Raw genomic sequence first — 377,655 nt, forward strand, 5'->3', positions numbered from 1 at the left:
ATGAATTAACTGTTAGTCACTCTTTAAGACTTGATAATTTTTAGCGTCTTTCGACGTTAAGATATCAGTGCTTATGAGTGCCCACACAGATTGTCTGATAAATTGTTAAAGAGCAGTGCGACCCGGCATTCTGCCTGCTGTCGCGAGGTGGCGTATATTACGCTTTCCTCTTTCAGAGTCAACCCAATTTTTCAGGATTTTTTCTCTTCATCTTCCCGGCTTACTGCACTCAGTGAAGCGTGCCGCCGTGTCGATGGAGGCGCATTATAGGGAGATGATTTGGGATGGCAAGCAGAAAAAACAAAAAAAAACTCAACCGCTCACCTTTTAGTCAGTTCAGCGCTTTTTTATCAGTTTTGGTAAGTCCGCAAGGCTGTCTGCCACGATATCTGCCATAGCCTGTGCTTCCGGTGTGACAGGTTTGCCTGTACGCACCAGAACCTTCGTCCCGACCCCCGCCGCCTGAGCCGCCTGCATATCTTCTGCTTTATCGCCTACCATATAAGACGCTGCCATATCTATATGTAGATAGTCGCGGGCAGAAATCAGCATACCAGGTTGAGGTTTACGGCAATCACACTGCTGGCGATATTCATCGACAGTCCCTTCCGGGTGATGCGGGCAATAATAGATGCCATCAAGGTCAACACCTCTGTCTGCTAATGACCAGTCCATCCATTCAGTCAGTTGTTCAAACTGCTCTTCGCTGAATATGCCCCGGGCAATACCAGACTGATTAGTTACCAACACAAGGGCAAACCCCATTGTTTTTAACTCACGCAGTGCCTCAATAACACCATCAATGAATTCAAATTTATCAATTTCATGGACATAGCCGTGGTCGACATTAATCGTGCCATCACGATCCAGAAAAATAGCGGGTACAGTTTGGGCCACCTGAAGACTCCTGACGAAATAAAGTGGCGCTATTATCGCACGTTTCCGTCCAGACAACATTTGCCTGATGACTTAGATTGATTTAGACGTCTGGATGCCTTAACATCCATATCCATCGATGCCTGAGGGTGTATCAGGCAGAATAAAATGCCACGGCTTACTTTTATAAGAAAACAATTGCACTAATGATTAAACTTTCTAACATCACCAAAGAGTTCCAACAGGGGAACCGCATAATACAGGCACTGAAAGATGTGTCTCTGCATGTTCCTGCTGGGCAAATTTATGGCGTAATCGGTGCGTCCGGTGCGGGTAAAAGTACCTTAATACGGTGCGTTAACCTGCTCGAACGCCCAACGCAAGGTAGCGTTCTGGTTGATGGCCAGGATTTAACTGCCTTATCTGCCACACAATTAACTAAAGCTCGCCGCCAGATCGGCATGATCTTCCAGCACTTTAACCTGCTCTCCTCCCGTACTGTTTTTGGGAATATTGCATTACCCCTTGAGCTGGATGGCATATCGCGCGATGCAATTAATACACGCGTAACAGAGCTATTGGAGCTTGTTGGACTGAGTGAGAAGAAAGATGTTTACCCCGGCAATTTATCTGGCGGTCAAAAACAGCGAGTTGCTATTGCCAGGGCCCTTGCCAGTAACCCTAAAGTTCTGTTGTGTGATGAAGCAACCAGTGCACTCGATCCGGCAACAACACGGGCTATCCTGGAGCTGTTGAAAGATATCAACCGTCGCCTGGGGCTAACCATTTTGCTCATCACTCATGAAATGGATGTGGTGAAGCGCATTTGCGATTGTGTTGCGGTCATCAGTAATGGCGAACTCATTGAGCAAGACACGGTCAGCGAAGTGTTCTCTCACCCCAAAACGCCTCTGGCACAACAGTTTATCCAATCCACACTGCATTTAGATATTCCTGATGATTATGTGCAGCGGCTGTCCCCCACCAGCAATGGCGATACCGTCCCGCTACTTCGGCTTGAATTCACAGGCCAGTCTGTAGATGCACCACTATTATCGGAAACAGCCCGACGCTTTAATGTGAACAACAACATTATCAGTGCACAGATGGATTATGCCGGTGGAGTTAAGTTCGGCATTATGCTGGCGGAAATGCATGGGGAGAGTGCCGATACCGCTGCCGCCATCGCTTATTTGCAACAACATCATGTGAAAATTGAGGTACTGGGTTATGTCTGAAGCAATGATGTGGTTGATGGTTCGCGGTGTCTGGGAAACCCTCGCGATGACATTTGTCTCTGGCTTTTTTGGCTTTGTGCTTGGGCTACCTGTAGGGGTATTGCTTTATATTACACGTCCAGGACAAATCCTTGAGAACGGGAAACTCTATCGTTCTATTTCTGCACTGGTGAATATTTTTCGCTCCATTCCTTTTATTATTTTATTGGTATGGATGATTCCCTTCACTCGCCTGATTGTTGGAACATCAATCGGGCTTCAGGCTGCCATTGTCCCACTGACTGTAGGGGCTGCACCATTTATTGCCCGTATGGTTGAAAACGCTTTATTGGAAATCCCATCAGGGCTAATTGAAGCTTCACGCGCAATGGGAGCAACGCCGCTGCAAATTATTCGCAAAGTTTTACTCCCTGAAGCACTGGCAGGGCTGGTTAATGCCGCTACTATCACTCTAATAACCCTGGTCGGTTATTCGGCAATGGGTGGTGCTGTGGGTGCGGGCGGCCTTGGGCAGATTGGTTATCAGTACGGCTATATCGGTTATGATGCTACTGTTATGAATACCGTATTGGTATTGCTGGTACTGTTGGTATACCTGATTCAATTCTGTGGCGATCGTATCGTCCGGGCTGTAACTCACAAGTAATTACATAATCAACACGACTGTATATAAGTAAGGAAAGGATATGTCTTTTAAATTCAGAACCTTTGCAGCACTTGGCGCATTAATCGGTTCTTTAGCTCTGGTGGGTTGTGGTCAGGAAGAAAAAGATCCTAACCACATTAAAGTTGGCGTTATCGTCGGGGCTGAACAGCAAGTTGCCGAAGTTGCACAGAAAGTCGCGAAAGAAAAATATGGACTGGATGTCGAACTGGTTACCTTCAACGATTATGTCCTGCCTAATGAAGCGCTAAGCAAAGGCGACATTGACGTGAATGCTTTCCAGCATAAACCCTATCTTGATCAACAAATTAAAGACCGTGGTTATAAACTTGTGCCAGTTGGTAACACCTTTGTTTACCCAATTGCAGGTTATTCCAAGAAAATTAAATCTCTTAGCGAACTGCAAGATGGCGCTCAAATTGCCGTACCGAACGACCCGACTAACCTGGGCCGCTCCTTACTGTTATTGCAAAAAGTGGGTCTGATTAAACTTAAAGATGGTGTTGGCCTGTTGCCGACCGTACTGGATATCACCGAAAACCCGAAAAACCTGAAGATTGTTCAGCTGGAAGCGCCACAATTACCGCGTTCTTTGGATGATGCACAAATTGCACTCGCAGTTATCAATACAACTTATGCCAGCCAGATTGGTTTAACACCGGAAAAAGACGGTATCTTTGTTGAAGATAAAGATTCCCCGTATGTAAACCTGATTGTGGCTCGTGAAGATAATAAAGATGCTGAGAACGTGAAGAATTTCGTCAAAGCATATGAATCTGATGAAGTTGCTGAAGCAGCGAACAAGATTTTTAACGGTGGCGCAGTGAAAGGTTGGTAAAACTTTCCTTAGTAACGCACAAATAATTACAGGACGGGCGCAAGCCCGTCTTGTTATTTGTGCCATAGCTTGCTTCAATAACAGCCGTTTTAACTATTCCGTTTTCACTTTTACCGAGGAATTATTATGCGTGCTTTACCGGTCTGTTTAATTGCGCTTGCGAGTACTCTCAGCGGCTGCTCATTGTTAAATAGATCCCCTGTAGAACCTGTTGAAAGCACCGTAACGCCGCCGAAAACAGAGCATACTCAACCCAAAGTGACCCATACAGCGCCTGTTCAAATATATACAGACGCAACAGCTCTGGTGGGTAAACCTTTTCGTGATTTAGGTGAAGTCTCTGGCGAATCTTGTCAGTCAAGTAACCAGGATTCCCCCCCCAATATCCCCACAGCACGCAAACGCATGCAAATCAATGCATCAAAAATGAAAGCCAACGCGGTTTTGCTGCATAGCTGCGAAGTCACCAGTGGTACGCCCGGGTGCTACCGGCAGGCTGTATGTCAGGGGTCTGCTCTACAGGTTTCTGAGAAATAACGCCCCATGAGCGTTTTTGAGTTTAATCAGATAGGGGTAATCCGTTCCCCCTATAAAGAAAAATTTGCTGTTCCTCGCCAACCAGGTTTGGTTAATGCCATAGGGGGGGAATTGCACCTTCTCCCGCCTTATAATCAGGCAGAAGCAGTTCGCGGCCTGGAGAACTTTAGCCATTTATGGGTGATATTCGTTTTTCACCAAACAATGGAAAACGGTTGGCGTCCCACAGTGCGTCCTCCCCGGCTGGGGGGGAATGCGCGAATGGGGGTGTTCGCCACAAGATCAACCTTCAGGCCAAACCCTGTAGGGCAGTCACTGGTGGCTCTTAAACGTATAGAGTGCCAGGGTCAGAAAGTGATTTTGCACCTCGGTGGGCTGGATCTGGTTGATGGAACCCCCGTTATTGATATCAAACCCTATCTGCCTTTTGCTGAATCCATACCGGATGCCCGTGCCGGTTATGCGCAGACGGAGCCACCGGCTGCTCTTTCCATAACATTTACCCCCCAGGTCAGGGAGCAGTTGCACCACCAGGCATCACACTACCCTGACTTAGAACGGTTTATTGTCGAAGTTTTGTCCCAAGACCCTCGCCCGGCTTACCGAAAAACAGAAACACCAGGTAAAACCTATGCTGTTTTACTGGCAGACTTCAACGTTCGCTGGCGAATAACCGGGCAAGGTGCTGAAGTCTTCGCGCTGGAGCCATGCTAATTTCACTGTTCACCCTTTTGACATCTGTCCCACGCTGGTAAACTAAACCACTTTTTTATATCGGGCATTGTGCCTGAAACCTTTGTTCAACTGGAACCGTAACAACATGCGTACTAGCCAATACATGCTCTCCACTCTTAAGGAGACACCCGCCGACGCCGAAGTCATCAGCCATCAGTTGATGCTCCGAGCTGGTATGATTCGTAAGCTGGCCTCCGGTTTGTACACCTGGTTGCCTACCGGTTTACGCGTTCTGAAAAAAGTCGAAAACATCGTGCGTGAAGAAATGAATAATGCCGGTGCTATCGAAGTGTCTATGCCCGTTGTTCAGCCCGCTGACTTGTGGCAGGAAAGTGGGCGCTGGGAACAATATGGCCCGGAATTACTGCGTTTTGTTGACCGTGGTGAGCGCCCGTTTGTATTAGGCCCAACGCATGAAGAAGTTATTACAGATTTGGTTCGTAACGAGTTGAGTTCCTATAAACAATTACCACTCAATTTTTTCCAGATCCAAACGAAGTTTCGTGATGAAGTTCGCCCTCGCTTTGGTGTTATGCGCTCACGCGAATTTATCATGAAAGATGCGTACTCTTTCCATACCAGCCAGGAATCACTGCAAGAAACTTACGACACCATGTACCAGGCTTACAGCAAGATTTTCTCCCGTATGGGTCTGGATTTCCGTGCTGTTCAGGCTGATACTGGCTCGATTGGCGGCAGTGCTTCCCATGAGTTTCAGGTACTGGCACAAAGCGGTGAAGACGATATTGTCTTCTCTACTGCGTCTGATTTCGCTGCTAACATTGAACTGGCAGAAGCCGTAGCTCCAGCGACAGAACGTGCAGCGCCTTCACTGACAATGAGTACCGTTGATACACCGAATGCCAAAACTATCGCAGAACTGGTAGAGCAGTTTAATCTGCCTGTAGAAAAAACAGTCAAAACACTCTTGGTAAAAGCCGTAGAAGATAGCGAGCATCCTCTTGTTGCTCTGCTGGTTCGTGGTGATCATGAGCTGAACGAAGTTAAAGCAGAAAAATTACCGCTGGTTGCCAGTCCACTGACATTTGCCACGGAAGAAGAAATTCGTGCTGTTGTTAATGCAGGCCCGGGTTCTCTCGGTCCAGTTAACATGCCGGTACCGGTTGTAATTGACCGTACCGTCGCTGCTATGAGTGACTTTGCTGCTGGTGCGAACATTGATGGCAAACACTTCTTCGGTATCAACTGGGAACGTGATATTGCACTGCCTGCTGTTGCAGATATCCGCAATGTTGTTGAAGGTGACCCAAGCCCAGATGGCCAGGGTACTTTGCTTATCAAGCGCGGTATCGAAGTGGGGCATATCTTCCAGTTAGGTACCAAATACTCGGCAGCGTTAAAAGCTACTGTGCAGGGTGAAGATGGCCGTAACCAGACGCTGACAATGGGTTGCTACGGTATTGGCGTAACTCGTGTAGTCGCAGCCGCGATTGAACAGAACAATGATGACCGGGGTATTGTCTGGCCTGAAGCCATCGCGCCTTTCCAGGTTGCTATTCTGCCAATGAACATGCACAAATCTTTCCGGGTTCAGGAAGTGGCTGAGCGCCTGTATAACGAACTTCGCGCTCAAGGTATCGAAGTTCTTCTGGATGACCGTAAAGAACGCCCTGGTGTTATGTTTGCCGATATGGAATTAATTGGAATTCCGCACACCGTTGTTATCGGTGACCGTAATCTGGACAGCGACGATATCGAATACAAATACCGCCGTGAAGGTGAGAAGAAAATGATTAAAGTTGGCGAGGTTCTCAATTACCTCGTTAGCCAAATCAAAGGTTAACACCACATTACTGACTAAAAAGCCCTGTTGGTAAAACACAGGGCTTTTCTTTTATAAACGAAAGTCTGCTTTCTGGTTACTTCTGCTGCGTAGTACAAGTTGTTTCAGCGTTAAAAACACCCTCAGAATCTGCCACCAGCGCAATATGCATTACACCAGTGTCAGGGTTAGGCTCACGCGTAAAATGTGCTTCAAAAACCACCAAGACAGGCTTCATATCAGGATTACGATTTTCCCGGTATCCTCTTTCCAATGCTGCGTTACTGGCAACGGAGAACCGCTTACCTGTTGCGCAATCAGTAAAAATTGCGGCATCTGCCATATATTTATACAACCCACGCATTGTCATCGGGTGCACTGGTAGCGGCTGCTGTGCCGGTTTCAATGTATAGTTCAACGAAGACTGAATGGCATTACCCTGTTTATCCAGCATCACCAGCGTATCGCCCTGAGGATGGAAGTACCATTTTTCACCATCAGTTGCGGTTAATATCAGTTTATTCGCCGTTCTCGCCCAGGTTCCCCAAGATGCCATTGTCGCACCTTCACCGTACCCCTGATATTTTTGTTGCATAACCCATGTACCATCTTTTTCTAAGAACAGGCCGGTTTCAATTCCCCCGCAATCAGCGCAGGGTAAAACCCCCTTGTAACTCTGCTGCATAGGTTTGAACTCTGCAGGTACGACAGAGACTCCCTCCGCTCGGTTATTACAGCCTGAAAGTGCCAGCATGCTACTGAGCACAACAGTTACAGCTATAATAATGTTTCTCAATGTCTCATTCCTTATCCAGTATTTCTTCGGCTTAAGCCAGGCATTAAACTCACCCAAAAAGTGGAACTTATTAGTCTTTTATTATCGTTATACCTTAAAAGCGATGTGGTAACCGCCTGACAATTCTCAATTTGTTTGAAAAAACATTCAGGCCTCACTCAAAAAAACGACGAACCTTACTGCGTAACGTTTTCACAATACTGTGTTTATTCTTATTATCCAGGCGTCGCACAACACTGTTCCGTGTTGGCTTCGTATTTTTTCGGACCTTTTCTTCCTTGGTCAGTTCACGAATCAACTTCACCAGGCGCGAGATTGCGGCATCTTTATTCATATGCTGGCTACGATACGATTGTGATTTAATAACAATAATTCCATCTTCAGTAATTAAATGATGTGTAGCAGACAGTAAGCGCGACTTGTAGTGTTCAGGTAATGAAGATTTTCGAATATCAAAACGTAAATGGATTGCCGTTGATGTTTTATTAACATGTTGCCCACCCGCTCCCTGCGCTCGAATCGCTGTTATCTCCAGCTCTTCGTCTTCTAAAACAACATTATTTGATAGTCTAATCATCCCTGATTCACCATTGAAGAGGTTGTATTTCCAGATTATTGCTGCCGTCAGACAACCAGATAACACCTTCCTGAAGTGTTGCCTGGAGCGACATCGTACGGGATATCAACGCTGTAAGTTGCGCCAGTTGTTGATCATCCAGATACCATACTGTCAAATCAGCATACCCATTGATTACGCCACGCATTTGCTCATACCACACTTGTGCAGCCCGTGAATTATAAGCAAATAAAACCACTTTCTCCGAAAGACTATTGGCTTTCTTAAGGCGCTTCTCTTCTGGGAGTCCTAAATCAACCCAAAGTTCAATTCCGCCGAAGTCATTACGTATCCAGAGCTCTGGCTCATCATCCGCACATAAACCACGCGTAAAATGCAAAGACTCGCTGGCATACATTATCCAGGCGAGCAGGCGAAGCATCATTCTTTCCTGTGTCTCAGACGGGTGCTGAGCCAGAGTAAGGTTTTGCTCGAGGTAAACGTGCCGATCCAGGTCCGCTACATTCACCGTTGCTTTATAAACCGTTGCTTTTAATGCCATAAATCCCCCACAAAAACGCCTGATGCGCATTGTAACGAAAAGCACTAGTTTGCGCAGGTAAACTAATGAATTTGTGCGTGACTTTACATAAGCCCGCGGTAATATCAATTAGATGAGTATGCTATAGTCACCTTGCGAAACAGCATTTATCTTCGTAGGCTTAACTGGCATCCCATGTATAAGTCTGTAGCCAAAAGCTGACTGGAGGGTATGTGGAAAAATATTGTGATTTGATTCGCAAACGTTACTCAGAAATTGCCAGTGGCGACCTGGGCTATGTGCCTGATGCGCTGGGTTGTGTGTTGAAAACGTTGAATAACATTGCCTCAGATGAAACGCTTTCTGATTCTGTCAGGGAACCTGCAGCTTATGCTGCCGCTAACTTACTGGTGAGCGATTATGTCAATGAATGATGCGTACCAACCTATCAATTGCGATGACTATGACAACCTGGAGCTTGCCTGCCAACATCACCTGATGCTGACTGTAGAGTTAAAGACAGGTGATGTAATAAAAGCAAAAGCACAGGATTTGATTTCGCGTAAAAATGTTGAATATCTGGTGCTGGATGATAAGGGAAACAGCCATGAACTGCGTCTTGATAAAATCGCCAGCTTCAGCCACCCAGAGATTGGCACTGTAGTAGTCAGTGATTCATAATTTCACAGGGCAGCAAAGCTGCCCTGTCTTATTCTTGCCGCCAGTCAAAATACCATTTTTGGGATTTGGGCTCCCCCTGCTGAGTGATAAAATAGCCAGCCGCGGCAATAAGTTCTTCATTATAAAACAGCAGCGGAACTCCTCCCCTTTTCCATGGTGGAACCCCTTGCTCCTGCCATATTTTTTTCAGTGTCCGTCCTTTGTCTCTCCCCACAATATGCAATACCCCAGGGGCTGTAAAACGGACAGACACTTTTTCATCTGCAGATGGTGGCCGTACCACCAAACCCTTTCCAGATGTTTCACAACAACAAACCAGCCCAAGCCCTGCTGGTAATTGCAAAGGCTCCAGGGGGAACGCCCATAGCAGGCAAGTATTCCTGGGGACCATTACAGGGTTCACCAAATATAATGCCCCCTGGAAACGCCGTACTTCCCAAGGTGCCAGATGAAGGCAAGGCATAGCATCGTCCCGACTCGCGGCCACTTCATCCCACAGCCGTTTTAATTGCTCCCGAGAAGGCATTTTTGCGCCCAGATATGCCAGCCAGCGCCGTAAAATTGCAGCACGCCGAACTTCGCTCATGGTGTTCAGAGGTGCAATTAGTAATGAACCACCCGGCTGTACCAGTTTTTCAAGCTCTTCAGCAAGCAGTTCATCCAGCAGTTGTTCCTGTTCAGCGCACAACTGCGCACTTCTGGCCACAGCCCGGGGGAAATGGGGCCAGCGCTGTTTCAGTTCAGGTAATATAGCCAGGCGCAAAAAATTCCGGTCATACCTGGTATCGGTGTTACTGTCATCGTCAATCCAGTGGAGCTTCGCAGCCTGCGCATAATGCTCCAGCTCTGTGCGCGAAAGTGATAATAATGGGCGCAGTAGTGCATGGCCGGAAAACTGCATTTCACGCGGCATGGCAGAAAGACCAGCAGGCCCGCTACCGCGCTTTAATGCCAATAAGAAAGTCTCGCTTTGGTCGTCAAGGTGCTGGGCGGTAAGTAACGCTTCATCAGGGGCCAGAACTGTTTCAATCGCCTGATACCGCGCTTCCCGTGCTGAAGCTTCAACCCCTTTGCCATCCGGAGATACAACCACATGGCAGGCGATGAACTCAACATTCCACAACTGACATAATTGCCTGCAATGCGCCAGCCAGGCATCAGCGTGAACGCTTAAGCCATGATGTACATGTACCGCCCGAACAGATAACGCCGGGTTTTCAGCACGCAGTGCAACCAGTTGATGAAGCAACACTGTAGAATCCAGCCCGCCACTGAAACCGACCAGGAAGTGGCGGTGAGATCCAAGGTCAGACAAGGAAAATAAAGGGCCAGGTAACATGGCTGTCATACTGTCATTCGTCACAGTAATTAACTCTGATAAAGTTCGAGGGGTAACCCATCCGGGTCACTGAAAAAAGTGAACTGTTTCCCGGTGAACTCATCGGTTCTCACTGGTTCGCAGGTTACCCCTTTGTTCTGCAGCACACCAACGGCCGCCTGAATATCATCTACAGCAAATGCCAGGTGGCGCAATCCACAAGCTTCTGGCCTTGAGGGACGGGCAGGTGGAAAAGGGAAAGAGAAAAGCTCAATAACATACTGCCCGTTCAAACCGAGATCGGCCTTCCATGAGTCCCGCGCTTCACGGTAAACTTCCGCAAGCAGACTAAAACCCAGAATATCGCAGTAGAATTCCTTACTGACTGCATAGTCAGATGCAATTATCGCAATATGATGGATGTGTTTAATGGCCAGCATAATGTCATTATCCTTTTCTTTTCGCATGAAAATGCTCGTTATTCTTTTAGCACCCGTACCCGGTAGACACCGTCTTCTCCAAGCCTCGCCCCATGAATATCTGTTTCAAATCCCGGGTAATGTTTCCCTATGGAACAGAGCATTAGCAGAAAGTCGAGCACTCCCCTACTTTCGTCAGTAATACGTTCACCGGGCATAACAACAGGGACGCCTGGGGGATAAGGTAGGATCATATTCGCCGAAATTCGACCGGCAAGTTTCTCAATCTCTACAGTTTCTACATTACCGCGTAACTGTTGCTGGTACATTTGATGAGGTGTCAACGCCATTTCGGGCAGGACATCAAACGCATTTAACATCAGGCGGGGTAACTCATGCTGTTGAATGAGACCATGGATCCCTTGAGCCAGTGTTTGGATACGCATATTGCGATAAAAATCAGGTGCCTCTGCATAGAGATCTGGCAGCATGTTACGCACCCGCAAATTCAGGTCATAAGCACGCTTGAATTCCATCAGGCCACGCAACAAACTCATCGCGCGGGTTTTATCAATACCAATACTGAACAGGAACAGCAGATTATACGGCCCGGTTTTTTCCACCACCACGCCGCGTTCATCAAGAAATTTGGCGACCAGTGCAGCAGGGATCCCTTCGCTCGCCATCGTACCCTGTTGATCCATACCAGGAGTGAGGATCGTGACCTTTACAGGATCAAGGTACATATGAGCATGACAGGCATCGTGAAAACCGTGCCAGTTATCCCCAGGTTCTATAGGCCAACAGTCTGCTTCATCGATATCTTCTGGCTGCCAGATATCAAAAAACCACCCATCCGCCTCTTCCCGCAGGCGCTTAATCTCTTTGCGAAAATGCAGAGCCCGTTCAACAGAGCGGTTAATCAACCGCCGACCGGGATTTCCCCGCAACATTGCCGCGGCTGTTTCAATGGAAGCCACCAGTGGGTAACTGGGTGATGTGGAAGTATGCATCATATAGGCTTCGTTAAAGGTTTCCTCGTCATAGTCACCTTTAATGTGAATCAGCGATGCCTGAGAAAGTGCGGCCAGCATTTTGTGTGTGGACTGTGTTTCAAAAAACACCTTCCCCGGCACCCGCTCACCACTCATCCCACTTTTGCCACTGTAAATAGGATGAAACTGGGTATAAGGCACCCAGGCGGAATCAAAATGAATGGACGGGACATCCAGTGTTTGCTTGATCCAATTAGTGTTGTATAGCAAACCATCGTAAGTAGAGTTGGTTATCACAGCATGGACAGGCCAGCTTGCTCCAGGCGTTAACGCTACTTTGTCCTGAATACTCTCATGTAAAAATTGTGATTGTGGAATACCGCCCAAAATTCCCAGAGCATTACGTGTCGGTTTTAGCCAGAGTGGCACGATATCGCTCATCATCAGCAAATGCGTCAGGGATTTATGGCAGTTACGATCAACCAGCACTGTGCTACCAGCAGGTGCCGCATACATGCCGACAATTTTGTTCGAAGTGGATGTCCCGTTTGTGACCATATAACTCTGCTCGGCACCAAAGGTGCGAGCAATATACTCTTCCGCCTCTAGATGCGGACCGGAATGGTCTAATAAAGACCCCAGTTCAGTCACAGAGATGGAGACATCTGCCTTTAAGGTATTCTCACCAAAGAAATCGTAAAACAGACACCCTACCGGGCTTTTTTGATAGGCCGTTCCCCCCATATGACCTGGGGTACAGAATGTGTACTTCCCTTCTTTAACATATGTAAACAAGGCCTTGGTAAAAGGGGGCGTAATGGCATCAAGATATTCATCAGTGTACTGAACAATACGCTGAGCAATATCATGAGCCACCCCGAGTGTGTATTCAAAAAAGCACAGAGCCATACGCATCTCATTGTTACTGACATCTAACGTAGAGTGCGTATTGATGAACGCATATAAAGGCAAATGTTCGTTCAGTTGGTTGATTTCCGGGCACAACTCAAGGCCGTAGTCATCCCAGTCAAACACCACGCCGCAAATTCGCGGATTATGCTCAAGCAATTTCAGTAAATCGGCACTGCTTCCTGGGAAGATAAGTTGAAAGTTCTGCTGGCGCAGGGCATCGGCCAGTTCACGCAATGGGCCTTCTTTATAAAACACACCATGCGTTTCCATGATAGCGATAATATTCACAGTTACCTCTTTACTTATTCCTTTGGGTAAGCATAACCAGGCTGCCAAATTCCTGAAACGAAAAAGGGCCGCTAAGCGGCCCTTTAAGACAGATAACCAGGCCATTAACGCCGTTGTGTTATCATGGTAACACCAAAAAAAAGACAAGGAAAATCAATGCATTGATTTTCGACTTATGACTACAACCGAAGGAAAAACCACGTTTTATCCTTTGGTTGTCAATAACACAAAGGGCCGCTAAGCGGCCCTTTAAGACAAACGGTTAATTATGCGTAACCGTAAGTCATCAGACGCTGATAACGCCGGTCAAGCAACTCATCTTTGCTTAACACATCTAAATCAGCAAGGTCTGCAATCAGTTGTGCTTTCAGTGATTCAGCCATGGTTTCAGGATTGCGATGAGCGCCCCCTAACGGTTCAGCAACCACGCTATCTATTAACTTCAGCTCTTTAAGACGTGGAGCGGTAATCCCCATCGCTTCTGCAGCCAATGGCGCTTTATCAGCGCTTTTCCACAAAATAGAGGCACAACCTTCCGGTGAAATCACAGAATAAGTACTGTACTGCAACATGTTGACTTTATCGCCAACACCAATTGCTAACGCACCACCGGAACCGCCTTCACCAATGACAGTGCAGATAACAGGTACTTTCAGGCGAGACATTTCACGCAGGTTACGGGCAATCGCTTCAGACTGACCACGCTCCTCTGCACCAACACCAGGGTAAGCACCGGGGGTATCAATGAAGGTAATAATTGGCATATTGAAACGTTCAGCCATTTCCATCAGGCGCAATGCTTTGCGATAACCTTCAGGTGCCGGCATACCAAAGTTACGGCGGATCTTCTCTTTGGTTTCACGGCCTTTCTGGTGACCAATGATCATCACCGGGCGGCCATCTAAACGTGCGATACCGCCAACAATAGCTTTGTCGTCAGCATAAGCACGGTCTCCTGCCAGCTCATCAAACTCATCGAACGCCAGGCGAACATAATCCAGAGTATAAGGACGCAGAGGATGACGGGCGAGCTGTGCTATTTGCCAGGCCCCCAAATCAGCGAAGATTTTACGCGTCAGTTCCACGCTTTTTTCGCGCAAACGGTGAACTTCTTCGTCGATATTTATATCCAGTTTTTCATCCTGACGGCCTACGCTGGTCAAGGAATCGATTTTCGCTTCCAGCTCTGCAATAGGCTGTTCAAAATCAAGGAAATTCAGACTCATAATATTCCTGTTTTAGTCAAACTCCAGTTCCACCTGCTCCGAGCCAATAAGGCTGCGCAAATCGTTAAGTAAACGATCACTCGGAGATACACGCCACGTTGCTCCAAAGCGTAACCGCGCACGTGCGTCCGCCCTCTGATAGTAGAGATGTACCGGAATGGTCCCCGAACGGTGGGGTTCCAGTGACTGGCGGAGACGGTTTAATAGCTGGTCATCAATTTGCCTGTCCGTCAGCGAGATAGCAAGCCCACGAGCATATTTTTCCCGGGCTTCGTCAATATCAATGACTTCGCGGGCGGTCATTTTAAGCCCCCCACTGAAGTCATCAAAGCTGACCTGTCCACTGACGATCAAAATACGGTCTTTTTCCAGCAGTTGCTGGTATTTGTCCAAAGCATCGGTAAATAACATCACTTCCAGCCGACCTGAACGGTCATCCAGAGTACAAATACCAATACGATTGCCTCGCTTGGTGACCATAACCCGCGCTGCAAGCACCAAACCGGCAGCAGTAGTAACTTTACCCCGCTCGGTCGGGTGCATATCTTTTAGGCGCATTCCCCCAACATATCTCTCAATTTCTTTTAAATATTGGTTAATGGGATGCCCGGTAAGGTATAGCCCAAGGGTTTCACGCTCGCCATCCAAAACAACCTGTTCAGGCCAGGGTGTTACACTGGCGTAGGATTGCTCTACCTGCTCAGGCTCTTCCGCCAGTACACCAAACATATCGGCCTGACCAATGGCTTCAGCTTTGGCATGCTGGTCTGCGGCCTTAAGGGCATCGGCAAGAGAGTTCATCAGCGCGGCCCGGTGTGGGCCCAGCCGATCGAACGCCCCCGACATAATCAGTTTCTCCAGCACTCGCCGGTTTAACTTCTTAGTATCGGTGCGGGCACACAAGTCGAACAACTCGCGGAAATAGCCCCCTTCATTGCGCGCTTCAATAATGGCTTCAATCGGGCCTTCACCCACACCTTTGATAGCGCCAATGCCATACACAATTTCCCCGTCATTATTCACATGGAAGTGATAAAGACCAGAGTTTATATCTGGTGGCAGAATTTTGAGCCCCATGCGCCAGCATTCATCCACCAGCCCGACAATTTTATCGGTATTGTCCATATCAGCGGTCATCACTGCTGCCATAAACTCAGCAGGATAATGAGCCTTGAGCCAGAGCGTCTGATACGACACCAGTGCATAAGCCGCTGAGTGAGACTTGTTAAACCCATAACCGGCGAATTTCTCCACCAGGTCAAAGATTTTCATTGCCAGTTCGCCGTCAACGCCATTCTTCTTGGCACCGTCTTCGAAGGTACCGCGCTGCTTGGCCATCTCTTCTGGCTTTTTCTTACCCATGGCACGCCGCAGCATATCTGCACCGCCCAGGGTATACCCAGAGAGAACCTGCGCTATCTGCATCACCTGTTCCTGATACAGGATGATGCCATAAGTCGGTTCCAGAACGGGTTTCAGGCTTTCATGCTGCCACTGAACATCAGGATAGGAAATTTCTTCCCTGCCGTGTTTACGGTCAATGAAGTTATCCACCATGCCAGACTGTAATGGCCCGGGCCGGAACAGTGCCACCAGGGCTATCATGTCTTCGAAGCAGTCAGGCTGCAGTCGCTTGATCAGATCTTTCATACCACGGGATTCCAACTGGAATACCGCAGTTGTTTCGGAGCGCTGCAGCATATCGAAACTTTTTTTATCATCAAGCGGAATCGCCGCAATATCTAACGGCGGCTGGCCTTCACGCTCCCGACGGGCGTTGATCATTTCCATCGCCCAGTTGATGATGGTCAGTGTGCGCAAGCCCAGGAAGTCGAACTTCACCAGACCGGCATATTCAACATCGCTTTTATCAAATTGAGTAACCGGGTGGCCACCCAGTTCATCACAATATAATGGTGCAAAATCAGTAATTTTCGTGGGCGAGATAACCACGCCCCCCGCATGCTTCCCGGCATTACGCGTGACGCCTTCCAGCTTACGTGCCATATCAATCAGCGCACGAACCTCTTCATCCGCTTCATAGATTTCTGGTAGCTGGGGTTCTGCCTCGAACGCTTTGGCAAGGGTCATCCCCGGGTCTGGAGGAACCAGTTTCGAAATACGGTCAACAAAGCCATACGGGTGCCCAAGTACACGGCCAACGTCGCGAATAACCGCCTTGGCAGCCATGGTACCGAATGTGATTATCTGGGAAACAGCATCACGCCCGTACATATCCGCTACGTGATCAATAACTCGGTCACGTTTTTCCATGCAGAAATCGACGTCGAAGTCAGGCATAGAAACACGTTCTGGGTTCAGAAAACGTTCAAACAGTAAATCCAGCGCCAACGGGTCGAGGTCAGTAATCTTCAGTGAATATGCTACCAGTGAGCCCGCACCTGAACCACGGCCCGGGCCAACAGGAACACCATTATCTTTAGACCACTGGATAAACTCCATGACTATCAGGAAGTAGCCCGGAAACCCCATTTGGTTGATAACCTTGAGTTCTGTTTCCAGACGTTCATCATAGGGAGGTCGGAGTTTCTGGCGTTCTTCTTCATCCGGGAACAAGAAAGCAAGGCGTTCTTCAAGACCTTCGTGAGATTTTTTAACCAGGAAATCCTCAGTGGACATATCACCGGTTGGGAACTGAGGCAGGAAATATTCGCCAAGGCGCACAGTGACATTGCAGCGCTTCGCAATTTCTACGCTGTTTTCCAACGCTTCCGGAATATCGGCGAACAATTCGCACATTTCGTCTTCACTGCGCATGTACTGCTGCGAAGAATAGAGACGCGGGCGTTTAGGGTCGTCGAGGGTAAAACCATCATGAATGGCGACACGAATCTCATGGGCATCAAAGTCTGACGCTTCCAGGAAACGGACATCATTGGTTGCGACAACAGGCAAACCATGCTGCTCTGCGAGCTTTACCGCTGCATGCAAATAGCTTTCTTCATCGGGGCGACCGGTACGAATCAGCTCAAGATAAAAGCGGTCCGGGAAATGTTTCTCCCAGAAAGCCAGGCTCTGCTCAACCTGCACATCGTTGCCACGCAATATCGCTTTACCCACCTCTCCCATGCGACCGCCAGAGAGAATTATCAGCCCTTCACTCAACTCAACCAACCACTCACGGTCAATCCATGGGCCTGCATCACCATAACCACGCTGGTAAGCATGAGAAATAAGCAATGTCAGGTTTTGATAACCGGTATTGTTGACAGCCAGCACAGTCAGTTGCGTCATTTCATCGCCACTGATCTCACTGGTCATTTGCAGGTCAGCGCCAACAATAGGCTTCATGCCAACGCCATGCGCGCCACCATAAAATTTCACCAGCCCACACAAATTAGTGAAATCCGTAATGGCCATTGCTGGCATGTTGAGTGACGCAGCTTTTTTTACCAAAGGCCCGACTTTCGCCAGACCATCGATCATTGAATAATCACTGTGTATCCGTAAGTGGACAAAACGCGGTTCAGCCATCTCTCTATCCGGTTAATGGTCTCAATGAGCCAGCCGTGTTTCAGGCCAGGCCCAGAGCCCGTTTGACTGGGGCAAAACTACGGCGGTGATGCTCTGTCGCACCCAAGGCCGCCAGTTTTTCAAGGTGATAAGCTGTCGGGTAGCCTTTGTGTTGAGCAAACCCATATTCTGGATATTGTAAATCCAGCTCGACCATTTCTTTATCGCGGGTGACTTTTGCCAAAATGGAAGCAGCACTGATTTCCGCCACCAGACTGTCACCTTTGACAACAGCCATTGAAGGCACTGGCAACACAGGGCAACGGTTGCCATCTATCAATACATATTCAGGTGAAATGCTCAAACCTGCAACAGCTCGCTGCATCGCAAGCATGGTAGCATGAAGAATATTTAGTGAATCTATTTCTGCCGGTTCAGCACGACCAAGACTCCAGGCGAGAGCCTTATCAACAATCTCATCGTACAGTGACAAGCGGCGCTTTTCTGATAATTTTTTCGAATCAGCCAGACCTGATATTGGGCGGTTTGGGTCGAGGATAACAGCAGCGGTAACTACTGCACCAACGAGTGGCCCCCGCCCAACTTCATCAACCCCCGCCACTCTGTGTGTATGCGGGTAGATAAACTCACTCATTGTACTAACTCCAGTACAGCCTGTGCTGCCTGTTCATCCGCATTACACCGGATTTGCTCATGTAACGCCCGGAAGGTGTCATGTAAATGCTGGCTCTCATCACCGCCTTCCAGCATGGGAATTAATGCCTGCGCCAGTTTTTCTGGCTGGCATTCATCCTGCAGTAATTCCGGCACCAGCTCGCGCCCGGCCAACAAATTAGGCAGTGAGACATACTGTGTTTTCACCAGGCGTTTAGCTAACCAAAAAGTAAATGGTTTCATGCGATACCCCACAACCATAGGGCATTTGGCCAACATACACTCAAGAGCAGCCGTACCCGAGGCCAGTAATGCGGCATCACTGGCGACCATGGCTTCACGTGCTTGCCCGTCCAGCAAATGGAGCGGGAGATCAGGAGCAACACGCTGTTTAATTTCTTCAAACTCAGCCCGGCGCTTGGCATTGACTAGCGGCACAACGACTTCAAGGTCCGGCCAACGCTTACGAAGTAACTGGGCTGTAGCAATAAAATCAGCACTCAGCATCGACACTTCGGCATGCCGGCTTCCCGGCAGTAACGCAAGACATCGTGCCTGCGGATCCAACCCCAGCGTTTTGCGCGCGGCCAGTTTATCCGGGTCTAACGGCATTGCATCTGCCATTGTGTGCCCAATAAACCGGCATGGCACCGAATAACGGTCATAAAAGGCTTTTTCAAATGGCAAAAACGCCAGAACGATATCTGTTGCCCGCCCTATTTTGAATACGCGCTTTTGCCGCCACGCCCATACTGAAGGGCTGACATAATGAACGGTGCGAATTCCGCGCTGCTTGAGGCGTTCTTCAAGGGTAAGATTGAAATCTGGCGCATCAATACCCACAAACACATCCGGTTTGAGTTCACTGAAACGCCGGGTCAGCTCAGAGCGAACATGAAGCAGGCGCGGTAAACGCCCCAATACTTCAACAATGCCCATAACCGCCAGTTCTTCCATTTCAAACCAAACTTCGCACCCTTCAGCCTGCATTCGCGGCCCAGCAACACCAACAAAATGAGCATCAGGGATCCGTGCTTTTAAGGCTTTTATCAGGCCAGCACCAAGAATATCGCCGGAGGTTTCTCCGGCGACCAGTGCAATAGTGAGGGGACGAGCGGGTTTCATTTAACGAATTAAACCACGTGTCGAGCGTTCAAAAAATTCGGTGAATAGTGCAACTTCAGGAACTTTAGCAGCCAGTTCAGTAATTTCTGGCTTCACTTCATCCAGTGTTTTTCCACTGCGATACAATAATTTGTATGCATTACGAATAGCCATAATCGCTTCACGGCTAAAACCGCGACGTTTGAGGCCTTCAATATTCACACCAAATGGTGATGCATGGTTACCCTGCGCTATCACATACGGTGGTACGTCCTGTGCAACACCAGAACAACCACCGACCATGACGTGAGCGCCAATAATGCAGAATTGGTGCACTGCCGTCATCCCGCCGATAATCGCGAAATCATCAACGGATACATGCCCGGCAAGTGTTGCATTATTTGCAAGGATACAGCGATTTCCTACAGTGCAATCATGGGCAATATGCGCATTGATCATCAACAGGTTATCGCTGCCCACCTTTGTCAATCCCCCACCCTGCGCTGTTCCGCGGTGAATGGTGACACTCTCACGAATGCGATTACGATCACCAATTTCCACACGCGTTGGTTCACCTGCGTATTTGAGGTCCTGATTCACTTCGCCAATAGAAGCAAACTGATAAATCTCATTGTCACAGCCAATCTTCGTATGACCGTTAACAACTACATGGGATTTCAGAACCGTACCAGAACCAATTTCCACATGGGGGCCGACAATACAAAAGGGACCAATGTTAGCGCCAGCACCAATAACAGCGCCGTCTTCAACAATGGCAGTAGGATGAATAAAGGCGGATTTATCAATCACGTATTATGCCTCCCGGCTCCGTGCACACATCATTGTGGCTTCGCAAACCACTTTGCCGTCAACCAGAGCCACACCTTTAAAGCGGGTCAGTCCACGACGTGTTTTCTCGAAAGTCACTTCCATGACCATTTGGTCTCCAGGCACGACTGGGCGTTTGAAACGCGCTTCATCAATACCTGCAAAATAGTAAAGCTCACCTGGCTCCAGTTTACCAACGCTTTTAAATGCCAAAATACCCGTTGCCTGCGCCATCGCTTCCAGGATCAGTACACCTGGAAAAATCGGTTTACCGGGGAAATGTCCCTGGAAAAACGGCTCATTGACGGAAACGTTCTTCACGGCACGGAGAAAATGGCCTTCTTCAAAATCCAGCACACGATCTACCAGCAAAAAAGGAAAACGATGCGGCAGTAACTCTAAAATCTCTTCAATGTGCAGAGTATGAGTGTCAGTAGTCAAAATACTCTTCCTGTTCAATATACTAAAAAGCAATAATAACACGGCCTGCGGCAACCTAAATAGATCGCTTGCAGGCCGATAATCGGGCAACATCCGTGTCAGCGCGGGTGACGTCAGTCTTGTTTATTAACTTTGCGCTCGATGGCTTTAAGACGTTTTGTCAGGTCATCGATATTCATCACCAACGCAGCTGTTTTGCGCCAGACTTTATTGGGTTGCAAAGGAATACCAGACGAATACACGCCAGGCTCAGTAATAGGACGCATAACCATCCCCATACCTGTTACTGTAACCTTATCGCAAATTTCCATGTGACCATTGATAACGCTGGCACCACCAATCATACAGTAGCGGCCAATTTTCAGGCTACCAGCCATTATCACGCCACCAGCAACAGCAGTATTGTCGCCAATCACAACGTTATGTGCAATCTGGCACTGGTTATCAATAATGACACCCTGCCCAATGACAGTATCGTCAAGTGCACCACGGTCTATAGTGGTACATGCGCCAATCTCAACATTATCGCCAATAATTACCCGTCCAAGCTGGGGAATTTTGATCCAGTTACCGCGTTCATTAGCGTAACCAAAGCCGTCAGACCCAATCACAGTACCAGCCTGGATAAGACAAGACTGGCCAATCTGAATTTCATGGTAAATAGTGACATTGGCCCACAAACGTGTACCTGCACCAATGTGAGTATTTTTCCCCACGAAGCAACCAGCACCAATGACGACGTTATCGCCCAGTTCAACGCCAGACTCAATAACCGCATTTGCGCCGATAGCCACATTTTCGCCTAATTTCGCGGTGGCATCGACAACAGCACTTGGCGCAATATTTTTTGCAGGTTGCGGTGTTGTATCCAGAATTTGAGCCATACGCGCATAAGTCACATAGGGATTTTTAACCACTAATGCGGCACTTTTGGCGTAAGGTAAATCATCCGGTGTCATCACAACAGCTGAAGCCAGGCATTGTGCCAGGTGCTCGCGATAACGTGGATTAACCATAAAGGTTATTTGGCCTTCCCCGGCAGATTGCATCGACGCCACACCGGTGATGACGATATCGCCATCACCGTGTAACTCGGCATCCAATTGCTGGGCTAAATCGGCCAGTCGAATTGAAGGCATGAGACTTATTTAACCTGTTTCAGTACATCTGCAGTGATGTCTTTAACGTCACTGCTGGTATAAGCAACAGTGTTTGCATCCAGCACTACATCGTAACCTTCATCAGCAGCGACTTTTTTCACTGCAGATTCGATACGTGTAACCAGTTTGCCACGTTCTTCATTAGAACGGCGGGCACGATCCTGTTCAAAAGCCTGAGCTTTGCTCTGGAAGGTTTCACGTTTCGCCATAACATCTTTTTCCAGCTTGCTACGCTCGCTGGCTTTCATGGTTGAACCATCACGTTGCAGACGTTGCATTTGGGATTGCAGGCTGTTTTCCATGCTTTGCAATTCACTGGCGCGGCCTTTGAACTCGTTTTCAAGAGATTTAGAAACACCTGAGCTCTGTGCAACTTGCTGGAACAAGTTCCCCATGTTGACTACAGCGATTTTATCTGCTGCCTGAGCAGATGCAGCCATGACCAGACCCAAACCTGCTGCAACTAACCACTTTTTCACAATAAAACTCCTTACCGTCCCAAATATACCCGAAGGTACGCTTTTGCCAGCCAGCAGTCACCCAAAATGAACTGACTGGCTGAACTTTGCACTACGAGGCCATCCAGGGCCCGAAACAATTACCAGGTTTTACCAATGTTAAACTGGAACTGTTCCGCTTTGTCTCCATCGTATTTCTTAAATGGCTGCGCATAAGAAAAGACCAGTGGGCCTAATGGAGACATCCATTGTAAGGACACACCCGCAGACATACGGATATTAGTTGGATCACTATAGTCAGGGATACCTAACGCACGCATTTCTGCTGTATCGTGCCAGTGAGTGTCCCAGACACTACCCGCATCAACAAACAGAGATGTCCGCAGTGAGTTAGCATACTTCTCGCTGACAAATGGGGTTGGCGTGATCAGCTCAAGGCTTGCCACACCCATGGCATTACCACCGACAGCATCATCGGAACTACAAACTGAAGCGGAGCTGCAGTTATCCTGATCCGGGCCGTAGTAAACTGCTTTCGGACCGATGTTGTTAGACTGGAAGCCACGCACAGTGCTTGAACCACCCGCGTAGAAGTTTTCATAGAATGGCATCTCTTTGCCACCCAATCCATCACCATAACCCCAACGAGTACGGCCTAACAGCACCCAAGTGTGGTCGTCGTTAATCGGCAGATAACTTTGCGTATCCAACGTAACTTTGTAGAACTCGTTATCAGAGCCAGGAATGGTCACTTTACCATTCAGGTTAACGCGCGTACCGGAGGTTGGGAAGAAACCACGGTCAAGGCGGTTGTATGTCCAGCCATAGTTAAAGGTGAAATCATCCGCGCTGTAATCGTTATCCGTTGAAGTCATGTCGGCATTCTGGCCAACAGAATCCAGATAACGCCACATCGCCACCTGAGGCTGCATATTTGACAAATCGTTGTGCACATAGCCTAAGCCTGCACGCAACGTATTGTATTCGTTGATAGGGAAGCCAAGCGTGCCGTCCAGACCATAACTTTTGTTGGTATAGTCAGACAGGTCTGCATCATCAGCTTTAAAGTCGTTATAGAAAATACGACCACCGAGGCTAACACCATCTACGGTGAAATACGGGTTGGTGACAGAAAGTTCAGAATAGGTCTGGTAATCGTTTTTGGTACCGTTGATACCCACTGAATAACCGGTACCCAACCAGTTATCCTGCTGAACACCAACCTGGAAGCTGACACCACTCTCTGTACCGTAACCGACACCAAAGTTGAAGCTACCGGTGTTACGTTCTTTAACTTTGTACACCACATCAACTTCGTCCGGGTTACCCGGTACACGTTGTGTATCAGTATCTACCGTTTCAAAATAGCCAAGGCGGTTTAAACGCTCTTTACCTTGTTCTACCAAATCGCTTCCCAGCCACGCACCTTCCATCTGACGCATTTCACGGCGTAAAACAGAATCTTTGGTGATATCGTTGCCTTCGAACCGAATACGACGAACATAGAAACGGTTACCAGCATCTACGTTGATATTCAGTTTAACGGTTTTATTCGCATCATCAATTTCAGGTACAGTCTGCACACGTGGGTATGCATAGCCGTATTTCCCCAATAATTTTTTGATGTTGTCTTCCATCTTCGTCACTTTCGTGCCGTTATAGAGCTCACCCGGTTCAATCTTAGTCAAGTTCTCAATTTCAGCGGAATGACCTGCCAGGTTGCCACGAACGGTTACGCCTGAAAGCTTATATTGATCGCCTTCAGTGATGTTGATGGTGATATAGATGCCTTTTTTGTCTGGAGTGAGGCTGACCTGAGTTGAGTCAATATTGAAACGCGCATAACCATGATCAAGGTAGAAACTGCGCAGCGTTTCCAAGTCACCAGACAGTTTTTGTTTCTGGTATTTTTGGTCAGCAACAACGTTCCACCAAGGCACTTCATCACGTAACTGAAAACGGGAGACCAGGCTATCGGTGCTGTAAGCATGGTTGCCAACAATATTGATCTGTTGGATTTTTGCGGACATCCCTTCCTGGAAAACCAGTTTCAAGTCAACACGGTTACGGGGAAGCGGTGTGACCACAGCTTTAACGCTGGCACTGTATTTACCAACGCTATAGTAGAAATCTTCCAGCCCTTTTTCGATATCAGACAGTGTTGTCCGGTCCAGTGCTTCGCCGACCCGTACACCTGAAGCTTCAAGGTTCTGCTTGAGCATGTCGTCTTTCACTGACTTATTACCAGCAAACGTGATGCTGGCAATCGTCGGGCGTTCTTTGACTTGAACTAACAAAGAATCGCCGTCACGCAGAACACGAACATCTTCAAAGTTACCGGTGGCGAACAGTGAACGGATGGTATTACTGATATCCTCGTCAGTTACGGTGTCCCCTGGACGCACCGGCATACTGAGAAGGGCCGCACCAACGGCGACTCGCTGCAGGCCTTCGAAATGAATATCCTTCACCACGAAACCGTCTGCGCCGTATACGGTAGCGCTGCTAAACAGCAGCGACGCTATGAGCAACTTTTTTATCGCCATCGTTATTATGCGTTCTTCCTAACCTGAGTCTCTCTATAACCGAGAGAAATCATTAAAAAGTGCAAGCCCCATTAACAGCATCAGTAGAACAGAACCAACCCGATAACTGAGGTCTTGAACTCGCTCGGAAACCGGCGCGCCTTTAAGCTTCTCAATAGCCAGAAACAGCAAGTGTCCCCCATCCAGCACGGGAAGAGGAAACAGGTTGATTATCCCAAGATTCACACTGATGAGAGCAAGAAACATCAGGTAATAGATCAACCCAAACTCTGCTGACATTCCGGCGCCCTGAGCAATAGAAATTGGTCCACTCAGGTTGTTCAGCTTAACGTCGCCGATTACTAATTTGCCCAGCATATCAACCGTAAGCTTCATCAATTGCCATGTTTTTCCCGTGGCTTCAATGACTGCCGCAAACGGCCCATACTGACGCACTGTTTTATACTCATCAGGCAAAGGGATAACATGTGGTACAACACCCGCGAATCCCTCAGCCTGTTTAGTTCTACTGTTCTCTTTCACTGCGGGAGTAAGCGTCAGAGAAAGCAAATTTCCTTTGCGTTCGATATCCAGCCGAAGTGGTTTACCCGGGTTATCCCGAACCTGGTTAACAAAATCAACCCACTGTTCCAATGGCTGACCATCGACTTTAACGATCCTGTCCCCAGCTTGCAAACCCGCATTGCTTGCTGCTGAATGAGGTTGGACCTCAGCAAGAACCGGTTCGACTTGCGGTGACACGGGTAAAAAGCCCAGCGAAAGAACAGGATCCTGCTTATCTGGTTCAAAGTGCCACTGACGTAAATCCAGTGTGATATCACGTTGCTTATCTGTACCGAAAGGTGCCACACGCAGCGTTGTGCTGCTATCACCAATCTTACTGATAAACGCAAGACGAACTGCATCCCAGTCAGGCGTTTCGATGCCATCCACCGCTTTTAGTTCCGTACCAGGTGAAATTTGTGCCTGAGCAGCAACAGAACCAGGCGTAACACCGCTTACAACCGGATAAACGCTGGGGATACCAATAATGAAAACCATCCAGTATGCAAAGATGGCAAAAATAAAGTTCGCTACCGGGCCTGCAGCAATAATTGCAGCACGCTGAGCAATGGTTTTGTTATTGAAAGCCTGATGACGCTGTTCTGGCGCAACAGGTTCGATGCGCTCATCCAGCATTTTGACATATCCCCCCAAGGGGATAAGTGCGATGACAAACTCTGTACCCTGCTTATCTGTTCGTTTCCACAATGCCTTGCCGAAACCAATAGAGAAGCGGTCAACACGGACGCCACAACGCCGGGCAACCCAAAAATGGCCAAACTCGTGCACCGTAATTAAAACCCCAAGTGCAACGATAAAAGCAGCCAGATTCCAGAGTATGCTGAGCATAAGACCTTCCGTTAAATCGTCCTGAATACTAACAACAGGAGACAGGCAAAAACAGGAACTGCCGCCGTCAAACTGTCGATACGGTCGAGAATACCGCCATGACCGGGAATCAATGACCCACTGTCTTTGATACCCGCTTCGCGTTTAAACATACTTTCTGTTAAATCACCCAGCACAGAAGCCAGCGCAGCGATTACAGAACACGTTAGCAAAGTGACCGGCGCAACGTCCAGATGGGCAAGTGCACCGAATACCCACGCAATCACAGCAGATGTCAGCAAACCACCAATAAACCCTTGCCACGTTTTTCCAGGGGACACTTTGGGTGCCAGCTTATGTTTGCCAAACAGTTTGCCAAACATATAAGCCCCTGAGTCTGCGCCCCAAACCAGGAACATGACATACAGCAACCAGACAGAACCAGCATAATGGTTGTCATCATAATGCCAGGAACGCAGAACTACCATGCCCCAGAAAAATGGGACGATGGTGGCAACCCCGAAGCACAGGCGCAATATGTGTGAGCGCCGCCAGACAGAAGCCGAAGCTGGGTAACTTAATACCAATAGCAATGCAACACACCACCAGCCCAGGGAAAGCCAAAGCCACCCTTCAATCAACGGGATATGCGTATTATGTCGATATTCCGGTAAAAGAAACAACATCAGGGCTAAAAGCAGCCCACATAATACCGCCAACCAGACACGCTGTGAGCGGCTTTTAAAACCACTCAATTGCCCCCACTCCCAGGCAGCAAGCATACAAACAACTAGCGTTACAATGGCAAAACCTGCTGGCGGTAGCCAGAATAGCGCAGCAATGACGACCGGTATTAAAATAAATGCGGAAATCAGGCGATACTTCAGCAAAAGCAACCCCCATCAGGCCTTTTCGCCATCCGGTGCTGTACCGCCATAACGACGTTCCCTGCTCGCAAAGGCATTCAGTGCACCTTCAAAATCTTGTTCATCGAAATCAGGCCAAAGCACTTCGGTAAAGTAAAGTTCAGCATAGGCTATCTGCCACAGCAAAAAATTACTGATCCGGTGTTCTCCACCTGTCCTAATCACTAAATCCACGGGGGACAACTCATTCATACAAATCTGCTGTCCCAGCATGGCTTCATCAATTTGCTCAGGGAGAACCTCACCTGACTGAACGCGCGCAGCAAGCGCTTTCACTCCCTGAATGATATCCCAGCGGCCACCATAATTAGCAGCAATGTTCAACGTTAGCCCAGAATTCTGAGCGGTTAACGCTTCCGCTTTCCTGATTCGTTCCTGTAGCCGCGCATTAAATCGACTGGTGTCACCGATAACCCGCAAACGAACATTGTTGCGGTGCAGGTTTTTCACCTCGCTATCAAGTGCCCAGATGAACAATTCCATTAATGCACTGACTTCTTGTGCTGGGCGGTTCCAGTTTTCACTACTGAACGCGTAAAGCGTCAATGCATCCAGACCGCTATTTGCAGCGAATGTAACAGCCCGACGAACCGATTTGGCACCGGCTTTATGGCCAAAGGCCCTCATTTTACCCTGACGTTTCGCCCAGCGCCCGTTACCATCCATAATGATGGCGACATGACGGGCACCATGTGCAGGCAAACTTTCGCTTAATGGTTGGTTAGCAGACAACATAACGCGTTTCATTCCCTAATCGGATTAAGCGGTTCTCAGGAATACTGATGCCTTTACGTAAAAAAGCCGTGCTCAATCACGGCTTACCCGATAAAAAAACAAGTACAGACGTTTATCGGGTGGCGCAGACTATATCACCTCAGCCTGATGCCCACAAATGGCACTGAATTTAGCGCGTGGATATTCCACCTCCTGACAACCCAATATGGTTAACCTGTTTACCAGCCAGTTCACGGGCACTTGCATCAATATCCAGCACTTCATCAACCGATAACGGCTCTCTGGCATTCAGATTATCCAGCACCGCCCGGTTAACCTGAGCAATATCTGTAAACCGAATACGGTTTGCAAGAAATGCAGCTACTGCAACTTCATTTGCTGCATTCAGTGCTGTTGTCGCTGCCTGGCCTTGTTGTGACGCATCAATAGCCAGGCGCAAGCAAGGATAACGCGAATAATCTGGCTGGCTGAAAGTCAGTTGGCTCAGGCGGCAAAAATCGAGGGGTTTCACGCCCGCATTTACACGGCCTGGCCACCCCATCGTATGGGCTATGGGTGTACGCATATCCGGCTCGCCCAATTGTGCCAGTACACTACCATCACGGTAACGCACCATTGAATGAATCACCGACTGAGGGTGAATCAAAACTTCCATTTGCTGTGCTGAGGCATTAAAAAGCCAGCGGGCTTCAATATACTCGAGTCCCTTATTCATCATTGTGGCCGAATCGACTGAAATCTTACGCCCCATAGACCAATTAGGATGACGACAAGCCTGGTCAGGCGTCATTATTTCAAGGTCATTCAGCGCGGTTTCACGAAAAGGCCCACCAGACCCGGTGAGAAGGATGGACGAAACACCATACTCCTCCAGTTCAGCGTATCCCAGATTTTGTTGTATTGGTTCCGGTAAACTCTGAAAAATAGCATTATGCTCACTGTCCACAGGCAACAATTGCGCACCATATTGTTGCACCGCATTCATGAAGAGCCGACCACATGTGACCAAAGATTCTTTGTTGGCGAGCAAAATCTGCTTACCTGCTTTTATTGCAGCAAGCGTTGGTAGCAACCCAGCAGCCCCAACAATTGCAGCCATAACCTGGTCAACATCATCAAGGGCCGCCATTTCACATGCTGCCTGCTGCCCGGACAAAACATCTGTTTTTATTCCCGCATCCTGCAGTTGCTGGCGCAGTGTTCTGGCACTATCTTCATCGCTCATTACTGCAAAGCGCGGGGTAAATTCCAGACATTGTTCAAACATACGTGCGACGTTCTTGCCAGCAACAAGCGCAGTAACAGAAAAATGTTGGGGATTATGGCGGATGACATCGAGGGTGCTACTACCCACTGACCCGGTGGACCCGAGAATAGTCAATTGCTTCATGCGTTGCCTGTTGTAGAACCGAGTGACCAGATACATCGTTACCTGACCTACTCCTGACTGCAGCAAACCTGCAGTACCCTCTCTTTCCGGCTCACAGGCTGAAAAGAGAAAATCACTGAATTGCCCTAAAACGATGCTGGCTTATCAGCCAGATTGCCTGTCGGCAAAGGCAGTCAGTGCCCAGAAACAAAGCGATACTGACAAAAAAGCCGTGAGTCAGACACGGCTTTTTCTTGCAGCGCTAAGTCATTAAATCAGAACTGCATCAGTTCAGCTTCTTTGTCAGCCAGTGCTGCATCAACTTTCTTGATTGCTGCATCAGTCAGTTTCTGAACATCGTCTTGAGAACGACGATCATCATCTTCACTGATCTCTTTCTCTTTCAGCAATGCCTTAACTTTATCGTTAGCATCACGACGCACGTTACGCACAGCAACACGTGCCTGTTCAGCGTCACCACGCACGACTTTGATCAAGTCTTTACGGCGTTCTTCTGTCAATGGCGGCAATGGCACGCGAATAACGCTCCCAGCTGAGTTCGGATTCAGCCCCAAATCTGAAGCCATAATCGCTTTTTCCACTGCCGGGCCCATAGTACGGTCAAATACAGTCAGAGCCAGAGTGCGGGAATCTTCCGCCACCACGTTTGCCAACTGGCGCAACGGGGTCGGTGTACCATAGTATTCAACCATGATACCGTCCAGCAGGCTGGGAGAAGCACGGCCTGTACGGACTTTACTAATTTGATTTTTAAATGCTTCAACGCATTTTTCCATACGCACTTCAGCATCTTTTCTGATGTCGTTAATCACGTTACGAATCCTTGAAAACTGGTTGTCAGGCAGACCACACTTCTGTTTCCTCCCACAGCTACTGTGGTTGAGCTAAGTATAGTCTCGTAAAATTCATGGCACCCGTATGGCTGCCTGTCGTCAAACAAACTTTTCTGGACTGAATGGTACCTTGATTCCGGCCCCAGGAACATTAGTCTGTAATCAAAGTGCCTTCTTTTTCACCCATAACCACCCGACGTAAGGCGCCCGGCTTGTTCATGTTGAAAACACGGATGGGTAATTTGTGATCGCGCGCAAGTGTAAATGCCGCAAGGTCCATCACTTTCAGTTCCCGGTCGAGAACATCATGATAAGACAATTGTTCATAAAGCGTCGCGGAAGGGTCTTTAACCGGGTCCGCAGAGAAAACGCCATCAACTTTAGTCGCTTTCAATACCACATCGGCTTCAATTTCAATACCACGCAAGCATGCGGCTGAGTCAGTAGTAAAGAAAGGATTCCCGGTACCTGCGGAAAAAATTACCACGCGGTTATTGCGTAACAAGCTGATTGCTTCTGCCCAGCTATAGTTATCACACACACCATTGAGCGGAATAGCTGACATTAAACGGGCATTAACATAAGCACGATGCAAAGCGTCACGCATAGCCAGGCCATTCATTACTGTCGCCAGCATCCCCATATGGTCACCAACCACACGGTTCATTCCAGCCTGCGCCAGTCCGGCACCGCGGAATAAGTTACCGCCGCCGATGACTACCCCGACCTGGATCCCCAGTTCAACCAATTCTTTGATCTCCTGAGCCATACGATCCAGTATGCTCGCGTCAATACCGAAGCCTTCCGCTCCTTGCAGTGCTTCCCCGCTCAATTTGAGCAGAATGCGCTTATAGACAGGTTTTGCGTTGGTAGCCATGTTTCTTTCCTGGGACAGTAAACAAATGGAATGGATAATATGGTGACAATATTTGCCATATTTCAGGACGGCGGACATCAGAGCAGGCCGATTTTTACCAGCCACATCAATATTCTGCTATTTCGCCGGACAAGTGCCATCCTGCTGTCATGCTTTTCCCTGCCGGTTGCAGGCATTATCACATTTTTTTAGGGTGGCTTAGTTCTGAAAATGACAGATACAAAAAGGAGCCGCACTAAGGCGGCTCCTCCTGGCATTATGAGCTTTTGGACATTGCTGCAACTTCAGCAGCGAAGTCAACTTCTGCTTTCTCAATGCCTTCACCCACTTCAAAGCGGATGAAACCTGTTACGTCAGCGTTGTGCTCTTTCAGCAACTGACCAACAGTTTTGCTCGGATCCATTACGAAGTGCTGACCAGTCAGAGAGATCTCACCGGTGAACTTACGCATACGGCCTTCAACCATTTTCTCAGCGATTTCACGCGGTTTGCCAGACTGCATGGCAATATCCAGCTGAATCTGATGTTCATGGCTTACTACGTCAGCAGGTACATCTTCTGGTTTAACGTATTCTGGTTTGCTGGCAGCAACGTGCATAGCAATGTGTTTAACCAGTTCGTCATCCGCACCAGTTGCTGCAACCATAACACCGATACGGGCACCGTGCAGGTAAGAACCCAGAACATCACCTTCGATAACAGAAACACGGCGGATGTTGATGTTTTCACCAATTTTAGCAACCAGTGCAGTACGCTGTTCTTCGAACTGCGCTTTCAGAACTTCAACATCGGAAACACGGCCAGCCAGGGCTGCTGCCAGAACTTCTTCGCCGAATGCTTTAAAGCCAGCATCTTTAGCAACGAAGTCAGTTTCGCAGTTCAGTTCCAGAACGAGACCAAATTTGCCATCGATAGCAGTCAGGATAACGCCTTCAGCAGCAACACGACCTGCTTTTTTAGCGGCTTTTGCCTGACCAGATTTACGCATGTTATCGATTGCCAGTTCGATGTCGCCATTAGCTTCGACCAGCGCTTTTTTACATTCCATCATGCCTGCGCCAGTACGTTCGCGCAGCTCTTTTACCAGAGAAGCAGTAATTTCTGCCATTTTCTAATCCTCGGTTATCTCGTGCGGGGAGATATACCCTGCATGTTGAAGCCACACCCGGCACCTGTAACAGGCGCGTTCCGATGTGTTTTAACACACCACTGTGACACCAATGCAAATGGGTATAGCGTTCAGCTTATCTGGCTTTATAAAGCCGGACAGGCCGGACTCAAACAAAAAAGGGAGCCTGAGACAGGCCCCCTAACCAAACTATTCATACCTGGTTAATAAGGGCTCTTAAAGAGCGAACCTTATTATTCAGCTTCTACGAAGCTTTCTTCCGCCTGAGTAGCCAGATCCTGAGAACGGCCTTCACGTACGGTTGCAGCTACTGCGCCCAGGTACAGGCTGACAGCACGGATTGCATCGTCGTTACCCGGGATAACGAAATCAACACCATCCGGATCAGAGTTGGTATCAACGATAGCAAATACCGGAATGCCCAGGTTGTTTGCTTCTTTGATAGCGATGTGTTCGTGATCAGCGTCGATAACAAACAGTGCGTCCGGCAGGCCGCCCATATCTTTGATACCGCCCAGGCTGTTTTCCAGCTTGTCCAGTTCACGAGTACGCATCAGCGCTTCTTTTTTGGTCAGCTTGTCGAAGGTACCGTCTTGAGACTGAGTTTCCAGGTCTTTCAGACGTTTGATGGACTGACGAACAGTTTTCCAGTTAGTCAGCATACCGCCCAGCCAGCGATGGTTCACGAAGAACTGGTCGCAGCTCAGAGCAGAGTCTTTTACCGCTTCGCTTGCAGCGCGTTTTGTACCAACGAACAGAATCTTACCTTTACGGGAAGAAATTTTGCTCAGCTCAGCCAAAGCTTCGTTGAACATCGGTACAGTTTTCTCAAGGTTGATGATGTGAACTTTGTTACGCGCACCGAAGATGAACGGTTTCATTTTCGGGTTCCAGTAACGGGTCTGGTGACCGAAGTGAACACCAGCCTTGAGCATGTCGCGCATGGAAACAGTTGCCATGTTTTAAAACCTCTATATTAAAGTTGGGGTTATGCCTCCACGTATCCCATATTACCGACCCCGAAGAGCACCCCGGAATATGTGCCGATACGTGTGTGTTATACACAAAGTGAGATTGAAATCTTCCGTAGCCCATTTTTGACACGGAAGTCCGGCGCGCTTTATACCATAAATGGGGCAAGGACTCCAATAGTTGTTGCCTGGTTCTTTACTTCGTCATTCCCGATTTGGCACTCCCTCGCCTGCCCTGATAACATTAACGTTACTTTCTTTAATTATTGCCGAAATTCCGGCATCTGCGGACCTGATTAATGGCTATTTCAATTAAGACTCCTGAAGACATCGAAAAAATGCGCGTTGCCGGCCGACTGGCTGCCGACGTTCTTGAAATGATTGAACCTCATGTAAAACCGGGTATTACTACAGGGGAACTGGATCGTATCTGCGATGATTACATCGTCAATCATCAAAAAGCGATATCAGCTTGTCTGGGCTACCACGGCTACCCAAAATCTGTCTGTATCTCTGTCAATGAAGTGGTATGCCACGGCATCCCAAGTGAAGACAAAACATTAAAAGATGGGGATATTGTTAATATTGACGTAACCGTAATTAAAGATGAATTCCACGGCGATACATCCAAAATGTTTATTGTCGGGAAACCGACCATCCTGGGTGAACGCCTGTGCCGTATTACCCAAGAGAGTTTGTATCTGGGCTTGCGCATGGTTAAACCCGGTATTCGCCTGCGTACCATCGGCGCAGCAATCCAGAAATTTGTTGAAGCGGAAGGTTACTCCGTTGTGCGTGAATACTGTGGTCATGGTATCGGGCGTGTTTTCCACGAAGAACCCCAGGTACTGCACTATGATGCAGATGACGGTGGTGTAGTGCTGAAAACCGGTATGACCTTTACCATTGAACCGATGGTGAATGCAGGTGATTACCGTATCCGGACCATGAAAGATGGCTGGACAGTAAAAACCAAAGACAGAAGCTTGTCTGCCCAATATGAGCATACTATTGTGGTGACAGATAACGGCTGCGAAATTCTTACGTTGCGTAAAGATGACACCATCCCCAACATTATTTCGCACGATGAATAAGTGATTAACCGGCATAAGCCGCTTTTCATTACTCTCAGGCCGGCGCACTCGCCGGCTTTTTTATGGGCACCACATATGACCAATAGTTTTCCCGAGCAGTATATCGAGCCAAACCTCCCTTTACTCCCAGGTCAACCTGATTACCCTTCATCCTGGCCCGGTGAGCAACTGGAATGCCAGCCCATAAAAAGTGCTTTAGATACTTTTCAGCAATGGTTAGGCAGCGCGTTTGACGAAGGCGTATCTGTCGAAAATCTGGTTGCCGCCCGTACTGAATTCATTGATCAACTTCTGGAACGCCTCTGGTCCCATTTTGGTTTTGATACTATCGCCAATACAGCACTGGTTGCTGTGGGGGGTTATGGGCGAGGTGAATTGCATCCACTATCGGATATCGACCTGTTGGTATTGAGCCGTGAACGTCTTCCTGAAGAGCAGTCGCAAAAAATCGGTGAACTGCTGACACTGCTCTGGGATATCAAGCTCGAAGTGGGCCATAGCGTACGCAGCCTTGAAGAGTGTCTGCTCGAAGGGCTGTCCGACCTGACTATTGCCACAAACCTGATTGAATCACGGCTGCTGACAGGCGATGTAGCTCTGTTTCTCGAATTGCAAAAACAAGTCTTCAGTGATGGATTCTGGCCATCGGAAAAGTTTTTCGCGGCTAAAATTGATGAACAAAATGAACGCCATCAACGTTACCATGGCACCAGTTATAACCTGGAGCCTGATATTAAAAGCAGCCCTGGTGGTTTGCGAGATATCCAAACGCTGCAATGGGTAGCACGCCGCCATTTTGGTGCCACATCCATGAATGAAATGCTCGGGTTTGGTTTTCTGACTGAAGCCGAACGTGACGAACTGAATGAATGCCAGCACATTCTGTGGCGTATCCGTTTTGCGCTACATCTGGAACTGAACCGCTACGATAACCGGCTGCTGTTCGATCGTCAGCTCAGTGTTGCCCAGCGATTAAAATACCAAGGCGAAGGCAATGAGCCAGTCGAGCACATGATGAAAGATTTTTATCGTGCAACCCGGCATGTCAGCGAACTTAACCAGATGCTTTTACAACTGTTTGATGAAGCAATCCTTGCGCTTGATGCAAATGAAAAACCGCGCCCTCTGGATGATGATTTTCAACTACGCGGTACTCTGATTGATTTACGCGACGACACCCTTTTTCTAAAAGACCCCTGCGCTATTCTGCGCATGTTTTATACCATGGTGCGTAACCGGGAAATTACCGGTATCTATTCAACCACTTTGCGCCATTTGCGCCATGCCCGACGCCACCTGAATGAACCCTTGTGCTATAAAGCAGAAGCGCGTGAACTATTTCTGGTAATGCTCCGTCATCCCGGTGCTGTCAGTCGCGGGTTGGTTCCCATGCATCGTTACAGTGTTTTGTCCGCTTATATGCCACAGTGGTCACATATTGTTGGGCAAATGCAGTTCGACTTGTTCCATGCCTATACAGTTGATGAACACACACTTCGTGTACTGCAAAAACTGGAGAGTTTTTCCCAAGAAGAGACTCGCCAGCGCCACCCATTATGTGTTGAATTATGGCCACGGCTCTCCCATCCTGAACTTATTCTGATTGCCGCACTGTTTCACGATATCGCCAAAGGCCGGGGCGGTGACCACTCCATACTGGGTGCGCAGGATGTTATCAAATTCGCTGAACTCCATGGGCTTAACTCAAGGGAGAGCCAGCTAATCGCCTGGCTGGTGCGCCAGCATTTGTTGATGTCCGTTACTGCACAGCGCCGGGATATCCAGGACCCAGAAGTCATTATTCAGTTTGCCGAAGAAGTCCAGACAGAAAACCGCTTACGTTACCTGGTTTGTCTTACTGTCGCCGATATCTGTGCCACCAACGAAACACTGTGGAATAGTTGGAAGCAGAGTCTGATTCGTGAACTCTATTTTGCCACCGAAAAACAACTGCGCAGGGGTATGCAAAATACTCCTGATATGCGTGAGCGGGTACGTAACCACCAGGCTCAGGCATTGGCTCTATTGCGCATGGAAAATATCGACGAAGAAGCATTACATAAGATTTGGGCGCGTTGCCGGGCCAGTTATTTTGTTCGCCACTCCCCAAATCAACTGGCATGGCATGCACGCCATTTGCTTCAACACGATTTAACCCAGCCGATGATTTTACTCAGCCCACAGGCAACACGCGGGGGCACTGAAATCTTTATCTGGAGCCCGGACCGCCCGTATCTGTTTGCCGCGGTGTGCGCCGAACTTGACCGGCGCAACCTCAGTGTTCACGATGCACAAATTTTCACCACACGCGATGGTATGGCAATGGACAGTTTTATCGTGCTGGAACCCGATGGCACCCCGCTGTCACCTGACAGACACGAAGCCATTCATTTAGGGCTGGAGCAAACTGTTAATCAGCGTACCTGGCAGCCCCCTCAACCGCGCCGCCAGCCAGCCCGTCTGCGCCATTTTACTGTAGATACAGAAGTAAACTTTTTGCCAACCCATACAGACAGGCGCACATTTATTGAACTCATCGCGTTAGACCAACCCGGTTTGTTAGCCATTGTGGGCCAGGTCTTTGCCGATTTAGGTATTTCACTACATGGTGCACGCATCACCACTATCGGCGAACGTGTCGAAGATTTATTTATTGTTGCCACCAGTGAGCGGCGGGCACTGGACGCCAGTCTGCAACAAGAAGTGCAACAACGGTTGACAGAAGGCCTCAATCCAAACGATAAAGTGTAGTGAAATTTTTTTCATGTCATTCACATAAAACATCAGGAAATGATTAACAATGCAGCAGCTACAGAACATTATTGAGTCCGCGTTTGAGCGCCGTGCAGATATTACGCCGGTAAATGTAGATACGGTTACCCGTGAAGCAATTAACCAGGTGATTTCACTGCTCGACAGCGGCGCGCTGCGCGTTGCGGAAAAGATTGACGGCCAGTGGGTAACACACCAATGGCTCAAGAAAGCTGTGCTGCTTTCTTTCCGTATTAACGACAACCAGGTCATCGAGGGTGCCGAAACGCGCTTCTATGACAAAGTGCCGATGAAATTCGCCGATTACGACGAAGCGCGCTTCCAGAAAGAAGGTTTCCGTGTTGTGCCGCCGGCAGCCGTTCGCCAGGGTGCATTTATCGCCCGCAACACTGTACTGATGCCTTCTTATGTCAATATCGGTGCTTATGTTGATGAAGGCACTATGGTAGATACCTGGGCCACTGTTGGCTCTTGTGCGCAAATTGGTAAAAACGTGCACCTGTCTGGTGGTGTGGGTATTGGTGGCGTTCTGGAACCTTTGCAAGCAAACCCAACTATTATTGAAGATAACTGCTTTATCGGTGCCCGTTCAGAAGTTGTTGAAGGGGTTATCGTTGAAGAAGGCTCAGTGATTTCTATGGGCGTCTTTATTGGTCAAAGCACGCGTATTTATGATCGTGAAACCGGTGAAGTTCACTATGGACGCGTGCCTGCTGGCTCCGTAGTAGTTTCAGGCAACCTGCCATCCAAAGATGGTAAATACAGCCTGTACTGTGCGGTTATCGTGAAGAAAGTAGACGCTAAAACCCGTGGCAAAGTGGGTATTAACGAGTTACTGCGTACTATCGACTAATTGCGGTAATAAAAAGGCAGGGGAACCTGCCTTTTTTGTGTCTGGCACTGGCGGAAATACTTTTTTTCGTTAATTATCTAATAGTTATTTATTCGCTGAGGGTACCGCTATGTACGATAATCTGAAAAGCCTGGGTATTACCAATCCTGATGAAATTGATCGTTACAGCCTCCGGCAGGAAGCGAATAATGATATTTTGAAGATCTATTTTCATAAGGACAAAGGCGAGTTCTTCGCTAAAAGCGTTAAATTTAAATACCCGCGCCAGCGTAAAACAGTTGTGTCAGACAGTGTGGGTCAGGGTTATAAAGAGATTCAGGAAATCAGCCCAAATCTCCGCTACGTTATTGATGAGTTGGATCAAATTTGCCAGCGTGATCGCAGTGAAGTCGATCTGAAAAGAAAAATTCTTGACGATCTGCGCCATCTTGAGAATGTTGTTGCCAATAAGATCAGCGAAATCGAAGCAGATCTGGACAAACTCACCCGTAAATAACCTTCCGGGCTGGCGCTATGCCAGCCTTTTTAGCCATGCTGTTCATCCAGCTGCAATGCAATATACAACAGTAACCGGTCGTCAAAACTACTTAAATCAAGCCCAGTAAGTTCCGCAATCCTGTTAAGCCGGTACTCTAACGTATTACGGTGAATAAACAGAGATTTGGATGTTGCCAGCGGCTGTACGTTATGGCGAAACCAGGCAGTTAACGTGCGACGTAACAACCCGTTATTATCCATTGCTCTAAGCTTTTCCAACGGGCGGGCAAGTTCATTTGCCTGCCAGCCACCACGCAAACTGTCGAGCAACACTGGCAGCATCAAATCCTGGTAGAAATAGCTGCGGCTGTCTGGCATACGCTGTTTACCCACCATCATGGTGGTGCGCGCAGTCCGATAAGAGCGGGCAATGCTACCTTCTCCGGTAAAATAGTTTCCCAGAGCGACGCGAAAACGAAGTTGGCCATTTTCTTTCATTCGCGATAGTAGTACATCAACCCGACGCCGGTGATCATCAGCATCCCAACGGCCAAACTGATTCAGTGCCGGTTTTAGTACCACCATTTCACTCAGCGAGACAATCGCCACCAGGTTATTCCGCTCTGGTGTGGTTAATGCAGTTTGCAGTTGTTGTAGCTCATCCATTGCAGAGTCCACTCCCAACTGCCCACTATCAACTTCAACGACAGCCACCACTCTGGGCATAGTCAGGTCAATACCCAACCGCTGCGCCCACTCGCTTAATGCAGGCGTAATGGTTTCTGCCTGAACCAAATTCATCACCAGTTCTTCACGCAAACGGCTGTCTTGTGCCAAAAGGTGCATCAGGCGTGACTGCTCCAGCATCATCTCTGCCGTCATGCACACCAGCTCGCCATACTTACGCAGGTTTTCTGGCTCACCTGTCAGGCCGATTACTCCGACTATCTCACCCTCAAGGCGCAGAGGTAAATTGATCCCCTCCCGGACACCATGTAAATGGCGGGCAACGGCATTATCAATATCGACAACGCGCCCCTGGGACAATACTAATAAAGCCCCTTCGTGCAATTCCCCAATACGCTCCTGGTCGCCACTACCAATGATTCGCCCACGCGCATCCATCACGTTGATATTTGTATCAATTATTTTCATGGTGCGAGCGACTATCTCTTGCGCCATTCTCGTATCAAAGTGCCAGCCTGCCATTTTCGCCGCCTCCTGTACGTCATCGGCACAGCATAATGAAGACAGTAACGCCTTGCATTGGGCAAATGACCAATTCACCAGGAAATAATACAGAGTTGTGTAAAAGCTCACAAAAAAAGGCCGCATAAGCGGCCTTTCACTCGGAAAAGTAGAGCTGTTACTGGAGAAGCAGATAGATGGAGCTGTCTCCACGCTGAATATTCAACGCCAGCACGCTCGGTTTGCTTTCCAGAATCTTACGTAATTCAGCAATATTGTTGACTGGTTGCTGATTAGCACCAACGATGATATCGCCTTTCTTCAGGCCAATACGTGCTGCCTGAGAGCCAGCTTTCACACTGTTGACCACAACACCTTTATCTTTACCAGCCCGATTGCTCATCTCCGCACCTTCAATACCACTGAAGATACTTGAGGAATCCACCTGATTTTGGCTGCTTTGCTGTAGTTCAACATTCACGTCAATGCGCTTACCTTCACGCAGCAAGCCCAGCTTCATTTTACTGCCTACTGGCATAGAGCCAATTTCAGCACGCAACGCAGCGAAACTGTTAATCGGTTTATCGTTCATAGAGACAATCACGTCTCCGGCTTTAATACCTGCTTTAGCTGCAGAGGAGTTCGGCAAGACCTGGCTTACGAAGGCACCACGCTGCGCGTCGACTTTCATTGCCTTGGCCAGTTCAGAATTCAGCTCTGTCCCCATAATACCCAGTTCACCACGGCGCACTTGCCCGTACTGAATCATTTGAGCTGTCAGGTTTTTCACCATATTACTCGGGATGGCAAAACCAATACCGATGTTACCGCCATCTGGCGCCAGAATAGCGGTGTTAATACCAATTAACTCGCCCTTCAGGTTAACCAGCGCACCACCAGAGTTCCCACGGTTAATGGCAGCATCAGTCTGAATGAAGTTTTCATAATTTTCGACATTCAACCCACTACGCCCCAGTGCAGAAACAATACCTGACGTTACAGTCTCGCCCAAGCCATAAGGGTTACCGATTGCCACGGTGTAATCACCAACCCGTAAATTATCGGAATCAGCAATTTTAATTGCTGTCAGGTTTTTCGGATCCTTCAGTTGGATTAAGGCAATATCTGAGCGCGGATCTTTCCCAACCACTTTTGCGTCAAACCGGCGGCCATCGCTCAGTTGTACTTTAATTGACGTTGCATTTTCAACAACATGGTTATTGGTTACTACATAGCCTTTAGCTGCATCAATAATGACACCGGAACCCAGCGCCATAAATTTCTGCTGCTGGCCACTATCTGCACCACCGCCATCTCCACCACCCTGGCAGAAAGGTGAGTTCTGGAATGGCGAACCATCCTGGCAGAACGGCGAGTTATCGCCAAAGAATTGCTGGAAGTTACGTGACATACGTGGTGTATTCACCGTGGTGCTGCCTTCAACATTAATACTGACGACAGAAGGCATAATTTTTTCCAGCATAGGTGCCAGACTGGGCATTTCTTGCGAAGTAGATGCAGAAGAGGTTTCCGCTGCCAGCGCAGTTACCGGATTTAATGCCAGGCCGAGGCTCAGCGCCAGGGCGCTCAATGCTAGTGTCGTTTTTTTCATATGGCTCATTCTCAAATTAAGCAGGTAATACAACGTTGCTGTGTCGTGGTTATCAGAGTCATATTTATAGCGTTAAGTTCCACGACAGCGTTTTCACAAAAGTAAAAAAGTATTGTGCATCTTTACAAAACTCACTGCTATTATTCCACGGCCATCAGACGCCGGTATTCATCCCACGCATACAAATCTGTCATGCCACTGATATAGTCCTGAATAAGCCGGCAACGGTAATAGAACTCCCAAACAGGATATTCTGGCTGTGTCTTATCCAGTTTCTCAATTGCTTCCTGATACGCCATACAATGCTTGCTGGAAAGCTTATGAAATAACCTGCTTTCTATTGGCAAATGGCGTACATTTCCCCCAGAAACCAATAAATGGAAATCAGCAAGGGGTAACAGAAGTAATGGCCGGTAAATATCCAGCAACCCACTGATCACTCGGTAACCCTGTAATTCAAGTTGTTCAACATCCGGGTGAGAAAAAACGTGCCGCATGGCAACGTGTTTAAACATGCCAAGTAAACGGCTGTACGGGCTATCATCTTCTAATAATGCATGATTAAAATGTCCAGGGTATATTTCTGGCAAGTTATCAATAAACCGACGGGCAGCATGTGGCACCAGTTTGCTGAGAGTATTAACGCGTAAATACATAAAAAATACGTCTTCGGCTCCACTTCGCACTTTCCCTGCCTGTGATTTCTCCCAGGCGTCTTCCACAACCAACGAAAATAAATCGCCAGTGTCATGGGCTCCCCAGGCAGTAGACAGGTGCTGGTAAAGTTGTTCGAGGCTAAAAATACGCTTTTCTACAGCATCTTCTAAATCAGCGACACAATAAGAAATATCATCGGCGGCTTCCATTATCCATGTGAGCGGGAAACGACAATTTTCCTGAAGTGAAAGTTCTTTACGTAACCGTACAATATAATTCGCTTCTGAAAGATAAAACCCCGGCTTCTTCATTAAATAATGGAAACCTTCTGGTGCCGGGCTGCTTTCCCAGGCTGGCCGGGTGTATTTTAAAATACACCCCATTTGTGCCCAAGTGAGATTCATGCGCATTAATGTATTAACCAGACGAATACCTTGAGCATTTCCTTCGAAATGGCACAAGTCGGTTATTACATGCTGACGCAGCGTATTCAGTGCTGTCTCGCCTTCCCTCAGGCACAAAACCTCAGCAGCACGCGCTTCTTTTCTCGGTATATCAGTTTCAGTACCAGGAAGCAGTCGTTGCCTGAACCAGTCATTGATGGCGGCTTCACCAAAATGACCAAACGGGGGATTACCGACGTCATGCATCAGGCACGCCATTTCAACAATACTTTCGAACGGCCCTGTCAGTTCACTTAACCCGTATTGATCCAGCAACCGGGCCTCTTTCAGGCGGCTGATCACTTCTTTAGCGATGTAGCGTCCCACCTGCTGCACTTCCATAGAATGGGTAAGACGGGTGCGCACCGCCGCATTACGCTCCAAAGGAAATACCTGTGTTTTTTGTTGTAACCGCCGAATGGCCGCTGAATTGATAATTCGCCCACGGTCACTTTCAAAAATCCGTTGGATTTCGTGTTCATTTTTTGTCCCTTCCGGGGAACGGAATTGACGATGCCAGTTTATTTTCTTTTGGAAATTGAACTCACCCATATCACCGCCTTAAAAGGGAAAAATAATCCGGTTAAATCCTGTTTGTCTGCCATGATAGACTATGTCTCTGAATACATCATTTAAACAGGTATAGCTATGAAAGCAGGCATCATTGGTGCAATGGAAGAAGAAGTTACGCTATTGCGTGACAAAATCGAAAACCGCCAGACAGTTGAACTGGCTGGTTGTGAAATCTATACCGGTACACTGAACGGCACCGAAGTCGCGCTGTTGAAATCCGGTATTGGTAAAGTATCTGCCGCTGTTGGCGCAACATTGCTGCTGGAACACTGCAAGCCTGATATCATTATTAATACCGGTTCAGCAGGCGGCCTGGCACCTACGTTGAAAGTGGGCGATATCGTGGTTTCAGACGAAGTTCGTTATCACGACGCCGATGTGACAGCATTTGGCTATGAATATGGCCAACTTCCTGGTTGCCCAGCTGGCTTTAAAGCGGATGAAAAGCTGGTTGAAGCTGCAGAACAATGCATCACTGAGTTGTCTCTCCACGCGGTACGCGGTCTGGTTGTCAGTGGCGATGCCTTCATCAATGGTTCCGTTGGTCTTGCAAAAATTCGCCATAACTTCCCGAAAGCAATTGCTGTAGAAATGGAAGCGACAGCTATTGGCCATGTCTGCCATAAATTCTCCGTACCTTTTGTTGTCGTGCGCGCTATTTCTGATGTGGCGGATCAACAATCGCACCTGAGCTTTGACGAGTTTCTGACTGTTGCAGCGAAACAATCTACTTTGCTGGTTGAGCGTCTGGTGCAAAAACTTGCTCAGGGTTAATCACCTGCTTCTACGTGTATTCTTTTTATTGCTCTTCCCGGCGTGGCTTATGGCCGCGCCGCGTGTTGTTACGCTCTCACCCGGCAACACCGAACTGGCTTTTGCCGCTGGGATAACGCCTGTCGCAGTCAGCGCCTGGTCTGATTACCCGCCAGCATCAAGGTCCATTGAACAGGTTGCAAACTGGCAAGGCATCAATATCGAACGTATTGTTGCATTAAAACCTGACCTGGTGGTTGCCTGGCAGGGAGCCAATGCCCAAAGGCAGGTAGATCAGTTGTCATCATTGGGCATTCATGTTCTGTGGCTTGACCCGCAGAATGTCTCTCAGGTTGCAGATGCCATTCGTCAGTTAGCAGCGTGGAGCCCCCACCCGGAACAGGCATCAAAAGCGGCAAATACGTTGATGTCAGAATTTACAATACTGAAGAAGCAATACGCAGGGACACCACACAAGCGAGTGTTTCTCCAGTTCGGCGGCCAACCCTTGTTTACCACAGGCCGGCACTCAATTCAGAACCAGGTTCTGCAGGTATGTGGGGGTGAAAATATTTTCGCCGACAGTGCCGTTCCCTGGCCGCAAGTTAGCCGTGAACAGGTTCTGGTTCGTAAACCTCAGGTTATCCTGATTACCGGCAATGAGGCACAAATCCCAAAAGTTGAACAATTTTGGCACAATCAACTTTCAGCGTCGGTAATTGCGGTAAATAACGACTGGTTTGAACGTGCAGGGCCACGTATTATCCTCGCCGCGCAGCAGATATGCACTGCGCTGGCTGGTCTGCCAGATGAAAGCAAGCCAGCACATTAAACTCTCCTGTGGGGTGGCCCACTGGAAAATGTTTTTGCTTAGGCATTAAGAGGAAAACCATGTTGGTGTACTGGCTGGATATCATCGGCACCGCTGTTTTTGCTATTTCAGGTGTTTTGTTGGCAGGCAAACTGCGTATGGACCCTTTTGGTGTACTGGTACTCGGGGTGGTAACAGCCATTGGGGGCGGCACAATACGTGACATGGCGCTGAATAACGGACCTGTCTTTTGGGTAAAAGACCCAACGGACCTGGTCGTGGCGATGGTTACGTGCATGCTGACCATTTTGTTAGTTCGCCAGCCCCGGCGTTTACCTAAGTGGATCCTGCCAGTGCTTGATGCCGTTGGCCTGGCCGTTTTCGTAGGGATTGGCGTGAATAAAGCTTTCGCAGCAAATACTGGCCCACTGGTTGCCATTTGTATGGGCGTGGTAACTGGCGTAGGCGGTGGGATTATTCGCGATGTTCTGGCACGGGAAGTACCGATGATCCTGAGAACTGAAATCTATGCAACAGCCTGTATTGTTGGCGGGATTGTCCATGCGACCGCCTATTACACTTTTGGCGTTCCCCTTGAAATTGCCAGTACGTCAGGAATGGTTATCACACTGGCTATACGCCTTGCCGCCATTCGCTGGCACCTGAAGCTACCCACCTTTGCCCTGAACGATAAAAACCCCTGACCAACCTGCATGGTTTCGAGCCAACCAAAACAATAACGCCGTGCAAGCGCACGGCGTCAGGCAAAGCAAAATTAAGCTGATTATCAGATACTGAAAGAAGAACCACAGCCACAGGTGCTTTTTGCATTGGGGTTGTTCACCACAAAACGGGAACCTTCCAGCCCTTCGGTATAGTCTACTGACCCACCAACCAGATACTGCAGACTCATTGGGTCAACAACCAACGCTACGCCTTGTTTCTCGATGGTCATATCGCCTTCGTTTATCTGGTCATCAAAGGTAAAGCCATATTGAAAACCACTGCAACCACCGCCGGTTATATACACACGCAACTTCAGATTCGGGTTCTCTTCATCCGCGATCAGACTTTTTACTTTATTTGCTGCTGCATCAGTAAACTGCAACGGCAGCGCGACATCATCACTCATTTTCTGCTCCCAACGAAGAAACAACTGACGCAAAACACAGCCTAAACTGGCCAATGGCTTCACACAAAGCGTAAATACACCAGCCTTGCGCCAGTACTTATTGGTGATTATCTAATACCCTGGTGAATCGTTCAAGTATTCTCCAGCGAAGCGGCCTGTGGTTGAGCCGATTTAGCCTGTGCATCCTGTTTTGCTAATGTACGCGCCAAAATAGAAGAATACAGCGGTTTTCCGCCTAAAAATTGTGCTAATAGCGTAGCGCCAAGACAAGTGATAATCATTGGCAAAATGAGCTGATAATTATCTGTCATCTCCAGCACCAGCACGATACCTGTCAGTGGTGCACGCACTGAAGCAGCAAACAGCGCCCCCATTCCAGCAATGGCAAATGTACCTGCTTCCAGATGGTAGCCAGGGAACCAGGCGGTACAGGCCATGCCATATGCTGTACCAAAGAGTGTGCCCAATGCCAGCATCGGAGCAAAAATACCACCAGGCGCACCAGAGCTAAAACACAATAACGTGGTAATAATGCGGGCAATAAAGATAAATAACAGAGTTCCTACGGCATAGTTTCCTGCTGCAGCAATAGGGATTAGATTAAAGCCGCCACCAGCTGCTTCAGGTTCAATAAACCCCAGGACACCACACACACCACCCAGTATCCCACCGATCAGTACCCATTTTTTTGTTTCACCACCATGTAAGCGTTGAAACATATCCTGAGTACGAAAAATAAGTGAGTTAAAAATCGGGCCAACAATCCCGAAGACCATGCCCAGAATGAGGTATAGCCATAATGTATTGACCGGCGCCACACTGAGCTTACCCACTTCGATTACCGATACTTCTCCATTGAAATAACGGAAAACAATCGTGGACATAATCACGCCAATAAATACGGCTTTAATCGAAATCAGGCTGTAACGGAATTGCGGACGCATCTCTTCAATAATGAATAAGATCCCCGCCAGTGGCGCATTAAAGGCTGCTGATAACCCGGCTGCTGCCCCAGTTGCCAGCAATGTATGGCGAGACTCAGCACCACGAATACGGAATATATCGAGCACCATGCGCCCAATATTCCCACCCAGTTGCACAGTCGGCCCTTCACGCCCAAGCACCATACCGGCACCCAGCGTACCCAGGCCACCAATAAATTTCACTGGAATGACTCGCCACCAGCGCACTGGACGCAACTCCTCAAGCGCACCTTCTATTTCCGGAATACCTGAACCACCGGCTTCCTGGGCAAAACGACGAACCAGCCAATACCCCACCATCGCCAGTAATGCTGAGGCAATAAACGCCAGCGGCCATACCAGAAAATGAGAATCAGCAAAATTGAGTAGCATGCTAACCCGGTAATGTAATACCCAATTAACAGCTTTCTCAAAACCAACCCCGGCAAGACCAGCCAGGGTACCTACAACAGCGGCCATAATGAGAACTGCAAGTGGCGTTTTGTCCCGCCTTACCAGACGGCGAACCATGTCGCCGCGCCGTAACCGAATAATCTGTTGTGCTTCAAAAGAAGGTGTTTCAGGTTTCATGAGTTATCAGTGCGATTAGTAATACAAATGAGGCAGCATTTTACCTGCCCCGCTCAGGTTAGTCCTGTCCAAAATCAATACATAATGTGTTGTTTTAATCGGGCAAAACTTTCATAACGTTGACCGAATCACTTAGAATGACCCGCACGCTTACATATACCCTTCAGGAGTCCGTTGATGAGTAAGTCAGAAAACTTATATGCCACAGCCAGAGAATTGATCCCTGGTGGCGTCAATTCCCCCGTCCGCGCTTTTACAGGCGTAGGCGGTGTACCGCTGTTTATCGAACGTGCTGACGGGGCCAGACTCTACGACGCCGATGGCAAAGCCTATATTGACTACGTGGGTTCCTGGGGGCCAATGGTGCTTGGCCATAATCACCCGGCTATCCGTAATGCGGTGATCGAAGCAGCTCAACGAGGATTGAGCTTTGGTGCGCCAACCGAAATGGAAGTTAAGATGGCGCAACTGGTGACTGAGTTAGTCCCAACCATGGATATGGTTCGTATGGTTAACTCAGGAACGGAAGCAACAATGAGCGCAATCCGCCTTGCTCGAGGGTACACCGGACGCGATAAGCTAATCAAGTTTGAAGGTTGTTATCATGGGCATGCAGACTGCCTGTTGGTAAAAGCAGGATCTGGGGCACTCACCCTCGGGCAGCCTAATTCCCCTGGTGTTCCGGCTGATTTTGCACGTCATACACTGACCTGTACTTATAATTCGCTGGACTCAGTACGCGCTACATTTGAGCAATATCCCAACGAAATCGCCTGTATTATCGTTGAGCCTGTCGCTGGCAATATGAACTGTGTCCCGCCTCTGCCTGAGTTTCTACCCGGCCTGCGCGCACTGTGCGATGAGTTTGGCGCATTACTGATAATTGATGAAGTGATGACAGGATTCCGTGTTGCGCTGGCAGGCGCTCAGTCTTACTACAATGTAGAACCAGACTTAACCTGCCTTGGTAAAATCATTGGTGGCGGTATGCCTGTCGGTGCGTTTGGGGGGCGGCGAGAAATTATGGAAGCGCTGGCACCAACCGGGCCGGTATACCAGGCAGGAACACTTTCTGGTAACCCTATTGCGATGGCAGCAGGTTATGCCTGTCTGACTGAAGTAGCACAACCCGGCGTACATGAAACACTGGATGCCCTAACAACACAACTGGCTGAAGGCCTCAAAGAGGCGGCGGACCAGGCTGGTATTCCTTTTGTAGTAAACCACGTAGGGGGTATGTTTGGCCTGTTCTTCACGGATGCGCCAGCTGTCACCTGCTACCAGGATGTAATGGCTTGTGATGTTGAACGATTTAAACGTTTCTTCCATCTGATGCTTGAAGGCGGGATTTATCTGGCGCCTTCTGCGTTTGAAGCGGGCTTCATGTCTGTAGCTCACACACCGGAAGACATTAATGCCACCATTGATGTTGCCCGTAATGCATTTGCACAACTCGCCTGATTGCCGTTTTTTGTAACCTCGTAAAGCACAGTGCGAACAGACAGCCCGGCTCACTGGCCGGGCTGTCTCCACTGGTTAATGAGTTTGCTTGCGTAGTAAGTAAACAAAATAGGGAGCCCCAATGAAAGTCGCAAGCAACCCGGCGGGAACCTGATAAGGGAACAATAACATTCGGCCCAGCCAGTCAGCAGACATCATCAACAACCCACCTAACAGTGCTGCAATGACCAGTTGCGGGAATGTTCTGCGAAATCCCATCATGCGAGTGATATGCGGAGCCATCAACCCGACAAAACTTAATGGCCCTATGGTCAGCGTTGCTGCTGCAGTCAGCGCTGCTGCCAACAATAGCAACCCAATACGCACAGGTGTCAGAGCCAACCCTACCGAGCGTGACATTTCACTTCCCAGCGGGAGTACAGTCAACCAGCGCCTGCACAGTGGTGTAAATGCTAAAAGCACAACCATGATTACAGTTGCCCGGACAGCCTGCTCTGCAGAGACATTATAAGTTGAACCAGAAAGCCATGTAAGAACTTGTGCCATACGGGGGTCACCGCTTGCCTGAAGCATCATCAACAGCATTGTAAAAGCAGTGCTGAGCGCCATCCCAGCCAGCAGCATACGTTGCGGGGAAAAGCCCCCTTTCCCGGCAACTAACAAAATCACCACCAATGTAGCTGCTGCGCCAAGGCACCCGGCTGGCAACAACCAGGCAAACGCATCTCCTGGAACAAAGAACAGCATTAACACCACGCCGAATGCGGCCCCAGAGCTGATACCCAGTACCTCGGGGCTTGCCATGCCATTCCCCGTAAGACGCTGAATAATACAACCAGCAACAGCCAGCATACACCCGGCACTCAGGGCAGATAACACTCGGGGCCAGCGCCAGAACAACAGTGTGTCCAGCTCATGCCCTGTGGCAAAGAACCAGCCATGGCTGTCGCGCCCCAAAGATAACGCCACCCCCGCCAGTAATAACAAGATGCCAGCGCCAACCAGAGCAAACCACACAACATGTTGGCGCTCCGGGGTCACACTGTCGCCCTGAGCTAAAGACGGTGCGTTCAGTGAACGCAGGCGTGGCAGTAGCCATAATAACAATGGTGCGCCAATCAACGACGTAATGGTACCGGTTGATATTTCACGCCATTCCCGGGTCAATAACACAATAACCTGGTCTGATAACCATAAAATCAACGCACCGATCAATGGTGCAAGCAACAGGCGACTGGTCAGCCTGCGGGCACCCAACAGTTTTGCCAGCAACGGCGCAAACAACCCAATAAAGCCAATAATCCCGACGGCATTCACAAGCATTGCACTAATGCCAATCGCCAGAATCAATGTGCAAAAACGGGCCAGTGATAACATCAACCCCAAATTACGGGCAACACCATCATCCAACCCCAATAAGGTTAACGGGCGTAGCAATAACAAGGTCAGTAATATCCCAACGGCAAGAACTGGCCATAATCGGGTAACGCCCAGCCAGTCGGTCTGGTTCAGCGCACCTGTGCTCCACAAAAACATACTCTGTAAGTCATCATGGTGAAAAATAACCAAAAGCTGGTTCACTGCACCGCAATACAGGCTGACCACCAGCCCCGCCAGAATAAGCGTAACCGGTGACAAGCGCTTGCCCCAGGCGACACCAAAAACCAGTGCCCCTACCAAACAGGCTCCAACCAGGGCGGAAAATTGCTGGGCAAAAATACCGCCCGGCACAGCCCACAATGTGGATACCGTAATACCCAGTTGTGCCCCAGTCGCCACACCTAATGTAGTAGGTTCGGCAAGAGGGTTACGCAATACCTGCTGAAATAACACACCGACCAGCCCAAGGCCTGCACCCACCATCAATGACATAGCCAAACGGGGTAATGCGCTGTAGTGGAATAACATCTGGTTTACAGCGTCAGGGGATGGTGACCAAAATGCAGCAGACCACGCAGAGGCAGGTAATAAAGCTTGTAAATTAAACAGTGTCAGCCCTGTGCTACATAACAAAATGGCGACGAATCCCCCAAGAGGAACAAGCAAAGTGCGCTTCATTTATGTCCCCCCAGCGTTTGGCTCAGGACACGGCCAAAATGCATGGCTGAGAGTGTGGCACCATAGAACCAGACTGCCGGAACGAGATGAAAACGGTTCTGGCGAACAAAAGGCATCGACTTCCATAACGGCGTATTGATGATGGCTTGCGCTGTTGCATCGTCGCCATGCCCGAAACACAACACGTCGGCATCACGGATATCAGCCAGGCGCTCTATACCAACAATCGCGCTGCCCCAAAATGTCATCTCGCCATGCCAGGCGTTTTCAATCCCCAATGGTTCCAATACTTGTTGGAATAGACTGTTATTGCCCAGCACCAGAGCGTGGTGCGACTCAAGTAAACTCATCAGCAATACCGGGCGTTTGCCACGGTGTGCAAACCGCGGTTTCAGGCTACCGATAAATTTGTCGTAATTTTCAAGATGAGTTTGAGCAGCCTGTTGCATATCGAGCAATTCTGCCATTTGAACTAAAGAGTGGCGGGCCATATCCAGAGGGCGTTTACCATCGGTGAAGGTAAACCCCTGCCCTGGTGCGATGCGGGCCAGTTTGGAAGCTGATGGGCCATAACCCGCAGACCAGACAATCAGCGAGGGTTTCATACTGGCCAATAATTCAAGATTAGGTTCAGTACGCAATCCCAAATCAATAACAGAATCTGGCAGTGTCGGCTCATTGACCCAACGGCGATAGTTGGGAATATCCGCCACACCGTAAGGGGTGACACCCAGAGCAATTAATAATTCAACTGGTAGCCATTCCAGCGCAGCTACACGTTGAGGGTTTATCCTCTCCGCCAGTGCATTATGCGATTTCAGCCATAACGGTGATGAAGCCAACAGCGTGAGTAACTGGCGGCGTGATATAGAAGGGAATAGCGATTTCATCAGCAAACAAAACTCACAGGCGCACCACCCGCCGGATGAGGCAAGGTTCCCATAGGAATACCGTAGATCCCGCCCAAAATATCAGGCTGCATGATATGCTTAGGTTCCCCCTGGGCAATCATCTGCCCACCACGGAGTGCCACCAAATAGTCACAATAGCGGGCAGCCATATTGATGTCATGCAGCACCGCTATCACAGTTAAACCACGTTGCTCACTGAGCCGATGAATCAGCGCCAGTACCTCAACCTGGTGAGCGATATCCAATGCTGATGTCGGTTCATCAAGCAGCAAGCACTGGCTATTCTGCGCAACCATCATTGCTATCCATGCACGTTGGCGTTCCCCACCGGATAAGCTGTCTACCAGACGTTGGGCAAAGGGCTTCAAACCAACCAAAGCAATAGCATCTTCTACATGCTGCCGGTCCTCGGCACTAAAGCGCCCTAAAGCGCCATGCCAGGGGTAGCGCCCAATAGCAACCAGTTCACGAACAGTCATACCTTCAGCGGGTGGTAACTGTTGCGGCAAATACGCTACACGCCGTGCACACGCTTTACTGTTCCATGTTTCTAGTGGAGCTTCACCCAATTTTATCAGCCCATCACTGGGCATCTGGTGGCGACCCAACATTTTCAACAATGTGGATTTTCCTGAACCATTATGGCCGATCAGGCCGGTAACTTTACCTGGCGGGAAAGTCAGGCTTAAAGGGTGAAGTAACGTACGCCCAGGAACCCGAAACGTAACATTATCAAGGCTGAAGGTGATAGGAGTTGTATTGTTCTGTGTATCCTGCATGGTGCCAACATCGCCCTGGCGGAGTGTGAATAGAAAAAACCGGTGCAATAGCACTTGGTAACATAATGCATTCCCAGCGAGTATTACGCCCAGACAGGAGATAACAGGAACGTAAACGAGAATAATTATTATAATCGATGAATAATATGCGAACTGGGCTATGTGAAGCAAGCCTGAGAGGTGGGTTTACGTATTGTCGGAAATTTCCCTCGGGCCGGAAAACATATTGCATTCCGTGGAACAGGCAAGAAAAAGCCCCTGACAGCGCCCGCTTCTCCCAAGGGTTTTGAGGGAAACGGTACGCCTTTGCTCAGGGGCTATGGCGGTTTGTTAATTACTACCAAACATCTCTTTTATCCAGCCAGCAACACCATCACTTTTCTCTTGCTGCTGAGGTTGTTGCTGTGGTTGCTGGGACGGTTGACCTTGCTGCCCATCAGTCTCGGAAGGTTGTTGAGACATAGGTTGAGACTGCTGGCACAACACCGATGGATCTGTGGTCCAAACGGGTAATGTGCGAACACCACCACCGTTACACTGGAACTGCCCCATATCATCCACGCTCATATCAACAATGTCTTCCGGTGGTACCAGGTCCAACGGCATTGGTGACTCGTTAGAGAGATAGCGCTGATACAGGGTCATTGCCCCACTCGAACCATAAAAACGTGTTGGCTGGTTATTATCGCGCCCAAGCCAGGTAATGACGACTTCACGGCCATCAATCCCCGCAAACCAGCTATCTACCAGATTGTTCGTGGTCCCGGTTTTCCCGGCCAAATGCAGTTTCGGGAACTTCACACTCAGTGCATGACCGGTACCACGGTTCACCACCTGTTGCATGGTGTAAAGCGTCAGGTAAGCAGCCTGAGCAGGCACTGCCCGTTCCGCCTGCGGGAAGCTCTGGTACAGCACGGTACCATCTTCGCCAATCACTGAACGCAAGACCGATAATTTTGCCCGGTTTCCGCCACTGGCAATAGTCTGGAATGCCTGAGCCACTTCAATCGGGGTAAGGTTCAATGCACCCAGCAACATTGCAGGTACTGGCGTCAGTTGATCTTTAGAAACCCCCAGTTTTTGCCAGGTATCAACAATAGAGGACAAGCCCAACGTCATACCCAGGTTAACCGTAGGCACGTTCATGGAATGCGTCAGGGCATCGACCAGCATCACCTGCCCACTGAAACGCTTATCATCGTTTTGTGGTGACCAGGTTTGACCATTGGACAAGCGCAACGTAATGGGCGCATCAGCAATCCAGGTATTCAGACGATACTGGTTAGGCTGGCTCAGTGCTGTCAGGTAGGTTGCCGGTTTTGCCAAAGAACCAATGGAGCGACGAGCCTGCAGCGCACGGTTATACCCGGCAAACTGAGGATTAGCCCCACCGACAATCGCCCGAACTTCCCCGGTAAAGCGGTCAACAACAACCATTGCCGTTTCCAGATCGCTCAATTTACGCTGTTTACGTAATTGCGGGATCCCTTCAGTCACTGCTTTTTCTGCCGCATCCTGGGAAACCGGGTCAAACGTTGTGAAGATTTTTACCCCGGAAAGATCTTTGATTTTATCGCCAAGTTTCTGCTGCAATTCCTGTTTAACCAGTTGCATAAACGCAGGCTGTGGTGAAATCACGCCGCCACGTGGCTGCACACCTAACGGGCGCGCACTTAGCGTGTCATAGAGATCCTGGTCAATCACCTTCTGTTCCTGCAACAAGCGCAATACGATATTACGCCGCTCCAGTGCCAGTTTTGGCCGGCTCCACGGGTTATACAATGACGCCCCTTTCACCATACCAACCAGCAACGCCTGTTGATCCAGGCTCAGCTCTTCTACCGGACGGCCAAAGTAATACAGGCTGGCAAGCGGGAAACCACGAATCTCATTATTGCCACTCTGCCCCAGGTAGACTTCATTCAGGTAGAGTTCAAGAATACGGTCTTTGCTGTAGCGGGCGTCCATAATTAGCGCCATATAGGCTTCATTGGCCTTACGCCACAAAGAACGCTCATTGGATAAAAAGAGGTTCTTGACCAACTGCTGGGTCAGAGTACTCCCACCCTGAACTGCGCGCCCTGCGGTGATATTTGCGATAAATGCACGGCCAATGGAGTACAAGCTTATTCCATCGTGCTCATAGAAATGCCGGTCTTCAGTGGCAATCAGCGTGTCTACCAGCAAGTCAGGGAAACCCGAACGTTTCACAAACAAGCGTTCTTCACCATTGGGCGAAGAAAGCATGGTTATCAGACGTGGGTCGAGGCGTAACAGGCCAAAGCTGCGGCCATTGTCCATGTTCTGGATGGAATCAAGGTGGTCACCATCAAACACCAGGCGCGCTCGAACCTGGCCTTCTTTGCCATCCGGGAAATCAAATGGACGGCGGATCATCTCAATACTGTTCGCCTGGACGGTAAACTCACCTGGACGCGTCATCCGCGTCACCTGGCGGTACTGCGTTGCTTCCAGCAAATTGATCATCTCTTTTTTGCTGGTAGGCATATCCGGTTCCAGGTTTACCATACGGCCATAAACGGCTGCCGGTAATTGCCAAACCTGCCCGTCAATACGGCTGCGGATTTTCTGGTCGAGGTAAACCCCATATGCAGCGACAATCACTGCAAAAATAATGAACAGTTTTACCAGTAGCCACAGCAACCAGCGTTTTTTACCTGGTGGGCTCTTTTTCTTTCCTTTCCGTTTACTCGGCATGGGCTCCTCGTCTTCGTCCTCATACTCATCGTCGTAATCGTCGTACTCGTCATCGTAATCATCATCACGATGCCCGCGACGGCTTGCTTTCGGTTTTGAAGGACGGCCAGATTTGGGTTTACGTCCGATTGGTTCGCGGTCATTCCCCGCCATGCTTTTTCTCCAAAAAACGCCAGGCGCAGGCGTTTGATTCTCATTGCTTGCGCCAATTCTGAAACAAGAAATCTCTCAAAAAAACAGATTACCGCCTGATTCAGACTGGCGGCTGGTACTTTTTCGTCCTGCGGGTCGGTGCGGTTGTCGCGGGTGAGTCCGGCCAGACATGTTTGGGATAACGCCCTTTCATCTCTTTTTGAACCTCCCGATACGCCCCTTGCCAAAACCCGCTCAGATCACTGGTTACCTGCAGCGGGCGCATTGCCGGTGAAAGCAGTTCCAGTGTAAGCGGAACACGGTTCTGTGCAATACACGGAGTCACGGCCTCGCCGTACATTTCCTGCATTCTTACCGAGAGTACAGGGGGTTTATCACTAAAATAACGAATGGCAACCCGACTCCCGGTGGGCACAGTGTAATGAGTTGGTAGCTCACTATCCAGACGTTGGCGTAATGACCAGTCCAGTAAATTGCAAAGAGCTTTAACTAAATCCACATTCAGCAAAGCCTGACGAGAACTAACCTGTTGAATTTCAGGTGCCAGCCAGGTGTCGATATTTGCCAATAATGCGCCATCATCCACACAAGGCCAGTTGTACTCAGGTAACCAGTTCGCCGCACAGGCAATGCGCACCCGCATTTGTTGTGATGCTTCCGTCCAGTTCAGGACAGACAAGCCTTTATCACGTATGCCGTTCAAAATGGCCTGAGCCATATCCGCTTGAGAAGGTTTCGCTAGTGGTTGGCTCTTCACCACCAACTCACCAATTTGCCAACGGCGAATAGCGCGCAATGTTCCCTGTTCTTCATGCCATTCCACACTGTCGCGCACAGCAACCAAGTGCCCCATTTCGGCCTGTAAAACGTCAATATCCAGCGGTAACGCAAGCAAAATACGGGCATCGGGTGACTGGTTGCCTTGCAATAAACTCACGGCAACCAACCAGTCATAGCGGTGAAGTGCATTATCCTGATTAAGCATGGCCCCCATACCATTCGCCAGTTGATAGCGCCCACTCTGCCCCCGGCGCCGGGCGATACGGTCAGCATAAGCCAGTGTTAATAACCGGATTGCGCACTGGCTATTCACTTCCCCGGTTTTTTCTTTTACTTGGGTGCGTTGTAACAGTTGCCTGGCACGTTGTTGCCACTGTGGCATATTGCGAAACAGTAGGGAGTTCAAATCTCCGTCACTGCCTCTTGGGGGCTCTTCTATGATGGCGGCCAGTTTTGCTGCCGTGGCCCGCTCATCGGCATTACGGGCATTAGCCAGCATCACACCTGCACGGGGCTCAATACCATATGCAGCAACCCGGCGACCCAACTCCGTGAGCCGCCATTGAGCATCCATAACGCCCAACTGTTGTAACAAGGACTGCGCCGCTTTTACTGCTGCCTGAGGAGGTGTATCCAGCCATGTCAGTGCTGTGACATCCTGGCAACCCCATTGCGCAAGCTCCAATAGCAGACTGCTCATATCGCTATGTAAAATATCAGGATCGCTTTGCAGTGGCGCACGCTCTGCCTGCTCTTTACCTACCAAATGGACACAGATTCCAGGTTCAAGCCGCCCGGCACGACCAGCGCGTTGTGTCATAGATGCCTGGCTAATCCGCTGTGTCGCCAGGCGTGTTAATCCGCTACGGATATCAAACTGTGCAGCACGTTCCAGAGTGCTATCCACAACCAGCCGTATACCTTCAATGGTCAGGCTGGTTTCAGCAATATTGGTTGCCAACACCACTTTTCTTAAGCCATCCCCGGCGGGCAGAATCGCTTTGCGTTGTTCAACAAGTGGCAATGCGCCATACAGCGGGCAGAGCACCACGTCATCACTAATAAGGGATGACAACGCCTCCTGCACACGCTGAATTTCGCCCACTCCGGGCAAGAACAATAACAGCGACCCCATCTCTTCGCGTAATAACTGGCTTACAGAACGCGCTACCGCCACATCAAACGGGATATGGCTTGCCAGCGCCTGGTAACGGCGTTCGACAGGAAACGCACGCCCACGTGAAACCACCACCGGAGCATCAGGTAAACAGGCGCTCAGACGTTCGTTATCAAGGGTTGCCGACATAATTAGTAACCGCAGATCGTCACGTAACCCCATTTGTACATCCAGCAATAAAGCCAGAGCCATATCGGCCTGTAAACTGCGCTCGTGGAATTCATCCAGGATCACCAGCGCCACTCCATTCAGCTCAGGATCCTGTTGAATCATGCGCGTAAGGATCCCTTCGGTTACGACTTCAAGCACTGTACGTGGGCCAACACAGGTTTGTGCTCGCATACGGTAACCAACGGTTTCCCCAGGCTCCTCCCCCAGCAACTCAGCAAGGCGCTGCGCAACATTACGCGCAGCCAAGCGGCGGGGCTCCAGCAAGATAATCCGCCCTTTATCACGAAAGTGCGCCAGTAATTGCAGCGGTAACCATGTCGATTTACCCGCACCAGTGGGCGCATTCAGCAAAACCTGTGGTGCCGTGCTTAACGCACAAACCAGCTCTTCCACAACTTCCGCAACAGGTAATAACGACACAGAGCACTCCAGTGGGTTAACATAAAAAGAGCAGCATTGTAGGCTGTAAGCTGTGATTATGCACGGCCCGAAACCTTTACCACACCAACAGACGACTATGCCTGAAACCAAACGGCTCTTTTTTGCTATAGCCTTGCCAACCGCTCTGCAACAGGAAATTATCAACTGGCGCGCAACGCACTTTCCTGAAACAACCGGGCGGCCAGTCGCGGCGGCAAACCTTCATCTGACGCTGGCATTTCTTGGTGATGTTACTCCGGAGAAACAACAAGTATTGATGCAACTGGCCCGCAGAATTCGCCAACGTACTTTTTCTCTGACTCTGGACGATGCTGGGTTATGGGTACGATCACAGGTGATTTGGCTGGGAACTCGTAGCCCGGCAAGAGGGTTACTTTCTCTGGCCGACATGCTACGAGCACAAGCCGCTCGAAATGGGTGCCACCAAAGCCCGCAACCTTTCCATCCTCATATTACGTTATGGAGAAATGCAGCACGCGATGCCCGGCTTCCGGCACCAGGTTTTAGCTGGTCTTTCACCGTCAGCAATTTTGCCCTCTACGAGTCGCAATTCACCCGGGGCCGAACACGCTATACCCCACTGGCTGAATTTCCTCTTGAGAAACCGGAGAGTTAATGGATTTTTCCCCTGTATTACATTCCGCCACCCTGGTGCGCCGCTATAAACGTTTTCTGGCTGATGTTATTACTGAGCAAGGAGAAGCCCTGACACTGCATTGCCCCAATACCGGTGCAATGACCGGGTGTGGCAGCCCGGGCGACAAAGTCTGGTATTCCACCTCAAATAACCCGAAAAGGAAGTATGCCTGTACCTGGGAACTGACAGAAACTCACCGTGGGGATGTCATCTGTGTTAACACACAGCGTGCCAATCAACTCACAGAAGAAGCCTTGCGGGCCGAGCGTATTCCGGCCTTAGCTGGCTATGAAAATGTTAAACGTGAAGTAAAATATGGGCACGAAAACAGCCGGTGCGATTTTATGTTACAGGCATGTAAACAGGTTAACTGCTATATTGAAGTTAAGTCTGTCACGCTCTCGGACGAGGGTCAGGGCTATTTTCCTGATGCAGTGACGACCCGTGGTCAAAAGCATTTGCGTGAACTGATAGCAATTGCGGAACAGGGGGAACGCGCGGTATTACTGTTTGCGGCGTTACACACAGCCATTACCTGTGTTTCGCCCGCCATCCACATTGATGCAGCCTATGCGCAGTTGCTCAAAAAAGCACTGCACAGCGGCGTAGAGGTTTATGCCTGGGGGGCCTCAATCAGCCCTGAAAAAATGGTACTGAACCGCCCGCTCAATGTTGTGGTCTAACAGATTGTTTCGTGTCAGTATGTTGTTGGATAAATGCTGCGCGCGTGAATACGCTTTTCCTCACAGGGTTGTCAAGAGGTGTGTTTATATAATTGCTATCCGGAAAAGCTTCTGTTATTTATAGCGACCTGATTTTCCCCCGACAGGGGATCGATAGTGCGTGTTAAGGAGAAGCAACATGCAAGAAGGGCAAAACCGTAAAACATCGTCCCTGAGTATTCTCGCCATCGCTGGGGTGGAACCATATCAAGAAAAACCGGGCGAAGAGTATATGAACGACGCCCAATTAGCGCACTTCAGGCGCATTCTTGAAGCATGGCGTAATCAGCTCAGGGATGAAGTAGACCGTACCGTAACACACATGCGGGATGAGGCAGCAAACTTTCCTGATCCGGTTGATCGTGCGGCCCAGGAAGAAGAATTCAGCCTCGAACTGCGTAACCGTGACCGTGAACGTAAGCTGATCAAAAAAATCGAAAAAACGCTTAAGAAAGTGGAAGACGAAGATTTCGGCTACTGTGAATCTTGCGGTGTTGAAATTGGCATCCGTCGTCTGGAAGCTCGTCCAACCGCTGACTTATGCATTGACTGCAAAACACTGGCAGAAATCCGCGAAAAACAGATGGCTGGTTAACCCGCCCGCGGTAAATCTCCTTTTCTTCGGCGGGTCTTCCCGCCGAAGCAACTTTCCACGCTGAATCATGTCTGCAAACAGTTATATTGGGCGTTTCGCTCCCTCACCTTCTGGCGAGTTACATTTCGGCTCCCTGATAGCTGCTCTGGGCAGTTACTTACAGGCTCGTTCCTGCCAGGGGGTCTGGCTTGTGCGTATCGAAGATATCGACCCACCACGCGAAGTCGCAGGAGCCGCCGACACTATTTTGCGCCAACTCGAACATTATGAGCTCCACTGGGATGGCGAAATATTATGGCAGTCACAACGCCACCAGGCATATCGCGATGCTTTACAATGGCTGGCAAGCCAGAACATGAGCTACTTTTGCACTTGCACTCGCAGCCAGATTCAAGCCGGGGGCGGTTTTTACCCAGGCTGGTGCCGGGATAAAAACCATAGTGGTGAGCATGCTGCTATTCGCTTACGGCAAACCCACCCGGTTACCCATTTCCACGACAAATTGCGTGGCGTTCTCTATGCCAGTGATGGAATGGCTCGAGAAGATTTTATCATTCACCGCCGTGATGGGCTGTTCGCCTACAATTTGGCTGTCGTGGTTGATGACCATTTTCAGGGTGTCACGGAAATCGTGCGTGGTGCCGACCTGATAGAGCCGACAGTGCGCCAAATCGCGTTATACCGTTATTTTGGTTGGGATGAGCCAGGCTATATTCATTTGCCCCTTGCCTGTAATTCCCATGGGGATAAATTATCCAAGCAAAACCATGCTCCCGCCTTGCCACAAGGCGACCCGAGACCAGTTCTTGTGAGGGCTTTAGCATTTCTTAACCAACCCATTCCACCAGGCTGGCAAGACCTGAATACCGGGGAGTTGTTGGCTTTTGCAGTAAAAAACTGGCAATTAAGTCGTGTTCCAGCAACGGTCAGCACGAATCCGGCATTCTCAAATGATGAACACTGAGCTATGATTAGCCGCTGTTTTATCCCGACCACGATACACAGAGGTGCAACATTTTTACCCGAGTCGCTAATTTTTGCCGTAAGGTGCTAAACCGCGAGGAGTCAGAAACTCCTGAGGTGCTTATGCAGCCGAAGATAACTATTATCCCGCGAGAACAGCATACGATCTCCCGCAAAGATATCAGTGAAAATGCCCTCAAGGTACTTTACCGGCTGAATAAAGCAGGCTATGAAGCGCTGCTGGTAGGCGGTGGTGTCCGAGATTTACTACTCGGCGCTCGCCCAAAAGATTTTGATGTCACAACAAGCGCCACGCCGGAACAGGTACGTAAGTTGTTCCGTAATTGTCGCCTGGTCGGGCGTCGGTTTCGTCTGGCTCATGTTATGTTCGGCCCGGAAATTATCGAGGTTGCTACTTTCCGTGGTCATCACGAATTACATGACAGTGACAGAACCACTTCCCAGCTGGGTCAGAACGGGATGCTGCTGCGGGATAACATCTTCGGGTCAATTGAAGAAGACGCTCAACGGCGCGACTTTACGATTAACAGCCTCTATTACAATGCGGCTGACTTTACTATTCGGGATTATGTCGGCGGCCTGCAAGATTTACAGGAAGGCATTATTCGCCTGATTGGCGATCCGGAAACACGTTACCGTGAAGACCCGGTGCGCATGCTGCGTGCAGTTCGTTTTGCCGCCAAGCTGAATATGACAATCAGCCCGGAAACAGCCGAGCCAATTCCGCGTCTCGCCTCTCTGATTAATGATGTTCCTCCTGCACGCCTGTTTGAAGAATCGCTGAAAATGTTACAAGCGGGTTATGGGTACCGGACTTATCAGTTACTCTGTCAATACCAACTTTTTCAGCCCCTGTTCCCAGCTATTGCGCGCTATTTCACCGAACAAGGTGATAGCCCAATGGAGCGGATTATCACCCGTGTACTCAAAAATACCGATTCTCGTTTGCAAAATGATCTGCGCGTGAACCCGGCATTTTTATTTGCAGCGGTTTATTGGTACCCCCAACAGGAAATGGCGCAAAAAATCGCTCACGAAGGTGGTTTGACTTGGTTTGATGCTTTCTCACTGGCAATGAACGATGTGCTGGATGAAGCCTGCCGTTCACTGGCTATTCCTAAAAGAATAACCACTATTATTCGCGATATCTGGCAATTACAATTACGTCTGTCACGTCGCCAGGGTAAACGAGCATGGAAATTGATGGAACACCCGAAATTCCGTGCCGCATATGATTTGCTGGAAATGCGTGCTGAAGCAGAACGTAACCCTGAATTGCAGCGCCTTACGCAATGGTGGGGTGAGTTCCAGGCAGCAACACCTCCGGCACAAAAAGATATGCTGAACCAGTTAGGTGATGACAGCCCGGCTCGCCGCCGCCGTCACCGTCCCCGCCGTCGGGCACCGAAACGTGAAGGCAATTCATGACCCGCGTTTATATTGCCATTGGCAGCAACCTGGCCTCACCACTGAATCAGGTCGAATCTGCCATTGGTGCATTAAAACAACTACCTGAAAGCAAGGTAGTTGCTGTCTCACCTTTTTTTCGTACCCCGCCCCTTGGCCCGCAGGATCAACCTGATTATCTAAATGCCGCAGTAGCGCTGGATACAACTCTCTCGCCTCTTGAGTTGCTGAATAACACTCAGGAAATTGAACGCCAACAAGGCCGGGTACGTAAAGCAGAACGCTGGGGGCCACGCACCCTGGATCTGGATATCATGCTGTATGGCAATGACACCATTGAGAATGATCGCCTGACCATACCGCATTATGATATGAAGCACCGTATGTTCATGCTCTGGCCTTTATTCCAGCTTGCACCTGATTTAACCTTCCCTGATGGGCAAAGCCTGCGTGACTGCTTGTCTAGCCTGAAAGACGCACCCCCACAGCGCTGGTAAGCGTTTTTTTCGAGCTGGATCATTTCAGTTACTTAAGCGCTGTTTTTCCAGACAGCCGTCAACTGGATTCTGCGCAAAATAACTAACACCTGCCACGACATTCTTCTAGAATGCCCTGTCCTATTTTTTTCCTATGACGCGACGGGGTAACCATGAAACCAACCACCATGACTCACCTGCGCCAGCTAAAAGACCAAAAAAAGAAATTTGCGACTATCACTGCTTACGATTTTAGCTTTGCAAAACTCTTTTTTGACGAAGGGATTCGGGTAATGCTGGTCGGCGACTCTCTGGGGATGACCGTTCAGGGGCACGATTCCACTTTGCCTGTAACAGTTGCAGACATTAGCTATCACACAACGGCTGTACGCCGTGGTGCACCAGAATGCCTGCTACTGGCTGATTTACCTTTTATGGCGTATGCCACGCCGGAACAAGCCTTCGAGAATGCGGCAACCGTTATGCGTGCCGGAGCCAATATGGTAAAAATCGAAGGGGGAAGCTGGCTTGTTGACACCGTTCGTATGCTCACCGAGCGTGCTGTACCTGTTTGTGGCCATCTGGGGCTGACACCACAGTCAGTCAATATCTTCGGTGGTTATAAAGTTCAGGGCCGCGATGCCGCTGCCGCAACAACCTTACTTGAGGATGCCAGGGCCCTTGAGGCCGCAGGTGCACAAATGCTGGTACTGGAATGTGTGCCAGTTGCTTTGGCAGAGCGCATCACACAAGCATTATCTATTCCGGTTATCGGCATTGGTGCGGGGAATGTCACTGATGGGCAAATTCTTGTTATGCACGATGCATTTGGAATAACGGGTGGCCATATACCTAAATTTGCCAAAGATTTTCTTAGTGAAGCAGGTAACATCCGTGCAGCCGTTCGGGCTTATGTCCACGAAGTAGAAACCGGCATTTATCCGGGTGAAGAACATAGTTTTCAGTAACGGGAGTACATTGTGTTAATTGTTGAATCGCTCAACGTCCTGCGCCAACACATTCGTGAATGGCGGCAGGCAGGTAAGCGCATTGCGTTGGTTCCCACCATGGGCAACCTGCACGATGGCCATATGACACTGGTTGATGAAGCCCGTCGCCATGCCGATATTGTTGTTGTTTCAGTTTTTGTTAATCCGATGCAATTTGACCGGGTAGATGACCTGGCGCGTTATCCGCGCACGCTACAGGAAGATTGCGAAAAGCTTAACCGCCGCCATGTGGATTTGGTCTTTGCGCCAGCTCCGTCCGAAATCTATCCCCAAGGGATGGAAACACAGACTTATGTCGACGTTCCTGGCCTGTCCACTATGCTGGAAGGGGCAAGTCGTCCCGGCCACTTTCGCGGTGTGGCGACCATTGTCAGCAAGTTATTAAACCTGGTTCAACCCGATGTTGCCTGCTTTGGTGAAAAAGACTACCAACAGCTGGCTCTGATTCGCAAAATGGTTGCGGACATGGGCTATGGCACAGACATTGTTGGTGTGCCAATTGTGCGGGCTAAAGATGGTCTGGCACTCAGTTCACGCAATGGTTATCTCACCTCAGAGCAGCGTAAACTTGCGCCGGGGCTTTACCAGGTAATGACCACTGTTGCAGAGAAGCTACGGCAGGGAGAGCGAGACCTGGATGAAATTCTGGCACTGGCTGCCACAGAATTGAATGAGAAAGGTTTGCGTAGTGATGACCTGCAAATCCGCGATGCCACTTCGCTTGAAGCGCTGAATGAGCAAAGCAAAGCTGCCGTTATCCTGATGGCTGCATGGCTCGGCCAGGCGCGCCTGATTGATAATATGGTCGTCTCACTGGCCAGCTAGACAGTGTATAGAAAACGGGCAATACTGCCCTGGTTCTGGTGTGTGAAAGCACACCGTCAGTCCATGCCACAAAGGTTTAAACTATGATTCGCAAAATGCTGCAAGGCAAACTCCATCGTGTCAAAGTGACTCTGGCAGACTTACATTACGAAGGGTCCTGCGCCATCGACAAAAATTTCCTTGAGGCTGCCGGGATTCTTGAGTACGAAGCCATTGATATCTATAACGTCACCAACGGGAAACGTTTTTCTACCTACGCGATTGCAGGTGAACGCGGTTCAAAAATCATTTCCGTAAACGGTGCAGCTGCACACTGTGCGGATGTTGGCGACATACTCATTATTGCCAATTATGTTGATGTGCCTGATGAACAGGCCCGTGACTGGCATCCGAAAGTTGCCTATTTTGATGGTGAGAATGAAATGAAACGCAAGGCGAAAGCCGTACCTGTTCAGGTTGCCTGATTCTCGCTCCCTGGGCTGGCAGGAAGCCAGCCCGCTTCTGTAAAAACGCTACTGGCGGGCAACCGGCTTAATAAGAACAAAGGGTGGGTTCTTCTGCTGCTGGTGCCATAAGCTGGTGACACTCTCCCCGCCCAACTCCACGATTTGCTGACGAAATTGCTCACTGCTCAGATTCTCCCTGGCAGGCAACATGGCTTGTAGTAGCAACAGAGAAATGCCACATATCACTTCACATTCAGGGTGCTTATGGCTTAATAACGCAGCTGCTCGGTAAGGTGGTGCCGCTGGAATATCCGTTAAAAAAATAACGCCATCTCCGCTATCGGTATAATGCAGTGCATCACACATTGCGCGGCTTAACATATTATTGCTCATTTCAGGCCAAAAATTGACCGTGCAACATTGCGGCAATACCCCCGCCTGCGCCTCGAGCGCATCGCGAATATCCAGTGCCATATTATTGTGGCAGGCAATTACCCAACCCAGCATCATCAATCCTCCTGAAGTACCATACCAGTGTGCCAGAAGGGAATAATGATGTTGTGACGTTTATCAACAATGGCGGTATTCCCGGCAGAATACTGCCGGGAAACGAGTGACATTAACTACGAAGACCACGCCCACGCTGAATTAAAAACCAGCACAAGGCATAAAATACGGCAATAAAGCCGACTAATACTGCCACTGTAAAACTCAATGAGACATCCGCAATCCCCAGGAACCCAAAGCGGAAGCCACTTATCATATAAACAATAGGGTTCAAATGAGACAGCGCACGCCAGAACGGCGGTAATAAGGTAAGGGAATAAAATACCCCGCCCAAATAGGTCAAAGGTGTCAGCACAAATGTTGGTATCAGGCTGATATCATCAAAGGTTTTGGCGAAAATGGCGTTCAGCAAACCTGCAAGTGAAAACAGAATAGTCGTCAGTAGTAACGTCAGGGCAACAAACAGCCATGAATGCACCTGGAAAGGAACAAAGAATAACGACACAGCCGTTACCAACACCCCAACACACAAACCACGCGCCACGCCACCACCAATAAACCCGGCAATTACGACATGAGTCGGTACCGGTGCAACGAGTAACTCCTCAATATTACGCTGAAATTTGGCACTGAAAAATGATGAGGCCACATTCGCGTAGGAGTTGGTGATTACCGACATCATAATCAACCCGGGCACAATAAACTGCATGTAAGTGAACCCATGCATTTCACCAATACGCGAACCAATCAGGTTACCGAAAATAATAAAATAGAGCGTCATGGTGATAACAGGTGGCACCAGTGTCTGAACCCAAATACGCATAAAACGATGGATCTCTTTAGTCCAGATACTTTTCAGCGCAACCCAGTACAGTTGCATCATTCCCTGCCTCCTTTCTTCTCATGCACCAGCGTAACAAACAGCTCTTCCAGGCGGTTTGCCTTGTTACGCATACTCAAAACCTGAACACCTTGTTTACTTAATTGGCTGAATACGCTGTTTATTCCTTGTTCACGCAAAATTTCAACTTCAAGGGTCGACGTGTCTACCAGACGGTAGTTATAACCATCCAGCACAGGCAACGGACTTTTAGGAGCTAGATCCAGCAGGAATGTCTCAGACTTCAGCTTAGAGAGTAGCGCTTTCATCGAAGTATTTTCTACCAACTCGCCGCTCTGAATAATGCCGATATTGCGACACAGCATTTCAGCTTCTTCAAGGTAGTGCGTGGTCAGGATAATGGTTGTTCCCTGATCGTTAAGATCTTTCAGGAACCCCCACATAGAGCGACGTAATTCAATATCTACGCCAGCAGTCGGCTCATCCAGAATCAGCAAACGCGGCTCATGCATCAAAGCTCGGGCAATCATCAGGCGCCGTTTCATCCCGCCAGATAGCATTCTTGCGCGCTCGTTGCGTTTTTCCCACAGATCCAATTGGTTGAGATATTTCTCACTGCGCCTGATGGCTTCGTGGCGTTCAACCCCATAATACCCTGCCTGGTTAACCACAATTTGCTGGACAGTTTCAAAGGGATTGAAGTTAAATTCTTGCGGCACCAGGCCCAATTGGCGTTTTGCGTTCACAATGTCCCGATCCAGGTCATAACCAAAAACCCGCACCTGGCCTGATGTTTTATTTACGAGGGAGCTGATAATACCAATAGTTGTTGATTTACCCGCGCCATTCGGCCCGAGTAGCGCATAAAAATCACCGGCTTCTACGGTTAAATCAATTCCACGCAGTGCCTGAACACCACCCGGGTAGATTTTTTTGAGTTGTTCTAACTCAAGTGCATACGTCATAGGTTACCAATTACCTTGATTATTACACTGTCTGTGTGGTTTAACATAAAATCGAATTGCTTATTGTAGTCCAATGCGTCTATCTGTTGACAGGTCAGAAACCTCCATGAAAGATATTGAAACACTCATCAGCAATAACCGTGTCTGGTCCAGGTTATTAAAAGAAGAAGAACCTGGTTTTTTTGAACAACTGGCACTGTCTCAAAAGCCGCGCTTTCTATGGATAGGTTGCTCCGACAGCCGCGTTCCTGCTGAACGCCTGACCGGGCTGGAGCCCGGGGAAATATTTGTGCATCGCAATGTTGCAAATCTGGTCATTCATACTGATTTGAACTGCCTCTCTGTTGTCCAGTACGCAGTCGATGTGCTGGAAGTCGAACACATTATTATTTGTGGCCACTATGGCTGTGGGGGCGTTCAGGCTGCTGTTGAAAACCCGGAGTTGGGGTTAATAGATAACTGGTTACTGCACATTCGTGATATCTGGTTTAAACACAGCACACTGTTGGGAGAACTCCCGCAGGAGCGCCGTATGGATACATTGTGCGAACTGAATGTAATGGAACAAGTCTATAACCTGGGCCACTCAACCATTATGCAGTCAGCCTGGAAACGCGGGCAAAAAGTCGCCCTTCATGGCTGGGTCTACGGTATCCATGACGGCTTACTGCGAGATCTGGACGTTTCCGCCACCAGCCGTTCTGTCCTTGAGCAGCAATACCGTAACGGTATTTCTAACTTGAAGCTCACACATCAGAGCCACAAATAATAGCAAAAGGGGCACCATTCGCCCCTTTTCTATTTGTGCTAAATCTGTGGCCAGCTCCGTGGAGCATCACTCATCCAACAGTGTAACTTTACCGATGTAAGGTAGATGGCGGTAATTTTGCGCATAATCAATGCCGTAACCCACCACAAACTCATCCGGAATAGAAAAGCCTACATACTCAACATTTACATTCACTTCACGGCGAGATGGTTTGTCCAGCAAAGTACAAATAGCCAGAGACTTCGGTTCGCGCAGGCTTAAAATTTCGCGCACTTTGCTGAGAGTATTGCCAGAGTCAATAATGTCCTCAACAATCAAAATATCTTTACCGCGGATATCTTCATCCAGGTCTTTGAGAATTTTGACATCACGTGTACTGGACATTCCGCTGCCATAACTGGAGGCAGTCATAAAATCAACCTCATGCGGGACATGAATCTCACGGCATAAATCCGCCATAAACATAAATGACCCACGCAGCAACCCAACCAGCACCATTTCATTACCCCGGTCGCGGTAATGCTCAGTGATCTGACGCCCTAACGCCTCAACACGCGCCTTGATTTCCGCCGTCGGAATCATCACTTCAACAGTATGTTTCATTTCTATAACCATATGATTTAAATATAAATCATCAAACACTGGTCACTTATTAGCCAGCATCATGAATTTGCCCGGCAAGTATAACAGCAAACGGTGTTCAACGCTCTGCCGGATGGAAAAGCAAATTTTGTGATACACATCACATTTGTTAATGACTATAATTAAATGCATATTAATCATTAAAAGAGTGTTTATGTTTGTGAATAAAAAAGCTATACAGTCACGCTGGCTTGTGATCATTACAGCCTTGTTTGCATTAGTAACAGGGCTGTATTTATTGATTGGCGGGATTTGGCTCGTCGCCATCGGCGGCTCCTGGTACTACCCGATTGCGGGTATCGTAATGTTGCTCACCGCAGCACTGGTATGGCGTGGCAAGCGCTCAGCCCTTGTGTTGTACGGGGCATTCTTACTTTGCACCATGATATGGTCTGTCTGGGAAGTCGGTTTCGATTTCTGGGCACTGACACCACGCTGCGATATTCTGGTGTTCTTCGGTATTTGGTTGATTTTGCCCTTTATCTGGCGTCGCCTTGCCACACCTTCGTCGCTGGCCATTCCCACTTTAGGCATCAGCCTGGTGGTAAGTGGAATTATCCTTGGATGGGCAATTTTTAATGACCCACAAGAAATCAATGGTACGCTGAGTAACGACACTGCTTCGACCACAGAACAAACCAGCACCGTGGCAGATGGGGACTGGCCGGCTTACGGGCGTACTCAAGAGGGGCAGCGTTACTCCCCGCTAAAACAAATTAACGACAAAAACGTTAATCAGTTAAAAGAAGCCTGGCGTTTTCGAACTGGTGATCTGAAGACGGCCAGTGACCCGGTAGAAATTACTGATGAAGTCACCCCAATTAAAATTCGCGACACGCTTTATCTGTGTACTCCCCATCAACGCCTGTTTGCACTGGATGCCGCAACCGGGAAAGAAAAATGGTCGTTTGACCCACACTTGAAAACTGACCCGTCATTCCAGCATGTGACCTGTCGTGGTGTGTCTTACCATGAGGCAACCCCGGAGAACGCACCAGCAGATGTTGTTGCCGACTGCCCACATCGGATCCTTTTGCCTGTGAATGACGGGCGGTTATTTGCCCTGAATGCAGACACCGGTAAGTTGTGCGAAACCTTCGCCAACAAAGGTGTGCTGAACCTGCAAACCAACATGCCGGTTACCACACCGGGTATGTACGAACCCACTTCGCCTCCAGTAGTTACTGATAAAGTGATTGTGATTGCGGGGGCGGTAACCGACAACTTCTCAACCCGTGAACCGTCTGGTGTCATTCGTGGTTTTGACGTAAATACTGGGAAACTGGTCTGGGCGTTTGACCCAGGCGCCAAAGACCCCAACGCTATTCCGGCGGATGAACATCACTTTACGCTGAATTCACCTAACTCCTGGGCACCTGCATCTTACGATGCCAAACTGGACCTGGTCTATTTGCCGATGGGGGTCACCACGCCTGATATTTGGGGTGGTAACCGTACACCGGAGCAAGAGCGTTACGCCAGCAGCATTGTTGCGCTGAATGCGTCTACCGGTAAGCTTGTCTGGTCATATCAAACTGTTCACCACGACCTGTGGGATATGGACATGCCTGCCCAGCCGACTCTGGCTGATATCAAAGATAAAAATGGGAATACCATTCCGGCAATTTATGCCCCGGCGAAAACCGGTAATATCTTTGTGCTCGACCGCCGCACAGGTAAACCTATTGTGCCTGCACCGGAAAAACCGGTTCCCCAGGGTGCAGCTAAAGGTGACCATGTTTCACCCACTCAGCCGTTCTCTGACCTGACGTTCCGCCCGGCCAAAAAATTGACGGGTGCGGATATGTGGGGCGCGACAATGTATGACCAATTAATTTGCCGCGTGATGTTCCACCGCCTGCGCTATGATGGCATTTTCACTCCGCCATCAGAGCAAGGTACTCTGGTCTTCCCGGGTAACCTTGGCATGTTTGAATGGGGTGGTATCTCCATTGATCCACAGCGCCAGGTAGCGATTGCTAACCCAATGGCGCTGCCTTTCGTCTCCCGTCTGGTTCCACGTGGTCCAGGTAACCCAATGGAACCGCCGAAAGATGCGAAAGGTTCAGGTACTGAATCCGGTATTCAGCCCCAATACGGTGTACCTTATGGCGTAACACTGAACGCTTTCTTGTCGCCGTTAGGTTTCCCCTGTAAACAACCCGCCTGGGGCTATATTTCTGCCCTGGATCTGAAGACCAACAAAGTTGTGTGGAAAAAACGTATTGGTACCGTACGCGACAGCTCACCTGTACCGTTACCTTTCCGGATGGGTATGCCAATGCTGGGAGCACCAATTTCAACAGCGGGTAATGTTCTGTTTATTGGTGCAACCGCAGATAACTACCTGCGTGCTTACAACATGAGTAACGGGAAAAAACTCTGGGAAGCGCGTTTGCCAGCAGGCGGCCAGGCAACACCGATGACATATGAAGTCAACGGTAAGCAGTATGTACTGATAGCCGCTGGCGGGCATGGCTCGTTTGGCACCAAACTGGGTGATTATATTATTGCCTGGGCACTGCCAGACCAGAAATAACCCGTGGCATGAATGACTGACGCCAGGCAATTTTAAGGCGTAATACCATTCAGCAGTCAAAAAAAGGGCCAGTTGCTATCTCAAGGCAACCGGCCCTTTTTAAATATTAACTTTAATGCTGTTTTACTCAGGCCTCGCCAACAGTAAAGCCCAGCATCATGCCTGTATCTTCGTGTTCTAACAGGTGGCAATGAGCCATATAAGCATGTTCAGCACTGGCAACATAATCAAAACGCACCAGCACTTCACTGCGTCCACCTTCTACCCGTACCGTATCCTTCCATCCTCGGCGATGCTCAGCCGGTGGCTGGCCATTTTCTGTCAATATCCGGAATTGCATACCGTGAATATGGAAAGGATGCAGCATCATGTCGCCTTCCCCGGAGATAACCCAGCGTTCATAACGCCCAAGAGGTACATGAAACGCAGGATGGTTCATATCAAAGGCTTTACCATTAATCCGGTTGGCGGTATAGAGATCGAAAGCGCCCTGCTCCATTGGCGAATCACTCATATGATTCCCCCCCTGCATTCCATGCATGCCCGACATCCCAGGCATATTATTCATTTCACTGGCATGATGCATATTCATGCCTGACATGTTCATACTGCCCATCGCCTGCTGACCATATTTGTCTTTCAAGGCTTGCATACCCTGGTGATCCAGGCGGTGATCCATACTTAATGTCAGTACACGCTGCTCCAGGCCTTCAAGGGCGGGAAGCGCAGGCAATGCAACCAGCGTATCGGGCAAAATCCCCGATGCCGGAATACGTAGTGGGCGAATACCAACGACCGGGCAGGGTTTATCAAAGGGCGGTAATGTCATCCCCATTTGACTGACAGGGAGAGTCACCAAATCGAAAGGCGTGCCGTCGCGGGTATCGACCATGATCTCAAAGCGTTCCCCCATCAATAATGGCAATGAAGTGACTTTGACAGGTTCTGGTAATAAGCCACCATCGCTGGCTATAACGTACAAAGGGCGGTTATCGCTGGCGGCAATCGTCAACGAACGTGCATTACAGCCATTTAACAAACGCAGCCGTAACCAGCCTCGTGGTGGCGCATGTTGCGGGTACTCGACACCGTTACATAATAATGTATCGCCAAACCAGCCTACGGCTGCTGTCATCACGTCCAGTTGATAATCTATTTCCCCAGAAGCCGTAAAACGTTTGTCCTGAATAATCAGTGGGACATCATCAATCCCCCATTGCTTCGGCAACCGCAATGCACCTTGTGCGGCATCATCAATAAGTACCAACCCGGCAAGCCCCATTGCGACCTGCTGGCCTGTATGCTTGTGGTAATGGGGATGAAACCAGCAAGTTGACGCGGGTTGATCTGGCGTAAAAGTCACGGTTCGAGTTGCACCGGGTGCAATAATACCTTGCGGGCCACCATCCACACTGCCAGGGATGGCCAGACCATGCCAATGTACGGTCGTCGGTTGTGGGAGTGCATTGTGCATTTCGACTGTCACTGTCTTCCCTTTCTCCAGTGCCAATGCTGGCCCCAGAAGGTTGCCGTTGTAACCCCATGTGGTTACCTGCTTCCCATTAAAAAGTGTTTTCCCGGCCTGAATCCGTAAGCGAATTTTACCCTTTATATCCGCCTTGAGGAGGTCTGGAACCGGTAATGCCGGGCGTTCAGAAAGGACAGGCATTCTGGCCCAGGCCGGTATTGCACTCATCGCCCCCAAGGCAACTGAATACTTAATAAACTCACGACGTCGCATTATTTTCTCCATTGCAGGTGATGGCATAATGAACGCAGTCTAAACCCTGACCTAACAGGAAGGTCAATCAACGTTAAAATAAGAAAATCGCTTTCCGAAAACTGGAAATATGCTAACGTTTTATTTCCGCAATCACGTGGTTAACGCAATGAAGACGTTTGTTAAAATAACACTCTTGGGAAGCTTGTTAGGTTTCTCCTCTGCCAGCCAGGCGTTAAATGAGGCTGAGGCTGAGGATATGGCTGATTTAACAGCCGTTTTTGTGTACCTGAAGAATGATTGCGGTTATCAGGATTTACCTAATGACCAAATTCGTCATGCTCTGATTTTCTTTGCACAGCAAAATCAGTGGGACCTGAGTAATTACGACAGCTTTAACATGAAAAAAATGGGGGAAGAAAGTTACCGCGATTTAAGTGGTATTGCCATTCCCACTGCTAAAAAATGCAAATCGCTGGCCCGTGACTCATTAAGCTTACTGGCCTACGTAAAATAACCTACCTCTGGCCCCTTCGTTGAAATAATGACCGTGCATGCGCGGTCATTGTTCGATATGATGTTGCGCCCATTTTATCCGGGTGTTAATGAAGGAGGTGTCAACATATGGCTGAAAATCGCCAGTGGCATGAAACGCTACATGATCAATTTGGTCAGTACTTTACTGTTGATAATGTTCTGTACCATGAGAAGACAGATCATCAGGATCTGATAATCTTCGAAAATAGCGCATTTGGGCGCGTAATGGCGCTGGATGGCGTGGTACAAACCACCGAACGCGATGAGTTTATTTACCACGAAATGATGACCCACGTACCTTTGCTGGCTCACGGCCAGGCAAAACACGTGCTAATCATCGGTGGTGGTGATGGTGCGATGTTGCGTGAAGTCTGCCGCCATAAAAATGTTGAAACCATTACGATGGTGGAGATAGATGCAGGTGTTGTGTCCTTTTGCCGCCAGTATCTGCCACATCACAACGCCGGTGCCTATGACGACCCACGCTTTAAGCTGGTGATCGACGATGGCGTGAATTTTGTTAACCAAACCACGCAAACGTTTGACGTCATTATTTCTGACTGCACAGACCCGATTGGTCCCGGTGAAAGCCTGTTTACTTCCGCGTTTTACGAAGGCTGTAAACGTTGCCTCACACCAGGCGGTGTTTTTGTTGCCCAAAATGGTGTGTGCTTCCTGCAGCAGGATGAAGCTATCGATAGCCACCGTAAACTGAGCCATTACTTTGGTGATGTCAGTTTTTACCAGGCTGCTATTCCCACCTATTACGGTGGAGTAATGACCTTTGCCTGGGCGACAGATAACACTGCACTTCGCCATCTGCGTACCGAAATCATTCAGGCACGTTTCCGCCAGGCCAGCCTGACTTGCCGTTATTACAACCCGGCGATTCACACTGCGGCATTCGCCCTGCCCCAGTATTTACTTAATGCCCTTTCCGGCCCCGATTCCTGAGGAGGTGAGCGAAATTGAAAAAGCTGAAACTACATGGCTTTAATAACCTGACTAAAAGCCTGAGTTTTTGTATCTACGATATCTGTTATGCCAAGACACCAGCAGAGCGTGATGGTTATATTGCTTATATTGACGAGCTGTATAACGCCAACCGCTTGACGGAAATTCTCAGCGAAACATGTTCAATTATCGGCGCCAATATTCTCAATATCGCCCGCCAGGATTATGAACCTCAGGGTGCAAGCGTGACAATTTTGGTCAGTGAAGAACCCATTGACCCACTGCACATTGATAAATCCGAAAACCCAGGGCCGCTGCCTGAGGCTGTCGTAGCTCACCTTGATAAAAGCCATATTTGCGTACACACCTACCCGGAAAGTCACCCTGAAGGTGATTTATGTACTTTCCGCGCAGATATTGAAGTTTCCACCTGTGGGGTTATTTCACCGCTGAAAGCGCTGAATTACCTGATCCACCAGTTAGAGTCCGATATTGTCACCATCGACTACCGTGTCAGGGGCTTTACACGGGATATTAATGGAATGAAACACTTCATCGACCATGAGATAAATTCTATTCAGAATTTTATGTCTGAAGATATGAAATCACTATACGACATGGTGGATGTGAATGTTTACCAGGAGAATATCTTTCACACCAAAATGCTGCTGAAAGAGTTCGATCTTAAACACTATATGTTCCATACCCGGCCAGAAGATTTAACCGCCGCAGAACGTAAAGTGATAACGGATCTGTTATGGAAAGAGATGCGCGAAATTTATTACGGGCGCAATATTCCAGCAATGTAACGGTAACAGGTTCAGGCCCTGCAAATGCAGGGCTTTTAGTTTCTGGCACAGCCTGAGCAGTAACAAGCCTCCAGCCCTCTCTCTTAAGTCAGATCAACGCCTTTGTGGCCAAAGAACCATGTGAGGATAAAACCACATGTGTAGGAGATTAATACGCCAACGGCGTAAACCCCCATTCCCGCATAAATACCCTGACTGGATGTCATCAGCGGCAGCGAAACTAAACCTGACGGACCGAATACGGTGTTCAGACCAATCGGCAATCCCAACCAGGCAACCAGACCAATAAAGAAGCCGCCGCAGGCACCGCCAAGACAGGCAGTCACAAACGGTTTGACGCGAGGCAGCGTTACAGCATAGATCAGTGGTTCTCCCACACCAAGCAGGCCAGGGATAATTGCACCCTTAACCTGATTACGCGTGACGGAATTTTTTCCTGCACGGAAATACAACCCCAGTGCCGCGCCAACTTGTCCACCACCAGCCATAGCGAGAATCGGGAATAGAGAGTTGAAGCCCTGCACGTCCATCAACGCGAAATACACCGGAATAAAGCCCTGGTGCACGCCGAAAACCACCGCAATAAGGAACAGGCCAGACAGCACCGCGCAGCCAAACGGGTTGCCGTTGAGATGCAGGAACAACCAGGACATGCCTTTAAACAACTCACCGCCAAACGGCATAATCAGCGTAAAGGTCAACGCACCGGTAATAAGCAGCGTCAGTAGAGAAGTCACGATCATATCCAGATTATCCGGGATAATCTTGCGGAGTTGCCGTTCTATCCACGCTCCCAGAATCGTGGCGATCAGCACACCGATAATATTACCTCTTGGGTCGATCCCCATGCCAAAGAAGTTATCGATCCCGGAGAAATAACCAACAGTCGCTTCCGGTTGGTAACCCAACAGGAACAGAGAGGCAATGATCGCCCCATTGACCCCCGAGCCGCCGAACGCTTTTTGTGCGTTATATCCAATCAGGATTGGCAGGAAGGTAAACAGGCCCTTGCCAAAGATTTTCATGTAACCAACGATTTGCACGGTGGTTGCATTTTTTACCTCAGCGTCCGCCAACAGAATTTGTTCGATTAAGGTCGCAAAACCTAACAACATTCCGGCTGCGATAAAGCCCGGGATCAACGGGGTAAAGATAGTGGCAAACCTGGCGAGGAACTGGTGCACCACGCTGTTTTGCTTTGCTTTCATCTTTTGTTTCGTGTCGCTGGCAACAGAGCCGACACTCGGCTGAGCGGCAGAAGCGGAATCTCCGCCATTGGCCAGCATCGTGCTCATTATCTCGGCAGCGCTTTGTGCTTTGCCCGGACCAAGAATAATTTGCAACTGGTCGTCGGAGTTAATTACTCCCAGCACTCCCTCCAGTGCTTTAAGCTTGCTGTGTTGGATAAGCTGATCGTTAACGAGCGTCAGGCGCAGGCGAGTCATGCAATGGCCGCAGTTTTGGATATTCTCTTTATTGCCAACCAGTTCCAGGATAGTGGCAATTAATTGGTCTGTAATCCTGGCCATTAGCAGCTCTCCGTATTGGCTAAAGCGTTGCGAATAAATCCGTGGTTATCGTTCAATAGCTGTTTGGCCTGCTGCGCACTCAGTTTGCCCAGCACCATGACGATGGCCGTTTTGCAGTGGCTTTCACAGGCAGAAAGAGCCTGCGAGGCTGTCTGCTGATCACAGTCTGTTGCCTGCATTACGATATTGATCTGCCGCTGAACCAACTTCTGGTTGGTCGCTTCGACATCGACCATCAGGTTACCGTAAACCTTGCCGCTGCGAATCATTGCCCCTGTGGTAAGCATGTTCAGTACCAGCTTTTGAGCGGTGCCTGCCTTCATACGTGAAGAGCCAGTGACCACTTCTGCACCGACAACTGGCTGGATAGCAATTTTCGCGATCTGAGTGATTTCACTGCCCGCGTTGCAGGTCAGTGCCACGGTAGTTGCGCCTAAACTGTTAGCATAGTTAAGCGCGGCCACTACGTAAGGTGTACGCCCGCTGGCCGCAATTCCGACGAGAACATCGTTTTCGTTGAACTGAATGCTTTTCAGGTCGTCCACCCCCATAGTCAGGCTGTCTTCAGCATTTTCAACGGCCTGCAAAATGGCCTGATGCCCCCCGGCAATCAGTGCTACAACCTGCTCGCGCGGCGTGCCATACGTTGGCGGGCATTCACTGGCATCCAGGATACCCAGGCGCCCTGAAGTTCCTGCGCCGCAGTAGATCAGGCGCCCCCCTTTCTGGAAAGCCGCAACTATGGCATCGACAGCCCGTGTAATCTCCGGGATCACCTTTTCTACGCAAACCGCTATCTTTTGGTCTTCCTGATTAATCACCTGCAGCATCTCTTCGGTCGACAGCATGTCAATATTTTCACTGCGAGTATTACGGTCCTCGGTGGACAGGGCAGATAAATCGATCTTCATCATTGTCTCGTCATTTTGTTCGTACTGACTGGCGGCGTTACCCCCTTGAACCCAGCGCAAAAAGGCCCGGTGCTAATTCGCATCTAATGCCAAAGATTCACTTTGCATCTGATTGAAGGGGGCTTTTTTCTACCGATGCCTGATATTCATTACGTGATATGGCCACGGCTGTACCCGACGCTTTCGTTGGCAGGCACCAAGAGAATAATCAATTATTTATTTTAATTAAAAAAGGAATATTCTATTCTAACATGTGTAATTGTGACCAAAATCATAATTTTGTATGACAAATAAGCTATGAAATCTTGTCGGTTTTGAAGGATGAATAGTGTCTTTCAGGTTCCAGAAAGCGACTCACAAAAAAGCGAGTTATGGAGGAATATCCCGTGCTGTATCGTCAAAAGCTGATAGAAAATCTGGAGCGTTTTACCCCGGGTGAACGCAAGATTGCGAGTTTTATCATCAACAGCCCCGAAAAACTGAAAGAACTCTCTTCACAACAGTTAGCTGAAATGCTGAGCGTCAGCCAGTCGGCTATCGTCAAATTTGCGCAGAAGCTTGGGCTCCAGGGTTTCACCAATTTCAAAATGACGTTGGTTGAAGAATGGGGCAAACAGGTCAGTGACCGCAAGCAGCAATCGCCTCATTTACATAACGACATCAGCAGCCACGACCCTTTGCACGACGTTGCCAAAAAGCTGCTGAATGAAAAAATGAACGCCGCACGGAAAACGACGGACAACCTCGATTTTAACCTACTGGAAAAGGTCATTAACCTGCTACAGGCCGCCAACCGTATTCAGATTGCAGCCATCGGAGGTTCGTCATTGGTGGGGAAAGACCTCTCTTGGAAACTGATGAAAATTGGCTTTCACATCCTTTCGGAATACGACAGCCATGTGCAGTTGACCATCGCACAGACGCTAACCGAACAGGATGTGATGTTGGCAATTTCATTTTCCGGACAACGCAAGGAAGTGCTGCTGGCGGCTGAGATCGCAAAATCTAAAGGCGCGGTGGTAGTAGCCATAACTTCCCTACAGGATAGCAGCCTGCGAAAACTTGCCGACTACACGCTGGATACCGTTTCTGATGAGCAGCGCTGGCGTAGTTCGTCCATTTCCTCGCGTTCGGCACAGCAGTGCGTGACTGACCTTCTGTTTATGGGCCTGCTCCAGTGTAACGAAAGCGAAGGGATGAAAATGATTGAGCAAAGCCGCAATCTGGTGGACAGATTAACCTGACGGCATCAGACTTCCCCATTCGGTGGAACATCATAGTAATCCAGACTATTTCCCCAGCCGTAGCTAAAGCGGGGGACTCGCTGCTTATTTTCCCGCTAAAAAGCGCTTATACGCGGCAACCACCTGTAAGAAGTCTTCAACTCCACACATCGCCAGGCTTTCTTCGTCGTAATAGCTCATCCCTTCTTCGATTTCATCACCTGAAAAATCCAGTTGGTTCGCACGCACCATGACTTCTTCGCCATCCAACCACAGCGTATATTCATGCCCGGTCCGTTGCCAGTGGCGCTCACTCCCTTTTACTGTGCGTGCAGCCTGCTCCACTTCATCCAGCAGTTCCAGGTTCTCTTTCACTTCTTCGTTAAACCAGTGACCGATTGCCTCATGCCCCATCGACATACGCACTTTTACCACGCCAGTAACATCCCGCATAAATTCATAATCCATAATGTATTCCTCTCTATGCGTGCCCCAACCTGCAGGCGGGCTTTGACAACGCTATTATCTCAGTCAAACACCAGAAAAAAAGCGGGGAAGGTGACAACTTAAAAAAAAGAATCCCTCCCCCCGAAGGGAAAGGGATTCTACAGTATGGCAGGGTTGAAAGTCAGACTGCGGTCTGGAAAATCACGCCATCTGCTTTTTCCGTATACTGATTAAGGCGGTCAAAGTTCAGATAACGGTAGGTATCTGTCGCTGTCTTATCGACTTGCTCCATAAATGCCTGGTATTCCTGAGGAGTCGGTAATTTACCGAGCAATGATGCAACCGCGGCCAGTTCTGCAGAAGCCAGGTAAACATTAGCCCCAGTACCTAAACGGTTCGGGAAGTTACGGGTGGAAGTCGATACAACTGTCGCCCCGTCCGCAACGCGCGCCTGGTTACCCATACACAGTGAACAGCCTGGAATTTCAATACGAGCGCCACTCTTACCGAATACGCTGTAATAACCTTCTTCCGTCAGCTGTGCGGCATCCATACGTGTCGGCGGAGCAACCCACAAACGCGTTGGCAACTGGCCTTTATGGCTGTCGAGCAACTTACCGGCAGCACGGAAGTGGCCGATGTTGGTCATACAGGAGCCGATAAAGACTTCATCAATTTTGCTGCCAGCAACATCAGACAACAAACGCGCATCATCAGGGTCATTCGGTGCACACAGAATCGGCTCTTTAATCTCATCCAGATTAATGTCGATTACAGCGGCGTATTCCGCATCGGCGTCACCTTCCAGCAACTGAGGGTCAGCCAACCATTTTTCCATCCCCTGAACACGGCGTTCCAGAGTACGGCGATCGCCATAACCTTCCGCAATCATCCATTTCAGCAGAACAATGTTGGAATTGAGGTATTCAGTGATCGGGTCTTTGTCCAGCTTGATAGTACAGCCCGCCGCAGAACGTTCTGCAGAAGCATCTGCCAGTTCAAAGGCCTGCTCAACTTTGAGTGTGGGCAGACCTTCAATTTCCAAGATACGACCAGAGAAGATGTTTTTCTTACCTTTCTTCTCAACCGTTAACAAGCCCTGGCGGATAGCGTACAGCGGAATGGCATGCACCAGATCACGCAGTGTGATACCCGGCTGCATTTTTCCGGAGAAACGCACCAGCACAGATTCAGGCATATCCAGCGGCATAACACCAGTGGCAGCCGCGAAAGCCACCAGCCCGGATCCCGCCGGGAACGAGATCCCAATAGGGAAACGGGTATGGGAATCCCCACCGGTACCAACGGTATCCGGCAGCAGCATACGGTTCAGCCAGGAGTGAATAATACCGTCGCCCGGACGCAGGGACACACCGCCACGGTTCATAATAAAATCTGGCAGGGTATGGTGAGTTTGTACGTCAACCGGTTTTGGATAAGCAGCAGTGTGGCAGAATGACTGCATCACCAAGTCAGCCGAAAAGCCCAGACATGCCAGGTCTTTCAGCTCATCACGGGTCATCGGCCCGGTGGTATCTTGCGAACCGACAGATGTCATTTTCGGTTCGCAATACTGCCCCGGACGGATACCGTCGACACCACAAGCACGGCCAACCATTTTTTGCGCCAGGGAGAAGCCACGGTTGCTGTCGGCAACATCTTTCGCTTTACGGAACACATCGCTGTGCTCAAGGCCAAGAGACTCACGCGCTTTACTGGTCAGCCCACGGCCAATGATCAGCGGAATACGCCCACCAGCACGGACTTCATCCAGCAGAACATCAGTTTTCAGTTCAAAGGTTGCCAGCACTTCATTGGAATCGTGGCGGCAAACCTCACCTTTATACGGGTAGATATCAATGACATCGCCCATATTCAGGTTTGATACGTCAACCTCAACAGGCAGCGCACCGGCATCTTCCATCGTGTTGAAGAAGATTGGCGCAATTTTGCCACCCAGAACAACCCCACCACCGCGTTTGTTAGGCACACCAGGGATATCATCCCCCATGAACCACAAAACAGAGTTGGTTGCAGATTTACGCGATGAACCGGTACCTACAACATCCCCAACATACGCCAGCGGGAAGCCTTTTTGTTGCAACGCTTCAATCTGTTTAATCGGGCCGACGCTACCAGGCTGATCTGGCTCAATGCCATCACGGGCGTTCTTGAGCATAGCCAGTGCATGCAACGGAATATCCGGGCGGGACCAGGCATCAGGTGCCGGAGACAGGTCATCAGTGTTGGTTTCACCCGTTACTTTAAATACAGTAACGGTGATTTTATCGGCCAGTTTCGGGCGGGACAGGAACCATTCGGCATCAGCCCAGGACTGTACAACCTGTTTGGCGAAGACGTTGCCATTTTTCGCTTTTTCTTCAACGTCGTAAAAATTATCAAACATCAACAGGGTGTGAGACAGCGCTTTAGCGGCAACGGGTGCCAGTTTGTTATCGTCCAGCGCTTCCACCAACGGATGGATGTTATACCCCCCTTGCATTGTGCCAAGGAGCTCAACAGCTTTTTCAGGAGTAATCAGTGGAGAGGTCGTTTCGCCTTTAGTAACAGCAGCAAGGAAACCTGCTTTGACGTAGGCGGCTTCATCAACACCCGGAGGGACTCGGTTGGTCAGTAAATCTAACAGAAATTCTTCTTCGCCCGCAGGCGGGGTCTTCAGCAGCTCTACCAGTGCGGCCATCTGGGTTGCATCCAGCGGTTTCGGTACAACACCTTCTGCAGCACGCTCAGCTACGTGCTTACGGTATTCTTCTAGCACGACGGTTCTCCTCGCTCTCATTGTCATATCGGCACCGGAGGCTCCTCTTCACTTTCCGATGAGACCTCAGAATGTAGGGTAAAGAGCCCAGTCCCGCACTGGGAGCATATCAGGATTTCGGTGGGCTGTTAATCTGTTTACAAAAAAGCAACATTAAATATTTGCTGAATCGTTAAGTACGGTAGATTACTGTCTTGTTTACTATTTTTGGCGCAAAAAAAAATGGCACCAGAGGTGCTAATGCCAGTTAGTTAAGCAACTGCCCAGCTGTTTTATATAGCTTTTCAGTATTTACAAGGCCTTTCCTTTACCACTCGCGGGAAGTCCCTTTCTCTTCTTGTTGGCTGCTTCACCATGTGTCCCGTGCTCTGCATATCCCACATCAGTTGCGGGATCAGCCGGGTGACACACACTGTAAGTGTCATCAGCATTCTCATCATCAGGCCATCACCTCAAGTGGGAGGCGACCTTTACGCAATGTGGCGGTGCCAGCGTAGGTCAGGCAGCGAGAGATAAGTTCTGGGCTAAGATAATTCACAAGAAAAGTCAGATAGTTATATAGAGAGCTGTAACGTGAAACGATATCAATAGCCTGTCCACCGTGCAAAAAAACGGAAATGTGTGAGCATTTCCGGTTTTTTACAGAGCCACTGTATTGGTCAACCGAACCTTAACTGGTCGGCATTTGTCTCTAGGGCCCATTTTTGTGTTATGTAGCCATCAAACAATAAGATTAGTTAGAAAATATTTGCAACTGATTTTGCTAACTGTGCTTCAAGGACAGGTTTGGCCTCAGTGAACTTCAGGTTGACTTTATTAGCGTTCGATACAACGCGAGTTTGGTATTTCATACGGTTACCATCTTCGCTACTTGTTTGTAATTTAACGCCTGAAGTCCCCTGACGTAACGCGGCAATATTGTCAGTGGTCACTTTCGCTTTACTTCGTTCTGAAATCTGCAAATCAGTTATCATGGTGTAGTTGACATCCTCAACCATAGCGTCAGCCGCCATACCAATAATACCAGCGGCTAAACCGACCCCTAAGGCAGCGCCTGAAGAGTTACTGTTGTAAGCAGTGATCCCTGCGCCAAGAGCAGCCCCCATTGCCGCACCTTCGTATCCACTCCTCAGATATCCTTGAGCATCACGTAAATCCATCTTATCGGCTTTCAGAACGTTTGCTTGCACCCAATAATATGCATCGTTAGGTGAAGAGGTGATCTTGTATCCCTTACTGACCAGGTCTTTCGCCAGTAATGACGGTAATTCACTCATATCTTTATCAGAGGTATTTTTGACCTGAATGTAAATGGTTCGTTCGTTAGAGGGTTCCAACCAAACAGTCTGGCTCATTTGTGTTTTCACTTCCAGGTTACGCTTTTTAATGGCTGTAGTCATTGCACCACACCCAGAAAGAGCCAGAGCGGCCGCTATCAAACCAAGAACAGCAATGCGTTTTAATGCCATGTGTATTCCTTGCAATTTGTTTATCATCCTGCTTAAGAATGAAAAATGAAAAATAGACAGATAAATAAATGCAATACACGTGTAATACGGCTTAACCATATTACGTTGCACCACAACACATTTAGTTATCTGTAAAGGGTATATTTAGCAAAGGAGTTATCGGCAGAAATGGAAATAACATATGCATTATTTCACCACCAATTCAGGTAGTTGATTATTTCGTCAGTAACACTGATTAATTTATTTTTAGTGATTTTTGGCGTATATGTTCTGACATTCACATCAGACTTCCTTACTTACGGCCAGTTATCTCCGTAGAACACCTGTCATCTATATTTCAACGCAAATACTGTGTGATATTTGCAGTTCCATCGGGTGTGCGCTAAGCTCTTTTCGCCCCCCATTGGGACCCCCTTTTGATAACTGGATTAAAGCTGAAAGCTTTACTGAACCTCCAGCCTGGCTGGAGATTTTTTATAGACAAAAAAACGGCCCCTGAGGGCCGCTTTGTCTTTGTTTCGCGTCTACACGACTTATTTCTTTTTCTTCGCTTTCGCGTTCGGCAAGTCGGTAATGCTGCCTTCGAATACTTCAGCCGCAAGGCCAACAGATTCGTGCAGAGTTGGGTGAGCATGAATAGTCAGTGCGATATCTTCTGCATCACAACCCATTTCGATTGCCAGACCGATTTCACCCAGTAACTCACCGCCGTTGGTACCAACAATAGCGCCACCAATAACACGATGCGTTTCTTTATCGAAAATCAGTTTGGTCATACCGTCGGCACAATCAGAAGCAATTGCACGGCCAGATGCCGCCCACGGGAAGGTTGCAGTTTCATAGCTAACACCCTTCTCTTTCGCTTCTTTTTCTGTCATCCCAACCCATGCCACTTCAGGTTCAGTGTAAGCAATGGACGGAATCACTTTCGGGTCGAAGTAGTGTTTCATACCCGCGATAACTTCAGCCGCTACATGGCCTTCATGTACGCCTTTGTGTGCCAGCATTGGTTGACCAACGATGTCACCGATAGCGTAGATGTGCGGCACGTTGGTGCGCATTTGTTTATCAACATGGATGAAGCCACGTTCATCAACTTCAACACCCGCCATACCGGCATCAACCAGCTTACCATTTGGTACACGACCAATTGCGACCAGAACGGCGTCATAACGCTGTGCTTCAGCAGGCGCTTTTTTACCTTCCATAGAAACGTAGATGCCGTCTTCTTTCGCTTCGACAGCAGTCACTTTCGTTTCCAGCATCAGGTTGAATTTCTGGCTGATACGTTTAGTAAAGACTTTAACCACGTCTTTATCTGCCGCAGGAATAACCTGATCGAACATTTCGACCACGTCAATCTGTGAACCCAACGCATGGTAAACCGTACCCATTTCCAGACCGATAATACCACCGCCCATCAGCAGCATACGTTTCGGTACAGATTTCAGCTCCAGCGCGTCGGTGGAATCCCAAATACGCGGGTCTTCATGAGGAATAAACGGCAACTGAACCGGACGAGAACCAGCAGCAATAATTGCGTTATCAAAATTGATAACGGTTTTGCCATTCTCACCGTCAACTTCCAGCGTGTTAGCACCGGTAAATTTACCCAGACCATTAACTACTTTGACTTTACGGCCTTTAGCCATACCTGCCAGGCCACCCGTTAACTGAGTGATGACTTTTTCTTTCCAGGTACGGATTTTATCGATATCAGTCTGCGGCTCGCCGAATACAATGCCGTGCTGAGCCAGAGCTTTTGCTTCTTCGATAACTTTAGCAACGTGCAGGAGAGCTTTTGAAGGGATACAGCCGACGTTAAGGCAAACACCGCCCAGGGTGTTGTAGCGCTCAACCAGTACGGTTTCCAGACCTAAATCAGCGCAACGAAAGGCCGCAGAGTAACCTGCCGGGCCCGCCCCAAGTACCACGACCTGAGTTTTAATTTCAGTACTCATCATGACCTCTTAATTTATTTCCGGCGGTCCCTGGTCTTTACGCCCATCATCCACCGGGACGTTCTATCCGTCCGCATTCTACAAAATTGTTAACAATTTTGAAACAACAAACGGGTAACGAATCAATTTGGCTCGCATAACCTCACAACAGGTATGAGGTTACCAGAAAAAAGCCGACCGTCAGGCCGGCTCTCTCTAATTACATCACCAGGCGGCGAATGTCGCTCAGAGTGTTGTTAATGATGGTAATGAAACGCGCACCATCAGCACCGTCAATCACACGGTGGTCGAAAGATAAAGAGATAGGCATCATCAGACGCGGTACAAACTCTTTACCATTCCAGACCGGCTCCATCGCTGATTTAGACACACCAAGGATAGCAACTTCCGGCGCGTTAACGATCGGAGCAAAGTGAGTGGTACCCAAGCCGCCGATGCTGGAGATAGTAAAACAGCCGCCCTGCATTTCGCCGGCAGTCAGTTTACCATCACGCGCTTTTTTGGAGATGGTAGTCAGTTCACGAGACAGCTCGGTGATGCTCTTCTTGTTCACGTCTTTGAAGACTGGAACAACCAGACCATTCGGCGTATCAACAGCCACACCAATATTGATGTATTTTTTCAGAGTCAGGCGCTGTGCATCTTCAGACAGAGAGCTGTTGAAACGCGGCATTTGTTCAAGTGCTGCAGCAACAGCTTTCATGATGAAGACCACTGGCGTGAATTTCACGTCCAGTTTACGTTTCTCTGCTTCGGCATTCTGCTGTTTACGGAATGCTTCCAGATCGGTGATATCTGTTTTGTCGAAGTGCGTAACATGCGGGATCATTACCCAGTTACGGCTCAGGTTAGCACCAGAAATTTTCTGGATACGGCCCAGTTCCACTTCTTCAACTTCACCAAACTTGCTGAAGTCAACTTTCGGCCATGGCAGCATGCCTGGCAGACCACCGCCCGCGGCGGCAGCCGGAGCTGCTTCTGCACGTTTAACGGCATCTTTCACGTAAGCCTGAACGTCTTCGCGCAGGATACGGCCTTTACGACCTGTCCCTTTCACTTTCGCCAGGTTAACGCCAAATTCACGCGCCAGGCGGCGAATCAGCGGGGTTGCGTGAACGTAAGCATCATTTTCAGCAAACTCAGATTTACCTTCCGCTTTCGCTGCAGGTGCTGCCGCTTTTTGTGCTGGAGCCGGTGCTGCTGCAGGTGCCGGAGCTGAAGCCGGGGCTGCTGCCGGTGCAGCGCCTTCTACTTCAAAAACCATAATCAATGAACCGGTAGACACTTTGTCGCCAGTGCTGATTTTGATCTCTTTAACCGTACCGGCAAACGGTGCAGGTACTTCCATTGAAGCCTTGTCACCTTCTACAGTGATCAGTGACTGTTCAGCAGCAACTTTATCGCCAACTTTCACCATCACTTCAGTGACTTCAACTTCGTCACCACCGATATCCGGAACATGCACATCTTTCGCACCACCAGCAACAGCTGGGGCAGCGGCAGCCGGAGCCGCCGCCTGTGCAGGTGCCGCAGCACCCGCTGCGCCTGCAACTTCGAAGATCATGATCAGTGAGCCAGTAGACACTTTGTCACCGGTGTTAACTTTGATCTCTTTAACGGTACCCGCAAATGGTGCAGGTACTTCCATTGAAGCTTTGTCACCTTCAACCGTAATCAGAGACTGCTCGGCTTCAACGGTATCGCCCACTTTAACCAGCAGTTCAGTGACTTCTACTTCGTCGCTGCCGATATCGGGAACATGTACTTCTTTAGCGGCGGCAGCGGCAGGTGCAGCCGCCGGAGCTGCAGCTTGTTTCTCTTCTTGCGCGGGTGCAGCAGCAGCTGCACCATCGGCGGAATCGAAAATCATGATCAGTTTGCCGGTTTCGGTTTTATCACCCACCGCAACTTTGATTTCTTTCACCACGCCAGCCTGCGGCGAGGGAACTTCCATAGAAGCTTTATCGCCTTCTACGGTAATAAGCGACTGTTCTGCTTCTACTTTGTCGCCCACTTTGACCAGAATCTCGGTGATTTCAACTTCATCAGCCCCGATGTCCGGTACATTGATTTCGATAGACATTATTCTTTTACCTCTTACGCCAGACGTGGGTTAACTTTTTCTGCGTCGATGTTGAATTTAGCAATTGCATCAGCAACCACTTTCTTATCGATTTCGCCACGTTTAGCCAGTTCGCCAAGTGCCGCTACAACCACGTAGGAAGCATCAACTTCGAAGTGGTGGCGCAGGTTTTCACGGCTGTCAGAGCGACCAAAGCCGTCAGTACCAAGTACACGGTAGTCATCAGCCGGTACATAAGTACGAACCTGTTCAGCAAACAGTTTCATATAGTCAGTAGATGCAACTGCCGGTGCATCGTTCATTACCTGAGCAATGTACGGTACACGCGGGGTTTCCATCGGGTGCAGCATGTTCCAGCGCTCACAATCCTGGCCATCACGAGCCAGTTCAGTGAAGGAGGTTACGCTGTACACATCAGAGCCCACACCGTAGTCGTTAGCCAGAATTTGTGCGGCTTCACGAACATGGCGCAGAATAGAGCCGGAGCCCAGCAACTGAACTTTGCCTTTGCTACCTTCTACAGTTTCGAGTTTGTAGATACCTTTTCGGATACCTTCCTCGGCACCTGCCGGCATAGCTGGCATGTGGTAGTTTTCGTTCAGTGTGGTGATGTAGTAATAAACGTTCTCTTGTTTTTCACCGTACATACGTTCCAGGCCATCATGCATGATAACCGCAACTTCGTATGCGTAAGACGGGTCGTAAGAGATACAGTTAGGGATAGTCAGAGACTGAATATGGCTGTGGCCATCTTCGTGCTGCAGACCTTCACCGTTAAGCGTAGTACGGCCTGAAGTCCCGCCAATCAGGAAGCCACGAGCCTGCTGATCGCCTGCTGCCCAGCACAGGTCGCCAATACGCTGGAACCCGAACATAGAGTAGTAGATGTAGAACGGAATCATCGGCAGGTTGTTGGTACTGTAAGAAGTCGCAGCAGCCAGCCAGGATGCACCGGCACCCAGCTCGTTGATCCCTTCCTGCAGAATCTGGCCTTTTTCGTCTTCTTTGTAATATGCAACCTGTTCACGGTCCTGCGGGGTGTACTGCTGGCCGTTCGGGCTGTAAATACCAATCTGACGGAACAAACCTTCCATACCAAAGGTACGCGCTTCATCGGCGATAATCGGCACCAGGCGGTCTTTGATAGATTTGTTTTTCAGCATCACGTTCAGTGCACGCACAAACGCAATAGTGGTGGAGATTTCTTTGTTTTGCTCTTCCAGCAGCGGGCCAAAATCTTCCAGCGTCGGCAGTTCCAGTTTTTCAGTGAACTTAGGCTGACGAGTCGGCAGGTAGCCGTTCAGTTTTTCACGCTGGGCATGCAGGTATTTCGCTTCTTCGGAATCCGGAGCAAAAGTAACATACGGCAGTTTTTCGATATCTTCATCGGCAACAGGCACATTGAAACGGTCACGCACATAGCGGACGCCGTCCATGTTCATTTTCTTAACCTGGTGGGCGATGTTTTTACCTTCGGCAGCGTCACCCATACCATAACCTTTAATGGTGTGAGCAAGAATAACAGTCGGCTGGCCTTTGGTTTCCTGCGCTTTTTTCAGTGCAGCATAGACTTTCTTCGGATCGTGACCACCACGGTTCAGTGCCCAAATCTGGTCATCAGTCCAGTCAGCAACCAGAGCAGCAGTTTCCGGGTATTTACCGAAGAAGTGTTCGCGAACGTAAGCACCATCTTTAGATTTAAAGGTCTGGTAGTCACCATCAACGGTTTCATTCATCAGTTGGATCAGTTTACCGCTGGTGTCTTTACGCAGCAGTTCATCCCAACGACCACCCCAAATCACTTTAACCACGTTCCAGCCAGCACCACCAAAGATGCCTTCCAGTTCGTTAATGATTTTGCCGTTACCCGTTACCGGGCCGTCAAGACGCTGCAGGTTACAGTTGATGACGAAAACCAGGTTATCCAGTTTTTCACGAGTCGCGATAGTGATAGCACCTTTGGATTCAGGTTCATCCATTTCGCCATCGCCAAGGAATGCGTACACAGTCTGTGCAGCGGTATCTTTCAGGCCACGGTGTTCCAGGTATTTCAGGAACTTAGCCTGATAAATGGCACCGATTGGGCCCAGACCCATGGAAACAGTCGGGAACTGCCAGAATTCTGGCATCAGTTTCGGGTGTGGATAAGAAGACAGGCCATTACCATGAACTTCCTGGCGGAAGTTATTCATCTGGTCTTCAGTCAGGCGGCCTTCAAGGAAAGCACGGGCATAGACGCCTGGGGAGATGTGGCCCTGGAAGTAGACCAGATCACCGCCATCTTTTTCATTGCGCGCACGGAAGAAGTGGTTAAAGCACACTTCATAAAACGTGGCAGAAGACTGGTAAGACGCCATGTGACCGCCCAGCTCCAGGTCTTTTTTAGACGCATGCAGCACAGTCATGATGGCGTTCCAGCGAATCGCAGAACGAATACGACGTTCCAGGTCCAGATTACCCGGGTATTCCGGCTCATCTTCAACGGCAATGGTATTGACGTAGCTGCCAGCACCTGCGCCAGCGGCAACTTTAACACCGCCTTTACGGGCTTCGCTCAGTAACTGATCAACCAGGAACTGCGCGCGTTCAACACCTTCTTCACGGATGACCGATTCGATCGCCTGTAGCCAGTCGCGAGTTTCGATCGGATCCACGTCATTTTGCAAACGTTCTGACATGGGGTATTCCTTATCTTTTAATCGTTGATTGTCTGGAACCTGTCCCATTGCATTCTTAGCCTGGGGTAAAAACACAATAAGACAGGTTCTGCGTTTAGTTGCCGCGCTCTATGATTGGGCGCTTTTGCGTTTTATTCCGGCAAAAAAACCTGAAAAAACGCTAGTCCTTTCGTTGCTGTAAGCGGCGCAATGAACGTTCTCTTCGACTTTGCTCACGGCTGCGGTCCAGCAATATTTCCTCAATAAACGCCAGATGCCGGTGCGATGCTTCACGGGCCTGTTCCGGCTTACGTGCCATGATCGCTTCGAAAATACTGGCGCGATGACTACTCACGAGGGGGTGCATATCTCTTCGTGTGTAGAGCAATTCAAAATTCTGTCGAACATTCTGGGCAAGCATAGGCTCCATACAGCGAAGCAAGTGAAGCAGAACCACATTATGTGCAGCTTCTGTGACCGCTATCTGATACTGGAGCACAGCTTCCGATTCAGCGTCCAGGTCACCCACCTGCTTGGCGTTTTCTATGCTTTCGTGACATTCACGAATACGTGCAAGATCTTCGTCTGTACCGCGCAATGCAGCGTAATAAGCTGCAACGCCTTCAAGTGCGTGGCGTGTTTCGAGAAGATCAAACTGAGATTCGGGATGGTCTGACAGCAAAGCAGCAAGAGGATCACTAAAACTTTTCCAGAGATTATTCTGGATAAAAGTGCCGCCACCCTGACGACGCAATAACAACCCTTTGGCCTCCAGGCGCTGGATTGCTTCGCGTAATGAAGGGCGTGAAACATCAAATTGACGTGCTAATTCACGCTCCGGCGGCAATTTTTCCCCCGGGCGCAGTGTCCCTTCAAGAATGAGGTACTCCAGTTGCTGCTCGATTACATCGGATAGCTTAGGTTGGCGGATTTTGCTGTAGGCCATTCGTTATTTTCTCTGCCTTACGCCCGGAGTCAATTGGTAAGACCAATTTCATATTCGTGACGCTAAAGTAACAAAGTATTCACCTTATGTCCATATTGGTTTTGATTGAAATCATTAAACACCACACATTTTAACAACATTACAGAAATAGTGTTTCAGAAATGTAACTTTGCACAAATCATAACGTTACCTGCCGTGTCGCACATTTAACCAATTTGAAACCAATTATTTCTCAAATTGAACCGATTCAACACGGGATTTAATGAATAAAAATTCATTAATTTTAAATGAAAAATCAAAATGAAAATTATCCATAGAAAAATACAGCTAACAGGAATGGTGAGATTTTGCTCAGTCCGGGAAGAGGGATGCAGAAACCAGGTGCAACTCGCTGCTCTTAACACTATTCTTTGCGCTTCGGTAGTAGACGAATAAAAAAACGCGCTTTGTTACCGTAAAAAAAACACTACAGCATATGGAATGTATCAATTACATACGGTGCTATTTACACCAACAATATCACCACACACGAGGTTTGTAAGATGGAAGGTCAACAACAAGGCGACTCGCTAAAGCGCGGCCTTAAAAACCGCCATATACAGCTAATCGCTCTGGGCGGCGCTATCGGTACAGGTCTGTTTCTGGGAAGCGCATCCGTTATACAGTCAACCGGCCCAGGGATTATTTTGGGCTATGCTATTGCGGGCTTCATCGCTTTTCTGATTATGCGTCAGTTAGGTGAAATGGTGGTTGAAGAACCTGTAGCAGGTTCGTTCAGCCACTTTGCCTACAAATACTGGGGTAGTTTTGCGGGTTTTGCCTCTGGCTGGAACTACTGGGTGCTGTACGTACTGGTTGCTATGGCGGAGCTGACAGCTGTTGGTAAGTATATTCAGTTCTGGTACCCGGAAATTCCAACCTGGGTTTCTGCTGCAGCCTTCTTTGTCATCATCAATGCCATTAACCTGACCAACGTAAAAGTGTTTGGTGAGATGGAATTCTGGTTTGCCATCATCAAAGTGTTTGCGGTTGTGGCAATGATAATTTTTGGTGGCTGGTTGCTGTTCAGTGGTAACGGTGGCCCTCAGGCAACTGTACGCAACCTATGGGATCAGGGCGGTTTTCTGCCGAACGGTATGACTGGCCTGGTCATGATGATGGCTATCATTATGTTCTCCTTCGGCGGGTTGGAATTGGTGGGTATTACCGCAGCAGAAGCGGATAACCCCGAGCAGAGCATCCCGAAAGCAACCAACCAGGTTATCTGGCGTATTCTGATTTTCTATATTGGTTCACTGGCAGTTCTGCTCTCCCTGCTGCCATGGACGCGCGTTACTGCAGATACCAGCCCATTTGTACTCATCTTCCACGAACTGGGTGACAGTTTTGTAGCCAATGCCCTGAACATTGTGGTGCTGACCGCAGCATTATCTGTGTATAACAGTTGTGTGTACTGTAATAGCCGCATGCTGTTTGGCCTGGCCAAACAGGGTAATGCCCCGAAAGCACTCCTTACCGTTGATAAACGTGGCGTTCCGGTAAATACCATTATCGTGTCAGCGGTGGTGACAGCACTCTGTGTGTTGATTAACTACCTGGCTCCGGAATCAGCTTTCGGTATGTTGATGGCACTTGTCGTTTCTGCTCTGGTTATCAACTGGGCAATGATTAGCCTGGCGCACATGAAGTTTCGCCGTACCAAACAACAGCAAGGTGTGACCACGCGCTTCCCTGCGCTGCTGTACCCACTGGGTAACTGGGTCTGTCTGCTGTTCATGGCCGCTGTGCTGGTTATCATGTTGCTCACCCCTGGTATGGCGATTTCTGTTTACCTGATCCCGGTTTGGGTTGCGGTTCTCGGAGTGGGCTATATGTGTAAGCAGAAAAATAGCAACACAGTGAAAACCAAATAATTTCCCTTTCTCTCTGTGCCCGTGTTTTACGGGTACAGAGTATTGTTACCTGCTTCACACTTCCCATCCGATGACATGATTGTCCATTTCTCCGGCTGATTCCTGCTGCGAAAAATTTCACTTTAGCACCAATAATTCTGTCCATATCTTCTGAATGGAGTGAGGCAGATGCAAAGCAATAAGCTAACAATGAAGGAAAAGATAGGCTACGGGATGGGCGATGCCGGTTGTAATATCATTGGCGGCGCTATCATGCTGTTTTTAAACTTTTTTTATACTGATATCTTCGGCCTTGCTCCTGCACTGGTGGGCACGCTACTTCTATCTGTACGTGTAGTTGATGCAGTAACTGACCCGATAATGGGCGCTATTGCTGACCGCACAAAAAGCCGCTGGGGGCGTTTTCGTCCATGGTTACTCTGGATTTCACTGCCTTACGTACTTTTCAGCGTGCTGATGTTCACCACGCCGGAATGGAGTTATAACAGCAAGGTTATCTATGCGTTTATCACCTATTTTTTGATGTCGTTAACCTACACGGCCATCAATATCCCCTATTGCTCATTGGGAGGTGTCATTACCAATGATCCCCATGAACGGGTTTCCTGCCAGTCTTACCGCTTCGTAATGGTTGGGATCGCTACGCTAATTTTGTCCCTGTCACTTCTCCCTCTGGCCGAATGGTACGGCGGTGCAGATAAAGCGAAAGGGTACCAGATGGCAATGGGCACCCTGGCTATCATCGCGCTATTTATGTTCCTGTATTGTTTTGCAACCGTACGCGAACGTATTCGCCCGGCAGTTCCCACAAACGACGATCTGAAATCTGACTTACGTGATGTATGGAAGAACGACCAGTGGGTGCGTATTTTGCTGCTGACATTGTGCAATGTCTGCCCCGGTTTTATTCGCATGGCAGCCACCATGTATTACGTCACCTGGGTTATGCAACAAAGCACTGGTTTTGCCACGATGTTTATCAGCCTAGGTGTTATCGGCATGATGATTGGCAGCACACTCGCCAAGGTGTTGACCGATAAATGGTGTAAGCTGAAAGTCTTCTTTTGGACAAACATTGTTCTGGCAATCTTTTCCAGCGGGTTCTATTTCCTCGATCCCCATGCCACTGTGCTCATCATCGTCATGTACTTCCTGCTTAATATTCTGCATCAAATCCCCTCGCCTCTACACTGGTCACTGATGGCAGACGTCGACGATTATGGCGAGTGGAAAACAGGTAAACGCATTACCGGGATTAGCTTCTCTGGCAACCTGTTTTTCTTGAAGTTAGGCCTGGCAATCGCCGGTTCTATGTGTGGTTTCTTGCTGTCCTGGTATGGCTACGACGCATCCCTGAAGCAGCAGTCCGCCAGTGCCATCAACGGCATTATATTACTGTTCACTGTGATTCCTGGTGTGGGTTATTTAATTACCGCCGGGGTGGTACGCCTGCTCAAAGTGGACCGTGAAACTATGAAGCAAATTCAGATTGACCTGGAAAAACGCCGTAAAAATTACCAGGAGCTGGTTGACTACCAGGAAGGTAAACAAGAAAGCGAAGCCCCTGTGTCTCACATTGGCAATACTGCCGACAAACACGTTGAGAAACCTGTTTAGGTGCCAAACGAAACGATAAGGAAAGACGTTATGTTGCAATGGCCTAATCCATTAATTGAACAGCGTGCAGACCCTTTTATTTTGCATGAAGGTTCAGATTACTATTTTATTGCTTCAGTTCCTGAATATGACAGGCTGGAAATTCGCCGGGCTTCGTCGCTTTCCGGGCTGGCCCAGGCAGAGGCTGTAGTTGTCTGGCGTAAACCCGAAGCTGGCCCAATGAGCGAGTTGATTTGGGCACCCGAACTCCACCGCATAGATGGCAAGTGGTATATCTATTATGCCGCAGCGCATACCAAAGCACTGCGCGACAACATGTTCCAGCACCGCATGTATGTTCTCGAATGCACAGATAGCTGCCCGTTAACCGGTTGCTGGGTTGAAAAAGGCCAGTTAACCACGCAGTTCGATACCTTCTGCCTTGATGCCACTACCTTTTCACACCAGGGCAAACAGTGGTACCTGTGGGCGCAAAAAGCGCCGGATATTCCTGGAAATTCAAATTTATATTTAAGTGAAATGGCAAACCCGTGGACCCTGAAAGGGGAAGCCGTCATGCTAAGCAAGCCTGAATTTGATTGGGAATGCCGGGGTTTTCTGGTAAATGAAGGGCCAGCCGTTATTTTTCATGGAGAGCGTATTTTCATTACTTACTCAGCCAGCGCTACTGATGAGAACTACTGCATGGGTCTGTTGTGGGCCAATAAAGATGCCAATCTTCTTGACCCGAAAAACTGGCATAAATCCCCTGGCCCGGTGTTTACCACCTGTGAAGCCAACCGCCAATTTGGCCCCGGACATAACAGTTTCACAACTACCCCAGACGGCCAGGATGTACTGGTTTATCACGCACGAAACTACACAGAAATAGAAGGCGACCCGCTTTATGACCCAGGCCGCCATACACGGATTAAATTGATCGAATGGGGCCAGGATGGCATGCCAAACTTCGGTATACCACCCGCAGACCACCCGTAGCAGGCAGAAAACGGCGTGCTTAAACCAGTGCGCCGTAAATCGTTAATAAGGCAACCACCACTACCACCACCAGCGCTGTTTTCTTCGCCATGGATACAGCAGCTTTCGGGGTTCTGACTTTGTCTGAATGCGGCTCGCGCGCCAGAGAAAATTGCGCCAGTTGCGTCAACACCTGGTATTGAGAAGTCCCTCGGTCGCCCAACGACGCAAACCAGGCCGGTAATGCTTTCTCACCATGCCCCAGTAACGCATAAGCCAGCCCAACCAACCTGACCGGCACCCAATCCAGAACATGCAAAATAGCATCAATACCAGAATGTAAACGCTGGTGGGGCGTGTGATGACGTGCAAGCCATGTTTGCCAGGCCCGGAGAACTGCATACCCAACTAAGGTGACCGGCCCAAAACTTCCCCCCACAACAAACCAGAAGAGTGGAGCCAGGTAATAGCGGTAATTAATCCACAACAGGGCATTTTGTAACTCTCGTAAAAACTCACGGTCATCGCAACCCGCAGCAACGCCGTGGATCATCGTTAACTCAGCAACCATCTCATCGCAGGCACGTGAATCCCCGCGGCTGGCTGCTTTAAGGTAAGAATGGTAATGCTGGCGTACCTGCCCGGCACCAATACACAAAACGCCTAGCAGGATCCAAAACACCAACAGGGGCACATTAAACAGAATCCCTTTCAACAAAGACAGGCACACAGCAATAGCCACCATCGCGACGACAGACATCATCAACGTGTAACCCAGAGAGAAATAGCGAGTTCGGCGGAACACAACTTCCAGGCGGCTTTCTAATTGCCAGTGTTCTCCAAACTTAAATAAACGCTCAGAAATTAACACCAACAATAAGGTAAATAACGTCATACCTTCTCCTTACCAGAAACTGAAATCAGTGCACGAAAGCGCGGCCAGTCAAAAACGTCACCGGGGTCAGTTTTTCTGGAAGGAGCAATATCACAATGCCCTGCCATATTGCTGGCAATATCCGGCCAGACCGTCATCAAAACTTGTGTTATCTCAGCAAGGCGTTGATATTGTGCATCGGTATAGGGCAAGACATCGGTGCCTTCCAGTTCAATCCCGATAGAAAAATCATTACATTTTTCTCGCCCCTGCCAGGAAGAAACACCAGCATGCCACGCCCGTTTATTAAATGGGACGTACTGCACCACTTCTCCATCACGGCGTATCAGGCAATGCGCCGATACCCGCAATTGAGCGATCCCTTCAAAATAGGGGTGAGCTTTGGCATCCAGCGTGCCGGCAAACAACGCATCAATCCAGGGGCCTCCAAATTCACCGGGTGGTAAACTGATATTATGTACAACCAGTAATGAAGGCGACTCACCTTCCGGGCGATCATCACAATGTGGTGAAGGCGCATGCCTTGCTTCGCTTAACCAGCCATCCTGAAGCTTCATTATGGTTCTCCTTGGTGTGGTACTAAAGGTCGCTTCAGAGTAGCATGTTTCCAATTTATATCAGCCATTTCGGAGTTAATAATGCCACCACGCCGTTATAATCCAGACCACCGACGTGAAGCACTGTTGGAACGGATTAATACCGATATTCCCGGCACAGTTTCTGTTGCGCTAAAAGAAGACCTTGGCGGTAGTATTGATGTCAATAATGATATTACTGCGCAATTACTCCCGCCGGAAAGCACATCTCATGCTGTTGTTATCACCCGCGAAGACGGTATTTTTTGTGGTAAACGGTGGGTTGAAGAAGTGTTCATCCAACTTGGTGGAAACATACAAGTTGAATGGCATGTCAATGATGGCGATGAAATTACGGCAAACCAGCCATTGTTTGAACTAACCGGGTCTTCACGAATTTTGCTTACGGGTGAAAGAACTGCACTGAACTTTGTCCAGACGCTTTCTGGTGTTGCCAGCGAAGTTCACAGGTATGTTACACAACTGGCTGGCACACATACCCAATTATTGGATACGCGTAAAACCGTGCCCGGCCTGCGCACCGCGCTGAAATATGCCGTACTGTGTGGTGGCGGTAGCAACCACCGCCTGGGGTTGTCAGATGCATTCCTGATAAAGGAAAACCATATTATTGCCGCCGGTTCTGTTCGCCAGGCAATCGAAAAAGCGAGCTGGATCCATCCTGATGTCCCTATTGAAGTCGAAGTTGAAAGCCTTGAGGAATTGCAGGATGCCTTACGTGCTGGTGCAGATATCATCATGCTGGACAACTTTGATACCGAAATGATGCGCAAGGCGGTTGGGATAACCCAAGGCAACGCTCAGTTAGAAGTGTCTGGCAACGTGACGCTGGATACACTTCGAGCTTGTGCCGAAACTGGTGTGGATTTTATTTCAGTCGGCGCTCTCACCAAACATATCAGAGCACTGGATCTCTCTATGCGGTTTCGCTAAACACTTAGCTAACGCTATCCGTTACGGGCAGATACTCTGCCCGTATTTTCGGCCCTACTCGCAATTTGCTCTTCTTTTTTTCAGTGTACAGATTATCTCTGGAATAGATGCTCCAGAATAAAGAACGGCCTGTCGAGGCATCTTACGTAACCTGCCATAGTCATGCTCCGCATTACAAAGGAGACAACTATGCACAGGCAACGTGGCTTCACACTGATTGAATTAATGGTGGTAGTTGGCATTATCGCCATTCTAAGCGCTACTGCTGTTCCTGCTTATCAAAACTATTTACGTAAAGCGGCATTAACTGACGTCTTACAACACATATTGCCCTACCGCAGCGCAGTTGAACTCTGTGCCATTGAACGCGGCGGGATAACATCCTGCCATGCTGATAGCCAGGGCATTCCAGCCTTACGTACCTCACGTTATATCGCCAACCTGTCGGTTACTGCCGGAAGTATTCAGGCTGGCGGGCAAGACAATCTGAACGGGCTCTCATTAACACTGATCCCTCAATGGGATAACAACCAGGGTATCACTGGCTGGCGAAAAACCTGTTCAGCACCGGGCAATACAGGCCTTGAACAAGCATGTAACGATATTTTCCGCTTCGCTGATGAGTAAACTGGAGAGAGAAAAAATGAGTAATGAAAAGCTCTTCGCCCTGTGCGCCCGTCATCAAGCCCTGCTTCTACGCCATGATCCAGAAATTGTTATTGCAGTTGCGCATACCCCTTCCGATGAATTGCTCAGCGCCCTGCGCTTTATTTCCCATAAACGCGTAGTGGTCGAGCACTGGTCTCCCGCACAAATTGAACGATACCGTTCACAGCGCCCCATAACAGAACCTCTTGTCCCCACACCAGGCACAACCAATAACACGGTCGTACATATTGAAAAAACATTACAACAGGCATTAAACCAACGAGCTTCAGATATTCATTTTGAGCCAGATACCCCACAATTCCGTGTGCGTTTTCGTATTGATGGTGTGTTACATACACAGTACCAAGGAAGTGCAGACGCCTACCCGGCTCTTGTTGCCCGGTTGAAAGTGCTCAGCGATATGGACATTGCAGAGAAACGCCTTCCCCAGGATGGGCAATTTACACTTCCGGAACTCCCTGGGAATATTTCGTTTCGCCTGGCAACTCTGCCCTGCCGGGCTGGAGAAAAAATCGTATTACGGGTTTTACATAAGCAAGATGAACAACTCTCACTTGATGCACTGGGTCTGGCCCCCCGGCAGCTGGATGAATTCCAAAAGGCGCTCAATGCCCCCCAAGGACTAATTTTGGTAACAGGCCCAACGGGCAGCGGAAAAACTGTCTCCTTGTATAGTGCCCTCAATGCCCTGAACCGACCTGGAATTAATATCAGTAGTGTTGAAGACCCTGTAGAAATCCCGTTAAGTGGGCTGAACCAGGCGCAAGTGAACCTGAAAGCGGGTTTAACATTCCAGCGGGTTCTCCGGGCACTCCTGCGCCAGGATCCTGATGTCATTATGGTGGGAGAAATTCGCGACAACGAAACAGCCGAAATTGCCATAAAAGCCGCACAAACCGGGCATCTGGTGTTATCCACACTACACACCAACTCCACGACAGATACACTTATTCGCCTGGAACAAATGGGCATTCCCCGATGGATGATTGCTTCAGCTCTCAAACTGGTCATTGCACAACGTCTGGTAAGAAAATTATGCCCACATTGCCGACAACAGCAACCAAAACCCGTTGTTTTGCCACGTAGCATAAGCCGGTTACCTTTGCCTGACTGGCTGCCAGTTGGGTGTGAACAATGCTATAGCGGATTCTATGGGCGAGTAGCCCTCTTTGAAGTGCTGACTATCACACCTGAAATTCACGATGCCTTATTGCGTGGCGATACAGCCACACAAATTGCTGAACTTGCCAGTAAGCAAGGTTGTATCGCGCTTTTTGAACATGGCTTCCAGGCCGTCAGCCGGGGGGAAACCACCGTGAATGAGCTGTACCGAGTATTGGGATTACCCCATGGCAACTAAATTATCACTCTGGCGTTGGTCTGCACTTGACCTAAAAGGCAACTCGCACATGGGTATCAGTTTTGCCACTGGTAAAATCGATATCATGACTCGGCTATGTAACCAGGCGTTATTTCCAGTACGTATCCAAAGGGCACGAGCATATGAAAGTAAATCCCGCCATATGGATCACCGAATCCATTTTTTACAACAGTTATCGGCACTACTGAAAGCGGGTATTAGCTTGCCGGATGCACTCGTGTTACTCAACCAACAACATGCTTCTCCTCTTTGGCAAGCTGTATTACAACAAATGATATTACGGCTTAACGAAGGTGAGGCATTTTCGTACATTGTGCAAAGCTGGCCAGAACTTTTCCCGCCGCTGGTCGTTGCCATGAGCCGTACGGGTGAAATGACCGGGAAGCTTGATTTGTGCTTTGAACACCTGTCAGTGCAACAAGAGCAACAACGTGCCTTGCAACGTACTGTCTCAAAAGCGCTGCGTTACCCATTAGTGACACTGTGTATGGCACTTGCCGTCACACTGGGCATGCTACTGTTTGTCCTGCCAACGTTCGCGGATATCTACCAGGCATTTAATACACCACTACCCGCTGTGACGCGTATTTTGATGTCTGTTTCCGACTGGCTTAACCAGCAAATATACATACTGACTTTTACTGCGGCTTCTGTATTCATTCTGGTGGTTGGACCTGGCAGAAATATATGGCGCAGATTTACCCAATACCTTTTACAACATGCCCCCGTCATGAGCCGACTTTACGAGGCACTAATACGCAGCCAGATTTTTATGATGCTCTCCCTGACGCAACAATCTGGTGTCAATATTTTGCATGGATTACAACTTGTTGAAGATACATTGCCCAAAGCAAGCCGCTGGAGGCAGGTTATGGCGCAATTATCTGTGGATGTTACCCAGGGTATAACTTTGGGGGAAGCCATGCGCCAACATAGCTGTTTTACAGCGCTATGCTACCAGCTGGTTTCAACTGGGGAACAATCTGGTGCACTGGATACTATGTTGGATAAGCTTGCCAGCTGGCACAGAGAAAACACACAGTTGCAGGCCAGCCAGTTAACTCAATTAATGGAGCCTTTATTAATGGTGATAACAGGGCTGATCACTGGTTTGCTTGTATTGGCGATGTATTTACCGATTTTCGGTCTGGGAGAGGCAATGGGAGCAGGTTAACAAAGTAGAGAAGCAGGGTAAGCATACCTTACCCTGCTGGTAGAATTACAGGCTGTTAAATACCCGGTTTTCCTGTTCCTGTACACGAATAAATGTCGTGCGTTTAGTTAATTCTTTCAGCCGAGAGGCGCCTACATAAGTACAGGCTGAACGTAACCCCCCCAGAATATCCCGTGCGGTATTTTCAACCGGGCCACGCAAAGGAAGCTTCACTGTTTTGCCTTCGGCAGCCCGGTATTCTGCCACACCACCGACATGGCGGTTCATGGCAGACGCAGAACTCATGCCATAGAACAGCATAAATTTTTCGCCATTTTCCTCAACTATCGAGCCACCACTTTCTTCATGCCCTGCCAGCATACCGCCAAGCATGACAAAATCAGCACCACCGCCAAATGCTTTGGCTACATCGCCAGGTACAGTACAACCACCATCGCTCACGATTTGCCCACCCAAGCCATGAGCAGCATCAGCACATTCAATTACTGCCGACAACTGTGGGTAACCGACCCCTGTTTTTACACGCGTTGTACAAACAGAACCAGGCCCAATGCCAACTTTCACAATATCGGCCCCTGACAGGATCAACTCTTCACACATTTCGCCAGTTACCACATTCCCTGCACAAATCACTTTATCGGGCCATGCTTCACGCGCTTTCGCTACAAACTGAACGAAATGCTCAGAATAACCATTAGCAACATCGATACACACAAAAGCCAGAGACGAGCTCAACGCCAGAATCTGTTTGGTCTTTTCAAAATCGGCAGCGGATGTCCCCGTGGAAACCATAACATGACGCAGGAGAGAGGCTGGAGATTGCTCAACAAACTGGCGCCATTCTTCAACGGAATAATGTTTATGTACTGCGGTCAAAATATCAAAAGCAGCAAGGGCACTCGCCATGCTGAAGGTTCCTACTGTATCCATATTTGCAGCAATAACAGGCACGCCAGTCCAGTTCACACCAGAATGTTTAAAAGTATACTGGCGTTCAAGTTCTACATCAGAGCGGCTTTTCAGTGTGGAACGTTTAGGGCGGATAAGAACATCTTTAAAACCTAACTTGATATCTTCTTCAATGCGCATATGCGATTTTCCTGGTCGTGGCGATGTAATAAAAAGGGTAAGAGGCGATACAACTGCCAGCTCCAGTGACGTTATCTTACGCACTAATAAAGGCAGCGCAAGACTGCGAAAAACGACTTTTTTACGCTACAATCCTATAAATTTAGCGTAAGTATGGTGTTAAGGAATAACCTGTATTAAAAGCTTATTTATTACCATGTATTGCTCGTTTTTTTCGAAAATATGATTAAACCAGCCCTTGGTTAAACCGAGCTGGAGGCAAATATTTTCAGGTACGGTTGCTTTGTTTTACAAAAAAGTGCGCAGGCAGCTAATGGCGGCATGTTGAGCTCTGGCATGGTTTCGAAAGGGAAAGGGCATTTTTCTTTTGTTATAAGCACACTCATCACATCGGGGTTTCGTTGTTTATGGTCTTCACTGTTGCGCTTACCGGAGGGATTGGTAGTGGCAAAAGTACTGTTGCTACTATGTTTGCCGCCCATGGTGTATCGCTTGTTGATGCAGACATTATCGCCAGAGAAGTTGTGGCGCCGGGCCAACCAGCTCTGCAAAAAATCGCTGAGCATTTTGGTGAACAGATCCTCACCCCCGAAGGGTTACTCAACCGTACAGCACTGCGTGAACATATTTTTACTAATCCCAAAGAAAAGCAGTGGCTTAATGCTTTATTACACCCATTAATTCACCAACGGACACAGCAAGCTATTAACCAGGCGTCATCACCTTATGTCTTGTGGGTTGTGCCTCTATTGGTTGAAAACCAACTTCAGCGACTAGCTGACCGAGTATTAGTTGTTGATGTCAGCCCTGAAACGCAGCTTCACCGAACCATGGCTCGCGATAATATCAGCCGTGAACTTGCACAACATATTATCGCAGCGCAGGTTAGCCGGGAGGCACGTCTTGCCGTCGCGGATGACATTATTAATAATGATGGTTTACCACAAGCATTAACTCATGATGTGGCTCGCCTGAACCAACAATACATGGCACTGGCTGTGCAGTCCGTCAGACAGGAATGATGAAGAATGAGCTCGCAAATACTTTTTGAACATCCTTTGAGCGAGAAAATGCGCACCTGGCTGCGTATTGAGTTCTTGCTGCAACAACTTTCTTCTCAGCTGCCTTTAAATGACTATCCATCCGCGCTTTATTTCTTAAGAAATATCAGTGATTTACTAGATATTTTCGAGCGTGGTGATATTCGTACAGAGTTACTTAAAGAACTGGAACGGCAACAACGGAAACTTCAGGCATGGGTTGAAGTGCCTGGTGTCGATATGCAACGTATAACGTCGCTAAAAGAGCAACTAAAGAGTATGGGTACCCGCCTGATGTCAGGGGCGCGTTTAGGGCAAACATTGCGCGAAGATAAACTAATAAGCCTGGTTCGTCAGCGTTTAAGTATTCCAGGCGGGTGCTGTAGTTTTGACTTGCCCACTTTACATGTCTGGCTGAAAGCCAGTGAAAGCGCACGCAGCAATCTGGTGAGTCACTGGCTTGATAGTCTGGAATCTCTGCGCGAAACACTTACTTTGATCCTTGACCTGATTCGCCACTCTTCACCCTTTCGCAAGCAAACCAGCCTCAACGGGTTTTATCAGGACAATGGCGATGATGCCGATTTGTTACGCCTGGAGATGAATCTTGAGGATGCTATCTACCCGCAAGTTTCCGGGCACAAAAGTCGTTTTGCCATTCGTTTCCTGCCTCTGGATAGCGAGCATGGGGTGATACCAGAGCGTATTGATTTCAATTTGGCTTGTTGCTAAGGAAGTATGATGTCTGAGACAACAGAAGTGAGCTGCCCAACCTGTGGCAAAACCGTTATCTGGAATGAGCAAAGCCCATGGCGGCCATTTTGCTCCAAACGCTGCCAACTGATTGATTTAGGCGAATGGGCCGCCGAAGAGAAACGTATCCCCAGCCAAAACACCTTATCTGATAGCGATGACTGGAGTGAAAAGCAGGATTAATTAGTTTTCTGCAGTTTGGCAATAACAGGCGCATTGGCTGGCGGAAAGTGTTCCGGCTCCAGCGCCTGTTGAGCCACCCAACGCGAAGGTTGCCCTTCTTTTCCCCAAGGTTCACCATCCCACTTATCAACCAGGAAAAACCAAAGGCTGACATGCCTGTCCGGGAACTGGTGCTCCTGTTTTTCAAATAGTGTGAAGCCCGTGGGCGTAATGCCAACTTCTTCCATTAACTCTCGTACCAGTGCCTGTTCAGGGGTTTCACCTTGCTCAATTTTCCCACCGGGAAACTCCCACATATTCGCCATATGCGAATCAGCACTTCGTTGGGCCAGAAAAATCTCCTCGTGCTGATTGCGGATAATGCCAACCGCTATCTCAAATCTTTTCATGGGAATCTCCTGAAAAAGAGGCGCAGTAACCTGCACCCCCGGATATGACCAGGCCAGAGGTTTCCCTCTGGCCCAATTAATTAACGTCAAACTTTAAGCTGTGATATGTATGCGGCTTAACTTAAACGCCCGTGGCACTGCTTGTATTTTTTACCTGAACCGCAAGGGCAAGGATCATTACGCCCTACTTTACGATCACCTGTTTGTTCAGCAAGAGACTGTGCCGCCTGCAGCTCATCACTTTGATGGCTCAATTGCTGCATTTGCGCCAGGCGTTCAGCTTCTTCGCGGCGTTGCTGTTCCATGGCTTCAACTTCTTCCGGTAAACGCACCTGAACTTTGCTCAGCGTACTGATTACTTCGTACTTCAGCGATTCCAGCATAGCCGCGAACATAGAGAAAGATTCACGTTTATATTCTTGCTTAGGATCTTTTTGCGCATAACCGCGCAAGTGAATCCCTTGACGCAGGTAATCCATCGCCGCCAGGTGCTCTTTCCAGAGGCTATCCAGCGTCTGCAACATCACACCTTTTTCGAAATTGCGCATCATTTCTGTGCCAACAATTTCTTCTTTACGCTGATAGACTTCAACAGCCATCTTCAGGATGCGCTCACGCAATGTTTCTTCGTGCAGTTCAGGCTCTTTGTCCAGCCATTCAGAAATCGGCAGTTCGAGGTCGAAATCATTTTTCAGGCGCTCTTCTAAACCTGGAATATCCCACATTTCTTCCAGAGACTGAGGCGGAATATGGGCATCAATCGTGGTTTTGAACACATCTTCACGAATGCTGTTGATAGTCTCGCTGACATCACTGGCATCCAGCAATTCATTACGCTGAGTATAAATTGCACGACGCTGGTCATTCGCCACATCATCATATTCCAGCAATTGCTTACGAATATCAAAGTTGCGGCTTTCTACTTTACGCTGCGCATTGGCGATGGCTTTAGTCACCCAAGGGTGTTCAATGGCTTCACCGGGTTTCATCCCCAGCTTACGCATCATGTTAGATACACGATCTGATGCGAAAATACGCATCAAGGCATCTTCCATTGACAGATAGAAACGTGATGACCCCGGATCGCCCTGACGGCCTGAACGACCACGCAACTGGTTATCAATACGGCGCGACTCATGGCGTTCAGTACCAATAATATGCAGACCACCAGACGCCAGTACCGCATCGTGGCGTTGTTGCCAGTTACTTTTAATTTCAGCAACTTGTTCATCTGTTGGGGCTTCAAGCTCAGCTAACTCAGTCTGCCAGCTACCACCCAACACAATATCGGTACCACGGCCAGCCATGTTGGTAGCAATAGTAACAGCCCCCGGATAACCAGCCTGAGCAACAATGTCTGCTTCGCGCGCATGGAACTTCGCATTCAGTACATTGTGTTTGATGCCTGCTTTCGTCAGTTCCTGAGCAACCAGTTCAGATTTCTCAATGGAGATAGTACCAACCAGTACTGGCTGGCCTTTTGCAGTACGTTCACGGATATCTTCGATAATCGCAGCAATTTTCTCTGCTTCGGTCATGTAGACCAGATCGGCCATGTCTTTACGAACCATAGGGCGGTTCGTTGGTACAACAACGGTATCCAGTTTATAGATAGAGCTGAATTCAAAGGCTTCGGTATCTGCTGTACCAGTCATACCGGCAAGTTTGTCATACAAGCGGAAGTAGTTCTGGAAGGTAATAGAAGCCAGGGTCTGGTTTTCATTCTGAATATCAACCCCTTCTTTTGCTTCCACAGCCTGGTGGAGACCGTCAGACCAACGACGCCCTTGCATGGTACGGCCAGTATGTTCATCGACAATGATGACTTCGCCGTCTTTCACAATGTAATCAACATCGCGGGTAAACAAGGCATGTGCACGCAGCGCCGCCGTTACATGGTGCATCAGCATAATATTGGTCGGTGAATACAACGATTCACCTTCATCCATAATACCTTCTTGTACCAGTAACTCTTCTATCAGTACCAGACCACGTTCAGTCAGGTTAACCTGGCGTGCTTTCTCATCCACGGAGAAGTGACCTTCGCCCTGGAAGGTGTCGGAGTCTTCTTTTTCCTGGCGTACCAGGTGAGGGATAATGGTGTTCACACGGCGGTACATTTCTGAGCTGTCTTCTGCCGGGCCAGAAATGATCAATGGAGTACGGGCTTCGTCGATAAGAATGGAGTCAACTTCATCCACCAGCGCGTAATGCAGTTTACGTTGTACACGCTCTTCCGGGCTGAATGCCATGTTGTCACGCAGGTAATCGAACCCGTACTCATTGTTGGTGCCGTATGTAATATCCGCAGCATAAGCTTCACGCTTCGCTGGCGCTGGCATACCTGGCAGGTTGATACCCACACTCAGGCCCAGGAATTCAAACAATGGGCGGTTATTCTCAGCATCACGCTGGGCAAGATAGTCGTTCACCGTTACCACGTGCACACCTTTACCGCTCAGAGCATTCAGGTAAGCCGGTAGTGTTGCAGTCAGTGTTTTACCTTCACCAGTTCGCATTTCCGCAATGCAACGTTCATTAAGTACCATACCACCGAGTAACTGAACATCGAAGTGACGCATGCCAAACACACGTTTACTGGCTTCCCGAACTACTGCGAATGCTTCAGGCAGGATACTTTCCAGAGCATCGCCTTTTTCAAGACGGGCACGGAACTCGCCTGTTTTGCCTTTGAGTTCATCATCTGACAATTTTTCAATTGCAGGTTCCATAGCATTAATTTGCGTAACAAGTTTACGCATACGACGCAATGTGCGGTCGTTACGGCTTCCGAATACTTTAGTTAACAGTTTGACTAACATAATAAATTCCCAAACGCTTCGCTGAGCGATAAAACATAATGATAAGAGTAGTAGTGTTTATCAGCAGCGAGACTGCGGGCCTGCCCGAATCCCCTGAGCAGTGCCCAGCCAGTTCGTGAAGGTAAAAGAGAGTGAGGGTGCCGTTGCTGGCCAAGGCTCCTGGCGTACAACAGACGGCGGTTTGCTTTCCTGAGTAAGCAGTGCACTGAGCGTATCGAGCAATGCAATGTGTTGCCCTTCCAAAGGGGAATCATCGGGCACCGCTGCCCCAGTCATCACCTGAGGTGACATCACAAAAGTCAGGTGGCGGATAACAGTACGAATAGCGTGTTGGTGCCAGTAATCAACACTAAAGGTTGACTGGCGACGATTGCTTTCCTGTAATTGCGCCAACGAAAATGCGGGATTGAAACGATTATAATTCGCAGTGGTTTCTGCAGGCGTGGTCGCGCCCGCGTTGCTGCTCGCTAAAACAGGTAGCCCAAAACTGGCCGCAACCATCCCTAAAAGCAGATGGGGCCAGAAATATCGCCTACCCAATTGTCGCCAACGCGCAAATATACCGGACACTCTATTTCACCAAAGGAATTGAACCATTTTGGCTATTCAAACTAACAAGCCACATTTTAGCGACCAAATAGTATCACCAAACGCGCCGCTCATCAGCTTAATCCCTGCGATGAATCCCGAAAAAACGCGTAACAAGTGAGCAAACAAACCAATTAAATCAAAAAAGATGAACAGAAAAGAATAACAGGGTGGACTACTAAAAAATAAAAAACGACTGATTCACCAGGCCGGAGAGAGTGCCTGATTAACCAGTCGCTTTATACGTATCTCGCCCTTATGCAAGGACTGTCGACGGTGCCTTGAAAGCCAGTGGCAGTTCAGCTTCGTCTTCGAACGTCACGTATTCCCATGCTTCCTGTTTAGCAAGCACAGCCTGCAACAGTTTATTATTCAGCGCATGGCCGGATTTATACGCAGTAAACGCACCGATAATATTGTGACCACACATAAACAAGTCACCAATGGCATCCAGCATTTTGTGACGCACAAACTCGTCTTCAAAACGCAGGCCATCTTCATTCAGTACACGGTAGTCATCCACGACAATAGCACAATCAAAGCTACCGCCAAGGCACAGACCACGAGACTGAAGATATTCGATGTCACGCATAAAACCAAAAGTACGCGCCCGGCTGATTTGGCGCATAAACGCATCGGCCGAGAAGTTCATGCTGTAACGCTGAGTGCTGGCATCAATTGCCGGGTGATTAAAATCAATAGTGAAATCCAGAGTAAAGCCATTATGCGGCCTGAACTCTGCCCATTTATCACCATCTTCAACCCGAACAACATCTTTAATGCGCACGAATTTCTTCGCAACATTCAGCTCATCAACCCCTGCATCCATCAACAGATAAACAAAGGGAGCAGCACTGCCGTCCATAATTGGAATTTCCGGCGCATCTACTTCAACAATAATGTTGTCGATGCCTAAACCAGCCAACGCTGCGTTCAGGTGCTCCACAGTTGATATCCGCACGTCATGCTCATTCACCAGGCACGTACAGAGCATGGTATCACGCACAGATTTGGCATCAGCCGGGAAATCTACCGGTGGATTCAAGTCGGTGCGACGATAGATGACCCCGGTGTTAGCCGGCGCAGGGCGTAACGTCAGTGTGACTTTCTTGCCGGTATGCAAACCGACACCTGTCGCCTGAACAATACGTTTTAATGTCCTTTGTTTGATCATCGTATTATCTCGCCTGTTACTGATCCAACCGAAAGTGTACATCACTATCGGCAGGCCATAGTAGCACAAAGAGCTTAGATACCCAAATTCCGGCTAATTCTTAGTCTGCCTGCTTACGCAGGAAGGCTGGAATATCCAGATAATCGGGCTCTTTATTGCTCTGGGAAGCCGTATCATTCACGACTTTCGCCACGTTTTTCTGCTCTGGCTGCAGCTGGGTCATTCCATTCTGGTAACCCATAACCGGCTGCTGCTGTTGCTTATTCGTTACCAGGGTGATTTCTGGACGCTTATCCATACCAATCCCGGTAGCAACAACGGTAACACGCAGCTCGTCATTCATTTCTGGATCCAGAGAAGTACCGATAACCACTGTAGCATTATCAGAAGCGAAAGCACGGATAGTATTACCCACGGTTTCAAACTCATCCAGACGCAGGTCAAAGCCAGCAGTAATGTTGACCAGAACGCCACGAGCACCAGACAGATCGATATCTTCCAACAATGGGCTGGAAATCGCCATTTCAGCAGCTTCTTCAGCGCGGTCTTCACCGGTAGCGACACCGGAGCCCATCATGGCATAACCCATTTCAGACATCACAGTACGTACGTCAGCAAAGTCGACGTTCATCAGACCAGGGCGAGTAATCAGCTCGGCAATCCCCTGCACTGCGCCTTTCAGAACATCGTTTGCTGCACCAAATGCATCCAGCAAAGAGATGCCACGGCCAAGTACCTTCAGCAGTTTGTCGTTCGGAATCGTAATCAATGAATCGACATGTTTGGACAGCTCAGTGATACCCTGCTCCGCGAATGCCATGCGCTTTTTGCCTTCGAAATTAAAAGGCTTGGTCACCACAGCAACGGTCAGAATACCTAAATCTTTTGCAACTTCAGCAACAACTGGCGCTGCACCGGTTCCGGTACCGCCGCCCATACCAGCTGCGATAAAGACCATATCAGCACCTTCCAGTGCAGAACGCAACGCTTCACGGTCTTCTTCCGCTGCATTACGGCCTACTTCCGGGTTCGCACCAGCACCCAGACCTTTAGTGATGCCACTACCGATCTGAATTGTCTGGCCAACGGCTGTTTTACGCAGTGCCTGTGCATCCGTATTGACGGCAAAAAATTCAACGCCTTCAATACGTTCGCGCACCATGTGTTCTACGGCATTACCGCCGCCACCACCGACGCCGATGACTTTAATCACCGCGTCATTGGTCAGTTCCATAGGTTCAAACATAGTTTCTCTCCGTTTTGTGCCTGTCGCCTGAGACTACTTATTGTCATAGTCTCTTAATAAAATTAAAACTCTTTTCTCAGCCAGCTATTAATTCGTTTAAACCACGAAGTGACTGATGTGTGCTTTTCCACTTCAGCTTCACCAGTTAAATGCGATTCCTTGCCGTAATGTAATAACCCTACTGCGGTTGAATAATACGGCTCCTGAGCATAATCGGTAAGGCCTGTTATATTTAAAGGCTGACCAATGCGTACCTGAGTATGGAATACTCGTTGAGCACACGCGGCCAAACCTTCCATTTGGGCTGCGCCACCTGTCAGCACAATCCCAGCAGCAAGATGGTGTTTGACACCTTGCTGGCGTAACTGTTCCTGCAATTGCAGAATCTCTTCATTCACCAAATTCAACAATTCGGTATAGCGAGGTTCGATAACCTCAGCCAAAGTCTGGCGTTGAAGACTGCGCGGCGGCCTGCCACCCACGCTGGGCACTTCAACACTTTCATCTTTACCAACCAGTGAACCAAGCGCACAACCGTGGCGAACTTTAATAGCTTCTGCATCGCTGGGCGGCGTACCGAAGGCATATGCAATATCACTAGTGACCACATTCCCTGCGTAGGGAATGACTTTGGTGTGGCGCAACGCACCGCCAGTGTAAACCGCCATATCCATTGTACCACCGCCGATATCGACGACACAGACGCCAAGTTCACGCTCATCTTCTGTCAGCACGGCATAACTTGAAGCCAGACCCGCAAAGATCAGTTGGTCAACTTTCAGGCCGCAACGTTCTACCGCTTTGACAATGTTCTTCGCCATATCGTTATGGCAGGTAATGAGGTGTACTTTCGCCTGCATACGTACACCTGATAAACCAACCGGGTTTTTAATCCCTTCCTGGTAATCAATGGCGTATTCTTGTGGAATCACATGCAATACCCGATGTTCATCTCTTACACGAACAGATTTCGCCGTATGAACCACATTTTCCACATCTTCTTGTGTTACTTCCTCTTCTGAAATTGGCACCATACCAATTTCGTTCTGGCAGCTAATATGTTTGCCTGAAAGCGCCAGGTACACAGAAGATATTTGGCAGTCGGCCATTAATTCAGCCTGATCAATGGCGCGCTGAACGCACTTCACCACAGATTCCAGGTCATTAACGCCGCCCTTATCCATACCCCGTGACGGGCAACTTCCCACACCGATAATGTTAATCACTCCGTCGGGCAGAACTTCCCCTACTAAAGCGGCAACTTTTGCAGTGCCAATCTCCAGTCCAACCACCAGTTTTCTGTCCGTCGACTTAATCATTGTTGTTTTGCCTGTGCCTGATTCTGTTGTTGATTAGTTCCTTCAGCGGGAGCTGGGGCCGGGGCCCAACCCACCGCAGCACCTGAGTCATAGCGCAGGTCAACATAACTAATAAGCTTGTTGTCCGTCTGCGCCTGCTTTAAAAGAACTGGGTAAAGTTCGATAAAGCGGTTCAGGCGTTTCATCGTATCGCCACGACCAAGGTTGAGTTTAATCCCGTCATTCAGGGTTAAAACCCACGAGCGTCTGGCCGTCATGGCCGCATCCTTCAACGTAAACCTGGATTTCGCCAGCACTTCACTCATTGCCCGGTACCCTTCAAGCACTTCAACTTCACTTCCTTCTGGGCCGGACAGACCTGGCAATACTTGTTTTGCCGTTCTGTCCGAAGGTGCACTGAATGAATTACCTTGTGCATCAATCATGTGCTGGTCATTCCAGCGTGCAATCGGCACATATTCAACCAGATGAATCTTCAATTCGTCTGGCCACTGTTTTCTGACACTGGCCTGTTTTATCCAGGGAAGCCGTTCAATTTGCTGCTGGATGATGTCTACATCCTGCGTCATGAACGTTCCTGGCGCACCCAAAGCCAGTATTGCCTGGCGAATATCGTCATTACGTGTGTAATGGCGCTCACCCGTCACAACAAGACGTGATAGAGGCAAGCGCTGAGCATCTTCCATCCAGCGCACAACCATCCAGCCGCCGATAAAGATTGTCAGTAGTACCGCCATCAAGAAGATAATACCCGCAAGGCGCGTACCATTACTGCGCCCAGAAAAGGCTTTTTCTTCCTGTTGAGTACGTGCATTCAACGCCGCCTGGGACATATCACTCCGCCAGTTCCAGTATATTTACAACAAACTGCCCAAAAATTTTCATTCCTGGCCGGTACACAACAAGCAACTTACCTGCGTTGCTGCCCGGCACAGATGCGAATTTCTCAGCCATGACTGTCTTCCTCTTGTAACTGAGGAACAAGACGTGTTTCTGCCAGCGTACGCGCTATCTTGCCAATATTGCCCGCCCCCTGAACCAACACTAAATCATTCCCGGACAGGATCGGAGCCAACATTTGGGCTACCTGTGCATGATCGGAAACCAGAATCGGGTCAACCTTGCCACGCCCGCGAATCGTTCGGCACAAAGAACGGCTATCAGCGCCCGGGATCGGTGCTTCTCCAGCCGGGTAAACATCCAGCATAATTAGCGCATCAACCTGCGATAACACGTTGGCAAAGTCGTCGTACAAATCGCGGGTACGTGTGTAACGGTGGGGCTGGAACACCATTACCAGGTGTTTATCCGGCCATCCTGCACGTGCCGCCTTGATAGTCGCGTCAACTTCTGTCGGGTGATGGCCGTAGTCATCAACCAACAACGCTTTGCCTTCTTTGCCATTAATGGCATCAAGGGGAAACTCGCCGAGAAAATCGAAACGTCGCCCTGTACCAGCAAAACTTTCAAGCGCACGTAAAATTGCGCTGTCCTCAATACCTTCTTCGGTTGCCACCGCAACAGCAGCAGCTGCATTCAAAGCATTGTGGCGGCCAGGGGCATTCAACATGACATGCAGTACGGGTTTATCCTGGCGCAGGATATCGAAATGCCCTTGCGCACCTGATTGCCGGTAGTTTTCAATACGAACATCCGCATCTTCACTAAAACCATAGGTGGTCAATTGACGCCCAACCCGTGGCAATAACTCTTTAATAACCGGGTCATCCACACACATTACGGCTCTACCATAAAATGGCAGGTTGTGAAGAAAATTAATGAATGTCTGTTTCAGGTTTTCAAAGTCGCCATGGTAGGTATCCATATGATCGGCTTCGATATTCGTGACTACAGCGACCATGGGTTGCAAGTGCAGAAAAGAGGCATCGCTTTCATCTGCTTCAGCTATCAGGTAACGGCTGTGCCCTAAACGCGCATGGGTGCCTGCCGCTTTCACCAGACCACCATTCACGAATGTCGGATCAAGGCCAGCTTCTGCGTAAATACTCGCCACCATCGCTGTGGTTGTGGTTTTACCGTGTGTCCCGGCAATAGCAATGCCATGACGAAAGCGCATCAATTCCGCCAGCATTTCGGCACGGCGAATAACTGGAATGCGAGCTTCGTGAGCTGCAATAATTTCCGGGTTATCGGCCCGAATGGCAGTGGATACGACAACAACACTGGCATCACGGACATTTTCAGGACGGTGATTAAAGTAAATCGTCGCGCCCAGCGCTGACAGTTGCTGCGTAACCGGGTTTGGCGCTAAATCAGAACCACTGATTTGATAACCTTCATTCGCCAGCACTTCGGCAATCCCTCCCATGCCAGCACCACCGATGCCAACAAAGTGAATGTGCCGCACGCGGCGCATTTCGGGAACGATTGAACGCAGTTTTGCCAGTTCTTGTGTATTCATTCTCTAAACCTGAGGCTTAATGCCTTCACATCAAAAACATGCGGTTGCCTGTCGCAACCCGACACATCAGGCTCTGGCCTGATGCACAATCTCATTCGCTACACGTTGTGTGGCATCGGGAATTGCTGCAGCCCGTGCCAGGTTTGCCATAGAGAGCAGAACCTGACGATCCCAACCACGCAGAATATCTGCCACGGCCTGAGCCGTGAATTGTGGTTGTTCCAGAATGCGTGCAGCCCCGGCTTTTTCCAATGGCGCGGCATTCCAGTACTGCTGGCGATCTTTATGCTGAAAAGGCACGAAAATCGCTGGCAACCCCGCAGCGGCAATTTCACTCACCGTTAGTGCCCCGGAACGGCAAACCACCACATCAGCCCAGGCATATGCCTGAGCCATATCGTCAATAAACTCAGTAACTTTATGTCTGACTGACGTTGCGGCTGTATAAGCTTGAGCTACCTCATCCCCGGCCCCTTTACCGCACTGGTGCCAAATGGTGACATGCTCCCCTAACTGCGCAGCCACGCCAGGCATTGTCTGGTTGAGAACCCGAGCCCCTTGCGAACCGCCAACCACTAATACCCTAACTGGCCCGGTACGCCCAGATAACCTGTCTTGCGGTAATGGCAGTGCCAACACATCCTCACGAACGGGGTTACCCACAACATCCGCTTTCGGGAAAGCACCTGGAAAAGCCTGCATCACCTTACTGGCAATACGTGACAACCACTTATTGGTTAACCCGGCAATACCATTTTGCTCATGCAAAACCACCGGGATACCCAGTGACCACGCGGCCAAACCACCAGGGCCGGAAACATACCCGCCCATGCCTAACACCACATCAGGGCGAAAATTCTTCATAATGGTTCGAGCCTGGCGCCAGGCGTTAAAAATCCGCCATGGTGCCAGTAATTTGGCTTTCAGCCCTTTACCTCGAATCCCTGAGATACGAATAAAATCAATTTCGATACCCCGAGCCGGAACCAAATCTGCTTCCATGCGATCGGCAGTACCCAGCCAGCGAACCTGCCAGCCCTGAGCCATCAAATAGTGGGCAACAGCAAGCCCCGGGAAAACATGCCCGCCGGTCCCGCCTGCCATCACCATTAATCGCTTAGGTCCACTACTCATCGTGCACCTCGTGTAAACGCCTGTGCCTTTGCCAGGCGTGTTTCATAATCAATTCGCAGCAATAATATGATTGCTGTAGACATAATCAGCAGACTGGAACCACCGTAACTAATAAGTGGCAGGGTCAGCCCTTTCGTTGGCAGCATACCGGCGGCAGCCCCAACGTTTACCAGTGCCTGGAAGCTAAACCAGATCCCAATTGAACATGCCAGAAAACCGGAGAAACGCTGATCTATTTCCAAAGCACGTTTGCCAATCGACATGGCGCGAAAAGCGACGAAGAATACCATCAAAAGTGCCAGTACCACACCGATATATCCCAGCTCTTCACCGATAATCGAGAAGATAAAATCGGTATGTGCTTCGGGCAAATATTCGAGTTTTTGTACTGAATTCCCGAGCCCTTGCCCCCACAGCTCACCTCGCCCAAAAGCCATCAGTGATTGTGTTAACTGGTAGCCGCTACCAAAGGGATCTTGCCAGGGGTTCCAGAACGATGTTACACGCCGGATACGATAAGGTTCGGCCAAAATCAGCAATACCACAGCGGAAATACCCATGCCGATAATGGCAATAAATTGCCAAAGCTTAGCGCCAGCCAGGAACAGCATCGCAAGGGTCGTCACAAACAGCACAACCACGGTTCCCAAGTCTGGCTGAGCCAGTAACAGCACGGCCATCACCAGGATTACACCCATGGGTTTCAGGAAGCCCCGCAAGTTGTTACGGACTTCGTCCACTTTGCGAACCAGGTAGTTGGACAGATAACAAAACAACGAAAGCTTCGAAAATTCCGCAGGCTGAATACGCAGAGGCCCTAGCGAAATCCAGCGTGATGCCCCGTTTACTGAACTCCCGACCACTAGCACAATCAGCAGCATTACAATTGAGGCCAGCAGCATAGGTGCACTGTATTTTTGCCAAAACGTCATCGGCAAACGTAGAGTGACCAATGCAAGGACAAATGCCAGCACCAGGTACAGTCCATCGCGTTTAGAGAATAAAAAAGGATCTCCCGCCAGGCGTTGCCCTACCGGCATTGATGCTGAGGTCACCATGACAAAGCCAATTGCCGCCAGGCCCAGTGTTAGCCAGAATAAAGTACGGTCATACAGCACCATACTGTTGGCATCTTTCTCACGGGAGCCCATCACCCAGCCTTTCAACGCAGCAAACAACCACCCCAGGATAAAAAATCCGGGTAGCCGCGGCATACGAAGACGAGGGAGAGATAAACGCATCAGCCCAACTCCTTCGCCAGTTGCGCGAATACATCGCCACGCTGTTCAAAGTTTTTGAACTGATCCAGGCTGGCACAGGCAGGTGATAGCAACACCATATCGCCCGGCTTAACCTGTACAGCAACGAGTTGCATGGCTTCTTCCATCGTTTCGGTTTGCTGAGCGACATCCGGGCGAAGTTCAGCCAGTTGTGCACCATCCCGCCCAAAGCAATAAAGGCGAATGTTGTCTCCCTGAAGGAAGGGACGCAAAGGTGAGAAATCGGCTGATTTACCATCTCCACCCAGCAACAGATGCAATATGCCATCACAATGCAAGCCGTTGAGCGCGGCTTCTGTACTGCCGACATTGGTGGCCTTGGAGTCATTAATCCAGCGCACACCTTTACTTTCCAGCACCAACTCAAAACGATGAGCCAAACCGGTAAACGTGGTCAGTGCTTTCAGGCTACTGGCTCGTGGTAAGCCCACTGCATCTGCCAGCGCCAGTGCTGCCAGCGCATTGGTATAGTTATGCCGCCCAACCAGTTTCATCTCTTTCACATTGAGCACTTTTTCACCTTTTACTCGCAACCAGGTTTCACCCTGTTGGCGGTTCAGGTGGTAATCACCGACATCCACACCAAAACTGACACAACGCTCATCAGCACCGCGCACTGGCATCGTCAATGCGTCATCGGCATTCACAACGCAGACACGAGCATTTTCATAAATACGTAACTTGGCAGCACGATATTGCTGAAGGCCAAAAGGATATCGATCCATATGATCTTCAGTGACATTAAGGATTGTCGCCGCCGCAGCATTCAGGCTGTAAGTGGTTTCCAGCTGAAAACTTGAAAGCTCAAGCACATACAATTCATGAGGAGAATCCAGAAGCATCAACGCTGGCAGGCCAATATTCCCACCTACACCAACGGAGATCCCAGCCGCTTTTGCCATTTCCCCGACCAGGGTCGTAACGGTACTTTTGCCATTCGACCCAGTAATAGCGACCACAGGAGCCTGTGCTTCACGGCAAAAAAGCTCTATATCACCGATAATTTCCACACCCGCATCGGCTGCAGCGCTTAGTGCAGGTGTCGCCAGAGCGATACCAGGGCTTGCGATTATCAAATCTGCCGCAAGCAGCCAGTCTTCATTAAGACTGCCTACATAACGTTCAACATTCTCCGGAAGCTTATCGATTCCCGGAGGTGTTGCCCGAGTGTCCATTACACGCGGAGTGACCCCCCGCGCAAGGAAGAAATTAACGCAGGAAAGTCCGGTTAAACCCAGGCCGATAATAACAACATTTTTGCCCTGGTAATCTGCCATGATTAACGCACCTTAAGCGTAGCCAGCCCAATCAGGACCAGCATCAGCGAGATAATCCAGAAGCGCACAATCACGCGCGGTTCTGGCCAGCCTTTTAATTCATAGTGATGGTGGATAGGCGCCATACGGAAAATGCGCTGACCGCGCAGTTTAAACGACCCGACCTGTAAGATGACCGACAGGGTTTCCACCACAAACACACCGCCCATAATCACCAGCAAAAATTCCTGGCGCAGCAATACGGCAATCACGCCAAGTGCTCCACCCAGTGCCAGAGAACCCACATCGCCCATAAAAACCTGAGCCGGATAAGTGTTAAACCACAAGAAGCCCAAACCGGCCCCAACAATTGCAGTACACACGATAACCAGCTCACCAGCGTGGCGCAGGTAAGGAATATGCAGGTAGTTAGCAAAATTCATGTTACCCGTAGCCCAGGCCACTAATGCAAAACCTGCTGCAACAAACACAGTTGGCATAATAGCCAGACCATCCAGGCCATCGGTCAGGTTAACGGCGTTACCCGTACCGACAATCACAAAATACGCCAGCACAACATAGAACAAGCCAAGCTGCGGCATGATGTCTTTAAAGAAAGGCACCACAAGCTGCGTGGCTGGCGTACCGTGCCCGGCGGCATATAATGCGAAAGCAACACCCAGAGAAATCACGGACATCCAGAAATACTTCCAGCGCGCAACCAACCCTTTGGTATCTTTGCGAACGACTTTGCGGTAATCATCCACAAACCCGACAATGCCAAAACCTATCAACACTGTTAATACGCACCAAACATAAGGGTTTGATGGATACGCCCACAATAAAACAGAAACCACAATGGCAGTCAGAATCATGATGCCACCCATTGTGGGGGTGCCACGCTTGCTGAAATGGCTTTCTGGGCCATCGTTACGCACAACTTGCCCAAACGATAGCTGTTGCAGGCGGGCAATCATCCGCGGCCCCATCCACAACGAGATAAACAACGCGGTCAACAGGCTCACGATGGCGCGGAACGTCAAATATGAGAAGACGTTAAAACCGGAATAGTATTTGACCAAATGTTCGGCCAGCCAGACTAGCATGTCCTGTTCTCCTGTAATGCATGTACCACCTCTTCCATGGCAGAACTTCGTGACCCTTTCACTAGCATTGTTATTGTTAAGTTTTGTGCTACTAATTCACGTAAACGTTCAATTAATAACGTTTTATTGCTGTAATGTTCACCCACACCGCTGGCTAAACTGATTGACTGGCTCAGGCTTCCCACGCTCAGGACTTTATCCAACCCTGCCGCCTTAGCCGCCTCACCAATTTGGCGATGGCACGCTTGTGCTTCATCGCCCAGTTCAGCCATATCACCTACAACCAGTACCCGATAACCCGGCATTTCAGACAACACGCTAACTGCTGCAGTCATCGACCCGACATTGGCGTTGTAGCTATCATCCAACAATAACTGGGTTGTGGATAAAGCTATGGGGAATAAACGCCCTGGAACTGCCTTTAATTCCGCCAAACCGGCTTTAACCGCACTCAACGGTGCGCCAACCGCCATTGACAGCGCCGTTGCAGCCAGAGCATTGGCGATGTTATGACGCCCCGGTAAGGGCAGAACTACCTCACATTCCCCTTCGGGCGAACACAAAGTGAAAACTGTACCTTGTGTAGTAATGCGCACATCACGCGCCTGAAAATCACAGCCAGGCTGTTCCGGTGAAAAGCGCCAAATTTTTCGATTGCCGATCACTGACTGCCAACCAGGCAAGTCATTGTTATCCGCATTCACAATAGCGATGCCATTTGGCGACAACCCGCCAAAAATCTCACCTTTAGCTTTTGCGACTCCAGCCAGCGACCCAAAACCTTCCAGGTGGGCTGCTGCCAGGTTATTAACCAGTGCGGCCTCAGGTTGAGTCAGGCTCACGGTCCAGGCAATTTCACCCTGGTGATTGGCACCCAGCTCAATCACCGCATACTGATATTCTGGCGTCAGACGCAGCAACGTCATGGGAACGCCGATATCATTATTGAGATTGCCCGCGGTATAGAGGGTGTTTCCACAACGCCCAAGAATGGCCGCAGTCATTTCTTTGACCGAGGTCTTGCCGGAGGAGCCTGTCAGGGCAACAACCCGGGCAGGGACTTGTTGGCGAATCCAGGCACCAAGTTGGCCAAACGCAATGCGGGTGTCTTCCACAACCAGTTGCGGTACATTTACTGGTAACTGGCGACTGACCAGTAACGCCCCCGCACCACCGTCAATAGCTTTCTGCGCGAAGTCATGAGCGTCAAAACGTTCACCCTTAAGGGCAACGAACAGGCAGCCCGGCGTTAATTTCCGCGTATCTGTGGTGACATCATTTATTTGGCAGTTGGCACCAATATGTCGCCCGTTGAGGACAACAGCCAGTTGCTCAAGCGTTACCGGGATCATGCAACCACCCCCAGCAAACGTGCCGCTGTTACGCGGTCAGAGTAATCCAGGCGACGCGTACCCACTATTTGATAATCCTCATGGCCTTTGCCTGCCAGTAACACCACATCGCCTTGTTGCGCCTGAATAATGACACTGGTCACTGCTTCCGCACGCCCGGGCATGACACGAGCACGACCGGCGTCCAACATCCCCGCAAGAATATCTTCAATAATGGCGCCGGGTTCTTCAGTACGGGGATTATCGTCAGTCACGACAGCCACGTCCGCAAACTCTTCAGCGATAGCGCCCATCAAAGGCCGCTTGCCTTTATCGCGGTCGCCACCACACCCGAAGACACACCACAGCTTACCAGGGCAGTGCAAACGCGCCGCCATCAGTGCTTTTTCCAGTGCGTCAGGTGTATGTGCGTAATCGACCACAACTGTCGGTTTACCCGGTGCGCTGAAAACTTCCATACGGCCGCACACTGGTTGTAACTGAGAGGCTGTCGCCATCAGTGATTCGAAGGAATAGCCTTGTGACAACAACGTCGCCAGAGCGAGTAATAAATTACTGACGTTGAATGCCCCCATTAGCCCGCTTTCTATCTCGCCATTACCCCAAGAAGAAGCGAACTGCACCGTCGCGCCACGGTCGTGATAAGAGACATGCGTCGCTTTCAGCCAGCGATTATGGTTGTCTGGGTTGAGTGGAGCATCAACGGCAACAGCCACGGCATCCGGGAGTTTTTCCAGCCAGCGGCGGCCTACTTCGTCGTCCGCATTAATGATGGCGACACCACACTGATGTTCGGAAAACAGCAACCATTTTGCCGCTTCGTAATGCGCCATATCACCATGGTAATCAAGGTGATCACGGCTGAGATTAGTGAACACTGAGGCCGCAAATTTAACCGCTGCAACCCGGTGCTGAACCAAACCATGGGAAGAGACTTCCATGGCGGCAAAGTTAGCACCCTGCTCAACAAAGCCAGATAACATATGCTGAACATCAACCGCGGAACCCGTGGTATTTGCCGTTGGAGCCACGCTCCCCAGCAAACCGTTACCGACGGTGCCCATCACGGCGCTGACATCACCCAAAATCTGTGCCCACTGAGCAAGCAACTGCGTAGTAGTGGTTTTACCGTTCGTTCCGGTTACGCCCACCAGGCGCAATGAATGAGAGGGTTCATGGTAAAAACGCCCCGCTAATGCGGATAAACGCTGGTCCAATTGGCTAAGATAAACCACCGGAACACCATGCATTTCACGAATCTCACCGTCAGCAGCTTCGCCTTCTGCTTCCGCTATTACAGCAGCAACACCTTGCGCTATCGCCTGCGGGATATACCGACGCCCGTCCGCCTGATGACCGACCACCGCCACAAAAAGATCCCCCGCGGCAGCCCCACGGCTGTCGAGTGTCATCTCTCGCAGTGCTCGCGCCGGTGCATCTGACACCCATGGCACGAGAAGGTCGCGCAAATTACGATCTGCCACCTGTACCCTCTTTCTGATTAATTACAAAATCGTTTTTATCTCCCGTAGGGAGCGCATCCGGTTCAATATTCATGGTGCGTAAAACACCACCCATAATTGCCCCGAAAACTGGCGCTGACACGGCACCACCATAATACTTACCCGCCTGCGGGTCGTTTATCACCACTACCAACGCAAAACGCGGGTTGCTGGCGGGTGCGACACCTGCGGTGTAAGCAATATATTTGTTGATATAACGGCCATCAGGACCGACTTTCTTTGCCGTGCCCGTTTTAATGGCAATACGATAGCCTTTGATTGCAGCTTTCACGCCGCCCCCACCCGGGAGTGCAACACTTTCCATCATGTGCACCACAGTACGCACCGTTGACTCAGGAAACACACGTTCACCTGGTACTGGCGGGTCAACTTTAGTGATGGAAAGTGGACGATAAATGCCGAAGCTGCCGATAGTTGCGTAGACCCGCGCTAACTGTAACGGTGTTACCATTAGCCCGTATCCGAAAGAAAAGGTGGCCCTCTCTATGTCAGACCACCGTTGTTTTGTTGGGAATAAGCCACTGCGTTCTCCGACCAACCCCAAATTGGTCGATTTACCAAGCCCAAAACGTGAGTAAGTATCTACTAACGCTGAGGACGGCATCGCTAACGCCAGCCGGGATACGCCAACGTTACTCGACTTCTGCAATATGCCCGTTACAGTCAGTTCGCTGTAGCGGCCAACATCTTTAATCTCATGGCCATTGATGTAGTAAGGAACCGTGTTCAGCACACTGTTTTCCTGCACCACTCCCCGTTGTAAAGCTGTCATTACCACCATCGGTTTAACAGTTGACCCGGGCTCAAAAACGTCAGTAATCGTGCGGTTACGCATGACATCTTTGGGAGTACCAGTCAGGTTATTAGGGTTGTAGGAAGGGCTATTCGCCATTGCCAGAACTTCACCCGTATTTACATCCACCAGTACCGCACTACCAGATTCAGCCTTGTTAAAAGCGACGGCGTTATTCAGCTCACGGTAAACCAGTGCCTGTAAACGCTCATCAATGCTTAAAGCCAGGTTATGGGCGGCCTGGCTGTCAGTAGAGGAAATATCTTCAATCACGCGACCATAGCGGTCTTTACGCACGACACGCTCACCCGGTTGCCCGGTTAGCCATTTATCGAAGCTTTTTTCAATCCCTTCAATGCCCTGGCTATCAATGTTCGTAAAACCGATTAAGTGAGCAGTCACTTCACCAGAGGGATAATAACGGCGGGATTCTTCCCGCAGGTGAATACCGGGAAGCTTTAACTTTTTGATGTAATCTGCAATGTCAGGATTAACCTGACGAGCCAAATAGATAAAGCGACCGCGTGGATTTGCATTAACCCGGGTAGCCATTTGGTCGAGTGGCATTTTTAACGCATCAGCCAGAGCCTTCCAGCGTGAATCCAGGGTAACACCACCTGCATCATGCAATTCTTTTGGATCTGCCCAAATCGCTTTTACTGGCACACTGACGGCCAACGGGCGGCCTCCACGGTCAGTTATCATACCGCGAGACGTGGAAACTTCCTGAACACGCAGAGAACGCATATCGCCCTGGCGCACCAGCATATCGGGATTAATTACTTGCAACCAGGCAACACGCCCTAACAGAAAAGTGAGAGCCATCAGAATACAGCCGCAAAGCAACGCAAAACGCCAACTTATAAAGTTGGCTTGTTCTTCCTGACGTTTCGGTTTTAGCGATTTATTCGCTGCCTTCATCGTTGCTGGTCCCTTATTGCTGCACTACGATATTTTCTTGTGAAGGATCAACATGCTGCATTTTGAGCTTATCGGTTGCGATACGCTCCACACGGCTGTGATCACCGAGTGCGTTCTCTTCCAGAATGAGATTTCGCCATTCTATATCCAGCGCATCACGTTCAACGACCAGTTGCTCACGTTGCGCAGTCAGTAAACGAGTGTAATGAACAGTAGTGACAACCATCACTGCTGACACCACAATCGCGACGAACAAAATGAGTGGCAGTTTCCCAAAGCGCAAAATATCACCACCGATAATTCCCGGTAGCGAGTGGCGTTCATTACTACCAAGCGCCGTCATTTTGCTTAAGGTTTCTGTCACACGATTAATCATTCGCGCTCCTTTGGGCAATACGCAATACAGAGCTTCGCGCCCGCGGGTTGCCCGCAACTTCTTCCTCACCAGGCATTAATTTCCCCAGCGCTTTAAGTTGCCTGCCGCCTAACGCACGTAGCTGCTCTTCAGTCATTGGTAACCCGGCAGGAACTTGTGGCCCACGGCTTTGCTCACGCATAAACCGTTTAACCAACCGGTCTTCAAGGGAGTGGAAACTGATCACGGACAGGCGTCCGCCAGGTGCCAAAACTGTCACGGCTCCTTTCAGCGCCTGTTCTATTTCTTCAAGTTCGCTATTGACCCAAATGCGCACGGCCTGAAACGTCCGGGTAGCCGGATGTTTGAATTTGTCTTTCACTGGGGTCGCTGCCGCAACCACCTCTGCCAACTCTTTGGTTCGTGTCATTGGCGTTTCTTTATTGCGTTCAACAATTGCCCTGGCAATACGTTTTGCAAAACGTTCTTCACCGTAGGTTTTCAATACCCAGGCAATATCTTGTTCTTCTGCACCAAGTAACCATTCTGATGCCGACTGGCCTCGCGTCGGGTCCATACGCATATCCAGTGGCCCGTCACGCATAAACGAAAAACCCCGTTCAGGGTCATCAAGTTGTGGAGAAGAAACGCCAAGATCAAGCAGGATCCCGTCTATTTTGCCAGTGAGACCCAGCTCTTCGACATAATCTGCAAGGTGAGAAAATGGACCATGAACAATAGAAAAACGCGCGTCATTAATTTGGCTGGCAGCTTCGATCGCCTGAGGATCCCTGTCTATAGCCAATAGACGTCCTTCTGCCCCTAACTTAGACAGAATCAAACGAGAATGCCCCCCGCGGCCGAAGGTGCCATCAATGTAGATGCCATCCTGACGAATGTTTAACCCATTTACCGCTTCGTCAAGCAGCACTGTTGTATGTTTGTAACTTTCCATCATTTAGAGAGACAAATCCTGCAGTCTTTCGGACAATGTACCTGACGAAGACCGCTCAGCGTCAATGTCCTCCTTAACTTGTTGATACCAGGTTGCTTCATCCCACAGCTCAAACTTATTGAACTGCCCAACCAGCATCACTTCTTTTGTTAGCCCGGCATGCTGACGCAACACAGGAGCTAACAGTAATCGGCCTGCACTATCCATCTGACACTCACTGGCGTGCCCCAACAATAAGCGTTGCACACGCCGTTCATCTGGGTTCATCCCGGATAAACGGGCCAGCTTCTGCTCAATGACTTCCCACTCAGGCAAGGTATAAAGCAATAGACATGGGTTATGGATATCAATGGTGCAAACCATATGTCCGGTAGCCAGTTCGAGCAGTTTTTCGCGATAGCGAGTCGGGACGGATAATCGCCCTTTGCTATCGAGATTAACTACCGTCGCACCACGAAACATATCGAGTCGCCCCTTAAATTACCTTTTTCACCACATTGTTCCACAAATTCCCACTATAAGGAGTTTACGGAGCAGAGGAAAAGCTTGTCAAGCCAGCGCCAGTGCCGACCAGACGAAACATTTCGCCAAAAACAGTGAATAAAGAGGATATGGAGTAACAGGCTGTAACGGTGACACGAAATAACGTTATGAATATTTGTAAGAAAAGTGACGAATATGCATGCAGAACGTTAACACCAACAAATACAACCAAACTGCAAAATAAACTATTCAGTTTGCGACTCGGGCGGCATTTTACGGCAAATAGCGGGAGGTTAACAGCAGGAGTTAAGTGCCACGGGGTAAAAAAAACGTCACCAAAACAGCTTAAAAGTGCTGATGGAATAATCTTATACACTCAACAAACAAAATGGCTGTAACAAATTAATACAATATCAATATTCGGATTGTTCCAAAACGCCAGAAAAAAGGAATAACAAAAAAAAGACCAGGATTTTTCTTATAAAAAGAGCAACCAGAGAATGGTCGCTCTTTTTTAATTAGTATCGGCTGAGGCTACCGCGGCGATAAAGGTTACGACGAATACGCGTTAATCCAGGTTTCGGTTTACGCGGCTCGTCAAGGCTTGCAAGCACTAATTCCAACACGCGCTCGGCAACATCACGATGACGCTGCGCAACAGCCAGTACAGGACACTGCAGAAAATCCAGTAATTCATTATCGCCAAAAGTGGCAATAGCCAGTTCGGAAGGGAGTTTTCCTTCCCGGCGCAAAGTTACATCCATTACGCCTTGCAGGAGCGCAAATGAAGTAGTGAACAAAGCTTCCGGCATATCATGGGTTTCCAGCCATTTCTCAAACAGTTGTGCAGCATTTTCACGTTCGTAGCTGTCAGCATACAAAAAATCTACCTGCCGTGGGTCATCTGCCCAGGCTGTACGAAATCCTTGTTCACGAAGGAAGCTGACAGATAACTCCGGCAGAGCCCCCAAATAAAGCACTTTATTAGCGGGAAACTTACGTAATTCACGCGCCAGCATTTCAGCATCATCCTGGTCAGCACCCACAACACTGGTGAAATGCTCACGATCCAGCGCCCTGTCCAGGGCCACAATAGGAAAATCACTGTTTACCCAACGCTGGTAAAACGGATGTTCTGGCGGTAAAGAAGTAGAGACAATAATGGCGTCGACTTGCCGTTGCAGTAAGTGTTCAATGCAACGCATTTCGTTATCAGGCTGATCTTCTGAGCAGGCAATAAGTAATTGATAACCACGCTGGCGTGCCTGGCGCTCAAGATAATTGGCAATACGCGTATAACTGGTGTTTTCCAAATCAGGAATCACCAGGCCAATAGAACGGGTACGCCCAGCCCGCAAACCTGCAGCAACCGCATTAGGGTGGTAATTATATTCCCTGACCACTGCCATCACTTTCTCAACGGTTTTTTCACTCACCCTGTACTGACGAGCCTTACCATTGATTACATAGCTTGCAGTGGTACGCGACACACCCGCAAGGCGTGCAATTTCGTCCAGTTTCACTCTTGCCCCTTAACGATTTAGATACTTCAACACCCTGAAGCCTGAATAGCTGGGTGATACCTCACTACCAACACCCCAGACAGAACAGCCAACCAATACCCGTGATTGTACGTTCCACAGAGCCTGATACAACAATATCACACCGAATTCAGGGTTATAGATTAATCCGGTTAAGGTTGCACATACAATAATAACACCTTCAATTGTTTTTCTGGCTCACATTCCTGTGTTAAAAAAATGAAAAACCCGGCACTCAGGCCGGGTTACAGTGACAATAGTCGCCACATTAGCGCATGATTTTATCGCCACGAGACAAACCAACCACCCCCGAGCGCACAACCTCGACGATTTTTGCCACATCACGAATAGTCGCGAGGAATGCGTCCAGCTTATCACTGGTACCAGCAAGCTGAACGGTGTACAGCGAAGGCGTGACATCAATAATTTGACCACGGAAGATTTCTGCATTGCGCTTCACCTCTTCACGCCCATAACCTGTTGCCTGCACTTTCACCAACATAATTTCACGTTCAACACAGGGCCCCTGGCTTAATTCGTTGACACGCAAAACATCTATCAGCTTGTGCAATTGCTTTTCAATTTGCTCCAGGACTTTTTCATCACCCACTGTTTGTATTGTCATACGGGATAATGTCGGGTCTTCTGTTGGTGCAACAGTCAGGCTTTCGATGTTATAACCACGCTGAGAAAATAGCCCGATGACCCGTGACAGCGCACCAGATTCATTTTCAAGTAATACAGATATGATTCGGCGCATAATCAGGTTCTCTCCGTTTTGCTCAACCACATTTCATCCATGCCACCACCGCGGATTTGCATTGGATAAACGTGTTCTGTTCCATCGACGGTAACATCAACAAAGACTAACCGCCCTTGCTTCACTTGCTCCAACGCCACCTGTAATTGACTGGTCAACTCTTCGGGTTTAGTTATCTGAATACCAACATGCCCATAAGCTTCTGCCAGACGAACAAAGTCAGGCAACGATGCCATATAAGACTGAGAATGGCGCCCGGAGTAGATCATATCCTGCCACTGTTTCACCATGCCCAAAAAGCGGTTGTTCAGGTTGACCACCAACACAGGCAAATTGTATTGCAGCGCAGTAGATAACTCCTGAATGTTCATCTGAATACTGCCATCACCAGTGATACAGACCACGGTTTCATCCGGTAATGCCATCTTCACACCCAAAGCGGCCGGTAAACCAAAGCCCATGGTCCCAAGCCCACCAGAGTTAATCCAGTGCCGAGGTTTATCGAAGGTGTAATACAGTGCAGCAAACATCTGGTGTTGACCGACGTCTGAAGTGACATATGCATCTCCTTGCGTCAGTTGGTAAACAGCTTCAACCACCGCTTGAGGTTTGATGGTGCCACTGGTTTTGTCATATTCCAGGCAATGTCTGGACCGCCAAAGTTCAATCTGTTGCCACCAGTCACGGATATCATCCAGTGGCTGGCTCTGTTTCTCGCCCACACTCAGCTCAATCATTTGCTGAAGAACGGTTTTCGCATCACCGACAATTGGAATATCTGCAGGAACTGTTTTTGATATAGAAGCCGGATCGATATCAATATGCAAAACGGTAGCATTAGGGCAATACTTTTCAAGATTGTTAGTAGTACGGTCATCAAAACGTACCCCAACAGCGAAAATCACATCGGCATTATGCATTGCCATATTCGCTTCATAGGTACCATGCATGCCTAGCATACCCAGCGCCTGTCGGTGCGTACCCGGAAATGCCCCCAGCCCCATCAAAGAAGAAACGACAGGCACGTTTAAGCTTTCAGACAGCGTTTTAAGTTCATCAGAGCAGCCCGCAGTGATCGCGCCACCACCGATATAAAACACCGGTTTTTTTGCGGCAAGTAGCGTATGTAGCGCACGCTTAATTTGCCCTTTGTGCCCCTGAGTCGTTGGATTATACGAACGCATACTGACGCTATCTGGCCACACATAGGGTAGCTTTTTAGCTGGGTTAAGAATATCTTTTGGTAAATCAACCACCACAGGCCCCGGGCGACCAGAAGCGGCCAGCCAGAACGCCTTTTTCAGAATACCGGGGATATCTTCGGTTTGTTTAACCAGGAAACTGTGTTTAACCACAGGGCGGGATATCCCCACCATATCGCATTCCTGGAAGGCATCATAACCTATCAGAGAACTCGCCACCTGACCTGAAAGCACGACCAGAGGGATGGAATCCATATATGCAGTAGCGATGCCGGTGATAGCATTTGTCGCGCCAGGGCCTGAGGTAACCAATACCACGCCCACTTCCCCCGTCGCTCTCGCCAGACCATCAGCCATATGAACAGCAGCCTGCTCGTGGCGGACTAATACATGCTCAATTCCACCAACGGTATGCAGTGCATCATAAATATCTAACACTGCTCCACCAGGGTAGCCGAATACTTGCTTTACGCCCTGATCAATAAGCGATCGAACGAGCATCTCGGCTCCAGACAACATCTCCATGGTTTGCCTCCAGGCTGTGGTTAATGCCACGACGCCAGAATTCATTTCTGTTCGTCATTGGGCGCAGCACACTGCACCTACAAGAAATAATTATCAGACCTTCTAACATAACTGGAGAAAATTAAGCAGGCAAATCCCCATTCACTTTCCCCCACAGTACAAAAATAACAAGTCACCATAAAACGGCACTCTTATGGATTATTACTCTAAACATAAGATGAAGTTATGATTAATTATGTTATCAATACCATGATAAAAGAAATGTTAACGAAGTGAGTGATTTCAAACTGTAAAAGAAGGGCACCGGCCCTTCTTCATACTTCAGGGTTTTTGGCAAATTTGGGTTAATGTATCCAACATCCAGAGAAACCCCGCATCTTCTGGATTTGTTGTATAACCTGTTAAATAACAGGCTCGTTTTTTTACTGGCAGAGGAAGAGATTGCTGGGTTACTTCTGGCCCATTACGCCAACTCCGGGTAACCCAGGCTGGCATAATAGCAATCAGGTTGGTTCGGGAAACAACTTCAAGTAAGCTAAACAGGCACTGCCCTTGATAAGTAATTGCATTCCGTTTAAACGGCGTGTCATACCAAATAGCACTGAACGAATCGCTACTTTTTAAAGATACTACGGCATGTTTTTCACCATAAAAGGCTGATTCATCCATCAAAGATAAGTTATGCCCCCATATTTTTTTTGCCACGACAACCATGTCATCCTCAAACAACAACCGATTAAACATGTTTTCCCCTGATGTCGATTCGTAACTAATAATAAAATCGACATGCTCACGGCCCAGAGTGTGGTTGCTTTTATTGGAACACACATTCAACCGAATACCAGGTGCATGATGGCGAATGTATTGATAAATCCTTGGGAAAAATAAAGTATCGAACGGACTCGATATCGCCAATGTAAATGAGCGAGAGCACGTCTGCGGGTCAAAACAAAAGGGTGGGAACACATTATTAATCAAAGAAATAGCATGCCTGAGCTCCATTTCTAATTGGCATGCCTGACGCGTTGGCTCAACCCCCCGCCCCCGGCGAACAAATAGTGGGTCGTCAAACACTTTTTTTAACCTTGATACAGAATTACTTACAGCAGGCTGTGAGATACCTAAAACCTTTGCGGCTTTAGTAATATTACGGTGCTGCATAACGGTCAAAAAAATTGGAATTAAATTCAGATCCAGCTTCTCTTTTAGCCAAACATTATCACCTTCCTCAGGTCGTCGCTTGGCTGTTATTTCCTCTGTCATTGTTCACTCCATGAATTAACGTTCACGCTTTGTGGCAAAAGCCGGCCCATAATGTGACCTCCCTTGCTTCTGTTCAGCTTCCTTGTTGAATTAATGACTCAACATCCCCACCAGTGCATGCATGGTATTCACTCGGTGGCTAAGCATTTATTACCGAACTAATGGCACGAAATTACCGTGCATTACTTCGAGGGAGGTAAAAAATATAAACTATCACGTGCAACGTCATTCTTAGCACAACCACATACAACATTAGATAAAAAGCAGAATTATTACCCAGGAAATTCCTTAATACTTTCCATCAACAATCCGTAACCCAGAGACAAAAAGTTGACATAGCGTTTTATATCGGTTACCACTAAATGCATTCGATTACGGAGGTTTGATTACATGACTCGTTCTGCTCGTCTACTAGGTCTACTACTTCTCGCAGATACTGTGCGCGGTAGACTGGTGGGCGCTGCTTAAGGTTAATCAAGCCCCATAAGAACTAAACCCGCGCCAATGCGCGGGTTTTTTTATATCCGGCGTAATGGCGAAATAAATCAGACAGGATGGAATCAATGAACCAGCAAGTCGTTATTTTCGATACAACTTTACGTGACGGTGAACAGGCGTTACAGGCCAGTCTGAGTGTAAAAGAGAAACTGCAAATCGCCTTCGCTCTGGAGCGTATGGGCATCGATGTGATGGAAGTTGGTTTTCCGGTTTCTTCACCGGGCGATTTTGAATCAGTACAGACCATTGCTCGTAACATTAAGAACAGCAGAGTATGTGGACTGGCGCGCTGTGTTGAAAAAGATATTGATGTTGCGGCAGAAGCACTGAAAGTGGCAGAAGCCTTCCGTATTCACACGTTCATCGCCACATCGCCCATGCATATCGCTACAAAGCTGCGTAGCACACTGGATGAAGTGATCGAACGTGCGGTATATATGGTCAAACGTGCACGTAATTATACCGATGACGTGGAATTTTCCTGTGAAGATGCCGGTCGTACCCCAATTGAAGACCTGGCGCGCGTTGTAGAAGCAGCGATTAATGCCGGAGCCCGTACGATTAATATTCCTGACACTGTGGGTTATACACTGCCCCATGAGTTTGGCAATATCATCAGCTCACTGTATGAGCGCGTGCCGAATATCGACAAAGCAATTATTTCTGTACATACCCATGATGATCTGGGTCTGGCTGTAGGTAATGCAATGGCAGCCGTGCACGCAGGTGCCCGCCAGGTTGAAGGTACCATTAATGGCATCGGTGAACGTGCCGGTAACTGCGCGCTGGAAGAAGTCATTATGGCGATTAAAGTGCGCCAAAAAATGCTCAACCTGCATACCAATGTTAATCATCAGGAGATCTGGCGCACCAGCCAGACTGTCAGCCAGCTGTGCAACATGCCAGTTCCGGCGAATAAAGCGGTGGTTGGCACCAATGCTTTCGCACACTCTTCAGGCATCCACCAGGATGGCGTACTGAAGAATCGCGAAAACTACGAAATCATGACGCCGGAATCCATCGGCCTGAACCAAATCCAGTTAAATCTGACCTCACGCTCTGGCCGGGCAGCGGTAAAACACCGCATGGAAGAAATGGGCTACAAGGAAACAGATTACAACCTGGATAACCTGTACTCCGCCTTCCTGAAACTGGCTGATAAAAAAGGCCAGGTATTTGATTACGACCTGGAAGCACTGGCATTCATTAATAAACAACAAGAAGAGCCTGAACACTTCCGTCTGGATTACTTCAGTGTTCAGTCTGGCTCCAGTGTAATGGCCACCGCCTCAGTCAAATTGTTCTGTGGCGAAGAAGAAAAAGCGGAAGCAGCAACGGGCAATGGCCCAGTAGATGCTGTTTATCAGGCAATCAACCGTATTTCTGAATACGATATCGAACTGGTGAAATACCAGTTAAGCGCCAAAGGCCAGGGTAAAGACGCGCTGGGCCAGGTGGATATTGTTGTTAATCATAACGGCCGTCGTTTCCACGGTGTCGGCCTGGCGACTGATATTGTTGAATCCTCAGCAAAAGCGATGGTCCATGTACTGAACAGTATCTGGCGCGCCGGTGAAGTCGAAAAAGAATTGCAACGCAAAGCACAGAATAAAGAACACAACCAGGAAACCATGTGACATGTCAAAGAATCATCATATTGCAGTATTACCCGGAGACGGTATCGGCCCTGAGGTCATGGCTCAGGCAATGAAGGTACTGGAAGCTGTCCGCCATCGTTTCGATTTACAGATTACTACCAGTGAATATGATGTCGGCGGTGCGGCGATTGACCGCCACGGTACCCCGCTCCCTGCCGCAACGATTGAGGGTTGCGAACAGGCTGATGCCGTTTTATTTGGTTCAGTTGGTGGCCCCAAATGGGAACATCTGCCCCCGGCTGAGCAACCTGAACGCGGCGCATTGTTGCCCCTGCGTAAGCACTTCAAATTATTCAGCAACCTGCGCCCGGCAAAATTATATGCAGGGCTGGAAAGTTTTTGCCCGCTGCGTGAAGACATTGCGCAAAAAGGTTTTGATATCCTGTGTGTGCGTGAATTAACTGGCGGGATCTACTTTGGTCAGCCAAAAGGCCGTGAAGGTAGCGGTGTTCATGAAAAAGCGTTTGATACCGAAGTGTATTATCGCTTTGAAATTGAGCGTATTGCCCGCATTGCTTTTGAATCTGCTCGCAAGCGCCGCGGTATCGTTACATCCATTGATAAAGCTAACGTATTGCAGACCTCTGTAATGTGGCGTGAAATCGTGACAGAAATTGCACAGTCTTATCCGGATGTGAAACTGTCCCATATGTATATCGATAACGCCACCATGCAGTTAATCAAAGACCCGGCGCAATTCGACGTACTGCTGTGCTCAAACCTGTTTGGTGACATTCTGTCTGATGAATGCGCCATGATAACCGGGTCTATGGGTATGCTGCCCTCCGCCAGCCTGAACGAAGAAGGGTTTGGTTTATACGAACCCGCCGGGGGCTCTGCACCAGACATTGCTGGCAAAAATATCGCCAACCCGGTTGCCCAGATCCTCTCATTGTCGTTACTGCTCCGCTACAGCCTGGATGCGAACGATGCAGCAACAGCAATTGAAAATGCAGTCAATCGCGTGCTGGAAGAAGGCTTCCGCACAGCAGACCTGGCTCGGGATACTATTGCGCTGGGTACCGATGAAATGGGCGACAAAATTGCCCACTACGTGGCCCAGGGGGTGTAATCATGGCAAAGACGTTATATCAAAAGTTATTCGATGCACACATCGTTTACGAAGCCCAGGGTGAAACACCATTACTGTATATTGATCGCCACCTGGTGCATGAAGTCACTTCACCGCAAGCTTTTGACGGCTTGCGCGCCCATGGCCGCCCGGTACGACAGCCGGGTAAAACATTTGCCACAATGGATCACAACGTTTCCACACAAACGAAAGATATCAACGCCAGCGGCGAAATGGCCCGCATCCAGATGCAGGAGTTGATGAAAAACTGTAAAGAATTTGGTGTGGAACTGTACGACCTGAATCATGCCTTCCAGGGTATTGTCCACGTAATGGGGCCTGAACAAGGGATTACGCTGCCAGGGATGACCATTGTTTGTGGTGACTCCCATACAGCTACCCACGGTGCGTTTGGTGCGCTGGCATTTGGTATTGGCACCTCAGAAGTTGAGCACGTTTTGGCGACACAAACGTTGAAACAAGGCCGGGCCAAGACCATGAAAATTGAGGTCACTGGTCAGGCGGCACCTGGCATCACCGCAAAAGATATCGTACTGGCGATAATCGGTAAAACTGGCAGTGCCGGTGGTACCGGGCATGTTGTCGAGTTTTGTGGCCCTGCCATCGAAGCACTGAGCATGGAAGGCCGCATGACGCTGTGTAATATGGCAATTGAAATGGGAGCCAAAGCCGGGCTGGTTGCTCCAGATGCAACCACATTCAACTATGTTAAAGGCCGCCAGTTTGCGCCTAAAGAACAAGATTGGGATGCAGCCGTAGCATACTGGAGCACCCTGAAAACCGACGATGGCGCGCAATTTGACACAGTGGTAACACTCGATGCCGCTGAAATTGCACCTCAGGTTACCTGGGGTACCAACCCAGGCCAGGTTATTTCTATTACCGATAACATCCCGTCACCAGAAAGTTTTACCGACCCGGTAGAGCGAGCTTCAGCTGAAAAAGCACTGGCTTATATGGGCCTGAAATCTGGTATTCCTCTGACTGAAGTTGCCATTGATAAAGTCTTTATTGGCTCCTGTACTAACTCACGCATTGAAGACTTGCGCGCTGCAGCTGCTATCGCGGAGGGCCGCAAGGTTGCACCTGGTGTTGTAGCTATGGTTGTGCCTGGCTCAGGTCCGGTTAAAGCGCAGGCTGAAGCCGAAGGCCTGGACAAAATCTTCCTGGAAGCCGGTTTCGAATGGCGTCTGCCAGGCTGCTCAATGTGCCTGGCGATGAACAATGACCGCCTGAACCCTGGCGAACGTTGTGCCTCTACCAGCAACCGTAACTTTGAAGGCCGCCAGGGCCGCGGTGGGCGTACTCACCTGGTTAGCCCGGCAATGGCTGCTGCCGCTGCAATTGCTGGTCACTTTGCTGATATCCGCACACTGAAATAAGGGAAAAACCATGGCTGAAAAATTTGTTTGTCACACAGGCATTGTTGTCCCGTTAGACGCGGCGAATGTCGATACTGATGCAATCATTCCCAAGCAATTTTTGCAAAAAGTTACCCGTACCGGCTTCGGTGCACACCTGTTTAATGACTGGCGTTTTCTGGATGATAAAGGCCAGGAACCCAACCCGGACTTCGTGCTGAATAAACCAGTCTATAAAGGCGCGTCTATTCTGCTGGCTCGTGAGAACTTTGGTTGCGGCTCGTCCCGTGAACATGCGCCCTGGGCACTGACCGATTACGGCTTCAAAGTTGTTATCGCACCGAGCTTTGCCGATATTTTTTACGGTAACTCGTTTAATAACCAACTGTTGCCCGTTGCCCTGAGTGAACAGGATGTCGATACTCTGTTCACTATGGTGCAGGAAAACCCAGGCATGACTTTCACGGTAGACCTGGAAGCCCAGACTGTTCAGGCCGGAGATAAAACCTGGTCATTCAGCATTGATGGGTTCCGCCGTCACTGCATGCTGAACGGGCTGGACAGCATTGGCCTGACGTTACAGCATGAAGATGCTATCGCGGCTTACGAAACTAACCAGCCTGCGTTTATGCGCTAAGTTTTACTGCTGGTAAAACACGGTACAGGCAATGGCCTTTAATGGGCTATTGCCTGTTGTTACCGGGTCCCCTCCTTCACACATCCTTCACCCGGCAGGTCAGCCCCAGCGCCAGAATACTTAACACCAGAATGCCCCAGTACACACTGCCATGACCAAACTGTTGTGCCAAAGAGCCTTGCAATACCCCAGCAAGAATGACACCAGTGGAGATACTGTTGGTGAACAGTGTCGTGGCTGACCCCGCTTTCCCAGGCATCAGGTCCTGAAACCAGAGCATACCGATACCCGCCACAATCCCAATAAAAATCGCGTTAAACAGTTGCAATACAATCAGGGCATTACGTGTAGGGAACAGTAATAACCCGCCATAAAACACAACCCCGGCAGCAACAGCAAACACCATCATCCGGCGTTTACCAATACGCTTCACAACCATACCGGCAAGGATCATCGCCGGTATTTCAAGGCCAGCCGCAGTCCCCATCAGCGCACCGGCCAGAGATTCGGGCAACCCAAGGACACTGGTTATCCATAAAGGCATATCGATGATATACATCGTGTTGCAGGTCCACATCAGCATGGAGGCTATAAATAACCGCCGTACATTGGGATTTTTCCAGCCACTGACGGCTGCAACAGCCTGGTTCTCTGGGCCAAAAATCCGGGGAACAGAAGGCAGGCAAAATGCCACCAGTAGTGCTCCAACAACAAAAATACCTGCGGCACATAAAAACATGGTGGTAAAGCCAAATTTCAACGCCAGCATAAATGACAGTGGCGGGCCAATCACCCAGGCCAGAGAAAGTTGAGCACGCATAATAGAGCTGAACATCACCACTTCTCTGGCAGAGTTATCCGCGTACTCACGTGCCAGAGCAAAAATTTGCGGCATGGTGGTATTGGCCAGCGCGGCCAAAAAAACACCAAGGGTTATCAAGGTAAGGTAATGGCGATTGAATGCGAAAACCAGGCTGTTGGCCACTGCCATCAGGCAACAGAAAATAATGAGCTTGCGGCGATCGCCTGTCCGGTCTGAACGTTTAGCCAGAATCATACTTACAGCAATACCCGCCACGGCATTCACCGTGTAAAACAGACCAACCCAGAATGAGGTCACGCCCACTTCTTTGCTCAAGAACAAACTGAGAGTAGGAGCCTGCAGTGCGCCTGCCACGCCAATCATGAAGGCGACTGCCATAAATGCCAGTAACACCATGTTTAAATGTCTTCCCTGCGTAATCAGCCAATGCATCTCATAGGTCCCTTTATTATCGCCTCTGAACAACACGCTCATAGCTGGGTAGATTTTAAACGAAAAAAACCAGCAGCACGATTGCCGCTGGTTGGTTAAAAGCACCAATACTCAGTCACACTTGATGAGAGCGATTTTTGCGCCAGGCACAAGGGTACGAACAGCGCCACTGCACAAGTTCATCAAGCATCTGCACACGCTGCTGAGGTTCAAAGCAGGCCAGCCATGAGCCAGAAACACGCCGTGTCGCGGTAAAAAACGCCAAATAAAACTGTTCTGCAAAGGTACGCTTCATAAAACCACCTCGCTTTCATCACGAAACAGTATTGGCGTAATATAGGGAAAGATAAATTGATGAGTTTTCGCCCGGAGTTCCTCTTTTATGGCATCAACACGCTTACAGCAGCAGTTCATCCGGTTATGGCAATGCTGTGATGGCCAGCCTCAATCAACCACTCTGCATGACCTTTCTGCTCTACTTAATTGTTCCCGGCGCCATATGCGTACCCTGCTTAATGCCATGCAGGAAAAAGGCTGGCTGACGTGGGAAGCCGAGGCCGGGCGCGGCAAGCGTTCACAATTAACCTTTATCTATACTGGCTTGTCGCTTCAGCAGCAACGCGCAGAAGACCTACTTGAGCAGGACCGGGTTGACCAGCTGGTACAAATTGTTGGCGACAAAGATGAAGTTAAAAAGATGCTGCTCTCACACCTGGGGCGCAGCTTCCGCCAGGGGCGCCATATACTGCGGGTACTTTATTATCGCCCACTGCTGAATTTATTACCCGGCACGCCACTACGCCGCTCCGAAACCCATATTGTGCGGCAAATATTCAATGGTCTGACGCGGATAAATGAGGAAAATGGGGAACTGGAAGCGGATATTGCTCACCACTGGCAGCAATTATCCCCTTGCCACTGGCGCTTTTTTTTACGCCCTGGGGTGCATTTCCACCACGGGCGTGAACTCGAAATGGCCGATGTCCTGTATTCACTAAACCGCGTTAATCAACAACCCTTGTATGCGCATATTGCCAGTATATCGTCGCCAACTAACTGGACTCTGGATATTGAGCTGCACGAACCGGATACCTGGCTACCCTGGTTGATGGCAAGTGTTTCTGCCATGATTTTGCCTCGCGAATGGGAATCGCTACCACACTACGCAACCCATCCAACAGGAACCGGGCCTTATGCTGTAGCACGTAATAATACCAGCCAGCTCAGTATTCACGCTTTTGATGATTACTTTGGCTTTCGTGCGCTGATTGATGAAGTCAATATATGGGTCTTACCCGAAATCGGCGAAGACATAAGTTGTGGCGTCTTTCTGGAAGATGGCAGCCAAAGTGAAAAAGCGGAAGAAAGCCGTCTTGAAGAAGGCTGCTATTACTTGTTATTTGACCAACGCTCAAAACACGGTGCAAACCCGCAAGTCAGGGCATGGCTGAGCAAGGTTCTCTCACCAGTAAATATTCTGGCTGACAGCGACCCTCAGTATCATCGCTTGTGGTTTCCCGCCTGGGGGTTACTGCCCCGTTGGCATCACACGCCCGCCAGCACAGAGTGTGGCAAACCAGAGGGCCTGACCAGCCTTACTCTCACATTTTATGCTGACCACATAGAACACCGAACACTGAGTGACATTATCAGTAAACGCCTGGCGCAACACGGCATACACCTTGTAATACAAGAAATCAGCTATAACGCCTGGTTTAATGGCGATGCACACAGTGATATTTGGCTTAACAGCGCTAACTTCACCCTACCGCTGGATTATTCTGTTTTTGCTCACTTGTATGAAATCCCGTTGCTGAACAAAGGGCTTGGAATCTCCATGGAGGAGGCTCACCCTCAATGGCGCGCTGGCAAACTGAATGCGGCGCAATGGGCACGCCAGTGCGTCGAACAGCAACATATACTGCCACTCATTCACCACTGGCTCACTATTCAGGGCCAGCGCAGCATGCGGGGGTTGCGTATGAATACGCTGGGATGGTTCGACTTCAAATCCGCCTGGTTTTCTCCCCCTGAAAACTAACCCAACATGTTCTTTAATAATGCCAGGCAAATCATTACAATGAGCCGTTCTCAACGGGGTGCCCTGTATTCCAGGCGCTGAGATAATACCCGTCGAACCTGATCCGGATAACGCCGGCGAAGGGATTTGAGGCCGTTCTCAAAATCCTTTGCCACCCTTTTTCAGGAGTGCAAAGTGTTAAAAAAATTACTGGCTTTACTGGTACTGGTTGCTGCGCCCGTCCTCGCCAAACCTACTCTCACCGTTTATACCTACGATTCATTCTCTGCTGACTGGGGCCCTGGCCCGGCTATCAAGAAGGCCTTTGAAGCACAGTGCGGTTGTGAGCTGAAATATGTTGCGCTGGAAGACGGCGTATCACTGCTCAACCGCGTGCGTATGGAAGGGAAAAAAAGCAAAGCAGACATTGTTCTCGGGCTTGATAATAACCTGATAACCGCTGCCCGCCGCACCGGGTTATTTGCCAAAGCTGATATTACGCTGCCACCACTCGCGCTCCCAGGCGGTTGGTCAGACGATACGTTTATTCCCTTCGATTACGGCTATTTTGCCTTTGTCTACGACAAGAACAAACTGCACAACCCACCACACAGCCTGAAAGAACTGGTTGAAAGCCCGCAGCAATGGAAAGTGATTTATGAAGACCCGCGGACCAGTACACCGGGCCTGGGGCTGTTACTGTGGATGGAAAAAGTCTATGGCGACAAGGCACCAGAAGCCTGGCAGAAACTGGCGAAAAAGACAGTAACGGTAACAAAAGGCTGGAGTGAAGCTTACGGGTTATTTCTCAAAGGCGAAAGCGACCTGGTGTTAAGCTATACCACCTCACCGGCCTACCATATTATCGAAGAGAAAAAAGATAATTATGCCGCTGCTGATTTCAGCGAAGGGCATTATATGCAGGTAGAAGTTGCAGCCCGGCTTGCCAACAGCCCACATCCGGAACTGGCAAAGCAGTTTATGCAGTTTATGGTTTCTGATGCATTCCAAAAAACGATTCCTACAGGCAACTGGATGTATCCAATAAGCCATGTAGCGGTTCCTGAAGCTTTCAACCAACTGGTTAAACCCACCAGCAGCCTGTCATTTACACCTGAGCAGGTAGAACAACACAGAGCGGCCTGGATTAGCCAATGGCAGCAAGCCGTCAGCCATTAATTCCGGGCTGGTTATGGCCTGGGCTGATAGCCGCCGGAGCGATTTGCATTGTCGCTCTGGCGGCTTTTGCCGCTTTATGGCTACATGCTCCACAAACGGACTACAGCACACTGTTTCACGACCCCTGGCTGTGGCACGTTGTACGCTTTTCGTTCTTTCAGGCCGCATTGTCTGCGTTACTGTCTGTACTACCCGCCATTTTACTTGCCCGGGCACTCTACCGCCGCCATTTCCCTGGCAGGCAATTCCTGCTGCGTTTATGTGCCATGACACTTGTTCTGCCCGTTCTGGTAGCCGTCTTTGGTATTCTGAGTGTTTACGGGCGTGAAGGCTGGTTAAGTAGTATTTTTGTGTTTCTGGGCCTGAAATGGTCATTCACACCTTACGGACTGCAGGGCATTTTGCTCGCACATGTCTTCTTTAACCTGCCTTTAGCCACACGCCTGCTTCTGCAATCTTTGGAAAATATCCCCGTGGAGCAGCGGTTACTTGCCGCACAACTGAATATGCGTGGCTGGTTCTTTTTCCGTTTTGTAGAATGGCCATGGATGCAACGCCAAATCTTCCCGGCAAGCGCATTGATCTTTATGCTGTGCTTCGCCAGTTTTGCTACGGTACTCGCCTTGGGTGGCGGGCCACGAGCCACAACCATCGAACTGGCAGTTTACCAGGCGTTAAGTTATGACTTTGACCCTGCCAAAGCCGCTTGCCTGGCACTTATCCAAATGCTGTGCTGTTTTGGTCTTGTCTTACTGAGCCAAAAATTGACTCAAGCTTTTTCTCCCGGAGAGAGCCAGAATGCCACCTGGCGGGATCCACAAGACAACATTGCTGCCCGGATACTGGATAGCGCGGTGATCATTCTGGCATTACTGCTACTGTTGCCACCGCTTATGGCAGTTATTGCCGACGGGCTGGTCAACAACCCGATGGTTATTTTTCACCAACCAGCGTTATGGTCAGCACTAATCACCTCGGTGCGCATTGCCTTCGCAGCAGGCATTGTGTGCGTGTGCCTGACCACAATGCTGCTATGGAGTAGCCGGGAACTCCGTTTACGTCAGTATCAACGCCCGGCTCAAGCAATGGAACTGAGTGGGTTACTGATTCTTGCCATGCCCGGAATCGTGCTGGCTACAGGTTTTTTCTTGTTATTGAACAGTACAACCGGGTTGCCTGAACGCGCCGATGGTATTGTTATTTTTACAAATGCGTTGATGGCAATACCTTATGCAATGAAAGTGTTGGAAAGCCCGTTTTATGATATTGCCAGCCGTTATAACCGCTTATGCCAGCACCTGGATATCCGGGGCATTAACCGACTGCGTTGGGTAGAACTGCGAGCACTTAAACGCCCCTGCGCCCAGGCACTGGCTTTTGCCTGCGTATTATCATTAGGGGATTTTGGGGTTGTGGCATTGTTCGGCAGCGACGATTTCCGCACCCTGCCTTTTTACCTCTACCAACAAATAGGGGCTTACCGGAGTAATGATGGTGCGGTTACGGCCATGTTGATGCTTTTACTCTGTTTCTTGCTGTTCACTCTGATAGAGAATACCGCTAAACGCCATGCTAAAACTCACTGACGTAACCTGGATTTACCAGCACCTGCCCATGCGTTTTAACGTGGATCTTTCCCCAGGAGAAAGAGTTGCAGTGTTAGGACCAAGCGGTGCCGGGAAAAGTACGTTGCTAAACTTGATTGCAGGCTTTCTCAGGCCAGACAGTGGCACCATTACCCTGAACCAGAATAACCATACATTGACCCCGCCCGCGCATCGCCCTGTCTCGATGCTTTTTCAGGACAACAACTTATTCAGCCACCTTAGCATTCGGCAAAATATCAGTCTGGGCCTGCACCCAGGAATGAAACTCACTGCAGAGCAAAAAACAGCACTGGAAGAGATAGCCCACAAAATGGCGATTACTGATTTATTGGACCGCCAGCCAGCGCAGTTATCCGGAGGGCAACGCCAGCGCGCCGCCCTTGCACGTTGTTTATTGCGTGCTCAGCCGGTTCTGCTTCTGGATGAACCTTTTTCAGCCCTGGACCCGGCATTACGCCAGGAAATGCTTGCACTGGTGGAATCAGTCTGTGAGAGCCAGAAAATCACGCTAATGATGGTTTCACATAACCTGGATGATGCTTTACGCATTACACCACGCAGCCTGGTAGTGGCTGACGGGCGAATTGCCTGGGATGGCCCCACGCAGTCACTGAGCGACGGCTCGTCCCCTGCCGCCAGTTTACTGGGGATTGCCAGGCACTAACCTAAAACCACCTGGTGTAATATGCGGGCATAAACCGGCATCAGTGGGTGGCGAAGCAGGATAAACACGAGCGCCAGGCAGCAAACCGATGCCAGGGGCGCAAGCCACATTAACCGTGCACGGGTTAACCGGCCCTCAGGCTGTTCACCCGCGGCCTTACGCTCACTACGCCACAAACGCCAGTTAAGCCATAATGCAAGCCAGATTACGGCAGCGGCCGCCAGCAATAACCACTGAAAGTGCCCGGCGTTCTCCCCTGCGGGAATATCTATGGCCGCGCCAGCCAATATTCCCGGCAGAAAATAAACTGGCGGCCAGAACAGGCATCCAGGAATATTGGCCTTGGCAAACCGGGTAACAGACAAATCCAGCATACCTGCCAGCATAGGAACTAAAGGGCGAGTAGGCCCAACAAAACGGCCAATCAGGATAGTTACCGTACTGTGCCGGTGCAACGCTATCTCAGTTTTATCCACCAACGTTTTATATTTCTTCAGAAAAGACCAGTTACGCAGAGGCTGTTTAAAGCGCCAGCCAATCCAGAAAGAGACCCAGTCGCCAGCCAGGCAACCAATAATACCCACGCCCCACGCCCACCAGAACGGTAAGTTACCACTGCCTATCAGTGCACCCAGTGCCGCCATAAAGACCGTACCAGGCAATAACAAGCCAACCAGGGCAAGGGATTCAAAAAAAGCGACCAGCAACACGACTATCAGTGCGAAGGTGAGTGAGTGGGCTATCAGCTGTTCAACAAAGGCGTACATAAAACGTCCGTCAGACTTACGAACGGCGATTTTGCGGGGCATGATGCATAAGGTCAAGATTCCTGCCCCGCGAAAGATTAAGCGGTTGTAACAAAGCCTGCTTACCGGGCCACTTACTGCTCGTAACCCGCCCGAAACTCGCTCGGGCTGGCCCCGGTGCATTTTTTGAATACCCGCGAAAAATAGAGCTGGTCTTCGAACCCGACATTGCGCCCAACACTGGCGATAGGCATACGCGTGGTACTGAGCAACAGTTTTGCCTGGCTAATGCGCTGATCTTCTCGCCAGCTCAGCACACTTACCCCCAATTGCTGGCGGAATAGATGAGACAGACGCGAAGGAGAAAGACAGACATGTTGTGCGACACCTGCAATATCAAACTGGCTGTCGGACAAATGGTCGCTGATATACTGGCAAGCCTCACGCACCCGGTTATCCAGCGGTGGATTCATTGACTCACTGATAGCCGCCATACGCTTCAACAATAATTGTTCCAGCAGATTTATCGCCAACAGTTCGGCATAGCGCCCCTGAGACTGACCCGCATCAATCACCTGCTGTATCAGGGAGGAAAACTCTTCAATATGCTGTTCATCTGGCCGGTAAAAACCAGTATGCGCAAAAATTGTTGGCCAGTTCAGCCATTCCAGCCAGTATGCGCGGGGGCGAAAGTACACCCATTGATGGTACCAGCCGCTGCAATCAGGGTGGCGGCCATAGTGGTGAATCTCGCCGGGAGGAAACAACAACATATCACCCGGTTTGCAAATAAACTGCTGGTGATTATTGTTGATAATACCTTCACCTTTGACCGTCAGGTTCAAAATAAAGCCCTTCATGCCCAGTGGACGGTCAATAAAGAAATCCAGTGGTCCCCCCGCCTCTATGGGGGTTAACCCGGCAACCAGATGCGCGTTAAATGAATACCCCGGCAGCAGGGGATCATTTTGTGTTTCAGCCATACCGAATTTGACTCCCGCAGAAGAGTTGAGAAACCATTTGTCCATATTCACTGTTACTATCCGGAACAGTAAACCCATGAAACCATAAAGAAAGCATCAAACAGCCAAAAACCGCTTCGGATCAACTATTACCCGAATAAACCTGAATTAACAACCCATTTAGCAGATAACCAAAGTGTCTATAAGCATGGCAGAAATATCCACATCAAATTTTTGCGTGCGGTCACAATTTAAAGACTGATAGCATTTTTATCCATAAGATCAGCGAATACACCCTGACTGTTTTTAGCTATGAAAACTAATGTTCTGGATATGTTTTTTACAGATCCACGGAGTATTAAAAATGGCTATAGCGCTGGGACTCGATTTTGGTAGCGACTCAGTTCGTGCACTGGCAGTCGATACCACCACAGGTAGCGAGTTGGCAACCAGTGTGGAGTGGTATCCACGCTGGCAAGAAGGGCGCTACTGCAATGCCCCAAAAAACCAATTCCGCCACCATCCCCTTGATTACATCGAATCAATGGAAAAGGCGTTAAAAACTGTACTGGCTGATCTGTCTTCTGAACAACGGGCTGCCGTTGTCGGGATTGGCGTTGACAGTACCGGTTCAACACCCGCACCGATCGACAAAGACGGCAATGTGCTGGCGTTGAACCCAGAATTCGCAGAGAACCCCAATGCGATGTTTGTTCTCTGGAAGGACCATACAGCGGTTGAAGAAGCTGAAGCCATCACCCGTCTTTGCCATGCACCAGGTAATGTGGATTACTCGCGCTATATCGGTGGTATTTATTCCAGTGAATGGTTCTGGGCCAAAATACTGCATGTAACCCGTGCGGATCAGGGCGTTGCCAAAGCGGCTGCCTCATGGATTGAGTTGTGCGACTGGATCCCTGCATTACTTTCCGACACCATCAAGCCGGAAGCGATTCGCCGTGGCCGCTGCAGTGCCGGGCACAAATCCCTGTGGCATGAAAGCTGGGGCGGGTTGCCACCAGCCAGTTTCTTCGACGAACTGGATCCCATCATCAATAAACACCTGCCTCACCCGTTATTTACTGATACCTGGACTGCCGATATTCCTGTTGGAACGCTTTCGGCAGAATGGGCTGAACGCCTTGGGTTACCACAAACAGTGGTGATTTCTGGTGGTGCTTTTGACTGCCATATGGGAGCTGTAGGTGCCGGCGCTCAGGCCAATACACTGGTAAAAGTCATCGGGACTTCTACCTGCGATATTCTGATTGCCGATAAACCCACAGTAGGAAACAGGGCAGTAAAAGGCATTTGTGGCCAGGTAGATGGCAGTGTAGTGCCACACTTTATTGGTCTGGAAGCTGGGCAATCAGCTTTTGGTGATATTTATGCCTGGTTTGGCCGGGTCCTTGGCTGGCCTTTGGATCAATTAGCAGTTCAACACCCGGAATTAAAAGAAACCTTACAGGCCAGTAAAAAACAATTACTTCCTGCACTTACCGAAGCATGGGCAAAAGAACCAGCACTGGATCACCTCCCTGTAGTCCTCGACTGGTTTAATGGCCGGCGTACCCCAAATGCCAACCAACGGCTGAAAGGTGTAATTACTGACCTGAACCTGGGTACTGATGCTCCAGCGCTGTTTGGTGGCCTTATTGCAGCGACGGCATTTGGCGCCCGCGCAATTATGGAGTGCTTCACAGAACAAGGTATTCCGGTTAACGGCGTAATGGCACTGGGCGGTATTGCCCGTAAAAACCCCGTCATTATGCAAGTTTGCTGTGATGTGCTTAATCGCCCACTGCAAATCGTTGCTTCCGACCAGTGTTGTGCTCTGGGCGCAGCTATCTTCGCGGCCGTCGCCGCTGGTGTACATAGCGATATCCCGGCCGCGCAACAAGTCATGGCCAGCAACGTTGAAAAAACCCTACAGCCAAAACCTGTCAGCGCTGAGCGCTTTGAACAGTTATATCAGCGCTACCTGGCCTGGGCCTCCAGCGCAGAACAGCACTATCTCCCCTCTGTAACGGCGTCATCCTCTGCCAAAAAGACAGATGAAACCGCCCTGACACATTAAGGACAGAATAATGAATATTTTTGAACAATATGAAGTGTGGTTTGTTATTGGTAGCCAGCATTTATATGGCCCGGAAACCTTACGTCAGGTAACACAGCATGCAGAACATGTTGTTAACTCGCTAAATGCAGAGGCAAAACTCCCTTGCAAACTGGTACTGAAACCACTGGGTACCACACCAGATGAAATCACTGCAATTTGCCGTGAAGCGAATCACGACGAAAAATGCGCCGGGATGGTGGTTTGGCTGCATACTTTCTCTCCAGCCAAAATGTGGATCAATGGTCTGGCAATCCTGACCAAGCCTTTACTGCAATTCCACACCCAGTTTAATGCGCAAATTCCGTGGGACACCATGGATATGGACTTCATGAACCTGAACCAGACTGCTCACGGCGGCCGTGAATTTGGGTTTATTGGTGCCAGAATGCGCCAGCAACACAGTGTTGTGACAGGCCACTGGCAGGACAGTGAAGCCCATAAACGCATTGGCTCATGGATGCGCCAGGCTGTATCCAAACAGAACACTCGCCATATTAAAGTTGCCCGTTTCGGCGACAACATGCGTGAAGTTGCAGTGACCGACGGTGACAAAGTCGCCGCACAAATCAAATTCGGTTTTTCCGTGAACTACTACGCGGTTGGTGACCTGGTGAGTGTGGTTAATGCAGTCAGCCAGGGGGATATCAACGCACTGGTTGATGAGTATGAAAGCAGTTACCGCTTGAGTGCAGCGGCCCAGGTAAATGGCGATAAACGCCAAAATGTTATTGATGCTGCACGTATTGAACTGGGTATGAAACGCTTCCTGGAACAAGGCGGCTTCCACGCATTTACTACTACATTTGAAGACCTCTACGGCCTGAAACAACTGCCCGGTCTGGCAGTTCAACGCCTGATGCAGCAAGGTTATGGCTTTGCTGGTGAAGGCGACTGGAAAACCGCCGCCCTGCTTCGCATTATGAAAGTGATGTCAACCGGTCTGCAGGGCGGCACCTCATTTATGGAAGATTACACTTACAACTTTGAAGCAGGCAACGACATGGTGCTTGGCTCACATATGTTGGAAGTCTGCCCTTCCATTGCGACCGCGGAAAAACCGCTTCTGGATGTACAGCATCTGGGCATTGGCGGTAAAGAAGACCCGGCCCGTCTGATTTTCTCAACCAAAACTGGCCCAGCCATTAATGCCAGCCTGATAGACATGGGCGACCGTTTCCGCCTGCTGGTTAACTGTGTTGATGCAGTAGAAGCACCTCATGCACTGCCAAAACTGCCCGTTGCCAATGCACTCTGGAAAGCACAACCAGACCTGAATACGGCGTCTGAAGCCTGGATTCTGGCTGGTGGCGCTCACCATACCGTATTCAGCCAGGCTCTCAACCTGGACGATATGCGCCAGTTTGCAGAAATGCACGACATTGAGCTGGCTGTAATTGATAACGATACACGTCTTCCTGCCTTTAAAGATGCACTGCGCTGGAACGAAATGTATTACAGCTTTAAACGGTAGTAACAGGGGAACTTTGGCCAGTCTTTCATGGCTGGCCCTTCTTTTCTCTGGAGGATAACGATGCTTGAAGAATTAAAACGTCAGGTACTCGAAGCCAACCTGGCTTTGCCTGAACACAATCTGGTCACCCTGACTTGGGGTAATGTCAGTGCGGTTGATCGAGAAGCCGGTGTTTTTATCATTAAACCCTCTGGGGTGGATTACACCGTAATGACGGCTGAAGATATGGTGGTCGTTAGCCTGGAAACAGGCGAAGTGGTTGAAGGGGATAAAAAACCTTCTTCAGATACCCCCACCCACCGTATCCTGTATCAACAATTTCCAGATATTGGCGGCATTGTGCATACTCACTCACGCCATGCCACTATTTGGGCACAAGCTGGCCAAAGCATTCCGGCGACAGGTACCACTCATGCGGACTATTTTTACGGTTCCATTCCCTGCACCCGTAAAATGACCGACGCCGAAATCAATGGCGACTATGAGTGGCAAACAGGTGAAGTTATTGTAGAAACCTTCCGTCAACGCGATACTGACCCAAACCAGATGCCTGGTGTACTGGTGCATTCCCATGGGCCTTTCGCCTGGGGTAAAAACGCGCTTGATGCCGTACACAACGCCATAGTGATGGAAGAAGTTGCGTATATGGGCATTTTTTGCCGTCAGTTGGCCCCACAACTGCCAGATATGCAGCAAACTCTGCTTGATAAACACTATCTGCGTAAACACGGTGCTAAAGCTTATTACGGCCAGTAAACATACTTCCAGACAGGAATACTGTACATAAATGCAGTGACACAACGGTTTTCAGGGTATACTGAAGACCGTTTATTTTGAGGGAAACCTGAGTGTCACAGGCAAGAGCCGGTTTTGTTTTAACCCGGCACTGGCGGGATACCCCGCAAGGTACGGAGATTGAATTCTGGCTGGCAACAGATGCCGGGCCAGTCTGTGCACGTCTTCCACTCCAGCAATCTACCGCTTTCATTCCAGAATCACAGATGTCACGCGCCCAGGCTCTACTCAACAACGAGCCACATCTGCGTTGGGTAACACTGCCATTAAATGATTTCCACCACCAGCCAGTATGTGCTCTTTATTGCCAACAGTACCGGCAGTTGTTACGCATTGAAAAAGTGCTGCGCGAAGCCGGTATTACAGTCTACGAAGCAGATATTCGCCCCCCTGAACGTTACCTGATGGAGCGCTTTATTACTGCCCCGGTTTGGGTCGATGGCGAACACCAGTCACTGAGAATTCACCAGGCAAAGATGAAGCCGCACCCGGATTACCGCCCAGATTTACGCTGGGTTTCTCTGGATATCGAAACTAACCGCCATGGTGAGCTCTACTGCATTGGTCTGGAAGGGTGTGGGCAACGCCAGGTATTTATGCTGGGCAACCCACCAGAACCACTAGCCCCAACTGATTTTCAACTTACCTTTGTTCCTGACAGAGCAGGCCTCATACACAGTCTGAACCAGTGGATTGCCGAGCATGATCCGGATGTCATTATTGGCTGGAACGTGATTCAGTTCGATTTACGTATCTTGCAAAAACAGGCAGACAAATTCGGCGTTCGTCTGCTAATTGGTAGAGAAAATCATGAAATTGAGTGGCGCGAGCATGGGTATAATCAAGGGTATTTTTTTGCTCAAATTCCCGGGCGCCTGGTGGTTGATGGTATTGAAGCATTGAAATCCGCTTTCTGGAGTTTCCCTTCGTTTTCCCTCGAAGCAGTTGCCCAGGAATTACTGGGCGAAGGCAAAGACATTGACGATCCCTGGGATCGTATGGCGGAAATAGACCGGCGCTTCCATCAGGATAAAGTGGCGCTGGCACAATACAATTTAAAAGACTGCGAGCTGGTCACCCGTATTTTCAGGCACACCGACATCATGCCATTTTTACTGGAACGGGCCGCGGTTAACGGGCTTCAGGCAGACAGGCATGGTGGTTCTGTTGCCGCTTTTTGCCATCTCTATTTTCCACGGATGCACCGGGCTGGTTATGTGGCACCCAATCTGGGGGAAATTCCGCCTCAGGCAAGCCCTGGCGGTTATGTAATGGACTCAAGGCCTGGCCTGTATGACTCAGTGCTGGTACTGGATTTCAAAAGCCTTTATCCGTCGATTATCCGCACATTTCTTATCGACCCGGTTGGTCTGGTGGAAGGCCAACTGCACGCCGATAACCAGCACGCCGTTGAGGGGTTTCTCGGTGCCTGGTTTTCCCGTGGAAAACATTGCCTGCCTGAAATCGTCAGACAGATATGGCAAGGTAGGGAGCGGGCCAAACAGCAAAAAAATGCCCCGCTATCGCAGGCGCTAAAAATCCTGATGAATGCATTTTATGGCGTATTAGGAACCTCTGCCTGCCGCTTTTTTAACCCACAACTGGCTTCGTCGATTACCATGCGCGGCCATGCCATTATGCGCCAGACTCGTGAACTTATTGAGGCTCAAGGGTTTGATGTCATTTATGGCGATACAGACTCCACTTTTGTCTGGTTGAAGCAAGCGCACAGCGAAGAAGATGCCGATGCAGCGGGCCGACGCCTGGTGAGCCTGGTTAATCAGTGGTGGCGTGATCACCTGCGTGAGACACAACAACTGGAGAGTGTGCTGGAGCTGGAATACGAAACCCATTACAGCCGTTTTCTGATGCCTACGATTCGCGGTGCCGAAACGGGCAGTAAAAAGCGTTATGCCGGGCTGGTTATACGCGAGGGTAAACAACAACTGGTGTTTAAAGGGCTGGAAACCGTACGCACAGACTGGACGCCGCTTGCGCAAACCTTCCAAAAAAATCTCTATCAACGTGTTTTTCTGCACGAACCTTATGAAGATTATATTCGCGAGACCATTGCCAGCCTGATGGCCGGTGAACTGGACGATCAACTGGTTTACCGTAAGCGCCTGCGTCGCCCATTGGATGATTACCAACGGAATATTCCCCCTCACGCCCGCGCGGCCCGGCTCGCAAACGAATTTGACCGCAAGGCTGGCCGGCCTCCTCGCTATAGCGGGCGCGGCACCGTAAAATATGTCTGGACATTACAAGGGCCGGAGCCTGCCGGGCTTGCGCAATCGCCACTGGACTATGAACACTACCTTACCCGGCAGTTACAACCTATTGCTGAAGGAATTTTACCCTTCCTTGGTAAGGAGTTTGCTACACTGGTTACGGGGCAACTTGGGTTATTTTGACAGGTGACGAATGCGTTGCCTTCCATTACCATAGCGCCCTTTCCGGGTCATATCCCAAAACTCATAACCGAATTCTTCAACGCGCCGCCGCTTTTTGCCGACGGCCGTAATGCTATTGCCTGCAACTTTTAGATATACAACAGAGCCGAATATTTATGCCTTTTACACTTGGTCAGCGCTGGATCAGCGATACGGAAAGCGAACTGGGACTTGGAACAGTAGTAGCAATTGATGCCCGCATGGTGACATTGCTGTTCCCGGCAACTGGAGAAAATCGTCTGTATGCCAGGAATGACTCCCCTATCACCCGCGTGATGTTTAACCCCGGGGATACCATTACCAGCCATGAGGGCTGGCAGTTAAAAGTGGATGAAGTCAAGGAAGAGAACGGATTACTCGCGTACCTGGGTACCCGTGAAGACACTCAGGAGAGTGGCGTCATACTGCGTGAGGTACTGCTGGATAGTAAGCTGGTGTTCAGCAAGCCACAGGATCGCCTGTTCGCTGGCCAGATTGACCGTATGGACCGCTTTGCACTGCGCTTCCGTGCACGGAAATACCAGAGCGAGCAATACCGTATGCCCTGGAGTGGCTTGCGTGGTATGCGTACCAGCCTGATCCCACACCAATTGCATATTGCTAACGACGTCGGCCGTCGCCATGCCCCCCGCGTGTTACTTGCCGATGAAGTCGGTCTGGGTAAAACCATTGAAGCTGGCATGATAATTCACCAACAGCTGCTGAGTGGTGCGGCTGAGCGTGTTTTGATTATTGTCCCGGAAACCCTGCAACACCAGTGGCTGGTTGAAATGTTGCGCCGCTTTAACCTGCGTTTTGCGTTGTTTGACGATGAACGTTACGCAGAAGCTCAGCACGACAGCGATAACCCGTTTTATACCGAACAACTGATTATTTGCTCACTGGACTTTGTGCGCCGTAACAAGCAGCGTCTGGAAAACCTGTGCGAAGCCGAGTGGGATTTAATGGTGGTGGATGAAGCGCACCACCTGGTATGGAGTGAAGAGGCCCCCAGCCGTGAATATCAGGTAATTGAGCAACTTGCAGAAAAAGTTCCAGGCGTGCTGTTGTTAACTGCAACCCCGGAACAACTTGGTATGCAGAGCCATTTTGCACGACTGCGCCTGTTAGACCCCAGCCGCTTTCATGATTATGAAGCATTTGTTGCCGAGCAAAATAACTTCCGACCAGTTGCCGACGCGGTTTCTCTGCTATTGGAAGGTAACCATCTGAGCGATGAAACACTGAATACGCTCAGCGAGCTGATTGGCGAACAGGATATCGAACCGTTACTGAAAGCGGCTAATAGTGGTAACGACAACAGCGAAGCCGCCCGTCAGGAACTGGTTTCTATGCTGACTGACCGCCATGGCACCAGCCGTGTTCTGTTCCGTAATACCCGCAGCAGTGTAAAAGGTTTCCCTCAACGCGAACTCCATACGATTCGCCTGCCTTTACCTACCCAGTATCAAACCGCCATTAAAGTTTCTGGCATTATGAGTGCGCGTAAAACGGCGGAAGAGCGTGCCCGTGACATGCTCTATCCAGAGCAGATTTACCAGGAATTTGAAGGCGACAGCGGTACCTGGTGGAACTTCGACCCACGTGTTGACTGGTTGATGGGCTACCTGACCAGCCACCGCTCACAAAAGGTTCTGGTTATTTGTGCTAAGGCGACGACAGCACTGCAACTGGAGCAGGTATTACGCGAACGTGAAGGGATCCGCGCAGCCGTCTTCCATGAAGGCATGTCGATTATTGAGCGTGACCGTGCTGCCGCCTGGTTTGCCGAAGAAGACACTGGTGCACAGGTTCTGTTGTGCTCAGAAATTGGTTCGGAAGGGCGTAACTTCCAGTTTGCCAGCAATATGGTGATGTTTGACCTGCCCTTTAATCCTGATTTGCTTGAACAACGAATTGGGCGACTGGATCGTATCGGCCAGGCTCACGATATCCAGATTCATGTGCCTTACCTGGAAAATACTGCGCAGTCGATTCTGGTCCGTTGGTATCACGAAGGTCTGGATGCTTTTGAACATACTTGCCCCACAGGCCGGGCAATCTACGATGATGTCTATGAGTCCCTGATTGGCTACCTGGCGGCACCCGAAAATGAAGAAGGGTTTGCTGAGCTGATTCACCGCTGCCGCACCCAGCATGATGCACTGAAAACCCAGTTAGAACAGGGCCGTGACCGCCTGCTGGAAATTCACTCCAATGGCGGTGAAAAAGCTCAGGCGCTGGCTAATGAAATCGCGGAACAGGATGATGATACGGCACTGGTGAATTTTGCCATGAACCTGTTTGACATTATCGGCATCAACCAGGATGACAAAGGCGATAACATGATTATCCTGACGCCATCCGACCATATGCTGGTGCCGGATTTTCCAGGTTTGCCGGAAGATGGCTGCACAATTACTTTCAGCCGCGATGTCGCTCTTTCACGTGAAGATACCCAGTTCATCACCTGGGAACACCCTTTAATTCGTAATGGCCTTGATCTGATTCTGTCGGGCGATACGGGTAGCTGCGCGCTTTCTTTACTCAAAAACAAAGCGCTGCCCGTTGGCACATTACTGGTAGAAATGGTGTATGTCGTTGAAGCCAAAGCACCTAAACAGCTCCAGCTACAACGCTTCTTACCACCAACACCAGTACGTATGCTGCTGGATAAAAATGGCACTAACCTGGCAGCACAGGTGGAATTTGAAAGCTTCAACCGCCAGTTAAGTGCGGTAAACCGCCACACCAGCAGTAAGCTTATCAATGCCGTACAGCAGGATGTTCACGAGATCTTGCAACATGGTGAGGAACAAGTAGGGAAAGCAGCTCAGGCGTTAATTGAGTCGGCAAGAAACGAGGCCGATGAGAAATTGTCTGCCGAGTTATCACGCCTTGAAGCGTTGAAGGCAATTAACCCCAATATCCGCGATGACGAACTGAGTGCCATTGAAGATAACCGCCAGCAGGTACTTGAGAGTTTATCAGAGGCTTCATGGCGGCTTGATGCGCTGCGCTTGATTGTGGTTACGCACCAGTAAGGAACTGAAAACGATGCTGGAGTTTTACTCTCCGCCACAAGACCCGTGGCTGGTCATTCTGTATCAGGATGAGCATATTATGGTGGTGAATAAGCCGTCCGGCCTGCTGTCTGTACCTGGGCGGCTGGAAGAACATAAAGACAGTGTGATGACGCGTATTCAGCGCGATTATCCCACGGCGGAATCTGTTCACCGGCTCGATATGGCGACCAGTGGTGTCATTGCTGTAGCGTTGACCAAGGCGGCAGAGCGTGAACTCAAGCGGCAGTTTCGTGAGCGTGAGCCAAAGAAGCAATATGTAGCACGAATCTGGGGGCACCCGGAAAAAGCGGAAGGGATCGTTGATTTACCACTGATTTGTGACTGGCCAAACCGTCCCAAACAAAAAGTCTGTTTTGAGACGGGTAAGCCCGCACAAACTGAATACGAAGTGGTGGAGTATGCGCCAGATATGACAGCCAGAGTGATTCTGCGCCCCATTACCGGGCGCTCACATCAATTGCGTGTTCATATGCAAGCGCTGGGGCACCCGATTTTGGGTGATAAGTTCTATGCTACTCCCGAAGCACGGGCAATAGCGACGCGATTATTGCTACATGCAGAATCACTGACCATTACACACCCGGCCTTTGGTAACAGCATGACCTTCCGGGCACTTGCGGATTTCTGACCCACAGCCCGGTTAACCACCGGGCTGTTTTACTTCTGCCTGGGCAGGAAAACCGCCAGACTAGCGAAATCCTTTCTCTTTTTTAATCAGATCATAAGCCTGCTGGATTTCCTGGGCTTTCTGTTTAGCCATTTGCATCATTTGCTTCGGCAAGCCTTTTGCCACCAGCTTGTCAGGATGGTGTTCACTCATTAGTTTGCGATATGCCCGCTTGATGGTTGTGGCGTCATCGGACGATTTTACCCCTAACACATTACAGGCATCCTGCAATGTTGGCCCGCGTTGCGTTTGCTGGTAGCCGCTTTGCTGGCCGGAGGAAGAGTGTTGATAACCACCGCCAAATTGTGCTCCACCCTGCATCATGCGCAAAAACTGGTCAAACTGTAGCCGTGAAATTCCCAGTTCTTCAGCAATCACATACAGAACATCACGCTCTTTAGGGTGCAATGAACCATCGGCAAATGCCGCCTGAATCTGAATTTCCAGAAACATCCGAATCAAGTCAAAACGGCCAAAACACACACTGCGTAACTGTGTCATTTTATCGCGTAGTGGGTAAGAAGCCTCTTTGCCGACACGAAATGCATGCTGCGCCGCCACCCGCGAGTCACCATGTAATTGCATCCGCTCCATCAATTGCGAAGCAACATGGATATCCGCTTCTGTTACGCGCCCTTTTGCCTTGGTCAGATGCCCCATCACCTCAAACGTGGTATTGAAGAACATCGTCTGCCGCTGTTGTTGACTGGTAAACCAGGCAGAGCGCATGCGCATGCGGTCAAATAAGTGACCAATCAGCAAACCGCCAATTGCGCCCCAAAACCCGCCGCCAAAGATAATTCCCAGCGCAATACCAATCACTTTTCCCCAATACTGCATATACTCCCCAAATGGTCATGCTGTCAGACCGAAATTCATTTATCATACCTGTCATTCATAACTGAGCCTAATAACAGGCGTGTAAACAGGCTGGATTAACACTGGCACTATGATAACGACTACGTTAGTCTCTCTCCGTTTGCCTACGCTTAGTCCCTGATGACAGAACAACGAAAAACACGTATGAAAAAACGTATTCCCACCTTGCTGGCAACCCTTATCGGTTCGGCTTTGTACAGCCAACAAGGATTTACCGCCGATCTCGCATCACAATGCATGCTGGGTGTGCCCAGCTACAATCGCCCGTTGGTTCAGGGCGATACTAATGATCTGCCCGTAACAATCAATGCTGATCATGCAAAAGGTAATTATCCTGACAACGCGACTTTCACCGGAAACGTGGACATTACACAGGGTAACAGCCGTCTGCAATCTGACGAAGTACAACTTCACCAGAAACAGGCAGAGGGTCAAACTACACCGGTCAGGACTGTCGATGCACTGGGTAATGTGCACTATGATGACAATCAGATCATCCTGAAAGGTCCGAAAGCGTGGTCTAACCTCAATACTAAAGACACAAATGTGTGGGATGGCGATTATCAGATGGTCGGGCGGCAAGGCCGTGGTAAAGCCGACCTGATGAAACAGCGTGACAATAATCGCTATACCATTCTGGAAAATGGTACTTTCACCTCTTGTCTGCCAGGTTCTAACACCTGGAGCATTCAAGGTAGCGAAGTTATCCAGGACCGCGAGGAACAAGTTGCTGAAATTTGGAACGCCCGCTTTAAACTGGGCCCGGTTCCAATATTTTACAGCCCGTATCTGCAGCTTCCTATTGGCGATAAACGCCGTTCGGGTTTCCTTATCCCAAATGCGAAATATAGCTCTACCAACGGGTTTGAGTTTTCACTCCCCTATTACTGGAATATTGCCCCTAACTTTGATGCCACCATTACGCCGCATTACATGGATAAGCGTGGCGGTATCCAGTGGCAGAATGAATTCCGTTACTTAACACGCGCCGGTGCCGGGTTAGTCGAATTTGACTACCTGCCATCCGATAGTGTTTACCAAGATGATTACCCCAGTGAAGATAACAAGCACCGTTGGTTATTCTACTGGAAACACTCAGGTGTGCTGGACCAGGTGTGGCGCTTTAACGTCGATTACACCAAAGTGAGCGACTCACACTACTTTAACGATTTCGATTCCAAATATGGTTCAAGTACCGACGGTTACGCCACGCAGAAATTCAGCGTGGGCTATGCAGTACAGAATTTTGATGCCACATTATCAACGAAACAGTTTCAGGTCTTCGACACATCAAACAGTAGCTCTTACCGCGCAGCGCCACAGTTAGACCTTAACTTCTACCAAAATGACATTGGGCCGTTTGATACTCACGTGTATGCCCAGGCGGTGAAGTTCACCAACGTGAACAACAACTACCCGGAAGCGACACGCTTACATATTGAACCGACTATCAACCTGCCGTTGTCCAATAACTGGGGAAGCCTTAATACCGAAGCGAAACTGCTGGCGACCCACTACCAGCAGACCAACCTTGATGAATACCGTGATTATGTGAATAACAGCGCATCATCTTTGGCACTCAAAGACAGCGTTAACCGGGTGATGCCACAGTTTAAAGTTGACGGCAAGATGGTCTTTGAGCGCGATATGAACTGGAGCCCGGGCTATACCCAAACACTGGAACCTCGTGCTCAGTATTTGTATGTTCCCTATCGCGATCAAAGCCATATCTACAACTACGATTCCGCCTTCCTGCAATCGGACTATACAGGCCTGTTCCGTGACCGCACTTATGGTGGTCTGGACCGTATTGCATCAGCAAACCAGGTATCTACGGGTGTTACGACTCGTATTTATGATGAAAATTCAGTGGAACGTTTTAACGCTTCCGTTGGTCAAATCTACTATTTCACCCGGTCCCGTACAGGCGATGACAACATCAACTGGGAAAATAATGACCACCAGACTGGTGCTGTAGTCTGGGCGGGTGACTCCTACTGGCGGATCTCAAACCGTTGGGGATTACGGGGGGGCGTAGAGTATGATACACGCCTGGAAAACGTAGCGACCGGTAGCGGCTCACTGGAATACCGCCGTGATGCTGACCGGATGGTGCAGTTTACTTACCGCTACGCCAGCCCGGAATATATTCAGGCGACACTGCCATCCTATTCCACACGTGAGCAGTACGAAAACGGGATTTCCCAGGTGGGAATGGTCGCAAGCTGGCCGATTGTGGACCGCTGGTCTGTTGTTGGAGCGTACTATTACGATACCAAAGCAAACCAACCGGCTAACCAAATGCTGGCCTTGCAATATAACTCCTGTTGCTACGCGATTCGTGTTGGCTATGAAAGGAAAATTAATGGTTGGCAGAACGACCAAAGTAAGTATGACAACGTGATTGGTTTCAACATTGAATTGCGCGGGCTGAGTTCTAACTATGGCCTTGGCACGCATCAAATGTTGCGCTCCAACATTCTGCCGTATCAAAGCTCACTGTAGTCTTGATTGATTTGAAACATAATCCGCATTGCGGTTAATCAGAAATGGAAAACCTATGATGAACTGGAGAAAGTTGCTTCCTGGTATCGCGCTGGCCCTGTTAGTGAATACCGGTTTCGCAGCTCCACAAGTTGTTGATAAAGTGGCGGCCGTCGTCAATAACGGCGTAGTACTGGAAAGTGATGTTGATGGACTGATGCAGTCCGTTAAAATGAACGCAGGCGAAGCCGGGCAACAACTTCCTGACGATAACACCCTACGCCACCAGATCCTCGAAAGACTCATCATGGATCAGATAGTGCTGCAGATGGGCCAGAAAATGGGCGTCAAAATCAGCGATGATCAGTTGGATCACGCCATTGCCAATATCGCTCAGCAAAACCATATGACCATGGACCAGCTGCGCAGCCGTTTGGCTTATGATGGTATGAACTACAACACATACCGAGCACAGATTCGCAAAGAAATGCTTATCTCAGAAGTGCGCAATAACGAAGTTCGGCGCCGTGTCACTATCCTTCCTCAGGAAGTCGATGCACTGGCAAAACAGATTGGCAACCAGAATGATGCCAGTACCGAACTCAATCTGAGCCACATTCTGATCCCATTACCCGAAAACCCAACTGCCGAGCAAGTCAGCCAGGCACAAAGCCAGGCAGAAGATATTATCAGCCAGGCCCGTAGCGGCACTGACTTTGCCAAACTGGCAATTACCTATTCAGCCGATCAACAGGCTCTGAAGGGTGGGCAAATGGGTTGGGGCCGTATTCAGGAGCTGCCTTCTATCTTCGCTCAGGCACTTAGCACCGCGAAAAAAGGCGATATCATTGGCCCGATTCGTTCCGGTGTCGGTTTCCATATCCTGAAAGTGAATGACATCCGTGGGCAGTCACAGAATATTTCCGTCACGGAAGTTCATGCACGCCATATTTTGATTAAAACGTCCCCAATCATGAGCGATTCTCAGGCACGTGCAAAACTGGAACAGATTGCGGCAGATATCCGTAGCGGGAAAACCACTTTTGCCGCTGCTGCTCGTGCTAATTCTGATGATCCTGGCTCAGCAAACCAGGGTGGTGACCTGGGCTGGTCTTCACCGGATGTTTACGACCCGGCTTTCCGCGATGCGCTGATGCACCTGCAAAAAGGGCAGATGAGCCAACCCGTCCACTCATCTTTCGGCTGGCACCTGATTGAGTTGCTGGATACCCGTCGTGTAGATAAAACCGATGAAGCACAAAAAGACAGAGCTTACCGCATGCTGTTCAACCGGAAGTTCTCAGAGGAAGCGGCAACCTGGATGCAGGAACAACGTGCCAGCGCGTATGTGAAAATCCTGGATAATTAATCTGGATATTTAAGTGAAAACACAACGAGTAGTGATCACTCCCGGCGAACCTGCCGGGATTGGCCCTGATTTAGTTGCCGAATTGGCACAACGGGCCTGGCCGGTTGAACTGGTTGTTTGTGCAGACCCAGAACTGTTACTGTCACGGGCTCGTGCACTCAACCTGCCACTGGTATTACACGATTATCAGGCCCACGCAGCCCCGCAGCCCCAACAGGCTGGTTCACTGACTTGTTTGCCTGTCACATTGCATACCCCTTCTCTTCCAGGGCAACTGGCTAAAGCTAATGGCCTTTATGTCACTGAGACTCTGGCCCGGGCTGCTCAAGGATGCATTGATGGTGAGTTCTCTGCACTGGTAACTGGCCCGGTACATAAAGGCATTATCAATGAAGCTGGTATCCCTTTCACAGGGCATACAGAGTTCTTCCAGATGCAGGCTGGCTGTGAAAAAGTGGTAATGATGCTGGCAACAGAGTCATTACGTGTTGCTCTGGCAACCACCCACTTGCCACTTAAAGATGTCAGTGATGCTATCACGGTTGATTCACTCAACCAGGTCATTGCCATTCTGCACCATGACCTGCGTACCAAATTTGGTATCGCTCAGCCGCGTATTCTGGTTTGTGGGCTTAACCCTCACGCTGGCGAAGGCGGGCACATGGGCACAGAAGAAATAGATACCATCACGCCCGTGCTCAATAGCCTGCGTGCACAAGGAATGAAACTGGAAGGCCCACTCCCCGCAGACACACTTTTTCAGCCCAAATACCTCGATAATGCAGATGCTGTCCTGGCTATGTATCACGATCAGGGCTTACCCGTGCTAAAATATCAGGGATTTGGCCGTGCGGTGAACATCACCCTGGGCTTACCTTTTATTCGCACTTCTGTTGACCACGGGACCGCGCTGGATTTGGCCGGTACGGGTAAAGCAGATGTCGGCAGTTTTATTACGGCGCTTAATCTCGCCATTACCATGATTACAAAGAGTCAATGAATAATCGCGTCCATCAGGGGCATTTAGCCCGTAAACGTTTTGGGCAAAACTTCCTTAATGATCAATTTGTTATTGAAAGTATTGTCTCTGCCATCAATCCACAAAAAGGCCAGGCACTGGTCGAAATCGGCCCGGGTTTGGGCGCACTGACTGAGCCCGTTGGTGAGCGGCTGGATGCACTGACTGTTGTTGAGCTGGACAGGGATCTTGCAGCCCGTCTGCAAACTCACCCTTTCCTTGCGCCAAAACTGACCATTTACCAGCAAGATGCCATGACTATGGATTTTGCTGAACTGGCCAAAAAACAAGGCCAGGCCTTACGCGTATTTGGCAACTTGCCTTATAACATTTCTACGCCGCTCATGTTCCACCTGTTTAGCTATACTGATGCCATTGCTGACATGCACTTTATGTTGCAAAAAGAGGTGGTCAACCGCCTGGTTGCAGGCCCTGGCACGAAAGCGTATGGTCGGTTAAGTGTAATGGCGCAATATTACTGCAAGGTTATTCCGGTGCTGGAAGTACCACCAAGTGCATTCACTCCGCCACCTAAAGTGGATTCGGCTGTGGTTCGGCTTGTTCCTCATGCAACATTGCCACACCCCGTCAAGGCGCTGAATATCCTGAACCGTATTACTACTGCGGCCTTCAACCAAAGAAGGAAGACATTACGCAACAGTTTGGGCAACTTGTTCACCCCAGAAACCTTAGCTCAACTGGGTGTGGACTCTGCACTGCGGGCTGAAAATGTCTCGGTTGCACAATATTGCCTGATGGCCAATTTTTTAGCTGAAAATCCCCCATTGCAGGAGAGTTAAGCTATGACAGCATCGCCCCGTGTTTGTGTGCAGGTACAGAGTGTTTATGTTGAATCACAATCGTCGCCAGAAGGTGAGCGCTTTGTTTTTGCATATACCGTTACCATCCGTAATTTGGGGCGAGAGCCGGTACAGCTGCTTGGCCGTTACTGGTTAATCACTAATGGACATGGCCGCGAAACTGAAGTGCAGGGCGAAGGTGTCGTAGGTGAACAACCACACATTGAGCCCGGTGGGGAATACCAGTACACCAGCGGCGCTGTTATCGAAACGCCTTTGGGCACCATGGAAGGGCATTATGAAATGATTGATGCCAATGGCAATGCATTCCGTCTTGCCATTCCAGTGTTCCGCCTGGCCGTCCCAACTCTCATACATTAAGCGCCTATGTCCACATATTTAATCGGTGATGTTCACGGCTGTTATGATGAACTCATAGCCTTGCTTAACCAGGTGAGCTTCAGACCAGAAACAGATACGTTATGGCTGACGGGAGACCTGGTTGCCCGTGGCCCGAAGTCTTTAGATGTTTTGCGCTACGTACACAGCCTGGGCGATAGTGTTCGCATTGTGCTGGGTAATCACGATTTGCATTTATTGGCTGTCTACGCCGGTATCAGCCGTAATAAACCCAAAGACCTGGTCACCCCCCTTCTCGACGCTCCCGATGTTGATACATTGATTAACTGGCTTCGCCGCCAGCCATTGCTCCAGGTCGATGAAAAAAACCGGCTGGTCATGGCACATGCGGGGATTACGCCACAATGGGATTTGGCTACAGCAATAACCTGTGCTGGAGAAGTTTCTGCCGTTCTGTCCAGTGATAGCTACCCGCTATTCCTTGACGCCATGTACGGTGATATGCCCAACAACTGGTCACCCCAACTTACCGGGTTAGCACGCCTGCGTTTTTCAACCAATGCGTTGACCAGGATGCGTTATTGCTTTGCCAACGGGCAACTGGATATGTACTGCAAAGATGCTCCGGGAAATGCCCCTTCCCTGTTGAAACCCTGGTTTTCATTACCTGGGCCGGTTCGGGAGGAATACAGTATCGTTTTCGGGCACTGGGCATCACTTGAAGGGCAAGGTACCCCAGAAGGTGTGTATGCACTGGATACTGGCTGCTGTTGGGGGGGCGCATTAACCTGCCTGCGCTGGGAAGATAAAGCCTGGTTCCATCAGGCCTCATTACGCCCGGAAGATACGAACGATAAATGACACAAACGCCTGGCTGAACAATCAGACAGGCGCCTGGTTAAGCGTTTCTAACCACTTGATACACTACTGATTAATTCCTATCCAGAATCTCAAAGCAGTAACTGTGGCTGTTTTTGTCGTCAGCATCGTGAAACTCACTGAACACCGACTGCCATTCGTCCGTTTCATATTCAGGGAAGTGTGTATCACCTTCCACTTCGGCATCAATATGGGTCAGATACAGGCGATTGGCCATTGGCAGGAACTGCTGGTAAACATGCCCGCCACCAATCACCATCACTTCAGGGTCTTCAGCGCACAGCGCAAGTGCTTCTTCTACTGAACTCACCCACAGTACACGGTCATCATTACCCGGAGTACGGCTGAGAACAATGTTCTTGCGACCGGGCAATGGCCTGCCAATAGACTCCCAGGTTAAACGACCCATAATAACGGGTTTATTTAATGTATTGCGTTTAAACCAGGCCAGATCAGCTGGCAAGTTCCAGGGCATGGCATTTTCCATACCAATTACGCGGTCTACAGCCAGCGCAGCAATCAAACTAATCATGCAGTGCATCCTGAATATTCAAAATTGTCGCCACTATACGGAAAGCCGGGTATTTCGTCACCAGGAGACCCGCCCAAAAAAGCAGAAATATTTTACGCCTGAGCGTTATCCCACAATCCAGCCAAAAGTCTTACCTGTGCTATGTATTAAGGCAGAAAACCACAAGGGGCTACCTTTTTTGAGCCGGGGCGGATATAGTGCTGCCGCTATTTCTAACCAGGATCTCTTATGCTTGAAACAACACTGTTTGTGATAACAATTGCCGCTCTGGGTATGCTTTCCCCCGGCCCTGATTTTTTCCTGGTGATTAAAAATGCTGCCCGCTACCCACGCAAAACCGCATTAATGACTGCGCTCGGGGTGATTTTGGGTGTGGTGACACATATGACTTATTGTGTTGCTGGTCTGGCTGTGGTCATTACTACAACGCCCTGGCTCTTCGGTTTACTGAAATATGCCGGTGCTGCCTACCTGATCTGGGTTGGCCTTCAGGCACTGTTTTCCCGTGGCGGCAGCAAAATGGACCTTAACCAATTAACCCCACAAACGACGTCTTTGCACAAAGCGTTTATTCAAGGGTATTTGTGTAACCTGCTCAACCCCAAAGCGACGTTATTCTTTCTCGCCATGTTTACTCAGGTACTTAATGTGCATTCTGGGTTAGGAGAGAAGTTGTGGTATGCCGGTATTATTGTGGGGTTGACGGTTATCTGGTGGCCGTTACTGGTGGTCTTAATCCAAAGCGCACCTGTACGCCGTGGGCTGGCGAAGGCTCAGAAAGTGGTTGATAAATTACTTGGCGGAATGCTGCTTGCATTGGGTATAAAAGTTGCGCTGAGCTGATATCGTTCCCCTCTGCTCACAAGAGGGGAACAACTGTTACTATGTTATTTCTCGCTTAGCTTATCTGGGTCATCTTGTATGTTCCCATCATGCTTACCTTGATCTGTTCCCTGCCAGCCGTGGCGTTGCATTACATCAAGTTGATTGCGGTCTTGCTCAATGCTTTCGCTCAGCATGGCACTGGCTCGCTTCAACGCTGCAGCCCTGGCCTGCATGTCGTCACTCGCTGACACCATTTCTTCCACCATTCGGGTATTAAAACGCCGGAAATGATCAGCCCGCTCTCGGGCTTCATAGCGGCCAACGCCCAGCGCTTCAAGTGCATGACGACCAACCAAAATGGCACTTTCAAATGTTTCACGCTCTGCCTGTACACCATTCTGTCGCAAGTGAATGTAATGCTCTAAGTCACGTGCTCTGGCAATAATATGCAAATCAGGAAAATGTTCATGGACCATTTCCGTTAGCAGTAAGCTGACATCTGGGTCATCAATAGCGTTAATCAGAACCGATGCTTTTTCCGCTCCGGCAGAACGCAATAAATCTTCCCGCGTGGCATCACCATAAAACACCTGGGTACCAAACTTACGCAGAATTTCAATATGATCCGGGTCATGGTCGAGAACCACTACTGGTACCCCACTCGCCAGCAACAAGCGCCCGGCGATTTGGCCAAAACGCCCAAACCCGGCAATAATGACACTGGGATGCTGGTCGTCAATAACATCGGCTTCCTGCTCACTGGCGGTTTCAGCGCATTCCAGCCGGTTCAACAGCACCAGCAGCAAAGGTGTTGCAGCCATAGACAACGCAACGGCAAGTGTTAATGAACGCGCCCAACTATCATCCAGCACATGGGCATTTTGCGCGGCAGAAAACACGACAAATGCAAACTCACTCCCCTGCCCCAGCAGCACAGCAAACCAACGCCATTGCCGACGAGGGACCTGGAGTGGCCGGGCTACCAACCACAACACCAACGCTTTTATCAGCAAGAAACCAACCAGTAAAAGTAAAATACGCAGGGGGTAATGCGCCAGGGTGCCGAAATCAACGGACATTCCGACACCAATAAAAAACAGCCCCAGCAGTAACCCTTTGAAAGGCTCTATGTCGCTTTCCAGCGCATGGCGGTATTCAGAGCTGGCAAGTAAAACCCCGGCCAGAAATGCCCCCATTGCCATTGAAAGCCCGGCTTCTTCAAGTAATACACCAAACCCAAAGACCAGAAATAATGCCATTGCACTGAATACTTCACGCAGACCTGAGCGGGCAACAAAACGTAGTAATGGCCGTGTAACATAGCGCCCCAGCACCACAACCAGCGCAAGGGCTGCGACCACTTTAGCTGCTGAAATTAAGAAGGCTTCCAGCGTGGTTGATGCGCCACTGTTCGCCAGCAGCGGAATCATGGCGACCAGAGGGATTGCCGCAATATCCTGGAAAAGCAGCACTGCAAAGGCACTTCGCCCCATCGGAGAAAGGGACAGGTTACGCTCATTCATTGCCTGCATGGCTATTGCGGTGGATGACAATGCCAGAGTAAGACCAATCAGTACCGCAACCTGCCAGCTTAACCCAAGCGCGAAGCAAAATGCCGCCAGGCATAGCCCACACGCCAGCATTTGTAATACACCGCCGCCAAACACTGAAGCGCGTAATGTCCACAAGCGGCGAGGGTCCAGCTCCAGGCCAATCACAAACAGCATCAGCACCACACCAATTTCAGCAAAAGCAATAATGGTATGTGCGTCAGTGACCAGGCGTAATCCCCAGGGGCCAATAAGGCAACCCGCAATCAGATAACCCAACACAGAGCCCAGCCCCAGGCGTACAGCCAGTGGGACGATGAAAGCAGCAGCTCCAAGAAAAATCAGAGCTTGTATAAGGTTATGGCTATCCATTAAATGACTCCATCCAGGCTAACAAACGCTGCCGGTATAAATCAGCATGCTGTGCCAGCGTTTCATCATCACAGATAAACGTGCTGTGCATAACATAAGGCTCCAGCCACGACAAACCACAATAGAGCGCCGTTGCCTGAATGGGTTGTGCCAGCACCTCAAAGCCCGGATGGTCTCCCAGGCTGAAGTGGTGCTCCCCACCTCCAGTGGTCACAGCCCAGAGCATATCTTTACCATGCAGAGCAGACCCATTACGCCCATAAGCCCAGCCATGGGACAGCACTTTATCTACCCAAAGCTTCATCAGCGGAGGCATGCTGTACCATTGCATAGGGTGCTGCCAGATAATCAAGTCGGCCTTGCTCAAAGCCTGTTGTTCAGCAGCGACATCAATATTGAAATCCGGGTACAACTCATAAAGCGAGCGCACTTCAACCCCTTTTAAATCAGCCACATGTGCCAGCATTGCTTTATTCGCGTGGGAAATATGGGGATAGGGATGTGCATAAATAATCAAAATCATAGGATTCAGCTTGTATATTCCGTAACAGCTACAGTAAGCATTGTAGCCTGAATACTGCTGTATAAAGACAGGGATAGATTGATGAAAAAGTGCAAATAAATTGATGGGACAAAAAAGCCCGCAAAAGCGGGCTTTCAACATTACACTGGCAAACCGGGGTTATTTATTAATTTGCGCGTGCATTTCCTGCACAGAGATAACTTTCTCTTTAGCATCGGCGTTGAGAGCCATTGCTGTCGCAAAACCACCATTCAGTGTGGTGTCATAATGCACTTTATATTGCAAAGCACTGCGGCGAATGAGTTTGGAATCCTCAATAGCCTGACGCCCAGCGGTGGTGTTAATGATATAGGTATATTCGCCATTCTTGATACGATCCTGAATATGCGGACGACCTTCATGCACCTTGTTCACCAGGCGGGGGTTAATACCCGCCTCGCCCAACACAATGGCAGTACCGTGTGTTGCATCCAGTTCAAAGCCCTGTTTCTGCAATTTAGCAGCCAGGTCAACCACACGTTCTTTATCACCTTCGCGAACAGAAAGCAGTGCGCGGCCAGACTTTTGCATATTGGAGTTACTGCCCAATTGTGCTTTAGCAAAGGCTTCCGCAAACGTGCGCCCAACCCCCATCACTTCACCAGTAGAACGCATTTCTGGCCCCAACAGCGGGTCAACACCCGGGAATTTGTTGAACGGCAGAACCACTTCTTTAACGGAGTAGTAAGGTGGAATCACTTCCTTGGTATAACCCTGCTCAACCAGCGTTTTGCCAGTCATTACACGGGCAGCGACTTTCGCCAGCGAGACACCCGTTGCTTTCGACACGAACGGAACCGTACGCGCTGCACGCGGGTTAACTTCAATCAGGTACACTTCATTGTCTTTCACGGCGAACTGTACGTTCATCAGGCCACGAACCTGCAATTCGAAGGCCAGTTTTTGAACCTGCTGGCGCATTACATCCTGAATTTCTTTGCTCAAAGTGTAAGCAGGCAGTGAGCAGGCAGAGTCACCAGAGTGAACGCCAGCCTGTTCGATGTGCTCCATGATGCCGCCGATTAATACCGTTTCACCATCACAGATAGCATCCACGTCTACTTCAACAGCATCATCCAGGAAGTGGTCAAGCAGTACCGGTGCATCGTTAGATACACTCACAGCTGTAGCAAAGTAACGGCGCAAGTCTGTTTCGTCGTAGACAATTTCCATTGCCCGGCCACCCAGTACGTAAGACGGGCGCACAACCAGCGGGTAGCCAATCTGCACTGCTTTTTCCACTGCCTGCTCAATTGCGGTTACTGTCGCATTCGCAGGCTGTTTCAGTTTCAGGCGTTCAACCGCATGCTGGAAACGTTCGCGGTCTTCTGCACGGTCAATCGCATCCGGGCTGGTACCAATCACAGGTACACCTGCAGCTTCAAGGTCACGAGCCAGTTTCAGCGGAGTTTGACCGCCATACTGAACAATCACACCCTTCGGTTTTTCGATACGCACGATTTCCAGAACATCTTCCAGCGTAACCGGTTCGAAGTAGAGACGGTCTGATGTGTCATAATCGGTTGATACTGTTTCCGGGTTACAGTTCACCATAATGGTTTCGTAACCATCTTCGCGCAGCGCAAGTGATGCATGCACACAGCAGTAGTCGAACTCGATCCCCTGCCCGATACGGTTTGGCCCACCGCCCAGCACCATGATTTTATCGCGGTCCTGATGTGGGTTCGACTCACACTCTTCATCGTAGGTTGAGTACATATACGCCGTATCAGTGGCGAACTCTGCCGCACAGGTATCAACCCGTTTGTAAACCGGGTGCAAGCCATATTGCTCACGCAGCTTACGCACTTCCCCTTCACGCACACCAGCCAGTTTAGCCAGCCGTGCATCGGCAAAGCCTTTGCGTTTCAACTGGTGCAGGAACTCTGCATCCAGGCCATTGATACCCACATCGGCAACCTGTTCTTCCAGACGCACCAACTCTTCAATTTGTACCAAGAACCAGCGATCAATATTCGTCAGGTTGAAGACACCATCAACAGACAAACCTGCACGGAAAGCATCCGCGATATACCAAATACGGTCTGAACCGGCATCTTTCAGTTCACGGCGAATTTTGGTCAAAGCTTCCGGATCATCCAGGCTAACTTTAGGATCAAAGCCTGTCGCGCCCACTTCCAGTCCACGCAGCGCTTTTTGCAGTGATTCCTGTTGAGTACGGCCAATCGCCATTACTTCACCCACGGATTTCATTTGCGTGGTCAGGCGGTCATTCGCCCCTGCGAATTTTTCGAAGTTAAAGCGAGGAATTTTAGTGACGACATAGTCGATGGATGGCTCAAAGGAAGCAGGAGTACGGCCCCCGGTGATATCATTCATCAACTCATCCAGGGTGTAACCCACCGCCAGTTTGGCAGCCACTTTGGCAATCGGGAAACCTGTTGCTTTAGAAGCCAGTGCAGAAGAACGGGAAACACGCGGGTTCATTTCGATAACAATAAGACGCCCGTTTTTCGGGTTTACAGAAAACTGTACGTTGGAACCACCCGTTTCAACACCAATCTCACGCAGCACCGCCATCGAAGCGTTACGCATGATTTGGTATTCTTTATCCGTCAGCGTTTGAGCCGGGGCGACTGTAATGGAATCCCCGGTGTGAATCCCCATGGCATCGAAGTTTTCGATTGAGCAGACAATAATGCAGTTATCATTTTTGTCACGCACCACTTCCATTTCGTACTCTTTCCAGCCAATCAGTGATTCATCAATCAGCAGTTCACGGGTTGGGGAAAGGTCCAGACCACGCTGGCAAATATCTTCAAACTCTTCGCGGTTATAAGCAATACCGCCACCAGTGCCGCCCATAGTAAAGGAAGGACGAATGATACAGGGGTAACCCACATCTGCAGCAACAGCCAGTGCCTCTTCCATGGTATGAGCAATACCAGAGCGCGCGGTTTCCAGACCAATTTTCTTCATCGCTTTATCAAAGCGCTGGCGATCTTCGGCTTTATCAATGGCATCGGCGGTTGCACCAATCATGGTGACACCGAACTCTTCCAGCACACCCTGGCGTTCCAGTTCCAGAGCACAGTTCAGTGCAGTTTGCCCACCCATGGTAGGCAACACCGCATCCGGGCGCTCTTTTTCAATAATTTTGCGAACGACTTCCCAGTGAATAGGCTCGATGTATGTTGCATCAGCCATGTTGGGGTCAGTCATGATGGTTGCCGGGTTCGAGTTAACCAGAACAACCCGGTAACCTTCTTCGCGCAGCGCTTTACACGCCTGTGCACCGGAATAGTCGAATTCGCAAGCCTGGCCAATCACAATTGGACCAGCACCAAGAATCAGGATGCTTTTAATATCTGTACGTTTTGGCATGGTTTCAGGCTCCTGATTATTTCGCTACTGAACGGTATTGCTTAATCAAATCGATAAAGTGGTCAAACAGCGGTGCCGCATCATGTGGGCCCGGGCTTGCCTCAGGGTGCCCCTGGAAACTAAAAGCTGGCTTATCTGTGCGGTGAATACCCTGGAGAGTGCCATCGAACAAGGATTTATGGGTGATACGCAAGTGACCTGGCAGGCTCGCTTCGTCAACTGCGAAGCCATGGTTCTGAGCAGTAATCATTACACGGTTATGTTCGAGATCTTTTACCGGATGGTTACCACCATGGTGGCCAAATTTCATTTTTACAGTTTTTGCACCGCTTGCCAGCGCCAGCAACTGGTGCCCCAGGCAGATACCAAAGACCGGGATATCGGTAGTCAGGAATTGCTCAATAGCGCGAATAGCGTAATCACAAGGTGCCGGATCACCAGGGCCGTTAGACAGGAAAATGCCATCCGGATTCAGCTTCAGCACGTCATCTGCCGAAGTCTGGGCTGGCACCACGGTAATACGGCAACCACGGTCAACCAGCATTCGCAGGATATTGCGTTTAACGCCAAAATCGTATGCAACAACGTGGAAGGGTAAGTCACCGTCTTGTGCCGCTTCTGGCAAGCCGTTGGTTAACGACCATGAGCCTTGTGTCCAGCTCCAGGCTTCTTTTGCAGTAACTTCTTTAGCCAGGTCCATACCACTCAGGCCAGGGAACGCTTTGGCTTTCTCCAGCGCCAATGCAGCATCTGGGTTATCACCAGTAATGATGCAGCCGTTCTGTGCGCCTTTCTCACGTAACAGACGAGTCAGTTTACGCGTGTCAATATCAGCAATCGCGACAATGTTGTTACGCTTCAGATAAGACGACAGGTCTTCAGTGTCCCTGAAGTTGCTGGCAATCAATGGCAGGTCGCGGATCACTAACCCTTGAGCATGCACTTGTGACGACTCTTCATCGGCTTCATTGGTACCAACGTTACCGATATGAGGATAAGTAAGAGTGACAATTTGGCGAGAGTAGGAAGGATCAGTGAGGATTTCTTGATAACCGGTCATTGAAGTATTGAAAACGACTTCCCCAACGGCCTGTCCTGTAGCCCCAATGGCCCGACCGTGGAATTGGGTTCCGTCTTCCAGAACCAACAGCGCTGACTTAATCAAAACGTCCTCCAGGGAATAAAAAATCAGTATATTTGCATATTAATTCATAAATAGTGTATGAATCAACGCAAAAACGCCTGTCTGGCGAATTTTTGGCAAACGGCGGCATTCTAAAGACAACATTGCCAAAAGTCCAGCGAGAGGGGGATTTTTCTTTTCATTTTAGCCAACCTGGGCAATAACACCTCCCTTTAGCTTAAAACAAGTAATAAAACTGGTGTAAAAAACCCAAATCATCAGATTTAACTGTGAAAAATAAAACTTCCTCACGTAAAAGTGGACCACATGGTCAAAATTGTTATCAAAAGGAGAAAAAACAAGAGAAAACTGATGATTTCATGAGTTATGGAGATAAAATCAAATAAGACAGACAAAAAAACAAAAATAAAAAGGGCAACAAAAATATTGCCCTGCCAATCAAAAAGTTAAGATTGCAATAACCACATCACGATTGGGTAATAAAACTATAATTCATTTAAATTAAGGACATCCCGCATATCATAAAGGCCATTTTTTTTGCCTTTTAACCACATGGCTGAACGAACAGCACCATTAGCAAATGTCATGCGGCTGGATGCTTTATGGGTTACCTCAAGGCGCTCACCAATATCTGCAAACATCGCGGTGTGCTCCCCAACAATATCCCCGGCCCTCACGGTGGCAAAACCAATGGTGCCCGCAACTCGTTCGCCGGTATAGCCTTCCCGGCTGTACACCGCACACTCCTTCAGGTCCTTACCTAAAGCACTGGCAATTGACTCGCCCATTGCCAGTGCCGTCCCCGAAGGTGCATCAACTTTATGGCGGTGGTGTGCTTCAACAATCTCGATGTCAGTGTAATCACCCATCACTGTTGCGGCCTTTTCCAGCAGTTTCAGCATCACATTCACACCAACACTGAAATTAGCTGCGAAAACAACAGGAATAGACGCACTGGCGTCTTTAATGGCCTGTTTACCTGCATCATCAAAGCCTGTGGTGCCTATCACCATGCCTTTGCCGTGATCACGGCAAAATGCCAAATGTGCCAGCGTGCCTTCCGGGCGAGTAAAATCGATTAACACATCAAAATCATTTGCAATACTGTCCAGTGAGTCCTGAACGGTAATACCAGAATGCCCGACACCCGCCAGTTCCCCCGCATCGCTTCCCACCAGAGAAGACCCATTGCGCTCCAGTGCAGCCCCGAGAACTACACCTTCCATTTGCTGTACTGCCTGGATTAACTGTCGGCCCATACGGCCACCGGCGCCTACAATAGCGACGCGAATTTGTACTTCTTCCATATTGAGGCTCTTGTTGATATGCATAAAAACGCTCTCAGGTTAACCAGCCTGTAAGCAAGCCGCCACCCGAAAACACCTATAATTAGAAATTTATGACAAACGCTTCGTAATATCAGTAAGAGACATTAATCCCACACTAATATCATGGTTATGTGCAGCTCGGTGCAGATTTGTGCATTAAGGCGCCATTGCCAGTGTTTCATCCACCCAATGACGGAACCCTTCTACATCAATATCCAGTGCAACACGCACATTCGCTGGCCGGTTAAAACGGTTTTCCAGATCAACCACTGTTGTCCCTGATGTTAACGTACCCTGTGTTTCCACCCCTACATAGCAATCGACCAATTGGAAGAGAGCAGGATTAACAAGCCAGGCAATGGCACACAAATCATGCATTCTCAGCCCGGTTGTAAGGCTGCCACTACGGTAATGGCTGAATAGTGCGTACAGCATTTCCCCGGTTTTACTTTGTGTTTTTAGACGTGCCATGTAGTCAGGCGTGAGAACCGCCCGGTTGGTAACGTCCAGGCCACACATTACTATTTCAACGCCACTTTCCATGACCTGTGCAGCCGCTTCCGGATCAATAGCAATATTGAATTCAGCATTGGGAGTGAAGTTGCCGCGCCCCGCCGAGCCCCCCATCATGACAATACGTGCAATATTGGTTTTACAGTCCGGGTAATGTGCCAGCAGGAGCGCAACATTAGTCAATGGCCCAATAGTCACCAACGTGACGGGACGAGCACTGTCCTGAAGGCATTCAGCCATCGCCATGAATGCCGGGCGAATTAAGGGCGACTGACTGGGAGCAGCAAAGGCATAACCATCCATACCACTTTCGCCATGAATATGGGCAGCGTCAGCGGGTGGACGGCACAATGGGCGAATGGCCCCCTGGGCAACGGGAATATCTTCACCCCAGAAATCCAAAAGTTGCAAGGCATTACGGGTGGTTTGCATCACGCCAACATTGCCTGCCACCGTAGTAATAAGTTTGAGGTCAATATGCGGGCTAAAGATAGCAGCAGCCAGGGCGACCGCGTCATCAATACCTGGGTCCGTATCCAGAATAACCGGAATGGTTTGCATACCTGCTCCTTTGCAGCGTGTATAAAAAATGCCAGATGATTGACATCATCTGGCATTCTGCAAATCCTGGCAACCGTAGCGTTATTTCACTTCACGCACATCCAGCCGCAATTCTTTAGGGACTTCAAAAACAATATTTTCTTCACGACCCGTCAATTCGACAGCCTCTTCCCCACCCAACTCTTTCAGGCGTTGAAGAACATTTTGTACCAGAATATCCGGTGCTGAAGCACCTGCCGTAACACCTACACAGGCTATCTTCTGTACCCAGGCTTCCTGGATGTCACTCGCATCATCAATAAGGTAGGCCTGTTTTCCCATACGCCGGGCCAGTTCAGCAAGGCGGTTAGAGTTAGATGAATTTTTCGACCCGACAACCAGAACGACATCAGCTTCCAGAGCAAGTGAACGAACAGCCTCCTGGCGGTTCGTCGTGGCGTAGCAAATATCGTCTTTACGCGGGCCAACAATTTCCGGGAAACGTACGCGAAGTGCGTCAATAACATCCGAAGTATCATCCACAGACAACGTCGTTTGAGTCATAAAGGAAAGCCGGCCTGGGGCTTTTACCTGTAAAGTCATCACGTCTTCGGGGGACTCAACAAGATACATGCCACCTTGCGGGTTACTGTATTGCCCCATCGTCCCTTCAACTTCAGGATGCCCGGCATGGCCGATTAGGATCGCTTCTTCCCCACGACGGCTGGCCCTGGCAACTTCCATATGCACTTTGGTGACCAACGGGCAAGTTGCATCAAATACTGTCAGCTCACGGCTTTTGGCTTCATTCCTGACAGCCTGAGAAACACCATGAGCGGAAAATATCAGAATAGAGCCATCGGGTACTTCACTAATTTGTTCAATAAACACAGCTCCGCGCTCACGCAGGCTGTCAACAACATAGCGGTTATGTACCACTTCGTGGCGCACATAAATTGGCGCGCCGTAGATTTCCAGCGCGTTTTCAACAATGCTGATCGCACGGTCAACCCCGGCACAAAAACCACGAGGATTAGCCAACAGAATCCGCATTCATTGCCTCCTGTTGAGGGTTAATCGCTAATACATCAATCGTAAAATTAACGGTTTGCCCAGCCAGGGGATGATTAAAATCCACGGTTACTGAGTCACCATTAACTTCACGAATAATGCCCGGCATTTCATTTCCGTCCATACCAGTAAATGCGATAATCATCCCAACTTCCGGTTCGCCTGCGTCCACAAATTCCCGGCGGGAAAAATACTGAATCAGGTCCGGATTTGCCGGGCCAAACCCGGCGTCTGGCGCCAGAGAAAAGGCTTTGTTATCCCCAACAGCCAGCCCGAGAAGTTGTTCTTCCAGTGCGGCAGATAAGGAACCGTCGCCCAAACGAAATAACGCAGGCTTACCGCTATCACGGGTTGATTCAGCCAGTGAGCCGTCATCCAGTGTTAGAGTAAAATGCACCAGAACGGCACTGTCATGTTGAACAACATCAGTCATGAGCTTTCCTTCTGATTTGCGTTTTTCCCTTGTACGAAGAAACCTTCCAGTACAATCAGCGCAGCACCAATACAAATACCGGCATCCGCAATATTAAAGGTGGCAAAATGCCAGTCGCCAACATAGAAGTCGATCATATCAACCACAAACCCGTGCCAGACACGATCGAACAAATTACCCAGCGCCCCGCCAATAATTAATGCATAGGCAATATTAGTCAGTTTCTGTGAGGCCTTAGCACGATACATAAGTACCGCCAGAACCACACAAATACCGATAGCGATACCAGCAAAAAACCAACGTTGCCAGCCGTCTTTATCTGCCAGGAAGCTAAATGCCGCACCCGGGTTGTGAGCATAATGCAGGTTTAAAAAAGGAATTAGCGGACGGGTCTCAAACAACTGGAAGTTATCCATGATCCACTGTTTAAAACCCAAATCCACCACGAGAAGCAGAAGCGCCAGCCATAGCCAGCGCAGACCTGTTGAAAATACCGGTTTACTCATCAGGCAAACTTACGTTGCTCGCCGTCACCGGCGACATTGCTGACACAGCGGCCGCAGAGTTCTGCGTGTTCCGCTACCTTGCCCACATCTAAAGTGTAATGCCAGCAACGCGGGCATTTATCACCTTCAGCTTTGTGGAGCGCAATTTTCAGCCCTTTGAGCAGTTCACTCTGCTGGGCATCATCTGTTGCTGCTGCATAATCGACAACATGGGCACCTGAGGTCAACAGGACGAATCGTAATTCATCGCCAAGGCTTGTCAGTTTGCTTGCCAGTTCGCTGTCAGAGTAGAGAATCACAGCGGCTTCCAGTGAACCACCGACACGTTTTTCCGCACGAGCCTGTTCAATCACCTTGTTCACTTCACCGCGAACTTTCAACAGGGTATCCCAGAAAGCATCATTCATCGGCTCATCTTCGGCAAGACCAAACAGCCCCTGGTACCATTCGCCAGTAAACACATATTTCTCGTGCTCGCCAGGTAAATAACCCCAGACTTCATCAGCGGTGAAAGAAAGGATTGGTGCCATCCAGCGAACCAAAGCCTGAGCAATATGATAAAGCGCAGTCTGGCAACTACGGCGCGCCACACTGTCAGGTTTAGCCGTGTACTGGCGATCTTTAATGATATCGAGGTAGAAAGACCCCATTTCGATGGAGCAGAAACGCATCAGGCGTTGTACCACTTCATGGAAGTCATAGGATTCATACGCTGCGATAATATCGGCTTGCGCCGCCTGGGCACAACCGACCGCCCAACGATCCAGCACCACCATATCTTCTGGCTGAACCATATCTTTCGCAGGATCAAAACCGTTCAGGTTTGCCAGCAAGAAGCGCGCTGTGTTACGAATACGGCGATAGGCGTCAGCGGCACGTTTGAGGATCTCATCAGAAACCGCCATCTCACTGGTGTAATCTGTAGAAGCCACCCAAAGGCGAAGAATATCTGCACCCAGTTTATTCATGACGTCCTGCGGGCTAACAGTATTACCGATGGATTTGGACATTTTGCGCCCTTGCCCATCGACAGTGAACCCGTGAGTTAACACCTGGCGGTAAGGCGCTTTGCCTTTCATTGCCACGCCAATCATCATGGAAGACATAAACCAGCCACGATGCTGGTCGGAACCTTCCAGGTACATATCAGCGGTGTGGCCGCCAAACTCAGGGCGGGCATCAACCACGGAATAACTGGTTGAACCGGAATCGAACCACACATCCAGGGTATCTGGCACTTTGACATAGTCATCAGCTTCGTTGCCCATGATCTCGTGCGGGTCCAGATCCCACCAGGCCTGAATACCACCTTTTTCAACACGCTGGGCAACGGCTTCAATCAGCTCTTCAGTGCGTGGGTGCAATTCTTCCGTTTGTTTATGGACGAATAAAGCCATCGGTACGCCCCAGGTACGCTGGCGGGAGATACACCAGTCTGGGCGGTTCGCAACCATTGATTCAATACGTGCCTTACCCCATGCCGGCACCCAACCGCTCAGGTGCTCTTTTTCCAGCCCTTCCTGTTCGATACGGTCGATTTCTTTCAGGGATTTAATCCGCAGCCCTTGTTTATCCATGCTGATAAACCACTGCGGTGTTGCACGGAAAATAATCGGGGTTTTGTGGCGCCAGCAATGCGGGTAGCTGTGCAGCATTTTCTCAACATGCAGCAATGCACCTTTATCACGCAGCAGGTTAACGACCAGATCATTGGCCTTAAATACCTGCACGCCATCCAGCCCCGGATAAGTACCCGGCAGATAGCAACCATCCGGCCCTACTGGGTTAGCGATTTCCAGGCCATATTTCTGGCTGATGACATAGTCGTCAGGGCCATGACCACCTGCGGTGTGAACGGCACCAGTACCGGCATCCAGAGTGACGTGTTCACCCATGATTGCAGGTACATCAAAGCCCATGAAAGGATGTGTGAAACGCAGTAACTCCAGCGCAGCGCCTTTAGCGGTACCCAGAACGCGCCATTCAGTGATACAGGCGCGTTTCATGACACTCTCAACCAACTCGGTTGCCAGAATCAAAGCCCGGTCTTCGGTCTGAACCAGCGCATATTCAAATTCAGGATGCAAAGAAATTGCCCGGTTTGCAGGCAAGGTCCATGGCGTCGTTGTCCAGATAACCAGTGCCACAGGGCCTGCTACCTGCTCAACAGAGAATGCAGCTTTTACTGCTTCAACATCGACAGCATTAAATGCGACATCAATAGATGGCGACGTTTTGTCGTAATACTCAACTTCAGCCTCTGCCAGGGCAGAGCGGCAGTCGACGCACCAATGCACTGGCTTGGCACCTTTGAGCAAATGACCGTTGCCAATGATTTTACCTAATGCACGAATAATATTGGCTTCAGTATCATAGTTCATCGTCAGGTAAGGGTGCTGCCAGTCGCCCAACACGCCCAGACGGATAAAGTCCTGACGCTGGCCGTTTACCTGTTCAGTGGCATATTTACGGCACTCGGCACGAAACTCACTGGCAGACACTTTTTCACCCGGTTTACCCACCAGTTGTTCAACTTTTAATTCGATAGGCAAGCCGTGGCAGTCCCAGCCAGGAACATAAGGGGAATCATAGCCAGACAACCCTTTGGATTTAATAATAATGTCTTTGAGAATCTTGTTTACAGCGTGACCAATATGAATGCTACCGTTCGCATATGGAGGGCCATCATGCAGAATGAATGTTTTTTTGCCTTTTTTCGCATTACGGATGAGGTCATACAGACCGTCATCAGTCCAACGCGCCAGCATACCCGGCTCGCGTTTTGCAAGATCACCGCGCATCGGGAACCCTGTTTCCGGCAAATTCAGGGTAGATTTATAGTCACTCATTAGATTTTCTATTCCGTCTTCGGTTTGATTAATAACCCGCTCTGGGATTACGCCGGTGCTTAGATACTCACCGCCACCGGGGCATCGCGTCTGTCATACGAGCCCCTGTTATTCAACATTTAGCCCCAACAATTCACGGGCCGTACTTTCATCTTTTGCGATTTGCTCTTTCAATGCGTCAAGTGATGCAAACCGCTGTTCATTACGAATTTTATGGCGCAACACCACATCAATATGGCGCCCATATAAATTCATGTTTGTATCCAGTAGATGTACTTCCAACTGCTGACGCACGCCAGCAACCGTAGGACGCGTACCAATGTTCGCTACCCCGGGAATAGGATTGTCCCCCAACCCATAAACTTCTACCGCGAACACACCTTTAACTGGAGATACCAAGCGTCGCAACGGCAAATTCGCCGTGGGGAAACCAATCGTTCTGCCCAGTTCATCGCCATGCACAACACGCCCAGAAATCACAAACGGATGCCCCAGCAGGTTTTCCGCACGGGTAAGATCATCCTCTTTTAGAGCCTGGCGCACAGAGGTACTGCTGATACGCAGCCCATCGTGGCAATAAGTTTGTGCACTGGTAACATCAAACCCGTACTCTTTACCCGCCTGCTGTAATAACAGGAAATCGCCCTGGCGACCAGCACCAAAACGGAAATCATCCCCTACAGCCAGTAATTTGACATCAAGCTTGTCAACCAACAGATCGGTGATAAATTGCTGTGCTGTCAGTGCGGCAAAACGCCTGTCAAAGCGAACACACAGGACATAATCAACAGCACTGTCAGACAGATAATGTAATTTTTCCCGCAAACGCGTTAAACGTGCTGGCGCATTTTCCCCGGCAAATAACTCAAGCGGCTGCGGTTCAAAGATCATAACGACAACGGGTAGTTGACGTTTTACCCCTTCCGCACACAACCCTTGCAGTAAAGCCTGGTGACCACGATGTACACCATCGAAATTTCCGATGGTTAATACACATCCGCGAGGTATCTGACTGAGATTATGTATGCCGCGTATCAGCTTCATGACTGGCTCAAGACTGTGGAAATTGGCGGATTATACCTTGTACAGCGGTTAAGGTTAACCCGCGATTGATGCTGGTAAGCGATAAACTGCCTGCCTTCAGGAGCAAGCCCGCTCTTCTTTTATGTAAAAAGCACCTTACAGAGTACATTTTCTCACAACAGGACTATATTCGCAGCACGCAAACTGATAGAATCTTGCGCCACAATCAGGTAACAGGTGCCGCTTCAATAACGGCGCTTATTTGCACAAATCCATTGACAAAAGAAGGCTAAGAGGGCATATTCCTCGGCCTTTGAATCGTCCACATAGATTATATTTGGGAGTTGGACCTTGGCTAATATCAAATCAGCTAAGAAACGCGCCGTACAATCTGAGAAGCGCCGCAAGCACAATGCAAGCCGTCGCTCTATGATGCGCACCTTTATTAAAAGGGTATACGCGGCAATTGCAGCTGGCGACAAAGAAGCTGCACAAAAAGCATTTAACGAAATGCAACCGATCGTGGATCGTCAGGCCAGCAAAGGTCTGATCCACAAAAACAAAGCAGCGCGTCATAAAGCAAACTTGACTGCGCAGATCAACAAACTGGCTTAATCCTGTTTGTTGTTGCTTTATAAAAAAACCGGCGCAAGCCGGTTTTTTTATTAGTCCTCAATAAATCTTCAAACCACTTTTTCAGGCAAGCGAAACAATTCACTGTAATCACGGTTACAGATACGCTGCACTGCGGGGTGCTGAATCATACGCTCAGCAAAAATAGCGTGGTACTCTTCCATCACGTTGTCGATACGCCCTATCTCGGTAATATTCTCGTCCTGATAAAAGTCCTGGCCATACAGTGTTGGAGCCACAAAAATTGCGTTATGTGCTGCACCAAAGGCTTTCATTAATGCAGCGTCATCGAACTCGCCGAGAATTTCTACCTTCAGGCCCTGGGAATTAATCCAGTTAAGAATTTGCCGCCCGAGCATAGAGCGCCGCCCGGGTATTAACAGCTTACGCTCTTCAAGACAGGCAGGGAAAGCTTGCTGTGGTAACGGATGTTGACCCCAAAAGCTGACACTGCACTCGCCAATTTTAACCGAGAACAACCCCTCTTGTTGGGTGGAATCGATAGGGCAATCAGAAATAATCATATCCAGTTTGTGCTGACCAAGTTGTTCCAGCAGCATTTCATGGGTGGATTCAAAGCAACGTAAATGGATTTGCTCATCCTCTACGACAACAGCATCAAGAACCCCGCTAACCAGACGCTTGGACAACGCATCTGCTACACCCACATCAAACAACAGATGCGATTCTTTGCGATAATTGATGATATCCAGCATTTCCTGGCTTAATGTGAACATACGGTCCGCATAGCGGAATACCAGTTCACCCAGTTCACTAGGTTCCAGGCCGCGCCCTTTTCGTTTAAATAACTTTCCTTGTAGACGTTCCTCCAACGCTTTGATTTGCCCGGTAATGGTTTGAGGCGTCAAATACAGAGCCTCAGCAGCACCTACAACAGATCCTTCCTTGTAGACATGCCAGAAATAATACAAATGGTTAAAGTTTACATGAGACATTTTGTCACTCCCTGATAATGATTACACCACTGCCACCTCCTGGTGGCAGTGGGCATTGCTCATTTAAAAATGATATGTCAGGTACGTACGGCAGTCCTGTAACGTAACAAGGCATATCCTGTAATTGCTGCAACGACTGACCCAACCAGAATCCCCAACTTAGCAAGATTGATAAGCATCGGGTCCAGTTCGCCAAACGCTAATGAAGCGATAAAAATAGACATGGTGAAACCGATTCCGCACAGCACACCAATTGCCAGAATATCCTTGCCGGTTGTACCTTCTGGCAAAGTGGCTAGTTTCAGTTTAATTGCCAGCCAGCTGAACAGAGCAATACCTACAGGTTTACCAATAAACAAACCTGCAATAATGCCAAGCGGCAGAACAGAGAACATGCCATTTGCATCCACACCGGCTAACGACACCCCAGCATTGGCAAACGCAAACAAGGGCAAAATCAAATAAGCGACCCACGGGTGCAACACATGCTCAAGCTCACGAGCTGGCGAGTGCCCATCTTTTTCTTTCAACGGAATCAGGAAGCCGACAATCACCCCAGCCAGGGTGGCATGAACACCAGACTTCAGGACCGCAGCCCACAGCACCGCCCCCACCAAAATATAAATTCCGGTACGACGAATATTGAGCAGATTCATTACAACCAACACAGCCACAGCTGCTGCTGCTACCAGCAAAGACATCACAGAAAGGTCACTGGTGTAAAACAGCGCGATAATAATGATTGCACCCAGATCATCAATGATAGCTAACGCCATCAAAAATATTTTCAATGATGCAGGGACGCGATTACCCAGTAACGCTAAAATCCCCAGGGCGAATGCAATATCTGTGGCGGCAGGAATCGCCCAGCCCTCACGGGTCACCGGGTCCGAGCCATTGAACAACAGATAAACCAGAGCTGGTACAACCATCCCCCCCACAGCAGCAATAGCCGGGAAGGAAGACTGGCGTAAACTGGCCAGCGATCCCACCATCATTTCACGCTTAACTTCAAGCCCAATGACCAGGAAGAAGATAGCCATCAGAAAATCGTTCACCCACAGCAGTAGGTTCTTGTTAATTTCCAGTAAGCCAAACCGGAACTCCACAGGCATAGATAAGAAAGACTGGTAAGCCTGGCTGGTTGCGCCCAGGTTAGCCATTAACATGGCCAGAGCCGCCGCAATGATAAGAATCACCCCTCCAGACGCATCACTACTAAAAAAACGTTTTATGAGTTTCGTCATGAATTACAACCTAACATTCACTGTTATACATTTCGGTTTAATGGAACTGTTAATAAGGATAGCGGGAGAAACTCATCGTAAAAAGTAGGTTATATAAGGTAGTAACTTCGGTTTTTACGATCAATAGATAGAGATGAGGCTGTATTTCTCGTATTGTTTACTTCTGTACCATATTTAGTGTGATACGAAATACAAAAAAGAAAAACCCGAATCAGTTTAAACCGACTCGGGTTTTTTCAGATGACATACGTCAAATTATTATGACAATTAGCGGGTTAAGTCATCAAAGAACTTTTTCACACCATCGAAAAAGCTTTTGGAACGTGGGCTATTTTTCTCACCCGTTGGCCCACCAAAGCTTTCCTGCAATTCTTGCAATAACTGTTTCTGGCGATCATTAAGGCCTACAGGGGTTTCTACTACAACCCGGCACAATAAATCACCTTGTGCCCCGCCACGCACAGATTTAACACCTTTACCGCGCATCCGGAAGAGCTTACCGGTTTGGGTTTCCCCTGGCACTTTCAATTTCACCCGGCCATCCAGGGTTGGCACTTCAATTTCGCCTCCCAATGCAGCCATCGCAAAATTAATGGGAACTTCGCAATACAGGTTGTTACCTTCACGTTCGAATATAGGGTGCTGTTTCACCTGAACCTGAACATACAGGTCCCCGGCCGGTGCACCATGCTCCCCTGCTTCGCCTTCGCCTGACAGACGAATTCTGTCACCGGTGTCCACCCCTGCCGGAATTTTAACAGACAAGGTTTTGCTCTCTTCGACACGGCCTTGGCCATGGCAATTGTTGCAGGGATCTTTAATAATCGTTCCGCGCCCCTGGCAATGCGGGCAGGTTTGTTGCACAGTGAAAAAACCCTGACGCATTTGGACCTGGCCAGAACCATGGCAGGTTGGGCAGTTTTGTGGAGTGGAGCCAGGTTTTGCACCACTACCATGGCAAACATCACACTCTTCCAGCGTTGGAATGCGGATTTCTTTTGTCACGCCACGGACAGCTTCTTCCAGCGTTAACTCCATGTTGTAACGCAAATCAGCGCCACGAGCTGCCCGCGTTCTGCGGCCACCACCAAAGATATCGCCGAATACATCACCAAAGATATCGCTGAAATCAGCACCGCCGCCGCCAAAGCCGCCACCACCGTAACCGCCGCCACCCATTCCGCCCTGCTCAAAAGCAGCATGACCATACTGGTCATATGCGGCACGTTTCTGCGCATCAGTGAGGATTTCGTAAGCTTCTTTTACTTCTTTAAATTTTGCTTCGGCGTCTTTATCGCCCTGATTACGGTCAGGGTGATATTTCATTGCCAGGCGCTTGTAAGCCTTTTTGATTTCACGCTCTTCCGCTGTTTTCGGAACGCCCAAAACCTCGTAATAGTCTTTCTTCGCCATTGTGTGTCTGCCCTTAGAGCCTGTTCCACAGGCACTACAGTTATCGCTACATCAGGCAAATGCCTCACTACCCAGTGAGCAGGCAGCCAGAAAACATTGCCGGGAACGGCTCATACCTAATCTGAATATGGAAATAAACTGCAGAATTAAGTCGCCTGACATACGTACACGGGCGTGGAGTTACCTCTACGCCCGTGCTGGTTACCGATCATAAATGTTTGTATGACCGCGCCCGCAATCAGGGCGATTATTTTTTATCTTTGACTTCTTCAAACTCTGCATCAACAACGTCGTCGTCTTTTGCAGCATTGTTATCAGCGGAACCTGTATCAGCCTGCTGCTGAGCATGCTGTTGCTGAGCGATTTCCATCAATTTTGCAGAAACCTGAGCCAGAGCCTGCATTTTCGCTTCAATCTCAGCTTTATCTTCACCTTTCAGCGCCTTATCCAGGTCGTTCAGTGCAGCTTCGATTGCAGTTTTGTCTTCTGCCGGCAGTTTGTCGCCTGCTTCTTCCACTTGTTTGCGAGTGCTGTGCAGCAAGTGATCGCCCTGGTTACGGGTCTGAACCAGCTCTTCAAACTTACGGTCAGATTCTGCGTTAGCTTCTGCTTCACGTACCATTTTCTGGATTTCATCTTCATTCAAACCAGAAGAGGCTTTGATAGTGATCTGCTGCTCACGACCCGTGTTTTTGTCTTTCGCAGAAACGTGCAGAATGCCATCAGCATCGATATCGAAAGTAACTTCGATTTGTGGCATACCGCGCGGCGCCGGGTTAATACCATCCAGGTTAAACTGACCCAGTGATTTGTTATCACCCGCACGTTTACGTTCACCCTGCAGAACATGGATGGTCACTGCAGACTGGTTATCCTCTGCGGTAGAGAACACCTGGCTGTGTTTAGTCGGGATAGTGGTGTTTTTAGTGATAAGCGCAGTCATCACACCACCCATGGTTTCGATACCCAGAGACAGCGGTGTAACATCCAGTAGCAGAACGTCTTTAACATCACCAGTCAGAACACCACCCTGAACCGCAGCACCAATAGCAACAGCTTCATCCGGGTTCACATCTTTACGTGGCTCTTTACCAAAGAATTCAGAAACTTTTTTCTGAACCATTGGCATACGAGTCTGACCACCAACCAGAATAACGTCGTTGACTTCGGATACAGACAAACCAGCATCCTGCAGTGCAACTTTCAGCGGCTCGATTGAACGCGTAACCAGGTCTTCCACCAGCGATTCCAGTTTGGCGCGAGTCACTTTGATGTTCATGTGTTTCGGGCCAGTGGCATCCGCAGTAATATACGGCAGGTTCACGTCAGTCTGTTGTGCAGAAGACAGCTCAATTTTCGCTTTTTCTGCCGCTTCTTTCAGACGCTGCATTGCCAGCGGGTCATTACGCAGGTCGATACCCTGATCTTTCTTAAATTCGTCAACCAGATAGTTGATAAGACGGCTGTCGAAGTCTTCACCACCCAAGTGAGTATCACCGTTGGTTGCCAGTACTTCGAAGGTTTTTTCGCCATCAACTTCATCAATTTCGATGATAGAGATATCGAAAGTACCACCACCCAAGTCATACACAGCGATAGTACGGTTACCGGTTTCTTTATCCAGGCCGTAAGCCAGTGCAGCAGCAGTAGGTTCGTTGATAATACGTTTTACTTCCAGGCCTGCGATACGGCCAGCATCTTTAGTTGCCTGACGCTGAGCATCGTTGAAGTACGCCGGAACAGTAATAACAGCTTCAGTTACTGTCTCACCCAGGTAGTCTTCTGCTGTCTTTTTCATTTTTTTCAAAACTTCAGCAGAAATCTGCGGCGGAGCCATTTTCTGGCCTTTCACGTCCAGCCACGCATCACCATTATCAGCAGCCAGGATTTTGTACGGCATAATAGCCACATCGCGCTGAACTTCTTCATCCTGGAAGCGGCGGCCAATCAGGCGTTTAATCGCAAACAGGGTGTTCTGCGGGTTAGTCACTGCCTGACGTTTAGCCGGCTGACCAACCAGGGTTTCACCATCCTGAGTATAAGCAATGATTGAAGGCGTAGTACGATCACCTTCAGCGTTTTCCAGAACTCGCGCCTGGGTGCCGTCCATAATCGCTACACAAGAGTTGGTTGTACCCAGGTCGATACCAATAATTTTACCCATCTAAACGTCTCCACTAAAAATTCGTCTTCATGTGGTTGTGAACCTGTTATGCGGCCAAAAAACAGTGTTTCAACCGCTTTTGTCGTCTTTTTTTCAGATTCAACAACTTTTCGATAACCAGAAGATGGGGGCGTGCAGCCATCCATCAAGGGGGGAAACAAAAAAAATTTTAATTCTTACCTTTTCAGATCATGGACTGCGCCTGCAAAGCTGATTACGATGCCGCGCCCTTTCAGCCTTTATCGGTTTGAAAGGGCTAAACATATAAACCTGTCTCTTTATTTTTTCAGAGGAATTATGGGCAACACTACGTTGGCTAACCCCGCACCACTTGGCTTAATGGGCTTCGGCATGACAACCATTCTGCTTAATCTGCACAACATTGGGTTTTATCCCCTGGATAGCATTATTCTTGCCATGGGCATTTTTTACGGCGGTATTGCGCAAATTTTCGCAGGACTGTTGGAATTTAAGAAAGGCAATACATTCGGGCTCACTGCTTTCACGTCTTATGGCAGTTTCTGGCTGACCCTTGTGGCAATTCTTATGCTGCCTCACTTCGGTGTTGCTGAAGCAGCCAACCCGCATTTCCTCGGCGTTTACTTGGGGTTATGGGGCGTATTCACTCTGTTTATGTTCTTCGGCACCTTGAAAGGCGCACGCGCTCTACAATTTGTGTTCCTGAGCCTGACTGTACTGTTCATGCTGTTATGCTTGGGGCATTTGGTTGATAACGAAGGCATTGTGCATGTGGCAGGCTGGATTGGCCTGGTATGTGGCGCAAGTGCAATTTATCTGGCTATGGGGGAAGTACTGAACGAGCAGTTTGGCCGCACCATTCTGCCAATCGGTGCATCGTCACATCACTGATTAACCCAGAAAAAATCAGTAAAGTGGCACAGCTAAGTGCCACTTTGCTTCATCAGGCGGTTGTCCCCGCTTTTTCCGTTGCATGCACACTTGTCTCATCAAGAGCATTACGCAACACCAGTCCAATACCGATACCTAGTAATGACAGCGCCAGCACATACCACGCAGGAGCCATTGGCGAGACACCCATTAATACGGTAACCAGCACTGGCGTCAGCCCACCAAAAATGGCGTATGCAACATTGTATGAAAAAGAGATCCCGGTAAACCTAACTTCAGCCGGAAACGCCCGCACCATAACAAAAGGCACGGCACCCACAACACCGACACTAAAACCGGCCAGCCCATATAATTCAAACAAGTAATCAGGCAGAACAGCAGTTAAGTGATAGAAGCACCAGGACGATACAGCCAGCAAGATCCCGCCGAAGGTGAATGTCCGGCTGGCACCGAAGCGGTCTGCCGCCATCCCGGAAACCAGGCACCCCACACACAGCATTACGGTTGCCACACTATTCGCCTGCAATGTCAGTGCTGGTGCCAGTCCAAGCTGCTTTTGCAGCCATACGGGCGACATCAAAATCACCACAACAATACCGGCCGATAATAACCAAGTAAGCAACATAGAAATCGCAACGGCTTTCTTGTGATGAACCACAACCGCTTTCAGAGGTAATTCTTCAGCTAATACTTTTTGGCGCTGCATTTCAATGAAGACAGGGGTTTCCTGCAACCAGCGGCGCAAATACATAGCGACCAGGCCAAATCCCCCTCCAATAAAGAAAGGAATACGCCATGCTCCATCATGAATGGCAGCTTTAGTAAATGCGGTATTAATGATAGTCGCGACAATAGAGCCCAGCAGAATCCCCACAGTAAGGCCTGCAGTCAATGTGCCGCAGGCAATACCAATGCGTTTAGAAGGAACATGCTCGGCAACAAAAACCCAGGCACCGGGAACTTCACCGCCAATGGCAGCACCTTGCAAAACGCGCATCAGTAACAACAGCAAAGGAGCCGCAATGCCCAGCGAGTTGTATGTGGGCAATAAGCCAATAGCAAGCGTGGGGAGAGCCATGAGTAAGATGCTTAGAGTAAACATCTTCTTACGGCCAACTTTATCGCCGAAGTGCGCCATCACAATGCCGCCTAATGGCCGGGCAAGATACCCGGCAGCAAAAATGCCGAATGTTTGCACCTGGCGTAGCCAGTCTGGCATGTCTGCCGGGAAAAACAGCTCCCCTACGACAGCAGCAAAGAAGACAAAAATGATGAAATCATAAAACTCCAGTGCGCCACCCAGCGCAGCCAGAGACAACGTTTTGTAATCCTGACGGTTCAGAGATCTGTTTGCATCAGACATAAAAAGCCACTTGTAAATATGCGGGAGGAAAATTTACTTTTCATAAACGTAAAGTAAAAATTACTATATCGTCAAAAAAATATAACGCCCACTACAAATAGCTTTTATGCCACACAGACTTTAAAATCAGGATTCACTGCTACGAATGGCGTTTTTTGGGCGAAAAGCTGCTACCACAATGGGGTTAGTTTCTATATAAGGGCCATCCAGCAACTGTACACAATACGGTACACTTGCAAAAATACCGGGTATCAACACTTTTCCATCTGCTGACTTCACACCTTCCAGCGTTTCCTGAATGGACTTTGGCTGCCCGGGCAAGTTGAGGATAAGTGCCTGTTTACGAATTACTCCCACCTGGCGAGACAAAATCGCTGTAGGAACAAAATGCAGGCTAATTTGGCGCATTTGCTCACCAAACCCGGGCATTTGCCGGTCTGCAATAGCGATGGTGGCATCTGGCGTGACATCCCGCCGGGCCGGTCCGGTGCCTCCGGTAGTGAAAACTAAATGGCAGCCCATTTCATCAACCAACTCACACAACGTCTGCTCAATAATTGCCTGCTCATCAGGAATCAGCCGGGTTTCAAACATGAACGGTGTAGTTAAAGCGTTTGCCAGCCAGCTTTCCAGTGCAGGAATACCTTTATCCTGGTAAATACCACTAGAAGCGCGGTCAGAAACAGAAACAAGGCCAATACGGAGTGTGCTCATAATCAATTCCGGTCAGTAAACGTAATTTTCTGATGATACACCGTGATGCCGAGCGCAGACAAAAATGCAGGTAAGAAAGAACAGGACGGTAGAATAAGAAGTGAAAAATAATACGGCCGGGAAGCCGGCCGTATTCAAGGCAATTACAGTAAATCACCCACCATGGTTTCCAGTTTACCCTGGTCAACAGCAAACTTACGGATACCTTCGGCAAGTTTATCAACAGCCATTGGATCCTGATTGTGCTGCCACAGGAACTGGGATTCTGTCATACGTTCAGGGCGGGCTTTCACCTCGCCAGTGTAAGACAGTTTACGCTCAACAGCGCCCTGCGCTTCAGAAAGCTCTTTCAATAATGCCGGTGCAATGGTCAGGCGATCGCAGCCAGCCAGTTCCAAAATTTCACCCGCATTACGGAAGCTCGCACCCATAACTACAGTTTCATAGCCATGTTGTTTGTAATATTCGTAAATTTCAGAAACTGAAACCACACCTGGATCTTCGTGCGCGGCATACTCTTTTTTATCGGTGTTCGCTTTATACCAATCAAGAATACGGCCAACGAAAGGAGAAATCAGGTACACACCTGCTTCAGCGCAGGCCCGAGCCTGAGCAAAAGAGAACAGCAACGTCAGGTTACAGTTGATACCTTCTTTTTCCAGTTGTTCTGCCGCGCGAATACCCTGCCAGGTTGATGCCAGCTTGATCAGAATACGATCATTGCTAATACCAGCATCGTTATACAGCTTGATCAGGCGTTTTGCCTTAGCAATGCTGGCATCGGTATCGTAAGACAGGCGAGCATCCACTTCCGTTGAAATACGACCAGGGATTAATTTAAGAATTTCCAGACCAATGTTTACAGCCAGTTTGTCTGTTGCATCAACCAGTTGCTGTTCACGGTCACTGCTTTGGTCGCGAGCCCAGGCTACGGCTTCATCGATTAATTTGCGGTATTCCGGGATCTGAGCAGCATTAAGAATCAGAGATGGGTTAGTGGTGGCATCCTGCGGCTGGTAAAGTTTCATTGCCGCGATGTCTCCGGTATCAGCAACAACCGTAGTCAGCTGACGCAAGGAGGTCAATTTATCCGTCATGATTATTCACTCATCAAAACTGCTTGTTAGGGAGATGTAACCGGTCTGACTCGATGATAACACGGTGCGTTTCAGGTGCAACCCGCGGCAAACGACACGGGCTCATTATGGTAAACTCCATATACCTAATGTACGCCCCCGGTTGAATTCAGCCGCACTGGCGTGAAACACTCCAGAAAACAGATGTTTTAAAAGGAAAAAATGCAGGACTTTCTGGCATTTATCAACCAAGTACTGTGGGGAGCGATATTACTCTACCTGGTTCCGGCTACCGGCGTCTGGTTTACGTTGCGTTGTAGTTTTGTTCAGTTTCGTTACTTTGTTCCGGCTGTAAAAAGTCTGAAAATAACCTTTCGTACCGCAAATAAAAATATCACGCCTTTTCAGTCAATTTGTACCAGTATGGCGGCCCGCGTTGGGAGCGGAAATCTGGCGGGTGTCGTTATTGCGTTGGCAGGAGGGGGCCCGGGGGCTTTGTTCTGGATGTGGTTTGCAGCCTTAATAGGGATGGCGACAACCTTCGCGGAATGCACACTGGCACAATTATATAAAACACCTAATAAAGACGGTGGATTTCGTGGCGGGCCTGCCTGGTATATGGCTCATGGGCTGGGTATGCGCTGGATGGGCATTGCGTTTTCGTTTTTTTTGCTGGTCGCCTTCGGCCTGGTATTTAATACCGTTCAGGCAAATGCTATCGCCGTGGCGATGTCCGGCTCATTTTCTGTTGCGCCAATAATCAGCGGCACTGTACTGGCTGTTATTGCCTGCCTGGTATTTACTCAGGGATTACCCGGAATCGCCAGAATACTGCAATGGCTGGTCCCACTCATGGCAATACTGTGGATTGGTGTCAGCCTGAGTGTGGTGTTTACCCATATTGAACTGGTCCCAGGCGTGATTCGGCGGGTTATTAAATATGCTTTTGGCTGGCAACAAGTCACATCTGGTGCACTGGGTTATACCCTGAGCCAGGCAATTGCCAGTGGACTGCAGCGCGCCATGTTTTCCAATGAAGCAGGCATGGGCTCGACACCTAATGCAGCCGCAGCCGCAGAAGCCATACCCGCACATCCGGCATCTCAAGGAATCGTACAAATGGCAGGAGTGATGTTTGATACCTTCGGTATCTGTACAGCAACAGCGGCCATTATTCTTCTTGCCGATACCAGTAGCGATGTTATTGACAGGGCAAACAGTATTAATCTGCTACAAAACGCACTCAGCACACTTTCCGGCTCATGGGGAGGCAGCTTTGTCGCGTTTATCACCGTGCTATTTTCATTTACTTCGGTACTGGCCAACTACAGCTATGCAGAAAATAATCTGTCATTCTTGCGCCTGGATACCCCCCGAGTGGTCGCGGTACTTCGGGTAATAGTCAGCCTGACTTTACTGGCTGGGGCTCTTTCCAGTATCGACCTTGTGTGGTCCCTGGCTGATATCATTATGGCCTTCATGGCAATTACCAACCTGACCGCAATATTGCTCCTTTCCCCCGTCGTCCGTGATGTAACTTTAGATTACCATCGGCAACTAAAGCTTGGGGTAACACCCGTCTTCGATCCTCAACGTTTTCCTGATATAAGTGGGCAACTTTCACCTGGCGCATGGAAGACACCAAAATAAAACCGCTGACCAATCATAACCATTGATAATCCGCCACTGAAAATTTGCTACAGTGGGTGCAAATAAAAAAGTAACAAGGAGCACTGTTATGCTGATTTTAATTTCACCTGCAAAGACACTGGATTACCAAAGCCCACTGGCAACCACCCGTTTCACGCAACCAGAGTTGCTGGATTACAGCCAGCAGTTAATTACAGAAGCCCGCAAGTTGAGTGAATCGCAAATAGCCTCATTAATGGGGATAAGCGACAAACTGGCTTCGCTAAACGCCACACGTTTTCACGACTGGCAGGCAAATTTCACCCCAGAAAATGCCCGCCAGGCCATTCTGGCTTTCAAAGGAGATGTTTACACAGGTTTGCAGGCCGAATCCTTTTCAGAAACTGATTTTGATTTTGCCCAGTCCCATTTAAGAATGCTGTCCGGGCTTTATGGAGTTCTGCGTCCACTGGATCTTATGCAACCTTATCGTCTTGAAATGGGTATTCGCCTGGCTAACGCAAAAGGCAAAGATCTCTACCAGTTTTGGGGCGATATCATTACGAATAAACTGAATCAGCACATCGAGGAACAGCAAGAACAGGCAGTGGTAAATCTTGCGTCAGATGAATACTTTAAGTCTGTAAAAACCCCCAAACTCAAAGCCCCCATCATCAAACCCGTGTTCCTTGATGAGAAAAATGGCAAATACAAAGTTATCAGTTTTTATGCAAAAAAAGCCCGTGGGTTGATGAGCCGGTTTATCATTCAGCACCGCCTGACCAAACCAGAGCAGCTCGCTACATTTAATGAAGAAGGCTATACCTTCGATAGCGCATCATCGACCGACCTGGAACTGGTCTTCCGCCGCAAGGAACAATAAAACTAACAGGCTGGCAGCCTGCCAGCCACACGACTTACCTCTCACACTTAGCATTATATTCCCCTGCCATTTGGCTTACGTTCAATATTTATATTTTATAATTCGCTTTCACTCATATTATCCACTATAAAAGCCACGTATTTTAAATGGCTATAAAGACACACAACGGACTATCCCCAACAGATGCCAGGTGTAATACAAGCCAATAATTCCGGTGGAAGGACCATCTGGCGCAGTCAGTAGCAGGGCGAGCGGCTCACTGCGTTATCTCTGCAAAACTGAAGGGGGTTATGCATAACAGAGGAATATCATGCAAAGCACAACAAGGAACAAGGAAGGGCGTTTGTTATCAGGCTTTCTTAACGCAGTTGAAAAAGCTGGAAATAGATTACCCGAACCGGCACTGATCTTTTTTTACATGCTGCTGGGGGTTATGGGGCTGTCTCTCATTCTCTCCTGGGTTGATTTCGGCATTGTTAATCCAGTAACCAGTGAAGCCGTTCAGGTGAACAACCTGTTAGCTCCAGAAGCACTGGTTAGCTCACTCACCAATATGATTACCACCTTCACTACGTTTGCACCTCTGGGGATTGTTCTGGTTGCTATGATGGGTGTCGGGGTTGCAGAACGCTCAGGTTTTATCAATACCGCGCTGAAAAAGATGCTGAATGTTACCCCGCGCCGGTTATTAACCCCGATGCTTATCTTTGTGGCCATGTTCAGCCATGTCGCCGCCGATGCAGGTTACGTGTTGGTTATTCCACTGGGCGCCATTATTTTTATGTCCGCAGGGCGCCATCCACTTGTCGGTATTGCTGCCGCATTTTCTGGTGTTTCTGGTGGTTTTGCCGCTAACATGGTGCCAACAGGCAATGACGCGCTATTGCAAGGATTCACCCAGGCTGCAGCGCAACTTCTGGACAACACCTATACCGTTAACACGCTGTGTAACCTGTTTTTTGGTATTGCATCATCTATTGTTATAACCCTCACAGGTTGGTGGGTAACTGAGCGCATTGTTGAACCTCGCGTATCTAAAATGCCAATAGACGGCGATTACGTTCATGATGAAGATATGTCCAGCTATTCGCCAAAAGAGAGCAAAGCATTTATTTTGGCTACGCTGGTTATGTTTCTTGGGTTAGGTATGCTGGCCACAGTATCCTGGCCTGCCGACTCTATCATGCGTGGTGAAGATGGTTCACTGACGAGTTATAGCGCCCCAATAATGAAAGCGATTGTGCCGCTTATTTTCCTCGTATTTATCATTCCTGGCATTGTCTACGGCTATGCGTCGGGAACATTCAGTAAAGGCAAGGATGTCATTGATGCCATGAATGACACCATGAGCAAAATGGGCTCTTACATGGTAATGGCTTTCTTTTGTGCCATGTTTATCAAAGCGTTTGGTGATTCAAATATTGGTACGCTGTTAGCTCTGGCGGGTGCAGATGCCCTGAAAGCGATGTCATTACCTGGGGGCGTAACGATTGTTGGCATGATCGTCTTGACTGCGATTGTAAACATTCTGATTGGTTCAGCTTCAGCGAAATGGGCACTGCTTTCACCGATCATGGTTCCGATGCTGATGGCCGTTGGGATCTCACCTGAATTAACTCAGGCCGCGTTCCGTATAGGGGACTCCACTACCAACATTATTACGCCGTTAATGGTCTTCTTCCCATTAGTAGTGGTCTACTGCCAGCGCTATGTCAAAAATGCGGGTGTTGGGACACTGGTCTCTATGATGTTACCTTATTCAGTCGTGCTCTTTGTGGTCTGGAGCCTGTTCCTGCTACTTTGGTGGGGATTAGGCATGCCACTGGGCCTGGCCGCTCCTTATACATATCCGGCGCCCTAAAAAACATAATTTACCAATAAATATCAATTAGATATAAAAATGGCCACTTCGATGAAGTGGCCATTCGTGTATTTACAGGATGTTTAAGCTTAATTATTTACCACGCAACATAAACGCACGCAGTTGATCATAATCGGCTGGTAAGAAGTGAGACAACAATTCCAGGTCAGCCCTTGCAGCCAGTTCTTCAGGCAGTGGCAACGTTTTATCCAGGATAACCTCAACACTTTCTTTAAATTTAGCCGGGTGCGCTGTACCAAGGAACAACCCATATTCCCCAGCATGCAACTGATCACGTAATGCCCGGTAAGCAACAGCCGCATGCGGCTCTGAAACATAACCGAGTTTATCTAAATCACGCATAGATGCTTTGGTTGTATCATCATCAACAGATGCATACCCCAGCTCATTCAGGCGCCAAATCTTACGGCGGAATAACTCTTCCACACGTGGCCAGTTGTTTGGCTGGCTGACATCCATCGCATTAGAAAGTGTAGCCACAGTCTTATTAGGCAACCATTCGCCTTCAGCAAGATAACGCGGAACAGTGTCATTCACATTAGTTGCAGCAATAAAACGCTTAATAGGCAAACCCAGTGATTTAGCCAGCAACCCGGCAGTCAGGTCACCAAAATTACCGCTGGGCACAGACACAACCAGTTGGTTACGGGCTTCTTGTGGCAGTTGTGCTACCGCTTCAAAGTAGTAACAGATTTGCGCCAGTAACCGGCTGATGTTAATCGAGTTAGCTGAGTTCAGGCCCAGGGCAACTTTCAATTCTTCGTCATCAAAAGCCTGTTTAACCAAAGCTTGGCACGCGTCGAAATCGCCTTTAACTGCAACCGTTTCGATATTGCCACCGAGGGTGCAGAACAATTTTTCCTGCAACGGACTGATTTTCCCTTCCGGGTAAAGAATCACCACGCGCACATTCGGCAAGCCAAAGAAAGCATGGGCAACAGCTGCTCCGGTATCACCGGAGGTTGCGGTCAGAATGGTGACCGGCTTATCTCCACTGATATATGCAAGGATCTGCGCCATAAAGCGGCCGCCAAAGTCTTTGAACGCCAGTGTGGGTCCATGGAACAACTCAAGGCAACCCACATCACTTTCGACGGGCTTGACCGGCGCCGGGAAAGTAAACGCAGCCTTCACCAGTGCCGCCAGTTGTGCTTCAGGAATTTCATCACCAATAAATGCTGATAAAATTTTGCTACTACGCGTAACAAAGTCCAGTTCCAGCATTTCATCAATTTCTGTGAGGCTGAATTCAGGAAGCTCATGAGGAAAGAATAGCCCCTGATTGCGACCAAGCCCTTGGGTCACGGCCTGTGAGAAACTGACCTGCTCGTTGTGATCTTTCAGATTGTAGAGTTTCATTACTTATCCCATTACTCGTGCACCTGCCGTATCGAGACGACAGATATGTACAAAGCCTTCCTGATTCTGGACGTAATTCTGGCTTAACCAGTTTGCTACCTGTTGAGCAGCATCAGCCCGGTTGCATACGGCAAACATCGTTGGCCCTGAGCCAGAAATGCCACATGCCAGTGCCCCCATTTCTGTTGCAGCCTGGCGTGCAGCTTCAAAGCCAGGCAATAACTGAGTGCGGTAAGGTTCAGCAATCACATCCTTCATTAACGCGGCTGCCAACTCTGGCTGGCCGGTATGGCAGGCATGAATAAACCCGCCCAAATAGCGGCCATGGCGGATACAATCCTGGCGGCGATATTCAGCAGGAAGAATCGCCCGGGCCTGTGCTGTAGACACTTTAATGCCAGGGTAAGCCATCACCCACTGCCAGTCGTCAAAACCAGGTACAGACTGGCTGATTATCCCTTTTTCTTCCAGCATAAGTTGCATGCCGCCAAGAAAACAGGGAGCAACATTATCGTAATGAACACTGCCGGAAATGCGCCCTTCCATTTCACCCATCAGGCCAAGCAGTGTTGTGTCATCCAAAGGCTTTCCACAAAATTCGTTCATTGCCATTAACGCAGCAACGACAGAACAAGCACTGGAGCCCAGCCCGGAACCAATAGGCATGTTTTTTTCCAGGGTCATAGCGACAGGGACCGGTTTCCCTAAAGCTTCACAAAAGCGCTCCCAGCACTGCCAGACAATATTATCTTCTGGCCGGGACGGTAATTTACTGACAAACCGCCCTACATTTTTAAGCGAGAATTTATCGGCTGCTTCTACCGAAACGCAGTCGCCCAATAGTGCGCCATCAACTGGAGACACCGCCGCGCCTAATACATCAAACCCAACACTCACATTGCCAATGGAGGCAGGTGCATACACAGTAACCATTCTTAAACTCCCAACTTCCATGACAAGGTGCGCAGCAGGTCGGCAAATACACCTGCAGCCGTCACATCATTTCCTGCGCCATATCCACGTAATACCAAAGGTAACGGGTGATAATAATGGCTGTAAAATGCAAGAGCATTCTCACCATTTTTCACTTTGAACAAAGGATCGTTGCCATCAACGGCATCAATTTTTACTACGCAACGCCCATCTTCCTGAATCAGCCCGACATAACGCAGCACCTTACCTTCATCACGAGCCGTTGCAACTCGTGCGGCAAAAGCATCATCCAGTTCAGGTAAACGCGCCATAAATTGGGTGACATCACCAGAAGAATCAAATTCAGGAGGCAGTACAGGTTCAACGACAATATCGTCAAGTTCCAGTTCATGGCCATTTTCCCTGGCGAGAATCAATAACTTACGCGCTACATCCATACCCGACAAATCATCACGCGGGTCTGGTTCGGTATACCCCAACTCACGCGCAACACTTGTGGCTTCTGACAGTGACACACCTTCATCCAGTTTGCCAAAGATAAAAGAGAGCGAGCCGGACAAAATACCAGAGAAATGCTGTAATTCATCACCCGCATCCAGTAAGTTCTGCAAGTTTTCAATAACAGGCAACCCGGCACCTACGTTGGTATCATAAAGGAACTTACGGCGTGATTTTTCTGCGGCCTGTCGCAACTCATGGTAATAAGCCATGGACGAAGTGTTCGCCTTCTTGTTAGGCGTAACCACATGAAAACCTTCCCTCAAGAAATCAACATACTGATCTGCCACTGACTGGTTCGAAGTACAGTCCACAATCACCGGGTTCAACAGGTGATATTCTTTTACCAGGCGAATCAGGCGGCCCAAATTAAAGGGTTCTTTGGCTTCACCTAACATGGTCTGCCAATTTTCTAAATCCAGACCATGCACATTAGTCAAAAGAGCACGAGAGTTGGCAACACCACAAACACGCAAATCAATATGTTTGCGCTTGAGCCAAGGTTGCTGGCGCTTGATCTGCTCGATCAACGCGCTGCCCACACCACCCACACCAATCACAAACACTTCTACAACCTGATCGGTATTGAATAACATCTGGTGGGTAACACGCACCCCAGTCATTGCATCATCATTGCTGACTACAACAGAAATGGACCGCTCAGAAGACCCTTGAGCAATGGCAACAATGTTAATATTAGCGCGGGCAAGTGCCGCAAAGAATTTAGCGGAAATACCGCGCAAGGTGCGCATGCCGTCACCCACTGCCGAGATGATTGCTAACCGCTCCATTATCATAAACGGCTCCAGCAGCCCTTCTTTCAGCTCCAGATAAAACTCATCTTCAAGCGCCTTGGTAGCCCGTACACATTCAGACTGCGGCACGCAAAAACTGATGCTGTATTCAGAGGAAGACTGGGTTATCAATACCACCGAAATGCCATTACGCGACATGGCAGCAAAAACACGGGCAGCCATCCCGACCATGCCTTTCATCCCCGGGCCTGATACGCTGAACATCGCCATATTATTAAGATTACTGATACCCTTAACAGGCAGGTTATCATCATCCTCACTGGCCCCAATTAAAGTGCCAGGCGCATCAGGGTTTCCGGTATTTTTAATCAGGCAAGGAATTTGGAACTGGGCGATGGGGGTAATCGTGCGGGGATGAAGAACTTTAGCGCCGAAGTAAGAAAGCTCCATGGCCTCCTGATACGACATCGATTTCAATAACCTCGCATCAGGTACCTGCCGCGGGTCACAAGTATAAACACCATCGACATCAGTCCAGATTTCGCAACAGTCTGCTCTCAGGCAGGCAGCCAGAACAGCCGCAGAATAATCAGAACCATTACGGCCTAACACCACCAATTCATTTTTTTCGTTTCCTGCGGTGAAGCCCGCCATCAGAATCATATTCTCTGCGGGGATCCGGCTGGCCTCAATACGGCGAGTGGATTCAGGGATATCGACGGTGGATTCCAGGTAATGTCCGTTAGCCAGCAGTTTCTCAACCGGGTCAATCACTGATACCTGATGGCCGCGAGCGGTGAGCAGAGCCGCCATAATAGCAATGGACAACTTCTCCCCACGGGAAATAAACGCCGCATTGATGCTGTCAGGGCACTGACCCAGCAGGCTAATACCATGCAGAACATGCTTAATCTGCGCGAATTCATGTTCAACAACGCTTTTCATTTCAGCCAAGGGGAAACCCGGCTGAAGTTGAGACAACCCATTAAGCAAATCCGTAAAGATTTGCCCTGCATCACTGATATTCGGCATGGCGTCCTGACCGCTGATTGTTTTTTCTATCATAGCGACCAGATGGTTCGTAATTTTCGCCGGCGCAGAAAGCACGGTGGCGACCTGCTCCTGTTTCGCCTTACTTTCTAAAATTTCAGCAACGCACAAAAAACGTTGTGCGTTTGCTACTGAAGTACCGCCGAATTTCAACACTCGCATGGTTGTTACCCCTTGAACATAAGCCGAAAAAAAAGCCCGCACTGTTCAGGTGCGGGCTTTTTCTGTATTTCCTGTACGCGTCAGCCCGCACCGTTACCTGTTGTAATGGTGGTAATAATAATGGTTGTCACCAGGCTGAAATGCATCATGGATGTTGTGTGCTCGAATTCTTAATATGAATTGCCTATATTGGTTAAAGTATTATGCAGGTTAAGTCAATATTTTTTTATTTTTACCACATTCTGTGACATTACCAACAGATCCCGTTATTTTCTATTTAACCTTGATAAAACACTGCCAAAAACACATTAGACAAACCATTAATTTGACAAGAGGATGTATATCAACAGGTTAATCTGGTAGTTTTTTTTCAATATCATGAGCCAGTTGGTGCAACATTGCGATATCCCGTTGAGTTAACCCGCCGAGCCGTTGTTGTAACCAGTCACTCAGCTTATGGTCATCCGCAACATCCAGTTTCTCCAGCAGGTTTGCAAGCCGGTATCGTAATGCTTCCAGCTGCCCAGGGTCAGTATCAGGTCTGGTTACTGTGGGCGTATTGATTAGCGATGCTAATTGGTAACAGTACACCATCACAGCCTGGCCAAGGTTCAGAGAAGGGTAATCCGCAACCATAGGAACACCCGAAAGGATGTCAGCCAGGGCCAGTTCCTCATTGGTCAACCCACTATCTTCACGGCCAAATACGATTGCGGCAGAACGCAGCCACTGCTGTTTTTCTTCCAGCACCGGCACAAGTTCTTGTGGCGTAGCATAGTAATGAAAACGTGCCCGGCTTCTGGCTGTCGTGGCAATAGTTAAATCGACATCAGCGACAGCGTCTTCCAGGCTAGAGAAAAGTTCAATGTTATCAATAATATCCCCGGAACCATGTGCAACCCACCTTGTTGCCGGTTCAAGGTGAGCCTGGCTGTCAACAATACGTAGCTTGGTAAATCCCATCGTTTTCATTGCTCTGGCGGCTGCACCAATATTTTCAGGACGAGCGGGAGACACCAGAATGATGACAAAGTGCATGTTCTTCTCTTTTCGTGTTTTTCGAATGTTTTAACATTGCCAGTCAAACATATTACGCATCAAAAATTTACTTTATCGCAACATTTTAGCGGGCTTAATTGGAGTTATCAGATTAAAAGTCTTAACCATAGAAGTCACAACAGACTTATCTTATCGATAAGAAAAACATTCATATCCTTATGTTTAATATAAAAAAATTACATAAAAATAAGACTTGTCAATTTCATTTCAATTGTTTATTAATTATAATGCCTGATTATACCGGTGTTTACGCAAATGTTGCTTAGTTTAGTCACGCTGGCTGGCGATATCATCAGAGTGTTAACGTGCTACAATTGAATTTGATATATGTCAACGAAGCGTAGTTTTATTGGGTGTTGCCGTCGTATGACTCTGTTATGTCGCTGTTAAAATCGCTACCATGGTGGCCGTTTTCGACACCGCAGGGTCGCAAGGGAAAAGTACCCATGACCAAGCTAATGATGTTGTTGACGTTGATAGATTATGCATCAAGAACACAATTATGTACTCTAGTCATGTTACGCCGGCATGTTAATTTTTCACATGCACTTTCAGGCAGGCTCGGGACTTTTGTACTCCTGTTTCGATTTAGTTGGCAATTTTAGGTAGCAAACATGCAGACCCCGCACATCCTTATCGTCGAAGACGAATTAGTTACACGTAACACATTAAAAAGTATTTTCGAAGCAGAAGGTTACGATGTTTTCGAAGCGACAGATGGCGCTGAGATGCATCAGATTCTGTCTGAAAATGACGTTAACCTGGTTATCATGGACATCAACCTGCCAGGCAAGAACGGCCTGCTGCTCGCCCGCGAATTGCGTGAACAAGCAAATGTGGCACTGATGTTCCTGACTGGCCGTGACAACGAAGTCGATAAAATCCTTGGGCTGGAAATTGGTGCTGATGATTACATCACCAAACCTTTTAACCCTCGTGAACTGACAATCCGTGCACGTAACCTGTTATCCCGCACCATGAACCTTGGAACCACAACGGAAGAACGCCGTGCCGTGGAAACCTACAAATTCAATGGCTGGGAACTGGATATCAATAGCCGTTCTTTGATTAGCCCTAACGGCGAGCAGTATAAACTGCCACGTAGTGAATTTCGTGCCATGCTGCACTTCTGTGAAAATCCAGGGAAAATCCAGACTCGTGCAGAATTGCTGAAAAAAATGACTGGCCGCGAGCTTAAGCCACATGATCGTACTGTAGATGTGACGATTCGCCGCATTCGTAAACATTTCGAATCCACACCAGATACGCCTGAAATCATTGCGACCATTCACGGTGAAGGTTACCGCTTCTGTGGCGATCTTCAGGAATAACACGCGATACAGTAGCTAATATGTAAAAAAGGGCTTAACGCCCTTTTTTAGTTTCTTGCTTATTTCCACGGCATAATGGGTACTGCGCTAATTGCGTTTTTCGGCGAGCCGTCGACTAACTTATCCGAATAGGCAAGGTAAGCCAGCGTATTGCGTTTCTTATCATAGAAGCGAACTACCTGTAGCTTTTTGAACACCAGCGATGTCCGTTTCTTAAAGACCACCTCACCTTCTTTCTTACCCTTGCGAATATCCTCACTTAATTCAACCGGGCCAGTTTGCTGGCAGGAAATAGCCGCATCAGAAGTATCTTCGGCCAACCCCAACCCACCTTTTATCCCTCCGGTTTTCGCCCGGCTAAGGTAACAAGTCACATTTTTTACATCTGGGTCATCAAATGCTTCTACAACAATTTTATGATCTGGCCCAATCAATTTAAATACCGTATCAACCGAGCCAATTTCTTCCGCATGTGCAACACTCAGGGCGCTCAAAACGGTGGTTAAAAAGAGAATAAAATATTTCATATTGTTACCAATTCTGAAATTAACGATATGTGATTATTTAACATTCGAGAATTTTTTCTTGAAGATCATGATTTTGTAGGGAAAACCCTACAATTTCCCTTTAGTAGAGCCATTATGCAAAAGAAAACTGCACACCATAAGAAAATAAAAAATGCTATTATTCCGCGTCGTTAGACCCCGCGCTTATCAGGATGAGGATATTATATGGATCAGGTTGGGATCATTAGTGATTTGCTTAACTGGCTTGAAAGCCATCTGGACCAACCTTTGTCGCTCGACAATGTGGCGGCTAAAGCAGGGTATTCCAAGTGGCATTTGCAACGGATGTTCAAAGATGTGACCGGCCAGGCAATTGGCGCCTATATCCGCGCACGTCGTTTATCTAAATCAGCAGTCGCACTCAAACTAACCGCCCGGCCAATACTGGATATTGCATTGCAATATCGATTTGATTCCCAACAAACTTTTACCCGAGCATTTAAAAAGCAGTTTGCACTGACCCCTGCATTATATCGCCGCTCGCCTGAATGGAATGCTTCAGGTATACGCCCTCCTATTCGTCTTGATGATACGCCGCTTCCTGAAGCCACATTTATAACCCTGCCAGATACTGAACTGGTTGGGGTGACTCAAAGTTACAGCTGTACTTTGGAGCAAATCACTCAATATCGCCACGAAATGCGTATCCAGTTCTGGCGCGCATTTCTTGCTAATACAACGAATATTCCACAAGTGCTTTATGGCCTCGCTGAACCTCGCCCCAATGCAGAAAAGGACGATGAGCAGGAAGTCTTTTACACCACAGCATTACCGCCTGAAATTGCTAAAAGCTATGTGCAGAATGCACATCCCGTATTACTGGCTGGCGGTGATTACGTGAAATTTGTTTATGAAGGTGAGCCCGACGAACTGCAATCATTTATCCTGACAGTGTATGGCACCTGCATGCCAACACTTGGCCTGATTCGCCGTGAGGGGCAGGATATTGAGCGGCTGCAACCAGAATTCACCAATGGTTCTGACCAACCGCCTTCTCGCATCCGTTGCGATTACTTGATTCCAATTCGCCGCTAACAGCCACTCAGCGCTGTAACTCATCCATCGCCGGGGCATCAAGGTGAGAAACATCCCCGGCAGTTTCAACCACCCACCCCGAAGCCAGCCACGGACTTTGCTGGTAATCCACCCGCGAAATCGAGCAGTTACGCAACCGCAAGCGGCGCTCAGCATAAGGCGGCAAACCGAGAATAGTGCTTACCAGGCACCCCAGAGCCATACCATGGCTCACTAATAACGGGCGGCTTTCGGCTGGTAATTCAAGGCAGGCACTCAATGCCGCATGCATACGCTGACTCAGTTCAGTCATTGACTCACCTTGGGGGATCCGCCCGTCAGGAGTGCCATTAACCAGACGCCGCCGCCAGGACTCTTCCTCTTCAGAGAGGCTGTCAAGATGGCGCTCTTCCAGCACCCCCATATCCAGCTCGCGCAATCTGGCATCAACAACGTAATCACACCCAATACTTTGTGCGATAATGCGTGCTGTCTGCTGTGTTCTCCCCAGATCACTGGAGATAACATGTGTAATTCCCAGTTGCCTGACACGTTGTGCAACCTGTTGAGCCTGCTGGATACCTTTCTTGGTCAGCCCACTGTCAGACTGCCCCTGAATGCGCCGTTCCACATTCCACTGCGTTTCGCCATGGCGAACAAGATAGACCTGTAACATGTACTTTATCCGTTATACTGCTTTGATGTTTTCATTAGGCGTTGACTAAATTATGTACCAGGTTGTCACAGCTACCAAAAATCCAGCCAAAATTAACGCAATTTTACAAGCATTTGAAATCATCTTCGGCGAAGGATCTTGCCACATTATTGCCGTAGACGTCGAGAGCGGCGTCCCGGAACAACCCATGGGCAGTGCTGAAACTTTGACTGGTGCACGCCAGCGAATTCTTAATGCCCGCAAGGTTTACCCGCAAGCAGATTTCTGGGTCGCTATTGAAGCAGGTATAGATGAGGGTAGCACGTTCAGTTGGGTGGTGATTGAAAATTCAGACAAGCGCGGAGAAGCGCGCTCAGCCTCTCTGCCATTACCCGCATCCATCCGGGAAGCTGTAGCACAGGGGGAAACGTTGGGAGACGTTATCAGCAGGTCAACGGGCATTGAACAACTCGGGCGGAAAGAAGGGGCAATAGGAATTTTTACGAAAGGCGCACTGACCAGAAGCCGTGTTTACAGCCAGGCGGTTGTGTTGGCACTCAGCCCTTTCCACCACCCGGCTTATTAAAAATACTCACTCTCCATCGAGTAATTTCTCCTCCAGCCACTGGCGCAATGCGAGTGGCGCTGTTTTCAGGCTGTTTGAACCACGTGTAATCGTAGCAATACCTGCACCCAGTTCACTTTTCAGCTCACGCTGGCTCATTTTCCCACGCAGCAACTCTTCAATAATACGCACACGAGTGCCTAATGCCGTGCGTTCATCAGGAGTAAGGAGCAAGGTCAAAAGTGGAAGGTGTAGCTCTTCATCAAAAGAGGCCTGCAGTAATTCCACGAAACGTAGCCATTCCTGATTAGCGTTATCTTCCTGTGGAGAAGAGAACGGCGTCTGCTGAGTCATGTTATGCCACCATACTATTTAACTAGTACAGCAGCATAACATACTCCTGAAAAAATCAGTAACGCTGCTGCCACTCTTGCTGTGTCAGCAAGGGGGAATGATCACCATCGAAATAGCGGTAATAGGCATCATAGGCAAGAACATTCTTCACATAACGACGCGTTTCTGAGAAAGGAATGCTCTCAATGAAAGCAACGGCGTCAATTCTCCCAGAGCTGTTTCCTTGCCAGCTCCGCACACGGCCTGGGCCTGCATTGTATGCAGCAGAAGCATAAATGCGGTTATCACCAAATTGCTGATAAACATACTGCAGATATTGCGTACCGATATTAATGTTAGTGTCCGGGTCAAGTAACTGGTTGCTACTGGTATACCCCGGAATATTAAACATCTTCACCGTATGCGTAGCCGTTGCAGGCATTAATTGCATCAAACCTGTTGCACCAACCGGCGAACGTACTTTCGGGTTCCAGGCACTTTCCTGGCGGGCAATCGCCATGGCATAAGTCCGCGAAATGTCCTTGCTACTCACATAACGATCAAATGTAGCCTTCCAGGCCGGAGGGAAACGTTCAGTCAGGTTATCCCATAATTTACCAGCAATCGTCGCCTGGACACTCAAATCCCACCAGCCTTGCTTCAAGGCATAATGCGCTAAAGCCGCCTGTTCTTCTGGTGGGCGGCTGGCAATATAGCTTGCCCATTCACCGCGTGCCGTATTATCAAGGTTCCAGTACATCAGTTCACGAATGCGCGCCAGCTCTGGCCCACGGACTAATGCCCCACTGGCTTCAGGTGCATCATTGATCGTTAACTGGTAAGGCACACCAAGACGTTGCGCCGCAACCATTGGATAAAAACCACGGGATTTCATCAAATCCCGCAGGATATCGCGGCCTTCCGCTTCTCGGCCACGCTCCAATAAAAGATCAGCCTGCCAGTAACGCCACTCATCTTCTTGCTTTGCTTCCATGGAGAGGCGAGACAACCAGGTATTTAACCCGGCCCTGTCACCTTCCCCCAACGCCATACGAATACGGCGCTCAATTAATGAATCCGAGCCAGAGCGCATAATGATGTCATCGCGCCAGCGCGCCTGTTCATCAGTAACATCATTGCCAAACAAGCGCCAGGCCACGATATCTTTCAAACTTTGAGCCTGGCTATCATCCAGCCCGGCAGACTGCACCAGGGCAGGAATCATTGCCCGCGCATTTTCCACATCCTGGCGCGCTACACTGGCAAAGGCCAGTTCAACCAGGCGGCGAGTAAAATCAGAAGGTTTAACTGTGCGTGAGAATGAGAGCACCGTCTGCGGATCATCCGCAAGGCTTATTACCGAAGAAGACAACGTCAGGTCATTATCAGGCAACTGACCTGCCAGTGAATTGACCAAAGAGGTGTTACCTGATTTCATCGCCAGCACGATGCGGGATAAATAGTCATCGGCCGATTGCTGGCCAGAAGCCAGCCAGGCAGTGAATAAATTTTCACAAGCTAACGGCAAAGTACGGCCCGTTTGCCAGAGCTTATGTGCCCCAACCCATGCCGCACTGGTCTGCCCGGTCTGCCATTTAGCATTGTAATAATTACACTTTGCTTCAGTAGTTGACGGCTCTGTTGGGCTGAATGCCAGCAGACCTTTCCAGTCACTACGGCGAGCCAGTTCATTAATAAAACGTGTTGTCAGCGTCCTGCTAATGGGCATTGTGGGGTATTGATGGACAAACTGTGTCACCGCAACAGCGGTTTCATTCTGCAAATCTGATGTCAGTTCGCGATATTCAAGATAAGGATATAGTGGGTAATCCTTCAAGCCAGGCATCATTTGCTGAACAACATCCATCTGCTGTTTATCCCACGCCTGTTTTATTGCGCTGTAGCGCTGACGCTGTTCATCCAGTGAATCTGCCCAAACCGCATGGCTGGCGGTAAGCAGGCAGAGGCTTGCAGCCGCAAAGCGCCAGGTACTCTGTTTTGCTTTCCCCACAACAACTCCTTAGTCTTCTTGTGCATCAGGATGCCAGAAACATCCCTCAGGAAATCTCATGCTAACCAGGCAAAAAGTAATCTGCCATGCCACAAACACTTTTTTACGTAATTCTTTTACCAAAACGGATATCGCCCTTACATGCCGATGGCTGGGATTAAGGCAAGAAAAAGGCTAAACTTCGCCATTGTCACCCAATACCCTAATTCACGATTAAAGAGGCGAAGTCGCAACGTGGCTCAATTCGTATATACCATGCATCGTGTCGGCAAAGTGGTTCCGCCGAAACGGCACATTCTTAAGAATATTTCTCTGAGCTTCTTCCCCGGCGCCAAAATCGGTGTGCTGGGCCTTAATGGTGCTGGTAAATCAACACTGCTGCGCATCATGGCAGGCATTGATACCGATATTGAAGGCGAGGCACGCCCTCAGCCTGGGCTCAAAATTGGTTACCTGCCGCAGGAACCTCAGCTCAACCCGGAACACACCGTTCGCGAATCAATTGAAGAAGCCGTCGCAGAAGTTGTCGGGGCACTTAAAAGGCTGGATGAAGTCTATGCCTTGTATGCCGCTCCTGATGCTGACTTTGACAAGCTGGCTGCCGAACAAGGCAAGTTAGAAGAGATAATTCAAGCCCATGACGGTCACAACCTGAATAACCAGTTAGAACGTGCCGCTGATGCACTTCGCTTACCGGACTGGGAAGCAAAAATCGCTAACTTATCCGGGGGTGAACGTCGCCGTGTGGCACTGTGCCGCCTGCTGTTAGAAAAACCTGACATGCTGCTGCTGGATGAACCGACCAACCACCTGGATGCTGAGTCCGTGGCCTGGCTGGAACGCTTCCTGCATGATTTCGAAGGAACCGTAGTGGCGATTACCCACGACCGTTACTTCCTTGATAACGTTGCAGGATGGATCCTCGAACTTGACCGTGGTGAAGGCATTCCATGGGAAGGTAATTACTCCTCCTGGCTGGAACAGAAAGATCAGCGCCTGGCTCAGGAAGCCTCTGCTGAAGCCGCACGTCGGAAATCCATTGAAAAAGAATTGGAATGGGTTCGCCAGGGCGCACGTGGCCGCCAGTCGAAAGGCAAAGCACGTCTGGCACGTTTTGAAGAACTCAACAACGTGGAATACCAGAAACGTAACGAAACCAGCGAACTGTTTATTCCACCAGGCCCTCGTTTGGGTGACAAAGTGCTGGAAGTGGAAAACCTCACCAAGTCTTACGGTGACCGTGTTCTGATTGATGACCTCTCTTTCGCTATTCCAAAAGGCGCTATCGTGGGGATTATCGGGCCGAACGGTGCGGGCAAATCAACACTGTTCCGTATGATAACTGGTCAGGAGCAACCGAACGGCGGGAATATTACCCTCGGCGATACAGTTAAAATTGCAGCGGTAGAACAGTTCCGTGATGCCATGGACAACAAGAAGACTGTCTGGGAAGAAGTCTCCGGTGGTCTGGATATTATGAAGATTGGTAACTTTGAAATCCCCAGCCGTGCTTACGTGGGGCGCTTTAACTTCAAGGGCACTGATCAGGGCAAACGCGTTGGTGAACTGTCTGGTGGTGAACGTGGGCGTCTGCATCTGGCAAAACTGTTGCAGGTAGGCGGCAACATGTTACTGCTCGATGAACCGACCAACGACCTGGATGTAGAAACCCTGCGAGCCCTGGAAAACGCCCTGCTGGAGTTCCCGGGTTGCGCCATGGTTATTTCCCATGACCGTTGGTTCCTGGACCGTATCGCGACGCATATTCTGGACTACCAGGATGAGGGCAAAGTTGAATTCTTCGAAGGTAACTTTACTGAATACGAAGAATACAAAAAACGCACTCTGGGTGCTGAAGCTCTTGAACCAAAACGCATCAAATATAAGCGTATTACTAAATAGTTTACTGCTTATCTCTTCTCAGCCACCTTATACAGGTGGCTGTTTTCTTTGTTGTCACCGTTGGTTTTCGTTGTGAGTAAGTTCAGAGTATGGCTGACACCGGGATACTGGCTCAGAAACAGCCGTGTGTTTTATTGCCCGGAACTCTCTTCACCCATCAACTGGCGCACCAGGCTGACACAACGCAAAAAGCGTGTATCGTAGTCTTTATCATCAACGCGGGCATAATCAATACCGTTTGCCTGTAGCATTGAAACTAATTGCGCCTGAAAAGCCTTGCGCTCACGTTCACTACCGCTTCCCGAACGGCGAAAATCCCCAGCGACCCAGGGCATGTTGTTTTCCAGCAAAATGACCAGATCAAAACGATACTCATCTATCATCGCCTGCACAAAAGGATGTTCACGCCCTTCATTCGCCTTGCAGAAGGCCTGAATAGTGACAAAATCCGTATCAATAAACACCACTTTATTCGCATATTTAACTGCAAAATCAATATATTGAGAATGGCCAATCGCAATTTTATCATAGTCAGTATATTGCAATGCTCTGCCGTCTCCCCCCAAATGAGAAAAGACATACTCGCGGCCAAACTCCCAGGCACTGGTGGTATTGAAGATATTTGCCAGTTTATTCACCATAGTGGATTTACCACTAGATTCCCCCCCTAAAATAGCAACAGTTCGCACAAAAAAGGGCTTAACTTCTGTGGGAATGTAATCCCAGAAGCGGAATGGATTCTCACGAATTTGCCCGCCACTGATATTCATAAATGTGCGGTCAGGATCCACCAGTACGGTCTGGATCCCTAAATGTTCCAGGTACTGTGGCGCATCAGAGGCTTCAGATGTATAAATCTGGTCCGGGTAAATGCCTTTACTGTCCATAAAAGCATTAATGCCCTTACTCCAAACATCCCAACCCCAGGGATAAGGTTCCATTCCCTCTTCGTTGAAAGCATGAATATGTATATTTTTCTGGTACTTAAAAGTTTGCAGTAACCAACGCAAACGGTCACTGATAGTCGGCTGTTGCGACATTGCGCTGGCTTCAAACAACTCACGATCTCGTGTCTCGTCGTAACCCATGATGATATGCAGTTCATCAACCTGGCTGCAAGCACGCTGAATTAAATAGATATGCCCAGTATGCAGCGGGTAAAACTTACCAAATACCACCCCGACACGCTTTTCCACACGAGGAAACTCCAGGTCAAGGAAACGGTGCAACGCCTCTAGTTTTTGTGCGCTGGGGCTTTTGATTTTGGCGTTTAATAATTGGCTCAGATAGCCTTTCGTCATGCCACTGGCATCAGCGACTTGCTGGAGTGTGCAGCCTTTCTGGCGAATAGCGTGTTTTAAATATTCAAATGCTGACAAGCGTTGCCTCCTGCAATCTCTGGGGAATAACTATGCCTGTGTAATAGACGCAGGCATAGTAAGAATAAACGGGGTACGGTTGAATTCCAGGCGACATTAATTGAAGGCACCAGGGCCAACCAGCGACAGGAAATTGCAGCCATCGATGTCGTTATGAGACAAATAAATCATCAAATACAGCCAGTGCGTCCGCCAGTTTTTTTACACCGAAGATCTCCATCCCTGCTGGTGGGCGCTTTGGCACATTGGCATGGGGAACAATCGCCCGGCGAAAACCATGTTTAGACGCTTCCGTGATACGCTCCTGCCCGCTGGGCACCGGACGAATCTCCCCGGAAAGGCCAACTTCGCCAAACACCACCAGGTCTTGCGGTAATGGGCGATCTCTCAGGCTGGAGACAATAGCCAGTAACAGCGCTAAGTCCACACTGGTTTCGGCAACTTTTACACCACCTACAACATTAACAAACACATCCTGGTCGGCCATTTGTAACCCACCATGGCGGTGCAGCACAGCCAGCAAAATAGCCAGGCGGTTCTGTTCAAGCCCAACAGCAACACGCCTTGGGTTAGACATCATAGACTGGTCCACAAGTGCCTGTATTTCTACCAGCAAAGGCCGGGTGCCTTCCCAAACCACCATTACAGAGCTGCCAGATGTCAGTTCATCGCCCCGGCTCAAGAAAATAGCCGAGGGATTACTCACTTCGCGCATTCCCTGCTCAGTCATAGCAAAAACGCCCAGTTCATTCACAGCACCAAAGCGGTTTTTATGGCTACGCAATGTGCGAAAACGCGAATCGGCATCACCATCCAGCAGCACAGAGCAGTCAATGCAGTGTTCAAGTACTTTCGGGCCAGCCAGTGAGCCATCTTTCGTTACATGGCCCACCATAATCACAGCCACACCGCGCATCTTCGCGTAACGTGTTAAGTAGGCAGCCGTTTCCCGCACCTGTGCCACACTGCCCGGTGAAGACTGAATATCCGCCATATGCATGACCTGAATGGAATCGATAACCATCAGTTTCGGCTGTTCCTGGTCAGCCACCAGGCAAATCTGTTCAATGCTGGTTTCTGACAACATATTCAGATTGCTACCCGGTAACCCCAGGCGGTGGGCACGCATAGCAACCTGCTGGAGCGACTCTTCCCCAGTGACATACAACGTTTTCATTTGTTCGGCGAGTTTGCACAAAGTTTGCAGCAACAGGGTGGATTTACCCGCCCCAGGGTTACCCCCGATTAAAATGGCGCTTCCTGGCACCACTCCGCCGCCCAGAACCCGGTCGAACTCTTTAAAGCCAGTAGAAAAACGGGGTAATTCCTCAAGGCTAATTTCTGACAGCTTTTGAACTTTGCTAATGCCAGCATTACCCGCATAGCCAGACAGTTTCTCATTGCGGGCGACCTGTGGGGATGCCGCTATTCGCACCTCAGTAATGGTATTCCATGCATGGCATGCACTGCACTGCCCCTGCCAGCGCGGGTAATCCGCACCACACTCATTACAGACAAACGCTCTTTTAGGTGCTTTCGCCACCACATTACCTCGCTCTTATTGCTGCCGGGTTATTCCTGCTTCAGGCTGCCAGAAAGAATACAGAAGACCCCGAGAAGATCCGCATGGCGGATAGTCACTTCCGTTTTCTCATTCACTTTTGGCTTCGCATGGTAGGCAATCCCTAACCCGGCGGCTTTTATCATTAACAAATCGTTCGCGCCATCGCCAATGGCTACAGTTTGCGCAGGGTCGATATCCCAGGTATCGGCGAGCTGCTTGAGAGTATCGGCTTTATAGCGAGCATCCACAATCGGCCCAACAACTTCCCCGGTGAGTTTACCCTGCTCAATCCCCATCTGGTTTGCCACTGCAGCACATAAATTCAGTTGGTTTTTCAAATGATCGGCAAAGAAAGTAAAACCACCTGAAGCAATAGCAACCTGCCAGCCAAAGGCGTGCAATTTCGCTACCATGGCTATCAGCCCCGGCATCAACGGCAGGGTATCCAGTACCTGCTGAAGGATACCTGCATCCGCGCCTTTCAATGTGCCTACACGCTCGCGGAGGCTGGCAGCAAAATCCAGTTCACCCCGCATGGCGCGCTCTGTCACTGCCGCAACTTGTTCACCAGTGCCAGCCAGTTTGGCTATTTCATCAATACACTCTATCTGGATGGCCGTTGAATCCATATCCATGACCAGCAAGCCGGGCTTGCGCAGGTTAGGTAGTTTCCCCAAAGGCGCGACATCCAAACCAGCATCATGCGCCAGTTTGGTCGCTCTTGGTGTCAGTGAACCCGCAAGGCGAACCACCTGATATTCTTCCACATCCCAGGCGGAAACAATCACCATAGCTGCGCCCAGCTTACGCTGATATTTGGTCAGGCTATTTTTATCCAGACCGCGCCCATACAGGAGCCAGCCAGTCCGGCCAGCACGGTAATCCAGTGGCATTACTTCATCACCACTAAGCGAAAGCGGCAATCCGGGCCACAAGGAAACATCGTTGGGCAAATCGCACCATGTCAGGCTATTTGGCATTACAGCTCCTGTAAAAATCGAATTCATGCCGGAATAAAACAACGCATGAGGCTACCCTGTGATGCCTGCTTCTGGCAACATGCAGGCAGCAATTTTTCAATAGGTGAGTTATGGCACTGGCTAAACTGAAATTCCGTGTGCATCGTACATTAATTATCTTAATTTGCCTGGCATTGCTGGTTGCATTAATGCAAGGCGCCTCGTGGTTCAGCCAAAGCCACCAAAAAACCCGTAATTTGCAGTTTGAAGAACTGGCCAACACCCTGGCAGTACAAGTCAGTTACCGCCTGGTTCCCCTACTCAAAGGGGATACCCCTGATGAAAAGCACATTGCAATCATTCTGCGCAATTTAACTCAACAAGGGCGTATTCTTGATGCGAGTGTCTACGATTCGCAAGGAAATTTAATCGTCAAGGCAGGCGAAAATGTCAATGTGCGAGACAGGCTGGCGTTGGATGGAAAAAAAGCCGGCAGCTATTTCAACCAGCAAATTGTCCAGCCCGTTGAAGAGAAAAATACGCTGCTGGGTTATTTGCGTTTAACGCTCGACACACACACGCTACCAACGGACGCCCGCCAGGTGGATAACACGACCAATATTTTGCGCCTGATGATGCTGTTGAGTGTCGCTATTGGCATTATCCTCGCTCGTACCTTGTTACAGGGTAAACGCACACGCTGGCAGCAATCGCCATTCCTGCTCACAGCCAGTAAGTCCGTAAAAGAAGAAGATAACGATACGCCCGAAGACAAAGATAAGCCCTGAGCCATTGCAACACTACAGTATCCGGTATTAGCCAGGCAGACAGAAGGCGGTGGGAGAAGAAACCTGTTGTGCCAGACAAGCTGGCACAACAAGAAAAACGGTGCGTTATCAGGCTTTATCGCCCAACAATACCGATTCCAGGGCAATTTTTATCATGTCGTTAAAGGTGGTCTGGCGTTCTTCTGCAGTAGTTTGCTCATGGGTACGGATATGGTCCGATACCGTGCAAATCGCCAGCGCTTTCGCACCGAACTCTGCCGCAACACCGTAAATACCAGCCGCTTCCATTTCCACGCCCAAAATGCCGTATTGTTCCATTACATCAAACATGGAAACGTCCGGAGAGTAGAACAGGTCAGCCGAGAACAGGTTGCCAACACGGGCATCCACCCCCAATGCTTTTGCGGCATCAACTGCATTACGCACCATGTCAAAATCGGCCAGCGCTGCAAAATCATGGTCTTTAAAACGAATGCGGTTAACTTTGGAGTCTGTACTGGCGCCCATACCAATGACGACATCGCGTAAATGCACGTCCTGACGCACAGCGCCACATGACCCCACGCGGATAATTTTCTTCACACCAAACTCTGTTATCAGCTCTTTGGTGTAAATAGAGCAGGAGGGGATCCCCATGCCATGGCCCATTACTGAAATTTTGCGGCCCTTATAGGTACCGGTGAAACCCAACATGCCGCGAACATTATTCACTTCCCGCGCATTTTCCAGGAAAGTTTCAGCAATGTGTTTAGCGCGCAGCGGGTCGCCTGGCATTAAAACGACGTCAGCGAAATCGCCCATTTCTGCATTAATGTGTGGCGTTGCCATGGTTATATTCCTTAATTAATAGTCGGCTTTTAGAAGGTCACTTTTCAAATACCGGGCACAAAGCTCAACGGCTGCACTGGCACAGTATTCTGCCATGAGGGTTCCCCGCCCATGGCTACCGTCACTCACAACATATTTTTGCCATAGTCCATGGCAGAGGTACCAAAATAGTGAGCCAGTGTCTGGCCAATATCCGCAAAGGTTTCGCGATGCCCCAAAGAGCCTGGCTGTACACGCGGGCCAGCAATTAATACCGGAATGTGCTCGCGGGTATGATCAGTACCACTCCAGGTTGGATCACAACCGTGGTCTGCAGTCAGAATCAGGAGATCATCACCTTCCAGCAAAGCCAGCAACTCAGGCAGACGGCGGTCGAACAACTCCAGACCAGCAGCATACCCGGCCACATCACGGCGGTGCCCCCAGGAAGAGTCAAAATCAACGAAGTTGGTAAACACAATGGTGTTATCCCCTGCCGCTTTCACTTCTGCCAGCGTCGCGTCAAATAACGCATCCAACCCGGTTGCTTTCACCTTTTTGGTAATACCCACATTGGCGTAGATATCGGCAATTTTGCCAACAGAGACGACCTGGCCTTGCTTTTCATCCACCAGCTTTTTCAACACTGTCGCTGACGGCGGTTCAACAGCCAGATCATGGCGATTTCCAGTTCGTTCAAAGGCTCCAGCTTTTTCACCCACAAAAGGACGCGCAATGACACGGCCAATGTTATAGCCACCGTTAGTGAGCACCTCACGCGCAATTTCGCATAAATCGTAAAGGCGTTGCAGGCCGAAGGTTTCTTCATGGCAGGCAATCTGGAAAACAGAGTCAGCAGAGGTATAGAAAATCGGTTTTCCGGTTTTCATATGCTCTTCGCCCAGTTTATCGAGAATAACGGTGCCCGAAGAGTGGCAGTTACCCAGGTAACCGGGCAGGTCAGCGCGTTGCACCAGTTCATCCAACAACTCTTGGGGGAAACTGTTCTCTACGTCGCTGAAATACCCCCAGTCAAACAACACAGGTACACCAGCTATTTCCCAGTGGCCGGAAGGCGTGTCTTTACCCGAAGAGAGTTCATGTGCCCAGCCATACGCACCAGTAATTACTGCATTACCGTCCATACCAGCCGGAAGGCTCCCGGTGGAACCTTCGTGGGCTTTCGCCAGGCCAAGTTGAGTGAGATTAGGCAAGTTGAGAGGGCCATGGCGGCCTTTGTCTGCCTCGCCGTTAGCACAAGCCTGAGCAATATGGCCCAGTGTATCTGAGCCTGCATCACCGAATTTATCGGCATCTTCAGTTGCGCCAATGCCAAACGAGTCCAGCACCATAATGAATGCACGTTTCATAATTTCTCCTGCATCGTTGCCAGCGGGTGGCAACCGACGGCGCTAAAAGAAAGTGATCAGAAAAGTATGCCAGTTATTGGGTGATAGTGCTATATACCACCGGAGTGTCAGCCACAGGGGCGCTGCCGATGGTGATGGCAGTTTTCACCATTTGCGCCGCAGCCAACCACTCAGCTTCGCCGCGGGCATGGATAACAGCCAGAGGCCGCTGGGTATCCAACTTTTCCCCCAAACGCACGACATCAGACAGCCCTACGCTGTAATCAATCTCATCGCTGGCCTGGTGGCGTCCGCCGCCCAAAGACACCACAGCCATACCAAGCATGCGGGTATCCATTGCGGTGACATAACCACTCGTATCAGCAAACACCGCTTTGCTGAGCATGGCTTCAGGCAGGTAACGGTCATAGTGTTCAACAAAATCGGTTGGCCCGTGCTGTGCGGCAACCATGCGGCCAAAACACTCTGCAGCTTTGCCGTTATCCAGCACATCATTCAGCATCTTCCGGGCGGTTGCTTCATCGGCAGCCAGTTTGCCCGACAACAGCATTTCAACGCTCAAGGCCATGGTGACAGCCTCCAGGCGAGGGTTACGCTGCTCACCCGTTAGGAAGCGCACAGCTTCACGCACTTCCAGCGCATTCCCCGCCGATGAAGCCAGCACCTGGTTCATATCAGTGAGCAAAGCCGTGGTACGCACACCGGCACCATTTGCAACAGAAACAATTGCCCGGGCCAGTGCTTCAGATTGTTCATACGTTGGCATAAATGCGCCGCTACCGACTTTGATGTCCATCACCAGCGCATCCAGCCCTTCAGCCAGTTTTTTCGCCAGAATAGAGGCGGTTATCAGTGGAATAGAATCTACCGTTGCGGTGATATCGCGTGTGGCATAAAAGCGGCGATCTGCCGGGGCCAGAGAATTCGTTTGCCCAATGATTGCCACGCCAACAGACGAAATAATATGGCGAAAATGCGTATCGTCCGGGTAAATATCAAAGCCCGGAATGGACTCCAGTTTATCCAGAGTCCCCCCCGTGTGGCCCAACCCACGCCCCGAAATCATCGGTACATACCCACCACAGGCTGCCACCATCGGCCCGAGCATCAGAGAAGTCACATCGCCTACACCGCCAGTCGAGTGCTTATCCACTATCGGGCCATGTAAATTGAGGGATGACCAGTCCAAAACTGTCCCAGAATCACGCATCGCCATCGTCAACGAAACGCGTTCAGGCATCGTCATATCGTGGAAAAAAATCGTCATTGCCAGGGCTGCAATTTGCCCTTCTGAAACGGTGTTATCACGGATCCCATTGACAAAAAAACGGATCTCTTCGTCACTCAGCGGGTGTCCATCACGTTTTTTACGGATAATTTCCTGGGCAAGAAACACTGTCGCCTCCTGAAGGTATCAGGGAATAAGGGAAAGCCCCTCTTCCCTGGGAAGATCAATATTGGCTGTTGCTCTGGCCGTCACCGTGGCCAAGGGCCTTCAATAAACTGGCAAGCAGGCTGGATGCGCCAAAGCGGAAGTGGCGGGTATCAGCCCAATTTTCGCCAAGGATGTCACCAGCCATTTGCAAATACTGCTGTGCATCTTCGGCAGTACGCACACCACCTGCGGGTTTAAACCCCACGGTTTCCTGAACGCCCATATTCCGAATAACTTCCATCATCAGGCGTGCGCTTTCCGGCGTCGCGTTAACTGGCACTTTCCCGGTAGATGTCTTAATAAAATCGGCACCAGCATTAATGGCAATAGTAGAAGCCTTACGAATCAGTGCTTCCGTTTTTAACTCACCGGTTTCAATAATGACTTTCAGCAGCACATTTGCAGCCGTACAGGCGGCTTTACAGGCACTGACCAGCGCAAAACCAATCTCTTCATCACCAGCCATTAATGCCCGGTAAGGAAACACAACATCCACTTCATCTGCACCATAAGCAATGGCTGCACGGGTTTCTGCCAACGCAATCTCGATGTCATCGTTGCCATGGGGGAAATTGGTCACTGTTGCAATTCGAACTTCCGGCGTACCCTGGGATTTGAGCGCCTTACGAGCGACAGGGATAAAGCGAGGATAAATGCAAATAGCCGCGGGTGTTCCCACGGGGGTTTTGGCCTGGCGACACAGAGCGATAACTTTTTCATCCGTGTCATCTTCATTCAGCGTGGTTAAATCCATTAAGTGCAGTGCGCGCAGGCTGCTACTGGTTAAATCATTCATCATCGTCTCCAACGAAAAGCGTGGTACAGGCACCCACAAGCAGAGCTTAAACCCACCACGCTATTCAGTTTCGCAGTATATGTAATGTTAAAATTATAACATTCATCACCAGCCATGTTTTGTGCATAGTTTCGCAAAACAGACAACTCTGGTGATATTCCTGCAACAATTATATGCGACAGACAAGATAAAATCACGCTCACCCAAAATAAGAAAGGCCGGTTCCCCCCCGGCCTTTCTCACATTGCAAAATGTTATAAAAATAACAAACCGCTCTACATTGACAGGAATATCCCGGCAATTGTTGCACTCATCAGGTTAGATAATGTCCCGGCGGCAACCGCTTTTAACCCCATACGGGCGACATCATGACGGCGGCCTGGTGCCATACTGCCTAACCCACCAATCAAAATGGCAATGGAGGAGAGGTTAGCAAACCCACACAATGCAAAAGAGATAATCGCTTTGGTGTGAGCAGATAACACTTGCAAGCCAGCCGCAGCCACGGTCGCATCATCTTTCAGGTAAGCGCCAAAGTTCAGGTAGGCAACAAACTCATTGATAATCAGCTTCTGACCAATAAAGGAACCGGCAACCGTTGCTTCATTCCACGGAACGCCAATAATCCAGGCAAGAGGAGAAAATACCCAGCCCAGAATCAACTGCATAGAAAGTTCCGGGTGATTAAACCAGCCACCTACACCAGACAAAATACCGTTGAGCAAAGCAATCAACGCAACAAATGCCAGCAACATGGCCCCGACATTCAGTGCCAGTTGCATACCAGAAGAGGCACCAGAAGCAGCGGCATCCAGCACATTACTTGGGCGATCAGGGTCGTTTTCACCAATTTTCAAATCTGGCGCATCATGAGGTGTTTCTGTTTCCGGCACGATAAGCTTGGCAAACAACAAGCCGCCAGGTGCTGCCATGAAAGAAGCAGCAATCAAATACTCCAGCGGAACCCCCATCTGCGCATAACCTGCCAGAACAGAACCCGCTACAGATGCCAGACCACCACACATAACGGCAAACAGTTCTGAACGGGTCATCGTGGCAATATAGGGCCGTACAACCAGAGGCGCTTCAGTCTGCCCAACAAAAATATTCGCTGTGGCAGAAAGTGACTCAGTACGTGAGGTTTTCAACACATAACGCAGGCCACCCCCGAGGATACGAATGATCAGTTGCATGATCCCCAGGTAATACAGCACAGCAATCAGAGATGAGAAGAAAACAATAATAGGCAGGACACGCAAAGCGAAAACAAAGCCCTGGTTACCGAACACTTCGAACATTTTGTCAGAAGCCAGGCCACCAAACAGGAACGAAATCCCGTCATTGCCGTAGGCAATCACTTTCGCAACGCCTTCCGACATTGCCAACAGCACTTTACGGCCGATAGGCACATAAAGCACCAGTGCGCCAATCAATACCTGAATCACCCAGGCACCGATTACGGTTCGAAAATTAATAGCTTTACGGTTACTTGAAAGGAGCACGCCGATCAGTAACAACACGATCATGCCCACTAACCCCATGAGGATTTGCATAGATGGATTCCTGCGCCAAGAGAAATATTCATTAACAGAATTATTGGTCGAAAACGCAGGCATTATAACGGTAGGAAATCACTAAATTGATATATGAATCACGTTATCTACGCAACAAATACAAACGTTAATCTTATACAGTGATCTACGTCACATTTTCAATTGGTTTGCGCAACGGCAGGAAAAAGTGCGCAAGTATTTCGCATGATTGCAGAGGCTATTTCGTCTGGATTCTCACTACGCAACTGGCAAAGTATGTCAAAAACTAGCGCGACCCGTTCTGGACGGTTTGCCTGCCCTTGCCAACCATTGAGCGGCATATCTGGTGAATCCGTTTCGAGCACCAGTGCTTCAAGCGGTAACCGGGCAATGGCTTTACGCGTTTTTGCCGCACGGGGATAGGTGATGGTTCCCCCCACACCAATGTAATAACCGAGATCGACAAACCGCATCGCCTGTTCAAAACTACCAGAAAACCCATGAACCACACCGGTTTTGGGCAATGAGGCCTGGCGTAATAACATAGCCAGCTTGTCGTGAGTACGCCGGGAATGAAGAATAACAGGTAACTGCCAGCGTTTTGCTATTGCAAATTGCGCTTGGAGCATAGCAACCTGCTTCGGTAAGTCAGGTGTTTCACGGTAAGCATCCAGGCCGGTTTCACCCACCGCGACCACTTTTTCCGGTTGGCTGGCTAAGGCGTTATCCAATGCCTGTAAAGCGGCATCATCATGCTGTTCGATATACATGGGGTGCAGACCCAGAGCAGCATAGACAGCCGGGTAGTCCCGCGCCAAAGCAAGCACCGCGTTAAATTGCCCGGCGCTAATTGCCGGAACAATAATCTTCTCCACTCCTGCGTTCGCCGCACGCGCCAGGCTGCTTTTTTCATCGCCAGTAAACGGGGGAAAATCAAAATGGCAGTGGGTATCAATAAAGCGGTACATCAGGCGCTATCTCCCTGCTCCAGGCGGCCATCGCTGCCAAAAGTATCATCATTCGCCTGGCGAACCGGCACCACATCGTTAGCTGCCTGGCCTGGAATAATAATTTTTTGGGAAACAGGTAACGCTGCTGCAACCGGTGGTGCTGCAACTAACCATTTGGCGACGGTCGCCAGGAAATAGCGTCCACACAGACGCCCCATCTTATAATCAGCACGTAATGCAGGCAGACGGCTCCCCAGGGCCATACTTTTCAGCGCGACTGGCGGGTATATTTCAATCACATTCACCCCATCCGGTGGCGATTCAATAAATTGCTGGGTGGCGCTGTAACAGGCCTCATGGTGCTGCACCAGGTTTACCAAAGGCTGTAAGCTGCTTTCACCTAACCAGCGCTGCATCCGTTGAAACCACTGTGGCGTGTAATACATTTGCGAAGGAACAGTGCGGATAACCACTACCGTTTTTGCTCCACGGCGCACAGCTTCCTGTACCGGGATAGCATCACTAATTCCCCCGTCCTGATAACTAATGCCATTCAATGTTACGCCATTACGGTAAAAACCAGGTATCGCGCTGGAGGCACGAATCAGATCCAACCAGGTATCTGCGGCAGGAGAAAAATATTCTGGGGTGTAATCATCACTGCGGCAGGCACACAGGTAAAACCTTTTTCCCTGGTCAAACAATTTTGCCGCCTGGTCCATTGCCAGTGGCATGGTTTGCGCGGTGGAATCCACCAGCCAGTCAAGATCAATCAGGTGCCCGCCACGCACAAAGCGTACCGGGTCAAAAAATTCTCTTTGCGTGGTATAGCGGGTAATAACACGCCATGCATAGCCCCGTTGCCCACATAACCAGGACGATAAATTCTGTGCACCTGCAGAAGTACCAAAGAAATCATCAAATGGATTAAAACTGGCACGTAAAAACTCATCGAGCACACCGGCTGTAAAAATGCCGCGCTGCCCGCCCCCTTCACAAACCAGTGCCATTTTTCCTGGTTCAAAAGGTGTTAACGAGAGTGGAGAGAGATCCCCAAGTGTCACCGGAATATATTGTCCCATGGGCGGTCTGCCTGATTAGCTATACAAAAGGAATGGTCCAGACAGTAAAAAGCCAGTCGCCCGGACTGGCTCTTACTCAACCCATGTTGTACCACACTTTCCAGCTATGGACGCCGACGCCCTGTAAAAAGGCTGACCAGAAAGAGCACAATCCCGACAACAAAGACAATTTTCGCAGCCCCTGCCGCAGTCCCCGCCAGGCCGCCGAAGCCTAACGCCGCCGCAATCACTGCCACAATTAAGAAGATAATTCCCCAACGAAACATAAACGCTCCTTACCCAAAGTGAATAATGATTGCCACCGGCCAGTGCACCAGTAACACCTGGTTGGTTCGCGTCGGGCTTGCCTGAGGCAAGCCCGGGTCCGTCTGATTACTCTTACGCTTTAACTTTTAGTTCATTTTTGACACTTTTCACGCCATCAATGGCTTTAGCGATGGTTTCTGCCCGTTGTGCCTGTGCATTGTTATTCACGGTCCCCGTCAGCAGCACCACGCCCTGGGTGGTTTCCACTTTTATTTTGCGCGACGGAACAATGTCATCGGCAAGGAACTTCGCCTTAATCTCGCTGGTTGTGGCGGTATCACCGGCATAACCTTTCAGGCTCTGCGAATCACTGTCTTTCACCTGCAATTTGTCGCTGACTGACTTCACGCCATCAACACGCTGGGCGACATTCACTGCCGTTTCAGCCAGTTTCTGGCTGGTGACAAACCCACTTAGGGTCACAACGCCTTTGTCTGTGTCGACGGAGATATCGGTACTCTTGACCGAGTCGTTATTCATTAAAGCCGATTTAACTTTTGCTGTTATCGCACTATCATCCATGAAATTACCGACTTTAGTGACAGAGCTGTCGATTTTTTGTCCCGCAGAATCCGCCATAGTCTGTGCTTTAGCGGCTGTAGTGCTTTCAGCAAAAGCGGCACCACTAACCAGAACAGAACCCAACGCAATTGCCAGCAGAGAGTGAGAAATCTTGTTTGTCATGTTCATCGATTCTTTCCTTATGTTTGCTCAGTATTTGAGCCTGTGCTGGTAGTAACCAGCCGTTATTCACCCTGTCTAAAAAAAACCAACTAACGGTGAATAAATTCAATAAAAGAACAAATAATCCGCATTTAAAACCACATAGTATGTATTTGTTAGCGTTTTAAACCAGAAGTTGCTGTCAGAAGTCACTATAGTTCACTGACTTTAAAAAACGATCGGATAAACGGAAGAAACCGCTAAATCGGCCTAATTTTGGGGGTTTTTAAGAACATTCTGCGCAAAAAGCACAATGAAAGAAAGGATATAAAAAAGCCTGGCCCGCGTTAATTTCGCAGGCCAGGCTCTGGCAAAACCAGCACTCGCCGGTTGGCAAAATGCCCTGTTAGTGTTCGCGCGTTTTGCGGAATGTCACGTCAGGGTAGCGTTCCTGAGTCAGGTTGAGGTTAACCATGGTTGGTGCGATATACGCAAGGTTATCTCCCCCATCCAGCGCCAGTTGTACTTCATTTTTACGTTTAAATTCTTCGAATTTTTTCACGTCTGAGCATTCTACCCAACGGGCAGTGGCAACGTTGACTGACTCATAAATTGCTTCAACGTTGTATTCACTTTTCAGGCGGGCAACAACGACATCAAACTGCAGCACACCAACAGCACCAACAATCAAGTCATTGTTAATCAACGGGCGGAAGACTTGCACCGCACCTTCTTCAGATAACTGCACCAGCCCTTTGAGCAACTGTTTTTGCTTCAGCGGGTCGCGCAGGCGAATACGGCGGAACAATTCTGGGGCGAAGTTCGGGATCCCGGTAAACTTCATGTTTTCACCCTGCGTGAAGGTATCGCCAATCTGGATAGTGCCGTGGTTATGCAGACCAAGGATATCGCCAGGATAGGCTTCTTCAACATGAGCACGGTCGCCAGCCATAAAAGTCAGGGCATCAGAGATAACAACATCTTTGCCAGTACGTACCTGGCGTAGTTTCATCCCTTTTTCATATTTACCGGAAACAACACGCATAAACGCAACACGGTCACGGTGTTTCGGGTCCATATTGGCCTGAATTTTGAAAACAAAGCCGGTGAATTTATCTTCTTTAGCTTCAACTGTACGCGCGTCAGTCTGGCGTGGCATGGGTTTCGGTGCCCAGGCAACAAGGCCATCAAGCATATGGTCTACACCAAAGTTACCCAGCGCGGTACCGAAGAATACAGGTGTAATATCGCCACTCAGGAACAAGTCTTCATCAAACTCATTGGAAGCCCCTTTCACCAGCTCCAACTCATCGCGCAATTGCCCGGCCAGATCCTCACCTACAGCTTTATCCAGCTCAGGGTTATCCAGGCCTTTAACAATACGAACTTCCTGAATGGTGTGCCCCTGGCCACTCTGATACAAATAGGTTTCATCTTTGTACAGGTGATAAACGCCTTTAAATAATTTGCCACAACCAATAGGCCAGGTGATAGGCGCGCAGGAAATATTCAGTTCGTTTTCCACTTCATCCAGCAACTCCATTGGGTCGCGGATATCACGGTCAAGCTTGTTCATAAACGTCAGGATAGGCGTATCACGCAAGCGTGTGACTTCCATCAGTTTACGGGTACGGTCTTCTACACCTTTCGCCGCGTCAATCACCATCAGGCAGCAGTCAACTGCGGTCAGTGTACGGTAGGTATCTTCAGAGAAGTCTTCGTGCCCTGGGGTATCCAGCAGGTTAACCAGGCAATCATGATACGGAAACTGCATCACAGATGTGGTAATAGAAATCCCACGCTGTTTTTCCATCTCCATCCAGTCGGATTTGGCATGATGGCTGGAACCGCGGCCTTTCACTGTTCCCGCGGTTTGAATAGCCTGTCCGAACAACAACACTTTTTCAGTAATCGTTGTTTTACCCGCATCCGGGTGAGAAATGATGGCAAAAGTGCGGCGGCGGGCCACCTCTTGCTCGAAAGGAGACAACGTCATAATTCAGTCTTCTGTGTCAGGGCGCAAACGCTGTTCACGCCTCAAGGATTGGTAAAAATGTGCGCTATTTTACCCAACAGTCCGGGCCAGACAATCATTGTTTACACAGGCGTTGCTCCAGTTCGCTTAACGAAGCTACCTGCCAGTCTGGTGTAATCCCTTCGGGCAGGGTGCGCTGATGGCTGTTGACCCAGCAAGTTGCCAGGCCAGCATTGATTCCACCCAAAATATCGGACTCAGGTGTATCTCCAACCATTAACACACGGGCACGGGAAGGGTTTCCCATTTTATTCAATGCATAATCAAAGATGGAAGCATCCGGCTTCGCCACGCCTACTTGTTCAGAAATCACCAACAGATCGAACAAATGCGCCGTGCCTGTGCGTGCCAGGCGGCGTTCCTGCAGTGCAGTAAAGCCATTAGTGATGATGCCCATTTTTACCTTGCCATGCAGAGCGTTGAGCAGAGACATAGCACCAGGTAAAGGCGAACATATCTCCGCCATAGCATTTAAAAACGCATCATTTAATTCAGCTGGCGGTACACGCAATTTATCCGCCCAGCCTTGAAAGCGTTGATGCTGCAATTGTAACGCACTAATCGCGCCGTTTTGGTAATCCACCCACAACGGCTTATTTACAGCCTGATAATCCTGGAAATCTTCGGATGTAAACGTAACGCTATAATCCAGAAACATTCTTTGCAAACCGCTGAACGCATCAAACGTAAACAGCGTTTCATCGGCATCAAAAAGAATCCAGTCCCACTGCATGGCTTCGCTCCGTTGTTTCTCTTTTTTATTCACCCAAGCGGCAGCGCCATAACAATGGCATCCTCACGCCCGGTGGCGCAAGGATAGTAATTACTGCGCACGGTGACTTCGTTAAAACCTAATTGCTCATATAAAGCGCGGGCGCCCTGGTTTGATGCCCGAACCTCCAGCCACAGCGTGAGTACATCACTTTTTTCCAGCGCTGCAATCAGGTGCTCAAGCAATTCACGCCCCAGCCCTTTACGTTGCATGGAAGGGTCAACAGCAATATTGAACAGTGTTGCTTCGTCCAGCACAACCTGCGTGATGGCAAAGGCCGCCAGTTGCCCATCCACCCATAAGCCATAGTTGCGATACCGCTCACCCTGGTTACTGATAAGCGTTTTTTCACTCCATGGGAAAGCGTGGCTGCGTTGTTCTATCGCCCAGGCGGCTGCGAGGTCAGTTGGCGTCAGGGAAGAGATCGTGTTCATGTTGGCAAATTTGTTTCCACAGCGCCCGGCGCGCCTGGTGGTCCTGATAAAGTTCATCCAACCCGGGAGAGGATAAGTTGACGCCAGGCTGCGCGGCAGGGCACGGAGCGCCCAACCACCAGATATGGCAGCAGCTACCAGACGGCAACATGTCTACCTTTTCTGGGGATAACAACATGACCTGTTCTGCAGAGAGTTGCAAACCACGCAGAACATCCTGAATAAAAGGGTTGTGCAATTCCGGCAATGGCCGGGCAACTATCAATAATCGCACCGCAGACGGTACTGTGATAGCAACCTCACCTTGCAGCACACCGGGGCGGCGTAGCACCCATTGGGTAATGCCCAGTTGCTGAAGTTGCCAGTCTCGTCGGGATGTCATGCGTAGCCTTGTTTCTCGTCAGAAGGGCGCAAATATAGCAAATCCGTCGTATCTGCGCCAACAAACCACTATAATCACGCCTCAGAATATTAAGGAGACAGTTAATGCCAGCGTATACCCCTGCCAGCGAAGTTCTGCTGCGCAACAGTGATGATTTTCAGGACAGCCATATTTTGTTTGCAGGTGATCTGCAAGACATGTTGCCCGCGCAGCTTCCCTGTGCCTCTGCCAGGGTATTTACTCAACAATATCATCACTGGCAACAGCTAAATGCACAGATGGGCGAGCAAGCGAGCTGGGGGATGTATGCCGAAGCCGAACAGGTTGCTGGCTGCGATACGCTGATTTATTACTGGCCGAAAAATAAGCCAGAAGCACATTACCAGTTAATGAACTTGCTGGCACTGCTTCCCGTTGGCAGTCATGTTTTTGTTGTGGGTGAAAACCGTAGCGGAATCCGCAGTGCGGAACAAATGATTGCCGCATTTTGCCCATTAACCAAAGTTGACAGTGCTCGCCGTTGCGGTCTTTACCATGGCCAGTTGGAAAAGCAGCCGGCATTCTCTCCTGATACCTGGTGGGGCGAGTACCAGGCCGATGGTATTACGGTGAAAACCCTGCCGGGCGTGTTCAGCCGTGACGGGCTGGACTCAGGCAGCCAACTGCTACTGTCCACCTTTACTCCGCACACGAAAGGCAAAGTGCTTGATGTCGGCTGTGGTGCGGGTGTACTGGCCGTATCACTGGCGGAACATTCACCGAAAGTACGCCTGACATTATGTGATGTCAGCGCTGCAGCAATTGAAGCCACTAAAGCCACGTTGCTTGCTAATGAAGTGGAAGGCCAGGTTCTGGCCAGTAATGTTTTTAGTGACATCCAGGGTCGGTTCGACATGATAATCTCTAACCCACCATTTCATGATGGCATTCAAACCAGTCTGGATGCAGCGCAACAGTTAATCCGCGGCGCAGCGCGCCACCTGAATATCGGTGGAGAGTTGCGCATTGTTGCCAACGCTTTTCTGCCTTACCCCAAGGTGCTGGATGAGACTTTTGGCAGCCATGAAGTCATTGCGCAAACCGGGCGTTTTAAAGTCTATAGCGCCATACTGCGGCGTCCTGGTAAAAAATAACGCAAAGTGCGGGGATTACTGGTGCCGTTTTTTACATCATTCAGAAAAGCGGCATGTAATTAACAGTTGACGAATAGCAGAAAACCACTAGAATGCGCCTCCGTGGTTACAACACTTTCATGTGTTGATGGTATGCGAAGGTGGCGGAATTGGTAGACGCGCTAGCTTCAGGTGTTAGTGTCCTTTCGGACGTGAGGGTTCAAGTCCCTCCCCTCGCACCAATAATCACATATATCGTTCGCACTGCGCGAAGGTGGCGGAATTGGTAGACGCGCTAGCTTCAGGTGTTAGTGTTCTTACGGACGTGAGGGTTCAAGTCCCTCCCCTCGCACCAATGCGAAAACGATATCTCTCTTACTGTGCGAAGGTGGCGGAATTGGTAGACGCGCTAGCTTCAGGTGTTAGTGTCCTTTCGGACGTGAGGGTTCAAGTCCCTCCCCTCGCACCAGTTCCTTGTATCCCCTTTTCTGTTTTATTTCTTCTTATTTGTTTCCACTCTCCAGCCCGTTTCGTTCTGTAGCAAAGCGTATCACTCACGATATTTTATACATGCTGCTCAAGGCAAAACCGGCCAGACCATCATAGCTTTTAGCAACAACATAACACCACTTCCCAAAGCCAAAGCAGAAGAGATCAAAATAAAATGCCGCAGGCGCGGATGCCACAACATTGCCGCCGTGCTCAATAAAGCCACAACGGTTAACACTCGCCATAACGAAAATGACAGGCCAATAAATGCCAGGCAGAGAATCACTCCCCCCACCAATATCACGCCCCAGGCGCCTTCAAAACGCTTGTGCATCACTTCCCCAATTCAGACAGACAATTGATAAAGAATATCATATGCTAATGATTATTATTTTCAATTAAATCTTATGTTTCTAAAATCAAAATACTGTATTGTGAAAATGGCAAACCAGGCCGGGGTGACAGATTATTCTTAAGATGATAAATTGAACGATTGTACATAACACTCATCCGACCTCATTCTGGCAGTGCTTATCTCTCAGAAAATGTTGGGATATAACTCAAGCAATATCATTGATATTGCAATATATTTTATTCTTACCACTGATTTATATGACGACACCATCATGGCAAGGCCTGATGAAAGAAAAATATCAACTTTCATTACGCCTGTTTTTGCTTCTGAACTCGCTGAGCTCACTTTATTGCATGCTCAACCCAGTAGCCAACAAAGTGCATATTATTGTGCGCACCCCAGTTGCAATGATTTTCATTGGCAGTGTCTTTTTGCTTATAACAAATTTAAAAAACAAAAAATTATACATTCATATAAATATCATCTCACTGATATTTGGCGTTTTTTGGGCGTGGAATGCCGTACTGACACAACATGCATTACAATCCACAGATCTTGAATGGTTTATGGTTACATTGCTGGCCGTCTTATTTATTGGGGCGCTTGCGTTCATCAATAACTTAATCAGTTTCCTGCTACATTGTCTGCCCACAACATTGACTATATTGATTCTTTCCAAAGGGGAATACTGGGTACCCGTTTTGTTTTCCTTCGCATTGCCAACAATGGGTATTGCCATTCACCAGGTTATTAAGCAGCGTAATGACCGTTTTATTCTGAGCCTGCTCAATACCCTGGAAGCAGAAAAAGAAACCCTGATCGACCTCAGTATGATAGACCCTCTAACTGGGTTGTATAACCGGCGTGGTTTTGAAAACCGCACAGAAAACGCCTTAACAGACACCTCTTCTGTGCACACGTTATTACTGCTGGATATCGACCACTTCAAAGCCTATAACGACCATTACGGTCATATGATGGGGGATCAGGCGCTAACTCGAGTTTCTGCAGCCATTCGCGATGCCGTTCGTTCCAGAGATATTGTGGGGCGCTATGGTGGTGAGGAATTTATGGTGTTGCTGGTTAATACAACGCCACAGCAAGCCAACGAAACAGCAGAGCGCATTCGCCAGCGGGTTTACGATCTCTCCATACCGCATATGTTTAATGAAAGTGTCGCCACCAATGTGACTATCAGTATTGGTTCGTCACAAGTCAAAAATAACGATATGGAAACAGCCCTGAGCCAGGCTGATCAGGCGCTCTACAGCGCTAAAAACCTTGGGCGAAACAATATATTGTCCTTTGACGTTTGGAGCGCAGCCTGATGCACATAATGGCTGTGCTTGTGTGCATTACGCTTCACGGTTAGTATTGGCAATCATTATCATTAATATTTGCATTTCTTGTCACTATGGCCTATTTCGCGTTCCGCCAACCAGAAAAAGAGTGGGAACAGGTTCCCCGTTTTTTCCCCCGCACCTTGTCAGACAAGGTAAAGGCAACGTTTACACGCCATAGCCCATGGTTTAATGACTTTATTTTTCCGGCGTCCCCTCCACCGGCGGATACACTGACACTGGCTCAGTGGTCACAACCAGCGGAACTGTCCATACTACTGGCCCGCTATGCGACACATTGTTACCGCGACGAACCAGAGCGAAAACAAGAAAATAAACCCCTGCTCTCCCTATGGGCCCAGTGGTACACCGGCCTGTTGGTTCCCCCTTTAATGCTGGCACAACTCACCATGCCACAACCTATTGATCTCTCCCCTGAACGGGTATCTGTGCGCTTTCATGAAACAGGCCGGGCAGAAAAATTTTGGTTGGATGTTCAGCCCACTCATAACGATGCACCACAAGATGCCATTGCCCGCATAGAAGACCTGATAGAAACCGCGATTACTCCAGTGGTTTCCACTCTGGAATCAACTGGCCATATCAACGGTAAGTTAATCTGGAGCAACCTGGGTTACATCGTTAACTGGTTTCTTAACCAAATGAGCCAATTCCACCCCTTGGGTGAGTTGGCAGAATTACACCAACACTGTTTCCTCTCGCCTCAATTGCGTAGCGGCCGCGCGAACCCGCTGTTTCGCACCATGCTGGAACGCGAAAAACAGTGGGTTCGCCGTACATGCTGCCAACGTAACCGTCTGCCAGGCGTGCAACAATGTGGGGATTGCACACTTAAGTAACCGCACAGATTCAGGTGAGCGCTGTGTACATTTTTTACTCCAGGCATATTCCCGTTTCTCAAAGCCATATCGGGTGGCATAGTGATTGTGCAACAGCACACTGTTGGGGAACGACTCTCTCTTGCGTATTTATCGCATTAAAAATTTCAGCCAGGAGAAAATAATGAGCTTGCAGTCAGTACGGCAATTTTTTGCAGATAATGCCCCGGATATTAGCATCATTGAGCTGGACCAAAGTACAGCAACGGTTGCACTTGCCGCCGCCGCACATCAGGTTGAACCCGGGCAGATAGCCAAAACATTGTCACTGAAAGTCAAACAGGATGTGATTTTAATTGTGGCAAAAGGCGATGCCCGCCTGGATAACAAAAAACTTAAAGCTGCATTCGTTGCTAAAGCCAAAATGCTTAACAGCGATGAAGTGGTCACCTGGACAGGCCATCCCGTTGGCGGTGTCTGCCCATTTGGGCTGGAACACCCACTCCCTGTTTATTGCGACGTGTCACTGAAAGCCTATACCGAGGTATTACCTGCTGCAGGTGCCATTCACAGCGCGGTACGCATTTCCCCTGAACGCCTTGCTGACCTGACTCAGGCTACCTGGGTGGATGTCTGCCAAAGTGAAACACCTGCTGCTGAATAACCCGTGGCACAAACCTGGCACCAGCAAAAATGGGCCACGAAGGCCCATTTACAGAAAAACAGCCACAGAACGCTTGAATGCAGACAACCGCAAGGCCTCACAATTCAGTAGAAAGCTCCCCTTTTCCTGCGTCACTGTTAATCCATGCATACATATCGGCATTACTTCTCAGGGATAAACGGCGTAATGCACTCCGTTTCTGAGCACTAATCGTTTTATTGCTTTTTTGCAGGACATTTGCCACCTGGTTCACCCCAAGCCCACGCCCAAGCAAGCGCAAAACACGTTTTTCAGATGCTGTCAGCTTATGCTGCTCCTGTGGAGGTTGTGCAACAGCATCCATTTCAGCAGCAACCCTGGAATCCGCCGAGAAATACATACAATCCATAAATGGGTGCAGCAAATTGACCAGTTCAGTTTCAGGAACAAGTAGAGGGATTAAATGGATATTAGGTAAACCATGCCATTTTTCATATTGTTGTTCGTCAGCAGAGATCAACATAACCCACTGACATTTTTGCCCGCTGTGCACACTTTCCAGATAATGATAATAAATATCATCACTGTAGTTTTCATCGGAAAGATCACAAAAAATAACATCATTATTAACAGCAATACTCGCCTGAGTATCACGTGTAACATCACAGACTCTCAGGTTAATATTATTGAAATTTCTTAAAATTAACGTTTCAATTCCAGAAGCGATTATCGCTGAACGGCTGATAATGGCACCTTCTTTATAGCTTCCTGCTGTCATCTTTTGCTCCTGTTAAAATCTGACCGCTATACCCTTCGGGATTGTCTGGGCTGGCACACGGATTTTCCCACGTTTTACTGGCAAAAACCGATGGTAGTTAACTCTTATAATCAATAAATTAAGTTGGATTTAGGGTAATCCAGAGGGGGAATCTCTCTGGAAACCGAATTACGCTAAGTGCAGACCTATATACATTGAATAGAAAATACAAAAATTTAAAAAACTAAAGGTACATTCAAATAAAAAACCTGTTCAGATGAACATTACGGTTATAGTTTCATGCTATACATGAATAAATCCTAAACATCAGGCAATATGTAGCAAGTGAATACAACCAGAACGTACCATAATTATAACACGGCAAGATTACGCAAATAATTAATAGCCAGGATGAAAAAAATATTGATGGAATATTCCTGGCTATCAACATTAAAAAGCAAAGCAATCGTTAATGCAAAGTTAAAGAAATCAAACATTCATGCAACAAAGTGCCTTATCTGGCACGTTAGACCTCTCCCTTTTTATCTATCCTGCCTATGACTCCGTCTGAAAAATGTTCACCTGGCTATTTCCTATTGATGAGTAAATATTTTAAATTGGATAAAGGTTGAACGGGGTCCCTTCTCACTAAAAGCGCTTCTGCGACATAAGCCAGATAACACCCTCGACATCTTGCGCGGTATGCCGTTCACCACAGAAAGCATGATGTACTGCGTGCGCATTTGCTGCGCGCTTTTATCTCTACGTTTATTTTTGGCAGGTCTGAAAATGGAAGCAATAGCGGTAAAACAGCGTGAAGTCACTCGCTTGTGTATTCAGTGTGCACTGTTCCTGCTCCAGCATGGCGCTGAAAGCGCACTGGTTGAAGAACTGTCCGGTCGTCTGGGTAAAGCCCTGGGGATGGATAGCGTGGAAAGCGCAATCTCTGCCAATGCGATTGTCCTGACGACTATTGTTGATGATCACTGCCTGACATCAACACGTAAAAATATTGACCGTGGGATCAATATGCACGTTGTTACCCAGGTACAACACATTGTCATTATGGCGGAACACAAGCTGCTGGATGATAAAGACGTCAGGCGCCGGTTTGCACATATCCGCCCATTACGTTACCCCCGGTGGCTAGTGGTCCTGATGGTGGGGCTCTCCTGTGGGTGTTTTTGCAAACTTAACAATGGCGGGTGGGATGGGGCTTTTATCGCCTTCATTGCCAGCAGTGTAGCCATGTTTGTTCGCCAGGTTCTCACTCACCGCCATTTTCACCCACAGATTAACTTTTGCATCACCGCTTTTGTTGCGACAACGCTTTCCGGGTTGTTGCTGTCCACGCCGCTTTTTCGCCACACATCCACCATTGCCATGGCTGCCAGTGTTTTATTGTTAGTACCGGGATTTCCTCTGATTAATGCTGTTGCTGATATGTTCAAAGGCCATATCAATACCGGCCTGGCTCGCTGGGCCATGGCAAGCCTGCTTACACTTGCGACCTGTATTGGTGTGGTCACGGCGCTGGCACTATGGGGGTTACGCGGATGGGCATAGTGACATTTTTACTGAACCTGCTTCAGGATATGGCGCTGGCCTCCATTCCGGCAGTCGGCTTTGCCATGGTGTTCAATGTGCCTTTGCGGGCATTACCTTACTGCGCTTTACTGGGTGCAATTGGCCATGGAGCCAGGTTTGTACTGATGCACTTTGGTGGCAACATTGAGTGGAGTACATTTCTTGCATCCATTCTTGTTGGTTGCATTGGGATCCAGTGGTCGCGCTGGTATTTGGCCCACCCCAAAGTCTTTACGGTTGCAGCCGTCATCCCTATGTTTCCAGGGATTTATGCCTACACGGCGATGATATCCGCCGTAAAACTGAGCCACTTCGGTTACACAGAACCACTGATGATAATGCTGGTAACCAATTTCCTGAAAGCTGCATTTATTGTAGGTGCGTTATCGATTGGCTTATCCCTGCCAGGCCTATGGCTGTACCGTAAACGCCCGCGGGTGTAACCCTGTAACCCGCGTTTTCGGCTCCCGCCACAAGCTACAAAATTGAACTACGCTGTATGTGGCTTGAGTGAAATAAAAAATAACTTGCAATTAAATAGTGCACTATTTAAATTAGTCACAGAGCAAGACTGAACTGCCACACGCAGAACGTCACCATTGCGCCTTAAGGCACCTATTCTTATAGGTAATCTCCTGCGCCATTTCAGTCTCAATTTAATTACCACCGATTAAGTCGCTCGCGACTTAATCGTGAAACACACAAAGGAGTCGACATGTCTTTAGAACAAGTGGTTTACCGGGCAAAAGCAAAAGCCACCGGGGGCCGTGACGGCCGCGCTGTTTCATCTGATGGTGTACTGGATGTCAAACTGGGTGTGCCAAAAGAGATGGGCGGGCTCGGTGGTGAAGTTACCAACCCTGAGCAGCTTTTTGCTGCCGGTTACTCTGCATGCTTTTTGGGTGCCATGAAATTCGTCGCTGGCCGCGATAAAATCGCCCTGCCCAAAGAAGCTTTTATTGAAGGTGAAGTCGGTATTGGTCCAATTCCTGATGGTTTTGGGATTGAAGCAAAGCTGAATATCCACCTGCCGGGCATGGACAGCGCTGAAGCCAAAAAACTGGTTGATGCCGCACATATCGTCTGCCCTTATTCTAATGCCACTCGCGGTAACATTGATGTCACGCTGAATATCATTAACTAAGCGTTGTTGCCCCGGCAACCAGGCCGCTATGCGGTCTGGTGCTACCCGTTTTGCTCGCCATGCTGATATCCCCACTGCTTTCCTTTCAATCTGTCCCGCAGGTTATGCTACTATCTGCTGGTATGTTCCCGTTCTTTTTTGCCTGAAAAGGCACAGTCAAATTCAGCTTTGAGATGGTGTTATGTCTTCCAGAACGCTTACCCAGGATGTTATCGGTCTTGATCAATTTAATGATGACCCGCTTTCTGCTCTGAAGCAGGCGGAAAACGGCGCGATTGCTGTTTTTCATAACAACCGCCCTGCTTTCTATGCGCTGACACCGGAAAGACTCGCTGCGCTGCTGGCCATTGAAGCGGCTCAGCAACAACCAGCAACCGGGGCTGATATTGCTTTAGATGACTCACTGTTCAGTGACACACCTTTACCCGCAGGCCCGGTTCCCCTTGGGAAATTTGCCATGTATTCAGGCTGGGCTCCGGATACCGACTTTCTCCGCCAGGCTGCATTGTGGGGCATTATTTTAGCCACACCTGTAGCGGCAGAAGAGCTGGCTGCGTTCACATCATACTGGCAGGCAGAAGGGAAAGTGTTCCACCATATTCAATGGCAGCAAAAACTGGCCCGGCACCTGCAAATCAGCCGCCAGGCTAACGGCAGCCAGTCACGGCGTGATATTTCGCAAATATCGCGCCCAGATGAAAGCATTCCTGACGGTTTCCGGGGGTAATGATGGTGAAAAAAGCAACCGACATTCTCTCCCGGGTAAAGCGTCATATCCCTGATGGTGTTCGCCCGGCATTTACTACGGCCCAAGAGTGGCACCAGTGGCAACTAGAGCAAGGACGCCTGCGCTCACAAGCACTTGCCCGTGAAAACCAGGCAATGAAGATGCAACGCACATTCAAACGCTCGGGCATTCGCGAACTACATATTAATTGCTCATTTGATAATTACCTTGTCGAGTGCGAAGGGCAGGCACTGGCACTAATGCGTGCACGTAAATATGCCGATGAATTCGAGGGAAACATAGCCAGTTTTGTTTTTTCTGGCAAACCGGGCACGGGGAAAAATCACCTGGCAGCGGCGATTTGTAATGCATTGTTATTACACGGTAAATCAGTACTCATTATCACCGTTGCAGATATTATGTCGGCCATGAAAGGCACCTTCAGTGAAGGGGCTGAAACAACCGAAGAACGCCTGATAGAAGACTTAAGCCGGGTTGACTTACTGGTTATTGATGAAATTGGTGTCCAGACAGAATCACGTTACGAAAAAGTCATTATTAACCAAATCGTTGACCGCCGTTCTTCATCAAAAAGGCCAACGGGTATGCTGACTAACCTGAATATAAACGAGATGAACCAGCTACTTGGTGAGCGTGTCATGGACCGTATGCGCCTTGGCAACAGCCTGTGGGTTATTTTTAATTGGGACAGCCACCGCAGCCGGGTAACCGGTAAAGAGTACTAAAATCCGAATTATCGGGCAGCCAGCGGTACTGCCCGAAATCAGGTTTATACTAAGGCCACAGTTTATTACTCGATTTACCTGACAGGCCTTTCTTATGAGCGTAAAACAACCTTTCGTTATCTCTCTTGCCCTAATCTGTGGGCTGGCATCCACGGCCGCCAGCGCAGTAAATCTGCAGCAACTCTCCAGCTCTGCCGAGCAAATGATGGGCAGCAACACAAGCACCAGCAGCACGTCTTCACTCACCAGCCTTCTGGGTAGCAGTAACGCCCTGAGTGCGGGGAATATGAACAATGCGGCGGGAATACTTCAGTATTGTATGAAACAAAAACTGGTGAATGTAACCTCAGCAGATAATGTTAAAAATCAGTTGCTTAATAAACTCGGGTTGGAAAACCAGAGCAGTACCAGCACTTCACAGGATTACCAACAAGGGCTGGCTGGCCTGCTGAACAGCAAAGATGGTCAACAAGTTAACCTGGATTCGCTAGGCAACTCGGAACTGGGTAAAAAGGTGAAAACAAAAGCCTGTGATTTGGTACTAAAACAAGGCAACAGCTTTATCTCTTAACTATTTGTAAAATAATAAAAAAGCGCAGAAATCTGCGCTTTGAGTCTGATGACAAACCTCATGCCTGCACAGAACAAGAGGATGTCGCCCAATAAAAAACAGGAAAATCAATGAATTGATTTTCGGCTGCTCACTAAAAAGAAGGAAAAACCACGCTTTTTCCTTCTTTTTCATCAATCTGAAGCGCAGAAATCTGCGCTTTTTTTCTACCTGAAAGCTATTTTCCCTGAAGCATCAGCGTCGTTTCACACGATGCCGCACGCGATCCGTGTCCAGCGTTCTCTTGCTAATTTCTCGGTAATGTTTGAAAAAACAAAACATTACCAAAGCCAATAGCCCCGCAAGGCTAATAATATATAACCACATAAAGGTATCCACGATTGCTGTGCGGAAGGAAGGGCAAATTTCCCCAAGAAATTTGCAGTAATGTAGCATGGACACCTTTCAGATTATCCTGAGGAAATTCTGAAAATCATTAAAAATTAACATGATATATTGCTACAAAAGATCAGACAAAGTCGCACAAATCAGTATTAATCGCTAAAAAACCACGTCTTTTGGTGGATGAATCCAGAATAAAGCACTGCATCGCAATAAAGTTTCTTGGGTAAATCACTAAGGGAAGTCTGAAGTTTTCCTATTTCATGACAACTCCGCACACGCATTGAAAAAACCTATTACAACAGCACATTTTTGTTGCAGAAAAATTGCACGGCGTATTAACTCAAGCTAGATTAGTCTGCCCAAGATTGTTGCTCGCTTTAAGAGCGCTGGGGTATTCAGATGAGGAACACGTAGTGTCAGAAGTAATCTCGTTTTTTCTGTTTATTGCATCTATTACTATTTATGCGTGGAAAGCAGGCCGCCATACATGGTGGTTTATCTGTACGCTAGTGGTACTCATTGTCTTTGTTTTGCTGAATATTGTTCTCTATGCCAGTAATTATTTCACCGGTGAAGGGATCAACGACGCTGTACTGTACACACTTACCAGCAGCCTCACCGGGGCGGGCATACACAAATACATCCTGCCGGGTATTGCGCTAGTTGCGCTACTCGCCTGCGTATTTTTCGGGTTATCCTGGCTATTACGCAGGCGTAAATACGCCCCACACCATCGCGGTTACAGCCTGCTGGCGTTAATACTGGCGCTGGCCTCCGTTGATGCCAGCCCGGCATTTCACCAATTATCCGAACTGGTGAAATCACAATCCCGTCAGGGGGATCCTGATTTTGATGTCTACTACAAAGAACCCAACAAAACGATTCCCGCACCTCACCTGAATTTGGTGTACATCTATGGTGAAAGCCTTGAGCGCACGTATTTTGACAACGAAGCCTTCCCCAACCTGACACCTGAACTGGGTGCAATCAAACAAGATGCCATTGATTTCAGCAAAACAGGGCAGTTACCGGGTATGGATTACACCATTGCGGGCATGGTGGCCTCACAATGCGGCATTCCACTTTTTGCACCGTTTGAAGGCAACTCATCGGCCTCAATGTCCACTTTTTTCCCGCAAAATATCTGCCTTGGCGACATTCTGAAAAACTCTGGCTATGAAAACTACTTCATGCAGGGTGCTAATTTACGTTTTGCTGGCAAAGACGTTTTCCTCAAGTCTCACGGTTTCGACCACCTCTACGGCTCTGAAGAACTCAAGCAGAGAGTCAGTGATCCGGCTTATAAAAATGACTGGGGTTACTACGACGATACTGTCCTGGATGAAGTGTGGAAGCAGTTTGTCACGCTATCCAGCCAAAACAAACGCTTCTCCCTGTTTACTCTGACAGTAGATACACATCACCCCGATGGGTTTATTTCCCGCTCATGCACACGCCGCAGCTATAAAATAGATGGCAAAGAAAACCAGTCTTTCAGTGCGGTTACCTGCAGCCAACAACATGTCGCCGCGTTAATTGAAAAAATCAAAGCTTCTCCCTGGTTCAAAAACACGGTAATCGTGGTGTCTTCAGACCATCTGGCAATGAAGAATACCGCCTGGCCTTATCTCAATAAGCAAGACAGAGAAGATCTGTTTTTCATTATTCGGGGTGATAAACCCACGCAACAACTGGTTTCCGTGAAACGTAATCCCATGGATAACGGCGCAACCGTGTTGGATATTTTAGGTGGTGACAATTACCTCGGCTTAGGGCGTAGCAGTCTTTCCGGGCAGTCGCTCTCTTCTGTCTTTTTAAACATGAAAGATAAAGTTCTTGCCTGGAAACCGGATGTTATCCGCTTGTGGAATTTCCCAACACATATCGACACATTCAATATTGATAAAGAAAAAAACACGATAAGCTTTTCTGGCAGCACTTTCCGCCTGCCTTTACTGCTGCGTGTTTCCGACAAGAAAATCGAACCCTTACCTGAAAGTGAGTATTCGGCACCATTGCGTTACCAACTGGCCGACTTCGCACCGCGGGATAACTTTATTTGGGTGGACACCTGTTACAAAATGGCGCGGCTGTGGGACCAACCGCTCGCGCTCTCCAGCGACTTGTGCGTAGCTCAGGGCCAACTGGGGGGCAAACAACAAGTTCAGGCGGTAAACACCCAGGCCTGGCAAGGCAAGGCCCATTTCTCAGAAACAGTCATCGATATGGCTCGTTACCAGCAAAATGTCGATAAACTAAAAATTGTCGATAACGATATCCGCTACAAAGCCGACAGTTTTATCTTCAATGTTGCAGGTGCGCCAGAAGAAGTAAAAAGCTTCACGGGTATCTCTCGCCCGGAATCATGGGGGCGCTGGTCTAATGCCAATATTTCCCCTGAGGTAAAAATTGAATATACCCAGCCACTGCCATCCCACTTTGATGTAGTCATTAAGGCCAAAGCGTTTGGACCAAATATCAACCAGCCAATTCCGGTGCGCGTTGGTAACCAGGAACAAATGCTGACAGTTGGCAATACGCCTGTCACCACCACGTTAAGGTTTGATAACCCAGGCAACAGCAATACGTTAACCATTACACCGCCTGCGCCACAGGAATCCAACATGGACAATATTCTGGGGCACTCGCCGCGTAAATTAGGGGTTGGTCTGATAAGCGTGGAAATTGTCCCGGTTTCCACGCCACCGTTATCCTGAACAGGCTGAGCAAGGGCCTTGGGCCCTTGTCAGATTGATGAAATTGATAAAAAAGAAGGGAAAAGCGTGGTATTCCCTTCTTTTATTGCCTGTGTCACGGCCCACAAATCTGGTTCCGCCCGGCGGATTTAGCCTGGTACAGGTTGGTATCCGCCTGCTGTACCCAGTCATCCATAGAGGCGTACTCTGGCCTCCAGGGTGCCACACCAATACTGACCGTAAATGAAATGGAAACCGTATCCCAAGTGAAGGTATAAGCTGCAATTGCGGCGCGTAACCGCTCCATCGCCTGGCAGGCTTCCCGTGTGGTCACATCTCGCAGCAACACGATAAACTCTTCTCCCCCCAGGCGAGCCACCAGGTCCGTTCCCCGTGTATGGGTTTCCAGCAAACGAGCCAACTCCTGCAATAACGCATCACCTGCCAGGTGGCCATACTTATCATTTATCCGCTTGAAGAAATCCACATCAACCAGGGCAAGACAATGTCGCGACATCCCTTGTGAGGGCAAACCAAGCTCGGGCAAGGCATGTAATGACTCAAAGAAAGCATTACGGTTTGGCAGCCTGGTTAACCCATCGTGAGTGGCATTAAACCGCAACATGGATTCCATCTCAGAACGTTTATCCTCAAGGCTGCGGGCATGGATAAGCGTACCCAGGGTAGTCACTATCGGAGTTAATTGAGCAATCAGTTCATCGTCCATTCCCTGTGGGCGGTTAGCCAGAGCAATCATGCCAATAGGTTGCTGATTGAACACAATGGGAATCCCGAGGAAATTATGCAAAGGAGGATGTCCGGGAGGAAAACGCCGTTTGCCCGGATAAGCAGGAATATCATTAACACACATGGTTTTATTGTGCGTAATGACCCGGCCAAAGATGTTATCCAGCCGGTGAAAAATCAAGGCGTTATTCGCCTGCATCTGTTCATTAAACCACTGGGTAACAGAGTCATCCCACGAAATATTCGAAATCGCCGGAATGTGTAAAGATAATACGCCCTCGGTGTCCTGCACAATGCCAATAAAACCAAATTCACACTGCGTCATATCCAGTAGTGGGGTAAAAACATGGTCACAAGCAGAAGCCAGGTCGTGATCGTGCAAAAAACGGTTCTGTGCATCCAGTAAAATATCCAGTAGCGCACGTTGCTGAACCATTTTCTTCTCATTCGAGACATATTCAGTAATGTCGTGCGCATACTTCACTATCCGGCACAACCGCCCTTCGGAATCAAAGATAGGGTTATAGTTAGCCTGAATCCATAGTGGCTGGCCGTTCTTACAAATCCGTTGAAACCGCCCTTTCCAGCACTCTCCACGGCGTAACGCTTTCCAGAAACGCTGGTAGCCATTAGTTGACACTTCATCTTTGGCACACAAAAAAGCATGATGCCGGCCAACTAACTCGCGTTCACTGTACCCGGTCATTGCCAGATAATTGTCATTGGCGCACAAAATAAAACCGTTACTATCAAATTCAATGACTCCCTGAGCACTGTCCAGTGCCTGCAGGCGGGCATGGTATTCCACATACATCAGTTTTTCCTGAGTGATGTCCATTGCCATCATCAGAATACTTTGCAATTCATTATCTTGATTAAGTACAGGTGAATAAGATGCATGCAGCCACACGACACAATCATCATGATGGCAACGTTTAAATTCCCCACAAGTAATATTTCCGTCCAGTACGTCCTGCCAGAAAACATCACCACGGCCATGACTTAATACAAATTGCGAATGGTTAATATTCACCAGTTCGCCAGCATGAGAAAAACCCATTAAAAGAGCAAACTGTTGATTCGCTGAAATAACATTACCAGACAAATCAAATTCAGCCATTGCCCAGCCACCATCAAGCAATAGCTGTCTTGATTCCCCAAAGGAAACAATATGTTGTTCAAAGCTGGAATGCTGTGTAGTCATCATTGTTATGCCTAAAAGTATTACTTAAGCAAAATAAACAGGTTCAAGGCTCATTACCCATAAAGGGTTATTTTTCTTTCACCGGGCATTTTTAATTGAGTATGGTTTAAAATTGTATTCGTGCCACTTTGTCTGTTTTATTAAAAAACAATCTCATTCTCTCGGGCTCTGCCCGGCACGTTGACTATGCCGGAAAGTCAGTGCAACAGAGTCAGGGCATTCATATACACCTGCAAGGTGAATGAATAAGATGATAACTGCTATGCTCATTTTATCTTTGAGCCATGAGAAAACCGTCATGACAACAACGATTGCAATGTTACGTGAAACCCGCCCATTGCTGGATGACCTTGCCGCAATGAAAGAGACCGTTTGGTACAACCCGGAGATAGTCACGGCAGAAGAAGGCCTGCATTACAGCGGACTTGCCCGCAGAGATGTACAGGGTGCAGAACAACGGCTGGCGCGTTTTGCTCCCTGCCTGAAGCAGTTATTCCCGGAAACGGCAGCCTCCGCAGGTATTATTGAATCAGAATTGGTTGCCACACCCGCACTTCAGGCTGCTCTTAACCAGAAATATGGCCACGCCATTCCCGGCAAAGTCATGCTAAAAAAAGACTGCGACCTGCCCATAGCCGGTTCAGTGAAAGCACGAGGTGGCATTTATGAAGTGCTCACCTGGGCAGAACACCTGGCTTTCCGCACAGGCTTGCTCAACCCTCATGACGACTACAGTAAACTCGACAGCGACGTAGCCCGGCAGTGTTTCAGCGATTATGAAATCGCCGTCGGCTCCACGGGAAACCTCGGGCTGTCGATTGGGCTGATGGGGAAAAAACTGGGGTTCCGTGTCACCGTTCATATGTCTGCCGATGCAAAAGCATGGAAAAAAGCGCGGCTGCGTGAATGTGGTGCCAACGTTATCGAATACCAGGATGATTACAGCGTGGCAGTCAGCAAGGGCCGGGAAGCGGCCAAACTCCACGAGCACACGTTATTTGTTGATGATGAACACTCACGCACACTGTTTTTGGGTTATGCCGTCGCTGGCGAACGCTTGAAGAAACAGTGTGATGAACAAGGCATTATTGTGGACCAGGACCATCCACTGTTTGTCTACCTGCCATGTGGTGTAGGTGGCGCACCGGGCGGTATCAGCTTTGGGTTGAAACTGGCATTTGGCGATAACGTTCACTGTTTTTTTGCCGAACCCACACATTCACCCTGCATGTTTCTTGGCGTATATAGCGGCTTGCATGACCAAATAAGTGTGCAAGATATCGGCCTTGATAACCATACCGTCGCTGATGGGCTGGCTGTTGGCCGTGCATCTGGTTTTGTTGGCAAAACCATGGCTCGCATGATTTCAGGGTATTACACCCAGTCTGACGAAACGCTGCTCGCTCTGCTAGGTGATGTCTTCCGCCATGAAAATATTTTTCTCGAACCTTCCGCTGCAGCAAGCGTTTCTGGCCCATGGGTGACCGCAGCTGAAAGTGCAAAATCTTTCAGTGCGCAACAACTGGCAGGTGCCACCCATATTCTTTGGGCGACAGGCGGCGGCATGGTTCCACAAGCGGAACGCGAAACGTTGCTACTCCAGTCCGGGCAATAAATAACCGCAGGCCCGCGTATCTGCGGGCCTGAACTCAGGCTGGGTTAAGGTTCTGCAACACAGCAATGCAACGTGCAGTCACCTCTTCAACAGGCGCATTCACCTCTACAGCAAACACATCAGGTTCATCATCCTGGGGCTCTTCCAGCGTGGCAAACTGGCTTTGCAATAAAGCAACTGGCATAAAATGCCCTGCCCTGCCAGCCATGCGCGAGCGAATGGTTTCATAATCGCCTTTAAGCCACAGGAAGATAATATTCGGGCTGCCTTCACGTAATTTATCGCGGTAAATTCTTTTTAACGATGAACAAACAATAATACCCACTTCATTTTTCTTATAAAGACTATAAGAAACATCGTTTAGCCTTGCTAACCAAGGGAAACGATCATCATCATTTAACGATTCACCACGCGACATTTTATCAATATTATTCCGGGGGTGAAGATCGTCGCCATCAATAAACTTTGCTGGTAACTGCTGTGCTAATTTTGTCCCTACCAAGGATTTACCACTACCAGAAACACCCATTAAAATAATACTTTTCCCCGCCATTATTTCACTCCCAGCGATTGAATTACCCGAATATTAACTCACCTCATCCACTACCGTGCACCGTTTTTTTATTCGTATTTCAGAAGTTATGGCTTCATCACGTTATGCGTAACATAGTTTTGTAACAACCATGTAACGTGACGACAGTCACAAATAAACACCAAAAATTCGCGTTTTAATGATTTGCGTCAAAACCAACCAGAGAATGAACATCATGGAAATTACGACCAAGTCCTGTGTCGTTTCAGGCAAAGAAGATGTATCTGTTATTCAGCAGAATGTTATTTGGAATAACAACGAAACATTAGTCGAAATAGTACGCGGGGGTATTTGTGGGTCAGACCTTCATTATTACCAAGAAGGCAAAGTGGGTAATTTTCAGGTTAAACAACCTATGATCCTTGGGCATGAAGTTATTGGCCGGGTCGTTGCAACAGACTCACCTGTATTAAAAAAAGGGCAACGAGTTGCCATTAATCCATCTCGCCCTTGCGGGAAGTGTAAATATTGCCTTAACCATGAAGAAAACCAGTGCACCACCATGCGTTTCTTCGGCAGTGCTATGTATTTTCCTCATGTTGATGGTGGGTTCACACAATATAAAGTCGTTGATACTGCGCAGTGTATACCTTATTCCGAAGAAGCCGACGATAAAGTCGTCGCTTTTGCTGAACCCCTTGCTGTGGCTATTCATGCCGCTCACCAGGCTGGTGATTTAGAAGGTAAACGCGTATTTATCTCGGGCGTAGGGCCAATCGGGTGCCTGATTACCGCTGCTGTCCGTACTCTTGGCGCGGCTGAAGTGGTATGCGCTGACATCAGTGAACGTTCCCGTCATCTGGCGCAAGAGATGGGTGCCACACAAGCTATCGATGCCAAAACAGGTGATTTCACCGCCTGGGAAGAAGATAAAGGGTATTTCGATATCGCCTTTGAAGTTTCAGGCAATGCTGCATCGGTACAACGCTGTATTGCCGTTACCCGTGCCCGCGGCACGTTAGTGCAAGTCGGTATGGGCAGTAATATTCCAGACTTCCCACTGATGAATATTATTGCCAAAGAACTGTCACTGAAAGGCTCGTTTCGCTTCACCACTGAATTTGCCACTGCCGTCAACTGGCTGAGCAATAAGACAATTAACCCACTCCCGCTGCTGTCTGCGGAATATCCCTTCACTGATCTGGAAAATGCCCTGAAATTTGCAGGCGACAAAACCAGAGCAGCAAAAGTCCAACTTGTTTTCTAACACCGATACAGGACATGACATAATGAACGATTTATTTTCTCTACAGGGAAAACGTATTCTTATTACTGGTTCGGCCCAGGGCATTGGTTTCTTACTGGCAAATGGCCTGGCGAAATATGGCGCACAAATTATCGTTAATGATACTACTCAGGAACGTGCAGAGGCGGCGGCGAATAAACTAAAACAAGCCGGTTATACAGCCAATGCGGTTGCCTTTAATGTCACTAATAAAACCGATATTGATAATGCCATCAGCAAGATTGAGCAAGATATTGGCCCCATTGATGTACTGATTAATAACGCCGGTATTCAGCGTCGCCACCCATTCACTGAATTTCCGGAACAGGAATGGAATGATGTTATCGCCGTTAACCAAACTGCTGTTTTTCTGGTTTCTCAGGCAGTCACTCGCCACATGATGGAACGCAAAGCAGGCAAAGTTATCAATATCTGTTCTATGCAGAGCGAATTAGGCCGGGACACCATCACCCCTTATGCGGCATCCAAGGGCGCAGTAAAAATGCTCACTCGCGGAATGTGCGTCGAGCTGGCCCGCTACAACATTCAAGTCAATGGCATAGCACCAGGCTACTTCAAAACTGAAATGACCAAGGCACTGGTTGATGACCAGGCGTTCACCGATTGGTTATGCAAACGCACACCTGCGGCACGCTGGGGCGACCCTGAAGAGTTAATCGGTGCTGCGGTTTTCCTGTCAGCAAAAGCCTCCGACTTTGTAAACGGCCACCTGCTGTTTGTCGATGGCGGCATGTTGGTCGCTGTCTGATTTTACTTTTCCACCCGTTCCCCATTTTTACGGGCGGCCTTACTCACCGCCCGGTTAACCATAAAAGAGATAAAACATCATGCCACTGATTATTATCGCCATAGGCGTAGCGCTGCTGTTACTGCTTATGATTGGTTTTAAAATCAACGGCTTTATCGCCCTGATACTTGTTGCGACCGTTGTGGGTTTTGCCGAAGGAATGCCTGCTCACGATGTCATTCATTCTATTCAATCCGGGATTGGCGGCACCCTTGGTGGTTTAGCCATGATTTTAGGGTTTGGTGCAATGTTGGGACGCCTGATTTCAGATACAGGCGCGGCACAACGTATTGCAACAACACTCATCCACGCATTTGGCCGTGAACGCGTTCAGTGGGCCCTGGTGATTACCGGGTTAGTCGTCGGGCTGGCCATGTTTTTCGAAGTAGGATTTGTGCTTTTGTTGCCGCTGGTATTCACCGTTGTTGCAGCATCGCGTTTGCCCTTGCTCTATGTCGGCGTGCCGATGGTAACCGCTCTGTCCGTCACCCATTGTTTCTTACCGCCCCATCCCGGCCCAACAGCCATTGCCGCTATTTATAATGCAAACCTGGGCACAACCCTGCTGTACGGCATAATTATCACTATCCCAACCGTAATCATTGCTGGTCCTATTTTTTCACGTTTTCTTACCAAATATGAAAAAACGCCCCCGGAAGGATTGTTCAACCCACATATTTTCACCGAAGAAGAAATGCCGGGTTTTTGGAGCAGTATTTTTGCCGCGATTATCCCTGTAGTACTGATGGCGATTGCCGCTATTTGTGAGATTACCCTGCCCAAAGAGCATCCCGTCCGTGTATTCTTTGAGTTTGTTGGTAACCCAGCTGTCGCCTTATTTATTGCTATTGTGATTGCTGTTTTTACCCTGGGTTTACGCAATGGCCGAACGCTGGAACAGGTGATGAACATCACCAGCGATTCTATTGGCGCTATCGCGATGATTGTATTCATTATTGCTGGCGGTGGCGCATTTAAGCAGGTCCTGGTAGATAGCGGTGTGGGGAAATATATTGCTGATCTGATGAGTGGCACCACACTCTCGCCATTATTGATGTGCTGGGCGGTAGCGGCTGTACTGCGTATTGCTCTGGGCTCGGCAACGGTTGCAGCAATTACAACTGCAGGTGTTGTGCTGCCTATTATTGGTGTCACACACGCAGACCCAGCGCTCATGGTGCTGGCAACCGGTTCAGGCAGCGTTATCGCCTCTCATGTGAATGATCCAGGTTTTTGGTTATTTAAAGGTTATTTTAACCTGAGTGTGACAGAAACATTGAAAACCTGGACCGTCATGGAAACCCTGATTTCATTGATGGGCCTGGCCGGAGTTCTGGCCATTAATGCAATAATCCACTGATACAGACAACGGGTGGTTATGGCACGCACCGTATCCGGTAGCCTGATTTTGCCACCCGGCTCATTCCACTGGCAGGCGAATGTTATTCAAACATCATGAGAAACCATCGCATTTCATTGCAGGATATTGCTACGCTGGCAGGTGTCACCAAGATGACCATCAGCCGCTATCTGCGTACGCCGCACAAAGTCTCACGCGAGACCGGAGAAAAGATTGCCAGCATCATTGAAGAAATAAACTACGTGCCTAACCGGGCACCAGAAATGCTGCTTAATGCCAAGAGTTATACTGTTGGCATCCTGATTCCTTCCTTTCAAAATCAACTGTTTTCCGACATTCTGGCCGGTATAGAATCTGTCACATCAGGCCATAATTACCAGACACTGATAGCTAACTACAATTACTGCCAACACTCAGAAGAAGAGCAGGTTATCAACCTGCTCTCTTACAATATTGACGGTATCATTCTCAGTGAAAAACACCACACAGTGCGTACCAGCAAGTTCCTGCGAGCGGCGCAAATTCCAGTAGTTGAAGTAATGGATACCCAGGGTAACAGGCTGGATATGGAAGTGGGTTTTAACAATAAACAGGCCGCTTACGATATGGTAAATACCATGCTGGAAAAGCGCCAACGGAAAAAAATAGCCTACCTTGGTTCCAAAGACGATGTCAGGGATGAACAACGTTTTCAAGGGTACAGTGAAGCCATGGTCGAGGCCGGGTTACCTTGCCTGCGCATCAACCCGCACTCTATTTCATCAATTCACCTTGGTTCCCAGATGCTGCAAGATGCACTGGCACAATATCCTGATCTGGACGGTGTATTTTGCACCAACGACGACATTGCAATGGGCGCATTACTGTGGTGCCACATGCAAAATATTCGTGTACCACAAACCCTGTCAATTGCTGGCTTTCACGGGCTGGAAATGGGTAAGCGCATGATACCAAGCCTTGCCAGTGTGATTACTCCACGGTTTGACATTGGGCGCACTGCAGCGCAAATGCTGTTGAAGAAAATAGTGGATGACGAAATCGTGGGTGACAGTGTTGATTTGGGCTACCAAATTTATATGGGTGATACCTTGTAAAATGGCGCCATCGCGGCGCCATTTTCAGATTGATGAAAAAGAAGGGAAAAGCGTGGTTTTTCCTTCTTTTTAGTTAGCAGCCGAAAATCAATGATTTGATTTTCCTGGTTTTTCATTGGGTGACATCCTATCGTTCTGTGCAGACATGAAGTTTGTCATCAGACTCAAAATGGCGCCATTACGGCGCCATTTAAGGATAAAACCGTTACTCTTTAACTGTATTTTCCAGGAAGAAACGGCCTAACGGGTTCTGGTAGAAACCCTTAATGTTCTTACGGCTGACATTACGGTACGGGCTGTAATACAGATCAATCCAGTTCACATCGGCTTTCGCCATTTTTTGCAGATCGATATACATCTGCTCACGTTTTTTCGGATCCATTTCCAAACGAGCTGCAGCAACCAGCGCTTTCACTTTCTCGTTGTGATAGCGGGTCATGTAGTTCATGTTGGCGTCATGGCCTAACACAAATGTGGTTTTTTGGTCAGGATCCAGAATGTCGTTAGTCCAGTACATTACAGAAATATCGTATTCACCGGCCACCAGCATGTCCCAACTTTGGCTTGGATCCACTTTCTGCAAGTTCACTTTCACCCCAGCCTTCGCCAGTTGCTGTTGCAGCAGAATAGCGATTTGCTCATCCACTTCATCACCGGCATTCACGACATAATTCAGCGTCAAATCTGAAGCCCCGGCAGCTTTCAGCATTGCTTTGGCTTTTTCCGGATCATAAGGGCGACGCAGATTATCGCTGTAGTGGTACAACGCACCGGCAGGAATATAGGAGTTCGCCACCTGGCCGTAACCAAAGGTCACCGTTTTAACAATCGCGTCTTTATCAATAGCGAAATCCAGCGCCTGGCGCACAGCAACTTTACCGAGCGCGCCGTGTGAATGGTTGATCAGCAAGTGATCTTCACGAGTGGAAGGATCCAACTCGACAGTCAGATTTTTATCTTTCTGCAATGAAGCAATACGCGAGAATGGCACGGTGAGTGCGGCATCCAGTTCACCAGCCTGCACTTTCAGCATACGGGTATTATCATCCGGAATGGTCAGCCACTCGACCCCATCCAGGCTGACATCTTTCGCCTGCCAGAATAGTGGGTTTTTCTCCAGAACCACTTTCTCGCCGCGCACCCACTCTTTCACCCGGAATGCACCGGAACCAACAGGTTTTTCAGCAAACTCGTCTTCCCCTTCCGTTTTCAGTGCTTTTTCTGAAATAACGGATGCATTCGGTAATGCCAGTTGCGACAAGAAAGGTGCGGCAGGCGCTTTCAGGGTAATCACCAGCGTGCGGTCATCCGGGGTTTCCACTTTGGCGATATTACTGTAGGAATCGCGCCACAGTGACCCTTCGTTATCACGAATACGCAACAGGCTGAAAGCCGCATCGTGAGAAGTCAGAGGTGAGCCATCGGAAAACTTGGTATCACGGATTTTAAACGTATACACCTTACCATCGGGTGAAATCGTCCAGCTTTCCGCCACACCTGGCTCAAGTTTGGTGCCGGTTTTATCTACCCGAATAAGTGGGTCGAACACATTAGAGAACACCCAGTTATCCGCGTTCTGCGCCGATTTAATCGGGTCGAACGTTGTACTGTCTTCACGGCGGCCAATGGTTAAGATACCGGCAGCCTGCGCCAGTTCACTCACGGCGCTCAACGCCAACAATAACCCTGCTGCTGCCAATTTAACGTGCTTGCGCTTCATTCAACACTCCCCCAGTCAACGGAAATACAGTCTCTTCGCCTGCATGGGCTAACACGCAGGTCCAGCTATGGTCGGCAACATGCCGGGTCTGTGGTGGTGCGCCAGTGCAACATTGTGCCTGGGCATACGGACAACGCGGATGAAACGCACACCCAGCCGGAATAGCTATTGGGCTGGGTGGCTCACCGCCCAGTGGCTGGGCAGGGAGCGGTTTATCCGGGTCGATTTCGGGAATCGCCGCTACCAGAGCAGCGGTATACGGGTGGCGCGGTTGAGAGAACACCGTTTCAGACGGCCCCTGCTCAACAATGCGCCCCAAATACATCACCGCCACGCGGTCACACAGGTGGCGGACAATAGCCAGATCATGGGCGATAAACAGAATCGCCAGCCCCATTTTCTCGCGCAAACTCATCAGCAAATTAATGATTTGCCCCTGAATAGAGACATCCAGCGCAGCCACACATTCATCTGCCACAATTAAGCGCGGCTCTATGGCCAGCGCCCTGGCAATACCCGCTCGCTGGCACTGCCCACCGCTAAGTTGGGCGGGTTTGGATGCCGCCTGCATGGGGCTTAATCCCACTAATGTCAGTAGTTCATCCACTCGACCGACAATATCCTCTGTGGGAACCTTCCGGTGTACCCGCAACACTTCAGCAATGCTTTCGCCAATAGTCTGTCGTGGGTTCAGTGATGAAAAAGGATCCTGAAAAATCATGGCTGTTTGCTGGCGCAGCCGGGCAACATCGCTACGTAACCCATGGGTAATACGCATACCGTCAAACCGTACTTCGCCGCTTGCCGGGCGTTCCAGTTGCAGCAGCGCCCGGCCTAAAGTGCTTTTACCGCTACCTGATTCGCCCACCAGCCCCAGTGTTTCACCTGGCGAAATCGTCAGGCTCACCTGATTCACCGCATGTACAACACGACGCGCACGGCCCCAACCGCCTCCGGCAGGAAAAGTTACGCTCAGGTTTTCCGCTTCCAAAAGCGGCCAGCTTTCCTGTTTCGCCATTACCCCTCCCGCTGTGTTAATGGTTGATATGGGTGAAAACAGGCCGCGGCATGAGCAAGGCTATTCTGTGTATAGTGCAGTGCAGGTTGTTGATGGCGGCAGGCTTCACTGGCAGCCTGACAACGCGGGTGAAACCGGCACCCTTCGGGAAAATGATTAGCAACCGGTGGCTGGCCAGGAATGGTTTTCAAGTGCCCGGCACTGCCTTCACTTTGTGGCTGGCAATCAATCAGCCCTTGTGTGTATGGGTGCGCCGCATGGTGGAGCACTTCGCGCTTTCCTCCAACCTCACACAGCCGCCCGCCATACATCACAGCAATACGGTCACAGGTTTGCGCCACCACCCCAAGGTCGTGAGTAATCATTATCACTGCCACACCCAGCTCGCTGCGTAAGTCACTCAACAAACGCAGGATCTGCATCTGGACAGTAACATCCAGCGCGGTAGTCGGTTCATCGGCAATCAGCAGGCGTGGCTCAGCCGCCAGCGCAACCGCTATCATTGCCCGTTGCCGCATACCGCCAGAAAACTCATGTGGGTAATTTTTTGCCCGGTTTTGTGGGTCAGGAATGCCCACCTGGCGCAGAAAATCCAGTGAATCCGCCCGCGCCTGCTTGCGGCTGGCACCAAAGTGCAAACGGCGGCTCTCAGCAATTTGTTCACCGACTGTCATCACCGGGTTGAGGTGGCTGGTCGGGTTTTGGAAAATCATACCGATTTCCCGCCCACGAACACCCGCCATCTGCGCCTCATTCAGAGCAACAAGATCACGCCCGGCAAGGGTGATACTCCCCCCGCTAATGCGCAGCCCCTGCCCAGGTAACAAGCGCATCAGCGCACGGCAGGTCACCGTTTTACCCGACCCACTTTCCCCAACAAGGCCTAACATTTCCCCTTCCGCCAGACGAAAGCTAATGCCATCCACCAGTGTTACCTGGTTTGCGGTTGTCACGGTCAGTTGTGAGACATCCAGTAACGTCATACGCGTTCTCCTAACCGGTCACCTAACCCATCTGCCAGCAGGCTGAACCCCATAGCCAGTAACACAATTGCCAGCCCAGGGAATGTCGTTATCCACCAGGCAGTAGTCATAAAACTCTGCCCTTCTGCCACCATCACGCCCCATTCGGCTGTTGGCGGCTGAACGCCTAACCCGAGATAACTCACCGCAGCGCCATTAAGCAGAACCAGCACACAATCAGACATGGAGAACACCAGTGCGCCTGTCAGCGCGTTGGGTAATAAGTGGCGAAACAGAATACGGGTGTGGCTGTATCCCAGGCTGCGTGCGGCGAGAATAAAATCACGCTGTTTCATGGTTAACACCTGCGCCCTCACCAGGCGGGCATAAGACACCCAGCCCACCATTGCCATCGCAATATAAAAACTGCCAAGCCCCGGCCCCAGAATGGCGATGATTGCCAGCATCAGAACCAGGAAGGGAAAAGCCAGGACGATATCAATGACACGCATTACTACTGCATCCACCACACCGCCCAGGTAGCCAGAAAGCGCCCCCAGTATCGTTCCCAGCGAGAATGGGAAAATCACCCCCAGCAGGCAGATTTGCAGATCCACGCGCGCGCCCCACACCACGCGGGAAAAAATATCGCGCCCGAAGTTATCGGTACCAAACAAATGGGCACTGCCAGGGGGAACCAGGCTTACAGATGGGTCCTGGTTAATCGGGTCAAAGGGAGCAAGCCACGGGGCCAGAATTGCCGCCAGCAACCACAACCCGATAATACAGGCACCCGCCACCAGTGCATGCTGGCGGGGAATAAACCGGCGGCGCCACTGAGCCACACTTGCAGGCAAAGTCAGGTTCATAGTTTCACCCTCGGATCCAGTGCAACGGTAAGCACATCCGCCAGCAAGTTAACGGTGACGGTTGCCAGAGCAAAGACAATCACCACACCCTGCACCACCATGTAGTCGCGGCTGAAAATCGCTTTAATAAGCAACTGCCCCATTCCGGGTATGGCAAACACACTTTCGATGACTACCGTGCTGCCAATCAGCCAGCCAATATTGACAGCTAACAGGTTGATGGTCGGTACCAGCGAATTCGGTAACACATGCCGCCAGAAGATGCGTGATTCCCGCTGGCCGCGGGCTCTGGCTGCCACCACATAATCACTGCCCATCTCCATCAACAAACTGGCACGAAGATTACGAATCAGCACTGCCGATAACGCCAGCGCAACCGTAAAACACGGTAATGCCATGTGGTGCAAACGCTCAGTCAGTTCATCGCCATAACCTGAAACCGGAAACCAGCCCAGCGTTACGCTGAACACGATTATCATCATTATTCCCAGCCAGAAGGCGGGAAAGCCCAGCCCGGCGGTGGTAAACAAGCGAATGCATTGATCCCACACGCCGCCACGGTGGCGCGCAGCCATGGCAGCCAGTGGAACAGTAATAATGATTGCCAACAGGACACTCCCTGCCACCAGCCAGACTGTCGGTTCCAGTCGGGAGCCAATCAACTTCAGGGTATCAACCCGGTAAACAATGGATTTGCCCAGCTCACCATGAAGCAAGTTGCGCAAAAAATAGAGATACTGCACCCATAAAGGTTCATCCAGACCAAACTGGGCACGAATACGGGCCAGTGCTGCGGGGGTACTGCGCACACCTAATAAAATTCGTGCCGGGTCACCCGGAATGGCGCGCACCATGGCAAAGGTGATAATGCTTATCCCCAACAGCACAGGCAGCAGTTGCAGGGGGCGAAACAGCAGGAACCGGTAACGGTGCATCAATCACCTCCGCTGTTACGCTGGCGCTCAAGAAAATCCAGCAGGACCGGGTAATAGGCCTGGGGTTCTTCATAAAACGGCATATGGCTGCTATTGGGGAACACATGGATCTCCGCCTGGGGCAAGCCCTGTTTCATTTTCATTGCACAGGCGGGAGTCAGTTCATCATGCTGGCCGGTGGTAATAAGGGTTGGAACCTTAATCATGTGCAAATCAGCACTGCGGTCCCAGTCTTTTAAATTACCGGTATAAAGAAACTCATTCGGCCCCTGCATGGTTTCGTAGGGCCCCATATTCCAGTTATCCAGCGAGCGTTTTATTGGTGCGGGCCAGACATCAAGACGGCAAACATGGCGGTAATTCAGCAAAGTGACCGCAGCCTGGTATTGCGGGTGATCCAACCAGCCCAGCGCTTCATAACGCTGCATCATTGCAACCGTTTCTGGCCCCAGAGCTTCGCGCAAGCGATTTAGCTCTTGCACCAAATGGGGCATATCCGCCACGGTATTTTCGAGAATCAGGCTACGAATTGCACCGGGATGGTGCAAGGCCACTTCAATCGCCAGCCAACCGCCCCACGAATGCCCCAACAAATGGACTTTGCCAAGATTCAGCGCACGGCGTACCGTTTCAACCTCTTGAACATAGCGCTCCATTGTCCAGAAACGCGGGTCCTCTGGGCGGTCTGATTGTCCGGTACCCAATTGGTCAAAAGCCACCACCCGGTAACCTTGTTGTTTCAGGCAGGAATGTGCTTCACGTAAGTAATCGCAGGGCAACCCAGGCCCACCATTCAGGCAAAGTACCACGTCGTCACCTTCCCCAAACTCCCAGGCAACCACGTTGTAGCCATTAACCGTAATATCATGGCGTTTATCTGGCTGAATTTCGCTCCACATCTTTTCCTCCGGTGCCCGTCATTCAATTTGCGGGTGTTTTTCTTACGCTAACGGCTTCTCCCGCCACTGAACAGTTAGCAAAAATACTAGTTTTGCCTGTCGCGCCAGTACAAAAAACATGCAACTCATGGCACTGTATTTGCATATAAAGCGTTACAGACTGAAAAGGTTTTGCACAAACCATGCCGCTCACGGCACAGGCAGGAAATGGAGGGGAACATGCAACCAGCTATTCAGCACCCTGGCTCATCATTTCCCAATGGACTGGATGATGCGTTCACTGCACTTTTCGACCAGACACAGACGCTGGGTTTTGACGCTGTTATTTATGACTACACACCGGTCCCCCGTTCACTGGAAGGGGATCTGATCACGCCATCATTGTTACGGATGCACAACGTACCGGAAGATATGCGCCAACGCTGGTGCGACCAGGGTTATTACCAGGTTGACCCAGTACAACACTGCGCACTGGAAAGCTGCGCGCCTTTTGTGTGGTCTTATCAACGCCCGGATTACACATCTTTGCGCGGGCGGCTTAACGACCAGCATGAACCGGTTACCCATTACATGCGCGACCACGATATGCCTTGTGGGGCGACTGTACCGCTTCACTTGCCTCAGGGGGGTTTTGTTACCCTGACCGGGATTCTGACGGCACCTCATCAGGAACGGGATGTCATGGACAGCCTGGCGCAACTGACCTTTATCGCCCACCGTTTTCAGGAAAGCGCATTTCCGCTATTCGATGCATCAATGCTGACTTGCCGCCATGTCAAACTCAGCAACCGCGAACGCGAATGCCTGGCCTGGTCCGCAGAAGGGCTAACTGCCAAAGAAATCGCCCGCAAGTTACACCGCTCAGTCGCCACCGTAACATTGCACCTGAACACCGCGGCGAAGAAGCTGGGTGCCAATAACCGGGTTCAGGCAGTGGTACGTGCACTGCACTACCGTTTACTGGACAGTTAAGAACTAGCATTTTTACTAGTATTCACTGCATGCAACTGCGTTCTACCCTGAGTAAACATTCACATCACAGGGTAAACAGCAGCCATGTATACCATCCAAGAGGGCTATGCTCCGTTTCGGGAATACCAGACCTGGTTTCGTATTTGCGGCAATCTCCATACGGGGCGAACGCCTCTGGTGGTCGCCCATGGTGGCCCGGGTTGTACCCACGACTATGTTGATGCTTTTCGTGATATCGCCCGCACCGGGCGGCCCGTGATCCACTACGATCAACTCGGCAATGGCAACTCCACGCACTTGCCCGGCATGCCTACAGATTTCTGGACACCTGCGTTGTTTCTGGAAGAACTGGATAACCTGCTGAAGCATTTAGGTATTGAACAGGACTACGCGCTTCTTGGGCAATCCTGGGGAGGAATGCTGGCAGCCGAGCATGCAGTACGCCAGCCTGCCGGACTGAAAGCACTGGTCATCGCCAACTCACCGGCATCCATGGCACTCTGGTTGTCGGCGGCGGCCAAACTGCGTTCTGAATTACCACCAGAGGTTCAGGCTACCCTGCTGGAGCACGAAACCGCAGGTACACTGAACAGCGAAGCCTATAAAGCCGCCAGCCAGGTATTTTACCAGCGCCATGTTTGCCGCCTTGATCCCTGGCCGGTGGAAGTACGCCGTACCTTTGATGCCATGGATGAAGACCCAACGGTTTACCATGCCATGAACGGACCAACAGAATTTCATGTTATTGGTACAATGAAAGACTGGACCATTATTGACCGGTTAAGCGCCATTACTGTTCCAACTCTATTAATTTCCGGGCGTTACGACGAAGCCGCCCCTGAAGTGGTACAACCCTTCGCCGACAACATTGCCGGTGCACAGTGGGTAATTTTTGAAGATTCAAGCCACATGCCTCATGTCGAAGAACGTGAGCAGTGCATGAAAACTGTCAGTAACTTTTTGACAGCCAATTTATAATTTTTAGCGCCAACACCACCCCTTTGCGGTTTCAGTGAACACCATGAAACCGCTTCACTCCCGCCCGCCAAATACTAAATGTTCTCTTTGCCAGGTTGATATAGCGCAGTTTTTCACGAACAGTTTGCATGCAAAATAAAAATCAAGCTCATAATTAATTTGCTAATTATTTAGCGTTCTCATCAACACGGGAGGAGGCACATCATGCTCAGGCAACTCAATGCATTTCTGGACAAACCCGATACCGGCAAACTCCTGTTACGCCTGGCTATCGGCTTTATGATGTTGTTTCACGGTGTCCACAAAGTGATGGATGGTATTGGGCCAATTATCAGTATTGTGGAAAGCCACGGGATGCCAGGCTTCGTGGCCTGGGGAGTTTACCTGGGAGAAGTTGTCGCACCGGTGCTGCTGATAATGGGTCTGTTGGTCCGCCCGGCTGCTCTGGTGATGTGCTTTACCATGTTGTTCGCCTGGCTGAGTACAGACCCCGGGCTGATTTTCACTATCACAAAAGTGGGGGGATGGGGACTTGAGGAGATTGCGTTCTTCTTTTTCGGCGGGGTAACCATTGCCCTGCTGGGCGGAGGGCGCTTCAGCGTGGCAAGCAACCCGGCGTTGCGCTAACCATAACTTCACCGCCGGGCGAACCGGCGGTGAACAGTAAACACACCAACTTACTCATTAATCCGCGGGTGCTGCTGAACCAGTTTTGTCCGTTTAAGCTGGAGTTCAGCGATTTCTGCATCGATTTCCTCAATTTTCTGCTCAATGTTATCGTGGTGCTCTTTGAGGATCTCTTTTGCTTCCTGAATATCCGATGCCGCAGGCGTTGCGCCTTTCAGTGGCAAATTCGCCGTTTCTTTCATTGCCAGCCCGGTAATAAGCCCAATCACAGCGATCACCATCAAATACCATGCTGGCATCATCAGGTTACCTGACGTTTCCACCAGCCAGGCGGCAAGTGTGGGAGTCAGGCCAGCAATCAATACCGAGATATTAAAGGCGCTGGCAAGGGCGCTGTAACGAATATGGGTGGGAAACATTGCAGGTAGTGAAGAAGCCATCACCCCGGTAAACGCATTCAGGATAACGGCCAAAATCAACAACCCGGCAAAAATTAACCCAATCACATCACTATTAATCAGTTTAAACGCCGGAATCGCCAGGACTAATAAGGCAACACTGCCGCAAATTACAAACGGGCGGCGCCCAAACCGGTCGCTGAGTAACCCCATTACAGGCTGTACAAACAGCATCCCAATCATGATGGCGATAATAATCAACACACCATGGTCTTCTGAATAATGCAGGTTGTGGGACAAATAGCTCGGCATATAGGTCAGCAACATGTAATACGTCACGTTGGTCGCAATAACTAACCCAATACACGCCAACAGACTGCGCCAGTGTTGTGTTGCTATTTCTTTAAATGAAATCTTCGGCCCTTCCTGCAATCCCTGGCGATCCCCTTGTTCAAGCTTATCGACGTGTTGCTGAAACGCGGGGGTTTCTTCCAGGGCATTTCTCAGATACAAACCGATGATTCCAAGAGGCAATGCCAGGAAAAAGGGCAAACGCCAACCCCAGGCCATAAAATTATCCTGGCCAACAACTGCGGAGATAAGTACCACCAAACCAGCGCCCAACACAAACCCGGCTATCGACCCAAAATCCAGCCAGCTCCCCATAAAACCACGCCGCCGGTCAGGTGAATATTCGGCAACAAATATGGAAGCCCCGGTATATTCTCCACCAACCGAAAAGCCTTGAGCCATTTTGCACACTAACAACAGCACAGGAGCCCAGATACCAATCGTTTCATAACCCGGAATTAAGCCAATCCCGAAAGTACTGAGCGACATAATCACAATCGTAATTGAGAGAATCTTCTGGCGGCCATATTTATCGCCCAGCATCCCGAAGAACAACCCACCGAGTGGGCGAATTAAGAACGGAACAGAAAATGTCGCTAACGCTGCTATCATCTGTATACCGGGGCTGGCATCCGGGAAAAAGACCTTACCCAGCGCATAAGCAACAAAGCCGTAAACACCAAAATCAAACCACTCCATAGCATTTCCTAAAGAAGCGGCGGTAATGGCTTTACGTAATTTAACGTCATCAATAATAGTGACATCACTCAGGGCGATTGGCTTAATTTTTTTCCTTGCTCGAATCATTGACATCCTCTTTTTTTTATTAACTATTTTCCTCTTAAAGGCAGGTTTTAAAAACCTGTATTCGGGAACGATTACTCGCTTATCCCTGGCATCACACATACAAGTGGATGTGTTATAGAATAGCAGATTCATCGATTTACATTTTTCTGCTTATTATGTAAACAAAACAATTAACAACCAACAAAAATAAACAATTAAAACAGTAATATAAAATCATATCTCAAAAGCAAAAAACTGACTTCAGCTGATTTTTATTACTAAAAATCAGTGCAATCTTAAACACCCTATTAAATTAAGGGTTTTATTCTAAAAAAATACAGAATACAGACTATACAAAATCAGAATTACACGCCTGCCCCAATGGCGAAAAACGGCTGTTTTCATCCCTGTTAATTCAGAACGAAACGAATACCAGGCAAGCCCTGCATTCTTGAGTATCAGTGCAGCACCAACCCGGTATTAAGCAACTCCCACTGCTTTATTCACACCCGTTTGGGCGGGCCGGGCTGGGAGGCCTTCGTGCAGCCTATGGCATTGCACACCAGTGGTTACTGGGCAGAATCCGTTTTATTGATGGCAGCGATTTTTCGCCAGAAAACGAAGCATTGAAGGAATAAGAGAAGAAAACCCGCTACCGGCATACCGGTGGCGGGTTAGGTTATCAGGGCTGGTAAATCAGGTTAATCGGCGCATCAGGCAGGTGCGTAAAGTGAGTCACGATATAGTGGTAATCGGCTGTTGGGTCGATACCTTTCATCGCTTCCGGGTAGAAAATCTTACCCAGGATCTCCAGCCCAATAATGTTCCATGGGTGGTTATAGAAGTGGTGGTAAATCCCTGCCACATGCCCGGCCTGCACAGCCGGAATACCGGCAACGGCATTGCGTGCCAGTAAAGCATCAAACTTGGTTTTAATAGCTGCCCGGTCTGTATTGTAACCAAACGGGATTAGCGGGTTCTGCGCATTACCACGTTTGGAACCCGTCATCAGGTAAAAATCCGGTTTCATGGCAATAATTTTTTCCGGGTTAATATACCCACTGGCTCCCGTTAACAACGACGAGCCAATGTTACGCCCACCCGCAGCTTCCACCAGCCCACCCCAGCCATTGTGCCCATGGGTAAAGCAGCAAGCTCCGGATGTGCCGCCAATACCGGCAATAGGTTCAATAAAGACTTCGGGTTTCTTCTTTTGTACGGCAACAATCTGCTGGAGTTTAGCCAGGCGCTGTTGGTAGAAGTCAGTATAGGCTTTCGCCTGTGATTCCCGGTTCAGCACCTTGCCTAGCAACGTAATACTGGGCAGTGTGTTTTGCACCGGGTGCAATTCGTAATCCACAAACAACACCGGAATATGCAGCTCTTTTAAACGCCCCAGCACACCGGTTTGTTCCAGTGCAGGCTTTGCCCGCAACTGAGCAATCATCAGATCCGGCTCACTGGCAATTACCGTTTCATTATTGACTTCACCCTGGTCAGAAAAACCCATATCCGGAATTTTTTCTGCAGCAGGCCAGGCCTTACGCAGAATATCCCAGGTTTGTTCATCCTGTTTTTTTAACAAGTTATTCCAAGCGATGACCCGGTGAAACGGGTTATCCCGGTCCAGCAAAGCCAGCGCCATCAGGTCGCGCCCATCCTGCAAAATAATATGTTGCGGTTCATGGTTCAGTACCACTGTACGGCCATCAATATCTTTTACGGTGAGCGGATATTGCGTGGCAATCGCCGCAGCAGGAAGCAACAATATCGCCACAAAGCTACTGCGCAGTAGCCGGCCAGCCCATTGTTTAATCATATTCAGTCACTCATCCCTTAAAAAGGTGTACTCACACCTGTAACCCCATTAGCTGGGAAATACAAATTAGAATGAGAAGTGTTATCACAATGAGTGCATAACCGTAAAGAAACTTAAGGAAAGTCTCATTATCTGTTGAGTGATTGTTGAAGTAGGGTCGGGTTTGGGTAATCAGGATAATGAAATATCGGAAAATAAATTCCCGCCCGGCAATATGCGGATAAACTTCTTATGCAAATCAATCTGCCGTTCATCACAGAGCAACTGAAACGCACGGTTAAGCGTAGACAAAGACATGCCAAGCAGTGCAGCAAGTTCTTTCTTGATAAGCGGCAGGCGTACATAACCATTGCCTGTTGGTGCTATACCACAAGACTGCCACCACATTTTTAAAAATGCAGCCAGGCGTAATTTTGCCTCAGGTACCATCAGGCACTCTTCCCAGTGTTGCTTGCTGGAAATAGTGCGAGAAAAAACCTTAAGTATTTGCAGTGTGAAATCTGGAATAATCTGGCTCAAATCATATACTCGGCCAATTGCTAACTGGCAATATTCTACTTCTGTTGCACAAACCGCCGAGTAAGAATAATACCCTTGAGAAAAATCCCCACCAGACAATAACTGACCAGGAAAAACCACACCACGAATATTGCTATTTTCATCGCACAGTTTAACCACACCTTTTTTCAGCACAGAAAGTGATTTAAATTTTTGTTTATACTCAAAAATATAAGTATTCCTTCGTGCTACAACTGCTGCCTTAAGGCTATCAACAAACAGCGGCTCGTGACGAGAGCTATTCACTGAGCATATTTCACCAAGAGCGCATTTTGTTGCGTATTGGCAGGAGGGATGAATAATAGACATAATTAGCACCTGAAATAACAGGTTACTATCATAATAAAGCTATATTATTTTTTCATTTTAAAATCACCAGGATTAATCCACCCAGCATTATTAATTTAAAGTTATTTATAATTATTCAGGCATTAGCACCCTGTGCGGTTACAGGCTTATATGTTAATAATAACGGCTCAGCGAACCAGGAAAACCACATATCCCCGAAACCATGCTGAATCGCGAACCTCACCAGGCACACTTCCCCAGCGCCCGTTTTCAACCAGGCCAATGCGGAAAGGAATATGCAGCCCTTGCAATGCGGGTAAATAGCGTTGATAGCCAGGCACCGTGCGCCTTCCCTGATATGTCTGCACCACAATTTCATCAATCGGTAACTGGTTTAGTTGTGCCACGCTTCCCGTTTGAGCCCAGTCCAGCAGACCGGTAACGCCTAAAGAAAAATTCGCGGGCATTTGGTTGCGAACACGCTGCAAAAATTCGCCATATTCAGCTAAACGCCCGGTTGCGGCATCAAAATCCAGTTGCAAGCCCACGACAGTATTCCCGGCCTTCTGCCAGCGCACCAACAAGTTAACCATGCGGCCAATTTGTGCATCAGGCACCGCCAGTGTTTCCAGGCGGACAGTCAGCCAAATATTTGGCACTTTCAGGTGGGAGACAGGCTGCCCCTGGCGCATAAAAACCGCGTTTCCGTGCAGGTTTAATACCTCGCCCTGGTGGAGATACAAGGTGCGAATGGCAGGTAACCCACCCGGTAAACGCCTGCCCGACCACAACCAGAATGCATCATAGTGGCTGGGGGCAACTGTGTCTGGTGCTGCTGAGGACTGAGCCACAGGGAGAGCCCCCAGCAGAAGCCCGGTTACCAGTAATAGCGCAGCTGTTTTGCCCATATATTCCCAGGGTAATCACGATGAAGCTGATTAAACCACTGCCTGCGCTGGGCTTTACTCACATCCTGGCCGCCACAATCGTTATACCCTGAAGGGGCGTAACACATCACCGCCCGGTAAAGCGCAAAGCTTTTATCTTCCGGCTCACTGTTTGGGTTGTTAATCACCTGGCGGTAAAGCGCCATACGGTCAGGCTGGATGACGGGTTTTTGGCGTTCTATTGCAGTATCGAGCCCTGCATTACCACCACTTTCTGGCCAGGTATTAATTTGGGCGTTTGTGGAACGGATAAATTCCCCCAGGCAGTTCAGGCTGTGACTACCCGACGGGGATTGAGCCAGCGACTGAACCGTATCGTGCAAAGGGTGGCAGTAATAGCCCGTTTCTGCTGTTTTCCCATCCCAGCCAAATTGAGCCAGCGAAACATCACTGAAATCGTCGCCTCCAGCCGGGTGAGCAATGTTATTTTTCAGCGCGATATCTGCCAGCCAGGCAGAATAATCATGGGCCATCAAATCACGCATCAGCAAAGTATGTAACGCAATAGTGCGCTCATCATCATTCATTCCTTTGCTGACTTGTTGGCGAAGTAAATCCGGTGAGGCCAGGGTTTTTAGCACCAGTGAACGGTAGCGCAGGTTCGTTACCGGGCTACCTGCAGCAAACAGGCGGCCGACATTTTGTTGTTCCACTTCAACCGCAGCCACCTGTGCTTGCAAAAATGCCCGACGTTCCCCATTTTGGGTATGCGCCAGCAAGCTTTTCCAGTGCGCCAATGCCTGGGGCCACTGTTTTAACGCCATTTGCGCATAGCCATACAACACCTGCTGGCTGAAGCCGGGCAAATCATCATCACTGACCTCAGCCTGCGGTGTTACCGCTGCTAACACTGCCTGGTAATCCTGCTGCTGCCAGTACAACCAGGCAATATGCAAATAGTCGCCCAGAGGTTGCCTGCCAGCCTGGTTAAACAATAGTTGCAGTTCTTTAAGAGAATCGGCGGTAATTTTCGGGCCAGAGCTACTTGTACGATAGTACTCACGCAAAAAACGCAGCGACTGAGTGAAAGAGAGTAATGGCATTTTGGCATCCGACACAAAATCGTTGTCAAACCCCAAACCATAGCTGTCACGGCTCAAAAACTTGCTGTCTGTTTCGGCGACAAGGTTCTTCAGAGAAGTGGCATCCGGAGCATGCATGAGTGCTGTTTCATACTGTGGGCCAAGCACTGGCCAGTCTTGTAAGTACCATGCAATACGCCGTTGTAACCCCACAGCGGAATCTCTATACACCCCATTCGGCCATGCCGCGAGGTAGGCCTGAACATACTCCAGAGCCTGGTGAACCTGTTGCTTATTCACACTTCGGGCATCAAACATGTCGTATTCATCTTGTGCAGACTGGGTACTCATATTTAATGCTGTGCGAATTAGCATGTAGCTGGCCGCCTGCGCAACCCACTGCTGCGGGTTTTTCGCTAACTGGCTGAACGTGTTCAGGGCAACAGAATAATTCCCGTAGTAAAAAGCGCGGGCAGCAGATAAATAACGGTAAAAAGCCCCGGCGGCAGAGTCTGGTGCCCAGGTGGCACTCCCCACATGGTCATTGCTGTCTACAGCATTCCCTTCTGCCAGCAATGCCAGGCGAATTTGGGCCAGTGCTTTGCGCTGCTCTGCCGTCAATGCGCTTTCTGACTGTAAAGCCGCAATGAATGAGACAGTAGATGCAATTGAGTTAGACACGAAGCGGGTATCCAGCTCGTCCGCTTCTGGCACATTGAGTGTTTGACCAGGTATACCCAACGCGGCCAACTGGTTTTTTAATGCAGAAAGCGCGGTATCTTCTGGTGCGGCAGTTGGCACACCCACTGATGCATCATAGTGGTAACCGAAATGGACGTTGCGCACACGGCTGGCATCCAGAGGGAAAGCATACACTGGCAAGGCAAAATGCTTCTCGGCACTCACCAGGCGCAGCAAGTTATCATTGGTATCGTTATCTACATCCAAAAAAGGTAATCCCTGCAACGGGCAGTACGCCACGCCCCAGGGGCAAGTCCCCTCATCTGAAGATGCCCATGCTGTTGGCAGGCTGCCAACCAATACCAGTAAAACCGCCCCCAGTTGTAATCCCCTGAAACGCATAATTTTCCCTGTTTTGTTATACCGCCAGCACGTTGTGTTTACACCATGGTGGCTTTATGCCCGTGGTTACCCTGCCACTGAAAACCGAAAACACCGGGCGATTTATGATTGCCGCGCCGTATAGTGCCAGAGTAACCCACTGAGACCTATAAGAAATTTCTCACCAAAACAAAAACCACTTGATTAAAAAGGTTTTTATTCAATTACGCTGTGGCATAACTGCCGGGTACCGACTCAATCAACGGACATTTCATACTGCACAATAGGTAGCGGGCGATATCCGGCACGCACAAACAACGCAGCCAAATATTCAGGCACAGAAACAACCGAGGTGAGGTGTGGATAATGCCAGGCGAGGGAGAGCAACAATGCGCAGGCTTCCCCTTGCCCACGAAAAGCAGGATCCGTAAAGATAAACCGGAGTTGTGGAACGCCACCCAATTCACTCACCACAGCAACCGAATGGCCAAGAACCCAGACTTTGCAAGGCAGGCCGCATAACGTTTCCGGGGCGAGCATCCAGGGAAGACTAACTAGCCCATCAGCATACACTTTCACCAGCAACAAACGGGGGTCACAAGTTTCATCCAGCTGTTGAGCCCCTGCATTATTGCCTTCATGCGGAGCAATAAACCCCATCAGCCGTTGTGTAATCTGAAACCCAAAGGATTGATACAGGCGAATGGCGGGCATATTGTTAGCCAGCACCTCCAGGCACAAAGTACGAGCACCTTGTTCCCGAATGCCATCAAATAATTTTTCCAGGCACGGCTTCGCAATTTTTTTGCCACGCCACGGCTCTGCTACCGCAAAAGCCGCCAGTCTGGCATGCCACCCACGGCGTGCTACCAACCCAACAGCAACCGGTTCACCATTCGCAAGCCAGACTCCCGAATCAGCAAGGCAAACACTTTCAGCGCTGAAACGGCGCGTAAACACCGGTTCGGAAAACGAAACAGGAACGGAATACCCCACAAAGCAGGCATTCAGCAAATCACAAAGCTGTGTGCTGGTCCAGGTACTGGCAGGGCTGAATTCCGGCTGCATAAGTCAGTTCCTTTGAGTGGAATATAGAGGTGAGCATAAGTCAAAGCCGACCATCTTTCACCCACCCGAATTGTCACTATGCGCAAGCTTTCTCACTTTTTAATGAAGAGCACCTACCGGTATCCACCTGCCCTTGTATGTTTCAAGTTACTGGTCGAACGGGTAAAAAATCCTGCTGCGTTGTACCTGGCTTACCGCCAGAGTTAGCTGATTCATTCCCGTTAACAGACCTTAACCCTCACCAGCCTGATTAGGACACCGCCCTGTTACGCCTCTGCAGCCAAAAGGCAGCAAATAACACCAGCACCCAGACAGGCAACAGAATGGCCGACAGGCGCATGGAATCCATGGTGCACATTAACCCAAGAATCAGTAACATAAAGGCAATACACAGATAATTACCCACCGGGTAACACAGCGCTGGGAAGCGGCTGTCACGGCCTTTGCGCCGCATGGCGGCACGGAATTTCAAATGCGCCAGGCTTATCATAAGCCAGTTGAGCAACAGTGTTGCCACCACCAACGCCATCAGCAAACCAAATGCTTTTTCAGGCAACAGGTAGTTAATCACTATCACCAGCGATGTAATAATCCCAGACAGCAATAATGCATATACCGGCACCCCTCGTTTATTCACACGGGCCAGGAAAGCCGGGGCATTTTTCTGCACTGACAGACCAAACAGCATACGGCTATTGGAATAGACACCACTGTTATAGACCGAAAGCGAGGCAACCAGAATGATGACATTCAGTACAGAAGCCACCAGGTTGCTATCCAGTTCATGGAAGATCATCACGAATGGGCTGCTGTCTGCTTTCACATTCAACCAGGGATAGAGCGACAACAGAACAATCAGTGATCCGATATAAAACAGCAGAATACGGTAAACGACCTGGTTAATCGCTTTAGGAATAGTGGTTTCCGGGCTATGCGCTTCCGCGGCGGTAATCCCAATCAATTCCAGGCCACCAAAGGAGAACATAATGACCGCCAGAGACATGATAAGCCCGTGGGCTCCGGTGGCAAAAAAGCCGTCGAAACGCCACAGATTGCTGAAACTGGCCTGCTTGCCACCATGGCCAGAAAACAGCAACCACAAGCCAAAAGCAATCATCCCAATAATTGCCAGCACTTTAATAATGGAAAACCAGAATTCCATTTCTCCATACAGGCGAACATTCGCCAGGTTTACGGCATTAATAGCAATGAAGAACACTGCCGCCCAAATCCAGGTAGGCACATGAGGGAACCAGTACTGCATATAAATGCCTGCGGCGGTAAGTTCAGCCATACCCACCAGCACAAACATAACCCAGTAGTTCCAGCCAGATAAAAACCCGGCGAAAGGGCCCCAGTATTTATTGGCAAAGTGAGCGAAAGAACCTGATACCGGTTCTGCCACCACCATTTCACCCAACTGGCGCATAATCAGAAAGGCAATAACCCCGGCCAGTGCATAACCCAAAATCACGGCAGGCCCTGCCATTTGAATCGCTGGCCCAATGCCTAAAAACAGCCCGGTACCAATTGCCCCACCCAGCGCTATCAATTGAATATGGCGGTTTTTCAGCCCCCGGTGCAGTTCCTGGTGGTGCCCGGATGTCTCCTCCGTTAGCAACTCACCGGTATGTTGTGACGTATTTGCCACGGTTTTCCCCTGTCATGTTTCGTAAAGGCGCATCTTTTAACACTTCAGGCGCGTGGCGGCAAGGAATGCGCCCGGCAGGTGATTATGCGGTTTTACCGGTATTGTTTATCAAGAGGAGATAATGAAACCGGCCAGGAATCCTCCCGGCTGGTTTTATTCATGGCTTGCCAAAGTGCAAACCTGCTGCTGCGTCAGAAATTAAGGCTGGCACCCAACCCTGCCACAACGGCATTTTTCACAGCGCTGTTTGCTCCGGGAGCAGCGACATATTGAATGTTAGGACGAATAGTCAGCCAGTTTGTCGCATTAATTGAATAGTAGAGTTCGTAATCATATTCCGCGCCATGAATCACTGGCAGGTAAGTGGCGTCGTTATAGTCGCTGACCCCGTTATATTCATTTTCACGCTCCAGCATCCGGCTATAGGCGGAATTAACATGTAACCGAGCCGCACCCAGGCCAATTTCGTCTTTCGGCCGGGACTCAAACATCCCTTTCCAGGCCAGCGCTACCGTCTGAGTGTTATCCAGTTTTGACGTGCGTTTGTCGTTCATAATATTACTCAGCGTAAGCGTCAAACCACGGTGGTTATCATGCCCTTGAGCAAACAGTTGTTGCTGGATGATAAGGTAACCGCCATATCCATGGGCTTCAGATGAATAACTGCCATCTTGCCAGGTATGGTATACCGACCCATGTGCAGAAGTATAATAACCGCCCAGCCGATAATTGCCTTTCAGATGGTCCGGCCCCAGTTCAGGTTGCCAGCCAAGCTCAAAGGGAACCAGATTTCCATCGGAATCAGTAAATTCAAAACGGAAACCATCCCCTTTGTCGTAGTTATACGGATTTTCATTATATAACCCGACCTGGAAATAAACTTCTGGCGTAAAATTGATTTTAGCCCTGGCCATCCACTGGGAAACTGGCCAGTTCATCCAATAGTTACCACGAGATTTTCCGGGTATGCCAGGGCCAAGTGCTAAATTCTGGAAGTGAGTTTCGATAGACCCAAAGTCTTCACCCACAGTGGCTCGGCCAACTTTAATATCCAGGCGGTCATCCCAGAACCCTTTTTTCAACCATAACTGGGTTAAACGCCAGGTCTGCCCCCGTCCATAAACCTCCTGAACAGAAGACAACATTGGAGTGCGTGAATCACTCAAATTATCTGAAAGATTCTGCCCGTTGCGATCCGTGATAGTTGCCTGAAACTCCGTGTCCTTCCAGCACAACAGTTTGTCCAGATCCAGATGAGTATTAAACATCCACTGATCGGTATAACGTGCCGTAGTGTGTTTCTGGTAACCATCAAGGTTCGTCGCCGCCTCCATGACATAATTTACATTGAAATCTATGCCCTTATCGTGAAGCTCACTACGCGTACCGCCCCAGTCTCCCAGCATCCACGGTGAATCAACTGCAAAAGGATCGGCAGCCCATGCGCCAGAACAGACTAACGACAGCATAATACCAGCTGCTAATTTATTTTTTGTCGGTAATAATTTCATACATCTATTTCCAGGTAAAAGATTCAGTACCCTTGCAAAATTTATAAAAAACAAACAACAAAAAACGCTTTCACTACGACAGAAAGCCGCAGTAAATAACGAAAATACCTGAACAGATTTTTAATCAGAGAGTGCCATTTTACCCGGACAAAATAATAACGACATTAAACCAACGACTGTAATATACCTACTTCATTTACCTACAACAGAGAAAATCACTGTAACTATATGAAAAATCTGAAAACACTATAAATAAAAATCACAAAATAACAGCATGTTATGCAAAAAAACAAGCATAAATCAATCAGTTAAATATATTTCACGGAAATATAATTACATATTAATGATTATACTTTAGCCAAAATAAACATATGTTAAAAGCAATAAACACCTCGATAAAAAAATCCCATAAAATATTAACCAGAAGATTACAAATACCCCATCACCTATTTAAACATGCGCGACAGGGTATTATTTTTAACCCAGCATCGCCTGGTGAAAATCGATTTCCCACGTCAGGACATCACCATATAACTGGCTGAGCCGCTGCTTTTCTTGCCCGGAAAGCGTTAAACCGCACTGGTCCACTTCCTGTTTTAACCAGCACGCCTGCTGGTAAAAAGCATTATCCGCATGCATAGACAACCAGTCGCGCAGGTCTTCATCGTGCTGTGGTTGGGCAGCAGCACGTGCGCACCAGTGGTAATACATCCACTCGGCACCAAACATCAGAACCATGATGTCGGCGTACCCGCCAGAGCGGGCGGCGTGTAACATGCCATCACGAAACCGGATAAACCCGGCAGGCGCCGGTTGCCAGTTACCAGCAACCACACCGCGCTTTGCCATTACGCGCTCAAACCAGCCAAGTTGGGTATCCACCAGGCCATTCAGCCCCTGGATTAACCAGCGCTGGCGCGCCACATCTGGCGCATGGCTTAGTCCCTGAGCCAGAATTTCAACGGCGCTAAACACAAACTCCCCTTCGAAGACCAGATAACGATGGAACGCGGTTTCCGGCAAGGTTCCCTGTTCAATAGCCTGCACAAAGGGATGCTGTTGCATCGCATTCCATACATCAATATGGTCTGCCAGCAGTTGGTCACTGAATGCTGTCATCAGGCCTCCAGTGCCGGGCGGGCAGCCGCCATAAACTTCACTACGCGCTCACGTTCTACCGGGTTCCACCAAACACCACCTTCTTTTAGCGCACTGGCGACAATCACCCCCTGAGTACGGCCTAAAATAGTCGCCACGTTATCCGGCGTCACGCCAGAGCCCACTAACAAAGGCAACGACGTGGCACTGCGAATATCGTCAATTTCACTCAATGTGGCGCTGTCACCAGTACGTTGCCCGGTGGCAATCACCGCGTCGGCCTCAAAAAATTCTACGTCGCGGGTTAGCTCAGCAACGGAGCGGTCCGCCACAATGGCATGGCTACCATGCTTAACGTGGCTGTCAGCAAAAACACGAATGTGGCTCGCCTGAAGTTGGTTGCGGTAGCGCAGTGCTTTTGCCGCCGCCCCTTCCACAAAACCTTCATTGGCGATATAGGCATTGGCCCACTGGTTTACCCGAACAAAATCGGCCCCGCCCGCCAGCGCTGTTGCCAGCGCGGGAATAGCAGCATTAGCCAGCACATTAATCCCCAGGGGAACAGAAAAACGTTGGCGGATATTATCGGTAATCACTGCCATAAATGCCGCCGTTTCCGGGCCAATATCTTCGGGTTTGGAAAAAGGAATATCGCCATGATTTTCCACAATCAAACCATGAACACCACCTGCAATATAATTTTCTGCATCACGCAAAGCGCGTTCAACAATATCAAAAAAAGATTTCCCATTATATTTCGGTGCACCAGGAAAGGCTTCACAATGAATAACACCAATTACTACTTTATCGCGTGAAAAAATATCTTGAATTGCACTCGTTTTTGTTGCTGATATAGAACCCATGTTAAACCTCTAAAAAAGGAATCGGCTATGCATATCTATGTTGCCGGGAATATTACTGTCGATGAAACATGGCAATGCACTGCCTTGCCAAATAAAGGCGAATCGCTGCATGGAAAGAAAATAATGGCCGACACTGGAGGCAAAGGTGCAAACCAGGCCATTGTTTTATCCCGCTGTGGCTTACCTGTAACATTAATTGCCGGAAGGGGTAATGACCACTACGGAGAATGGATTAACCAACAACTTCAGGCCGAAACATTACAGCTATTTCCTGAAACACCTTTACCTGTTCATACCGACACCTCAATTATTTTCACTACCACTGATGACGACAACGCAATTATTACCAGTTGCGATGCCGCCAGTGCATTGGAAACAGCAACCATTACTGCATTGCTGGAAACTGCCCGCCCCGGTGATGTGCTGGTACAGCAAGGTAATTTCACCCCGGAAAAAACCCGGGCATTATTTACCTGTGCACGAAGCAAGCAGATGCTGACTGTTTTTAACCCTTCGCCTGTCCATGAAGATTTTCGCCAACTGTGGCCGCTGGTGGACATCGCGGTGGTAAACGAGCATGAATCCCGTTTACTCCAGCCCGACAGCGCTCACACCCTGGTGGTGGAAACACTGGGTAGCCAGGGCGCGCGGTTACATGCCCACGGCCACACGGAACATGTGCCTGCGGTGCCTGCCACCGTGGTTGATACCACCGGCGCGGGCGATACATTTTTGGCTGTAATGCTGGCCTCTGCACTGCTGCGCAACACCCAACCTGATGCCCTTGCGCTGCATCATGCGAGCCAGGCAGCGGCCATCACCATCAGCCGCGCCGGAACACGCCAGGCCTTCCCGAGCAAAGAAACACTGGCGGCGCTACTGGCACAAACCCGGTAGCGCCTGCGAATGGGTTATTTAAACAGTGAGCGGAACGAATCAACGTTCGCTTTTGTTACCACAGTTGCCGGAACAAGGATGTTCTTGCTAACAGTCTTACCACTGTTAATCGCATTCAGTGCTTTCACTGCTTCCTGGCCCATTTTTTCCGGGTCCTGCTGCAATACTGCGGTCACATAACCGGCATCAATACCGCTAATGGCGCGAGCGGTCAGATCCCAGCCAAACACTTTGATTTGGTCTTGTTTACCCTGGTTTTCCACTGCTGCAATCGCCCCTAATAATGCCGGTTCACCCGTGGCATAAATAGCGGTGAGGTCTGGGTTGCCGGTTATCAGGTTTTCGGCGGCAGTCATTGCGTCATCCTGGATATTTCGGCCATCGACCACATCCGCAACAGTGATACCTTTATGGCCTTTCAGTGTTTCTTCAAACCCCTTCTGGCGCTGGTTCTGAATAGCGGAATTAAGTGCCCCAACAATGCCAAGGCGTGCTTTTCCATCGGCATTTTTATTGATGTAGTCGACAAAGAATTTACCTAAAATTTTGCCGCCTTCTTCATTATCCACCCCAACCTGAGCCGCCTGTGGCCCGGCAGGCAATACCGCATCAATGGCAATGACTGGTATATTTTTCGCCGCAGCTTCTTTAATGGCGGGCATAATGCCATTCACATCAATGGCATCAACCATAATGCCTTTAACGCCCTGTTCAATATAGTTTTCAATAGCATCATTTTGCGATACAGGGTTATCGTTAGCATTAAAGATAACTAAGTTTTTCCCTGTAGCTTTTGCTTCTTCTTGCGCACCTTTATTCATTAAATTGAAAAAAAGCGCCTGCTGGTTAATTTGCACCAATGCATAGCCTGGCGTTGCCGCCATTGCTTTACCGAACAAGAGTGCAGAAAGTATCAGTGCGCCAGAAATAACATTTTTTTTGCTGGTGTTGAATAACATAGGTCATGCCCTCGTCAGAAAAATTATGAGCTTGTTACAGAGCAACAAGGTGTATTTTGGCGGGACAAATAAAGAACACAGACGCCAAAAATGGGGCCTGCGAGAGAAACGAAACATATTTTCTCAGGTATTCCATAACCAGAGAAAATGCAGCAAAGGCAACGTCGGGAACAGGTTATTAAAATTCGCGTTTTAGCATCTCTTGTCAAGTGCTAATTTTCATCGCCGGGAAAAGGTGACAAAACGCTATATTCCTGAGCGCTATCTGTGTTACTGATATGAGCAGTCAATACGATAATGGCGATCATGACCAAAAAACGGGTTGTTCTTTCAGACGTTGCAAACCTGGCAGGGCTGTCGAAAGCCACTGTCTCACGCTATCTCAACCATAATCTGGTGTTGCCCCAGGAAACGGCCGCCCGGATTGAGGCAGCCATTAGTAAGCTGGATTACCAGCGCAACAGCCTGGCCCGCCGCCTGAGCAAAGGTGGCAGTGAAACACTCGGTCTGGTGCTACCGGATATTACCAACCCCTTTTTTGCTGAACTGGCGGATGCCGCCGAAGAAGCCGCTTCTGCGCAAGGTTACAGCCTGGTGCTGTGTGTCACACGCAATAATCCCGAAAAAGAACGCCAGTTTATTCGCTGGCTGGATACCTGCCAGGTCGATGGCCTGTTATTTACCACCAACCGCCCGGATGATGGCCTGCTACGCCGCGAGGTACAGCACCACCAGCGGATCATTTTGCTCGATGAAGATATCCCTGGCAGCCATGTTCCCAAAGTATTTGCCGACAACCAGCAAGGTGGCCGCCTTGCGACAGAACAATTAATCCGTGCCGGGCACCGCCACATCGCTTTTGTGGGTGGGCCTGATGCCCTGATGAGCGTGCGTGAACGTTACCAGGGTTTTTGTGAAGCAATGGCGACCGCTGGCCTGTCATGCCCCCCGGAATGGGTGCTGTATGGCGAATACCAGCGTGATTATGGCAGCAAAGCGCTGGACCAGTTATTCCGTGGGCCACTGCGCCCCACCGCCATTTTCGCCGCCAGTGATTACCTGGTATTAGGCATTCTTGATGGGTTGCGCTCACGCCAACTTCAGGCGCCTGAAGCCCTGTCACTGGTAGGGTTCGATGATGCCAGTTACGCCAATTTCACCCAACCACGCATTTCCACTATCCGCCAACCTGCTCACCAAATGGGGCGCACAGCAGTGCAATTGATGCTGCGTCTGCTTAACGGCGAAACCGTGCCGGAACAGACTCGTTTTCCTGTTGAATGGGTTGCCCGCGATTCCATCATGCCGCCCCCTTGCCTGCGCTAATTGTGTGCAATGGCTGCGCAGTTTTAGCGCAACTCGCCCTGCAAAGACACCACGTAAGCAACCAGATTAGTAAACCGGTTTACTAAAAAAATATAAATTTAATCTATATATTTCAAAGTATTAAAAAGACATCAGTTGGGTATTTTTTAACCTGGCATGGTTACTGCTTGAGTGGACACGGCGAACAAGTAACGAACACAGCAAACCTGACGGATGGTCGTCATCATTAAGTAAACCGGTTTACAAGAAGTGGGCCGGTGTGGCGACCATCCGAATACGCAACGTCATCTACCGTCACACGACATTGGGAGTAATGGCATGCAACAACAGGCAGTCCCGGCCAGAGTCGAGATGGTGAATATCACCAAAACTTACGGCTCTATACGTTCATTACGTGGCGTAAACCTGCGCCTGGCCCCCGGAGAGGTTCTTGGGTTGGTCGGCGACAATGGTGCGGGCAAATCCACACTCACCAAAATCCTGTCAGGGGCAGTAGTTCCCACCAGCGGGGCGATTCGCATTGATGGTGAAGAACTCAGTTTCCAAACCCCGGCAGATGCCCGGCGTTGCCAAATAGAAATGGTTTACCAGGACTTATCGCTGTGCGACACGGTTGATGTTGCCGGCAACCTGTTTATGGGCCGCGAGCCGATGAAACAAGTCCTTGGCATTCCTTTTCTGGATGAACAGCGCATGCACAAAGAAGCCCAGGAGATGCTCAAAGGCCTGGGGATTTCCATTCCTGATACCCGGCTGATGGTACGTAACCTGTCTGGAGGGCAACGCCAGGCTATTGCCATTGCCCGTGCAGCAGCATTCAACCCTAAAGTGCTCATTATGGATGAACCTACTGCCGCCCTGGCGGTTGCAGAGGTAGAAGCCGTACTGGAGTTGATCAAACGTGTCAGCGCCCGTGGCGTGAGCGTGATCCTGATAACCCACCGCTTACAAGATCTGTTCCTGGTCTGTGACCGCATCATGGTGATGTACGAAGGCACCAACGTTGCCGACCGTCGCGTTGCCGATACCAGCCTGAGCGATATCGTCAACTTGATTGTTGGCGAGAAATTCACTGCCCACTCAGCCCAGGCTCATTGAGGGGATAACCATGAGTACAATCAATATGTCCAGCCCCCGCGTCCTGCAGCACAGCCTGCCCAAACGCATTTTGCACAACCACTCTGGCGTGGTGAGTATTGCGCTATTTTTCGTGTTCTGCTGCCTGGTATTCTCACTGATAACCAGCTACTTTCTCACTGGCAATAACTGGCTGAATATTATCCGCCAGACTGCACCGCTACTGATTGTCGCCAGCGCCATGACCTTTGTGATTACCACTGGCGGTATTGATCTTTCCGTAGGATCCACACTGGCCCTGGTGGGCGCACTGTCGGCTATCGCACTGAATCACTGGGGCCTGCCCTGGCCTGTCGTGTTTATTGGTGGCCTGGCGGTTGGCGCACTGATCGGCCTCATCAATGGCTTTTTCATCGCCCGTGAGGGGATCCCCGCGTTTATTGTCACGCTGGCAACACTGGCGGTGGTTCGTGGTGTAGCACTGTTGATAACCCAGGGCTATTCCATACCGGTTCCGGCCGGGAGTGGTTTTACTTTTATGGGCCGGGCGTGGGTAGTGGGTATTCCAATGCCCGCACTGATCGGCATCGCGGTGTTGATCATTGCCCATATTGCCCTGAACCATATGCGTTTTGGCCGTTATGTCACCGCAATTGGCGCAAATAACGAAGGTGCCCGCCGCAGCGGGATCAAAACCCAGTCTGTGACGATGCGTGTTTACATGCTCAGTGGTATGGCCGCCGCACTGGCTGGCATGATAATCACCGCCCGCCTCGGTAGTGGCTCATCCAACCAGGGCGAAGGGTTTGAACTCCAGGTTATTGCCGCAGTGGTGTTGGGCAGTACCAGCCTGTTCGGCGGGTTTGGCACTATCATCGGTACCTTGTTGGGCGCGCTCTCCATTGCGGTTATCCAGAATGGCCTGATCCTGTCCCATATTTCACCGTTCTATACCCAGATTGCCACGGGCTGCATCATCCTGCTCGCCATCTGGCTGAACACCCGCATTCTTAACCCCACCCGTTCTGCCGCAAAAGGATAGCTCATGAAGGGTTCAATTTTTCGCCACCCCACGCCGCTGCCCGTTGGTGTGAATAGTGGCAGTGTAATGACCGTGCTCGGGCCAATGCCTGTTGGGGAAATGGGCGTCACGCTGATGCATGAACATATTTTGCTGGACGCCGCTGGTAAGTGGGTTCCCCCGTGCTGTTGTAGCGACCGCCATATCGCCGAAGCGCCGGTCAGCATAGAAAACCTTGGGGAGTTGTCGCTCAACCCGTTAATGAGCCGCGATAACTGCCAGTTGTTCGATGTAGATGTTGCCATTGAAGAGTTAATGAAATACCGCGCGCTGGGCGGAGAAACCGTGGTCGACCCAACTAACCTTGGCATTGGCCGGGATCCAAAAGCGTTGCAGCGTATCTCGCGGCTCACTGGCCTGAATATTGTGATGGGGACGGGGTTATACCTGGAGCCATCTCATCCGGGCTGGGCCAAAACCCTGGATATCCAGACACTGGCCGACAAACTGATTTACGACCTGGGCGGCATGGATGAAAAACCAGAAGTGGTTGCCGGGTTAATTGGCGAAATTGGCATCTCCAGCCGCTTCACACCGGAAGAAGAGAAATCGCTGCGGGCTGCCGGACGCGCCAATGCCGCAACCCAGGTTCCTATTGAAGTCCACTTGCCGGGTTGGGAACGGCTGGGCCACAAGGTGCTGGATATTCTGGAAGAAGAAGGGGCAGACCTGCGCCATACCGTGCTGTGCCACATGAACCCCAGTTTTGCCGACAAAGCCTACCAACACAGCCTGGCTAAACGCGGCGCGTTTCTGGAGTACGACATGATTGGCATGAGCTACTACTACGCCGATGAGTCTGCCCAGTCGCCTTCCGATGAAGAAAATGCCCGCGCAATCCGCGAACTGATTGACGCCGGTTTTATTCACCAGGTGCTGCTTTCCCAGGATGTGTTTTTGAAAACCATGCTCACCCGTTATGGCGGCCATGGTTACGGCTACATCCTCAAACATTTCGTGCCCCGCTTACGCCGCCACGGCGTTACTGGCGAACAACTGGAAACACTAATGATAACCAACCCGCAACGCGTATTTGGCGGGTAACAGGAGTTTATCCATGCAAAAGTCTGTTTTACTGGTCGGCGAATCCTGGACCAGTAGTGCCACACATGTAAAAGGTTTTGACCAGTTTTATACCGCGACTTACCACACCGGGGCGGACGCCTTTCTCGCGGCACTGAAAGAGAGTGACTACCAGGTCACCCACATGCCAGCCCATGAAGCGCAAGCTCATTTCCCCACCACCCTTGAAGCATTGCAGGCCTGGGATGTGATTATTTTGTCCGACATTGGCGCGAACACGTTATTACTGCACCCGGATACCTGGCTGAAAAGCCGCCGTACCCCCAACCGCTTAACGTTACTGCATGATTATGTTGCTAAAGGCGGTAACCTGATGATGATTGGTGGTTACTTCAGCTTTCAGGGCATCAACGGCGGCGCACGCTACCGTAATACTGCAGTCGAGAAAGTATTGCCAGTACGCTGCTTACCCTGGGATGACCGGGTAGAAGTGCCAGAAGGTGCCAGCGCAGAGTGCATTACCCAACACCCGGTGCTGGACGGGCTGGCAGGCGAATGGCCGTGGCTGCTGGGCTATAACGAAGTGGAAATGCACCCGGAAGGCCAGTTGCTTGCTACGGTATCTGGTACCGGGCACCCACTTTTAGCGGTGCGGGAATACCAAAAAGGCCGTACGCTGGCATGGACCAGTGATATGTCTGCTCACTGGTTGCCAGATGAGTTTTGCCAGTGGGATGGTTACCGCCGCCTGTGGGTCAATGCGCTGGACTGGCTCACTCAGGCTCGCTCATGATTAAGCCGCTCATTACCCTTGCCCAGCAGTTACTCGGGTTCGACACCATTAACCCGCCAGGTAATGAATACGCCTGCCTGGCGTTTCTTGCCAACTATCTGGAAGATCGTGGGTTTGAGGTAAGCCTGTTCCCCTTTGGTGAAAACCGTACCAACCTGGTTGCCCGGTTACCGGGCAATACTCCAGGTGCGCCACTTGGGTTTACCGGGCATCTGGATACCGTGCCGCTGGGCCAGCAACAGTGGCAATATAACCCGTTCGGTAAGGATATTGTGGGCGGCCGCTTGTATGGCCGTGGCAGCAGCGATATGAAAGCCGCCATTGCCGCATTTGTTTGTGCTTGTGATACACAACGGGCCGCCATTCGTGCCGGAACAGGTGTCACCTTGTGGTTGACCGGGGGCGAAGAAACCGGGTGTGATGGTGCGCGAGCATTGCTGGAATCCGGCCTGGTGGGTGCCGCTCCAGGGGCATTGATTGTGGGCGAACCAACAGCCAATTACCCGGTAATTGGGCACAAAGGCGCACTCTGGCTGCGGGCAGAAGCAACCGGCAAGACAGCCCATGGAGCCATGCCTGAACTGGGTATCAATGCCATTTACCTGGCGGCAGACGCACTGCAAAAAATCCAGCATTTTTCCCCCGGCCCGGATCACCCGTTAATGCGCCATCCCACGCTGAATGTGGGCCGCATTCACGGTGGGCTGAACATTAATTCAGTTCCCGACCACGCTGTGTTTGATGTGGATATTCGCACTGCCCCCAATTTGAATCACAGTGATATTTGCCAGCGTCTGCATCACCATATTGGCGAGCATATTCACCTGGAAGCGCAGGTTGACCTGCCTGCGGTTCTGACAGACCCAAAAGACCCGTGGATTCAGGCAGTTTTCGCACTCTGCCAACCGCTGCATGACACACCACTTACGCCGCGCATTGTGCCTTACTTTACTGATGCGTCTTTGTTGCTTCCTGCATTGGGAAATCCCCCCTGTATTATTCTCGGGCCAGGAGAACCCGCCATGGCGCACCAAACGGATGAATATTGTGAAGTGAATAAGCTGGAACAGGCACAAAGCCTGTATGGTGAAATCATTGCGGGCTGGATGAAAGACCGCATGGCATCCCCAGCATAAAGACGCCTCCCGCCCCCCAATCCCAACACACAGGCCATTTATCAGAATGGCCTGAATACCTGGTCTGATTTTTACCCCAAAAGGTTGCCCCAGCCCTTGGCTGACAGGTACATTGCGCCACTAAATAATGACTACGTTTTGTCATATTTGCCCGGTATAGCTTTGAGCAACAGGGAGTCGCTTATGCAATTTACTAACCGAGATGAATCACGTTTACCAAATTATGAGATGGGATGGCAACTAGGTATGCTAACCGGTGCTCATATTGATTTTAATCATCTGGCACAAGCTATGGATTGCCGAAAAAACTTCTGGCATGCAGGGATTATCTATTATGACGGACGGCAAAGTTGGCTAGTTCGCCCAGCACGCCGTCCCCCCCCTTTGCTGCCAGGTGAAGTCAGTCATATAGTAATTACAGCATTAGAAAACGGCTCTGAAAATGACGCCCAGGAAGCCTTCATCCAACCATTGCAGTCAACCTCATTAACTAGAGAACTATCATCTGCGGCTCTGCCTTGTGGTGCAGCTATTGCGACCCTTGCATTAATTATTTTTGCGTCGTCTGCGATCCCTTTGACAGCCGGAGTTTCTGGGATCCCTGCGGCTCTACTATCTGCAGGAGGCGCAGCAACAGCTCTTCAGTGTGCTAATGCAGTAATGCGCATTATGGTGCTCCAAAAAGGTAGCAATGAGACACTTGAATGGCTGGATAGCCAAGGATGGTACCAGGCAACCATTACATTGTTGGACATCATTTCCATAGCAAGTGCAAGTGTTGCTTTAAAACAGTCCATCCTTCTCTATCAATCCATGAAAAAAGTTTCTTCAATCAAAGTTCATAACTGGTTGAAAACAATGCCCAGAGCTGACCGTAAACGACTGACAGAAGAAATCATCCGTAATCGTAACCCAGGGATCTCCAATAGAGGTATCAAATCAGCAATACAGGCTGGCTTATATCCCAAACGTTATCCAACTGAAGTATTACAGATATCTTTAAATAAAGAGCTTGCGCAAATGTTCATAAACTCATCCTCATTTATTGCAAGTGCCACTGAAGGTACATTGCGCCATCTGGTAAACCCGTTCCATTCCGGGCGTTATGCTGTGGGCTTCCTGCAGTCTTTCTCCACTGATTCATTTACCCTTGAGTGATACCCCTTGCAATGAAACACTTCTCCACCACTCTGTCCTGGATGAAGCAGACCGAGGCGCAAATCAGGCAGGCCGATGCCTCAGCGCTGAAGGCAATTATGCAACACCTGGCACCACCAGGTATCTGGCTTACACTCAAAACTTTCTGGCCCAGCCCCCCCGGTCTGGCAAACATGCTGGCTGTGTGTCTGGTTTTATACACCTTCGTTATCTTGCAACTTAAGCTGTGGTTGGCAATTTTTAACTTTGCTGGTTGGCCTGTATCTGCTTTTTTTACCCATATTCTGCCGTTCGGTAGCGGCTTTCTGGTGTTGCTCATTGCTATGGGTATTGCTGGCGTGCGTGGATATATTGGCGTGCTGAAAAGTGCCCTTTTTATGGCTGCGGGTATCGCCATGATTGCCACCGGATTTTTTACCTGCACATGGGGAATATTTTTGTATGGGGGGAATATTCAAGTCTGGGAATTAGTCGCCTCAACATCAGGTGCAGGGTTTACCGTGCTAAGCCTCTGGCTACTCAGCGCCCGGCGTTTTCGCACGCTGGCACAAGTGGTTCTGTATCACCATGCAGAGTTTAAACAGGCACAACAGGCTTCAATTCCAGCGAAAAAACTGATGCAGAAAACCGCGCAGGTTAAGAAAATCAGCCTGAAACACTTCTCCACCACTCTGGCCTGGATGAAGCAGACCGAGGCGCAAATCAGGCAGGCCAACACTCAGGAATTAGCTGCATTGGTTGGCACTCACTCACTGGATTCCAGCAGTAAGCACCCAGATGCTCCCTATAACCTGGCCTTGAATGCCGGGTTTGCCTTGCTGAGTTATCTCCTTGCACATGGGATGTTCTGGCAATGGCTATGCCATCTGTTTAACTGGCCTGTTCACATACAGGTTGTTGGTATGCTTGCGCTCCCTGCCTTGTTTATTGCCAGCTTAATAACATTACTCAGCTTTTGTGTCCGGGGGTACTACCAGGCAATGAAAGGCTATTTAATTCAGTTTGGTGTGACGGTGGTGATAGTGGCCGGGTATGTTATTTTCGCCTGCCTGTATTCACTGGCAGGGCAAAGTGACAGTGCGCATTCTTATCTGCTCACTGCAGTTATCGCTCTGGGTGGGATTACTTTTAGTTACGCCATGCTAAATGCTCGCCGTTTCCGCACTGTTGCAAGTATGGCGTTGTATAACCGGGCTATGCGGAAACAAACTGAACTGGGTATTCAGGCACGCCATGCAAAGCAATTATACAGCCAGCGCGCCAGCGTGCGGCGTAGCAGCAAGGGGCAAAAGAAAACAAAATAGCCTTAACAGGATACGTTTTCTCCTGTTAAGGCCAGTCCCATATCCGGGCCAAACCACTGCTACTGGGAGAGGAATAACAAACGGTGTTGCAGGGCTTCCAGTTGCAGCGCTAACGCCTGTATCACTGCCGGTGAAACAGGCTGCTGGTTATCACGCTGTACCTGTAACTGGTTCAGTTGATTTTCGAGCAGGGTATCCTGCATTTTTAAGGTTTCACGCATCTGGTAAACATGGGTTTTCAGTGCAGAAATCGTCATATACGGCGTACGTTTATGCTCTGCATCCAGTAAGCGCTGCTCCAGGTCAATTAACTGCTGGTTTAGCCGTTCATAAGCGTGGTTTGCAGGATAAAGGGCCACCTGCTTTTCGGCCTGGGTGCGCCATTTCATATACCATGCGTTATCGGGCCACAGTTGGTGAGAATAGTGTGCTGCACGGGGATGACCCAGCCCCCAAATCCCCCCGGTAAAGATCACCGCAACCAGCCCACCCAGCGCTCCCCATAGACAACGCGCCCGCCATGTCAGTAACGGTTTGCTGGCCGCGCTATGGTCAGGCTGCACGACAGGTTCAACGGGCTCAACTGGCGGGCGAGGTTGACCTACCTTTTCTGACGACCCTGCATTTTCCAGCCAGCGAAACAGCACTTTAAATTCGCCAGCAGACACCAGCTGGTGAGCCACTGCCTGGTGGTATAACTGATCCACCACTTCCAGCAACTGGATACGCGAAGCCGCACTGCGTTTTTCCCCTGGTAAGGCATAAATCACAGGCAACAGATGCAAACAACACCACTCCAGCAAATTACGCCGCAAATCCTTTGCCGCCAGTGGAGGCCAGCAAGGATTTTGTTGGCTCACCAGCCCTTTTACCAGTAACTGGAGCGCATGTGTCAGGCCTTGCCAGCTATGGCACTGGCAGGCAATCATGCAGTACCAGGCACCACTTTGCAGATCATAGCCGTGCTGGCGAAACAGCGTGTGGCACTGTTTTTCCTGTTCCAGCCACCATGCCCGTTCACTGGCATGCTGTTGCCAGCGGCTCATATTATGGCTGAGCTGAAGAAAAACCTGATGGCAGCGCGGGTCGAAACAATTAAACCGGATGGCCGTCAAACTCTCATCAATTATGGCTGAGCGCATTTGCCCCCCCGGCCAAAACGCAAGGTTATCCCATTTTTTCCCGCGTCAATTTTCAGTGAACCTGAAGAACCACGTTTACCAATGTTACCAGCCAGCCGCGGTAACAAGTGCTGAGTAAGAACCTGGTCAATATCCCGCCCGCCACTCTGTTTCACCTGGCAGCGTTCCGCCACCCAGCCCACCACTCGACGGGTATAAACAGGTAATATCTGGCCTTCTGTGGCCTGCTGGTAACGCTGGCACAGGCACTGTAATTTCAGGTCAATAATTTTTCCCAACGTCTCTGGTTGCAGAGGCAGGTAGGGGATAAGCACCATTCTTCCCATTAGCGCAGGCGTAAAAACACGGTCAAACTCAGGCCGAATAAGTTGCGCCAGCGCCAGTGGTGATTGTTCGCCGCTGTCACACGCCTCAGTAAGCGTGGCACTGGCAAGGTTGGACGTCATCAGAATCAGGGTATTACGGAAGTTAATAACCTGGCCTTCAGCATCTTCAATCAGCCCTTTATCAAAAATTTGGTAGAACAACTCCATTACATCGGGATGCGCTTTTTCTACTTCATCGAGCAAAACCACACTATAGGGGTTACGGCGTACAGCTTCTGTCAGGATCCCGCCCTGCCCGTACCCTACATAGCCAGGAGGCGACCCTTTCAACCCGGAGACAGAGTGTGCTTCCTGGTATTCAGACATATTAATTGTGACCAGACTACGCTCGCCACCAAACAGTAATTCAGCCAGCGCCAGTGCGGTTTCGGTTTTCCCTGTGCCTGATGGTCCGGCCAACAGATAAACACCGGCAGGCTTTAATGGGTCACCCAGGCCAGCGCGGTTGATGCGGATTTGTTGGGTTATTTGCTCCAGCGCATAAGGCTGGCCGATGATGCGTTCTGCAAGGTGCCCGAACAATGCCTCGGATTGCTGATGTTCTTTCTCCAGCATGCGGCCCAGAGGGATGCCGGTCCAGTCGGCAACCACATCGGCAACACAGGTGGCATCCACACATTCAAACACCATTGCATGGTGTTGGTGCCAGTCGGCAAGCGTAGCACGCCCCTGAGCCTGTTCAGCGGCATCTTCGCAACACAGTAATTGTTGCACCAGTTCCCGCTGGCGTTGCCATTCAGCCAGTAAACTCTCCCGTTGCTTTTGCAGAACAACCGTCTGATTTGCCAGCTTCGCCTGGCGTTCGGCACCTGATTGCTCCCGCACCAAAGCCTTGTGCTCACTCTCAATAGCACGCAGCTGGACATTAATGGCTTCGATTTCTTTCGGTTCATGTGTCTGCGAAACGGCAACCCTGGCACAGGCTGTATCCAGCAGGCTGACCGATTTATCTGGCAGTTGCCGCCCGCCAATATAGCGGCTGGAAAGATGAACAGCCGCGTGAATGGCATTTTCCAGTACAGGAATACCATGATGGGCAGACATCGCCGGGGCCATGGCGCGTAACATGGTGGTCGCACTCTCAATATCCGGCTCGGCGACTTTCACCACCTGGAACCGCCGTGTCAGAGCGGCATCTTTTTCGAAATATTTTTTATATTCCGCCCATGTAGTTGCAGCGACGACCCGTAACTCGCCCCTTGCCAGTGCAGGCTTCAACAGGTTAGCGGCATCATTCTGCCCTGTCTGCCCACCCGCACCAATCAGCGTATGAGCTTCATCGATAAATAAAATGATCGGCTGCGGTGCACTGGCAACCTCTTTGAGTAGAGACTGGAGGCGATTTTCAAATTCGCCTTTGACACTTGCTCCGGCCTGCAACAACCCCAAATCAAGGGTCATCACTTCCATATTTTTCAACCGGGGCGGTACGGTACCTGCGGCAATACGCAGCGCCAGCCCTTCGACCAGCGCAGTTTTCCCGACGCCAGGCTCCCCGGTAAGAATGGGGTTGTTTTGCCTGCGGCGCAGCAAGATATCCACCATCTGGCGAATTTCAGCTTCCCGCCCCAGAACCGGATCCAGGCTCCCTGTGCGCGCCAGTTCACTCAGGTTACGGGTATATTTCGCCAGAGCACCACTTGCGCCAGACACCTCTTTACCTGACGGTGGCGACGGCTGTGTCATTCCCTGGGTTCGCAGCACCTGAAGTGCCATCTCCCGCTCACAGTTCAGTGCATGCTGCACCCCTGGCGCGCGCACATGCTCACCGTCATCCTGCAACAGGCTTGCCAGTAACACGGCTGGGTTAATCTGCACCTGCCCCCAGGATGCACTGGCAAGTAACCAGCTATTGGTCAGCCATTTTTCCAGTTCCGGGGAAAACACCGGCATGGAGGCTTTCCCGCCATTGATTCCGTCGAGAACTTTTTGTGTCTCATCCAGCAACGTATTTGCCAGCAACCCCGCCTGCAAACCAAGGGATTCAAGCAACACACTTTCCTGCTGAATTAGCGCCAGCAACACATGCTCTGGCATAACCTCAACCTGGCGGCGTGATGCGGCATGGCATACAGCGGCATCCAGTGCACTGCGCCCTTCATTGCTGAGTTTACTCATAATGGATTTCAGATAACGGCTCATAACGGTCCTTGTCATATTTTCAGGCACTGAGCGATATCACCCGGCAGTGCTGAAATGGGGCTAGCCAGCGCAGTACGAGACTGCTGGCGAGCAGAATGTGCATCAAGATTAGCGAGTTGTTCGCGGGTATCACTCAAATAACCGGCCAGTTCCAGCCAGCGCTGCCAGCCTTCATCCAGTATATGGGGGTCAGAAATACTCAAACGTACGAGGATTTGCTTAATGCCAAGCTGATTAAGCAATGATTCATCATCACCAAACTCATGGCTTTCAAAATACGTTTCTCCAGAAGCTAAACGCTGTACAAACCAGGGCCAGGCGTCATCGCCATTCAAGGCATATTTAACTGAAAAATCAGGAAAATTGACATCCAGACTGACACTATTGCATCGCCCTGGTTGCCAGGAAAAATCGGCCTGCTCAGTGAAATTCATGTTGGCTAATTGCTGGCTGCTTTTTTGGCAATGCAATGTCAGTTGGGTACCTGTTGGCATCACAGCGGCACCGCCCGGAATAGTCGCCGGGTGGCTGGTCACTTGTAGTTTCAGCGCATCTTTCTCCAGTGCCTGCTGCTGGGCTACCAGACCATCAACCTGAGCCTGTAAAGAGGCGCGTAAGTCCCCTTCACGCGTGGTTGGCCGCTCAGGCATATCCAGAAAAATCTCTGCCGGGAAAGCATGACGCACCAGGTACAGAAAGTCGTCTTCAAGGGGAACGCGCATATCTGCGTACTCAGCCGCATCCGCGCCCTGTGGCCCGAGAATTAACAAAGCCTTTGCTGGCCCACTCAAGAAATCACTGACAATCTGATGGCTTAATGATTGTTGGTCTGCATAGCTGCGAACCTCAACCTGATTACCCAGCGGCCTGATGACCGAGGTCTTCCACTGTGAATTCAGCCAACATGCACTGTGTGCCATGGCATTCCCCAACAGGCGGCGGGCATCATCTTCGAAAATAGCCCAAACAGCGGCCACCGTTGTGTCATCACTTGCGGATGGGAAATGCCCTTGTAGCACTTTCATGGCAGGCATTAGTTCTGCCAATGGATTACTGGTGTCATTGTCTTCGTTACCTGAAAACAACCCCCGGGTTAACCGGCCACCCGACTGGCTCTGCGCTACCGCATCCTGTACAGATTTGTTACGGATATCCAGCCATTTACGCCAGGCCTGCTCCGACTGTTGCAAATTCCAGGTGGGTTTAACATCCGGGAATCCTTTCAACCATGAGCCAAGCGACTGGCGCATGCGGTTGTCTGTCTGTGCAGCCCGGCGCAGTAGCGTTGCCATATCATTCTCATGAGATAACCGCTGCAACTGGCGCAACGTAACTAGCCAGGGTTGTGCAAGTGAAGACGGGATATCACTCAGTTCTTCCACCGCATTGGCGGTAAAATGTACCGCCTGGCTCTTATTTTGCCCAATGGCGATTAACTGCTCACGTGGCAACATGGCCGGAAGCGGTAAAACCAGATGTGCAGAGATGTCAGCCAGATACTGGTGCCAGGCATCCTGCCTTTCCACTTGCCAGCGCGCTTTAGCCTGCTGCAATAAGGGAAGTGGCTGCCCGGCACTCTTCTCCAGCAAGGCTACCCATTCATTCATCGTGGTTTCACCAGCCCGTGTCCGCGCACCAGCCAGCGCAATATCACCCGGTAGCGAAGGCCAGAATGCAGATGCCTGCAAAGGGATCAACGCTTCTCCCGGCGCAATCAACCATTCCAGTGCCGGGTCATGGTTAACCAGGCTTATCAATAACTGTTGCGCAGTTTGATACCACTGCACACCTGCCGGGCTTTGCATGTAATGCCGCTCAAAAGCCAGCTTCTCCAGTGAAGATCGCTCACCCAACCAGGTGCGGGGTTGCAACGCTTCCGTGACAGGTGCTAATTGTTCAAGAACAGCCAACCCAGTCCCTTGCTGCATGTGCTGCCAAATTTGCAGGGCATCCGCCAGTTGCAAGATAAGCTCACGTTGTTCGGCAGGTTCGGCAGACAAAACCCGTTGCTGCCAGGTGGCAAAGGTGGCCCCAGCCTGGCGGGGCAGGCTGTCTGACTGACTCAATAACCTGTTTTCTGCCTTCGAGTGCTGCCAGTTAAGTAACGGTAAAAACGGAAGGTAACGTAATGAAAATGCTGAATACTGTTCTTCATCTGCAAGAAAGGCAGCCCGCGCCTTAGGCGATAATTGCTGAAGTTCCGTGTGTAACCGGCCGGTACTGAACACCGCACTAACGATAATCCAGAAAGCACACACGCCAAGACCGACATGGCATGCAACGCGGCGCCATGAGCGATGAAACCAGCCTGAGCTGTGGCGGTGCAGGCTCAGTGCATGCAAGTGTTGTGTCAGCAAATCATGCATAAATACGCTTTCCCGCCGCCCGGTATTGTCGGCCTGAATTTCAGCAGCACCAAACCACACGCCACTGAGCATGGTGTGGCTGAAATAGGCATTAGGCTCACAGAGCGCAGCCAATGCATAGCGCAAAGATGGCTCCAGGCTGCCGAATGCTTCAGGAAAATCCAGCAATGTCGCGTAATCCTGAGCACTCAGGTGTTCAGGGCGCCCCATACTGATGCGTATCTGAGACATGCCATGGTGCAGGGCCGCAAACAATGCATGTAACGTTTGTTCATCCTGGCCATCAACAGGCAAAGGAGTACGCCAGTTATAACCCAGGGTTTGCTGGCGCTGTTCTGGAGATAACTGATTGTGCCACAAGCTAAAACCAGGAAACTCATCACATTGCGTAACCAACACATACAGCGGCAAACGTGATGAAAAACGGCGCATAAGCGGTTCAATTAATGCCCGCTGGCGGCGAGCACTGGCATGCAGGGCATTGAAATCCCCTTGTATCAGTGCGCGCATTGGGATTGTCACAATCACTCCCGCCGGAGCAGGCATACGCGCACACCAGTGTGCAATTTTCCCCCAGGCATAATGAAAAGGTGCACTGCCTTTCAGGAAGTTACTGGACAGATCAAGGACGCATAAGTTGCGGAAAAACCACCAGCGCAGAGTACGGGTAGGGCCAATGACGGCATTATCACCGTCATCATAAAAACGTGGTAACCCGGCACTGGCCAGTAATGTGCTTTTACCACTTTGCTCGCCGAGCAAAATATACCAAGGAAGGCGGGTGCGCTTACGCTTAATACGCTTGATAACGCTGGCTCCGGGATTCCAGTGACTCAGCAGTACACCTTCGCGGCGTGACAGACGGTATCGGCGCAAGAACCGTTGCCCCTTTTTCCCTTTAAAAACAGATACCAGGCTTTGAGAACCGGCCCAAATCACGGCCGTAATCAATAACATCAGTAACCAGCACAACAGAATCACTGGCGTACTCCAGTTTTGCCACAAGCCCAGTGTGAAACAAAACAGTAGCGACAGGCATATGACTAATAGCCAGCCGGTAAAACAGGCTAATTTTTTGAGCATAGCGTTCAATTAATATAGAGGGAGAACGAGAGGAATACCGCACCGTATAACAGCGTAACTGCGATGGTGAGGTTGAATAATGGCCGTTTATGTAACGACATCACTGCCGGTGGCTCAGTGGAACATGGCGTTATAGCGGCAAGGCAAGGCCACTGATGCCAGGCTTCCGGCAATAAGAGTTGGCGTTGTTGTGCAATTACACCGACTAATGCCGTTTTATCATCGGGTGACCCGTACTGACCATGAAAGCCATTATGTAAACAGAATAAGAAAACTTTACGCGCTTGCTGAAAGGTTGCCTCAAGTTGCTCAAGCTCGCTGAAAAAGCGCTCTCCGGCAACGGTTATATTCAGGTACTTACGCTGCAGTAGCTCACTTTGCCATTGCTGCCGCCAGGGCAATAACGAGCAAAGAATGGTTTCATCCATCCAGGCTATTACAGCCAATCTGGCCGCTTCTTTTTCTTGTTCACAGGCATCTTGTTGAGCCGCGTTTTGCATCGCCATCTCAAGAGTATCAATGCAATCTTCCCGTGCCACGGCATAGTCCGGACAGGATTCATGTTCACCAGACATCAGGATGACTTTTTTGAACACGGGAAGGTAACAATCGAGCAGTGCCATTAGTTATCCTCCATGAAGATAACCTGAACCTCGAGGTCCTCTGGCGCATCGTCCCAATAAAAAGCGATGTCTTTATCCTGCTCAATACCCTGCCACAAGCTGTCTTGTGAATTAAGACTGAAGTAGAAAGCGTCTTTACTGTCTGGCACGCCTCGCGGTGTCGGAGTCAGCAAGGTGGCGTTAACGCCGGGCAAAGCATGCTGAATCAGCCGGGTAATAGCGCACGCGGATGCAACTTTAAACCCAGCGCTTTCCACTGGTGAGGTTGCCGCCAGCATTTCTGAACGCAACAGCAGCAGTACATTGCCTGTGTTCTGCCACGGCAATGACTGCAAATCACCACGAAACACATGCTGTTCGTCTGCCACCAGATGAACCCAGGTGTTATCTTGCAGCGTTAAATTTTTTAATAAGGATATCAACACTCGCCTGGCACTGATAAAACAGGCTGCCGGGTCAAAATGGTCATAGGGTAACAACATGCTTTCGCCGCCCCATTCTCCCGTAAATGAGCACTGTTCACTGAAACAGGACAACTCCCCCACCAGTTGAGTTAATAAGCCAAAAACAGGCCAGGGATGCATATTGGGCGTGCGGCAGAAGTGGTTCAGCAGAGGTAGTGTTCGGCTTAACGAACGCATAGCAAGTAACTGGGTGATATCGCCCTTGTCAGCATGCTTGCTCTGTTTCGGGCGTTTGTATTCTTCAAATTTGTGCATGCGACTGGCCAATTCAGCATACAACCCTGCCAGTAAGTTTTTCAGCATTGCACAACCATTAATGCTCACCAGCGGGGGGCAAAAGTCCGGGTCAACAATCACACGGTCGTTGTCATAACGCAGGCGCAGAAATGGCAGAAACTCACAATCCACAACAGAGGCTTTTTCTTCATCACTGAGGATTTGCACGTTGTAGACAATACGGGCAACGCTGCATTCCGGGCCATTGAAATAAACGTCTTTCATGGCTCCCTCTTCTGGTGCCTTTACCCAGCGGCTGTTGGATGTATCGCCCACATTGGCATGCCCGGGATCAAAGCGCCGCAAAGCAAGCCACAAAGTGAATGGCTTCTCCAGTTGCTTCCAGGCGTCGCGAAACTGACGGGGTTGTAGCACACAATTGCCAGGAAATTCGAGGTAATCGCCTGAAGGCAAAATCGCCTGCAATCGTGTCATTTTTATCGAAAAATCAACCAGCGGTTCAGGGTTGAAATCGCAGTGAATGATGCCTGTATTCCATGGCTGAGCCAGTTGGCGCTGCCGGGAAAGCATAAAATTATGGTGCAGATCCGTAGACTGCAAATGCTGTGGTTGCAGGTAAACGCCCGAATACCAATACACCTGCTGGAGTTGTGGCAGCATATTAACCTTCCTTGTTTTCCGATTCTGGTATGACTTCTGATTCCGATACCGGTGCAGCCTCAGCGCTATTATTCATAAATGTAATCGGCACCAGTTTGGCACCCTGAAACTGGCTGATTCTCTGGCTGCCCAACCGCATACTCAGTGCGGCAGGTTGTAGTTCAGCCTGCCAGGTACGCCGCCACCACCATCCGGTTTTTTCCGTCTGTACCGGAATAGCAATAGCAGCCATATGTTGTTTTTGTGGGAATGGGTAATAGCCCGCAACAATTGCCATATAGCGTGTGTTTTCGCTGCGATCGATGTGCAGAGTGACACTTTGCCCGGGCATGGCTGCGTAACGGTCTATTTTCAGGATATCGCCCTGAGCACCTGCGCCACTAAATACCCCTTTCAACATCACTGGGTTAGAGAGCAACTTATTCAAGGTACTGACCTGTTCTGCCTGAATCACCAACAAGGTACAGCTGTTGGCAATACCATTAAGCGCATTAAGATCCGGATCAGTTTGAATTGCGAGCGTGATTGCCCCCTGAGCAAAAGGGGTATTTGCCTGCTCAATAGCCTGCGGTTCCGTTACTGCTGCTGTTTTATCTGTGGCGCACCCGGTTACCAACGCTGCCATCATTACCATCAGGCCGACTAAATATTGGTTTTTCATTCGTGGTTTTGCCCCAATACTTTGTTGATATCATTGAGGCTGTTGGTGTCATTCAGCATCTCTTCCAACCACTCTGTCAGGGTCATCCCTGCCCAACGTGCAGCACGTTCCATTAAGTACGGCACCGGGCTGGAAGGCTCATGTCTGCGAAAATGATCGGCAATCGCCAGCATTTGGCTAACCGCCAGCTCACGAGTCATAACTGAGGGAGGGGCAACCGTGCGCTCAGTGGTAATGAAGGGTATTTCACTATGTTCTTCAACAACTTCACAAGCTTTCAACACTGCCGTTTCTTCGAAAGCCTGGGGTACCACACGTTGCGCCAGGCGTTGCAAATACTCATCAATTTCCTTAAGCGTGGTCAGTGTTTTGGTGAATACACTACCTTCCGTATCCTGGCTGATGGACACATAACGGGCATCCATCTGTGTTAATGCGCTGGTGAGTTGAGCGGTTAAATTGGCCTGTTGGCTAATTTCGAAGGAGGAAAAATGCGCAGAAATTTTTTCGAAGGTTTCAGCAGTAAGATCACCCTCTTCCTCTATCAGCATATCGCGTGAATCCGGATGAGAGTTGATCTTGTGTTCAAACGCCAGCACCTGCAGCCAGTGTGACAAAGAGGACTGTGTATGGCTCAACAAAGGAAGAGTGAATAAATGCTGGCTGAGATCTCTGTCCAGGCGCATCAGACGGCCACGACGTATAGCCACACCATCCTCTTCCAACGATGGCCAGCACTGAAACCAAAAGCGGGTAATGAACTCGCTCAGGAAATCAACACCAGAAATTAGCCCTGCCGGGCCCAACAACTGGCAACGTGATTCAACGAACCAACATGCAAGCTGCAGGTCTTTGCTTTGCAGGTTAAGAGCCTCACAGCAAAGCGTGTTGACCTTCTGCCAGTCTGCCTTTTTGGGTTCCCTGAGTGCCCACTCGCCTTGTGATACATCTAAAGGATCGCTTTCACGCGCATCCCTAATCACATCGAACAGGGGTTCATACTCCAGATTGTCGCCCGCAGGCTTTTCGGGGCTAATTGGCACTAAAAGCGCCGCGATTTCAGGTTGCATAGTCATTCTTAATTTATCCAATCAACACCGTAGGGCACCCACTAACAATTGTGCCGCCATGGGCACAGTTGTCGCCCATCCGGGCTGCAGGCTTATTACCAATCAAGACCTTGGTACTTCCCATCACAATCGTATCCACAGGGCCAACACACACCGCCATGGAGCCAACTGTGGCGGCAGGTAAACCACCAATCAGTACCGTGGGTACGCCCGGAGGCAGAATTGGCCCCCCAACGTGTGGAATTGGCGGGAGCCCTGGTGTAACCATGGGGCAGACATGCATATCAGATACCCTGGCTGCAGGTTTCATTGGCTAACCTCCCATGTCATGCAACGGTTTAATAACAAACGAGCCCCTTCAACGGGCGATGTATTCAGTTGAGCCGCCAGTAGCAACATTGTGGTGTGCAACATCTGCGGAACCAGTGCCGGGTCTGGGTAAACAGGATCCACCCCTTCCGGTGCCAGGCTGCCCTTTGACCAAAACAGCGCCAGGGCCAGGGCACCGACAGGTGAGCCGAAACCATCCTCGGCAAAGTGATTAAAAATACGCCACCGTAGCGCGTTATCATGTTCCTGATAGCACCGGGCAATATCGTCCAACACGGCGTGTTGTTCGGGTGGCGTTTCCTCCCGCAACACAGCAGCCAGGCATAAGCCAGCCACTTGCGATGAGTGGGTATCCACCCATTGCTGTAACGCCATTTCCCAGTCACCACGCTCAAGCCATTGCTGGTGTGAAAATCCCTGTTCGTGCATGTTATTTCCTTAACCTATATTGGTTATGCCGCCTGATACCCGGGCCATACCACTACCGGAGACTGTCGCCATTGCACCTTTAAGCTCCGCAGTGCCACTGCCTTCCAGCTTGAGGATTGCGCCCTTCATTTCCGCTGTGCTGCTGGCCTGTAATTTGAGGGTTGCGCCATTTATAGAGATACCACTGGCCGACAAGGTGATTTTGTTAGCCCCCACCTTGAGTTCAATGGATTGAGTGGATTCAAGGCTCAACGCTTTGTCGGTTTTTACCTGACCGCCACCACCCGCGACTTTCAGCGCGTAATCGCCATTTTTCAGCTCTGTCGCCATATTTCCGGTGATATTTTGCTGCCAGTTCCCTTTCTCCAGCACCAGCTTCATATCACCCTGGCGGAGCAATAACTGGTCATTACCTTTGGTCAGCTCCGTTGTTCGGTTCGTCGCAATGGTATTTTTCACCTCATTTTTTACCGTCAGCTCAAGATCCTTTTGTGCCACGATAGTCAACCGTTCTTCGCCCTTTTTATCGTTAAAGCTCAGCCGGTGACCGTCATCAACACTTCCGCCAGTTGAACTGCGTGTCACAAAACCGCTCTCATTCTTTTCACCCGGCAACGCAAAAGGGGGGTTATTCTGGCCGTTGTAGACCGAGCCCGTCACCACAGGGAAATCCGGGTGGCCCTGAACAAAACTCACCAAGACTTCACTACCCACACGAGGAATAAACTGTGCGCCAAACTTTCCGCCAACCCATGACTGGGCAACCTGAACCCAGCAAGAGCTGGTGTCATCTGCCGGGTTTTCCTGGTCCCATGGGAACTGAATCTTGATACGCCCATATTCATCGGTATGGATTTCTTCCGATGCAGGACCGACCACAGTGGCGAGCAACACGCCGGGAATTTCTGGCGGGAAATGTTCAATGGGAGGAGCCCATGGCGAGTCATTACTCATTGCTTCAAACTGGCAATGGCAGTAGCCGGGCCCCTCAGTGTGATTGGCTATATCCAGATGTAACCCCTGAACGCGGTATTCACTTTCACCAGAAGGATGATCGGTGAGCTTGAACGTTTCCCCGCTTGATAACCAGTGAACTGCCGATGCTGCCTGATACCTCTGGGTATTCGCTTCCCGTGCAGCCATGGCATGTTCAGCCTGACGTGTAATCAATGCTCGTTCACCAACCGGGGTAATATCGGTATATGAGACGTCATCAATCTTTGCGCCCTTTTTGCCCGCACGGTGACCCACATCAATAGCTGTTGCCTGCGGCATAGAGTACCCATGGTATTCAACTCCCCCAGGTAATAACGAAGCCCCCGAAACCCAACTATCGATGACACCGCCAGACAATAAACGCCCGGCATCATGCCAGGCCAGGGAGCCACCACTAATGGCAATATGGCTGGCGGGGTGGTCAGCAAGGACAAGCTGATGACCCGATTCACTGTGACGGAAGAAGTAGTAAACCCCCTCTTCTTCCAACAGACGCTGGATAAAATCAAACGCAGATTCGCGGTACTGTATGCAATATTCCCGTTCCGGGTAGGAACCATGTAACTGCAGATCCAGGTTGCTAATCCCGTGAGTACGCAGCAATTCGCTCACTAAATCCGGTACACTGATATTTTGCCAGACCCGCATCATCCGCCCCATGTTGAGCAGTGCCAGTGCAGGTTCCAGAGTAAAAATACACGATGCTTCATCCTTCCCCTGACGGGCATATTGAATGCGTGTTACCACGCCGTGGACATAGCGCACCGGGCCTGGCATATTCCCTTCGCCTATGCGGCAGGACACCTCCCGCCCATGCCACTGGGCAATCTGTGCCTCTGTCTGGCGTGTCATAGAACGCACCTGGTAACAATAAGGTGAAGATAAAGACTCCTGTCCTTGTAAAGAGACCAGTAACAGCGCATCCGCGATCGCGCCATTCCAGCTCAATAGGTGCTGTTGCTGGGATCGTTTCGGTTGATCAAGCAGTGACATAAAAACATCCTGTTTAGTCTGTAGGGGCAACCAGACGCACCTGATAAAGGTGCGCTGCAGCATTAGTGCCAAGGCAGAGATTGAGACCGAGAACTTGCTGCCCCAAAGGGCGAGGTGCAGAATCAGTACTCTGGATAGACAGGGAAACGGAGAAATTCACAACAGGGCCAACATAATCGCGAATGGCTTTCCATACCGCACGCCAGGCAGCCCCCTGGGGGGTGAATCTGCGTGACATTTCCGGAGTCATTGGCCCTAAAACAACGTCAAAACTGGCATGTAACTCCAGGCGTGACAAACCCATCATAGGCGCTGTTGCAAGGGTGTGATGTGGGTTGCCGAGCTGGCAACACTCTTGTGCCGGAACAGGTTGCCAACCCCCAGTAAAAGGAATTATCTGTGCCGAAACCCCGAACATCTGGCGCAACAACTGTTCAAGATTCACCATTGAACGTACTGGGGCTGCAAATAACGATGCGTATCGGGTATTTTCCTGATGCGACTGCGAGGTAAACCTTCCGGTCAGAGCAAGGATCGCGGTATGCAGTGGTGGTTCAGCCCGTGACTCCGCTAAAGCACAAAGGTTATGTTTCTGCCAGGCCAGGTAGTCCAGGCAATATAAACGGTGGCCAAACATGTCAATAAATGCTTTTGCACTTCTGTCACCGTAGCGGTAATAGCGGGTAATCATCCATTCGCTGTATACGGTTGGCAACGCACCTAACGACCCGGTTAAACCGTTATAACAGGCCGTCACCTCTACTGGCGCGCCTGCTTTTTCGTGCGTAATACTCTCTATTTGCCCGCACGGAGCATCCATAGAAAGAGAGGATGTGATATGCAGTTGCTCATCCAGCAGCGTCTCTTCCGGTGTGTGGCCATCACGTAACTTGCGCAGCAACAAGCGAATTTGTTGGTAAAAGTTAAACTTACTCACCACTGGGATCAGATCCATGAAAGTTTCCCCGCCCGAACCGGCCACACGCGGTGAGTTGACGTTTCATGTTCAATGCGTGTGGTAAGGCGCGTAAAACTATTCACCGGCGCATACAGAGCCAGTAACCGGTCCAGCAAACTACACAGCAGGTAATACTCAGGTTCCTGTAGCGCCTTCCCGTCAAACGTAACGGTTAATTCAATACCACGGGCCAGAGAGTGCGGATCATTACTGATAAGCCTTGCGGTTACCGGCTGGCAATCCAGTGACTGTATTAAGTGATAGAGCTGGGCCTTTCCGGGCTGGTCTGTAAAATTGTACAGCGCCAGCATGGATTTCAGGTGTTGCACCCCATGCTCTCCAGAGAGTAACTGGAAGTTTAATGAAAGTTGCGACAAAAAACGCCAGCGCATATCCGCCTTTTCAGGTGCGGAAATGGGCCGGGTTGGTTGAGTCAGTGCGGAAATTTTCAGCCCGGCGACCGGGGCATCGGTATCAAAATCCCCTTTTGGTTGCCCATAAGGCATGTGATGCGCGAGCGCATGGTTGGTGCACATTAAGCTGAGCGTGACGACTTCCGGTACCGAAGAAGGCTGTTGTCTGGCGCGTGTACTGAACCCAATACTGAAGTGAGTCTGTGGCCCATCGGCATGCTGAGTCTCACGGCGAAAACCCTGCCATGCTATCCCTGCATCTTCGCCTTGCAGTGAGCCATAGTGACTTTCCAGAAGTGGTGAGACGCGGTAATGCTGAATACGATCATCCACTTTACGTTGCACTGATACCGTTTCAATAGACCACACCTCAATATGGCGCTGATGGCGGGTGTCCGGTATCACCGGATATTCAGCACTGGAATCTGTCAGGCTTATAGGCTCTGCCCGCTGGGCAAAGAGATTAATGGCTGGAGAACAATGCAAACGGAAAAAGCTGCCATCAATCAAATCGGCTAATTTTTCGAGCCGCTCCGTCAGGGGGTTACGCCGAAAGACAACCTGTAAGGTAAAAACACTATTACCACTGGCCTGGAATCCGGTGGGCAGAGCTATATCAATAAACGAAAATTTTTGTGGGAACCAAAAGTAGTCCAGCAACAGAATATGCACAGGCGCAATAAGTGAATCCTGGGCAATAAGTGCTTCCTCTGAATTGAACCCCACAGCAGTAATAACGCCAGGTTCCAGTTCAGTCGCAATACCGTCGTGGTGCAACATCAGGCTACTGACTTCTGAGCACAGCAACGTATACAGGGTATTTACCGCATTACCTGGGCCATGCAAATAGAGCCGGATAACTTCATCACCCAAAACCGCCCCCGGCCAGACCTGAAACTGGAGCTGCAATTGCCAGCGTAATTCATCACTGTCGAAGTGCAATAGCGCGCTGTCTACGGCAAGAGGCAGTAAAGTTACCGGATACACGGTATGGAACTGGCAAGGTAATGGATCCCGTTGGCGAGAAAATAACGCCATGCCCGCAGCTAACTCATTTCTTCCGGTTATCCCACTGCGTTGCCTGTCAGGCTCTACCATCACGATGCAGCATGAAGGCAATGGGCGCAAAAATTGGGGGGCCAGAACCGATAAAAGTGCTTCTGTTACCTCGGGCATATCATCATCAAGACGTTGATGAATACGCGAAGTTAATAAGGCAAAAGACTCAATAAGGCGGCTTATATGCGGGTCTTCGGTTTCTCCATCGACAAAACCAAGCCGACGGGATATTTTAGGAAACCGCTGGGCAAATTTCTTACCGTGATTTTTCAGAAAGTGAATTTCTTTCTGATAATAAGCAAGTAATCTATTCATAGATATAAAACTGCCCCGTCATATCATTCCATTTTAATGCAACAGTAATAAGGGCACCTTCATAATGAGCTGTAATGGTAAAGATCATTATTTCAGGCTCACTTTCATCTGCAGCACGAGAAACGGAGAAATTCGCCAAACGGGGTTCAAAACGTTGCATCGCTTTTGTTATTCTTTCTTCCAGCACGATGTAACGAGACATTGTTTCATCATCAGAAACAAATGAATCATTGATACCATAATTTAAAACAGAAGCATTAATTTCTGGCATATTATCAATATCAGGCATCCGAACACGCGAAGTTAATACCATTTTTAATTCATCAACCAATAACTCGCACGGTAGTAAATCCCAGGGATAATCATCCTCATCCTTATCCTGATGAGGATCATTATCGCTGAGGCGAACAAGTAATGACGTAGTCACAAGTACAGGCTCCTGAACCCGGTAGCACAACGCTACCGGGGGCATCACAACGTAACTTACTTAAGTGCTTTTTCCGGAATATCGTACTTAATTGGCCCAATCTTATCCAGGCCACTTCCGGTAGCGTTAGGTACGTTAAATGTCACTTCAATCATTCCCTCAAGAGTGAAAATAATATCCATAAACAAATTATCACGCCGTTGAATACTCAATGAGTTAATTTTACACTTGGAGTAAACGGTACGCTGAACTTCGTAATCCTGATCAAACTGATCAGAACCACGATGAACAATAGTAATGATAATTTCTTTATACCCACGTTTCAGGTAATACTCATAGAAGCTACTGGTATCTTTAGTCATTAAAAGAGACATATTTACATGGTCGAAATAAGCACCATCCTGCCCCGACACCGTATTAATACCACCAGAGGCGTAACCTTCCATCCACTTACTGTATTTCTTCTCTTCAGAAGAACCAGAAATAACCTTACCATCAATTTTAATTTCAATAAATTGACAATCTTTTAACTTAGCCATTTTAAAACATCCTGTTTATATTGAATATTAAGCGCCAGAGGAAGTTGGTAAATCAGCAACTAAACGCAGTGACATGCTCAAACCTTCCAATTGGAAGTGCGGTTTTAACCAGGCGATAGCACGGTAAGTTCCAGGTGCACCAGGAACTTCCACCACTTCAACTTTTGCCTCACGTAATGGATAACGTGCCTTTGTTTCCGGGCCCGCGTTATCAGACGCGACCACATATTGCATTATCCATTTCTGCAAATATTCTTCACATTCGGTACGGGACATAAAACTACCGACTTTATCCCGCACAATGGATTTTAAATAATGAGCAAAACGTGATGTGGCAAGAATATAAGGTAACTGGCTGGACAAACGCGCATTTGCATTCGCCTGGTCAGAATTATATAGCCGTGGTTTATTGATAGACTGAACAGCAAAAAACGCCGCGTAGTCTGTACCTTTACAGTGAACTAACGGAATAAATCCAAGGTCGGAAAGCTCTTTTTCACGGCGGTCAGAAATCGCTATTTGGGTAGGGCATTGCATAACGCGCTCACCACGACCGGACGTATAATTATACGCCGGAAGCGACTTCACTAATCCACCACCTTCAACACCGCGAATAGAAGCACACCAGCCATATTCTTCGAACGATTCAATAATACGCCCGGCCAGTTCCCACGCAGAGTTAATCCACAAATAATCCGTCCCGGCTTCATTTTCCCCAACATACTCTTCAAAATTGAAGGTTTCCGCAGGAATAGTTTCAGCACCATAAGGTAAACGGCCCAATACCCGTGGCAGAGTCAAACCAATGTAACGGCTGTCATCATTCTGACGGAATGAACGCCAGCGGGCATAATCGGTGGTTTCGAACATCTTCGCCAAATCACGCGGGCGTGGCAGTTCTGAGAAATCATTCATGGAGAGCATTCCAGGCGCTATAGCACTGAGGAATGGAGCATGAGCGGCAGCCGCAACATGGGAGATCTGCTCGAGTAAAGCAATATCCTGAGGCGTATTATCAAACTGAAAATCGCCGACAAAAGCGGAAAACGGCGTACCACCAAAAGTGCCGTACTCACTTTCGTAGACGCACTTAAACAACATGGACTGATCAAAGTCACTGGATGATTTAAAATCTTTAATAAGATCCTGTTTAGTGCATTGCAACAGCCGAATTTGCGTATTTTCAGTCACACTGGTTTGCACGAGTTTATGCAGCCCACGCCAGGAAGACTCTTTTTTCTGGAACTCAGGTGCATGAACAATCAGGCTGACCTGGCGAGACAACAGCTCATCAATCGCTGCAATACGCTGTTCAATACTGCCAATCAAATCGCTTGAAATCACTACCGCGCCAGAAAGCACTTCAGACATGAAGTTATTTAACTGCGACTTCATCCTGCCGCGGTCAGATTCCCTGCGAATAGCCTGCGTATTGTTGATAACCTGATCGAGAAAATCATCACTGTATGCCGGTTCAGCGGCATTCAATTGTGCGAGTTCACCACTCATTCTTCACCCTCTTCCTGGCCATTTGCCGCTGAGCTTTTTGCCGCACTTTGTTGATACGCCATCTCGGCTAATTGTTCTTTTAAACGTTCATTACTGGCCGCACGATTACGCAAATCACTTAATTGCTCGCGTAATGCCATTAATTTCCGCAGCGGCTCAACCTGGCGAACAATATTATCTGGAGTGAAGTCATCCATATTTTCGAATGTCAGTGAAACAGCCAGTTTACCTTCCTGATCAGGTAATGCACTGTCTACCAAAAACTCAGCACTCGGCTTCATTGATGACATAATTTCGTTGAAATTATCTTTATCAATATTCAGAAATTTTCGCTCACGAAGCTCTTCATCCGATTGAGTAAAATCGCCCATAACACCGACAACTAATGGTAATTCTTTCGCTGCCTGCGCATCGCCGACTTCAACATCATAGGTAATTTGAACACGAGGAGGACGTGCTTTATCCAGTTTATGTTGGGTGTGACTCATATTATCATCCAATTGAATTTATCATCGGCGGCTCCGGCCTGACGATTAAAAAAGCAAAATTTACAACATGTACTCCCGCTCTTTTTCAAGGAAAAAAAGAGTAAAATCTTTTATTCACCAGCAACTATTCCATTTATCAACCACACCACTCTGTATTCCAGTTACAGAACCACTGGGGCGTCACTGGGTCATCAATAGTTGCTGTTGTCACTCGAGTGGGCCAGGTCATCATTCAGGTAGTACATAGTTTTCTAACTAGCCGCAGCATCATACCCACACCGAAACCAAATGAAAGATTATAGTGATAAAAATACACAATACAGAATAAAACACTAAAATAATCACAAATAAAGGATTTTAATAAATGAAAAATAGAAATGAACAGAATTAATTTACAAGGGAAATTAATAAGGAAAAATGAATCTTCTATACAAAAATAATAAAAACAAACAAAAGTAAAAAATACCTCACCTCTGATTTTATTAAAAAATTAACCATTATCTCGTTCAGGATTAATTTAAAAAAAACATGTAACCTTGCCAAACTCTAAAATAAGGGCGAGATAAAATGTTTAAAATTGCTAAAAGCATCAGATCAAGTATGAGAGTCCAAAAAGCATCACCAGAACCTCAAGAAATATATGAGTACACAAAATGTCCTGATAACCGGATCACTGCAGAAAAAAACTCGCTTTCATCTACACGAGAAATAAAATCCTACCAAAGGGCTATCTCTGAAGGTGATTACCCTCAAGCTATGGTGCGTTATAATTTCCAACGAGGAAATACCGATTTGCCAGACCCAGAAAACTATGGTGAAGGTCTTTTTTCTCCTGGTAACAAGCCTGAAAATTCAGTTTTTTTAGCAAACTACCTTCATGCAATAAATGAATTACCAAATTACTCTGGAAATTCGAAACTATATAGAGGAACCATGGTTGACCGAGCCTTCTTTGAAGAACTGCATGCAGGAGCACTTCTGCAAACCCACCAAATTTCCTTCTTTAGTGAAAGTGATCTGGTTGCCCGTAAGTTTATTGACTCATCTTCAAACAAGAACAAGGTTGCCATTTTATTTCAACTCACACATAAAAATTCACCTGAGCAGCGTTATCTAAAAGAGGGGATAATGAGTACAGAATTGTATTCCGGTGTAAAAAGTGACCTCAAAAAATTAGGTAGGAGTGACAAAGATGTTCAAGGTATTGGTTCAAAATACAAAGAAATTCTGGTCGTCCCTGGAGCAATGTTTCTTGTTAACAATGTCTCGCAAATTAGCAGTAACATCCATCGGGATAAAATCTACAAGGTAAAACTGGAGTTTTACCGGATGAGTGATGACGTTTATCCTCGCTCTTTATTTTAATCACTCTGGCAAAGCTTCTATTCTTAGTTTCACCTGGCCAGCAGCGCATTGCTGGCAGGACAGGCACCAGACCAATACGTTTGTGGGCAATGGTGCCAACCCATGACAGCTCACAGAACCCGGCTAATGTTCCAGCTATTCATGCTCAGATAAACTGTCAGCCAGGTCAGTGTCGGTATCATTGGTTCGTTACTCGATTCAGCGAATTTCAACCATGATTTTCCCGCAGGATCCCCATTTTTTGCCCGGCATAATAAGAACAATCTTAAATACCCTGTTCCGGCAGCCCTTTAACCTGTTGCGATAAATAACAATGAATTACCACATCATTCACAATTTATGAGTCTGATGACAAACCTCATGTCCGCACAGAACGAGAGGATGTCACCCAATAAAAACCAGAAAAATCAATTCATTGATTTTCAACTGCTAACTAAAAAGAAGGAAAAACCACGCTTTTTCCTTCTTTTTCATCAATCTGAATTTTTTGCTTTGTTTTCTTGTTACTCAATACAACGCATGGTTCTGGAGAGAGGAGTTTCAACATGCAATACCCTGGCAATAACATAGAAGCAGGCATGCCTGACTATGCCGGTGCGCGGTTGTTTGGCGCAAGCGGTGCAGCAGATATCGATTTTCAAAAACTGGCCGATACGCTGGATTGTTCCCGCAATTTCTACCAGGTCGGGATTATTTATGATGACGGGAAACAGCGCTGGCTGGTGCGCCCTTCGCGGCGGGCGAAATCCATGGTCAAAAGTGAAGTCAGCCATGTCATTGTGACCAAAGTCCGTGCTGTTTCTGCAGAACAGGCAACCAAAGCGGTGGTCAACACCCTTCAGGCCCCTTCACTGACCAATGAAATCACATCTACTGCTATTGCCTGTGGCGCAACCGTTGCCACCGTGGTGCTGGCCGTTGGCGCGTCTGCTGCCGTGCCGTTTACTGCAGGTGGTTCCGGTGTTATCGCCGCAATGATTGTGGCTGGTGGTTTGGCAACAGCAGCCCAGTGCGCAATTGGCGTTGGCCGCCTGGCGTTTATCGGCACGGGCCACAGTGATGAGGTAGCCTGGTTAGACAGCCAGGGTTGGTACAACACCACCAGCACCGTGCTGGATGTCATTTCTCTGGCGGGTGCCGGGGCAGGCCTGAAAAGCACTCTCGAAACCTGGAAACTGATGAAAGGCGTTTCCTCTGCCAAAGCCGTTGAGTGGCTCAAAGGCCTGAGCCGGGCTGAACGCAAACGCCTCACAGAAGAAATTATCCGTGCCCAGAACCCGGGGATATCCGGTGCCGGAATCAAAGCCGCCATGAAAGCTGGTGTGTACCCGAAACGCTTCCCGGCAGAAGCACTGCAACACAGCCTGCAACGCGAACTGGCCAATGCAATGGTGAATACCTCGGCATTTGCAGGCAGTGCGATGACCGGCACCATTCGCCACCCGGGAAATGCGGTACAATCCGGCCAGTATGTTATCGGCCTTCTTCAGTCTTTCTCTCTTTAATGTGTACTGCGTGAAATGAAGCAAATTACAGCGAGCCTTGCCCGGATGAAATTGTTGGATGCCCGCATACGCCAGGCCAGTGAAACAGAACTGGAAGCCGTAATGCAGGAACTGGTTTTCCCGGGTGTGCTTAACCCATTTAAATTTAGCCTGCCTCTGGCGCTGAGTATGCTGTGCGCGTTATGCAGCTTTGCCATGCCGCAACCAGCGCTGTGGATGGGGGTATTTTATCTGGCTGGCTGGCCGGGCAATGCAGTGTTCGCCGGTATAGTTCCTGGTGTACTGCTCTTTTGCCTGGTGCTGTTCACTCTGGGCTCGTTGGCTGCCAGAGGTTACTACCTGGCACTCAGGGGCTACCTGGTTTTGTTACGGTGCGTGGCGGCCATCTCAACCGGGTATCTCCTCTTTACGCTGGCCCAATTGTTTCTGGGCCATGCACCACACCCGTTGTTTGTGGCGATGTCTGTTGCAGGGGTTGCTTTCAGCGCGCTCAGTTTCACCAGCCTCAATACACCTGTTTTTAGCCAGGCGGTAAATGGCTTCCTGCACAACCGCGCATGGCGTAAGGCCTGGGTATTACGCCGCCAGAAAACACAAAAATCACGCAGTTAAGCGTTTTCTTCACGCCCCATCAACCGCCGCTGCTGGCTTAATTTGCGGTATTGCTGGGGTGACATTCCTACATAACGGTTAAATGCACTGTAAAAACGGCTGCTCGAACGGAAACCGGCCGTCAGCGCAACATCCAGTACCGTTTTATCCGTGTCGCTTAATAATGCCCGCACGTGGTTGATGCGCATCGCGGTAATGTATTGTTTCAGAGTCAGTTGCATCACACGCTGGAAAATCCCCATCGCATAATTAGGGTTGAGTTTCACGTGCTCCGCCACGTCATTAATCGTTAGCGCCTGGTCGTAATGGCGGGCAATAAACTCCAACATCTGGCTGACATAAAATTGTGCATGGCGAGATATCCGGTTTTTATGTGTTGGCCGGGTTTGATTCACCACCAGCGGCTGCCATCCAGATAAACTAAAGCGTTTGAGCATCAGGCCAATTTCGTCAATGGCAACCTGGCGAAGTTGTTCATCATGGCTACTCAGCTCCTGTTGCCAGCGCCGGACTTCAAACTCACTGAGTTGCTGGCTGGCAAGCGAGTTGATGACCATGCCGTGAGTGACGTAGTTAATCAGTTCTTTATCCAGCGGCCACCCTAAAAAGAGGTGCATTGGCAGATTGAAGATGGCCATACTTTGGCAGTGGCCCGGATTAGTGAGTTGGTGCGGAGTACAGGCCCAAAACAAGGTAATGTGGCCTTGTTTAATGCGCACAATATCGTTGTTAATGACATATTCCACATCCCCATCGAACGGTACATTGATTTCCACCTGCCCGTGCCAGTGGCTGGCTGCCATCGCATGGGGTGCTCGCAGCTCAATTTCCATTTTTTGGTATTCAGAATAGAGCGACAACGGGCTGCGTGTTTCCCGTTCATCGCTACTACACATAAAGGGGTCGGCTGGCAGTGCTGAAAACGCGGGGGATCCCATGGGCGCTCCTTGTTCTGGAAAGTAAGAATGATGGCCTAAGCCTGAGCAAAAAACCGCGATACTCCCCCCACTCTGGGTTAAGACACAGTAATAATGGAACAGAATCTCCCCCAAAAACTCTGCAAAAATAGCTTTCTTCTCCCATTTACTCATTTTTATTGGTGTAACGCGTAAGTTCTGAGTTTTCGGGACAGCTCATCTGGTTTCAGGGACGAGAATCCCTTGCCTCCAATGCCATGCTGGCATCATTAACCAGCCTGAAGGAGAAACATGATGATGACCGCCCCTAAAATTGCTTTTATTGGCGCCGGTTCCACTATTTTCGTTAAAAATATTCTGGGCGATGTATTTCAACGCCCGGCATTAAAAGCCGCACACATCGCACTAATGGATATCGACCCGGTTCGCCTGGAAGAATCACATATTGTCGTGCGCAAACTAATGGAATCTACGGGTGCGACAGGCAATATCACCTGCCATACAGATCAACGAGAAGCGCTGAGCGACGCTGATTTTGTGGTGGTGGCATTTCAGATTGGCGGCTACCAGCCCTGCACCGTCACCGATTTTGAAATCTGTAAACGCCATGGGCTGGAACAGACCATTGCCGACACTCTCGGGCCTGGCGGCATCATGCGGGCATTGCGCACCATTCCTCATTTATGGCGAATTTGTGAGGATATGACCGAGTTATGTCCTGAAGCGACCTTGCTGAATTACGTCAACCCCATGGCGATGAACACCTGGGCAATCTATGCCCGTTACCCGCACATCAAACAAATAGGGTTGTGCCACTCGGTTCAGGGAACGGCTGAAGAACTTGCACGTGACCTGGATATAGCCCCGGCAGACCTGCGCTACCGCTGTGCTGGCATTAACCATATGGCGTTTTACCTGTCACTGGAAAAGAAAACGGCTCAGGGTGATTACACCTCTATTTACCCCGAATTACTGGCGGCTTATGAACAAGGCCGTGCGCCGAAAGCCAACATTCATGGCAACGCACGCTGCCCAAATATCGTGCGTTATGAAATGTTTAAAAAATTGGGCCATTTCGTCACTGAATCCTCAGAGCACTTTGCCGAATACACCCCCTGGTTCATTAAACCTGGTCGCCAGGATCTTATCGACAAGTATCAGATCCCATTAGATGAATACCCCAAACGTTGCGTTGAGCAACTGGATAACTGGCATAAAGACCTGGCGGCTTACCAGCAAGCGGAACGTATTGATGTGTCACCGTCACGTGAATACGCCAGCGCCATCATGAATGCCGTCTGGACTGGCACACCCGAAGTGGTTTACGGCAATGTGCGTAATGACGGGCTTATCGACAACCTGCCTGAAGGCTGCTGCGTGGAAGTGCCTTGCCTGGTGGATGCCAACGGCATTCAGCCAACCCATATTGGCAGGCTGCCAGCCCACCTGGCGGCGTTGATGCAAACCAATATTAACGTTCAGACGTTAGTTTCACAGGCCGTGCTGAATGAAAACAAAAACGATGTGTACTATGCCGCCCTGCTCGACCCGCACACTGCTGCCGTGTTGAGCATTGACGAGATTTATGCACTGATTGATGACCTGATTGCCGCTCACGGGAGCTGGTTACCTGGCTGGCTCCACAACTAAGCACGTAAACAAGCAGTACACAAATAAACACGCGGGAGCACCCGTCTCCCGCACTGGCAGGTAACCGTATCACTCTACATGAGGCAGCCCTGGGAACAGAGGCTGGTACCCTATGAGTATTTCAATGACAACAAAGCTCAGCTACGGTTTCGGTGCATTCGGTAAGGATTTCGCTATCGGCATTGTTTACATGTACCTGATGTATTACTACACCGATGTGGTTGGCCTGTCCGTTGGCGCGGTCGGGACACTGTTTTTAGTCGCCCGTATCTGGGATGCCATTAACGACCCCATTATGGGCTGGATAGTCAACGCCACACGCACCCGCTGGGGCAAATTTAAGCCGTGGATACTGGTCGGTACACTGGCGAACTCTGCAGTTCTTTTTTTACTCTTCAGTGCACACAAGCTGGATGGCAATGCGCAACTCATCTATGCCGCGGTGACGTATATTCTCTGGGGAATGACCTACACCATCATGGATATTCCATTCTGGTCACTGGTGCCAACCATTACGCTGGATAAACGTGAACGTGAGCAACTGGTGCCTTACCCACGCTTTTTTGCAAGCCTTGCCGGGTTTGTAACAGCCGGTGTCACCCTGCCGTTTGTAGAAGCCGTTGGTGGCGCAAACCGTGGTGATGGATTCCAGTTGTTTACTCTGGTGTTGATTGCTTTTTTTATTGCTTCTACGCTTGTCACGCTGCGTAACGTGCGCGAAGTGTACTCATCTGACAGCTCTGGTAGCTCGTCTTCCTCAACAACCAGCCTGAAAGCGATTTTGGGGCTGCTGTATAACAACGACCAGTTACGTTGCCTGTTGGCCATGGCGCTGGCTTACAACATTGCCGCTAATATCGTGAATGGCTTTGCCATCTATTACTTCACGTATGTCATTGGCGATGCCAGTTTATTTCCCTGGTATATGTCTTATGCTGGCGCGGCTAACCTTGTTACGCTCATTCTGTTCCCCCGGCTGGCCAGGCGGCTTTCCCGGCGCATACTGTGGGCTGGCGCTTCATTAATGCCCCTGCTGGGCAGTGGCGTATTACTGGTTGCCGCCCTGAGCCAGTTCCACCCGGTGATGGTCATTTTACTGGCAGGCGTTTTGTTTAACATTGGCACCGCGTTGTTCTGGGTTTTGCAGGTGATTATGGTGGCCGACACCGTGGATTACGGCGAATATAAACTCAATGTGCGCTGCGAAAGCATCGCTTACTCAGTACAAACCCTGGTGGTAAAAGGCGGCTCTGCATTTGCCGCATTCTTTATCGCGCTGGTACTGGGGGTGATTGGCTATGTTCCCAATGTCGCCCAGTCTGCCAGCACCCTGGCAGGCATGCAGGTCATCATGATTGTATTACCGGCATTTTTCTTCCTCGCCACGTTATGGCTCTATTTCCGCTACTACAAGCTTAATGGCGACATGTTGCGGCATATTCAGATTCACTTACTGGATAAATACCGCAAACCCGGCTCGGTAAACCCTACAGCGCCGCTTGCCCGCCCTGTAGCCGGGCAGCCTGAAGCCGAGGTATAGCATGGAGTGGCACATATTCGTAGGTTACCTGGCGGCCAGCCTGACCACGCTGTCTTTTTTACCCCAGGCAATAAAAGTCATTACCACCCGCAACACGCAAGGGATCTCTTTGCTGATGTACCTGATGTTTGTGTGTGGGCTGGTGATGTGGCTGGCGTATGGGCTACTGATTGGCGATACAGCGGTAAGCCTGGCTAATTTGTTAACGTTACTGTTTGCACTGCCCATTCTGGTGATTAAATACCGCCAGGGATAACGCCTGGCAGGTAAACCCGCCACAGGAACAGGCCAGCTATACTTACTGGCCTGTTTACACTCAAAATAGTGAATTACTCCTGGCTTGCATCATTCAGTTGTGCGAGATCATCTGGGTTTAATTCCAGGCTCATGGCACGGACAAAGGCATCGACTTGTGGCACCGACGTGGCGCTGGCAATGGGGGCGGTGACCCCGTCCCTGGTGCTCAGCCAGGCAAGAGCCACTTCGGCTGGTTGCGCATCATGGCGGCTTGCCACATTGTCCAGAGCCTCCAGAATAGCCATACCTCGCGGCGTCAGGTACCTGGCAACCCGGTCGCCACGCTTGCCTTTGCTCAGGTCTTGCATGCTACGGTACTTTCCGGACAAGAAACCCGATGCCAGGCTGTAATACGTCACTACGCCAATATTTTCCTGAATACACAGTGCCTGGCGGGCTCCTTCAAACGAATGCCGGTCAAACAGATTATATTCAGGTTGTAACACCTGATAGCGTGGAACCCCGGCGTTGTCTGCCGCGGTCAGTGATGCTTTAAGCTGGTCAGCATCGAGATTTGATGCCCCAATAGCACGAATTTTCCCTGCTTTAAGCAACGTCTCGTAAGCGCCCAATGTCTCTTCATAAGGCGTAGAATTATCTGCCCAGTGGGAAAAATAGAGATCGATGTAATCTGTCTTCAACCGGCGTAATGAGTCTTCAACCGCTTGGGTTATCCAGCGTGCAGACAACCCTTTTTTATCCGGCCCGCCCATATCGGAACCCACTTTGGTAAACAGCACAATCTTATCGCGAACCCCAGGATGAGCCGCCAGCCAGTTGCCAATAATGGTTTCCGATTCGCCCCCTTTATTACCTGGTACCCAGGCCGAATAGACATCTGCGGTATCAATCGTATTGAACCCACGTTCAAGCAGCGCATCGAGCAAAGAGAAACTGGTTTTTTCGTCTGCTGTCCAGCCAAAAACATTGCCGCCAAACACCAACGGCGGAATGTGTAACCCTGTTGTACCTAGTGTGCGTAACTTCATGTCTGGCTCCTGTACATGTTTTTCCATCCCGTAGTGTGGCCGTTCTTCCTCCACAACCAGTGGCTCACCGCCCTGTTGTGATTGCGCCCCCCAAGAGATGAACCTTATGGCAGCGTAGTAACCAGAACCGGGTTCAACATTCACACTCTGTGCGCTTAACCACTTTTTATGTGTCAGTTTGTTCTGAGTGTTTCAGAATTTCCCTTTCGCATCGTATTTTAATGATTACAGAGTAAAAGCCCCTACCAGCATAGTGCGCGCCTGCCCGCCAATGCTCACCCGGCCAGGTTCACCCAGCACGAGCGACAACTCACCACCACGCGCAGAAGCCTGGAACGCATGCAATTGCGTTTTCCCAAGCTCGGCGCACCAGTAAGCTGCCAGAGCGCAATGTGCCGAGCCGGTTACCGGGTCTTCATTCACCCCCACCCAGGGAGCAAAATAACGCGAAACAATATCGAACCCATTTTCGCCACGGGCGCTCACAACAATTCCGCGCCCGGGTAACGCCCGTAAGGCCGCAAAATCTGGTGACAACTGGCGTACAACCGCTTCGCTACTGACCACAATAAAATGCTTCTCACCGAACATGCCCTGTGCTGTTACTTGCTCATCAGTAAGCCCCAGTGCGGCAAGATATGCCTGCCCGGCAGGCACTGCCATATTGGGTGGCAACAGCGGGAAATCCATAGTGATTGCATCCCGCCCTGCCGTTACATGCAACGGGCCAGAAAGGGTTGTGAACGTTAATGTTTCCCCAGTATTAAGCGCGCCGGTTTGCTGTAAAACATGCGCCGCGGCGAGCGTACCGTGCCCACACAAGTTAACTTCGGTAAGCGGGGTAAACCAGCGTAACTGCTGGCTGCCGGGGGTATAAAATGCTGTCTCGGAAACAGCCATTTCAGCGGCAATTTTTTGCAGCAGAGCATCAGGTAGTGGTTCGGGAGTAATACACACCCCGGCAGGGTTTCCGGAGAAGGCCTGGTGCGCGAATGCATCCACCAGGTACATAGCCAGTTCCATGCAGACATCCTCTGTGTTAACGACTGAGCCAACACCCAGTATCACACAGCCTTGGTATTCTGTGCACCTTGAGCCAACAATTCAGGTTTACCTGGCAACAGCGCGCCTTTGCATCCAGTTAGCTATCCAGCGTGATAACACTGGCCCGGTCAGCATCACCAGAATAAATCGCCCGGTTTGCATCGCCATAACGAAGGGTAAATCAACATGACTGGAAGAGGCAATGATTGCCACAGAATCCGCCCCACCCGGGCTGGTTGCCAGGTATGCAGTTAACGGGTCGATACCCGCAAACCGAACCAACAGCCAGGCAAACCCGGCACACACAGCCACCAGGGTTAATACGGAAAGCAGCACGCGGGGCAGCGCATGAGCAGCATGCCGCAGGATCTCGGCGGAAAAGCGCAAACCAATGCCCCAGCCAACAAACGCATAAGCCAGTGCCAACAAGGTTTCTGGCAGTGTAATAACCAAACCACCGGCATCTTGCGCGACCGTTGCCAGCACCAGAGCCAGTAGCATCGGCCCTGCGGGGAGCTTAACACAACGAGCCAGCAGGACACTCCCGGCAATCACCAGTAAAGTGGCACACAGTGGCCATAACGGTACAGCAACAAACCAGTTTATATGGACGGCGGCACCATCCGGAATATCGCTCACCCACAGGCGTGTCACCAGCGTAGCAACCAGCGCCACTACCATAACCCGCAAATACTGCATAAACGCCACCAGGCGCACATCCGCACCAAAGCTTTCCGCCATCAGCGTCATGGCGGTAGCAGCACCAGGTGAAGAACCCCAAATCGCCGTGGAACCCGGCAGAACCTGGTAGCGGGCTAACAACCCACCCAACACCAGACTGGCAACGATGACCGAAACCACGCACGCCAAAAACAGCGGCCACTGATGGGCTATTTCGTTAAAAATATCGGGAGGAATGGCAGCGGCAATCATGGCCCCCACCACTGCCTGCGCACTATGAAATAACGGGCGGGAAATGCTCACCGGGCGGCTGGATGCTGCAAAACCAATAGCCGCAAACATCGGCCCGAGTAATAAAGCCGCCGGTATCTGTACCGCTTCCAGAACCAGAACCAGTAAAGCAGAAATCAGTACCAGCCCGCACCAGCGGGCCAGTGATACCGGCGTATTGATCATCTGGCGTTAACCTGTGCCAGTACATCGGCTGTTGTGCCCGTTTCCCCCAGACGCGGGAAAATACGTTCAATACTGTTCACGTGGGTTTCTGCTGCCAGATCTGCCATAGCATCTACCGCCAGCGCCACGTTGTAACCCAGTTCATACGCCTGGCGAGCGGTGGATTCCACGCCAATACTGGTTGCCACGCCCACCACAATAACCTGGGTCACACCCCGTTGTTGCAGTTCAGTATGCAGTGGCGTGTTGTTAAATGCGCCCCAGGAGTGCTTGGTAACAGTGATGTCGCCAGCCTGTGGGGTCATCTCCGGGATAAGCGTTGCCCAGCCGGCAGGCAGCTCCCCACTGTGGCGCGGTTGTTCGGTACGCCCAGGAGCACCACCAGCAACATTCACCAGCACGACAGGAAGTTCGGCCTTGCGAAAAGCGCTAACCAGCTGGGTGCATTTTTCAATAACCGGGCGAGTATCCTGCGCGGTGGGCAGAGAAACAATGCCATGTTGCAGGTCGATAACAATCAGTGCCGTGTTGGCATCAAGGGTTGTAATAGCCATGTATAACCTCTCAGGATGAATAGTCCGCCAGTTTTTGGAGTAAGGGCACAAGTTGCGTTAATTGCTGCTGCTCTTCCTGTGAAAGCTGGCTCTCCATGGCTTGCAATAACCAGTCATCGCGCATTGCACGGTTAGCTGATACTAATGCCAGACAGGCTTCAGTGGCATGATAACGGGTTTTGCGCCCGTCGTTTGGGTCTGGCTCGCCCGTTACCATGCCTGCGGCCTGTAAACTGGCAACGGTTGCGCCCATTGACTGGGTGCGCACCCCTTCTGCGCCAGCCAGTTCAGTGACCGTCATGGCTCCGTCGCGCACCAAATACCCCAGTACGGCAACCTGAGACCAGGTCAAATCGCCTGGCGGTGCAGATTCGCGCAACCGGCGTGACAGCTTGCCAGCCAGGCTACGCAGGTTGGCGGCGGTTACAGTTAAATCATTCATTTTCTGCACTCCTTACTCCATGCAACCAGTCTACAACTACGAAGGAAAACTTGGTAGTTTACCTTCGTATCATTTTGTAACCATCCTGTTAACAGATACAAAAAAGCCTGCCAGTAACCGGGCAGGCTCATTTTTTGGTGAACACGGGTTTCAGCCAGATCGGGATACCCCCATCATGCCGCGCACCTGAATAAAGCACAGCAGTAATGTGCCCCACAACGCCATGGTGAGATAAGGGCTGACGCCCATCATGTTAAAGCCACTTTCAATGGTTTGCAGAAGAAACAGCGCCAGCACCATACCAATAATGCGCCCGCTACCGCCATCGGGGTTCACCCCGCCCAGAACCGCCGCCAGAATAGACACCAGCAGGTAAGATTCCCCATAAGAGGCTTTGGCAGAATTCAGTTTGGACATCATTAAAAATGCGGCAACCGCACACAACAGCGCAGAAATCACATACACCTGAATCAGCACCCGGCGGGTATTAATCCCGGCATAGCGTGTTGCCCGTTCGTTGGAGCCAATCAGGTAGATGGCGCGGCCCAACGGGCTTTTCTCCAGCAGAACCCACAGCACCACCGCCACCAGCGCAAACAGCCATAAAGGCAACGGGATACCAAACCACTGCGCGTGGTTCAGCCACAATACCCAGCCCGGATAATTAGCGATGGCGCTGCCGCCGGTTATCAAAATATTGATACCTTTCAGCAGAGTCATCATGCCAAGGGTTGCCAGAATGGGCGATACCCGTATCCCGGCAATCAATACGCCATTGCATAAGCCAATAAGCACCGCAGTACCGGCCCCTGCCCCCAGCGCACCCAGTGCGGAAAGCCAACCCGGCGGATAACTGGTTGCCACCCAGGCCATAACCAGTGAACAAGCGTTGGCCGTGCCAATAATCGACAGATTGATCCCGCCGCATAACATGGTCATCGCCATGGCCAGCGCCAGAATCCCCAGCACCGGCATTTGTGACGCCACTGACTGAAAGTTACTGACTGACCAGAAAATATCCGGCATCAGTACACTGAAAGCCACCACCACCAGCAGTAACAGCCCAACCAGGTAAAACTCTACGTTATTACGCCAGGCGATTTTCATAACAGACTCCGGTTCTGGTGCTGGCTCCAGGCGGTCGCGCTGATACTCACAACGATAATGCTGCCGGTAATCAGCGTTTGCCAGTAAGAGGATACGCCCAGTAAATTCAGGCCGTTTTGCACTACCGCCAGCAATATCACCCCCAATAAAGTACCGCTAAGCGAGCCTCGCCCGCCCACCAGGCTGGTCCCGCCGAGTACCACTGCCGCCAGCACTGTCAGCTCATAGCCCAGCAGTGAATCGGGTGCCACGGTTTGAACTGTCCAGGCCTGAACCACACCTGCCACACCCGAAAGAAAACCCATATAGCCATAAACAAACAGGTGCAGCCGCAATACACTGAAGCCAATCCGGCTGGCAGACTCCCGGTTGCCGCCCATGGCGTAGATCTTGCGGCCTGTGGTGGTGAAATTCATGATAAGCGCCGTCAGCCCCACCACCGACAGCATCGCCAGTAATGGCAGGCTCAACCCATAGTCATAGCCATCTGCATCAGTGTATTTGAACAGCATGATGCCTTTTTCAAACCAGGGGGGAAAATCGTACAGCCACACGCCTTTGCTCAGCCATAGCAGCAGGCCGTAGAAGATATTCAACGTGGAAATAGTAATGATGATAGAGGGCACATTCAGGCGATTAACCAGCAGAGCATTGACCAGGCCCAGCAGCACGCCAATGCCGCCAGCCAGTAAAAACGCTACCGCAAAGTTACCGCCAATGTGGTGCAACAACAGAACCATGCCGTACTGGGCAATAATGGTCATGGCGGGAAAAGAAATATCGATGCCACCAGAAATCAGCACCATAAACAGCCCGCAAGCCAGAATGGTTAACATGGCGTAGTTATTCACCAGGTCATACAGGTTACCCAGGGTAAAAAACTCATCACTTTTCCAGGCTAACCCGGCAAACAGCACCACGATCAGCAGCCCCAGCCAGGTTTCGTGGCGTTTCATTAAATCAGCCATTGACCACCCCGGCTATCATCTCTTGGGTACTGTTTTCCGGCAGGAAACTGTGGGTTAACCGCCCTTGCTGCATCACCAAAATGCGGTGGCTCTGGTACCAGGCCTCTTCGATTTCATCGCAAATCATCACCACCGCAATACCATGGTTCGCCAGGTCACTGATAATCTGGTAAATCCCGGCTTTATTGGCGATATCCACACCCACCGTTGGGCTGTCGAGAATCAATAACCGCGGGGTAATCGCCAGCCATTTAGCAATCGACACCCGCTGGGCGTTCCCCCCCGATAGCGTATTCACGGGCAAACGGACATCAGGCACTTTAATGCTCAGCGCTTTTACCAGGCGGGAAACCAGCCCCCGGCAGCGGGTTTCATCAATCAGCCCCACAGTATTGGTGACCTGCGGGAACACCGTGCTGATAACGTTATTCTCAATAGACTGCGCCATCACCAGTCCACGGTTCATCCGGTCTTCTGAGACATAACCAATCCCCTGGCTAATAGCATCCTGGTTACTGCGCAGTTTCACCGGGCGGCCATTAATACGGATTTCACCGCTGTCTGGCCGGGTGAGCCCGAACAGGCTCAGGCAGAGTTCTGTGCGCCCGGCTCCTAACAGCCCGACAATAGACACCACTTCTCCGGCCTCCACCTGAAACGACACATCCTGGTATTCCCCGGCACGGGAGAGATTAACCACCTCCAGCACCGGTGTACTGCCCGCACTCTGGCGCAGCGCCCGGGTCTGGTATTCAAACTGCTGCCCCGTCATCAGGAAACCGAGGTGTTGCGTTGTCATATCGGCGGCCGGGTAAGTACCCACAAGTTCGCCATCCTTAAGAACCGTGATGTTGTCCGACACCGCCAGCACTTCTTCGAGCCGGTGGCTGACAAACACCACACAAATCCCTTTTTCCCGAAGTTGGCGCACCACCGCCAGCAACCCTTCCACTTCCTGGTGAGTTAGCGAAGCCGTGGGTTCATCCATAATTATCAGCCTGGCGTCCTGAGCCAGCGCCCGGCAAATAGCCACCAACTGGCAACGAGCAATAGACAGCGACTCCACGGGCTCATCCAGTGGCAGGGAAACATGAATACTCGCCATTGCCTGTTCAGCCACCTTACGCAGCGTGCGGCGTTTCACCAGCCAGCCGTGGTGGTAGTGGTTAACGGCAATGTTTTCCCACACACTCAGGTTAGGAAACAGCGAGAGATCCTGGTAAATCACCTGGATCCCCTGAGCAACAGATGCCGAAGGTGTCAGGCGCGACCAGTGCTGGCCGCCAAGGGTTATCTGCGCACCGTCATCAGGGCGGTAAACCCCGGAAATAATTTTGATAAGCGTGGATTTGCCACAACCATTTTGCCCGGCAAGGCAGTGCACTTCGCCGGGCAGAAAATCGAGCGCCACATCGTTAAGCGCACGGGTGCCGTGAAAGGTTTTACTGATATGACGCAGAGAAAGAAACGGTTCCATAATCTTAATCCACCAAGGCCTGGTATTGGCGCAAACAGGCCAGAAGGTGATACCCCCTGGCCTTACACCTAACTCAATACAGCGAATCGATATTGTCTTTATTCACCAACAACACTTTGTGGAAACGAATGATGTGTTTATCCATATCCACTTCCGCTTTCCCCAGGTTCTTCACTTCAAAATCCGGTTTGATGGTGCCGCCGTTAAGTAACGTACTGGCGACAGCCGTCAGTGCGTAACCGGCAGTTGCCGGATCGTAGGTGATCCCTTCGGTGATATCGCCACTGCGGATCAGCGAAGCCGCCTGGGATGGGATCATCATGCCGTACACCGCCACTTTGTTTTTCGCACGTTTTTCTTTCACTGCACGGCCTGCGCCAATCGGCCCATTAGAGCCAAAGGAGACAATTGCTTTCAGATCCGGGTAGGTTTTCATCAGATCAAGCGTGGTGCGGCGTGAATCATCCACACTTTCCGCAACTGGCATACGGCGGGTGACTTCGTGCATCTGGGGGTAATGTTCTTTCTGGTATTTCACCAGCAAATCTGCCCACAGGTTATGTTGCGGCACAGTCAGGCTGCCAACATAGATAACATAGCCACCTTTACCGCCCATACGCTTCGCCATGTGCTCAACGTATTCAGCGGCAAATTTCTGGTTATCAATAATTTCGATATCCCAGTTAGCACTGGGTTGCCCTGGGGATTCATTGGTTAACACCACAATACCGGCATCGCGCGCTTTCTTGAATGCAGGCTCCAGCACGTTGGCATCGTTCGGCACGATGGTGATGGCATTCACTTTGCGGGCAATCAGGTCTTCAATGATTTTAACTTGCTGTGGCGCATCGGTACTGGCGGGCCCAACCTGGGAGGCATTTACGCCAAAGTCTTTACCTGCCTGCACCACCCCTTCACCCATGCGGTTAAACCAGGGCATACCATCCACTTTAGAAATATTCACCACGGTTTTTTCTTCGGCGTGCAACGGCGCAGATAACACCGCAGCCCCCATCAGTAATGCAGACAACATACTGGCAATAAATTGCTTACTCATTTTCAGCCTCATTATTTGTTCGTCAGGACAGCGGTAAGAGAACGCGGCATCCACAACCGATAACGAAATGTTGCCGCTTATCATGATTTTGTTACGTTTTTTAACGACAGTCAGATTTGAAAATAGTTGGCACGCCGGAAATATCCTGCTGGAAATATGGATAAACGCGCTGTTATTTTTCTATGTGATGAGACTCACGCCCTGATGCAAAATTAATGGGGAATTACGTGAAAAATTAGCACCCGTGAAATACGACGTAGTTTAAAACCGGCAACATGCCAGTGATAAACGGACAATTCAGGCATATTTTTGCGACCATGGCCGGGTTTCAAAGAAAATAGGTAAAACGGGTGAGCATGGTGGCAACGTTGGTGGCAACCGGGTTGCCACACAAGTCATCCCCACCGTGTTGGCTGGTTTTATACCCGCCCAATTTCAGGCGCGCTACGGCGCAAATGGTAATCAACCTGGTATTCCTGGGTGTTACGGTACATCACGGAATAATTAAGGAATACCCCGCTGTCGTTGTAGGACAACGAACTGATGCGCAGCAAAGGCGTGTGCTCGGCAACATTTAACTGTTCAGCCAATTGCCTGTCTGCCAGCACGGGCGTAAGGCTTTCATAGTTGCCACTAATCGTCAGCCCACACTCCTTTTCAATATAATCAAATTTCGAGCCTTCAAGATGCGCCAGCGATAAATAAGGAAACAGGGTGACGGGCATATAACTGTCTTCCAGCATCAAAGGCTTGCCATCCACGTAACGCAGGCGGCGAGAAAACCAGATCCGGTCATTAACCTGCACCCGCAGTTGCCGGGCAATTGCAGGCGGTGCGGGCATCACAGAAAATTCCAGCACCTGGCTGACAACCTCTTTGCCCTGCAGGCGCAGCACTTCCACCATGCCGCATAAACTGTTGGTTTCTTGGTGAACATCTTTGCGGGCGACAAACGTGCCACTGCCATGGCGGCGCACCACCAGCCCCCAGCTCACCAGTAAATCCAGCGCATTACGAATTGTCATGCGCGCCACACCAAATTCCTGCGCCAGCGCTTTTTCACCAGGCAAAGGGCTACCCACGGCATAATCCGACGAATTAAGGCGCACCCGCAACCGTTCTGCAATTAATTTGTAGATCACTACTGGACCTCTTTTTGCCTCATTCATGAGTAAAATGAACTAGCGTTTCTGTTATAAATTTATTTAAAAACAATAAATTAAATTAAATACCAGTAACCCATTTCCAGTTCATTTCTGCACTTGTCTGGTTTTTCGATAAAAAGTAGACATCAGACACGGAAATAAAACCTTGAGAACTATCACAAACCCTGTTTTCTCACCCCGCTTTTGTATTCGCCAATTCTTATTCTCAATACCGGCCAGCACGACAATGAAATAAGGCCTCTTACCCGGTTGGTTTATGTGAGGATTTTACAATGCTCAGTCAAATACAACGTTTCGGCGGTGCGATGTTCACCCCGGTATTATTATTTCCGTTTGCAGGAATGGTTGTTGGTATAGCAATTATGCTAAGTAACCCGCTTTTTGTCGGGGAATCACTAACCGCGCCTGAAAGTTTATTTGCACAAATTGTTCATATTATCGAAGAAGGTGGCTGGAGCGTATTTCGTAATATGCCGCTGATCTTCGCAGTCGGCCTGCCTATAGGCCTGGCGAAGCAGGCTCAGGCCAGAGCGTGCCTTGCTGTACTAATAAGCTTCCTTACATGGAACTATTTTATTAACGCCATGGGAATGACCTGGGGAAGTTTTTTTGGTGTAGATTTTTCTCAAGACCCAGTTGCAGGAAGTGGCCTGACACTGATAGCCGGAATTAAAACGCTGGACACCAGTATTATTGGTGCAATTGCAATATCTGGCATAGTTACGGCATTACATAACCGTTTTTTTGATAAACCCTTACCCGTTTTTCTCGGTATTTTTCAGGGAACATCATTTGTTGTCATTATTGCATTTCTGATCATGCTTCCCTGCGCCTGGCTAACATTACTGGGTTGGCCCAAAATCCAGATGGGTATTGAATCATTACAGGCATTTTTACGTACTGCCGGTGCCACTGGCGTGTGGATCTATACCTTCCTGGAACGCATTCTTATCCCCACCGGGCTGCACCACTTTATCTACGGCCCGTTTATCTTTGGCCCGGCAGCAGTCGAGGGCGGTATACAGGTTTACTGGGCACAACATTTACAGGCATTCAGCAACAGCAGCGAGCCGTTGAAGGTGCTGTTTCCTGAAGGCGGTTTTGCCTTACACGGTAATTCCAAAGTGTTTGGCTCAGTCGGCATTGCCCTGGCACTCTATTTTACTGCCGCGCCAGAAAATCGGGTAAAAGTGGCCGGATTGCTCATTCCGGCTACGCTAACTGCGGTTCTGGTGGGTATCACCGAGCCGCTGGAATTTACCTTCCTGTTTATTTCCCCTCTGCTGTTTGCGGTTCATGCGGTGCTGGCCGCTTCCATGGCAACAGTGATGTACCTGTTTGGTGTGGTTGGCAACTTTGGCGGCGGCCTGCTGGACCAGTTTTTACCCCAAAACTGGATCCCCATGTTCCACCACCACAGCGGCATGATGTTTACCCAAATTGGCGTCGGCCTGTGCTTTACCGCGCTCTATTTTGTGGTGTTCCGCACCCTGATTCTGCGGCTCAACCTGAAAACCCCCGGCCGTGAAGCCAGTGAAGTGCGCCTGTACAGCAAGGCCGATTACCAGGCCGCCCGCGGGAAAACCCCGGCACCAGCCACCAAAGATACCCGGACCGGCCAGGCTATTGGGTTCCTGGAAGCCCTTGGCGGAGCCACCAATATCGACAGTATCAATAACTGCGCCACCCGCCTGCGTATTGCCCTGGTAGATATAGCGCAAACCCAAAGTGACGACGTTTTCAAAGCCCTTGGCGCCCATGGCGTGGTGCGCCATGGCAACAGTATCCAGGTGATTGTCGGGCTGCATGTCCCGCAAGTTCGGGACCAGCTTGAAACCCTGATGAAAACCGCTTTAACGAATGAATCCAACACCATGACGGAGGCAGTATGACAAATAAATTTTCAGTGGTAATCGCCGGTGGCGGCAGTACCTTTACCCCAGGCATTGTTCTCATGTTGCTGGCAAACCAAGACCGTTTCCCATTACGGGCACTGAAATTCTATGACAACGATGGCGCTCGCCAGGAGGTTATTGCTGAGGCCTGCAAGGTGATTCTCCAGGAGCAGGCCCCTGATATTGCGTTCAGCTACACCACCGACCCGAAAGAAGCCTTTACTGACGTGGACTTTGTGATGGCACATATCCGCGTGGGTAAATACCCCATGCGCGAGCAGGATGAAAAGATCCCCCTGCGCCATGGTGTTCTGGGCCAGGAAACCTGCGGGCCTGGGGGGATTGCCTACGGCATGCGCTCTATTGGCGGCGTACTGGAACTGGTGGATTATATGGAGCAATATTCACCCAATGCCTGGATGCTGAATTACTCCAACCCGGCCGCCATTGTTGCGGAAGCCACCCGCAGACTGCGGCCAAATGCAAAAATCCTCAATATTTGCGATATGCCAATCGGCATTGAAGGGCGCATGGCGCAAATTGTTGGGCTTAAAGACCGCAAACAGATGCGTGTGCGCTACTACGGCCTGAACCACTTCGGTTGGTGGACCCAAATCGAAGATTTGGCTGGCAATGATTTAATGCCGCGGTTGAAAGAATATGTCGCACAGCACGGCTATGTTCCCCCGGCAAAAGACACCCACACCGAAGCCAGCTGGAACGATACCTTTGCCAAAGCGAAAGATGTCCAGGCTCTGGACAGCGCAACCTTGCCCAACACCTACCTGAAGTATTACCTGTTCCCGGATTATGTGGTGGCGCATTCCAACCCAGAAAGAACAAGGGCAAACGAAGTCATGGATCACCGTGAAAAACAGGTATTCAGCGCCTGCCGTGCCATTATTGAAGCCGGCAACTCCAGCGCGGGAGAACTGGAAATAGACGAACATGCTTCTTACATTGTTGACCTGGCTGCCGCTATTGCGTTTAACACCCAGGAGCGCATGTTGCTGATTGTTCCTAACAACGGTGCCATTGCCAACTTTGATGCCGACGCCATGGTGGAGATCCCTTGTCTGGTAGGTAAGAACGGGCCGGAACCCTTAACTGTTGGCGAAATTCCGCATTTCCAAAAAGGGATGATGAGCCAACAAGTGGCGGTCGAAAAACTGGTGGTGGATGCCTGGGAACAGCATTCTTACCAAAAACTGTGGCAAGCAATCACCTTGTCGAAAACCGTACCCAGCGCCAGTGTTGCCAAAGCGATTCTTGATGACCTTATTGAGGTAAATACAGCGTACTGGCCAGAATTAAACTAACCCTTCCTTTGTTGCTTCCCGCTCCCCCGGGAAGCAACGCCCCCGAAAGCCGTATAACGGCCAACCAACTCTGATCGCCCCGCACCAAGCAGCACAATATTTATCTGGCAGATAATGCTGCAACCGCTTTTCGCCGTGAAAAGAGTAACCGAAAAGAGAACCACACTCAGCATGATGTACGGGTATTATCGCTGTCTGAAAAATATACTACAAAAGCCCCAAAAACCTTTGCTGCGGTTAATTAACAACATAGTGATTTAAATCAAAATGCATCTCCCCCAAAACGCGGAGAAATACCATAAAAGACTATTAAAACTTTTTCTGGCGCCAGGTTCTGGTTCTTAGCTACGCCACTTTGCAAGGCAACTTAAAGATGAATTTAATGTGAGGTTTCGATAATGGAAACAGTGGTACAAGGCTCTAACTCATTGGGTGAGTATGTTACCTTGCTACTGGACAAAAACCAGTACGACAAAGATGCAATTATGAAAGCCAGTTATGGTTTGGCAGAATATTATTTTGTGCATATTACCAAAGCGACCACTGAAAAATTGGCTATTTCCTTCTATACCAAAAATAGTGCAGGTAACACGCCGATTATTGAAAATGCGGTCACTCAGTTTTTAAATGCGCTTCATCACAACCAGGCCACCCCTTTACTCCTGGCTGAAACCCACTAACTCATCGACAAAAGACATCGATAATCCGTGAAAAATGGCCTGAGGTGTTAAGGTGCGGGCAATCGAAGCAAAGCGCGTGTATTTACATTACAGGCAGATAACTTTATATTAGCTGAATTATGGCTTTTTCTTAATATTCTCCCTGCCACGGGTAAACAGGCGGGTAATGTTCAGGAACGCTATAAAAAAAATCCCTTCAGCTGAAACAATTCAGCTTGCTAAATTTGCTGCCTTCTCGTTGCAATCTTTACCCGCCCGTGACCAAACCATTAATTAATTCAGCATCTATTTTTTCTATCCTGTTAAGAATCTAAATAAATACTCAACGGCATATAACTTACCTCTTTTACGCATTCCCCCTGGTTTATTCTCATGTGCCCAATAAAGTAGCTACTCGTACCGGCAGGCCAGTAGGAGTGTTTATTTAAATCAGGATGATTAACTTATGAACCAAACCAGCCTCGCAAAGCCCAGTGCTTTGTTCCTTGCTCTGTGCGCTATATTTGTCAATATCTTATGGGGAACCCCTTTCCCACTGGTCAAAGAAATGTACAGCCAAATGCACATTTCTGCGGACATTCTTGGCAATGACTATAACGGGCAGGTACTCACCACAATAAGTATCCGCTTCTTCCTCGCCGGCCTGATCACCTTGCTAATGGCAAAATTAATGGGGCAAAAGGTGTTCAAAGTAACCAGGAAGCAGTGGTATGAAGTGACTTCCATGGGTCTTGTCAGCACCACCGCAGCCTACCTGTTCTTCAATATTGGCCTGGTGAACACCACAACCATTAAATCCACGATTTTGGCGCAGTCTTCCATCTTTTTCTCCGTACTGCTGGCGCACTTTGCGTACAAAAATGACAAACTGAATAAACCGAAAGCGATAGGCTTAATTTTAGGCCTCACCGGTCTGCTGGCGGTTAACCTGATGAATACCGGCGCAGGTATTGGTGAGTTGCTGAACTTCTCCTGGCTGGGCGATGGCTTTATGGTGCTCTATGGCCTGGTCGCTGCACTGGGCATGATGCAGGCCAAACGTATTGGTTCATCGCTTAACTCCTTCGTAATGACTGGCTGGAACCTCACTATTGGCTCTGTCATTCTGTTCGTGATTGGCCTTACTATGGGCGGCAGCCTGAGTGCGATCACCTGGACACCAATGGCCACCATTCTGATGCTGATTCTGGCGTTAATTGCCAGCGTTGCGTTCGGCCTGTGGTACTGGATTGTTCAGCACGCCAAAATTGGTGAAATCTCTATCTACAAATTCTGCATGCCGTTATCGGGCAGTATCCTGTCTGTAATGATGGGCCAGGATAGCTTTACTCTTCCCCTGACTATTGGCCTGGTACTGGTATGCGCAGGGATTGTGATTGTGAATAAACCCCCGAAATTTATGCTGAGCAAAACGGAAAACAATGACCAGGCCGCTCTGGCAGCAGCAAAAATAAAAGAACCGTCTTAAGGAACAGAATATGGAAAAGAAGATTGGCTTTATCGGTAGCGGCAATATGGCGAATGCCATTATCTACGGCATTATTAACAGCAAAGTCGCCCCCGCTGGCAGTATTACTGTCTTTGACGTCGACACCACAAAAACGGCAGCACTTCATACAGAAGCGGGCGTTCAGGTGGCTGACAGTGCCGCTCAGGTTGTTGAAGGCTGCGATATCCTGTTCCTGGCGGTTAAACCGCATATCATCCCGGCAGTATTGAAAGAGATAGCGTCGTCTATCAGTGCTTCACAAATCGTGGTTTCTATTGCCGCAGGCGTTACTCTTGCACAACTGGCTGTTATGGCCGGGCATGATGTAAAACTGGTGCGGGTAATGCCGAATACCCCGGCGATGGTCAATGCGGGGATGAGTTCATTAACCCCGAACGCCCTGGTGCAGCCGGAAGAAATGCAAGATATCACGGCGATTTTCAATAGTTTTGGCCGTTCTGCCGTTGTTCCGGAAAGCCAAATCCATGCCGTAACAGGTATTAGTGGTTCTTCTCCCGCCTATGTATTTATGTTTATTGAAGCGCTGGCAGATGCCGGTGTTATGGGCGGTCTCCCCCGCGACCAGGCCTACCAGTTCGCAGCTCAAACCGTACTGGGTTCCGCCAAAATGGTACTGGAAACCGGCGAACACCCAGGCCGCCTGAAAGATATGGTGTGCTCACCTGGCGGTACCACCATTGAAGCGGTGAAAACGCTGGAATCACAGGGTTTTCGTGCCGCAGTAATGGATGCAGTAGTGAGTTGCATGGATAAATCCCGCAAACTGAGCGGGCAGTAACCCTGAATACACCGCCCGGCTAACGGGCGGTGTGAATCTGATGACAAACCTCATGTCCGCACAAAACGAGAGGATGTCACCCAATAAAAAACCTGGAAAATCAATTCATTGATTTTCGGCTGCTAACTAAAAAGAAGGAAAAACCACGCTTTTTCCTTCTTTTTCATCAATCTGACACCGCCCGGCTAACGGGCGGTGTTCTTCTTACCTCCACGCACCATTTCGGCACACACTTCGCCCCGCCATTGTGCACGCCCACAGCAATTTCCCCACATACAACACCGGGTTGTTTTCTTCTTCTGAACCCAAAAAACAGCCAGATTTCAAGCCACTGTACTTCTTTATGTGGATATTTTTTGTTCTGGCACGTTTCATGCAACTGTCATTTTGTTCAAGTAACTTTCCTAAAATGAATATCACTTTCAGAGAGCGAAATAATGAAACTGACGCGTTTTTCCTTTGCAGCATGTTGGGCCATGTTGGTGACTGCCAGCGCCTTTTCTACGACAGCACACAGCGCAGACTTACTGGAGCGGATTAAAGAAGCGAAGGTCATGACCATCGCGACTGAAGCCCGTTACGCCCCGTTTGAATACGTCGAGAACAACAAAATCGTTGGCTATGATGTTGATCTGATGAACCACATTCTGGCGAAGTCTTTGCCCGGTGTGAAAGTGGATCAGTTGGATCTTCCCTTCCAGGGGATCCTGCCCGGTCTTGATGCTAAAAAATTCGATTTCGTTATCACCGCCGTTACTGTGAATAAACAGCGTGTGGATCATTTTGCTTTTACCGCGCCCATTGCTGAATCCACCGTCGCGTTACTGAAACGTGCCAACGACAACAGCATCACCTCCCCTGACGACCTGAGCGGCAAAGTGGTGGGAACACAAACTGGATCCGGCCAGTTGCAGGTGCTGCAGGCTTTTGATCAGAAGCTAAAAGCCAGCGGTAAACCGGGAATCAAAGAAATTAAACAATATGTCGCCTTCGACGAAGCCTACGTTGACCTGGCCAATGGCCGCCTGGATGGGGTTGCCCAGTCGCTCTCCAACCTGGGGCCACTGATCAAAGCCCGTCCAGGTGTGTTCGCCACACTGCCTGAAATGCTGGGGCCGAAAACCTATTTTGGTTGGGTTGGGCGTAAAGATGCCGACAGCGCTTCACTGGTCAAACTGTTCCAGGACGGCATTATCGAAGCCAACAAAGACGGCACGATGAAAGCGCTGCAACAGAAATGGTTTGGTTTCACCATGAATGTTCCGGCTACACCTATGCCTGCACCGGCACTGTGAGTACTGAGTGATGTCTGTTTTTTTCACCCATTTCGCCAGCTGGCTACCCGCCTTATTACATGGCGCGCTGACCACCGCAGCACTCTGCCTGGTTGCCATGATTGCCGGCTTTCTGGTGGGAATTGGTGTCTGGAAAATGTCCGACAGCCCGGCGCGAGCCTGGCGTGGAGTGGCCCATGGATGGGTCAGTCTGTTTCGCGGTACGCCGGTACTGGCTCAGTTGTTATTGTGCTTTTACCTGCCTTCGCAACTGGGGCTGAATCTGCCGGTATTCCTGGCAGCCGCGATTGCCCTCACGCTCAACACAGCGGCCTACCAGTCACAAATTCTCAAAAGCGGGTTTGCCAGCATTTCGCCTGGGCAACTGGAAGCAGCGGCTATTTGTGGCCTCAGCCCCCGGCAAATTCTGTGGCGTATTCAAGTGCCACAAGTGTTACGCCTGACACTGCCTTCACTGTTATCTGAACTGATTGATGTGGTGAAGGCTTCTGCCGTGGTTTCTGTAATTGCACTGACTGACCTGATGCGTGTGGGCCAGCAACTGGCTTCATCCACTTACCAGCCATTACAGGTCTACCTGTCCGTCGCGCTGATTTATCTGGCGCTGACCAGCCTGCTGGCCCTGATTGGCCGCCAGGCAGAACGTTACTGGCAGAGGGAATCACGATGAGCGAACTGGCCAATTACCTGCCCGATTACCTGCAGGCTATGGGCACCACATTATGGATAAGCCTGTGTGCCGCTCTGCTGGGAATGGCACTGGGGTTTGCGTTTAACGGGCTATGCCCGCATAACCCGCTGGCCTACCGATTGTGGCGCGGATATGTGTGGATTATTCGCGGCACACCTTACCTGGCTCAGTTGGCGGTTATCTATTTTGGGCTGCCTTCTGTGGGCATTATGCTCAGCGCGGTGCAGGCCACAGTATTGTCGCTCACGCTCTACAGCGCCGCCTATTTTGGTGAAATTTTCCGGGCTGCGTGGCGCAGTATCCCACCCGGACAGCGCGAGGCAGCACTGGCTAATGCGATTTCCGGGGTGCGGTGCTTCTGGCATATCCAGGCTCCTCAGGCATTGCGTTTCGCGCTGCCATTACTGGGTAACCAGTTCATTTTAACCATTAAAGAAAGCGCGATTGCCTCGGTGATTACCGTACCGGAACTCACCATGACCACCAGCCAGATTGTCGCCAACACCTACACCTATGTACTGCCGTACGCCCTGCTGATTGCCAGCTACTGGTTACTGGCGCAAGGCGTCAGCCTTTGCGTGCGCGGCCTTGGCTATGCACTACGTACAGGAGATTAACGTGAGTAATGCATCCGTCCCTATTCTGGAAATGCGCCATGTTGGGAAAGCGTTCGCCGGGCAGCCTGTGCTGCGCGACATCAACCTGAGTGTTCATCCAGGCGAAATCGTCACCCTGATTGGCCCTTCAGGCTCCGGGAAAACCACTGCCCTGCGCTGCATGAACTTTCTGGAAGCTTACGACCAGGGCGAAGTGCTGATTAAAGGCCAGTTACTTGGCTATTCCGGTAACCAGCGCGGTAAAGCGCACACCGACAGCCCGGCACTGATTGCTGAGGTGCAACGCCCACTGGCCATGGTATTCCAGCAATTCAATCTGTGGCCGCATATGACTGTACTGGAGAATGTCGCCGCCCCTCTGGTGCTGGGTAAAAAAATGCCACGCCACGCAGCCAAACAAGCCGCGATGGCGGCTCTGGGCCGGGTTGGTATGGCGCAAAAAGCCAGCGACTGGCCAGTGCGGTTATCTGGTGGTCAACAACAGCGAGTGGGTATCGCCCGCGCCCTGGCACTTGAACCTGAACTGCTGCTTCTGGATGAGCCGACCTCAGCGCTGGATCCGGAACGTGTAGAAGAAGTGCTGGATGTTATCCGCAGCCTGGCTGAACAAGGTATGACGATGGTGATGGTAACCCACGAAATGGGGTTTGCCGCCCATATCTCCTCGCGCCTGGTATTTATGGCTGATGGCTACATTGTGGAAAGCGGCAGCCCGCGCCAGCTGTTTACTCAACCAGAAAGTGAGCGCTTACGCACTTTTCTGGCTCCACTGTTTCGCCGCCCTTTGCAACCTGAAGAACTGGAGTCGCTATGATTTCCTCCCCGAGCCTGAGTGCTGCCCAACACCTTGATACTGGATGGCTGGACAGCCTGTTGAAAAAGCTCTCACAATTTGGCGCACTGGAAAATGGTGGTGTGGACCGCCAGGCATTAAGCGATACCGAACTGGATGCCCGTGAGTGGCTGGTTGACGAAGCCCGCGCACTGGGCTGTGAAATTTACACAGATGATGCCGCAAACCTGTTTTTCCGCCGACCAGGCAGGCAAAACCTGCCACCCGTCACCACCGGAAGCCATATCGACACCCAACCCGGTGGCGGCAACTTTGATGGTTGCTATGGTGTACTGGCGGGCCTCGCCTGCCTGAAAGCACTGAATGACGCCGGTATCACCACCGAACGCCCGGTTGAAGTTGCCATCTGGACCAACGAAGAAGGCAGCCGTTTCGCCCCCGGCGCTATGGGTTCCAGTGCATTTACTGAACCAGACAGCCTGGCGGCATTTTTGGCAGTAGTTGGGGAAGATGGCGTAAGTTTTGCCGAAGCACTGGCGCTGCACCACCAGCGTTTTTCCACACTGGCCCGCCGACCAAACCGGGACATGGCCTGTTTTGTGGAGTTACATATTGAGCAGGGCCCGTTGCTGGAACACCTTGAGTTACCGCTGGCGGTGGTTTCAGGCATTCAAGGCGTTCGCTGGTACCAGGTGCAATGCCTGGGTGAATCTGCCCATGCTGGCACCACGCCCATGGCCTTGCGCCAGGATGCTATGCAGCTTGCCCGTTCTGTGGCCAGTACCATTGAAGCCAGCACACTCAACCCCGACGATGACGCACTGCGCCTGACATTTGGCCGCTGGCAGGTTACCCCAAACGCGGTCAATACCATTCCATCCCAGGCCAGTTTCACTCTGGATTTCCGCCACCCGGACCCGGCTGTACTGGCACAGTTTGATGCCCGCATGGCACAACTGGCCAGCGCCCAAGTTAGTGTGGCAGCGCTGTTATCCTGTGAACCCGTGGTGTTCGCGGCACAGATAAACCAGGTGCTGAACGCCACCGCCCAGGCACTCGATATTCCCTGCACCGGGCTGCTGTCCGGTGCATTCCATGACGCAATGCATCTGGCCGGGCACTGCCCCACCAGCATGCTGTTTGTTCCCAGCCACCGTGGCATCAGCCACAACCCGGCTGAATATACCGAACCTCGTGCGCTGCATACCGGAGCCCGTGCTCTGGCAGGCTCGCTTACCGAGCTTTCTAATACTATTTAAGGAGTTACCCAATGACTACCACTACCCAGTACCCAGAATCTTGTGCCAAAGATAATGGCGATGCACTTGGCATGAATGCCACTGCAACCTCCCCGATCTCTGTTGATGGCACGCCTGTGCCGGGCGAGTTATACACCATTCCTCCGCGCTGTGGGCGGGCTGTAAAACTGAAGAAAGGCCAGGTAATTAAAATTATCAACACCCCAGGTAGCCAGGTGTGCGATACCTGGTTCTTTAACAGCGATGACCTGAGCGAATTCGCTTCCATGGAACACACCCGCGCGTTTATCGACAAAATCATTCCCAAGCCGGGCGATGTGCTGGTAACCAACCAACGCCGCGCCATTGTGACACTGCTGACCGATACTTCACCGGGCGTACATGACACCATGATTGCCGCCTGTGACCTGTTCCGTTATTCCAACATGGGGATCACGGAATACCACGACAGTTGTGCAGATAACATGCGTATGGCGCTGAACGCCATTGGCCTGCGTGCCCGCGAAGTACCGCAGCCCCTGAACCTGTGGATGAACACGCCAGTTAACCCGGATTACACCATTTCCTGGCTGCCGACTGTTAGCGCACCGGGCGATTACGTGGAAATCCGTGCTGAACGCGACTGTGTGGCAGTCATGTCCGCCTGCCCGCAAGACATTGTGCCTATCAATGGCTGTTCACCGAAGGAAATCCAATTTACAGTAGCAGGATAATTTTTTTGTTTTGGCCTGCCTGGGCAGGCCCTATTCATTAACTGGCAACCTATTCGCCCATGAAAAAAAAGACAGACCTGAAATCAACCGGAACCCCTGCCAGCCTTGGCATGCGGTTACGCCATGCCCGCCTGGTCAGGGAAATGACGCTCAAGCAACTGGCAAGCCAGGTAAACTGCTCAGAAAGTTTTCTCTCCAAACTGGAAAATGACGCCGCTAACCCTTCACTCACCATGCTGCACCACCTGGCAAAAACCCTGGAGACCAGTGTTTCTGACCTGATGTCGGAAGACTGGGCGGGGGATTCCCCGGTGATGAAACCCGAACAACGCCACCGTAAACGCTTCCTGCAGCGTAATAAAAAGGGCGGCATAGAGCTTGAAAACCTCACCTGGCACCATAAAGGCGGATTACTGCAGGGTGATATTCATATCATTGAACCTGGTGTAAAAAGCGATGCTTTGATTGAGCACCAGGGCGAAGAAATGGGGTATGTGCTGGAAGGCGTATTAGAATTGCGTATTGGTGAAGAAACCTGGCAACTGGAAGCGGGTGATTCCTTCTATTTTCCGAGCCACCTGCCACATGGTTACAGTAACCCCGGGAAAAGCGTGACCAAAGTTCTGTGGGTAAATACGCCAGTAACATTCTGATGAGGGCTGGCTTACAGCCCCAACGTAATCACAGCTTATATTCACAACAGAACCCGACCGGCTGATATAATTATTCGCAAATAATCTTATTCAAATATACCGCAATAAGCGCAAACACCTGGCTATTTACCTGCCTGGTATTGGCCAACAAATGGACGCGCTGAATGAATCACACTCATTAGTTAATGCCAGCATGAACTGAATGTACGAATAAACACGCAACGCCGTTCATACATAGCGTAATCAATTTATTTCTGGTAAACAGCAGCATAAACAAGCCAGGCGCCAGTGTAAAAACCCGCCTGACCATGTATGCCAGTACACTCATCCAACCACTGCTTCACTAACCATACGGTGTGTAACCCAGTTAAATAATGCGCCCAAATCGCCACCATCTTCACTCTGTTCCAGGGTGTAAACCGGCCCAATTCCCATGGGACAGGCTGATTGCGCTAACAAAGCCAATTCAGGCAAATATTCCTCCCCAGGATGGCCCGGTTTGCGGTGTTCAAGGCGGCTTGAATATCTGGCCACAGCCAATTCCGGCGAAACGTGATTCCAAACCTCCAACACCTCATCTACCCGAGCCTGGTGCAAAAAAAACTGTAATTTTTCGCGGGACTGAAACCCAAACCAGGCATCAACAAGCCAGACACAATTCACCGGGGCCGACGCAATAACCGACCAGATAACCGAATAAGCCGCACACCCAAGCTGGCGGTTAAGTGGGCGGTCAATTGCCGGGAACTGCGCCATAAAGGGTTCTTTAATGTCATCAAGTGTGAGTGAAGGCAGGCCGAATTGCTGTGAAAGCGCCTGGGTGATGGTGCTTTTACCGGAAGCCGGAACACCATTAACCAAAATCACCGTTTTACGTTCAGCACTCATTAATTGTTTCATAGCAATGCTGTCACCTCCTCTTTGCTGCGCGCTGCCCGCAAGCTGGATAATCTGGCGTCGTTATCCAGTAAATCGACGATTGCGCGAATCCCTTCCTCAATATGCTTATTGCTATCCTGAGCGCCGAATAAAATAACAATGTCAGCAGCCTCACTGCCTGCAAAGCTGACCGGATGTTTAAGCAGAACCAGGCTAAAACAGGTGCGGGAAACACCGTTTTCCGGGCGAGCGTGAGGTATGGCGATACCTTCATCAAAAACATAATACGCGCCGTGTTCGAGCGTGTTTTTGATTACAGCTTCCCCATAGTTTTGTGAAATAAAACCTTTATTCACTAATGGGTTGGCTGCCTGGCGAATCACATCCTGCCAGTTATCAATTTCTACCCCAACCTGAATGGCATCGGCTTCTAACAGCAAATCTTTAATGGACATGCGCACTCCCTAAATATTATGGCGAATAATATTTCGCAGTTCATCAATTCGTGTAAACAACGTATCAACCTGAGACCGGTAAACAGGGCTGGCCGCATAGATACGTAGTGCACGGTTATATTCCAGCATTAACGCTTTCTGTGCTTCATTATTATTGGGCTGAGTTGCCAAACATTGCTCCAGTTGCGCTATTTGTTCCGACAATAACTGTGCCTGCTGATTATTATCTTCCTGGTCAACGGGCTTCTTTTGCCATAATGCTTTAAGCGAATTAAACATAGCTGACTCCAGCCCCGACGGGTGCCGGGGCACCAGGGTGAGTGATAAAAAATAAAGAACAGAGGGATATTTATTTAAACAGAGCCATCTTTTCCATTAATACCTGGGTAACCGCTTCGTTAGCCGGAATTAAAAATTTCCGCACGCTATCGTTCACCTTGCCCTTTTCAAAGGTGGTTTTACACTGACCCACCCACTGCACATTCATTTCTGTGCCCACATTCACTTTATTGATCCCTTCGGTAACCGCCAGGCGCATATCTTCATCGCTCACACCTGTCCCACCATGTAATACCAGTGGTGTACGCGTTGCTTCACTGATAGCTTTTAAACGTTCGTGGCGGATTTGCGCTTTACCGGTATACAAACCGTGCACTGTGCCAACAGAGACCGCCAACATATCGACCTGCGTTTCATTCACAAAACGCACGGCATCTTCCACGGTAGTAATGGTGATGTCTTCATCTGCCACGGCTTTGCCATCTTCCGAGCCACCAATGGCCCCCAATTCTCCTTCTACAGTGATATTTTTCGGGCGAGCCATTTCTACCACAATACGGGTATTGGCAATATTGTCATCAATATTAAGATGAGAGCCATCGTACATTACTGATGAAAAACCGGCATTCATTGCCGTTTCAATCGAAGTAATATCAGAGCAGTGATCCAGATGCAGGCAAGTTGGCACGTTTTCACTTTCCGCCAGGGAGCAAACAGAATCCACCAATAATTTATAACCCAAATACTGTGCTGTTCCGGTAGATATCTGAATCATTAATGGGCTATTACTTTTTTGCGCAGCCCGAAAATAAGCAGGTAACATTTCAATACAATGTAAGTTAAATGAACCAATGGCTTTAAATTTTCGCTCTTGAGCAATATGTAAAATATCTTTGAAATTAAGCAGGCTCATGACCTTTCTCCCCTTTAGGATTAACGGACTTACCATTTACAAACCAGGCAAGGGCGGCAACAAACACAATAAACAAGGCAACAAATAGCCAGTTATTTTGGAATGCATGCCCCAGTACCAGGCCAGAACTGATTACATCTGAGTCACTAAATGTGACGCCATTAAAACCGTAACTTTCCAGCATTGGCACCAAAATAGACGGCAGGAAAGTAATAAACAGACCATGGACAACACCGCCAATCATGGCACCACGCCGCCCACCGAGAGCATTGCCGAAAACACCCGCAGTGCCGCCAGCAAAAAAGTTTGTTAATAACCCAGGCAAAATCATTGCCATGCCGAACATGGGGAAAACCAGCATGCCGATAATAGAACCCACCGTTGTGGCTAAAAAGCCGACGATGACGGCATTTGGGGCATAAGGGAAAAGAACCGGGCAATCCAGTGCGGGCTTGGCATCCGGCACAATACGCATGGCGATCCCCCGGAATGCAGGCACCAATTCGTTAAGCAGTAAACGCACCCCGCTATAGAGGACAAACACCCCGGCGACAAACTGGATAGATTGCATAAACGCATACATCAGGTAGTTCATGCCACCAGAAAACTGAGCTATATAAGCAGGGCCTGCTGCCAGCGCCGGGATCAGGTACATTGGCACCATCACCACAGCCATCGACAAATAGGTATCTTGCAGGAACTTGAAATTATCTGGCAGGACAAGGTCTTCCGTGGAACGGGAACCCTTGCCAACAACTTTTGCCACCGCCGCCTGAACCAGGTAACCAATAGTACAAAAATGCCCAAGAGCAACGTCATCTGAACCGGTAATTCGCCGCACCACAGGTTGTGCCAGCGCGGGCATCAGCACAGCCATAATCCCACCGAAGACACCACCAGTAAGGATGAGGGGTAAACCTGTCAGGCCAGCTTTGTAGCCAATAACGGTGCCAATCGTTGCCATCCAGAGCAACGCCTGCCCGGTCAGGAAGATGTACTTAAAGGGTGAAAGGCGCGCCACCAGGATATTGACGGCAAATATCACCATCAGTGTTAAAGCAACCTCTGAACCCAGCTCGCGGTTTGCCAGCCCGGCAATGGCGGCTACATCGGTGATATACCCTTTCATGCCGAAGCCATGGGTAAAAATGTCGTTCAGGAAAGTCAGTGTGGCGACAATAATGTTGATGCCTGCCATCATTATCAGAAAGCCCAGCAATGTTTTAAATGTGCCTTCCGCTATCTTTCCGGGAGATTTCTTTTGCAGAATCAACCCCAGCATGGCAATAAATGCCACCAGGATAGAAGCCTGGCCAAGCAGGTCTTTCACAATAAATGAAATAATACTATTCATGATCAGCCACCATTAAATTTTGTGCTTTCATAAATGCGACTATTTTTGTTTCTATCTCCTCTTTATCCGTTAATTTATTAAGGATAATAACGCGTTTAGCTTCCTCTTCGTTGGCATCGGCCGTTAAAATATCCGCGAATGTTTTGGAGGTTAAAATAATATCGGATTTAAATGCTCCCGCTTCAGATACAGTGGTGTGCTCAATTTGAGCCGGGATCTCCAGTTTTTTAAGAACAGCTTTAGCGGTCATTTCAATGGCAAAGCTTGAGCCGAGGCCGCAGCCACATACGCAAAGTACTTTTAACATGTAGGGTCTCCTCAAAGGATATTGAGCTGCCTTGCAAGTTTATAATGATGCCCTTCAGTATCGACCAGGCGTTTCTGCATACTAATTAAATCGATGGGAATAGGTTTATTACTCGAATTAATAACAATGGCTTTATTACGCATTCCAGACTGAATACAACGAACAATCTCGCTTGCCATAATCGTTCCCTGATAAATCTCCTCACAAGTTGGGTCGCCACTACGTAAACCAAAACCGATAATGGTCTTACGGATACGCACGCCAATTTGTGGTTCCAACTGTTTTATCATGGTGTCTATCGCCCCCTGAAAACCGGGCGAATACTCACGTGTATAACCTTCCGAACAAAGGATAATCACGCTGTTTTGCTCGGCCAACTTATGCTGAATCCGGGATATTAGTTCAGCAACGGGCAGTTGTTTTTCCGGGATCAGTGCAATATCTGCATTGCTCTTGATAGCGGCCTGCAAAGTCAGTTCTCCACAGTAACCGCCAAGGACTTCAATCATAAATACTCGCCCAGGAAGTGCCCTTCCGGTATTACGTAATTTGGATACTTCCTGGCGAATTTGTTCACAAGCCGTTGAGAAACCAATGGTGTAATCACTGCCGAATACATCATTATCAATCGTCATACCCACACCAAAACAATTAACATCAAATTCACTAAGGGTATTCAGAAATTGTAAAGAACCATCGCCACCTGCCATGATTAATATATCAATATGCAGTGATTTTAGTTTTTTACTGATTTCACTGTATTCAGCACGCATTAACTTTCTTTGCGTCCTGCCGGATGTAATTATTGGCATAGATGAAATTGAGAAATCCACCAAATCACGCCATAAAATCTCATGGTGTTTTTTCTCCAGCAATCCAGGGATCCCGCCATTAAATAGCGTAATATCTGCCTTCGCCAGCCTGGCTATCTGGAAAATAAAATTATTTATCCCTGAAACATCTCCGCCACTTACGACAATACCGATTTTCATCATTTGCCCTTATTGCTTGCGACACCCACATTTTTCCCTGAGTGCAAGCCCTGTATTTGCAACGGAGATCTCAAAAACTGGATAAATGAATAACTGCAGGTCATTGACAAGGTGGTTTGTTAAAGTTTATTTGTGAATTAAATCACATTTAAAATTTAACAAACCCCAGGCGTCGGATATTTTTATTGCGGAAATACAGTGAGTTATTGAATAGCCGGAGAAAAAGAATTCAGTATTGGAAACTGCCGATAATAGCCAAAAGATGCGATGATAATTTTGTGAGCATTCCCGCATTTTTTCCCGTCTACAGGTGCCATTAAGGCACCTGTTTATTTTTGAGCGGGATAACCCCACATGGAAAATGCCAGATGTAATAGCGAAAACAGGCACCATAAACACCAACCTGGCAGCACCAAAAAAGTGATGCAAGTAATGTACTCAGCGCGTCAACAACCAGCGAGCGGTATGCTCATCGGTAACCAGGCCATTAATCCAGCCCCCTTTCAGCGCGGCTAAAATCGCCGGGCGTTTGTAATCGCCGCAGGCCACACCAATACGCGGGCAGGCATTTTTGCGAATATCATAACTGGTTATCAACTGGTTGATTTCGCTGTTAACGACATTACCGTCAACATCAATAAACCGCCCCAAAATTTCGCCCACTGAGCCACACGCGGTGAGTTCATCCAGTTGCTCCCGGTTAATGAACCCGTCTTTATAAATTGGGCTTTGCTCACCTAATGGCCCCACGCCAACAAAAATAACGTCAGACAAATTCGCTAACTCAGTCACGTTATTAAACAGGCGGCTTGAGCACCACATTGCGTGTTCATCATTGGTTTGTGCATAGCGCGGTGCTGGCCACTGAGAATATTTGGCTTCGAGTTTACGCGCTAACAGCAAGGGCACATCGTCGTAGTAATTGCACTGGCCGTTTTCATCCATGGCACTAATCAACGCAACACAGCGGGCGTTCTTGCAATTAAAATCGATGCGTTGAATGGTTTTTTTCAGGGTAAACCCTGAGCCAATACCAATAATTTTCGGTGTATCGGCCCGTAGAAAACGGGACATCACCTGGTAGCAGCCAAATGCCACGCTATCGAGAATACTGTCTTCACTGTAGACCGGCACAATATTGCATTCATGCAGTTGGTATTTTTCCTGCAACAACTGCGCATAATCAAGGCAGTTCGCCACCGGGTGGTGCAAACCAATTGAAACAATCCCCTCTTCTTTCGCCGCCGCAATCAGCCGCTGGACTACCGGCCTTGAAGTCCCTAACTGGGTAGCTATTTCACTCTGATTCTGCCCGGCAATGTAGTACATCCATGCCGCCCGCACTTTTTGGTCCAGCCTGGCATCATCTTCTTTGCTCATGTTTCCCTGCCTTATTCCTGCACCTGTGGGCATTTTACCCCCGGTAATAACCGCATTCTGGCGGGAAGATCATAGTGAGGCAAGTACTCTTGTAATAATTAAATGCACATTATTGGTCATTTGTATTTTTATTGGTCTTTTGCTCTTTTGTGATCTATAGCTCTATAATTGATCAAATGATTTCATAGAGTGTGCCCACACCTTAATGGAGAACAGAGCATGAACAATCAATTCACATGGCTTCATATCGGTTTGGGTTCTTTTCACCGTGCACATCAGGCCTGGTACCTGCACAGCCTGATTGCCGCAGGCGATAACCGCTGGCACATTGCCGCCGGTAACATCCGCCCTGATTCAGAAAACGTTCTTCAGGCACTGAAAGCGCAGAATGGCCGTTATGTCCTGGAAACCGTTAGCCCGGAAGGGGAAAGAAAATACGAAGAGATCACCTCTATTCAAAAGCTCATTCCCTGGCAAGAAAACCTCCAGCCACTGATTGACGAAGGGGCCAAGCCGGAAACCAAAGTGATCGCGTTTACTGTCACTGAAGGCGGGTACTACCTGAATACCCAGCACCAACTGGATGCCAGCAACCCGGATTTGGCTGCAGACCTGAAAGGCGCATGCAAGACGATTTACGGCACCATTACCCGCATTCTTGAAGCGCGTATGGCGAAACAGGCAGGCCCGTTAACCCTGCTGTGCTGCGATAACGTCCGGCATAATGGCGAGCGTTTTCATGGTGGGTTAGTCGAATTTTTACAACAGACGGGCAAGCAAGCGGTGATTGACTGGATGGCGGCGAATACCACCAGCCCGAACACCATGGTAGACCGTATTACACCACGCCCGGCACCAGACCTGCCGGCACGTATCAAAGAAAAAACCGGCATTGATGACAAAGCCCCGGTAATGGGTGAAACCTTTATTCAGTGGGTGGTGGAAGATAACTTCCGCGATGCACGGCCAGCGCTGGAAAACGTCGGGGTTGAACTGGTGTCTTCCGTTATTCCTTATGAAGAAGCCAAAATCCGCATTCTTAACTCATCCCACAGCTGCATTGCCTGGGCAGGTACGTTAATCGGCCAGCAATATATCCATGAAAGTACCCAGACCGATTTTATCTATGCCATTGCCAATCGTTATGTCACCGAAGATGTCATCCCTTGCCTTGGCGATAACGGCATTGACCTTGCCAGCTACCGCGATGTGGTGCTTAACCGCTTTACCAACCCGTATATTCAGGATACCAACCAGCGAGTTGCCGCAGACGGTTTCTCAAAAATCCCGGCGATGATCACGCCAACGCTGCTGGAATGCTACCAGCGTGGTGCCACCCCGGATGCCACCGCAATGCTGCCCGCCTTGTTCTTCGTGTTTATGGAGCAATGGCACAACGGCACGCTGCCCTATGAATACCAGGACGGCATTCTGGATGCCCCTGCCGTGCATGCCATGTTCAACGCGGCCGACCCCATTACTGTTTACGCCAGTAACAAAGCACTGTTTGGTGAACTGGCCTCACGCGCTGACTTCGCCGCGCTGCTACGCGCAAAAATTGCCGCTGTATACACACTGATTCAGTGAGGGCTAACTATGTACTTAGGCATTGATCTTGGCACATCCGAAGTGAAAGCACTGGTCATTGATGACAACTACCACGTTGTTGCCACCCACAGTGCGCCCCTGAGCATCCAGCGGCCGCACCCGCACTGGTCTGAACAATCCCCCCAGGCATGGTGGGAAGCCACAGACTATTTGATGGCAACACTGAAAGAGAAATGCGGCCAGCACTGGTCGGCCATTAAAGCGATCGGTCTTTCCGGGCAAATGCATGGTGCGGTGTTAATGGATAACCAGGGAGAAGTGATTCGGCCAGCCATTTTATGGAACGACACGCGCTGTGCACAGGAGTGCGCGGAGCTGGAAGAAATCGCGCCGGAACTGCACGCCATTGCCGGTAACCTGGCGATGCCGGGGTTTACCGCTCCCAAGCTGCTTTGGGTACGCCGCCATGAAAGCGACAACTTTAACCGCATCGCCACCGTGTTGCTGCCGAAAGATTACCTGCGCTTCAAAATGACAGGTAAGAAGGTCTCTGATATGTCTGACGCCGCAGGCACCCTGTGGCTGGATGTGGCAAAACGGGACTGGTCAGATAGCCTGCTGGAGAAATGTGGGTTATCGCGCAGCAATATGCCGGAACTGGTGGAAGGTTGCGCGGTCTCTGCAACGCTCAGCCCTGAAGTGGCAGAACACTGGGGGCTGAATGCTTCGGTGGTGGTCGCCGGTGGTGGTGGCGATAACGCGGTCAGCGCGATTGGTGTTGGCGCGGTCTCCCCGGGGGATGCATTTATCTCCCTGGGCACTTCCGGCGTTCTGTTTGTGGTAACCGACGCCTATCGCCCCGCGCCACAATCGGCGGTGCACGCCTTTTGCCATGTGCTGCCCAATTTATGGCACCAGATGAGCGTAATGCTGAGTGCAGCCAGTTGCCTGCAATGGTTTTGCCGCCTGACGGGCACCACTGAAACGGCACTGCTGGAAGAGATAGAACAGTTAAGCGATAGCGAAAAAGCCCATGCACCGCTGTTCCTGCCTTACCTTTCTGGCGAGCGCACCCCCCATAACGACCCGAACGCACGCGGCCTGTTCTGGGGGCTAACCCATGCCAGCCTGCGCGCGCAAATGGGCTATGCCGTTTTGGAAGGTGTTAGCTTCGGAATTGCCGATGGCCTGCGAGTGCTGCAAGAAAGCGGCACCGATATTACGCAATGCTCATTAGTTGGCGGCGGTGCCCGCAGCCCATTCTGGGCGCAACTGCTGGCAGACATTCTCGATATGCCCGTTGTCACCCACAAAGGTGGTGAAACAGGTGGGGCTCTGGGCGCTGCCCGGCTGGCCTGCCTTGCGGCAGGTAAACCTATGGCAGAGGTGTGCAGCAAACCTGAAATCTACAAAACCTGGCAAGCGAACCCTGAACGCCACCAGACACTGATGGAGCGCTATAAACAATTCGCTGCTCTGTACCAAAACGACATTACTTACCGTACTCATTAATTTTTATAACAAAACCCTCCGGCCCTGCGCCGGAGTGGTTCCACTGTACCCTGAATACGAGGTCATTATGTCTGTAACCAACAAGCAGTGGCTGGGATTGCCTCTGAACCTGATATGGGGTTATATCGCTATCGCCTTCTTCATGACGGGAGATGGCTTCGAACTGGCGTTTTTATCCCACTATATTAAAGAATTAGGCTTTTCACCGGCTGAAGCCTCTTTTGCTTTCACTCTCTATGGCCTTGCGGCTGCGCTTGCTGCATGGGTGTCTGGCGTGGTGGCTGAAATTATTACCCCACAAAAAACCATGCTGATTGGCTTTTTGATGTGGTGCGTGTTCCATGTTTTGTTCCTGACATTTGGCCTGGGGCATGCGAATTACGCCATGATTCTGTTGTTCTACGGTATTCGTGGTTTCGCTTATCCCCTGTTCCTGTATTCATTTATTGTTGCCATTATTCATAACGTGAAGAGCGACAGCGCCAGCTCGGCAATTGGCTGGTTCTGGGCCGTGTATTCCATTGGTATTGGTGTGTTTGGCAGTTATATTCCGAGCTTCACCATCCCACATATTGGCGAACTGGGAACATTGTGGCTGGCACTGGCATTTTGTATCACTGGCGGTGTTATCGCACAGATTTCCCTGCGCCATATTGCCACACCGCGCCATATGCAAAACCTCACCACGCGGGAAAAATTCAGTGAACTTACCCGTGCAGTCACGCTGATTTACAGTAACCGCAATATTATGCTGTCTTGCATAGTGCGGATTATCAATACCCTGTCGCTGTTTGGTTTTGCTGTGATCATGCCAATGATGTTTGTGGACCAACTCGGCTTTACTACGTCTGAATGGCTCCAGGTATGGGCCGTCTTTTTCTTTACCACCATTTTCTCCAATGTGTTCTGGGGCGTTGTGTCTGAAAAAATGGGTTGGATAAAAGTGGTGCGCTGGTTTGGTTGCATTGGTATGGCACTTTCCAGCCTGGCGTTTTATTACATTCCCCAGCATTTTGGCCATAACTTTGCCATGGCATTAATTCCGGCGATTGCACTGGGCATTTTTGTGGCGGCATTTGTTCCCATGGCAGCGGTATTCCCGGCACTGGAGCCGAACCACAAAGGTGCTGCCATTTCGGTTTATAACTTATCTGCCGGGACATCTAACTTCCTGGCCCCGGCCATCGCCGTGTTGCTGCTGCCCTACTTCAGTACCATTGGCGTGGTGATTGCCTACACCGTGCTGTATATCGTCGCGTTTTTCATCTGCCCATTCATTCACGTTGAACAGCCCGGATTTAGCACTAAACCGGAATGTGCGGCAGAGAGTGCGCAATTGTCGTAAACCACCGGGCTGGCGGGCAACCGCCAGCCTGCAAGAGAGGTAGAAATGAAGGTGAAAGCGGTTATTTTTGATATGGATGGTGTGATTATTGATTCTGAGCCGTTCTGGCAACAGGCGCAAATCACGGCACTTGCGGCACACAATGTTCAGGCTACGGTTGAACAATGTGAATCCCTGACTAAAGGCAAGCGACTGGATGAAATCGCCAGGGTGTGGTGCCAGCATTTCAACTTGCCCTTACAACCCAGGCAACTGGAACAGGCAATTTTGCACCATGTCACCACATCAATTACCGCAAACGGAAAGCCTTTGCCTGGCGTCGAGGCAACATTACGCGCCTTACAACAAAGAAACTGCCGTATCGCTTTAGCCACTTCATCTTCGCACCGGGTGATTGATGCCGTGTTCGATAAACTGCAACTGCGCCACTATTTTGAAATTGTGTCCAGCGCCGATAACGAACCCCGCGGCAAACCAGACCCGGCGGTTTACCTCTCTACCGCTCGCAAACTCGCACTGCCCGCCACAGACTGCCTGGTAGTGGAAGACAGCCTGAATGGCTTCCGGGCTGCGCAATCTGCTGGAATGGCGGTGTTTATGGTCTCACCTGATTGCCATAACCCCAATTTTCTGGAGGCGGACGGGCGCTATCTTTCATTGCCAGAGATGCTGGCAGCACTGCCTGAACCCGCGGCCCAACAGGTATAACGGCTGGTTTCTGAATACGTAAGCGCAAACATTCCGGGAGATAAACGGTCTGTTCTTTCCTTGTTTGCGCTTACTTTTTAGCAGCCATTAGTGGTCCAAAAAGACGTAATTTTCCCAACTCTTCATACGGATCAGGATTTTACGCATTAGTGATAACTCCTCGAAATGGCCCGAATACACCGCCACTTCCACCTGGGAACCCTGTGGCAAGTCATATTGCGCCAGCCGCGGGTCTGTTGCCCTGACTGTGACCAGAACACGCCCCTGGCCTTGTAAATCTGCGGTGGTTAGCAGGCGGCCCTGCCCCTGGAACTGGCCTTCACCCATCGCGGGCAATACGCCAAGCACTTCCCCATGGAACACTGTGCCCGGTATTGAAGGGAACAGCAGCTCTGCTTCGTAACCGGGTTTGATGCGCTGAATGGAGTTCTGGCGGAAAGCGGCAACATACGTGGGTAATTCCCCCGGTTCTTTAGGCACAAATGTCATTACTGGGGCCATACCAAGGGAAGTGGACATCGTACCGGGGCGCAAACCTACCATGGTGACATAGCCATCGGAAGGCGCACGCACCACCGTACTTTCCAGGTTAAATTCTGCGTTACGCAACTGCGCCATCAGTGAGGCGACTTTCGAGTTTTCGCCATCTACCACTGAATTGAGTGAGTTTTTTGCCTGCTGTACTGCGGCCTGCTCTGCAGCCACTGTTGCCTCTGCCGCTTTCCAGGTTTGCAGGCGGGTATCGACTTCCTGATCTGAGAATGCGCCTTTTTTGTGGCCCTGAGCATAACGGGCATATTCGCGTTTTGCCTGGTCACGGTCGGCAATCGCTTTATTTAAATCGGCTTTTGCCTGGTTCAGGCCGGAATCCAGCGAAAGGGCATTCTGGCTGGCGTCTTTAATTTGTGCCCGGAGATCGTCCACCCGGTTCTGGAAGGGGACCGGGTCAATACGAAACAGCACATCACCTTTATGCAGCATCACATTCGGCGTTACCGGCACATCGGTTACCCGACCACGCACCTGAGAAACAATGGGAATAGTGCGATAGGCTTCTTTGCCAATATCGCTGAAGGGGTAGTTGTAATTCATAATAAGCACAACCAGGCCAAGGAAAATACCACCGCCTAATACTGCCGTGGGCACTGTCCATTTATTTAGCGGTATGCGAAAAATCTTGAACACCGCAACACAAAGTGCGGCATAAGAAAGCAGTAACAATGTTTCCATTATTTTTCCTCCTGTGAACTGGCCGGTACTTCTTGCACCACGGGTACTACTTCGGGCACTGGCTCAGGAGTTTTTTTTAACTGGGTAATCTCTTGCTGAAGCTGCTCTATTTGGGTGGTAAGCACACTGAGGTGGTGCTGGATATCATGCTGTTCTTGCTCAATTTTTTGAATACCCCAACCTCTGTCTTCGCGCCACAAGGTGGCCCAAATCCACAGAAACGGCCATAACACATGCAAGGTAAACAGGCTCACCCAGCCTGCATAGTGAATCGCATCCTGATGGGGATGATTTCGCTTTTTAGCTATTTCATAAGGAATATCGTGGATAGCAATGATCCCGTAAAACAAAATCAAGAACACCACCACCAGCATTACCAATGCAACATAGTCCAGCGTCATGAGTTTTGCTCCCAGCAAACAATAGCCTTGGCTGGTTATTACCAGAACAAAGCATTTTCAATTATTTTTCAAAATATTATCTACCAGCCCGGTTATTCAGGTTGTGTAATTATTCGCCAGGTGGCAACAACCTGATTAATTTGAGCTTATGCAGGGAAATGGGGTTACGCCAGTTCAAATGAGATATTTCTCAACAACCAATAAAAAATGGCAGAAAGGTGGGATAACACAAGAAAAAAGCGAGGAAAGAAACCGGTTACTTTGCTTCTTTTGTATTGCAGGTGGTATTGCCTTCCTCTTCCTGAACAGCCTTTTCACCGGGTTGCATCTGGATAACGGGTATTTTACGAAATGGTGCACCGCGCAATGTTTTGCGCTCTGCTCTTTTGCGATCACGCAGATACAAAAAATCACAAACTCTGGAGGAAACATCAACTAACAGACTGATAACATTCCACATTTACCGCTCTCCTTTATCCCGAGCCAGCGAATTCAAACACAGCTAATAATAAATTGGCACAGCGACAGAATGCCCCCCACCAAAAATAGTAGGTCTATAGCCAGAATCATGGCGTAAATGGCCCGTTATGTTGCCCATTGTTGGTAAGCAAAAATCGTTATAATGTGTAAGGATCTCCCTAAGGGAAATGCTTCCCTGAAGTGCTGTCACGATATGCGAAGTCAGCGACGAAAATACGCCGCAAACTGAACTAATCTTCCTGATGGAGGACTGCACGTTTTACATACAGCCCGGCTATAAGGAACATCATCATGGCGACACGTAATTACCGGCTGAATAATGACAAACCCCAGGAGCAAACCGGCACCCTGGATGGGCAGTCGCACAGAGCAGCGCGTGCGCTGGATTCCTGGCGTTTGAAATTTGACAATATTGCGTTAAGCAAATGCGGGGGGATGTCTCTGGAAAGTGCCCGCCAGCATGCTGCGGAAGTTTTCCCCATGCTCAAATTACGCTGGCACAGCCACAATGATGACCACGTGGATTGCAACGACATTCTCTCCCAACTCCATAGCCGGGCAGATATTGTGCAGTTGATTATTATGTCTATCAATGTGGCGCAACACGCCATTATGACGCACGGTTTATTTTCCAGTGAAGCAGAAGCCCGCCTGTATTTAATGGGCCGGATCATGGACCATTACCGGGTACCCCACCGTTTATAGCCCAAACAGAGGTGGCCCACACATTTATGATGTTAAACCACCTCAGCACGATTACTGCACCGGGATCACAATATTTACCCCGCACCATTTCCATATAAAAAACAGGTGTTAGTATTCGCCCGTTTATTCCTACCCAATCTCACCGAGGCTTTGATGCTGGAGAATGTAATCATCAGATAATCAGCTTGTTGGCTTTACCGCCACACTGGTTATCGCTGCGCTAAAACCTTACGCAAACACCTGCGGGTGTTGGCATGTTTTTGCACATGATGATTAACAGGTTTCAGTATGAATTTATCCCGTCAGGAACAACGGACTTTACACGTGCTCGCAAAAGGCGGGCGCATTGTGCATACCCGTAATACCTCTGGCCGTGTTACCGCAGTTGAATGTTACAGCCGGGAAGGGTTGTTGCTGAGCGACTGCACACTCACTGTTTTCAAAAAACTCAAAACCAAAAAATTAATTAAGTCCGTAAACGGGCAGCCCTACCGAATTAACACCACCGGGCTGAATAACGTTCGCGCCCAACCGGACAACCGCTAAGGAGAGCACTATGGATATTCCACATATTTTCACGATTAGCGAATCCGCTCACCGGATCCATAACCCCTTTACCCCGGAGAAATATGCCCCCCTGGCCAGGCGTTATGCCTGAAACCCCACTCCGCCATGTGGCATACATACACGCGTGAATACCTGGGCTTGGGTGTGTTCGCCTTACTGGCTCGCTGATATTCATTAGCCAGCCAGTAAGCCGTAAAAACAAGGCCGGTATACCCAGCAGGGCAACCGGCCTTTTCTTGTATTGCTGGCGCTAAAGCTGAACATGCCAGGGGCTCAGAGCCAATTAGCGTTATAACTGTAGATTCACTGTACCGGTTTTACCTGTGCCACCCAGAGCGGTAAATCCCAGGTGCCGCCCAGGCGCAGGTAACGGCACGAGCCGGTGCCACCTTCATGGCTTTTACGGAAAGCAGAGCCATCCCATACCCAACTGGCACTCCACCAGCAATCGCCCAAACCACGGCCTTTCTGGCCCAATGAAATAACGCCATCGCTATAATCAGTGCCGGAAGTTGTCACCAGTTGCGGTTTTTCAGCAAGCTGGCTATCCATTACCCAGTAGCCATAGCCTTCGTTATAAGCCGCCCGCCAGCACAATGCCGATATAAGGACATGAGATTTATCTACTGGCTGGAGTGTTATTGCTTTTTCTTCAGAAGAGAGCATGTCGCCCATTTCACCGGGGTCATCAAGAAGGTCGCACTCTTCTGATTTACCCAACGCCGCCAGTAATTTTGGCTTAAGTGCGGCCATTTCTGGCGCGGTTAACGCTCGTGTTGGGGCAGTGACAGTTTTCGCTTGCTGAATAACCGGCTCAGGTATTGCGGCCAACACGGTACTTTCCGGCTTATCGCCTTTTTTCGTTAATGCGCCGGGCGTACCAATGCGCCCTTGTACATCGTCCATTTTCAGTAATACGGCATAAGCGCCATCGCCAGAGAGCACAAAGGGCTCCGGCCCACCTTTAAATTCAACCTTGCCACTGCCTTTAATGGCAGCAACCAGGCGCTGGGTTTGTTGTTGTGAGAGTTGCCAGTCGTCGTTTTTAGTTGATGTTAACGCCCCCGCAGGCTGGCCGTTGATCCACAGTGCCAGTTGGCTGACTGGCGCGTCTTCACCCTCATCCACTTCAGCCAGCATCACTTTGCCGGTAACCGCACTGCCCGCACCGGCTTTACGGGTTAACAGCACCGATCCACCCTTGCCCTCTTCCGGACTGTAACCTGCCGCCCTGCAGGTTAGCGTGTTATCGCACACCACTTCCCAGTTTTTGTGGCTGAACGAAACCCCATTTTCCTGAGCCAGCGCTGGCACGCTGAAAAATACCATCGCCAGTATTCCCACCGGGACAATGCCCTTCATGCCATCTCTCCATAATGCATAGACAAGATTAATCTTAAAAACAAATCACCAAAAACAGATTGCCATTACGCGTAATGTTCAGGCCGAAAATACAACGTTGTTTTTACTGAATGGCACATGCTTACGGCACAACGCCAACCAGCACTTGCTGTATTGCACTGAATGCCGCAATGAAAACGATAAATAAAGTAACCAGGTGCTTTATATATATAATTAATTACCATGAGGCAACAATTACACAGGGTTATGGAGTGACAGAAATGATCAAACGGGCAACATTCGCCGCTCTTTTACCGGTAATACTTCTGGCAAGCGGGTGCGACGATGCCCCCAAAGATAAAGCAGATAGCGCAGAAACACCGAACACCACCAAGGACAGCCAAACTACGCCTGGCGGTAACGAACTGGATAAGCGGCTGGCAGAGATACGCTCGCAGTCTACATCAGAAAAAATTCAAGAATTTAATCAGTTAAAAGATAACGACCCCAAATTACTGCAAAAATCTGTCGTTGCGGAAGTTAAAAAGCAACTGCCATTATTAATTGATGATGCCACCATGATGGCGGATGTCTCTGCAGAGGGAAATACATTCACTTATAAATTCGTGATTAAAGGGCTCCCCGCCAGTATTACGAAGAATGAGGAATGGCGCAGTAATATGCAAAAAGTGATTATCAAAAATTATTGTTCTAAGGATAACCGGGTAAAAGTTTTCCGCTCACTTTTCCCGGACGGGGCTGTTTATAACTACTACCAGGACAATAAACTGGTCTATTCCTGGAAAGCACAGCCTTCGGTATGCCAGGAATAGGTGCGACAGCCAACTTGTTCGCTACAAGGTGAACTTACAAAAGCCTTACCAGGAGACGCAAATGCCCGTGTTTATTTTCTTAAAAAAGGGCAACCAGATTACTGTAGTGGAGAAAGCCGATGCAACTGAGGCAACCCGCCTGAAAGCACAAGGTTATGAACAGCAGTTTGAGGAGATTACCGCCCCCAATGCCGCAAAAGCACTGGCCCGCTTTCGCGATATTAAACAAGATGAAGAATCAATACAGTATGGTTTCTCTACGGGTGCGGCGTTTTTTTCCCTGCTTGCCGTGCTGATGTTCATCATCAGCTTTTTCTTGCAGAGATAGCCAACCCGCCGCGAAACACAGGAGCCGGTCGCTCCATCAAAATACTTCATATTTTTTGAAAGAGATCCGCAAATTGTTTTGATTTTAATCACCACATGGCAGGCCTATGATTGTTCACATCAGGGCAATACAGCCCCTACCGAACAAAATCATTTAAGGAATACGACCATGAAATCTATCAAAACTTTCGTTGCAGTTGCCGCTCTTTCTGTTATGTCTTTTGGTGCTTTCGCTCAAAGCGTAACCGCCACCGCTTCCACCCTGGACGGTGCTGAAGCACAGATTGCAGCCCAGGCTAAACAGGCTGGCGCTTCTTACCACATTACTGAAGCCAATGTGAATAACGGCGTACATATGACGGCTGAACTGACCAAATAAGCCAGTACCCAGGCGAAAAAAACCACCTTAACCGGTGGTTTTTGCGTTTCTGAGCCTATTCAGACTTTGCGGCTTGCCAGCGTAACGCCAGCAATAATGGCAGCAATACCTGCCAGGTGAAACAGGCGGAACGGTTCGCCAAGAAACAGCAGCGAAAGCACCACTCCGAATACCGGAATCAGGTGGATACACAACCCGGCGCGGGCAGCCCCAATAGTTTCCACACAGCGCCCATAAAACCAGTAAGAAATAAACGACGGGCAGACACCCAGAAACAGCACTGCCGACAACGTGGTGGTATTCCACTGCACCGCCAACCCGCTGATATGCTCATGGAGCCAGAGCGGTGACACCACCAGTAACGTAATTAGCACCTGTACCCACAGTAACCCCATGCGGTTAATTTCCGCTGGCAGTTTACGCAGCCAAAGTGTGTATAACGCGAAACTTGCCATGGCCCCGAGCAGCATTACATCACCAGATGAAAACGCCAGTTGCATAAGCCCCTGCAGGCTGCCCCGAAAAATAATCACCAGCACACCGCAAAATGACACCGCAATACCAGCCACCTGTAACCCGCCAAGGCGTTGCTGATAAAACAGCGCCCCAAACAGCATAATCAGAATGGGTACGCAGGAGTTCAGCAACAAGGCATTAGTGCCGGATGTGTGGTGCAGGCCGTAGTAAACCAGCAAACTAAACGCAGTAATGCCACTGAGCGACAGCGCGATAATGCGTAGCGGCACCTGCAAATAGCGGCGAAAATCCCGCCGGACAAAGGGCGCGGCAAAGGGGAAAATCACCACCAGCGCCACCAGCCAGCGAAAAAAGGTTAATGTTGCCGGGGGAATATCATTGCGAATGGCCCGCCCGACAATAAAGTTACCGGCCCATAATAAAGGCGGGATAATAAACAAAAAAAAGGCCACCAGCCGCGCAGGCGGTGCGCCACGGGTTTTCTCCAGTGCTGCAGATGATTCAGAAGCCACCCTGTTACTCCTTATTCTTCTCTCCCGCACAGGCCTTGCCGTACACCACGGGCAGAATGCTAATTATTTTCTTGCTCATCATGTCTGGTTTTCGGTTATTTGGCATTAGCGGTTTGGCACTTTAATGCAAATTGTGTGGGGGTGGGTGGAACTGAGGGGCAACACATATGTTTAAAAAAACGTGTTTTATCGACATATCGCCAGAACGTGTCGATACCGTAAACATGTTTGGGCCATATGTTTAAAAAAATGCGTTTTATCGACATATTGATGGTGGGATTGTAAGCCTGGCAAGGTGCTTAATGCCTGAGCGGTTCTGGTTCGGTGAGTAAAGGCAGACCGGGAAAACCTTAAGCAAAAGCGAGTGCTATAATACTAATCCCGTTCCTGCTTTGGGAATACCACAATGCCTTTAAAACACATCCCGTGCGCTTTACTGCTATTACTCCCCTTTTCAGTCTTTGCCGCGCGCCCAGGAGAGAGTATTGATAACGCGCTTCTACAGTGCAAAAACAACGCAGAAAATACACTTGCATCGCAACTCTGCTATAAAACCGCCATTACACAATGGGATGCTGAATTGGGGAAACAATATAAATTACTCATGAACGGGCAACCAGAAAATGTACGTGTCGCGCTACGTGACTCACAACGGTTATGGATTAAATACCGGGATACATACATTGAGGCGATGAAAACATATTACCAACAAGAACAAGGCACCATATGGGGGCTTGTGGCTGCTGAGAGCATAATGAATATTACTCGCGACAAAGCGCTCGACTTGTATCGTTTAAGAAACAGCACAAATCTGGGTGATTAAATGGATACACCGCTCACTCATCGACCTCGTCTTTCTCAAACGCAAACAGTGCGCTGATATCAACATTCAACCCTTTGGCTAATACGTTGATCACTTCCAAAGTAGGATTACGAACTCCGCGTTCAATGCCACTGACGTAAGTCCTGTCCAGCCCGCATTTATCCGCAAAGGCTTCCTGAGAAAGACCAGACTGTAATCTGAGTTTCTTGATGTGTGCGCCAAAAAACGCCTGAATGTGCGAGGATTTTTTCATCCCGCTAACATGGCCTGATGTTGCTTATCAGACCACGGACTATAAGTCACAATTAACGCACAATTCCCCAGACAGATCGCAAACCAGTGCAAAACCATCAAGAAGCCGACTGAACAAATACAACTAATGTAACTGACGCCATTCATTACATATTCTTTCAGCCTGCCACGAGTTTCCAATCAAAATTGACGTCGTTATGTTGATTATAGTTAAACGGACTATAAGTCACATTTCATTCATGTTAGCCTCTCAAAAAGTGACTGATAGTCTACAAAAGGAGCAATTATCATGACCAACACAGACTGGCATGCGGCAGATATTATTGCTGCACTGCGTAAGAAAGGGACGTCCATGGCCGCGGTTTCCCGGGAAGCGGGGCTGGCATCTTCCACGCTATCGAATGCACTTACCCGCCCCTGGCCCAGAGGCGAAATACTGATTGCAACGGCAATTGGCGTGGATGCCAGCGAGATTTGGCCGAGCCGTTATTTTGATAAGCAAGGAATGCGGATAGACCGCGCAGCCATGATGCGCATAAAGAATGCGGTTTGATTATTCGGCACGCCGGTAAAGGGCGTGTCAGATAGATGAAAAAGAAGGGAAATGCGTGGTTTTTCCTTCTTTTTAGTTAGCAGCCGAAAATCAATAACTTGATTTTCCTGGTTTTTTATTGGGTGTCACCCTCTTGTTCTGTGCAGACATGAGGTTTGTCATCAGGCTCGCAAGCCCGTAAAGGGCGTGTTTGGTGAAGAGTACCCTTGATAAAGACGTTTACCATACTCAACTGTAATACCAGATTATTTTCAGGGAATTGCTACTGTATTTTGAAAAAAACACCTGCTATGGTTCTCAACCAGTATATCGTTGAGTGTCTGCAGGAGTGAATAATGGATGACACACAATTGGAAATTAAATTGCGTGCAAATGGCTTTTCAGAAAAGAACATTATTCTTCTAAGGAAAAGGTTACAAACGCCGGATGGCGAACTCAAAACACTGCACATTTTACTGAGTGAGCTAAGAAAACGATTTTATATCTCTGTTGCCATTGTGATATTCATGTTTTTAATGGCAGGGTATGCAACATTCGCCAGAAACACGGGGAATGGTTACTGGTACTTTGGGGCTATCATTATTTTATGTATTTATCTTTTTGCTGCCACACCAATAGGAATTGCATGGAAAGCTACCCGTTTCCTGAACAAGGAGGGGTAACCTCCTTGCTCTTACTTCCCACTGCTATCTGAATGGGATGTTTTATCCATATCGTATAATTTTTTTCCTGCTTTCCCCATTTCGAATGCCATAAATTCCAGGGCCATAGTAGATATTTTCCGGGTTAAATCACCAGGTAACCAATACCTGGCTGTGCTGCAAGCCACGCAACTCAATACTCCCTTCTCTGCCTGTGACATCAGAAGAACCGCGGATCAGCACACCGCCGTCATCATTCAAAATCAAGTGGACTGGTACAGCCATTGATTAAACTCCTTGCGATTAGTCGTACAGCCATTCCCTGGCTTTAGCTGATTGAATGAACATATCAATAGTGAAATCGGGAATATGCACGGGTTCAGTTTTTGCAAAGGGATTCCATGACAATTGAAACCTGGGATAATAGGTTTCAATGTGGAAAGCTGACATATCCACATTGAACTCTTTAGCGTAATCCTCGATAAGTTCCTCAATATCATCCTAGTCCAGCTTTACATCAAAATGAATATTTGAAGATGCAGTAAAGGTGTCGTATTTCTTTTTTTCGGAATATATAACAACCACTACGCATAGTGAAAAGCTCGATTACTCGTTGTTCAATATTACCTACCATAATTTATCATTACCCCGTGCTATGGTGTTGTAATCACGTACAGAGCAATAAGTGATTTGAGTTACATCGGCTATTAAAATAACTTCACAACTGATTGAGGTTGAACTACTTCCCAATTATGATATGTAGTACATAGCTCAGCGTTTACCAACCAGCACAAACAAGTGTACACTCTTAATAGGAATTAATTAAACAGAGGATGTAACATTATGGCGATACCAGCGTATATGTGGCTAAGGGATGATGGCGGTGCTCTTATCAAGGGTGGTGTGGATGTTCAGGATAGAGAATTCAGCATTGAGATAAAAGGCTTTCATCACAACCTAATGATTCCAACTGATAACGCTACCGGCAAGGTAACCGGAACGCGGATGCACTCGCCGATGCTTGTAGTAAAAGAGTTTGACTATTCCAGCCCGTATATTTATAAAGCCGTAGCTACCGGGCAAAATCTTAAATCAGCAGAGATAAAATGGTACAATATTAATGACGCAGGACAAGAGGTGGAATATTTTAATATGCTACTTGAAGGTGTCCGTATTGTCTCTATTTCACCCACAATGGCATCCGTGGATAATCCAAATGAAAACCATATGGAAACTGTCGAAATGCGCTATGAAAAGATAACGTGGAAACATTGCGATGGTAATATTATCTATACTGACTCATGGAATGATCGGGTTACAGCATGAAATGATTAAGGGGCGTTGCTCCTTAATCATATAACCAATACCCTACTTTAGCAGATTCAATTATCATTTCCAGAGTTAGCATTTTAAACCTGTGGTTACGCCAATCTTTTTTAAGCCTAAACTGCCACCAATAGAACTCCGGCATAAAATAGTTATCTAAATTAAAATTTCCGTGAGCAATACCGTACCGCGTAAACAGGTCAAATAACATTTCCTCCAAATCCTCTTGTATGAAGTTAAAATGCTCTTGAAACGACCATTCTTTCTGTGCAGGATTTTTTCGTTCACCGTATTTCTCGGTGACATAATCTAAAAGTTCCTGCTCATCGGGTAACAGCATCAGAAATAAGCCCACTCAATCCGATCTTTAGGCCGGACTATGATGTTATATTTATTTCTCGTTTCTCTGGCAACTACAGCAAGCATGACCACAGCTTGAGCGTAGCCAATATGAGGAACAGCCCTCCCAACTATTGCCCCGAGCTTATTAGTTGCCCGGCTATGGCCCATTACACTAGTTTCGATCCTCATCCCCCACGGAAGGCGGACATTCTTGAGGATTCTACGAGATAACTTCGAGGCTATACTAGTACGTTTTACCTTTGACCCCAGTACAACTCGCTTAGGTAGAATAGGTTGCCCGGCCAGAATCATTGCTGCTGTTTCAACTCCCCAACCAGTACGATCAGCAAAGCCCTCGAGAAATATTAGCCAGAATAATTCTTGTTGTGTAACGTTAGCGTGACCATTATAAAAATATGTTCCATTTAGCTCTTCAGTAGTATCCATCAGTAACCCTTCACTCCCTGTGTTTTGTATGCTTATCGTACTATTTGAGTAATCGGGCTGACGAAAGTTTTTTGCCGGGTAAATTCTGAATTCAGGCAATAAGTGATGTTGGTGGGAAAGTGCAAACGGCAAGACTGGCAGAACCGGAACCATCGATGTTGGTAAACCAGAGCATATTTAATTAGTTAGCGCTTTACTAAGCACAGCCTCGCCAGTGGCGGTGTTAAAATGCAGATAAAAGCAGTCACCATTACCCTGACCTGGCTTCGCGCCTGCACCACCCCACCGTAGCTTCTGGTATAACCTAACTGAATCAAATAATCCCGCAACGGCTTAATACTCGTTACCCCCAGCTCTGGTTGCTGGAAAAACACGCTTGGTGAGCTTCGCTGCGCTTCAGGTCATGCACCCAATACTCAGGTTTTGAATACCTGTTTACGATGCCAGCCAACATATTGTTCAGAGGGCCACAACGATTTGTCATGAAGAAGGTGTAACAACTGGCCGTTCCGTTGCCAGAACAGATTGTCTGCCACCATCGTCGGCAACATTTATGCTGCGACAGATACCTTACATTGACTTTTCACTCGGCAGGTTGTTTACTTTTTTTATTATAGTTACACCCTGAGTGAATCTATGGCATCAAAAATAAACTGGTTATTGCAAAACACCTCTCCGGGAAGCCTGGTTTTGCAATCCTGGCTAACCCGGAACAACATATCGCCTTCTCTGGCCTTTAAATACGCACAAAGTGGCTGGCTGAAAAAACTGCGGGCTGGCGTTTATGCGCGCCCAGGGCGAGAACCAGACTGGAGTGATGCGCTATGGTGCCTGCAAAGCCAGCTTGAAGCGCCGGTGCATTTGGCCGGGCTGAGTAGTCTTTCCTGGCAGGGCCGTTCCCATTACCTGCAACTTAAGCAGAGTCAATGCTGGCTTAGCGTTGAAAATAAAACGATATTACCCAAATGGTTTAAAGAATTTCCCGGCGTTGACTGGCTGATGGTATCGAGCCTGAAGCTCCCTAAATTGGGTGAGAAGTACCGAACTGAGCTTGAAGTAAAAGGGAAAAAAATAACTGCCAGTGCACCAGAACTGGCAGCCTACGAGCTATTAAGCGCAGTACCTCAGGAAATCTCATTTGAGCACGCCGCCGAGCTTTTTCAGGGGCTGGTCAATCTCAACCCACGTAAAGTGGAGAAGCTGCTTACACTCAGCCAGTCCGTACAAACCAAACGCCTGTATCTGTTTTTCGCCAGTTTCTATGAACATGCATGGTTTAAACGTGTGGATACCAGCAAAATCGACCAGGGATCCGGCAAGCGACAAGTCGCTGTAAATGGCAAGCTGGACACGCAATACCAGATTACTGTGCCCGAAAATTTTATTAAGAAGGGAATAAGCCATGGATAAAGCCTCCCCTTACTACCGCCAGGTCGCCCTGCTGGTGCGAGCATTACCCTATGTCGCTAACGAGCCCTGTTTTGCGCTGAAAGGGGGTACAGCGATCAACTTATTCATTCGCGATTTCCCCCGATTGTCTGTTGATATCGATCTGGCCTACATCCCGCTGGAAAGCAGAGAGGTTGCGTTGCCCAACGTGCGGGAAGCGCTCACCCGCATCGCCGCTGAACTGGAAGCGCAAGCCGGGATCCATGCAGTGCTTCAAACCCATAATCCCGATGAGATGCGCATCATTGTCACCACTGACAACGCACAAATTAAAATTGAAGTCTCGCCAGTTGCCCGGGGAACATTATATCCACCGCAAGAACGCGACGTCGTGGAAGCCGTGGAGGAAGAATTTGGTTTTGCCGCGATCCCAGTTGTCTCACTGCCTGACTTGTACGGCGGCAAGCTATGTGCTGCGTTAGATCGCCAGCATCCCAGAGACTTTTACGACGTCAAAATGCTACTTGATACACAAGGAATCGACCGCGCTATATTCAATGGTTTTATCGCTTACTTGCTAAGCCATAATCGCCCATTGTCCGAAGTGCTTAGCCCACGCTGGAAGGATATTACTGAACCTTTTCAAAATGAATTCAGCGGTATGACCTTTGAGCAGGTCTCACTGGAAGAGCTAAGAGAGATCCCAGAAAGAATGCTCAGCGCGTTGAAAGCGCATTTTACTCAACGGGATTTCGACTTCCTGATGTCATTTAAACGTGGCGAGCCTGACTGGAATTTAGCATCAGAGCCCCACATTCAGAATTTGCCAGCAGTTCAATGGAAGCTGCGCAATATTGGACGGATGTCGGACGAAAAGCGCACGCAGTCCCTGGAGAAACTGGAAAAGGTTATAACAGAATGGCTGGGGTAGTTTATTAAATTCACTATAGTTACACGAATAGTGAAACTATATAATTTGTTATAAACCAGAAAAGTTCTCCTTGGGATCAATTGCCTTCCAACACTTAAAACCAGGGTGGCTATTGGCTTTGTTGACGACCTGGTTTGCCAGTGGCACCCTCTCACGAATAAGTGCTTTATGATGCAAGCTCGTTTTCTGCATTGGTTGTAAATTTTAAAAGTGAATTATCGATAGCCTCACTTGTATTATCAGCAAACACAGAGAAGGGGAATAGCCATATATAAAATTAGTCATACAACCATTTTCCGGCTTTAGCCGATTCAATTATCATTTCCAGAGTTAGCATTTTAAACCTGTGGTTACGCCAATCTTTTTTAAGCCTAAACTGCCACCAGTAGAACTCCGGCATAAAATAGTTATCTAAATTAAAGTTGCCGTGAGTAATACCGTACCGCGCAAACAGGTCAAATAGCATTTCCTCCAAATCCTCTTGTATGAAGTTAAAATGCTCTTGAAACGACCATTCCTTCTGTGCAGGTTTTTCTCGTTCACCGTATTTCTCGGTGACATAGTCTAAGAGTTCCTGCTCATCGGATAACAGCATTCTGAACCTGCCGTAAAAAATCTTCTGGCGTTGTTCCCCACAACTCAGGCAAGAAGTACTCGCCATAACGAGTTCTGAACGCATGATCTAACTGTGAGCCCAGGGAGAGAAAAAAACGAATATCCTCAAGTAACCTGGCTTGCATCCCTTTGCCGGATTGCCTGAGATAAGCATCAATTTTCGGTCTGATTTCATCACTGCCATCAATCAGGTCATAGTCACGCCCAAAATAGTTCATGATGAGGTTATCCAGCTCAAGCTCTTTATTCATATCAGAACCCGGAACAATTTATATTGAAGCCAGAAAAATAGGGCTTCTCATTGTAGGAAGTTATCTCAACCCGATGGTCATTTCACCTGATGGCACATCAATCGCATTTTCTTTTATGCTTGATTCTTTTCATTCCATGAGTCAGAGTGCATTATATTTCCGTGGTTATGTAAGTGGGTGATTTTTTCATAGCTTAATGAAACATCTTCCATATGCCCCGTACCTGTCACTGTGCGCGTATAGTGCATAACAGGACTAACGCTAACAACCCGAACATTCTCTAAAGTGATTGTATAATATTCTTCTTCCTGCCCGCTGTAATTAATATGATAAAACTTAAATTCAGCACTTTTTAATACCTGCCCTGTTGCAACCGCCTTGAACAAATGAGGAGATGATTTATCTATCTCTTTTGTGAAGTTGAATGGTGTATGCTGGCGATTTCCTGTAATTTTTCCGGTTAACATATCAGTAGGTATGATTAGAGAATGTTGCAAGCTACGTAGTTCAATGCTTCCTTCACGCCCGTGAATATCACAAGACCCCATAATCTGCGATCCGCCGTCATCATTCAAAATCAAGTGGACTGGTACAGCCATTTTTAACGCTCCTTGCTAATTAATCATACAACCATTTTCCGGCTTTAGCCGATTCCGCAAACATTCTTACAGTGAGAGGTTTCGATATTTGTTCAACAGGCTTAGATGTAAACCACTTTCTAAAAAACCATGTCTTAAACCATGGATAATAAACATTATATGTCATCATAGAAAGATCAATATTAAACTTATCGCTATATTTATCCATGCAAAAAACCAAATCATCGGCCTCTGAATATTCTTGTAATATGTCATCTAACTGTAATGGTATTAGCTTTCCTGTGAACGTGCCCAACACAGGAAGCTGATCACGAAAAAACGCTAATACGTCTTGTTCAGTTACCATATGCGATCTTTCTCGTGGGCGATGGTGTTATAATCTCTCACTGTTTTATAGACGATCTGACTAACATCACTTGCTACAATCGCCCATCCAACAACTGGCAACCCCTACCAATAAATGCACCTAAATTAGTTACATACTTTGGCTTTAATGTAGCAATGCTTGCTTCCGTGATAGTAGGCAATCTTATTGGCATTTCAACATTCAGTAGTTGACGAAGATATTTAGAGGCAATAGAAGTACCTGCTGTTGTTCCATATGGTTTACCTCTCGTTTTTAACAGAGGCAAGCCAAGAATAATGCAACTCATTGCTACAACGTCTTTAATCCCACCAAACTGATCATTTATTTTGTCTAAAAAAATCCAGAAAATAGTTCACCTGACGAAATGTTACAGACACCTTTATAAAAATATGTTCCATTTAGTTGCTCAACTGTATCCATCAGTAACCCTTCACTCCCTGTGTTTTGTATGCTTATCGTACTATTTGAGTAATCGGGCTGACGAAAGTTTTTTGCCGGGTAAATTCTGAATTCAGGCAATAAGTGATGTTGGTGGGAAAGTGCAAACGGCAAGACTGGCAGAACCGGAACCATCGATGTTGGTAAACCAGAGCATATTTAATTAGTTAGCTCTTTAGTCAGCTCAGCCTACACCACCCCACCGTAGCGTCTGGTATAACCTAACTGAATCAAATAATCCCGCAACGGCTTAATACTCGTTCCCCCCAGCTCTGGTTGCTGGAAAAACACGCTTGGTGAGCTTCGCAGCGCTTCAGGTCATGCACCCAATACTCAGGTTTTGAATACCTGTTTACGATGCCAGCCAACGTATTGTTCAGTGGGCCACAGCGATTTATCGTGAGGAAGGTGTAACAACTGGCCGTTCCGTTGCCAGAACAGATTGTCTACCACCGGGCTACGGCTAACGCCGCCGGAGATGCGGATAGCCAGATTTTCATCCAGCCCGAATGCGCCCCTGTCAAACGCATCATGGTGCAGCGAACACAGCGCCAGACCGTTGTTTACTTCACAAGGCCCGCCATAGGCTTTCCAGTGAATATGGGCGGCTTCAATACCAACCAGCGCACCATCCAGCCGTAAGTCGTAACCGCAGAAAGCACACCGGGAATGGTAAGCCCGGAGGACGATATCCCTGAAGCGCGGATCGCGGTTTTTTGACCTGTCGATAAAATCAAAACCCAGTTGGTTGGCGAGGATCCGCTGAATACTTTCGGGGAAGCGATCTGTCAGGATCTGCTGGGCCAGTTGGTCGATTTGCCCGGGATGTGCCAGTAGCGACTGGTAAGCCGTTTCATCAAAACCGCCCATCACTTGATTATCTATCAACTCTTTCTTTGTTGGCTGGGTGTTGCCTGTACGGGGTTTACAGCCTTCAGCGTTGGCGATTTCCCAGAAGCCGTCGGTTCTGAGTCGCCAGAATGGCATATTGGGGTAGTCAGTGCGCCGTTTGGGGCCGAACTCTTTTAGCAGGTGAGTAAGCTGTTCGTGGATCTCAAGGCCGTAATTGAACAGGCGCGGGTGGCCTGCTTTGTACTGCGACAACACATACAACAGCAGCAACGGCTTATGCGGCGCGCATACGTCCCCCTGACGCCACACAGAAACGTTGGAGATGGCCGATTGCAGCGCTGCGCGAGATATCATAGGAGTTAACCAGGTAACAGACTGATGTTGTTGCGATCATGCTCGCAAAAGCGGTGAAATTCAATTGTTGACTGTTGCGTTGTTTAGAGGGAAACCGATGCCTTATGTCTTTTGACCTGCGCCCTATGGTTTACTCTGAACTCATAAGTGATGAAAAGATCGCGGAAAGCCTTGTGGATGCTGAATTTCAGGCAATAAATTATCAAAATAGTCACGAACAACATTACCGCGCCAAAGCTGATTACCAGGCGTGAAAGGCAAAGAAAGCGATAAAGGTCTTCCCTGCTCATCCACTATCCATTCTGGAAAGTATTGCAATAAATCCTCGCCGCTGACCTTCTCCCAGAATCCGACCCGAATCCATTCATCCATATTGCTAAACGCTGCCGTGTTCGACGCATATCGTCACCATTTTTCCCGTCTGGCAGGTGAATCTTTTTGCGGTTCTGGCTCGTTCATTGTTGAAGATGACATCGAAGAAAGTATCTGTGGTCCAGAAGAGAGGACCATTTCAACACCCAGTACGGTGAATACCCTGAATAGCCGCTCCATGCTGGCACTGGCTGGATTCGCTTCCAGCCGGGCATAGGTTTGTTGTGTTACTCCTAACCTTTCAGAAACTTCTTTTTGTGTCACACGCTGGTTTAAAATTTTGAGTAAAGTTAAACCATAAATGTCACTTTAGCGATTATTTTAAACTCACCTCATGCACCTAAAAACAGGCACTATCTTGTTAATGTACGTTTTAAGGTGCAATTAAGTGATTCCAACATCAGATCCTCCCAAATTCCGGGCGTGTAAAAACGCAGAATTTACAGCATCAATATCGCCTCCTGACACATCGTATGCCTCAAAATGATTACGCCACTCCCTGACCACTCGCCAGATTCTATCAATCTCTGCAATAGCATCAGCACGGCTTAGTCCAAAGCGCTCACACCAGGAAACGGCATTGCCGAGCGTGGCCTCTTTACCATATTTGCCAACCCCCAGATGAAGCCGACGATGATGAGAGTGCACCGGACGAGGAACCACGTCATAAAGCGGACTGATTCTCCACGCCAGAGCAACATCGTCCTGCGGCTCCAGGGCCCCTCTCGCAGGGTTCTGTACTGGCGATTCCATCAGGACAAAACCATGGTTACGCAGATGATCATCATCATTGTTAACCAGGATATTAAATACCATTCTGCAAAACAGTTCCTTCAGGTCGTCTGCAAGATTGTCTGCGCCGAGATGTCTACGCATCGCATCCGCCAGTTCCGCATAACTGCTTTCGACCGAAGCCATTTCGTGAATATTCATCAAGGTGAGCGCGGAGACAAAATGACGCCTGCCGGTATTGTCTCCCTGGCCCACACGGTCAAAACGTTTGATCAGCATAGCGAAGCGTCCCGGTCCAATCTCTTCAAGACGCGTTTCAGGGACGTGGAGTCCCGCCGCATCCGCAAGACGCAACGTCGCGTGTTCAATTGCCGGGTAACAAAACCCGCGGTCGGTACGGGAAGAGAACTTCGCAAGCCAATGACTACCATCCTCTACGACCACCGTCGCTTTTGGCCGCATCCCCCCCATACTGGAACCCGCATCAAATATCCCGTGCAGGTTGGCAGGCAAAGGTGCACCGTTTTCGATTCTCTCCGCGGCATCAAACAGGTATCCCAGGGATTTTATATCCGCGGAGGTATCAAGATCTCTGGATTGCTGCCCATCAGGAGTGAGATCCAAAGCCCCTGTCCGGTTTGGCCCGGCCTCCAGCAGATATACCGATTCAGGCAATGAATTCGCAGGCACACGTTTTTTAGCTTCAATAACCCGTCGTCCCCAGGCATCTGGCGCAGCATCCCTGATCCCGCCAAACAGCGTTGACTCCTGTGCAAATAGCTCCTGTTTTGCTACCTGCTGGCCCTGCAACATACCCAACCCCACAGGATCGATTTCAATTGCGCCGTTTCTTTTCAGGTATTTAAGACCATAGATAAAACGCGAAGCCAGAAGGTCGGCGCCTTCTTCCTGTAAATGCAATTTTCCGGCCGGAACAGACTCCGTTGCTCCGGGTAAAAATGCATGAACCAGCAACGTGCTCTCAGAAATCATATTCTTCCAACTCCTTGTTGCTTAATGGCCGTGCGCGCCGAGGACGTTGAAGACTCTTAACGGCCTGTACGGCGTGATCCTTCTTCCCCATAACATCACTAAGCGTTGCGCCAGGCCGAACAACACTGAGATAACGCAGAATCTGACCGATAGCGACGCCTGAATCACCATTCTCTATACGACTAACGGTGTTACGACTGATATTGGCGCGCACCGCGACTTCTGACTGTGGAATTTTTCGCGCAATACGACTTTGCGCCAGAACATAGCCCAGGTCAGATAGCTGGCGGCTTAAATCAGAAGGTAATAAATCCTGCTGTGTACGCTTCATTTTGCACCTTAAAACACGCACTAAAGACTTAATGCTCATTTTAAGGTGCATTAGAGTATTTTTCAAACAGGTATGCGATTGTAAGCATGTTGACGAACTGGTTGCCCGCGCTGCCCGGATTGACCAATTTTTGTATCAATCAGGAAGCTTATCGCGGCTGAGCGGAAGACAAGTCACCCTACTCAATATCATTTTGGCGGAGCCTGGCAGGAGATTTGTGAGAAAAAAGCGCAGAAATTAAAAGCCAAGAGATTACAACAGTTGTTTGAGAAAATGGGACGTGATCGTATTTCACAAAAAGATTTATACATATGATCATCAAATCTATATGGCGGTATATTATCCGTATTGAATCTTTAATTAACTATTTTTATTACTATACAAATGATTATTCATTAAATAAAATCTGGCGAATATTTAGATCTGCATACAATAACTAAACCAAGATTACTCCTAATTATAAGTTGTGGATAACTAACTGTTTTCCTGTCCTAATGTGAAGGAATATAATAAATTATCTCACTAATTTTTTACTCAATGATGATAAAGTGGCATTCAGTTGCCTGAAGCGGGAGGGACTTTGCGATCCCATCGAACAAAACCACATATATTTCGGCTGACAAGTTCAGTGGGGGCTTGTGGTACCAACGAAGTAAAAGAAGTTAAAAATCTACAGTTAATGTTAGATGCTGCAGGTTATACCTTGAGCACAGGGCGGCCTTTACCTGTGACGGGACGGTGTTCAACTGATACTATTGAAGCAATACGCTGGTATCAATCGCTATTAAGAATGTCTCCAACAGGGCTTGTACAACCCACTGACATCTGGTTTATGGAGGCAATGCGCAATGCCTCAAGCTCTGAATGGCGACCTAAGCATAGTGGAGGTATCTTGACAGTTAAGGAAGGGCAGTTGACTTTCGACTATGAGGGTGCCGATTATATCACTGCGGTGGAACCTTTTCGACAACCCTCTCGTATGCCTTGGTTTTCACGCATTTTACACCATCCTACCAATAATTCTGGTGTAACGTTAGGGCGTGGTTTTGATATGAAAAAGCGAAGTGCTGGTGAAATACTTTCGATACTAAGACAGGCCGGGATTGAAGAGTATAAAGCACAGATTTGTGCTCTGGCATCACATTTATCAGGACGTGAAGCTGATAATTTATTTATCAAAAGAATGATCCTCACAGGCTAACTTTACGGTTGAATTACTTAAAATGAAAACAATATTTTTATTATTACCCCTTTTAGCGTTTCAGTTTAGTGCTATTGCTGACTCACTACCAATCTTGAAAAATAAAGCCGTTGAAAGTTGCATCACAAAATATGGTGAAGAAGATGATGAATGCCTTGGTTCTTTGAATGATAAAACCAAAAGTGAACTATTAACCGTATATAATGAGAAGTATCATGAATTAGAGAAAACTGATTATACAAAATGGTGGATGGGAACTAAGGAGCAAAAACAGAATATGTTATCTGCTTTCAAAAAAAGTCAAGATGAATGGATTCAATATAGAGATAATTTATGCCAAGTGCTTACAACAAGTGAGCAGGGTGGTCATGCTTTTGGTGAAGTGATGTTGAGTTGTCTGATTAATATGAATAATAATAGGATTACAGAGATAAAAAATATCAATCCTTAGAAAATTACTAACCAGAGGATTTCATCCCAGTCCGGTGCATTTGTAAGTATCCCTGCAATCCGGACCATTCACTTTTAGAGATCTTCCGACATACTGAATATGTCTTTTAAGGAGATCGCCATGCGCAAAGCCCGATTCACCGAACATCAGATCATCGCCGTGCTGAAGTCCGTCGAAGCCGGACGTACCGTTAAAGACGTCTGCCGCGAGGCCGGGATCTCTGAGGCCTCGTACTACAACTGGAAAGCGAAGTTCGGCGGTATGGAAGCCTCTGATATCAAAAAGATGAAAGACCTGGAGGATGAAAACCGACGCCTCAAACAGATGTTTGCTGATCTCAGCCTTGAGTGCCGGGCACTTAAAGATGTCATTGAAAAAAAGCTTTAAAACCAGCGATAAAGCGTGAACTTGTCAACTATCTGACCGCGCAATTTGCCATGAGTTTACGCCAGGCCTGCAGGACGTTATCGCTGAGCAGGACAGTGTATTTTTATCAGCCCGATACCCGGCGTGATGAACCGGTGATCCATGCGCTGACTGAACTGGCAGAACGCTATCCGCGCTACGGTTTTAAGAAGCTGTTCCAGCTGCTGCGCAGGCAGGGCAATACCTGGAACCATAAACGCGTTCACCGGATTTACTGCCTGCTGAAACTGAACTTTCGTCGCAAGGGAAAACAGCGACTGCCAGTGCGTAATCCAGCACCACTGGCGACGCCGCATGCGTTAAACCAGAGCTGGTCCATCGATTTTATGCACGACGCGCTGATCTGCGGCAGACGCTTCCGGACCTTCAATGTGGTGGATGATTTTAACCGTGAAGCTCTGGCGATAGAAATCGATTTGAATATCCCGGCTCAGCGAGTCGTCAGGGTGCTGGACAGGATCGTGGTAAACCGCGGATACCCGCTGAAGATGCGGATGGACAACGGACCGGAACTGGTCTCACTGGCGCTGGCTGATGGAATATAACAACGAGCGGCCTCATGAATCCCTGAACAACCTGACGCCGGAAGAGTACCGGCTGATGGCTGAAAAACCGGAACTCTCAAAAAGTACGTGGAACTAAAGCTGGGATACTTACAAAGTGCCTGTAGCCGTGAGAAACCTCAATATAATTTGATGCGTTTACAGCAACGGGGAAAGGAGTGTCAACTAATAGCAGCCTATACAAATGCTCTCTGGTTGTTATATACCTTTTCCTCATATTCATAAATATAACATAAGATATAAAAGAGATAAGGCATCAGGAATTTGGTTTGATCCTCCAAAAATTTTATGGAGTATTAAATTTATTTGTGATTGGTGGATATGGATAAAATCTTTCAAATACAGAAAATATATTTGACAACCGATATTTAATATTGTATTTGATAAGTATTCCTTGAGAATATTCACTTTATTGAAGTGTCTGATTGCCCCGTATATGGGGAGTAGTTTACAGCCCAATGGGCCGATTGATTTGCTCCAAGTGTGGGGATATGTATTCTCTCCAATGGAGAGTTCCCTTTAAGGGAAAACGAAAGGGCCGTAAGGCCCTTTTCCATTTAAAAAATGTTATCATCCAACTTGTTTAATCAGTTCGGCTATTCTGTCTGCAGAAAATTGTGTTCTAAACTCGACTTTGACAGATTTACTTATTTGACTGAATAGTGCTTGTGCATGTTTTATCTTACGTTCTTCTTCAAGTCTTAAACTATCCTTCCCATCTACATTTTTTGTTTCGATAATAAAGTTTAAGTAATCACCTTTTTTTGTTTTGACAACATATGCAAAGTCAGGGGAGTACGTGTATCCGCCTGCTACCGGAATCTTAATGGAGTTCTTCGGTATCTTTGTAAAAACAGCTACAGACTGGATCTCTCCATCTGTTATGTTGAGCCTTTCAAGCTCTGAGTCATAAAAGACTTCTTCAAAAAGATAAGAATCCAACGGTGGTTTTGTGTTGTCATTCAATATACCAAGATCACTTGATAATACCTCACTCACAGGCTCACCGTCTGCATTAGTGAACTTTGTAGGATGAATTGAACCTGAAATCACATTATATCCAAGGCTGAATTTGTTAAATGAATTGTTCAACAAATACTTGCTAAAACCAGATTTAATCTTTCTGATTGTTTGAATGTTCAGGTATTCAGTGATATTGATAGTGTCTTTTATATCACAAAAAACCTTATGTAAGGTATCGTGTTTAGCAAAAATAGTTTGTGACAAGTTATCAAGAAATTCCCGATAGCTCATTGTGTTTAGTTTAGCAAAGTTATCATCGTCACTGACGATACTTTTCGACATTGCCGTATCATTATGAATATAAATTCTATCAATGCGAGTATGAACGCCTGATTTAGTGAATCTTTTTGTTTCTTCGAGCATAAATGACATGAAAATGGATAAGAATTCATTTTCGCTATTTATTTTATACTCAATCACTGCTTTTTGATTTATCAAATCCCATAATTCTTTCAGCTCACTGAACTTACCAACACGCATTTTAGTCCGTCTTTTTCCATCAGTGGCTTTTTTAATTTTGCTTGGTTTCACTCCTGTAGGGAATGCTGCCGGATATTTAGCTTTTAAGCGGCTATAGGCATCTGAACCTTTGAAGTTTTCATTATCATCAATGATCCCATCATCAAAGATTTCATTCATGAGTGTTCTGGATGAAAGCTCAGGATACTGAGATAGTATTTTATCCTTAAGTTCTTGAGTAAACTTACTTGGAACTGTTTCTTTGAAAGAGCTATCGTTGACCTCTTTGACAAGAGAATCGACAAAATCTTTTTCCGTAAAATCAACATAATAGTTGAGAGTAAAATTGCGGTCTTTCACACGGCACATGTATTCATTCACTGGAAGACGTAAACCACGCCCTACCTCTTGAAGTTTAGATGTGGTGCTACCACTCGAACGGAGCTTACAAATCTGAAAGACATTTGGGTTATCCCACCCCTCACGCAACGTCCATTTAGAGAAAATGAAACGGCGAGGATTTTCTAAAGATAATAGAAGCTCTTTATCATGAAGGATTTCGTTGATTTCCTGCTCAATTTTATCATCTTTATCACTATTATCTTTTGAAAAATAACCACCATGAACAGAAGATATATCCCTAACAGTTTTTTCAAGGTAGTTTCTAAAAAAGTCATCTTTCTCTGTTTCTAACAGTTCATTAGCTTCTGCCAAAACGTATTCTTCGAACTTAGTTTTCAGGCTTCCGGCAATATTATTACCATCACGATAGCCTTCAATGTCATCAATGAAGAAAAGAGTAAGAGGCTTTATGCGTGGCCTTTGTGTCAGATACTCTTTTTCCAACTTAAAGTGTTCTTTGACAGCTTTACGCATCATGTTATCAGCAAGTGTCTGATCGTAAGAGTAGGGGTTAATTGAACTACCAATTTTTAGTTCAATACCATTACTCAATACAGCAGTGCTCTTGTTTAAGGCATCCAGTGTTAAATCATGGATCGCACTATGCGTTTTAGATAGTGATTCACCTTTGGCTAACTTGAATTTTTTTCTATTACCATTTTCGTTTAGTTCAAAAGTGGCCTCTTTTCCGTCAGATTTAACAAATTTAAGATTAGCACTACCATCACCAACAATATCCTCAATGTATGCATCAATACCTTTAACAAGATCTTCATTGAACGCATCCACGGCTGTAAGACGATAAACTAAGTTCTTATAGCCTTCACTAAAAGTTGCGCCATAACGGATGATATATTGAGCATTAAATTTTTCAATATTTTCCCATGTCTTTTTACCCGTAGGAAATTTATGAGGCTCATCAATGATAATGAATGGTTTTATCGCACTAAGTGCAGAAAATGGGGTATCAAACTGATTATCAAGCAAGCCAACATCATAAGTGTCAGTTAAAGACTTAGAGTTAATCATCCCTGAGTTGATCACAAGAACGTGTATATATTTCTTATTGAAATTACTTGCTTCAACAAAATCATGGATAGCTTGAGGCATATACGATTTTGTATTTTTACCCGAACTTTTCTGGCTTTCAACAACGTAAGTCTTTAGTTCACGCTCGTAATCGTCTCTAAAGTGTTCTTTTAAAGCATCGCTTTTTAAAAAGTTAACTGTTCCAGCTTTGATAGATAGGGTAGGAACAATGATGATAAACTTGTTAATACCAAATGATTTGTTCAGGTCAAAAATGGTTTTGGTGTAAGTATAAGTTTTACCTGTACCTGTCTCCATAGAAACATCAATTACGTTGCTTCTAGCATCGTAATTATCTTTTGAATGCTCAATACCATTGAACTCCTGAACATTTTTTATGTTGTTGTAATATTGTTGTTCAGATAGATTCAGTTCTGGATTAGCTAACAGGCGAATAGCAACATGATCCGTCTGATGAGGTATGGCGGATACAAAGACATTCATCACCGCATCAACGCCAGCCTTTTGATGAGGTAAGTTCTTTTCGAATGTGAACCCTTTAGACATGATTAGTTCCTCACCACCAAATCCAAATCAATTGATTTTTTATTGGCATAACTTTTTAATGCTTCATTGAGTTCCATCTGTTTCGCACTTTCAAAGTTGCAGCCATAAAATACGACTTTGTTTGGCGCAAAGTCTTTGTCTGTATCTAACTTTTGAAGTAAAGCTTTCAGTGCTTCACTGGTAAAGTTTGGCGCAATCAGATACAGGCGACCATCGCATAAGTGTGCTTTGTAGCCGTTAAGATCTACATCTTCAATTGGTGTTGTTAACAAGCTGCCATCATACACACACCATGTAGTCAATAGGGTGTCATACTGTTCAGGTTTCAACACCGCATCGTCAAAGAAGCTAAGATTAGACAGCGTAAGTTCAGACTCATCTTTTGCTCGAAAATCATCAACAGTTTCGAAAATTTTGAAACCAAGATCTCCATTATAGTTTGGATTTTCTTTTTTTAACTTTTCTCCCGCTTTGATGATTCTTTTTTTAGTTACTTCAAATATATTTTTATAACCAAGATCAAAAGCAGTTGAGTCTGATTTACATTTTTCATCTATCTGTATTCCAATAAATTTTCTTATTCCACCATCATCAATATTTAGTTCACATATAGCTTGCAGCGATGATCCAGAACCAGCAAAAAAGTCAAGTGCGATATAATTATTTTCAGGCACCAAGCTAAAAATATATTTTAAATAATTTACATTCTTAGGATTGCTGAATACATCAGGATGACCAAGAATGCTGGATAATTGATTTGTTCCATCATTCGTTGAATAATCTAGAATGCTCCTTGAATTTCCCTCAGTCTTTACCTTTGTATAGAGGGAACCAGCCTTTTTAAATACATCTTTTTCTTCAATAAATGTTCTCTTTCTAACTTGATACCCATTGTTTGTTTTTCTTATAACAATATTTTCCTTTTCATTGTTAAATTTATTTATGTCCCATGTCCATACTCCAAGTTTACCTCTCACTTTTGGAGGACGTATTTTCACATATCCATTAGCTATGAGTTCCTCATTGTCACTATATATTTCCTCCTCACTATTTGAGCTTGATGCCAACTCTATATCGTAATCACTTACGCCAATAAAGTCTGTTGTTTCTGGATGGTAATATACAGTATAACCTAAATTCTTTCTTTTATTTAATGTACCACCATCACCTCTTGTTGTGATTGAATCTTTAAGAATATAAAACCTACCATTATCCTGAAATACCTCTCGCTCACTGACGGAATAGTTGATTAAAGATGCATCAGGGGTTATGGATTTTCTGTAGCAAAGTAAAAAATCATGGTTTTTTTGTATATTTAGAGTGTCGCTTTTGGAGTTAAGTTTATTATGAATTATAATACCCAACGAGTTAGCCTCACCAAAAATTTCATCACAAATTATTTTTAGTTGACTAATTTCATTGTCATCAATCGAAATAAAGATAACGCCATCTTCGCGGAGAAGCTCACGAGCAATATAAAGACGGGGGTAAATGAATGTCAGCCATGCACTATGACTACTTGAACCTTTGACAGTAAAATTGAGGATACGTGCAGCTTCATCAAGATCGATACCTGCCAGTTCGGAAAGCTGTTCAGGTGTAAACTTGCGATCATCGTTATAGGCGAACCCATCAGAACCCGTGTTATATGGCGGGTCAATATAAATTATCTTTACCTTTTCAGCATAAGCATTAACCATGTGCTTTAATACTTCGAGGTTATCCCCTTTGATTAAAAGATTCTGACTGTTTTTGTTCTCTTCACGTTGGTTATGATTTTTATCTTCTGCCAGCAAGGATTTCGGTGGTAGGTTAGCCAACAGACGGGCATAGGACTTACCCAGCCAGTTTAAGCTGTATGATTCTTTAGAGAGTTCAACATCTGATGATTTGACGATCTCAAGCAGCTTTTCTTGAATAAACGCTCCGTTTTTATCAAAACACTGCGGAAAGTTAGCCTTCAAAACAGCAATCTGCTTACTGTTAGCAGTTTCAACTTCTGAAAAAATCGTTTCTTTTTGCATATCCATTTTGAACCTGATTATTTATTGTTCGATTTAGTGGTGTTTTTGATTGAAACTTCACTTAAGCCTATGCGTAGTAGTTCTGCAGCTGCACCATCTATGCTTTTGAAGACTCGTGCTTCGTAAGGCTGTCTGGAACTACTTAAGACTAATGGCTTGCCTTCCCATTCTGAACCATCAAAAATCACCGTGTACTCCCCTTTAGAGCCTTCTATTGTTGCTCTATCAAGTAGACCTGATTTGACTCTTTCCTTAGCCATCGAGCTAAGGATAAAATTTCCACCATTAAGACCTGATATCATGGTTATTCCTCGGTATTTAATACTGCTACGATATCAAATATTGCTGAAAAATCATAATAGAATGGTGTAATAGCCATCAACCTATGATGGCTATTCAAATATATTCAAAACAAGGGGTTACATGCGACTATGTGATGATTTATCAAGCGGTTAGCCTTGGATTTCAAACTCAAACGATCACCTGTGGGCAAACTCAAACGGCCTGACCGCTCTTTCTCGATTGGCATCAAGATAGTCAGCCCACCACTGAAGCATTAGCCTCCGCTCATCGAGATGTTCAGCAAGATGGATGTAAGCAGCGCGAACGTTATTACGCTCCTGATGGCTCATCTGACGTTCAACTGCATCTTTTGACCATAAGCCGGATTCGATCAAGGCACTACAGGCCATCGCCCTAAACCCGTGTCCGCAAACTTCCGTTTTAGTGTCGTAACCCATTGAGCGCAGGGCCTTGTTAACAGTGTTCTCACTCATCGGCCTATCCGGCTGGTGATCACCAATGAAGACCAACTCGTAATCCCTACTGATTTGTTTTATCTCTTCTAATATTTTCAGTGCCTGACGGCTTAGAGGTACAAGATGAGGGCTACGCATCTTAGAACCACGATGTGAGTGCTTTACGCCCTTCAGAGGTTCTCGTTCTGCAGGTATCGTCCAAAGCGCATTTTTAAAATCGATTTCTTCCCATCTTGCAAAACGCAGTTCACTTGAACGTATGAATACCAACAGTGTTAGTTTCACTGCTAATTTAGTCAACTTTCGACCTTTAAAGCATTCGATACGATCAAGCAATTCGGGAAGGCGTTCGAAATCAAGCGCTGGGCGGTGCACTCGTTTAGCTACAGCTATTGCGCCAGCCATATCTTGAGCTGGATTATAATCAAGTAGACCATTTTGTACCGCAAAACGTAGGATTGCGGTCGTTCGCTGTTGAAGACGCGAAGCTACTTCATATCGCCCACTCGCCTCTACTACCTTAATTGGAGCGAGTAGATCCCGAGTCTTCAGTTCCGAAATCTTACGTTTACCTAAAGCAGAGAAAAGATTATCCACTAAACTTTTAAGCACCCGCTCACTATGGGACTCAGACCATTTTTTGCTACAGGATGCATGCCAATCTCTTGCTACAGCCTCAAAGGTTAGTGCTCCGCTTTCTTCAATCTTGTCCTCTTTTTTCTTTTGAGAGGGATCGATACCATCAGATACCAGTTTCTTCGCGGCATCGCGCCTCTTACGAGCCTCTGCCAATGAAACCATTGGATAAACCCCTAACGCCAGCATCTTCTGTTTGCCACTAAAACGATATTGAAGACGCCAGTATTTTGAGCCATTGGGGTTAACCAACAGGTGCATCCCTTCACCATCGGTAAGTTTGAAAGGTTTGTCTGCAGGCTTAACTGTTCTGACTTTGATATCAGTAAGAGCCATAGATCCCCCTCCCCTTGTTGGTATCAATTTCAATCGAACCGAAGCTACCAACAGTTATACCATCATTTGTTGGTAGATGTTGATATACGACAGTAGACTTTAATAGACCTGAAACAATAGGCAGAATATCTAACTTATTGATTTTGTATACGTAAATAGACTTTAGTAGACGAAAAAAAAGACTTGATTGGTGCGAAGGCCGGACTCAAATCATGATTTAATCATATGAAAAATATAGATAATTTAAAACAATCAATGATAAATGCCCCTTTTTGTGCCCCCATGCTTTTTTGTGCCCCTACAAAATCCGACACCTAATGGTAAGTTATCAAATCTCTCCTGGTTAGGTTCCGTGCATCGAATCCTAACCAGGACAATACATCATATGGATGCTCGCTCTTCACTCCATGCCAAAACTGATGCCTTTGGTTGTGGGAGAAAAAGTTTTTTTAGAGAAAACTGTTCACAGTGTTCACTGAGCATTTTTATGATTAATATTCAATACATTACAAGGTGAATAGTTGATGAACAGTGAACACTTTACTGTTCACTTTTTCTGGGTAAGATCAGTTTTTGCCCCTGCTTCTTTTATTTCCTGGCGCCCAAACTGGGTAATTGCCAGAAACTAGGGCCAGTACAGTTAAAAGCTTTAGATGAAAATAGAGCCGCGTTCTGGCGGCTTTTTTAACCCCATAGTGAGATGCTATGTTCAATTCAATCCCTTAGAACATCGTTGCGAATGATATCGATATCTCCTGAAATTAGGGGTATTACTAGGTGGCTAAGGTAACTTGTTAATGGAGTAGGAATGGCAAACTATGTATCAGGGAATATCATTTCTCAATCGTATGTTCATGTTAATCCTGAGTGGTTAAAAAATGCGACCCCTCAAGATAAGAAACTAAGAATCAATGAGATTGAGAAGCAAATAACTGCCTTTGCGAAGAGCCGAATACCTTTTTTTATTGGAAGTGAGGTAGAGATAACAGTTGAGTTCTCTGAAGGCTCAATCATCGCGAAAATCACCGCTTACGGTAAGATCATCCCACTACTGGGGGGGCTAGTTATCGGATACCCACACTTTAGTGAGGGTGTTAGAACCATGGTGAAAGATGCACATGATCTAGGTTCGTATATTAACTCCGAGCTGTTATTTCAAACAGGCGCAAAACATAAATCTGAGCGCAAGTCAGTTGAGGCTCGCTTAGGAGTTTTTGGTATTATTGATCGCGTTAACGCCCAGATTAATGATCTAAGCTTGATCTCTCGGAGGAAGGAAAATTCGCCATCAATCACATATAAAAAATTGTTACAGTTGCATGGGGATATCCTCTCATCCCTTGATAAGATTTCTGAAAATGCCCTAGATGACTCAGATGAAAAAATAGCCAAGGATATGTGGATTGAAGGCGTATCCGGCATATCTGTGGGACGATCGCATTTCAAATTTAATCTTAAAAGTGATGATGATGTGTACAAAATGTTGGTTGCCGAAAAGCAGAGCATTCTTGATGACCTGAAAAAAAGGCAATAGAGCCTAATGCCTCCGTGGTGGGTATATAAAAATCACGGGGAGCCGGGCTAGCTTCGTCTTGACCTGCTCCCCATAGACATAAATCCGACTGCTTTAGCGATTTCTTTTAATGTACTAGTAACCTTTAATGATTCTGTCAGAGTTGCCGTTATGGGCTGGGTTGTAGCAGTGATCCGGTTCAGAAGTGTTTGTTCTCATAGGCATCTTTCACTCCGGCGTGTTTCTCCGCACAGGCCCGTAGGATGGTGAGGGCGTGCCGGATTAACTGCTCACTGCGTTCTGGTTCAAACCAATTACCATTGAATTTTCCGCCGTGAAAGAGATTGTTTCTTACTCGACAGACCAGCAGTAAAATCAGTTCAGCCCGGTGCCGGGAACTCGGTAGTTTTTCCGACCACATGATCCCCTTTTCACCGTAAATCTGTTTTTTAGGGGGATGCTCTTCGAAATAATGAATCGCTTCGCTAAGTTTAGGGGTAGACGGGTTTTCGATAACGTCACGCACCTGATCGGAATATCCATTCCAGTCAGCTTTTAAATGGCCTCCATTGATTAAAATCCCACATGCCTTGAGGCAATATTCATATCGTGAAAACTCGATAAAAAACTCACAGGCCAGTTGTTGTAACATCAAAAACTCCATATCCTGTAGTAACTTAACTTAAAACAACTATGTTAATCACCCATGCTACACATTATAGAACTTATTATGTAACTTTTAGGAATGGTAATTTACAAGCCCAAAGACTGGATCAATGAGGATTGTTTAGCTCCTATATAGCTTGTTGGAAGGTCCGCTTCTGGCACTAAGCGGTCTGATGAGTTTTGAAGGAAAAAGTTTTTTTGGGAAAAACTGTTCACAGTGTTCACTCTGTATTTTTATCTATTATATTCATTGTGTTACTGAGTGAACACTTGGTGAACAGTGAACACTTTACTGTTCACTGTGGCTGATTTTCAGGTAAAAAAAGACCGGCATCAGCCGGTCAGGGTAGTTTATTTCGCTGTGGGTTCATCGCACTTCGGCAGCCAGTCGGCGTTGCTTTCCTCTTTCAGTGTGAGGTTGGTCTGCATGCCCTGATTTGTCCGTCGTTTGTCGTAATTCAGGCCGTACTCTTTCAGCATGGTTGACAGCCCCTTACCGAACATGGTCAGGCTGAGGGTGTTTTTGTAGCCGTGCGCTTCCATGTACACCAGATAGGCATGATAAAGGTACAGGCGCGGCTGACGCGGGATAATGTTGGCGTTCCCCATATACATCCCGTCAGCGTCCGGCAGGGCTTCCAGATAGCCACAAAAATCAAAGGCCGGGTCAGCGTCACGCTTGATGCTCAGTGCTTCATCGGAGTTCTGCTGTGCCTGGAGTAACGTGCGGGCGCTCATCGGGTCGCTGAACTTCTGCATAAGCTGGCGCACAATAACGGCCAGCTCACGGGCGATTTTGTCCTTAAGCTGCGGGTCGCGGTCTTCCGGCGCAATCTGTTCCGGGAAATGGATTATCACCCGGCGACGGGACACACCGCCGCTGCGGTCAGTGAAGCGCATCGGGTTGTTGTTCACCGCCAGAATCACTGCCGGAATATGCGTCGAGTACGGGTTCTGGTATTTCGGGTCAACGGACACCGCATCGCCGCCGGTAATGGCCTTGAGCCCGGCACCGTCACCGCTCCACTTTTCCTGGTCAGGTAAGCGAATCAGCGAGAACCCCGTCAGGGAGGCACGTTTGCGCGGGTCTTCCAGTGTGTCAATGTCGGCCGACGTGGCGTTATCCGCCCCGGCGAGCATGGTGGCAATTTCAGTCATAATACTTTTTCCGCTGCCACCGGGGCCGGTGACTTCGAGAAAGAGCTGCCAGTCGTAGCGGTTCGCCAGCACCATAAACAGCGCCGCCAGTATCACGTCACGTTTTTCTGGGCGGCCACCGGCGGCACGGTCGAGCCAGTGCCAGAAGTTCGGCGCATGGGTTTCCAGCGTTTCCCCGGCCACCGGCGCGGTGAAATCAACATCACACAGGGTGCGCAGCCAGTGTGATTTGTGGTGCGGGCTGAACAGGCCGGTGCCGGTATCGAGCACACCGTTACGAAAACCAATCAGGCGCCGTGAGGGGGCACTCTGCTGCGGAATAATCAGTTTCAGGGTGTCCACCACCGCGTTAATGGCGGCCGACGAGAACGGGGCGCGCAGACGCTGAAACAGCCCGGCCACGTCACGGGCAAAATCCAGTGGCGGAATGATTTTCCAGATACCGTTTTCATAGCGGGACAGGAGCTGGCCGCCGGTGTCGACCGCCAGTGCCTCGCCATAATGCTCATGCACCCGCGCCGCCTTTTCACTGGCTCTCATTGCAGTAAATTCCGCCTCACTCATGGTGTCGAACGGACTCTGAACCGGTGGCCGCAGGGCGTCGTAAATGGCCTGACGCGTGGTGTCTTCGCCATGCTGCATGAACGCATCATTCCAGTCACCGAACACCGGCGGCAGGACGACCGTCCCCTCACAGGTTTTTGCGGCCGCGGCGGCTTTGCCCTGACCGTCACCGTTAAGGTCGCGGTCGGCGGCGAAAACAATCTGGCAGGCCGGGTGCTTCTGCCTGACAAGGCTTGCCAGGGAAAGAAGGTTCACGGACGACAGCGCCACCATGACGGTTTCCCCGGTCAGGTGATGCACGGTCAGTGCCGTGGCATACCCTTCGGCAATCCACAGGCGTTTCCCGGCCTGTTTCTGGCCGTTGAAGATATGGCATGTCCCTTTCACCTGGCCGCCTTTCAGGGTGCGTTTCTGGCCGTCAGCACTGATTAGCTGGACATTCACCAGCGCGCCGGTGTCGTCATACAGTGGCACTACCACATCACCGGCGCTGTAAGACACACCACCGGCTTTGTGCGCACCTGTCAGCACGGCACAGGCATAATCCGGGAAGCCCTTGCCGGTCAGGTAGGCGTTGCCGGTGGCCGTGCGGGTTTTCTCCATGAGCTTTACGGCCAGCGCGGCCGCTGCTTTGCGCCCGGCCTCCGTTCCGGTTTCTGCGGCGGCAGTCACTTCCGGGGTAACCGGTGGCAGATTACCGGTCACGGCATTCACTTTTCCGGCGGCTTCGGACGGGGTCACGCCAAACACTTTCTCTATTAGTTTCAGGCCGTCACCCGCGCCGCACTGGTTGCAGTACCACGTCCCGCGCCCCTCTTTATCGTCAAACCGGAAACGGTCATGACCACCACACACCGGGCAGGCCTGATGGCGGTTTTTAATCACCTTTACCCCCAGTGCCGGGAGAATGCGCGGCCAGTGGCCGCGAGCCCGTTCTACGGATTCCGTTACGTTCATGTTCATGGTTTTGTCTCCCTCAGTGCAGTACCGGTGCGGTGATATGGCGGGCGCAGAGTTCATCCATCACGGCCAGCCCGAGAAAGGACAGCGACGGGGCGGCTTTCAGGGGGCCGGCTTCCATTAAATCTTCCAGTAAGGCACAGGCAATCTGGCGGCCTTTCTCCTCGCCGTGCTGGCGCAGGTAGAAGCCCTCCAGCTCGGCGGCAATGGCACTTTCCAGTGTGTCGAGGGTGAGGGTCGGGTAACGGTGCTGGCGTTCGCACAGGGTCAGCCAGGCACAGGCCACCGCACGGCGGTACAGTGCGGCACGTAATACGGGCGGTAAGGGTTGTTTCATGCGCGAACATCCTCAGTGAGCCAGCGCTCATTACAGCGCTCGACCATATCGTCCAGCCGGGCGGTCATCAGGTGAATGACAGAGGTGAGCTGCGCCTGCTGCGCCGGGTCAGGCCGTGAAGATGCGCAGTCCTGTGCCTGCATGAGTTCACCAATAAGCAGGCCAACATTACGCAGATGCTCCAGGTGCCGGAGGTCAGCAAGGGAAATGGTCAGGGTCAGTTCTTTCACGCACACACCTCCGCCACCGGCAGACGCCCGGCAAAGGCGAGAACGTAATCACGAACAAAGGAAAGGCGTGCGGCGCGTTCATTACTGGCAACAGTGCGCAGCATACAAATACGGGGTTTACGGTCTGCGCGACGAACGGCGGCAAACACAAAGACAAACTGCGGGTGTGACGGGGTGAGGATCGTAGCCATAAGGGCAACCTCCGTTAGATAGCGGGTAACACTACCACCGGAGTTTCCACGCTCACTGGTGGTAGCCCAGACGGGGGTGGAAATACCGGCTCTAACGGATACCGGCCCGACCGAAGTCGGCCCCGCCTGAGCCACCATTACTCGATAGCTACAACGGCAATAAAACCATTGTGCAAGTAACTGGCGCACGAAGGCGTAGACACAAAAAAAGACGCATGGCGCGTCTGGTGTCGCCATTGAGTAACACGGGTTCCTACGCCCGGCTGCCGATTTTGCGACAGCGGGAAAACTATACCTGGGAATGACGGCAGGACGCAAGCCA

At 49.1% G+C, this 377,655-nt stretch carries 342 protein-coding genes, 3 tRNA genes, 11 pseudogenes, 1 riboswitch and 1 other annotated feature; of the genes and pseudogenes, 142 read left to right on the forward strand and 214 right to left on the reverse strand.

Annotation, left to right across the window (positions count from 1 at the left end):
- Positions 1-336 precede the first annotated feature (336 nt).
- Positions 337-897 carry a D-glycero-beta-D-manno-heptose 1,7-bisphosphate 7-phosphatase gene (gmhB, locus tag LC084_RS13910; RefSeq protein WP_226571809.1) on the reverse strand — a complete coding sequence of 187 codons (561 nt, stop codon included), beginning with the start codon at positions 895-897 and terminating at the stop codon, positions 337-339.
- Positions 898-1,082: 185 nt separating this feature from the next.
- Between gmhB and metN the strand changes: the two genes are divergently transcribed.
- The 6 genes from metN (at position 1,083) to proS (ending at position 6,692) form a co-directional block, all read left to right on the forward strand.
- Positions 1,083-2,114, forward strand: coding sequence for a methionine ABC transporter ATP-binding protein MetN (gene metN, locus LC084_RS13915; protein ID WP_226571810.1), 1,032 nt, complete (start codon positions 1,083-1,085; stop codon positions 2,112-2,114).
- Positions 2,107-2,760 carry a methionine ABC transporter permease MetI gene (locus LC084_RS13920; RefSeq protein ID WP_036105950.1) on the forward strand — a complete coding sequence of 218 codons (654 nt, stop codon included), beginning with the start codon at positions 2,107-2,109 and terminating at the stop codon, positions 2,758-2,760. The genes metN and LC084_RS13920 overlap by 8 nt, the downstream gene beginning before the upstream one ends.
- A gap of 40 nt (positions 2,761-2,800) precedes the next feature.
- Entirely contained in the window at positions 2,801-3,616 is an 816-nt protein-coding gene (locus LC084_RS13925) for a MetQ/NlpA family lipoprotein (protein WP_226571811.1), read from the forward strand.
- Between the two features lie 126 nt (positions 3,617-3,742).
- Complete coding sequence (gene rcsF, locus LC084_RS13930) at positions 3,743-4,153, forward strand: Rcs stress response system protein RcsF (protein WP_226571812.1); 411 nt, start codon at positions 3,743-3,745, stop codon at positions 4,151-4,153.
- Positions 4,154-4,159: 6 nt separating this feature from the next.
- Positions 4,160-4,867: a tRNA (N6-threonylcarbamoyladenosine(37)-N6)-methyltransferase TrmO gene (gene tsaA, locus LC084_RS13935; protein WP_226571813.1), complete on the forward strand. Its 708-nt coding sequence runs from the start codon at positions 4,160-4,162 to the stop codon at positions 4,865-4,867.
- Positions 4,868-4,973: 106 nt separating this feature from the next.
- Positions 4,974-6,692: a proline--tRNA ligase gene (gene proS / locus LC084_RS13940; RefSeq protein ID WP_226571814.1), complete on the forward strand. Its 1,719-nt coding sequence runs from the start codon at positions 4,974-4,976 to the stop codon at positions 6,690-6,692.
- 76 nt (positions 6,693-6,768) lie between these two features.
- On the opposite strand, the gene nlpE is transcribed toward proS, so the two are convergent.
- The 3 genes from nlpE to LC084_RS13955 form a co-directional block, all read right to left on the reverse strand.
- Positions 6,769-7,467: an envelope stress response activation lipoprotein NlpE gene (gene nlpE, locus LC084_RS13945; protein ID WP_226571815.1), complete on the reverse strand. Its 699-nt coding sequence runs from the start codon at positions 7,465-7,467 to the stop codon at positions 6,769-6,771.
- A gap of 154 nt (positions 7,468-7,621) precedes the next feature.
- Positions 7,622-8,044 carry an alternative ribosome rescue aminoacyl-tRNA hydrolase ArfB gene (gene arfB, locus LC084_RS13950; RefSeq protein ID WP_226571816.1) on the reverse strand — a complete coding sequence of 141 codons (423 nt, stop codon included), beginning with the start codon at positions 8,042-8,044 and terminating at the stop codon, positions 7,622-7,624.
- 7 nt (positions 8,045-8,051) lie between these two features.
- The gene (locus LC084_RS13955) at positions 8,052-8,585 is read right to left on the reverse strand and encodes a YaeQ family protein (protein ID WP_226571817.1); all 534 of its coding nucleotides are present in this window, start codon (positions 8,583-8,585) and stop codon (positions 8,052-8,054) included.
- Between the two features lie 212 nt (positions 8,586-8,797).
- On the opposite strand from LC084_RS13955, the gene LC084_RS13960 reads away from it, so the two are divergent.
- Together LC084_RS13960 and rof are read left to right on the forward strand one after the other, a co-directional pair.
- Entirely contained in the window at positions 8,798-8,998 is a 201-nt protein-coding gene (locus tag LC084_RS13960) for a YaeP family protein (protein ID WP_226571818.1), read from the forward strand.
- Positions 8,985-9,245 (forward strand): Rho-binding antiterminator, encoded by a 261-nt coding sequence (rof, locus tag LC084_RS13965; RefSeq protein ID WP_226571819.1) that lies wholly within the window; start codon positions 8,985-8,987, stop codon positions 9,243-9,245. Before LC084_RS13960 ends, rof begins: the two co-directional genes overlap by 14 nt.
- A gap of 28 nt (positions 9,246-9,273) precedes the next feature.
- Here the strand turns inward: rof and tilS are convergent, their stop codons facing one another.
- From tilS to rpsB, 20 genes are all read right to left on the reverse strand, one after another.
- Positions 9,274-10,584: a tRNA lysidine(34) synthetase TilS gene (gene tilS / locus LC084_RS13970; protein ID WP_226572111.1), complete on the reverse strand. Its 1,311-nt coding sequence runs from the start codon at positions 10,582-10,584 to the stop codon at positions 9,274-9,276.
- Between the two features lie 29 nt (positions 10,585-10,613).
- Entirely contained in the window at positions 10,614-11,003 is a 390-nt protein-coding gene (locus tag LC084_RS13975; RefSeq protein ID WP_226572112.1) for a VOC family protein, read from the reverse strand.
- A gap of 38 nt (positions 11,004-11,041) precedes the next feature.
- Positions 11,042-13,177 carry a lysine decarboxylase LdcC gene (locus LC084_RS13980; RefSeq protein ID WP_226571820.1) on the reverse strand — a complete coding sequence of 712 codons (2,136 nt, stop codon included), beginning with the start codon at positions 13,175-13,177 and terminating at the stop codon, positions 11,042-11,044.
- A 266-nt stretch (positions 13,178-13,443) separates the two neighbouring features.
- Positions 13,444-14,403, reverse strand: coding sequence for an acetyl-CoA carboxylase carboxyl transferase subunit alpha (gene accA, locus LC084_RS13985; protein ID WP_036105984.1), 960 nt, complete (start codon positions 14,401-14,403; stop codon positions 13,444-13,446).
- A gap of 12 nt (positions 14,404-14,415) precedes the next feature.
- The gene (gene dnaE / locus LC084_RS13990) at positions 14,416-17,898 is read right to left on the reverse strand and encodes a DNA polymerase III subunit alpha (protein ID WP_226571821.1); all 3,483 of its coding nucleotides are present in this window, start codon (positions 17,896-17,898) and stop codon (positions 14,416-14,418) included.
- Between the two features lie 40 nt (positions 17,899-17,938).
- Positions 17,939-18,532: a ribonuclease HII gene (rnhB, locus tag LC084_RS13995; RefSeq protein ID WP_226571822.1), complete on the reverse strand. Its 594-nt coding sequence runs from the start codon at positions 18,530-18,532 to the stop codon at positions 17,939-17,941.
- The gene (lpxB, locus tag LC084_RS14000; RefSeq protein WP_226571823.1) at positions 18,529-19,677 is read right to left on the reverse strand and encodes a lipid-A-disaccharide synthase; all 1,149 of its coding nucleotides are present in this window, start codon (positions 19,675-19,677) and stop codon (positions 18,529-18,531) included. The genes rnhB and lpxB overlap by 4 nt, the downstream gene beginning before the upstream one ends.
- On the reverse strand, positions 19,678-20,466 hold the full coding sequence (lpxA, locus tag LC084_RS14005; RefSeq protein ID WP_226571824.1) for an acyl-ACP--UDP-N-acetylglucosamine O-acyltransferase: 789 nt from the start codon (positions 20,464-20,466) through the stop codon (positions 19,678-19,680).
- A gap of 3 nt (positions 20,467-20,469) precedes the next feature.
- Positions 20,470-20,925, reverse strand: coding sequence for a 3-hydroxyacyl-ACP dehydratase FabZ (gene fabZ / locus LC084_RS14010; RefSeq protein WP_036105996.1), 456 nt, complete (start codon positions 20,923-20,925; stop codon positions 20,470-20,472).
- A gap of 113 nt (positions 20,926-21,038) precedes the next feature.
- Positions 21,039-22,064: a UDP-3-O-(3-hydroxymyristoyl)glucosamine N-acyltransferase gene (gene lpxD, locus LC084_RS14015; protein ID WP_226571825.1), complete on the reverse strand. Its 1,026-nt coding sequence runs from the start codon at positions 22,062-22,064 to the stop codon at positions 21,039-21,041.
- Positions 22,065-22,069: 5 nt separating this feature from the next.
- Positions 22,070-22,564: a molecular chaperone Skp gene (skp, locus tag LC084_RS14020; RefSeq protein WP_226571826.1), complete on the reverse strand. Its 495-nt coding sequence runs from the start codon at positions 22,562-22,564 to the stop codon at positions 22,070-22,072.
- A gap of 119 nt (positions 22,565-22,683) precedes the next feature.
- Positions 22,684-25,089, reverse strand: coding sequence for an outer membrane protein assembly factor BamA (bamA, locus tag LC084_RS14025; RefSeq protein WP_226571827.1), 2,406 nt, complete (start codon positions 25,087-25,089; stop codon positions 22,684-22,686).
- 33 nt (positions 25,090-25,122) lie between these two features.
- Positions 25,123-26,481, reverse strand: a complete 1,359-nt coding sequence (rseP, locus tag LC084_RS14030) for a sigma E protease regulator RseP (RefSeq protein WP_226571828.1) — start codon at positions 26,479-26,481, stop codon at positions 25,123-25,125.
- An 11-nt stretch (positions 26,482-26,492) separates the two neighbouring features.
- Positions 26,493-27,350, reverse strand: coding sequence for a phosphatidate cytidylyltransferase (gene cdsA, locus LC084_RS14035; protein WP_226571829.1), 858 nt, complete (start codon positions 27,348-27,350; stop codon positions 26,493-26,495).
- 12 nt (positions 27,351-27,362) lie between these two features.
- On the reverse strand, positions 27,363-28,121 hold the full coding sequence (ispU, locus tag LC084_RS14040; protein ID WP_226572113.1) for a (2E,6E)-farnesyl-diphosphate-specific ditrans,polycis-undecaprenyl-diphosphate synthase: 759 nt from the start codon (positions 28,119-28,121) through the stop codon (positions 27,363-27,365).
- A 169-nt stretch (positions 28,122-28,290) separates the two neighbouring features.
- Positions 28,291-29,511, reverse strand: a complete 1,221-nt coding sequence (gene ispC, locus LC084_RS14045; protein ID WP_226571830.1) for a 1-deoxy-D-xylulose-5-phosphate reductoisomerase — start codon at positions 29,509-29,511, stop codon at positions 28,291-28,293.
- Between the two features lie 254 nt (positions 29,512-29,765).
- On the reverse strand, positions 29,766-30,323 hold the full coding sequence (frr, locus tag LC084_RS14050; RefSeq protein ID WP_226571831.1) for a ribosome recycling factor: 558 nt from the start codon (positions 30,321-30,323) through the stop codon (positions 29,766-29,768).
- Positions 30,324-30,495: 172 nt separating this feature from the next.
- The gene (pyrH, locus tag LC084_RS14055; protein ID WP_036106019.1) at positions 30,496-31,221 is read right to left on the reverse strand and encodes a UMP kinase; all 726 of its coding nucleotides are present in this window, start codon (positions 31,219-31,221) and stop codon (positions 30,496-30,498) included.
- A gap of 256 nt (positions 31,222-31,477) precedes the next feature.
- Positions 31,478-32,329 (reverse strand): translation elongation factor Ts, encoded by an 852-nt coding sequence (gene tsf, locus LC084_RS14060; RefSeq protein WP_226571832.1) that lies wholly within the window; start codon positions 32,327-32,329, stop codon positions 31,478-31,480.
- Between the two features lie 254 nt (positions 32,330-32,583).
- Positions 32,584-33,309 carry a 30S ribosomal protein S2 gene (gene rpsB / locus LC084_RS14065; protein WP_226571833.1) on the reverse strand — a complete coding sequence of 242 codons (726 nt, stop codon included), beginning with the start codon at positions 33,307-33,309 and terminating at the stop codon, positions 32,584-32,586.
- A gap of 311 nt (positions 33,310-33,620) precedes the next feature.
- Here rpsB and map point away from each other — a divergent pair, with 311 nt between their 5' ends.
- From map to LC084_RS14085, 4 genes are all read left to right on the forward strand, one after another.
- A complete protein-coding gene (gene map, locus LC084_RS14070) occupies positions 33,621-34,415 on the forward strand; it encodes a type I methionyl aminopeptidase (protein WP_226571834.1) in 795 nt (264 codons plus the stop codon).
- A gap of 75 nt (positions 34,416-34,490) precedes the next feature.
- Positions 34,491-37,166 carry a bifunctional uridylyltransferase/uridylyl-removing protein GlnD gene (glnD, locus tag LC084_RS14075; protein WP_226571835.1) on the forward strand — a complete coding sequence of 892 codons (2,676 nt, stop codon included), beginning with the start codon at positions 34,491-34,493 and terminating at the stop codon, positions 37,164-37,166.
- Between the two features lie 49 nt (positions 37,167-37,215).
- Entirely contained in the window at positions 37,216-38,040 is an 825-nt protein-coding gene (gene dapD, locus LC084_RS14080) for a 2,3,4,5-tetrahydropyridine-2,6-dicarboxylate N-succinyltransferase (RefSeq protein ID WP_226571836.1), read from the forward strand.
- A gap of 109 nt (positions 38,041-38,149) precedes the next feature.
- Entirely contained in the window at positions 38,150-38,536 is a 387-nt protein-coding gene (locus LC084_RS14085) for a DUF3461 family protein (protein WP_226571837.1), read from the forward strand.
- A 29-nt stretch (positions 38,537-38,565) separates the two neighbouring features.
- Here the strand turns inward: LC084_RS14085 and LC084_RS14090 are convergent, their stop codons facing one another.
- The 3 genes from LC084_RS14090 to dgt all read right to left on the reverse strand — a co-directional run bounded on the left by LC084_RS14090 (position 38,566) and on the right by dgt (position 42,969).
- Complete coding sequence (locus LC084_RS14090; RefSeq protein WP_226571838.1) at positions 38,566-39,726, reverse strand: CdaR family transcriptional regulator; 1,161 nt, start codon at positions 39,724-39,726, stop codon at positions 38,566-38,568.
- Between the two features lie 157 nt (positions 39,727-39,883).
- Positions 39,884-41,317 carry a serine endoprotease DegP gene (gene degP, locus LC084_RS14095; protein WP_226571839.1) on the reverse strand — a complete coding sequence of 478 codons (1,434 nt, stop codon included), beginning with the start codon at positions 41,315-41,317 and terminating at the stop codon, positions 39,884-39,886.
- Positions 41,318-41,457: 140 nt separating this feature from the next.
- Complete coding sequence (gene dgt / locus LC084_RS14100) at positions 41,458-42,969, reverse strand: dGTPase (protein WP_226571840.1); 1,512 nt, start codon at positions 42,967-42,969, stop codon at positions 41,458-41,460.
- A gap of 96 nt (positions 42,970-43,065) precedes the next feature.
- On the opposite strand from dgt, the gene mtnN reads away from it, so the two are divergent.
- From mtnN to LC084_RS14115, 3 genes are read left to right on the forward strand one after another with little or no spacing between them, the layout of a single operon-like run.
- On the forward strand, positions 43,066-43,764 hold the full coding sequence (gene mtnN / locus LC084_RS14105) for a 5'-methylthioadenosine/S-adenosylhomocysteine nucleosidase (RefSeq protein WP_226571841.1): 699 nt from the start codon (positions 43,066-43,068) through the stop codon (positions 43,762-43,764).
- A 4-nt stretch (positions 43,765-43,768) separates the two neighbouring features.
- Complete coding sequence (gene btuF / locus LC084_RS14110; protein ID WP_264193540.1) at positions 43,769-44,575, forward strand: vitamin B12 ABC transporter substrate-binding protein BtuF; 807 nt, start codon at positions 43,769-43,771, stop codon at positions 44,573-44,575.
- Positions 44,576-44,634: 59 nt separating this feature from the next.
- Positions 44,635-45,258 (forward strand): TRIC cation channel family protein, encoded by a 624-nt coding sequence (locus LC084_RS14115; protein WP_226571843.1) that lies wholly within the window; start codon positions 44,635-44,637, stop codon positions 45,256-45,258.
- An 83-nt stretch (positions 45,259-45,341) separates the two neighbouring features.
- Here LC084_RS14115 and erpA read toward each other — a convergent pair whose 3' ends face one another.
- Both erpA and clcA read right to left on the reverse strand, forming a co-directional pair.
- A complete protein-coding gene (erpA, locus tag LC084_RS14120) occupies positions 45,342-45,686 on the reverse strand; it encodes an iron-sulfur cluster insertion protein ErpA (RefSeq protein WP_226571844.1) in 345 nt (114 codons plus the stop codon).
- Between the two features lie 131 nt (positions 45,687-45,817).
- Positions 45,818-47,239 carry a H(+)/Cl(-) exchange transporter ClcA gene (gene clcA, locus LC084_RS14125; RefSeq protein WP_226571845.1) on the reverse strand — a complete coding sequence of 474 codons (1,422 nt, stop codon included), beginning with the start codon at positions 47,237-47,239 and terminating at the stop codon, positions 45,818-45,820.
- Between the two features lie 177 nt (positions 47,240-47,416).
- Here clcA and hemL point away from each other — a divergent pair, with 177 nt between their 5' ends.
- A complete protein-coding gene (hemL, locus tag LC084_RS14130; RefSeq protein ID WP_226571846.1) occupies positions 47,417-48,700 on the forward strand; it encodes a glutamate-1-semialdehyde 2,1-aminomutase in 1,284 nt (427 codons plus the stop codon).
- Positions 48,701-48,775: 75 nt separating this feature from the next.
- On the opposite strand, the gene fhuB is transcribed toward hemL, so the two are convergent.
- The 5 genes from fhuB to hrpB all read right to left on the reverse strand — a co-directional run bounded on the left by fhuB (position 48,776) and on the right by hrpB (position 57,867).
- On the reverse strand, positions 48,776-50,758 hold the full coding sequence (gene fhuB, locus LC084_RS14135; protein ID WP_226571847.1) for a Fe(3+)-hydroxamate ABC transporter permease FhuB: 1,983 nt from the start codon (positions 50,756-50,758) through the stop codon (positions 48,776-48,778).
- Entirely contained in the window at positions 50,755-51,648 is an 894-nt protein-coding gene (gene fhuD, locus LC084_RS14140) for a Fe(3+)-hydroxamate ABC transporter substrate-binding protein FhuD (RefSeq protein WP_226571848.1), read from the reverse strand. The genes fhuB and fhuD overlap by 4 nt, the downstream gene beginning before the upstream one ends.
- Positions 51,648-52,448: a Fe3+-hydroxamate ABC transporter ATP-binding protein FhuC gene (gene fhuC / locus LC084_RS14145; protein ID WP_226571849.1), complete on the reverse strand. Its 801-nt coding sequence runs from the start codon at positions 52,446-52,448 to the stop codon at positions 51,648-51,650. Before fhuC ends, fhuD begins: the two co-directional genes overlap by 1 nt.
- Before the next feature lie 330 nt (positions 52,449-52,778).
- Positions 52,779-55,319: a bifunctional glycosyl transferase/transpeptidase gene (gene mrcB / locus LC084_RS14150; protein ID WP_226571850.1), complete on the reverse strand. Its 2,541-nt coding sequence runs from the start codon at positions 55,317-55,319 to the stop codon at positions 52,779-52,781.
- 100 nt (positions 55,320-55,419) lie between these two features.
- Positions 55,420-57,867 carry an ATP-dependent helicase HrpB gene (gene hrpB / locus LC084_RS14155; protein ID WP_226571851.1) on the reverse strand — a complete coding sequence of 816 codons (2,448 nt, stop codon included), beginning with the start codon at positions 57,865-57,867 and terminating at the stop codon, positions 55,420-55,422.
- A 97-nt stretch (positions 57,868-57,964) separates the two neighbouring features.
- On the opposite strand from hrpB, the gene thpR reads away from it, so the two are divergent.
- From thpR to panD, 9 genes are all read left to right on the forward strand, one after another.
- A complete protein-coding gene (gene thpR / locus LC084_RS14160; protein ID WP_226572114.1) occupies positions 57,965-58,504 on the forward strand; it encodes an RNA 2',3'-cyclic phosphodiesterase in 540 nt (179 codons plus the stop codon).
- Complete coding sequence (sfsA, locus tag LC084_RS14165; protein ID WP_226571852.1) at positions 58,504-59,208, forward strand: DNA/RNA nuclease SfsA; 705 nt, start codon at positions 58,504-58,506, stop codon at positions 59,206-59,208. The genes thpR and sfsA overlap by 1 nt, the downstream gene beginning before the upstream one ends.
- A 178-nt stretch (positions 59,209-59,386) precedes the next feature.
- Positions 59,387-59,842, forward strand: coding sequence for an RNA polymerase-binding protein DksA (dksA, locus tag LC084_RS14170; RefSeq protein ID WP_226571853.1), 456 nt, complete (start codon positions 59,387-59,389; stop codon positions 59,840-59,842).
- A gap of 67 nt (positions 59,843-59,909) precedes the next feature.
- Positions 59,910-60,806, forward strand: a complete 897-nt coding sequence (gene gluQRS / locus LC084_RS14175; protein ID WP_226571854.1) for a tRNA glutamyl-Q(34) synthetase GluQRS — start codon at positions 59,910-59,912, stop codon at positions 60,804-60,806.
- A gap of 50 nt (positions 60,807-60,856) precedes the next feature.
- Entirely contained in the window at positions 60,857-62,254 is a 1,398-nt protein-coding gene (gene pcnB / locus LC084_RS14180; RefSeq protein ID WP_226572115.1) for a polynucleotide adenylyltransferase PcnB, read from the forward strand.
- A complete protein-coding gene (folK, locus tag LC084_RS14185; RefSeq protein WP_226571855.1) occupies positions 62,251-62,730 on the forward strand; it encodes a 2-amino-4-hydroxy-6-hydroxymethyldihydropteridine diphosphokinase in 480 nt (159 codons plus the stop codon). The genes pcnB and folK overlap by 4 nt, the downstream gene beginning before the upstream one ends.
- Before the next feature lie 152 nt (positions 62,731-62,882).
- Entirely contained in the window at positions 62,883-63,677 is a 795-nt protein-coding gene (gene panB / locus LC084_RS14190; RefSeq protein WP_226571856.1) for a 3-methyl-2-oxobutanoate hydroxymethyltransferase, read from the forward strand.
- Positions 63,678-63,689: 12 nt separating this feature from the next.
- On the forward strand, positions 63,690-64,544 hold the full coding sequence (gene panC, locus LC084_RS14195) for a pantoate--beta-alanine ligase (protein WP_226571857.1): 855 nt from the start codon (positions 63,690-63,692) through the stop codon (positions 64,542-64,544).
- An 83-nt stretch (positions 64,545-64,627) separates the two neighbouring features.
- A complete protein-coding gene (gene panD / locus LC084_RS14200; protein ID WP_226571858.1) occupies positions 64,628-65,008 on the forward strand; it encodes an aspartate 1-decarboxylase in 381 nt (126 codons plus the stop codon).
- 48 nt (positions 65,009-65,056) lie between these two features.
- Here the strand turns inward: panD and LC084_RS14205 are convergent, their stop codons facing one another.
- The 3 genes from LC084_RS14205 to LC084_RS14215 all read right to left on the reverse strand — a co-directional run bounded on the left by LC084_RS14205 (position 65,057) and on the right by LC084_RS14215 (position 67,303).
- Entirely contained in the window at positions 65,057-65,497 is a 441-nt protein-coding gene (locus LC084_RS14205; protein WP_226572116.1) for a PTS sugar transporter subunit IIA domain-containing protein, read from the reverse strand.
- Positions 65,498-65,609: 112 nt separating this feature from the next.
- Positions 65,610-66,380: an ABC transporter permease gene (locus tag LC084_RS14210; RefSeq protein WP_226571859.1), complete on the reverse strand. Its 771-nt coding sequence runs from the start codon at positions 66,378-66,380 to the stop codon at positions 65,610-65,612.
- Positions 66,377-67,303, reverse strand: a complete 927-nt coding sequence (locus tag LC084_RS14215; RefSeq protein ID WP_226571860.1) for an ABC transporter ATP-binding protein — start codon at positions 67,301-67,303, stop codon at positions 66,377-66,379. Before LC084_RS14215 ends, LC084_RS14210 begins: the two co-directional genes overlap by 4 nt.
- A gap of 106 nt (positions 67,304-67,409) precedes the next feature.
- On the opposite strand from LC084_RS14215, the gene can reads away from it, so the two are divergent.
- Complete coding sequence (gene can / locus LC084_RS14220; RefSeq protein ID WP_036106097.1) at positions 67,410-68,072, forward strand: carbonate dehydratase; 663 nt, start codon at positions 67,410-67,412, stop codon at positions 68,070-68,072.
- Between the two features lie 66 nt (positions 68,073-68,138).
- Here can and hpt read toward each other — a convergent pair whose 3' ends face one another.
- Complete coding sequence (gene hpt, locus LC084_RS14225) at positions 68,139-68,675, reverse strand: hypoxanthine phosphoribosyltransferase (RefSeq protein WP_226571861.1); 537 nt, start codon at positions 68,673-68,675, stop codon at positions 68,139-68,141.
- A 193-nt stretch (positions 68,676-68,868) separates the two neighbouring features.
- On the opposite strand from hpt, the gene LC084_RS14230 reads away from it, so the two are divergent.
- Positions 68,869-71,253, forward strand: coding sequence for a glucose/quinate/shikimate family membrane-bound PQQ-dependent dehydrogenase (locus tag LC084_RS14230; protein WP_226571862.1), 2,385 nt, complete (start codon positions 68,869-68,871; stop codon positions 71,251-71,253).
- 127 nt (positions 71,254-71,380) lie between these two features.
- On the opposite strand, the gene cueO is transcribed toward LC084_RS14230, so the two are convergent.
- Positions 71,381-72,994 (reverse strand): multicopper oxidase CueO, encoded by a 1,614-nt coding sequence (gene cueO / locus LC084_RS14235; RefSeq protein WP_226571863.1) that lies wholly within the window; start codon positions 72,992-72,994, stop codon positions 71,381-71,383.
- 148 nt (positions 72,995-73,142) lie between these two features.
- Here cueO and LC084_RS14240 point away from each other — a divergent pair, with 148 nt between their 5' ends.
- The 3 genes from LC084_RS14240 (at position 73,143) to speD (ending at position 75,273) form a co-directional block, all read left to right on the forward strand.
- Positions 73,143-73,490 carry a YacC family pilotin-like protein gene (locus LC084_RS14240; RefSeq protein ID WP_226571864.1) on the forward strand — a complete coding sequence of 116 codons (348 nt, stop codon included), beginning with the start codon at positions 73,143-73,145 and terminating at the stop codon, positions 73,488-73,490.
- Positions 73,491-73,597: 107 nt separating this feature from the next.
- Complete coding sequence (speE, locus tag LC084_RS14245) at positions 73,598-74,464, forward strand: polyamine aminopropyltransferase (RefSeq protein ID WP_226571865.1); 867 nt, start codon at positions 73,598-73,600, stop codon at positions 74,462-74,464.
- A gap of 14 nt (positions 74,465-74,478) precedes the next feature.
- Positions 74,479-75,273, forward strand: a complete 795-nt coding sequence (speD, locus tag LC084_RS14250; RefSeq protein ID WP_226571866.1) for an adenosylmethionine decarboxylase — start codon at positions 74,479-74,481, stop codon at positions 75,271-75,273.
- Positions 75,274-75,356: 83 nt separating this feature from the next.
- Here speD and murP read toward each other — a convergent pair whose 3' ends face one another.
- Entirely contained in the window at positions 75,357-76,802 is a 1,446-nt protein-coding gene (murP, locus tag LC084_RS14255) for a PTS N-acetylmuramic acid transporter subunit IIBC (protein ID WP_226571867.1), read from the reverse strand.
- Entirely contained in the window at positions 76,802-77,713 is a 912-nt protein-coding gene (murQ, locus tag LC084_RS14260; protein WP_226572117.1) for an N-acetylmuramic acid 6-phosphate etherase, read from the reverse strand. The genes murP and murQ overlap by 1 nt, the downstream gene beginning before the upstream one ends.
- A gap of 386 nt (positions 77,714-78,099) precedes the next feature.
- On the opposite strand from murQ, the gene LC084_RS14265 reads away from it, so the two are divergent.
- On the forward strand, positions 78,100-78,957 hold the full coding sequence (locus LC084_RS14265) for an SIS domain-containing protein (RefSeq protein ID WP_226571868.1): 858 nt from the start codon (positions 78,100-78,102) through the stop codon (positions 78,955-78,957).
- An 84-nt stretch (positions 78,958-79,041) separates the two neighbouring features.
- Here LC084_RS14265 and yacL read toward each other — a convergent pair whose 3' ends face one another.
- The 10 genes and pseudogenes from yacL to pdhR form a co-directional block, all read right to left on the reverse strand.
- The gene (gene yacL, locus LC084_RS14270; RefSeq protein ID WP_036106110.1) at positions 79,042-79,404 is read right to left on the reverse strand and encodes a protein YacL; all 363 of its coding nucleotides are present in this window, start codon (positions 79,402-79,404) and stop codon (positions 79,042-79,044) included.
- Positions 79,405-79,564: 160 nt separating this feature from the next.
- Positions 79,565-82,162, reverse strand: coding sequence for a bifunctional aconitate hydratase 2/2-methylisocitrate dehydratase (acnB, locus tag LC084_RS14275; protein ID WP_226571869.1), 2,598 nt, complete (start codon positions 82,160-82,162; stop codon positions 79,565-79,567).
- A 284-nt stretch (positions 82,163-82,446) separates the two neighbouring features.
- Positions 82,447-82,608 (reverse strand): annotated as a pseudogene (locus tag LC084_RS14280) (IS4 family transposase); the annotation flags it as partial.
- The gene (locus LC084_RS23360) at positions 82,602-82,700 is read right to left on the reverse strand and encodes a transposase domain-containing protein (protein ID WP_404808598.1); all 99 of its coding nucleotides are present in this window, start codon (positions 82,698-82,700) and stop codon (positions 82,602-82,604) included. The pseudogene LC084_RS14280 and the gene LC084_RS23360, both read right to left, overlap by 7 nt.
- A 199-nt stretch (positions 82,701-82,899) precedes the next feature.
- Positions 82,900-83,631, reverse strand: a complete 732-nt coding sequence (traT, locus tag LC084_RS14290; protein WP_226571870.1) for a complement resistance protein TraT — start codon at positions 83,629-83,631, stop codon at positions 82,900-82,902.
- A 329-nt stretch (positions 83,632-83,960) separates the two neighbouring features.
- Positions 83,961-84,035, reverse strand: a pseudogene (locus tag LC084_RS14295) (IS200/IS605 family transposase); the annotation flags it as partial.
- A 129-nt stretch (positions 84,036-84,164) separates the two neighbouring features.
- Positions 84,165-85,592 carry a dihydrolipoyl dehydrogenase gene (gene lpdA, locus LC084_RS14300; protein ID WP_226571871.1) on the reverse strand — a complete coding sequence of 476 codons (1,428 nt, stop codon included), beginning with the start codon at positions 85,590-85,592 and terminating at the stop codon, positions 84,165-84,167.
- A 199-nt stretch (positions 85,593-85,791) separates the two neighbouring features.
- Positions 85,792-87,675, reverse strand: coding sequence for a pyruvate dehydrogenase complex dihydrolipoyllysine-residue acetyltransferase (gene aceF / locus LC084_RS14305; RefSeq protein WP_226571872.1), 1,884 nt, complete (start codon positions 87,673-87,675; stop codon positions 85,792-85,794).
- A 14-nt stretch (positions 87,676-87,689) separates the two neighbouring features.
- Positions 87,690-90,353, reverse strand: a complete 2,664-nt coding sequence (gene aceE / locus LC084_RS14310; RefSeq protein WP_226571873.1) for a pyruvate dehydrogenase (acetyl-transferring), homodimeric type — start codon at positions 90,351-90,353, stop codon at positions 87,690-87,692.
- A gap of 160 nt (positions 90,354-90,513) precedes the next feature.
- Entirely contained in the window at positions 90,514-91,278 is a 765-nt protein-coding gene (gene pdhR, locus LC084_RS14315; RefSeq protein ID WP_226571874.1) for a pyruvate dehydrogenase complex transcriptional repressor PdhR, read from the reverse strand.
- A gap of 542 nt (positions 91,279-91,820) precedes the next feature.
- On the opposite strand from pdhR, the gene aroP reads away from it, so the two are divergent.
- The 3 genes from aroP to LC084_RS14330 all read left to right on the forward strand — a co-directional run bounded on the left by aroP (position 91,821) and on the right by LC084_RS14330 (position 95,786).
- Positions 91,821-93,191, forward strand: coding sequence for an aromatic amino acid transporter AroP (aroP, locus tag LC084_RS14320; protein ID WP_226571875.1), 1,371 nt, complete (start codon positions 91,821-91,823; stop codon positions 93,189-93,191).
- Positions 93,192-93,359: 168 nt separating this feature from the next.
- Positions 93,360-94,808 carry a glycoside-pentoside-hexuronide (GPH):cation symporter gene (locus LC084_RS14325; RefSeq protein WP_226571876.1) on the forward strand — a complete coding sequence of 483 codons (1,449 nt, stop codon included), beginning with the start codon at positions 93,360-93,362 and terminating at the stop codon, positions 94,806-94,808.
- Positions 94,809-94,838: 30 nt separating this feature from the next.
- Positions 94,839-95,786, forward strand: coding sequence for a glycoside hydrolase family 43 protein (locus LC084_RS14330; RefSeq protein ID WP_226571877.1), 948 nt, complete (start codon positions 94,839-94,841; stop codon positions 95,784-95,786).
- A 19-nt stretch (positions 95,787-95,805) separates the two neighbouring features.
- Here LC084_RS14330 and ampE read toward each other — a convergent pair whose 3' ends face one another.
- Positions 95,806-96,660: a beta-lactamase regulator AmpE gene (gene ampE, locus LC084_RS14335; RefSeq protein WP_226571878.1), complete on the reverse strand. Its 855-nt coding sequence runs from the start codon at positions 96,658-96,660 to the stop codon at positions 95,806-95,808.
- A complete protein-coding gene (gene ampD, locus LC084_RS14340; protein WP_226571879.1) occupies positions 96,657-97,217 on the reverse strand; it encodes a 1,6-anhydro-N-acetylmuramyl-L-alanine amidase AmpD in 561 nt (186 codons plus the stop codon). Before ampD ends, ampE begins: the two co-directional genes overlap by 4 nt.
- An 81-nt stretch (positions 97,218-97,298) precedes the next feature.
- Between ampD and nadC the strand changes: the two genes are divergently transcribed.
- The 4 genes from nadC (at position 97,299) to hofC (ending at position 101,413) form a co-directional block, all read left to right on the forward strand.
- Positions 97,299-98,189, forward strand: coding sequence for a carboxylating nicotinate-nucleotide diphosphorylase (nadC, locus tag LC084_RS14345; protein ID WP_226571880.1), 891 nt, complete (start codon positions 97,299-97,301; stop codon positions 98,187-98,189).
- A gap of 189 nt (positions 98,190-98,378) precedes the next feature.
- A complete protein-coding gene (gene ppdD, locus LC084_RS14350; RefSeq protein ID WP_226571881.1) occupies positions 98,379-98,816 on the forward strand; it encodes a prepilin peptidase-dependent pilin in 438 nt (145 codons plus the stop codon).
- A 16-nt stretch (positions 98,817-98,832) separates the two neighbouring features.
- Positions 98,833-100,218, forward strand: a complete 1,386-nt coding sequence (gene gspE, locus LC084_RS14355; RefSeq protein WP_226571882.1) for a type II secretion system protein GspE — start codon at positions 98,833-98,835, stop codon at positions 100,216-100,218.
- On the forward strand, positions 100,208-101,413 hold the full coding sequence (gene hofC, locus LC084_RS14360) for a protein transport protein HofC (protein ID WP_226571883.1): 1,206 nt from the start codon (positions 100,208-100,210) through the stop codon (positions 101,411-101,413). The genes gspE and hofC overlap by 11 nt, the downstream gene beginning before the upstream one ends.
- A 45-nt stretch (positions 101,414-101,458) precedes the next feature.
- On the opposite strand, the gene LC084_RS14365 is transcribed toward hofC, so the two are convergent.
- Positions 101,459-102,502, reverse strand: coding sequence for a GMP reductase (locus LC084_RS14365; protein WP_226571884.1), 1,044 nt, complete (start codon positions 102,500-102,502; stop codon positions 101,459-101,461).
- Positions 102,503-102,909: 407 nt separating this feature from the next.
- Here LC084_RS14365 and coaE point away from each other — a divergent pair, with 407 nt between their 5' ends.
- From coaE to yacG, 3 genes are read left to right on the forward strand one after another with little or no spacing between them, the layout of a single operon-like run.
- Entirely contained in the window at positions 102,910-103,524 is a 615-nt protein-coding gene (coaE, locus tag LC084_RS14370) for a dephospho-CoA kinase (protein WP_226571885.1), read from the forward strand.
- Positions 103,525-103,530: 6 nt separating this feature from the next.
- Positions 103,531-104,274: a cell division protein ZapD gene (zapD, locus tag LC084_RS14375; protein WP_226571886.1), complete on the forward strand. Its 744-nt coding sequence runs from the start codon at positions 103,531-103,533 to the stop codon at positions 104,272-104,274.
- Between the two features lie 9 nt (positions 104,275-104,283).
- Positions 104,284-104,478, forward strand: coding sequence for a DNA gyrase inhibitor YacG (gene yacG / locus LC084_RS14380; RefSeq protein ID WP_226571887.1), 195 nt, complete (start codon positions 104,284-104,286; stop codon positions 104,476-104,478).
- Here the strand turns inward: yacG and mutT are convergent.
- The 22 genes from mutT to leuO all read right to left on the reverse strand — a co-directional run bounded on the left by mutT (position 104,475) and on the right by leuO (position 130,887).
- Positions 104,475-104,867: an 8-oxo-dGTP diphosphatase MutT gene (mutT, locus tag LC084_RS14385; protein WP_226571888.1), complete on the reverse strand. Its 393-nt coding sequence runs from the start codon at positions 104,865-104,867 to the stop codon at positions 104,475-104,477. The two genes, yacG and mutT, sit on opposite strands and share 4 nt — an antisense overlap.
- 116 nt (positions 104,868-104,983) lie before the next feature.
- Positions 104,984-107,689 carry a preprotein translocase subunit SecA gene (gene secA, locus LC084_RS14390; protein ID WP_226571889.1) on the reverse strand — a complete coding sequence of 902 codons (2,706 nt, stop codon included), beginning with the start codon at positions 107,687-107,689 and terminating at the stop codon, positions 104,984-104,986.
- 60 nt (positions 107,690-107,749) lie between these two features.
- Complete coding sequence (gene secM, locus LC084_RS14395) at positions 107,750-108,259, reverse strand: secA translation cis-regulator SecM (RefSeq protein WP_226571890.1); 510 nt, start codon at positions 108,257-108,259, stop codon at positions 107,750-107,752.
- A gap of 274 nt (positions 108,260-108,533) precedes the next feature.
- Complete coding sequence (gene lpxC, locus LC084_RS14400; protein WP_036106166.1) at positions 108,534-109,451, reverse strand: UDP-3-O-acyl-N-acetylglucosamine deacetylase; 918 nt, start codon at positions 109,449-109,451, stop codon at positions 108,534-108,536.
- A 100-nt stretch (positions 109,452-109,551) separates the two neighbouring features.
- Entirely contained in the window at positions 109,552-110,697 is a 1,146-nt protein-coding gene (gene ftsZ, locus LC084_RS14405) for a cell division protein FtsZ (RefSeq protein ID WP_226571891.1), read from the reverse strand.
- Between the two features lie 62 nt (positions 110,698-110,759).
- Complete coding sequence (ftsA, locus tag LC084_RS14410; RefSeq protein ID WP_036106173.1) at positions 110,760-112,016, reverse strand: cell division protein FtsA; 1,257 nt, start codon at positions 112,014-112,016, stop codon at positions 110,760-110,762.
- Positions 112,013-112,849, reverse strand: a complete 837-nt coding sequence (ftsQ, locus tag LC084_RS14415) for a cell division protein FtsQ (protein ID WP_226571892.1) — start codon at positions 112,847-112,849, stop codon at positions 112,013-112,015. Before ftsQ ends, ftsA begins: the two co-directional genes overlap by 4 nt.
- Before the next feature lie 113 nt (positions 112,850-112,962).
- The gene (gene murC / locus LC084_RS14420) at positions 112,963-114,438 is read right to left on the reverse strand and encodes a UDP-N-acetylmuramate--L-alanine ligase (protein WP_226571893.1); all 1,476 of its coding nucleotides are present in this window, start codon (positions 114,436-114,438) and stop codon (positions 112,963-112,965) included.
- Positions 114,439-114,504: 66 nt separating this feature from the next.
- The gene (gene murG / locus LC084_RS14425) at positions 114,505-115,572 is read right to left on the reverse strand and encodes an undecaprenyldiphospho-muramoylpentapeptide beta-N-acetylglucosaminyltransferase (RefSeq protein WP_226571894.1); all 1,068 of its coding nucleotides are present in this window, start codon (positions 115,570-115,572) and stop codon (positions 114,505-114,507) included.
- Entirely contained in the window at positions 115,569-116,813 is a 1,245-nt protein-coding gene (ftsW, locus tag LC084_RS14430; RefSeq protein ID WP_226571895.1) for a cell division protein FtsW, read from the reverse strand. The genes murG and ftsW overlap by 4 nt, the downstream gene beginning before the upstream one ends.
- Positions 116,813-118,129, reverse strand: coding sequence for a UDP-N-acetylmuramoyl-L-alanine--D-glutamate ligase (gene murD, locus LC084_RS14435; protein WP_226571896.1), 1,317 nt, complete (start codon positions 118,127-118,129; stop codon positions 116,813-116,815). Before murD ends, ftsW begins: the two co-directional genes overlap by 1 nt.
- A gap of 2 nt (positions 118,130-118,131) precedes the next feature.
- Positions 118,132-119,214, reverse strand: a complete 1,083-nt coding sequence (mraY, locus tag LC084_RS14440) for a phospho-N-acetylmuramoyl-pentapeptide-transferase (protein WP_226571897.1) — start codon at positions 119,212-119,214, stop codon at positions 118,132-118,134.
- Positions 119,208-120,566, reverse strand: a complete 1,359-nt coding sequence (murF, locus tag LC084_RS14445) for a UDP-N-acetylmuramoyl-tripeptide--D-alanyl-D-alanine ligase (protein ID WP_226571898.1) — start codon at positions 120,564-120,566, stop codon at positions 119,208-119,210. Before murF ends, mraY begins: the two co-directional genes overlap by 7 nt.
- Entirely contained in the window at positions 120,563-122,050 is a 1,488-nt protein-coding gene (gene murE, locus LC084_RS14450) for a UDP-N-acetylmuramoyl-L-alanyl-D-glutamate--2,6-diaminopimelate ligase (RefSeq protein WP_226571899.1), read from the reverse strand. The genes murF and murE overlap by 4 nt, the downstream gene beginning before the upstream one ends.
- Positions 122,037-123,803 (reverse strand): peptidoglycan glycosyltransferase FtsI, encoded by a 1,767-nt coding sequence (locus LC084_RS14455; protein ID WP_226571900.1) that lies wholly within the window; start codon positions 123,801-123,803, stop codon positions 122,037-122,039. The genes murE and LC084_RS14455 overlap by 14 nt, the downstream gene beginning before the upstream one ends.
- Positions 123,804-123,816: 13 nt before the next feature.
- Complete coding sequence (gene ftsL / locus LC084_RS14460) at positions 123,817-124,179, reverse strand: cell division protein FtsL (RefSeq protein WP_036106204.1); 363 nt, start codon at positions 124,177-124,179, stop codon at positions 123,817-123,819.
- Positions 124,172-125,116, reverse strand: a complete 945-nt coding sequence (rsmH, locus tag LC084_RS14465) for a 16S rRNA (cytosine(1402)-N(4))-methyltransferase RsmH (RefSeq protein ID WP_226571901.1) — start codon at positions 125,114-125,116, stop codon at positions 124,172-124,174. Before rsmH ends, ftsL begins: the two co-directional genes overlap by 8 nt.
- Positions 125,117-125,575 (reverse strand): division/cell wall cluster transcriptional repressor MraZ, encoded by a 459-nt coding sequence (mraZ, locus tag LC084_RS14470; protein WP_226571902.1) that lies wholly within the window; start codon positions 125,573-125,575, stop codon positions 125,117-125,119.
- A gap of 539 nt (positions 125,576-126,114) precedes the next feature.
- The gene (gene cra / locus LC084_RS14475) at positions 126,115-127,119 is read right to left on the reverse strand and encodes a catabolite repressor/activator (RefSeq protein ID WP_226571903.1); all 1,005 of its coding nucleotides are present in this window, start codon (positions 127,117-127,119) and stop codon (positions 126,115-126,117) included.
- A 286-nt stretch (positions 127,120-127,405) separates the two neighbouring features.
- On the reverse strand, positions 127,406-127,897 hold the full coding sequence (gene ilvN, locus LC084_RS14480) for an acetolactate synthase small subunit (RefSeq protein ID WP_226571904.1): 492 nt from the start codon (positions 127,895-127,897) through the stop codon (positions 127,406-127,408).
- A gap of 2 nt (positions 127,898-127,899) precedes the next feature.
- A complete protein-coding gene (ilvI, locus tag LC084_RS14485) occupies positions 127,900-129,624 on the reverse strand; it encodes an acetolactate synthase 3 large subunit (RefSeq protein WP_226571905.1) in 1,725 nt (574 codons plus the stop codon).
- A 321-nt stretch (positions 129,625-129,945) separates the two neighbouring features.
- Positions 129,946-130,887 (reverse strand): transcriptional regulator LeuO, encoded by a 942-nt coding sequence (gene leuO / locus LC084_RS14490; RefSeq protein ID WP_226571906.1) that lies wholly within the window; start codon positions 130,885-130,887, stop codon positions 129,946-129,948.
- Between the two features lie 563 nt (positions 130,888-131,450).
- Here leuO and leuA point away from each other — a divergent pair.
- The 4 genes from leuA to leuD are packed head-to-tail and all read left to right on the forward strand — an operon-like array spanning position 131,451 to position 136,134.
- The gene (gene leuA, locus LC084_RS14495) at positions 131,451-133,022 is read left to right on the forward strand and encodes a 2-isopropylmalate synthase (RefSeq protein ID WP_226571907.1); all 1,572 of its coding nucleotides are present in this window, start codon (positions 131,451-131,453) and stop codon (positions 133,020-133,022) included.
- Position 133,023: 1 nt separating this feature from the next.
- Positions 133,024-134,115: a 3-isopropylmalate dehydrogenase gene (gene leuB / locus LC084_RS14500; protein WP_226571908.1), complete on the forward strand. Its 1,092-nt coding sequence runs from the start codon at positions 133,024-133,026 to the stop codon at positions 134,113-134,115.
- 2 nt (positions 134,116-134,117) lie between these two features.
- Complete coding sequence (leuC, locus tag LC084_RS14505) at positions 134,118-135,518, forward strand: 3-isopropylmalate dehydratase large subunit (protein WP_226571909.1); 1,401 nt, start codon at positions 134,118-134,120, stop codon at positions 135,516-135,518.
- Positions 135,519-135,528: 10 nt separating this feature from the next.
- Positions 135,529-136,134 carry a 3-isopropylmalate dehydratase small subunit gene (gene leuD / locus LC084_RS14510; RefSeq protein WP_064598781.1) on the forward strand — a complete coding sequence of 202 codons (606 nt, stop codon included), beginning with the start codon at positions 135,529-135,531 and terminating at the stop codon, positions 136,132-136,134.
- Positions 136,135-136,210: 76 nt separating this feature from the next.
- On the opposite strand, the gene LC084_RS14515 is transcribed toward leuD, so the two are convergent.
- On the reverse strand, positions 136,211-137,389 hold the full coding sequence (locus tag LC084_RS14515; RefSeq protein WP_226571910.1) for an MFS transporter: 1,179 nt from the start codon (positions 137,387-137,389) through the stop codon (positions 136,211-136,213).
- A 115-nt stretch (positions 137,390-137,504) separates the two neighbouring features.
- Entirely contained in the window at positions 137,505-137,684 is a 180-nt protein-coding gene (gene sgrT / locus LC084_RS14520) for a glucose uptake inhibitor SgrT (protein WP_226571911.1), read from the reverse strand.
- 87 nt (positions 137,685-137,771) lie between these two features.
- On the opposite strand from sgrT, the gene sgrR reads away from it, so the two are divergent.
- The 4 genes from sgrR (at position 137,772) to thiQ (ending at position 142,859) form a co-directional block, all read left to right on the forward strand.
- Complete coding sequence (sgrR, locus tag LC084_RS14525; protein WP_226571912.1) at positions 137,772-139,430, forward strand: HTH-type transcriptional regulator SgrR; 1,659 nt, start codon at positions 137,772-137,774, stop codon at positions 139,428-139,430.
- A 44-nt stretch (positions 139,431-139,474) separates the two neighbouring features.
- Positions 139,475-139,573: riboswitch (TPP riboswitch) on the forward strand.
- Between the two features lie 31 nt (positions 139,574-139,604).
- Positions 139,605-140,588: a thiamine ABC transporter substrate binding subunit gene (thiB, locus tag LC084_RS14530; protein ID WP_226571913.1), complete on the forward strand. Its 984-nt coding sequence runs from the start codon at positions 139,605-139,607 to the stop codon at positions 140,586-140,588.
- On the forward strand, positions 140,564-142,174 hold the full coding sequence (thiP, locus tag LC084_RS14535; protein WP_226571914.1) for a thiamine/thiamine pyrophosphate ABC transporter permease ThiP: 1,611 nt from the start codon (positions 140,564-140,566) through the stop codon (positions 142,172-142,174). The genes thiB and thiP overlap by 25 nt, the downstream gene beginning before the upstream one ends.
- Complete coding sequence (gene thiQ, locus LC084_RS14540; protein ID WP_226571915.1) at positions 142,158-142,859, forward strand: thiamine ABC transporter ATP-binding protein ThiQ; 702 nt, start codon at positions 142,158-142,160, stop codon at positions 142,857-142,859. The genes thiP and thiQ overlap by 17 nt, the downstream gene beginning before the upstream one ends.
- Here the strand turns inward: thiQ and LC084_RS14545 are convergent.
- Positions 142,856-143,626, reverse strand: a complete 771-nt coding sequence (locus tag LC084_RS14545) for a DedA family protein (RefSeq protein WP_226571916.1) — start codon at positions 143,624-143,626, stop codon at positions 142,856-142,858. The two genes, thiQ and LC084_RS14545, sit on opposite strands and share 4 nt — an antisense overlap.
- Positions 143,627-143,739: 113 nt before the next feature.
- Positions 143,740-144,588 carry an arabinose operon transcriptional regulator AraC gene (araC, locus tag LC084_RS14550; RefSeq protein WP_226571917.1) on the reverse strand — a complete coding sequence of 283 codons (849 nt, stop codon included), beginning with the start codon at positions 144,586-144,588 and terminating at the stop codon, positions 143,740-143,742.
- A gap of 343 nt (positions 144,589-144,931) precedes the next feature.
- Here araC and araB point away from each other — a divergent pair, with 343 nt between their 5' ends.
- The 6 genes from araB to rluA all read left to right on the forward strand — a co-directional run bounded on the left by araB (position 144,932) and on the right by rluA (position 155,098).
- Positions 144,932-146,644, forward strand: a complete 1,713-nt coding sequence (araB, locus tag LC084_RS14555) for a ribulokinase (protein WP_226571918.1) — start codon at positions 144,932-144,934, stop codon at positions 146,642-146,644.
- 10 nt (positions 146,645-146,654) lie between these two features.
- Positions 146,655-148,157 carry an L-arabinose isomerase gene (gene araA, locus LC084_RS14560; protein ID WP_226571919.1) on the forward strand — a complete coding sequence of 501 codons (1,503 nt, stop codon included), beginning with the start codon at positions 146,655-146,657 and terminating at the stop codon, positions 148,155-148,157.
- A gap of 60 nt (positions 148,158-148,217) precedes the next feature.
- A complete protein-coding gene (araD, locus tag LC084_RS14565; protein WP_226571920.1) occupies positions 148,218-148,913 on the forward strand; it encodes an L-ribulose-5-phosphate 4-epimerase in 696 nt (231 codons plus the stop codon).
- Between the two features lie 92 nt (positions 148,914-149,005).
- A complete protein-coding gene (polB, locus tag LC084_RS14570; RefSeq protein WP_226571921.1) occupies positions 149,006-151,366 on the forward strand; it encodes a DNA polymerase II in 2,361 nt (786 codons plus the stop codon).
- 155 nt (positions 151,367-151,521) lie between these two features.
- A complete protein-coding gene (gene rapA, locus LC084_RS14575; protein WP_226571922.1) occupies positions 151,522-154,428 on the forward strand; it encodes an RNA polymerase-associated protein RapA in 2,907 nt (968 codons plus the stop codon).
- Positions 154,429-154,441: 13 nt separating this feature from the next.
- Positions 154,442-155,098, forward strand: a complete 657-nt coding sequence (gene rluA, locus LC084_RS14580) for a bifunctional tRNA pseudouridine(32) synthase/23S rRNA pseudouridine(746) synthase RluA (RefSeq protein ID WP_226571923.1) — start codon at positions 154,442-154,444, stop codon at positions 155,096-155,098.
- Between the two features lie 60 nt (positions 155,099-155,158).
- Here rluA and djlA read toward each other — a convergent pair whose 3' ends face one another.
- A complete protein-coding gene (gene djlA, locus LC084_RS14585; RefSeq protein WP_226571924.1) occupies positions 155,159-155,977 on the reverse strand; it encodes a co-chaperone DjlA in 819 nt (272 codons plus the stop codon).
- 183 nt (positions 155,978-156,160) lie between these two features.
- On the opposite strand from djlA, the gene lptD reads away from it, so the two are divergent.
- From lptD to apaH, 6 genes are read left to right on the forward strand one after another with little or no spacing between them, the layout of a single operon-like run.
- On the forward strand, positions 156,161-158,521 hold the full coding sequence (lptD, locus tag LC084_RS14590) for an LPS assembly protein LptD (protein WP_226571925.1): 2,361 nt from the start codon (positions 156,161-156,163) through the stop codon (positions 158,519-158,521).
- A gap of 55 nt (positions 158,522-158,576) precedes the next feature.
- The gene (gene surA / locus LC084_RS14595) at positions 158,577-159,869 is read left to right on the forward strand and encodes a peptidylprolyl isomerase SurA (protein WP_226571926.1); all 1,293 of its coding nucleotides are present in this window, start codon (positions 158,577-158,579) and stop codon (positions 159,867-159,869) included.
- A 13-nt stretch (positions 159,870-159,882) separates the two neighbouring features.
- The gene (gene pdxA / locus LC084_RS14600; protein WP_226571927.1) at positions 159,883-160,869 is read left to right on the forward strand and encodes a 4-hydroxythreonine-4-phosphate dehydrogenase PdxA; all 987 of its coding nucleotides are present in this window, start codon (positions 159,883-159,885) and stop codon (positions 160,867-160,869) included.
- Positions 160,866-161,687, forward strand: coding sequence for a 16S rRNA (adenine(1518)-N(6)/adenine(1519)-N(6))-dimethyltransferase RsmA (gene rsmA, locus LC084_RS14605; protein WP_226571928.1), 822 nt, complete (start codon positions 160,866-160,868; stop codon positions 161,685-161,687). The genes pdxA and rsmA overlap by 4 nt, the downstream gene beginning before the upstream one ends.
- Before the next feature lie 3 nt (positions 161,688-161,690).
- Positions 161,691-162,068 carry a Co2+/Mg2+ efflux protein ApaG gene (gene apaG / locus LC084_RS14610; protein ID WP_226571929.1) on the forward strand — a complete coding sequence of 126 codons (378 nt, stop codon included), beginning with the start codon at positions 161,691-161,693 and terminating at the stop codon, positions 162,066-162,068.
- A gap of 6 nt (positions 162,069-162,074) precedes the next feature.
- On the forward strand, positions 162,075-162,908 hold the full coding sequence (apaH, locus tag LC084_RS14615) for a bis(5'-nucleosyl)-tetraphosphatase (symmetrical) ApaH (protein WP_226571930.1): 834 nt from the start codon (positions 162,075-162,077) through the stop codon (positions 162,906-162,908).
- Between the two features lie 70 nt (positions 162,909-162,978).
- Here apaH and folA read toward each other — a convergent pair whose 3' ends face one another.
- Positions 162,979-163,458 carry a type 3 dihydrofolate reductase gene (gene folA / locus LC084_RS14620; protein WP_226571931.1) on the reverse strand — a complete coding sequence of 160 codons (480 nt, stop codon included), beginning with the start codon at positions 163,456-163,458 and terminating at the stop codon, positions 162,979-162,981.
- A 228-nt stretch (positions 163,459-163,686) separates the two neighbouring features.
- On the opposite strand from folA, the gene LC084_RS14625 reads away from it, so the two are divergent.
- A complete protein-coding gene (locus LC084_RS14625) occupies positions 163,687-164,301 on the forward strand; it encodes a LysE family transporter (protein WP_226571932.1) in 615 nt (204 codons plus the stop codon).
- Between the two features lie 44 nt (positions 164,302-164,345).
- On the opposite strand, the gene kefC is transcribed toward LC084_RS14625, so the two are convergent.
- The 11 genes from kefC to ribF all read right to left on the reverse strand — a co-directional run bounded on the left by kefC (position 164,346) and on the right by ribF (position 179,540).
- Positions 164,346-166,205, reverse strand: a complete 1,860-nt coding sequence (gene kefC, locus LC084_RS14630) for a glutathione-regulated potassium-efflux system protein KefC (protein ID WP_226571933.1) — start codon at positions 166,203-166,205, stop codon at positions 164,346-164,348.
- A complete protein-coding gene (gene kefF / locus LC084_RS14635; RefSeq protein WP_226571934.1) occupies positions 166,198-166,728 on the reverse strand; it encodes a glutathione-regulated potassium-efflux system oxidoreductase KefF in 531 nt (176 codons plus the stop codon). The genes kefC and kefF overlap by 8 nt, the downstream gene beginning before the upstream one ends.
- Before the next feature lie 159 nt (positions 166,729-166,887).
- The gene (carB, locus tag LC084_RS14640) at positions 166,888-170,112 is read right to left on the reverse strand and encodes a carbamoyl-phosphate synthase large subunit (protein ID WP_226571935.1); all 3,225 of its coding nucleotides are present in this window, start codon (positions 170,110-170,112) and stop codon (positions 166,888-166,890) included.
- Positions 170,113-170,128: 16 nt separating this feature from the next.
- Positions 170,129-171,277, reverse strand: coding sequence for a glutamine-hydrolyzing carbamoyl-phosphate synthase small subunit (gene carA, locus LC084_RS14645; protein WP_226571936.1), 1,149 nt, complete (start codon positions 171,275-171,277; stop codon positions 170,129-170,131).
- 464 nt (positions 171,278-171,741) lie between these two features.
- Positions 171,742-172,563, reverse strand: a complete 822-nt coding sequence (gene dapB, locus LC084_RS14650; protein WP_226571937.1) for a 4-hydroxy-tetrahydrodipicolinate reductase — start codon at positions 172,561-172,563, stop codon at positions 171,742-171,744.
- A gap of 177 nt (positions 172,564-172,740) precedes the next feature.
- The gene (gene rihC / locus LC084_RS14655) at positions 172,741-173,658 is read right to left on the reverse strand and encodes a ribonucleoside hydrolase RihC (RefSeq protein WP_226571938.1); all 918 of its coding nucleotides are present in this window, start codon (positions 173,656-173,658) and stop codon (positions 172,741-172,743) included.
- Between the two features lie 81 nt (positions 173,659-173,739).
- On the reverse strand, positions 173,740-174,690 hold the full coding sequence (gene ispH / locus LC084_RS14660; protein ID WP_226571939.1) for a 4-hydroxy-3-methylbut-2-enyl diphosphate reductase: 951 nt from the start codon (positions 174,688-174,690) through the stop codon (positions 173,740-173,742).
- On the reverse strand, positions 174,671-175,141 hold the full coding sequence (gene fkpB, locus LC084_RS14665; protein ID WP_226571940.1) for an FKBP-type peptidyl-prolyl cis-trans isomerase: 471 nt from the start codon (positions 175,139-175,141) through the stop codon (positions 174,671-174,673). Before fkpB ends, ispH begins: the two co-directional genes overlap by 20 nt.
- Complete coding sequence (gene lspA / locus LC084_RS14670) at positions 175,138-175,647, reverse strand: signal peptidase II (RefSeq protein ID WP_226571941.1); 510 nt, start codon at positions 175,645-175,647, stop codon at positions 175,138-175,140. The genes fkpB and lspA overlap by 4 nt, the downstream gene beginning before the upstream one ends.
- On the reverse strand, positions 175,647-178,496 hold the full coding sequence (gene ileS, locus LC084_RS14675; RefSeq protein ID WP_226571942.1) for an isoleucine--tRNA ligase: 2,850 nt from the start codon (positions 178,494-178,496) through the stop codon (positions 175,647-175,649). Before ileS ends, lspA begins: the two co-directional genes overlap by 1 nt.
- Positions 178,497-178,604: 108 nt before the next feature.
- Positions 178,605-179,540 carry a bifunctional riboflavin kinase/FAD synthetase gene (ribF, locus tag LC084_RS14680; RefSeq protein WP_226571943.1) on the reverse strand — a complete coding sequence of 312 codons (936 nt, stop codon included), beginning with the start codon at positions 179,538-179,540 and terminating at the stop codon, positions 178,605-178,607.
- Between the two features lie 330 nt (positions 179,541-179,870).
- Between ribF and rpsT the strand changes: the two genes are divergently transcribed.
- The gene (gene rpsT / locus LC084_RS14685) at positions 179,871-180,134 is read left to right on the forward strand and encodes a 30S ribosomal protein S20 (RefSeq protein ID WP_226571944.1); all 264 of its coding nucleotides are present in this window, start codon (positions 179,871-179,873) and stop codon (positions 180,132-180,134) included.
- Between the two features lie 68 nt (positions 180,135-180,202).
- Here the strand turns inward: rpsT and nhaR are convergent, their stop codons facing one another.
- The 4 genes from nhaR to dnaK all read right to left on the reverse strand — a co-directional run bounded on the left by nhaR (position 180,203) and on the right by dnaK (position 185,932).
- Complete coding sequence (nhaR, locus tag LC084_RS14690) at positions 180,203-181,108, reverse strand: transcriptional activator NhaR (RefSeq protein ID WP_226571945.1); 906 nt, start codon at positions 181,106-181,108, stop codon at positions 180,203-180,205.
- 77 nt (positions 181,109-181,185) lie between these two features.
- A complete protein-coding gene (gene nhaA, locus LC084_RS14695; RefSeq protein ID WP_226571946.1) occupies positions 181,186-182,355 on the reverse strand; it encodes a Na+/H+ antiporter NhaA in 1,170 nt (389 codons plus the stop codon).
- 267 nt (positions 182,356-182,622) lie between these two features.
- The gene (dnaJ, locus tag LC084_RS14700; protein WP_226571947.1) at positions 182,623-183,768 is read right to left on the reverse strand and encodes a molecular chaperone DnaJ; all 1,146 of its coding nucleotides are present in this window, start codon (positions 183,766-183,768) and stop codon (positions 182,623-182,625) included.
- A gap of 247 nt (positions 183,769-184,015) precedes the next feature.
- Positions 184,016-185,932, reverse strand: coding sequence for a molecular chaperone DnaK (gene dnaK / locus LC084_RS14705; protein ID WP_226571948.1), 1,917 nt, complete (start codon positions 185,930-185,932; stop codon positions 184,016-184,018).
- Between the two features lie 297 nt (positions 185,933-186,229).
- Between dnaK and satP the strand changes: the two genes are divergently transcribed.
- On the forward strand, positions 186,230-186,802 hold the full coding sequence (satP, locus tag LC084_RS14710; RefSeq protein WP_226571949.1) for an acetate uptake transporter: 573 nt from the start codon (positions 186,230-186,232) through the stop codon (positions 186,800-186,802).
- 52 nt (positions 186,803-186,854) lie between these two features.
- Here the strand turns inward: satP and LC084_RS14715 are convergent, their stop codons facing one another.
- From LC084_RS14715 to tal, 3 genes are all read right to left on the reverse strand, one after another.
- A complete protein-coding gene (locus tag LC084_RS14715; RefSeq protein WP_226571950.1) occupies positions 186,855-188,165 on the reverse strand; it encodes an MFS transporter in 1,311 nt (436 codons plus the stop codon).
- Between the two features lie 126 nt (positions 188,166-188,291).
- Positions 188,292-188,879, reverse strand: a complete 588-nt coding sequence (mog, locus tag LC084_RS14720) for a molybdopterin adenylyltransferase (protein WP_226571951.1) — start codon at positions 188,877-188,879, stop codon at positions 188,292-188,294.
- A 143-nt stretch (positions 188,880-189,022) separates the two neighbouring features.
- Positions 189,023-189,976 (reverse strand): transaldolase, encoded by a 954-nt coding sequence (tal, locus tag LC084_RS14725; RefSeq protein ID WP_226571952.1) that lies wholly within the window; start codon positions 189,974-189,976, stop codon positions 189,023-189,025.
- Positions 189,977-190,177: 201 nt separating this feature from the next.
- Here tal and LC084_RS14730 point away from each other — a divergent pair, with 201 nt between their 5' ends.
- From LC084_RS14730 to LC084_RS14740, 3 genes are all read left to right on the forward strand, one after another.
- Positions 190,178-191,605 (forward strand): alanine/glycine:cation symporter family protein, encoded by a 1,428-nt coding sequence (locus tag LC084_RS14730; RefSeq protein ID WP_226571953.1) that lies wholly within the window; start codon positions 190,178-190,180, stop codon positions 191,603-191,605.
- A gap of 88 nt (positions 191,606-191,693) precedes the next feature.
- Complete coding sequence (gene yaaA / locus LC084_RS14735; RefSeq protein WP_226571954.1) at positions 191,694-192,467, forward strand: peroxide stress protein YaaA; 774 nt, start codon at positions 191,694-191,696, stop codon at positions 192,465-192,467.
- Between the two features lie 310 nt (positions 192,468-192,777).
- Positions 192,778-194,328, forward strand: a complete 1,551-nt coding sequence (locus tag LC084_RS14740) for an AbgT family transporter (RefSeq protein ID WP_226571955.1) — start codon at positions 192,778-192,780, stop codon at positions 194,326-194,328.
- A gap of 93 nt (positions 194,329-194,421) precedes the next feature.
- On the opposite strand, the gene thrC is transcribed toward LC084_RS14740, so the two are convergent.
- The 6 genes and pseudogenes from thrC to yjjY form a co-directional block, all read right to left on the reverse strand.
- Positions 194,422-195,708, reverse strand: a complete 1,287-nt coding sequence (thrC, locus tag LC084_RS14745; RefSeq protein WP_226571956.1) for a threonine synthase — start codon at positions 195,706-195,708, stop codon at positions 194,422-194,424.
- Positions 195,709-195,711: 3 nt separating this feature from the next.
- The gene (gene thrB / locus LC084_RS14750) at positions 195,712-196,641 is read right to left on the reverse strand and encodes a homoserine kinase (RefSeq protein ID WP_226571957.1); all 930 of its coding nucleotides are present in this window, start codon (positions 196,639-196,641) and stop codon (positions 195,712-195,714) included.
- Between the two features lie 2 nt (positions 196,642-196,643).
- Entirely contained in the window at positions 196,644-199,106 is a 2,463-nt protein-coding gene (gene thrA / locus LC084_RS14755) for a bifunctional aspartate kinase/homoserine dehydrogenase I (protein WP_226571958.1), read from the reverse strand.
- Positions 199,107-199,131: 25 nt separating this feature from the next.
- Positions 199,132-199,248, reverse strand: a sequence feature (Thr leader region).
- On the reverse strand, positions 199,187-199,255 hold the full coding sequence (locus LC084_RS23365) for a thr operon leader peptide (RefSeq protein ID WP_072006919.1): 69 nt from the start codon (positions 199,253-199,255) through the stop codon (positions 199,187-199,189). It overlaps the preceding feature by 62 nt.
- Before the next feature lie 202 nt (positions 199,256-199,457).
- A complete protein-coding gene (locus LC084_RS14765) occupies positions 199,458-200,144 on the reverse strand; it encodes a tRNA/rRNA methyltransferase (protein ID WP_226571959.1) in 687 nt (228 codons plus the stop codon).
- A gap of 396 nt (positions 200,145-200,540) precedes the next feature.
- A pseudogene (gene yjjY, locus LC084_RS14770) lies at positions 200,541-200,682 on the reverse strand (YjjY family protein).
- A gap of 97 nt (positions 200,683-200,779) precedes the next feature.
- Between yjjY and arcA the strand changes: the two are divergent.
- A complete protein-coding gene (arcA, locus tag LC084_RS14775) occupies positions 200,780-201,496 on the forward strand; it encodes a two-component system response regulator ArcA (protein ID WP_064598689.1) in 717 nt (238 codons plus the stop codon).
- A 59-nt stretch (positions 201,497-201,555) separates the two neighbouring features.
- Here the strand turns inward: arcA and creA are convergent, their stop codons facing one another.
- Positions 201,556-202,023 carry a protein CreA gene (gene creA / locus LC084_RS14780; RefSeq protein ID WP_226571960.1) on the reverse strand — a complete coding sequence of 156 codons (468 nt, stop codon included), beginning with the start codon at positions 202,021-202,023 and terminating at the stop codon, positions 201,556-201,558.
- Positions 202,024-202,227: 204 nt separating this feature from the next.
- On the opposite strand from creA, the gene robA reads away from it, so the two are divergent.
- Positions 202,228-203,097 (forward strand): MDR efflux pump AcrAB transcriptional activator RobA, encoded by an 870-nt coding sequence (gene robA, locus LC084_RS14785; RefSeq protein ID WP_226571961.1) that lies wholly within the window; start codon positions 202,228-202,230, stop codon positions 203,095-203,097.
- Positions 203,098-203,104: 7 nt separating this feature from the next.
- Here the strand turns inward: robA and gpmB are convergent, their stop codons facing one another.
- Positions 203,105-203,752: a 2,3-diphosphoglycerate-dependent phosphoglycerate mutase GpmB gene (gpmB, locus tag LC084_RS14790; protein WP_226571962.1), complete on the reverse strand. Its 648-nt coding sequence runs from the start codon at positions 203,750-203,752 to the stop codon at positions 203,105-203,107.
- Positions 203,753-203,804: 52 nt separating this feature from the next.
- Between gpmB and yjjX the strand changes: the two genes are divergently transcribed.
- A complete protein-coding gene (gene yjjX / locus LC084_RS14795) occupies positions 203,805-204,317 on the forward strand; it encodes an inosine/xanthosine triphosphatase (RefSeq protein ID WP_226571963.1) in 513 nt (170 codons plus the stop codon).
- 6 nt (positions 204,318-204,323) lie between these two features.
- On the opposite strand, the gene trpR is transcribed toward yjjX, so the two are convergent.
- On the reverse strand, positions 204,324-204,650 hold the full coding sequence (gene trpR, locus LC084_RS14800; protein WP_226571964.1) for a trp operon repressor: 327 nt from the start codon (positions 204,648-204,650) through the stop codon (positions 204,324-204,326).
- Between the two features lie 55 nt (positions 204,651-204,705).
- Positions 204,706-206,640, reverse strand: a complete 1,935-nt coding sequence (sltY, locus tag LC084_RS14805; protein ID WP_226571965.1) for a murein transglycosylase — start codon at positions 206,638-206,640, stop codon at positions 204,706-204,708.
- Positions 206,641-206,874: 234 nt separating this feature from the next.
- On the opposite strand from sltY, the gene ettA reads away from it, so the two are divergent.
- Positions 206,875-208,542 carry an energy-dependent translational throttle protein EttA gene (gene ettA / locus LC084_RS14810; RefSeq protein WP_226571966.1) on the forward strand — a complete coding sequence of 556 codons (1,668 nt, stop codon included), beginning with the start codon at positions 206,875-206,877 and terminating at the stop codon, positions 208,540-208,542.
- Between the two features lie 131 nt (positions 208,543-208,673).
- Here the strand turns inward: ettA and nadR are convergent, their stop codons facing one another.
- The 3 genes from nadR to serB form a co-directional block, all read right to left on the reverse strand.
- A complete protein-coding gene (nadR, locus tag LC084_RS14815; protein ID WP_226571967.1) occupies positions 208,674-209,921 on the reverse strand; it encodes a multifunctional transcriptional regulator/nicotinamide-nucleotide adenylyltransferase/ribosylnicotinamide kinase NadR in 1,248 nt (415 codons plus the stop codon).
- Positions 209,922-210,072: 151 nt separating this feature from the next.
- The gene (radA, locus tag LC084_RS14820) at positions 210,073-211,464 is read right to left on the reverse strand and encodes a DNA repair protein RadA (protein ID WP_226571968.1); all 1,392 of its coding nucleotides are present in this window, start codon (positions 211,462-211,464) and stop codon (positions 210,073-210,075) included.
- Between the two features lie 29 nt (positions 211,465-211,493).
- Positions 211,494-212,465, reverse strand: a complete 972-nt coding sequence (gene serB / locus LC084_RS14825) for a phosphoserine phosphatase (protein WP_226571969.1) — start codon at positions 212,463-212,465, stop codon at positions 211,494-211,496.
- A gap of 110 nt (positions 212,466-212,575) precedes the next feature.
- On the opposite strand from serB, the gene LC084_RS14830 reads away from it, so the two are divergent.
- Positions 212,576-213,232: a YtjB family periplasmic protein gene (locus LC084_RS14830; RefSeq protein WP_226571970.1), complete on the forward strand. Its 657-nt coding sequence runs from the start codon at positions 212,576-212,578 to the stop codon at positions 213,230-213,232.
- Between the two features lie 108 nt (positions 213,233-213,340).
- On the opposite strand, the gene deoD is transcribed toward LC084_RS14830, so the two are convergent.
- From deoD to LC084_RS14895, 13 genes are all read right to left on the reverse strand, one after another.
- Positions 213,341-214,060, reverse strand: coding sequence for a purine-nucleoside phosphorylase (gene deoD / locus LC084_RS14835; RefSeq protein WP_226571971.1), 720 nt, complete (start codon positions 214,058-214,060; stop codon positions 213,341-213,343).
- Positions 214,061-214,185: 125 nt separating this feature from the next.
- On the reverse strand, positions 214,186-215,409 hold the full coding sequence (gene deoB, locus LC084_RS14840) for a phosphopentomutase (RefSeq protein WP_226571972.1): 1,224 nt from the start codon (positions 215,407-215,409) through the stop codon (positions 214,186-214,188).
- Positions 215,410-215,482: 73 nt separating this feature from the next.
- Entirely contained in the window at positions 215,483-216,805 is a 1,323-nt protein-coding gene (gene deoA, locus LC084_RS14845) for a thymidine phosphorylase (protein ID WP_226571973.1), read from the reverse strand.
- Between the two features lie 55 nt (positions 216,806-216,860).
- Entirely contained in the window at positions 216,861-217,640 is a 780-nt protein-coding gene (gene deoC, locus LC084_RS14850) for a deoxyribose-phosphate aldolase (RefSeq protein WP_226572118.1), read from the reverse strand.
- A gap of 275 nt (positions 217,641-217,915) precedes the next feature.
- The gene (locus tag LC084_RS14855) at positions 217,916-219,193 is read right to left on the reverse strand and encodes a NupC/NupG family nucleoside CNT transporter (RefSeq protein WP_226571974.1); all 1,278 of its coding nucleotides are present in this window, start codon (positions 219,191-219,193) and stop codon (positions 217,916-217,918) included.
- 158 nt (positions 219,194-219,351) lie between these two features.
- Complete coding sequence (locus LC084_RS14860; protein ID WP_226572119.1) at positions 219,352-220,143, reverse strand: TatD family hydrolase; 792 nt, start codon at positions 220,141-220,143, stop codon at positions 219,352-219,354.
- Positions 220,140-221,204, reverse strand: a complete 1,065-nt coding sequence (locus LC084_RS14865) for a patatin-like phospholipase family protein (RefSeq protein ID WP_226571975.1) — start codon at positions 221,202-221,204, stop codon at positions 220,140-220,142. The genes LC084_RS14860 and LC084_RS14865 overlap by 4 nt, the downstream gene beginning before the upstream one ends.
- Positions 221,205-221,308: 104 nt before the next feature.
- A complete protein-coding gene (locus LC084_RS14870; RefSeq protein WP_072006915.1) occupies positions 221,309-221,470 on the reverse strand; it encodes a DUF1328 domain-containing protein in 162 nt (53 codons plus the stop codon).
- Positions 221,471-221,582: 112 nt separating this feature from the next.
- Positions 221,583-222,200 (reverse strand): molecular chaperone OsmY, encoded by a 618-nt coding sequence (gene osmY, locus LC084_RS14875; protein WP_226571976.1) that lies wholly within the window; start codon positions 222,198-222,200, stop codon positions 221,583-221,585.
- 379 nt (positions 222,201-222,579) lie between these two features.
- On the reverse strand, positions 222,580-224,169 hold the full coding sequence (prfC, locus tag LC084_RS14880) for a peptide chain release factor 3 (protein ID WP_226571977.1): 1,590 nt from the start codon (positions 224,167-224,169) through the stop codon (positions 222,580-222,582).
- A gap of 94 nt (positions 224,170-224,263) precedes the next feature.
- Positions 224,264-224,941 (reverse strand): pyrimidine 5'-nucleotidase, encoded by a 678-nt coding sequence (gene yjjG, locus LC084_RS14885; protein ID WP_226571978.1) that lies wholly within the window; start codon positions 224,939-224,941, stop codon positions 224,264-224,266.
- 29 nt (positions 224,942-224,970) lie between these two features.
- A complete protein-coding gene (gene rimI / locus LC084_RS14890) occupies positions 224,971-225,414 on the reverse strand; it encodes a ribosomal protein S18-alanine N-acetyltransferase (protein WP_226571979.1) in 444 nt (147 codons plus the stop codon).
- The gene (locus LC084_RS14895; protein WP_226571980.1) at positions 225,383-225,796 is read right to left on the reverse strand and encodes a DNA polymerase III subunit psi; all 414 of its coding nucleotides are present in this window, start codon (positions 225,794-225,796) and stop codon (positions 225,383-225,385) included. Before LC084_RS14895 ends, rimI begins: the two co-directional genes overlap by 32 nt.
- A gap of 104 nt (positions 225,797-225,900) precedes the next feature.
- Here LC084_RS14895 and rsmC point away from each other — a divergent pair, with 104 nt between their 5' ends.
- From rsmC to LC084_RS14915, 4 genes are all read left to right on the forward strand, one after another.
- Entirely contained in the window at positions 225,901-226,929 is a 1,029-nt protein-coding gene (gene rsmC / locus LC084_RS14900; RefSeq protein ID WP_226571981.1) for a 16S rRNA (guanine(1207)-N(2))-methyltransferase RsmC, read from the forward strand.
- Between the two features lie 134 nt (positions 226,930-227,063).
- Positions 227,064-227,150, forward strand: a tRNA-Leu gene (locus tag LC084_RS14905).
- 26 nt (positions 227,151-227,176) lie between these two features.
- Positions 227,177-227,263: transfer RNA gene (locus LC084_RS14910), tRNA-Leu, on the forward strand.
- Between the two features lie 27 nt (positions 227,264-227,290).
- Positions 227,291-227,377: transfer RNA gene (locus tag LC084_RS14915), tRNA-Leu, on the forward strand.
- Between the two features lie 108 nt (positions 227,378-227,485).
- Here LC084_RS14915 and LC084_RS14920 read toward each other — a convergent pair.
- Positions 227,486-227,731 (reverse strand): DUF1435 family protein, encoded by a 246-nt coding sequence (locus tag LC084_RS14920; RefSeq protein ID WP_226571982.1) that lies wholly within the window; start codon positions 227,729-227,731, stop codon positions 227,486-227,488.
- A 587-nt stretch (positions 227,732-228,318) separates the two neighbouring features.
- On the opposite strand from LC084_RS14920, the gene LC084_RS14925 reads away from it, so the two are divergent.
- The 3 genes from LC084_RS14925 to LC084_RS14935 all read left to right on the forward strand — a co-directional run bounded on the left by LC084_RS14925 (position 228,319) and on the right by LC084_RS14935 (position 230,595).
- Positions 228,319-229,080, forward strand: a complete 762-nt coding sequence (locus LC084_RS14925) for a GGDEF domain-containing protein (RefSeq protein WP_319004411.1) — start codon at positions 228,319-228,321, stop codon at positions 229,078-229,080.
- Positions 229,081-229,166: 86 nt separating this feature from the next.
- Positions 229,167-229,952 carry a siderophore-iron reductase FhuF gene (gene fhuF / locus LC084_RS14930; protein WP_226571984.1) on the forward strand — a complete coding sequence of 262 codons (786 nt, stop codon included), beginning with the start codon at positions 229,167-229,169 and terminating at the stop codon, positions 229,950-229,952.
- Positions 229,953-230,115: 163 nt separating this feature from the next.
- Positions 230,116-230,595: a YbaK/EbsC family protein gene (locus LC084_RS14935; RefSeq protein ID WP_226571985.1), complete on the forward strand. Its 480-nt coding sequence runs from the start codon at positions 230,116-230,118 to the stop codon at positions 230,593-230,595.
- A gap of 97 nt (positions 230,596-230,692) precedes the next feature.
- Here LC084_RS14935 and LC084_RS14940 read toward each other — a convergent pair whose 3' ends face one another.
- Positions 230,693-231,352 (reverse strand): helix-turn-helix domain-containing protein, encoded by a 660-nt coding sequence (locus LC084_RS14940; protein ID WP_226571986.1) that lies wholly within the window; start codon positions 231,350-231,352, stop codon positions 230,693-230,695.
- Positions 231,353-232,120: 768 nt separating this feature from the next.
- Between LC084_RS14940 and LC084_RS14945 the strand changes: the two genes are divergently transcribed.
- The 7 genes from LC084_RS14945 (at position 232,121) to opgB (ending at position 239,207) form a co-directional block, all read left to right on the forward strand.
- Positions 232,121-232,897 (forward strand): threonine/serine exporter family protein, encoded by a 777-nt coding sequence (locus tag LC084_RS14945; protein WP_226571987.1) that lies wholly within the window; start codon positions 232,121-232,123, stop codon positions 232,895-232,897.
- On the forward strand, positions 232,888-233,361 hold the full coding sequence (locus tag LC084_RS14950) for a threonine/serine exporter (RefSeq protein ID WP_226571988.1): 474 nt from the start codon (positions 232,888-232,890) through the stop codon (positions 233,359-233,361). The genes LC084_RS14945 and LC084_RS14950 overlap by 10 nt, the downstream gene beginning before the upstream one ends.
- 272 nt (positions 233,362-233,633) lie before the next feature.
- Positions 233,634-234,062 (forward strand): organic hydroperoxide resistance protein, encoded by a 429-nt coding sequence (locus tag LC084_RS14955; RefSeq protein WP_036106471.1) that lies wholly within the window; start codon positions 233,634-233,636, stop codon positions 234,060-234,062.
- 181 nt (positions 234,063-234,243) lie between these two features.
- The gene (gene dnaT, locus LC084_RS14960) at positions 234,244-234,789 is read left to right on the forward strand and encodes a primosomal protein DnaT (protein WP_226571989.1); all 546 of its coding nucleotides are present in this window, start codon (positions 234,244-234,246) and stop codon (positions 234,787-234,789) included.
- Between the two features lie 2 nt (positions 234,790-234,791).
- Positions 234,792-235,535, forward strand: coding sequence for a DNA replication protein DnaC (gene dnaC, locus LC084_RS14965; RefSeq protein ID WP_404808659.1), 744 nt, complete (start codon positions 234,792-234,794; stop codon positions 235,533-235,535).
- A gap of 94 nt (positions 235,536-235,629) precedes the next feature.
- Positions 235,630-236,106 (forward strand): DUF2501 domain-containing protein, encoded by a 477-nt coding sequence (locus tag LC084_RS14970; protein ID WP_226571990.1) that lies wholly within the window; start codon positions 235,630-235,632, stop codon positions 236,104-236,106.
- A 797-nt stretch (positions 236,107-236,903) separates the two neighbouring features.
- Positions 236,904-239,207 (forward strand): phosphatidylglycerol--membrane-oligosaccharide glycerophosphotransferase, encoded by a 2,304-nt coding sequence (gene opgB / locus LC084_RS14975; RefSeq protein WP_226571991.1) that lies wholly within the window; start codon positions 236,904-236,906, stop codon positions 239,205-239,207.
- A gap of 94 nt (positions 239,208-239,301) precedes the next feature.
- Here opgB and LC084_RS14980 read toward each other — a convergent pair whose 3' ends face one another.
- Entirely contained in the window at positions 239,302-241,140 is a 1,839-nt protein-coding gene (locus LC084_RS14980; protein WP_226571992.1) for a sensor domain-containing diguanylate cyclase, read from the reverse strand.
- A gap of 295 nt (positions 241,141-241,435) precedes the next feature.
- Here LC084_RS14980 and LC084_RS14985 point away from each other — a divergent pair, with 295 nt between their 5' ends.
- Positions 241,436-242,752 carry a D-serine ammonia-lyase gene (locus tag LC084_RS14985; RefSeq protein WP_226571993.1) on the forward strand — a complete coding sequence of 439 codons (1,317 nt, stop codon included), beginning with the start codon at positions 241,436-241,438 and terminating at the stop codon, positions 242,750-242,752.
- 34 nt (positions 242,753-242,786) lie between these two features.
- Here LC084_RS14985 and LC084_RS14990 read toward each other — a convergent pair whose 3' ends face one another.
- On the reverse strand, positions 242,787-243,305 hold the full coding sequence (locus tag LC084_RS14990) for a gluconokinase (RefSeq protein ID WP_226571994.1): 519 nt from the start codon (positions 243,303-243,305) through the stop codon (positions 242,787-242,789).
- A 214-nt stretch (positions 243,306-243,519) separates the two neighbouring features.
- Between LC084_RS14990 and idnD the strand changes: the two genes are divergently transcribed.
- The 4 genes from idnD to idnR all read left to right on the forward strand — a co-directional run bounded on the left by idnD (position 243,520) and on the right by idnR (position 247,831).
- Entirely contained in the window at positions 243,520-244,551 is a 1,032-nt protein-coding gene (gene idnD / locus LC084_RS14995) for an L-idonate 5-dehydrogenase (RefSeq protein WP_226571995.1), read from the forward strand.
- Between the two features lie 22 nt (positions 244,552-244,573).
- Entirely contained in the window at positions 244,574-245,338 is a 765-nt protein-coding gene (gene idnO, locus LC084_RS15000) for a gluconate 5-dehydrogenase (RefSeq protein WP_226571996.1), read from the forward strand.
- Positions 245,339-245,417: 79 nt separating this feature from the next.
- Positions 245,418-246,737 (forward strand): gluconate:H+ symporter, encoded by a 1,320-nt coding sequence (locus LC084_RS15005; RefSeq protein ID WP_226571997.1) that lies wholly within the window; start codon positions 245,418-245,420, stop codon positions 246,735-246,737.
- A 95-nt stretch (positions 246,738-246,832) separates the two neighbouring features.
- Entirely contained in the window at positions 246,833-247,831 is a 999-nt protein-coding gene (gene idnR, locus LC084_RS15010) for a DNA-binding transcriptional regulator IdnR (protein ID WP_226571998.1), read from the forward strand.
- Positions 247,832-248,036: 205 nt separating this feature from the next.
- Here the strand turns inward: idnR and LC084_RS15015 are convergent, their stop codons facing one another.
- From LC084_RS15015 to LC084_RS15040, 6 genes are read right to left on the reverse strand one after another with little or no spacing between them, the layout of a single operon-like run.
- Positions 248,037-249,551: an ABC transporter substrate-binding protein gene (locus tag LC084_RS15015; protein ID WP_226571999.1), complete on the reverse strand. Its 1,515-nt coding sequence runs from the start codon at positions 249,549-249,551 to the stop codon at positions 248,037-248,039.
- The gene (locus LC084_RS15020; RefSeq protein ID WP_226572000.1) at positions 249,532-250,569 is read right to left on the reverse strand and encodes an ABC transporter ATP-binding protein; all 1,038 of its coding nucleotides are present in this window, start codon (positions 250,567-250,569) and stop codon (positions 249,532-249,534) included. Before LC084_RS15020 ends, LC084_RS15015 begins: the two co-directional genes overlap by 20 nt.
- Entirely contained in the window at positions 250,569-251,552 is a 984-nt protein-coding gene (locus tag LC084_RS15025; RefSeq protein WP_226572001.1) for an ABC transporter ATP-binding protein, read from the reverse strand. The genes LC084_RS15020 and LC084_RS15025 overlap by 1 nt, the downstream gene beginning before the upstream one ends.
- Entirely contained in the window at positions 251,549-252,400 is an 852-nt protein-coding gene (locus LC084_RS15030) for an ABC transporter permease (protein WP_226572002.1), read from the reverse strand. The genes LC084_RS15025 and LC084_RS15030 overlap by 4 nt, the downstream gene beginning before the upstream one ends.
- A complete protein-coding gene (locus LC084_RS15035) occupies positions 252,397-253,335 on the reverse strand; it encodes an ABC transporter permease (RefSeq protein WP_226572003.1) in 939 nt (312 codons plus the stop codon). The genes LC084_RS15030 and LC084_RS15035 overlap by 4 nt, the downstream gene beginning before the upstream one ends.
- Positions 253,335-254,234, reverse strand: coding sequence for a proline iminopeptidase-family hydrolase (locus LC084_RS15040; protein ID WP_226572004.1), 900 nt, complete (start codon positions 254,232-254,234; stop codon positions 253,335-253,337). Before LC084_RS15040 ends, LC084_RS15035 begins: the two co-directional genes overlap by 1 nt.
- Before the next feature lie 219 nt (positions 254,235-254,453).
- Here LC084_RS15040 and LC084_RS15045 point away from each other — a divergent pair, with 219 nt between their 5' ends.
- From LC084_RS15045 to LC084_RS15055, 3 genes are all read left to right on the forward strand, one after another.
- Positions 254,454-255,206: a helix-turn-helix transcriptional regulator gene (locus tag LC084_RS15045; RefSeq protein WP_226572005.1), complete on the forward strand. Its 753-nt coding sequence runs from the start codon at positions 254,454-254,456 to the stop codon at positions 255,204-255,206.
- A gap of 84 nt (positions 255,207-255,290) precedes the next feature.
- On the forward strand, positions 255,291-256,184 hold the full coding sequence (locus LC084_RS15050; protein WP_226572006.1) for a proline iminopeptidase-family hydrolase: 894 nt from the start codon (positions 255,291-255,293) through the stop codon (positions 256,182-256,184).
- A gap of 204 nt (positions 256,185-256,388) precedes the next feature.
- Entirely contained in the window at positions 256,389-256,811 is a 423-nt protein-coding gene (locus LC084_RS15055; RefSeq protein ID WP_226572007.1) for a DoxX family protein, read from the forward strand.
- A 50-nt stretch (positions 256,812-256,861) separates the two neighbouring features.
- Here LC084_RS15055 and proP read toward each other — a convergent pair whose 3' ends face one another.
- On the reverse strand, positions 256,862-258,364 hold the full coding sequence (gene proP / locus LC084_RS15060) for a glycine betaine/L-proline transporter ProP (RefSeq protein ID WP_226572121.1): 1,503 nt from the start codon (positions 258,362-258,364) through the stop codon (positions 256,862-256,864).
- A gap of 443 nt (positions 258,365-258,807) precedes the next feature.
- Between proP and LC084_RS15065 the strand changes: the two genes are divergently transcribed.
- Positions 258,808-258,984: a hypothetical protein gene (locus LC084_RS15065; RefSeq protein WP_226572008.1), complete on the forward strand. Its 177-nt coding sequence runs from the start codon at positions 258,808-258,810 to the stop codon at positions 258,982-258,984.
- Positions 258,985-259,028: 44 nt separating this feature from the next.
- On the opposite strand, the gene LC084_RS15070 is transcribed toward LC084_RS15065, so the two are convergent.
- The 9 genes from LC084_RS15070 to LC084_RS15110 form a co-directional block, all read right to left on the reverse strand.
- Positions 259,029-260,165 carry an ABC transporter substrate-binding protein gene (locus LC084_RS15070; RefSeq protein ID WP_226572009.1) on the reverse strand — a complete coding sequence of 379 codons (1,137 nt, stop codon included), beginning with the start codon at positions 260,163-260,165 and terminating at the stop codon, positions 259,029-259,031.
- Between the two features lie 171 nt (positions 260,166-260,336).
- A complete protein-coding gene (locus LC084_RS15075) occupies positions 260,337-261,032 on the reverse strand; it encodes a Crp/Fnr family transcriptional regulator (protein WP_226572010.1) in 696 nt (231 codons plus the stop codon).
- A gap of 167 nt (positions 261,033-261,199) precedes the next feature.
- Positions 261,200-261,919: a DUF3142 domain-containing protein gene (locus tag LC084_RS15080; RefSeq protein WP_226572011.1), complete on the reverse strand. Its 720-nt coding sequence runs from the start codon at positions 261,917-261,919 to the stop codon at positions 261,200-261,202.
- Positions 261,889-264,063, reverse strand: a complete 2,175-nt coding sequence (locus LC084_RS15085) for a hypothetical protein (RefSeq protein WP_226572012.1) — start codon at positions 264,061-264,063, stop codon at positions 261,889-261,891. Before LC084_RS15085 ends, LC084_RS15080 begins: the two co-directional genes overlap by 31 nt.
- Positions 264,064-264,297: 234 nt before the next feature.
- The gene (locus tag LC084_RS15090; protein WP_226572013.1) at positions 264,298-265,110 is read right to left on the reverse strand and encodes a GNAT family N-acetyltransferase; all 813 of its coding nucleotides are present in this window, start codon (positions 265,108-265,110) and stop codon (positions 264,298-264,300) included.
- A gap of 250 nt (positions 265,111-265,360) precedes the next feature.
- Positions 265,361-266,731 carry a phenylalanine transporter gene (gene pheP, locus LC084_RS15095; protein ID WP_226572122.1) on the reverse strand — a complete coding sequence of 457 codons (1,371 nt, stop codon included), beginning with the start codon at positions 266,729-266,731 and terminating at the stop codon, positions 265,361-265,363.
- A gap of 221 nt (positions 266,732-266,952) precedes the next feature.
- Positions 266,953-268,272, reverse strand: coding sequence for a carbohydrate porin (locus LC084_RS15100; RefSeq protein WP_226572014.1), 1,320 nt, complete (start codon positions 268,270-268,272; stop codon positions 266,953-266,955).
- A gap of 477 nt (positions 268,273-268,749) precedes the next feature.
- Positions 268,750-269,391 (reverse strand): TenA family protein, encoded by a 642-nt coding sequence (locus LC084_RS15105; protein ID WP_226572015.1) that lies wholly within the window; start codon positions 269,389-269,391, stop codon positions 268,750-268,752.
- Positions 269,391-270,233 (reverse strand): BtpA/SgcQ family protein, encoded by an 843-nt coding sequence (locus LC084_RS15110; protein WP_226572016.1) that lies wholly within the window; start codon positions 270,231-270,233, stop codon positions 269,391-269,393. The genes LC084_RS15105 and LC084_RS15110 overlap by 1 nt, the downstream gene beginning before the upstream one ends.
- Before the next feature lie 27 nt (positions 270,234-270,260).
- On the opposite strand from LC084_RS15110, the gene LC084_RS15115 reads away from it, so the two are divergent.
- On the forward strand, positions 270,261-271,130 hold the full coding sequence (locus tag LC084_RS15115; RefSeq protein ID WP_226572017.1) for a PfkB family carbohydrate kinase: 870 nt from the start codon (positions 270,261-270,263) through the stop codon (positions 271,128-271,130).
- Between the two features lie 14 nt (positions 271,131-271,144).
- Here LC084_RS15115 and LC084_RS15120 read toward each other — a convergent pair whose 3' ends face one another.
- Positions 271,145-272,089 (reverse strand): ABC transporter substrate-binding protein, encoded by a 945-nt coding sequence (locus LC084_RS15120; RefSeq protein ID WP_226572018.1) that lies wholly within the window; start codon positions 272,087-272,089, stop codon positions 271,145-271,147.
- Positions 272,090-272,386: 297 nt separating this feature from the next.
- Here LC084_RS15120 and LC084_RS15125 point away from each other — a divergent pair, with 297 nt between their 5' ends.
- The 8 genes from LC084_RS15125 (at position 272,387) to LC084_RS15160 (ending at position 280,987) form a co-directional block, all read left to right on the forward strand.
- Positions 272,387-273,415 (forward strand): LacI family DNA-binding transcriptional regulator, encoded by a 1,029-nt coding sequence (locus LC084_RS15125; protein ID WP_264193535.1) that lies wholly within the window; start codon positions 272,387-272,389, stop codon positions 273,413-273,415.
- Positions 273,416-273,766: 351 nt separating this feature from the next.
- Positions 273,767-274,513, forward strand: coding sequence for an ATP-binding cassette domain-containing protein (locus LC084_RS15130; RefSeq protein ID WP_226572124.1), 747 nt, complete (start codon positions 273,767-273,769; stop codon positions 274,511-274,513).
- Positions 274,514-274,532: 19 nt separating this feature from the next.
- A complete protein-coding gene (locus tag LC084_RS15135; RefSeq protein ID WP_226572125.1) occupies positions 274,533-275,534 on the forward strand; it encodes an ABC transporter permease in 1,002 nt (333 codons plus the stop codon).
- Between the two features lie 3 nt (positions 275,535-275,537).
- Positions 275,538-276,617, forward strand: a complete 1,080-nt coding sequence (locus LC084_RS15140) for a phosphotriesterase family protein (protein WP_226572019.1) — start codon at positions 275,538-275,540, stop codon at positions 276,615-276,617.
- 13 nt (positions 276,618-276,630) lie between these two features.
- On the forward strand, positions 276,631-277,389 hold the full coding sequence (locus tag LC084_RS15145) for a glutamine amidotransferase (RefSeq protein WP_226572020.1): 759 nt from the start codon (positions 276,631-276,633) through the stop codon (positions 277,387-277,389).
- Complete coding sequence (locus LC084_RS15150; protein WP_226572021.1) at positions 277,386-278,525, forward strand: M20 family metallopeptidase; 1,140 nt, start codon at positions 277,386-277,388, stop codon at positions 278,523-278,525. The genes LC084_RS15145 and LC084_RS15150 overlap by 4 nt, the downstream gene beginning before the upstream one ends.
- A 183-nt stretch (positions 278,526-278,708) precedes the next feature.
- A complete protein-coding gene (locus tag LC084_RS15155; protein ID WP_226572022.1) occupies positions 278,709-279,683 on the forward strand; it encodes a hypothetical protein in 975 nt (324 codons plus the stop codon).
- Positions 279,684-279,694: 11 nt separating this feature from the next.
- Complete coding sequence (locus tag LC084_RS15160) at positions 279,695-280,987, forward strand: hypothetical protein (protein ID WP_226572023.1); 1,293 nt, start codon at positions 279,695-279,697, stop codon at positions 280,985-280,987.
- A gap of 59 nt (positions 280,988-281,046) precedes the next feature.
- On the opposite strand, the gene LC084_RS15165 is transcribed toward LC084_RS15160, so the two are convergent.
- The 16 genes from LC084_RS15165 to tssB are packed head-to-tail and all read right to left on the reverse strand — an operon-like array spanning position 281,047 to position 300,277.
- A complete protein-coding gene (locus tag LC084_RS15165; RefSeq protein WP_226572024.1) occupies positions 281,047-282,129 on the reverse strand; it encodes a VasL domain-containing protein in 1,083 nt (360 codons plus the stop codon).
- Positions 282,114-284,657 (reverse strand): type VI secretion system ATPase TssH, encoded by a 2,544-nt coding sequence (tssH, locus tag LC084_RS15170; protein ID WP_226572025.1) that lies wholly within the window; start codon positions 284,655-284,657, stop codon positions 282,114-282,116. The genes LC084_RS15165 and tssH overlap by 16 nt, the downstream gene beginning before the upstream one ends.
- 11 nt (positions 284,658-284,668) lie before the next feature.
- Positions 284,669-288,106 carry a type VI secretion system protein gene (locus LC084_RS15175; RefSeq protein ID WP_226572026.1) on the reverse strand — a complete coding sequence of 1,146 codons (3,438 nt, stop codon included), beginning with the start codon at positions 288,104-288,106 and terminating at the stop codon, positions 284,669-284,671.
- 5 nt (positions 288,107-288,111) lie between these two features.
- Positions 288,112-288,729, reverse strand: a complete 618-nt coding sequence (locus tag LC084_RS15180) for a DotU family type IV/VI secretion system protein (protein ID WP_226572027.1) — start codon at positions 288,727-288,729, stop codon at positions 288,112-288,114.
- Positions 288,729-290,090: a type VI secretion system baseplate subunit TssK gene (gene tssK / locus LC084_RS15185; RefSeq protein WP_226572028.1), complete on the reverse strand. Its 1,362-nt coding sequence runs from the start codon at positions 290,088-290,090 to the stop codon at positions 288,729-288,731. Before tssK ends, LC084_RS15180 begins: the two co-directional genes overlap by 1 nt.
- A gap of 1 nt (position 290,091) precedes the next feature.
- Positions 290,092-290,751 (reverse strand): type VI secretion lipoprotein TssJ, encoded by a 660-nt coding sequence (locus LC084_RS15190; protein ID WP_226572029.1) that lies wholly within the window; start codon positions 290,749-290,751, stop codon positions 290,092-290,094.
- Positions 290,748-291,827 (reverse strand): type VI secretion system protein TssA, encoded by a 1,080-nt coding sequence (gene tssA / locus LC084_RS15195; protein ID WP_226572030.1) that lies wholly within the window; start codon positions 291,825-291,827, stop codon positions 290,748-290,750. The genes LC084_RS15190 and tssA overlap by 4 nt, the downstream gene beginning before the upstream one ends.
- A gap of 7 nt (positions 291,828-291,834) precedes the next feature.
- The gene (locus LC084_RS15200) at positions 291,835-292,131 is read right to left on the reverse strand and encodes a PAAR domain-containing protein (protein ID WP_226572031.1); all 297 of its coding nucleotides are present in this window, start codon (positions 292,129-292,131) and stop codon (positions 291,835-291,837) included.
- A complete protein-coding gene (locus LC084_RS15205) occupies positions 292,128-292,580 on the reverse strand; it encodes a DUF6931 family protein (protein WP_226572032.1) in 453 nt (150 codons plus the stop codon). Before LC084_RS15205 ends, LC084_RS15200 begins: the two co-directional genes overlap by 4 nt.
- Positions 292,581-292,589: 9 nt before the next feature.
- Entirely contained in the window at positions 292,590-294,569 is a 1,980-nt protein-coding gene (locus LC084_RS15210; protein ID WP_226572033.1) for a type VI secretion system Vgr family protein, read from the reverse strand.
- 13 nt (positions 294,570-294,582) lie between these two features.
- Positions 294,583-295,524 carry a type VI secretion system baseplate subunit TssG gene (gene tssG, locus LC084_RS15215; RefSeq protein WP_226572034.1) on the reverse strand — a complete coding sequence of 314 codons (942 nt, stop codon included), beginning with the start codon at positions 295,522-295,524 and terminating at the stop codon, positions 294,583-294,585.
- Positions 295,515-297,314 carry a type VI secretion system baseplate subunit TssF gene (tssF, locus tag LC084_RS15220; RefSeq protein ID WP_226572035.1) on the reverse strand — a complete coding sequence of 600 codons (1,800 nt, stop codon included), beginning with the start codon at positions 297,312-297,314 and terminating at the stop codon, positions 295,515-295,517. The genes tssG and tssF overlap by 10 nt, the downstream gene beginning before the upstream one ends.
- Positions 297,307-297,741, reverse strand: a complete 435-nt coding sequence (locus LC084_RS15225; protein ID WP_226572036.1) for a GPW/gp25 family protein — start codon at positions 297,739-297,741, stop codon at positions 297,307-297,309. Before LC084_RS15225 ends, tssF begins: the two co-directional genes overlap by 8 nt.
- Before the next feature lie 56 nt (positions 297,742-297,797).
- Positions 297,798-298,280 (reverse strand): hypothetical protein, encoded by a 483-nt coding sequence (locus LC084_RS15230; RefSeq protein ID WP_226572037.1) that lies wholly within the window; start codon positions 298,278-298,280, stop codon positions 297,798-297,800.
- Positions 298,281-298,307: 27 nt separating this feature from the next.
- Entirely contained in the window at positions 298,308-299,789 is a 1,482-nt protein-coding gene (tssC, locus tag LC084_RS15235; RefSeq protein ID WP_226572038.1) for a type VI secretion system contractile sheath large subunit, read from the reverse strand.
- Positions 299,786-300,277, reverse strand: a complete 492-nt coding sequence (gene tssB, locus LC084_RS15240) for a type VI secretion system contractile sheath small subunit (protein ID WP_226572039.1) — start codon at positions 300,275-300,277, stop codon at positions 299,786-299,788. Before tssB ends, tssC begins: the two co-directional genes overlap by 4 nt.
- 567 nt (positions 300,278-300,844) lie before the next feature.
- Between tssB and LC084_RS15245 the strand changes: the two genes are divergently transcribed.
- The 3 genes from LC084_RS15245 to LC084_RS15255 all read left to right on the forward strand — a co-directional run bounded on the left by LC084_RS15245 (position 300,845) and on the right by LC084_RS15255 (position 303,759).
- A complete protein-coding gene (locus tag LC084_RS15245) occupies positions 300,845-301,642 on the forward strand; it encodes a hypothetical protein (protein ID WP_226572040.1) in 798 nt (265 codons plus the stop codon).
- A gap of 545 nt (positions 301,643-302,187) precedes the next feature.
- Positions 302,188-303,147 carry a hypothetical protein gene (locus LC084_RS15250; RefSeq protein ID WP_226572041.1) on the forward strand — a complete coding sequence of 320 codons (960 nt, stop codon included), beginning with the start codon at positions 302,188-302,190 and terminating at the stop codon, positions 303,145-303,147.
- 15 nt (positions 303,148-303,162) lie between these two features.
- The gene (locus LC084_RS15255; protein ID WP_226572042.1) at positions 303,163-303,759 is read left to right on the forward strand and encodes a hypothetical protein; all 597 of its coding nucleotides are present in this window, start codon (positions 303,163-303,165) and stop codon (positions 303,757-303,759) included.
- Here LC084_RS15255 and melR read toward each other — a convergent pair.
- Complete coding sequence (gene melR / locus LC084_RS15260; RefSeq protein ID WP_226572043.1) at positions 303,756-304,697, reverse strand: transcriptional regulator MelR; 942 nt, start codon at positions 304,695-304,697, stop codon at positions 303,756-303,758. The two genes, LC084_RS15255 and melR, sit on opposite strands and share 4 nt — an antisense overlap.
- A 273-nt stretch (positions 304,698-304,970) precedes the next feature.
- Between melR and melA the strand changes: the two genes are divergently transcribed.
- The 3 genes from melA (at position 304,971) to LC084_RS15275 (ending at position 308,122) form a co-directional block, all read left to right on the forward strand.
- Positions 304,971-306,326 (forward strand): alpha-glucosidase/alpha-galactosidase, encoded by a 1,356-nt coding sequence (gene melA, locus LC084_RS15265; RefSeq protein ID WP_226572126.1) that lies wholly within the window; start codon positions 304,971-304,973, stop codon positions 306,324-306,326.
- A gap of 112 nt (positions 306,327-306,438) precedes the next feature.
- On the forward strand, positions 306,439-307,866 hold the full coding sequence (gene melB / locus LC084_RS15270) for a melibiose:sodium transporter MelB (protein WP_226572044.1): 1,428 nt from the start codon (positions 306,439-306,441) through the stop codon (positions 307,864-307,866).
- Position 307,867: 1 nt separating this feature from the next.
- Positions 307,868-308,122: a SemiSWEET transporter gene (locus LC084_RS15275; RefSeq protein ID WP_226572045.1), complete on the forward strand. Its 255-nt coding sequence runs from the start codon at positions 307,868-307,870 to the stop codon at positions 308,120-308,122.
- A gap of 73 nt (positions 308,123-308,195) precedes the next feature.
- On the opposite strand, the gene LC084_RS15280 is transcribed toward LC084_RS15275, so the two are convergent.
- The 11 genes from LC084_RS15280 to LC084_RS15335 form a co-directional block, all read right to left on the reverse strand.
- Positions 308,196-309,152 carry an aldo/keto reductase gene (locus tag LC084_RS15280; RefSeq protein ID WP_226572046.1) on the reverse strand — a complete coding sequence of 319 codons (957 nt, stop codon included), beginning with the start codon at positions 309,150-309,152 and terminating at the stop codon, positions 308,196-308,198.
- A 225-nt stretch (positions 309,153-309,377) separates the two neighbouring features.
- Positions 309,378-310,175 carry a PhzF family phenazine biosynthesis protein gene (locus LC084_RS15285; protein WP_226572047.1) on the reverse strand — a complete coding sequence of 266 codons (798 nt, stop codon included), beginning with the start codon at positions 310,173-310,175 and terminating at the stop codon, positions 309,378-309,380.
- A gap of 87 nt (positions 310,176-310,262) precedes the next feature.
- Positions 310,263-311,333, reverse strand: coding sequence for an AbrB family transcriptional regulator (locus tag LC084_RS15290; RefSeq protein WP_226572048.1), 1,071 nt, complete (start codon positions 311,331-311,333; stop codon positions 310,263-310,265).
- Entirely contained in the window at positions 311,330-311,887 is a 558-nt protein-coding gene (locus LC084_RS15295) for an isochorismatase family protein (protein WP_226572049.1), read from the reverse strand. Before LC084_RS15295 ends, LC084_RS15290 begins: the two co-directional genes overlap by 4 nt.
- A 10-nt stretch (positions 311,888-311,897) precedes the next feature.
- Positions 311,898-312,329, reverse strand: a complete 432-nt coding sequence (locus tag LC084_RS23235) for a MarR family winged helix-turn-helix transcriptional regulator (protein ID WP_264193537.1) — start codon at positions 312,327-312,329, stop codon at positions 311,898-311,900.
- Positions 312,330-312,479: 150 nt separating this feature from the next.
- Positions 312,480-313,436, reverse strand: a complete 957-nt coding sequence (locus tag LC084_RS15310; protein WP_226572050.1) for an ABC transporter permease — start codon at positions 313,434-313,436, stop codon at positions 312,480-312,482.
- Positions 313,433-314,404 (reverse strand): ABC transporter permease, encoded by a 972-nt coding sequence (locus LC084_RS15315; protein ID WP_226572051.1) that lies wholly within the window; start codon positions 314,402-314,404, stop codon positions 313,433-313,435. Before LC084_RS15315 ends, LC084_RS15310 begins: the two co-directional genes overlap by 4 nt.
- Positions 314,397-315,881 carry a sugar ABC transporter ATP-binding protein gene (locus tag LC084_RS15320; RefSeq protein ID WP_226572052.1) on the reverse strand — a complete coding sequence of 495 codons (1,485 nt, stop codon included), beginning with the start codon at positions 315,879-315,881 and terminating at the stop codon, positions 314,397-314,399. Before LC084_RS15320 ends, LC084_RS15315 begins: the two co-directional genes overlap by 8 nt.
- Before the next feature lie 73 nt (positions 315,882-315,954).
- On the reverse strand, positions 315,955-316,938 hold the full coding sequence (locus LC084_RS15325; protein ID WP_226572053.1) for an autoinducer 2 ABC transporter substrate-binding protein: 984 nt from the start codon (positions 316,936-316,938) through the stop codon (positions 315,955-315,957).
- 328 nt (positions 316,939-317,266) lie between these two features.
- Positions 317,267-317,404, reverse strand: coding sequence for a hypothetical protein (locus tag LC084_RS15330; RefSeq protein ID WP_226572131.1), 138 nt, complete (start codon positions 317,402-317,404; stop codon positions 317,267-317,269).
- On the reverse strand, positions 317,358-318,080 hold the full coding sequence (locus LC084_RS15335) for a GntR family transcriptional regulator (protein ID WP_226572054.1): 723 nt from the start codon (positions 318,078-318,080) through the stop codon (positions 317,358-317,360). The genes LC084_RS15330 and LC084_RS15335 overlap by 47 nt, the downstream gene beginning before the upstream one ends.
- Before the next feature lie 296 nt (positions 318,081-318,376).
- Here LC084_RS15335 and LC084_RS15340 point away from each other — a divergent pair, with 296 nt between their 5' ends.
- From LC084_RS15340 to LC084_RS15395, 12 genes are all read left to right on the forward strand, one after another.
- On the forward strand, positions 318,377-319,996 hold the full coding sequence (locus LC084_RS15340) for an alpha-glucoside-specific PTS transporter subunit IIBC (protein ID WP_226572055.1): 1,620 nt from the start codon (positions 318,377-318,379) through the stop codon (positions 319,994-319,996).
- Positions 319,993-321,318 (forward strand): 6-phospho-alpha-glucosidase, encoded by a 1,326-nt coding sequence (locus tag LC084_RS15345; RefSeq protein WP_226572056.1) that lies wholly within the window; start codon positions 319,993-319,995, stop codon positions 321,316-321,318. The genes LC084_RS15340 and LC084_RS15345 overlap by 4 nt, the downstream gene beginning before the upstream one ends.
- A gap of 398 nt (positions 321,319-321,716) precedes the next feature.
- On the forward strand, positions 321,717-321,998 hold the full coding sequence (locus LC084_RS15350; RefSeq protein WP_226572057.1) for a hypothetical protein: 282 nt from the start codon (positions 321,717-321,719) through the stop codon (positions 321,996-321,998).
- Positions 321,999-322,443: 445 nt separating this feature from the next.
- On the forward strand, positions 322,444-323,466 hold the full coding sequence (locus LC084_RS15355; protein WP_226572058.1) for a DMT family transporter: 1,023 nt from the start codon (positions 322,444-322,446) through the stop codon (positions 323,464-323,466).
- A 10-nt stretch (positions 323,467-323,476) separates the two neighbouring features.
- On the forward strand, positions 323,477-324,286 hold the full coding sequence (proC, locus tag LC084_RS15360; protein WP_226572059.1) for a pyrroline-5-carboxylate reductase: 810 nt from the start codon (positions 323,477-323,479) through the stop codon (positions 324,284-324,286).
- 437 nt (positions 324,287-324,723) lie between these two features.
- The gene (locus LC084_RS15365; RefSeq protein WP_226572060.1) at positions 324,724-325,581 is read left to right on the forward strand and encodes a transporter substrate-binding domain-containing protein; all 858 of its coding nucleotides are present in this window, start codon (positions 324,724-324,726) and stop codon (positions 325,579-325,581) included.
- Positions 325,582-325,591: 10 nt separating this feature from the next.
- A complete protein-coding gene (locus LC084_RS15370; protein WP_226572061.1) occupies positions 325,592-326,251 on the forward strand; it encodes an amino acid ABC transporter permease in 660 nt (219 codons plus the stop codon).
- Positions 326,248-326,889, forward strand: coding sequence for an amino acid ABC transporter permease (locus tag LC084_RS15375; protein ID WP_226572062.1), 642 nt, complete (start codon positions 326,248-326,250; stop codon positions 326,887-326,889). Before LC084_RS15370 ends, LC084_RS15375 begins: the two co-directional genes overlap by 4 nt.
- 31 nt (positions 326,890-326,920) lie before the next feature.
- On the forward strand, positions 326,921-327,703 hold the full coding sequence (locus LC084_RS15380; RefSeq protein WP_226572127.1) for an amino acid ABC transporter ATP-binding protein: 783 nt from the start codon (positions 326,921-326,923) through the stop codon (positions 327,701-327,703).
- Positions 327,700-328,941: a M20 family metallo-hydrolase gene (locus LC084_RS15385; protein ID WP_226572063.1), complete on the forward strand. Its 1,242-nt coding sequence runs from the start codon at positions 327,700-327,702 to the stop codon at positions 328,939-328,941. The genes LC084_RS15380 and LC084_RS15385 overlap by 4 nt, the downstream gene beginning before the upstream one ends.
- Before the next feature lie 11 nt (positions 328,942-328,952).
- Complete coding sequence (locus tag LC084_RS15390) at positions 328,953-329,654, forward strand: DUF1989 domain-containing protein (RefSeq protein WP_226572064.1); 702 nt, start codon at positions 328,953-328,955, stop codon at positions 329,652-329,654.
- Positions 329,655-329,713: 59 nt separating this feature from the next.
- Positions 329,714-330,307, forward strand: coding sequence for a cupin domain-containing protein (locus LC084_RS15395; protein WP_226572065.1), 594 nt, complete (start codon positions 329,714-329,716; stop codon positions 330,305-330,307).
- Positions 330,308-330,631: 324 nt separating this feature from the next.
- Here the strand turns inward: LC084_RS15395 and LC084_RS15400 are convergent, their stop codons facing one another.
- The 8 genes from LC084_RS15400 to LC084_RS15435 all read right to left on the reverse strand — a co-directional run bounded on the left by LC084_RS15400 (position 330,632) and on the right by LC084_RS15435 (position 336,866).
- Positions 330,632-331,207 carry an AAA family ATPase gene (locus tag LC084_RS15400; protein WP_226572066.1) on the reverse strand — a complete coding sequence of 192 codons (576 nt, stop codon included), beginning with the start codon at positions 331,205-331,207 and terminating at the stop codon, positions 330,632-330,634.
- Complete coding sequence (locus LC084_RS15405) at positions 331,204-331,641, reverse strand: PTS sugar transporter subunit IIA (RefSeq protein ID WP_226572067.1); 438 nt, start codon at positions 331,639-331,641, stop codon at positions 331,204-331,206. Before LC084_RS15405 ends, LC084_RS15400 begins: the two co-directional genes overlap by 4 nt.
- A 9-nt stretch (positions 331,642-331,650) precedes the next feature.
- Positions 331,651-331,920 (reverse strand): hypothetical protein, encoded by a 270-nt coding sequence (locus tag LC084_RS15410; protein ID WP_226572068.1) that lies wholly within the window; start codon positions 331,918-331,920, stop codon positions 331,651-331,653.
- A 70-nt stretch (positions 331,921-331,990) separates the two neighbouring features.
- Positions 331,991-332,833 (reverse strand): class II fructose-bisphosphate aldolase, encoded by an 843-nt coding sequence (locus tag LC084_RS15415; RefSeq protein ID WP_226572069.1) that lies wholly within the window; start codon positions 332,831-332,833, stop codon positions 331,991-331,993.
- Positions 332,820-334,187, reverse strand: a complete 1,368-nt coding sequence (locus LC084_RS15420; RefSeq protein WP_226572070.1) for a PTS sugar transporter subunit IIC — start codon at positions 334,185-334,187, stop codon at positions 332,820-332,822. Before LC084_RS15420 ends, LC084_RS15415 begins: the two co-directional genes overlap by 14 nt.
- Positions 334,180-334,494 carry a PTS sugar transporter subunit IIB gene (locus LC084_RS15425; protein ID WP_226572071.1) on the reverse strand — a complete coding sequence of 105 codons (315 nt, stop codon included), beginning with the start codon at positions 334,492-334,494 and terminating at the stop codon, positions 334,180-334,182. Before LC084_RS15425 ends, LC084_RS15420 begins: the two co-directional genes overlap by 8 nt.
- 11 nt (positions 334,495-334,505) lie before the next feature.
- Positions 334,506-335,486, reverse strand: coding sequence for a 6-phosphofructokinase (locus tag LC084_RS15430; RefSeq protein WP_226572128.1), 981 nt, complete (start codon positions 335,484-335,486; stop codon positions 334,506-334,508).
- A 438-nt stretch (positions 335,487-335,924) separates the two neighbouring features.
- On the reverse strand, positions 335,925-336,866 hold the full coding sequence (locus LC084_RS15435) for a sugar-binding transcriptional regulator (RefSeq protein ID WP_226572072.1): 942 nt from the start codon (positions 336,864-336,866) through the stop codon (positions 335,925-335,927).
- 219 nt (positions 336,867-337,085) lie between these two features.
- Between LC084_RS15435 and dalD the strand changes: the two genes are divergently transcribed.
- From dalD to LC084_RS15455, 4 genes are all read left to right on the forward strand, one after another.
- A complete protein-coding gene (gene dalD / locus LC084_RS15440) occupies positions 337,086-338,453 on the forward strand; it encodes a D-arabinitol 4-dehydrogenase (protein ID WP_226572073.1) in 1,368 nt (455 codons plus the stop codon).
- A 9-nt stretch (positions 338,454-338,462) separates the two neighbouring features.
- Positions 338,463-339,926, forward strand: a complete 1,464-nt coding sequence (xylB, locus tag LC084_RS15445) for a xylulokinase (RefSeq protein WP_226572074.1) — start codon at positions 338,463-338,465, stop codon at positions 339,924-339,926.
- Positions 339,927-339,993: 67 nt separating this feature from the next.
- Positions 339,994-341,271, forward strand: coding sequence for an RbtT/DalT/CsbX family MFS transporter (locus tag LC084_RS15450; RefSeq protein WP_226572075.1), 1,278 nt, complete (start codon positions 339,994-339,996; stop codon positions 341,269-341,271).
- Between the two features lie 45 nt (positions 341,272-341,316).
- Positions 341,317-341,979: an HAD family hydrolase gene (locus LC084_RS15455; protein ID WP_226572076.1), complete on the forward strand. Its 663-nt coding sequence runs from the start codon at positions 341,317-341,319 to the stop codon at positions 341,977-341,979.
- Between the two features lie 87 nt (positions 341,980-342,066).
- Here LC084_RS15455 and LC084_RS15460 read toward each other — a convergent pair whose 3' ends face one another.
- From LC084_RS15460 to LC084_RS15470, 3 genes are all read right to left on the reverse strand, one after another.
- Positions 342,067-343,209 carry an HlyD family secretion protein gene (locus LC084_RS15460; protein ID WP_226572077.1) on the reverse strand — a complete coding sequence of 381 codons (1,143 nt, stop codon included), beginning with the start codon at positions 343,207-343,209 and terminating at the stop codon, positions 342,067-342,069.
- Positions 343,209-343,610, reverse strand: coding sequence for a DUF3302 domain-containing protein (locus LC084_RS15465; protein ID WP_226572078.1), 402 nt, complete (start codon positions 343,608-343,610; stop codon positions 343,209-343,211). Before LC084_RS15465 ends, LC084_RS15460 begins: the two co-directional genes overlap by 1 nt.
- A gap of 256 nt (positions 343,611-343,866) precedes the next feature.
- Positions 343,867-344,070: a hypothetical protein gene (locus LC084_RS15470; RefSeq protein WP_226572079.1), complete on the reverse strand. Its 204-nt coding sequence runs from the start codon at positions 344,068-344,070 to the stop codon at positions 343,867-343,869.
- 311 nt (positions 344,071-344,381) lie between these two features.
- On the opposite strand from LC084_RS15470, the gene LC084_RS15475 reads away from it, so the two are divergent.
- From LC084_RS15475 to LC084_RS15485, 3 genes and pseudogenes are all read left to right on the forward strand, one after another.
- The gene (locus LC084_RS15475) at positions 344,382-344,795 is read left to right on the forward strand and encodes a hypothetical protein (RefSeq protein WP_226572080.1); all 414 of its coding nucleotides are present in this window, start codon (positions 344,382-344,384) and stop codon (positions 344,793-344,795) included.
- Positions 344,796-345,083: 288 nt separating this feature from the next.
- Positions 345,084-345,341, forward strand: coding sequence for a YjhX family toxin (locus LC084_RS15480; protein WP_226572081.1), 258 nt, complete (start codon positions 345,084-345,086; stop codon positions 345,339-345,341).
- Positions 345,342-345,351: 10 nt separating this feature from the next.
- Positions 345,352-345,441, forward strand: a pseudogene (locus tag LC084_RS15485) (SAM-dependent methyltransferase); the annotation flags it as partial.
- A gap of 224 nt (positions 345,442-345,665) precedes the next feature.
- Here the strand turns inward: LC084_RS15485 and LC084_RS15490 are convergent.
- The gene (locus LC084_RS15490) at positions 345,666-346,724 is read right to left on the reverse strand and encodes a DUF1176 domain-containing protein (RefSeq protein ID WP_226572082.1); all 1,059 of its coding nucleotides are present in this window, start codon (positions 346,722-346,724) and stop codon (positions 345,666-345,668) included.
- 260 nt (positions 346,725-346,984) lie between these two features.
- Here LC084_RS15490 and LC084_RS15495 point away from each other — a divergent pair, with 260 nt between their 5' ends.
- The 3 genes from LC084_RS15495 (at position 346,985) to LC084_RS15505 (ending at position 348,242) form a co-directional block, all read left to right on the forward strand.
- Positions 346,985-347,536 carry a protein K gene (locus LC084_RS15495; protein ID WP_226572129.1) on the forward strand — a complete coding sequence of 184 codons (552 nt, stop codon included), beginning with the start codon at positions 346,985-346,987 and terminating at the stop codon, positions 347,534-347,536.
- Between the two features lie 61 nt (positions 347,537-347,597).
- Positions 347,598-347,864: a hypothetical protein gene (locus LC084_RS15500; RefSeq protein WP_226572083.1), complete on the forward strand. Its 267-nt coding sequence runs from the start codon at positions 347,598-347,600 to the stop codon at positions 347,862-347,864.
- A gap of 168 nt (positions 347,865-348,032) precedes the next feature.
- On the forward strand, positions 348,033-348,242 hold the full coding sequence (locus LC084_RS15505) for a YdgH/BhsA/McbA-like domain containing protein (protein ID WP_226572084.1): 210 nt from the start codon (positions 348,033-348,035) through the stop codon (positions 348,240-348,242).
- A 59-nt stretch (positions 348,243-348,301) separates the two neighbouring features.
- On the opposite strand, the gene LC084_RS15510 is transcribed toward LC084_RS15505, so the two are convergent.
- Positions 348,302-349,231, reverse strand: coding sequence for a DMT family transporter (locus tag LC084_RS15510; RefSeq protein ID WP_226572085.1), 930 nt, complete (start codon positions 349,229-349,231; stop codon positions 348,302-348,304).
- Positions 349,232-349,637: 406 nt separating this feature from the next.
- On the opposite strand from LC084_RS15510, the gene LC084_RS15515 reads away from it, so the two are divergent.
- Positions 349,638-350,054: a lysozyme inhibitor LprI family protein gene (locus tag LC084_RS15515; RefSeq protein WP_226572086.1), complete on the forward strand. Its 417-nt coding sequence runs from the start codon at positions 349,638-349,640 to the stop codon at positions 350,052-350,054.
- Between the two features lie 13 nt (positions 350,055-350,067).
- On the opposite strand, the gene LC084_RS15520 is transcribed toward LC084_RS15515, so the two are convergent.
- Positions 350,068-350,307, reverse strand: a complete 240-nt coding sequence (locus LC084_RS15520; RefSeq protein WP_226572087.1) for a helix-turn-helix domain-containing protein — start codon at positions 350,305-350,307, stop codon at positions 350,068-350,070.
- A gap of 288 nt (positions 350,308-350,595) precedes the next feature.
- On the opposite strand from LC084_RS15520, the gene LC084_RS15525 reads away from it, so the two are divergent.
- The gene (locus LC084_RS15525; RefSeq protein WP_036106771.1) at positions 350,596-350,859 is read left to right on the forward strand and encodes a helix-turn-helix domain-containing protein; all 264 of its coding nucleotides are present in this window, start codon (positions 350,596-350,598) and stop codon (positions 350,857-350,859) included.
- Positions 350,860-351,194: 335 nt separating this feature from the next.
- Positions 351,195-351,521, forward strand: coding sequence for a hypothetical protein (locus LC084_RS15530; RefSeq protein WP_226572088.1), 327 nt, complete (start codon positions 351,195-351,197; stop codon positions 351,519-351,521).
- 129 nt (positions 351,522-351,650) lie between these two features.
- Here LC084_RS15530 and LC084_RS15535 read toward each other — a convergent pair whose 3' ends face one another.
- The 3 genes and pseudogenes from LC084_RS15535 to LC084_RS23375 form a co-directional block, all read right to left on the reverse strand.
- Entirely contained in the window at positions 351,651-351,785 is a 135-nt protein-coding gene (locus LC084_RS15535) for an Hcp family type VI secretion system effector (protein ID WP_404808649.1), read from the reverse strand.
- A gap of 18 nt (positions 351,786-351,803) precedes the next feature.
- Positions 351,804-352,134 (reverse strand): annotated as a pseudogene (locus LC084_RS23370) (DUF1493 family protein).
- Positions 352,128-352,220, reverse strand: a pseudogene (locus LC084_RS23375) (STM2901 family protein); the annotation flags it as partial. The pseudogenes LC084_RS23370 and LC084_RS23375, both read right to left, overlap by 7 nt.
- A gap of 123 nt (positions 352,221-352,343) precedes the next feature.
- On the opposite strand from LC084_RS23375, the gene LC084_RS15545 reads away from it, so the two are divergent.
- Complete coding sequence (locus LC084_RS15545) at positions 352,344-352,826, forward strand: Hcp family type VI secretion system effector (RefSeq protein WP_110025931.1); 483 nt, start codon at positions 352,344-352,346, stop codon at positions 352,824-352,826.
- Positions 352,827-352,848: 22 nt separating this feature from the next.
- Here LC084_RS15545 and LC084_RS15550 read toward each other — a convergent pair whose 3' ends face one another.
- The 3 genes and pseudogenes from LC084_RS15550 to LC084_RS23305 all read right to left on the reverse strand — a co-directional run.
- A complete protein-coding gene (locus LC084_RS15550; protein ID WP_226572089.1) occupies positions 352,849-353,166 on the reverse strand; it encodes a DUF1493 family protein in 318 nt (105 codons plus the stop codon).
- Complete coding sequence (locus LC084_RS15555) at positions 353,166-353,615, reverse strand: STM2901 family protein (RefSeq protein WP_226572090.1); 450 nt, start codon at positions 353,613-353,615, stop codon at positions 353,166-353,168. Before LC084_RS15555 ends, LC084_RS15550 begins: the two co-directional genes overlap by 1 nt.
- Before the next feature lie 416 nt (positions 353,616-354,031).
- Positions 354,032-354,151, reverse strand: a pseudogene (locus LC084_RS23305) (phosphorothioated DNA-binding restriction endonuclease); the annotation flags it as partial.
- 100 nt (positions 354,152-354,251) lie between these two features.
- Here LC084_RS23305 and LC084_RS15560 point away from each other — a divergent pair.
- Complete coding sequence (locus LC084_RS15560; RefSeq protein WP_226572091.1) at positions 354,252-355,025, forward strand: type IV toxin-antitoxin system AbiEi family antitoxin; 774 nt, start codon at positions 354,252-354,254, stop codon at positions 355,023-355,025.
- Positions 355,018-355,935: a nucleotidyl transferase AbiEii/AbiGii toxin family protein gene (locus tag LC084_RS15565; protein WP_226572092.1), complete on the forward strand. Its 918-nt coding sequence runs from the start codon at positions 355,018-355,020 to the stop codon at positions 355,933-355,935. The genes LC084_RS15560 and LC084_RS15565 overlap by 8 nt, the downstream gene beginning before the upstream one ends.
- A gap of 277 nt (positions 355,936-356,212) precedes the next feature.
- On the opposite strand, the gene LC084_RS15570 is transcribed toward LC084_RS15565, so the two are convergent.
- From LC084_RS15570 to LC084_RS15615, 10 genes and pseudogenes are all read right to left on the reverse strand, one after another.
- Positions 356,213-356,530: a DUF1493 family protein gene (locus tag LC084_RS15570; protein WP_226572093.1), complete on the reverse strand. Its 318-nt coding sequence runs from the start codon at positions 356,528-356,530 to the stop codon at positions 356,213-356,215.
- Entirely contained in the window at positions 356,514-356,801 is a 288-nt protein-coding gene (locus LC084_RS15575) for a contact-dependent growth inhibition system immunity protein (protein WP_226572094.1), read from the reverse strand. Before LC084_RS15575 ends, LC084_RS15570 begins: the two co-directional genes overlap by 17 nt.
- Before the next feature lie 113 nt (positions 356,802-356,914).
- Positions 356,915-357,400, reverse strand: a complete 486-nt coding sequence (locus LC084_RS15580) for an Hcp family type VI secretion system effector (protein ID WP_226572095.1) — start codon at positions 357,398-357,400, stop codon at positions 356,915-356,917.
- A gap of 19 nt (positions 357,401-357,419) precedes the next feature.
- Positions 357,420-357,746, reverse strand: coding sequence for a DUF1493 family protein (locus LC084_RS15585; RefSeq protein ID WP_226572096.1), 327 nt, complete (start codon positions 357,744-357,746; stop codon positions 357,420-357,422).
- Positions 357,740-358,187 (reverse strand): annotated as a pseudogene (locus LC084_RS15590) (STM2901 family protein). Before LC084_RS15590 ends, LC084_RS15585 begins: the two are co-directional and overlap by 7 nt.
- Before the next feature lie 351 nt (positions 358,188-358,538).
- Positions 358,539-359,411, reverse strand: a complete 873-nt coding sequence (locus LC084_RS15595) for a phosphorothioated DNA-binding restriction endonuclease (protein WP_226572097.1) — start codon at positions 359,409-359,411, stop codon at positions 358,539-358,541.
- Positions 359,412-359,597: 186 nt separating this feature from the next.
- Positions 359,598-359,812: pseudogene (locus LC084_RS23310) on the reverse strand (HipA N-terminal domain-containing protein); the annotation flags it as partial.
- 4 nt (positions 359,813-359,816) lie between these two features.
- Positions 359,817-360,047: pseudogene (locus tag LC084_RS15605) on the reverse strand (helix-turn-helix domain-containing protein); the annotation flags it as partial.
- Between the two features lie 120 nt (positions 360,048-360,167).
- Positions 360,168-361,508 carry a type II toxin-antitoxin system HipA family toxin gene (locus LC084_RS15610; protein ID WP_226572098.1) on the reverse strand — a complete coding sequence of 447 codons (1,341 nt, stop codon included), beginning with the start codon at positions 361,506-361,508 and terminating at the stop codon, positions 360,168-360,170.
- Positions 361,498-361,839 (reverse strand): helix-turn-helix domain-containing protein, encoded by a 342-nt coding sequence (locus LC084_RS15615; RefSeq protein WP_226572099.1) that lies wholly within the window; start codon positions 361,837-361,839, stop codon positions 361,498-361,500. The genes LC084_RS15610 and LC084_RS15615 overlap by 11 nt, the downstream gene beginning before the upstream one ends.
- A 580-nt stretch (positions 361,840-362,419) precedes the next feature.
- On the opposite strand from LC084_RS15615, the gene LC084_RS15625 reads away from it, so the two are divergent.
- From LC084_RS15625 to LC084_RS15635, 3 genes and pseudogenes are all read left to right on the forward strand, one after another.
- Positions 362,420-363,040: a peptidoglycan-binding protein gene (locus LC084_RS15625; RefSeq protein ID WP_226572100.1), complete on the forward strand. Its 621-nt coding sequence runs from the start codon at positions 362,420-362,422 to the stop codon at positions 363,038-363,040.
- A 22-nt stretch (positions 363,041-363,062) separates the two neighbouring features.
- Positions 363,063-363,491 carry a lysozyme inhibitor LprI family protein gene (locus LC084_RS15630; protein ID WP_226572101.1) on the forward strand — a complete coding sequence of 143 codons (429 nt, stop codon included), beginning with the start codon at positions 363,063-363,065 and terminating at the stop codon, positions 363,489-363,491.
- Positions 363,492-363,611: 120 nt separating this feature from the next.
- Positions 363,612-364,559: pseudogene (locus tag LC084_RS15635) on the forward strand (IS3 family transposase).
- A 491-nt stretch (positions 364,560-365,050) separates the two neighbouring features.
- On the opposite strand, the gene LC084_RS15640 reads toward LC084_RS15635, so the two are convergent.
- From LC084_RS15640 to LC084_RS15655, 4 genes are all read right to left on the reverse strand, one after another.
- Positions 365,051-367,960 (reverse strand): type III restriction-modification system endonuclease, encoded by a 2,910-nt coding sequence (locus tag LC084_RS15640; protein WP_226572102.1) that lies wholly within the window; start codon positions 367,958-367,960, stop codon positions 365,051-365,053.
- 2 nt (positions 367,961-367,962) lie between these two features.
- Positions 367,963-369,990 (reverse strand): site-specific DNA-methyltransferase, encoded by a 2,028-nt coding sequence (locus tag LC084_RS15645; protein WP_226572103.1) that lies wholly within the window; start codon positions 369,988-369,990, stop codon positions 367,963-367,965.
- Positions 369,991-370,001: 11 nt separating this feature from the next.
- On the reverse strand, positions 370,002-370,286 hold the full coding sequence (locus LC084_RS15650; protein ID WP_226572104.1) for a hypothetical protein: 285 nt from the start codon (positions 370,284-370,286) through the stop codon (positions 370,002-370,004).
- Positions 370,287-370,463: 177 nt separating this feature from the next.
- Positions 370,464-371,714, reverse strand: coding sequence for a tyrosine-type recombinase/integrase (locus tag LC084_RS15655; protein ID WP_226572105.1), 1,251 nt, complete (start codon positions 371,712-371,714; stop codon positions 370,464-370,466).
- Positions 371,715-372,522: 808 nt separating this feature from the next.
- Between LC084_RS15655 and LC084_RS15660 the strand changes: the two genes are divergently transcribed.
- A complete protein-coding gene (locus tag LC084_RS15660; RefSeq protein ID WP_032344221.1) occupies positions 372,523-373,248 on the forward strand; it encodes a hypothetical protein in 726 nt (241 codons plus the stop codon).
- Positions 373,249-373,426: 178 nt separating this feature from the next.
- On the opposite strand, the gene LC084_RS15665 is transcribed toward LC084_RS15660, so the two are convergent.
- From LC084_RS15665 to LC084_RS15685, 5 genes are all read right to left on the reverse strand, one after another.
- Positions 373,427-373,879 (reverse strand): hypothetical protein, encoded by a 453-nt coding sequence (locus LC084_RS15665; protein ID WP_226572106.1) that lies wholly within the window; start codon positions 373,877-373,879, stop codon positions 373,427-373,429.
- Positions 373,880-374,244: 365 nt separating this feature from the next.
- Complete coding sequence (locus LC084_RS15670; protein WP_226572107.1) at positions 374,245-376,578, reverse strand: primase-helicase zinc-binding domain-containing protein; 2,334 nt, start codon at positions 376,576-376,578, stop codon at positions 374,245-374,247.
- A 13-nt stretch (positions 376,579-376,591) separates the two neighbouring features.
- Positions 376,592-376,912, reverse strand: coding sequence for a DUF5375 domain-containing protein (locus tag LC084_RS15675; protein ID WP_226572108.1), 321 nt, complete (start codon positions 376,910-376,912; stop codon positions 376,592-376,594).
- Entirely contained in the window at positions 376,909-377,133 is a 225-nt protein-coding gene (locus tag LC084_RS15680) for a hypothetical protein (RefSeq protein ID WP_264193548.1), read from the reverse strand. The genes LC084_RS15675 and LC084_RS15680 overlap by 4 nt, the downstream gene beginning before the upstream one ends.
- A 5-nt stretch (positions 377,134-377,138) precedes the next feature.
- Positions 377,139-377,655 (reverse strand): host cell division inhibitor Icd-like protein (locus LC084_RS15685; protein ID WP_226572110.1); only part of this gene is annotated, 517 nt, incomplete at its 5' end.

Origin of the sequence: Mangrovibacter yixingensis (genome assembly GCF_020523985.1) — a bacterium.
Lineage (GTDB): Bacteria > Pseudomonadota > Gammaproteobacteria > Enterobacterales > Enterobacteriaceae > Mangrovibacter > Mangrovibacter yixingensis.

What these genes read in the sequence shown, in the direction of transcription:
- apaG (WP_226571929.1), top strand. Translation starts at nt 161,691, where the DNA reads ATGACAGCATCGCCCCGTGTTTGTGTGCAGGTACAGAGTGTTTATGTT.
- dnaJ (WP_226571947.1), bottom strand. Translation starts at nt 183,768, where the DNA reads ATGGCGAAGAAAGACTATTACGAGGTTTTGGGCGTTCCGAAAACAGCG.
- pdhR (WP_226571874.1), bottom strand. Translation starts at nt 91,278, where the DNA reads ATGGCCTACAGCAAAATCCGCCAACCTAAGCTATCCGATGTAATCGAG.
- araB (WP_226571918.1), top strand. Translation starts at nt 144,932, where the DNA reads ATGGCTATAGCGCTGGGACTCGATTTTGGTAGCGACTCAGTTCGTGCA.
- LC084_RS14365 (WP_226571884.1), bottom strand. Translation starts at nt 102,502, where the DNA reads ATGCGCATTGAAGAAGATATCAAGTTAGGTTTTAAAGATGTTCTTATC.
- LC084_RS15420 (WP_226572070.1), bottom strand. Translation starts at nt 334,187, where the DNA reads ATGAATAGTATTATTTCATTTATTGTGAAAGACCTGCTTGGCCAGGCT.
- tsaA (WP_226571813.1), top strand. Translation starts at nt 4,160, where the DNA reads ATGAGCGTTTTTGAGTTTAATCAGATAGGGGTAATCCGTTCCCCCTAT.
- lpdA (WP_226571871.1), bottom strand. Translation starts at nt 85,592, where the DNA reads ATGAGTACTGAAATTAAAACTCAGGTCGTGGTACTTGGGGCGGGCCCG.
- deoB (WP_226571972.1), bottom strand. Translation starts at nt 215,409, where the DNA reads ATGAAACGTGCATTCATTATGGTGCTGGACTCGTTTGGCATTGGCGCA.
- coaE (WP_226571885.1), top strand. Translation starts at nt 102,910, where the DNA reads ATGGTCTTCACTGTTGCGCTTACCGGAGGGATTGGTAGTGGCAAAAGT.
- lpxD (WP_226571825.1), bottom strand. Translation starts at nt 22,064, where the DNA reads ATGCCTTCAATTCGACTGGCCGATTTAGCCCAGCAATTGGATGCCGAG.
- ftsZ (WP_226571891.1), bottom strand. Translation starts at nt 110,697, where the DNA reads ATGTTTGAACCTATGGAACTGACCAATGACGCGGTGATTAAAGTCATC.
- LC084_RS15500 (WP_226572083.1), top strand. Translation starts at nt 347,598, where the DNA reads ATGCCCGTGTTTATTTTCTTAAAAAAGGGCAACCAGATTACTGTAGTG.
- murF (WP_226571898.1), bottom strand. Translation starts at nt 120,566, where the DNA reads ATGATCCCGGTAACGCTTGAGCAACTGGCTGTTGTCCTCAACGGGCGA.
- LC084_RS15435 (WP_226572072.1), bottom strand. Translation starts at nt 336,866, where the DNA reads ATGAGCAAAGAAGATGATGCCAGGCTGGACCAAAAAGTGCGGGCGGCA.
- thpR (WP_226572114.1), top strand. Translation starts at nt 57,965, where the DNA reads ATGCCTGAAACCAAACGGCTCTTTTTTGCTATAGCCTTGCCAACCGCT.
- LC084_RS15520 (WP_226572087.1), bottom strand. Translation starts at nt 350,307, where the DNA reads ATGAAAAAATCCTCGCACATTCAGGCGTTTTTTGGCGCACACATCAAG.
- LC084_RS15015 (WP_226571999.1), bottom strand. Translation starts at nt 249,551, where the DNA reads ATGAAGCGCAAGCACGTTAAATTGGCAGCAGCAGGGTTATTGTTGGCG.
- LC084_RS15395 (WP_226572065.1), top strand. Translation starts at nt 329,714, where the DNA reads ATGAAAAAAAAGACAGACCTGAAATCAACCGGAACCCCTGCCAGCCTT.
- LC084_RS15020 (WP_226572000.1), bottom strand. Translation starts at nt 250,569, where the DNA reads ATGGCGAAACAGGAAAGCTGGCCGCTTTTGGAAGCGGAAAACCTGAGC.
- LC084_RS15055 (WP_226572007.1), top strand. Translation starts at nt 256,389, where the DNA reads ATGCTCAGGCAACTCAATGCATTTCTGGACAAACCCGATACCGGCAAA.
- fhuB (WP_226571847.1), bottom strand. Translation starts at nt 50,758, where the DNA reads ATGAAGCGCACTTTGCTTGTTCCTCTTGGGGGATTCGTCGCCATTTTG.
- tssG (WP_226572034.1), bottom strand. Translation starts at nt 295,524, where the DNA reads ATGGATCTGATCCCAGTGGTGAGTAAGTTTAACTTTTACCAACAAATT.
- LC084_RS14115 (WP_226571843.1), top strand. Translation starts at nt 44,635, where the DNA reads ATGTTGGTGTACTGGCTGGATATCATCGGCACCGCTGTTTTTGCTATT.
- yacG (WP_226571887.1), top strand. Translation starts at nt 104,284, where the DNA reads ATGTCTGAGACAACAGAAGTGAGCTGCCCAACCTGTGGCAAAACCGTT.
- LC084_RS15610 (WP_226572098.1), bottom strand. Translation starts at nt 361,508, where the DNA reads ATGATTTCTGAGAGCACGTTGCTGGTTCATGCATTTTTACCCGGAGCA.
- sgrT (WP_226571911.1), bottom strand. Translation starts at nt 137,684, where the DNA reads ATGAAGCGTACCTTTGCAGAACAGTTTTATTTGGCGTTTTTTACCGCG.
- LC084_RS15050 (WP_226572006.1), top strand. Translation starts at nt 255,291, where the DNA reads ATGTATACCATCCAAGAGGGCTATGCTCCGTTTCGGGAATACCAGACC.
- lpxC (WP_036106166.1), bottom strand. Translation starts at nt 109,451, where the DNA reads ATGATCAAACAAAGGACATTAAAACGTATTGTTCAGGCGACAGGTGTC.
- tilS (WP_226572111.1), bottom strand. Translation starts at nt 10,584, where the DNA reads ATGTTACCTGGCCCTTTATTTTCCTTGTCTGACCTTGGATCTCACCGC.
- bamA (WP_226571827.1), bottom strand. Translation starts at nt 25,089, where the DNA reads ATGGCGATAAAAAAGTTGCTCATAGCGTCGCTGCTGTTTAGCAGCGCT.
- LC084_RS15430 (WP_226572128.1), bottom strand. Translation starts at nt 335,486, where the DNA reads ATGAAAATCGGTATTGTCGTAAGTGGCGGAGATGTTTCAGGGATAAAT.
- LC084_RS15565 (WP_226572092.1), top strand. Translation starts at nt 355,018, where the DNA reads ATGGATAAAGCCTCCCCTTACTACCGCCAGGTCGCCCTGCTGGTGCGA.
- leuO (WP_226571906.1), bottom strand. Translation starts at nt 130,887, where the DNA reads ATGACAGAGGAAATAACAGCCAAGCGACGACCTGAGGAAGGTGATAAT.
- LC084_RS15115 (WP_226572017.1), top strand. Translation starts at nt 270,261, where the DNA reads ATGCATATCTATGTTGCCGGGAATATTACTGTCGATGAAACATGGCAA.
- LC084_RS15585 (WP_226572096.1), bottom strand. Translation starts at nt 357,746, where the DNA reads ATGGTAACTGAACAAGACGTATTAGCGTTTTTTCGTGATCAGCTTCCT.
- LC084_RS15400 (WP_226572066.1), bottom strand. Translation starts at nt 331,207, where the DNA reads ATGAAACAATTAATGAGTGCTGAACGTAAAACGGTGATTTTGGTTAAT.
- LC084_RS14870 (WP_072006915.1), bottom strand. Translation starts at nt 221,470, where the DNA reads ATGTTTCGTTGGGGAATTATCTTCTTAATTGTGGCAGTGATTGCGGCG.
- LC084_RS15280 (WP_226572046.1), bottom strand. Translation starts at nt 309,152, where the DNA reads ATGAAGTTACGCACACTAGGTACAACAGGGTTACACATTCCGCCGTTG.
- LC084_RS15325 (WP_226572053.1), bottom strand. Translation starts at nt 316,938, where the DNA reads ATGAGTAAGCAATTTATTGCCAGTATGTTGTCTGCATTACTGATGGGG.
- nadC (WP_226571880.1), top strand. Translation starts at nt 97,299, where the DNA reads ATGCCACCACGCCGTTATAATCCAGACCACCGACGTGAAGCACTGTTG.
- yjjG (WP_226571978.1), bottom strand. Translation starts at nt 224,941, where the DNA reads ATGCAGTGGGACTGGATTCTTTTTGATGCCGATGAAACGCTGTTTACG.
- LC084_RS15630 (WP_226572101.1), top strand. Translation starts at nt 363,063, where the DNA reads ATGAAAACAATATTTTTATTATTACCCCTTTTAGCGTTTCAGTTTAGT.
- LC084_RS15670 (WP_226572107.1), bottom strand. Translation starts at nt 376,578, where the DNA reads ATGAACATGAACGTAACGGAATCCGTAGAACGGGCTCGCGGCCACTGG.
- rluA (WP_226571923.1), top strand. Translation starts at nt 154,442, where the DNA reads ATGCTGGAGTTTTACTCTCCGCCACAAGACCCGTGGCTGGTCATTCTG.
- LC084_RS15570 (WP_226572093.1), bottom strand. Translation starts at nt 356,530, where the DNA reads ATGCTGTTATCCGATGAGCAGGAACTCTTAGACTATGTCACCGAGAAA.
- LC084_RS15105 (WP_226572015.1), bottom strand. Translation starts at nt 269,391, where the DNA reads ATGACAGCATTCAGTGACCAACTGCTGGCAGACCATATTGATGTATGG.
- dapB (WP_226571937.1), bottom strand. Translation starts at nt 172,563, where the DNA reads ATGGAAGAAGTACAAATTCGCGTCGCTATTGTAGGCGCCGGTGGCCGT.
- rnhB (WP_226571822.1), bottom strand. Translation starts at nt 18,532, where the DNA reads ATGAGTGAGTTTATCTACCCGCATACACACAGAGTGGCGGGGGTTGAT.
- LC084_RS15410 (WP_226572068.1), bottom strand. Translation starts at nt 331,920, where the DNA reads ATGTTTAATTCGCTTAAAGCATTATGGCAAAAGAAGCCCGTTGACCAG.
- LC084_RS15130 (WP_226572124.1), top strand. Translation starts at nt 273,767, where the DNA reads ATGGTGAATATCACCAAAACTTACGGCTCTATACGTTCATTACGTGGC.
- clcA (WP_226571845.1), bottom strand. Translation starts at nt 47,239, where the DNA reads ATGAAACCTGAAACACCTTCTTTTGAAGCACAACAGATTATTCGGTTA.
- dksA (WP_226571853.1), top strand. Translation starts at nt 59,387, where the DNA reads ATGCAAGAAGGGCAAAACCGTAAAACATCGTCCCTGAGTATTCTCGCC.
- ftsA (WP_036106173.1), bottom strand. Translation starts at nt 112,016, where the DNA reads ATGATTAAGTCGACGGACAGAAAACTGGTGGTTGGACTGGAGATTGGC.
- rimI (WP_226571979.1), bottom strand. Translation starts at nt 225,414, where the DNA reads ATGAACACGATCTCTTCCCTGACGCCAACTGACCTCGCAGCCGCCTGG.
- dalD (WP_226572073.1), top strand. Translation starts at nt 337,086, where the DNA reads ATGAACAATCAATTCACATGGCTTCATATCGGTTTGGGTTCTTTTCAC.
- murC (WP_226571893.1), bottom strand. Translation starts at nt 114,438, where the DNA reads ATGAATACACAAGAACTGGCAAAACTGCGTTCAATCGTTCCCGAAATG.
- LC084_RS14955 (WP_036106471.1), top strand. Translation starts at nt 233,634, where the DNA reads ATGTCTTTAGAACAAGTGGTTTACCGGGCAAAAGCAAAAGCCACCGGG.
- LC084_RS15085 (WP_226572012.1), bottom strand. Translation starts at nt 264,063, where the DNA reads ATGCGTTTCAGGGGATTACAACTGGGGGCGGTTTTACTGGTATTGGTT.
- LC084_RS15200 (WP_226572031.1), bottom strand. Translation starts at nt 292,131, where the DNA reads ATGAAACCTGCAGCCAGGGTATCTGATATGCATGTCTGCCCCATGGTT.
- thiQ (WP_226571915.1), top strand. Translation starts at nt 142,158, where the DNA reads ATGCTAAAACTCACTGACGTAACCTGGATTTACCAGCACCTGCCCATG.
- LC084_RS15655 (WP_226572105.1), bottom strand. Translation starts at nt 371,714, where the DNA reads ATGGCTCTTACTGATATCAAAGTCAGAACAGTTAAGCCTGCAGACAAA.
- LC084_RS15595 (WP_226572097.1), bottom strand. Translation starts at nt 359,411, where the DNA reads ATGATATCTCGCGCAGCGCTGCAATCGGCCATCTCCAACGTTTCTGTG.
- LC084_RS15070 (WP_226572009.1), bottom strand. Translation starts at nt 260,165, where the DNA reads ATGATTAAACAATGGGCTGGCCGGCTACTGCGCAGTAGCTTTGTGGCG.
- surA (WP_226571926.1), top strand. Translation starts at nt 158,577, where the DNA reads ATGATGAACTGGAGAAAGTTGCTTCCTGGTATCGCGCTGGCCCTGTTA.
- ampD (WP_226571879.1), bottom strand. Translation starts at nt 97,217, where the DNA reads ATGAAGCTTCAGGATGGCTGGTTAAGCGAAGCAAGGCATGCGCCTTCA.
- LC084_RS14545 (WP_226571916.1), bottom strand. Translation starts at nt 143,626, where the DNA reads ATGTACGCCTTTGTTGAACAGCTGATAGCCCACTCACTCACCTTCGCA.
- deoC (WP_226572118.1), bottom strand. Translation starts at nt 217,640, where the DNA reads ATGAATGATTTAACCAGTAGCAGCCTGCGCGCACTGCACTTAATGGAT.
- mutT (WP_226571888.1), bottom strand. Translation starts at nt 104,867, where the DNA reads ATGAAAAGATTTGAGATAGCGGTTGGCATTATCCGCAATCAGCACGAG.
- trpR (WP_226571964.1), bottom strand. Translation starts at nt 204,650, where the DNA reads ATGACTCAGCAGACGCCGTTCTCTTCTCCACAGGAAGATAACGCTAAT.
- LC084_RS15275 (WP_226572045.1), top strand. Translation starts at nt 307,868, where the DNA reads ATGGAGTGGCACATATTCGTAGGTTACCTGGCGGCCAGCCTGACCACG.
- tal (WP_226571952.1), bottom strand. Translation starts at nt 189,976, where the DNA reads ATGACGGATAAATTGACCTCCTTGCGTCAGCTGACTACGGTTGTTGCT.
- LC084_RS15005 (WP_226571997.1), top strand. Translation starts at nt 245,418, where the DNA reads ATGCCACTGATTATTATCGCCATAGGCGTAGCGCTGCTGTTACTGCTT.
- LC084_RS15515 (WP_226572086.1), top strand. Translation starts at nt 349,638, where the DNA reads ATGCCTTTAAAACACATCCCGTGCGCTTTACTGCTATTACTCCCCTTT.
- leuA (WP_226571907.1), top strand. Translation starts at nt 131,451, where the DNA reads ATGAACCAGCAAGTCGTTATTTTCGATACAACTTTACGTGACGGTGAA.
- LC084_RS14230 (WP_226571862.1), top strand. Translation starts at nt 68,869, where the DNA reads ATGTTTGTGAATAAAAAAGCTATACAGTCACGCTGGCTTGTGATCATT.
- LC084_RS15560 (WP_226572091.1), top strand. Translation starts at nt 354,252, where the DNA reads ATGGCATCAAAAATAAACTGGTTATTGCAAAACACCTCTCCGGGAAGC.
- LC084_RS15180 (WP_226572027.1), bottom strand. Translation starts at nt 288,729, where the DNA reads ATGGCACTGCTCGATTGTTACCTTCCCGTGTTCAAAAAAGTCATCCTG.
- LC084_RS14855 (WP_226571974.1), bottom strand. Translation starts at nt 219,193, where the DNA reads ATGCAAATCCTCATGGGGTTAGTGGGCATGATCGTGTTGTTACTGATC.
- satP (WP_226571949.1), top strand. Translation starts at nt 186,230, where the DNA reads ATGGGCAACACTACGTTGGCTAACCCCGCACCACTTGGCTTAATGGGC.
- LC084_RS14205 (WP_226572116.1), bottom strand. Translation starts at nt 65,497, where the DNA reads ATGCTGGGTTGGGTAATTGCCTGCCACAATAATATGGCACTGGATATT.
- osmY (WP_226571976.1), bottom strand. Translation starts at nt 222,200, where the DNA reads ATGAACATGACAAACAAGATTTCTCACTCTCTGCTGGCAATTGCGTTG.
- LC084_RS15345 (WP_226572056.1), top strand. Translation starts at nt 319,993, where the DNA reads ATGACAAATAAATTTTCAGTGGTAATCGCCGGTGGCGGCAGTACCTTT.
- rcsF (WP_226571812.1), top strand. Translation starts at nt 3,743, where the DNA reads ATGCGTGCTTTACCGGTCTGTTTAATTGCGCTTGCGAGTACTCTCAGC.
- ribF (WP_226571943.1), bottom strand. Translation starts at nt 179,540, where the DNA reads ATGAAGCTGATACGCGGCATACATAATCTCAGTCAGATACCTCGCGGA.
- dnaC (WP_404808659.1), top strand. Translation starts at nt 234,792, where the DNA reads ATGGTGAAAAAAGCAACCGACATTCTCTCCCGGGTAAAGCGTCATATC.
- sfsA (WP_226571852.1), top strand. Translation starts at nt 58,504, where the DNA reads ATGGATTTTTCCCCTGTATTACATTCCGCCACCCTGGTGCGCCGCTAT.
- LC084_RS15480 (WP_226572081.1), top strand. Translation starts at nt 345,084, where the DNA reads ATGAATTTATCCCGTCAGGAACAACGGACTTTACACGTGCTCGCAAAA.
- LC084_RS15495 (WP_226572129.1), top strand. Translation starts at nt 346,985, where the DNA reads ATGATCAAACGGGCAACATTCGCCGCTCTTTTACCGGTAATACTTCTG.
- LC084_RS15375 (WP_226572062.1), top strand. Translation starts at nt 326,248, where the DNA reads ATGAGCGAACTGGCCAATTACCTGCCCGATTACCTGCAGGCTATGGGC.
- secA (WP_226571889.1), bottom strand. Translation starts at nt 107,689, where the DNA reads ATGTTAGTCAAACTGTTAACTAAAGTATTCGGAAGCCGTAACGACCGC.
- glnD (WP_226571835.1), top strand. Translation starts at nt 34,491, where the DNA reads ATGACCAATAGTTTTCCCGAGCAGTATATCGAGCCAAACCTCCCTTTA.
- LC084_RS15465 (WP_226572078.1), bottom strand. Translation starts at nt 343,610, where the DNA reads ATGACGCTGGACTATGTTGCATTGGTAATGCTGGTGGTGGTGTTCTTG.
- gpmB (WP_226571962.1), bottom strand. Translation starts at nt 203,752, where the DNA reads ATGTTACAGGTCTATCTTGTTCGCCATGGCGAAACGCAGTGGAATGTG.
- LC084_RS14240 (WP_226571864.1), top strand. Translation starts at nt 73,143, where the DNA reads ATGAAGACGTTTGTTAAAATAACACTCTTGGGAAGCTTGTTAGGTTTC.
- LC084_RS13955 (WP_226571817.1), bottom strand. Translation starts at nt 8,585, where the DNA reads ATGGCATTAAAAGCAACGGTTTATAAAGCAACGGTGAATGTAGCGGAC.
- LC084_RS15660 (WP_032344221.1), top strand. Translation starts at nt 372,523, where the DNA reads ATGGCAAACTATGTATCAGGGAATATCATTTCTCAATCGTATGTTCAT.
- araA (WP_226571919.1), top strand. Translation starts at nt 146,655, where the DNA reads ATGAATATTTTTGAACAATATGAAGTGTGGTTTGTTATTGGTAGCCAG.
- LC084_RS14330 (WP_226571877.1), top strand. Translation starts at nt 94,839, where the DNA reads ATGTTGCAATGGCCTAATCCATTAATTGAACAGCGTGCAGACCCTTTT.
- carB (WP_226571935.1), bottom strand. Translation starts at nt 170,112, where the DNA reads ATGCCAAAACGTACAGATATTAAAAGCATCCTGATTCTTGGTGCTGGT.
- fhuD (WP_226571848.1), bottom strand. Translation starts at nt 51,648, where the DNA reads ATGAAATCGCTATTCCCTTCTATATCACGCCGCCAGTTACTCACGCTG.
- LC084_RS14970 (WP_226571990.1), top strand. Translation starts at nt 235,630, where the DNA reads ATGAGCGTAAAACAACCTTTCGTTATCTCTCTTGCCCTAATCTGTGGG.
- LC084_RS14830 (WP_226571970.1), top strand. Translation starts at nt 212,576, where the DNA reads ATGGCACTGGCTAAACTGAAATTCCGTGTGCATCGTACATTAATTATC.
- kefF (WP_226571934.1), bottom strand. Translation starts at nt 166,728, where the DNA reads ATGATTTTGATTATTTATGCACATCCCTATCCCCATATTTCCCACGCG.
- idnD (WP_226571995.1), top strand. Translation starts at nt 243,520, where the DNA reads ATGGAAATTACGACCAAGTCCTGTGTCGTTTCAGGCAAAGAAGATGTA.
- LC084_RS15035 (WP_226572003.1), bottom strand. Translation starts at nt 253,335, where the DNA reads ATGCACCGTTACCGGTTCCTGCTGTTTCGCCCCCTGCAACTGCTGCCT.
- LC084_RS15125 (WP_264193535.1), top strand. Translation starts at nt 272,387, where the DNA reads ATGGCGATCATGACCAAAAAACGGGTTGTTCTTTCAGACGTTGCAAAC.
- LC084_RS14940 (WP_226571986.1), bottom strand. Translation starts at nt 231,352, where the DNA reads ATGACAGCAGGAAGCTATAAAGAAGGTGCCATTATCAGCCGTTCAGCG.
- LC084_RS14895 (WP_226571980.1), bottom strand. Translation starts at nt 225,796, where the DNA reads ATGACATCCCGACGAGACTGGCAACTTCAGCAACTGGGCATTACCCAA.
- ftsQ (WP_226571892.1), bottom strand. Translation starts at nt 112,849, where the DNA reads ATGTCCCAGGCGGCGTTGAATGCACGTACTCAACAGGAAGAAAAAGCC.
- arcA (WP_064598689.1), top strand. Translation starts at nt 200,780, where the DNA reads ATGCAGACCCCGCACATCCTTATCGTCGAAGACGAATTAGTTACACGT.
- thrA (WP_226571958.1), bottom strand. Translation starts at nt 199,106, where the DNA reads ATGCGAGTGTTGAAATTCGGCGGTACTTCAGTAGCAAACGCACAACGT.
- tssC (WP_226572038.1), bottom strand. Translation starts at nt 299,789, where the DNA reads ATGAGTGGTGAACTCGCACAATTGAATGCCGCTGAACCGGCATACAGT.
- LC084_RS15315 (WP_226572051.1), bottom strand. Translation starts at nt 314,404, where the DNA reads ATGGCTGATTTAATGAAACGCCACGAAACCTGGCTGGGGCTGCTGATC.
- LC084_RS15355 (WP_226572058.1), top strand. Translation starts at nt 322,444, where the DNA reads ATGAACCAAACCAGCCTCGCAAAGCCCAGTGCTTTGTTCCTTGCTCTG.
- dnaT (WP_226571989.1), top strand. Translation starts at nt 234,244, where the DNA reads ATGTCTTCCAGAACGCTTACCCAGGATGTTATCGGTCTTGATCAATTT.
- LC084_RS15290 (WP_226572048.1), bottom strand. Translation starts at nt 311,333, where the DNA reads ATGATCAATACGCCGGTATCACTGGCCCGCTGGTGCGGGCTGGTACTG.
- LC084_RS15580 (WP_226572095.1), bottom strand. Translation starts at nt 357,400, where the DNA reads ATGGCTGTACCAGTCCACTTGATTTTGAATGATGACGGCGGATCGCAG.
- LC084_RS15615 (WP_226572099.1), bottom strand. Translation starts at nt 361,839, where the DNA reads ATGAAGCGTACACAGCAGGATTTATTACCTTCTGATTTAAGCCGCCAG.
- LC084_RS15285 (WP_226572047.1), bottom strand. Translation starts at nt 310,175, where the DNA reads ATGGAACTGGCTATGTACCTGGTGGATGCATTCGCGCACCAGGCCTTC.
- folK (WP_226571855.1), top strand. Translation starts at nt 62,251, where the DNA reads ATGACCCGCGTTTATATTGCCATTGGCAGCAACCTGGCCTCACCACTG.
- LC084_RS15140 (WP_226572019.1), top strand. Translation starts at nt 275,538, where the DNA reads ATGAAGGGTTCAATTTTTCGCCACCCCACGCCGCTGCCCGTTGGTGTG.
- pyrH (WP_036106019.1), bottom strand. Translation starts at nt 31,221, where the DNA reads ATGGCTACCAACGCAAAACCTGTCTATAAGCGCATTCTGCTCAAATTG.
- LC084_RS15390 (WP_226572064.1), top strand. Translation starts at nt 328,953, where the DNA reads ATGACTACCACTACCCAGTACCCAGAATCTTGTGCCAAAGATAATGGC.
- murP (WP_226571867.1), bottom strand. Translation starts at nt 76,802, where the DNA reads ATGGCCAGGATTACAGACCAATTAATTGCCACTATCCTGGAACTGGTT.
- cueO (WP_226571863.1), bottom strand. Translation starts at nt 72,994, where the DNA reads ATGCGACGTCGTGAGTTTATTAAGTATTCAGTTGCCTTGGGGGCGATG.
- ampE (WP_226571878.1), bottom strand. Translation starts at nt 96,660, where the DNA reads ATGACGTTATTTACCTTATTGTTGGTGTTAATTTCTGAGCGTTTATTT.
- LC084_RS14865 (WP_226571975.1), bottom strand. Translation starts at nt 221,204, where the DNA reads ATGGGACAATATATTCCGGTGACACTTGGGGATCTCTCTCCACTCTCG.
- LC084_RS15320 (WP_226572052.1), bottom strand. Translation starts at nt 315,881, where the DNA reads ATGGAACCGTTTCTTTCTCTGCGTCATATCAGTAAAACCTTTCACGGC.
- arfB (WP_226571816.1), bottom strand. Translation starts at nt 8,044, where the DNA reads ATGATTAGACTATCAAATAATGTTGTTTTAGAAGACGAAGAGCTGGAG.
- LC084_RS14945 (WP_226571987.1), top strand. Translation starts at nt 232,121, where the DNA reads ATGGAAGCAATAGCGGTAAAACAGCGTGAAGTCACTCGCTTGTGTATT.
- ilvI (WP_226571905.1), bottom strand. Translation starts at nt 129,624, where the DNA reads ATGGAGATGTTGTCTGGAGCCGAGATGCTCGTTCGATCGCTTATTGAT.
- creA (WP_226571960.1), bottom strand. Translation starts at nt 202,023, where the DNA reads ATGAAATATTTTATTCTCTTTTTAACCACCGTTTTGAGCGCCCTGAGT.
- ilvN (WP_226571904.1), bottom strand. Translation starts at nt 127,897, where the DNA reads ATGCGCCGAATCATATCTGTATTACTTGAAAATGAATCTGGTGCGCTG.
- leuD (WP_064598781.1), top strand. Translation starts at nt 135,529, where the DNA reads ATGGCTGAAAAATTTGTTTGTCACACAGGCATTGTTGTCCCGTTAGAC.
- zapD (WP_226571886.1), top strand. Translation starts at nt 103,531, where the DNA reads ATGAGCTCGCAAATACTTTTTGAACATCCTTTGAGCGAGAAAATGCGC.
- lptD (WP_226571925.1), top strand. Translation starts at nt 156,161, where the DNA reads ATGAAAAAACGTATTCCCACCTTGCTGGCAACCCTTATCGGTTCGGCT.
- dnaK (WP_226571948.1), bottom strand. Translation starts at nt 185,932, where the DNA reads ATGGGTAAAATTATTGGTATCGACCTGGGTACAACCAACTCTTGTGTA.
- LC084_RS15405 (WP_226572067.1), bottom strand. Translation starts at nt 331,641, where the DNA reads ATGTCCATTAAAGATTTGCTGTTAGAAGCCGATGCCATTCAGGTTGGG.
- melB (WP_226572044.1), top strand. Translation starts at nt 306,439, where the DNA reads ATGAGTATTTCAATGACAACAAAGCTCAGCTACGGTTTCGGTGCATTC.
- djlA (WP_226571924.1), bottom strand. Translation starts at nt 155,977, where the DNA reads ATGCAGTATTGGGGAAAAGTGATTGGTATTGCGCTGGGAATTATCTTT.
- ftsL (WP_036106204.1), bottom strand. Translation starts at nt 124,179, where the DNA reads ATGATTAATCGTGTGACAGAAACCTTAAGCAAAATGACGGCGCTTGGT.
- LC084_RS15665 (WP_226572106.1), bottom strand. Translation starts at nt 373,879, where the DNA reads ATGTTACAACAACTGGCCTGTGAGTTTTTTATCGAGTTTTCACGATAT.
- LC084_RS13925 (WP_226571811.1), top strand. Translation starts at nt 2,801, where the DNA reads ATGTCTTTTAAATTCAGAACCTTTGCAGCACTTGGCGCATTAATCGGT.
- rsmH (WP_226571901.1), bottom strand. Translation starts at nt 125,116, where the DNA reads ATGATGGAAAGTTACAAACATACAACAGTGCTGCTTGACGAAGCGGTA.
- thrB (WP_226571957.1), bottom strand. Translation starts at nt 196,641, where the DNA reads ATGGTTACTGTGTATGCACCTGCCTCCATTGGCAATGTGAGTGTTGGG.
- LC084_RS14980 (WP_226571992.1), bottom strand. Translation starts at nt 241,140, where the DNA reads ATGATGACTACACAGCATTCCAGCTTTGAACAACATATTGTTTCCTTT.
- rsmA (WP_226571928.1), top strand. Translation starts at nt 160,866, where the DNA reads ATGAATAATCGCGTCCATCAGGGGCATTTAGCCCGTAAACGTTTTGGG.
- can (WP_036106097.1), top strand. Translation starts at nt 67,410, where the DNA reads ATGAAAGATATTGAAACACTCATCAGCAATAACCGTGTCTGGTCCAGG.
- LC084_RS15205 (WP_226572032.1), bottom strand. Translation starts at nt 292,580, where the DNA reads ATGCACGAACAGGGATTTTCACACCAGCAATGGCTTGAGCGTGGTGAC.
- speE (WP_226571865.1), top strand. Translation starts at nt 73,598, where the DNA reads ATGGCTGAAAATCGCCAGTGGCATGAAACGCTACATGATCAATTTGGT.
- araD (WP_226571920.1), top strand. Translation starts at nt 148,218, where the DNA reads ATGCTTGAAGAATTAAAACGTCAGGTACTCGAAGCCAACCTGGCTTTG.
- dgt (WP_226571840.1), bottom strand. Translation starts at nt 42,969, where the DNA reads ATGGGTGAGTTCAATTTCCAAAAGAAAATAAACTGGCATCGTCAATTC.
- erpA (WP_226571844.1), bottom strand. Translation starts at nt 45,686, where the DNA reads ATGAGTGATGATGTCGCGCTGCCGTTGCAGTTTACTGATGCAGCAGCA.
- sgrR (WP_226571912.1), top strand. Translation starts at nt 137,772, where the DNA reads ATGGCATCAACACGCTTACAGCAGCAGTTCATCCGGTTATGGCAATGC.
- LC084_RS15370 (WP_226572061.1), top strand. Translation starts at nt 325,592, where the DNA reads ATGTCTGTTTTTTTCACCCATTTCGCCAGCTGGCTACCCGCCTTATTA.
- leuB (WP_226571908.1), top strand. Translation starts at nt 133,024, where the DNA reads ATGTCAAAGAATCATCATATTGCAGTATTACCCGGAGACGGTATCGGC.
- aceE (WP_226571873.1), bottom strand. Translation starts at nt 90,353, where the DNA reads ATGTCAGAACGTTTGCAAAATGACGTGGATCCGATCGAAACTCGCGAC.
- tssA (WP_226572030.1), bottom strand. Translation starts at nt 291,827, where the DNA reads ATGACTATGCAACCTGAAATCGCGGCGCTTTTAGTGCCAATTAGCCCC.
- panD (WP_226571858.1), top strand. Translation starts at nt 64,628, where the DNA reads ATGATTCGCAAAATGCTGCAAGGCAAACTCCATCGTGTCAAAGTGACT.
- LC084_RS15385 (WP_226572063.1), top strand. Translation starts at nt 327,700, where the DNA reads ATGATTTCCTCCCCGAGCCTGAGTGCTGCCCAACACCTTGATACTGGA.
- LC084_RS15210 (WP_226572033.1), bottom strand. Translation starts at nt 294,569, where the DNA reads ATGTCACTGCTTGATCAACCGAAACGATCCCAGCAACAGCACCTATTG.
- LC084_RS15025 (WP_226572001.1), bottom strand. Translation starts at nt 251,552, where the DNA reads ATGACGTTACTGGATGTCTCACAACTGACCGTGACAACCGCAAACCAG.
- lpxB (WP_226571823.1), bottom strand. Translation starts at nt 19,677, where the DNA reads ATGAAACCCGCTCGTCCCCTCACTATTGCACTGGTCGCCGGAGAAACC.
- hemL (WP_226571846.1), top strand. Translation starts at nt 47,417, where the DNA reads ATGAGTAAGTCAGAAAACTTATATGCCACAGCCAGAGAATTGATCCCT.
- fhuF (WP_226571984.1), top strand. Translation starts at nt 229,167, where the DNA reads ATGGCCTATTTCGCGTTCCGCCAACCAGAAAAAGAGTGGGAACAGGTT.
- proC (WP_226572059.1), top strand. Translation starts at nt 323,477, where the DNA reads ATGGAAAAGAAGATTGGCTTTATCGGTAGCGGCAATATGGCGAATGCC.
- LC084_RS15165 (WP_226572024.1), bottom strand. Translation starts at nt 282,129, where the DNA reads ATGCGCTCAGCCATAATTGATGAGAGTTTGACGGCCATCCGGTTTAAT.
- proS (WP_226571814.1), top strand. Translation starts at nt 4,974, where the DNA reads ATGCGTACTAGCCAATACATGCTCTCCACTCTTAAGGAGACACCCGCC.
- LC084_RS15450 (WP_226572075.1), top strand. Translation starts at nt 339,994, where the DNA reads ATGTCTGTAACCAACAAGCAGTGGCTGGGATTGCCTCTGAACCTGATA.
- serB (WP_226571969.1), bottom strand. Translation starts at nt 212,465, where the DNA reads ATGCCAAATAGCCTGACATGGTGCGATTTGCCCAACGATGTTTCCTTG.
- LC084_RS14990 (WP_226571994.1), bottom strand. Translation starts at nt 243,305, where the DNA reads ATGGCGGGGAAAAGTATTATTTTAATGGGTGTTTCTGGTAGTGGTAAA.
- LC084_RS15415 (WP_226572069.1), bottom strand. Translation starts at nt 332,833, where the DNA reads ATGAGCCTGCTTAATTTCAAAGATATTTTACATATTGCTCAAGAGCGA.
- melA (WP_226572126.1), top strand. Translation starts at nt 304,971, where the DNA reads ATGATGACCGCCCCTAAAATTGCTTTTATTGGCGCCGGTTCCACTATT.
- LC084_RS14090 (WP_226571838.1), bottom strand. Translation starts at nt 39,726, where the DNA reads ATGGCAGGCTGGCACTTTGATACGAGAATGGCGCAAGAGATAGTCGCT.
- tssH (WP_226572025.1), bottom strand. Translation starts at nt 284,657, where the DNA reads ATGAGCCGTTATCTGAAATCCATTATGAGTAAACTCAGCAATGAAGGG.
- mraZ (WP_226571902.1), bottom strand. Translation starts at nt 125,575, where the DNA reads ATGTTTCGTGGTGCGACGGTAGTTAATCTCGATAGCAAAGGGCGATTA.
- LC084_RS15090 (WP_226572013.1), bottom strand. Translation starts at nt 265,110, where the DNA reads ATGCAGCCGGAATTCAGCCCTGCCAGTACCTGGACCAGCACACAGCTT.
- LC084_RS14625 (WP_226571932.1), top strand. Translation starts at nt 163,687, where the DNA reads ATGCTTGAAACAACACTGTTTGTGATAACAATTGCCGCTCTGGGTATG.
- tsf (WP_226571832.1), bottom strand. Translation starts at nt 32,329, where the DNA reads ATGGCAGAAATTACTGCTTCTCTGGTAAAAGAGCTGCGCGAACGTACT.
- melR (WP_226572043.1), bottom strand. Translation starts at nt 304,697, where the DNA reads ATGGGATCCCCCGCGTTTTCAGCACTGCCAGCCGACCCCTTTATGTGT.
- rihC (WP_226571938.1), bottom strand. Translation starts at nt 173,658, where the DNA reads ATGCAAACCATTCCGGTTATTCTGGATACGGACCCAGGTATTGATGAC.
- LC084_RS15550 (WP_226572089.1), bottom strand. Translation starts at nt 353,166, where the DNA reads ATGCTGTTACCCGATGAGCAGGAACTTTTAGATTATGTCACCGAGAAA.
- rseP (WP_226571828.1), bottom strand. Translation starts at nt 26,481, where the DNA reads ATGCTCAGCATACTCTGGAATCTGGCTGCTTTTATCGTTGCACTTGGG.
- lspA (WP_226571941.1), bottom strand. Translation starts at nt 175,647, where the DNA reads ATGAGTAAACCGGTATTTTCAACAGGTCTGCGCTGGCTATGGCTGGCG.
- nhaR (WP_226571945.1), bottom strand. Translation starts at nt 181,108, where the DNA reads ATGTCTCATGTAAACTTTAACCATTTGTATTATTTCTGGCATGTCTAC.
- mog (WP_226571951.1), bottom strand. Translation starts at nt 188,879, where the DNA reads ATGAGCACACTCCGTATTGGCCTTGTTTCTGTTTCTGACCGCGCTTCT.
- LC084_RS23235 (WP_264193537.1), bottom strand. Translation starts at nt 312,329, where the DNA reads ATGAATGATTTAACTGTAACCGCCGCCAACCTGCGTAGCCTGGCTGGC.
- LC084_RS15175 (WP_226572026.1), bottom strand. Translation starts at nt 288,106, where the DNA reads ATGCTCAAAAAATTAGCCTGTTTTACCGGCTGGCTATTAGTCATATGC.
- LC084_RS15040 (WP_226572004.1), bottom strand. Translation starts at nt 254,234, where the DNA reads ATGTGGAGCGAAATTCAGCCAGATAAACGCCATGATATTACGGTTAAT.
- LC084_RS13920 (WP_036105950.1), top strand. Translation starts at nt 2,107, where the DNA reads ATGTCTGAAGCAATGATGTGGTTGATGGTTCGCGGTGTCTGGGAAACC.
- thiP (WP_226571914.1), top strand. Translation starts at nt 140,564, where the DNA reads ATGGCAGCAAGCCGTCAGCCATTAATTCCGGGCTGGTTATGGCCTGGG.
- LC084_RS15255 (WP_226572042.1), top strand. Translation starts at nt 303,163, where the DNA reads ATGAAGCAAATTACAGCGAGCCTTGCCCGGATGAAATTGTTGGATGCC.
- LC084_RS15460 (WP_226572077.1), bottom strand. Translation starts at nt 343,209, where the DNA reads ATGGAAACATTGTTACTGCTTTCTTATGCCGCACTTTGTGTTGCGGTG.
- kefC (WP_226571933.1), bottom strand. Translation starts at nt 166,205, where the DNA reads ATGGATAGCCATAACCTTATACAAGCTCTGATTTTTCTTGGAGCTGCT.
- LC084_RS15120 (WP_226572018.1), bottom strand. Translation starts at nt 272,089, where the DNA reads ATGTTATTCAACACCAGCAAAAAAAATGTTATTTCTGGCGCACTGATA.
- gluQRS (WP_226571854.1), top strand. Translation starts at nt 59,910, where the DNA reads ATGTCTGCAAACAGTTATATTGGGCGTTTCGCTCCCTCACCTTCTGGC.
- LC084_RS14985 (WP_226571993.1), top strand. Translation starts at nt 241,436, where the DNA reads ATGACAACAACGATTGCAATGTTACGTGAAACCCGCCCATTGCTGGAT.
- LC084_RS15490 (WP_226572082.1), bottom strand. Translation starts at nt 346,724, where the DNA reads ATGAAGGGCATTGTCCCGGTGGGAATACTGGCGATGGTATTTTTCAGC.
- LC084_RS15650 (WP_226572104.1), bottom strand. Translation starts at nt 370,286, where the DNA reads ATGATATCAGGTCTTAATGGTGGAAATTTTATCCTTAGCTCGATGGCT.
- dnaE (WP_226571821.1), bottom strand. Translation starts at nt 17,898, where the DNA reads ATGGCTGAACCGCGTTTTGTCCACTTACGGATACACAGTGATTATTCA.
- prfC (WP_226571977.1), bottom strand. Translation starts at nt 224,169, where the DNA reads ATGACGTTGTCTCCTTTCGAGCAAGAGGTGGCCCGCCGCCGCACTTTT.
- LC084_RS14925 (WP_319004411.1), top strand. Translation starts at nt 228,319, where the DNA reads ATGGTTACATTGCTGGCCGTCTTATTTATTGGGGCGCTTGCGTTCATC.
- tssB (WP_226572039.1), bottom strand. Translation starts at nt 300,277, where the DNA reads ATGAGTCACACCCAACATAAACTGGATAAAGCACGTCCTCCTCGTGTT.
- ileS (WP_226571942.1), bottom strand. Translation starts at nt 178,496, where the DNA reads ATGAGTGACTATAAATCTACCCTGAATTTGCCGGAAACAGGGTTCCCG.
- robA (WP_226571961.1), top strand. Translation starts at nt 202,228, where the DNA reads ATGGATCAGGTTGGGATCATTAGTGATTTGCTTAACTGGCTTGAAAGC.
- rof (WP_226571819.1), top strand. Translation starts at nt 8,985, where the DNA reads ATGTCAATGAATGATGCGTACCAACCTATCAATTGCGATGACTATGAC.
- hofC (WP_226571883.1), top strand. Translation starts at nt 100,208, where the DNA reads ATGGCAACTAAATTATCACTCTGGCGTTGGTCTGCACTTGACCTAAAA.
- deoD (WP_226571971.1), bottom strand. Translation starts at nt 214,060, where the DNA reads ATGGCAACGCCACACATTAATGCAGAAATGGGCGATTTCGCTGACGTC.
- idnO (WP_226571996.1), top strand. Translation starts at nt 244,574, where the DNA reads ATGAACGATTTATTTTCTCTACAGGGAAAACGTATTCTTATTACTGGT.
- LC084_RS14085 (WP_226571837.1), top strand. Translation starts at nt 38,150, where the DNA reads ATGTACGATAATCTGAAAAGCCTGGGTATTACCAATCCTGATGAAATT.
- ispC (WP_226571830.1), bottom strand. Translation starts at nt 29,511, where the DNA reads ATGAAGCAATTGACTATTCTCGGGTCCACCGGGTCAGTGGGTAGTAGC.
- LC084_RS15250 (WP_226572041.1), top strand. Translation starts at nt 302,188, where the DNA reads ATGCAATACCCTGGCAATAACATAGAAGCAGGCATGCCTGACTATGCC.
- LC084_RS14325 (WP_226571876.1), top strand. Translation starts at nt 93,360, where the DNA reads ATGCAAAGCAATAAGCTAACAATGAAGGAAAAGATAGGCTACGGGATG.
- LC084_RS15155 (WP_226572022.1), top strand. Translation starts at nt 278,709, where the DNA reads ATGCAATTTACTAACCGAGATGAATCACGTTTACCAAATTATGAGATG.
- LC084_RS15030 (WP_226572002.1), bottom strand. Translation starts at nt 252,400, where the DNA reads ATGAACCTGACTTTGCCTGCAAGTGTGGCTCAGTGGCGCCGCCGGTTT.
- LC084_RS14515 (WP_226571910.1), bottom strand. Translation starts at nt 137,389, where the DNA reads ATGCATTGGCTGATTACGCAGGGAAGACATTTAAACATGGTGTTACTG.
- LC084_RS15145 (WP_226572020.1), top strand. Translation starts at nt 276,631, where the DNA reads ATGCAAAAGTCTGTTTTACTGGTCGGCGAATCCTGGACCAGTAGTGCC.
- mtnN (WP_226571841.1), top strand. Translation starts at nt 43,066, where the DNA reads ATGAAAGCAGGCATCATTGGTGCAATGGAAGAAGAAGTTACGCTATTG.
- LC084_RS14215 (WP_226571860.1), bottom strand. Translation starts at nt 67,303, where the DNA reads ATGACGTATGCACTTGAGTTAGAACAACTCAAAAAAATCTACCCGGGT.
- ispH (WP_226571939.1), bottom strand. Translation starts at nt 174,690, where the DNA reads ATGCGGATTCTGTTGGCTAATCCTCGTGGTTTTTGTGCCGGGGTTGAC.
- LC084_RS15675 (WP_226572108.1), bottom strand. Translation starts at nt 376,912, where the DNA reads ATGAAACAACCCTTACCGCCCGTATTACGTGCCGCACTGTACCGCCGT.
- fhuC (WP_226571849.1), bottom strand. Translation starts at nt 52,448, where the DNA reads ATGCAGGATACACAGAACAATACAACTCCTATCACCTTCAGCCTTGAT.
- LC084_RS15045 (WP_226572005.1), top strand. Translation starts at nt 254,454, where the DNA reads ATGCAACCAGCTATTCAGCACCCTGGCTCATCATTTCCCAATGGACTG.
- murQ (WP_226572117.1), bottom strand. Translation starts at nt 77,713, where the DNA reads ATGAAGATCGATTTATCTGCCCTGTCCACCGAGGACCGTAATACTCGC.
- LC084_RS14740 (WP_226571955.1), top strand. Translation starts at nt 192,778, where the DNA reads ATGCAAAGCACAACAAGGAACAAGGAAGGGCGTTTGTTATCAGGCTTT.
- murG (WP_226571894.1), bottom strand. Translation starts at nt 115,572, where the DNA reads ATGAGTAGTGGACCTAAGCGATTAATGGTGATGGCAGGCGGGACCGGC.
- ftsW (WP_226571895.1), bottom strand. Translation starts at nt 116,813, where the DNA reads ATGCGTTTATCTCTCCCTCGTCTTCGTATGCCGCGGCTACCCGGATTT.
- LC084_RS15470 (WP_226572079.1), bottom strand. Translation starts at nt 344,070, where the DNA reads ATGTGGAATGTTATCAGTCTGTTAGTTGATGTTTCCTCCAGAGTTTGT.
- LC084_RS14765 (WP_226571959.1), bottom strand. Translation starts at nt 200,144, where the DNA reads ATGCACTTTGTCATCATTCTGGTGTCTCCCGCTCGTCCTGAAAATATT.
- LC084_RS15425 (WP_226572071.1), bottom strand. Translation starts at nt 334,494, where the DNA reads ATGTTAAAAGTACTTTGCGTATGTGGCTGCGGCCTCGGCTCAAGCTTT.
- yjjX (WP_226571963.1), top strand. Translation starts at nt 203,805, where the DNA reads ATGTACCAGGTTGTCACAGCTACCAAAAATCCAGCCAAAATTAACGCA.
- LC084_RS14455 (WP_226571900.1), bottom strand. Translation starts at nt 123,803, where the DNA reads ATGAAGGCAGCGAATAAATCGCTAAAACCGAAACGTCAGGAAGAACAA.
- LC084_RS15100 (WP_226572014.1), bottom strand. Translation starts at nt 268,272, where the DNA reads ATGAAATTATTACCGACAAAAAATAAATTAGCAGCTGGTATTATGCTG.
- rsmC (WP_226571981.1), top strand. Translation starts at nt 225,901, where the DNA reads ATGCCAGCGTATACCCCTGCCAGCGAAGTTCTGCTGCGCAACAGTGAT.
- LC084_RS15110 (WP_226572016.1), bottom strand. Translation starts at nt 270,233, where the DNA reads ATGGGTTCTATATCAGCAACAAAAACGAGTGCAATTCAAGATATTTTT.
- LC084_RS14935 (WP_226571985.1), top strand. Translation starts at nt 230,116, where the DNA reads ATGAGCTTGCAGTCAGTACGGCAATTTTTTGCAGATAATGCCCCGGAT.
- gspE (WP_226571882.1), top strand. Translation starts at nt 98,833, where the DNA reads ATGAGTAATGAAAAGCTCTTCGCCCTGTGCGCCCGTCATCAAGCCCTG.
- LC084_RS14730 (WP_226571953.1), top strand. Translation starts at nt 190,178, where the DNA reads ATGCAGGACTTTCTGGCATTTATCAACCAAGTACTGTGGGGAGCGATA.
- thrC (WP_226571956.1), bottom strand. Translation starts at nt 195,708, where the DNA reads ATGAAACTCTACAATCTGAAAGATCACAACGAGCAGGTCAGTTTCTCA.
- aroP (WP_226571875.1), top strand. Translation starts at nt 91,821, where the DNA reads ATGGAAGGTCAACAACAAGGCGACTCGCTAAAGCGCGGCCTTAAAAAC.
- ispU (WP_226572113.1), bottom strand. Translation starts at nt 28,121, where the DNA reads ATGTTGTCTGCTAACCAACCATTAAGCGAAAGTTTGCCTGCACATGGT.
- map (WP_226571834.1), top strand. Translation starts at nt 33,621, where the DNA reads ATGGCTATTTCAATTAAGACTCCTGAAGACATCGAAAAAATGCGCGTT.
- panB (WP_226571856.1), top strand. Translation starts at nt 62,883, where the DNA reads ATGAAACCAACCACCATGACTCACCTGCGCCAGCTAAAAGACCAAAAA.
- nhaA (WP_226571946.1), bottom strand. Translation starts at nt 182,355, where the DNA reads ATGACGAAACTCATAAAACGTTTTTTTAGTAGTGATGCGTCTGGAGGG.
- LC084_RS15340 (WP_226572055.1), top strand. Translation starts at nt 318,377, where the DNA reads ATGCTCAGTCAAATACAACGTTTCGGCGGTGCGATGTTCACCCCGGTA.
- fkpB (WP_226571940.1), bottom strand. Translation starts at nt 175,141, where the DNA reads ATGACTGATGTTGTTCAACATGACAGTGCCGTTCTGGTGCATTTTACT.
- LC084_RS15245 (WP_226572040.1), top strand. Translation starts at nt 300,845, where the DNA reads ATGTTTAAAATTGCTAAAAGCATCAGATCAAGTATGAGAGTCCAAAAA.
- LC084_RS15545 (WP_110025931.1), top strand. Translation starts at nt 352,344, where the DNA reads ATGGCGATACCAGCGTATATGTGGCTAAGGGATGATGGCGGTGCTCTT.
- LC084_RS15190 (WP_226572029.1), bottom strand. Translation starts at nt 290,751, where the DNA reads ATGAAAAACCAATATTTAGTCGGCCTGATGGTAATGATGGCAGCGTTG.
- rapA (WP_226571922.1), top strand. Translation starts at nt 151,522, where the DNA reads ATGCCTTTTACACTTGGTCAGCGCTGGATCAGCGATACGGAAAGCGAA.
- LC084_RS15295 (WP_226572049.1), bottom strand. Translation starts at nt 311,887, where the DNA reads ATGGCTATTACAACCCTTGATGCCAACACGGCACTGATTGTTATCGAC.
- LC084_RS13975 (WP_226572112.1), bottom strand. Translation starts at nt 11,003, where the DNA reads ATGCTGGCCATTAAACACATCCATCATATTGCGATAATTGCATCTGAC.
- LC084_RS15555 (WP_226572090.1), bottom strand. Translation starts at nt 353,615, where the DNA reads ATGGATACTACTGAAGAGCTAAATGGAACATATTTTTATAATGGTCAC.
- LC084_RS15525 (WP_036106771.1), top strand. Translation starts at nt 350,596, where the DNA reads ATGACCAACACAGACTGGCATGCGGCAGATATTATTGCTGCACTGCGT.
- LC084_RS14920 (WP_226571982.1), bottom strand. Translation starts at nt 227,731, where the DNA reads ATGCACAAGCGTTTTGAAGGCGCCTGGGGCGTGATATTGGTGGGGGGA.
- LC084_RS15530 (WP_226572088.1), top strand. Translation starts at nt 351,195, where the DNA reads ATGGATGACACACAATTGGAAATTAAATTGCGTGCAAATGGCTTTTCA.
- LC084_RS15640 (WP_226572102.1), bottom strand. Translation starts at nt 367,960, where the DNA reads ATGTCTAAAGGGTTCACATTCGAAAAGAACTTACCTCATCAAAAGGCT.
- leuC (WP_226571909.1), top strand. Translation starts at nt 134,118, where the DNA reads ATGGCAAAGACGTTATATCAAAAGTTATTCGATGCACACATCGTTTAC.
- murD (WP_226571896.1), bottom strand. Translation starts at nt 118,129, where the DNA reads ATGGCAGATTACCAGGGCAAAAATGTTGTTATTATCGGCCTGGGTTTA.
- LC084_RS15575 (WP_226572094.1), bottom strand. Translation starts at nt 356,801, where the DNA reads ATGAATAAAGAGCTTGAGCTGGATAACCTCATCATGAACTATTTTGGG.
- LC084_RS15475 (WP_226572080.1), top strand. Translation starts at nt 344,382, where the DNA reads ATGGCGACACGTAATTACCGGCTGAATAATGACAAACCCCAGGAGCAA.
- LC084_RS15380 (WP_226572127.1), top strand. Translation starts at nt 326,921, where the DNA reads ATGCGCCATGTTGGGAAAGCGTTCGCCGGGCAGCCTGTGCTGCGCGAC.
- degP (WP_226571839.1), bottom strand. Translation starts at nt 41,317, where the DNA reads ATGAAAAAAACGACACTAGCATTGAGCGCCCTGGCGCTGAGCCTCGGC.
- LC084_RS15535 (WP_404808649.1), bottom strand. Translation starts at nt 351,785, where the DNA reads ATGGCTGTACCAGTCCACTTGATTTTGAATGATGACGGCGGTGTGCTG.
- dapD (WP_226571836.1), top strand. Translation starts at nt 37,216, where the DNA reads ATGCAGCAGCTACAGAACATTATTGAGTCCGCGTTTGAGCGCCGTGCA.
- LC084_RS15350 (WP_226572057.1), top strand. Translation starts at nt 321,717, where the DNA reads ATGGAAACAGTGGTACAAGGCTCTAACTCATTGGGTGAGTATGTTACC.
- LC084_RS15150 (WP_226572021.1), top strand. Translation starts at nt 277,386, where the DNA reads ATGATTAAGCCGCTCATTACCCTTGCCCAGCAGTTACTCGGGTTCGAC.
- xylB (WP_226572074.1), top strand. Translation starts at nt 338,463, where the DNA reads ATGTACTTAGGCATTGATCTTGGCACATCCGAAGTGAAAGCACTGGTC.
- aceF (WP_226571872.1), bottom strand. Translation starts at nt 87,675, where the DNA reads ATGTCTATCGAAATCAATGTACCGGACATCGGGGCTGATGAAGTTGAA.
- folA (WP_226571931.1), bottom strand. Translation starts at nt 163,458, where the DNA reads ATGATTAGTTTGATTGCTGCGCTGGCTGTAGACCGCGTAATTGGTATG.
- LC084_RS15505 (WP_226572084.1), top strand. Translation starts at nt 348,033, where the DNA reads ATGAAATCTATCAAAACTTTCGTTGCAGTTGCCGCTCTTTCTGTTATG.
- traT (WP_226571870.1), bottom strand. Translation starts at nt 83,631, where the DNA reads ATGGCATTAAAACGCATTGCTGTTCTTGGTTTGATAGCGGCCGCTCTG.
- yacL (WP_036106110.1), bottom strand. Translation starts at nt 79,404, where the DNA reads ATGGATTATGAATTTATGCGGGATGTTACTGGCGTGGTAAAAGTGCGT.
- LC084_RS15310 (WP_226572050.1), bottom strand. Translation starts at nt 313,436, where the DNA reads ATGAAAATCGCCTGGCGTAATAACGTAGAGTTTTACCTGGTTGGGCTG.
- LC084_RS15365 (WP_226572060.1), top strand. Translation starts at nt 324,724, where the DNA reads ATGAAACTGACGCGTTTTTCCTTTGCAGCATGTTGGGCCATGTTGGTG.
- LC084_RS14210 (WP_226571859.1), bottom strand. Translation starts at nt 66,380, where the DNA reads ATGATGCAACTGTACTGGGTTGCGCTGAAAAGTATCTGGACTAAAGAG.
- LC084_RS15075 (WP_226572010.1), bottom strand. Translation starts at nt 261,032, where the DNA reads ATGTCTATTATTCATCCCTCCTGCCAATACGCAACAAAATGCGCTCTT.
- tssK (WP_226572028.1), bottom strand. Translation starts at nt 290,090, where the DNA reads ATGCTGCCACAACTCCAGCAGGTGTATTGGTATTCGGGCGTTTACCTG.
- LC084_RS14950 (WP_226571988.1), top strand. Translation starts at nt 232,888, where the DNA reads ATGGGCATAGTGACATTTTTACTGAACCTGCTTCAGGATATGGCGCTG.
- LC084_RS15080 (WP_226572011.1), bottom strand. Translation starts at nt 261,919, where the DNA reads ATGGGCAAAACAGCTGCGCTATTACTGGTAACCGGGCTTCTGCTGGGG.
- hpt (WP_226571861.1), bottom strand. Translation starts at nt 68,675, where the DNA reads ATGAAACATACTGTTGAAGTGATGATTCCGACGGCGGAAATCAAGGCG.
- yaaA (WP_226571954.1), top strand. Translation starts at nt 191,694, where the DNA reads ATGCTGATTTTAATTTCACCTGCAAAGACACTGGATTACCAAAGCCCA.
- LC084_RS15645 (WP_226572103.1), bottom strand. Translation starts at nt 369,990, where the DNA reads ATGGATATGCAAAAAGAAACGATTTTTTCAGAAGTTGAAACTGCTAAC.
- LC084_RS15230 (WP_226572037.1), bottom strand. Translation starts at nt 298,280, where the DNA reads ATGGCTAAGTTAAAAGATTGTCAATTTATTGAAATTAAAATTGATGGT.
- LC084_RS15160 (WP_226572023.1), top strand. Translation starts at nt 279,695, where the DNA reads ATGAAACACTTCTCCACCACTCTGTCCTGGATGAAGCAGACCGAGGCG.
- apaH (WP_226571930.1), top strand. Translation starts at nt 162,075, where the DNA reads ATGTCCACATATTTAATCGGTGATGTTCACGGCTGTTATGATGAACTC.
- mrcB (WP_226571850.1), bottom strand. Translation starts at nt 55,319, where the DNA reads ATGGCGGGGAATGACCGCGAACCAATCGGACGTAAACCCAAATCTGGC.
- mraY (WP_226571897.1), bottom strand. Translation starts at nt 119,214, where the DNA reads ATGCTAGTCTGGCTGGCCGAACATTTGGTCAAATACTATTCCGGTTTT.
- idnR (WP_226571998.1), top strand. Translation starts at nt 246,833, where the DNA reads ATGAGAAACCATCGCATTTCATTGCAGGATATTGCTACGCTGGCAGGT.
- accA (WP_036105984.1), bottom strand. Translation starts at nt 14,403, where the DNA reads ATGAGTCTGAATTTCCTTGATTTTGAACAGCCTATTGCAGAGCTGGAA.
- tssF (WP_226572035.1), bottom strand. Translation starts at nt 297,314, where the DNA reads ATGAATAGATTACTTGCTTATTATCAGAAAGAAATTCACTTTCTGAAA.
- ppdD (WP_226571881.1), top strand. Translation starts at nt 98,379, where the DNA reads ATGCACAGGCAACGTGGCTTCACACTGATTGAATTAATGGTGGTAGTT.
- rpsB (WP_226571833.1), bottom strand. Translation starts at nt 33,309, where the DNA reads ATGGCAACTGTTTCCATGCGCGACATGCTCAAGGCTGGTGTTCACTTC.
- LC084_RS15455 (WP_226572076.1), top strand. Translation starts at nt 341,317, where the DNA reads ATGAAGGTGAAAGCGGTTATTTTTGATATGGATGGTGTGATTATTGAT.
- LC084_RS14715 (WP_226571950.1), bottom strand. Translation starts at nt 188,165, where the DNA reads ATGTCTGATGCAAACAGATCTCTGAACCGTCAGGATTACAAAACGTTG.
- araC (WP_226571917.1), bottom strand. Translation starts at nt 144,588, where the DNA reads ATGGCTGAAACACAAAATGATCCCCTGCTGCCGGGGTATTCATTTAAC.
- metN (WP_226571810.1), top strand. Translation starts at nt 1,083, where the DNA reads ATGATTAAACTTTCTAACATCACCAAAGAGTTCCAACAGGGGAACCGC.